The organism is Thermacetogenium phaeum DSM 12270 (assembly GCF_000305935.1).
GTDB classification, from domain to species: Bacteria; Bacillota; DSM-12270; order Thermacetogeniales; family Thermacetogeniaceae; genus Thermacetogenium; species Thermacetogenium phaeum.
The window spans coordinates 1,902,672-2,364,044 of the sequence record NC_018870.1 but is presented as its reverse complement, the minus strand read 5'-3'; the positions used below and the strand labels follow the sequence as shown (position 1 = coordinate 2,364,044).

Sequence of the window (461,373 nt, the reverse complement as noted above, 5' to 3'; positions counted from 1 at the left end):
TTGTTCAGCAAGGGTTGTGCCGCTGATGCCAGACAACATACCATGAGAGGCTCATTGTCAAGAAGACCGTGGAATAAATGCGGTGGGGCAGATTCATTGTCCTTGTTTCATTTTGGATATCGTCTGCTCAAGACGATAAGATTCTTGAACATTCATATTCAGTATGAAAGATCGAAAGGTGACTCTGTCGATTAAAGCTGCAACCATAATTTCATTTTCGAACAGCTCAGTCCAGCGAGAAAACTCAAGGTTTGTGGTAATAATCACACTGGCTCTTTCTGAGCGGTCTGATATAACCTGAAACAGCATTTCAGATTGATGGCGGTTAAAGGTAAGATAACTTAGTTCATCAATGATCAGCAGATCAATCTTAGCAAGACTCTTTTCCAGCTTGGAGAGCCGGCGGAATTCAATAGCTTCTGCAAGTTCGTTGGCGAGGTTAACCGCAGTGTAAAATTTGACATTGAACCCGGCATAACAGGCTTTCATACCTAAGCCTATAGCCAAATGTGTTTTCCCTGAGCCCGGATTGCCGATCATTACGACATTTTGTCGGTTGTTTATGAAGTCACAAGATGATAGTTCCCTTACAAAGGCTTCAGATACATGCTCAAGCCTGCTGAATTCAAACTCATCCAAAGATTTTGTGATTGGAAAACCGGCTTTTTTTATCCTTCGCCTTTGACTTGTTTCCTGGCGTTGGTTAAGTTCCTGTTTCATCAACTGACACAAGAACTGATCATAACCGTCACTGGGGGCTAACTGCCTTATGACATTCTCGTACCTTGAAAAAGTAGGAGTTCTAAGCTGTTTGGCATATAGCCTGATGGTCTCTTTTACAGGGTTTATCTCGCTCATACCACAGCATCTCCTTTCATAAGAGAGTCATATTTATCAAACTGCGGCCGAGCTACTTTAATATCAATATCAGGCTGAATCTTTGCAGGGGTGAAGTTGGGCATTAGATAGGCCTGTATCTGTTCTACAGATATTTCAGGGCTCTGTACATGGCTTATGGCGGCTATCAGTTTCTCTTCACCATAGTCAACTAAAAGGCGTATGAGCTTCACCATCTCTTGCGGACCGGATAATTTTCTGCCAATTTCAATGAGTTCAGCGGATATACTGTCCTTGACGGGTTTGGCGTTAAATACACTCCTTGGACGTTTCTCTATGAGATCAATGTAATGTTCGAGACGATACATGGTTTTGTTTCTTTCATAGCAGCGAGTATATCGTGCTATCTCCGTATTTCGGTAAAACATTGCAACTTCGTTGCCGAAACCCTTGATACTGACCTCCTTGCCGGCATACTGACAAGGGATTGAATAGTTGTTGTGGTCAAATCTGACAGTTGAGAAACTGTCAGCCCTTACTGTTATGGTTTTGCTTGAATCGAATTTATAGCGTGGCAGTTGTGTCATATGCGCCCTTGAGACCGCTGCCATTTCGCCGACAGTTGACGGCTTGCCCTTTATCTTGTGGTTGCGGTATTTAAGGCATCTGTTCATCAACTCGTTGTTAAGCTCTTGTATGGAGTTTACTCTGGGAATCGGAACGAAGATATTTCGTCTGACCCAGCCTACCAGGCCCTCGACCAGGCCTTTTTCATGACCAGCCGCAACGTTACAAAACTCACATTGGAAAGCATAGTGGGCAGACAATGCTTTGTATTTATCCTGAACCTTTGCGTGTGCTCCAAAGCCTTCTTTGACTGCAACCTTGGCGTTATCAAAAATGACACGCTTTGAGACTCCCCCGAAGTATTCGAAACCGGAGATTTGAGCTTCCAAAAAGCTTTCTTCATTCTGGCGGTAGAATGCGGCACAATAAATATCAGCGCTATAGCATTCCCTCATGCAAAATATGTTTACTGTTATTTTCTTGCCGGCAAGATATATCTTTGCTTCTCCCCAGTCAATTTGAATGGCTTCACCAGGATCATATGCCAATGGAATAAATGCATCTGTTTTAGTTTCTCTTAGCTGGGCCACTACCTCTCGGATCGTTGATTCTCCGCCGGTAAAACCTTTTTCATCAACCAACCGATCGTAAATTCTTTTGGCCGTATGCCTTTGTTTTTTAATATTCTCAGTTTCATCCTGAGCAAGACATTCTTTTATGAATGCTATTACATCCTCAGTTATTACATAGGGTTTTCGGCCACTTATCCCTTGCCTTTCCCATGGCACATGCGATCCATCATAGTATTTCTTTACTGTGTTGCGTGATATCCCAAGGGCTTTGGCGATTGCCCTTTGACCCATTCCTTCATGCTCATGGAGATATCGGATTCTTTCATAAATTTCCACTTCTATTGACACCCTTTCGCCCCCTGTATATCAGATTGCTTTACCCTCTGAATTATACAGGTTTTTTATTAGAAGTGGCTCACTTTTTTTCTGGCGTTTTCCTCTTTATTGGCTCACTATTATTGTAGCATTTATAGACAAAAACCGCAAAAGCACTGGGGATTACCTATTCTTCTGTCAGCAAATACTGGAATATGAGCGAAGAAGATTATGTAAGGGAAGCTGAAAAGGAAAGGTACCACATGGATAACTACCGCCAGTACATACTGGAACATTTGAAAATTTGTCCACAAATGAGGGATACAAACATCTATCTCAAATTGGTGGAGGCCTTCCCTGATCTACAAGTTAAACGAGCTACATTCTACCGCTATATGAAAGCCTTAAGGGAACAGCACGGTTATCCGCATGCCAGTAAACGTAAAACCTCACCCCGTGAAATTTCTCCACCGGGATATGAAGCGCAGGCGGATTTTGGTCAATACAAACTTAAGGACATGTACGGGCGAATTGTACGAATATATTTCTTCTGCATGGTTCTGAGTTATAGCAGAATGAAATTTGTTTATTTTTCACCGGATCCCTTTACAACCAAAACAGCCATTAAAGCTCATAACTATGCATTCCAATATTTTGGAGGAAGTACACAGACTATTCTTTATGACCTTGACCGTGTCTATGTAGTCAGTGAAAATCTGGGGAATATCATATTCGTACCCACATTTGAAGAATATGTTAAGCGTATAGGTTACAATGTTTTGCTATGTAGACCAAGAGATCCTCAAAGTAAAGGCAAGGTTGAAGAGGTGATTGGATACATAAAGCAAAGTTTTTTTGAGGGCAGGATATACACCGGAATTGATTGCCTTAACAGTGCTGCCCTTGCATGGTTAGATAGGGAAGGCAACGGGCGAATACATACTGTGGCCAGAAAAGTACCGCGTGAAATGTTCATGGAAGAGCAAAAATACCTGTTCCATGTCAAACCTTATTCCGAAGTATCAAGCACTGTTGCCTCCTTTGATAAGGATGGAGTGGTAAGTTATAAAGGCAACCGTTATCAGATTAATACAGGTATGATGGATGCTCATAAACGCATTCGCATCGAAGATGATGGTGAAATGCTTTTGTTCTATGATGCTGAAACAAATGATTTATTGGCTAAATATCCAGTCACAGAAGATACCGGGCAGTTGTTCAAACCAGAAGAAAATTACAGCAGAGACAGGGTTTCTTTAACCATCATAAAACAATATTTTGCAGAATACGAAATAGCTCAGGAATTCATTCGCCGGATGGAGCAGCAACAGCCGAAATATTTTAATACACATTGCATTCGATTATACCGGATGACAAAGTTTTATACAATTGGACAATTGCTTGATGGAATAGAATACTGCATTGATACTGAACGCTGCAGTGCCTATGAGCTTTTGGCTTATCTCATGTATCAGTACGGAGAGCATATAGCTAAGAAGTTTTTGCCGAATCAGCAGTATTTTAACCATTTGGCGAGGAGTAAAGAAATAAGGAGGGAAATCGATGGCTGATATAACAGAAATCCGTGAATTGGCCCAAAAGCTCAACCTTTGGAATATCGCAAGAGGATACATTGATTTGAACGATGAGAAACTATCAAACCTTGACTATCTTAAGATGGTGTTAGAAAAAGAATTGGAGATTAGGGCCAGACAAAAACACACCAGGCTGAGGAAGGCAAGTAAGCTTCCAAACAAAGCATTTGACGTATCGAACTCAAACAAGGGCTTAAAATGGCAGATTAAACAGTTATCCAACCTGACATGGCTTAAGGAAGAGCAAAATTTAATCCTGCTGGGAAAATGCGGGACGGGTAAGACCGGTCTTGCAGCGCAGCTTGGAGAAACTGCAATCAGCAATGGACATAAAACCTATTATGCGCCTTTTCTATTTAGCCCCCTAACGAGATTGGACAGTTAGACCACAATCTGTTACAGTTAAGTAAGGGGGTATGATTTAGTTGAACAGAAAACAATATTCACCAGAGATGAAAATGCAGATCGTGAAAGAAACCCTGGAAACGGGCAATGCCTCGATCGTGGCCAGAAGACATGATATTGCACCCAGCCTGGTCGCCCGCTGGGCAAGGTGCTATAAAAGATACGGCACATTTTACCCGCAAAAGGAGGTACCAGGAACAAACGGCTCCTGTATTCCTCCTGATTACAAGAAGATAACAAAGGAGAATGAACAACTAAAGAAACTGCTGGGCGAAAAAGACCTGGAAATCGCCATTCTTCGTGATTTGTTAAAAAAACGAACCTACCCTTCCCGATAAAATAGCCGTGGCGCAAAAATGGATCTCTTTGGGATATAAAGTCTCCCTGGTTTTGCGGATTATCGGGATCAGCCGTTCCACGTATTACGCTAATTTAAAGCGCCAACCCAAACCCAGGATCTTTGCCGGCGGCCGGCCTAAATCCCATTATACCTTCACCAGCGATAACAAGGTGGTGAGCAACGAACAGGTCAAAGAATGGTTGTGCGAATTAATTACCGCCGAAGGGTTTGCCTATGGATACTTAAAATTAACCCACTGCCTGCGCCGGAAGTTTCACCTGATCATTAACAAGAAAAAGGTGTACCGGCTTTGCAAGGAACTGGATATCTTAAGGCCGCAGCGGAAAATAAAGCGCAAACATCCCCGCCGGCTGGCCAGGAACCGGGTCATTACGGCTTCCAACCAGCTCTGGGAAGCCGATCTTAAATACGGCTACATTGCCGGGGAAGACAGATTCTTTTTCATTATGCCGATTATTGACGTTTTTGACCGTTGCATTGTAGCTTACCATATCGGTTTGTCCTGTGAAGCGAAGGATGCTGTAATCACCTTTAAAAACGCTCTTTTTAAACGGCAATTATACACAGCTGAACAAAAACCAATCTTCAGATCCGATAACGGGCCGCAGTTTATCAGCAACCTTTTCGAGGGACGTGCCTGGAACTTGGCATCGAGCACGAAAGGATTCCCTTTAAAACACCCAATTTAAACGCTCATATCGAGTCATTTAACGCTATCTTGGAGGAGGAATGCCTATCGCGTCATGAGTTTGCCAGCTATGCCGAAGCGTATGCAACGGTTGTCGACTTTATCCGCTTTTACAACGAAACCCGGATTCATTCAGCAACTAAATACTTACCACCGCTGGAATGCTATCAACTGCTGAAAAACAACCAGGTAGAGTTAAAACCAGTAAAAGTTTAACATGTTCTTTGGTGGGCCCTGGAGGTCTTTGGGCGGCGCCGTCAGGGAAGCCTTGACGGCCGGGGACCCCGGAGATGGTAAAATGTGTTTTCCGACGGGGCGTGCACACCTTGCCTACATGTTCCCCGGAGCCACCCCGTCGGTAGTTCCTGGCCTACCACCTGCGGGGTGGCAGTCAAGGCCGCCGCCTTCCGACTAAACAATTCAATGATACTTTATGAAATAGTTAGCAATAAAGACTAATTGTCCAATTTTAGGGGGTCAAGCCGTTTTGATAATTTTATCGCAGTGGCAGAAAAGAAAGCCACAAATCCAAAAGCAGAAGCGATCTTTTCTTATATGCAGGAATGTGACTTAATTATTATTGATGATGTCTTTTATGTGGAACCAACCAGGGCAGAACTGCAGGTTTTCTACCGGGCAGTTACCTTTCTTAATGAAACCAGAAGCATTATTTTTATAACCAATCGTGAACTGTCAGCATGGATAGATGCAGCCGAAGACAAGCACCTTTGCCAGACTTTATTGGACAGGATAACGGCCAATTGTCAAATTGTTCATTTGACTGACAAGTAAATAAAAACACTCACTTCTTTTTTCATAGGGGCAAATATCTCATTTGAAAACAATGCCGAAAAACGGCTTAAAATAGATGCAAAAAATCTCACGAAATTCAAAGAACTGCTTAGCTTTTGAGATTCTCTGCAGTTTATAGGGTAGGGGGGCCTAGATCTCTACCGCTTTTCACCCCGGAAACGGGCGTGGGGTCACGCGCGAAAAATCGCAGTTTCAAACGGGGTATATCCCCTGTTTATTTTTACATGAATCGAGGTGATGTGTATGGCAAAGGACGGTACCAACCGCGGCGGGGCACGTATCGGTGCAGGACAGAAGAAAAAGCCTCTGGCGGATAAGATTTTGGAAGGAAACCCCGGCAGACGAAAGCTCATGGTAATGGAGTTTACGGATGTTGCGGAACTGGAAGGAGAGAGCATGCCGCCACCGAGGGATTATCTTGCTGCAAAGCAGAAGAACGGAAAAACAACACTGGCGGTGGAAATATACGAAAAAACATGGCAGTGGCTTAAGGAACGCAGGTGTGTTCACCTTATCCCTGCGCAGCTTATAGAGCAATATGCCCAGAGTGTGGCGCGGTGGATCCAGTGCGAGGAATGTATCACTGAATTTGGCTTTCTTGCTAAGCATCCGACAACTGGCAATGCCATCCCGTCACCTTATGTGGCTATGAGTCAAAGCTTCATGAAACAGACCAATAACCTGTGGTATCAAATTTATCAAGTCGTGCGGGAAAACTGTGCTACCGAATACAAGGGGGCCACTCCCCACGACGATGTGATGGAAAAACTACTGACAGCCAGGAGGGGTGGCTGATGCATAAAACAAATTCAATCTTTCTTAGGGAACTAAGAAAATATAAAGACCATTTAACGAAGCAGCAGTTTAAGACTCTGCGGGGACAAGTAATAAACGGAGATTGTGAGGGCGCAAAAAAGGGTCTTAAGAAAATATTGAACAGGAGAATGCAGTATGAACATACAAAAAATATCTGTTGAAAAACTTAATCCAGCAGCATACAACCCGCGCAAGGATTTAAAACCTGGCGATAAGGAATATGAAAAGCTAAAACGGTCAATAGAGGAATTTGGCTATGTGGAGCCTGTTATCTGGAACCAAAAAACAGGTAATGTGGTAGGCGGGCATCAACGCTTAAAGGTTTTGCTGGACTTGGGACAGACTGAGATAGACTGCGTTGTAGTGGATCTTGACCCGCAGAGAGAAAAAGCGCTTAATCTTGCTCTTAATAAGATTCAGGGAGAGTGGGACGAGAATAAACTGGCTGAACTGATGGCTGAGTTGGACGCAGGTGCATTTGATGTTTCGCTTACAGGGTTTGACGCTTCTGAAATAGACGAACTGCTTAACCGATGGTACTCCAAAGAGGCGATACAAGACAGCTTTGACATAGATAAAGCGCATGGGGAAATTGTGCAGCGCGAGCCGGTAACAAAGCGGGGCGATATCTGGCTTCTCGGAAACCACCGTTTGATGTGTGGTGACTCTACGAGCGAGGCTGACTTCGCAAAGCTCATGGACGGGGGTCACGCGCAGATGGCGGTTACCTCCCCGCCTTACGGGGTAGGCAAAGAATATGAGAAAGCCGGAATCGAGCCTTGGTTTGAAACCGTGCGCCCGGTGATTAGAAACTTGTGCAGGCATGCGGATATTGTCTGCTGGAACCTGGGAGACCTTTACGCTACCGGCTCCCAGTTTATTGAACCCACCAGCGTATACAGCGTAAATATGTTTTTGGACAATGGCTACCGACCTATCTGGATCCGCATCTGGAAGAAGCAGGGGCAAAACTTCGGCGTAGGCCCCTATCACCTTGTTTCAAACAAGCCGGTTCAGCAGTATGAGTATATTTCAGCGTTCAGCAATAAAGGCGAGGCTGAGGAGTATAACGATCAGGAATATGTGTGGCTTTCGGCCTTTGCAGGGCACAGTTATAAATTTGTGAAACGGCTTACAAAGGAAGAACGTAAGAAGTGGGGCTATGCGGGCATATGGGAGATGACGACTGTCCGGGCAAACAAGGAGCATCCTGCAATGTTCCCTGTGGAGCTTCCATGGCGGTGCATCAAAATGCACAGCGACAAAGGCGGTATTGTGCTTGAACCGTTTTCCGGCAGCGGCACCACTATAATTGCGGCTGAACAGACCGAGCGTAAATGCTACGCGATGGAGCTATCCCCTGTTTACTGTGATTTGGCTGTTAAGCGCTGGGAGGACTTCACCGGCGAAAAAGCCATAAAATTGGAGGGTTAAGATTTATGGATATACTGAAAATACCAACAGAAAAACTAAAACCTTCTAAATATAATCCGCGGAAAGATTTAAAGCCTGGTGACCCTGAATATGAAAAATTACGTCGGTCTATTGAAGAGTTTGGATATGTAGAGCCGGTTATATGGAATAAACGCACCGGGAACATTGTCGGCGGACATCAGCGTTATAAAGTACTTACAGCTTTGGGGTATAAGGAGATCGACTGTGTTGTAGTTGATTTGGATGAACAGCGGGAAAAGGCGCTCAATGTTGCACTGAATAAAATCAGCGGCGAGTTTGATATTCCGCTTTTGACTGATCTGCTTATGGATTTAAATGAAGATGGCTTTGATGTTTCTCTTACCGGGTTTGATGCTGCGGAAATTGATGAGTTGTTCCGTGATAAAACAATCGCTAATGTCAAAGAGGATAATTTCGATACAGAAAAGGCAATTGCAGAGATTAAAATTCCGGTTACCAAAAAGGGCGACATATGGGTACTTGGCAGCCACCGTCTGATGTGCGGCGATAGCGCCATGCTTTCAGATGTGCAAAAGCTGATGGACGGCAAAAAGGCGAGATTTGTTTTCACCGACCCGCCCTGGAATGTTGATTACGGTTCAGATACCAGACATCCGAGCTGGAAGCCGAGGCAAATTCTAAACGACAGGATGAGCACCGAGGAATTCGGCGCTTTTTTATTGCGCGCTTTTAACTGTATGCGCGAGGTTTCGGAGGCCGGATGCATGACCTATGTGGTGATGTCCGCGCAGGAATGGGGCAACGTTATGAACGCCCTGCGGGAGGCAGGGTACCACTGGTCGAGCACAATTATATGGAAAAAAGACAGCTTGGTACTATCAAGAAAGGACTATCATACCCAGTACGAGCCGATCTGGTACGGCTGGCTGGAGGGGACGCGCCTTTGCCCGCTTAAAGACCGCAAGCAGTCGGATGTCTGGGAGATACCCCGCCCGAAAGTATCGGAGGAGCACCCTACCATGAAGCCGGTATCGCTTGTAGCAAAGGCAATGCTCAACAGTTCCCGTGCGGGAGATTTGGCGCTTGATTTATTCGGAGGTTCCGGCACGACAATGATTGCGGCGCAGCAGACAGGGCGGGTTTGTTTTATGATGGAGCTTGACCCGAAATACTGTGATGTGATTGTAAAGCGCTATGTTTCACAATTTGGCGCAGATTCAGTATTCTTGGTAACATGTAGTGAAAAAATACCTTACGCGGAAACACAGATTGATTAAAAATGTCCTTGCTTTCCCCTCAAAACAGAGCGTTAATGTACCCCACCAAAAAGGAAAGGTGGGATTTTTTATGGGAATCAAAAATGTTTTAGCTTATTTGAGGGGAGGTGTATGGCATGAGCAATAACAGCTTTCGCTTTTCACAGAAGGTTATAGGTCAGGAGAGAAAAGCTATTGCCTCGGTCATAGCTGAAGCCATTGAAGGCCAGGTGCGCTATGCCGGAGCGCCGGGGTTTGCTTATGAGGTAAACGACGGTATCTCTACAGATAGCTGGACGGTTGACAGGGACAGTGTGGTTCACTCACCGAAAATCAGTCTTAATGAAATCAAAAGCATCCGTTCCGTTATTGACGCGCTGAATATGGCGGGCTTATCAGCAGAGGGAACCATGAGAATTACTCTTTATTTTGAGGGCTTTGGCGAGACAAGCCTTGAAAACCTTAGAAATATGCTGGCCAGCAAAGAGACATTGATAAAGAAAGCGCTGTCGTTTGACCGAGAACTTGAAGTCTTGGCTGAAAATGACGAGATTGCCTTCCCTTTCTGGAACGCGACTTTAAATGCCGACGAGGTACAGACGTATATCACACTGGCAAAGCAGATGGCAGAACAGGCAAAAGCGCAGAAGCGAGTGCTGCGCACTGAAAAACCGGCAGATAATGAAAAATATGCTTTTCGCTGTTTCTTGCTTCGGCTGGGATTTATAGGAGATGATTTCAAAACCGAACGCAAGGTGCTGCTTTCAAGGCTGTCAGGCAACGGGGCGTACCGGAAAGGCAGAGCAAAGGCGGTGGATGAGAATGAATGATTTTCATAGCACCGCCTTCTTTGTCAAGCATCCGTTTAGGATTGAGGATCTAAAGGTGCCGCATCGGTATGAGATGAGGAAACGATTCGCAGTTGTGAAGACCATCGAGCTTTCAAAGATTGACTATGAGAACTTCATTGCAGACCTATGCGTCGACCGCTTGTTTATTGAGGAAAACAAAGGGCTTTGCCGCATTGACGAGGACGGAGTGTGGCTTTGCTTGCTGGTTAAGCGACGGGGACAATCTGACGGAGTGCTGGTAATGCCGGACGGTAGGGATTATCCAAAGTACGCCGCATATTATCCTGGAGAGGAGGACGAGCAATGAGTGTAAGAGACTTTCCTTCAAAAGAAACAGTCCTTCACCTTAAAGAGCAGTATCCGCCGGGAACACGCGTTGAGCTTATCTGCATGAATGATCCGTATTCTAAGCTGAAACCGGGAGACCAAGGAACAGTATCTTTCGTGGATGATATCGGAACTGTTCATATCAACTGGGACTGCGGTTCTTCTTTGGGTGCAGCTTATGGTGTAGATATGATCAGAAAGCTGTAAATGTACACAAATTAAGATACGAAAAATCGTCCAAAATCCAGCGGAAACTCATGCAGAATTGCCTTGCTATCCTGTGTTTTCAATGGCCTAATGTACACTGCCAAAGGGCAAAAAACACAGAGAAAGCGAGGAGAAAGCGCAATGCTTACAACGAGATTTGGAATCGAGGTAGAATTAACAGGGATTACAAGGAAGCAGGCGGCCAAAACTGCAGCAGCTTTTCTTGGCGGGAGGATTGAATCCAGCGGAGATTATTACGATACCCAAAAGGTTATTGCGCCGGACGGACGGGTATGGAAATTCATGAGTGACGGGAGCATCCGGACTCAGAAAAAGGAGCGCGGTCGGATTGTAACGGCTGGCCGGGAATATAGTGTCGAGTTGGTAAGTCCGATACTGACATACCGCGAGGACATTGAAACCCTGCAGGAATTGATAAGGAGGCTTCGCAAGGCGGGAGGTTTTGCAAACACAAGCTGTGGAATTCATATCCATATAGACGGTGCAGACCACACACCGCGAAGCATCCGTAATTTTATCAACATTATCGCCAGCAAGAATGACCTTTTCTATAAAGCATTGCAGATTGAGCCGGACAGGATGCGGTTTTGTAAAAAGATGGATGCGGCACTGGTTGAGAAGATGAATCGGCGTAAGCCCAAAACCATGGCGGCGATTGAGAGCATCTGGTACGAAGGTTACAGCGAAAGCCGAAGCACCCATTACCATAATAGCAGGTACCACTTTTTGAACCTGCACAGCTTTTTTAATGGCAATGGGACAATTGAGCTTCGAGGCTTTAACAGCGAACTTCATGCGGGAAAAATTAGAAGCTACATAGTGCTTGCCCTTGCGTTAAACCATCAGGCGTTAACGCAAAAATGCGCTTCCAGCAAGAAGCCGCAGGTTGAAAATGAGAAATTTGCCATGCGGACATACCTCAACCGCATAGGACTTATTGGTGATGAGTTCAAAAACTGCCGGGAGCACCTTTGCAAACACCTCGACGGCAACGCGGCATGGCGGTTTCGGGCAGCATAGATAACCGGGTGCTGGGGGCGGAGAGCCGCCCCTAGCCTGCGGTACACACAAGGAGGATGATACGATGAGCAAAGAAAAAGGAACCATATATTTAGCATACGGAAGCAACCTGAACTTGAAGCAAATGGCATACCGCTGTCCAACGGCGAAGGTGTTGGGGAGTGCAAAACTCACAGGATACCGGCTGTTATTCAGAGGAGGGAATGGCGGCGCAGTAGCGACAATAGAAAAACAAAAAGGTGAAAGAGTACCAGTACTGCTTTGGAGAATCATGCCTAATGATGAGAAGGCGCTGGACAGATATGAAGGTTATCCGCATCTATACCGGAAAGAAACGGTTAAGGTACGTTTTAAAGGGCAGTGGGTACCCGCAATGGTGTATATCATGAATGAAGGTAGACCTTTGGGAGCACCGGGTCGTTACTATTACGAGGTGATTCGGCAGGGCTATATAGATGCGGGTTTTGATATTTCGTTTCTCAATAAAGCGGTAAGAGATTCAATTTCAGCGGCAGAGAAGTCAGAGGTGTAGGACATGGGTAACGAGAATCTGATAACTGATAAGATTTATCGGCAGATTATGGCCATACGGGACAGCGGTGCCTGTAATATGTTTGACTTGCCAAGAGTACAGGAAGAGGCATACAAAAAGGGTTTTTATGAATTGGTGGTATTTCTTAATGAACACAAGAAAGAATATGCTGAGTTTATCCTGACAGGCAAACGATAACGATAATAGCGTAACAGATTTCATAGAAATCCACTAATGAGAGGAACTTCGTCCATGAGGTTCCTTTTTTCTTGCTCAACTTTAGGAAAGGAGGCGGCAAAGCTGCGGAAGTTAAAGCGTTATAAGCCAACGAAGTTTATGGCGGAAGGTTCCCGATACGACAAGGAAGCGGCGGATGCCGCTGTTACTTTTATAAACTGCCTGAAGCATACCAAGGGTGAATGGTATGGAATGCCTTTTGAATTAATTGACTGGCAGGAACAGATTGTCCGGGACATATTCGGAATCTTGAAACCTAATGGATACAGGCAGTTTAACACTGCCTATATAGAAATTCCAAAAAAGCAGGGGAAACAGCTTGCCCTAGACACGCCTATCCCCACGCCGGACGGCTGGAAACGGATGGGGGAACTAAAGCAGGGAGACGTTGTATTTGATGAAAACGGAAGTCCCTGTCATGTTCTTGCCCTTAGCGAGATTGATGATACCGAACAGGCATACAGGCTTACGTTCGGCGACGGCAGCTCCATCATTGCCGGAGCAAGGCACTTGTGGAAAGTGCAGGTCATTAACAATGGGCGAAAGGAAAGGCTTCTTCAAACACAGCAGATGTATGAGGCTTTTTCCGCTTATCGAAAACGTCACAAGGACGCTCCCTTCCGTTCCATATACCGAATACCTGTTGCCGGAGCTTTAAAGCTGCCGGACGCCAAACTGCCGGTAGATCCGTATCTTTATGGCTACTGGCTGGGAAATGGGTGCGCCACCAGGCCGGAGATAACGATTCGCACATGCGACGTCGCGGGTGTGCTTAAAAGGATACCATATGAAGTGTCTTCCCTATGGAAAAACGTCGGCGACAGCGTGGTCGTGCGCATACCTGTTTTGAAAAGCGTACTATTAAAGTCCCATCACAGCAAGCATATCCCTTCGGAGTATTTGAGGGCTTCCGAAAATCAGCGCTGGGAACTCTTGCAGGGGCTTATGGATTCCGACGGCTGCATAGGAAAATTAAAAGCGCAAAGCATCTATGTCAGCACAGAAAAACAGCTTGCCTTGGACGTCCGTGAACTGTTATGGAGCCTCGGCATAAAAAACTCAATGACGGAAAGCCCGTCGCAGCGCTGCGGCAAGCCTACCGGCAAAACGCTTTATACAATCAGGTTCACATCATTTGCAGATCTGCCCACAAGCGGGCTTGCAAGAAAATTGTGCCGCCGCAAGGAAACAGGCTCATCCCCGACCCGATCCAATTACCACTATATCCATTCCATAGAGCCTGTAAAGGAGCGCATACCAATGCGGTGCATTCAGGTGAGCTCGCCGTCCCGCCAGTATTTGGCAGGGACTTCCATGGTGCCTACGCACAATTCCGAGCTTGCGGCGGCCATCGCCTTATACCTGACCTGCGGTGATTTCGAGCATGGCGGCGAGGTTTACGGATGTGCATCTGACCGTCAGCAGGCATCCATCGTTTTTGACGTTGCGGTTGACATGGTGGAACAGTGCCCGGCATTAAAGTCCCGGATTAAACCGATGCTGTCACAGAAGCGGCTGGTATATAAACCGTTAGGCAGTTTTTATCAGGTGCTTTCAGCGGAAGCATATACGAAACATGGCCTAAACGTCCATGGTGTGGTATTTGACGAACTTCATGCCCAGCCAAACCGGGATCTTTATGATGTAATGCTTCACGGATCTGGCGATGCAAGGAAGCAGCCGTTATTTTTCCTGATTACGACTGCTGGCACCGACCGCAATTCCATCTGCTGGGAAGTGCATCAAAAGGCAGAGGATATTTTGCAGGGACGCAAGATAGACCCGACTTTCTACCCTGTTATCTACAGCGCATCCGATACCGACGACTGGACAAGTGAAAAGGTATGGAGAAAGGTTAATCCGTCACTAGGCATTACAGTTGACATCGAAAAACTGAGGGTGGCTTGTGAAAATGCCAAGCAAAACCCCGCAGAGGAAAATTTATTCCGTCAGCTCCGCTTAAATCAGTGGGTGAAACAATCGTTACGCTGGATGCAAATGGATAAATGGGATAAGTGTGCATTTCCTGTTGATGCAGAAAAACTGCGCGGCAGAACCTGTTACGGAGGGCTTGACCTGTCATCTACTACCGATATTACAGCCTTTGTACTGGTGTTTCTGCCGCTTGATGAATCGGACAAATATCAGATCCTGCCTTTTTTCTGGATACCGGAGGAGAACATCGACCAGCGTGTGCGGAGAGATCATGTACCGTATGATGTCTGGGAGAGGCAAGGCTTTTTATATACCACCGAGGGTAACGTGGTGCATTACGGTTTTATCGAGACATTTATTGAGGAACTCGGTATGAAATATAACATTAAGGAAATAGCCTTTGACCGCTGGGGCGCAATTCAGATGACGCAAAACCTCGAGGCTTTGGGGTTTACGGTTGTTCCATTCGGTCAGGGTTTCAAGGATATGTCGCCGCCTACAAAAGAGTTGATGAAGCTGACATTGGAAGAACGCATCGCCCATGGTGGTAATCCAGTACTGCGGTGGATGATGGACAATATCTATGTCAAAACCGATCCCGCCGGAAACATTAAGCCGGATAAAGAAAAATCCACCGAGAGAATAGATGGTGCGGTAGCGTTAATTATGGCGCTTGACCGCGCGTTAAGGCATGGAGGAGAAAATATCGGTTCAGTCTATGATGAGCGTGGGCTTTTAATACTCTAAATTTCTTCTATAGTTCGAACAATCCGCATTGAAGCCGTACCGGTTTTTTCATAACAGGATGCTGAAGTAAAGTATTTAGCGGGTGTAGCCTTAGGTAAGTCTTTTTGAATGCTAGGTTCATAACCAAATGGTGCAAGAATCGACTTTACCATACGACCGATGACAGTTCTTGTGAAACCGTCCCTTAAGTCTATGGTGGGGTTATTGCTATTATCAAAAAAGCTCTCGACTTCGCTGACACAAGCTGATAATGCTGGCTTGCCTGCATTTGAAGCATCTATCATAGCAATTATGTTTTCTTCTTTCGAGAGAATGTTGAAAATAGCAATTGCATCAGGATTATTGGCAAATTTTGAGCAATTAGGATTTTCCTTGAGAAAATCATTAAAAGTAGCTTTCATTATACAAATCCCCTTTCAGGTAGTTAATTTTACATATGTAATATAACATATGTAAAATTAGATGTCAATGAGTTATTTATAAAAAGTATTATCGGAGAGTGATGCCTATGAATATCTTTTCCCGTTTGTTCAAAGCAAGGGACAAGCCGAAAAACAGCCTGTTCGGTAATGCATATAGCTTTTTCTTCGGCGGCACATCCAGCGGAAAAGCTGTCAATGAGCGGACTGCTATGCAGACAACTGCAGTGTATGCCTGTGTAAGGATACTTGCAGAAGCCATCGCCGGGCTTCCGCTTCATGTGTACCGCTATAAAGAAGACGGTGGCAAAGAAAAAGCGTTGACCCACCCGCTCTATTATTTACTCCATGACGAACCAAACCCTGAGATGACTTCATTCGTGTTCCGAGAAACACTGATGAGTCATCTTCTTTTATGGGGAAATGCTTACGCTCAAATTATTAGGGACGGTTCCGGACGAGTGCTGGCGCTTTATCCCCTTTTGCCAAACAAAATGACGGTAGACAGGGCTCCAAACGGAGAACTGTTTTACACTTATCGGCGCGACAGCGATGAGAGTAGGGTTAATCCAAAAGCAGGCCTTATATACCTTCGAAGTGATGAGGTTCTTCACATCCCGGGACTCGGTTTTGACGGACTGATCGGATACTCCCCTATTGCTATGGCCAAGAATGCCATAGGCATGGCTATTGCCTGTGAAGAGTACGGAGCATCCTTTTTTGCCAACGGTGCAAATCCGGGTGGCGTTCTGGAACATCCCGGTGTATTAAAGGATCCGGCAAAGGTGCGTGAAAGCTGGAACGCTGTCTATCAAGGAAGTGCCAATGCTCACCGCATTGCAGTTCTGGAAGAGGGAATGAAGTTTCAACCAATCGGCATTCCACCCGAACAGGCACAGTTTTTAGAGACAAGAAAGTTTCAGATAAATGAAATTGCTCGGATATTCCGAGTACCTCCCCATATGGTTGGAGATCTTGAAAAGTCAAGCTTTTCAAACATCGAACAGCAATCTCTGGAATTTGTTAAATACACGCTTGACCCGTGGGTGGTGCGTTGGGAACAGGCTCTCCAAAAAGCGCTGCTTTTACCATCAGAGAAGCGGGCATACTTTGTCAAATTCAATGTAGATGGCCTTCTGCGCGGTGATTATGCAAGCCGCATGAATGGTTATGCTGTAGCTCGCCAGAACGGCTGGATGTCTGCTAACGATATCCGCGAGCTTGAGGACATGAACCGGATTCCGGCGGAGTTGGGTGGAGATCTGTATCTTGTTAACGGTAACATGACCAGGCTTGCCGATGCAGGTGCCTTTGCAGGCAAAAACAATGCTAAAACGGAGGGATCAAAAGTTGAACAAATCACAAAAACCAAAACCGGTTCGCCGCTTCTGGAACTGGATACAAAACGATGATGGCAGCCGGACATTATATATTGACGGCCCAATAGCTGAAGAAAGCTGGCTGGGAGACGAAGTAACTCCCAAACAGTTCAAATCAGAGCTGTTGTCCGGAGAGGGTGATATAACGATCTGGATCAACAGCCCTGGCGGAGATATATTTGCAGCTAATCAAATTTACAACATGCTTATGGATTACAAAGGCAAAGTGACGGTAAAGATTGACGGTATTGCAGCCAGCGCCGCTTCGGTCATAGCTATGGCCGGAGGTGACGTCTTTATGTCACCAGTCAGCATGATGATGATTCACAACCCTATGACGATAGCCATCGGTGATACAGAAGAAATGGAGAAAGCTATCGCAATGCTGGAAGAAATAAAGGAATCCATCATCAACGCTTATGAACTGAAAACCGGACTTTCCAGGGCAAAAATATCGCACCTAATGGATGCAGAAAGCTGGTTTAACGCAAGAAAAGCGGTGGAACTTGGCTTTGCCGATGGAATCTTGTTTATGGAGGATGAATCATTCCCATCCGAATTTGAAGTATCAGGAGGAATGATCTTCAGCAGGCAGGCAGTAACAAATTCCATCCTGCAAAAGCTTAAACCAAAAGAGAAACCAAAAGGAACACCAATTGAGTCGCTTGAAAAGCGGCTTTTTTTATTAAAACCTTAAGGAGGATTTGATTATGAGCAAAATACTGGAACTGCGTGAAAAACGCGCTAAAGTATGGGAAGCTGCTAAAGCTTTCCTCGACAGCAAACGCGGGAACGACGGACTGCTTTCACTTGAGGATACCGCGACTTATGAAAAAATGGAAGCCGACGTTATTGCGCTGGGCAAAGAAATAGAGCGTCTTGAGCGTCAGGCTGCCATAGATTTGGAACTGTCAAAACCGTTGAATATTCCTATTACAGACAAACCCACTTCCATATCTGGCAACAATGAAAAAACCGGACGTGCCAGCGATGAGTACAGGCAGTCTTTCTGGAACATGATGCGTGGCAGGCGCAAATATGACGTACACAACGCGCTGCAGATTGGAGAGGACACCGAAGGTGGATATCTTGTTCCCGACGACTTTGAGCGTACTCTTGTGGAAGCACTGGAGGAGGAGAATATCTTTAGGCAGATTGCCAATGTTATTACCACGTCCAGCGGCGACAAGAAAATTCCTGTGGTGGCAAGCAAGGGTACTGCATCTTGGGTGGATGAGGAAGGCCAGATTCCCGAAAGCGACGATTCCTTTGCTCAGGTATCCATCGGCGCATATAAGCTGGCTACTATGATCAAGGTGTCAGAGGAATTGTTAAACGACAGTGTATTTAACCTTGAACAGTATATCGCCAAAGAGTTCGCCCGCCGAATCGGAGCAAAAGAGGAGGAAGCATTTTTTATCGGCGACGGATCTGGCAAGCCAACCGGTATCTTGGCGGATAACGGCGGTGGCGAAATAGGAGTAACCGCGGCGAGTGCGACAGCCATTACCCTTGACGAGATCATGGACTTGTTCTACAGCCTAAAGTCTCCGTACCGCAGGAACGCTGTATTCATTATGAATGATTCGACAATTAAAGCTATAAGGAAGCTCAAAGACAACAACGGTCAGTATCTCTGGCAGCCTTCTGTAACTGCTGGAACACCGGATACTATCCTCAATCGTCCAGTTAAAACTTCTGCATTCATGCCAGTCATTGCCGCCGGAGCAAAAACGATTGTATTCGGCGATTTTTCTTATTACTGGGTGGCAGACCGTCAGGGCAGGGTATTTAAGCGGCTTAATGAGTTGTATGCTGCGACCGGACAAGTTGGATTCATGGCAACACAACGTGTAGATGGCAAACTGGTACTGTCTGAAGCAGTCAAGATACTGCAGCAGAAATCAGCTTAATGAAAACGGAGGTGCCGCGGCATGGAACTTTTGGAGAAGGTTAAAGCAAACCTCATATTGCAGCACAGCGAAGATGACGCACTTCTGCAGGACTATATCAAAGCCGCAGTTGCCTATGCGGAAAGCTACCAGAAAAAGCCGGAAGGATATTATGCCGAAAACCCCATGCCGCCTACTACTGAGCAGGCTGTCATTATGCTGTCGAGCCATTTTTATGAAAGCAGGGATGGCTCGACGGCTGGCTTTTTTGGGGATAGTGTGCAGGCAGGACAGCAGGTATGGAATACAGCTAATCTATTGCTGCGGCTTGACCGGGATTGGAAGGTGTAAATATGGGTCTTGGGAAAATGAATACTTTCGTGGACATTATCTCAGTCAAGCCGGTTAAGGACGGTGAGGGTTTTACTGAAAAAGGTGATGTCATTCTTGCTTCGGTAAGGGCATACAAGGAAGATAGGCATGGCAGTGAAAAATGGGCAAACAGGGCGGCGTTTTCGCAGGCGTCTGCCCTGTTCCGCTTCCGTAGGATCCCTAACCTTGAAATTACTACAGATCTTGTACTCGTTTGCATCGATGGCAGGTACAACATTATCAGTGTAGAGGATGTGAAGGGACGCGGAATGTATATTGAGGTGCTTGCGGAAAAGGTGAAATCAAGCAAAGCATAAAAGGAGGGGCTGCAACGTGGCTAAGGTGGAAGTTAAAATGCCGGAAGAGTTCTTGCTCAAGTTATCCAGACTTGGAGAAAGAACAGACGAAATCATACCTAAGGTGCTGGAAGCAGGCGGGGAAGTGGTTCTTTCAAAAGTGAAGTCCAATCTTCAGTCAGTTATCGGGAACGGCACTAAATATCCGTCCAGAGCAACCGGTGAATTGGTAAATGCTTTGGGACTCTCTCCTGCCAAACAGGACAGGGATGGAAACCACAACATAAAAATCGGCTTTACTGAACCAAGGAAGGATGGGGAAAGCAATGCGAAGATTGCTAATATTATTGAGTATGGCAAGTCCGGGCAGCCTCCAAGGCCCTTTTTGAAACCGGCAAAATCAGCTACAAGGAAGTCCTGCATCGAAGCAATGAAATCAAGACTGGAACAGGAGCTGGGTCGTATATGAGCATATTGTCAGAATTAAACTCGTTATTGGATGGTTTGGGTATCCCCATTGAAACCGGGGTATTTAGCGGTGTACCGCCGGATGAGTACCTTGTCATTACTCCGATGACAGATACATTTGAGGTTTTTGCAGACAACCGGCCTCAGGTAGAAACCCAGGAGGTAAGGTTGTCTTTATTTATAAAGGGAAACTACACTGCCCGTAAAAACGAAATAGTGAACACATTGCTCCAAGCAGGCTTTACCATTACCGACAGGCGGTATATAGGCCATGAGGACGGTACCGGCTATCACCACTATGCCATTGATGTGGCAAAAGAGTATGAAGTAAAGGAGGAATGAAAAACATGGCCACAATCGGACTGGACAGGTTATATTATGCCAAAATAACTGAGAATGAAAACGGAGAAGAGACATACGACACTCCTGTTCCGCTGGCTAAGGCTATTACGGCAGAACTTTCTGTGGAGCTAGCAGAGGCGACACTTTATGCCGATGACGGGGCGGCAGAAGTGGTCAAGGAATTTCAAAGCGGCACACTGACTCTTGGTGTTGCAGATATCGGAGTAGACGCTGCTGAGGTTTTGACGGGAGCCACCCTTGATGACAATAAGGTGCTGATTTCCACCAGTGAGGATGGAGGTGCGCCTGTGGCAATTGGCTTTAGAGCCAAGAAAGCTAACGGCAAGTACAGGTATTTTTGGCTTTACAGGGTTAAATTCGGAATCCCGGCGACAAATCTGCAGACGAAGGGCGACAGCATTACCTTTTCGACACCCACCATTGAAGGGACAGTCATGAGACGTAACAAACCAGATGGCCAGGGAAAGCACCCTTGGAAGGCGGAGGTCAGCGAAGACGATCCCGGTGTATCGCCTGAAACTATTACCGGCTGGTATACGGAAGTTTATGAGCCGGTATTTGCTGTGGGAGGAGGCAGTGAATGATGCAGGATAATGACAGAAGCGCGATTATCAAAATCGGCGATGAAGAATATCAGCTTATACTAACCACTAAAGCGACAAAGGAGATTGCAAAAAGATACGGCGGTCTTGAAAACCTCGGCACAAAACTGATGAAAACCGAGAACTTCGAAATGGCTCTTGACGAAGTGGTGTGGCTGATTACACTGCTGGCCAACCAGAGCATTTTGATACACAACCTCAAAAATCAAGAAAAGCGTGAACTCCTTACCGAAGAGACAGTGGAACTTCTCACATCTCCTTTGGAACTGGCAGCATATAAAAACGCTATTATGGAAGCAATGTTCAAGGGGACCAAAAGAAACGTTGAAAGTGAGGATGATTTAAAAAACACACCGGCCGAGTGAGCGATGAGGAATCGTTCACTCGGCTTTTATATTACGGCACTGTCCAGCTTAATCGTTCAGAGGAAGAAGTATGGCTCATGCCTATTGGATACCTGCTTGATTTATGGGAGTGCCATAAGCAGTTTTTAGGACTGTCCAAACCGAAGCGTATGCTGACCATTGATGATGTGATACCTTACGGAATTTAAAAATTTTGCAGGAAAGGAGGCGGTTATGTGGCAGACAATTTTGGCCTGAAGATCGGGATTGAAGGCGAAAAGGAATTTAAAAACGCCATTCGTGAGATCAACCAAAGTTTTAAGGTACTGGGTAGCGAAATGAACCTGGTCGCATCTCAGTTTGATAAGCAGGATAAGTCAGTTGAAGCTGTTACTGCAAGAAACAAGGTGCTTAACAAAGAGATCGAATTGCAGAAAGAAAAAATAGCTACTTTGGAGAAAGCGCTTGCCAACGCCGCCTCCTCTTTCGGGGAGACCGACAAGCGGACGCAGTCCTGGCAGATACAGCTCAACAACGCCAAAGCCGAGCTGAACAAAATGGAGCGCGAACTCGAACAGTCTGCTGAAAGTGCAGATGAACTTGGGGACGAATTGAAGGAAAGTGGAGACAATGCCGAAAAATCCAGCTCGAAATTTGAGAAGCTGGGCAGCGTTCTTAAAGGTGTTGGCGCGGCTATGGGTGCTGCAGCGGCCGCAGCGGGCGCGGCTGCCATCAAGCTGGGAAAAGAGGTCGTGGAGCAGTTTGGTGAGCTTGAGCAGAACCTTGGCGGTTCTGAAGCTGTGTTTGGAGAATATGCTGCACGTATCCAAAAAACGGGAGAAGAAGCCTACAAGAATCTGGGCTTGTCCCAATCCGAGTACCTTGCCACCGCCAACAAAATGGGCGCACTGTTTCAGGGTGCTGGTGTCGATCAGCAAAAAAGTCTGGAGCTTACTGAGAAGGCCATGCAACGGGCGGCAGATATGGCTTCGGTTATGGGCATTGACATGCAGACTGCCATGGAATCCATCGCTGGCGCAGCCAAGGGTAACTTCACCATGATGGATAATCTGGGCGTCGCCATGAACGCCACTACCATCGAAGCTTATGCTCTTGCAAAAGGGCTGGATTTTGCCTGGAATAGCGCAACCAATGCCGAAAAGGCCGAGATCGCCATGCAGATGTTTTTTGAAAAAACCGAACAGTATGCTGGCAACTTCGCAAGAGAGTCTACCCAGACCATCAGCGGTTCCATTGGTCTTTTACAAGCCTCTCTAAGTTCATTTATAGCAGGACTTGGCAATGCGAACGCTGATATGACGAACCTAACACAAAATCTTGTGGATGCCTTTCAGGCTGTAGTTAAAAATATTGTACCGGTTTTGGAAAATATAGTGGCTGCTCTGCCGGAGGCAACCGGTGCAATTATCTCAGCAGTCAAAGATCTGCTTCCCGTGCTGTTGCAAACTGTAACTGAATTGTTCTCTCAGGTGCTTCAAACTCTCTTGAGCCTGCTGCCGGAGCTGATCCCGGCGGCAGTAGATGCAGTCATGACCATTGCAGGTACACTCATTGATAACCTGCCTTTACTCATTGATGCGGCGGTACAGCTAATCACAGCGTTGGTAATGGGGCTTGGAGAAGCATTACCTGAGCTAATTCCAGCAGCGGTTCAAGCAGTGATCACCATTGTGCAAGGGCTGCTGGATAATATGGACAAAATCCTTGAAGCTGCTTTTACATTGATTCAAGGACTGGCGCAGGGACTTTTAAATGCATTGCCAGAACTAATTGAAGCACTGCCGAGGATAATTACAACAATCATTGACTTTGTGACGAACAATATGCCGAAGATCATAGAATTGGGAATTACGCTTATCGTACAGCTTGCTGCCGGGCTAGTGAAAGCCATTCCAGAACTAGTAAAGTCTTTACCTCAGATTGTTGCGGCTATTATAGAAGGTTTGGGCAAGGCGGTTGTTTCAGTGGTTGAGATTGGTAAGAACATTGTAAAAGGCATCTGGGAAGGTATTAAAAGCCTTGGTAGCTGGATTAAGGATAAGGTTTCCGGTTTCTTTTCCGGTATTGTTGATGGAGTAAAGAATTTTCTTGGAATCAGATCTCCGTCCACTGTTTTTGAAGGCATTGGCGGCAATATGGCACTGGGTATTGGTGAGGGATTTGACAAGGCTATGGCCAGAGTGGCGGACGATATGCAAAATGCAGTGCCGACAGATTTTAATATATCGCCTGGGTTTACCAGCGCAGACGCAACAGGATTATTTAGTCCGTCGCGAATCGCAATTGAAGTACCCATATATCTTGATGCCAAGGAAATTGCCAGGGTAATTACACCTACAATATCCGAAATTCTAAGCAGGCGATCCCTGCAAAACCTGCGTGCTCAAGGGGTGCAAATCTGATGAGTGAGTTTATTTATGACGGTATAAGAAGCAGAGAGAAAAAAATATTGCTTCAGAAAGTGCATGATTCAATTTTGCCGGGAATCCAGAGCAGAATAACTGAACTTCCGGGACGATGCGGTGCAATATACCAGGGTTATCACTTGGGAGCTAGGGAGATTAAAATCGATATAGCCTTTGTTTGCTCAAACCGGCAGGACCTTCGAATGAGAATTTTTGAGGCAGCAGCATGGCTGGATCCCGGGAAGGGCCCTAGACAGCTAATTCTGCCGGACATTCCGGATAAAGCCGTAAATGCAGTGCTGTTGGGCACTACCGAGCTTGAAAGAATTGCAACCGTCGGAAAGGGAAGCCTTACCTTCCTCTGCCCGGACCCATTTTATTATTCAATAGACGGGCAACATTATCTTTTTAGCGGTATAACAGGAGGACAACAACTTGTTTTGAACAATCCTGGAACTTGTCCGGAAGTCCCTGTAATCACCATCCGCAATAATGCGGCGCTTCCTGATAACTTATGCCCCAACCCCGGCTTTGAAAAAGACACCACTGGCTGGATCTTTCAGGCAACCGAGGGGTCCTCCGGCAGCCTCACCCGGGATACAACGGAAAAATATGCCGGAGCTGCTTCGGGCAGGCTGCAGAAGAACAATACAACCAGCGCCATCCCTCGCTGCTACTTCACCATGACAGGCTACCAGGCAGGGCATGCGTATCCTTTTAAGGCAAGAGTAAAGTCGCAGGTTAATAACGGACTTACAGTCTATGCGGAAGAAGAAACTACCAACTGGCAGTATCCTCAGATATCAGGGACAATGTTGTCCGGGACAGCCGGCAGTTGGAATGAGATTACCGGAACGGTTATTCCGACCGACCCAGGCGGTACTGTGTTTGTGTTCTTTGAGGCAAGGGTTGCGCAAAGCTATGCAAGCTGGATAGATGAAGTGGAACTTCTCTCTGATAACCCAAATGTAGTAATAAAGCCGGGAATTCAGCTGGGAAGCAGGTTTTTGAGGTATAGTGGAAACCTTTATGCAGGCGATGAACTAATACTTGATCTTGACCATTGGACGGCAAAAGTGAACGGGATTAATGTGTTGAAGGATATGGAAGGAGATTTCTTCGAACTGGCATCTGGCAATAACTCACTAACCTTTTTGGCTGATGCAGGAATTGCAGAGACAGAGACAACCATATACGGGAGGTGGCTCTAGTGTTTGATGGCTTTAAGCTGTATTCTCCAAACAGGGAACTTTTAGGATATCTCAAGGATGTGCTCAGCGCTTCGGTAGAACATGAAATCAATAAACTGTCCCAAATGGAAATCGAGCTTGTTCCCGATAAAACAGCAATCACCCCGGGTATGTTTCTGGAATGGGACGGGCAGGATTATCTGATCCAAACAGTTACGGACATTAAGGACGCCAAAGGAAATTACGCCCGCATTACGGCAGAAATTGCATCCACCGAGCTGCTGGGAGATATACTTCCCTCCCTTGAATTAAACGTAAGGACAGCGGCAGAAGCCCTCACAGAAATTCTTGGCGGCAACCGTTTCGGATGGACAGTGGGTACGGTAGAAGTTGAAGGGACGGCCTCGATGGGAAAACAGGAATACAAATCCCGTCTGGAGCTTTTGCTGGAAGTTCCAAAGCTCTGGGGCGGGGTGCTTGCCTGGGACACGAAGAGCAAAAAGGTAGATTTACTGAACAGTTTGGGCACAGATAACGGAGTAAGGCTCTCCTACCGGAAAAACTTAAAGGAATTGGAGCGGACAGTTGACCGCAGGGAGTTTGGCACCCGGCTGTATGCCCTAGGCAAAGATAATCTCACTACTGCAGGAGTTAATGGAACAGGACTTGATTACATTGACGCAGATACTGCCGCTGCTTACGGCATACACGACTATGTTTGGAAAACTGATATCACAAGCGGGGACCGGCTTTATGCGGCAGCTCTTGCAAAGATTGAACTTATCAAACAACCCAGGTGTTCGTATATAGTTAAAGTTGCTGATTTGTCGATCCTTGTCGGGTATGAAGACTATGCCCTTTCATTAGGGGACACCGTATGGATCAAAGATGAGGACCTTGGAATTGAAGCGAAAAGCACCGTAGTGAAAGTGACCGAATACCCGCTTTGGCCGGAGGAAAAGGAAATGGTCATTGACACCGTACCCTTAAGCTATCGGCAGATGGAATACAACCTGGCTAAACTTTTGCAAACGGTGGAGGAGAGCAAGGATGTATGGGACAGGGCAAGACTGATTGAAGAAGATACTCTGGCCGAATATGGCATGAAAGACTATGGGCAAAATGTAGAGTTTACTTTTTCCAACAGCTACTATCAGCAGCCGGTGATCTTCGCATCTCTTCAGAAAGTAAATGCCGAAGCGAATGAACCTCTATCGGCATTTATGCTTCAAACTGAAGCAATAACAGGATTGGACGAGTACAATAACTTAATATATACGGGTGCAAGGGTGAAGGTTATCGGGGGGCCCGCTTCACTTCCTGGATACAAGATTAATCTTCTTGCCTTCTGCACCGACCCTGCGGGAGCGTGATGCTATGCAGGACAAAGCTTGGTATATCCCGGTTCTTGCCTATCACGAAATAGGGACTGAGCAGTGGTACTACAACACCCCGGAGCAGTTTGCGTGGCATATTAAATGGCTTTATGAGAACGGTTATAAGGCAATCCATATAAAGGATTATGTGGACTATTGGAAAGGATTGCTTGATGAAAATGACCTTCCGGCAAAGCCTGTGCTTATTGTATTTGATGATGCGAGAGCCGGGGTGTACCGCTATGCTTATCCGGTATTAAAGCAATATAACATGCCTTTTACGGTGTTTGTTATCGGTGGCTCTGTTGAAAAACAGGATTTTATGACCTTTGCCCAGCTTAAAGATATGGTTGAAAGCGGGCTCTGTACTCTGGGCAGCCATTCATACGGGCTTCACTATTTTGACCTGGATGATGCGGAAGGGAACAGTGAAAGCGCTTTTGCTTGCCGCCTTTGGCAGGATAATGGCATATATGCGTATTTAAATCAAGGGGAAAACTATCCTCTTTCACAATACTGGGCCCTGCCCATTGCTGGTACCGGAAAAAGTCCAAGCGGTGAGCTTTTCCCCATAGAAAGTTATGTTGGATTTTATGCAGACAAGACAATGACTGTTAACCGAATCCTCTTAAAATTTGCCACACATCTTCCTACTGAAACTTGTTATGATCTTGTAGTGCGGGTGAGCATCGGAGGAAAGACAGGTGCTGCCGGGATAGCAGGTGAAACAGTAGTAGCGGAAAATTGGCATCCAAAGCAGGAACCGTTGGACCTTTACGATGCGAGCCTCGGCATTTCCTGGCCGGTAGGAAGGTACGATATCATCCGTTTTGACCAGCCTTATACTGTTCAAGCGGGGAATTGGTATAACCTGCGATTTTTTACTAAAAACATTTCTGACAAACAGCAGGAGCTGCGTCTCTTTATGGACCCTAGCCTGTTTAATGTGGAAAACTGTGCTACCAACAGTTACGAGAGTGATTATGACAGGGTAGGATCATGGGCAATACATCATGGACTTCCAATGCTTATACTTTCAGACGGTACTGGAAGTAAAGAAAATGAAAATGCGTATATTGCCAGAATCGATGCGGATACAGCGAGGCTGAAAAGGACGATTGAAGAATACGCAGGGGATTGTGTTTCGTTTGAAAGGCAGGATCCTATTGAAAATATTGAAACCCCTAATAGTTCAATTGCTATGCCGCTTTTTGGCGCTTCCTGGACAGAAACGGAGGATATTCTTGACCCGGTAACCGGAGAGAAAATCGGGGAAAGCCCGGCTGGCAGCTTTGAAAAGGTGGAAACCTGCTTAAAAGTAGTATTTGATAGAAGCTTTACCACTAGGAAGCTTGTTTTTAATCCAGCTATGCCCTTTGGCATTGGCTATGTAGCCTTGTGTGACGTATATATCGGCGACTGGAACGAAGGCGTTCCTGGCAATTTTACTCTGTTAAGAAAGGGCTTTACTCCTAACCAGAAATGGCGGGAAATTCACACACTGGAAATAGAATTTGATGATCAGAAAACCTGTTTTATTCAGGCAGGACATGAATACTGCCTTAAGTTTATCACTCGAAACAGCGCTAGGAATGAAGGCGGGGAGGTAGAAGGGGTATTTTGCATTTCCGGGAGATATGATCCTGAAAGTTCAGAGGCAACAGGTTTTTGGAACAGCAGGGCGGCCGGTGGAGTCAAGGAGGCGGCGGTCAATCCCGACCTGTGGTTTGTGAGCGAAGAGAGCAGCTACCCGGAAGGGGCATATATCCCGCCGGTATGGACGTTGGCTTTTCCTTTCGGGGCCAATAATGAAACATTGAGAGGGAATCAAAGTAGCCACAACATGGAGGCCATGTTTACCATCCAGGCAGGAGTGCTTGATACCCGCCAGAACCACAACCCCGCTGCCATCACTGCCATGGATGAAATTCCCCGCGTGATGATGTTAAACGATGCTCTGATGCCGCCTTTTGCTGACCTGATTAAACTCCATACCTTTGAAATGTTCTGCCCTCAAAAACCCAAGCCCCCACTTTCCATATACGGCTATGTAATAAACCGGGAATGGGGCTGCTATTCCTTGCGGGAAAACAAAGACATTATTGATATAGCTATATTTGACGGATATAACTTTACAGGGGATTTAAATTTGGCAGGGGATATAAACCCGGACAAGACATGGTGGCAGAGCATGGGTAAACCGGCTTATGCTGTATTTGGAAATTACGGAGAGAATGGTTGGGATCCGGATATAGCATCGCAGGTTTTTTTAAATCCTCAAGTAAGTATACAGGCTATAGCAGATACCCTTATCAATGAAGGCTGGGATGGAGTGTGTATCGATTTTGAGGAAGTAAAAGAGACAGACAGGGAAGCTGCAAGCGCATGGTTTAAGGAGCTGGCTCAAAAACTCCATACTGGCATGGGCAAATGCTATGAACTGATGGTGGCAGCACCTTATCCTTATTCCGGTGACAGCCAGTGGGATGCATGGTTTGATTACTGCGAAATAGCAAAGTGGGCGGATAAAATATCTCCCATGACCTATCTTGACCATGGGCCTTGGACTAAACCCGGGCCTATTACGAATTTAGAAAAATTCAAGCGTCGGTATATGACGCTCCTGAAACTTATTCCAAGGCATAAGCTCGTAGGCGGCATTGGGCTGTTCGGTTGTTTGTGGAGTGAGGAGATGACGGCAGAGCAGAATCTGTTGGAGCTTGCAACATGGATCGCAGGAAGAAGAATACTTTTGCCGGAGAAAGACTACGAGGACAAGCAGTGGAAAGCTAAGAGCACCGATGGAGAAACATGGTTTGCTGCTGGGGATACAATAGGCGAATTGCTGGAATGGCTTCATGAAAAGAAAATACGGAGCATCGTCCTGTGGAAGCTGGACGATGACGATTTTTCGTTCTGGAAGAAGGGGAAAAGGATAAACGTCTACAGGCCTAATTTCAAGTTAAGGAAGATGGGATAATAACTTTACAAATATAGGCTAAAAACTTAGTTAAAGCGCTTTGCTTTAAGGCAGGGCGCTTTTTTATATGCAAAATTCAAGTTGAACGGAGGGTTAAGACAATGAAAACAGTATGGAACTGGATACAGGCGGTTTTTACTGCTATTGGCGGATTTCTTGGCTGGTTTCTTGGAGGGCTGGATGGATTTTTATATGCTCTCGTCGCTTTTGTAACTATTGACTATGTGACCGGAGTGATGTGTGCCGTTGTAGACAGAAAGCTTTCGAGTGAAATCGGGGCCAAGGGCATCTTTAAGAAGGTACTTATTTTTGTACTTGTGGGTGTGGGACACATAATCGACAGCCAGGTGCTCGGCAATGGCGGGGCAATCCGGACAGCGGTGATTTTCTTTTACCTAAGTAATGAAGGAGTTTCAATTCTTGAGAATGCAGCACATATAGGACTGCCCATTCCTGAAAAGCTGAAGAACGCATTGGAACAACTGCATGGCCGCTCAAATGAGGAGGATGAAAAGAAATGAAGCTTTTTACTAAATACATGACGCGAAACGATTGCTATACAGCAGGCCGCAAAATCACGCCTAAAGGAATCATGGTACATTCGACGGCTGTGCCGGGTGTAATGGCGGCCGACTGGTTTAGCCGCTGGAACAAATCCTATAAAGCCGGCGAAACAAATAGGCAGGTATGTGTACATGCTTTTGTAGACGATAAAGAGATTTGGCAATACCTGCCTTGGGATCATCGCGGGTGGCATGCGGGAGGAGCAGCCAACAATACCCATATTGGCTTTGAAATCTGTGAGCCTGCTGGGTTTTCGTATAAATCCGGGTCGGTAATGGTCGGCTATGATACAGCTAAGCAGGAGGCCTACTTCCGAAAAGCGTGGCAGAATGCGGTTGAACTCTGCGTTATGCTCTGCAAGAAGTACGGTCTTAATGAGAATGACATCATCTGCCACTCCGAGGGATATAAGCTCGGTATTGCCAGCAACCATGCTGATGTGATGCACTGGTTTCCCAAGCATGGTGAGAATATGGATACTTTCCGTAAAGCAGTAAAAAAAGCGCTGGAGAACAGTACAGATACCAATACTGATATTGGAATTGGAGATATGGTGGAGTTTAAGGACAGTGTAAAGAATTACTACCCCGGCAGTGTGGAAGTTCCAACGTGGGTCAAAAATGACTATTACCACAGGGTCACACAGACTTTATACAAAGGCAAGCCGGTCATAAAAGGCGGCAAAGAATGTGTATTGCTTGGCAAAAAGGTTAAGAAATCCGGCGGTCAAGAGATTGCAGGCATAAACACTTGGGTAGCAAAAGAAAACCTTGTAATTGTAAACAGCATTCCTGATAACAAGGGCAATAGAACCTATACAGTGCAAAAAGGCGACACCTTATGGAGAATAGCAGAAAAAGAACTCGGTAGAGGAACAAGATATCCGGAGATTAAGAAACTCAATGGCCTGACTTCAGATACTATTTACCCCGGACAAGTTCTCAAATTGCCGGAATAACGATAAAGGACAGCCAATCGCGGCTGTCCTAAGTTTTTATAGGAGGTGCTTGAATGATAGAGGCGGCTAATCATTTACCATATAACCCGCAGGAAACGAACTATACAAAGATAACACAGGAGGAAATTCAAAGAGAGGTTGATTACTGGCGGGCATACAAAATTCTGCAGAGGATGCTTAAGGCGGGACTGATTTCAGAAGAAGAATTCAACAAAATCGACAAGTTGAACCGCAAAACTTTCTCGCCGATGTATGCACAGCTTATGGCCTAATTAGCTTGCTATTAGCGGCACACAGAGGTAACATGTCACATGCCCAAAGGAGGTGAAAACAGTGAGAAAGGTAACAAGGATTGATGGAAACAATGCTCTCCAAGCTTTCAAGCCAAAGGTGAGGGTAGCGGCTTATTGCAGGGTTTCAACAGACAGTGATGAACAAATGGCAAGCCTGGAAGCGCAAAAGGACCATTATGAATCCTATATAAAAGCAAATCCTGATTGGGAATTTGCAGGGATTTACTATGATGAAGGCATTTCAGGCACAAAAAAGGAAAACCGAACTGGACTTTTAAGGCTGCTTGCAGATTGTGAAAACAAGAAAATTGACTTTATTATAACCAAGTCAGTCAGCAGATTTGCCAGAAATACAACCGACTGCATTGAGATGGTGCGAAAACTTACTGATCTCGGTGTTTTCATCTATTTCGAGAAAGAGAATATAAACACGCAGCGCATGGAAGGCGAATTGGTGCTGACAATTTTGAGCAGCCTTGCAGAAAACGAGTCATTATCCATTGCAGAAAATAGTAAGTGGTCTATCAGGCGCAGGTTCCAAAACGGAACATACAAAATTTCGTATCCTCCCTATGGTTACGATTATGTGGATGGAAAGCTATTTATCAATAAAGAACAGGCTGAAATCGTAAAGCGGATTTTTTCCGAGGCTTTGGACGGTAAAGGCACACAGATAATTGCAGATGGGCTAAATTCGGATAAAATCCCAACAAAGAGAGGTTCACACTGGACAGCGACCACTATCCGCGGTATCCTTAGCAATGAAAAATATACCGGGGATGTCCTTCTGCAAAAGACCTATACAGATGAGAATTTTAAGCGGCATTATAATCGTGGGGAAAAAGATCAATACATGATAAAAGATCATCATGAAGCCATTATATCCCATGAGGAATTTGAAGCCGTCAAAGAAATATTGAAGCAAAGAGGTAAAGAAAAAGGCGTAATCAAGGGAAGCAGTAAATATCAAAACCGCTACCCTTTCTCGGGGAAAATCAAATGCGCAGAATGTGGCAGCAATTTTAAGCGTCGAATTCATGGCAGCGGTGACTGTAAATATATTGCATGGTGCTGCACAAAGCACATAAAGGACGCATCAAGCTGTTCCATGAAGTTTGTAAGAGAGGATGCAATCCATCAGGCCTTTGTTGTTATGATTAATAAGCTTATTTTCGGTCATAAGTTCATTCTAAAACCATTGTTGCAAAGCTTGAAGAAATCAAATTACTCAGATAACATAACTAAGATTCAGGAACTGGAAACTAAAATCAAAGAAAATACAGAGCGGGTTCAGGTGATTATGGGACTTATGGCCAAAGGATACCTGGAACCCGCTCTTTTTAATACACAGAAAAATGAGCTGCTCAAAGAAGCGGCTTTATTAAAAGGACAAAGAGAAGCATTAAAACGCGTAATCGATGGAGGCATGACTACTCTTGTTGAGGTAGAAAAGCTTTTTAAATTTGCAACGAAGGCTGAAAAGCAGATTGATGCATTTGATATCGAAATATTTGAGGATTTTACCCGCGAAATCATTGTGTTTTCACAGGAGGAAATAGGTTTCAAAATGAAATGCGGGTTGAACTTAAGGGAAAGGTTGATGAAATGATGAGCCATATACCTTTTGGATATACCATTCAAAACGGCAAGGCTGTTGTTAACGAAAAGGAAGCGGTTAAGATAAAGGAGCTGTTTGGGGCTTATCTTTCCGGGCTTTCTTTAACTGAAGCGGCCAAAAACGCGGGTATTAAGCGCTGCCATACATCTATTGCAAGAATGCTGACAGATAAACGGTATGTTGAGGATAAATTTTATCCGCCAATTATCAGCAGGGACACATTCGAAAAAGCACAACTTGAAAGACGCAGACGAGCTGAGGCGCTTGGCAGGATTTATGAACATAAAGGAAATGAAAAGAAATGCCTGAATTTTAGGTTTCATGCTTCAATGCCAGATAATCTATACGATGATCCATTTCAGCAGGCAGAGTATGCTTATAGTCTTATCAAGAGCGAGGTGATTTTAGATGACAACCAGGAATGTTACGATAATTCCTGCTCGTAAGCGAATTGGGAATAGTGCAAAGGCCGAGGAATTGCCTAAGCTTCGGGTGGCAGCCTATTGCCGTGTTTCTACGGACAGCGAAGAGCAGGCAACCAGTTATGAAGCACAGATCGAACATTACACCAATTACATTAAAAGCAATCCGGAATGGGAGTTAGCCGGCATATTTGCGGATGAAGGGATTACTGGAACCAACACGAAAAAGCGTGAAGAGTTTAACCGGATGATAGAAGAATGTATGCAGGGCAAAATCGATATGATAATTACGAAATCTATCAGCCGTTTTGCAAGAAATACGCTGGACTGCCTAAAGTACATAAGGCAGCTTAAAGAAAAAAATATTCCAGTTTACTTTGAAAAGGAAAATATAAACACATTGGATTCCAAAGGGGAAATCCTGCTGACCATTATGGCTTCTTTGGCGCAGCAAGAAAGCCAATCGTTAAGCCAGAATGTAAAACTGGGTATTCAGTACCGATATCAGCAAGGAAAAATCCATATTAATCACAACCGGTTTCTTGGCTATACAAAGGATAAGGATGGCAATTTAGTTATCGTACCTGAAGAAGCAGAGATCGTTAAACGCATTTACAGAGAATACCTTGAAGGTTCCAGTATGCTACAGATAGCAAGAGGTCTGGAAGCTGACGGAATTCTGACAGGTGCAGGCAATCACAGATGGCATACCAGCACCATCAATAAGATTTTGAGGAATGAAAAATATATCGGTGATGCGCTGTTGCAGAAAACCTATACGGTAGATTTTTTATCGAAGAAAAGGGTACCTAATAACGGTATAGTTCCTCAATACTATGTAGAAAACAGCCATGAGCCCATAATCCCGCGTGAAATCTTTATGCAGGTTCAGGAACAGCTTGTCAAAAGAAGATGTGTGCATATAAGTAAGAACGGAAAGAAGAGAAACTATAGCAATAATCATCCTTTATCACAGATGGTCTTTTGCGGCAACTGTCATGAAATATTCCGCAGGGTTCATTGGAATAACCGAGGAAAGAAATCAATTGTATGGAGATGCGTCAGCCGATTAGAAAACACTGGTTTGTTTTGTACCGCTTCCACTATACTTGAAGATACGCTTAAAGAGAAAATTATAGAAGCCATTAATGTAGCGGTAAGCGGAAAAAACTCTTTTCTGGCCATACTGAAGAAGAATATTGAAACCGTACTAAGCGCGGATTTGGATGAGAGTACAGCAGATATTGATAAAAGGCTGGAAGAACTCCAAACCGAGTTGATCCAAAAGGCAAATTCAAAGGAAAGCTATGATAATATTGTCAATGAAATTTACCGACTACGTGATCTAAGGCAAGAAACTCTTTCGAGAAATGCTCTCCGCAAAGATAAGCGGGATCGGATTGCTGAGATGACGGACTTCCTTAACACGCAAACGGGTGATATTACGGAGTTTGATGATAAACTGGTCAGAAAACTGATTGAAAAAGTGATTGTATATGATGATAGGTTAGTGGTTGAGTTTAAGTCTGGGTTAGAAATAGAAGTGAATCTATAAGATTGTAATAAGATTGCCGCCAGTTGAGGAGGAAACCTTCTTAATTGGCGGCATTTCTTTTTATACAAATATATAAACAAATATATAGACAAAAAGGCCAATTCGATGTATAATCATGGTAACATACCTAGACGGTAGAGGTGAAAAATATGGACGTAAAAATAGATAGCTTAATTCCTTTTGATTCATTACGAACAGATCTGGAGCATGTTTTTTCAGTTGTAGAAAAGAACGGAAAAGTTGTTCTTCTTAAAGATAATAAGCCTGCTTATATTGTGCTGAAATACGATGAAAAGGGCATAGTTGATGAAAATATCGCAGACAAGCATGCTAACTATACACTTCAGGAAGCTATGAAAATAGTTTTATCAGAGGCTGATAACAAAACTATGCACGCATCCGAACTTGCAGATGAAATATATAAACGTAAGTTGTATTTGCAGAAAAACGGGAAGAAAGCACAGTATACTCAGATTAGGGCAAGGTGTGGGCATTACCCGGATATGTTTGAAGCTCTTCCGGGTAATATTATCAGGCTGAAGCAATCATAATTTTGAAAGAAAAAAGAGTAGGGGGATATTTTTATGGAAAACGAAATTAAGTTGTTGTCAATTAATGAAATAATAAAAGAAAAATTCCTTATCCCTTCATACCAAAGGGGATATAGGTGGGAAAAACGCCAAGTAACAGAACTGCTCGATGATATTTGGGAATTCTCCCAACAAGAAAGAAAAAAAGATGAGTTTTATTGCTTGCAACCTATAGTAGTAAAGAAAAATGGCGACAAGTGGGAGGTAATTGACGGACAGCAACGATTAACTACAATCTACATAATTTTGTATTTTTTAGGTAGAAAAAGATATGACATAGAATTTGAGACAAGAGAAAAAAGCAAAGAATTTCTACAGAATATCGATGTATCAAATACATCAAATATTGATTACTTTTTTATAGGACAGGCATATAAAACTATCAAAGAATGGTTTGAGTATAAAGAAAATGTTGAATCAGAATACACTGTTAGAGATGAATTTAGCATTGCATTAGGTAAGCTTACCAAAATAATCTGGTATGAAGTTAATGATGGTTCTAATCCCATAAATATTTTTACTAGGCTTAACATCGGGAAAATACCACTTACAAATGCGGAACTTATAAAAGCATTATTTTTACAAAAATCAAACAAGAATAATAACGATAATGACACTTTTAGGTTAAAACAATTAGAAATAGCTAGTGAGTGGGACAGAATTGAATATACTCTTCAAAATGACGAGTTTTGGAGCTTTATTAATAAAGAATTTAATGATATGCCAACAAGAATCGAATATATTTTTAATGCAATGGCTAAGAAAAGTTCAAGAGGGGATGACTTTTATACTTTTAGGTATTTTAATGAAAGATTAAGGCAACGCAGTGTTCAAGAGATTTGGGATGAAGTTAAGGCTTACTTTTTAACATTTGAAGATTGGTTTAATGACAGGGAATTATTCCATTTAATAGGTTATCTTGTAACTTGCGGAGAGAGAATTGAGCAACTCAAAGATGCAGCTGAAGGAAAAAGCAAAACTGAGTTTAGAAAATATATTGATAACAAAATCAGGCAACACGTTAATTATAAGATATCAGAACTGGATTATGAAAAGAACTCGAATGAAATTAAAAAAGTACTTCTACTATTTAATATAGAAACAATACTTAGAATGAAAACACACAATTATCGTTTTTCTTTTAATTCTTATAAAAGAGGAAAATGGAGCATTGAACACATTCACGCCCAGAATACTGACGGTTTGAGTACAGTAAAACAGTGGATGGCGTGGATTGAGGATCATATAAAAAGTTTAGAAAGAATTAATGCAAACAAATACAAAGAAGTCATTGAAAGAATGAAGTCTATAAATGAGGATAATATAAGTGCTGAATTATTTAATAAATTATTCGAAGAAGTTCAGAACTGTTTTAAAGACCAATTTAGTGATGATATGCATTTAATAAATAACCTAACTCTACTGGATAAGGACTTAAATAGCAGACTTGGCAATTCATTCTTTGATGTAAAGCGTGATATTATTATAAAAATGGATAAGGAAGGCTATTTTATCCCTATTTGTACTAGAAATGTATTTTTGAAGTATTATAGTAAGAATGCATCACATTTGCATTTTTGGGGTCCTGAAGACAGGAAGGATTACTATGATGAGATAATACATACTTTACAGAAATATTTGCCTAATCAAGCGGAGGTGAATAGTGATGCAAACAACTAAGTATACATTTTGGAAGCTAATAAATGAGTATAGAATTGAAATACCAATTATACAGAGAGATTATGCCCAAGGAAGAAATGTTGATAAAATACCAGAAATAAGGAAGGAATTTCTTGAAAGCCTTTATAATGCAATAGTTAATGAGAGCAATACATTAGATTTTGATTTTGTATACGGTTCTATAGAAGAACGAGAAGGGGATAAGGTATTACTGCCATTAGATGGACAGCAGAGATTGACCACTCTCTTTTTATTACATTGGTATCTTGCCACAAAGGAAAATAAAACTAGCAAGATAAAAGGTATACTTTCAAAATTTACTTATGAGACCAGAATAAGCTCTCGGGACTTCTGCTATTCGCTAGTAGAAAAAGGTGTTAAATATGATCTTGGCAAAGAAAATGATAAAATATCTGATTTAATTAAAGATGCTCACTGGTTTTATATGTCATGGATAAAAGATCCAACTATAAAATCAATGCTAACAATGCTTGATGATATTCATCTGACTTTTAGGGATACTCAAGATTGCTTTGAAAAACTAATACGTGATATTAATTCAGATCCTCCAATAACATTTAGATTTTTGGAACTTAAAAACTTTGGCTTAACTGATAACTTGTACATAAAAATGAATGCTAGAGGAAAACCTTTAACGGATTTTGAAAACTTTAAAGCAAAATTTACTCAGATAATTGATGATGTGTTGCCAGAAAAGCTTCTGGATTTTTCTTTAAAGATAGATAACGCCTGGACAGATGTTTTCTGGAAGTATAAAGAAGCCAATACTATCGATAATCCTTTTATGCGATATATATATTTTATTACAGAAATGCTTTATGTTGAAAACCAGAATGTATTACCTACAACAAATCCATTTTTATATAATGAAAATAATGTACCTAAAATCAATTATGAATTGATAAAATCTGTATATAGCAGGAAGGAGAACATTGAATTCTTAATAGATTCTCTTGATTTTTGGATAAAAATTCAAATGGATCCGGATAAATTTATTGACAACATTTTTTCAGAAAAATATGAAAAAGGTAAGCTGGTCATTTTTGATGGTAAAAGTAATCTTTGGAAAAGGTGTTTAAAGGGTGATTCTTTTGGAATAGCAGAAAAAATATTGCTTTATTCACTACTAAAACGTTGTATTTTTTTAAATCAGTACAGTTATAGTGTTGATTTAGTGGAATTTTTAAGAGTTATTCGAAATCTGCTGATGAGAGTACGTCAAGCGGTTAATACCAGATATACAAGCAATTTGCGTTTTGACTTTATGAAGAGACAGTTAAAAGATGTGACTGACTTGCTTATACAAAATCAAAATGTTTATCAAATATTAACTCAAAAGGGATTCAGTATGCCTGGATTTAGTAAAGATTCCGTAGATTCGGAAATAAAAAAGGCTACACTGATTGTTAATAATATAAATTTAAAAGAAAAAATTCATAAACTAGAAGACAATCCATTATTTAAAGGATGTATTGATAATGTTTTGGAAATAGTTGTAGGAAACCCCGCTATAGATTTGGATTCAATTATAACTGACATATGGTCAAACAATAGTTCAACCGTTATAAAAGCTTTACTTTCGATAGGAGATTATTCTGTTATTATAGGTTACAGTCAACTTGGTGCAAGAAAGTACTTTGGAGGAGATGGAGAATGGAATATTATTCTTACAAGGACCACAAACGAATCACAGAAAATCAAAGAAATACTAAAGGAATTTATATGTAAATATATTACAATAAAGGGTTCCACTTCAGAAGAGAAATTGAAAAATATAATTATTGATTATTTAAAACAAGCAAAAAGGGATTGGAGATATTACTTTATAAAATATGGAGGGTTTGTTGATAATAAAAAAAATCTTTATGCATGGCTAAATGAATATGAGTTGAGAAAACTTAATGGAAACTCGCTACTGGCTTACCACATCAATCCATATGTCAGGACGGTCGCTTTGAAAATTGCAGATAAAACCATTTGTAATGTTAATGAGTGCTATGGTATATACAGTGATCTTAGTCCGCTGAAATTAAGAAATAATATAACTCTGGAAAGCCTCAAAGACGGCTGGAAAGTAAAATTTCCTGAAGATTATGTTTCGAGGAATGGAAAACAAGAGTTTAATAATTTAATTGCTATCGCTAATTCTAAAAATGAGTACTGGCTAAAGGAAACTGATGACAAAGATAGGATTGAAATAGCTGTTGAATTCATAAAGGCTTTGGCCTAGAGTCTTTATTTCACTTGACTGGTATTACACACTATAAAGATGATGAAACTTCAAGAAAAAATTAAGGGCAAATCAATAAATCGTAAAAGAACAGGAAATAAGCAGATGCTTATTTGAAAAAGTTGATTTGTTCCCTTGAACGTTCGTTTTCGGGGAAAATGCCCAAAAACCCATTGATATATTCCCACGAACGCAAGGTTCAAAAAACAGCCCAAGACATCAATCCAAGCGGCTCGTTCCATGTTGAGTGCGTGGTATTGATGCAAAATGTAAAAAATAAATAAGAGCCTGAAAAACGGCTTGAATGTAGGGTTTTTGTCCCACGATGAACTGCACGCCGATTTGATGCGCTGGCTTGAGACTCTTGATAAGTCTCCATCTGCCGATCAAATGACTGAACTGTTGCTTGGGCTATACAAAAAGATCACCCTTTACAAAAAAGCCTTGATGCCGATGAATTGCGTGGGGCTATTGAATGAAGCTGATAAGCGTGTATCGGATTTCTCAAAGGGAATGAAGTTGCGATTAAACTTTGCCACAAAATGTACGACGCCACCGAACTGTGCGACCGTGTAGCCTTTATTGTAGATGGCAAGCTTAAGGCATTCGCCGCACATGCTGCTTTTCTTTTCCGTTTTCCAAATAGGTGTACCGGATTTAAATGCATCCTTTGCCATGATCAGACACGCAGAGCCTCACCACCTGATTCACCAGTAGGTATCCCCAGCACTTGTATTTTTCACCCAAATGTTTGTGTTCCAGGATGGCCATCGTTTTACCGCTAGGCAGGAATTTTTTGTTTTGTGTCGAATCAATATTCCAAAACAGTGGCTGAAGCCACTTTCCAAAAGAAATCAGGCCACGAAGGTCTTGAGCCTTGTAGAAACAGGGCAGGACTTCCGTGGCTTTTGTTTTTTATCTGCTGAGCCTGGGAGGCAGGCGGCTGCGATGGTTGTGATCGCACCTTCTCCGATTCCAATGAGGGTGTGCCATTTTACCATGGCTGGGAAGACGGCCCCAAGTGGTGACATTCCGGAGAGAGCAAGTTCGCTAGCGCAGGCAGCAGCAGCGAGGATTACTGGCACCCAGGAGCCTATGAAGGTAGCTGCGAGGTCTCCCAGGCGTGTAGTCCAGAGACGGGATATTGCTTGGTACAGTAGCCTGTTAAAGGAGCAATTACAGCCATATTCAGAATGTTTGCTCCCAGGTTAGTGATTCCACCATCAAGGAAGACAAACCTGGAGAGCGATAATGACGGTCATCGTCACACATGCAGCCCAGGGTCCCAATACAGTGGCAGCCAGGACAGCGCCCACGAGATGTCCCGAGGTGCCCCGGGCGATGGGGAAGTTGACCATCTGAGCGGCAAAAATAAAGGCAGCGATCGCACCCATAAGGGGGATTTGATGTTCTTGAAGCGTTTCTTTTGTTTTTAGCACTCCGTAGGTGAGGGCTGCTCCTCCTAATGCCCAGCATGCACCCCAGGTCTTCGCATCAAGAAAACCGTCTGGAATATGCAAACCACTACACCTCCTTATGAGATTTGAAGATTTTAAGGAAATTAAAAAGACCACGAGGACCTCCTGCCTCTACAGGATTCGACCTTCGTGGTCTTGATTCGAAGCTTTTTTAATTCCGTTTCTTTAGGTAGCGGCAGTTGACGGCACCGGACTTTTTTCCACCCGGAGCCGCTGCTGTCCTGCCTGTCAGGAGGTGCACCAACAGGACGGGGCGGTCACCTACGAACACAAAGTCGTCACCTGCCAGATAGTGGGCGGCAAACCGCCGCTCATCTTAGGTCATGAACCGATTATGCCGGGGGAAGGCGAGACCACTGCTGCCAAGAGGCTGATTGACTGGCTCTATAAGGTCTACAAGCACTTTGCCGACATAGTGGTGGTTGATGCCGGCTTTGCCAAAGCCCCATTCATCAATTATTTGCTCAACAAAAACATCCACACAGTAGTCCGCTTAAAAGATGACCGCATGCACATAGTCAGAGATGCGGAAGGGATATTCAGCCGCCAGGTACCGACCAAACAATGGCGTGAAGACAAGAACACCAGCACTCATACAGACATCACCGCCTGGGATGAAGAACAATTCGAAACCTGGGACGGAGTAGAAAAGCCCTTAAGAGTCGTCAAGTTCATCGAGATCAAACACGGCCATGCAATAGTGGGCGGCAAACTGAAGGAAGCTCTCCAGAAGCGGGAGATCCTGGTGGCCACTACCTTAAGCAAACAGGAAGCAACACCGGAACTGATCCGGGAGATCATCCACCGGAGGTGGGAGATAGAAAACACGGGCTTTCATGAACTCAAAGGCAACTGGAACATGGAACACTGCTACATCCATCAGGAAGTCGCCTCTCAAGTAATCCTGTGGTTCATGCTTTTGGCGGTCAACCTTTTCTGGCTGTTCCTGTACAGGAACAGGCGCAGCTACAAGAATAGCGGCTTCAGCCAAGAGAGATAGCGGAAAAGATGCGCAATGCTCTGGAGTATATCAGGGACAGGAGCCTGGCGCATTATCTCTTTGACACAGGCTAGCATAAAAGGCGGCTTTTTGGGATGTAGCAGGCACCATGACAAATAAAGAGCTTTCGAAACGTTCCCTAAAAAAGTTATTTTAGGGAAGAGGGGTTCTTTACACTCTTTACCAGGAGCCGGAGCTGGAAGCCTTGTGGCTGTTGGGGTGCAGGTATGGTATATACTGGAAGCGCGATCTCTGTCTAAGTCAAGTGATCTTGTTTACTTTTTTTCGACAGGAAAGAGCATCCTAACCCTTTCTTTCCGGGTTCTGGTAACTATTTCCACTTGGGAATCTTTCCTTCATTAATAGCTGCGACCGCAGATGGTGAGGCTCTGAGTGGGGAACGAGCCCCAGGGAAAGATTCAGTGCTACTTTCCAGCGTAGGTCATATCGGGCGCCTTGCCTCGGCTTCCCGGTCGGATACTCCTTCATAAAACTGTAGAAGAAGGATTTTGACCAGGCGGCTAGGTGGTATCGAGGGCCTTCCGCAGGAAGCATAGTATCCCTGTTTTTTTCGGCATGCGAGCTTCCCAAAGTTTTTGCAATTCGGCTCATGGTCATAAGGGGAAATCCTCCTCAGTTCTTTTCTGAGGAAGATTATCCCTTAAACTCGAGCACAGTGCCAAGGTGGGTTGTATTTGACGCTTACGGTGTTTTATGGGATACCTCTAAGTTTAGGCTTCTTTGTTTTTTCGTGCCGGTTCGCTTTGGGTACCGGAGAAGAGAGCTGCAAAGGCGGTGAGGGCGGCTCCCGCCAGGTAGGAGTATTTTAAACCGGCAAAGAAAAAAGCTGCTTGGCTGCCGTCGAGGCTGGTTTGAGCTATGACCGGCGGAGGCACTAATGAGTAGAGGATCAATCCGGCGGTGGCGATACCTAAGGCTATACCTGTGTTGCGGGCGGTGGCCAGGACACCGGAGTCCAGATGCGGCCGGGGTACGGTGCCCATAATTGCGCTGTTGTTGGGGGACTGAAAGATGCCGGTGCCGATGCCGAAAAGCGCCAGGCGCCATCCGACGGTTGCTGTTGAGGCGGCTGATGGGAGAAAGGACATGGCCCACCATGGCCAGGGCGCAAATTGCCGCCCCTAACGTTGCCGGCAGCCTGGTGCGATCCGGTCGGAGAGGGCACCGCTGAAGGGAAAATTCAGGATGTCGCTGAGTGCCCAGGGAGAAGGTTCTGTACTTGAAAAGGGCCAGATTCATCATGGGCTGCGGGGAGTGCGCCTCAATAAAAAATGTTCCTGAAATAACAGCCAGGGCCAGGATGAGTCCGGTGGTTAAGCTGAACCCCAGCTGCTGGGTTTGATTGATAAAATAAAGGAAAGTGAAAAGGAAGAGAAAGGCAGTTGCTGCGCCGGCGGTATCCATCCTGCCGGATTGCCCCTTCAACTCAGGGAGCACCTTCCCGGCATAGAGCAGCCCGGCAATGCCTATAGGGATATTGATTAAAAGGCCAACTGCCCTGAAAATACATCAAGTTCACCCGCCGGTCTACCGCTCGACTCCCGATTCCAGGCCGGACAGGACGACGGCTCGCTTCGGGACAGCTCTGGGATGCTGCGTACGCCCAGGGTAGGCCCGAGAGCCAGTCCGGCAGAAACGCTGATGGCATTTATTCCTAAGGCCCGCCCGCGTTCCTGTGGGGGTCCCTTTGTTTTCCTACCCTCTTCCGGGGCGGAAGAGCAGTTCTTGGATCGTCACCAATTTCTTTCATTATACTTTACTTTTATTAATACTTCATTAATACTTCATCAGATAAAAGGCATTTGTTCGAGATTCGGGACGTCAACAACCGCTATAATAAACAGGGGAAGGTGTTTAAAAAGCGTTCCGCTGGTGCTGCCGCCTTTGACGACCCCTTAAATAAAACAAGGTGAGGTGCCCGCTCTTCACGTTCGTGGGTGGGCGGCCTGTGGTCGGCGAAAGGGGTTATCTCAGCTTACCGGATCGAAATTGTTACCTGATGGCAGACGGCAGAAAGAGGATTAAAGCAGAACTTACAGGAGATAATCATCATGGGAAGGGGAGTGATCTTTTTGCCGAAATTCATCGTCGGGGTGATGGGTGGTGGGGAAAATGTCTCTGCTGAGACGGTGCAGACGGCCTACCGGCTCGGCAAGATGATCGCCCAGAAGGGCTGGGTGCTTCTCTGTGGGGGGCGTCCTGCCGGCGTCATGGAGGCCTCTGCCAGGGGGGCAAAGGATGCGGGAGGCCTGACGGTGGGGATCCTGCCGGACATGGATAAGGGCGGGGCCTCGAGATACATCGACATTGCCATAGCCACCGGGATGGGGGACGGGCGCAATTATATCAATGCCCTTTCTAGCGACATTGTCGTGGCGCTGCCGGGGAGGGCGGGAACCGTTTCCGAGATTGCGCTGGCTCTGAAGAACGGGAGAAAGGTGATTCTCCTGGCTTTCGATCCGGGAGTGGTTTTTGACTGCTACCGAGATGAGGGGTTGTTAATCACTGCCGACACGCCGGAGGAGGCGATCCGCCTGATCGAGGAGTTTTGCCCGGCGCGGTGACGGCTCGGTATTGCTGAAGCATAAACTCGCGTTAGGAATGCCATTTTCGGGTAGATTTCTACCCGCAGCAGGTGGTATGATTGAGAAAGGCAGAAGCGCTGCTTTTTATCCGGGGTGTGGTGTCAGTTCCCCGGATTGACGATGGGTAATATTATAAAAAGATCGAGCTACCGATGGATTGGCTGACGGGGCTGTTCGGGGGCAAATTGGGGGTGGACGGTATGCTCACCGCGCTTTTAAAGCTCCTCGTTAATACGGGAGGGTTTTATCTGACTGCATTATTGTTCCCGGGGCTCACATATGCGTCTCCGGCTACTCTGCTCTGGGCGGGGATAGTGTTGGGTGTCGTGAACATTCTGGTGCGCCCGGTTTTAATGCTGCTGACAATGCCAATTAACATCCTGACCTTTGGGCTGTTTACGCTGGTGGTCAACACTTTGATGGTGATGCTGACCGGTCTCTTGATTCCCGGCTTGCATATCCCGGGGTTCCTGCATGCGTTTACTGTGGCAATCATCATTTCTCTGTTGAACGTGCTTTTCTTCTAGACAGGGAGGACGAGATTTTGCCGTAGGGCTGATACCCTTTTGGAAAGGGAATATTATTCACGGGTTTGTTGGCGGAAAGCAGGACGAAAGAGGAAAATATCTGGAAGGGCAGGTGGCCGTGGTGTTCGTCATCGACCGTTTTGAAGGTGACTGGGCTGTGATAGAGCTGGATCGCCTTACTTTTAACATTCCGAAGGTGCTGCTCCCGGAAGGGGCGCGGGAAGGGGATGTGATTGAGATTAAAGTTTCCGTCAACAAAAAGGCGACAGCGAAAAGGAGGAAGACAGCCCAAAAGATGATGAATGAGCTCTTTGAGGGTTAACGGGAAAGTGATGCCGGGGAAATTGATCGGAAAGTCGTTGCTGGGGCTATTTCAGCGGTGCGGATGCCGGATCCTGGCCAGGTTGGTTGCCCTGTTACTGCTGGCCGTCCTTTCGATAGCCCTCATAACAGGATGCGCCTTGCCGGAGCAGCCTCCCGGAGCGGAAACCTCGGGTGGGCAGGGAGAAATGGCGGGATCTCCTTCTACCGGGCAAGAGCCCGCCGCTGCCGGGGATGAATCTTCAGATGCTGGAGAAGGCGTTCTGCGCGCCCATTTTCTGGATGTCGGGCAGGGGGATGCCATTTTTCTCGAGCTGCCCGATGGTCGGGTGATGCTGATCGATGCCGGCCCCAATGAGGCAGGAACAAAGGTGGTTTCCTACCTCAGGGAGCACGGTGTAAAAAGGATTGACTTTCTTATCGCCACTCACCCCCATGCCGATCACATCGGGGGAATGGACGCCGTGATTCGGTCCTTTGATATCGGCGCTGTTTACATGCCCCGGGTGGCTACCGGAACGAAGACCTTTGAGGAAGTGCTGCTGGCTTTAAAGGAAAAGGGCTTGAAGGCCAAGGAGGCGAAGAGCGGAGTTTCTATTCCAGTAGGGGAGGGGCTGGCGGCCGAATTTATCGCTCCCCGTGGTTCCGGTTATGAGGATTTGAACAACTGGTCGTCGGTGCTCAGGGTGTGCTACGGGGATGTAGCCCTGCTTTTCACCGGGGATGCAGAGGCGGAGTCGGAAATGGAGATGCTGGAGGCAGGGATTCCTCTGCGGGCGGATCTCTTGAAGGTGGCTCACCATGGCAGCTCCAGCTCTACCACTCCCCGGTTCCTGCAGGCTGTGAGGCCGAAGTACGCCGTTATCTCCGTGGGGGCGGGGAACGACTACGGGCACCCCCATAAGGAAACGCTGAAGAATCTGGAGAAGGCCGGGGTACAGGTTTACCGAACCGATCGCTGCGGCACGGTTGTTTTCCGTTCGGACGGCCGCACCCTGGCGGTCGAGAGCCGGGAAAAATAGCATTTCGGGCTGCTGTTGAGCCGTTTGAGAGAAGTTTAGTTTAGTACTGCCGGCGGTTGTGCAAAAAAGGGGTGTTGATGATATGGAAGAACTGATCGAAGCGGCTCGTTTGGCTCTGAAGACCTGTCTCGGGGTGCGGCCTAGGGAGGATGTCCTGGTGGTCACGGATGACGCGCTCCGGGACGTAGGCGAGGGGTTTTATCTTGCTGCAAAAGAGATAGGGGCAGAGGCGGTGCTCCTCTCCATGCAGCCGCGGGAGATTTCCGGCGCCGAGCCCCCGGCGGTGGTTGCAGAAGCCATGAAAGCCGCACGGGTGGTGGTAGTGCCCACCTCCAAGTCCCTTTCTCACACCAGGGCGCGGCGTGCCGCCACCGAGAAGGGCGCCCGGATTGCCACCCTTCCCGGTGCAACTAAAGAGATGCTGGTGCGCGCCTTGAACGTGAATTATCAAGAGATGGCCGGAGAGTGCGCCCGCTTCGCCGGGATGCTCACCGACGGTGCCGAAGCTCTGTTGACGAGCCCCTCAGGTACCCATCTGAGCTTTTCCATCGCCCGCAGGAGAGGATACCCGGACGCAGGAATTTATACCGAGCCGGGGAGTTTCGGAAACCTTCCCGCCGGGGAGGCCTGCATCGCTCCTGTTGAGGGGACGGCGGAAGGGGTACTGGTGATCGACGGCTCCCTGGCGGGATGGGGGCTGCTGGAGGAGCCGCTGACGTTGCAGATCAGAGGGGGACAGGCCGTCGAGGCCAGGGGCGGCCGGGCGGCGGACTGGCTTGTCGACGTCTGGCGGCGCTACGGGGAGCCGGCGCGCCTGGTTGCCGAACTGGGAGTGGGCTTCAACCCCCGGGCCGCAGTTACTGGCAAAGTGCTCGAAGATGAAAAAGCAAAAGGGACGGCCCACATTGCGCTGGGGGACAATATGAGCATGGACGGGCACAACGAGGCGCCCGTCCACCTTGACGGGGTACTCAGGCGGCCGACCCTCATTCTGGACGGACGGATCGTCATGGACAAAGGAGAGCCGATCTGGTAGCGGCTCATCGGCGAGGGCGTTTGATGCTCTTTATTTTGTAGCAGAAGGTGCCCCCTGGTGCTTTGACCATTACTTTCTCGCCGGGCTTTCTCATGAGCAGGGATTTTCCCACCGGGGAGAGGTAAGAGATATCGCCGTTTTCCGCGGTGCTTAAATATATATTGATCGAACAGCTTTGCAAATTCGTTGCGTTCTGCAGACGGTTCCGGGAAGTATTCCTGAAGGAACCGGTTTTTCCTCTCCTCGATCTCCACCAGATGCCTGACCAGGTTTTCGAAAGTCGATCTGGAAAACCTGAATTTCCGAGACATACTGATCGGCCTCCTTTCTTAAGACCCATTTAATGGTTAACTGCTCTAAAAAAGCATGCGGGCATCTAGCCGCTCAAGGCTAGATGCCCACTTGTTAGCAATCTAACAGTTTGTGACGAATATTGTCAATGGTGTTTCAATTTGCCAGTTATTGTCTTGATTCGAACTGCAATTATTACCGCGGATGTATATAATTAAATTATGAGCCATCCGACCGGATAAAGAACAGGGGATGTTTAGAAAATCGCGCTTTCCGTTGGAGGCAGTTTTTGTTCTGTTAGGAAAGGATTATCTAGAGAAAGGGAAGTATGGCTTAATATCGGTGATTGAAAACACCGAATCCTGAAGATGGTGATTGACAGGTAGAACGGGTGGGGTAGATGAGGGATTTTCTTTCCGAACGGCTGATACCCGTCGCCGTTACGGCTGTCCTAAAAACACTGCATGATGCTGGATATGATGCCTGTGTGGGCGGGGGATGCCTCCGGGATTGTCTGCTGGGGCTGCGGCCCCTGGAGTGGGAGGTTGTCACGAGCGCCCCGCCGGCGCTGCTCGATGCGTTTTTTGACAGGGTTGTTCCGGTAGAGGGTAAGTCCGAGCGCCTGGTTTACAGCGGGGATCTCTCCGTCAGAGTGGCAGGGCCGGAGGGCGCCGGTAGAGGCGAAGGACATGGCAGGCAGGTGGGCGTGGCTGCCGTCATCCAAAGGCAGGGTTTTACGGTAAATGCCCTGGCCTGGGATCCCTTTTCCGGGGAACTGATCGACCCCTGGAAGACTGCCGATCTCCTGAAAGCGGGGATCGGCATCATTCAGACGGCGGGTGACCCTGCCGGGGTGTTCCGGGAGGATCCGCTCCGCCTGCTGGAGGCCGTCTATTTGATGAAGCGCTTTGACGATGCCGGTTGCGAATGGCGGCTGGAACCTGCCACCGGGGAGGCTCTCAGGTCATGTTCCTCCGCAGTCCGGGAGGTGCCTCCGGGAAGGATCCGGCCCTGGCTCAACAGGATCATCACCGGAAAGAGGCCTGACATTTACTTCGAGGAGATGAAAAAGAGCGGCCTGCTGGATGTTATCCTGCCGGAGCTTGCCGCCACCTGCGGGATTATGCAGAACGACTATCACATCAAGGATGTCTTCGGCCACACCCTTCTCGTTTTAAAGGAGATCCGTCCGGAGCTGCACCTGCGCTGGGCGGCTCTTCTGCACGACATCGGGAAGCCCCGCTGCATCAGCTTTGAAGACGGCACCATCCATTTTTACGGGCACCAGGCCATCGGCTCGTCCATGGCCTACCAGATCTTAAAAAGGCTGGGCTTTGACAGGGATTTTATTAAGAGGGTGGTCTTTCTCGTCCACCGCCACATGTACCCCTACCCGAGGACGAGGAAGGCAGTAAGAAGGTTCATCAACCGGGTCGGACTGAGGACCCTGGCCGATCTGCTGGAGCTGCGCAGGGCGGATATACTGGGCGGCAGATACAAAAATCTGTCCCGGTTGAGGCATTTTCAAAGAGAAATCGATGCCGTTCTCTGGGAGCTTCCTCCCTTTTCTCTCAAGGATCTGGCCGTTAACGGGTACGACGTCATGGATGCTCTGGGGGTGAAGCCGGGGCCTGTGGTCGGTCGTGCCCTCCGTTTCCTCTTTGAAAGGGTTCTGGAAGACCCGGATTTGAACGACCGGGAGGCGCTGCTGAAGCTCTTAAAGGAGGAATTTTTGCCGGCTGCTGCCGGAGAGGCTTCAGCTCCCGGAAGCCAGGGAACTGCTGGCGCTTCACGAGCGGCGCCGACGAAATAGGGGCAGTTCCTCAATCACGGGTTCTCACAACCCTTGTGGTGTTGTTTGAGAACCCTTGGCGACAGGCGGGGGCGAAAAGGCCGCCGGCCGGCGGGGGCGGCGTAAGAGAACTGGGCTTGAGAGTGATGGGTGCCTCAGTTAGGCGATTCTGCCTCGCGGCGCCGTCTGCCGGGGGAAAAGGTCCAGGTGGTGGAAGCGGCGCGGGGGCTCTCACCACTGGGGGGATGGCGCGGGGCGTGCACGATGGTGACGCTGTTCAGTACTTTCTCCTCGATTTCCACCGGTTTTCCATCCCGATACCTCCAGATCCGGAGTTCCACCCGGGGGATGACCGCGGTCACTTCGGAGGGAACGGGCAATGTGGAGAGGCGGGAAACCCTCATTGTTATCCCCATGATGTCGATGGTTATTTCATCCTTCTGCAGGGCCACTTTCACCACCCTCCGCCGTTCCCGCTGCTGTTCCAGTATATGCAGGTTATGGCTGCGGTGGTACCGGAAGGATAAACAGGGGGCGCTTTCCTATCCCGCCTGTGGAACCCGGGCTATTACGTGGGCACGGCCACTTATTGCACATAGCCACAACCAGCCTTATTGCGGAGTGCGTGCGGTGGGGCGTGAAAGAAATAGCTAAACCTGTCATATCCCTGTGGGGTAATCAAAACATCCAATCGAAAGCGGCGGGGACTGTACACCTGCTCCTGCGGATGGAAAGCACAGGCTGATGTAAACGGCGCCCTCAACATCTTTGAAAGGGCTTTCCAGGTATCTCCCGTGAAGGGGAGTAGTGGCCGTGTGGCGCGGCCCGCGGCCGTGTCATACCGATTGGGATGGCACGGTGTCGTTGAACCGGAGCGCAGGGGATAAGTCCCTGTGTGCATCTGCTTGAGGATGCCCCTCAATTTATTGAGGGGAGGACGTCACGGAGTTTTCCTGAGGATGACGAATGGCGTCTGCTCATCGGCATTTCCGGCGGGGTTATTGCGAAACACATCGAGAAGCAGTTTTTCGCTTACATCCGGTGTCATCGCCAGGATCTCTGTTCGGCCCAGGTCGTTGGCATCGATAACGGCGGCTCCCACCCCGAATCTCTTCTTGATGCCGTTGACTGCCTTCTGCGGTTCCCGGGGCCCCAGGACGATGTACTTGTCAAAAGGGGGGATCGTGCCGGTGATGTCGTCGACGAGGGCCGCCTGTCGCCCGGCAAGGCGGTAGAAGTCACCCCGGCGCCTGAAGAGAATCCTGCTCAGGGAGCCCACCAGGAAGGCGAAGACGGTGCGGAGCACTCCCTCCTCGTTCATGACCGCTTGTAAGGCGAAGGGGGAGGAGAGGCTGCCGTCCTGATGGATAAACTGGGAGATGAGGCGCGCCCACAGTCCCGGTTTGACCTCCTCGGGTCTGACGATGCGCCCCTGAGAGATGGCCAGAGCGCTTTCGGCGATCACCAGCACATCCCCCTTCCGGAGGTGAGGAGCGGCATAGGTGGCGATCACCTCCAGAAGGTCGTCTTCAGGTGTGATCAGCTTGGTAGGCACGGGAATCGCCTGAAAAGGCATCAGCATCGACCACCTTTGCCTATCTTACCGGCCCCCATTCTTTTCGGCCAGATCGAAGGATATTTCTGCTAGCATCCAGTCAATCCCTTTTCTACCAACTACCTGGTAGTAGATGAGAATGGTGATGCGGGGTGCTTCTCTGACGACCAGGGGCAGCTCCAGCCGGCTGCGGATGACGACCTCCAGTTCGGTGAGCATGCTGTCATTTTTTTTCAGGAGCAGGGACTCCCAGTATCCGTTTTCTCGCATCTTTTCCCGCAGCAGGCGGATTCGGGGGAGGATTTCCAGTTCCTTCATAATCTTTCCGCAGTAGACGGGCTGGCAGAAGACATTGTTGACCATTCCCTGCTGCTTTCCCCTGTTGGTCAGGGGAATCAGGCAGCGGCAGCGGATTTCCCGGGCAGGAATGTCGTGCCTCACTTCGATATCACTTACCGCAGCTGTTTCAAAGAGGATGTTGTGGTTCCCCACCTGCCGGTAGTAAAAGGCCAACGCTGCAGAAAGGGTGCCGGCGCAGGCCAGCAGGGCGATGAGAAATCCCACCCTTGGGCGCCTCCTTTTGCTCGGTCATCCTTTAATCTGTATGCTGCCGGATATTTCTTTATAACCGTCCCCGGGTAGGGAAGCACCCTTTGTGCCCCACCCCCATATAATAAAGCGTACAAATCGGCGAGGAGGCGAGCCTGTGTTACCGGTTCCGAGCAAGTTTACCCTGGTGGTGGGACACGGGGAGGGAAGCACCCCGTTAAATGCCTTTGATGCCGCTCTTATCGATGCCGGCATCGGCAACCTGAACCTGATCAGGGTGAGCAGTATTCTGCCGCCCGGCGCCAGGTTCTTTCCCGAACTCCGGATACCACCGGGAACCTTGACCCCCACTGCATACGGATACCTTACCAGCAGCAGGCCGGGGGAGGTGGTGGCAGCGGCCATCGGGGTGGGGTTCAGCAGCGATACTTACGGTGTCATCATGGAATACGAGGGCTTCTGCACCAAAGCGGAGGCGGAAACCCGCGTGCGGGCGATGGTCGAGGATGGCTTCCGGGCGCGCGGGATAACCTTAAAGGATCTTTTGGTTTTGGGCATCGATCACCGCGTGGAAAAAATCGGATGTGCCCTGGCGGCGGCTGTTCTCGGTTACTGATGCGGTGGGAGGCCTTGGGAAGGGCGGGGAGAGGAATTGGAGGAAAACCCTTTGTTGACGCTAAAAAGCCTGCTGATGTATAATGGTTAAAACAGTGAGATGTATCTTTCGGCCGAACTAGCGGTTTGAAGCCGGATGATGCAGGTGCTGTGCTATTGAACTTGGTTGGGGGGGAGGGAAAATTGGTCATGGCTGAAGTCAGGGTTGGCAAGAACGAATCACTGGATAGTGCCCTGCGGCGCTTTAAACGCTCCTGCCAGAAAGCCGGGGTTCTGGTCGAGGTCAGAAAGCGGGAGCACTACATGAAGCCGAGTGTGCGAAGGAAGAAAAAGTCCGAGGCAGCACGCAAACGCCGCTGGTCCTAAGGGGTGTTGACCATGTCGCTTCAGGAGCGCCTTTATGAAGACATGAAAAAAGCCCTCAAAGAGCGCGAAGCAGGAAAACTCCAGCTTTCCGTGATTCGCATGGCCCGCTCAGCCATCAAGAACCGCTCCATTGAGCTCGGGCGCGAGCTTACCGATGAGGATGTCATCGAGGTCCTGGCCAAAGAGGTCAAGATGCGCCGGGAAGCCCTTGCGGAATACCGCCGTGCCGGGCGCCAGGAGGCGGTGGCGGAGCTGGAAGCGGAAATTGCGATTTTAGAGAAGTACCTTCCCCGCCAGTTAGACAGGAATGAGATAGTGCAGATGGCGCGTGAGGCCATAGCAGCCACAGGAGCCCAAAGTGAGCGTGATTTAGGGAAAGTCATGGGCGTGCTGATGCCCAAACTTAAGGGTCGTGCCGACGGAAAACTGGTTAATGAAGTTGTCCGGGAGATTCTTAAAGACGGGCAGCGGTGAAGTGAGTGTTTAAAGCTGGTATTTGCCGGCGGGTGGATGACGCCCGCCTTTATTGTTTCAGCAACCCACCTGTTATCTTTCCCTTTTGGTGAGCATAAAATGGGAAAGAAAGGTGGGATTTTTTTGTCCAGGGACGGCAAGAAGCGGGTGGAACATCTTCTGTCGCACGTTTTTGAGCTTCCTAAAGACCTGGTTATGGATCTGCCGCGGATTACCATGCTGGGGGACATGCAGGTGCATGTGGAAAATCACCGGGGGATCATCGAGTATGCAAAGGAAAAAATTCGCATCAGTACCGGCTGCGGTGAGTTGCTCATCAACGGGAGCGGTCTCGTGCTGCGCAACATTCTCCCCGATGAAATCGTAGTCGACGGCAGGATCAGGAGCATTGCCATCCTGGAGTAGCTTTAGCAGGAGGGGAAGGGGAGGTTGTGTTTATCAGAAAACTTTGGGCTTATCTGCTGGGCTATCTGATCCTGGTGATCAAAGGGGAACATCCGGAGCGCTTGATTAACCTGGCCTATACCAGGGGCGTTCACCTTTGGGATCTCTGTTGGATCGACGCCGGCACCTTGACGGCCAAGGTTTACGCCTCTTCCTTCCGGACCCTGCGCCACATAGCCAAAAAAGCGGGGTGTAGGCTGCGAATCCGCCGCAAGAGGGGGCTTCCGTTCCTTTTGTTCCGCCTTCGGCGCCGCCGGATGTTGCTGGTCGGTGCGGTTGTTTTTTGCCTCATCCTCTACTGTCTTTCCTCTTTCATCTGGACGGTTGAGGTGAGCGGCACGCGCCGGATCTCGCAGCAGAAGGTTAAGGAGCTGGCAGCGGAAGCGGGCTTGCGTCCGGGGAGCATCCGCTTTCAGGTGCAGCGGGATGAGGTTGTCGATCACCTCCTGCGAGAGCTGCCGGAGATCGCCTATGCCGAGGTGAATGTGGGGCCAAGGTCGCGAATCAGGATCTCCGAGAAGCAGCTTCCGGAGCCCGGTGTTGGCTACTGCCATATCGTGGCCGAGAAGGAAGGGGTGATCGAGAGCGTGCTCACCCTTGCCGGGCAGCCGCTGGTAAGGGAGGGGGACGTTGTCCGGAAAGGCCAGGTGCTGATTTCCGGGGAGATCTCCCCTGCTCCACCCGGGCAGGATGAGCAGCAAGGGGAGCAGCTCCCTCCCCGGCAGGAGCCGCGCTTTGTGCAGGCCCGCGGGATCGTCCACGCCCGCGTCTGGTATCGCTTCTACGGGGAGGCCGCTCTGGAGGAAATCCAGGAGCGGTTAACCGGCAGGAAGACCCTCATCTTCAGAATCAAAGTGCCCGGGAAAGAGGTTATCGTTTACGGCCCCCGGGAGGTTCCCTATCAATTTTGCCGGCTCCGGACGCACCGGTACAAATTGCAGCGCTGGAGAAATATTTCTTTGCCCGTCGAATTTGTTACAATAGAAGCAGAGGAAGTGCGCCACCAGCACGTCCGGAGAAGCTACGAGGAAGCGGTCGAAATGGCTGCAGAGCGCGCCAGGGAAAGAGCGGATCGCGGTCTTCCCCGGGAAGCGGTGACGGTCAGGCGCCGGTATAAGGTTCTGGGAGGCGATGAGGATCCCGTTCGGGTGGTTCTCACCGTAGAAACCAGGGAATCGATCGGGGTCATCAGGAAGTTTCGTCCTGAAAATCAAACAGACAAGACAGGGGGTAAAGAAGGAGTTTGACCTGCTGCGAGGAAGCCAAGATAAGGGTAGAGGATAACAGCGCTGCAGTTAACCTTTTCGGAAGTCTGGACGCCAATCTCAAGTTTATTGAGGAAAAGAGTTCCACTAAGATCATCGCCCGGGGTGATGAGATTATTATCCGGGGGGATAAGGGGGCGGTGCGGCGGACCCTTGAGCTTTTTGAACAGTTGATAGCCTGGAGCCGAAAGGGGAACCCCGTTACGATCACCGATATCAATTATGCCTGGCATCTCGTGGAGGAGCATTCGCGGGAAAAACTGGTTGACATCCGTTCCGAGGTCCTTCTGACTAACTACCGGGGGAAGCCCGTCCGACCGAAGACCGCCGGGCAGCTGCGCTACATCCAGGCGATCAAAAGCCACGATCTGGTCTTTGCCATCGGCCCTGCAGGGACCGGAAAGACCTATCTGGCCGTTGTGATGGCTGTACGGGCATTTAAGAATAAAGAAGTCAGCAGGATTGTTCTCGTCCGCCCCGCCGTTGAGGCCGGAGAAAAACTCGGGTTTTTGCCGGGGGACATTCAGGAGAAGGTCGATCCCTACTTGCGCCCGCTTTACGACGGTCTCTACAACGTCCTGGGAGCGGAGCAGGCGCAGCGCCACTTGGAGCGCAATATTTTCGAGGTCGCCCCTCTCGCTTACATGCGGGGGCGCACCCTGGATGACTCCTTTGTCATTCTTGATGAAGCCCAAAACACAACTCCCGAACAGATGAAGATGTTTTTGACCCGTCTCGGGTTCGGCTCCAAGGCGGTAGTTACGGGGGACGTCACCCAGATCGACCTGCCCAAAGGGCAGTCTTCCGGGTTGGTGGAGGTGCAAAAGGTTCTGCGGGGTGTCGAAGGGGCGGCTTTTGTCTTTCTGACCGGTGAAGATGTAATCAGGCATCCGCTGGTGCAGAAGATCGTAGAAGCCTATGAGCGTTACGAAGCGGGGATAAGGTGATTTTCCTCAACTTCCTGGGGAGTGACTGGATCCAATGAATCTGCTGAAGGGGTTTAGCTGGTTCCGGCGGTTCGGCTCCAGTGGCAGCTGGCCGGTTTTCCGCCGGGTGGGATGGGGGCTTCTGTTCTTCCTGGTAACTGCCTTTATCGTCGGCAGCGGATACTTTTCCAGAGGTTACTCGCTGAAAGAGGGACAGATCAGCCCTGTTAATATTTATGCGCCCCGCACCATTGTTTATGTGGATGAAATAGAGACCGAGCGCCTCCGTCGTGAGGCTGCCGCCCGGGTGGAAAAGTCCTACCGTGAAGATACCCGGGTGCCGGTGCTGGTTGAAGAGAAGATAGAAAAGTTTTTCGCCACCGTTAAGGAGTTGCGGGACGCCGATCTGCCGCCGGAAGAGCGCCTTTCCCGCCTCCGCACCTATTTTGTCCAGGAGATAGGTGTGCCGTCGTCGGAGCTAGAAGTGACCCCTGCGAGTTCGCTTCTGTCCCTCCTCCAGGGGAGTGACGAGGAGCTGGCGGAAGCGGAGGCTTTTTGCAAAAGTGCCGTCCAGGAGGAGCTCAGCTATGGTTTAATGGATGATGCTCTGCCCAACGCCAGGGAAAACCTGGCGGAAAGGGTAGCCCTCTCCTCCCTTCCGCCCTCCTGGCAGCCTTCAGTGTCATTGCTGCTGATGCACACCATCCGGCCCAATCTCGTCTTCGATCGGGAGACCTATAACAGGAGGGTTGAGGAGGCGCGGGCGGCGATTCCGCCTGTGGAACGCACCTACAGAGCGGGTCAGGTGATCGTCCGGGAGGGCAATCCCATCACCCAGGCCGATCTGATGGTCCTGCGCCAGCTCGGCCTGCTGCGGGAGCGCCCGCTCTGGCCGCGCCTCATCGGCGTCAGCTTCTTCGTCTTCCTGATGGGGATCTTGATTTTCCTTTACCTATACAAGTTCCGCAGGGAGCTCTTAAGGCAGGAGCAGCGCATCATTCTCTACGGGTTTATCTTTGTTCTGACGGCCCTCGTTGCCAAAGGGGTGTCGGTGATCCGGATCAGTACTCAGCCGGAGCTCGCCAATCTCACAGGCTACCTGGTTCCGGTGGCAGGGGGAGCCATTTTGATCACCGTTTTGCTGGATAAGGGGTTGGCGGTTTTCACCTCATTCTTTTTCAGCCTGCTGGTGGGAGTGATGACCGACGGCCAGCTTAATTTCATCATGGCCGGCTTCGTGGGGTGTCTGGCCGGGATTTACAGCATGTACGGGCTGAGCGACAGATCCGGCCTGATCAGAGGTGGGGTTTATGTTTCCCTGGCCAATGTTGCGGTTATAATTATTATAGGCTTGCTGAACGATACCGCTCTGACCACAGTTTTCGCCGGCGCAGGGATGGGGGTGCTTAACGGATTCCTGTCCTCTGTGCTGGCGGTGGGCTTGCTTCCTTACCTGGAAGCGGCCTTTGGAATCACCAGTTCGGTTCGCCTGCTGGAGCTGGCCAATCCCGGGCAGCCTTTGCTGAAACGCCTGCTCACCGAGGCACCCGGCACTTACCACCACAGCATCCTCGTCGGGAACCTGGCGGAGGCGGCAGCAGAAGCGGTGCAGGCCGACCCGCTGCTGGTGCGTGTGGGAGCGTATTACCACGACATCGGTAAACTCAAGAGGCCCTATTTTTTTATCGAGAACCAGATCGCCAGGGAGAATCCGCATGATAAGATCGCTCCCAGCCTCAGCACGTTGATCATCACTTCCCACGTTAAGGACGGGCTAGAGCTGGCGCGGGAGTACAAGCTCCCCCCCGAGATTCAGGGGATCATCGAACAGCACCATGGTACGAGCCTCGTCGCCTACTTTTACCAGAAGGCATTGGAGAGCGAGCGTTCGGAGCTGGTCACCGAGGCTGAGTTTCGCTACGACTCTAAGAAGCCCCAGAGCAAGGAGGCAGCCCTGGTGATGCTGGCCGACGGCGTGGAGGCGGCCATCCGCTCTCTCCAGAAGCCGACGCCGGGCCGCCTGGAAAGCCTGACCAGAAAGATCATCAAGGAGAAGCTGCAGGACGGCCAGCTGGATGAGTGCGACCTGACTTTCAAGGATCTCAACAGGATCGCCGCCGCTTTCGTGCGGGTCTTAGGTGGAATATTTCACTCCCGCATTGAGTATCCGGAGCCTGCCCTGATCAGTGAACTGGAAAGGAGAAGGTCTCGAGGTGCAGTTGCTAATCAGTAATGAACAGAATGAAGTGGAGATGACGGATGAGACCAAGGAGTTGTTGCGAAGAGCCCTGGAAGAGGTGCTGCGGGAGGAAGGCTTCTCGCCGGAGTTTATCGAGGCGGCTGAGGTCAGCATGGTTCTCGTGGACGACACCAGAATGGCAGAACTCAATAAAATGTACCGCGGGATAGACGGCACCACCGATGTTCTCTCCTTCCCGATGCTGGAAGGGGAGGAGGATCCGGAGGCCGATGAGCTCTTTAGCGAGTTTCTGCTCGGGGATATCGTCGTCTCCGTACCCCGTGCCCGGGAGCAGGCCCGGGAGGGCGGCCACTCTCTGGAGAAAGAAATGGCCTTTCTGGCGGTTCACAGCATGCTGCACCTGTTGGGTTATGACCACGAGAGGTCGGGGGAGGAAGAGGCCCTGATGCGGGAAAAAGAAGAAAGTGTGATGGCACGCCTGGAGGCCGGTGGGCGCGGATGAGGGGGAGGCGCAGTTTTCGGGAGAGCTTCCAGAATGCAGCAGCTGGTTTCCGCTACTGCCTTGCCACTCAGAGAAATATGAAGGTGCACCTGGCCGCCGCCGTCCTCGTTCTCCTGTTGTCGGTGGGGATCGGGTTAAGCCGCCTGGAATTCGCCCTGGTGTTCTTTGCCATCGGTTTGGTTCTGGTGGCCGAAATGTTGAATACGGCGGTGGAGAAGACGGTCGATATATATGTCGATACCTACCACCCCGGTGCCCGGCTGGCCAAGCACATCGCCGCCGGGGCGGTGCTGGTTGCCGCCGCCAATGCGGCAATCACAGGGCTGATTGTTTTTCTCCCCCATTTCCGCGTCCTTTGGTAGGGAGGCGAGGGGAGGACAGGGGATGAAGGGGATCGGTGATCGGGAACTGCTGTTGAAGGCTCGGGAAGCGGCCAGGATGGCCTACGCCCCCTACTCCGGCTTTCCTGTGGGTGCTGCCTTGCTCGCCAGCAGCGGGCTCATTTTTCCAGGATGCAACATCGAAAATGCCTCCTACGGCCTGACCGTCTGCGCCGAACGAGTGGCCCTCTTCCGGGCCGTCAGTTCGGGGGAGCGGGAGCTGGTGAAACTCGCCCTTTGGGCGCCGGTTCCCTGCTGGCCGTGCGGCGCCTGCCTGCAGTGCCTGGCGGAGTTTGCCCCCGGGCTGCGGATCGTGCGGCAAGGAGAAAAAGGGGAGCTCCAAGAAAAGGGGCTGGGGGAGCTTTTGACGGCTGCCTTTTCTCTGCAGTGTCCGCCCGGAGGCTGTATTTAGAAAGGAGTGTTTTTCATCAGGTCGGGATTCGTGTGCCTCGTCGGGAGGCCCAATGTGGGAAAGTCGACGTTGCTGAACCGGTTTGTCGGCCGCAAGGTCGCCATTGTGTCCGATAAACCGCAGACAACGAGGAACCGTATCCTGGGGATCCTTACCACTGAGGATGCCCAGGCTGTGTTTATCGATACACCGGGCATCCACAAGCCCCGCCATAAACTGGGGGCATACATGACCCGGATTGCCCAGAACACCCTGGAGGAGGTGGATCTGGTGCTCTACGTTGTGGATGCCTCCGTGCCGCCAGGGGCCGGGGAGGAGTACATCCTGGCTCTGCTGCGAAGGGTGAGCACCCCGGTGATTCTTGCCTTGAACAAGATCGATCTCGTCAAAAAGCAGGAGCTACTTCCCCTCATTGAGTGGTTCTCGGAACGGGGAAATTTCCTGGAGGTGATTCCTGTATCCGCTCTCACCGGAGAGAATATCGAAAGCTTAAACCGGTCGATACTTGAGAATCTGCCGGAAGGGCCTTTTTATTACCCTGTGGAAATGGTGACCGATCAGCCGGAGCGGTTTATCGCCGCGGAGATCATCAGGGAAAAGGTGCTCAACCTTACCCGGGAGGAGGTCCCGCACTCGGTCGTCGTCGTTGTCGAAGATATGCAGGAACGCCCGAACGGTATGCTTTACCTGGCAGCGGTGGTTTACGTGGAGCGCGATTCGCAGAAAGGGATCCTGATCGGCAAGGGAGGAAAGATGCTAAAGGAGATCGGTCGCCTGGCCAGGGAGGAGCTGGAGGTCATCTTCGGGAACAGGATTTACCTCGAGCTCTGGGTGAAGGTGAAGAAGGGCTGGCGGGATGATGAAGCAGCCCTGCGTTCCTTCGGATATGAGTAAACGAAAGGGAGTTATGTCTTGATGGTGAATCTGGCGCCCTTTATCGAGCATACCTTGCTGCGCCCTGATGCCGTGGCCGAAGATTATGAACGCCTCTGCCGGGAGGCCTGTGAGTGCGGGTTCTACGGGGTCTGCGTACCGCCGCAGAGAGTAGGACTGGCCCGTTCTCTGCTCGCCGGCAGCGCTGTCAGGGTGGTTACGGTGGCGGGTTTCCCTTTCGGATTTCAGGATCTTGCTGCCAAAGAAAAAGAGGTGGAAGAGGCGCTTGCAGAAGGGGCGGATGAGGTCGATGCCGTGATCCACATCGGTGCCCTGAAAGAGGGGCGCTTAGACGAGGTCGGGAGAGAGGTTTCGGCGTTAGTTAAGGTTGTCTCTTCCGCCGGAAAGGGGGAGGGGCGGCCGCTTCTCAAGATGATCATCGAAACCTGCTATCTGACCGATGAGGAAAAGGTGGCGGCGGCATGGTTGATTCGGGATGCGGGTGCGGATTTCGTCAAGACCTCCACCGGCTTTGGGCCGGGTGGGGCGACCGTGGAGGATGTGGCCCTTCTTATCCGGGCGACCGGAGGGGAGCTGCGGGTCAAGGCTTCAGGAGGCATCAGAACGAAGGAGCAGGCCCTGGCCCTGATCACCGCCGGGGCGGCGCGACTGGGAACCAGCCGCGGCCCGGATCTGGTGAAGTGATTAGAGGCAGTTTCCGGGAATGATTTCTTTTCGGGAATACACTTCATAGCACCTCCGGGCTAAGATGGGGCGGAGGATGCTGATAGCGATCGGGGGATTCCCGAAGGGCAGGGAATGCCTTTTTGTCGTTTGAGCTGATGACGAGGCAGGGTACGGTAATATAAAAGAGGAAACCCTTATAAAACCGGAGGTTTTGGAGGAGAATTTTGAGGAAAGGGCGGTTGGCGATGGGGAAAAAGATCGTGGTCGGGATCGGCAACCTCTTGCTCAAGGATGACGGGGTGGGCGTGCATGTGATCCGCGCCCTTGAGGGGAAGTCCCTCTCCCCTGAGGTAGAGCTGATCGACGGGGGGACGGCGGGTTGCGACCTGCTGCCGCTCCTGGCGGGGGCCGAGAAGATCATAGTTGTCGATGCCCTCCAGGGGGGAGGCCCGCCGGGAGCCATCTATCGCCTGACGCCTGAAGACTGCGGGCGTCAGAGCGGGGACGGCACCATCTCCCTTCACGACCTCGGCATTCTGGTGGCCTTCCACGACCTGCAGATGCTCGAGGGTAAGCCCGTCCCGGCCGTGATTATCGGGGTGGAGCCCGGGGAGATCGGCGTGGGGATGGAGTTGACTCCTCAGGTGAAGGCGACTATTCCCCGGGTGCTGGAGCTCATCGAGCAGGAACTGGAGCGCTGATGTCACGAATTACCAGAATATTTCCCAGATTACTCCTGGTCAAATCATGGCAGGCATGGTAAATTAGATTCAAAAGTTCCTGCAGGGAGGGAGCCGTCCACCTAGGGTTGACGGCGGGAAAGATGATCAAAATTTTACGGTTGATGCGAAAGTGGCGCCTGCTGACGGGAGTTTTCTGCCTTTTGATGGCTCTTTTTCTGGGATGGCCGGCTCCTGTAGATGCTTACACCGTCCTTAAGGAGGAGGTCTTTTCGGAGCCGGTGGCGGCAGGGGTGACCCTGCAAACGTACAGGCAGATGACTGATGAAGGGCTTCTCAAGATTTATGTTCTGAACGTCGATCTGACCAACCCCTACATTAAGATCGACACCATTATCGGCGCCGACAACCGCACCTTTGAAAAAGCCTCTCCGGTGCTCTCCAAGGCCGGGGCGGCCGGGGCGGTGGCGGCCGTCAACGGCGATTTCTTCCACCTGACAGAGGGTAAGCATCCTCTCGGTTTTACGGTCCAAAATGGTGAAGTTCTGACGACCCCGATGCTCTGGGGGGACTTCAACGCCTTCGCCCTCACAAGAGATCTCAGCCCCTTTATCGGCCGCTTTTCGTTTGCCGGTGAGGTCCGGGTGATCCCTCCCGAAGGAAATGGCGATCCTGCAAGCTTTCCCCTCTCCGGGATCAACAAACCGCGCTACTCGGCGCGGGTAGATGGACAAGTGGTGGTTTCCGACACCAACCGGCTTCAAATGTACAACAGGGTTTGGGGGCCGGTTAGCCGGGGTGCTCAGGCGGATCTCCCCGGCTGGACAGAAGTGGTTGTGGAAGATGGGAGAGTCATGGAGATGAGGATCGACCAGCCGCCTGTGGAGATCCCGGCTGATGGTTTTATCCTGTGCGGGCACGGGGAGGCCGCCCGTTTCCTGCAGGAGCACTGCCTCCCGGGGGCGCAGGTGGATGTCGACTGTGAGATCACACCGCTGGGGGAGGAAATCCAGACGGCCATTGGAGGCAAGGATCTGCTGGTAGTGGACGGCTGGGTCGCCCCCTCATTTAGCAAAGAACTGGAAGGAAAGTTCGCCCGTACCGCTGTGGCTTATTCGCGGGACGGCAAGCGCCTGTACCTGGTGGCCGTGGAGGGCGGCAAGGGCAGCCGCGGGATGCGTCTTCAGGAGCTGGCCGGCTTTCTGGTAGAGAGACTCGGCGCCTGGAATGCCATCAATCTGGACGGTGGAGGATCGACGACCATGGTCGCCCGGCCTCTGGGTGAAACCGGGTTGGCCCTCGTCAATACCCCTGCCCAGGGATCGCAGCGCTCGGTTCCCAATGCCCTGGGGGTGTTTTCCACCGCTCCTGCCGGAGAGCTGTCCGGGCTTGTTATCAGGGGGCCTGAGGAGGTGCTCGCCGGACTGGATTATTCTTACAAGGTAAGCGGCTACGACCAGTATTACAACCCCTTCACCGTTGACCAGGAAAATGTGACCTGGAGGATCGTCAAGGGTTCCGGGAGTATCGAGGGAGGCGTATTGAGGGCCGACCAGGGCGGGGCGCTGGTGATCGAAGCCTCTTACGGGGATGTCCGCGAGGAATTTGCGGTTAAGGCTCTGGGTGCCGCCGATCTCAAGGGCCTGGAGATCCAGCCGGGTGTCGTGAAGGTCGACCCCGGCAAGACGGTTTCCTTGAAGGTCAGGGCGCTCGGAAAGGACGGGAGAAGCTGGGACATCCCCGGCGGCAGGATCCGCTGGGAGATCACGGGAGCGGTCGGAACCATCAACAATGGGGTGTTTACGGCCGGCAGTGAGGATGCCGCCGGGCAGATCAAGGCCCACTTCCTGGGCCTGACGGCTGTAATTCCTGTAACCGTAGGCACACCGGTACCTGAAGATGTGCGCAATCACTGGGCATTGCCCCAGGTCAAAGAACTGCTGAAACGCGGTGTTGTCAGTGGCTACCCTGACGGTACTTTCCGCCCCGACCGGATGGTGACGAGGGGAGAGTTTGTGGTCATGCTTGCCAATGCACTGGATTGGACCGCGCCCTCTGTGGAGCTTCCCTTCAAGGACGAGATTCCCGACTGGGTCCGGCCCTGCCTGCAGGCTGCCTACGGTAAAGGTGTTGTCAGCGGTTTTCCGGACGGGACGTTTCGGCCGGATCAGAAGATCACCCGTGCCGAACTGGCGGTGATGGTGGCAGGGGCGCTGAATCTCCCCGCTGCGGAAAAGACGGTGGCCTTTGAGGATGCCGGGAAGATTCCCTCCTGGGCACGGGATGCCGTGCAGCGCGTGGCCGCAGCGGGGCTGATGGTCGGTTACGGAGGTTATTTCCGCCCGTTGGATAACGCCACCAGGGCGGAGGTGGCGGCGGTAATCTGTGCGGTTTTAACCGCCAACCCTTGAAAAATCAATCCTGTCTATAAGTAACGGTCAATGGGGGGATTGAATGAGGAAGGGCAGGCGGGTTGCCATTTTGGCCGTGCGCTTTGGCAACGGCCACTGGCAGGCCGCTCAGGCTTTAAAAACTGCTCTGGAAGAAGCCGACCCCACCATAGTGGTGGATGTCCGCAATTACCTGACCTTTGTGGGGCATCTCTTTGAGCTTCTTACCAGGGTGATTTATCACGATCTGATGATTCGTTTTCCCGGGATCTACAGAGTGTTCTTCTCCTTTACCAACAACCTGCATTCCGGTTCTTTTCTGCAGAGGCTGATCAATTCCTGCGGTTCCCGCAACTTCCTTCGTTACCTCAAGAAAACCGCTCCCTGCTTGATCATCAGCACCTTCCCGATTCCGTCCGCCGTTACCGCCGAGCTGAAAAGGAAGGGGTTGATCAGCTGCCCTTTGGTGACCGTGATCACCGATTATACCCTGCACCGCCAGTGGATTCAGCCGGGTACCGACCTCTACATTGTGGCGACCCGGGAGATGGCCGAGGAGCTGGAGAGATACGGGGTTTCCCCGCAATCCTTGGCCGTCCTGGGTATACCTGTTGCTCCCGGTCTGAAAGGCCGGACCGGGAAGGGTATCGGGAGGCTGCTACCGGCACTGCCGGCGGAATGCTACGATTTTCCCCTTGTCCTGGTGATCAACGGCGCCACCAACTTCAGGGGGGAACTCCCGGCGCTCTGCCGGATGCTGGCCGACTTTCCCATATCCCTGGTGGCGGTGGTGCTGGCCGTTGGGCGCCCCTCTCTGCGGGTCCGTCTGCGCCGGATGGTGGGGAAGGGGCGCAACCCGGTTTTTATCATGGGTTATTCCCGGGAGCTGCCATCTTTTCTGGAGCTGGCCACCTGTGTCATAAGCAAGGCCGGCGGGATGACGGTGAGCGAGGCCCTGGTTAAGGAATTGCCCCTGATCATTTACCGCCCCCTCCCCTGCCAGGAGGAGAAGAACCGCGACTATTTGGTGTCTTCCGGAGCGGCCCTCACTGCCGAGGATTTGGTGGAGCTTGAAGAGTGCCTGCGAGAGGTGCTCCTCAGACCCCATCTCTGCAGCCGGATGAGGGCAGCGGCGCGGCGCCTGCGCCGGCCGGATGCCGCAAGGGAGGCCGCCCGCCTCCTGCTGGCGTATCGGAAGTAGGGCCTTACTTTTGCTTCAGGCAGAGAAGCTGAGACGCAGGTGGCGGCTTCTCATTGACAGAGAGCAGCCAGAAAAAATATAATAATCCTGTTATAATAGTGTTTTTTCCATTTTTTCAAGAGGTTGAGGCGGCAGAAAGTCTAAGCCGACTGGGAGAGGGGGCATATTGACTTGATCGAGGTCAGGAACCTTACCAAGATTTACACTGCCCCAGGGCAAAAGATCGTCGCCCTCGATGACGTCAGCCTTCGTGTGGAAAAGGGGGAGATCTTCGGAATTATCGGATTGAGCGGTGCCGGCAAGAGCACCCTTATCCGCTGCATTAATATGCTGGAGAAGCCCACCAGGGGCTCTGTTTTTGTCGACGGAGTGGAGATTACGGCTCTTAATGAAAAGGAGTTGCGAAGAGCCAGACAGAAAATAGGGATGATCTTCCAGCACTTCAACCTTCTTTCCTCCCGGACGGTCTTCGACAACGTGATGTTCCCCCTGGAGATAGCCGGGATTCCCAGGAAGCAGGCTGCAGAGCGTGTTCGGGAACTGCTCGATCTGGTGGGCCTGGCCGATAAGGCGGATGTATATCCTGCCCAGCTGAGCGGTGGTCAGAAGCAGCGCGTGGGCATTGCCCGGGCTCTGGCCAGCTCTCCCAAACTGCTGCTGTCCGATGAGGCCACCTCTGCCCTCGACCCTCAGACCACCCGTTCCATCCTCAACCTGCTTAAGGATATTAACCGTAAGTTTAACCTCACCATTCTGCTGATCACCCACGATATGAATGTCATTAAGGAGGCCTGCGACCGGGTGGCGGTTATAGCCGATTCCCGCATTGTGGAGGTAGGGAATGTCCTCGATGTATTTTCCAATCCTCAGACGGAGACCTCCCGGAGCTTCGTCGATACGGTAATCAACAGGGATATTCCGGCGGATTTACTGCAGCGCTCCGGCGGCTGCGATTCCGGCACCATTTCCTATCTGGTGCGAGTCTCCTTTATCGGGGCCTCTGCCGGTAAGCCGCTGATTTCCTCCATGGTGAAAAGGTACGATGTCACGGCCAATATCATTTACGGGAAGATTGACCGCGTTAAGGATACACCCTTCGGTTACCTGACTCTGGAACTGTCTGGCCCCTCCGGGCAGTTGAATGAGGCCCTGGCCTTTTTGCGGAACAACGGGCTGGAAGTGGAGGTGCTGGAAGATGTTTGACCTGGCAGCGAACGCCTGGGTGGTGGACAGGGTCCTGCTGGCCACGTGGGAGACCATTTACATGGTGGCCATCTCCACATTTATGAGCTATGTCTTCGGTCTTCCCCTCGGCGTGATTTTGGTCGTTACCTCCGAGGGGCACATACTGGAAAACAGATGGATCAACAGCGTCATCGGTTCCATCGTCAACGCTACCCGCTCAGTTCCCTTTATCATCTTTTTGATCCTGATCATTCCCCTTACCCGGTTGATCGTGGGGACATCCATCGGAACCGTTGCTTCCATAGTTCCACTGACCCTGGCGGCGATCCCCTTCGTCGCCAGGCTTGTGGAAACGTCGCTCAAGGAAATCGAGTGGGGGCTCGTCGAGGCGGCGCTCTCCATGGGGGCGAGCGCCTGGCAGGTGATCTCCAAGGTGCTGATCCCGGAGGCCCTGCCCTCTCTTCTGCGCGGTGTCGCCATTACAACTATCAACCTGGTCGGCTACTCGGCGATGGCGGGTGTTGTGGGGGGAGGTGGTCTGGGAACGCTGGCTTACTATTACGGCTATCAACGCTACCAAAATACGGTGATGTGGATAACAGTTATCGTGTTGATTGTGCTGGTGCAGCTGGTGCAGATGCTGGGGGACGCCTCGGCAGCAAAAATCACTAACAGGAGGAGGTAGAGCGGTGAAGAGACTTTTTGCACTGATCTTTTGTTTCGCTTTATTGTTCGGGTTGGCCGCAGGGTGCGGGCAAAGGGAGACCGAAGAGCCGGAAAACGGAGCGACGGCGACGACTAAGCTGGTAGTAGGGGCCACCGCCAAGCCCCACGCCGAGATTCTGGAAGTGATCAAGCCCATGCTCAAGGAGCAGGGGATCGAACTGGAAATCAGGGAGTTCACGGATTATGTGCTGCTGAACCCGGCCCTTGAGGACGGCCAGATCGACGCTAACTTCTTCCAGCACATCCCTTATCTCGAGGACTACAACAAAGAGAACAACGCCGATCTCGTCTGGACGGTGAAGGTTCACAACGAGCCGATGGGGGTTTACTCGAAGAAATACCAGAAGGTTGAGGATTTCCCCAATGGAGCTACTGTCGGTATCCCCAATGACACGACAAATGGCGGGCGTGCCCTGATGGTTCTGGAGCGGTCCGGGATCATCAAGCTGAGAGAGGGTGCGGGGCTGACTGCCACCGAGAAGGACATCGTTGACAACCCGAAAAACCTCAAAATCCAGATGATGGATGCGGCGATGCTCCCCAGAGCCTTAGATGATCTGGACGCCTGCGTCATCAACAGCAACTACGCTCTGGAGGCCGGCCTCAACCCAGTCAAGGATTCCATCTTCATGGAGCCCAAGGACTCACCCTTCGCCAACGTGCTGGTGGTGCGGCCGGAGGATAAGGATAAAGAGGCCATCAAGAAGCTGGGTGAGGCCTTACAGTCTCCCCAGGTGAAGCAGTTCCTGGAGGAAAAGTACCAGGGAAGCTGTGTCCCGGCTTTCTAACGGCAATGAGAGCCGACAGGGCTTCTAGGCAAAAAAGAGAGAACCGCGCTGAAAGTTCTCTCTTTTTTATTCGGCCCCTGCGCCGCGATTGTTAACCCCCCGTTTTTACAAACAGAGCGTCTCCGTTTCTTCTGCCCTCTTACCGGGGGGTTGAACCTCCCCTTGGAAAACTTTTGTGCCCTTATTTCGATGTTGGAACGTAGAAAACCCGCTTGTTAACGGATGTCGTTGTTACTCTGCCGGATGCGCTCAACCCTTCGAGGTGCTTGATCACTTCTGTGATATGGATGCCCAGGCTTTTTGCAATGTCTTCGGCTGTGCACGGCCTCCTGTTCAGCAGGGCCAGGATATTCTCTTCATCCTCGGCGTGGGGAGCTGTGATGTGGGGTTCCTCATCTCCTTTCTCGCTGATGATGTCCACCTCCCCGGGGATGAGCGCCTTCAGGGCGATCATTTGCTCCGGAGGGATCGTAAGGGCGTACTCCTCTGCAGGTGGCCGGGACACTGTATTCAGCTGAACCCGGGCGGGGCCGATTCTTTCGATAAGGGATGCTATTTTCTTCACTTCGGAAGGTATTCCCGTAACTCCACCCAGCAGCAGAACCTCCAGCCAGACCTCTCCTGAAAAACGTTTGGTGAATTCGGCGAGGCCTTTAATCATGTTCTCAAACGAGATTTCCTCATGCGGGCGGTTGACGTATTGGAAGAGGTGCTCATCCCCGGCATCCAGGGAGGGGAGGACGAGGTCGGCAGCCATCAGAGCATCTTGGACTTCCTTTACCCAGAGCAGCGAGCCGTTGGTGAGAACGGCCAACGGAACATCTGTCAGACTTTTGATCCTTTCAATCAGTTCTCCGATGCAGGCGTTCAGCGTCGGCTCCCCAGACCCTGCCAGGCTGATGTAGTCAGGGGTTTCTCCGGTAGCAAGCTTTTCTTCTAGTTCCGAAAGAATGGCGTCGACGGAGACATATTCCTTTCGCTCGACGGTTTTAGCGGTGGTACGCCCCAGCTGGCAGTACACACAATCGTAGGTGCAGGTTTTGAAAGGTACCAAATCAATTCCCAGCGATCGGCCCAGGCGCCGTGAGGGAACAGGGCCGTAGATGTATTTATAGCTGACTGCTTTCATCAGTTCTTTATTCTCCTTCGCATGATGGTTTGCCGCAGCGCTCGGATCGACCACAGCAGGTTCTTCCGCTTTGTTCCAGCGAACATTCCTCCCTTCCAGGCCCCGGCCGGTCGCGGCGCTGCCCCTTGAGTATAAACCCGGCACCGCCGCTGATTAGCCTGTGCACCTTTCCCCGGCATTCCGGGCAGTCCGTCAACGGTGCTTCGGTTACGGCCTGCTGCCGTTCAAACCTGATGCCGCATCTTTCGCATACGTATTCATACGTCGGCATAAGCAACCATCCTTCCCATTAAATTGTTTTTTCCTTTAACGAATATGCCTGTTGAGGAGAAAAGGCTGTTGTAGAATAAAGAAGAGACACGTGCAGGGTTCTGCACGTGCCTGTCCTCTTATTCTTCTCCGGCTTTGCCTAGCTCTTTCAGGCGCTTTTCTATTCTTTTGAGCTCTTCCCTGATGACTTCTGCCTGATTTTTCAAAAATGTTGCTTCCTGCTCGGGGCCGGCGGCATAGAAGGGGCGCCCGTAAAAAGGAGCAGCCCATTGCCAACTCCAGGCCCGTCCCCACCACCTCCTGCCGAATCCGGAGGGATTCATGAAACCGGGAACGGGAAATCCGGCACAGTATCCGGCGGCCCTTCCTGTCATCGGACCAAGGCCCCACGGACCAGTTCCATCACCTCTAGGCATTGTTCACACCTCCTTGCTAATAAAGGATTACAGGATAACGGTTAATGACCCATGGCCGCGGCAGATAAAGGGGTGCTGACCAACCGGGATGGTATAGGCGTGCCCGGCCGGGCAATCCCGCTGCGTAATACAGCCGACACCAACCCCGACCGCGGCCGAAACCGAACCTTCCTCCACTTCCCCACCAGGGCATGTTTTGCGCCTCCCTCCCGGGAAATTGTTATGGGCATATGCCCATATTCAGTGTATCCGCTCGTTTCCCGAATGGTCAAGCCTGAATTGCCGGGTAAAATAGGTAAAATAAGAGCGGCGAGATTTGTTGTCCATAAATAGCCCTTGAGGCTTCCTATAGCTCCACTTTTCTTGGCCGCATGATTGATTTTCTTGTTGGGAGTTATTGCCTGCACGCTGTTAAAATAAAAAGGTCATATGCCATTAATAAACCGGTTGGGGGGATCGGATTGGAACTGGCCTGCGTAAAAATAACGGTGCTCTGTGAAAATACTGTCGGTGTCCCTGCCGGCCTGGTGGGAGAGTGGGGACTGGCCATGCTCGTGGAAGCGGCCGGCAAAAAGCTCTTGTTTGATACCGGGGAACAGGGTGCGGTGATCAATAACGCCGCAGCCTTGGGGGTAGACCTGCGCGCTGTGGATGCTCTGGTCATGAGCCACGGACACTACGACCACGCCGGCGGCATGCGGGCTTTGTTGCGTTATCGGGGGAGGCTTCCTGTTTACCTTCATCCCGATTTCTTTATTCCCCGTTATTCCTCTACGCCGCGTGAGCATTACATCGGAGTTCCTTACAGGCGGGAGGAGCTGGAGAGCCTCGGGGCGAATTTCGCGTTTTCCCGCGAGCCTTTGGAAATCGTGCCGGGCGTCTGGTTTAGCGGGGAGGTGCCGCGGAAAACCCCTTTCGAAAAGGGGGATAACGCTCTGTTTCATCTTAAAGACGGCAGCAAGGTGAGCGATCCCGTCCGTGATGACGTGAGCCTCTTCTGCGTTACAAAAGGGGGCCTTTTGATCGTGGTGGGCTGCGCTCACGCCGGAATAGTAAACATTGTGGAACACGCCCGCCGGGTGACCGGCCGCAATCAGGTCTACGGTATCATAGGCGGTACCCACTTAGGGGCGGTTTCCGAGGCGCAGAGGGAGGCCACTATAGAATACTTGAAGAAGTTGGATCTGAAGTTCCTGGCCGTCAATCACTGCAGCGGAATGCCGGTGATCGCAGAGCTGTTTCGCCTATTTCGTTCTGAATTCCATTTCGCCTCGGCCGGGACTGTTTTTAAGTTAGAATTCTAAAAATGCATTAAAATAGAAGTTGATCGACAGCGTGGTTATTCCTCTAGGCCTTTTGGGAGACTTGTGGTGTGCCGGAAAAATATGAGGCTTTGAAGGAGATGATGCCGATGAAGGAAGGTTTGGTGGTCGGGGTCTGTGTAAGCGAGAAGCGAGGCACTGGAAAGGTAAATGTTGGGAAGGGGTACCTTGCGAAGGATTACGGGCTGATCGGGGATGCCCATGCCGGTTCCGAGAGGCCGCTCAGCATCCTGCCGCTGGAGCTCATCGAACGGGTTGCTTCGGAGAAGGGGATTAAGGCGAACCCCGGAGACTTTGCCGAAAATATTACCGTAAAGGGCATCGACATGGGAGGGATCCGCCCGGGAACACGGATGTCGATAGGTGAGGCGGAGGTAGAGGTTATTCAAATCGGCAAGGAGATCGACGCCTCCCACACTTTCTCCTTTCACGGTATCGCCCTCCTGGTCTCAGAGGGGTGCTTTTGCCGGGTTGTGCGCAGCGGCAGAGTAAAGATCGGCGATTCCGTCCGCCTGCTGGAAGAGTTTAACTGAAGGCTTTAGCGGCTCCGTTACCAAAAAATATCCCGCGCATCCACTTGCTTTCTTGTAGGAAGTGTGTTATAGTCATAAACGAAAAGGGCAAATGCCCATTAAGTGGGGTGTTCGTCGTATTGAGTATAGTTCCCGGCAACCGTTAAACGCCGGTAGAGTCTTTCCGGCTGTAAGGGAATGTAATCCTTGAGTGCGGGAAGGGAACACGTGAGAGGCGTTAGAGAAAGGCATAGCGCCAGAGGAAGGAGGTGTTGAAGTATGCCTCGCGGCAGGCACTACTTCGGACCGGGATTCTGGAAAGGCGGGCCCGGCCCTGCACCTTGGGCAGGCGGATGGTGGGGAGGCAACCCTGCGCCTTTCTGCCGGTTTTTCCCCTGGCTTCCCAGACACTGGTGGGCATACCCGGGATGGGGGTTTGATGCAGGATGGCTGCCGGGGTACTGGGGAGCAGAGCAGGACTGGAAGGAGAATGAGGCAGCAGTTCTCAAGCAGCAGGCGGCCTTTTTAGAAAAACAGTTAGAAGAGATCAACAGGCGCCTGGGAGAACTGGGAGAACAGAAATAAAAATAATCTAAAGAAACAGGTCGTTTCTTCCAGCTGCCTACCCCCCCTTCAATTAGGGAGCAAGAGGCATATTCTCCCTCTGTCCCACGATGTTCTTTCTCCTGAGAGAGACGGGGAGCATCGTGGTTTTTCTTGTTGGCGCGGCATCCTTTGTCGGTCTTGGTCTTTCGCACATAGAGATTACGCAAAGCATCCGACTGGATGGGGTTGATTTGAATCGGGAGTCGAGCGGTAGACCGGCAGGGTATGCGCTCTATTTTCATGACAGTATCCAGTTTCACTTAACAGCCGGGCTTACCTTTGATAAAATGAGAAGGGTTGTTTTAGCGCTGTCTGGAGGCGGCTCTCTTCTCCGGCGGTGAACGGCTCTTCGCCGGAAATTAGTTTATGAGAGCTGGTCGGGCAGACCCGAGTGTGCTGTATTGCTGGAGACGTCAGATAAATGCCAAAAAAGAGGCTTGGCCAATTTTTATTTGGGAGGCGCATCAAGTGAGTAAAAAAGAATCTGCTTGCGATTCCTGCCCTTCGAAAAGCGAGAACTGCGAGGCTGGCTGCGACCGGAAGAATATGATTAAGCCTCAAGAGGGGATTAAATCGGTAATTGCCGTCATGAGCGGCAAAGGCGGGGTTGGCAAATCGACGGTTACCGCCCTGCTGGCAGGCTTCATGGCGAAAAAAGGGCACGAGGTGGGCATCCTCGACGGTGACATCACCGGGCCGAGCATTCCGCGCCTGCTGGGGCTCAAGGGAGGCAGGATCGGCGCCGGTCAGCGCGGGCTGATACCCTACCGGACGGAGCTGGGCGTCAAGGTGATGTCCCTGAACCTCTTTTTCGAGCGGGAGGATGAGGCTGTGATCTGGAGGGGTCCCATGCTCGCCGGGGCCGTCAAGCAGTTCTGGGAGGACGTCGACTGGGGGGAACTGGATTTTCTCTTTGTGGACCTGCCGCCGGGGACGGGCGACGTGCCCCTCACCGTGCTCCAGAGCCTTCCGCTGGACGGGGTGATCATCGTCTTCTCCCCGCAGGATCTGGCGATCATGATCGTCAAAAAGGCGCTGCGGATGGTCCGCACTCTCGACGTTCCCGTCATTGGTTTCGTGGAAAATATGGCCTACCTGGAGTGCCCGGAGTGTGGCAAGGTAATTTATCCTTACGGAAAGCCGAAGGGGAGTCAGGTGAGCGAAGAAACGGGTGTTCCCGTTCTGGCAACCCTTCCCATTCAGCCCTCTTACACGAGCTTCGGTGACCAGGGCAAGCTGGAAATGCTGGAAACGCCGGAGTTTGAGCAGCTGGCGGATCGCCTGGAGAAGGTCGCGGCCTGCGGCTCTGAAGCAATAAGCAATAATTAGCTCATTCTGACGGCGGAGTCCGTCCGTCGCTTTTACTAACGATCGGGAGGAGTAAACCGGTGCTGAAGATAAAAAACCGTCCCTTCTTCTGCTCCTGGAGCGGGGGAAAGGATTCCTGCTTTGCGCTTTACCATGCTCTCCGGGCGGGAGGGCAGCCGCGCTACCTTTTTACTATGCTTTCGGAAGAGGGAGAGCATTCCCGCGCCCACGCCCTGCCCTTAACGCTGCTTCGGAAACAGGCGGCGGCGCTGGGAATTCCGCTGGTGACGGCAGCCGCCTCCTGGGATGACTACGAAAGGGTATATACCGACCAGTTGAGGGAATTCCAAAGAGAGGGAGTAGAAGTGGGGGTCTTTGGCGACATCGACCTGGAGGAGCACCGCCAGTGGGTGGAAAGAGTCTGCGCCGGGGTGGGGCTTGAGGCCTGCCTGCCTCTCTGGAAGAGGCGGCGGCGGGAGCTGGTGGAGGAGTTTATCGACCTGGGTTTCCGGGCGGTGATCGTCGTGGTCAAAGAGGAGCGAATGGACGCCCGTTTTCTGGGGAGGGTGCTGGATCGCCCACTGTTGGCAGAGCTGGAGCGCGAAGGGGTCGATGCGGCCGGGGAGAACGGGGAGTATCACACGGTTATCACCGGTGGGCCGCTCTTTGCGCAGCCGCTCAGGCTTGAAGTCAAAGGCCGGGTGTCCCGGGATGGATATGCCTTTTTGGAAGTTGAATGAGACTGTGAATTCAGCAAAACTTTTGCAGATGCAGAATTTGAATTTATAAATTTATAGAATTATAGCGACATGCCGGAAGAAGAGAGCCTGGGAAGAGGGATGACCGGGCTCTCTTCTTTTTTGAAAGGCCGGTGGCACAGCGCAGTTAAGCGGCAGAGGCGCACAACCGGCCCGGTAGGTACTGCCCGTTTTTTTATCAACCTGTAATATCTGGAGTTGCTTTGCAGTAATAGGTAATAGATGCGCGGAAATGATAAAACGGTCATTTATGGGAGGAGGTAATGGTATGAGGCGGCAGTTCGGGTGGTGGGTTGTGCTGGCTCTGGCGTCGTTCCTGATTTTCGGGAGTGTGCCGCCGGCACTGGCGAAGGATGTGGTAGCGAGCGCGGGAAGAACGGAGAAAGGCGCTGGGATCACACTGGAAGAGGCCATCATGGTGGCGAAGCGGTTTGTGCAGGTACCGGATGAGTACCAGAATTTTCAACCAGGTTACTGTGAGGGAGACGAGGTTTTTTGGGAGCTGCGGTGGAGCAGTGATAATCCTGAAGGGGGAGATGTCACCGCCAGGGTCAATGCCAGGACCGGGGAACTCTGGGGGTTTACCCGCTGGGACCCGCAGCCGGGAAAGATAAGGCGCGGCCTTCCCAAGCTGACCCGTGCCGACGCCCAGGAGATCGCCTGTAATTTTTTGAAAGAGGCGCTTCCGGGCTATTTTGGGAATCTGCAGCTTGTTGAGGATGACAGCTTTCCCTATATCAGTCTGAGGGAGACGGCTACGCCCTCTTACAACATCAATTTTGTCCGGTTGCAGAACGGGATCCCCTTCCGGGAAAATAGTGCCAGTGTGGAAGTGGACGCCAACACCGGTGAGATCTTAAGCTTTTATTTTAACTGGAACAGCAGGCTGGATTTTCCCAAAGCGGAGGGCGTTATGGAGGAGGAACGGGCAAAAACCCTGTGGCGCCAGAACGCTCGGGTGGAACTGATTTACGTGATGCAGGGGGGAGAGGATAGAAAGGATGCCACCCCGCGTCTTGTTTTTGCTCCCGGACAGGGGGAATTGATGATCGATGCCCGAACCGGTGAGGTTCTCAAACCCGAGGATTTTTATTACGGCGATCTGGTAGGGGGTGCCGGCGGGGCGGAGTCAAACGCAGCCCGGCGCAGAGAAGCACCTCTGACGCCGGCGGAGCAGGCCGCTCTGGACGAGATGGGAAAATTGATTGCAAAAGAGAAGGCCCTCGATGCCGCCCGCTCTCTGGTTGGCATACCCCAGGGAATGGAGCTGGAAGGGGCGGAGCTCCGGGAGGAGTATTTCACAGGTCGCAAGGTCTGGAACTTCAACTGGAGGAACAAGAAGACCGAAGAAGGGCTTAACGTGCGCGTCGATGCCGTGAAAGGGGATGTTATCGGTTTCAGGTTCTTCAACCCGGACCCTCTGCAAGATAAGGAGCCCGGTTACGGCGAGGCTCAGGCCCGGAAGGCTTCAAAAGAGCTGCTGGAGAGGGTAGCCCGGGGATACCTGAAAGAACTTGAGGAGCTCCGGGTGGTGCCTGTCCCCGGCAGGTTTCCGGTTGTCAGGTCCACCGGGGCCCCGGAGGATCCCCGGCCGGTGGGCTTCAGGGTCACCGCCCGGAGACTGGTTAAAGGCATTCCCTTTATCAACGACGGGGTGGAAATCTATTACGATGCCTGCCAGGGCAGGATAACGAGCTATGAGCTCACCTGGAGCGATGGGGACTTTCCGGAGGCGCGGGGAGTTATCGGCAGGGAACAGGCGGAGAATGTCCTGCTGGGAAGGGATAATCTAACGCTGAGCTACTGCCGGGAGTTCCCCACCGCCTATAATACGAATGCGGACCGCCCGCTCCGCCTTGTCTACACCCTGGATTTCCGCAAAGCACCGGCTTATGTGGATGCCTTCAGCGGGACCGGCCTGGACTACGACTTCCAGCCCAAGGACAAGTCCGGACAGGTCTTCTCCGACCTCAACGGGCTTTCCGGTGCCGGGGAGATTGACCTGCTGGTGAAGGCGAGGGTTATCCCCGTTTACGAGCAGAAGTTTCACCCGCAGGAACAGCTTATCCAGCGTGATTTTCTGATCTGGCTGGTGCGGGCTACAGGGTGGCCCTCGGCTCCTGCCGGAACTCCGGAGAAGGAGTTTGAAAAAGCATATCGCAATGCCTTGCTCATGGGCATTCTGAAGCCTGGTGAGAAATACCTGCCCGGCGAACCTCTAAGCAGGCTCACCATGGCCAGGCTGGCCGTGCGCGCTATAGGCTGGGAGGAGGCGGCGCAGCTTTCCGGGATCTGGTCGCTTCCCGGAAGCGTCAAGGGTCTGCCCCAGGAGGACACTGGGTATGTTGCCCTGGCGTCCGGGCTTGGCCTTTTGGATCTGACCGGTAAGGATGTTGACCTGGGGGCGGGTCTTTCCCGAAGCGACGGTGCCCTGGCCATCTACAGGCTGTTAAAATAAGCTCGCAGATCGTTGCTCTGAGATCGGCAACAGGGATGACTCCCTGTTGCCTGATCCCCGGCTTCGCCTGCGGTGGCAGTTCTGCCCGGTGCCGGGATGGCCTTATCTCGTGATGGGGGAGGCCGTCCCGGGCTGCAGGAAGATACTGCCGTCGTTCCACATGAACCGGGCACACGCCCGGGTGTGCTCTTAAAATTAACAGGAGACCAGCATGCCGCCTCCGGCGGCACCAACAGAGGAACGAAAAAAGGGGTTATCCTTATCGGCGCAGCGACCTTATGGAGGTTTTTACTCGCCCTTGACGAAAGGAGCAGCAAACGGCAGTCGAATCGAGACAGAATGTCGAGATAGGCGACTCTGCGCCAGGGAAGGCGCATAGGAGCCGGTCGGCTGCTTATCTATCGACGAGTGTTAGGGCGAGTTAAACCAAAAGATCCGGGAGCAAGCGCAAGGATAAACCGGAACGTATTTTCATGGCAGAAAAGAACGGAATGATGCTGCAACCGGTGGCTCGGTTAACCGCTCCTGATATATGAGCAAGGCTTAAGAGTACCAGCGAGATCCAACAAAAACCTGGACTGCAGCCGGAGCAAAGAGGCAGCTAGGGAGCCTCTCACCTAGTGCGGAGGATCAACCCAAAAGCAAGATACAAAGGGAACAACCGGATGGTTGTTTCTTTTTTTATATGGATCTTCCCAGATGTTGTAATCAGTTCTTGCGTTCTGATATTGTGAGCAGCGCTTGCGTTCCCGTGTTCCTTGTGTTAAATTATTCTTATAAGGGCATATGCCAATTAACGGTTGCGTGAAACGAATGGCAGTAAACCGGTTAAGGAGGTTGGGAAAGTGAGGATCGGTATAACCGCTACCGGAAAAGACCTGGAATCATTGATGGATCCGCGCTTTGGAAGGTGTGCTTACTTTCTCCTGGTGGATCCGGAAACGATGGAGTGTCAAGGAATGGAAAACCCCGGCAGTACGGCCGGGGGCGGGGCCGGCATTCAGGCGGCACAGGCATTTTTAAAATCGGGTGCTGAGGTCTTGATAACCGGGCAGTGCGGTCCCAATGCCTTTGAGGTACTGTCTGCCGGTGGTGTTAAAGTCTACCAGGCGCCGGAAGTGAAGGTCAGGGAGGTCGTCGAGCTTTATAAAAAGGGGGAGCTGACCGAAATCGGCGCTCCGGGACCGGCACATCGAGGGATGGGACGCCGATGATTATTTCCGTTTTAAGCGGCAAAGGGGGCACCGGCAAGACAACCGTTGCCGTAAACACGGCGTTTTCTCTGGCTGCCAAAGGGGAAAAGGTTCTGCTGGTGGACGCCGACGTGGAGGAACCCAATGCCGCTTTGTATCTGAAGCCTGATTTGCAGGAATCGGCGGGCGTATCTCTCTTAGTGCCGCAGATCGATGAGGGACGCTGTGACTATTGCGGTAGGTGCTCCGACTTCTGCCAGTTTAATGCTCTGGCCGTGGCCGGGAGCAGTATGATGACCTTCCCGGAGCTCTGTCACGGCTGCGGAGGATGCGCCTTGGTCTGTCCCAACCAGGCAATTAGGGAGGTTCCCAGGGAGATCGGTGTGATTGAGAAGGGCTGGGCCGACGGCATCGAGTTCTGGCAGGGACGCCTCCATGTCGGGGAACCGCTGGCGGTTCCTATAACGCGGGCGCTTAAAGATGGCCTGGCAGATATTGAGGATGAACGGGTCGTCATCATCGATGCTCCTGCCGGCGCCTCCTGCTCCGTAATTGAGGCCGTCAGAGACAGCGACTTTGCCCTGCTGGTGACCGAACCTACCCCCTTTGGGCGCCATGATTTGGAGATAGCGCTGCGGTTGATGCAGCACCTGCGGCTGCCGCACGGTGTCGTGATCAACCGCGCCGGAACGGATAACAGCATCATCGCAGAGCTGTGCCGGGAGCGGAAAATTCCGGTCCTTCTCGAGATAGGGTTCAGCGCTCACCTGGCGGAGTTGGGTTCGCAGGGGATTCCCTTTAGTAAGGCCTTGCCTTACTGGCAGGACAAATTCTACGGGATGTATCAGTCCTTAAAGGAGTGCAACTCATGCGCCAGCTCGTGGTAATCAGCGGAAAAGGTGGAACCGGGAAGACTACGGTTACGGCTGCCTTCATTGCCCTTGCCGGGAAGGCGGTCGTCGCCGACGCCGATGTCGAGGCTCCTAACCAGCACTTGCTGCTTCAACCGGAGGTGCGGGAAAGGCGAGACTTTATCGGGGCAAAGATGGCGGTCAAGGATGCCGGGAAGTGCGATCGCTGTGGGAGATGCCAGGAACACTGCCGGTTCCAGGCCATTCAGGAAATGGAGGTCGACCCTACGCGCTGTGAGGGGTGTGGGGTCTGCGTTGCCGTCTGCCCAACGGGAGCGCTGCGCCTGGAGGATGAAGTGACCGGCACCCTCATGACCTCGGAGACGGAGTATGGGCCGTTCTCCCATGCCCTGCTGGAAATCGGAGCTGAGGGATCGGGAAAACTGGTGACCGAGGTGCGCCGCAATGCCGAATCCCTCCGGGGAGAGGAGCCCCTGTTGATTATCGACGGATCACCCGGGATCGGCTGCCCGGTGATCGCTTCCCTGAGCGGTACCGACCTTGCCCTGATCGTGACAGAACCCTCCGTTTCCGGGCTACACGATCTGGAGCGGATCCTCAAGGTGGCACGGCACTTCGGCGTGAACGCCCTTGTGTGCATTAACAAGTGGGATCTGTGTCCGGAGCTGAGCAGAAAGATCGAGAGCTTCTGTGAGGATGAAGGTGTGGAAATGGTTGGTAAAATTCCCTTCGATCCCGGAGTGCTGGATGTCGTTAAACAGAGGCTGCCTGTTAAAGACTTGTTGAAAACCAGGGCGGGGGAGGCCCTGGTGATGATATGGGATGCTGTCAACAAGCGACTGTTTGAGGAAAACACCTTTGAACAATAATAAGTAATGAGGAGGAGAACAGATGAAGATTGCCATACCATCGCAGGGTAACAGCGTCTGCCCGCACTTTGGGCACTGCGAACAATTTCTGATCGCTGAAGTGCAGGATGGAAAAGTGATCGGCAAAGAGACCGTTGCTGCTCCTCCCCACGAACCGGGGTTGCTGCCTCGTTATCTTGCCGGTAAGGGAGTTGACGTGGTGATCGCCGGAGGCATGGGTTCGCGTGCCCAACAGCTGTTCGCACAGCAGAATATTCGGGTGATCACGGGGGCCAGCGGGCTAATTGATGATGTTCTGGCGGCGTTTCTCGGGGGAAACCTGGAGACCGGACCAAATGTCTGCGACCATTAAAAACCGATCCCTGATATTGCCTTGTTTATGAAGTGGGATGAGGAGCCACAAGGTTTCTTGATTGGGATCGGGCACCCGTCAGTTTTTAACGCATCATCCGGTGTAATCTTACGGTTTTTCTCGGGTGGCAGGGTATTCGAGCGGAAGGAATTAAGAATTGGCGGCTGCTGAGAGGGGGTGTTGAGAGATGCGGGGACGCAACTTCTTCGGTCCCGGTTTTTGGAAGGGCGGTCCGGGTCCTGCAGGTGGTGGCCGGGGCCTGGGGATGGGCAGAGGCATGGGCAGTCGTTCGCCCTTCTGCCGGTTTTTACCCTGGCTTCCTCGTCGCTGGTGGGCAGTTCCGGGGCGGGGTGCAGGTGCTCCCGGCCCCTGGGCAGCGCAACAGGCGCAGGGTGTGAGTTGGGGAGAGGCAGATGCTCTGAAGGAGCAGGCCGGTTATTTACGGCGGCTGTTAGACGAAATCAACAGGCGTTTGGGTGGGCCGGGAGGGCAGAAGTAAGAGAGAGCAGGCGTTGGTCATTCCTGCAGCGCACAGCCGGTTTTTCGCCGTAATGGCCTAGTCCACCCGGCCCTTTGCGGATTGTGCCCGGTAACAACAGGCTGCGGTATTTAAACCACGGCCTGTTGTTTTTTATTTAGGAAATTAGTCTTAGATGGTAATAATACTTTTCTCCTGCAGGAAAATTGGATAATATGACGAATTATTATGTTTAATATGCAGTTTTGTGTCGATTTGTAAGAAGGGACACCTGTGAACGACTTTCCGTTTTATCTCGTTTTCTGCCATTCCATGCCTGAGATCGCCCTGGTTACGACATTGGGCATGGTTTTAATTGGGTTTCGCCCGGAGTATAAAAAGATCCTTATGGTCACCCTTTTGGGGGCGCTGATCTCATACTGCATTAGGCTCCTGCCCCTGCCGCCCGGGCTTCACGGTGTTTTTCTGGTCCCTGTGGTAATCGCTCTTGTTGTTGCCTGCTGCCGAATGGACCTCTTTGCTGCAACCCTGGCCGTCTTTTTAGGGGTAATCGTTCTTTCCATAGCCGAAGGAATCTTTGACTTTCTTACTCCCAAGATCTCCGGCTTTACATTCCAGGACGTGGCTGCCAATCCCCTGCTGCGGGTGTTGTTTCCCCTCCCCGAATATATTTTTCTGACCGTCGTTACAGTTATCGCCGGTCGATTTCGTTGGAGAATTGTCAACCTCCGGGAGATAAGGGACTTGGAGGTGCAGGTTAAGGGTCGTGAAAAAGGGTAGCCTTGTTTTAGTTCCGCTCCTTTTGGGGGTGGGAATAGTCCTCCTGGCTGTGGACTTTTATCTTTTCTGGTCGATCCAGTTCGACAGGCCTCTCACCAGGGGAGCAATATACATCATTGATTCGACAATTTTATCATTAGTTCTGGTGCTGCTGTTCATCTGCTGGAAGGTCTATCGCTTCGAGAAAAGCGAATTGTCCCGCGCTCTCAATTCCCTTTATAGCGAACACCTGCAGGAGCTGCTTCGGGTCGTCCGACTACTGCGACATGACTTTGCCAATCACGTACAGGTTATCTCCGCTCTGCTGCAGACCAACCAGATAGAAAAGGCGAAAGCGTATATTACTTCACTCGGCCAGCGCATTCAAATTCCCAAGGGGATGCTGCAGTTTGGGATTCCGGAATTAGGAGCCCTGTTGATGGTGAAGATGCACGTTGCCGACCTGAAAAACATTTCTTTTGATATTGAAGTAGACACCGACTTGAAATCCCTCAAGGTAGATCCCCTCGATCTGAACACCATCATCGGCAATCTGCTGGATAATGCCTTCGAGGCCGTAGAAAGCGGCGAAGAGGAGCAAAAAAGGGTGGTGCTGAGGTTTTTTGAGACCCCTGAGAGTTATTTCATTCAGACGATCAACCCCGGTTATCTCGACGAAGAAATGCGGGAGAAGATCTTTTCACCCGGGTTTTCGACAAAACAGGGATCAAACAGGGGGTTTGGACTGGTTTCCGCCAAAACGGCGGTTGAGAAATACGGGGGGAGGATAAACGTTGCCTGCAGCCAAAGAGAGGGCGTCAAGTTTACCGTAATGTTTCCCAAGATGGTTGCCTGATTAACTCAATTCCGGAACTGTTTGACATAAGAGAATGGAAAATTCTATAATGGAGACGAGAAAGAATGGGGTAGGAAACTGTTTTCTCTTATTATTAAGGAGGTTGATCAGGGTGAGTTTGATGCGCAGGGACCCCTGGCGGGAGCTGGCTTCGTTCAGGGAGGGAATCAATCGCCTCATTGACGAGACCATCGGCCGCCGTTTTCCTTTTCCCGGATGGAGTGAGTGGAAACCATCCGTCGATGTGCTGGATAAAGGAAATGAGTACGTTGTGAGAGCCGACCTGCCCGGATACAATCCTGAAGACATTGAGATCAAGGTGACTGAGACCTCTGTTTCCATTCGGGGTGAGATCAAAGAAGAGAAAGAGATAAAAGAAGGCGATTACCTGGTCCGTGAGCGCAACTTCGGCTCCTTTGCCAGGACAATTCCCCTGTCCACGCCGATTAAACCGGAGGAGTGCAGGTCGCGGTTTAAGAACGGCATTCTCGAAATAATCCTTCCGAAGGCCGATGCGGCGAAAGGGCGCATTCTGGAGATTGAAACCGAATAAAAACCGGTTGTCGCTACCGTAAAAAAAGGGTTTCCTACCCTTTTTTTGTGCCGTTTTGTGAGATCCCTCCGGCCGGGAACGGAAACCAGCTGTTGTCAAAGGGATGAAGCGGGGTCCTGTTGTTCTGCCGGCCTGAGGATACCCGGTGAAAGTGCCTTCGGAGGCAGGGTGGAACGGCTAATTGTAGCCGGATTAGAACCAACGGGTGATGAGGGAATCGAATAAAATATGTGGGAGAGAACGCCTTGTTAGGAACAATCGTCAATGCAGCAGCCATTATTGCCGGAGCTTTGCTGGGAAATCTTTTGAAGAGCGGTCTGCGCTCCAACGTTAAAGAGATCGTCATGCAGGGAGTCAGCCTCACCGTGATCTTGATTGGGCTTTCCATGGCCCTGGAGACGCAAAACGTGCTGCTTGTCACCCTGAGCACAGTCATCGGAGGCATACTCGGCGAATTTTTAAAAATCGAAGAACGCTTAAACGGTTTTGGCAGAAGGCTGGAGAAGCGCTTCAGTAACGGGGACGGCGCCTTTACCAGAGGGTTTGTGACTGCCAGCCTGGTCTTCTGTGTGGGGGCAATGGCCATCATGGGCTCCCTTGAGAGCGGCCTTACCGGGCGCCACACCACTCTCTTCGTCAAATCGATCCTCGACGGGGTGACCTCTGTGGTTTTCGCCTCTAGCATGGGTGTCGGGGTCGCCTTTTCCGCCCTTCCTGTCTTCCTCTACCAGGGCAGCATTACACTCGCTGCCTCTTACGTCAAACCCCTGCTGACCGATGCGATCATCAGAGAGATGACTGCTGTAGGAGGCCTTCTGATATTCGCAATCGGGGCGAACATGCTCACAGATAAGATCCACATCAGGGTGGGTAACCTGCTGCCTGCCATTATCGTGGTGGTTTTCTTGACGATTATTTTCGATCTCTGGCCCTTCTAGGAAATCCGATCTGGCTCTTCGGTGCGGGCGAAGGCGGCGGGGGCTTCGCCGTGCCTTGTTGGTCCGCGCCGGAGACATCCTGCCTTTCCTTCCCAATAGGAGATCCCCCATCTTTAACGATCCGTCAAGCCCTTCTTTGTCGAAACTTGCCGGCGCAGCGGCATTATTGAGTCTGCTATCCGCCCTTGGCGAAGGAGCATCGCGAGCGGCCGAATCGAGACAGGATGTCGAGAAGGGAGAATCTGCGGCGGATATGCCGTCAAAGGAGCCGGTATGCGCCTGTACGAGTCTTGGGGTGAGTTCGACCGAAAGAGCAGGGGGCAAGCGCAGGGATAAAATTATATTTTGGGGCAGGCAATAAAAGGGAACTCAAAACAAGGGTGAATTGTTTGTTGACACGATATGGTTGTTATTTTAAATTAATAGTTGAACCTGTTTAGGAATTATTCTTAACTAGGAGGCATAGGAATGATGGTGGGGGATTACCTGGAGCAGCTGAAACAGAAGAGGATCAGGATCACCCCGCAGCGCCTGGAGATTCTGCGGGCGATCCAGGAAGGAACCAGGGCGGCCGGGCACCCGCTATCTGCCGAGGAGATTCTGCAACGGGTGCGGGAACGCTATCCGGCTGTCAGCCTGGATACTGTGTACCGCACGCTGGCGACTTTCGTCGAACAGGGGCTTGTCAGCCAGATTCAGTTCCGTGGCCAGTGCCGCCGTTTTGAGCTCGTCCGCAAAGGGAAACACCATCACCATTTGGTGTGCCTTGGATGCGGAAAGACGAGGGAGCTCCCTTTTTGCCCTAGTGAGGTTTTGAAACAGGCTCAGCTGCAGTATCCCGACTTTTTAATCCAGGACCACACCTTTACCATTTACGGTTTCTGCTCCGGATGCCAGGATGGTTGGGGAGGGGGCAGTGAAGATTTATGCGAGCGGTGAGGGAAAGCAGCATCTGCCGGATAGCGGTTGTTTTGTTGTTGCTGGTTGCCCTGCTGGCAGCAAACGGTTGCGGTGGAACCGGTGAGATGGGAAGCGGGGAAGCGGAAGAGGCGACTTCGCAGGGGAAGCTGCGCCTGGTGGCCACAATTTACCCCCTGGCGGAGTTTGCCCGGCAGGTAGGGGGGGACCGGGTAGCGGTAGTCCAGCTGATTCCTCCGGGAAGGGAGCCCCATCACTGGGAGCCTTCACCGGCAGATATGCTGCAGCTCTATCGGTCGCAGGTGTTTTTTTACAACGGTGCGGGGATGGAACCGTGGGTGGAGAAGATCCTCCCTGCCCTTCGTGCCCGGGGAGTCAAGATCGTAAAGGCCACCGAAGGTCTTGACCTGCTCACCTTTGCCGAAGAAGAAAGGCTCGGAGTAACGGTGATGCCGGGTCGGGAGGGAGAAGGCAAGGCGTCCGCCGATGCCGGGCACCGCCACCAGCAGGAGGATGTTGATCCTCACGTCTGGCTGGATCCCGTTCTGGCCAAAAGAATCGTAGCGCATCTGGCGAGGGAACTGATCGCTGCCGATCCCGCTGGATCATCCGACTACATGCGCAATGCCCAGGCAGCACAAAAGGAGCTGGACCGGATTCACCAGGAGTATCTTAAAGCGGTGCAGCACTTCAGCAGCAGGGATCTTGTGGTCTCCCACGCAGCCTTCGGTTACCTGGCGCGGCGCTATGGGCTGCGCCAGATACCTTTGCTCGGGCTGACCCCGGAGCAGGAGCCTGATGCCGCCACCCTGGCGCGAGTCGTCGATTACTGCCGGGACCAGGGGATAGAGTGCGTCTTTTTTGAGGCGGCGGTGAGCCCCAGGGTTGCCGAAACGGTTGCCCGGGAGGCCGGCGCCCAAACGCTTGTGCTCAACCCCATTGGGGGAATAACCGAACAGGAGAGCAAAAAAGGCCTCGATTATTTCGGCTTAATGCGTCAAAATCTGGAAAGTCTTCAAAAAGCCCTGGGAAGCGAAGGTGAACGGCGTGAAAGTTCTTGAAATGCAGGGAGTTTATTTTTCCTACGGCAGCGACGTCATCCTGGAGGATATCACGATAGCGGTGGAAGAAGGGGATTTTCTTATTCTGGTTGGCCGCAACGGATCGGGAAAGACAACGCTGGTCCGGCTGTTTTTGGGGCTTTTGCACCCTGTCCAGGGGGAGATCCTTTTGTTCGGAGACAGTATCAGGAAGTTCCGGGACTGGTACAGGATAGGCTATGTTCCCCAAACCCCTGCCCTTGCTGCCGGCTTTCCGGCTACGGTGAAAGAGATCGTTGCTACCGGGCGCTTCGGACGGATCGGTAGGTGCCACCGTCTCCACAGGGAGGACTGGCAGGCGGTGGAGGAGGCCATCGATTTGGTGGGACTTAGCCATCTCCGGGATAATCTCCTCACAGAGCTGTCCGGTGGGCAGCGGCAGCGTGCCTTTATCGCAAGGGCGCTGGCCGGCCGCCCGGATGTGCTCATCCTCGACGAACCCCAGTCCGGGCTGGATGACGGCACCAGGCGCGATTTTTACCGGTTGCTTCACCGCCTGAACTGTGAGCAGGGGATCACCATCCTGATGGTTTCTCATGACGCTGATATGCCGGTGAATTGGGCGAACCGCATCGCCCTTCTTGACAGGTGCCTGCTCTATCAGGGGCCGCCGCCCATTCCGGCGCGGCTGGACTTAAACGGCCTGTCGGGGAAAGCCGCCGGTTCTTACTCCATTTCCAGGTTGCACTTATCGTAGGAGAAGGGGGATTGTCTGTGCTTTCCATGCTGCAGTATGATTTTATGTTGCGCGCTCTGGCGGCGGGTGCGGCAACGGGTTTGATCTGCCCGGCCCTGGGCGTTTTTCTCGTCCTCAGGCGTTATTCCTTTTTGGCCGATACCGTTGCCCACATCTCCCTGGCCGGGGTAGCCTTCGGGCTCTGGATCGGGCTCGATTCGTCCTTCGTTCCCTTGGTGATAATCGCCGTTGCCGTTCTGGGTGTGCTTTTAGCGGAACACCTCCGGGTGCGCCGGGGGTTTTCCGCCGACGCGCTGCTGGCTTTTATCATGAGCGCCGGCCTTGCTCTGGCCGTAATCTTCTTCGGACTGGCGGGCAGCGGAGCCCTGGACATCACCTCTTACCTCTTTGGAAGCCTGATCACCGTCAGCGCAGCCGACCTCTGGCTGATCCTGGCGGTGGCTGTGGTGGTGGGCTCCTTCCTCGCTCTGTTCTTCAAAGAGCTTTTCTTTATCTGCTCCGATGAGGAATCGGCTCGGGTTTCCGGGCTGCCGGTGGACAGGATCAACCGCCTCTTCATCTTTCTCGTTGCTCTGACCGTAGGGGTGAGCCTGCGGGTTGTGGGGACGCTGCTCGTAGGAGCCTTGATGGTCGTACCTGTTCTGGCTGCGATACTCCTCGGACGCAGTTTTCGCCAGGTTTTTCTCCTCTCCCTGGCGCTGGGGCTCGTTTCCACCCTGCTGGGCCTGACTGCCTCTTACCGGTTTGGGCTGGCGGCGGGCGGCTGCGTAGTGATGGTTGCCTGCGGCCTGTTTTTGGCTTTCTATGTCAGCAGGGCGCTGGTCGGTGTCTACAGAAGGCGAAGTATACTTAAGGAGAAGCCGGAGCCTCAGTGAGGACGCTTAGTGGCCTCCTGCTTTTTCTCGCGGGGTGTGGCGATGATCGTAAAGTGGCGGCCGCTGTGGCTGCCGTGAGTCTGATAATCCAGATTCTCTTTTTCCAGCAGGCTCAGAATCCTGTCGGTTTCGTGGGCATCTGCCGCCTCCAGATGGAGCAGCAGGTGGTCCCCCGGCGCCAGTTTTGATGTCGCCGCCTTAATGATTTCTATGTCTCCGGTTCCGATGGAAGGGCCGAGGTCGATGTTGATTTCCCGCATGCCTCTCCTCCTCTTCGCTTTAAGTATTGGAAAGGAAACTTTTACCGTAAGCCCCCGGGAACGGATTTTGGGTAGCCTTTGCTCCGCCAACCCGGGCTTTTATGCCTTCGGCGTCTTTAATATTATCTGCAGCGATGTGGGAAGCTACTCCGGGGATGGGCTGGCAGATAGAGGTATTTCCGCACCGCAGTCAGTATCATTCGGCCGTTGTGAAGGCCGGGTATATTGATCACGGCAGCAAGCCCCCCCCCTTTTTTTGACAGTATATTATTGTTTGGAGCTGCCCGTACCTGGCGGATGGCCTGATTCCGCCTGGTCCCGGCGAAGCGCTCATTTTCGCTGACGGACGCTTCTCAAGCAGGAATCCCGCCCTTTAACGGCGAATAATACCCTTGAAAAACACCATGAAGGTGTGGTGCTCTTCAGGGAGAAGGGATACTTCCTGTTTTTTTTCTGAATGGGAATCGAAGAATGGGAATCGAAGGAGGGAAGGCATGTGTGCCGGGAAAAGACGGATTGGGAAAAAGCAATGGAATTTCACGGGCACATCTGCGTCGGCCTCGCCCTGGGGTATCGGGCAGCGAAGGCTGGGATGGAGCTGTTGGGAGCACGCCGCTCCCCTGACGAGGAACTGGTGGTGATTGCCGAGACCGACAACTGCGGTGTGGATGCCGTTCAGGTCGTGACGGGATGCACGATGGGGAAGGGAAACCTGATCTTCCGGGATTACGGGAAGAATGTCTACACCTTCGGGTCCCGGGATACCGGGAAGGCATTTCGCATTGCGGTCAACCCCGTTGGTGACGAAGTTTTTTCCGGGGAGATCCGGGCCATCAGGGACCGAGCCCGCCAGGGGCGGGCAACTGAGGAAGAAAAGGAGCGGTTGAAGAGAGCCCAGCTGGAGGCTGTGGCCAAGATCCTTCAGGCCCCCGCGGAGGAGCTCTTCCGGGTGCAGGAGGTACAGCTGGATTTGCCGGAGAAAGCCCGGATCTTCCGGTCCGTTACCTGTACCGCCTGTGGGGAGCAGGTGATGGAACCCCGTGCCCGGGTGCGCGACGGAAAGATCGTCTGCATCCCCTGCAGCGAGGAGTACCGGTCGCGGGTGGCGGGGTAGGAAGCAACGAGGCTTTTATGAAGGCGCCGAAGAGAGGTGCCTTCAACTAATTTTCTGCGCCTCCGGCAGCTGCCCTTGGGCAGGACGGCAGCCCGAAGGGTTCTGCTGGAAACAGCTGGGGACCACCCTGGCTGCCGCTGCTGCTCTGGAAGCGCTTGCCCCCTTCTCTCGCGGATGCTTAAAGTCAGCCTCGAAACACCGCCGTTTCCCGGAGGGAAACGGGCGGACGGAGAGGCTCCCCCGGCTGCTGCCGCCACCGGGTCAGCAGAAGCGGTTGGGGGCGATCTTATCTCCCATGAGGAGTTCGTCGTAGTCCTCGTTTCCGTACCCTTCGTAGTTGATGCGGTTGACAAAGTCGAGGACGGCCTGTAGCTTATCCTCCGGGAGGTTCTTGATGATGGCAATCAGCTTGTCGCGCAGTGACTCCAAGGCAACAACCTCTTTCTAAAAATGATCTACCGGTGCTATTGTTGCCGGCAGCTTGAACAAATATCCTCGAACGAACCCGCGTGCTGCTAAAAAAGCACCCTTTCCCCGTGGGCGTAAACGCTCAGCCGGTTTTCCCGCACGAACCCGAGGAGGGTGATCTGGAGCTCCTCCGCCAGCTTCAAGGCGAGATCGGTGGGGGCGGAGCGGGAAATCAGAACCGGCACCCTCATCCTGGCCACCTTGAGGACTATTTCCGAGGAGACGCGGCCGCTGAAGACGACCATCTTGTCGCTGCGGGGTATTCCCTCCAGGAAACACCGTCCGTGGATCTTATCAATTGTATTGTGGCGCCCGATGTCTTCCTGGAAGATGAGGATCTCTTCTCCCTGTACCAGGGCGGCATTGTGGACGCCGCCGGTTCTCCGGAAGAGGTGCGCTCTCTCCTGCAGTTCTGCCGCCAGCCTGGTGGCGGTTGCCGCTTTGATCTGCAGCTGCGAGGTTACGGGAGGGGGAAGTCCGGCCTCGGCGGCAAAGTGGACCCGGATGTTGCTGCGGCCGGCGCTGGGGGTGATGTGGCGCTTTAGAAACATTTTCTCCTCGATTCCCGGCAGCGGAGCGGTCTTGATCCGGATGAGCCCTCTGTCGGCGTCGAGCTCCACCGATTCGAGGTCTTCCCGCTTCTTCAGCACCCCTTCGGAGCAGAGAAAACCAACTGCCAGGTATACCTGATCCACGGGGGAGCAGACCAGAGTCGCTATCTCCCGGGAGTTCACAAAAACGGTAAGGGGGGTTTCCCTGACGACCAGGTCCTCCTCCAACCAGTGCCTTCCGGAATCGGCTTTGACGATCTGACAGGGGGAGGTCAACTTCCCGTAGTCGCCGTCGGAACTGCTCACCGCTCCTCACCGCCCCTGATCCCGGCAAAAGAATCGCCGGCAAAGGCGATTTCCCCGTTGACGATGACCAGTTCCACTCTGGTGAGCCAGTCCAGGGGGTGTCCGCTGAGGACGATGACGTCGGCGTCTTTCCCCGGTTCCAGGCTGCCGACCCGGTCGGCCACTCCCAGGATCTCCGCCGCGTTGATGGTGATTGCCTTTAGGGCGTCCTCAACGGCCATTCCCCCTTTCACCGCCAGTGCTGCCAGGAGGGATAGGTACTGGCCGGGCACTACAGGGTGGTCGGTCATCAGGGCAACCCGTACGCCTGAGCGGGCGAGGATCCCGGGTGTTGCCAGGGTGCGATCTTTGAGCTCCACCTTCGCCCTGTTGCCCATGGCAGGCCCTACCACTACCGGTATTCCTCTGCGGGCGAGCTCGTCCGGTATTTTGTGGGCTTCCGTGCCGTGCTGGATGCTTACCTTCAGGTGGAACTCGTCGGTGATCCTGAGCCCGGTGAGGATGTCGTCGACCCGGTGGGCATGCAACAGGACGGGTATCTCTCCCCTGATCACCGGCAGGAGGGCTTCCAGCTTCAGATCTCTGTCCGGCTGCTGTTCCGGGTTGTTTTTCCCCTTCTCCAGCTTCAGGGCGTAGTTGTGCGCCGCCACCAGGGCTTCCCGCAGGATTGCCGCCGTGGACATCCGGGTCATGGGGGATTTCTTCTGGCCGCCGTAAACCCTTTTGGGATTTTCTCCGAGGGCAACTTTCAGCCCCGCCGGGTTTTTGACGACGGCCTCATCGACCGTCCTGCCGTAAGTTTTCATGACCAGGCTCAAGCCCCCGATCACGTTGGCGCTTCCCGGACCGGTCATAACCGTGGTGACTCCGCCCTCCAAGGCGTCTCGAAAGGCCAGATCCTCCATGTTGATGGCGTCCAGGGCGCGCAGGTGAGGGGTGACCGGGTCGCTGGTTTCGTTGGTATCGTTCCCCTCGATCCGGTAAATCTCTTCGTAGATTCCCATGTGGGTGTGGGCGTCGATAAAGCCGGGCAGAACGTATTTCCCCGCAACGTCGATGAGGCGGGCGCCCGCCGGCGGTTCTGAATGGGGGCTTACGGCGGCGATCCTCCGTCCTTCGATCACCACCATCCCCTTTTCATAAACGGGGCCCGCCATCGAAAGAATCTTTCCGTTTACAAGCGCCAGCAACAGTTTCACCTCCTGCCATGAAAATACATCAAGTTCACCCGCCGGTCTACCGCTCGACTCCCGATTCCAGGCCGGACAGGACGACGGCTCGCTTCGGGACAGCTCTGGGATGCTGCGTAACAAGTTGCGAAATGCTTCTGTCAACGCAGCGTTTGGCCTCGCAGCAAATCCATTCCATCGCAGGTCAAGAGGTGTCTGTACTCGCATCCCGACCTGTCATCCTCGCTTCGCCTGTCCTGTTACCCGGCCTTCCATAGGTCGCTCGCCGGTAGACCCGTCGGGTATTTTCATACTCTGTTGGTGCCGCCGGAGGCGGCGTGAGGGTCTGCCTTGGAATCGGTTCCATTTGTACCGGCTGCGAAAGGCCGGTTTTCCCTTTATCTTTCTAAAAGGCTTCTGAGCACTCTCAGGTTTTCCACGTCCTCCTTCATGTCCTTTCCTTTCGGCGTCTCCAGGATCATGGGCAGGTGGGAGAGGAGCGGGTTGTTGACGATCCAGCGGAAGCCTTCGAGGCCGATTTGGCCCATGCCGATGTGTTCGTGGCGGTCGCGCCGGGAACCGAGACCGCCGCGGGAGTCGTTCAGGTGGATGGCCTTAAGACGCGCAATGCCGATAACACTTTCCAGTTCGGCAAATGTCCGCTCGCAGGCTTCCGGGGATCGCAGGTCGTAGCCGGCGGCAAAGGCGTGGCAGGTGTCGAAGCAGACCCCGAGCCGCTCCGGGAAGAAGCTGTCTTCGATGATCTGCGCTAAGTGTTCGAAAGCTCCACCCAGAACCGACCCCTGGCCGGCAGTGGTTTCCAGAAGGATCATCACTCCCGATTCTTCCGTTTTCTTCAAGGCTTCGTTGAGGGCGGCGGTGATCCGCCTTAATCCTACCTCTTCCCCGGCCCCGGAGTGCGCCCCCGGATGCATGACCAGATAAGGGATCTCCAGGAGGGCGCAGCGTTCGATTTCCTGCGTCAGGGAGTCGAGGGACTTTTTCCACAGGTCTTCATCGGGTGAGCCGATGTTGATAAGGTAGGAGTTGTGGGCCAGCACCGGCTCGATCCCCGTTTCCCGGCGGGCCTGCCGGAAGCGCTCGATATCCCCTTCGTCGAGCGGTTTGGCCTGCCATCTGCTGGCGTTCTTGACGAAAATCTGGACGGTTTCGCACCCGGTCTGTTGGCCGCGCCGGATCGCCTGATCGAATCCCCCTGCAATGGACATATGTGCCCCAAACGGCATAGCTACACCCTCTTTTCGCTTTGCTGTCTAAAATGCTGCAGTGTATCTTTCACCTGCTTGCCCGGCGCCGGAAAGCGCTCGTCTCATTTAAGCACACCCTTACCGTTGCCGGCGGTAGGGGGGACCGCCCTGCTTCCCGGCAGGTGCCCCCCGGCCTCCTGGGCGCCGGAAGGATTAAAACTGCTGCGCCGGGCGGAATTATCGTCGTCCCCATCGGCAGCGGAGTGATGCTCAGCTTTCGACCTCTGTCAGCACCTCGTCCAGGTTGGCGCTCACCTCGTCGATGTTGTCTTTGGTGATCACCAGAGGGGGCTGGAAGGCCAGGACATTGCGGTACCGCCCGTTCTTCCCGATGAGAATGCCCCTGTTTTTCATCAGTTCCAGGATGCGGTCGGTTTCGGCTGCGGCCGGTTCCTTGCCGTTCTTGACGAGTTCCGCACCCTGCATCAGGCCGATGCCGCGCACATCCCCGATCAGGGGGTGTTTTTCCTTGAGCTCCAGCAGTTTTTCTCTGAGGTAGGCGCCCAGGGTGGCGGCGTTCTGGATCAACCCCTCTTTTTCGATAACCTCCAGAGTGGCCAGGCCTGCGGTCATGGAAACCGGGTTACCCCCCAGGGTGGAGGCGCCCGGCCTGGTGTAGCGGTCGGCGATCTCCGGGAGAGCCGTAAAGACTCCGATGGGAACACCGTTCCCCAGCGCCTTGGCCATGGTCATGATGTCGGGCACGACGCCGTAATGTTCTATGGCAAACCACTTTCCGGTACGCCCGAAGCCGGTCTGAACCTCGTCGATGATCAGGAGCGCCCCGTATTCTTTGAGGATCTCCCGGATTCGCGAGAAGTATTCGGGGGGTGGGGTGATGATTCCCCCGTTGCCCTGGATGGTCTCGGCAATCAGAGCGGCGACCTCCCCGGAGGTGGAGGATTCGATCACCTGGCGCACCTCTTCGGCACAGGCCAGGTCGCAGGACGGATACTCGAGCCTCCAGGGACAGCGGTAGCAGTAGGGGTTGGGAACGAAGGAGATCCCCCCCGCCGGCGCGGTATCCGTACGCCAGAAGCGGAGACCGGTAAGGCTCATCGTGAGGTAGGTGCGCCCGTAAAGTCCGTCCCGGAGCGCCAGGAATTCGTTCCTGCCGGTAGCGATTTTGGCAAGGAGGGCAGCGCCCTCGTTGGCTTCAGTGCCGCTGTTGCAGAAAAAGCTCTTTTTGAGCCCGCCGGGGGTGATTGCGGCCAGCTTCTCCGCAAGCTCGAGCATCGGCTGGGTGAGGTAGATGTTGCAGACGTGCTGGAGCTCTTTTACCTGCCGGCAGATGCGCTCCGTAATCACCGGATGACAGTGGCCGCAGTTGATCACGGAGACCCCGGCGAAGAAGTCCAGGTACCGCTTCCCGGTGTGGTCGAAAAGGTACTGCCCTTCCCCCTTCACTAGCTGCATGGGCTCCTGATAGAAGTGGTACAGGCAGGGGATGATGTATTCCTTTTTCTTCCTGATAATTTCCTGCGGCCCCCAAAACTTTTCCTTCATGATGTTTCCCCTCCTCTGGTTTTTATTAATTGTTCTGCTTTACACCCTGGGTGTAGGGCCCGGTGCCGAAGGGCCCTTTTCTAACGGCGAGAAGCTTCCGCCAGCACGATTCCTGGAAGGAGTAACCCTCGGGATCCTCCCAAAGCCGGTCGATTTCGGCCCGGTAGAGCCTGGTGACCGCCGCCGCTTCCTCCGGGAGGTAAAGGGGTATCTCCAGCCGGAGGCTGGCAAACCCCGCTCCGTAGAAGGAGCGAAGATAGGGCAGCAGTGCCAGTTCGTTGGCCAGGTAGATGTGATTGCGGCAGTCCTGGTCTACTTCCAGGGGATGTATTTGTCCGGCTGTATCCTTGAGCCCGTACCTTCTTCTCCGGCACTGCCCGCTGCAGATCTGGTGCCTGGTGCTATTATCCAGGAGGGCGGCGGGGAGGCAGTGGTCGGAAACCATTGCCGGAAGGTTTCCGTGGACGACGGCTTCTACCGGCAGCGCTCCTCCGGGCAGGGCAAGGATCTCTTCGTAACAAAACTCCAAAGGTGCGGTGAACTGGACGACCCGGTATTCTTGCAGGAGGGACGCCGCCTCCTGATTGGCGGTGTTGCAGGAGTAATCGGCATAGAGCGGGAGTGTGGTCAACCTGGAGGCTGCGAAAACCGTACCCAGGTTGGTGACGAGGATGCCGGCGGGGCCCCACTCCTGAATTTTTTCCAGCAGGATGATCGTTCGCTCCATTTCCCAGGGCATCGTGATGCGCGGCAGCCCGATGACGACTTTTTTGCCGAGCTCCCGGGCGCGGGAGATCACCTCCCGGTAGCCGTCCGTGCTCCAGGAAGCGTCCTGAGAGATGAAGGATTCCCCGGCGGTATAGAGGAGATCGGCGCCGCTTTCCAGGGCTGCCAGGGCGGCTCTGCTGCTGCCCGCCTTGACGGCGAGGGCGGGCTTGGTTGGGCTCACCGTTTTTTCCGGTGCGGGCAGGGGGGAGTCCTTAAGATTTTCCTCCCCGATGGTGGGCTCCTTGACCGCCTGGCTGAAGAAGCGCGGCTCCCTCTCACCGGTGTATCCGATTGAGGATGCTCCCGGATTGCCGAAGGCGAATAAGGGGCTGAAGTCGCGCACCCGCATCTTTTGGAGCTCGTCGAATTCATCCCAGTCGAAGCAGTATCCCGCGGGATCGGCGTAGTACCGGTCGAGGGCGCGCCGGTAAAAGCCGATGAGCGGCCCCAGGTAATCGGCGGTGCGCATCCTCCCTTCGATCTTGAGAGAGCAGATCCCCGAGGAAATCACCTCCGGGAGGAAGGGCAGCAGGCAGATGTCTTTGACGGCCAGGTAGTAGGGGCCGGGCGCCTGAACCGGAATTGTCTCCCCGGTTTCCCGATCCACCAGCTCGAAGGCCCAGCGGCAGGGCTTGAGGCAGCGGCCGCGATTGCTGCTCAACCCGAAGACCATCCCGCTGTGATAGCACTGACTGCTCTGGGAGAAGCACATGTCTCCGTGAGTGAAGTACTCCAGCTCCAGAGACGTTCTGGAGTGCAGCAGTTTAATGTCGCTGAGGCTCAGCTCCCGCCCCAGGATCACCCTGGTGATGCCGAGTTCTTCCAAAAGCTGCAGGCCCTCCAGGTTGTGGGCGTTCATCATGACGCTGGCGTGGATGGGTATGTTGAGGCCGAGCCTCCTGACGAGGCGGACGACCCCCAGATCCTGAACGATAATGCCGTCGGCGGCGATCTCCTGGAGAAAGCGGAGGTACGCTGGGAGATCTGCGACCTCGTCATTCGTGAGCAGGTTGTTGACGGTCACGTAGACCCGGACACCTCTCTCGTGGGAGTAAGCCACCGCGTCACGGAGCTCCTCCTCGGTAAAGTTGTAGTCCTTCCGGTGCAGGCGCATATTGTACTTTTTCCCACCCAGGTAGACGGCATCGGCGCCTGCGGCGATAACCGCCTCCAGTACATCCCACTTGCCCACGGGGGCCAGCAGCTCCACCCGGGGCAGTTTTTCTGTCTTTGACATCAGGCTTCTACTCCCTCTACAGAATCTTGGTTACCAGCAGATCCAGAACGGTGAAGAAAAGCAGGGTGACGCCGATGATCTGGTTGACGGTGTAGGCCGCCGTGGTCACCCTGTGCAGGTCGTCGGGTTTTACCATCAGGTGCTCCCAGCAGAGAAGCCCGGCCACTGCTGCCACCCCCAGGTAATAGATCGTTCCGGGAACGGCGTGCGGGGGGGCGGAGTAAGGGGGAACCAGGAGCAGAAAAAGGATTACTGCCAGATGCAGTAGTTTGGCGATACCCAGTGCCTTCGGTATCCCGAACCGGGCGGGAATGGAATAGAGCCCTACCCTCCTGTCGAATTCCACATCCTGGGTGGCGTAGATGATGTCAAACCCGGCAACCCAGCACGTCACTGCGGCGCTCAACAGCATGGGGGGGAGGGCGAACTTCCCGGTTACCGCCAGCCAGCTGGCGGTTGGGGCGATGCCGCAGGCAAAGCCCAGCACCAGATGGCAGGCTGAGGTGAACCTTTTGGTGTAGGAATAGATTACCAGAATAAAGAGCGCTACGGGGGCGAGCTTCAGACAGAGAGGATTTAGCTGCCAGGATGCCACCAGCAGCAGGATAAAGCCGACGATGCTCAGCGCCAGTACCTCACTTCCCGACACTATCCCCCGGGGCAGGTGCCTGTGGGCTGTTCTCTGGTTCCAGGCATCGTAGCGGGCGTCGATCAAGCGGTTGAGGGCGTTGGCGGCGTTGCGCGCCCCCACCAGGGCGACGAGAATCCAGAAAAAGACCCGGGCCGACGGGAGGCCGTTGGCGGCCAGCAGCATCCCGATCAGGCCGAAGGGAAGGGCGAAGAGGCTGTGGCTGAACATCACCAGGTCCCCGTATATTTTGAGCCTCGTCAATCCGGAGCGGATTTTCGATTCGAGCACCGCCATCGCCGTCACCCCTTTTGCCGGAATTCCCAAAGCCACATCATAAAAGTCTTCGCCGTCGAAGATGCTTTTCCTCCTCGGCCTCGGCAGCCGTTTTCTTCAAAATCCCCAATTGACGGCAGGGTGTAGCCGGGTAAAGGCCGCAGACTCAGATGGTCGGGATAAGGGTGAAGCACGGGCATTCTTTTTTAAGTGAATGATGGGTAGGGGGCGGAGGATGGGGGGCGGCAGCCGGAGGTTCAATGGGTTTAATGGGTATTTCTTCTGCATAAAGAAGGGGGGATATTCACACATTATATACTGGCAGCAGAGGCAAAGAGCGACAAAAACTTACCACCGATCGAGGTAGTAGGGGTGAAGACACCTCCGGGCTCAAGGGTTCCACAAAGTTACCTGAAGTCGTATCCCCTCCGGATGGCCTGAGAGGGGGAAGCCACGGATGGGCAGTCTGCAGGGATGTGGAGGTTTAAGCGGTGGTCGTTTAAGCCCGGCGGTTAAAAATCTTACCAGCAGAAAAGGGGGTATGGGAATGGATCTGAAAAAACCGCAGTACGCTTTGGCGATCGTGACGGCGGCGGCTCTTCTGTTTTCCACAATCCTGTATCTGGGGTTTTACCGGAACGGGAACTTCCCGCTGCAGGGATTGGAGAGGGAAAACAGGGCCGAGGCCAGCCCGGAATCCGGTGTCGATAATCTGGAACTGCTGGCCAGGGTCATTCAGGGTGAGGCGGGGGATGAGCCTTACCTGGGCAAGGTGGCCGTGGGAGCGGTGATGCTCAACAGGATGCGCAGCGCCAGCTTTCCGAACACCCTGTCCGGCGTGATTTTTGAGCCTTTTGCCTTCGAATCGGTTTCCAACGGCCTGATCTGGCAGGTTCCTCCTTCGGAGGAAGCGTATCGGGCGGCGAATGACGCCTTGAACGGGATGGACCCCACATACGGTGCCCTGTTCTTCTGGAACCCGTCCAAGCCGGTAAACCCCTGGGTCTGGACCAGGCAGATCGTCACTCAGATCGGGAATCACGTATTTGCCATTTAAAGTACAGGGAGGGATGGTAAGATGACCAGGCGTTTGACAGCGGCAATTGTGGCTCTGGCAGTACTCTGGGGAGTGACGGCTTTTTGGGGCGTTACTCAGGTGCAGGCGCGGCGCAGGGCGGAAACATTGCTGGTAAACAAGTACAACCGGGCCTTTTACGAATCGCTGCAGCGCAGCAAGAATGTGGAGGCTCTTCTCTCGAAGGGACTGGCCACAGCTTCACCGGAGCATATGGACACCCTGTTCTCCGACCTCTGGTACAATGCCAATGCCGCCCAGGAGAACCTGCTCCAGCTGCCGCTTTCTCATCAGGTTGTGGCCCGGACGGCCAAATTTTTAACGCAGGTCGGGGATTATGCCTATTCGATAACGAAGCGCGATCAGGGGGAAAAATTCAGCGAGCAGGATCGTCAGACCATGCGCCAGCTCTATGAAAGGGCGCGCTCGTTGAACCGCGAGCTGGCTACCGTGGAGCGCCAGGCCGCCGACGGGCGCTTCCGATGGACGGAGGTGCGGGAGGGGCTGGGCCGGGTATTTCCCAGGGGAACCCTGGCGACTGCAGACACCAGCTTCCGCAGGGTGGACAGCCAGCTGCAGGAGCTTCCGGTTCTGATTTATGACGGTCCCTTTTCCGACCACCTCGAACGGGCTGAGCCCCTCGGGCTGACGGGAGATACCGTGACCGAAGCCCAGGCCCGGAAGATTGCCAGGCGTTTTATTGACTTCAAGGGTGCCGAAGTTACCGGTGTCAAAAGCACCGGGACGGTAAAAGGGAAAATACCGGCCTACAGCTTTGAGTTCAGCACCGACGGGCGGCAGGAAAACGTGATCACCGCCAACGTTGCCAAAAAGGGAGGCCATGTGGTGTATTACATCAACCCCCGTTCGGTTGAATCTACTAAGATCGACGATCAGAAAGGACTGGCTCTGGCGCAGGAGTTCCTGAAGTCCCGGGGAATCGAGGACATGGTGCCCACCTACACCTTGAGGAGGCAGAATATCCTGACCGTTTCCTTTGCCTACCGGCAGGGGGATGTGATCGTCTATCCCGATCTGATCAAGGTGCAGGTGGCCCTGGACAACGGGCAGATCCTGGGTTACGATGCCCTTGGCTTTCTCATGTCCCACCACCGGCGCGACCTGCCCGAGCCGGCTCTGACGGCGGACGAAGCGCGCCAGAAGCTCAACCCGCAGCTCAAGGTGCTGGCGGAACGGATGGCCGTCGTCCCTACGTCCGGGAAGCATGAGGTGCTGACCTACGAATTCAAGGCGGAAATGGATGGTGAAACCTTCCTGGTTTATGTTAATGCACAAACCGGCCAGGAGGAGCACATCTTCAAGCTGCTGAAGACGCCAGCGGGGACGCTGGTGCTGTAGCCATCATTTGCAATCAGGGCTTGACAGATTTATCTTATGGATTATAATAATTTAAAAAATTTCATAGCAAATTTTTCAGGTGCCCTTAAAGGGAGAATAGGGAACCGGGTGAGATTCCCGGACGGACCCGCCACTGTAAGCAGATACAAACCCGGCGGAACCACTGGTATGGCCTACCATGCCGGGAAGGGCCGGGGGAGGTTAAGCTGCGAAGTCAGGAGACCTGCCTGAAAAATCTTAATCCTACCTCGAGGTGGGGTAGTGTTAAGCGGGATGATGGCAAAATCCACGCTGAAATCAGTGTGGATTTTTTATTTTAAGGTGAGCTTGCCCCAGTGGGGGAACTGTGGGTTGAGCTGCGCGTAAAAACAAAAGGAGGACGGTGGTTCTATGACTCTATTGGAAACTGCTTTGCAGGGCAGGATTACAGATGAGATGGAGCAGGTTGCTTTGCAGGAGGGGGTCGCCCCGGAATTTGTCAGGAAGGGGGTGGCCGAGGGGACAATTGTTATTCTTGGCGGCAACCGCAACCGGAATGTCCGGCCGGTGGGTGTAGGCAAGGGATTGAGGACCAAGGTGAGCGCTAGTATCGGCCTCTACGGTGAGGAGAGCAGCATTGACCTCGAGGTTGCAAAAATCCGTATTGCTGAAGAGGCCGGCACGGACACGATCATGGACTTGAGTGTAAGCGGTGATATCGACCAGATGCTTCAGAAAACTTTGGATGTTGCTTCAACTCCTGTGGGCACTCTTCCTCTTTACCAGGCCCTGGCGGAGGCCAGCAGAAAATTTGGGTCTTCGGTGCAGATGGATGTTGAGTTATTGTTTGAGGTAATTGAGCGTCATGCTGCTGCAGGTGTGGGTTTTCTCGCCCTGCACTGCGGTTTGACGATGGGTATTGTGGAGCGGGCCAAAAGGGCAGGAAGGCTGGATCCCCTGGTCAGCTACGGGGGGGCCCACCTCAGCGGCTGGATGGTGGCCAACAACAGGGAGAATCCTCTCTACGAAAATTTTGATCGGGTTCTGGATATTGCCAGAAAGTACGATGTTGTATTGAGTCTTGCGGATGGGATGAGGCCGGGATGTCTGGCAGACGCCATGGATGCCGCCCAGGTTGATGAGATGACGATTTTTGGGGAACTTGTCAGGAAGTCCCGGAATAACGGTGTTCAGGTAATGGTAAAAGGGCCAGGTCATCTACCTCTGCATAAAGTTAAGGAGACTGTGGTCTTGGAGAAGAACCTCTGTCACGGAGCGCCGTATTTTGTCTTCGGCCCACTGGTTACCGACATCGCCGTTGGCTACGACCAGATCAATGCGGCTATCGGCGGTGCTCTCAGTGCCTGGGCGAGGGCGGATTTCCTCTGTTATGTGACCTCTGCTGAGCATGTGGGGATTCCGGACCGGGAGCAAGTGCGGGAGGGCGTGATTGCTGCCAGGATAGCCGCCCACGCCGGAGATGTGGCCAAAGGGCTGCCGGGTGCCCGGGAATGGGATTTTCAGCTATCCATGGCGCGTAAGGATCTGGACTGGGAACGGCAAATGGAACTCGCCCTTGACCCTGAGCGTGCCAGAAAAGTGAAGAATGCCAGAAGGGGAAGGGGAGAATCCGGCTGTGCCATGTGTGGCAGGTACTGTGCGATGGAGATAGTTTCGAAATATTTGAGAACGAAAAGGCATGTTTGTTAAGGGAGGGGTAGTGATGACTCAGGTTCAGCACGCTCGTATGGGCAGGGTTACTCCGGAGATGGAGGCTGTTGCCGCTGCGGAAGGTCTCCCTGTGGAGGAAATTATGCAGGGGGTGGCCGAAGGAACGATTGTGATCCCCAAAAATATACGGCGTAAGAAGATCAGGTTATGCGGTATCGGCAAAGGGCTGCGTGTCAAAGTAAACGCTTTGATCGGCACTTCCACCGACTGGAATGACCCGGAGATGGAGTTGCGCAAGATCGCGGCTGCGGAGGCAGCCGGGTGTGATTCCTTCATGGATTTGAGCACAGGCGGGGATATCGACGCGATGAGAAAGAAAACACTCACCAATGCCGGTGTTCCGGTAGGGTGTGTGCCCATCTATCAGGCGGGTATAGAGGCCATCGAACGGCACGGTAGTGTTGTGGGCATGACCCCCGATGACATGTTTGCAGTTATTGAAAAACAAGCAGCAGATGGCATCGATTTTATGGCGGTGCACAGCGCTCTGAATTTTGAAATCCTGGAATGCCTTCAGCAGAACGGCAGGGTGACCGATATCGTCAGCAGGGGAGGCGCATTCCTGACCGGATGGATGCTTCATAATCAGAAGGAGAATCCCCTTTATGAACAGTTTGACAGGCTGCTGGAGATCCTGCTCAGATATGACGTGACCTTGAGCATCGGGGACGCCATCCGCCCCGGTTCTATTGCTGATTCCCTTGATGCCGCCCAGATGAAGGGATTAATTGTTGCCGGGGAACTGGTGGCCCGGGCACTGGAGGCGGGTGTCCAGGTGATGGTGGAAGGCCCCGGGCATGTGCCGCTTGACCATGTTGAGGCAACCATGAAGCTGCAGAAGAGTCTCTGCCATAATGTACCGTATTACATCCTAGGGACACTGGCTACCGATGTTGCCGCCGGTTATGACCATATTGCTGCTGCCATCGGCGGTGCCCTTGCCGGTATGGTTGGAGCTAATTTTCTCTGTTATGTAACCCCTGCTGAGCACCTTGGGCTGCCCACGGAGGAGGACGTGAGAGCAGGTGTGATCGCCACCAGGATAGCTGCTCACGCGGCCGACCTGGCAAATGGGAACAGGGCAGCCTGGGAGCGGGACCTGGAGATGGCCCGCGCCCGGGTGAGGGGTGATGTGGAGAAACAGATCAAACTGGCGATTGATCCGGAGACAGCCAGGACAGCCCTCGGTGGCGCCGATGGTGACTACCGGTGTGCTGCCTGCGGTGAAAACTGCGCCGCTTGTGTGGCTGCCGGTTTTTTTGGGATTTCTTGAGGTTCATACCTTAATAATTCGGTTTCGGGATGTTGTGGTAGTGGGATTGCGGCTTGAAGATGTGGCTGCAGGATTATTTCCGTCAGCCCGGAGTGGAGAAAGAAGTTCGCGATGAGCATTGTAGAGGGCGCCGCTGCAGTGATCGGGAAAATGATGACCTTTGAAGAATGCGGGGGTGTCAGGAACAAGTCGCTGGTGTAGCAGGTATGAAGCCCGGTCCTTTTGTCCATGATCCCCGGGCCACTTTCCCCCAGTATCTGGAGGACCTGGCCACCGCCTACTGGTATTCGGAGCTTCTCTTTACTGCTGTTGAAGTGGGTATCTTCACAATCCTGGCGGAAGGGGGCCTGACCGCTTCTGAACTGGCGTCCCGGCTGGGGATTGATCGCCTTGCGGCAAAGCGCTTCCTGAGAGCGGGATGGGCACAAGTGCACCATCCCGCTCGTGGTTTTGGAGAGCACTTTTTTGTGGTTGATTTATTGTCGAGTATGACAGAGAATCTTGCGGCCGGCTGTAATGTGGCATATCATAGAAAAGTCGAAGGGTTTAAACAGACGCATTTACGATGCGGTCCCGCGTGCAAGGGTTATGAACTGTGAATTGAAGGAGCAAGGGAGAAGATTCCGTTGAGGATCTGGATTCTGATGTTTTAATGTCAGACATGCTATTACCGATCGGTCCGGTGGATCGGTGATTATGCATCCCTGGTGTTCACTTGGAACCTTATTAAGGGTGTGAGCGGATGAATAAAACCTCATCTGGTTTGCTGACAAGACTGCGCTTTCTTTTAGCCCTTGCGGCTGGGCGTTTTGTCTCCTTCCTCTGCCGCCTTTGCGGCTGGCCGGGAACCTCCCTGCCGGGCGCAGTGGCCTTGAGATTCTTCCCGCATCTTGTTTCCTTCCTGGCCCCTGCTTACGAAAAGGTTATTGCTGTGACCGGCACCAACGGAAAGACCACGACGGCAAACCTCCTGGCCCACATCCTGCGTTCCTCGGGCCGTACAGCGGCGAATAATGCCGAGGGTGCCAATATGCTGCCCGGGGTGGCGACGGCCATGATCAGGGACTGCACCCTGGCCGGCAGGCCGCGCAGCAGGGTCGCCCTCCTGGAGGTGGATGAGGGGAGTGTGGGGAAGGTTTTTCCCGCCGCCGAACCGGATCTGGTGCTGGTTACCAACTACTTCCGGGACCAGCTCGACCGTTACGAGGAGCTGGAGCGCACCATTGCCCTCCTGCGCCGCACCCTGGACGGGCTCCCGCAGCCGTCCCTGCTCCTCAACGCCGACGATCCCCTGACGGCGGCTGTGGGGTATGGGCGGGAAAAGGTGAGCTATTACGGTATAGGCGCCGCTGACGCCCGGCTCACGGGCGCGTGGGAGGGAGTGTCTGGGGAGCTGGAGGAGGTCAAAGAGAGCGGCTACTGCCCCCGGTGTGGGGAAGCCCTTTCTTACCGCTGCTACTATTACGGGCAGCTCGGTGATTACTACTGCCCGCGGTGTGACTTCAGACGGCCGGAGCTGCGGTTCACCGCTGAAAGGGTGCGCTCTGATGAGTGTTTGACCTTTGATCTGGTGGCGCGCCCCGAAGACCTTGGCGGTGAGTATCCTGCCGGGGATGAAGCAGGAAGGGGAGGCCGCCGCACCCTCCAGGCTCCTCTCCGCGGCTTCTACAACACATACAACGTTCTGGCGGCGACGGCAGCGGCTCTGATGTGCGGGGTGTCGGTCGATGAAGTCAAAAGATCGCTCCTCGACTACAAGACTGCCACCGGCAGGATGGAGGAATTCATCTTTCGGGGGCGCCCCTGCGTCCTGGCTCTGATTAAAAACCCCACCGGAGCGAACGAGGTTTTGAAAACGATTCTGGGGACGGAAAAGAAAAAGGCGCTGGTGATCGCAGTCAATGACCTGGCGGCAGACGGGAGGGATGTCTCCTGGCTCTGGGATGCAGGTTTTGCCGTGCTCGGAGATCCCCGTATTAAGAAGATCGTTTGCTCCGGGCGCCGGGCGGGGGACATGGCCGTCTGCCTGAAGTATGCCGGGGTTCCTTTGGAGAGGCTCGTCATCGCTCCGGAGCCGCAGGAGAGCCTGCGGCTCCTCGGGGATCAGGATGCGGAAGAGCTTTACATCCTGGCGACGTATACCAGACTTTTCGACTATGCGCGGCTGCTGCGGCTGCTGGGAGAGGTGGTGGAAAAGGGTGCGCCTCAAGGTATGCCATCTTTACCCTGACCTTCTCAACCTCTACGGTGATCGGGGGAATGTGCTGATCATCTGCCGTCGTGCCGAATGGCGCGGTATCGATGTGGAGCTGGACCGGATTTCTCTAGGCGACCGCGTGAATTTCACGGATTACGACTTTGTTTTTCTGGGAGGAGGGGCCGACCAGGAGCAGGGGCTGGTGAGCAGGGATCTGAAAGAGAAGGGACCTCTGTTGCGGGAGGCCGTCGAGCAGGGCGTTGTTGTCTTGAGTATCTGCGGGGGCTACCAGCTTCTGGGGAGATATTACCGCGCCCGCGATGGCTCGCTGCTGCCCGGTGTGGGCCTCTTTGATGTTCATACCGAAGCCGGGGAGAAGCGGCTGCGGGGGAATATCCTCTTGGAGGTAGAGCCCGCTCTCCTGAAGGAGATGGAGCAGGTGGGCTGCCGCCCCCTGCCAACTCTCGTAGGGTTTGAAAACCACTCCGGGCGCACCTTCCTGGGGGAGGGCGCCAGTCCACTCGGCAGGGTCCTGAAAGGGAAAGGTAACAACGGGAAAGACCGCACAGAGGGAGCCTGTTACAGGAATGCTTTCGGCACTTACCTGCACGGCCCCCTTCTGTCGAAGAATCCCCACTTTGCCGACCTTTTAATTGCCAGGGCGCTCTCCCGCCGCTACGGTGAGGTGCGCCTGGAGCCGCTCGATGACGGTCTGGAGATCTACGCCCACGACGCAGTGAAAAAGCGCCTGCTTTAACACAGGCGCTTATTATTGTCCTCGGACTACTGTTTTAGAACCGATGTCTTGTAGAAACATCCGCGCTTAAGCGGCGGAAAGCAGTTCTCCGGCTAGGAGCGCCGTAGGCACTGAGATCTGCGCCGGGACGCTCAGCTGCAGGGGTGGCTGCCGCTCGGGTGCCTCCTCCTGCTTGTCCCGCTCTCCGGTCCGACGACTGCCGCCGACCCGGCTTGCCTCCGGCGAGTCAGCTGTTCCCCGCTTCTGAGTGCACTGCTGCGGCGTTAAACCCTCAATCGGCGGGAGAACCGTTTTAGGGCGTTTCGTAAGGGATGATCTTGTTCTCCCAGGTGCGGAGGAGAATCTGGTTCCCCTTTCTGCCGAGCAGGTAATTGGGGGCGATAGGTGTTTTTCCGTTGCCGTACGGGGCATTGATGATGTAAGTTGGTACCGCCAGACCTGACGTGTAGCCCCGCAGGTGTTCCATAATCTCCAGTCCTTCTTTCACCGAGGTAATGAAGTGGCTGGTGCCCTTGACGTTCTTGGCATGGAAGATGTAGTAGGGCCGCACCCGGATTTTCAGGAGTTCCTGGTTGAGCTTTTTCATCACGTGGGGATCGTTGTTAACCCCCCGCAGGAGCACGGCCTGATTTCCTAATACCACCCCCGCTTTGACGAGCATGTCGCAGGCTCTCTTGGCCTCCGGTGTCACCTCCAGCGGGTGGTTGAACTGAGTGTTGATGTAGATGGGAGGATACTTCTCCAGGATCCGACAGAGCTCTGGTGTGATCCTCTGCGGAAGCGTCACTGGGGTGCGCGTTCCTAACCGCTTGATCTCGACGTGAGGAATGCTGTGCAGCTCCCTGAGTAGCCAGTCCAGAGTGCGGTTGCTGAGCAGAAGGGCGTCACCGCCGGTGACCAGGACGTCCCGTATCTCTTCGTTGTCGCGCACGTACTGCAGCGCCGCCTCCAGGGTGGCTCTCGTTTGATGACGGTCTTTATTTCCGATGTTGCGCCTCCGCTGGCAGTGGCGGCAAAACATGGCGCACCTGTTGGTGACGTTGATGATCATGCGGTCCGGGTAGCGCCTGGTTACGCCCGGTGCGGGTGAGGTCCACTGCTCGGCCATTGGGTCTTCGCTGCCGTTTTTATCGGTGACTTCCTGAATGCTTGGTATGGACTGCTTCCAGAGCGCTCCATGAGGCTCGTCGGCCATCACCAGGGCTAAGTAGTAAGGTGACAGCGCCCACCGAAACTGCTTGCTGACCTCGGCGATTTCCTCCCTTTCTTCCTTGCTCAGTTCGACGTAGCGGCTTAAGGTCTCTACGTCGGATACCCTGTGGCGCAGCTGCCAGCGCCAGTCGTTCCAGTCATCTTCTCCTGCCTGCAGAGAATCCAAAATGCGCCGGCGCTCCCTTTCGTATTCGTCGATTCTGTCGAATCCGGTAGGTATTTTTCCCTTAACATCCAGATAATCTCTGATTTTCTCCCTCAGCTCAGCAGCTCTTTTTATGGCGAACTGCCTGCGCTCTTCACCGGTAGAGTTGGTGTTCAAGACTTCCGGCTGTTCGAAAGAAATATTCTCGAACCTGATTGCCATGCGTCCACCTTCCTTTCTTTGGTTCTTGTTTTTGACTCCGGTTATGCCTTTCTAACCGAACGGTATCCTTCTTTTGAAACTTTTGAAAATTTAATGTGGTTCTCTCACGACCACGAAAAAGCTCCACTGCGGCAGGGACGTTTGAGGCTTTTCCGGAGTCGATTCACAACTGCCATTCCGCTGAACGGTTCTGTTTCGATTAGCTTTGTGAAATCACGTCAAATTACGCACGGAGGCATCCGGCAAGGAAGGGCGATTTGCAAATATATACCATAGTAGCAAAAAACTGCCCGGAAAGCGCAAGGTGGGCAGTGATTCACGCAAAACCAAACCTGAACTGGCCTTCCTTCCTACGCTTACGAGGTTAGCTGACGGGTTCGGGTCGCAAGGTAACCCTACCCGGCAACTCTGTTAATGCTGCCCATTCGGCGGCACCGCCCGCAGGTGTGCCTCACAGCCTTGCCGAACGTTTCGAGCGCCGGGATTCACCCCAAAAATTGGTTTCCCCGCTTCTCCGAAGAGAATTCAGCGTTACCGGTTTTTTTATTAAATATTATACTATCTGATATAACATGTGTCAATGACAGTTATCTGATATCTGGCCTCTGCTGCCGCCTCCCGCCAGGCAGATGCTTCTTCGCCCTCAGGAGGAAGACCTCCCTTACCAGAACAGAAGCGCATTCGTTTTTGATCATCACCCCTCCTGCCGGCCGCTTTTCTTAAAATGATTAAGCGTCAAAGAGAAATCAGGTCAACCCCTTAGTGTTTGGTAATCGGACGGCCGCTGCCCGTGATTAGTTCAACAGCATCCCGTTAAGACATTGCGCCGTCATCTGCCCGGGTTGCTGCAAGAAGCCCCTTCTTAAATGTTCTTAAAACTGGCACGATAATCCAGCAAGTGTCATACATTATCATTAATAAAAATATCTGCATGTAAAGGGGGATTATGCATGAGCTACCAGCATATGGCGAGAAAAGCCCTGGAATATGACCTGGAGGAAATACGTCTTCTGTCAATGGCCGTCGTTTCCGCTCCGCCTGCGGTCGCTCAACAGCTGTTGGGCGTCATAATGGAAGAGGTGAAGACGGCTCACTTTTGGAATACGCTCCTGGCTTGCTGCTGTGATAGAATGCCGTATTATCCTGATCCTGGATACCAGCCGCCCGGCGATTGCTATCCTTACCAGGAGGGTTCCGATCAAACGAAGGAGGAGGGGTCAAAATGACGGGGGTTTGGCAGGATTATGTGAGGCGCGTTCTCAGGCTCGACGAAGAGGAAGTCGAACTCTGGAGGAGGATAGCCGGGATGGTGCCGGCCGACTGTGGGGCCGTTCTCCAGATGATGATCCAAAGTGAGAGGGAAGAGATGGAGGCCCTGCGGTCACTGCTCAGGGAGGAGGGCGTCTGTGACCCCGATGAGAGGCTGCGGCCTCCGGTCTGCCCGCCTTATCCCGGTTATGATCCCGGGTACAGACCGGGGTACAGGCCCGACTACAAGCACGACCCTGTGCTCGATCCGATACCGTACACTGAGAAGGATAAAGAAGGAAAGTAAATCTAAAGTAAAATTTTAGATGAGGCCGGCAGCGTTTGTGTGCTGCCGGTTGTTTGTTCTTTCCCGGACCTTGCGGCGGGAATGCCGTAGGGGAACTTCCGCCTGAGGTGGGGGCTTTTATAATTCTTTCCTTCGTTGGCTGCGGAAAAAATAGGCTAAAGTTTCCGCCGGTCTTTTTCGATTAATTAAATAAAGATAGAAAATTGGTTCGGAAAGAGGGGAACCGGATGGCAGGAATCAACCGGGTAAGCGGTCTGGCATCGGGATTGGATGTCGACCAAATCGTCTCCGATCTGATGAAGGCGCAGAGGATGCGCCTGGATAAGGTAATTCAGGACAGGCAGATCTGGCAGTGGAAGCAGGAGGACTACCGGTCGCTCAACGCCAGCCTCTTGAGCCTGCGGAACGTGGTCTCTAACCTCAGGCTGCAGAGCAGCTTCTTGGCTAAGAAGGCGACATCAAGCGATGAGGGCATCGTGACGGCTGCGGCGGGAGGTAATGCTGTTTCTACCAGCTATCTGGTAAAAGTTGAGAGTTTGGCTACTATAGCCACTAATGCCAGCGCTGCCGCGATAACCAAAGAGGGGTTTGTTATTGATCCCGATGCTCCTCTGGCTTCACAGGAGAGTAAGTTCGCGAACAGTTTTGGCTGGGATACAGACCACACATTTTCATTCACCATTAACGGACAGACATTTACCTTTGACGGTGATACCGACTCTTTGAATAAAGTGATCGCAACGGTTAATGCCAATAAGGCAGCAGGTGTCAGCATGTTTTACGATGCTACTACGGATAGGATCGCCATTTCCACCATCAAGACGGGGGATAACCAGGAGGGGGCAGAGATACAGGTAGAAGACGTAACAGGTTCTTTTATGACTGGCGTATTGCAGATTGAGGAGGCCAACGAAAAAGGTGGCACCGATGCCAGTTTCGAGATCAACGGCCTTGCAATAACCAGCCACACCAACAGCTATACGGTAAACGGGGTAACCTTTAACTTCTGGGGCGCCGATCCGGGCAGGACCGTAACCGTTTCGGTGGCCCACGATGTCGACGCTGTGGTGGATACCGTCAAGAGCTTTGTGGACAAGTAAGCTATTTGCGCTGTAAACATTTTTTAACTTCGGTGTAAACAGCAAACACCAACACTGCGGTTTTTTGAGCAAAAATGCAGCACTTTCAAACCGATATTAAACATTATTTCCACGAAAAGGGCATACTTACCCCTTGGTGCATCATCCATTTGTTTTTTTGTTTTTCTAGAGTGCCGGCGTCAGGCCGCCTTCACCAGGCTCCTCATATTCATTCCTTGTTTTTCCTGTATCCGGCCCACCGCCATGGCCAGCATTATGGTTAGCGCTAACGCACAGCGCAGCTTCATTTTTTGCAGGCCCCGGATGAAGTGTTTTTCAAATCCAAAGGCCTCGTCCAGGCGGGCGTTCACTCTTTCCACGGCTGTACGCTTCTTGTAGGTTCTCTTCCACTTGTAGCTGGACCGCGCCAAGGGGGTGAAGATCCGCCGGTCTTCAGCAAGAGGAACGCGTACACCGCAAGCTGCGGGGCATCGCTCCATCCCCTGACATTCCACCCCGTAGTGCCGGGCCGGACAGCGATACTTCAGAGTTTCCCTGCCCTTTTCAAAACCCCCAAAGGCCATCTCCCGGCGCTTGTTGGTTTCGGGACAGTAGCAATAGACCGTTCCCCTGCAGTCGTAAACGATATTGTCTTTCCCTGTTAAAAGCCGTGTGTCTTCACCGTCCCGCCACATGTCGCGGATGTCAATCACCGGCTTGATCTGGTGTTCGTCCCACAGGTTCACGATTAGTTTCGTGTCGTCGTACCCTTTATCCGCTGTTAGCACTTCACAACGTTCTATAATCTCCGGCTGTTGTTCTTCTAGTCGCGCAATCAGTTGATGCCCCTCTTGGATATCGCTGGCAGATGCTTTCGTTACTGAAAAGCTTACGGGTAATTCATAGACAGCATCAACTATAAGATGAAGCTTATAGCCAAACCATGAAACTACTTTCTCCCACAGTGTTCCGTCTTTTCTTCGCCCCCGGTACGTTTTCTTGCCAAAGTCGGCATCGGTGTCGCGGCGCCCATCGGGCTTTCGGGGCTTTTCTTCTTCGTCCTTTTTTCTGCCCCGGGCCAGACTATTTATGGGTTTGCTGTCCATTGCCAAAACCCGCCCGAAATCCGGTAGCAGTGTGCTCACTTTTTCCACCAGCCGGTCAAACATTCTTTCTATTTCGCCGGAGTACCACATAAGTTTCCCCAGAAAGCGGCTGTATACGTAAGCCGGTGGAACTGCCCGCTCTCCCAAACACGGGTCGAAGCCACAAATGTCCCGCAGTTGGGCGTTGCGGGCCAGTTCCCGCCGCAGGCTCTCAATGGATGGATGTTGGAAGACTACCCCCGCCACTACCGAGTTCCAGACCGCACGAATCGGGTAATCATTTCGGCCTTTTGCCCGTTCCCGCTCCAGTTTGCGCATCAGCTCTTCATCAGGCAGATGACGGAGTACCAATGCCAGGCGCTCCAGATCGCCCAGTTCATCTATTTCTCGCCACCCAAAGAGGCGTTGTTGTGGTATAATAGCCATAAGGGAAACCTCCTTTGGTTTTTTGGGTGTTTAAAAAAGAATTCGCTATAAAGAGAGGTTTCCCTTTTTATTTCCCGTTGTTTCTCTCCATTCCTTCGTTTTTCTTCTGTGGGGTCAATTTTGCCAAAAGACCGTTTGCCCATACCCACAACCAGCATAAAACCTGGATCGCACCGGGGTAAATTTTTTTCGCCATTGCCCTCAAACGTCCTATTCATCTTTACTTCCGGTCATCGCAATTGGCTCGGACAAGTACAACGAGGTGCTGGAAGCCATCAATAAGAAGCTCTATGAGGAGCGTTACCCCGACTACCGGCCTCTGACCGAGGAGCAGATAGAAGAGGGGAAGTTGACGGACAGGCAGATCGATGCCTGGCAGGATAAAGCCCGAAGCGGTCTTCTTAAGGGGGATCCGCTTTTAAGCGGTATCGTTGCGGATATGCGCTCCGTCCTGTCGGGCATTGTCGAAGGGGTGACCGGTCAGGTTACGGTCAGCAGCGGCGGCCGGATTTATACCACGATTGCCGACCGGCTCAGCGTGATCGGGATCACTACCGGCGCTTGGACTGAGAAGGGCAAGCTTTACCTGGATGAAAGCAGGCTGCGGGAGGCCCTGCAGTCCAATCCGGACGCCGTTATGGAGCTTTTTACCAGGACGAGGGATGCCGACGGCAAGGAGATCACCGATGACGAGCAGAAGGGGCTGGCAGTTCGGCTCTACGATGCCATCAACGGCGCCATCTCCCGGCTTACAGGACAGGCGGGCACCGCTGAGAGCCTCTACGACAACAGCTACATCAGCCGCAGGATCAGAGACATCAACGAGAATATAGCGGTCATGGAAGAGCGCCTGCAGAAGCTGGAGGACCGCTATTACCGGCAGTTTACGGCCTTGGAGCAGGCCATTGCCGCTATGAACGTGCAGAGCATGTGGCTTACTCAGCAGTTCTTCGTGAGCGGACAGTAACTTTTTTCGAGAGAGGCGGAAGGTATGGGTTCGATCTTTGGTTTTGCGAGAACTACGTGGGGGGATCGGGATGCGTGTGGAAGGGCTTAAGAGCGCGGCCGCCGGTGAGGAACAGACCGGGATCCGGCATTCCGTCGGGGATGCAGCAAAAAGTCTTCAACCTCCTCTTCACCATCAGGAGCGGGGGGAATTGCCGGAAGGGGCAGCTGCTTCGGCGAAGCCGGACATCACCAGGACGCCGCTGGCCGAGCTGCTTAAAGAAAGTGAGTACGACCTGAGTTTCTATCTGAGCTTTTGTGTTCATAAGGAGACGCAGCGGCTTGTGGTGAAGGTGATCGATCCCGACACCAACAAGGTGATTCGCGAAATCCCGCCGGAGGAACTCCTGGATCTGGCGGTAAGGCTACAGGAGATGATCGGCCTGCTGTTTGACAAGCGCATCTAAGAGGTGTGTGCTTAAGGAGGGAAGCAACAGTAAAGGGGTGGTACGATGTACGCGGAAGGCTACAACAATTACGACCAGTACCGGCAGATAGCCGTTCAGACCGCCGGGCCGGGTAAGCTCCTGCTGATGCTCTACGACGGCCTGACGGTTTTCCTCAAACAGGCGGTCCAGGCGGTTAAGGACGGCGAATTTGGGGAAGCGCACCGCTGCCTGATCAGAGCGCAGGACATAATAACCGAGCTGATGTGCACCCTGGACATGAAGTATGAGGTTGCTAAGAATCTCTTTCGCATTTATGATTACTTGAAGGGGCGGCTGGTGGAGGCCAACGTCAAAAAGGACTCTTCGATTATCGAGGAAGTTCTCGGTCTGGTCGCCGAACTGAAGGAAACCTGGGAGCAGATAATCGAACCGTCGAAGGTGAGCGCCTCCCGTTAAGGTTTCAGGACGGAAAAGAGGGAGTTTAAAAGGAAATGGGTGCAAGCGGTGGGGAGGCTGCCGTCTGGCAGGAGGCAAGAAGGCTGGCGGAGCTGTTGGAAGAGATAACGCGGCGGCTGGCAGAGAAGGCCGCCGGAGGGCAGGTGGAGGAACTGCCTGCTCTCCTTGGGAGGCGGCAGCAGATCTGCGAGCGGCTGGACCGGCTGCGCTCCGAATGGGGTATCCCTTCCTGGACGGAAGGGGTGCAGGCACTGCCCGCCGCTGCTGATGCTTCCCGGGAGATCGGGGAGATCTTCCGGCGCGTCGCCGGCGAGGATGATCGCATCCGCCGGATTCTGGAGGAAAGAAGGGCTGCCGTCAGGGAAGAGCTGGACAGGGTGCGGCGGCTCCGGCGGGCGCAGCGGGCCTACGCGGCCGAAGGACCCCTGCCCTTCGGTGCTTTCATCGATAACAGGCGCTAGAGAAGCCGCTTCCTCTGCGGGGGGATGTTCGCTTTGCGTTTGTCGATCGACCAGGTATGGGGACGGTTGGGGATCGAGCAGTCCCGGCCTTTCCTGCGGCTGGACGTAAAAAAACCCTCATTAAGGCTCGAGATCGAACATCCGGTTCTGAAGGTCAAACCGGGCCGTGTGGAGCTGAAGATAGACTCCCGGGAGTGCCGGGCGGACCTTCAGATGTACGAACCGGAGGAATTCGCCCGGGTATACGCTGCCAGGGCGAAGAGGCGTGTGCTTGAGCACATCGCCGATACCGCTTCCCAGGGGGATCGCCTTGCCGCAATTGAGAGCGGCGAAAGGGATGCCATTGCCGCCATCGCCTGGGAAAACAGCTTCGATCCGGAGCTGAGTGTAGAACTCGTCCCGGCCCATCTGCCGAAGATCGAGTTTCGGGTGATAAGCGGGGAGAGGGAGTTTGAGGAGGGGCGCGTTCTGGTACAGCTGGAAAAGGGGGAAGTCCGGGGGAGACTGGAGGCCGGCGTTGTGCGGGGGTACCTGCGCCGGGCACCCGAACTGCACATCCGGGCCGTCGGTTCCCTCCTCGACACTTTTGCTTGACGGGTGGACCGAACGTCGCAGGACCGGCTGCTGGCCGTGTCCCCGGGAAGCAGGGAAAGGGTTGCCTGCAGGAAGAAGAAAGCCGGAGCTGATGCTTTATCAGCCCGGCTTTAATGCTTCTTTTTTTCGTCTGATTACATCACCCGCGTCAGGAAGGAGCGCGTTCTGGGATTGCGCGGCTCTGTGAAGATCTGCTCCGGGGTTCCTTCCTCGACGATCACCCCTTCGTCCATGAAGATGACCCGATCGCCGATCTCCCGGGCGAACTTCATCTCGTGGGTCACCACCACCATTGTCATTCCCTCCCGGGCCAGGGCGCCCATCACCTCCAGAACCTCCCCCACCATCTCCGGATCGAGGGCGGAGGTCGGCTCGTCGAAGAGCATCACCTTGGGCTGCATGGCCAGGGCGCGGGCGATGGCCACCCTCTGCTGCTGCCCCCCGGAAAGCTGTGCCGGATAGTTTCGGGCCTTATCGCTCAAGCCCACTTTTTCCAGGAGGGAGAGGGCGAGCTCTTCGGCCTTGGCCTGCTCCATTTTCTTGACGATCACCAGGGCCATGGTGATGTTCTCCAGGACGTTCTTGTGGGGAAAGAGGTTGAAGCTCTGGAAGACCATGCCGATGTCCTTCCGAATCCGCGGGAGGTCGGCTTGGGGGTCGGTGATGACCTCCCCGGCAAATTCAATGGTTCCCTTCGTCGGCACCTCCAGCATGTTGAGACAGCGGAGGAGGGTGCTCTTCCCCGAACCGCTCGGCCCGATGATGACCAGCTTTTCCCCCTCCTTCACGTCCAGATCGATGCCGCGCAGGACGTGGAGCTTTCCGAAGCTCTTTTCTAAGTTTCTAACTCTGATGATGGCCACGGACACCGAGCCTCCTTTCTGTGAAGTCCACCAGCCGGGAGATGCTTAAGGTCATGATCAGGTAGAGGAAGGCCACGGCAAACCAGATCTCAAAGGGCCTGAAGGTGTTGCCGATGATCAGCTGCCCCTGGCGGGTGAGCTCGGCGTACCCAATGCAGACCAAGAGGGAGGTGTCTTTGAGCATGGCGATGAATTCGTTCCCCAAAGGGGGCACCACCCTCCGGAAGGCCTGGGGAAGGATCACGTAGCGCATGGCCTGCTTCGGCGTCATCCCCAGGGAAAGGGCGGCCTCCCGCTGTCCCTTTTCAATGGACTGGATCCCCGCCCGGAAGATCTCCGAAACGTAGGCCCCGCTGTTGATGCCGCAGGCCACCACGGCGGCGATGAAGGGGGGGATGTGGGAAGTGGACGAAAAGGGGCCGAGGGCAAAAGAGACTTCCAGGAACTCTTTGAATTCCTGGATTACCTGCGGCAGCCCGAAGTAGACGATAAATAACTGAACGAGTAAAGGGGTGCCGCGCACGAAGTCGACGTAACAGGTGGCCAGGGCACGCAAGAACCGGCTGTTGGAAAGACGCCCCATCCCTCCGAAGAGGCCGAGAACGCAGCCTATTGCCACGGCGATTATCGTTACTTTGAGTGTTTGCAGAACTCCTGTGAGCAGGAATGGCAGAGACCGGATGATTAAGTCCAAGCTTTAAGGCACCTCGCTTGTACCGAATTGGCCGGTTTTAAATTTTTTTGTGATCACCAAAAAAAGATCTGCGTAGCCGCCAACAGACTACGCAGACTCAATTCCCTGCGCTTGGCTATGCTTCCGGTTCGCCGGGCAGGAACTCCGGCGGCTCGACTCCGATCCACTTTTTGTACAACCTGGCGTACTCTCCGTTTTCTTTCAGCTTCATCAGGCCGCTGTTTATTTTTTCTAACAGCTCCGTGTTCCCCTTCCGGACGGCGATGCCGTAGTACTCACTTTCCAGAATCCCGCCGACCATCTTGTAGTCCTTCGGGCTTTTGTTGACGTAGTAGAGGTTGACCGGGTAGTCGTTGACGAGGGCGTCGGCTCCGCCGTTCTTCACTTCCATCAGGGCATCGGTGACCTGGTCGAAGTCTATGACCGTGGCGCCTTCAATCGTTCTTGCGAAATCCGCTCCTGTGGTGCCGATCTGCACGGCGATCCTTTTGCCCTTCAAATCCTCGACGCCGTTGATCCTGGTTTCATTCGCCCTGACGACGATGCCCAAACCCGCTTGATAGTAAGGTATGGAAAAGTCCACTTCTTTTAAGCGGTCTTCTTTGATCGTTATACCGGAGCACCCGATGTCGATGTTCCCGGTTTTCACTGCAGCCACAATCCCCTGGAAGCCCATCTCTTTCAGCTCGACGTCAAAGCCCTCCACCTCGCCGATGGCCTTGATCAGTTCGATGTCGAAGCCGGTGAATTCCCCCGTTTTTTCATCCCGGAACTCGAAGGGGGCGAATGTCGCCTCAAAAGCCACTGTGTATTTGGGTTTGGCGTTTTCGTCCTCTGCGCCGTTTGTGCCGCCTGTGGGCGTGCCCTTTTCCTTTTGTGAGCAGCCCACCGCAAACAAACCGACAAGTCCGATCAACAACAGGATAAGCAAGCCTTTTAACGTTTTCTGCACAATACTTCTCCTCCCAAGTTGATTTTTTGTTAAAATAATGATATCGCCGGTTGCGCCAAGTATATTTATTCGCTGGTTATTATAAAATTCCTTTCATAAAAATAAATGATATTTTTTACAGGGTGAAGTTTGATGGGGCTGAAGAAGCAGTATCTGGCAGACCTGGCTCTGCTGGGAGTTGCCTTTGTCTGGGGCACGACCTTTCAGCTGGTCAAGGACGCCCTGGCCGACATCGACGCCTATCCCTTTTTGGCCGTCCGCTTTTTAATCGCCTTTTTGTTCCTGCTTCCCCTCTGGAGAGGGGGGTGGCGCTGCCATCCCGCCGCCTTCAGGGCGGGATGCTATCTTTTCGGCGGATACGCCTTCCAAACGATCGGGCTGATCTGGACGACGCCCGGCAAAGCCGCCTTCATCACCGGGCTGAGCGTCATCCTGGTCCCTTTTTTGGCCGCCGTCCGGGAGAGAAAGCTCCCGGCCTGGGGGGCGTGCTGTGGGGCCCTGCTGGCCGCATCCGGCCTGGGGTTCCTGACCCTGGAGGGGGCGTTTCTGCCGGGAAAAGGGGACCTGCTGGTTTTCTGCTGCGCCGTTTTCTTCGCCCTCCAGATCCTGGCGGTGAAGGAGGCCGCGAAAACCATGAGGGCTTCAAACCTTACCCTGATCCAGCTGGGGATGGTGTCCCTGCTCAGCTTCGGGATCTGGGCCGTGGACGGCGGCGGCGTCCGGTGGTCTCCGGCAGTCTTGTGGGCGCTGGGGGTCACCTCGATTCCTGCCACTGCTGCGGCCTTCCTGGCCCAGAGCTGGGCGCAGCGCTTCACCAGCCCGGACAGGGTTGCCGTGATCCTGGCGATGGAGCCAGTTTTTGCGGGGATCTTCAGCTACTTTTTCGGCAGCGAGGCCTTCGGACCCCAGAAGATCCTGGGGTGTGCCTTGATCCTGGCAGGAATCATCGTCAGCGAACTGGCCGGCAACGCCACGGAGGAAAAGGCGTCTGCCGCCGGGAAGGCGGCGGAAGGTAAGGGGCTTTCCGGCGGGTAGGGCGGTCTGAGCTTAAAACGTCACTGCTAATGTGGCTCAGCGGTAGAGCAGCGCACTCGTAATGCGCAGGTCGTGGGTTCAAATCCCACCATCAGCTCCAGGAAAATCAAGGCTTCCGGAGATCGACCCGGAAGCCATTTTTGTGCGCCCGGCATGGGGTGCACCCGGCATGGGCAAAGGCGCCAGTCAATATCAGTTCAGCCCAGCCGACTTCGAGTCTATCGAAGAGGCGAAGCGGATGCCATTGCCGAAGGGGGAGCGGTTGAGCGATGCGGCCACCGCCGGCCCGGGCAGGCGCCTGGATAAGGACGGAGTGCGGCGGGACCTGGCTCTGGCCTTATCGGCCATTAAAGTGCACCAGATTGAAACCACAGTTGTTCATGCCGATACCACTTCCATCTCAGTTGCCGGAGAGTATGAACAGTAAGATGAAGCTGGTCATTTAATCGATATCACCTACGGCTACAGCAAAGACCGCCGCCCTGACCTGAAGCAGTTTCTTTACGGCCTCATCACTACCGGCGAAGGGATCCCCATCTTTGGGGAAATGCGTGATGGCAATATGAGCGATAAGAAATGGAATAAAGAGGTTGAAATCAAAGAGGAACGGGTGATCAAACGCCGGGTGAGGCGGCCCCGCAGGGGTTGATCCGGTGAACTATCAGGTTCATTATCGAGTCGTTCCCTCTCTAGTCTCTGTCAATGAAGAGTTTGTCAAGGATCTCAAGGCAAAAGCCGCTACTTTCGTGTTGATTACAAACATTCTTGAAGATAAAGAGCTTTCTTCCGCCGATGTATTGCGGGAATGCAAAAACCAGACTGCAGTGGAGCTGTCGTTTTGCTTGTCTTTAGACTCCGGTTTATGTGGATGGGATTTACGTCAAGAACCCGGAACGGGTGGTGGCTATAGGCTACGTCTTCCTGATGGCCTTACTGATTTATGCCCTGCTGCAGCGCTGGGTCCGGGGGTCCGGCGTAATCTGGCCGATCCCCAAATCTATTTCCAGTTGTCAGGTGGACATATCTCTGTTGATACTATACTTATTAAGCAACGCGGTCTATGCTTTCTTCTGCATCAAATTTAATAGAAATAGTGCTGAATACGTTGATAGAAGAGGGTCACTATCATTATTTGGATTTGGAACATTACCAGGTAACATTTTGAAAGTTCCATATTGATCATTTTTGCATTTCATAACCCATCTTATTATATTTTCCTTGTTTGGTATTTCATGGTTTAGTGAATTAAGGCTATCCACAAAGAAATAATTAATTACCATATCTGAATGATCTTGAATCTTAAAAATTCCTTCAGTAGATTGATGATTTATAAGCCATTGAACCGTTTTATCGCGGTTGGGAACTTCTATGCCCAATGTTTTGTATATCTTAATTGCATAATAAGTATCAATTAAACTTGATTTTTCTGATCCAAAACCACCATCTTTATTCTGTAAGGATTTCAGTGTATTTCTTATTTCTATAACAGTACTATTCTGAACAGGATGGTTCAAGTAATTTAAAACATAACAAATAAAATATATTTCTTCAAGATTATTATTTTTTATCTCCACTATTACTTGATTGGTTAGCTTTTTTATAACATCGGGTTTGGGTTCAAGTTGTATTCCTAATAATTGAGCATTTCTAATAAGAGAAAACAAGTAGTTTGACCGATCTTCAATTTCGTATGCATTATTAACATAACTTATTACCTTACTTTTGATTTCCGGTTCTATAGGTAACCCAAGCATTTTCATGGAGGACAACACATAGTACGTAGTAATTCCAAGGGAATGGCAATGCCAGGAATTAAAAAAACCACCCTTATCAGATTTATTTGATAAAATTAAACTTATTATTTTATCCTTCTTAGGAAGTATATCAAACTTGTTATAAATACTAAGCGCATAATAAGTCCCCTGGATATCATCGTTTTCGGGCGGTATAATAAAGCTAAACCCCCCGTTATTCAACTGCATATTATTCAGTAGAGAAAGTACTTCATGTCTAATTGCTGCTACATCAGGAACGAATTCTACAATAGCCCTTATCTCAGCTAAAGAACGAGCGGATTTGACTTTTTCTCTATAGTAGTCTAAATTATTCAAGTCATTAGATAATTTATCAATTGCTTCTTCAAACTTTTTTAACTCTTCGGTATTTGCTTTATCCATATTAGGATCTTTACATGTTACAACATAGCGGCCTTTGTCTTTAATAATTTCCACAGTTACTGATTTTTCACCGACAGATAGAACTTGTTTTCCTATTTTATTTTCCATATCAATTCCTGCTAACTGCATACTTTTATACAGCAATTGGTAGTTATAGTAGTTAGATATATCTAATACATTACACTTGTTCCACATATTACATAACCATTCAATAGTACTATTATCTATAGAACCATCTAACTTCTTAATAACGCATAATGCCATATATGTTGGTAATAGGTAGTCTTCATCGCGAATAGATTTTGTCTTACTTAAATCCAAATCTAAAAAAGCGCCGTTTGGTTGAATATAACTCTTTACCTTTTGTATGATTAAAGACTTGTTCAAAGGTTCTTCATTTAGCAAATCGAGACTCATTACGTTATAAAAAATGTCAGGTAATACATTATAACCTGTATAATTCTCTGGCCGTGAGGAATGTAACCATTTAACAGTTTTTTTTCTATGATCCTCTAACAAAGATAATGATGACAACTCATCAAGAGACATTAATGAATAATAAGTGGCATACAAATCTGGTTCTCTGGCAGTTGCAGGAGGTAATGGGGCAAATCCACCATCATCATTATGATATAAGTAAAATAAAGATTTTAGTTGTTGTTTTTGATTATCACCTATTATTCCTTCATCAATTGCTTGCTTCTTATCGTTTGTCATACAGGCACGCTCTAATACTGTAACTATACTACAAACTATTATTAACAATGAAATCGATAAATATATAATAAAATTCTTGGTATGTTTATACATACTTTTCTATACCTCCAAAACAGATGTTATACGGGCACACATTCGTGAAAAATACCCAATGTGTGCCAGTAGTGTCCATTATGATGGTGTAAAATTGATGGCTTGAAGCAGGAGAGCCACCCCTCCCTCTGGTAGATAAGAAGTGGCTTAATCTTAATCATCAGGAGGGAGAAAAGATGGCTCACTACCAGGTTACCGTAGACTGTGATCTCTTGCAAGGATTATTTATTCGGGATGATGGATTGGCTCGGTTGGTGGAGAACATCGTGAATCAGATACTCGATGCTCAGGCTACCGAACAACTCAGGGCCAAGCCATACGAACGTACCGAAGAGCGGCAGGGGTACCGCAACGGGTATCGGGATAAGCTGCTCAAGTCTCGCGTAGGAGAACTTACGCTTATGGTTCCCCGTCTCCGGAGCGGGCACTTCTCCACGGAGCTTTTCGAGCGGTACCAGCGGAGCGAGCAGGCGCTCTTGCTGGCCATGGTCGAGATGGTCGTGAACGGCGTATCCACCAGGAAGGTAAGGGCGGTTGTTGATGAACTATGCGGCACGGAGTTCTCCAAATCCACCGTATCCAGCCTGTGCAAAAGACTGGACGACATCGTAAAGGAGTGGAACGAGCGAGATTTGAGCAGCCAGGAATACCCATTTCTCCTGGTAGATGCCATTGTCATCCGGGTGCGTAAAGGCGGCCGGGTACGGCTTTCAAGCGTACTTCTCGCTACAGGGATCAACCGGGAGGGATACCGGGAGATTTTAGGGCTTATGCTCGGGGATAGCGAATCAGAGGCTGCTTGGTCGGAGTTCTTCGGCCGGCTCAAGGAGCGCGGTCTCAAGGGAGTGGACTTGGTTGTTTCGGATGATCACAAGGGCTTGATCAATGCGATAGAAACCCACTTCCAAGGAGCGACATGGCAGCGGTGCCAGACCCACTTTATCCGGAACATCCTGGACGCCTGTCCTAAGAGCCTCCAGGGCGACCTGCACGGGCGACTGCGGTTGATCTTCGACGCGCCGGATATGGAGACGGCCAGGCGGTTGCTGAACGAAACGATAGAGGCCTTTGGCGCCCGGGCGCCAAAGGCGGTAGAGCGACTTGAAGCTGGTTTCGAGGACGCAATGGCGGTGATGGCACTACCAGGGCGCTACCGGAAGCGGCTGCGCACCACCAATGGAGTCGAGCGGCTCAACCAGGAGATCCGCCGGCGGGAGCGGGTGATCCGAATCTTCCCTAACGAGGAGTCGGCTGTGAGACTGATCGGAGCAGTGCTTGTAGAGATCGACGAGGTGTGGACCACAGGAAAGCGCTACTTTGATATGGCAGAGTATTGGGAGTGGAAGGCTAACACAGAAAAACAGCAGAAGGAGGTGAATAATGCCGATACCCAGGTAAATGTAGCTTAAAACGGGGTGATCTTATCTGCCAGAGGGAATTTACACACAAATTTGGACTTGACCATGTGTGCCCGCATTTTTAATTTTTTATCTTAATTCCTTTAATATCCGTAAGTATGAGTATAAGACCCATTAGGATTTGGATCACATTCACCAGTTAACCAATTCGTATAAATGGATGAGGTTGGTCTATAATCTATATTACCAATCCTGATTTGTGGTTGGTTCGACTGGGTATAGCTATAAAGAGCTACATAACTACGGGCATATACACCACTGTACGGGCTAGACAGTAATAAACATATTTTTTCTCATTAAAAACACTCCCTTTATAAAGATTATGTTTTTCTTCCAACAACTTTTAACCTAACCTATGTTTTATGAAACATAATCACTGCCTTGTTTCAGTTTATTACTAGCACCCCCTTGTTTTACCTGTTTGGTGTGAATCGAAGTAGCTCCCCCCCAAAAAAATGTTTACCATCTATTTACGGATGATCTTGGACAATAATTTAAATGTAGCATTGGCACACATCTATTTCCTTTTATTTCTTTACTCTCCTTCTTTTTCCTTCCATATAAAATCAGAGATTATAGGAAATAATGTCGTTTATATTTCTCCTTTTTTAGGGATGCTTCAGTATATTGACCAGCCTTTTGATACTACCGGGTACGTCGATACATCAGAGAGTCCGGCGTGAGAGCGTATTAACCTTGGGCAACTGCCAAGACTCCATCCACTAAAACCATCATGAAAGAGTTGCTGGTTTTCTTTGCACTCCCGCCTGGAACAGGACCTCCTTCAAGATTTCTTAGATTTCTGCCAGCTAACATGTGAGCAATGCGAGGCTCCCCTGCGAGCAATAACCATTGGTCGTTTTCACGGTTGCGGCGGTGACTACCGCCCTCGGTGGTGTAGTATACTGTTTTTGGAAGCAACTGCAGAGGCGGGCCAGGTGAGCAGTCTGGAGCGGAGGGTCGAAGACCTGGAGGCAAGGATAGGCGCTCTGGAACGGCATATGGCTTCTGAACCTGAACGCGCCGGGAGTGAGAGCGGAGACGCTAAGAGAAGAGCTTGCCAGGCCGGTATAGCGCACGGCTGGGGATATTGAAAAAGCCCTGAGCATCTTTGGAACCGGTGAGGGATCGGTTGATCTCTTGAAAAACGCTGGTGCGTTGCTGTTGGAAAGAATAATGAATTTTGCTTGATAAGCATCGTTTGACACTGCTGCCCGGGTTCTGGCGGCGTTTTTTCTTGGCGCGAGACTTCATAATAATTCAGCTTGCCAGCACTACCAGAATAAGGTATGATAATTTTGCCGGCATATTTGCCGGCAAAAGGTTGGTGCTAAAACACATGAAGAATGACCCAATTTTAGCCGATATAAAACAGGATGCAAACTCATTACCATACTTCCTCTGGGAAGAGATGGGATTTCGCTTTGGGGACAAAGGAACCCATACGAGCAGAACCATCATGCTGGAAGAGTTATCGTTATTACTCCATGAATGTTCAGAAGATGCTTCTCGTGATGACTATATAAAAGCAATTGTTGACTACAATTGCCTGGGCAAGCGGACGGCCGCGACCCGAAGACTTTCCTGCCAGCGTATGCGGGAGTTATATGGGCTTGATCCGTCGCTGCTAATATTTAGAGTTTTGCGTTATTGCTGGTACGCAGATGAGAAAGGCCGCCCGCTTTTGGCCTTGCTTACCGCTATGGCCAGAGATCCTCTTTTAAGAATTACTTCACTTACTATTCTCCGGATGAAGCCGGGTGATGAACTGGCCCGGCAAGTGATGACAGATGAGCTGCGCCAAAGCATCGGAAACCGGCTAAATGACAGAACGCTTGATAAGGTCGTTCGTAACGCTTCTGCATCCTGGACCAAGTCGGGACACTTAAAAGGCCGCGTTCGTAAGTTTCGCCAAAAAGTAGTGCCCACACCTGTCGTCACCGCATATGCTCTCCTTTTGGGGTACCTGCTTGGAGTGCGGGGCCCCGGTTTATTCAAAACGTTATGGACAAAGGTGCTTGATACATCTCCGGAAGAATTAATTTCTTTGGCAATAGATGCGAAGCGCCTTGGTCTATTGGATGTGTGTTATTCCGGAGGCATGGTCGAAGTATTAGTTGATCGGATGTTAACCGAGAATGAAAGGATGTTGCTGCGTGAGTAGAATTGAGGAACTGGCAAACCGCTATCGCAGCCATATTGCTGCGCCATGGCAGCATAATCTGGCCGGCGAGCAAAGGATGATTTTTGTTGTTTATCCTCCAGTCGACGAGCGTAAGCTCCGTGCCAGGTTGGAATTGTTCGAGATGGCGACCATTGAATCTGGACATAAATGGAAATCATTTGACTTTACTCAAACTTTCGCCCGATGGATGAGCAACTTGGAATATAAGGAGATTTATTTCGAGGAGCCCGACAGTCTGACGATACCCCTTGAGGGTGAATTCCCGCATTTTGCAGCCGCCGAACTACGTAAAGTACTTACTGCAGAAGATGTTGACTCTAACACTGTTATTGCTGTTTACGGCATTGCCAGCCTGTACGGGTTCACAAAAGTATCCCAGGTTCTCAAAGAAGTCGCCAGAGATGTTCGCGGGCGGTTGGTAGTCTTTTTTCCAGGCGAATTCGAAAACAACAATTATCGTCTTCTCGGTGCACGCGATGGGTGGAATTACCTGGCCATACCCATCACATTACATAATGGAGTGAGCGACCGATGAAGAACCGTGAGATCTTCCAGCGCGACCCTGTTGTTTCCAAATTACCCAATGACGGTGTTGCCACTGTTGCTGAAGCGGCCACTTCTAAAGAGATGGAAACCCTTCGCTATGAACTGGAGCATTTTGTTTGCGAGGGGCAGTATAAAGACGGACTTATACGCATTCTCGAGTCTTACTTGAGTAATGCGGATTCGACAAGCCAGCCAGCCGTTTGGGTAAGTGGTTTTTTTGGCAGCGGTAAATCGCATCTATTAAAGATGCTCCGCCATTTATGGGTCAACACCAAATTTGAGTCTGATGGGTCGACTGCCCGTGAATTAGCGCGGCTGCCAGTGGAAGTAAAAGATTTGCTTAAAGAATTGGACACGTTAGGGAAAAGGTGTGGCGGGCTTCATGCTGCGGGGGGAACGCTGCCGTCCGGTGGAGGGAAAAGCCTTCGTCTGGCCGTTCTCAGCATTATCTTTCGCTCGAAAGGCCTGCCCGAGTCTCTTCCCCAAGCCCAATTTTGTCTTTGGCTTCAAAAAAATGGCATCTACGGTCAGGTTAAAAAGGCTGTGGAGGATTCGGGCAAGGACTTTTGGCAGGAACTGCGCCATTTATATGCCAGTCCGGTAATAGCCACAGCGCTGTTGGAGGCTGACCCTGATTTTGCCTCCGATCTCAAGCAGGTACGAGCCACTATTCGTGCCCAGTTTCCCGCTGTGGACGATATTTCGACATCCGAGTTCATCCAGATCATACGCGATGTCCTTTCTCTGAACGGTCAGCTCCCCTGCACAGCGATTGTGCTCGACGAAGTCCAACTCTTCATAGGCGACAGCGCAGCCCGTTCCTACGATGTGCAAGAAGTGGCGGAAGCCCTATGCAAGCAGCTTGATAGCCGCATACTGCTTATAGGGGCAGGTCAGACCGCGCTGAGCGGTAATCTCCCGCTTCTCCAGCGATTGAAGGATCGTTTTACGATACCTGTTGAACTCTCGGATACGGATGTTGAAACTGTGACCCGCCGGGTGGTGCTGGCCAAAAAAGCAGATAAGCGTAAGGCCATCGAAGAAGTGTTAACTGCTTACGCCGGTGAAATTGACCGGCATCTTATCGGTACGCGAATTGCTCCCCGAAGTGAAGACCGGAGCATTATCGTCGAAGACTATCCCCTTTTACCCGTCCGCCGCCGGTTCTGGGAGCATGTCCTACGGGCCGTCGACGTTTCAGGAACCAGGAGCCAGCTTCGTACGCAACTCCGTATTGTTCACGATGCTGTTCGGGAGATTGCTGAAAAACCTGTGGGGACGGTCGTGCCGGCTGATTTCATATTTGACCAGCTCCAGCCGGACTTGCTTCGCACGGGGTTTCTTTTACGGGAAATTGACGAAACCATTCGTAATCTGGACGATGGAACTCCGGAAGGTTTGTTAGCCAAGCGAATTTGCGCACTTATATTCCTCATCCGCAAACTCCCTCGTGAAAGCATCGTTGATATTGGGGTCCGTGCTACCGCGGATATGTTGGCAGATCTTTTGGTAAGCGACCTGGCCAATGATGGCCCTGTCCTGCGCGGAGAGATTCCACGGGTCCTCGAGAAACTGGTTGAGGAAGGAAAGCTTATCAAGCTGGACGAGGAATACAGCCTTCAGACCCGAGAGAGCAGCGAATGGGACCGGGAATTCCGAAACCGGCAAACCAGACTCAATAATGATCTTACGGCTTTGTCCAGTAGGCGTTCGGCTCTGTTGAATGCTGCTTGTATGGATATTCTAAACAATATTAAATTGTGCCAGGGGAAATGCACTGAGCGGCGCAAGCTGGAAATTCACTTTGGCAGCGAGCCGCCAAAAACGCAAGGCTTCAAAGTCCCGGTTTGGATCCGCGACGGCTGGGGAGAAAATGAAAGTACTGTCTTGGCCGATGCACGGGCGGCAGGTAATGACGACCCGACTATTTTCGTCTATATCCCGAAAGAAAGTGCTGAAGACTTAAAGAAAGCGATTATTGAATATGAGGCGGCTAAGGCCACCATTGAATTCAAGGGTACACCCACAACAGATGAGGGACGGGATGCTCGTGATGCTATGTCCACCCGTATGAAAGCGGCAGAGGCTGCCCGGGACAGCATTATCCGGGATGTGATTAATGCGGCCAGGGTGTTTCAAGGCGGGGGGCAAGAGCGTTTTGAGTTCTCCATCAAAGAAAAAGTGCTGGCAGCCGCAGAAGCATCCTTGGACCGCCTCTTTCCGAACTTCCGGGAAGCCGACGACGACCGCTGGCCGATTGTTCTCGATAGGGCAAAGAACGGCAACGAAGACGCCTTCCAGGCCGTAGGCTGGAACGATGCGCCCGAAAAACACCCTGTCTGTTCAGCAATTCTTTCCGCAATCGGATCCGGCAAGACAGGGAAGGAAATTCGCGAAACCTTTGAAAAAGCACCTTACGGCTGGCCGCGTGATGCTATTGACGCTGCTTTGATCACGCTTTTCGCCACCGGACATCTGCGCGCTGTCTATAAAGGTGCCCAGCTAGAGCGCGGTCAATTGGATCAGGCCAAGATTCCGGCTACCGACTTCCGGGTGGAAACGGTAACCATAGATGCCCGCAGCCGCATGAAGCTGCGCAAGCTCTTTCAAACGGCAGGCCTTCGCTACAAGGCGGGGGAGGAATCTTCTGTTGCCGGGCAATTTCTTGCCAGGCTTATGGATCTGGCCGATCGTGCCGGCGGCGATCCGCCACTGCCCGAGCGTCCATCTAAGGCCCATTTGGAAGCAATGCGGGGGCTGGCCGGTAATGAACAGCTGGCAGCGATACTGGAACAGTTTGACACCTTAGCCCAACAACTGCAGAGGTGGTCAGCATTGGCGGACTTGGCGGCAAAGCGCAAGCCTGTCTGGGATAGACTTCAGCTCCTGTTAAAACACGCCCATGGCCTCCCTGAAGGAGAAGAACTGCAAAAACAGGCCAATGCTGTGTGCTCTGAACGTCGCTTGTTAGAGGAACCCGATCCGGTTCCGGACATTTACAGGGCAGCCGTTAAAGCGCTCCGCAGCGCTGTCAGGCAGGCTTATAACAACTTTGAGGCGGTATATAACCGGGAGAAAGCAGCTCTCGAGGGTAATGAGAACTGGCAGAAGCTATCTCCGGAACGGCAGCAACAAATTCTTGCGGCTGAAGGTATTGCCAGCGTTCCCCAACTTTCCGTAGAAGATGATGAATCCTTGCTTCGAAGTCTCCAGGAGGCCCCTCTGTCCAGCTGGAAAACCAGGACGGATGCCCTTCCTCAGCAGTTTAGCAATGCTGCCATGGCGGCTGCCAAGCTGCTTGAGCCAAAAACGCAAAAGGTAAAACTGACCAGCAGCATTCTGAGGACAGAAAATGATGTTAAAGCCTGGGTGGCTGAAATTGAGAGAGAGCTTCTAGAAAGGATTAAGAGCGGCCCCATTGTGATCTCGTAGGAGGGGGAAATGGATGCCGGTACTGTCAGCAGAACAGCGAAATAAACTTGAACGTACTGTCGTCGAAGCCCGGGATGTTGCCGAGGCCGGAGCCAGGGCGGCCCTGGAGGCTTTAGCTGTGCACCATCACGAGCCTTACAGCCATATGAGTTCGGAACAGCGCCGGCTTCGCAACCACCTCCGTGCCCGGGCGCGGCAGCTGGGGGATAAGCAGGACAAAAGCGGAAAACTGGAAATTATCCATCTGATCCAGGAGTGTGCTTACGAATACTGGCATCGGATGCTCTTTGCCCGTTTCCTGGCGGAAAATGACCTCCTTATCGAGCCGGAGATGGGGGTGGCCGTCAGCCTGGATGAGTGTGATGAACTGGCCCGGGAGGAAGGCAGCGATCTTTGGACCCTGGCCAGCCGTTTTGCCCAGCAGATGCTGCCGCAGATCTTTCGTCCGGATGACCCGGTGCTGCAGGTTGCTTTTCCGTACGAATATCAATTAAAGCTGGAGCAGTTGCTCGACGACCTGGAGCCGGATATCTTTAAAGCCAGCGATGCCCTCGGATGGGTCTACCAGTTCTGGCAGAGCAAGAGGAAGAAACAGGTCAACGAGTCGGGCAATAAAATCGGCGCCGATGAATTGCCGGCCGTTACCCAACTCTTTACGGAGCCTTATATGGTCAATTTCCTTATTCACAACACCATTGGCGCCTGGTACGCCGGCAGGGTACTGGCGGAAAATCCGCAGCTGGCCGGGCAGGCAGAAAGTGAGGAAGAGCTTCGCAGGGCGGTTTCATTACCCGGTGTAACCTGGGATTACCTTCGTTTTGTCCGCACCGGCGATGGGGAGGGGCCGTGGCGCCCCGCCGCCGGGACCTTCAAAGAATGGCCGAAACGGGCGGCCGGTCTTAAAATCCTGGACCCCTGCTGCGGCTCGGGACATTTCCTGGTCGCGGCGCTCTACCACCTGGTCCCGATTCGTATGGCCGAGGAAGGCCTGACGGCCCGGGAGGCATGCGATGCCGTCCTGAGAGATAATCTCCACGGCCTGGAGATCGATGAGCGCTGCACGCAGATCGCCGCCTTTGCCCTGGCCTTGGCGGCCTGGACCTATCCCGGCGCCGGCGGATACCGTTCCTTGCCTCAGATGCGAATAGCCTGTTCCGGCATCGCCCCTAATGCCAAAAAGGAAGACTGGCTCGCCCTGGCGGGAGATGACGAGCGCCTGCGCAACGGCATGGCCCGGCTTTATGAGCTTTTCCAGGATGCTCCCATTTTAGGGAGCCTCATCGATCCGGGTTCCGCTATAGAAAATAACCTGTTTGAAGCCGGATTTGATGAACTCCGCCCTTTGTTGGAGAAGGCTATGTCTGTGGAGAAAGACGACTACGAGCAGCATGAGTTAGGCGTTGCCGCCTGCGGCATCGCTGATGCAGTTCAGATTCTCGGCGGGCGCTACCACTTGATAATCACCAATGTGCCGTACCTGGCCCGGGGGAAGCAGGCCAATAAGCTTAAGGAATTTTGCCTCAAGTATTATAACGAAGCTAAAAATGATATTGCCACTGTTTTTCTAAACCGCCTGCTCCGACTCAATTCGCCTGAAGGCACAACGGCTTTAGTTTTGCCGCAGAACTGGCTTTTTTTGACCGCCTATAAGAAGTTTCGAACCCGTATGCTGAAAACAAGACGATGGGATATCGTTGCTAAACTTGGCCCGGGTGCATTCGAGACTATATCAGGCGAGGTAGTGAATGTTGTTTTACTTGCCATTTCCACCTCTGCTCCGTCAGATGGTCACACCTTCGCCGGCCTCGACGCCACCGCCCCCCGCACGGCACGGGAGAAAGATCGGTTTCTTTGTATAGGAGAGCTTCGGACTGTGGATCAGAGCAATCAGTTTAAAAATCCAGAAGCAAGAGTTACAATTACAGAAATACCATTGGTCGATGAAACGCTAGGGCAGTATTGTTCAATACTTCAAGGGTCATCGACCGGTGATGAGCCTAGGTTTGTCCGTTGTTTTTGGGAATTCAATAGCTTCAACGTGCGATGGAAGCTTTTATTATCTGCACCTGATGAAGGCGTGTATTCGGGACGAAGCCATGTATGGGATTGGCCAAATGATAATTGTGAGCTCGCTAAATCAGATGGCGCACGAATCCAAGGTCTTGAGGCTATAGGTAAACAAGGTTTTTTTGTTTCTGGTTCTAGGCGTATTACGGCATCAATATACAATGGAGAATTTTATAGCAAGGTACTTGCGACGATAATCCCCTTCAATTCTTTAAACAAACTTGCTATCTGGGCTTTTCTAGAATCTGATGTCTTTGAAAGAGAAGTTAGGAAACTTGACCAGAAAATTCTTGTAACTCCTGGGGTATTTGCGAACGTTCCTTTCGACCTGGAATACTGGCAGAAAGTCGCCGCCGAGAAGTATCCAAAGGGCCTCCCCGAACCTTACTCGGATGACCCAACCCAATGGATCTTCCACGGGCACCCGACAGTTTCTACCAGCCCCCTTCAGGTGGCGGTGGCCCGCCTTTTGGGCTACCGCTGGCCGGCGGAGCTGGATGACTCGATGCGGTTGTCTGCGGAGGCACGCCGGTTGGTACGGCGGTGCAGGGAACTGGAAAGTTACGCTGATAACGAAGGAATAGTCTGCCTTCCCGCCGTCCGCGGAGAAGACCCGGCTGCCGAACGCCTGCGGGCTTTACTTGCCGCTGCCTATGGTGATGACTGGTCGCCGGAAAAAGAGCGGGAACTTATCGCAGCAACGGGCTCTGAAGCGAAGGAGCTTGACGAGTGGCTCCGCAGCGATTTCTTTGAACAGCACTGCAAGCTCTTTCACCACCGACCCTTCATCTGGCATATCTGGGACGGGCGCCGGCGCGACGGTTTCCATGCCCTGGTCAACTACCACAAGCTGGCCGGGGGCAACGGCAAGGGCAGGCAGGTTTTAGAAAGCCTCACTTATAGTTATCTCGGTGAGTGGATTACCCGGCAGAAAGATGGGGTGAAACGGGGCGAAGGGGGTGCCGAGGATCGACTGGCGGCGGCATTGGAACTGCAGAAACGCCTCATCGCCATCCTCGAAGGGGAACCTCCTTTCGACATTTTCGTTCGCTGGAAGCCTATCGAACAGCAGCCCATCGGCTGGGAACCGGACATCAATGACGGAGTCAGGGTCAACATCCGGCCGTTTATGGCTTCTGACCTTCCCGGCGGCCGGAAAGGTGCTGGCATCCTCCGGTGGAAGCCGAATATCAATTGGAGAAAGGATCGCGGCAAAGAGCCTAGGCGCCCTCAAGAACAGTTTCCCTGGTTCTGGAATAATGGTCAGTTTACCGGCGACCGGGTCAACGACGTGCACTTAACCAATGAAGAAAAGAGGAAAGCGCGTGAGAATGCGAACAGGAGTAGATAACTATGTCGAATAGAACAAGTGAAATGTCGGCGAATACCCTTCTAGAAGCCGTGCGCCGGTCTTTGCTTCGAGCCGCTCGGTATGATCCGGGTACCCTTGTCCCGCCGGCAGCGATTCTCTGGACCGATGCCGACGGCCAATGGCAGCCTCTGGTATCCCAATTGCGCCATCTTATGCCGGAGCTTTTGACCCTGGGAGATTATAATCCGGGAGAAAAAACCGGCCCGGCAGTTTGGTTGCGGTGTGTCATTGAACGGATGCTACCGGAATTAGAGCTGCCGGAGAATGTCATCCCCATCATATACCTGCCGAACGTTGGCCGGCAGATACTCCGGGCCGGTGAGGAGTGTCCGAACGGCCTCAAGCCGCTGGTGGAGCTGCAGTATCGCGGGACGGTTTGGACGCAGCGCAACGGCAAAGACTGGACAGTTGAGGCGTTTCTTGTTTCTGAAGAGGGGCTGGGTCTGGATGTTGCTAAAGACAAGCAGACCCGCCAGGCGATGCTTCGGGCACTGCCGCAATTGGCCATCACCCCTGTTTCGCGCTTGCGAGGCAAACGCCTGGAGTCCGAGGACTTTGATAAGTTGATTGTTGCTGATACATCCCGGGATTTGCTGTTATGGCTGAACGACCCGGTTCAGGTGCGTGAGAAATGGGGGAATGAGAAGTGGGAAGCATTTTGTTCCCGTTGCAAGGCCGAGTATGGTTTCGACCCGGAAGGGGAGGGCGAGCTTGTCGCAGCTGAAAAACTGGGGTTGCGGGAAAAAGAAGAGTGGAAGGCTTTATGGGAAAGATATGCCGAATCGGCGGCAATTTACCCGGGCATTCCTGAAATCTTGCGGCGCGCCAAACCGGCAAGGTTGATATTTGACAGGGAGCCCTGGCCGGACGAAAACGAGAAGGATGAAAATTTGCTGAGACGAAGCCTTTTGGAATTGGAAGGATTGTCTCCGGCTGCTGCCAGGCAAAAGATCGAGGAGCTCGAGGAAAAACACGGCATGCGTAGGGAGTGGGTTTGGGCGCGGTTGGGACAGAGCCCGTTAGCCGAGGCTTTAAAACACCTCGTAACCCTGGCCCGAAGAACATCTCAAGGCCTTGGAGGCGGCTCGCCCAAGGCAATGGCCGATCTGTATACAGAGAGTGGGTATCTGGCCGATGATGCCGTGTTGAGGGCAATAGGCAGCGTGAAATCAGCAGATGATGCCAGGGCGATCCAGGCTGCTGTTCGCAGCATTTACCTCCCCTGGCTGGATGATGCAGCCCGGCATTACCAAGATTTGATTACGACCTTTCCTTTTCCGGACGCCATCGGCAAAGACCAGGCCTTAGTGGCCGCCGACCCCGGGCAGTGTTTGCTCTTTGTGGACGGACTTCGGTTCGACATCGCCCGGCGAATGGTTGCGATGGCCGAGGAAAGACAGCTCCAGGTAAATGTAGACTGGCGCTGGGCGGGACTGCCCACGGTAACTGCAACGTGCAAACCGGCAGTCTCTCCTCTCGCAGGAAAGCTTTCCGGCGACCTGCCCGGCGATGAATTTGTACCGGAGGTCGGTGAGACCAACCTTCCCCTAACTACCGACCGGTTTCGCAAGCTCTTAGCGGAAGCAGGCTATCAGGTGTTTAATTCCTTTGAAACGGGCCACCCGGGTGAGCGTGGAGCACGTGGGTGGACGGAATTTGGCGAATTTGACAGATTGGGTCATACCTTGCAAAGCAGGCTCGCTGCCCGCATTGATGAACAGCTGGAGCTGGTTCTGGAGCGAGTCCAGGATTTGTTGGAGGCCGGCTGGAAGCAGGTACGCATTGTCACAGACCATGGGTGGCTTTTGGTTCCGGGTGGGCTGCCGGCCATGAAGCTACCCAAATACCTCACCGAAAGCCGCTGGACGAGATGCGCCGCCATCAGACAGGGAACCTGCGTTGATGTGCCGACTGCCGGATGGTATTGGAATGCCTGTCAGTACTTTGCCTTTGCACCTGGGGTCTATTGTTTCGTCAAAGGTAATGAGTATGCCCACGGAGGTGTCAGCCTTCAGGAGTGCCTTATCCCTGACCTGACCTTTAATTCGTTCGAGCTGCCTTCGGTAGCTGTTAGTATAAGGGAAATTCAATGGTTGGGGATGCGTTGCCGCGTTGCAGTCGACGCCGTTAGCAGCGAAGTCATGGCCGACCTGCGAACAAAACCCAATGATCCGAATTCCAGCATTACTACGCCCAAGCAGATTGATTCCACCGGACGGGTAGGACTTCTTGTGGCGGATGATTCCCTGGAAGGAACTACGGTCAGTCTTGTCCTGCTCGACCCATCAGGACGCGTGCTTGCAAAGCAGGCAACCACCGTTGGAGGTGAGGATTAAAAGATGGAGCTTGACGCCCTCGATAAACTGGCAGCTTCTGTATTCGATGGGTATATAGTTCGGAAAGACCTGGTGCGAAAATACAGCCGGCAGTATCCTGTGCCTACATACGTGGTAGAATTCCTGCTGGGCAGGTATTGTGCAAGTGTCGATGAAAAGGAGATCGAGGAAGGTCTGGAGATTGTGGAGAGGCAGTTAAGGGATCGCACGGTTAGGACCGGTGAAGAAGAGCTTTTTAAAGCACGGGCAAGAGAGATTGGTTCGATCAAACTAATCGATCTCATCAAGGCTCGATTGGATACCAAGAACGATTGTTTTATTGCCGAGCTGCCGAGCTTGGGGCTGAAAGAGGTCCGAATTGACGATGACTTGGTGCATAAAAATGAGCGCATGCTGACCGATGGGTTTTATGCAGAAATTACCCTCATCTATGATGCTGCCATTGCCCAGGAGAAGTACGGTCGTCCATTTGCGATCGAGAGTTTACGACCCATCCAACTTTCAAAAGTTGATGCACTGGCAGTGCTACAGCGAGGGAGGAGACAATTTACCACTGACGAATGGAAACGTCTTCTAATACGTTCCATAGGCTTAGAACCGGAGGCGCTTTCGGAACGGGCTCAGAGTATCGCCTTGTTGCGAATGGTGCCTTTTGTAGAGCGAAACTACAATCTTGTTGAAATAGGCCCCCGGGGGACCGGCAAAAGCCATTTATTCCAGCAAGTCTCTCCTTACTCCCATTTAATTTCAGGGGGTAAAGCCACAGTGGCCAAAATGTTTGTGAATAATGCCACAGGACAGCGTGGTCTTGTCTGCCACTATGATGTGGTGTGCTTTGATGAAGTATCCGGCATATCCTTCGATCAGAAAGACGGAGTCAACATTATGAAAGGATACATGGCTTCCGGTGAATTCTCCCGCGGTAAGGAAAGCATCCGTGCTTCCGGCAGTATTGTGATGCTCGGGAACTTTGATGTCGATGTTCAGCAGCAGCAGCGCATCGGCCATCTATTTAGCCTCCTCCCGCCGGAAATGCGGGATGATACAGCATTTATGGACCGTATTCATTCCTATGTTCCGGGATGGGAGTTTCCCAAACTCAATCCAAATATTCAGCTCACGGATCACTTTGGTTTGGTCAGCGACTTTCTGTCGGAATGCTGGCACAAACTCCGTGATGGTAGCCGGGTTTCCGTGCTGCAGGGGCGTGTTAACTGGGGGGGTGCTCTCAGCGGTCGGGATATTGAAGCCGTTAATAAAACCGTTAGCGGCCTTATCAAGCTGCTATTCCCCGATCCCGAGATGCCGATACCTGATGAAGAGCTGGAAAAGATCGTCCGTATGGCCCTGGAATCGCGTCGCAGGGTGAAGGAACAGCAAAAGCGCTGTCTGATGACAGAATTTCGGAATACGCATTTCAGCTACTCTATGGGAGTGGATGGAGTGGAACAGTTTGTTTCCACTCCGGAACTCCACAGCGACAAAGCCATTGACAGTGATCCGTTGCCACCGGGGCAGGTATGGGCGATCAGCCCCGGCGGTCAGAACGCTTCCCCGGCTTTATATCGGATAGAGGTTACCGTTGGTCCCGGCAGTGGGGTAAAAATACTTAATGCGCCCGTTCCGCCTGCCTTTCGGGAGAGCGTGCGTTACGGTGAACAGAACCTGTATGTTAGGGCCAAAGAACTGGTCGGGGACCGCGATCCGCGCGCCCATGAGTTTTCCATTCAGCTGAGAGCCATGGACGCGGAACGTTCCGGCCAGGGGCTCGGTTTACCGGTGCTGATTGCCCTTTGCAGCGCTCTGATCGAGCGCAGCGTTAAGGGGGGATTGATCATAGTCGGAGCCTTAAACCTTGGTGGCTCAATTGAGATGATAACAAATCCAGTAGCTGTAGCCGAACTGGCCCTTGAGAAAGGAGCTACGACGTTGTTAATGCCCATCTCTTCTCGAAGGCAGCTCTTCGATCTTCCTGATGAGATGGCTACGAAGATCAACATCGAGTTCTATGCTGATGCGTCAGATGCTTTTGTTAAGGCAGTTGTTGATTAGGTCATAAAGGTGAGGCGGTTTCTTTAAGCATCTTGCTACGACGGCGTTCGTGCTGTATAATATCCCTGAAAAACATAAGTGCTGATGTAGCTCAGCGGTAGAGCAGCGCACTCGTAATGCGCAGGTCGTGGGTTCAAATCCCACCATCAGCTCCAGAAAAGCTAGTAATGGTGCGGCTTGCGGGACACGGAGCGGTGACTATGTTGGAAGTAAATGGGTTTTGGTCACCGTTTGGTCACGAGCCGCAAAGATGCGGACAGGGTTAATATCCTGTCCTATTTTTTTGCCCGCTTCCTTGGAGCACTTCGTCGAAACGGAGCATGGCCTCGCGTTCGACATTGGGCATTACGTGGTGGTAAACCCTGATGGTGAAGGCCACGTCGCTGTGGCCCAAACGCTGGCTCACCATCTTTATGTCTTCACCGCGCTTTATTAGCAGGGTTGCGTGGGTGTGCCTCAAGTCATGAAAGTGGATGTTCGGCAGCCCTGCTTTTTTTAGTATCGGCTTGAAATAGCGGTCCAGGTTGTCGGGGTTTAAAGGTGTACCCGTTTCGCTGGGGAATACCAGCCCTTGGTCCTCATACATCGGCCCCAGGCGAAGTTTATGCCGCATTTGCTGTATGCGGTGTTTTTTCAATGCTTCAACGACGGATGACGGCAATAAAATTGTTCGCTTAGAAGTTTTAGTTTTCGGCGGAACGAATTGGAGCTTCCCTTTTGCCGTTTCAAGCGTCCTCTGGTCCGTCAAAAGTCCGTTCTGAAGGTCAATATCCTCCCACCGTAAGCCCAACACTTCTCCTCTTCTCAAGCCGGTTCCCAGGACCGTGATGAACAGCGCCTCAAAACGGTTTCCTTTGGCTGCGTCTAAGAAACGTGCTATTTCTTCCGTCAGTGGGGTAATTTCAATGTCTTCCGGCGACGGCGGGTGAACTTTATCCGCCGGATTTCGTGGAATCATGTCCAGATTTACAGCGGTTTCCAGAGCCTTATGGAGAACGCTGTGAATGTAGCGCACTGAGGCCTTGCTTAAACCGCCTTTTTCCCCGTCTGACCTGTTTCCCGCTAGTTTTTCAGTGTATAGACACTGAATATGATATGGTGTTAGTTTACTGAGAGGTATTTTCCCCAGCGTTGGATTGATATGATTTCTGATTATGCTTTCGTAGCGATAGAAAGTTTTATCTCGAATGTTGGCGCGGTGCATTTGGAGCCACTGATTGAGAAATTTCTCTAAAGGCAAATCAGAAGGCTCAATGTGCGTTCCCTGGTCAATTTGAGTAAGTATGTCTCTAAGAACTTTTTCAGCGTCTTTTTTCGTTCCATGAACGGTTCTGGACCCCTGACGCCGCTTGCCGGTCTTGGGGTCTCGCGGCAGTTCATACCTGATTCGCCAGGTATTTTTTCCTCTTTTTTCTATACTCCCTTCCATTTTCTTGTTTACACTTACTCCCCTTCCGGGGCTCCCCGGCCAAAACAATATATATTTCTTGTTGATCGGGGAGAATGCCTTCTATTTTTTCTACTTTTTGAGGTTTTCCTCCAGCCAGAGCAAGAAAGCGTCTCTATGCACTCGAACAGTGCGACCTATCCGAAGCGCGGGAAAGTCCTTGCGTTTAGTTAGTTCGTAGGCGAGACTTTTTCCTATTCGCAAGTAACGGGCAACTTCTTGAACGGTTAATACTAACGGTAAATTTTCTGCCATAATGCTTTTTTGCTTTTTAAGTTCAAGCACGATGTTCACGCTCCTTTCCTTGTTATCCTATTAAAAAAAGCGGCGTAGGGGGTTAAAAAAGTTAAAGCGCGGCCGAAAGATTGCAATCCGAAAGGGCAAAAATCCTTCCATCTCTAAGTTTACCGGTATCTCCTAGTAATTCCAAACTATCAAGCAAAAAACTGCACCTTTTCATTAATTGCTCAAAGCGGCCATGGACGGTCTTGGGAGAAATAATTACCATTCTTAAGCCTTGGATCGTTGAGACGGCAAGGCGGGAGGTAACAAAAACCCCTTCACCTTACTGGTGAAGGGTCTGGTATAAGTTTCCGCCGAGGGTATCTGTTTCTTTATCAAATTCATAGCCGTAAAGTCCAGGACTGTGAGTAAGTTTCCCCGCTTTTGCCTTGGCTCTCTTACCAATTAAGGAACGGAGCCTGGTCCTGGCGCGTTCGTATTCGTCAACGGCGCTAAGTACGGTTAAATGGAAACGGTCTTCAGGGGTGTCGGTAAACTTGGATTTGACAAAAATGAGTTCCGCTCCTGCTTTTTTTATCTCGTCAATCAATAAAAGCTGGTGGGCTACGCTGCGCGACAAACGCTGGTGTCTAAACAAATAAACCAGCGGATGCCGCCGGCCTTAAGCTTTTCCAGTGCCGCCACCAGGGCGGGGCGCTCTAAGATTGAGCCCGAGACCCCTTCGTCTACAAATTCTGTTATTTCAGTTGCGCCTAATTCCCGGGCCTTGGCCCTGCATTCCTCCCGCTGCGCCGCAATGGAATAGCCGCGTTCGGCCTGTTCCTCAGTGGACACTCGTAAATATATCAGTGCAGCGGTCACGTTCCCTGTTCCTCCTTCAGCGTAACTTTACTTTGACGTGCTTGCGGGAATTTCCTGCTCTGTTCAGGAAGGCGGAACAGAAGAAAGCGAATCGCTTCCCGGTAGGCTTGTTCGCGTTCATCCTGGGAGCCGGTGCGGGTTATGATCACCTCAAATTCCCGCCTTGCCATGGCCCCCACCTCCTATTAAGGCCCGGTGACGGGCAAAAACCCTTTCACCTCTAAGCCTACCGGTACCTCGAAGCAGATTCCAATTATCAAGCAAATAACTGCACTTTTTTCATTAATTCAGTTTATGCTGGAGGCGTCTATGGACGACCCGGGGAGAAATAATTACCATTAAAGGCTTCGTGCTTTGGTCGATGGGAAAGAGTAGGTTCACAACACCGCAAGACAAGCAAAAGTGAACTTTTCCAGGCCGCGAACATAAAAGCGGCTTTTAAGAAGGTAGCGGAAGCTTCTGGCAGGCGTCTGACTTCTGACGAGATCGAAAAGATCGCCAGAGAGCACAAAGCGCCCTATCATCATTTGCCTACGCCGACCGAAGGTTACACAAGCCGCTGTTGCCCAAAAATTAAACGTGATATAAAATTAAAGTGAAGTATCGACCAGGAAGGATTTCCAATGGGCCGTGAAAGGGTGGTGAAGTCCGAATGGAAAGTTTTAATTTTGAGCTTAATCAAGTGATTGCTCGCACTCTGGCCGAAGGCGGTTTTGCTTCTGAGAAGGAGGCTACCCGCGAGATTTCTTTAATGGTCGCCCTTGCAAAGATTAGTAGATATGAACGCGAATGTGCAAAATTCAGGAAGAAATATGGCCTAACGTTCCAGGAATTTCAACGCAAGGTAAATAGTATTGTTGGAGCAGAAGTCTTTGAAGAAGAAAACGACTTAATGGACTGGGAGTTTGCGGAAAATACCCTCGCTTTGTGGCAGAAGCGATTAGAGGTTCTAAAAAATGCATATCGGTAATATATTAAAATCGTTTTCGGATATCATTGCTCACCTGGAAGTTCTACGTTTTGAAGTTGAGGGCAATGACAGCGCTCTGCAACTGGAAATTACCTTTAATGACGGTAGTAAACTGCATGTACGGGACTACATTTTTGATGCCCAAAAACGCAAATACGTCTATCACTGGCAGGACAAGAATGATAAACTACTAGTTTGATGGGACAATGCGCCGCATTGGCCAGAGATAGAAACCTACCCACATCACAAGCATGTTTATAACGAGAAAAACGTACTGGCCTCGTCTGAGACTGATTTAAAAGAAGTACTTGTCGCCATTCGGACCTGGATGAAAAATAACCCTTAACCGTAGGCGTTAAAAGGAATCCACGAAGTGAATGCGGACGAACTAAATTTGCCGGCAGAGGTAACGCGAAAACTGAAAGGCAAGCAAGTAACCATTGTGGAGGTGCGCGAGGGATTTCTTCTCAAACCTGTGGAAGATCCAATTCGTGAGGTACGGGGGATTTTGAAGGGAAAGGGCTTTAACGTAGAAAAATACCTGCAGTCCAAGCAATTGGAAAAGGATCGGTGCCAGCCTTGCATCTGCGGATCACCATGAGTTCGACCTTATTGCTACCAGGGAAGATATCGCGTTCCGCTGGATAAGGTGATTCCTTACTCCGAATAGTCTCTGTTCCGACACTCTTCACTGTTCAGGTGAGGGGCTTTTTTTATTGCCCAAAAACGAAGATCGTATCAGGAAGAGATGAAGTGAGTAATGGCTAAAAAACCGGCCGTTCCTCTCCAGCGCCGGCAGATGGAAGCTGCCCTGCAGTTGTACCAGAAATGCAAGGGGTGGCAGGCGACGGATGAGGCGCTGGATTCCCTTGCCCGGTCTTTTCCGGGCTTCGATTTTAAATCGATCCTGCTCAAAGCGGCAGCCGTCAACGCCCTCTACGGAACCCAGGTTTACGCCGTAGCAGAGTTGGCCGAACACTTATGCAGCGTCTTGGGAAATACCGCGGTACCGGCTACACCCGCCCTCGTAGAGGAGCTGGCAAAGGTGAAATTTGTCAGGGGGTCAAAGCACATAACATGGACGTTTCGGAGTTTTGCGTCCAAATTCGCCCACTTTTTTATTGATCCGAATCAATTTCCGATTTACGACTCGTATGCGGTTAAGATGCTCACATACCATTTGAATGGGAAGGGCAGGGAAGGGCTCTCGTATGAGCAGTTTGCGGCGGGCTTTTCAGCGTTGAAGGATGCCCTGGATTTTCCCGTGACCACCCGGGAACTCGACCGGTACCTGTGGTTGGCAGGCCAATTGAGGGCATGGAAGGGCTTATCTCCCTGGAGAAGACCTTATACTGGAATTAATTCCGAATTGCGGCGTCTCTTCGAATCCCCCGCGGGGGAAGTCCAGGAGCTTACGAGAGCTGTCCTTGGAAGGGGCGAAAATCCGTGAGAGATACTGGACATGAAGGCCGCACTTTTCGCAGCACTGCTTCTTTCGGCAAACTGCAGGAAAACGCGGGACGGTACACTATCAACTTTTGCAACGTCAGGGCAGACGGCACGGTGGCGCTACGCCCGAAGTTTGACCGGCATAGAAATAATTTCAGCCTATTGGAGTAGCATACAAAAAATTTTAGGTATCATTTGCCGTTAAGAAAACGCTGGCATTATGCAAAAATCTCAAAGACAGGTTTGTCAATCTTGAAGAGCAGCTCCATGCAATCCCTTTACACCCAGTTCGCTGGCTGGCCATCAAGAAGACGCTCAACGAAATCGACGGACAGCTGAGCAGCGTAGAAGAAACCGTAAGAAGAGGTTCAAGGCAGTCCTGATAAAGAAGAGCTTTCATAAACAATCATGTGTCACAGGAAGCGCAGGGTCCCCTGGCGGCACAAGGAATAGGGATGTGTCACACCGAACCTCGCAAAAGAGGGCTGATGTATCACAAAAGCGTCGAAAAACCTTGAGAGACAAGGGCTCAAGCTGTGTCACATAATGTATGACAGCACGGACCTTTGAATCAAGGGATAGAATATCTAAACAGTTGGAGAGCGCTGGTAACCCAAGGCACTCCCGAGGAATGTTGTACGCCGCTGAATTGCAAGAAAAGATTTCCGTTATCTTTTCCAGGACCGATCCGACGTAGTAGAGCACCGCCTGCCGGAAGAAGAGCGGGTCTGCCCGTGCTGCGGCGGTCCCCTGCATGAGATGAGCACCGAGGTGCGGCAGGAACTTAAGGTCATCCCGGCCCAGGTGAAAGTGGTTAAACATGTGCGCTACGTCTATTCCTGCCGCCGCTGCGAGAAGGAAGAGATCGTACCGGGCGGGACGGACCTCCTATAATCCTTTACGACTACCAGACCACCCGGGCCGGCAAACACCCCCGCCGCTTCCTGGCAGGTTTTAAGGGTTATTTGCACGTTGACGGCTATGCTGGCTACAATGAGCTTGTCAATGTCACCCTGGTCGGCTGCTGGGTCCATGCCCGGCGCAAGTTCGACGAAGCCTTAAAGGCCCTGCCGGAAGATAAACGCAATGCACCCGTAGCCGCCCGGGAGGGGCTGGATTACTGCAACCGGCTTTTTGCCATAGAGGGCGAGTTGAAAGATAAAACGCCGGAAGAACGATATCAAAACCGCCAGGTGCGCAGCAAACCAGTGCTGGACGCCTTTTTGGCATGGCTAAAAACCCAGAAATCCCGGGTACTGCCCAAAAGCACTTTTGGGCAGGCGATTTACTATTGCCTGGGCCAGTGGGATAAACTCGTAGCCTTTTTGCAAGACGGGCGTCTGGAACTCGACAACAAACGCAGCGAGCGCTCCATCAAGCCCTTCGTCATTGGCCGCAAGAACTGGTTGTTTGCCAACACCCCGCGGGGTGCTAAAGCCAGTGCCATTACCTACAGTATCATAGAAACGGCAAAAGAAAACGGGTTAAATCCCTTCCACGAAGCTGGCCAAACAGTTCCCCGGGCAAGGGGCAAAGCCGAGCTTAAGATACACACCGTGCTCGGGATCACGGGCAACACAAAGAGCATCAGGATCTATCCCGGCAGGACCGCCGGTTCAAGATCATGTGCATCGGATCCTGGGTAAAGGACAAGGTGACAGCGGCTAATTCCCAGGGATTTAATGGCACTGAATAACATTAGCTGGTAAACCGATCACGGATGTAAAAGTGCTGCTTATATTGCAGGTCTTGGGACGCCTCAGGCGTAGTCTGTCCAGAGGCTATGAGGGAACCAAAACCTGGGTGACAAACGGGATATTTGTCTATAACCTACAGAGAATAGCCAGCCTGATGTAGGAAAAACCCCGAAGGAGATACCCGATGATTTTGTAAAACAATGTCAAGGGAAGATGAGTTTTAAATCGTTTTTTTTCAGGGGCAACTAGGTGGTTACTGCAACCCCGGGGAGTTGAGAATGAAAACAGCTATAGTAACTGATAGTGCTACCGAAAAGACATATCGACGACAATTCTGGGTGCGGAGCGTAATTGGCCTGGTTTTGGCTGCACTAAGCGCTGCTTTGTTCATCCTGGCTTTTCCGCCCTATGACCTGTGGTTGCTGATCTGGGTCGGGCTTGTGCCGATGCTCGTGGCCCAGCACCGGATCCTTCCCCGCTGCCTCTCCGGCCTGGCCACGGGTGTGAGCGTCGGCGGCTTTTTCTGGGGCTACTTTAGCAATATGTTTGCCAACAGCGTCTGGTACATGCGCTGGCTGCCGCTAATGATCGGTATCGTTGCCGCACTGGTCGGCGGGCGCGAGCGTGCCTTTCACGAGCGTACCTGTTACCGCTGGTTTGTATTCCAGGGGGCGGCGCTCTGGGTGGGTATTGAGATGATCCGGGGCTTCGTGCCGGTGATAGGCACATGGGGCTTTGCTGCCTACGCTCTCTACGAGCAGCCCTGGCTGATTCAACCGGTGAGCGTCTTCGGCATCTACGGTCTCAGCCTGCTTATCCTGCTGACAAACTACGCCCTGGCTCAGGTAACGCTGGCCCTCTTTGACCGGTGCTGGCGGCTTGATTCCGCTTTTCAACCAGTCGCCCTCCATCATGCGCGGAGCTGGCTGGTTGGCGTGGGGGCTGCCCTGGCAGCCTGGATCGGGCTGAGCATGGCGTTGCTGGACGCTCCGGCACCGGACGTCCGAGTGGCGGCCGTCCAACCCGCCATCCGTATTCGCAGCGAAGAAGGTCTGCAATGGTTATACGCTCAGACCCGCCGGGCTGCCGCACAGGGTGCGAAGTTGATTGTCTGGAACGAGGGTGCGTTGCCATTTGACCCGCAAGTGGAACATACCGAAGAATTACGAGCGCTCGCGTTTGAAACCGGGACCTACCTGGTCATAGGCTACGGAATACGGACCGAACAGGGGCTGCGGAACGAGGTGACGGTTCTTGCACCAGAAGGTGAGTTCCTGGGCGTTTACGGCAAGGACCATCCAGTTGCCTTTGCCGGTGAGACCAGCCTGACCCGCGGCAGTTACCCGGTCTACAACACAACCCTCGGCCGACTGGGTACCATCATCTGTTACGACCTGGACTTCACCGACACGGCGCGCCGGGTGGCCCGTAACGGAGTGCAACTCATTGCCGTACCATCCTTTGACTGGCCGGCCATCGCTGCCAAGCATTACAGTCACGTTGTCTTCCGCGCCGTAGAGAACCGTGTTGCGATGGTCAAGGCTGATATTGCCTTCGACTCGGCTATCATTGACCCTTACGGGCGCATCATTAAGCGGGCAGTCAAGCCTGTCTCTGAGCCGGCAACGCTGGTGGCTGATGTTCCGTTGGGAACAGCAAACGCGCCTGCCATCTTTCTGGGTGACTGGGTCGGGTGGCTATGCCTGGCAGGAATGATTTTCTTTATCGTCCTGGACCTGCTGACCGCTTTTTGGGAAAGAGAAAGCAGTTGAGACAAGTTAGTGATAAGGGCTCGCTTGGATCTTCAGATAGATGGGCTTCCCGACTGATGACCAAGATCAGCAAATCTTGAAAGCTTGGATGGTAACGAAATGATCTTAAAAACATTAGACGAAGTTGAATTATTCTATGAAACATATGGTGAAGGTGAATACTAATGATTGGCATGCAAAATGTTGCTTTTGACAAAGCCAATAACACTTCTGTCGAACCAACCATAATCAAGGATGGTTTAGCAATCTATTGTATTGGACAAGACGATCCAATATTGCTTATGCCCTATCCACATGGTTTTACGACAACATCTATGGCCGAAGGGGCATTGACAAGTCTGCTTGTAAGCTTGGATAGAAAGGTAATCACTTTTGATCCACTGGGTGCATACCGATCCACAAGACCTGCCCAAGTGGATTTGCCGGAGATGTTGGCATGCGCGGAGGAGACCTTGAATGCCTGCCAAGTTTCTGGAAGTGTGGACGTAATTGGCCACAGTATGGGTAGTCTATGCGCCCTGGCTTTTGCGATAGAACATCCTAAGCTCGTTCAGCGGCTGATCCTAATTGGAAGCATGTCCGGTTTTCCGGCGATCAGGCGTTGGGGAATGCCTAATAACTGGTGCTGGTGGAAGGATCCTGAATACTGGCGTTTCGCCTGGACGTGCGAAAAGTCTATCTAAACCCGGGTGGAAGTGAGAGGGAAAAGGCTCGTTCATGTAACCTTTGAAAAATAGTTATCGCTGGGCTTATATTTTCAATAGTAATTACTGGGTTTAGCAGGTGGTGTGAGGTTGTTTTTCACGTTGCTCATACCTTTATAATTTTTTTCAGCATAGTCACATTCCAGCAAGTCAGCATATTGTTTTTTAGTGATATAGTGGTAAAGTTACACGGTGATATAACTACCTGGTGATATATTGACATATTTCTCTATATGACCCCATTAACATGTTTACCTGCACTATCTGAGGTTTTAAAGTGGGGAACATTTATCTTGTAGAAGGATAAGCCACCGGGAAGAAAGGTAGTATAGACCACCAAGCGTGAAGAGTTTTTGCCTCTTAAGAAAAAATGCACTGGAGATGTAAAACAGACTTTACATAGATCGTCCTCTTTGCTATAATGATGTAAAGCATGCTTTACAAGTGTGGTGGTGAAATATTGATCAATAACATCCGCGCAATGCGTGAGCAAAGAGGTTGGACACAGGAACATTTGGCATCTTTAGTCCAGGTTTCACGTCAAACCATCAACTCCCTGGAGGCGGGCCGGTACAAACCCTCTATTGTGCTTGCCCTAAAATTGGCACATGTTTTCAAGGTGCCTTTGGAAGAGGTTTTTCAACTGGAAAGCACTGACTGGGAATAGGACTGAGAGAGGTGAATGGGAAGATGAGAAAGAAGGAAAGCACACTTAAAGCTCTTTACACCTATATCATTTTCGGGGGAATCTATCTGTTGGGAGCAGTGATCTGGTTTGTGATCTCTTATTTCCGAAATGAACTTGATTCTCCTGTAACACTCTTCTGGCTTGCGGGTGCGATAATTTACATCATTATGATGCTGGTTTCCGCCAAAAAGGTAGTCAAACTAAAATCTGGTGCTGTGAGTGCTGCTTCCCTCCAGCCCGATGAACGCGCCGAGTATATCACCGGGAAAACAGCCCATGTCACTATTCTTTGGGGGTGCCTGCTTCTTCTGGCTTATATCGGTGGTGAAACAGGCAGCAGCGGAAAGGTCCCCATAGAGGCGTGTATCTTTCTCCTGGCTGTGGTTGTTATCTATTTCGGGCATTATATCTATTACCTGCGTAAATACTAATAATGCGTCAGGGCTTGTATTATTGTTATTACTATTAGCGGGCAGCATTTTCTGTTTGAAGTTACATTCCCTATTCTGTATGGTGGCAAACGAAATGTTTCCATGCCACCCATTTTGTTACATAATAGCAGTGAAGGTGTGTTTGTGGACGGCCCCACTGACCAGGCAGGTAGGTGGCTCCACAGTCGCAGATAGCTGCTATGATAAGACCTGGGATAATGATGTAGAGAGCTGCTGCCCAATCAATGCTTGTGCTCCATGCGGTGTATTTTAATTTTCACACTGATCGAAGCCATTGTAAAAAAGCTGTTTTGGTGTCATCGGCTGTTTTCCAGCAGTTTATTAAAACACTTCAGCAGGGATCCCTCCGGCAGTCCGCAGGTTTGCCGAATTTGTGTCAGGTTTTCTCTCATCAGCAGTTTTCCTTTTGAGATCAATATAAATGGAATCACATACCTTTTCTGCTGTATCTAGGGCGTGTGCGGACATCAGAACCCCTGCCCCGGTTTTTTCCTGCTTCAGCAGATCCCAACCACGAAATAAACAATGCACAGGATAACGAACGGAGTGAGATGCGGTGAGGTGCCCTCGTGTAGATCTCTTACCATTGATTTTATTTTTTTATCTGATTACAATTTTCTAGTGACATCTTTAGTCAGAAATGATGGGGTTAACTGTTAACGTTCGAGTTTCATGAAATATATTTATCTTAACTGTATGAAGGAGAAGAAATGCTAAGAACCGAGTCGATTCCGGACGTCAACATCAACCGCAAGCAGAAATACTTAGGGGAAAAGGGATTGCTCGCCCTGCTCGGTCTGCTGAGCGCCTTCGTTCCTCTTTCCACGGACCTCTATCTTCCGTCCCTGCCCGGTATCGCGGAGTACTTCCGGGCTTCCGTACACCTGACGAACCTCACCCTGATCCTGTTTTTCCTTTTTTTCAGCGCCGGCACGCTGCTCTGGGGTCCTTTAAGCGATAAATACGGGAGAAAGCCCATCCTGCTCATTGGTCTGGCCGTCTACACGGCGGCGAGCTCCTTATGCGCCTGTGCCGAGAGCATTTATCTCTTGATCGTCTTTCGCGTCTTCCAGGCAGTGGGAGGTAGTGCCGCCGGTTCTGTGGCAACGGCCATGGTCAAGGATCTCTACAGCGGCAGGAGGCGTGAGGCCGTTTTGGCCCTGGTTCAGTCGATGGTGCTCCTGGCACCTGCCGTTGCTCCTGTGCTGGGAGCCTTCCTCTTGAAGTTTACCACCTGGCGGGGGGTGTTCTGGGCCCTGGCCGGCATCGGGCTTCTATCGCTGGCCGGGGCCCTGGCCATGGAGGAAACCATCGAGCATCATTACGAAGGGACGATAATACAGACGATGGGGAGGCTGGGAACGGTCCTCAAAAACCCCGGTTTCACATCCCTGCTGGCCGTCTTCTCGATCCTCGGAATCTCTTCGATGGCCTTCATTGCCTCTTCCTCCTATATCTATATCGACGGATTCGGCTTAAGCGAGCAGACCTACAGCTACTACTTCGCCCTAAACGCTATGGGGTTGATAGCGGGGCCCATGCTCTACCTGCAGCTGTCCAAGCGCTTCAGCCGCCGCTCGATTATCAGCTCCTGTTTTCTGGTGGTGGCGTTGAGCGGGGTGCTGATAACCATGCTGGGCAACTTCAGACCCTGGCTGTTCGCCCTTACCTTACTCCCCTCATCTCTGGCCGGAAGCTGCGTGCGTCCTCCCGGTACCAACCTGATGCTGGAGCAGCAGGCGGGTGATGCCGGCTCTGCCTCCTCCCTGATAAGCTGTTTCGGCATCCTGATGGGAAGTGTCGGCATGAGCATCATCTCCCTCGATTGGGGGAACACCATCGTCGCCCTCGGAGTATTAACAGCCATCACCGGTCTGCTCTGTGAGGCGCTCTGGGTGTGGACTGCAAACAAGCCCTTCATCCGGCAGGTGCATGACTAAAAGGCACCGCCCGAACCACTGCACCCGGGCAGTAGGAAATTGTTATTGAGGAGCGAATATATATTTGGGTGATGTGAAATGCGGAATGAGCCCGGTTTAACGGAAAGAATTCTTCCTGCTCTTTTGGTTGGAACAGCTGGCTTTGTTAGTGGAATATTTTTGTTAGATATACAAGGTATTAAGGCCCTGGGCTTAGGCGATCGGGCAGCCGCGGCATTGATCATGGGATGGGCTTTTCTTATGTTGTTGTCAGGCACTCCTGCCGGTTGGCAGGCGGGAAAATATTCAGTCAAGTTGCCCTTCATTCTGGCCTGGGCAGGGGCATTTGCACCGATGGTAGCCTGGTTTGCAGGCATGGAAGCGGCGTGGCCAGAATCTTTGATTTACGCCTGGTTGCTGGCTTTTGCCGGGAGCTGGGTCGGTCTGGGCCTGGGCTTGGTTCTGTGCAGAAAAAAAGCTGAACATTAAAACAGAGAGTCGCAGTAATATTACACAATCGATGCTTCTAAGTGTTATTGCTTTAAAACCAGCTTACGTTTTGTACTTAGGAAAATGTGGTTGGCAGTACTTTTCGATTACTTGATTGAACAACACAACGTGGTGCAGTTCATCTAAGATGATCCTATCCAAGATTTTCTTGACATACGGGTCATCGATCATGCGCTGGTGTTTACGATAGTTGGCAATAGCCGCCCATTCACTGGCGACATCTGCTGTGAGCCGGTCACAAAGAGAAGTTCCATAGAAAACAAAGGTTGCATTCCAATACCTTTCAGTATTGTTCCTCTCTATGGTTCTGTAACGGGGATTAACGCCCAGCATTTTTATTGTTTGAGCAAGTATTTCCTGGTGATGCATTTCCACAAGTGCTATACAGGATAGTAGGTCCGCCACCTCCCTGTTTTCATCTTCCAGCACGAAGTGATGATAGATGTACTGGGTTACAGCTGTCAACTCACTGACCATACCAGCATAATCTTCCAACAGCAGCTGGGCATATTTAGGGTTTGGTCCGGCCACCCGTACTTCTGGGTAAGGTGCAGGGTAAGCGCACTTAAAAACAGCGGGTGTTACACATCCCTTTGTTTCTGGCGGTTCCATACTCATCGCTTCAGCCTCCTGAAAAGTATTCTAGTTAAAGTTATTTTGCTGAAGCATCAAATATAACCTTGCAGCCCGCCTGACACCGGCCGTAGGGAAAACCCTTTATCCCTTGATACTCCCTTGATCTTGCTTGTTTTTTGGTGGCAGTATCCGTTCTAATCGCTCATAGAGAGCACGACCACCGGAAAAATAACCGGCTGCCATTCGTTTCCCGGTATCCAACCGGGAGATGAATGGCGGAAGTTTTGTAAAAATTCTTTTTCATACTCCGCTGAAGTTGGGTAGCGGATTCTTAAATGGATACGGATGTTGCCTCCTGCCCAGCTAAAAACCCCTTTGGGAGTGGCGCTACTGTTTTCTTTAACTATATTGACCTTCAGGTCAGAAACGACACCAACCAGACCTTTTACCTGCGCCTCTGGCTGACCGACACTCATTTGTGCGGTGAATGGCGGTCGGATCGACCCATATTATATACATACCAGGTTTACAAATTTCCTGCCAGAATGCCCCTGATTTCAATCAAGGGATGAATGGCGGCTTGGTTTATACTTCCGGTTGTGCTATAGTTTAAGCAAACCGGAGGAGAGGCCCAAATGCAGACGGTAACTCTAAGAGTCAAGCTCCTTAAGCCCAACAAAGGCAAACTGGAGAAAATGAGCCGAATGCTAGAAAGCTACAGGCAAGCATGTGCCTGGTTTCTGGAACAAGCAGAAATTCTCAATACTACCAGCCGTACCCGGTTAAACCGGGAAACCTACCAGCGAGCGCGTGACCTCTTCGACCTTAACCGGGGCACGCTCCAGTGCGCCATGCTCAAAGTGTTATCCGCCAAGCGCTCCTCTCTTTCCCAAAGCGCAGGGGCAAAAAGGCCGGCCCACCTAAGTTTGAGAAAACAATTCCGGTAATGGTGCGGCAGGACTGCTACTCTCTTCACCAGCTACCATCGGGAACATGGGTTATCAAGTTTCCCGTCTCCTCCGGCAGAAGCCAGATAACCATGCCTCTTGCTGCTTCTGAGTACCACGCCAGAAGGCTCCAAGACCTGGCAGGAGGTTCCTGTCGACAGGGGTCTATGGAGATATGGCAGAGGGAGAGTGGTGAATGGTACGTTTCAATATCACTGGTTTATAAAAATCACTGGTTTATAAAACATCCTATAAGGAGCCGGGCGGCATTATTGGGGTCGATTTCGGTATTGTCAAACTGGCTGTGCTGTCCAACAACATCTTCTTTGATGGCCGCCAGATAAGGTGGCGAAAAGAGCGTTGGGCAGAACGGCGGAAAGCGCTCCAGCAGGTAGGGAGACTGTCCCGTGTCAAGAAAGAAGCAGGTCGTGAACGAAGATGGATGCGGTATATCAACCACTGTATTTCCAAGCGTATTGTCGAGATCGCGAAAGCTGAAAGCAAGGCGATTGCATTGGAAAACCTGCTGGGCATCCGGGAACGGACCAAAGGATCCAAGAAGTTCAACCGGATGATGTCGGGCTGGAACTTCCGGGAGCTGGCCTCGTTCATCGAGTATAAAGCTGCGCTTCAAGGCGTGCCCGTAATCTACGTCGATCCCAAGGAGACTTCTAAGACATGCCCCAAGTGCGGGAATGTTTCCCGCTACAATCGGAAGAAGCAGGGCTGGTTCAAATGCACGAAATGCGGCTACCAGTCTGATGCGGACAGAGTTGGAGCTATAAACATAGCCGCTAGAGCGCTCGATGCTCTCGGGGCATGACCCTGCGAGAAAGGGGAGTGTGACACCCCTTAAGGCCAAGGTGATGATCCGGATCATCCGGAGAATGCTGGCTAACCTGCGGCGAAAGCTGCCATCCCGCGCTTGAGGATGCCCCTCAATTCATTGAGGGGAGGATGTCACGAGAAGGAACATCTCATTACCCATGAACCTTGGGGCTACGTGAGGCATAACAGAATCAACCGACGCGTCATCAATTGCGCAGGGGATATTCTTGCCGACGATCTTGTTGCCGAAAATCACGCCATCATGATGTATCCACCCCTCCTGGGGGACGCCCCAGGGCGGACCTTTGAGCCCACTCCTGGTCAACATCCTTCTAGGCGAGCAGGCGCATTGTCTCGCTGCACTGCGGGTGTTACCTTGTCGTTATTGTGCGGGCCACGACGGAGAAGTGAGGTTTCAGGGGCATCCCTTCCGGCGGGATGGATGCTGCTGAGAGGGTATCAGGATGAACACGAAAAGAAAATGCTTCAAAGAGACTCCCAAAACTCTTTTTCAGTTATCTTCAGCTGTTTTTTGAGAATCCTCTGCCACAACTGCTTCGGAATTTCTTTGTGTACCGCTCGGCTCACCTTCGTCCGAAGCACGGTTCCCTCGGCCAGGACATTCTCATAGTACCAGTGGTCGCTGCTTCGGACCAGCACCCAACCGTTCTTTTCGCAGTATCGCTTCAAGTCCCCAAACTTAGGGGGCATTTTCAGATCTCCAGCAGGCTCCGGATTTCCTCGTCGCTGTCGCAGAGCAGTACGCGCAGGATGTACGGGAAGTGCGCCCGCCGGTTGGGAGCATTGATGAAAAGCTGGGAGCGTTCGAGGTAGTCCTGGGCATAGAACTTCAGGTCCTGGACCAGTTCCTGCGTGGCCTCTTCCACCGTCCGGCCGTTGGCGTAAAGCTCGAGCTCATCCAGGGCAAGGGTGACAGATCCGTCCTCTTCCCGAATGACCTCCGGTTTGAGCCTGTACTTTTCCAGGAGCAGCTTCTGGAGATCGGCTCGCAGGACCAGGACCTCTTCCGCCTGCCTGCGCCTGATGATCACCGGCCGGTAGTGGTTGAAGACTCTGTTGTAAAGAGCCGAGAAGCCGCCGCGGGCTTCGGTAAACTTCAATTCTTCCAGCATCAGCCTCACCTCTTACCTTCATGATAGCACATTCTGCACAGAATGTGCAGATCGAATCTTCAAAGGATAGGAACAACAGGAAGGATTTTCTTGCATTTGTGTCGAAAAATGCTTATAGGTTAGCTCCAAGGGGTTGGAACCGCCGCGATTTGCGATAACCCGCGCATACTGCAGGAAGTTTCTTGCCCTGCCTACGAGGGATCAAAATCTCGAGAGTGTTACACGGTTTCATGGTAACCTGCTGCAAACCTCCTCTGTTTCCAGCTTACCTACGAGGGATCAAACCGAATAGCTGTCGTGCGCCTCGCTGAGATGCCTAAAGTTTCCGGCCTGCCTGCAAGGGATGGAGAACCAAAGCGGGTATCGCCTTGTTGCGTGCGATGAGGCAAGTTCCCAGCCCCTCACGTCTGCCCCGCGGACCGACCCCTTTCTGGTATCAGCCCTGAGTGGACGCCTTTTTTCTCCCTCCGCGATCTTCGTTCTGGCGTTGTAGATGTTTGTTCCTTTGTAAAATTTCGAACTCCGGCAGGGAAATTGTCGTCGATGTCCAATAATGCAAAAAGCACTGGGGATCGACGACAACATGCTGAAGAGTGTAAACTGACGCAAAACGCGGGCTATCGGTGTGTCGGGCTTCCGAACTGGAGGCACCATCCAGAAAACAGCCAGAATGAAGAGGCTGTATTCGTGCGCCCCGAACTGGTTTCCAGCCTACCTATGAGGAATTGAAACCGATGCCAACGGCGTGGCCGCAAGGTGGGAGGTGCAAGTTTCCAGCCTACCTATGAGGAATTGAAACCATGTCATCTTTCACCACATCCATACCTAGGAGCATGTTTCCAGCCTACCTATGAGGAATTGAAACAAAACTATCAATCTGCTCCTAACATTTACCTCGCACGTTTCCAGCCTACCTATGAGGAATTGAAACGAATTTCTGGAACTAGAAGACCACCTTTTTACCTAAGTTTCCAGCCTACCTATGAGGAATTGAAACTTCAACAGTAGGGACTGGATGGTCAAATCCGAAGAGCGTTTCCAGCCTACCTATGAGGAATTGAAACGAGGGTTTGAGGAAGGTTAATGCGATACCTGTAAGGGTTTCCAGCCTACCTATGAGGAATTGAAACAGGAAAAGCAGGCTCCCTATTATTAAAAGGGGTGGGAGTTTCCAGCCTACCTATGAGGAATTGAAACAATATTTCCCGCTCAGCTTTATCTTTGTGGGAAAGTTTCCAGCCTACCTATGAGGAATTGAAACGTGATTTCATCGCAGTAGCCGAGCTATACTGGGAGGGTTTCCAGCCTACCTATGAGGAATTGAAACCCTTCAGATACCTCAACAGCACCAGGTCGCTTTCTAGTTTCCAGCCTACCTATGAGGAATTGAAACAGTCTGTTAGCACCATATTGATGTTTGGATGATTGCGTTTCCAGCCTACCTATGAGGAATTGAAACAGATGCGCCCGTGTAGTATGTCTAGGTATGACTGTGTTTCCAGCCTACCTATGAGGAATTGAAACGCAGCACATCTCAACATTCTTACACGGATAGTGGAGTTTCCAGCCTACCTATGAGGAATTGAAACCCCCCTCGGTCTCGACCAGCCAGGCATCATAACCGGTTTCCAGCCTACCTATGAGGAATTGAAACAAAAATGTAGATATTTTATGTACCTAGGGCGTGTTGCGTTTCCAGCCTACCTATGAGGAATTGAAACTCTTCTTGGCCGCACCGATAATACTACTGACATATAGTTTCCAGCCTACCTATGAGGAATTGAAACCCATTTGGGTCATAAAATCCAACAGTCCACAATCCCGGGTTTCCAGCCTACCTATGAGGAATTGAAACATATTCATCCAGCGTCATATAATTCAGCCTCCCCTTCGTTTCCAGCCTACCTATGAGGAATTGAAACCGATGTCGGGCTTGACGTTGATCATGTGCCAAGTGCCGTTTCCAGCCTACCTATGAGGAATTGAAACATAAAATGGAAGAAAAGAAAATAGAGCAGTTTGTTTGTTTCCAGCCTACCTATGAGGAATTGAAACCCAGTGATGAGGTGCCGGTGGTAGAAGGTTTGCAGGGTTTCCAGCCTACCTATGAGGAATTGAAACTAATCCTATAATCTAAACCTATTCTCACATTACACCGTTTCCAGCCTACCTATGAGGAATTGAAACACTGATTATGATGATGACTATGACTGCACGTACGCGTTTCCAGCCTACCTATGAGGAATTGAAACGTTGTCCTCCTGCAGAACCGGGTTGGCCTTGACCCACGTTTCCAGCCTACCTATGAGGAATTGAAACAAATCCGTGTAAAACGGCTCAAAATTGGGGCCGTAACGTTTCCAGCCTACCTATGAGGAATTGAAACTGTCAAGGCGGCGCAAAGCTACGCAAGAATTATAATGGTTTCCAGCCTACCTATGAGGAATTGAAACTCAGCCAATCGAAATTGCAACCAGTCCACTTTCCGCTAGTTTCCAGCCTACCTATGAGGAATTGAAACGTCGCCGAAGTAGAAGGCGTCCAGGAATTTCAACACGTTTCCAGCCTACCTATGAGGAATTGAAACGCTAGATGATGAGGCACGGCAGATCTGGAAGAAGACGTTTCCAGCCTACCTATGAGGAATTGAAACCGACAAAAGCTGGCCGTCGGTCACCCTGCGACCTGCGTTTCCAGCCTACCTATGAGGAATTGAAACATGATAGGGGTAAAATCGAAATTTTGCCGGCCGAGAAGTTTCCAGCCTACCTATGAGGAATTGAAACAACGTATCTGTTTCCGGCGGCGGCCAGGACGTGCTCGTTTCCAGCCTACCTATGAGGAATTGAAACCCGGTGTGCTTGACTTCGGCGATATTCTGATCAAGTTTCCAGCCTACCTATGAGGAATTGAAACATTTGGAATAAATCTTCTTCGTCAACCTCAAGTGTAATTGTTTCCAGCCTACCTATGAGGAATTGAAACGATCAAGTCCTTGACCAGTTTTTCGTTGCTACGGCCGTTTCCAGCCTACCTATGAGGAATTGAAACGAGAAATTCGCGAGCGTGATGGAAAAGGCCCAGAAGTTTCCAGCCTACCTATGAGGAATTGAAACGAGGCGTACCGGGTAGAGTGGGAGAAGAAGAACGCTGGTTTCCAGCCTACCTATGAGGAATTGAAACAAGCACTGGTTTCCGATGCTACCGGGCAAATTCTCATGTTTCCAGCCTACCTATGAGGAATTGAAACATCGCATTCTTCACCGGTACCCCCTCGCCGCCGGTCGTTTCCAGCCTACCTATGAGGAATTGAAACAGAGGCCGGGGCTTTTTGTTTTCGTCTTAATCCAAGGTTTCCAGCCTACCTATGAGGAATTGAAACGTGGTGGTGTGATGCAATTTAAGGACTTGAACAAAGTTTCCAGCCTACCTATGAGGAATTGAAACTGGCCACACGGGACTATGAGCGTGCCCTTAATACGGGTTTCCAGCCTACCTATGAGGAATTGAAACGGAGGACCAGCGATGCGGAAAGTATTCCATTTGGCGTTTCCAGCCTACCTATGAGGAATTGAAACTTGGTACTGGGTCCTCAAACTCAAAAATCAACTTATCGGTTTCCAGCCTACCTATGAGGAATTGAAACTCAGGCCCTCCCAGGGTCCACATCTCACAAAATCCCGGTTTCCAGCCTACCTATGAGGAATTGAAACGGTTAAAACGGTAGCATCATTTGGGTTTGCAAATTAGTTTCCAGCCTACCTATGAGGAATTGAAACAAAGGTAACAAGGCACTCGCTCAAGAGGTTACCGGCGTTTCCAGCCTACCTATGAGGAATTGAAACAGCAGGTACTCCTCCACCTCCGCATAGTCAACGCCTTGTTTCCAGCCTACCTATGAGGAATTGAAACTGGCTCTAGAAATATCTACGATACAGTTCCCGCCTGTTTCCAGCCTACCTATGAGGAATTGAAACAGGCCGCGCAGGAGAAGGCGCGGCGCGAGGTTGAAGTTTCCAGCCTACCTATGAGGAATTGAAACTTGTTTTTTTATGAATAGTCTGCGATCCCCCTTTTTGGTTTCCAGCCTACCTATGAGGAATTGAAACGCGTAGTCTCCTCCTCGAGAACGTCAGGAGAATACCCCTGTTTCCAGCCTACCTATGAGGAATTGAAACACAAGCCGGGGTGAGGGACAGGTTCCGATCTGGGCGTTTCCAGCCTACCTATGAGGAATTGAAACGTGATAACCAGGTTATGGTCTAAATCCATTTCGGCAGTTTCCAGCCTACCTATGAGGAATTGAAACCGTTTCCTGTTGAAAAAGTGGCTGATTTTTTCGAGAGTTTCCAGCCTACCTATGAGGAATTGAAACCCTATCCTTAAAACTATTTCCCTACTTCTTATCCAAGTTTCCAGCCTACCTATGAGGAATTGAAACATGCGTTTTGATGCCCAATAATCTAGCATTTCATCAGTAGTTTCCAGCCTACCTATGAGGAATTGAAACACCCTCATCGAGTAACTTCTGATTAGGTTGTTTGGGTTTCCAGCCTACCTATGAGGAATTGAAACTCATAAGCTCGGCCTCCTTTTCTTCGCATTTTAAACGTTTCCAGCCTACCTATGAGGAATTGAAACCCAATCGGGGGAAGCGTATCTCCACCTATCCGTTCAAGTTTCCAGCCTACCTATGAGGAATTGAAACTAGCGCGGAGGGCGGAGACGGCACTATCTCCTATACGGTTTCCAGCCTACCTATGAGGAATTGAAACATCGGTCGCCTCACCAGAGACCCAGAAATGAGATATGTTTCCAGCCTACCTATGAGGAATTGAAACCTCGTCCTCGTCCATGCAGGAGCAGGACGAGTAGCGGTTTCCAGCCTACCTATGAGGAATTGAAACTGGCTCTATGCTCCCCAGGTTCTCAAAGAACCCTGGGTTTCCAGCCTACCTATGAGGAATTGAAACTGGTAATCAGCTTTGCCTGAAAGCAGGTTTTTGGCAAGTTTCCAGCCTACCTATGAGGAATTGAAACAATCATAAAGTCAGCGCTTCTGGCCAGATGTTCAGGAGTTTCCAGCCTACCTATGAGGAATTGAAACCTTCCCCGTTCTCCATAGCCTGCAGGTACTCAATTAGTTTCCAGCCTACCTATGAGGAATTGAAACAGTAAAGCAGGACCGAATGCCCAGACCTTACCCATGTGTTTCCAGCCTACCTATGAGGAATTGAAACCCATTCCCCTAACCACCGATACTAACTTCCGGATCCGTTTCCAGCCTACCTATGAGGAATTGAAACTAGGCATCAGACACCCCCCCCATAAAGTTTCCTAACGTTTCCAGCCTACCTATGAGGAATTGAAACATCATCTCAAGTGCTTCCAGAGCAGCCGTTTCAACAGTTTCCAGCCTACCTATGAGGAATTGAAACCGCCGGTCTCCGGTTTTTCCTCGCCCTCGCCAATCCAGGTTTCCAGCCTACCTATGAGGAATTGAAACAGGGCGGCGAGAGCGGCACGAAGAAGTACCTGGTGAGTTTCCAGCCTACCTATGAGGAATTGAAACACAGTGTAGGATGGAAGGAATTCCTGGCCGGACTGAAGTTTCCAGCCTACCTATGAGGAATTGAAACACTTCCGCCACCGGCCACCACCTCCCGGCACATAAGGTTTCCAGCCTACCTATGAGGAATTGAAACTCCGCATTCTCTCCGTCATACGTTCGCAACTGAGCTTGTTTCCAGCCTACCTATGAGGAATTGAAACAAGCTGAAGCAAAAAGTTTCGGGCAGTACCTAGTGGGTTTCCAGCCTACCTATGAGGAATTGAAACTGGCTCTATGCTCCCCAGGTTCTCAAAGAACCCTGGGTTTCCAGCCTACCTATGAGGAATTGAAACCTGAAGTGCTGGAGCCGGAGTGGAAAAAGGCTATGCAGGTTTCCAGCCTACCTATGAGGAATTGAAACCCGCAACTGCCGGTTGCTTGTATACTTCTGCCATCCGTTTCCAGCCTACCTATGAGGAATTGAAACCCCCAGTCGATGTCCTCTTTGTCAGGGCCACCTGCCCGTTTCCAGCCTACCTATGAGGAATTGAAACCCAGAAAGCATCAAGAAAGCCACGGCGTTTTCAATGAGTTTCCAGCCTACCTATGAGGAATTGAAACTCTCATCCCTAACCCAGCGCCATCCGCCTTCCTCGAGTTTCCAGCCTACCTATGAGGAATTGAAACGCCCACATAGGTTCTCAACTCGTACTCGCTCCGCGGTTTCCAGCCTACCTATGAGGAATTGAAACCTTTCCAGTGTTTAAGAATAATACCAGCAATAGTAGTTTCCAGCCTACCTATGAGGAATTGAAACAAGCTTACGAGGACATGCACGGCCTCCGGGTGCGTGGACAAGTTTCCAGCCTACCTATGAGGAATTGAAACCGCAGTATCCGTACCCTCATAAACTATCACCGTTTAGGGTTTCCAGCCTACCTATGAGGAATTGAAACCCCGCATCATCACACCTCCTCCTCGTAGCTGCGGCGGATGTTTCCAGCCTACCTATGAGGAATTGAAACTGGCTTTCAGAAAGGCGTCTACCAGTAAGCGCTGATTTAGTTTCCAGCCTACCTATGAGGAATTGAAACTCAAGCTTTTACGGATTGCCAACCGGTTCATCCCCTCGTTTCCAGCCTACCTATGAGGAATTGAAACCCGAACAGAAAACCGGCACGGTGTCCGGCCACGCCGGGTTTCCAGCCTACCTATGAGGAATTGAAACCATCGCCCTATCCGGTGCTGACCGTCACCCATCTACCGTTTCCAGCCTACCTATGAGGAATTGAAACGATAGCCGGCAAGCTTCTTCGCCACCGCCAGGTTGAGTTTCCAGCCTACCTATGAGGAATTGAAACGCCAGTGATAAGGCGAATCCGGGTTCGTGGTGCCGAGTTTCCAGCCTACCTATGAGGAATTGAAACGCCCACATAGGTTCTCAACTCGTACTCGCTCCGCGGTTTCCAGCCTACCTATGAGGAATTGAAACCCCGGTCGTCCATGCGTCCTGGCCCTGCTTGATGGCAGTTTCCAGCCTACCTATGAGGAATTGAAACCTTTTTCCCCCGGTTTGATTTCTGCTTCCTGTTGCCGGGTTTCCAGCCTACCTATGAGGAATTGAAACTCAGAATATGACGGCGTACCAGCAGGCTCAACTTGGTTTCCAGCCTACCTATGAGGAATTGAAACCGGCGTTGTGACAGCGGCAACGCCTAGTAATTAAGAGTTTCCAGCCTACCTATGAGGAATTGAAACAAAGCCCCGTCAATCCTTGATTTTACTGATTTTCTCTGGTTTCCAGCCTACCTATGAGGAATTGAAACACACTGTTCACCGCCTGCAGCGGAGGGCGGGGGATCGTTTCCAGCCTACCTATGAGGAATTGAAACGGAGGTAGAGACCATGTCGGACGAAATGGTTCCTGTGTTTCCAGCCTACCTATGAGGAATTGAAACCCGGATATGGCCCACTCATAGGAAGCTCCGCAAAAGGTTTCCAGCCTACCTATGAGGAATTGAAACGCACTATCCCACAAAGGCCCAGCCCAACTTACCACCGTTTCCAGCCTACCTATGAGGAATTGAAACCTTGCTGTGTTTGTTGATTTCTCCGCATCTCGGTTTGTTTCCATGTGATCGTCAACTAAAAAGTGATCCACTTGATCCAAAAAAGTGATCCACCCTGATCTTTTGAAACTGAACCATCCAGTGCAAAGGAGATAGATCTTTGTTTGCGAAGACTAACTAAAGGGTCTTGGCCTGTTATTCCTTTGAAGGCTGACGGTGTTTCATCCGGTACGATTCCCCATTCATGTTCAAGATGTGCGCTTATGTTTTAGCGGTCGACTAATGCCGCTCTTAACATCGGGTCTTCAAATAGTTCCGTCCAGCGGGAAAATTCAAGGTTTGTGCTAATGATGATGCTTGCCCTCTCCGTCCGCTACGCAATGAGCTTGAATAGTGGTTTCAAATGTATCGAGGGTTTTTATCACAGGGAAACTGGCAGCTTTGATTCTCCACTTGAGTTGATTTTGCTGCCTTTTTTCAACCTCAGTTTTCATCAGCTGATATAAAAATTCTTCATAGCACCAGCCATCTTGTTGGGCTTCGTGGATCAGCTCCTTATACTGGCTGAAGGTCGAAATTTTAAGCTGCTTTGCGTAGAGTTTAATCAATTCCTCTCTGGGGGTCACCTCATAATACATCCGATATTTGGGGAGCGCCGTAAGGGCTTGTTGTTCCACTGCGAAGGCCTCACCAACTGTCTGGCTGCGGTTACGGATCCACCCTAACTCTTCCTGGAGCCGCTTAAAGATCCTGTGGCTTGTGTGTCGTTGTTTTCTGGGGGCTTTGCTGTCCTTTTCCAGGCAGTTGCGGAATGATGTCGGGCTGGAACTTCCGGGAGCTGGCCTCGTTCATCGAGTATAAAGCTGCGCTTCAAGGCGTGCCCGTAATCTACGTCGATCCCAAGGAGACTTCTAAGACATGCCCCAAGTGCGGGAATGTTTCCCGCTACAATCGGAAGAAGCAGGGCTGGTTCAAATGCACGAAATGCGGCTACCAGTCTGATGCAGACAGAGTTGGAGCTATAAACATTGCCGCTAGAGCGCTCGATGCTCTCGGGGCATGACCCTGCGAGAAAGGGGAGTGTGGCACCCTTTAAGGCCAAGGTGATGATCCGGACATCCGGGGAATGCTGGCTAACCTGCGGCGAAAGCTACCATCCCGCGCTTGAGGATGCCCCTCAATTCATTGAGGGAAGGATGTCACTGATTAAAGCGCTTGACTTGGAGTTAACTCCAAGTGCTAAACTAATCTCGCAAAATAGGGAGGGAGGTATTACCTATGATAAAATTTCAATTTTATAACCCAACCCGGCTCATCTTTGGTGCTGGTTCGCTGGCGCAGTTAGGAAATGCGGTGCGTCCGTATGGTAAAAAAGCACTGCTCGTCATTGGCGGAGGAAGTGTAAAGAAAAGCGGAGCATTTGACCGAGCGGTAGCAAGTCTCAAAGCAGCGGGTGTTTCAGTGGTGGAATTCTCTGGTGTTGAGCCAAACCCACGTCTGTCAACTGTGGTGCGTGCTGCAGAGGTGGCAAAAAATGAAGCATGTGATGTGGTTATAGGTATGGGTGGCGGTAGCGTCATGGACGCCTCAAAAGTAATTGCAGCCTCAGTCCTTTATGAAGGACATCCCAGGGATATGCTTGTGCGGGCAGGAAAAGTGCCCAGGCTGCCAGAGCGAGCTCTCCCCATTATCACTGTTCCTACCCTGGCGGCAACTGGCTCGGAAATGAACAACGGTGCGGTGATCACAATTGACGATGAAGGAGAAAAGCTAAAAACATTCGTTCAGGCAGAGGTTCTCTATCCTCGTGTGGCAGTGGTGGATCCTGAACTTACGGTAACAGTGCCCAAGAACCACACAGCTTTCGGGGTTTGCGACATAATAACCCATGTGACAGAGGGTTATTTTAACGGTATAGACGGGACTCCTCTTCAAGATAGGTTTGCTGAAGGAGTTATGCTCACAGTTTTAGAGTGGGGACCAAAAGCAGTTAATAATGGAAGTGATTTGGAAGCACGTACACAAATCCAGTGGGCTTCAATTGTTGCCCTGAATGGTTGGGTTCAAGCAGGGGTAAATGCTCCTTATCCAGTGCATCAGATTGAACACACACTTTCCGCACTGTACGATATTCCCCATGGAGCAGGGTTGGCAGTCGTGAACCCGGCTTGGATGCGCTTTGCTGCAAGATTCCGTCCCGACCGGTTTGCCAAATTTGCTCAGCGTATTTTTGGCCTTGCGGCAACGGGCAAAGACGACTTGAGCCTGGCTATGGAGGGTATTGATAGGTTTGAAGGGTTTTTGCGTTCCATAGGGTGTCCCACACGCCTGTCGGAGTTGGGCATTGGAGAAATTACCGAGGAAATGCTTTTCGGTTATGCGGAAGAGACGCTGAAAGTGCTTCGGGATGAAGAAGGAAGGCTTCCAGGTCGTCCCCCTCTGCGAAAGGAAGATATTGTAGAAATACTGCGTATGGCAATGTAATTAATTAAACAGGAGGGATCAGTTATGGAAAAGGTCGTTTTAAACAACGGTGTCGAGATGCCTGTACTAGGCTTTGGTGTTTATCGAATCACAGATCTGAAGCAATGTGAACAGTGTGTTTATGACGCAATAATGGTCGGTTATCGTTTAATCGACACTGCAGCTGCCTATATGAATGAAGAAGCGGTTGGCAAAGCTATTAAGAGGGCAATCGAGGAAGGTATGGTGAAAAGAGAAGAACTATTTATTACTACAAAGCTATGGATACAGGACGCGGGCTACGAGTCGACCAAGAAAGCATTTGAAAAATCGCTTAAAAGGCTTCAGCTTGACTATATCGACCTTTATTTGATTCATCAACCGTTTGGTGATGTGCATTGTTCCTGGCGGGCTATGGAAGAACTCTATCGTGAAGGACTGATTAGGGCAATAGGCGTCAGTAACTTCCAACCAGATCGTTTGATGGATTTAATAGTTCACCACGAGGTGATTCCTACTGTGAATCAGATTGAAATACACCCCTTCTATCAGCAAACAGAAAGCATCGAATTCATGAAGAAATACAATGCACAACCAGAATCCTGGGGTCCTTTTGCAGAAGGCAGGAACAACATCTTTCAGAATGAAGTTTTGGTATCTATAGCCAAAGAGTACGATAAAACGGTTGCCCAGGTGATTTTGCGGTGGCTGATTCAAAGAGGGATAGTCACAATCCCGAAAACTGTACACAAAGAAAGGATGATCGAAAACATTGGCATATTCGACTTTGAATTAAGTCAAGAGGATGTGGAAAAGATTGCAGCACTGGACACAAAAAAGAGCCTGTTCTTATCGCATAATGATCCGGAAACCGTGAAATGGCTTGGCACGCTTAAATTTGATGTATAGTGGGCAAATGAAAAACAGTGATTTTGAAAGGAGTATAGGAATTGGCGTATTCAAAGTTTCTTATCGCTTATTTTTCTCGAAGGGGAAATAATTATGTCAATGGCAGGATTATGAATCTGCCGATTGGAAATACAGAGGTAGCAGCAAAGAAAATACAGGAACTAATCGGTGGCGAGGTGTTCGAAATTAAAACGGTAAAGGCATATCCGGAAGATTATACAGAAACAACAGAAGTAGCAAAGGAAGAAAAACGGCAGAATGCCAGACCGGAACTTACAGATAAACTAGATGATATAGATTCTTATGATGTAATTTTCCTCGGCTATCCCAATTGGTGGGGAACGATGCCGATGGCTGTGTTTACATTTTTAGAGTCTTATGATTTCGCGGGAAAGACCATTGTTCCATTTTGCACACATGAAGGCAGCGGAATGGGAAGCAGTGAGCGCGACATCAAGAAACTTTGTCCGAATGCAAAGGTACTGCCCGGTTTAGCTATTCGAGGAAGCAATGTTAACAGAGCAGACAAGGATGTTGCAGACTGGCTTGAGAGACTCGGTTTGATATCATAAAGGAAAAGGGGAAATAAGAATGGGAAAAACCGAACTAAGAAATTTAGGCAGCAGCATAATTTTCCCGCTTGGGCAAAAAATCGAAAATGAGTATTTTAGAGGAACTGTCTGGGTTGAAACATTGGTTTCTAACGACAGCGTCTTTAATTGTCCAATCTATAATGTTACTTTTGAGCCGGGTGCAAGGAACAATTGGCATAAACACCCTGGCGGACAGATTTTGCTTGTTACCGGAGGCAGAGGCTATTATCAGGAAGAAGGCCGGCCTGTACAGATAATCAAAGAAGGAGACGTTGTAAAAATCCAGCCGGATGTAAAACATTGGCATGGAGCGGCTCAGGATAGCTGGCTTTCTCATATCGCGATTACAGCCAATCCTCAAAAGGGTGAAGTCGAATGGATGGAACCTGTTTCTGATGAATATTATTTGCGACTTAAAATAGAAGAAGAGGCATAATATATTGGGCAAACTTGACTTAGAAGCTTCGTTTTTTAAAATAGTAGCACGCGTAGTGCTACTATTTTAAAACCCTTGACTTGGAGCTAACTCAAAGTATTAGATAATATTGAACATTGGAGGTGAAACCACATGACGATTGCGGAAGTAAGCAAAAGATTTGGCCTTTCACCGGATACACTCCGCTACTACGAGCGTATTGGACTGATCCCCAGGGTAAGTCGCAACGAAAGCGGTATCAGGAATTATACGGAGGAAGACTGTAAGTGGATTGAATTCATTAAATGTATGCGCAGCGCAGGTGTTCAAGTTGAAACGCTGGTCGAGTATGTTACGCTGCTCCAGCAAGGCGACAAAACTATAGAGGCCAGAAAACAAATCCTTATCGAGCAACGGGAGAAACTTTTTTCCCGCATTGAAGAAATGGAGAGAGCGCTGGAAAGGTTAAATTTTAAAATTAAAGAATATGAAACTAAGCTTATTCCGGCGGAAAACAAGTTAAAAAGATTGGCCACCACATCTACTCTATGAAAAGACGAGGCTGTCGTGTGATGAGTTCAAGCAGGCCCAAAGGTAGCGCCAAGGTTTGGCCCATCTTCCGCACACCCTACCATTGTATTAAAAGAAAACAGGGGTATGTGATATTAACCGCCGATGGCATAGAGGTTTCCAAGCCTACCTAGGTTCCTAGAATCCGCTGAAAAACTCAGCAAAAGTTCCTTGAAGATGCATATAAATCTAGGGATTCCGGCTCCTGTGGCGAATTGTTTAATAAGAAGAAGAAAACAAAACAAACGCACAGGAGGAAATCCCTATGTTGAGCCTGCGGATCAGTAGCACAAACTCAGCAGGCCGGGCTCCTGCCCGGCCTGCGACATGGATATCCGGCCAGTTGGCCAGCTTATTTCAGCCCAGACCGGACAAGCCTTGCTTTGAATATCCTCAGGGCGGGGTCCAGCTCCGGTTGCAGTCTGAAGAGCTCCGTGTCTTCAGGAAGTACCAGGCGGATTTCCCCTTCCCTTTGGTGGGGTGTAACGGAGTTGACGGAAAAACGGACACTTTCCCCTCTGCCGGGAAGACGCTCCACTCCCAGAGCAGCCGCCAAGTCGGAGATGATCTGGAGATTTGTGCGGCCGGAGAGAGGATCCCGCACTCCGGAGAAGGATCTTTCCCTGCCATCGCTGCCGATGAAGGTGCCGCCGGTTTCCAGGGGCGTGGCCCCCGGTAGGACAACATCCGCCAGCCGGGCAGTGGGGGTCAGGAATGGAGAAAGCACTACCAGGAATTCCATATTCTTTAACTGCCCGGATGCCGGGCTACCTCCCCCAACGGGGTCCTCACCAAAGATAAAGACTCCGTGGGGTTTTTCCTCCAGCAGGCTATCGCCGGTGACAATGCCCAGTTTCCGAAGACCGACCTGGTTACTTCCGGGTGTGATGATGAGCAGCCCGCTGCGGAAGCGCCCGGTTTGACCTGTTACCAGGGAAAGGTCCGCCAACAGTTGCACTGCTGCAGTGGTCACGGTGCTGCCATCCACCACGATCAGTGGCTGCTTCGCACTGCTGTATAGGTGTGCCAGATCCTCCGCATCTCTCCCCGGGGTGATTCCGGCCAACGCATCCCTCAGTTCGGTAAATCCCTTGAGGACACGTCCTGTGGCCGGGGTGTTGTTGACCACTGCTGCCAGAACCTGTTTTAAAAAGGCAGTACTGTTTCCGCTATTTCCGGGTTTCACCCACATGGTCGCCAGGTCACCAGCCAGTCCGGGTTCCGGGCTCAGGAGAGCCAGACGAGCGCCCCTCTGTATCGCCTTTCTGATCTTAACAGCCACAGACTGGCTCTCATTCAGCGAACCAACCAGCAGGATCAGGTCTGCCGACTCCAGTTCCTGGTAACCTGGTGGGTCTGGAATAATGCCGAATATATCCATCAGGCCACGGGCGGCATCGGGCGTAAAGCTTCCTATTTTTTCAGTCACCAGTGCCTGCCTGCCGAAACAGATCGCCGCCTGAGCTTCTTCCATGGTACAGAATGGTGAGATAAAGAGGGCAAAAGGGGAATCCCTGCGTCCGGTGCCGATGCGTTTGACTGTTTTTGCTATCTCATCCATGGCCTCCTGCCAGGATACTTCCACCAGCTTCCCGTTGTGGCGTACAAGGGGCACGGTGAGACGTTCTTGGTCGAAGATCTGGAATCCGAAGCGGCCCTTAACGCAGAGAATGCCGCCGGGGGCAGGGAGACAGCGGAGCACCAGATCCCCCCGGGTATTGACCACCTGTTCGCAACCGGCACCACAGAATGGGCAGACCGACGGGTTTTCCTGCGTGGCCAAGGGGACATTTTTGGGGATGGCCTGCCTTTCCATCAGCGCTCCGGTGGGGCAGACCGCGGCGCACTGGCCGCAGCTAACGCATGCGCTTTCCCTCAGAGGGAGGCCGAATTCCGGTGCCACCACGGTATCAAAGCCGCGGTGTACCAGGCCCAGGGCGGTGACACCCATAACCTCGTCACAGATACGCACACATAAACCGCAGAGAATGCATTTTCCGGAGTTGAGCTCCAGAAACGGGTGGTCGTCCTGCGACGTTATCTCCCGGTGTTTGCTGCCGGACAGGCGCTCCGGCTGGACATTGTACTCTCGAGCATACCTGATCAGCTTGCATTCGAAGTAATCCCTGCAGCCGCATTCCAGACAGCGGGAGGCCTCGACCTGCGCATCCGGTTCCTGTAGCCCCAAGTTAACCTCGCGGAAGTTGTACCTGCGTTCCTCTGGTGTCAGGTGCGGCATCTCGGCACGGTTGATTCGGGGGTGATCGATAAATTCCGCTTCACTTAGACCCTGCCGCTCCACCACATATTGGTTTTTCGGGGAAAGTATCCTTCCGTTCAAGTAGGCACTGATGGCATGAGCAGCCTTTATCCCCTGGGCGACAGCCTCGATGGCGATGCTGGGTCCTGTGACCACATCACCTCCGGCGAAGACACCCGGTATCTCCGTGGCCATGGTATTCTCATCGACGGCGATGGTGCCCCACTTGGTGAGGGAAAAACAGGCCAGGCCGTCAGGGCGCACACTCTGACCAATGGCCCTGATCACCGTATCCACCGGAAGTGTTTCCTCTGCTCCCGGGATGGGTACCGGCCTCCGGCGCCCGGTTGCATCAGGTTCCCCCAGTTGCATCTTTTGCAGGCGAATGGCACAAACCCTGCCATTCCTAGCGCAGATTTCCATAGGGGAGACCAGGAATCTAAACTCGACCCCCTCCTCCTCTGCTTCGGCGATCTCCTTATCCTCGGCGGGCATCTCTGCCTTGGTCCGCCTGTAGAGGATCAGTACCCTCTCCGCTCCCAGGCGCACCGCCGTACGGGCAGCATCGATGGCGGTGTTACCACCTCCGATAACTGCAACGACGTTGCCGATCTCGGCCTTGCCGTGCAGGGCGACCTCCCGGAGGAAGTCGATTCCCCCCAGCACGCCGGGGATGTTTTCCCCCGGGCATCTGATGCTGGAGCTTTTCCAGGCTCCGATAGCCAAAAAAATGGCGTCATGCCTTTTCCTCAGGAGGTCTATACTGATATCCGACCCAAGCCTAGTGTTATAACAAAACCGCACGCCCATCTCTGCAATAAGACGGATTTCTTCATCCAGCACAGTTTTGGGGAGGCGATAGGCAGGGATGCCGTAGCGTAGCATTCCCCCTCCCTGGGGCATGGCATCGTATACGGTTACGCCGTGACCGTCCCGGGCAAGGTGGTAGGCGGCGGTCAACCCCGCCGGGCCGGCTCCCACGATTCCCACGCTTTTGCCAGTGGCCGGCCGGATCTCTGGCCGGTAGGGCTCCCCGCTCTTAAGATCCAGGTCGGCTACAAAACGCTTCAAATGGGCAATGGAGATAGGGGCCTCCACCAGCTGTCTGCGGCAGGCATCTTCGCAGGGATGCGGACAGATTCGCCCGATGCTGGCAGGAATAGGGAGTCGCTCCTTGATCAGGGCTACCGCTTCTCGGTACCTCCTGTTGGCGATCAGGCCGATATACCCTTGGACATCCACATGGGCGGGGCAGGCCCTCGTGCAGGGGCCGAGGCAGTCACCCGTATGGTCAGACAGCAGCATTTCCAAGGTCAGCTTCCGTGATTTTCTGACCCTAGGTGTGTTTGTGAAGACCACCATGCCCTCGGTAACCTCAGTGGCACAGGAGCGGAAGAGCTTGGAACTGCCCTGTACTTCCACCACGCAGATCCCGCAACCTCCATAGGGTTTGAGCCGTTCATCATAGCACAGGGTGGGGATGTGGATCCCGTTTTCACTGGCTACCTCCAGGATGGTCTGTCCCCGTTTGGCAGCGAGTTCTTTCCCATCGATGATTATTTTCAACATTTTTCCTATCCTCCCCTTCACTCAATGATGACCGCGTTGTAATGGCAGACGTCTAGACAGTTGCCGCACTTCAGGCAGAGTTCACGGTCGATCACATGGGGCTTTTTCTTTTCCCCGCTGATGCACTTTGCCGGGCATTTCCTGGCACAGGCACCGCAGCCCTGGCAGCGAGCCGGGTCGATCCGGTAGGTGATCAGCGCCTTGCACTGTTTGGCGGGGCAGTTTTTATCGTTGATATGGGCAGTGTATTCTTCCCGGAAGTAGCGAAGAGTGGTCAGCACAGGGTTGGGTGCACTCTGCCCCAATCCGCATAATGACCCCTCCTTGACCTGGATGGCTATTTCCTCGAGTAATTCTTCATCACCGGGGCGTCCCTCACCAGTGCAGATTCGTTCCAGGATTTCCAGCATCCGCCTTGTTCCGATCCGGCACTGGACGCACTTGCCGCATGACTCCTTCTGGGTGAAATCCAGGAAGAATCTGGCCACGTCAACCATGCAGGTAGTATCGTCCATGACCACCATTCCCCCTGATCCCATGATCGCTCCGGTCTGATTGATCGATTCATAATCCACCGGGATATCCAGGAGACTCTCGGGAATACAGCCGCCCGAGGGCCCACCCAGCTGTACCGCCTTGAACCTGCGGTTATCCTTTATTCCGCCTCCGATGTTAAAAATCACATCTCGCAGGCTCAGGCCCATGGGAACCTCCACCAGCCCGCCCCGCCGGATCTTACCCGCCAGGGCGAAGACCTTAGTCCCCTTGCTCTTTTCGGTGCCCATGGAAGCAAAGGCTTTCCCACCGTGGGAGATGATCCAGGGCACATTGGCATAGGTTTCCACATTGTTGATATTTGTGGGCTTACCCCAGTAGCCGTACTGGGCGGGGTAGGGAGGTTTTAGGCGCGGCATGCCCCGTTCACCCTCCAGAGAGGCGATCAGGGCAGTTTCCTCTCCGCAGACGAACGCCCCCGCCCCTTCTTTAACGGCAACTTCGAAGGTGAAGCCGGAACCAAAAATGTTCCTTCCCAGCAAACCGCGTTCCCTGGCCTGGGCGATTGCCAGTTCCAGCCTGCGCACCGCTAGGGGGTATTCCGCCCGGCAATAGATGAAACCATGCTTTGCCCCAGTGGCATAGCCAGCGATGGCCATCCCCTCTAAGACGGAGTGGGGATCCCCCTCCAGGATGCTGCGGTCCATGAAAGCCCCCGGGTCCCCCTCATCGGCATTGCAGACAACGTATTTGACAGACCCCGGATTCTGGCGGACCGCCTGCCATTTAAACCAGGTGGGGAACCCCGCCCCGCCGCGGCCGCGCAGCCCAGAGACCCGGATCTCTTGAATTACCTCCTCCGGGGTGGAGCTCAATGCCTGCTTCAGAGCCTGATAGCCCCCCCGGTCCAGGTAATCGTCAATGCATTCCGGGTTGATCTCCCCACAGTTGCGCAGGGCCACCCGTACCTGTTCCTTCAGGAAGTCATTGGTGTTTTCACTGGTGGATACTAGGTGTTGCGTTAGGGGGACCCCACCTATGATGTGCTTCTCAAAGATCTCCCCCACCAGCTCGGGAGTGACATGCCCGTAGGTGAATATTCTTCCATCACCGGTGATGACATCCAGGAGGGGTTCGTTATGGCACATCCCGATACACCCGGTGGGTTGTACCTGGAGATCCAGACCTCGCCTCTCAATTTCCTCGACTATTCTTTCCCTTACCTTCAGGGAACCCGCAGCGATCCCGCAACTGCCCATACCGACTCTGATTTTCATGGCGCCGCTTCCTCCTTTTTCTCGCCGGCGGCCAATTCCCTGATGATCTTCAGGGCTTTGTCCGTTGTCAGCGGCCCGTAGGCCTGACCGTTGATCATCATCACCGGGGCCAAGCTGCAACAGCCCAGACAGGCCACATCCGACAGGGTAAACAGCCGGTCGTGCGTCGTTTCCCCTGGTCTGATCCGAAGTTCCTCACAGACAGCTGAGCGGATCCGCTCTGATCCATTGACATGGCAGGCAGTGCCCTGGCAGAGCAGGATCAGGTACTTTCCTACTGGGGTCAGACGGAACTGGGAATAGAATGTGGCTACCCCGTAAATTCTGGCCGGTTTGATCTGCAATTCCCCGGACAGGTAACGCATCACAGGTTGCGGCAGGTAGCCGTAGATGGCCTGTACCCGCTGGAGCACGGTCACCAGGCTGCCGGGTTGCCCCCGATATGTTTTTACCACTTCCTGCAGCCGGCTCCAGGTATTAAAATCGTTCCGTAAAAGCTCCTCCAGATCGCTCTTAGGCTGACTAGTACATTCCACGGAAATATCACTCCTTATCCTATAAAACGTAACAGGATTGCAGCAGAATGTTCATGTCGTTACTTGCCTCCGCCCTCGTGTTGTTAAGCCTTTCGAACCTGCGGAGGACACGGTCCAAACTGCTTACCGGAAACACCTCTGCAATTTTGGCAGTAACAGGAGATCTGACGACCTCCACCCTGTCTCCTTTGGCCAGCGGCAGCTCGTCTTCCCCGTCCACCGAAAAAGCTGTAGGGTGGCCCGCAACGAGTTCGAACACCAGCCGCGCTGATGACCTAACTACAAGGGCTCTGGAACATGATAACTGGGGGCAGATAGGAGTAATCACCAGTGCGGGAAGGTCCACATCCAGAACCGGTCCTCCGGCCGAGAAGGAATAGGCCGTTGAACCGGTTGGCGTGGCACAAACCACACCGTCACCAGTGTAGGTGGTATGAAATAGCCGATCGATCTGGAGACCGATCGTGATTGTATGAGAGACGCAGGCTCTGATCACCACATCATTCATGGAAAGTCCGTGGTAAACCTCCATACCATCCCGGATCAGGCGTACATCCAGCATCATTCTGCTTTCAATGCGGTAATCTCTGTTAAGAATCCGGTCGACTTCTTGCAACAGTTGCTCTGGCTCGATGCTGCTCAGGAAGCCAATTGTGCCCAGATTTACTCCCAGCACCGGTATCCCCTGGGTTGCACAACACCGGGCGGTTTTCAGAAAGGTACCATCCCCTCCCAGCACCAATACCAGGTCCGCTTGCCAGAGAGCACTCTTTGTCATTTCCCTCAACCCCATACAAGCAGCGGATGCTCCACGGGATTCAAGTTTCTTGTGCAACTCCCGGGCAAGCCGTTGCGCCCCGGCGTCATCCTTGTATACAATTATTATCTTCAATGCCTGAGGCCTCCCTTCCCTGTCAGGTTCGTGCCCGGTGTGCCGATAGCATATGGAACGACCTCGGCGGTGCCATGATGTAACAAAAATGGACAAGTCGAAGCGGAAAAAACCCCTTCCGGCCTGTCCAAAAATGGGTGGGTGCTATTCCGACTTTTTTGTCCGCTCCAACAGGTAATCGTTCAATCCCCTGATAAAGGCATCCGGGTTCGGCACCCCCTTGATTTCCAGCAGTTTTCCGAGACAACCCGGAAATGCCCCCACGCAGAAGATGGGGTTGATCCCTTGTTCGATAAAGTAGGAAATAACTTCTGGGTGCTGTTCCATCAGGTCCTCAACCACACTTTCCCTTGTGATTGCTTCCAAAGGTCATAACACCTCGCATTAACCTGTTGCTGGCCGGGGAGGCCCCCGGCCAGCGGGGTGTTTTTAGTAGAGGCCAACCTTCTCCTCGCTGAGACTGATAAAGATGTTCTTCATCTGGGTATAGTGTTCCAGGATCACCTTGTGGGTTTCCCGCCCGATACCGGATTTCTTGTAGCCGCCGAATGGAGCATGTGCCGGCAGGTTGTTGTAGTTGTTGATCCACATCCGGCCGGTTTCGATTGCCCGGGCTACCCGGAGGGCACGGTTGATGTCCTTCGTCCAGACGGCCCCACCAAGGCCGTACTCACTATCATTGGCCATAGCTATGACCTCTTCCTCGGTCTTGAACTTGATGACAACGGCAACCGGCCCGAAGATCTCCTCCTGGGCCACTCGCATCTTGTTGTTCACATCCACCAGAAGGGTCGGCCGCATGAAGGCTCCTTTGTCCAGGCCGTTCTCTGTAATTCTGGTGCCACCACAGGCTACTTTGGCTCCTTCCTGTTTGCCGATCTCTACATAGGAAAGGATCTTCTGGAGCTGTCCTTCGTTGATCTGGGAACCCATCTGGGTGTCCTTCTCCCACGGGATACCTACCTTGACCTTGTTAAAGGCAGCTACGGCTTCAGCCAGGAACTTATCATAGATATCCTCGTGGACAAAGACGCGGGAACCGGCGCAACATACCTGGCCCTGGTTGAAGAGAATGCCGATCTGCAAACCTTCAATGGCCTTCTCCCAGGGGCAATCGGGGAAATAGATGTTGGCTGACTTGCCTCCCAGTTCCAGGGTGGCCGGGATCAGCTTTTTCGCTGCCGCTTCTGCAATACTGTAACCCACTTCGGTGGAACCGGTGAAGGCCAGTTTCCGGAAGCCGGGGTGTTCCAGCATGTACCTGCCGGTTGTGGAACCCCGTCCGGTGACCACGTTGACGACCCCCGGAGGCAAAACCTGATCAAGCAGTTTGGCCAGTTCCAGCAGGCTCAGGGATGTAACATTGGATGGTTTGATCACCGTGCAGCAACCGGCCGCCAGAACAGGAGCGATCTTCCAGGCGGCCATCAGCAGAGGAAAGTTCCAGGGGATGATCTGACCTACAACACCGATGGGCTCCCTGAGAATGATGCTCATGGTGTCCTTGTCGATCATCACCGCTTCGCCTTCCTCGGTCCTGATGGCAGCGGCAAAGTAGCGGAAGTGGTCTGAGCTCAAGGGGACATCGATGGTCATGGTCTCCCGGATCGGCTTGCCGTTGTCCATGGTTTCAACCAAGGCCAGCTTTTCGGCGTTCTCATCGATCAAATCCGCGATCTTCAGCAACATGGCGGAACGCTCCTGGGGGCTAACGTCCTTCCAGGTTTCCCAGGCCTTCCAGGCAGCTTTGACCGCCTCATCAACATCTTCCATGCCGGCTTCCACACAGGTGGCCAGCAGCTCACCAGTGGCGGGACAATAGGTGTTGAAAGTCTTGCCCTCCTTACCATCAACCCATTTCCCGTTGATGTAAAGCTTGTAACTGTCATCCATCGGTTTTTTCATTTTAAAAAACCCCCTTTTTAATTTTTTGACCTCGCTCCATTAACCTGCAACCGGCGCTGGCTCCTCTAACCCCTCTTTACCATCACCCCCTTTGGATAGAAACTCTACCAGGGAGACGGGATAAACCCCCTGCAAAAAGGCCATACCGGAAAGAGGTATGGCCCAGCTACTCAAGTTGTAAATCCCCTTTCCATAACGGGAGGTATGTCCGTTTCCAGACATACCCTACAGACCTGCTGCCATAGCCAGTGCCACAGGCGGACAGGTTCGGAGATGATATTTCCTTGGCTGTTGACTTAACTAAGCAATATCCATGCCAGGATATGGTTCCGGCCGGACATGATATCATTCATTAATTCCTACATCCAGCTTGGAGTCCTGAAGGAGACTTTCGCCTTGAATGCCAATAGATGTAAGCTGATTGTCGCGGTGTTGTATAATTTGTGCTACATTCCCCTGACAGGCCGGTACGGTTCCCCGGTGGATTCGGTTCGAAAGTGGTATCTCAATGGAAAAGCCGGAAATTAATTGGTCGGTGGAAGGATTTTCGGGAACATTGTCGAACGAACTTTTGAAAGGAATAGAGAATGAATAATTCTCCGAGCCTGGTGACCTGAAGCCAGCCAGGTATGGTTGCCAGGCCAATGGGTCTGGCGGGAAACCGCCGGGCCTCCCATTACGGAAAGGAGAGCACTATACGCCAGGGGGTATCTGTGCTCTCCTGCACAGATACCCCCTGGATTTATTATTTAAAGCTGTTACTGGCGGCGTTTGCCGGGATACGACCTGTTTCGAGAAACGGGACTTCAGAGGGGGAGGTGGCGTGACGATGCCAAACAACGGAACAGTTTCCCGTAGTATCGCCATAGCGTGGAAGATCTTCGTGAATACTGGCAAGATCCCCGCTACCGTGCGTTCAGAGATAGCGGAGTCCTGGCTGCGTTCCAGGCGGGCTGGTGTTGACCCATGGGATGGCGTCAGCCACCGGGTTTTAAGTGCCGAGCAACTTGAAGCACTGCTTTACAAAAAGAGGAGCTTAATCGACGTTGCCAGGCCTTTTATGACCAATCTCTATCATTTTGTAGCCGGTTCCGGTTTCATCGTTTTGCTGTCCGACGAACAGGGCTTCATCATGGAGGTTATGGGTGACAGTGATATCCTCAAAAATGCCGCAGAATTGAATCTTATCAGGGGAGCCAGTTGGATAGAAGAGGAGACGGGCACAAATGGTCTGGGCACCGCCTTGGCCATCAGAAGGCCAATTCAGGTTTCGGGAGAAGAGCATTATTGTCAGAAGGTGCATGGCTGGACATGCTCAGCGGCGCCAATTTACGATGATGACGGCAGGGTAATCGGCGCCCTTCAGATGTCGGGACCCTCGTTCAAGACTCACCCGCACACCCTGGGCATGGTGGTGGCCGCAGTGGAGGCAATCCGCAGTCAACTCCGTCTTCAGCGGCGGAACAGCGAGCTTGTCCTGCTCAATAACCGGCTGGGCAATATTTTCCATACCGTTTCAGACGGGGTTGTAGTGGTGGACAGGAACGGTCTGATCGAACAGGTTAATCCGGCGGCGGAAAAAATCTTGTCAAAGCCGGACAGCGAGATAAGGGGAGCCATGTTCAAAGAGTTTGTTGAGCGGGACCCGGGTATCGAAGAACTTCTGACGACCGGTAAAAGCTATACCGACAAGGAGGTGATTGTTAACAACAGAACGGGGATTGTCTATTGCCTCTCATCAGGCAAGCCGATTCAGGATGAAAAGGGTGCGATCACCGATGGAGTGATCTTTCTTAACCCCATCAATAAAATCAGAAATCTGGTCAACCGCCTCAGTGGTGCCCAGGCCACTTACACCTTTGCTGACATCATTGGTCGTAACAAGAAGCTTTTAAAGGCTGTGCAACTGGCCAAACTGGCTGCCACCAACGACAGCAATGTGCTGCTGCAGGGGGAGAGCGGCACCGGCAAGGAGGTCTTTGCCCAGGCGATTCATAATGCTAGTTCCCGTAGAAACGGGCCGTTTATCGCGGTGAATTGCGGTGCCATACCCAGAGAACTGATCGGAAGTGAGTTGTTCGGCTATGATGAAGGAGCGTTTACAGGGGCACGGCGGGGTGGCAGGCCCGGTAAATTCGAGCTGGCCTCGGGGGGCACCCTTTTCTTGGATGAGATCGGAGATATGCCCTTGGAACATCAGGTAGCCTTGCTACGGGTACTACAGGACAAAAGAATCACCCGCATCGGCGGAGAAAAGGTGATTGCCGTGGATGTGCGGGTGATTTGTGCCACCAATAAAGACCTGAAACTGGAGGTCGCCAGGGGTAATTTCCGCGAGGACCTCTTTTACAGGCTAAACGTGATCTCAATCTCCCTACCGCCCCTGCGTGAGCGGCGTGAGGATATACCACTTCTTTTTGATGTCTTCTTCGAAGAGATTTGCAAGAAAATGCATGTTGACATCAGGGATGTGGACCCCCGCGTGATTCCTTGCCTCCAGCGGTACCACTGGCCCGGTAATATCCGCGAGTTTCAAAATGTGATAGAGAGGATGGTTAATGTGGCCGCCGGGCAGAGTATCCGTCTGGAACACCTGCCCGAAGAAATTGTCTGCCCACACTCTTCCGGTTTGCAACCAGAGGGGGATGGGGCGCCCCGAGAAACGACCTTGCTCGCCGAGCGAAACAGGATCAAACGACTGCTGGCCGAAAAAGAGCGCCAGGAAATTTCCCTTCTTTTGGTCAAAAATAAGGGGAATCTTAGCAAGGTGGCGCGGGAACTGGGAATTTCCCGTAGTTCCCTCTACAGAAAATTGCGCAAACTTGATATCCTTTCTAAAGGTGACTGAACCATCTCAATGCCCTCAACGCCCCGGTTTGCTTGACACCGGGGGACCGGTGATGCTAAAATTCACTTGTGATTATGCCCGAAAAGTCGCTCGGGAAGGGTTGCCAGAGCGCATCCCTGCAAAGGATGCCACCCTCGAAGATCCCGGCGGAAGGAGGAAGGAAGTTGTTCGCGATAGTGGAAACCGGCGGCAAGCAGTACAAGGTGCGCGAGGGCACCGTGCTGCGGGTGGAAAAGCTGGATGCCGCTCCAGGTGAGGAAGTGGTTTTTGACAGGGTTTTGGCTGTAGAATGTGACGGCGATTTTAAGGTAGGAACCCCCTATGTCCCGGGGGCGCGGGTGACTGCCTTGGTGCGGAGTCAGGGTAAGGCCAAGAAGATACTGGTTTTCAAGTATAAGCCCAAGAAGAACTACCGCCGCCGCAAAGGCCACAGGCAGCTTTACACGGAGGTGGCGATTCAGAAGATCTTCTGCGGCCAGAATGGCGCGGCGGAACCGTCCGGCGGGCAGTCGGGAACAGATGATTGAGGCCTTATTTGTGGAAGGGGAGAGCGGTGAACTGGAAGGGTTTTGCGTCAGGGGGCATGCCGGGTATGCTCCCCCCGGAAGGGACATCGTCTGTGCCGGCGTCTCCGCTCTCGTCCAGACGGCCGTCGCTGCTTTGAAACGGTTTCTTTCCCGGCAACCGGCGGTCATAAGGGACTCCCAGGAGGAGGAAGGCGCCTGTGTGCGGTTGCTGTTGCCCCCGGATTTGCCTGAGGAGGACAAAAAAACGGCCGGGATTATTCTGCAAACCCTGGAAATCGGAATGCACGGAATTGCCGGGAGCTATGGAAAGTATATCGAGGTGAGGAGGTGTCGCCATGATTCTGGAGGGTTTTGATCTGCAGTTATTTGCCCATAAAAAGGGAGTCGGCAGTTCCCGTAACGGCCGGGACAGCGAAGCCAAGCGCCTCGGTGTCAAGAGATACGACGGCCAGTTCGTGCGGGCCGGAAATATCCTTGTGAGGCAGCGGGGAACGAAGATCCACCCCGGGTGGAATGTCGGCCGCGGTAATGATGATACACTTTACGCACTTGTCGACGGTTATGTGAAGTACGAGGGCTGCGGTAAGAACCGCAAGAGGGTCAGTGTTTACACAGAGGCTGTATAGATTTTCTTCCGGGAAGGCGGATCGTTTCCCCTGGTCGCCAGACCAGGGGAATTTGTCATCTGGGGTCAGGGCCAACAGCTAGGTGCCTTTCTGGGGAGTGGTCCCTTGTCGTATCGATTTTTCTGGCAGCTCATGGGATGATTATTCCAGATAGCCGGGTCAAATCCCTTAGTGCTTTGAGTGCAGGCAGCAGATAGTGAAGAGGCAGTAAGACCTTTAAGGGGATTTTGAAGATGTTTTATGATTATGCGAAGATATACGTTAAAGCCGGTGACGGCGGCAATGGTGCGGTTGCCTTCAGACGCGAGAAGTACGTTCCCGCCGGAGGCCCCTGCGGTGGTGACGGCGGGCGCGGAGGGGACGTGGTGCTCGTTGCCGACAGAAACCTGCACACTCTCAACGATTTCCGTTACCGCAAGCACTACAAGGCGGAGCGGGGGGAGCACGGACGCGGGAAGGACCAGCACGGCAGGAAGGGGGAGGACCTGATTGTGCGCGTCCCGGTCGGCACCGTCGTCAGGGATGCTGAAGGGGCGTTTTGCGTCGATCTGCACAGGCACGGACAGAGGGCAGTTGTTGCCCGGGGGGGCAAAGGGGGGCGCGGCAACGCCCGCTTTACCTCGCCCCAGTTCCGGGCTCCGCGCTTTGCCGAGAAGGGTGACCCGGGGGAGGAACGCTGGCTGGTACTGGAATTGAAGCTGCTGGCAGATGTCGGGCTGGTGGGCTACCCCAATGCGGGAAAGTCCAGCCTTCTCGGGCGTATTTCGGAGGCCCGCCCCAAAGTGGCCGGCTATCCTTTCACTACCCTGAATCCCAATCTGGGGGTGGCTCAGGCCGGGGAAAGAAGCTTTGTGGTGGCCGACCTCCCCGGCTTGATCGAAGGGGCGCACGAAGGGGCGGGGTTGGGTTTCCGCTTTTTGCGCCACGTCGAGCGCACCCGGGTTCTGGTCCTGGTCGTCGATACGGCCGGAACGGAGGGGCGTGATCCACGGGATGATGTGAAGGTGATCAGGCGGGAACTCCGCCTCTACAACCCGGAGTTGGCCGAACGCCCCCTGGTGATCGCCGCCAATAAGATGGACATCCCGGCCGCCGGGGAAAAGCTTGCTCTGTTGCGGGAAGAGTTCCCGGACATAAAGATCTATCCGATCTCGGCGCTGTGGGGAAGAGGGGTCGATGAACTCCTGTACGGGCTGGCCGGTATACTGGAAGAGGAGGAGGAAAAGGAAGAGGTTTCCGCTCCCCCTGCGGAAGAAGTGCGGGTGACCACTGTCGCCGACCGGGATGAAGGGGGCTTTGCGGTTACCAGGGATGAGGACGGTTTTCGCGTTGTGGGGAAAGGTATCGAACGCCTGGCCGCCCGTCTCGACCTGGAAAATCCTGATGCCCTGCGTTATTTTCACCACATGCTGCGCCTGATGGGGGTGGATGATGCCCTGCGCAGAAAGGGCATTGCTCCGGGCGATACCGTCAGCATCGGAGATCTTGAGTTCGAATGGGAAGAGTAAGAGAGAAGTACCGCTGGTGAAAAACGAAGGGAAAGCGGCAGGAATTGCCGGCGGGAAAGCAGAAAAATACCCACACAACAGTTACCGGCGAATGGAGCCCATCCGTAAAATTGGAGATGGCCGGATTGCCTGTTGGCTTTCGGTGCTCGGGGCGTCGGCTAAGAATTCGAGAAATCTATGAAAATTTAAACGTGGGGAAGGGATGCCGACCTCATTAGCGGAAATAGGGGAGAATGAGGCTGATGACGTCTTTAAATATCCGTGCTGCTCTCACCGGAGCGCGTAAGCTTGTCATCAAAGTAGGGACGCGGCTTTTGTGCGGCAGCAAGGGAGACCTGAACTTAAAACGCATGAAGGGTCTGGTCGAGGATGTGGCGGGCCTTTGGAAGGAGGGGCGTGATGTTGTTCTGGTCAGTTCGGGAGCTATCGGAGCCGGCGTGGGAAGGCTGGGGCTTCTGGGAAAGCCGCGCACGCTCCCCGAAAAACAGGCTGCTGCAGCCGTCGGCCAGGGGATCCTCATGCAAAACTACGAGTCTTTCTTCGCCCCCTTTGGGATCACTGTTGCCCAGGTGCTCCTGACGCGGGATGATATCAAAAACAGGGGGCGTTACCTCAATGCCCGCCATACCCTGTATTCCCTCCTGCGTTACCGCGCCTTACCCATCGTCAACGAGAACGATACCGTGGCCGTTGAGGAGATCCGCTTTGGTGATAACGACACCCTGGCGGCCCTTGTGTCCTGTCTTATCGATGCCGACCTGCTGGTTCTCCTGACCGATCAGGACGGATTGTATTCGGCCGATCCCCACGAGAACCGGGATGCCGAGCTGATCCCGGAGGTCTGGGAGATTACCCCGGAGATCGAGGCGGTCGCCGGAGGGCGCGGCTCCCACCTGGCCACGGGAGGGATGGAGACAAAGCTTCAGGCGGCGCGGATTACCATGCAGGCGGGGATACCGATGGTGATCGCCGGCGGTATGCAACGGGGCAATCTTGCCGCAATTCTGCAAGGGAAACGGGTGGGGACGCTTTTCGTGCCCTGCGAAGAAACGATGAAGGCGCGCAAACGCTGGATCGCTTTCGGCTCACCTGTTGAGGGGAAGATCCGCATCGATCACGGCGCTTTGGAGGCTATATTAAAAAAGGGAAAGAGCCTGCTGCCGGGCGGTGTTACCGGTGTTGTTGGCTTTTTCGAGGCGGGAAATGTTGTCAGCCTGGTAGATCCGTGCGGACGGGAGATTGCCAGAGGTATCAGCAACTACTCCTCAGATGAGGTAAAGTTGATAATGGGAAAAAAGAGCACGGAGATCAAGATGATTTTGGGCTATCATGACTACGACGAGGTAGTGCACAGGGACAATCTCACCATCATCGCTAACGGCAGCACACTCAAAGCGGGGAGGTTAAAAGGATATGCTGGAAAATGAAATGCTGAATATGGGAATGGCGGCCAAAAGGGCATCTTACAGGCTGGCGGGTATTTCCACCGACGTGAAAAACAAGGCCTTGCAGGCGATGGCTAAGGCGCTGGAAGAGAGAGAGGAAATGATCCTGGCCGCCAACCAGGTGGACATGGATGAGGGGAGGGCCAAGGGGCTAAACAATGCGCTGCTCGACCGGCTCCTGCTCACCCCGGAGCGCATCAAGGAAATGGCGGACGGCCTGCGGGAGCTGGTTGGTCTGCCCGATCCTGTTGGTGAAGTGACCGGGATGTGGACGCGGCCCAACGGCCTGCGGATCGGGAGAATGAGGGTGCCTTTAGGTGTGGTCGGGATGATCTACGAGGCGCGCCCCAATGTCACCGTTGATGCAGCCGGCCTCTGTTTGAAGTCCGGGAATGCCGTGATCCTGCGCGGCGGTTCGGAGGCCTTAAACTCCAATATCGCCCTGGCCAATGTCATCAGCACGGCGGCGGTCGGTGCCGGTATACCTGAAGGGGCGATTCAGCTGGTCCAGAGAACGGATCGGGAAGCTGTCAACATCATGATGAGGATGAACGATTACATCGACGTCCTCATCCCCCGCGGGGGAGCGGGACTGATCCGGGCGGTGATCGACAACGCCACTGTTCCGGTGCTGCAGACGGGTGTGGGCAACTGCCACGTTTACGTTGAGGAAGATGCCGATCTGGAAATGGCAGTGCGGATCGTCGTCAACGCCAAGACCCAACGCCCGGGAGTTTGTAACGCCATGGAGACGCTCCTCGTGCATGAAGAAATAGCGCCCCAATTCCTCCCTGTGGTGTCCTCCGCACTGCGGGAAAAGGGGGTGGAGCTGCGCGGCTGCGAGCGCACGAGGGAAATTCTTCCCGATTGCCTGCCGGCTACGGAAGAGGACTGGAAGAACGAGTACCTGGCGCTTATTCTGGCGGTAAAGGTCGTTAAGGACATCGAGGATGCCATTGAACATATTAACACCTACGGCACCGGGCATTCCGAGGCCATCGTTACTGGCAGCTACGAGAAGGCCTGCCGGTTTGTCCAGGGGGTTGATGCTGCCGCCGTCTTAGTGAATGCCTCTACCCGTTTTACTGACGGTTATCAGTTCGGGTTCGGAGCGGAGATCGGGATCAGCACGCAGAAGCTGCACGCCCGCGGGCCAATGGGGCTCCAAGAGTTGACTACCACCAAATTCATTATCTTCGGTAATGGCCAGGTGCGTTCTTAGGAAGGAATCCCCGGGCGATTGCCGGGTGCCATGCCCGCCGTCAACAGGCCCGACGAACGGTCGTCTTTCATCCCGGGGCGATAAAATGGGGTGTGAGCATGGAGGAGCAGCGCATCGGTATTTTGGGAGGAACCTTTGACCCGATTCATTGCGGGCACCTGGTGGCGGCGGAAGCGGCCAGGGAGAGATTCCGGTTACAGAGAGTTATCTTTATTCCAACGGGTATTCCCCCTCATAAGGAACCCGCAACGGTTACCGATTTCTGGCACAGGTACCTGATGGTTGCCCTGGCCGTCTTGACCAATCCGTACTTCGATGTTTCTCGGCTGGAATACGAGCGAGGGGGGATTACCTACACGGTTGACACTATGCGCCAGCTGCGGGAGATCTACGGAACCGCAGCCGAGCTGTTTTTCATCACCGGGAGCGACACCATTTTGGAGATCTTCGGCTGGAAGGAGCCGGAGCAGCTTCTTTCTCTGTGCAAATTTATCGTGGCTGTCCGGCCGGGTTTTGACATGCACTTTGTCGAGAAGGTGTTGGGGAAGTACTACAGAACAAGGGTTTATCCCCTGGAGATGCCGCAGCTGGGGATCTCCTCTTCGGATATCCGCAGGCGCGTCCGGGAGGGCAGGTCCATCAGGTATCTGGTCCCTGAAGCTGTAGAGGCCTATATCAGAAGGGAAAGGCTCTATGTTGCAAGTAAGGGGTAGCAAGGCCGGAACCGAGCAAGAATTTACGGCGAACGACGATAGCGGCAATAAGTTGTTTTCCGGGAGGTTGAGGGAAGCGGGACGAGAGAAAGGGCGTTTGGAAGCCGTGGTGCGGGATAGGCTGACGGAAGAGAGATACGCTCACGTCTTGGCCGTGCGGGACTGTGCCGCGAAGCTGGCAGAGCTCTACGGCGTAGACCGGGAAAAGGCGGAATTAGCAGGGGTTTTGCACGACTACGCCCGGGATCTTCCCGGGGAGGTTTTGCTGAGCCTTGCGGAGGAGAGGGGAATTCCTTTTAGTGAGATCGACCGCAAGGTTCCTATCCTGCTGCACGGTCCGGTAGGAGCCGCCCTCGTTCGAGAGGAACTGGGGGTGGAGAACCCCGAGGTATTGGATGCCATTGCACTGCACACCCTGGGTGGAGCGGGGATGAGCATGTTGGCTAAGATCGTTTACGTCGCCGATATCATTGCTGCGGACAGGGATTTCCCGGGTGTCAACCGGCTGCGGCAGCTCGCCGGGGAAGACCTCGACCGTGCCCTTGTGGAATGCCTGGCAACGACGCTGCGCTACTGCCTGGAAAGGCGCAGGCTCATTCACCCGCAAACCATCACGGCGTGGAATTATTATTGCCTTCGGGATTGAAGGGAGGGTGTACCGGTTTTGGATAGAGGCCAGGAAAAGGCCATCTCCGCGGCCCAGGCTGCTGCCAGAAAAAAGGCGCTTGATGTCACGGTGCTCGATGTGAAGGGGATCTTCCCAGCAGCCGACTATTTCGTCATCTGCAGTGGGCGAAACGCTAACCACCTTGCGGCCATTGCCCGGGAGGTGGAGGATGAGATCAGGAAGTCCCGGGACGGCTACTTCAAAAGGGAGGGGATTCCTGAATCCGGCTGGGTTCTGCTGGACTGCGGTGATGTCGTCGTCCACATTTTCAGCCAGGAGGCCAGGGCTTTTTACGACCTGGAGAGCCTGTGGGGAGATTCCCGGGTTATCTTTCAAAGCTTCTAACGAAAAAATTCTCAAGTGGCAGGAAATATCACAGATATTGTCGAAGTATCTAATGCAGCTGCCACCAAACACCATTTGAGGTGGGATGAACTTGCCGGCTCCTTTCTTCAAATTCGACTTCGAGCCGAAACAGCGCCAGACATTCATTTTTTTTGCGCTTGTGGTAACAGTTATCGCTCTGTCGATGTACCTGACGGTGAAAATATGCGAGCAGGCGGCCGGCGGAGGGGTGTTTGATTCGGCGGCGTCCCTCCTCGAATACGGCACTCTTGCGGGTAAATATCTGCTGTTTTTTCTGGTCCTCAGCTGGATGGTTTATACGTTCTGCTTGTTTGCTTACAGGTACCGGGTTTTGAGAAGGGAATACAGAGAACTTGAGAACAGCCTTGACGAGACAAAGCAGGAGGTCAACCGCCTCTTTTCCTCGGCCCTCAATACTTTGGCAGCCGCAGTTCAGGCGCGGGATGAAGGCTCTCTTAATCACCTGAAGCGGGTTGCCAGCTATTCTTTTGCCCTGGGCAGGAGAATTGGGATGTCCTCCGAAGAGCTGTCCGACGTTTACTGCGCCGCCCTCCTCCACGATTTGGGAAAGATCGGTATCTCCGACAGTATACTTAAAAAGCCGGCGAAGCTCTCTCTTGAAGAGTTTGCCGAGGTACGCAGGCACCCGGAAATTGGTACGAGGATCTTGGAGAAATTCGTTGTCTCCAAGAGGGTTACCAGCATTATCAGGCATCACCATGAATTCTACGATGGGACGGGCTACCCGGGAGGTCTGGCCAAAAGCGAGATCCCCTTAGGGGCGCGCATCATCGCCATCACTGACGCCTATGACGCCATGACTTCTGACCGCCCTTATCGGAGCGCTTTGTCGCACGAGGAGGCGGTGGCCGAATTGATCCGCTGTGCCGGTTCGCAGTTTGATCCCCGCCTCGTCATGCACTTCCTGGACGTCCTTGAAGAGGAAAGAAAGGACGGCCTGCAGCCAGCCGAGGTCGGTGCTTTTCTTCCCAGCCAGTACCAACAGCTGTTTTCTCTGATATTTTAGCTTGATGTAGCAAACCCTGTTTTTCCATAAAGAGCAAAGGCGGCCGCCTCTTCGGGCGGCTTTTTTATAGAACGGCGATTCTAACGCCGGAAGGGTCTTATCACTTTGGTAGATTAGATAATAAGATAATAAAATTGATTGAGATCTGACGACGGAAGAAACATGGTGGTCGATGATCCTACAAACGCTTACTTTTCGACAATTATTGCCGATAAACGGCATATTTGACGGAAGGAATTTCATCGGTTGGAAGAGAATTAGTACCCGGGATTATCAAAGGTGGCTTGAGTCTGGAGGGACGGTGAGATGGGAGATTATCGAATCCTTATCAGCGGTGATCCCCCGGAATGGTGTGACTGCCTGACTGCAGCCTTTGAGCAGAATATCCACTTTGACGTGTTGGGCTGTGTGCCTTCCACAGAACTGGTGGGGACGGCAGGCCGTCTTTACCCTGACGTGGTGCTCTGGAAGGTCAATGGGGGGAATCCCGTCCAGGGGCTCACCCGGCTCAGAGAAAAGGCCCCCTTTTCTCTGACGGTGATGATGGTGCGCGATCCGGGCGAGTACGATCTGATGGAGCTGTTGAGGAAAGGGGTGAGAGGCTGCCTGCCGCTCCGCCTGCTGCCTGCCCAGATCGTCAATGCGGTGGAGTTAATAGTGGTGGCTGGGGTGCTCTGCCTGCCGCGCTTTGGCCCCGAGTTTTTTCACAACACTGCCGGCAATAATCGCCCCAGCTCCGCTCTGGATAAGCTGACGGTGCGGGAGCGGGAGGTGCTTGCCCTGCTCATTCGGGATTTTCCCAATAAGGCGATCGCTTCTACCCTTTACCTCTCGGAATCAACCGTCAAGTCCCATCTGCGCAGCATCTTCCGCAAGCTGGGGGTACGCAAGCGCCACGAGGCGCAAGCTGTGGCGATCCAGAACGGACTCATCGATTCGGCTGGTTGAAAGGTTAAGCTCGCCTCCCCGTTAATAAAAAAAGTATCCGCTACCCTGCTGATCCGTACAGCATTTCAGGATTCAATCCTGTTTTTTTTATTTTCTGAATAATTCTTTGAAGAAGCTGGTCATCTTCCCCTCTCAACGGCGGCTGCCCTGGCCTCTCTTATTGCTGGGGAGGCGGGTTACGCCGGCTCCGGGGACTAAGCCGGAGTAACCGGCAAATCATCCCCAATTCATCCTGCGGTTGATGGCGATTGTCCGGCAAAAGGTGCTAAAGTAATGACGAATAACCGTGCTGTGAGGTGGCTTTGAAAGGGGAAAGAAAATGAGGATTATCCCCAATCTGAGGGGAAGCGAAAGCGTAGAATCTGGGCGCTAGGTTTCGAAGGGGGGTGAGCCTGGGGAATTAAACGAGTGGGAGACCTGCTTTCGTAATGAGAGTTGAAAGGTCAAGAGGAAGTTGACTCCGAAAAAAGGAAGGGGGAGAAGAGGGTGAAAAGACAATTGAGGGCTTTCGGTGCGGCGCTTATCTTTGCCGTTCTCTGCGTAAGTTTCCTGTCAGCGGCAGGAATCGCCTATGCCGGAACTTTTACGATCGCTGATGACTTCAGTGCTGACTCCGGTCTGTGGAGTTACGTAGGGAGTGCTTACAGGGATGCAGGAGCGGGTGATGTGGTTTTAACACAGAATAATAACGCCCAGGTCGGTGTCCTCTGGCTCCGGGACCGCGAAATAAGGGATAGAAAGTTTACGGTTGAGTTCAACTATCTGGCCGGTGGAGGAACGGGGGCCGACGGGATTGTGTTGATGTTTTACAAGAATAAAAATTATTCCCCCGGTGGCGGGGGTGTCATCGGTTTTATAGGGGGGGATCTAATACCGGTGGCAGGTTATGGGGTGGAGTTCGACAACCATTATAACTATGAGCATTACGGTATGGATCCCAGTGGGCGCCATATTGCCGTCATCAAGGACAGGGCGAACAATCACCTGAAGTATGTCAACACCGATGTTGTCGAGGACAACAGGTGGCATCAAGCCCGTGTTGTTGTCGACAACAGAAATATCACCGTTTTCGTCGATGGCAACAAAATGCTTGAATACGTAAGCCCCGGCGACCTTGACCGCACCTTCGGCGGGCTGGGTTTTTCGGGCGCCACCGGCGCTTTCAACCACTGGCACAGGATCGACAATGTGAGGATAACCCTTGCTGACGAGGTGGCACCATCCACGAACATCGATCTGGATGGGATCACGGGTAATAACGGCTGGTTCCGATCCGATGTTGTGGCGACCCTGAACGCGGAGGACGGCGACGGCTCAGGGGTTTCCAGCACCGAGTACAGCTTCGACGGAACAAGCTGGATCACCTACGCGGGCCCCTTCACCATCGCTGTCGAAGGCCTGACAACCGTTTACTACCGTTCGATCGATAAGGCAGGGAACGTGGAGGCCACGAAGAGCGCAGTGGTACTGATCGACAAAACACCACCGGAGATCATCGGTGCTCCGACGACCGCTCCGAACGGCAACGGATGGTACAATACCGGTGTTGTGATTCACTTTGAGGCCTCAGATGACGTTTCCGGGATCGCCAGCGTGACCCCGGATGTGCTCCTCACCACCGAGGGGGAGGGCCTTGAGGTCACCGGGACGGCTGCCGACAGGGCGGGGAACACCGCTAGCTGCACTGTTGGCGGCATCAACATCGACCTGACAGCTCCCTCAGCGGCGGCGAATCCCCTCGGAGGCACCTATAGCGGGGCGCAGAGCGTAACCCTTGCGGCGTCGGAACCGGCCACCTTTTACTACACCACCGACGGTAGTGAGCCCGGAAAGGAAAGCCCGGTTTATGAGGGGCCGCTTGAGATTGCGGCCGACACGGTTCTCAAGTTCTTCGCCGTCGACCGAGCGGGGAACCGCTCGCAGGTTTACACAGAGAACTACATCATCCTGCCGCTCTTGAAGTGGTACATCTACGGATGCAAGCAGCTGGACACTGGGCTGGACTGGACCTGTGATTCCGATTTCGGGGGGATCACTCAAACCGCTGCTGACCTGGCCTCTACAATAATCGTCAGGGATGACGGCGACGGGGATGGGATGTACGACCGGGCGGAAATCACCGTCCAGGGCGGCTATCCCAGCTATTACAACAAAATCGTGCTCGATGTGAAAAACACGGGAACGGAGCCGATTCCGCTGGAGCAGGTAAAAATAGCCAACGGCAACCCGGAGGAGCTGGAGCTGCGGCTGCTGGAGAGCCCCGCTTCCTCCATTGCTCCGGGGAGAAGGAAGGCAATCGGGATTGCCCTGCGGGTCAAGGACGGTGCTGCACCGGGCTTGTTCACCTTCACGGTTTCCCTGTAAAGGGTCTGTCGGCCCCGGTTGGAATCAATAAAAATTTTTTACCGGTGAAAGCGGGCTATCACAGCCCGCTTCTTGTTGCCCCGGCCGGGAGCCTGCACACTATCCGACCGGGGTCGCCTTTTTGCCAAGGACTTGGAGACGGGGCAGCTCTGCTGCCGGTGAATCCGGCTGCGCTGGTCGAAGCCGGATGGCCGGATCCACAACCCCCGGGGCCGGGGATCGAATGAGGGCAGGCTTAATACCGATTAATCCTACCGCCCCCCTTTCCCCGATGCAGGCCCTGAAATCCGGGCGGGTATTAATCCGGCTTTGTTTTCGCGGTTTCCCGATCCATCCCTTTTTCCCCCTCGCGGTCAATAGCGGTTGAGAAGAGGCTCATGGTATCTTGGGGCTGGCCGGGGGGTTGTGGCAGCACCTCTTAATCTGGGAACGGAAGCGGGAGTTGTCCGATTCTCTGCTCTGAACGTGGATCTGATTTGAATATCAAAGCCGACCTGGCAACAACAGGGAAACGGGGGGTGAAAAGAGGAAGCTGTTTCAGGATATGATTGGGAGAGAAGGGAGAAGTTGTGAGCTGAATTCCGATAACAAATAAAGGAGGAAAATCTTATGAAGCCCAAAAAGACTGCTCTTATCTGCATCGTGGCGGTGCTTGCCCTGGCCTTAATGGGCTTTGGCTTCGCCAAGTGGTCGGATACTGTGGCGATCAACGCTGAAGTGGCAACCGGTAACGTGGATGTCGAGATCGAAGCCCTAGGTGTTAATGACGAGGGGCCCGACCCCAATATTCCGCCCGGGAACAACAGCGAGGGCAAGGATGTTGCGAGCATTGAGTGCGTCAATGTTGATGAAAATACGATTAAAGTCACCATCAGCAACGCCTATCCGTGGTATCAGCCCGGCTTCATGTTCAGAATCAACGGAGTGGGCACCGTACCCGTCAAGGTGGAGGATGTGATTGGCCCCAATTGGGACGGCGAGTTGGGCGATTTCATCAAGGTGGCGAGCTGGAAGATAACGGTGCATAACCCTGCGTCCAACGGCTTGGAGCAGTATGACGATGTTATTAGTTCCGAAGGGGAGACGTCGTGGGACGACCTGTTTGATGCCCTCAAGTACATCCAGCTCCACCAGGACGGGTTTATCGAAGTCGAAGTAAACCTGTGCATTATAGAAGAGATCGGCGAAGAACTTGCCCCGGAAGAGGCCACCACTACAGGCACCATCACTATCAATGTCGCCCAGTGGAACGAAGTTTTCGGGCCGGTGGCGGAGTAATACCTGTTGATAATTTGTCCGTGTGCAGCGGGTTATGGATGCAGGGGGCCACTTATGCCCCCTTACCCGCTGCCATAAAAGTTTTCTACTATTGCTCGCGGGAGGGAGCACCGGAGTGAAAAGACCGCTGTTCTTCTGCCTGGTAATGCTCTTTTCGCTGATGATCATCGGTGCGGGATACACCAGCTGGTCGGATACCCTGCTGGTCAACGCCGACGCGGCTACGGGATGGCTGGGGGTGGGCATCAGGTGCGAGGATGCCGATGCCTGGATGTGCGGCCGGTGCCGCAGCCAGGAGCCTGAAAGGGTGAACCCGCCATCTGTAAGCTATGCCGAGGGCCCCTGGGTCTGCGCCGTCTCGGAGACGGACTACTATGAGTACGTGGATCTCTTCTTCGGGGGCGGCTGCAACGGCTGCAGAATTACCGCCGCTCTCGAGATCGGCAACGGTGGGACGATCCCGGCCAGGATTAAAGGCATCTCGCTGGATGGGTGCGGGAACGGGTGCCTTCAAAAATGGGAGGTCAGCCTCCCCAACGGTTACCGGGAGAACGGCAGCGGCATCAAGCGGTTGCAGAGAGCGGTCAGAGATGTGCTGCTCGATCCGCAGCAGAGGATGTGCATTGAACTGCAGTTTCACCCCGGCTGCTCTGCGGAAGAGGCTTCCTTAAGCATCTGGGCGGACGCCTGCCGCTGGAACGATAGGGGATAGCCGACTGGAGTCCTTGGTTTTAGGATGCCGCAGCTGCCGTCACAGTTTTGCTTAAGTTTATTTATTTAAGATGCCGTTTGGATGGTTTTGTACTCCTTTAATTAGATGCTTTATAGAAAAGGGAGGTGCGATCGTGCGCAAGAAAGCGCTTGTCTGCCAGGTTGTGGTGCTTGCTCTGGCTCTGATGGGATTCGGCTTTGCCAAGTGGTCGGACTCTGTGGTGGTAAGAGCCACTGCTCAGAGCGGCTCGGTAAAGTGGGGGATCTTCGATGAAAGCGTATGGCAGCTCGACGAGGGGACCGACTGGCACTCCGAGATGGAGGGCGGGATGCTCAACTATGATCAGGACACAGAGGGCAAGGATGTGGGCTCTACCTCTGTTGAGGTCACAGACGCCAATGAGGACGGCGTCAAGGACACCCTCGACATCACCGTTTCCAATGCCTACCCCTGCTACTTCAACGAGATAACCTTCGATGTCATTAACGCGGGGACCATACCGGTTATCGTGCAGATTCCCGAGCTGACGTGGATGGAAACTGAGTCTGAATTGGAAAGCGGGGTTGTCTACTACCTCTGCAGCAACGGCTCCATCATCAGCGAATATGATGACGGTTTTGTGAGCCCTGAGGAGAACGGCGCCGTGATCGAGGTCATGTTCCAGGACAACGTCAGCGCCCAGCAGCACCCGGGAGAGGTGCTCAGCGAGAGCATCTGCTTCCATGTGCTGCAGCCTGCCGCTCAGAACGATCAATACAGCTTCAGCCTGAGCATTGAGGGTGTCCAGTGGAATGAGAGCCCGATCCCGGCCGGGAGCGTAGTTGATTGAAAGCAAACCTGTTGAATGTCGGGTGGGATAAGTCCCACCCGGAATTATCAAATCTTTATGCGCTGGGTGTTCGGCACCCACAGGAGGATTGTTCGGTTGTCAAAGCTCCGGTCTTTTGGACCCGGAAGGCGGTGAATATTGACCCCTATAGTAGGGGGGAAGGAGGTTTCAGGAATGAAGAGAAAGCCGTCAGTGATCCTCATCAACCTCGTTTTATTGGGTTTAGGGCTGGTTCTGGCTTTTGGCTTCTTCGGTTTGGGGCAAGCTGAAGCTGCGCTCTATCCTGCGGCAAAGATCATCGTTCTTACCGAAGATAGCGATGTTACTATAGAAATGTTGCCCGCAACAGCGGATCTCAACAACCTCTTCGGCTTATGGAGTCCGGAGCGCAGAGATATCGGCTATGGCCACAGCCTTACCCCAGGTACGGTAATCGATCTGGGGAGGTATCCCGCCGGCACGGAATTGATATTCTTTATTTCCAACAGCCGGGAGGGAACCTGGTTCACAGGGCCGGGGGAGAGGAACAGCGATGGCCAGGTACATGCCGTTGTAACCGAGATGGGTTTCCAGACCTGGGAGGTCGGTTTTGAGGACCTGAGGGGCGGAGGGGATCGCGACTTCGATGATGTCGTGTTCATCATCAGAGGGGACATTTATATCGATGAACCACCTTATAACAACCCTCCGGTAGCGGAGGCTGGCGGCCCCTATGCGGCTTTTGTAGGTTCCTCGGTTGCTTTCGATGGGAGCGGTTCCTCCGATCCCGATGGTGACCAGCTCCAGTACCGCTGGGATTTTGACAATGACGGCAACTGGGATACCGAGTGGACGACGGATCCCTGTGCGGCTTTTACCTGGGATAGCGTTTATCAGGGTACGGCCAGATTGGAAGTGAGTGACGGGGTTCTTACCGACACAGACACAGCGGCGGTTACCGTTACAGAGGTACCTGCGCAGTGGTACATCTACGGGTGCAAGCAGCAGGACGTCGGGTTAGACTGGACCTGCGATCCGGAATTCGGGGGCATCACCAAAACCAATGCCAATCTGGCATCAACAGCGATTGCCAGGGAGGACACAGATGGGGATGGGATGTACGACCTGGCGGAAGTCGCGGTCAATAACGGTTACCCCGCCTATTACAACAAGATCGTGCTTGATGTGAAGAATACGGGGACGAAACCGATCCCGATAGGCCAGTTGAAGATCATCAACAGCAACCCCGAGGAGATGGAACTGCGGTTGCTAGAGAGCAGTGATTCTGTTATTCAGCCTGGCAGAAGGAAGGCGATTGCGATCGCATTGCGGGTCAGGGATGGCGTCGATCCCGGGGTGTTTACCTTTACGGTTTCCCTTTAAGCGGTCGTTCGCCGGTGTAGCCGGAGCGCTTTGATGTAGGGTGGGAGCGCTGCGAAGTGAAGTCCCGGCGCTCTTCACCTCCCAATTGCTGATGATTGCGGGTGGTGGAAGACCCTTTGTGGTCGGCCGGATTGACCGGTTCCGGTGCATTAGGCCGGCCCCGGTGGGAAGGAAAGGCAATGAGCTTCTCCAATGGGAAACTCAGACTTCCATGTGACTGGCTGTTGGGCTGCGGACTGGCATGTACAGTTCCCCTGCTCTTTGACTTCGTGTTGCCGCGCATTCTGCCCGGTTTTTACGGGGTTTATGTAGCCCAGCCGGCGGTCTGGCTGCTTATCATCCTGTATTTCCTGCACCTGCCTCGCTACCGGGGGGTGGGGAAAAAACGGATGCTGCCGCTGCTGATCAGACTGGCCGGCGGGGTTGCTCTTTTTCAGATCTACCTGATGGTGGTGGCCGGTTTTCTGAGCGGTTTCGGGAAGAGCCCTTACTCTTTCACACTCAGGGGAATCCTGTTCAACCTGGTGTACGTTGCGTCAGGGCTTTTGGGTATGGAGCTCTGCCGCGCCTGGCTGCTCAACAGGCTCCTGCACAGGCCGGCTGCCTTTTTGCCCGTTTTGCTGGCCTTGCTCTTCGCCGTGATCGACATCCCGGCCAAACAGATCCCTGGGCCGGAGAGCACACTGGAGACCTGGACTCAGTTCTGCGGGTCCTCGGTGCATCCCATCGTTATGGAGCATTTGCTGGCCTCTTTTCTGGCCATGTGGGGGGGTGCGCTGCCTGCTCTTGTCTACAGGGGATTGCTCGAGGCTTTTGAGTGGTTCTGTCCGGTGCTACCGGACCTCAACTGGGCGATGAAGGCTCTTACCGGTACGGTTGTTCCTCTGGTGGGTCTGGCAATTATCCAGGAGTATTATGCTTCTCAGCTTGCCTCCCGCCGCAGAAAGAGAACAACCGGGGAGGGGATGGTAAGAACGGCGGTTTTCGGAGTTGCCGCCGTGGTCACCATCTGGTTTTCCCTCGGGGTGTTCCCGGTGCGACCGGCGGTCATCTACAGCGGAAGCATGCGGCCGACCCTGGAAGTAGGGGACATCGTGATCATTGCCAGAAAAAACCCCGATCTTCTGACGGTAGGTGACATTATTGCCTACAGGGTTGAGGGTTCGCCGATTCCAACGATTCACCGGGTGATTGAGGTTGAAGGCGCCGGTTTTGACCGGAAGTTTATTACAAAGGGGGACGACAACGACCAACCAGACGAGCCGGTGCAGCAGGGGCAGGTTAAGGGAAAGGTCGTGCTGGTAATCCCGCGTTTGGGCTGGGCGTCGATAGCCGCTAGAAAACTGTTTATCTGAGGGGGAAACACTGTGCGCCTGGGCAAGATCGAGCTGGGCAAGAAAGTAAGAATCGCCATCCTTCTTCTGCTGATGCTGTTGCTGGCCGCTTCCCTTTACAACCTTTACAGGGTTTACCGGGAGCCGACTGTGGTGAGCAAGAATCTCCCCGTGTACAGTTATGAACAGCGGGGGCAGATTGATTATCAGGTTCAGATCAGGCCAAACAGTATTTTCAACGAAACGCCCCTCGGCTCCGGCCAAACCTATTACGCCAAGCTGGTCAAATCAATCGATGCTGTCTGCAGCTATCGATTCACTGCCGATGCTGCCGCTGAGATGAAAGCCGATTACAGGATTGTTGCGGTGGTTGAAGCACCTAAGATGTGGCGCAAGGAGTTTATCCTCGTTCCGGAAACGGCGGTGCAGGCGACGGGAAAAACTTTAGTGTTCAGCAGGCCGTTTACCATCAATCTGGAGTCCTACAACCAGTTCCTAAAGAGTGTTAATGAAGAATTGGGGGTAAATGCCAGAGAGCCCAGGCTCGTCATCAGGGCGGACATTGATTTAGAGGCCAGATCCGCCGCCGGCAGGGTTGCCGAAAAACTGGCGCCGACAATGGAAATACCTCTCACATCCGGTGAGTTCCGGATCGTCGGCAACCTGACGCCCCAAAAGAGCGCTGCCCTGACGAGGACGGTTCAGATCCCCGACCCCGATGCGCAAGAGAGAAGGATTAAGGCTTGCATTCTTCCTGTTGCTCTCCTTCTTCTTCTGGTTGTTTTTTCCCTGGTAACGGAAGGCAGGAATTCTGCCGGCCCAGATTTAGTGCAGGTGGTCTGGAGGCAGCACGGGGACAGAATGGTGCGGGCCGGAGATGACTTCTCCCTGCCGGAGGACCTCATCACAGTTTCCCTTTCATCTCTGGAGGACCTGGTGAAGGTAGCCGATGAGGCCGGCAAGCCGTTGATCTATCAGGAGGGGGTGCTCCCTCACAAGTTCACCTGTTACGTAATTGACGGTTTGACGGTGTACAGCTGCCGGGTTGCCGAATTCGATCAGTGCATCAATGCTGCTGCTCTTTTTAACGGCAGGACCCATCATTCGGCGGGGGCAGCGGCAAGCCGCCGGGATCAGAGCTTCGGCGATACTTGAGGGCGGATAGATAGAACCCCGGAACATCTCCAAGAGAGGGGTGTATTGTTAAGGGATGAGGAGAGCGGCTTTGCTATTAGTAAACATGCTCCTGGCCTTATCTTTGATGAATTACGGCTTCGCCAGGTGGTCCGGCAACCTGGAAGTAAGGCCCACCGCCCAGACGAGCCGGGTGAGTTGGGGTTTTGACAGGAACCTATTGGAGCAGCGCGACACCGGGCCCGATCCAACATGTGATCCCGGTTTAGAGAATGTGCGCACCTGTCCGGAGGGAAAGGATGTCTCCAAGACGGTCTATTTCTGGGGGGATGCCGGCAGTGACGGTGAGGGCGTTCCGGACAGGATTGACCTGACTGTCAGCAATGCTTATCCCGGCTATTACAACATTATTACCTGCGGTATCAAGAACAATGGATGGGTGCCGATCAGCATAGAAAGGGCGGTGCTCGGCTGGGAGGGCCGGTCGCAGATTCTGGAAAATGGCTCTCTCTATTACCTCTGCAGCGGGGGAGAGGTTGTTTGCAGAGATGTTCCGGAAGATGCCTTGATCGAGGTGCGCTGGAGCGTTGAGGAGAAGCCCCTGCAGGGCCCCGGAGAGCTCTTCGAGGGGTATCTGGAGTTTCATATACTGCCCGGTGTTTCCCAGAAAGGCAAATATAATTTCAGTATCGCCGTTGCTGCAGCGGTGGATGAGGACTCCGGCGGGGCCGACGACGCCGAAGAGCCCGGAGGATCGGGTGTCCCAGGAGAACCGGGCGAACCGGAACCGCCGCCGGGAGGGGATGACGAACCGATCGATGTGCCGGCGGAACCGGGCGTGGTAGGGCCGCCGGCAGGGCCGCCCTCCGCAGGTGAGCAGCCTGAGCCAGTGATACCTCCGCCGGAGGGGAAGCCTGCGTTCCCTCCGGCAAAGGGAGAGTTCCCCATTACGGGCGGCAATCTGTTCGCAGCGGTGTACGCTGGGGTGGTTCTGATCGGAGCCGGTGTTCTGCTGCTCAGGAGAAGGGAGGGCAAAAGGTGATCCCCCCAGGAGGCGGCGCCGTCTTATTTTCTGAGATCCAGTTAGTGGATTGTATAGGTCTGGTTGCTGTAGTATCTGCTGTATGCTTCATCGGTTAGATCGAAGTGTTTCCGAGAAGGAGCGGGGACAAAGCGTCCGTTTGAGACATAGCCTGCATCCCGGGTGGCATCCAGGACAATCCAGCGCCCATCGGCGTATACCTCATTCCAGGCGTGGTCATACCATACCTTAGCATCGCTGTCAAAAACCTTGCCGTAGATCACCCGGGCGGGCAAACCGGCCGCCCGGGCCAGGGCGGCCACAACGAAGGAATAGTCACGGCAGGTTCCGGTCTTCTTCTCCAGCGTCGTGCTGGCTTTGACCAGAAGGTTGCGGCCGCTTTTGTAAGCACAGTAATCGTAGCTGATGTTTCCGGTCACCCAATCGTAGATGGCCTCCAGTTTTTCTCTGTCAGTCAAACGGGCATTGGCCAGGGCAGAGGCCAGGGCGGCGACCTTTCCATTATCGCTGTCAACGTAGGCCGAGGGTGCAAGGTACCTCGTATCGGACTGTGACCTGTTTTCTACCAGAAACCTGATCTTGCCGTCGAAGTGGTAGGGATTGTCCCCTGCCCAGACGGTGTAGGTGCCCGGGCCGAAACGGAGGTGAATGTTCGCCTGAAAGCGGCCGTTGCTGACGGGAACGGGGTAAGTGGCGATTTCCCCCTCAGGGCCCCGCAGACAGAACCAGACCTGCTGAAGGTCCGATTTTCCCTCCGTTTGGAGGATGCCGTCGCAGGACACACCGCTGGCAACGGGCTTTGTGATCTCGATTGAAGCCGTTCGAAAACCGATGCTGTAGGTGCCTTCTGCCGGGATGCCGCTGGACAGAACGGCGGTGAATGCTAAAGCCAGACTGATGAGGAAAAGTTGAAATTTCTTCCTGTTCAATTTTTGACCTCCAGAAGAAAACGGTTTCAAAAGAGAGGGCCCGATCTCAACGTACAGCGCAGTTCAGGCCCTTCTCTGATCTTAATCAGGAACCGGCAACTGGCTGGCCTGGCGGAGCAACCGCTGTAGCCCCTCTAGTTTTGCGCCGCCGTCTTTCGACGGTTTTGCCTTTCTCGGATCGAATTATCGGTTTTGCTGTCTAATTTTACTAATACGATGTTGTTGAACAAGTTCCTTCTAAGGTCCTAAAAATGTTAACAAAAAAGTTGGATGGCGGGGATGTTCAGCTCTCTTGAAGAAGTTCAATGAGTTGTGCGGATGAGGTGCAGTTAGGTTTAAATTGTGGAGGAATTGGTCGTTCTGCAAATGGTGGCGAATTGACTGTTGACATAAGGCGTTATATTTCATATAATGTCATCAGTAAATGCGAGGAACGGGAGTAGTAGACCACTCCTGGCGGCCTTCAGAGAGCCGGTGGAACGAGGTGGGAGCCGGTGGCATGCCGGGGGTCGAACTCGCCCGGGAGCAGTAGCGGTGAACTTCGTGTAGCCGCTACCGTCGGCAGGCGTTAACTGCAATAATCGAGTGGGTAAATAGATGGGGCTGTGGCGCAGCGGGAGCGCGCTTCCTTGGCATGGAAGAGGTCGCGGGTTCGATTCCCGCCAGCTCCACCATTTATTTGCCAAGCTGGGTGGTACCACGGGAAAAACTCCCGTCCCTGACTGAGGGGCGGGAGTTTTCAATGTGCGCCCGGCATGGGCGTTAACTTGGTGGTGAAAGTCCACTGCAGGCGAGGCAGCACGAGTCTGCTAGCCAAGGGCAAGGGTGTCCATCGCGAGGTGGAATCCGAAGGAAGCCGGCGGCAAAACCACGGCCTGATGAACAAGAACCCCATAAGAGGCTACGCCGTTCGGATGAGCTGGCGTTACACAGCGAAATCCCAGGCTGCCAAAGGACGGCGGGGTATATGGGGCGGGCGCGGGGTGAAGGTTAACGCTCTTACCCGGGGAGGCCTGCCGGATAAGCCAGGTAGAGCTGGTAACCCGTGTCGAAAGGCGCGGCTGAACCGGCAGGAGTCAGCAGAGGGCATAGTACCCTGGGGGACATGAACTCTGGGGGAAGGCCCGAACATCAAGACAGAGGTGAGACCGATGCGTTCGCGAGAAGGTCGAAGACAGCAGAAAACCCCGGAAGGGGCCTGCCTGCGGGAGGAAGTGGTGAAGCCACGGGGGACTGCGGGAGGGCCGAGACCTTCTCCGGCACGAGGCGGGGCGGCACCTCGCGGAGGACAGGGTAGCGGCCTGAATGCTATTCTTTTCTTCGTCAAGCTTGGTGAACCGCCGGATGCGGACCCGCATGTCCGGTGGTGTGAGAGGACGGGGGCTAGCCGCCCCCTCCTACTCGATGTGCGCCCGGCATGGGCGTTAACTTGGTGGTGAAAGTCCACTGCAGGCGAGGCAGCACGAGTCTGCTAGCCAAGGGCAAGGGTGTCCATCGCGAGGTGGAATCCGAAGGAAGCCGGCGGCAAAACCACGGCCTGATGAACAAGAACCCCATAAGAGGCTACGCCGTTCGGATGAGCTGGCGTTACACAGCGAAATCCCAGGCTGCCAAAGGACGGCGGGGTATATGGGGCGGGCGCGGGGTGAAGGTTAACGCTCTTACCCGGGGAGGCCTGCCGGATAAGCCAGGTAGAGCTGGTAACCCGTGTCGAAAGGCGCGGCTGAACCGGCAGGAGTCAGCAGAGGGCATAGTACCCTGGGGGACATGAACTCTGGGGGAAGGCCCGAACATCAAGACAGAGGTGAGACCGATGCGTTCGCGAGAAGGTCGAAGACAGCAGAAAACCCCGGAAGGGGCCTGCCTGCGGGAGGAAGTGGTGAAGCCACGGGGGACTGCGGGAGGGCCGAGACCTTCTCCGGCACGAGGCGGGGCGGCACCTCGCGGAGGACAGGGTAGCGGCCTGAATGCTATTCTTTTCTTCGTCAAGCTTGGTGAACCGCCGGATGCGGACCCGCATGTCCGGTGGTGTGAGAGGACGGGGGCTAGCCGCCCCCTCCTACTCGATGTGCGCCCGGCATGGGCGTTAACTTGGTGGTGAAAGTCCACTGCAGGCGAGGCAGCACGAGTCTGCTAGCCAAGGGCAAGGGTGTCCATCGCGAGGTGGAATCCGAAGGAAGCCGGCGGCAAAACCACGGCCTGATGAACAAGAACCCCATAAGAGGCTACGCCGTTCGGATGAGCTGGCGTTACACAGCGAAATCCCAGGCTGCCAAAGGACGGCGGGGTATATGGGGCGGGCGCGGGGTGAAGGTTAACGCTCTTACCCGGGGAGGCCTGCCGGATAAGCCAGGTAGAGCTGGTAACCCGTGTCGAAAGGCGCGGCTGAACCGGCAGGAGTCAGCAGAGGGCATAGTACCCTGGGGGACATGAACTCTGGGGGAAGGCCCGAACATCAAGACAGAGGTGAGACCGATGCGTTCGCGAGAAGGTCGAAGACAGCAGAAAACCCCGGAAGGGGCCTGCCTGCGGGAGGAAGTGGTGAAGCCACGGGGGACTGCGGGAGGGCCGAGACCTTCTCCGGCACGAGGCGGGGCGGCACCTCGCGGAGGACAGGGTAGCGGCCTGAATGCTATTCTTTTCTTCGTCAAGCTTGGTGAACCGCCGGATGCGGACCCGCATGTCCGGTGGTGTGAGAGGACGGGGGCTAGCCGCCCCCTCCTACTCGATGTGCGCCCGGCATGGGCGTTAACTTGGTGGTGAAAGTCCACTGCAGGCGAGGCAGCACGAGTCTGCTAGCCAAGGGCAAGGGTGTCCATCGCGAGGTGGAATCCGAAGGAAGCCGGCGGCAAAACCACGGCCCGATGAACAAGAACCCCATAAGAGGCTAAGCCGTTCGGATGAGCTGGCGTTACACAGCGAAATCCCAGGCTGCCAAAGGACGGCGGGGTATATGGGGCGGGCGCGGGGTGAAGGTTAACGCTCTTACCCGGGGAGGCCTGCCGGATAAGCCAGGCAAAGCTGGTAACCCGTGGCGAAAGGCGCGGCTGAGCCGGCAGGAGTCAGCAGAGGGCATAGTACCCTGGGGGACATGAACTCCAGGGGAAGGCCCGAACATCAAGACAGAGGTGAGACCGATGCGTTCGCGAGAAGGTCGAAGACAGCAGAAAACCCCGGAAGGGGCCTGCCTGCGGGAGGAAGTGGTGAAGCCACGGGGGACCGCAGGAGGGCCGAGCTCTTCTCCGGCACGAGGCGGGGCGGCACCTCGCGGAGGACAAGGTAGCGGCCTGAACGCTATTCTTTTCTTCGTCAAGCTTGGTGAACCGCCGGATGCGGACCCGCATGTCCGGTGGTGTGAGAGGACGGGGGCTAGCCGCCCCCTCCTACTCGATTAACAAAGAAGAGTCTTAAAGGAAATGATGGGCTTGCGATCTGTAGCCGATAACGGTTTTTAATCTTAAGCAAGAGATGACGGATGGTGAAGTGTTGTGGAAAAGTATAACTTCCGCTTGATCGAGAAGAAGTGGCAGCGGCGCTGGGAGGAGACGGATGCCTTCCGGGCAACGGAGGATGCCGCAGGGCAGAAGTACTACTGCCTGGTGATGTTCCCCTATCCTTCGGGAAACCTGCATATGGGGCACGTCCGCAATTATGCCATCGGCGATGTAATCGCCCGCTTTTACAGGATGAACGGGTATAATGTCCTGCATCCCATGGGCTGGGACGCCTTCGGCCTCCCGGCGGAGAATGCCGCCATCAAGAACCGCATTCCTCCGGCCAAGTGGACCTGGGGGAATATCGAAAACATGCGCAGGCAGCTGCGCTCCCTAGGGCTCAGCTACGATTGGTCACGGGAGGTGACCACCTGCCACCCAGAATACTACCGATGGACGCAGTGGCTTTTTCTGCAGCTGTACCACAGGGGATTGGCCTACCGGAAGAAGCAGGCCGTCAACTGGTGCCCCTCCTGCGCCACGGTGCTGGCCAACGAGCAGGTGGTTGGCGGTCGCTGTGAGCGTTGTGATACTGAGGTGACCACCAGAGATCTGGAACAATGGTTCTTCCGGATTACCGATTATGCTGACCGTCTCCTGGACGACTTGAAGAAGCTCCCCGGTTGGCCGGAAAAGGTGAAGCTGATGCAGGAGAACTGGATCGGCAAAAGCCACGGGGCGGAGCTGGAGTTCCTGGCCGAAAACGGGAGCCGGATAACCGTCTTTACCACTCGCCCGGACACCGTTTTCGGCGTTACCTATCTCGTCCTGGCGCCGGAGCACCCCCTTGTGGAGGAACTGATCAGAGGCAAGGCGGAAGCCCGGCAGGTGATGGAATTTGTGGAGAAGGTTAGAAAGCAGAGCGAGATCGAGCGCGCCTCCGCCGAAGGGGAGAAAGAGGGGGTCTTCACCGGCGCCTATGCCGTCAACCCCATCAGCGGGGAGAAAGTACCCATCTGGGTTGCCAATTACGTCCTGCTCGAGTACGGCACCGGTGCGGTGATGGGGGTCCCCGCCCACGATCAGCGCGATCTGGAGTTCGCCCGCAAGTACAACCTCCCGGTTCGGGTGGTTATTCAGCCGCTGGGCAAAAATTTGGATGCCGCAACCCTGGAGCAGGCCTATGATGGTCCCGGTGTGATGGTCAACTCCGGCAGGTTCGACGGTCTGGACAGTGAGGTTGGACGGCTGAAAATCACGGAATTCGCCGAGGAGAAGGGCTGCGGCAGGGAGAAGGTCAACTACCGCCTGCGCGACTGGCTCATTTCCAGGCAGCGCTACTGGGGGGCACCCATTCCCATCATCTATTGCGACCGCTGCGGGATCGTCCCTGTGCCGGAAGAGGACCTGCCGGTGCTGCTTCCGGAGGATGTGGCCTTTGAGCCCACCGGGGAATCCCCCTTGCTCAAAGCGGAGGACTTTCTCAACACTACCTGCCCGCGGTGCGGTGCCTCCGCCCGGAGGGAGACCGACACCATGGATACCTTTGTCTGCTCCTCCTGGTACTTCCTGCGCTACTGCAGCCCGCAGGACCGGGAGCAGGCCTTCGACTCCAGCAAGGTGCGCTACTGGATGCCGGTTGACCAGTATATCGGCGGTGTGGAACACGCCATCCTGCATCTGATGTACTCCAGGTTTATTACCAAGGTCCTCTACGATCAGGGGCTGGTGCCCTGCGACGAACCCTTCACAAACCTCCTGACGCAGGGAATGGTGCTCAAGGACGGCGCCAAGATGTCCAAATCCAAGGGGAACGTGGTCAGCCCGGAGGAGATTATCGAGAATTACGGAGCAGATACCGCTCGGCTCTTCATCCTCTTTGCGGCGCCTCCCGAGCGCGACCTGGACTGGAGCGACCAGGGTGTGGACGGTGCCTACCGTTTCATCAACAGAGTCTGGCGGCTGGTGCAGAGCCTTGCCCCCGTGATCAGGGATACCGGGAACACCCCGGACGCCGGGGCCTTAGGAAGCCAGGAGAGGGAGCTGCGCAGGGCTATTCACAGGACCATCCAGCGCGTGACAGAGGACATCAAGACGAGGTTTAATTTCAATACCGCTGTGAGCGCCATCATGGAACTGGTAAACGCCCTCTACCATTATACCGAGGGGACGGCGGAACAGGAGTGGCACCGGGATGTGCTGAAGGAGGGGATTTCCGTTCTGATTACCCTTTTGGCTCCTTTCACCCCTCATCTGGCCGAAGAGCTGTGGGAGGCGATCGGGGGGAAGGGAAGCGTTCACGAACAGAAGTGGCCGGAGGCCGACCCTGAGGCTCTTAAGCAAGAGGAGATCAACATTGCAGTGCAGGTCAACGGGCGGGTACGGGACCATTTGGATGTCCCGGTGGGCCTGAGCAACAGAGAATTAGAAGAATTGGTGCTCGCCCAGCCCCGGATCAACCAGCTGCTGCAGGGGAAGAACCTGGTCAAAGTGGTGTGCGTACCCGGGAAGCTGGTCAACCTTGTGGTGAAGTAACCGAGGCCGGTAGGCAGAGGTTTTTTCTAAATCGCTGATTAGCGGGTGAGGCCGGTGTACCTGGATTATTTGACGGCTTTTGTAGACACCCCTCACGGACGGGCGCGCCTTACCGTTTCCGAGTCTGGTGTGGTGGAATGTGCCTGGCCGCTGCTGCAGGAGAATGAAGGTGGCGGGGATCGGATAAGGTTGCCGCAAAACCCAAGGGGCAGCGGGAGGGAATACTTGTTGTGGCAAGCGGTAGAAGCGCTGCTTGCCTATTTTAGCGGCGACTTTCAAGCGATTGCTACGGTGCCTCTTGACGGCAGGAAATTCACGCCCTGGCAGAGAAAGGTATACCAGGTAGTTCGGTCGATACCTGCGGGAGAGGCGCGTTCTTACGGCGAGGTAGCAGCCGCTTGCGGCAGGCCGCGGGCTGCCCGGGCAGTGGGACAGGCCATGGCTGCCAATCCGGTGCCCTTGTTCATCCCCTGCCACCGCGTCATTCGCAGCGACGGGCGGGCCGGCTACTATTCCGGCGGGGGGCCTGCCCTGAAAGAATGGCTGCTCGCCTTTGAGAAAGAGAAGACGGCGAATCTTTTTCACAGGTGAAAGCCTGGCCGCTTTGGCGGTCGTTGATCGTAGTCGGCTGCATTCGGGGGGAAAACCGTGTGGGAGATGAACCGAAGAGCACAAGCCGTTCTTTTGCTGTTGGCGGCGGCGCTGCTTTTTGCCGGGGGCTATCGCTATGCCAACTGGGTGGCGGCGCGGGCCGCGGCCGAGGTCACCGTCATTGAACCGAAGAAGCAGGAAGACGAACAGCCGGCGAAGCGCCTGGCCGTTCATGTTGCAGGTGCCGTAAGCAGACCGGGAGTTTACTTCTTTGATGAGGGCTGCCGGGTTAACGACGCGGTGAGGGAGGCGCAGCCCCTGCCGGATGCCGACGTTGACAGCCTCAATCTGGCGCGCCGGCTGGTTGACGGTGAAAGAATCTATGTCCCCAAAGTTGGGGAAGCGCCGGAAACCGCCGCTGGTGCCGCTTTCTCCGGGACGGCAGCCGGGAGCGGAGGGGCTTTGAGCGGAGCCGGTATTGCCGGCGGTAAGATCAATATCAATACGGCGTCGGCAGCGGAGCTGGAGAACCTCCCGGGAATTGGGCCGACGCTGGCTCAACGCATTGTTGACTATCGCAGCACCCACGGCCCCTTTAAGACCCCCGAAGATCTCATGAACGTCTCGGGGATCGGTACGGGACGCTTCGAACAGATCAAGGATCTGATAACCATTTAAATGGCATTCCTTTAGAGGATAAATAAGCGCTTGAGCAGGGCAATTTTATTGCCTTACGGCCTAAAATGATACTTACGCCGGGGGGATGCTCTTTTTTTGAAGGACAGGCAGGAATTTTACAAATTACGCCGAATATAATCTACTGACTGTGTTTTGGTTCGCTGTCGGTAAAAGAGAAAGGGGCACTTCTGTGCCGCCAAAATCGGTAGAAAGGAGGGATCGGGGGCCGGTTGTTTGGCAGCTGTTGCCAGGCTGCCGAATAAGCGTTTTTCTTGGGAGGTGTTTTTATTTAAAGAAGGGATCGATAGCTAAGCGACGACTACCAACCAAATAGGATGTTTTGAGGGGGGGAGAGTACATGACTCTAGAGTGGATGTTGGCAATTGCGATATTGCTTCCACTTATAGCAGGAATTCTCGTCTTCATCATCCGTCAGTATCAGTTGCGCGGATTAATCGTAATTCTAACGGCAGCAGTGCTTATCGTCAACTCCATCTACTTCCTAAAAATAGGACTTCCGGTGGAGTATACTCCGGAGAGCCATATGTGGGGTACGATTATTACCATTCTTGATTATGCAATGCTGCTGTTCTACATTTACGTCGGTTTGTCTCTGAAGAACTGGCTCGTTTTCATCTTTGCCCTGACCCAGATCGTACCGCTGGCCTGGTGGGAGTTCGGGATGGGGGCGAGCAAAGCTCTGGAGGAGATCAAACCGGCTTTCGTGATCGACCAGCTTTCCGTTGTGATGGTGCTGGTTATTTCGATCATCGGTTCTCTCATCTGCGTCTATGCCATCCGCTACATGTTCGACCATGAGCATCATTTGAACCTGGAAAAGTCCCGTCAGTCCCGCTTCCTCTTCTGGCTGGTAATGTTCCTGGGCGCGATGAACGGCCTGGTTATGGCCAACAACCTGATGTGGCTGTACTTCTTCTGGGAGGTCACCACGCTCTGCTGCTTCCAGTTGATCGCTCACGACCTCACCAAAGAGGCAATCAACAACGGTGCCCGGGCGCTGTGGATGAACTCCATCGGCGGTACCGCCATGGTTCTGGCCATGATCTATCTCTATCAAACCTATGGCGGCGACGTGGAATACCTGACGGTCAGTACTATTATCCAGTCCGGTGGAGCAGAGGTGCTGCTCTTGTTGCCGGTGGCTTTGCTGTGCTTCACCGGTATGATCAAGGCCGCCCAGATGCCCTTCCAAACCTGGCTGCTGGGAGCGATGGTGGCGCCGACACCGGTTTCTGCATTGCTCCACTCCAGCACGATGGTCAAAGCCGGAGTCTACCTGGTGCTCAGGCTTGCTCCTGCCTTTAATCCTCTTTTGGGGATTATGGTAGCCATCTGTGGAGCTTTTACCTTCTTTGCGGCATCCGTGCTGGCGATCAGCCAGACTACAGGTAAGCGTGTCCTGGCCTACTCGACTATCGCCAACCTGGGCTTGATAATTGCGTGCGCCGGTATCAATACTGAGCTTTCCATAGCGGCGGGGATCCTGCTGATCATCTTCCACGCCATCTCCAAGGGACTTCTCTTTCTGTGCGCCGGTACCATCGAGCACCTGATCTGGAGCCGGGAGATCGAGGATATGGAGGGTCTGGCCGAGAAGGCTCCGCTGACCACATTCATTACCGCCATCGGCATGCTGTCTATGTTTCTGCCTCCCTTCGGAATGCTGCTCGGCAAGTGGATGGCCCTGGAGGCTGCATATCTGATTCCGCTGGCAGCATTTCTCTTTATCCTGGCCAGTGCCGCCACCATGGTCTTCTGGGCGAAGTGGCTGGGGAGGCTCCTGCAGGTTCTGCCGCGGCTGGGTAGGAAGCTGGAGTCGCTGTCTCTGAGCTATTCTGTGCCCTTATGGGTTTTGGTTCTCGGCATTTTCGTATTCGGCATCGGTGTGGCGCCTGTTTATGAGAAGTTTGTCCAGTTCGCCGTTAACAATGTTATCGCCATCGGTAATGTGTTCACAGAGGGCTGGAATATCGTGCTGCCGGGAGGGGCGGCTGCCTTCTCCAGGGTGGGCGTGGAACTTTTAGGGTCCTACCCGGTGTGGCCGCTGTTTATTGTCTTTGCAGTGGCCATAGTCATGCCGCTGCTCGTGATCGGTTTGAAGCCGCAGGAACTCCGGCCTGTTTACCTGTGCGGTGAGCAGGTGGGCGATAGTACGGACACCGACGAGTGGATCAGCGCCGGTGACGAAAAAGCCAAGCTTCAGCTGGGCGGATATTACTTTAAGGATGCCCTTGGAGAAAAGGCGTTGGATCCGTGGGTCTATACTGTTGCCATCGCCCTGCTCGTCATCATGTTCGGCATTGTGCTGGGGGTGGGCTTATGAACCAGGTATGGATAGCGATCGTCGCCATTATCGTTGCTCCGTTGATCGGCGGTTTGCTGGCCGGTATCGACAGAAAGATTACGGCCAGACTGCAGGGGCGCTACGGCCCTCCGTTGATTCAGCCGTTTTACGACTTCTTCAAGCTGCTCGGTAAAACCAGGATCGCTACCAGCAGGACACAGTTCATCTGGCTTTACGGTTATCTGATCTTTATGATTGCCGCTCTGGTAATGCTGGTGCTCAAGCAGGACCTGCTGCTCTTGGTGTTCCTGCTCGGTTTTGCCGGGATCAGCTTTGTGCTGGCGGGATTCAGCTGCAAGTCCCCGTACAGCCACTTCGGTGCGAACCGCGAGCTGTTGCAGATCCTTGCCTATGAACCGGTTCTGCTCCTGATGGCGCTGGGAGTCTTTGCAACGAACGGGAGCTTCATGATCAGCGAGATCTTCGAGAGCTCGACACCGCTGCTGGCGAAGCTCTGGCCGATCTTCATTGCCCTGTTGGTGGTGCTGACAATCAAGATGCGGAAGTCACCATTTGACATCTCGACTTCCCATCACGGCCACCAGGAGCTGGTGAAGGGGATCATGACGGAGATTTCCGGCCCCTATTACGCCCTGGTCACACTTACCGAATGGTATGAGCTGGTGCTGGTGCTCGGGCTGATCGCCCTGTTCTGGGCGAACCCGCTCTGGGTGGAGATACTTATCGCCCTGGCGGCATTTGTGTTGGAGCTCATTATTGACAACATCAATGCCCGTATGACCGCCGGCTGGATGGTGAGGTTTACCTGGGCCGTCGGTCTGGTGCTCTGCATTCTGAATATCGCCTATTTGTATTTCATGAAGGGGGTGTCTTAAATGGGTATTATTCGAGCTTCGCAGATTAAGTCTCCGTGGATTCTGCACTTTGACAACAGCTCTTGCAACGGCTGTGATATTGAGGTGCTGGCCTGTTTAACACCCCTCTATGATGTGGAGCGTTTTGGGATGGTCAACATGGGCAACCCGAAGCACGCGGATGTTCTGGTTGTTACCGGGCCCGTCAATTACCGCACTGCCAGGGTCTTGAAAAACCTCTATTCCCAGGTACCAGATCCGAAGATGGTGATTGCTGTCGGCACCTGCGCCTGCAGCGGCGGAGTCTTCCATAACTGCTATAACATCCTGGGCGGTGTTGACAAGGTGCTGCCGGTTGACGTCTATGTGCCGGGCTGTGCGGCGCGTCCCGAAGCTATCATTGACGGTGTGGTGCTGGCCCTGCAAAAACTGGCGAAAGCAGTGGGGGTGGCGAAATGATCGAGAACATCAAAGAAATCGGCAAGGACGACCTTTTAAAAGAGGTTCAAAAGTTTGCCGACGCCAAGGCCCGGTTTGTGACCGCCGTCTGCAGCGACCTGGGTGATAATCTGGAAGTCACCTATTATTTCAACTACAGCCCGGGTATGGATATGGCAGGCCTGAGGATTGTAGTCGGCAAAGATGAGGAAGTTCCCAGCATCACGGGGATCTACCTCACCGCCGTTCTCATTGAAAACGAGATGTCGGAGCTCTTCGGATTGAAGGTTAAGGGGATGGCCATTGACTTCGGCGGCCATATGCTCTTAGGCAAGGACAGCCCGGTGCTGCCAATGCTGAAGGATCGGGCCGCTGGCGGAAAGGGGGGCAAGTAAATGGCACCGCGCACGATTGCACCATTCGGCCCGCAGCACCCGGTACTTCCGGAACCGATTCAGTTGAAGATAACCTATGAGGATGAAAAAGTGGTTGAGGTTGTGCCGGCCATCGGTTACGGACACCGCGGGATTGAGAAGGCCTGCGAGCTGAACGATTACCCGAAGAATATCCACCTGTGTGAGCGCATCTGCGGTATCTGCAGCTGCATCCACGGGATAAGCTACTGCGAGGTTGTGGAAAGGCTCTGGCCGATGGAGATACCGCCTCGTGCCAAATACTTGCGCACTATCTTTTCGGAGATGAGCAGAACGCACAGCCATCTGCTCTGGCTGGGGCTGCTTGCCGATGCCTTTGGTTTTGAAAGCATGTTCATGCAGTTCTGGCGGATCAGGGAAAAAATCCTCGACCTGATGGAGCTGACGGCGGGGCACCGCGTCACCCAGTCGGTTTCGATTGTGGGGGGTGTCCGCCGCGACATCAATGAGGAGCAGAAGAAGATCTGCGAAAAGGTCCTCATGGAGATCAAAAAGGAAGCCGGGGACCTGATCAACGTCCTGGCTACTGACTACACCGTCAAAGCGCGTACGGTCGGAAAGGGAGTCCTGACCAAAGAGCAGGCCATTCAGCTCGGATGTGCTGGGCCGCACCTGAGGGCATCGGGGGTCAAGGAAGACTGCCGGATGCAGGGGTACCAGGCATACGGCGAGCTGGGATTTGAACCCATCGTGGAGACAGACGGAGACAGCTATGCACGGGCCCTCGTGCGGGCTCGGGAGACCCTCCAGGCCATCGACCTGCAGCTGGAAGCCCTGAGCAAGATGCCGGAAGGGGAGATCAGCGTTCGGCCGAAAGGAAACCCGCCGGCCAATGAAGCTGTTTTCCGAGCGGAACAGCCGAGAGGTGAGGTTTTCTACTACGCTAAAGGAAACGGTACCCGTAACCTGGAACGCCTGCGTGTGCGGACACCGACCTATGCCAATATTCCGTCTCTACTGGTGATGTTGCCCGGATGCGAACTGGCTGATGTTCCGATTATTGTCCTTTCCATTGATCCGTGCATCAGTTGCACCGAAAGGTAGCGGTGGAATTAAAAAGGAGGTGGAGCATAATGCCAGTGATGCTGCCTACAGTTATTCGCAACTTTTTCGGCGGGCCGGCCACCAGAATGTATCCCGTCCAGGTACGGGAGCCTGCGCCCGGGGTGCGAGGGCACATCGAGTTTAATGATGAAAAGTGTATTCTGTGCGGGAACTGTGCCCGGCGCTGTCCGGCCGATGCCATTGAGATCAATAAAGAGAAGAAGGAACTGATCTTTCATCCGGCGCGTTGCATTGTCTGCAATGTCTGTGTTGAGGCCTGCAACAAGGATGCTATAAACTCCTTCAACAAGTGGCGTCCGCCTTTCTATACAAAGGCTGTGGAAGTTCATATTGCTAAGGGGAAGAAGGAGAAAGAATAACTTTCTTGGTGAAGGGAAGCAGTTGCCGGTTCCCTGTCGCGTTAGCGGCAGGGTTTTTTATTAAGGCGGTTTGGCCGGCGGTTGATCGATGCTATTGCCGTTGTTTCCCTGTTGTGATCCGTCAGGCCATGATTTTTCGCCTTTTTCCCGGGAAACAGTTGATTCTTGTCCGGCGTTGGGATCGAGAGGTATAATAGAGCCGGGGTGAAGTTGATGCTCAATATCGGGCCGATGGAGCTGTTGCTGATCCTGATAATTGTCCTTATTGTTTTCGGGCCGGGGAAGATGCCGGAGGTGGCTCGGACGCTCGGCAAGGCGGTGCGCGAGTTCCGCAAGGCCTCGAGCGGTTTGCAGCGCGTCTGGGATGAGATCAGCCGGGAGAATCCCCAGCAGGTTGCCGGCAGCAAGAATACCTCTCCTGTCAATTCACCTTCAAGCGATACCCCCAAGGGTAATGAAAAGCGGGATGATGCCGCTGCAGAGAAGAGCGACAAGCAGGGTGAAGATGGGAAGTTGGGGGATAATGCCAAACAGCAAACGGGAGGGAGCGCGTGATGAGGAAGAGTAGGCTTCTGGTGGTTGTGGTTTTGGTGGCTTTTCTGGCCGGGATTGCATTTACCGGAGGAATCTTGTTTGCCTCGGGGAATAACTGGCTGACACCAGTGTTGGCCGCCCTGCAAAACCCTCAGGAGGACTCCGGAGGGGAGGCGGATTCGGTTGAGCTTCCCGGTGTCGGGCCGAATACCATCGCGGATATAGTGAAAAAGGCTGGGCCTGCCGTGGTAAAAATTGAGACCCAGGTCCAAACCACTTCCCAGCGGTACGACCCCTTTTTTAACGACCCCTTCTTTCGGGAGTTCTTCGGCCAACAATTTGATTTTGCCCCCAGGACGAGGGTGCAGCAGGGATTGGGATCCGGTTTCATCATCACCTCCGATGGCTACATCCTCACCAACGAGCACGTGATTGAAGGTGCTGAGGTGATCAACGTCAGCATAGTGGGGAGAAGCCGTCCGGTGCCCGCCCGTGTTGTAGGAGCAGACCGGGAGCTCGATCTGGCGGTTTTGAAGGTCGATGCCGGAAATAACCTGCCGACTCTCAAGCTGGGCAGCTCTAACGACATCGAGGTGGGCAACTGGGTTATCGCTATCGGTAACCCTTATGGCCTTGATCACACGGTGACGGTCGGGGTGATCAGCGCCAAAGGGCGTCCGATCACCGTGGAGGACCGCAGCTACCGTAATCTCCTGCAGACCGATGCCTCGATCAACCCGGGCAACAGCGGTGGGCCGCTGCTCAACCTGAAGGGTGAGGTGATCGGGATCAACACCGCAGTCAGCGCCGAGGCGCAGGGAATCGGTTTTGCCGTCCCCAGCGATACGGTGCAGAGTGTGCTGGACGACCTGATCAAGAAGGGCAGGGTAGTGCGGGGCTGGCTTGGAGTGGAAATCCAGGATCTCACACCTACCCTGGCCGACTACTTTGGCCTTTCCGGTGCGGAGGGGGTCGTGATCAGGGGGGTGGTTTCCGGAAGCCCGGCGGAGCGTGCCGGATTGCAGCAGGGGGATGTAATCATCGCCTGGAATGGGAAAAAGCTCCAGTCCACAGGAGACCTCCTGGATCTGGCCCGTGAGGCGGGGCCCGGGAAGAGGGTGCAGCTGTCGGTTGTGCGCAACGGGAAGACCATCAATGTCGCCGTAACCCTGGGGGAGCGCCCACAATAACGGCGGCTAACGGCCGGTTCCCTTCTACAAGGATTTTCCGCAGAGATGGAGAATAGTCCTGGAAGAGGGAGGGGGCCTGGGTGTCGCCTGTCGTCGTTGTTGCCTGTGCTTTTGCAGTAGGGGTTGTTCTGGGCGAGTTTTGTTGCAACACCTCTACTCCTCCGATGGCTCTGGTAGCCGCTCTGGTTTTCCTGGTCGGGGGAGTATGGTCTTACCTGAAGGGGAAAAGGGGTTCTTATTACTTCCTACCCCTTTTTTTTATGGCCATGGGGTGCTCCTGGGTAGGGATGGGGAAGGTACCCTTCCCTCCTTCACTGGAGTCCTTTGTTGATCATTACGTGAGAGTAGAAGGCGTTGTTGCGGCCGCGCCTGCCTTCTACCCCAACCGGGTGGTCCTGGTGCTCGATGATCCTGTTGTGGTGCTGGGTGCGGAAGAATGGCGGGGGCCGGGAAAAATTCAGGTTGTGTTTTATTCCGAGAAAGAGGATTTTTCCCTTGAGAAGGCAGCACAGAGCTTTTCTGCTGAGGGTGCGGGAATTCTGCCGGGGGACAGAGTAAGGGCTGAGGGCACACTGAGGCTGCCCTCGACGGCGCAGGATGAGGGGGAGTTCGATTACAGATCCTACCTGGCTCGGCGGGGGATTTTGGCCGAATTGCGGGCGTTGTATTTGCCACAGGTTCTCCCCGAAAGGGAAAAAGGTTTGTACTACCTGTTAAAAAGAGGGCCGGCACTGGCACGTCTGCGCCTGGCGGATGGAATCAGAGAAGCCCTGCCTCGGGACCAGTCGCTCTTTCTGGAAGGGATCCTTTTCGGTTCCCGGGAGGGTATCACAGCCGACGACAGGGAGATCTACCAGCGCACCGGGGTGATGCACCTTTTCTCCGTTTCCGGCCTCCACATGGGCTTTATTTTTGCTTTTTTGCTTGCTCTGTCGGGAATACTGCGGCTCGGCCGCGGCGCCTCCTTTCTCCTCGTTGCTTCCGGTGTCTGGGGTTACGCAGCAGTGATCGACTTTGCCCCGCCCGTGACCAGGGCAGCGGTGATGGCCACTGTAGGTCTTGGTGCCCACTACTGCCGGCAGCGCAAGGATCATACCGCTTCCCTGGCGCTGGCTGCTCTGGCCGTTCTCCTTGCCGACCCGGCTGCCCTTTTCGAGCCTGGGTTTCAGCTCTCTTTTGCCGCCACCTGGGGAATCCTCTACCTGGCGGCTCCTTTAGGAGACAAGCTGCCGTTTCCTCCTCTATTGCGGGAGGTGGTAACGGTGCCCGTGGCCGCTCAGCTCGCAACCCTCCCTTTGACTGCTCTCTATTTTCAGCAGGTGGCAGTTCTCGGGCTGTTTGCCAACGTTCTGGTTGTGCCTCTGGCGGGGCTGGCCTTATTTTTGGGGATCGCCGGTGCGGTTCTGGCCCTGGCTGCCCCTGCCGCTGGCAGCCCCTTCTTGGTCTCTGCGGGGGCGCTCTCCTATCCCATTAAGTGGCTTGTCCGGCTGGCGGCGGGTATTCCCGGTGCGGCCTTTGCCGTTCCGCATTCTCCCTGGTGGGTTGTTGCCGTCTGGTTCCTGCTGCTGGTTTTGTTCGGCTGGAGCCTTCAGCACGGTTTTACGGTTTCTTTCCCTCATTTCCGCTTTCGCTCTTTTCCCTCCCGCTGGACGCTGCCTTTCTTCTGCGGCCTGGTGCTGTGCCTGCTTTTCATGTGTTGGGTGCCGGGGTACCGATCACAGCAGCTCGAGGTGACTTTTCTCGACGTCGGACAGGGGGACGCCGTTTTGGTGCGGACGCCGGGCGGGCGCAGCATGCTGATCGATGCCGGGGGGAGCCCTACCTACGGCAGCTCGACATTCGATCCCGGCAGGGAGATCGTGGTTCCCGCCCTCTGGCGCGCAGGGATCCGCCGCCTCGACCTGGTCGTGAATTCCCACCCCCATGAAGACCATCTGGGAGGGATACCTGCCGTATTAAGGAACGTTCAGGTGGGGGGATTTGTCGTTCCGCCTCTGGAACATCCAACACCTTTAACTCTCGAGGTGCAACGTCTGTTGCGGGAAAAAGGGATACCTGTTTATCAGATCAGGGCCGGGGCGCAGATCAAGCTCGATCCCGCTTTGAGGATTGCAGTGCTCGGCCCTCCGGAGCGGCTTTACAGGGGAACGCGCAGCGATCTCAACAACAATTCTCTGGTGCTGCACCTGGTCTACGGGGAGGTCTCATTCCTGCTGACAGGGGACCTGGAGCAGGAAGGCATGGCCGGCCTGGTGGCTGCAGCAAAGGAGGGCCGCCTGCAGGGTGGCCTGGCGGCTACCGTCTTGAAGGCTCCCCATCACGGCAGCCCCTACAGTACTTGCCCGGAGTTTGCCGACGCCGTCCGACCTCAGGTGGTGGTGATCAGCGTCGGCCGCAATTCCTTCGGCCACCCTGCCCTTTCCACCATCCGCTTCTGGGAGGAAAGGGGGGCTCGAGTGCTCCGCACCGATGAAGCAGGAACGATAACCTTCAGGACGGATGGGAAGAGGCTGCAGATAAGAGGGCTAGAGCAGTAAGATGAGCAGAAATGGGGTGATCAGGGTCAGCGCTGCTCCGTTGCAGAAGGCCAGGAGGGCATGCTCTTCATTTAGGCAGCGCTTCATCATGGCCAGGGTGGTATCCATGGTCGTTGCTCCGCCGAGGGCGATGGGGGCAAGGCTGGAGATTCTGACCAGCAGGGGGCTGAGCAAAAAGGTCAACACCTCCCTGATGAAGTTGGCCAGAAAGGCGATGAACCCCATCTCGACTCCGGAATTCTGTGATACCAGGGCCATGGTCAGGGAATAATACCCCATTCCCCCTCCGATTGCACCGCTGAGGCGGAGATTAGAGTGGGTCAGAAAACCCGCCAGAACTCCTCCGATGATGCTGCCCGCTGTAATGACCAGAGGAAGGAAGATGTAAAGGGATTTACCAGGTATGTTTTTCAGCCCCGTGATGCCGTCTTTCAAGCCCACACCCACGCTCACATAGATTGCGATCAGGGACAGGTTGATTAACGGTAAAACCAGCTGCTCCGGGGGGCGCAACAGGCAGCCGGTGGCCATGCCGGTTCCCAGAAAAGCAACCACCGCCAGGATGGAGAGCAGCTCTCGCCGCAGATCCTGCCCCTGAGAGCTCCTGCCGCCAGCTCTGGAACCCCTGTCGGCGTCCGAGAACAGCGAACCCCAGAGAACAACCAGGCCGATGCTTGCCGCAGAGGAAAAGAGACAGATGACGAGGGAGGTCAGGCCGAGTCGGGGGATGGATGACAGCAGTTCCTGGTTAAGCCCTATCCTGGTGCCGAGCCCGAAGAGCAGCAGAAAGAGGGGATAGTTGAGCAGGCGTTCCGACCATCCCTTGATGTGCGGGGCGATCAGGGCGCCTGCGGCCAGCCAGATAAAAGGCATCCACACCGGTGTTTCACCTCACATTGAGTATTATCTCACTTGCGCCGTTCCCTGGCTAGCCCTTCCTGCCGGGCTGCATAGGGATACCCCCAGCAAACGGAGCATCCCCTCTGCCACCTGAGACTGGCGAAGGCTTCTGATACCCGGTTTTGCCGGGGGTAGGGGGGCCACACCTTCATCTCCGTTCTACAGCTCACCTTGCCGGTCGGTAGCCGCCCAGCAATTTTATTTTTGAGATAAGTCAAACATCAGCCCCGGGAGGCATAACTTAAAATAAAATTTGGTGACCTTACGGGAGGTTAATAAATGATGGACGTTGGGGAATTACTGGCCATGCTGAGAAAGATCCAGGAAGGCGGTGACTTCCCGGAGCCTGAAGCACGAGTGAAAACACCTCCGGGGGCTGTGCAGTCCGGAGAGCAGGCGGCCGCCCTGGCCCGTCTTCAACAGTTGTTGCCGAAGGCGGATCTACCGGAGGAGGGGGAGATCCTCGGCCTGATCAAAGAGATGACCTCCGGGATGAGCAGCGATGAGAGGCAGAGGCTTTACAAATTCATCGACCGGTCTACCCGGCAGTTGGGGTTTGGAGAACTTTCAGCGGCCTTCTTGAAGATGCTAGACGATATGGACGATAATGGTTAATAGAGGGGATTTCGCTTGGAGGTAGAATTATTTTAAGGGCAATTCTTTGCCATTTGCTGATCGTCGCCGTTTATTTCTTCAGCTGGGGAGGGGCCGGAATTGCCGGTTTTCAGCTACTATCAAGCCAGGAAGGCTCTTCAGGAAGGAAAAATACCCCCTTTTATGTTCCTCCACGGAGAGGAGTGGTTTCTGGTACGAGAATTAATCAGGCTGGCCCGGAGAAAGCTGGAGGAGTGTTGGGGGTCAGTTGAGTACCTGGAGTGGGATGAGGACTCTCCGGCTGCGGATGTCGGCATCTCCCTGACTACCCTTCCTCTGGTGGGTGGAGGGCGCATGGTGGTTGTCGATTCCCCTTCCCCCGCTGCCCTGGAGTCTTATCAGGGGATCAAGAACCCCCGCTTGCTGGCTGTTTTTGTCTTCCGGCACAGGTTGAAAAAAGATGACGGCCTGGTGCACCGGCTTGCGGAGAGCGGTTGGGTGGTCGAGTGTGCCCCGCTCAAGGGAAGAGAGCTGGAAAGGTGGATGCAGGCGGAGGCGGAGTCGCGCCAGAAAAGGCTCACCCGCACCGCTGCGGAGTATCTGCGTTTTTCGTGTAGGGACAACCCGGCGCTCATCAGCCATGAACTGGAAAAAGTCTCTCTTTACCTGGGGCCGCGGGTGCGGGAAATCAGCACTGCTGCCCTGCAGCAGGTGGGCAGCCGCAGCATCGGGCGCAGCATCTTTGATCTGGTGGACGCGGTTGCCGCCCGAAAAAGGGGGATGGCCGGGGAGATCCTGAGAGACTTGATCGGTCAAGGGGAGTCTCCCGTACGCCTTTTAGCCCTCCTTTCCCGGCATTTTCTTCAGCTGCTGGAGGCGGCCTGGCTTCTGAAAGAGGGGGTTTCTCCCGCCGCTCTGGCAGAGGTGATGAGGGTTCACCCCTATGCCGGCAAGAAGCTGCAGCAGCAGGTCCGGTTCTTCACCCTCCCCGAACTGGAAAGAGCCCTCGATTCCCTCCTGGAGATCGACCGGGCGGTGAAACAGGGGCAGGGGGAACCGGTTCTGCTTCTGGAGTCGCTCCTTGCCGAGATCTGCCGCTGAAATAAAAAACCCCTTGATCTGAAAGGGGTTCTTGCTGAAGTTATTCGTCATCAGGCCAGAGCCTGGTTCAGCTTCCGTGCCAGCTTGGACTTTTTCCGGTCTCTGGTATTGGGGTGAATAACTCCTTTTGTGGCGACCTTATCGATCAGGCGGATTGCCTTTCTGTAGGTTGCCTCTAAGTTTTCCCTGTCCCCTGCCGCCAGAGCTGCCTCGAACTTCTTGATGGCGGTCTTCATGGCCGACTTGTAGGAGGCGTTGCGCAGTTGCCGTTTCCTGGCGGTTTTTGCTCTTTTGATTGCCGATTTGGTGTTTGCCATTTTCTCACCCCCTTTGGTGCGGAAAAATCAAGCCAAGTATGATGCTATCACGATTTCTCGGGAATTTCAACCCCGGAGGGAGAGGTTCTTTTGATGGGGTTATTCACATCTTCCCGGCAGACCCTCACGCCGCCTCCGGCGGCACCAACAGAGTATGAAAATACCCGACGGGTCTACCGGCGAGCGACCCATGGAAGGCCGGGTAACAGGACAGGCGAAGCGAGGATGACAGGTCGGGATGCGAGTACAGACACCTTATGAGTTTCGATGGAATGGATTTGCAGCGAGGCCAAACGCTGCGATTGGCAGAAGCAGTTCGCAACTTGTTACGCAGCATCTCAGAGCTGTCCCGAAGCGAGCCGTCGTCCTGTCCGGCCTGGAATCGGGACTCGAGCGGCAGACCGGCGGGTTAACTTGATGTATTTTCATGGCGGAGGATTGAACCCGCCGGCCTGCCTGGCCTTTACGTTCTGCCGGTGGTGAAAAAATTCTGACGGACCCAACGGAGGGGGCGTTCGCCCTGGTTTTTTCTGCGCTACTGAATACCGGTTTGAAACCGCTCGACTTAGGCGGACCGCGGCTGCGCCTGCTGGTGGTCAGCCCTCACCCCGACGACGAGGTGCTTGCTGCGGGGGGGACCATTGCCCGCGCCGCCGCGGAGGCCTCCGTGCACGTGGTGTTCCTGACCAGCGGGGATGGTTTTGGCTGCGGAGTCAGGTTGTCTCAAAGGGTTCTCTGCCCCAGGCCTGAGAATTTCCTCTCCTACGGGCGGGAGCGCATGGAGGAAGCCCGCCGCGCCCTCGGCGTCCTGGGGTTATCCGAAGAGGACATCACCTTTCTCGGCTACCCAGACGGCGGCTTGGAGGGGATCTGGACCGGCAGCCGGGCATATCCCTATACTTCACCGTTTTCACACTGCAGCACGGTGCCCTATGAAGACGCGTTGTCTCCCGGTGCTCCCTATGTGGCGGAGAGCATCATCTGTGATTTGGCGAAGGTCATGGAGCTGTTCCGGCCTACGGTGATCCTCCTTCCCCATCCCCGGGATACTCACCCCGACCACCGCTTTTGCGCTTTGTTTACACTGACTGCGGCGGCGCAGGAGCGCAGGGGGGAACCCCGAATCCCGCAGCTTTTCGCTTACCTGATCCATGCAGGGATCTGGCAGGTAGCTCCCGTGCTTTGGAAGAAAAAGGCCCTCAGGCCTCCCAGGAGGTTTCTCAAGCGGAACTGCACCTGGTACACCCTGACGGTGGAGCGGTGCTACTTAAATCTGAAAAGGCAGGCCATTTTACAATACCGGACACAATTGGAGATCGTGGCGGTCTTCATGAAGAATTTCCTGCGCCCCAACGAAATCCTGAGCGGTATTGACATCTCCCTCCTCGATCGCCTCTCACCGGTATGGCGGCCACACGGGTCAGAGGTCCTGTCGGTCATCCCCCCTGCGGCAGTTGAGCTGCAGCGGTAACGGCCGCTATCCTTATTCTCCCATTTTAACGCTTCTGGCAGCGAGTATGGGGATTTCCGGATTATCCTTCCCGGCAGCCATTTGGCGGACAGCCGTTTCATTGGAAAGAAACTGGTAATGAGAATTTGTCGTCGCTGTGCCGGTCTGAACTTCGGTCGACCTGTAGGTAATCTGATGGCTGCCGGATTGGCGTGTCGGCTGTTTCCGCCTGGCGAGGCGCATTTTGCTTTCCCCGGTGATATTTTGGCACATGCTGGAATATCGTTGTTATGTAGGCGTTGTAGAGATTGAGGCAAGGGGTGGTTGACTTGTTCCGGAGAACTATCAGGGGATACGCCTTGAGCCGCTACCTGTCCGTAGCCGTTCTTTCCTTCTTCTGTGTTATCGGCTGGGGAATCGGGGAAAGCCCTTCTTTGGAGCAGGTTCTGGCTTTCGGGCTGGCTGGGCCGGAGAGCGGGGAGTTCGGGAGCGATCTGGCCGGCACTTTCCTCGTTGCGCTGAGCGGCGTCGACCCCTGGTATCCCCCTGACGTTTTAAAAAAGGGGCTTCCCAGAAGTGCTGACTGGTCGAATGCCGTAGCTGTGGCGGCGCAGCCCCTTGAAGAGCCGGCGGAGAGAGGGCTGAGCCGCGAGGGGATGGTCGAAGAAGACAGGCCTTGCGAGGTAGCCATCTACCATACCCACAACGCAGAAACTTACATTCCTCTACACGGGAAAAGCAAGGTGGAGGGGGAAAACGGCGCGGTAAGCGCGGTCGGAAAGGAGATCGCCAGCTGTCTGGAACAAGAAGGAATTAAGGTGATTCACGACCTCACCATTCACGATTATCCCGACTTCCCGACTTCCTATATTAAATCTGAGGTAACGGCTCGAAGGCTGGTCAGCGAAAACCCGGAACTCAAGGTGCTGATGGACATCCACAGGGATGCCGGGATACCCAGGAAGGAGACGGTTTTCGTGAATGGTGAGGAGTCCGCCCGGATCATGCTTGTGGTGAGCAACGGCCGGCGGCTGCCCAATCCCCACTGGCAGGAGAACTACGCCTTCGCCCAGAGGATCGCCAATCTCCTTGAGGAAAAGTATCCGGGAATCGTTAAGGGCGTGCGCCTGAAGGATGGACGCTACAACCAGCACGTTTCCCCGAGGGCGATCCTGGTCGAGGTGGGGAGCGACAAGAACACCCTTCAAGAGGGACTGGTTGCTGCCCGCTGTCTGGCTTCAGTGCTCGCCGAACTGATCCGAGATGAGGGCCTCAGCGGCGGCTGACAGCTGGCTGTCCCGTTCTGCTGATAGGTGGATCTGATATGAGTTTTGCTGCAAGGCCCTGGGAAGCGAGAAAGCTCTCCAGCTCTTCGATCACCTCGGCCAGGTTTACCGCCACGGCTTCTCCCGCCGAAATCGGTCTTCCGAAGGGATAGCCCCCCTCCCTCTCCGAACTCTCTCTGGTAGGAAGTTTTTTTCCCTTCAGCCACTTTCCCGCTACCTGCGCAGGGGAGTGAAAACAGAAGTGGTGGTCGTCGTAGGCAATCTGGAACTCGTAGAGGCTGAAGTAGCCCTCATCTCTCTGGCAGTGAGCGCACCCTCCGGTCATCTCAGCAAATTCCAGGTAGGTCCTCTTTTCCTTGCGCGCCCGCCTCCGGCAGTCTGGGCAAAGGCGGATCCGATCGCGGCCGGGGATAAAGTATATTTGCAGCCCATCGGCTGCGGTAAAAGAGACAGACATGGCTTTCAGAACCTGCTCCTTGAGGTCGTAGAGGTAGGACTCACCGGCTTTGGCGTAGTGGTTGAGGTGGTAAAGGTAGTAGGCGGCGCGGAGAAGCCTCCCGCTTTTTTCCGGCAGGTCGGCAAGAGCCTGGAGAAAGCGTTCCTTGCGGGCCCTGGTACGGTGCAGGGCACACCAGTTTCGCAGGCGCTCCCGGGCTGCGTCCTTCCCCCATCGTGCTCCTTTCTCCCGGTCCCACCCCCTTAAAATGGAGGGTATCTTCTTCCGTACCCGGACGACCTGATCTTCGCTAAACAGGGGCATAACACCGTGCTTGAACCTGGAAATAGCAACCACATCGAGGTAGCCCTCGGCCACCAGCCGGTGAACCTCACGGGGCGTAACATTAAGCTTGCGGCAGACATCGGCAGTTGTCAGAGCATTCCCGGCAAACTCCTGCATGTTGCTACCCCCCGCTTCTGTGGTGTATTCGACAGGTTGAAATGTCCTGAACATAATTTTATCTCATAACCACCTGATTGTCGCCCCCGGTAAAAAATGCCAGGCAGTTTTTCCAAAAACGGTCGGCCGTTCAGAACTTGTATTAATAATGCCGCCGAACTGGAACCGGAATGGGTCCACCGTCCACCTCCGTGCAAATATCCGGAACGGCCGACCGGGAGGAAGCCGGAGCTCGGCGGTGCTGTCGGCGGTTATAACCCCCCAGGAACGGAAAAAATAGTGATAAAACATTGCAGGAGGTGTAGGCATTGCAAAGACCTGGTCGCTTTCTGCTCATTGCCGTGATTCTGCTGGCGCTGGCCGGGGGGCTCTTTCTGACCGACTACAATATGCGCCGGCTGCAGGGGTCGGAAGAAGGTTGCCTGACCATTGAGGGGGAAACCCTCCGGCAGGCTGCTGTGAGGGCTTCTGCCTGCGTCGCGGAGCTGATGGACGACTGCCGCAGTTGCCTCCAAGAGGTAAAGGAAGTCTTGACCGACAACTTCAGGAAATGACCGCATTTAATCAGCTTCTACTTATCAGAAAGGTGGTTTGGGAACCGGGCTCTTGAGAGGAATGCGGGTGGATATGCGGGCAATTTACAAATTTCCTGCCAGAATGCCCCTGATTTCAATCAAGGGATGAATGGCGGCTTGGTTTATACTTCCGGTTGTGCTATAGTTTAAGCAAACCGGAGGAGAGGCCCAAATGCAGACGGTAACTCTAAGAGTCAAGCTCCTTAAGCCCAACAAAGGCAAACTGGAGAAAATGAGCCGAATGCTAGAAAGCTACAGGCAAGCATGTGCCTGGTTTCTGGAACAAGCAGAAATTCTCAATACTACCAGCCGTACCCGGTTAAACCGGGAAACCTACCAGCGAGCGCGTGACCTCTTCGACCTTAATCGGGGCACGCTCCAGTGCGCCATGCTCAAAGCGTTATCCGCCAAGCGCTCCTATCTTTCCCACAAGCGCAGGGGCAAAAAGGCCGGACCACCTAAGTTTGAGAAAACAATTCCGGTAATGGTGCGGCAGGACTGCTACTCTCTTCACCAGCTACCATCGGGAACATCGGTTATCAAGTTTCCCGTCTCCTCCGGCAGAAGCCAGATAACCATGCCTCTTGCTGTTTCCGAGTACCACGCCAGAAGGCTCCAAGACCTGGCAGGAGGTTCCTGTCGACAGGGGTCTATGGAGATATGGCAGAGGGAGAGTGGTGAATGGTACGTTTCAATATCACTGGTTTATAAAAATCACTGGTTTATAAAACATCCTATAAGGAGCCGGGCGGCATTATTGGGGTCGATTTCGGCATCGTCAAACTGGCCGTGCTGTCCAACAACATCTTCTTTGATGGCCGCCAGATAAGGTGGCGAAAAGAGCGTTGGGCAGAACGGCGGAAAGCGCTCCAGCAGGTAGGGAGACTGTCCCGTGTCAAGAAAGAAGCAGGTCGTGAACGAAGATGGATGCGGTATATCAACCACTGTATTTCCAAGCGTATTGTCGAGATCGCGAAAGCTGAAAGCAAGGCGATTGCATTGGAAAACCTGCTGGGCATCCGGGAACGGACCAAAGGATCCAAGAAGTTCAACCGGATGATGTCGGGCTGGAACTTCCGGGAGCTGGCCTCGTTCATCGAGTATAAAGCTGCGCTTCAAGGCGTGCCCGTAATCTACGTCGATCCCAAGGAGACTTCTAAGACATGCCCCAAGTGCGGGAATGTTTCCCGCTACAATCGGAAGAAGCAGGGCTGGTTCAAATGCACGAAATGCGGCTACCAGTCTGATGCGGACAGAGTTGGAGCTATAAACATAGCCGCTAGAGCGCTCGATGCTCTCGGGGCATGACCCTGCGAGAAAGGGGAGTGTGACACCCCTTAAGGCCAAGGTGATGATCCGGATCATCCGGGGAATGCTGGCTAACCTGCGGCGAAAGCTGCCATCTCGCGCTTGAGGATGCCCCTCAATTCATTGAGGGGAGGATGTCACAAAGGATACTTTTGTTGTGGGGCACAAAGTGATAATATCTACTTTGAGTGCCCCTATTTTATTGACAGAGGAGAATGAGATGTCCGAGGGTGAAAAGATTGCTCGTGCAGTGGGGATCATCACCGTTGCCATGATCCTTTCCCGGCTGCTGGGCTATGTGCGGGACGTCCTGCTCTATGCCCAGTTTGGGCAGAACAGGATCACCGACATTTATAATGCCGCCTTTTCCATACCCGACTTTATTTACATGATCCTCATCGGGGGAGCCCTCAGCTCTGCCTTTATACCCGTTTTCGGTGGTTACCTCGCACGGGGTGAAGAGGATGAGGGGTGGCGGGTGGCGAGCAGCCTGCTCAATCTGGTGGTTATGCTGATGGTGACTGCCATCTCCTTGGGAATGATTTTTACCCCGCAGCTGGTACGCCTCCTGGTTCCCGGCTTCAGCCCCGGTGAGGTTGATATGACCGTGTATCTGACCAGGATCATGTTCATTCAGACCTTTTTCATGGGCTTAAGCGGAGTGACCGTGGGGGTTTTGAACTCCTACAAGCACTTCACGTCACCGGCCCTGGGCTCGGTTTTGTACAACCTCTCGGTAGTGGTGATCGGGGGGCTTTTGGGGCCGCGCCTGGGGATCGTGGCCTTTGCCGTCGGTGTGGTCGTCGGGGCGGTTATGAACTTTGCCGTCCAGCTGCCTCCTCTCTTGCGCCTGGGGCTGCGCTTTAAGCCTCTGCTCGACCTCCGGCACCCCGGGATGAGGCAGATCGGAGCCCTGGTTTTCCCGGTTCTCATCGGGCTTTCCGTCTCTCAGTTTAATCTCTTCGTGAGCCAGAACCTGGCTTCTAACCTTCCCGGCGGGCAGCTGGCGGCCCTGCGCACCGCCCAGCGGATCATGCAGCTTCCCATAGGGATATTTGCGGTGGCTATCGGGACGGCGATATTCCCGACCCTCACCGAGCAGGCTGCCCGGCAAAACTGGCAGGATTTTCGCCGCACGATCTCCTTGGGGATCAGGTCGACCAACTTCCTGACCATCCCCTGTGTGGCGGGGCTACTGGCCATCGGCCTCCCGGCGATCAGGCTGTTCTTTCAGATGGGTAAGTTCACCCCGGAGAGCACCTTGGCCACGGCGGCGGCGCTCTTTTACTACTCCTTCGGGATCGTCGGCTATTCCGGGGCTATGGTGCTGACGCGGGTTTACTATGCCCTCCGGGATACCAGAACGCCGGTCCTGGTGGGGATCGGGACGGTGTTTCTCAATATCCTCCTCAACATCTGGCTGGTCAAGCCCATGGGACACAGCGGCCTGGCTCTGGCCTATTCTCTGGTAGGGATTGTCAACATGCTGGTGCTGCTCGCGCTTCTCCGCATCAAGCTCGGCCACCTGGACGGGAGGAGGATCATCCTGTCCGGCCTGGGATCTTGTGCCGCCTCCCTGATCATGGGAGGTGTGGCCTATGAGGTTGTCAGCCGTCTCCAGGATCTGTTGGGGATCGCTACCAAGACAGCGCAGTTGGTTGCCGTAGGGAGTGCCGTTGCTTCAGGAGTTCTGGTTTATTTTCTGCTGGCCATTCTGCTTCATTTGGATGAGTTTCAGCTGGTGTTGAACCTGGCGAAAAGGCGTCTTGGCCTCCACAGGCGCTCCGGCGCCATTCAGGGGGGAAGGTGATGAAATATGGATCAAGAGAGAATCAGGAACTTTTGTATCATCGCTCATATCGATCACGGCAAATCCACACTGGCCGACCGCTTTCTCGAATTGACCGGTACCCTCCGCTCCAGAAAGATCGTCGACCAGGTCCTCGACCAGATGGATCTGGAACGGGAGCGGGGGATCACCATTAAACTGACTCCGGTCAGGATGCGCTACCGGGCCCGCGACGGCCGGGAGTATATCCTCAATCTGATCGATACCCCCGGCCATGTGGATTTCACTTATGAAGTTTCCCGGAGCCTGGCCGCCTGTGAAGGGGCAGTCCTTGTGGTTGACGCCACCCAGGGGGTGGAAGCTCAAACCATCGCCAACACCTACCTGGCGGCGGATGCCAACCTGGAGATCATCCCGGTGATCAACAAGATCGACCTCCCGGTTGCGGAGCCGGAGAGGGTAGCGCGGGAGATCGAGGATGTGCTGGGCCTGGATGCGGAAAATATCCTCCAGGTCTCTGCCAAAGAGGGGTTGGGGGTTGAGGAGCTCCTGGAGGCTCTGGTGCTGCGCATTCCCCCGCCGCGAGGTGAGGCAGCTGCTCCTCTCCAGGCCTTGATCTTCGACTCCCACTTTGACTCCTACAAGGGGGCTATTTCCTATATCCGGGTTTTCCAGGGCCGGGTGCGGCGCGGCATGAAGATCAAGATGATGGCTACGGGCAAGGTTTACGAGGTTACAGAGGTCGGCATCTTTACGCCGGAAATGGAGGCCCTCGACGAGCTCGGCCCAGGTGAGGTGGGGTATCTGGCCGCTGGCGTCAAGGAGGTTTCGGACACCCGGGTTGGGGACACCATTACCGGTGCCGAGAGGCCAGCTCCCCAGCCCCTACCCGGCTACCGGAAGGTTCTTCCCGTGGTCTTCTGCGGGCTCTACCCCGTGGAGGCCGCCGATTTTGAAAACCTGCGGGACGCCCTGGGCAAATTGAAGCTCAATGACGCTTCCTTTCATTACGAACCGGAGACCTCTGCGGCCTTAGGGTTTGGCTTTCGCTGCGGTTTCCTGGGGCTTCTCCACATGGAAATCGTCAAGGAGAGGCTGGAGCGGGAATACGGACTGGAATTGGTTACTACCGCTCCCAACGTGGTCTACCGGGTGATCAAGCGGAACGGGGAAGTCGTCAGCGTCGACAACCCTGCCCTCTGGCCCAACGCCGGGGACATCGCCACCGTCGAGGAGCCCTACGTTCGTGCGAGCGTGATCACCCCTGCCGATTATGTGGGGGCGGTTCTCGAACTCCTGCACGACAGGAGGGGGGAGTTTCGGGAGATGAACTACCTTTCCCCGCAGCGGGTGCAGATATCCTATGAGCTCCCTTTGGCCGAGATCATCTTTGACTTCTTCGACCGCCTCAAATCAGCGACGAGGGGATATGCCTCCTTTGACTATGAGCTGGCGGGGTACCGCTCCTCAGATCTGGTAAAGCTGGATTGCCTGGTGAACAACGAGGTGGTGGATGCCCTCTCGGTCATCGTCCACCGTGACCAGGCCCAGCAGAAGGGGCGCCTGTTGGTGGAAAAACTTAAGAAACTGATTCCCAGACAGCTTTTCGATGTCCCCATCCAGGCGGCCATCGGGGGGAGGGTGATCGCCCGGGAGACGGTCAGGGCGCTGCGGAAGAACGTTCTGGAGAAGTGCTACGGCGGTGATGTTACCCGGAAGCGCAAGCTGTTGGAGAAGCAAAAGGAGGGGAAACGCCGTATGAAGCAGGTGGGTAGGGTGGAAATACCGCAGGAGGCTTTCCTGGCAGTGCTCCAGGTTGATAAGGAGTGATCGCCCTCTACCTCCATTTTCCTTTCTGCCTGCGAAAGTGCCGCTATTGTGCCTTTAACTCCTCCCCCCTTCCTGCCGGAGAGGAAGGGAAAAGCCTTGCCACCGGGTACGTCGCTGCCCTGGAGAGGGAAATCGCTCTTTATGCTCCTCTCTGCCGAGGAGAAGCCCTCGGCTCCATCTACTTGGGCGGGGGTACCCCTACCCTTCTCCCGGCGGAACTCCTGAGCCGGGTTTTGGCTGCCTGCCGCCGCCATTTTCTCTGGGCTGAGGATATCGAAATCACCGTCGAAGCCAATCCGGGAACGCTATCTCCCGAGAAGCTGAACGCCCTCAAGGAGGCGGGGGCAAACCGTCTCTCCATCGGAGCCCAATCCTTCCATCAGGATGAGCTGGAGCTCTTAGGAAGGGTGCATCAGGTTGCCGAAACTGAAGCGGCATATGATGCCGCCAGGGCTGCCGGATTCGAGAATATCAACCTCGATCTGATCTACGCCCTGCCGGGACAGACCCTCTCCCGGTGGCAGGAGAATCTGAGGCGGGCGCTCCTTCTCTCCCCGGAACACCTCTCCGTCTACGGGCTTTCCCTGGAAGAAGGAACTCCCCTGGCCCTCGATGCTGCCGCAGGGAAAATTGTGCCGTGCGGAGAAGAGGAACAGGTGGCCATGTGGAAGGAAACCGCCGCGGCTACGGCGGCTGCCGGTTACGGGCGTTACGAGATCTCCAACTATGCCCGGCCGGGTAGGGAGTGCCGCCACAACATCTGCTACTGGGAGAACAGGCCCTACCTGGGACTGGGAGCGGGGGCGCATGGTTTTTGGAAGAGGGTGCGCTATGCCAATGAAGCAGATGTTTGCAGGTACGTGGAGCTGCTGGAGCAGGGTCGATTTCCCCGGGCCCTGGAGGAACATCAGACGCCGGAGCAGGAGCGCACCGACACCGTCATCATGGGTCTGCGCCTCACCCGAGGGCTTTCCCGGAGAAAATTTGCCGAACGCTTCGGTTGTTCCTTTGAAGAGCTCTACGGAGATGAGTTAGCGGCTCTGATCGATGAGGGATTGATGGAGATGAGCGAGGAGGCCGTCTATCTGACGGAGCGGGGGCGGCTGCTGGCGAATTATGTTCTGGCCTACTTCGTCTGATGAAAAATAAAGCTGCCTGCGGTGTAAAATAGTATAAAATTGGGAGCTGTCCTTCATAAATTATAACGATGCCGCCTCGAAGCCGGGGCTCCTCCTTGGCGGACGGAATCCCGTTCCTATTGACAAAAGGGTGGCGTGGTGGTATGTTGTTGCTAGAACTTAGCACTCGAGCGATGGGAGTGCTAATTGTGAAGGCGGTGATGCCGGTGCACTTGAACGCTAGAAAACGGCAGGTGCTGGAGGCGATCGTGGAGAGCCATATTGAAACGGCGGAACCAGTGAGCTCCCGCACCATTGCCCGGAAGTACCACCTGGGAGTGAGCCCGGCAACCATCCGCAATGAAATGGCGGATCTTGAAGAAATGGGACTGATCGAACAGCCGCATACCTCTGCGGGGCGAATACCGTCTCAGCCGGGTTATCGCTATTATGTCGACGAGTTGATGAAAAAGAGACGCCTCACCCCACGGGAGGAAAGGCTTATCCGGGCTATTTTTGCCCAGAAGGCAAGGGTATGGGCCAAACTGATCCAGCGGACAATTAAAACAGTCAAGCAGATGACCGATTATCTGATAATGCTTTCAGGGCCGCAACTGGAGTATGCCGCCCTGAAAAAGGTTAAGATCATCCCTCTGCTCCCGGATAATGCCTTGGTAGTTATTGTGGCGGAAACCGGGTGGATAGAGACCAGGGTGATCGAACTGCCGTCGGAGATGGCCAGTGAAGACCTGCAGCGTATTGAAGCCGTTTTCAATACCCATTTCAGCGGGTTGACTTTCCCGGAGATTTCGCGGACCATACTGGAAAGTGTCTACGATGAGCTGCTCAGACAGCGCAAAGCGGTCGACCGTATTCTGGAGATTATTGAGGCTGTGCTGCAGGAGGAGTACGGGGATGCCCTTTACTTGGGAGGCACTCAGAACATTCTCAAGCAGCCGGAATACAGAAACCTCAACGAGCTCTACAACATCCTCAACCTCATCGAGGAAGAGGATACCTTGCGTTCGATCTTACTTGATACTGCTTCCAACCAGATAACGGTCAAAATCGGACAGGAACTCAATTGCGAAATGGCTAAGAATTACAGCGTTGTGACCTCCGTCTACACCATTGGGGGTAAAGCCGTCGGAGCTTTCGGTCTGCTGGGCCCCGTGCGCATGGATTATGCCAGGGCAATTGCCATCGTTGAATATATTACGCAGACCCTTTCCGAAGTCCTCACTGCTGAGCCCATCATCTGAGAGGCTTTTGGCGACAGGCGGCAAGGGGCAGCAGCAGGGGAGGGCTGTTAAATGGCAAGGGCTTTTCCCTGCTGACAAAATGTTTTATTTTTATTTTTGGTTCGGATACAGTGGATTGTGAGGAGGGAAAAATTTTGAAATGTAATGGAGAAGATCTGCAGGAGCGTGCTCAGCTGGAAGCCGACGACGACCGGCAGCAGGCGGAAGAGGCGGCAGTGAGCGAAGAAGACGGTGGCGGCGAAAATGGGGAACCCGCCCCGGCCGAGCAGAATGAGGTAGAAGATCTGAAAAAACAGTTGGCTGCCAAGGAGGAAGAAATAGAATCCCTTCAACAGCGGTATCTGCGTCTGGCGGCAGATTTCGAGAATTTCCGCCGGCGTACTCAGAGAGAAGCTGTGGAGATACGCCGCACTGCCAATGAGGCGCTACTGCGGGAGCTGCTCCAGGTTGTCGATAATTTTGAGCGTGCCCTGGAAGCGGCGCGCTCTCAACTGCCGGAAAACCTGGTCACCGGTGTTGAGATGATCTACAAGCAGCTGGGCAATATACTGACCCAGGAGGGGGTGCAGCCGATAGAGTCGGTTGGTAAGCCCTTCGATCCCCTTTACCAGGAAGCCTTTGAGCAGGTAGAGACAGCGGAGCTTCCCGATGGAACCGTGACCGAGGAAATTCAAAAGGGATATCTCCTGCAGGGGAAAGTGCTGCGCCCTGCCTTGGTGAAAGTGGCGAAAAAACCTGCAGCCGAAGATAAATCAGCGGAAAAGGAGGTAAGCAGCGATGAGTAAAATTATCGGAATCGATCTGGGAACCACGAACTCCTGTATGGCTATTATGGAGGGCGGGCAAGCCACCGTTATTCCCACCCCTGAAGGCGCCCGGATCACACCTTCTGTCGTGGCCTTTACCAAGGATGGAGAGCGGCTGGTAGGAGAGCTCGCCAAGAGGCAGGCGATCACCAATCCGGAGCGCACCATTCGCTCCATCAAAAGAAAAATGGGCAGCGATTACCGTGTCAATATAGATGGAAAGGAATATACACCGCAGGAAATATCGGCAATGATCCTCCAGAAGCTGAAGGCCGATGCCGAGGCCTATCTGGGGGAGAAGATCACCAAAGCGGTGATCACCGTCCCCGCCTATTTCAGCGACAGTCAGAGACAGGCCACCAAGGATGCCGGAAGAATTGCCGGTCTGGAGGTTCTGCGAATTATCAACGAGCCGACTGCTGCGGCCCTGGCCTACGGCCTTGACAAGGGTGACGACCATACCATCCTTGTCTACGATTTGGGCGGCGGCACCTTTGACGTATCCATCCTGGAGCTTGGGGATGGGGTCTTTGAGGTTAAGGCGACCAGCGGCAACAACTATCTTGGCGGTGACGACTTTGATGAGAGAATTATCAAGTACCTGATAGATGAGTTCAAAAAGAAGACGGGGTTCGATCTCTCGAAAGATAAAATGGCCATGCAGCGCCTGAAGGATGCGGCTGAGAAGGCCAAGCACGAACTTTCCGGGGTTACTCAGACCACCATCAGCCTTCCCTTTATCACGGCAACCCCGGAAGGGCCGCAGCACCTGGAGATGACGCTGACCAGGGCGAAGTTTGAGGAATTGATCTCCGATTTGGTGGAGAAGACCGTGGGGCCGATGCGGCAGGCTCTGGCCGATGCCGGCTTGGAGCCCAAGGACATCGACAAGGTGCTGCTGGTAGGAGGATCGACCCGGGTTCCCCTGGTTCAGGAGACCATCCGCCGGGTGCTCGGTAAGGAGCCGACCAAGGGGATCAACCCCGATGAGGTCGTGGCTATGGGGGCGGCCATCCAGGGCGGCGTGCTGGCCGGGGAGGTGAAGGACATCGTCCTCCTCGATGTGACGCCTCTGTCCCTGGGCATTGAGACCCTGGGGGGTGTCATGACCAAGATCATCGAGCGCAATACCACCATCCCCACATCCAAAAGCCAGATCTTTACGACGGCGGCAGACAACCAGACCAGCGTTGACATCCACGTGCTCCAGGGTGAGCGCACCATGGCCGCCGATAACAAGACCCTCGGCCGCTTCCAGCTGGTGGGGATTCCCCCGGCGCCGCGCGGGGTGCCCCAGATCGAGGTCAAGTTTGACATCGATGTGAACGGTATCGTCCATGTTTCCGCCAAGGATCTGGGAACCGGCAAGGAGCAGCAGATAACCATTACCGCAACCACCAATCTCTCCGAGCAGGAGATCGAAGAGATGGTGAAGAAGGCCGAGCAGTATGCCGAGGAAGACAGGAAGCGGCGTGAAGAGGTGGATGCCCGCAACAAGGCTGACAGCCTGATCTACCAGGCGGAAAAGACTCTTAGCGACCTGGGCGACAAGATCTCTTCAGCCGACAAGGAGAAAATCAATGGGGCCAAAGACGCCCTGAAGAAGGCTCTGGACGGGAAGGATATTGAAGAGATCAAGAGGAAGACGGAGGAGCTGACCAAGGCGGTTTATGAAGTGACCTCCAGGGTATACCAGCAGGCCGGGCCCCAAGGGGCCGGCGGAGGTGCAGGGGCTTCAGGGGCTGCCGGTGCAGGAAACCCCGGCGGTGAAGGAAAGACCGTCGATGCCGACTACAAGGTTATGGATGATGACCAGAAATAGGGGCGCGGCCTCAACCGGGTTATCCGGAAGGTGAGATAGATGGCCAGCAAAAGAGATTATTACGAGGTCCTGGGGGTGAGCCGGGATGCCTCAGAGGCTGAAATCAAGAAGGCCTACCGGAGGCTGGCCCGCAAGTACCATCCCGACATGAACCCCGACAATAAGGAAGAGGCTGCCGAGAAATTCAAGGAGATCCATGAGGCCTATGAGGTTCTGAGCGACCCTGAGAAGAGGAGGCGCTACGATCAATTCGGCCATGCCGCCTTCGACATGGGTGCCGGTGCCGGCGCCGGCACCGGCGCGGGTATGGATTTCGGCAGCTTCGGCGGTTTTGACGACCTGGGGGACATCTTCGATGCCTTTTTCGGCGGTTTTGGAAGCCCCTTCGGCAGGAGGCGGCGTAGCGGCCCGCAGCGAGGCTCCGACCTGGAGATGGACCTGCAGATCACCTTTGAGGAGGCCGCCTTTGGGACGGAGCGCGAGGTGAGGATCGACCGCTGGGAGGATTGCGAGGAGTGCGGCGGCAGCGGTGCAGCCCCCGGAACCCGTCCCATCACCTGCCCCAAGTGTGGCGGCACCGGGCAGGTGCGGGTAACACAGAGGATTGCCTTCGGGCATTTTCAGACGGTCAGCACCTGTGACCGCTGCCAGGGGCGGGGCAAGATCGTGGAGAACCCGTGCAGCGCCTGTCACGGCAGAGGAAAGGTGCGCCGGCCGCGCCGGGTGAAGGTGAAGGTGCCCGCCGGCGTTGATACCGGCTCCGCTCTTCGCCTGGCCGGAGAGGGAGAATTAGGCATTAACGGGGGGCCGCCGGGGGATCTTTTTGTGAGGATCCAGGTTCTGCCCCACAAGGTTTTCAAGCGGGAGCAGGATGATGTAGTTGTAGAGATCCCCATTTCCTTTGTCCAGGCGGCTCTCGGTGACAGCATCGAGATTCCAACCCTTGATGGGAAGATGAAATTCAAGATACCTGAGGGGACGCAACCGGGCACCGTCTTTCGCCTGAGGGGGAAGGGAATTCCCCATCTGCAGGGCTACGGAAGGGGAGACCAGGTAGTCAAGATCAAGGTGGTCGTGCCCACGAGGCTGAACGAAAAGCAGAAGGAGCTGCTGCGTAAGTTTGAAAACACCGTTCAGCCCGATCAGTATCAGTTGCGCAAGGGTTTTTTTGAAAAAATGAAGGACGCCTTTATGGGTTAAGGGAACCTTTTAGAAAGGGGCCTGTGATAACCGGCCAGGAAAGGAGATGGGGGTGCATCGGTTCTATTTGCCTTCCGTTCCCCTGGGACGGGAGTTTCCTCTTCCGCAGGAAGATTCTCGAAAAATCTGCCGTGTCTTGAGGATTGCTCCGGGCAATGAGATCCTGTTGTGGGATGCAACAGGGAGGGAATATTGTGCTCTGATCACCCGCCGGGACGGTCAGCGGGTTTTCGCCCGGGTGCTGGCGGAGCGCAATACCGACGTTGAACCGGATCTCAGGGTGGCTCTCGTTCAAGGGATCCCCAAAGGGGATAAGTTCGAGTTTATTATTCAGAAGGCGACGGAGCTGGGCGTCTGGAGGATCTACCCCGCCGTTACCGAGCGCACCGTTGTGCGCATTCCGCCGGAGAAAAGGAGGAAGCGTCTGGAGCGCTGGAGAGTCATTGCCCGGGAGGCTGCCCGGCAGTGCGGCCGGGTCTGCATTCCGGAGGTAATGGATATATCTCCTCTTGAGGAGATCTGGACGGGTATTGAGCCTGATGCATTGAAGATCCTGCTGTGGGAGAGGGAGACATGCGGCCTGAAGGAGTTCCTGCGGGGGAACTCTCCGCCGTCGCATGCTCCCGTTTATTTATTTGTAGGGCCTGAAGGGGGATTGAGCGAACAGGAGGTGGAGAGGGGGCGTACCTATGGTGCCGGCGGGGTGAGCCTGGGGCCGCGCATCCTGCGCAGCGAGACTGCAGGACTGGTGGGCTTGAGCCTTGTCCTTTACGAATGGGGTGATTTGGGTGGTTGAACAACAGGGGAAGAGGGTGGCTTTCTACACCCTCGGTTGCAAGGTCAACCAGCAGGAAACCGCCTCCCTGATGAAGCTTTTCCGGAAGCGCGGCTTTCGGGTGGTCGACTTTAAAAAGGATGCCGATGTTTACATAATTAACACCTGTGCGGTAACCCATACGGCCGCTCAGAAGTGCCGTCAGGTGATCAGGCGGGCCATCGGCCGCAGCCCGGCTGCCGTTGTGGCTGTTTTGGGCTGCTACTCGCAGGTGGCTGCCGAAGAGGTGCTTTCCATACCAGGGGTCGACCTGGTGGTGGGGACGAGCGGGCGCTCCCGGCTGGTGGAACTGGTGAGCGAAGCCATGGAGAAGAAACGGAGCGGAGAGTGGCCGGCGAAGGGGATTAATGCCGTTGAGGCCCTGGATGGTAGCCTGGACTTTGAACAGCTTCCCCTACCCGACGATCCCCGGCGCACGCGGGCTTTTCTCAAGATCGAGGACGGTTGCGACCAGTTCTGCACCTACTGTACCGTACCCTACGCCCGGGGCGGCGTCAGGAGCCTGCACCCGGACCTCGTCCAGGAGAGGTTGAGCGAGCTCGTCTGCGCCGGTTACCGGGAGGTGGTCTTGACCGGTGTGCACACGTCTGCCTACGGGAAGGACCTGGGGGGAGGGGTCAATCTCCCCCGTCTGCTGAGGGAGCTGGTAGAGCTGCCCGGAAACTTCCGGATCCGCTTGAGTTCCGTGGAGCCGGCAGAGGTGACGGAAGAGCTCCTGGAGTTGCTGGCTACCTCCCCGCGCCTCTGCCGCCATCTGCACATCCCCCTGCAGTCCGGTGATGACGAGATCCTGTGCAGGATGAACAGGCCTTACACGGCAGAGGAGTACCGGAAGCTGTTTCACCTGGCCAGAGAGATGATCCCCGGCATCGCCATCACTACTGATGTCCTGGTCGGTTTCCCTGGGGAGGAAGAGCGGCACTTTCAGAACACCTTCAATCTGATCGCTACCCTTCCCTTTCGTGACCTGCACGTTTTTAAGTATTCCCCCAGGCCGGGCACCCCGGCTGCGGCGATGCCCGAGCAGGTAGCCCCTCCCGTCAAAGACCGGCGGAGCAGCTGCCTGCGCCGGCTGGCGGACGAACTGGCAGCTTCTTTTGCGCGCCGGTTCGTGGGGGAAACCATGACGGTTTTGGTGGAGCGCAGGTCCCGGAAGAGGCAGGGCTGGTGGGAGGGGCTGACCGATAACTACCTGCGGGTCTTCTTTCCGGCTTCCCAAAGAAAGAGCGGAGTGCGGGGTGAATTCGTGCCGGTGCGCATTCTGGAGGTCGGTCCGCGGGATGAGCTGCAGGGGGAAGCCGTGGAGAACTGATGGTTCGGAGGGGAGCGCCGAGGCCGGCAACCGTTGGGTCTTGGGGCAACTGTATGCCAAAGAGAAGAATCTGTGTTATAATGCTGTAAATACTGGAAATGCGGCTCTTAACTTGAGTGCAGCCAATTTGCCTTAAAAATTAACCTTGGAAGGGAGGCGGGATGAATGTCCGACTGCATCTTTTGCAAGATCGGGAGGCATGAGCTTGCTTCCGACATCGTCTACGAAGACGGGGAATTGGTGGCCTTTAAGGATATCAACCCGGTGGCGCCGGTGCATGTGCTGTTGATTCCGAAAAAGCATGTCAGTTCCCTGCTCGATGAGGGAGCCGAAGAAGGGATGCTCGGGCGCGCCCTGGCCTTGGTGCCCCGCATCGCCCGACAGCTGGGACTGGCGGAAAAAGGCTTCCGGTTGGTTGTCAACACCGGGAAGGAAGGCGGGCAGACTGTCGGCCACCTGCACTTCCACATCCTGGGCGGACGGGATATGCTATGGCCGCCCGGTTGATCGAAGTTAACATAAAACCAGAGGTCATGCCGGACTCTGCCCTGGACGGTGCTGCCGGTCATGGATGGTGATGTGCGCGTACAGCTGATGGAGATCTACGAAAGGCTTTACGATCACTTCGGGCCACGGCACTGGTGGCCTGCCGACACCCCTTTTGAGGTCATCGTGGGCGCAATTCTCACCCAAAACGTCTCCTGGCGGAGCGCCGCAGCGGCCATTGCTAATATCAAAGAGGCAGGGCTTCTCTCTCCGGAGGGATTGCTTTCCTGCTCTCAGGAAGAACTGGCCGCTCTGGTGCGTCCGGCCCGCTATCACAACCAGAAGGCCAAGAAGCTGCAGTCTTTTTGCCGGGTTGTGGTAGAGGAGTTCGGGGGTGAACTGGAAGATTTCCTGGCTCTGGAGATGAAGGAGCTGCGCAAAAGGCTCCTCGCCGTCTACGGGATCGGCCCCGAGACAGCGGATGCCATCATCCTTTATGCAGCCGAAAAGCCGATCTTCGTGATCGATGCCTATACGGGGCGGATTTTTTCGAGGCTGGGGTTTTTTTCGGAGAAGGCCGGTTACGAGGAAATGCAGCGCTTCTTTATGACCCACCTGCCGCCCGATGTGCGCCTTTATAATGAATACCACGCTCTGATCGATGCCTTAGGCCACTATACCTGTTGCAAGAGCCAGCCCCGCTGTGGGGAGTGCCCCCTGGAATACCGCTGCAAAGCTTGTCAGGCAAAGCAGGTATTGGAACGAAAACAAATTGAAGAGAGGGAGAGAAATGCCGCTGGTAAAGGTAGGAGTGGTTTCGGGAAAAACACAGGAGTACAGGAAAGCCGTTCTGCAAGGGATCCGTGAGGCTCTCAAGGAGGCCGTGGGCGTCCCGGACGGAGCCATCGAGCAGGTGCTCTACGAGGTGGAGGGGGATTTCTCCTCCAGGGAACCGGAGAGCGGTGTTGTCATCGAGATCACCCTCTTTGAAGGAAGGAGTCGGGAGATCAAGAGTGAGCTCTACCGGACTATTGCCCGCAACCTGGCGCAAAGCCCGGGGATTGCCGCAAGGGATCTCGTCATCGCATTGTACGAAATCCCCCGGGAGAACTGGGGAACGGGGGGCAGGCCCGCGGAGTAGAGAGGATATGAGCCGGGGCTGCTTCCCGGGCGCATCATCCCGATTGTGAGCGGGCTCACTTGAGGCCCGCCTTTTTATTGTGACCGCCGTGCCTTGTCACCGGCCTGCGGCCTTTTGTGGTTCCCCCGGGTATCAGCTATTAAACCCGGCCGTTCCTTGCGGTTGACATAATGAAAGCGGTTAGCATGAATGTGAGCACCCGGTTGTTTTCTCCCGAACGGGATGATTCCTCCATCAGCGGATAAAGAACACCAGGGAGAAGACCAGCAGGGTAGCGGCCAGCAGCAGCCGGTCGCCGGGAGCTGCTGCGAAGACGGCTCGGGTGCGCTCTTCCGAGTAGCAGCGGGCTTCCATGGCCAGCGCCAGTTCTTCGGCGCGCCTGATGGTTTGAACTAAGAGCGGATAAGCGGTGAACAGGATCCGCCGGAGGGGACTTTTGTTTCTGGCAATGCAGCGGGCCTGCTGGGCTGCTGCGATCTCGGCGGCCGCGTCGAAAAGGAGCGGGATGAGGAGAAAAGTGAGGTTGATCATCGTCGCCACCCTGGATGCGGGGATGAAGGGGATGGGACGGAGGAACCATTCGACGGCGTTTGTCAGTGAGGAGATGGGCGTGGTTCCGGTGAGGAGGACGCAGAGGGTGACGAACAAGACGAGCCTCCAGGAAAACAGCAGCCCCGAGGTCAGCCCCTCTACAGTCGCTCCGGGCACCGGGCAGCGGGGAAGAGGGGTGCCCGGGATGCTGAAGGAGTGAACCACCACGACAAGGGCGATCAGGAAGGAAAAGTATTTCAACTCCTTGAAGATGGCTGCAAGGGGTAATTGCGCCACCAGAAGGGCGCTCAGCAGTGTTGCCGTTAAAAGGGTATAATCACGCCAGGTAGAGGCAAAGCCGGTCGCCAGGCTCAACAGGATCAGGCAGAGAAGCTTAATCCGCCCGTCCATGCGGTGCAGCGGAGTGTTTTTATGCAGGTAATGAAAGACTGTTAACTCAGCCACGTCATCGATTCAACCCCTCTGTTTTTGCCGTAGGGCCTTTTGATCCCGTATCGTTCCACTTGGCTGATTATTTCACAGGGCCTGCCGTCCTGGACGATTTGGCCCTTCTCCAAGATGATCAGCCTGTCTGCGTGCGCCAGAACCTTTTCCAGGTCGTGGGTTACCACTATCATTGTGTGGCCCTCCCGATGGAGTTTGAGGATCTGGTTGAGCACCTGAACGACTCCCGGATAGTCCAGCCCTGCGAACGGTTCGTCAAAAACGATGATCCTGGGCTTCATGGCCAGCACCCCGGCTATGGTGAGCCTCCTCTTCTGCCCTCCCGACAGCAAGTGCGGCCTTTGCTCGGCGAGATGGCTTAACCCGACAGCTTCCAGAGATTCCTTTACCCGCTTTTTGACCTCCTCCGGTGCCAGCCTCAGGTTTTCAGGGCCGAAGGCCACATCCCCGGCAACGGTCTGTCCGACTATCTGGCTATCGGCATCCTGAAAGATCAACCCGATCAGTTTTCTTGCCCGGGTTAAGTCTTTGGTGATCGGTTTCCCTTCCAGGAGCACTTCTCCCCTGCTGGGCAGAAGGAGCCCGTTGAAGTGCCGGACGAGGACGGTTTTCCCAGAACCGTTGGCGCCAGCGATGACGACGAACTCTCCCTTCCTCACTGCCAGGTTGACATCCTTAATGGCGACGGTGCCGTCGGGAAAGACGTGCGTTAAATTCCGCGCTTCCAGAATGATCATTTCTCTCCTCCCACTTCCGGCTGCCTAAAGGTAAAGTCGGACTGCCTGAACCAGGGGCGGAGAACCCGGGTGATAACCACTGCCGCCGTTATTTTGATGGCGGCGCCGGGCAGGAAAGGGAGCAACCCTGCCGTCAAGGCCGTTTTCCACGTCAGGTTGAGAACCGCTTTCAGCCAGGGCACCCCAAAGAGATAGAGTACGAGATTGCCGGCAAGTAATGCCGCCAGATCTTTGCCCGGTGAGCTTTTGCCTTTCCCGGATATCCACCCGATAATGGCGGCACAAACCGGAAAGCCGAACAGGAATCCCCCTGTTGGCCCGAACAGTACGGCCAGTCCCGCCTGGCCGCCGGCAAATACGGGGAGCCCCAGTGCTCCCAGAAAGATAAACAGGGCGATGCTGGCGAGCCCCCAGGAGGGCCCTAAAAGAAGGCCGGCCAGCATCACGAAGAAGTCCGATAACACTATGGGCACGGGGCTGAAGGGAAGGGGAAAGCTGAGATATCCTCCGACGATAACCAGGGCGGTAAACAGGGACGCCAATACCGTCATCCGGAGGCTCACTGGCTGATGATCCCGGTTCACTTGTGGTTTCTTTCTTCTCATGGGGCTTCTCTCCTCTCAAGGTTCTGCGGCCGGTGGCGGCGCCGGCTGCTGTTTTTGAAATCCGGTTGAGGCAATTTCTCGAACCGGTTTTATTTTAGGCAGCTTTGCCCTAATTGTCAACATATAAAATAAATAAAAGTTAACAATAGAGAATGCATTCCTTCGCCTAAACACGCTCAATTGGTTGCTTCCAGGTTAACCGGTCTTGTTAGTGGAGCTCTGGTGGCCGGGGTGCCCTTCTTTTGCTGCTGTGTTCCCCCGACAAAAAACGCTCTTCTCTTTTTCTTCGGAAAGGAGGATTTTGCTGGAAACAGGGGAAACTATTATGAGATTGCGGTTTTAGGCATCTTGGGGAAGGCAGCTGCTGACGCTTCGTTGGAAGGCACTTGTTGAGAACATATCCGTGATTATCCGTGATTACTTATGGAGGGGAAATAAGGTGAGCAGTTTTTTGCTGGTTCTTTTTTCGGTTTTTATGGCTGCTACCGGTCAGGTGGTTCTGAAGCTCGGTGCAAGCAGGCTGGGTTCCCTCTTTCTTTCCCGGCAGGAGATTTTCCATGATATAATAAGGGTCGTAACGACACCTCAGATTCTCTTAAGCTTTCTTTTTTACGCGGCGGGGTTCTTCACCTGGGTGAAAGCCTTGACGAAGGAAGACTTAAGTTATGTCTATCCGATGGCCAGCTTGAGTTATGTATTTATGCTGCTGTACTCCCATTTTCTTCTAAAAGAGCCGATCACTGCCGGGAAGTTTATCGGCGTTCTTCTCATCATCGCCGGCGTTGTTTTCATCAACAGGTAGGAAGGGCTTTTTAACAGGTGCCTGGCAGGCGGTGTTGCCAAGAGGGAACAGGGTGCCGGCCGCTGAAGATGGAAAGAAATGCCCTTTTGCAAGGAAATCTTTAATCGGGGTTCGCCTTGATGCCAAGGCGGCCTTGCAGTTTTGAGGAGAGGATTATGGACAAACTGGAGCTCAAGCAAGGTATTAGAGATGCAATTCCCATTGTGCTGGGCTACCTGCCGCTGGGGTTTGCCTTTGGAGTGCTGGCCAAGGATGTGGGGATGACTGTGGCCCAGGCCACCATGATGTCGGTCCTCTGTTTCACCGGGGCCGGGCAGTACATCGCCATAGGGATCATGAAGGCCGGGGGAGCTGTTATCACCATTATCCTGGCGAATATCCTGGTGAATTTAAGGTACCTGCTCTTTTCTGCCTCCATGGTTCCGTACCTGAAGGACAGGGTGCCGCCGTTCATTGCCAGCCTGCTCTCCTACGGCCTGACCGATGAAACCTATGCGGTGGGGATGAGCCGCTACCGGAAGCAGGCGGCTACTTCCTCGTATATGGCGGGGCTGAACCTGACCGCCCACCTGGGATGGATAGTGAGCACCCTTTTAGGCGCCCTGCTGGGTGGCTTGATCGACAACACCGAGCGGCTGGGGGTGGGGTTTGCCCTGCCCGCCATGTATACCTGTTTGCTCGTCTTGATGGTGAGGCGCAAGTCCGATCTGATCGTGGCGGCGGCGGCTGCCGCCGTTTGTCTTGCCGCCGGTCAGCTGGTACCCGCCATGATGACCAATCTTTCCAACCTGATCTTGGCCACCATCGCCGGGGCAACCCTGGGGGTGATCATTAATGGGCGATGCTAGCATCTGGATGATGATTATCGGGGTATCTATTGTCAGCCTCTCACCCCGGATCCTGCCGGTAGCTCTCTTTTCCCGCTTTGAGTTTCCCGCTCTCGTTAAGGAGTGGCTCTCCTTTGTGGCTCCGGCAGTATTGGGCGCCCTGACGGCAGTGAGCGTCCTCGCACCTCAAGGGGAGATTGATGTCAGCGCTCAGAACATCTATATCTGGGCGTTCGTACCGACTCTGGCAGTGGCCGTGAAGACGAAAAGCCTCTTTTACACATTGATGGTGGGAATTGTGGCCATGGCGGTGTTTTATAACTTCTTCTAAAGGGCTTTTTCAACGGGGCGCGGTCAATGAAGGTCGGGCAAGATTCCCCGGCGGTGTCCGGGAATTGTGCTTTCAGTGTTGATCTAAAAAGCTGCGGCAGGTTGGGGGAGGCGGTCCGGCGGAGAGGATTATCACCCTGACCCCGCCGATGGGGCCGTGAGCGGCAGGGGAATATTAAAACAGCTGGCACGGATCTCAGAAAATACCACCGGCCTTAACTGATGAAATCCCTCCGAAGGGGACAGAATTGGAAATGAGAACATTATTTAAAGGCAAAGGAGATGATCACATGGTTTTGATGCGGCGCGACTACTGGCGAGAGCTGAATCCCTTGCGTGAGACCATCAACAACATTTTTGACGAACTTGTGAGCAGGCGCCTTCCCATCTTTCAGGGATGGGGGGAATGGAAACCGTCCATCGACCTCATCGACAAAGGGGTGCAATACGTAATCAGAGCCGATCTCCCCGGTTATTCTCCTGAGAATATGAGGATCCAGGTGCAGGAAAACAGCGTCATCATCGGAGGAGAAGTTCAGGAGGAGAAGGATTTGAAAGACGGCGAGTTTCAGGTGAAAGAGCGCAGCTTCGGTTCCTTTTCCCGCACCATCCCACTCCCCACCCAGATCAAGCCGGAAGAGGCACGGGCGACTTTTAAGAACGGGGTGCTGGAGATTATACTTCCCAAAGTAGAAGTTCCTAAAGGACGCATTCTGGAAATCGAGACCGACTGATTGTTAGCGGCTGTTCGGCGGGGGGAACCCCGCTTTTTTTATTCTCACCGGCATTTTACCTCTCAGGAAGGATTTCCATTCCCAGGCAGAGAATTCCTTTATCAGTGGCCTGGATACCGCTTTCCAACCTCACCTGTCGCAGGCGCTTGAGCAGCAAACCGATTGCATCTTCAGCCGGCATGGATATTCCTCCGACTTAAGCTCAATGCGGAACTGAGAAGTTGAGTTCTTTTCGTGGAGAAGGTTTGTAAGTTTTTCTGGGGGAGTGAGTATCTAATATAGAGCCACTTTCTAAAAGAGGCGAAACAGTTGATGGAGAACCCTACCGACCAGGACCTGGTTCGGCAGACGCTGTCCGGCGATGTGCGGTCCTTTGAAAAGATCGTGAAGCGCTACCAGTACACGGTTTTCGGGATCGCCTTCCGGTTGCTGAAAAATAAGGAGGAGGCCGAGGACATAACTCAGGAAACCTTTCTCCGTTGCTACCAAAACCTGGATAAATATGACCAGGGGAGGCCGTTCGCGCCCTGGATCCGCAGAATAGCCAGCAATCTGGCCGTAAGCAGGCTCCGCCAGCAGCGCCTGCGGCAGCTGCTGCCGTGGGATTACGTTTCTCGAACTCTCTCTCGTCACCAGGGTTGTTACTCGGATCCGGAAAGAGCCCTGGAAAACGCGGATGATCGACAGGAGATGGCCGGTTACCTCAAAAAGCTAAAACCGCTCGACCAGCTGGTAGTCATCCTGCGCTATTATGAAGACCTGGACTATGAGGAGATAGCCTATATCTTGAATACAACGCGCAACAACGTTGAGGTGCGCCTCAGCCGCGCCCGGCGGAAGCTGCGCCGGTTAATCGCAGAAAGCCAGGGGGAGGTGAAGCAATGCTCACCTGCAAAGAAACAGAAAAACTCCTCGATCTCTACCTCGACGGAGAGCTGGATGCGCTGAGATGGAACAGCTGTCGAGAGCACCTGCGCCGGTGCCCCCAATGCAGCAGGCTGCTGGAGCTAAAAAGAAGAGAGGTGGAGATGATCCGTTCGGGTTTTCCGGTGCCGGAGATGAGCCCGGATTTCTGCAAGCGGGTGATGGCCGGCCTTTCTGCCGGTGGAGAGCAGAGAAGCTTTTTTTCGCCTCTCCTGAATTTTTTGCGGAGACCCTGGCTCGCCCCGGCGCTGGCCTGCTTGATCCTCTTGGTCATCGCTTGCGGGTCCTCCCTCTCCGGTTTCTTGACACCTGATTACGGGAGCCTCTCCGGTAAAGAGAAGACGGCAGGCGACAGGGAGACGGGAGGAATCACGAACTCTGGCAAGCCACGCCTGTATGACAAAGCGGATGCCGGAACTCCGGCCGGGCCATCCTCTACTGAAGACGTCGATGACGTGTCCACCTTCCCCTTATCCTCCCTTGAGGATGAAGAAGAACCGGCTGCAACGAAAATGGTCGAAAGATCCCCTCTTCCCCGGCCTGAAAGGCTGCTAGCCGCCGCCGAGGACCATGGGAACTCCCACGCTCACAGGTTGCTGGAGGCTGTCCAGAGAGAGAGGTTCACCGAAATTCAAGGCACAACACCGGCCTTTATGCCTGTTTACCTCCCCGCCGGTTTCCTCCTGGAAAGTATCGCTTCGCGGAATTCACCCCCGGCAGATGCCGAAGAGCAAGAGGGCAGCGTTCGGGAACCCGTCCTCGTCATCTTCTCCAACCCGCAGACAGGGGAAAGGATCTGTCTGGAGATCGCTCCGGGGAGTCCCTTCGCAGGAACGGAAGGCCTGTCTTCTTCTGCCTGGGAGGATGTCGAAGGCAGGGATGGGGCAGATGGGGGTCAAATAACGGACAAGAGAAAATTTGCCCTGACGATTACGCGGTATGCCGAGAAAGAAGGGCGTCATTATACATTGAGAATCAGCGGGGATGTACCCCCGGAAGAGCTGAAAAAGGTTGCCGACTCGCTGCAGTAATGCAGCATAAATTAAAAATTTTCCGAAGGAGTGAATGGTATGAAATTCTATAAGTTCGGGCTCGTCATAGTGTTGGCCTGCCTGCTGGTGGTGGGGAGCTTCCTGGGATCTGCGCTGATAGGGGAGCCTATCGGCAAGGCGGAAGCGGAGGTGCAGCAGGCGCAGATCACGGTCAGCGGAAGCGGGGTCATCAGCGTTGCACCGGACCAGGCAAAACTGAGCCTCGGAGTCCTGACAATAGCCCCCAACGCAAAAAAAGCGCAGCAGGATAACGCCAGGATTGCCAACAACGTAATCAACGCGCTCATCAAAGCCGGTGTCCCTAGAGACAAGATCGAAACCCTGGACTACTCCATCTGGCCGGAATACAGCTATCCCAAACCGGAAGAAAGCAAACCGCCGGTAATCAGCGCTTATCGTGTCAGCAACACCATTCTGGTTACCGTTGACGATCTCGCCAAGATCGGAAGTATCATCGATGCCGCCGTTACGGCCGGCGCCAATCAAGTTCAGAGCATCCAATTCCTGAGGAAAGATACCGGCCCCACACAGCGGGAAGCGCTGCAGAAGGCCTGCGAGGAGGCGCGCCTGAAAGCCGAAGCCATTGCCACAGCCCTGGGAGTGGAGATCACCGGGATAGCTTCGGTGCAGGAGGACAGCACCATCAGCTATCCGCCGGTTTACCGTTCAATGGCGGAGGGACTGGCTTCGGGGGCCGTCCCAACTCCCGTTCAGCCGGGAGAACTCCAGATCAACGCCAGCGTCAAGGTGGTTTTCCGCATTCAGTAACAGGCCAAACGCTGCGATTGGCAGAAGCAGTTTGCAACTTGTTACGCAGCATCCCAGAGCTGTCCCGAAGCGAGCCGTCGTCCTGTCCGGCCTGGAATCGGGAGTCGAGCGGTAGACCGGCAGGGTATGCGATCTATTTTCATGACAGACCACCATGCCGCCAGCGGCGGCACCAACAGAGGAACGAAAAAAGGGTTTATCCTTGACGGCGCAGCGACCTGACGGAGGTTGATACTCGCCCTTGACGAAGGAGCAGCAAACGGCAGCCGAATCGAGACAGGATGTCGAGATAGGCGACTCTGCGCCAGGGAAGGCGCATAGGAGCCGGTCGGCTGCTTATCTATCGACGAGTCTTAGGGCGAGTTAAACCGGAGTCCGGGAGCAAGCGTAAGGATGAACACATATTTTCAGGGTAGGGTAGGTTCGTGAAAAAGGGCCCCTGGTTTCGCCAGCTGGCGAAACCAGGGGCCCTCTCTTCTGGCGGTGCCGCCGTTTCTGTAGTGAGAACAGTCTCGCTCCAATCGACATATTATATGGTAAGTCTGGGCTAAACTGGTTAATTGGTTAATACAAAGGGGGTATGCGACCGATGACCGACGACATTAAAGGCGCCAACGAAAGCGCCGAAGCCCTCGGTTACTATCCGGGCGATCAGCGCCTGCAGCTGGCGACAGCCTACGTACCGCCGCAGGTGCTCCGGGAGATGTTTACCCTTCCGGAGGCCCTGCGCAAGGGAACACTGTTCCCCGAACTCTACCGTCCCTATCCTCATCACTACGATTATGTAGAATGAGAGGTGTTCATAATGGATTACCATCGCGCAAAAATACTGCGGGAAATCCAGGAACTGGAATTTGCCCTGGTAGAATTAAACCTCTACCTGGACACCCACCCCGCCGATAATAAGGCTTTGATGACCTTCAACAACCTGGCAGAACGACTTGCTGCAGCAAGAAAGGCTTATGAAGCCCGCTACGGGCCGCTGGTCAACTTCGGCTTCTCCGACCATCCCCCTCATATGGCCTGGAAATGGATGGAAGAACCCTGGCCATGGGAAATTGAGTATTAGGGGGGATCATCCATGTGGCTTTATGAAAAGAAACTAGAGTATCCCGTCCGGGTTGGGAAGAAGGATTTAAAGATGGCAAGATATTTGCTGACGCAATTCGGCGGGCCGAACGGGGAACTCTCCGCCGCCGTCCGCTACCTTTCCCAGCGCTACACCATGCCTACCGGCAGGGCCAAGGGCGTGCTCACCGACATCGGCACCGAGGAGCTGGCCCACTGGGAGATCATCGCCACCATGGTCTACAAGCTGACGAAGGAGGCCACTCCGGAGGAGATCCGGCGGGCGGACCTCGGCGGCTATTATGCCATTTGGGACAAGGGAATTCACCCCAGCGACTCCAATGGGGTACCCTGGACTGCTGCCTACATTAACACTATGGGTGACCCCATAGCCGACCTCCACGAAGACATGGCGGCGGAACAGAAGGCCAGGGCAACCTATGAGAACCTGATTAACCTCACCGATGACCCTGATGTGATAGACGTTTTGAGGTTCCTCCGGGAGCGAGAGGTCGTTCATTTCCAGCGCTTCGGGGAGACCCTGGATCACCTGCAGGGGTACATGAACGGGAAGAAATATTATTAGGAAGCGGCCGATAAAAAAGGGCGGCTCGTCAGTCCGGAGGCCGCCTTTATTTTTTTAACTCAATTTTCCGGGTCTTCAACGGGGACAAGGAACAATTAACCAACCGGTCCTTCTGCTTTCTTGCTCGACGACAGTATCTATAGCCTCCTGCCTATTTGATAATACCTACCTTTACTATCAAAATATAGCGGAAATAGCAGGAAAATCATAACTGGATTCGAATTCTTAAACTATTGCCACCAATGCCAACGCTTTTACTGCTGCTGCCCGGGATCTGGCGGCTGCCCGAGGGATAAAGTTGCTCTCCCGGGGGGAAATAAAATCCCTTCTGGATAAATCAGACCTCTCTTGGGGAGATATAGCAACACGGGGGGGCAGGGGTTGCTGTCTCCCGTTTTCACCCTAGGTGGCGTCACTAACGGGACTACCATTACCAGGTGAAAATTAATGGTTACAGCCAACTGTTGACACCCCGATTCGGAGAAAGTATAATAAACAAAACACTAGAAAACCTAGTGGTGTACTAAGATTTTCATTAATAACGGGAGGGATAGTGGATGCGTGTGTATGATAACCTCACGGAGTTGATCGGGGGAACTCCCCTGCTGCGTTTGAAGCCGCTGGCCAAAGGGACCGGCGCCGAGATCCTGGGGAAGCTTGAGTATTTCAACCCTGCCGGCAGCGTGAAAGACAGGATCGGCTTCGCTATGATCAAGGATGCCGAGGATAAGGGACTTATCAATAAGGATACCGTCATCATCGAACCCACCAGCGGCAACACGGGGATCGCCCTGGCCTTTGTCTGCGCTGCCAGGGGGTACCGCCTGATCCTGACCATGCCGGAGACCATGAGCATCGAGCGCCGCAACCTCCTCAAGGCCTACGGCGCCGAACTGGTATTGACACCCGGCTCCGAAGGGATGAGGGGTGCTGTCAGCAAGGCGGAGGAACTGGCTGCGGAGATTCCCAATTCGTTTATTCCCCAGCAGTTCAAGAACCCGGCCAATCCTGCCGTTCACCGGGCAACCACAGCGCGGGAAATCTGGGACGACACGGAAGGTAAGGTGGATATCGTCGTTGGCGGTGTCGGCACCGGCGGGACCATTATCGGTATCGCCGAGGAACTCAAGCCGCGCAAGGATACCTTGAAGATTATTGCCGTGGAACCCTCCGACTCCCCTGTGTTGTCGGGAGGCAGGCCAGGCCCCCACAAGATTCAAGGAATCGGTGCCGGTTTTGTTCCCGAGGTTCTCAACCTGTCACTTGTTGATGAGATCATTCCGGTTACGGCCGAGGATGCTTTCAGGACCAGCCGGCTTCTGGCACGGGGATTGGGGCTGCTGGTCGGCATCTCGGCGGGAGCGGCGGCCTATGCTGCCCAGCAGGTGGCGAAGCGGCCGGAGAACCGCGGGAAAGTGATCGTCGTGATCCTGCCGGATACGGGCGAGCGCTATTTGAGCACCGAACTCTTCCGGGAAGAGGAATAGATAGCATTTCCCATCTATGTTTATCAAGCCGTTACGGGACATTGTAGCCGCAGGCGGCATGTTTTTTAAGGGCAAGAATCCACAGGCGATAAATCTGGAATATAACCTTATAATTTTAATAGACAAACTTAACTATATGTCTTATACTAATTGCGACAGTGATACCCCATGTGGGTATCACTGCAAAAGGCAGTCCTGGATGCCCGGAGTTCGACACTACCGAGGTATTCAGAGCGATGTTTTGTCTTTTCTATTGTTGTTATATCACAAGTACCCGTAGTTCCTCACACGTTTTCCCCGCTTTTGGGCCATCGCCTCTGTCCCCCGATTTGTTACCATTTTTCTGTCCGCGGCGCAAGAGATATGCTATACATTGAAATTTAGGTATGTCTCGTTTCTGCTCCCGTGCGTGGTATGAATTTTAGCTACAATTACGGCTCCTTAGGCAACAGGCCTTTGCGGGGCCAGGGGAATCCGGTTTTAGTCTTTGTGTTTATCGATATTTCGATAGAAAGAAACTTGTATTATGTGACAAGGAAATTGCGGGTATGGTGCCGAAAGATTATTATACCTTAAAGGCGTTCCGGGGAAAGGCTTCTTATGGTAGTTATATCCGGCCCGCGTTCCCCGGAAAGGATCCTTTGGTGTTAAAGTCTTTACAGTTGACGCCGCCCGGAAATGGATCCGCGAATTAAAGTGAGAAGACAGGAGGGGCGTATTGGCTGGTGACCCGAATACCTGATTTGCGCGTGGGCGTAGGCTTCAGCAACGGATACGACGCCGGAGCCGCCGTACAGCGCGCTCTGGAGCAGGCTTTAAGCCGTACCGGACGACCCGCACTGACGCTGGTTTTTGCTACTGAGGGCTACGATCCGGAAGAGGTGCTTACAGGCGCCGTAAAGGTGGTAGGTAATTCCCCGCTGGTAGGCGCGTGGGTGCCGGGGATTATCTTTGGCTTTGAAGTATACGCCAGAGGTGTGGGTGTCTGCACTATCGGCGGAGAAGGAATAGAGACGGTAACCCACCTGGAAAGGACTATATCCGCGTGCCCCTTTGCCAAAGGTGAAAAAGCGGGCGAGGCTTTAATAGAAAAAGGCGGAGACAGCCCCGGAACTGTTTTGCTTTTTCCGGACGGATCTAGCGCCAACATTTCTGAACTATTGAGGGGACTGTATAACGCCATGGGGCCGGACTTTAAGTATATAGGAGGAGGCAGCGGGGATAATTTGCGATTCAACAGCACTTACCAATTTACCGAAGAAGGGGTAGGCAGTGATGCTGTGGCCGCGGCAGTATTGAGGGGGATAAACTTTAAAGTGGAGCTGGACCACGGGTGGAGCCCCGCGGGCGAGCCTTTTACTATAACCAGGGCGGAGGGCAGGCGAGTTTATGAAATTGACGGAATTCCAGCCTTTGAGAGGTATACGGCTCTGGTCCGCAGCTGTACCCGAAACGGATTTCCTTACTACGGAATGCAATACCCTCTGGGCTTGCCCGCTGCTGGGGGGAAATTTATCATTCGGGACCCGCTAAAAGCAGAGGAAGACGGAAGCATCTTATTTGTTGCAGAAATTCCGGAAAACACCATTGCTACTATCATGGAAGGGGATGCCGAAAGTCTCGTTGTTGCTGCCGGGAGGGTAGCGGAAAGTGCCTTAAATACCCCGGCCACTTCTAAGGTTCTTATCTTGTTTGATTGTGTCTCCCGCTATTTATTGCTGGGCAAAGATTTCCCCAGGGAAATGGAGGCAATAGCCGGAAGTCTTAAACCCGAAATTCCGGTCTTAGGGATGCTTTCCTTCGGAGAAATAAGCAGTGTTTCAGGGACCCCACTGTTTTATAACAAGACGATCGTGGCGGCCGCGGGGTGGTAGATAGTGTCCTTTGATATTGCTGAGCTTTTGACCTTATACGAGATAGTAAATTTTTCCTTCCCGGAGCGATACGAAGATCTGATACAAGAAATAGCGGAGAAAGGAAGCCGGCTTCTCGGGATACGCCGGCTGGCCATAATGCTTGATGAAGGCGGCAGGCTTATATGCCTGGGGAAATGGGGTTTTAGAAAAGGAGAGGAATTCACCGAAAGAATCGAAAGAATCAAGAACCCCAGGGAGAACGGGTTTGTTTATTTGATGTCCCACGGAGTGCGGGGCTTAATATTTTTGGAATCTTCAGCACGGATCTCCGACCGGGAGAAAAGGCTATTCAACATTTTCGCCCGCCGCATCGAAGATATAGTTGCGTTCAAACAAATGGAAAACAAAATAAAAGAATCCGAGCGGGAAAAGAAGGCCATTTTGGACAGTATTCTGGAGCTGCTGATTTACCAGGATGCTGAGCACCGCATTTTGTGGGCTAACACCTCAGCAGCGAAGTACGCGGGAAAAAGGGGTGAGGAGCTGACAGGCGCTCTTTGCTATGAAGTCTTATACCGCAGGAAGGAACCGTGCGCCGGATGTCCGGTGGCAAGCGCTCTTAAGACCGGCGTGCCCCAGGAGGGTATAGTGACGCCCCACGAGGGCAAGCAATTTTTTGTAAGGGGTTACCCTGTAAAAAGTCAGAAGGGAATAATTGAAGGTATAGTAGAAGTATGTTTTGAGGTCACCGAACGGATGCAGGCGGAGGAAGCGTTTCGGACAATTTTCAACAGCGTCCACGATGCTATTTTCATACATGAACCGGAAGGGAAAATTCTGGATGTTAACGAAACCATGTTGCGCATGTACGGTATAGCCTCTAAAGAAGAGGCCGTAAAGCTGTCCATCGCCCGGGATTACTCTGACCGGGACAATCCCTTGAAACAGCTCCGCGAGTGGTGGAAAAGGGCGGTAGAAGGCGAAAGTCCACGGTTTGAATGGAGGGCCAGGCGGCCGGTGGACGGCACAGTTTTTGATGCGGAGATGTGCCTGAAGAAAATCACTTTTGCGGGCAAAGATGCGATACTGGCCACCGTGAGGGACATCACCGCTCGCAAACGCGAAGAGGAGCTATTGAGAAGTATTTTCGGTCATTCGCCTATAGGGATGTACATAGTCAGCAGAGGGAAATTTCGGCTGGTAAATCCCCGGTTTGAAAAGCTCTCGGGTTACTCTCAGGAAGAACTGATCGGCAGGGAAGCCTTGAGCCTCGTATACCCGGAAGACAGGGAAGCTGTGCGGCGCAATGCCGTTAGGATGTTAAAAGGCATGGCGGCCCAGCCCTACGAGTTCAGGATTATTACCAAACATGGTGAAATTAAGTGGGTCGAGGAGACGGTGGCTTCCCTGCAGCCCGAGGGCCAGAGGGTGACACTGGGGAACATAATGGATATCACTGAGAAAAAGAGGTTTGCCCAGAAGCTGGAATATGTTAGCCTCCATGACCAGCTGACAGGTCTTTACAACCGTGCGTATTTTGAAGAACAGCTCAAACGCCTAGGTAGGAGCAACAAATATCCCATCAGCATAATAGTGGCCGATGTGAACGGCCTGAAGCTGGTCAACGATACCATGGGCCACCAGAAGGGCGACAAGCTCTTGATTGCTTGCGCTCAGATCCTTAAGAAGGCCCTGCGCCCCTCGGATATTGTGGCGCGGGTGGGAGGAGATGAATTTGTGGCCCTCCTGCCCCGCACCGATGAGGCTACAGGATCGAATATACTGCACCAGCTGCGTTTATCCATTGAGCAATACAATCGAAAACATCCCCAACTTCCTTTGAGCGTCTCCTTCGGCATAGCTACGGCGTATAATTCGGAGGAGCTCTTAAAGCAAGCCTATAAAAGGGCAGACGATCTTATGTACCGGGAAAAACTATATCTCGGCACCAGCGCTCGGAACAAGATCGTCAATGCCTTGCTTGCTGCACTGTCGGAGCGCGATCATTTGACTGAAGGACACGGCAGACACCTGGAGCACTTGTGCCGGACCCTGGGAGAAAAGATGGGGCTTTCGCGGCAACAGCTGGCCAACCTTGCTCTTCTGGCTCAGGTTCACGACATAGGTAAGGTCGGTATACCCGACAGAATACTCTTCAAAAGAGGACCCCTTACTGAAGAAGAATGGGAGATTATGCGCCAGCATCCGGAAAAGGGCTACCGGATCGCCCTGGCCTCACCGGATTTAGCGGGGATTGCCGACCTGATCTTAAAACACCACGAGAAATGGGACGGCACTGGGTACCCGTTGGGCCTCAAAGGGGAAGAGATACCCATCGAGTGCCGTATTTTAGCCATTGCCGATGCCTTTGACGCCATGACCTCCGATAGGCCGTATAGAAAGGCTAAAACGGTCGAAGAAGCCCTGGAAGAAATACGCCGGTGTGCAGGCACGCAATTTGACCCGGAGCTCGTGAAGGTATTTTTGCAGGTTATCCTCACTATAAGAGGGTGTGCTGAAGCTAAAGAGGCGACCGATTAAATTGGTCTAGCGAAAGGCCGCACGATAAGGAAAGACTCGCTAAAGCCGGAGAGGTAGTGGTCGAATGCCCCGGTCATGGTAATTGTTGGTTCGGCGCGATGTATTACTTTATTTTTCTTCAACCGAGATATGATGGATGAAAAGATCCATGTTCATACGCATTGTAAGAGTCAGAGATCTCCGTTACATGCAGATAGCTCACAACTAGTATGTTAGCGGAGGGTATCCCAGACAACAAATAATTTCATCACTCGGACGCTATGATGAAGACCGTTATAGGCAGAAGCAGGAAATCATTCGGGACATGCAGCAATTGAAACGAATGCAGGAAGTAATAGGCGAGATCAAGAACCATCTCCAGTACTCTGCGGACAATAATGTACAGAGAGAAGCTGCACCGGAGTGAAGGCATGAGGGGTTCTCTGTCCAAACACTCAATCATGCTCTCTATTATTCTTTTGGCAACAGTGAATAAAGAGGAAATCGGTAAGCGAGCGAGAACATAATCCTGTTAGAAGGGGTGGTATGAACTCCCTGTTTGCGACTATCAGTTATGATTCCTGTTATCATCCTGGAAAACCCTTTAGTAAGGAAGCGACACCGAAAGCTTCAGGCAGAAAATGTGGTGATCGATGTTGAGCCCGCGTCGTAAAAAGAATTTATCCATCCATGAGGAAATACCTGGAGCCCGGCAAGGGGTGGAGTCGCCCGAAAATTCGACGGAATCTTCCTGGAATGTGCTCACCACTCCGGAGCACAGCAGGCTGGAGATCGTTCCTGGCGTGGTGGTGCAGGTAAACTTTTCGCCGGCGGAAGACCAGGTGATCCTGGATCAAATGGCTCAAGGCAAGCACGGCCGAGCTTCGGATTTGTACCTGCGCAGGCAGGCCCTGGCCGTTTCCCTGAGCCCCGGGTTCGATACACTGTTGTCCCTGAAAGTGGTCCGGGGCATCGAACCCCTGGACTACCAGCTCGCTACAGTCCGCCATGTTCTAAAAAACTTGCGGGGACGTGCCCTCCTGTGTGACGAGGTAGGGATGGGCAAGACCATAGAGGCCGGCCTGATCTTGATGGAATACCTGATGCGCGGGTTGGTCCGCCGTGTCCTTGTATTGACCCCGCCATCTCTGGTCGAGCAGTGGCAAGAGGAGATGCAGACGAAATTCAACCTGGATTTCATCAGTTATGATAATCAGGCGTTCAAGTCACATCCCCATCCCTGGACGGAGTTTCCGCGCATTATTGCCTCGTTGGATACGGCGAAGCGGGAAACACACCGGGATGAGGTTCTGGCTGCCGAGTTCGACATGGTGATCGTCGATGAAGCCCACCACCTGAAAAACCGGCGGACTCAGGCCTACCGTCTCGTCAGCCAGTTAAAGAAAAAGTATATCCTGCTGCTTACTGCCACCCCGGTGGAAAATGACCTGGAAGAGCTGTTCAACCTGATTACCCTGCTCCAGCCGGGGCAGCTGGAAACCGCCGCTTCATTTAAGAGGAAGTATGTTACCCGTGGTGATCCGCTGAAACCGAAAAACACTGATGACTTGAAGCGTTTGGTGCGGGAGGTCATGGTGCGTAACCGACGCAGTGAAACCAGCGCCATCCGCAGCCGCCGCAGGGCCGACATCATCGAGCTCTCTTTGAGCGATGACGAAATGGCTTTTTATAACCGCTTAAGCAGCTTTGTGCGTGGCTATTATACTCCTGGTTTAACAGGCATGAAAGATGGGGTCAACCAGTTTATTTTGCGCACCCTGCAGCGGGAGATCGGGAGCAGCATCGAGGCGGTCATTCCTACCCTGGAGAAAATGGCGGAAAATCAGGTTTACCCGGAGGTATTGCGGCGTGTCCTGATTACCCTGGCATCCCAGGCCCGGGAGGTAAAAGGGAGGGCCAAAGCGGAGATCCTTCTCAAACTCTTGCGACAGTTCGATGAAAAGGTGATTATTTTTACCTGCTATTTAGAAACCCAGGCGTTCCTCGCCAGGTGGCTGCGAGAGAACGGTTTCTCCGTCGCCGAGCTGCACGGCAAAATGCGCCGCCAGGAAAAGGAGGAGCAGGTGCGATTATTTGCGAGTGATGCCCGGATCCTGGTTTCGACGGAGACGGGCAGCGAGGGGCGTAATCTCCAGTTTTGTTCGCATCTGGTTAACTACGATTTGCCATGGAATCCCATGCGCATTGAACAGCGGATCGGCAGGATTCACAGGCTGGGGCAGGAACGTGATGTCCGGATATATAATTTATCGGCGGCAGGCACAGTTGAGGCATATATTTTGGAATTGCTGGACGCCAAAATCAACATGTTCCAGCTTGTAGTCGGAGAATTGGACATGATCCTGGGCAACCTGGATCAGAAGAAGGATTTTGAAGAGCTGGTGATGGATATCTGGGCACAGGCCACAGATGAGACAGATCTGCGCCAGCGCCTGGATCACCTGGGTGAGCAATTAATCGAGGCGAAAAAACATTATCAGGCGGTCAAAGAGCTGGATGAACGCTTGCTGGGGGAGTTGCTGCCGGATGAATGATAGTTCAGTGGTCGATTTTGTTGTTGCTTATTTGGAGCGGGTGGGAGCGGTGGTCGAACAGCCGGGTTATGCCCTGGCTGAGGTTCTCCTGCCGGAGTCTCTGGTGCCTGTTTTCGGGAGAGAGGAGATGCTCCTGGCCTTTGATTATGAAGTGGCGCAGGAGACGCCGGGTAGTATTTTTATTACTCATGGTAGTTCCCTGCTCGATACGATCGTGCGTTTAGCGGCAGATTACGGCAAGCAAACAGTGTTATACTGGTCCGGCGAACTCCCTTCAGCGCCACGCTCCCTGGAGCAGAAGATTCACGACCAGATCGATTACCTGCAGTGTCGCCCTCCCCGGCTTGACACCCACTGGGTGGCAGAAAATATTTTTTATGGCTTTTATTTCAGAGGCATTTTCCGCTCCTTTGAAAAAACAGAAGAAATACTTCCTGTTATTGTGGATGGTTACCAGGCGATAGCCACCCCGGGTTTCGAAAAGCAGGTCAATTCGCTCTTTTTTCAAGAGCAGCCTGATTACCGGGTTGCCTCAGCACCGCTGTCACCCCTGAGTTGCCTGTATCAGGTGGCCTGCCGGGAAGTAAAAAAACTGGTCCTGGAAAAGGCTGTACCTCTTTGCAAAGAGGCTGCCAAACTGCAAGAGAAGGAACTTGCCAAGGTGTGCGGCTACTACGAGAGTACCGAAGCAGAAATCAGGCGTAAACTAAGGACCACAACTGACCCGGTCAGAAAAGAGCGACTGGAGAAGCAGCTGGCTGCGACGATAGAAGACCGGCGCCGCCGTATCGACGATACGCGGGGGCGTTATCAGGTTGATATCGATTTGAGGCTGGACCACCTGGTGGCATACCACCTGCCGTGCGTTTTTGCCAGGGTCAAAATTCAGCATAAGAAAAAGATCTTGGAGCAGATACTGGTGTATAATCCTGTTACCGAAGAGGTTGATCCTCCTCCCTGCCCGATCTGCGGGCAAGCTGCACGCTGCTTGATCCCCGACCGGGATGGCCGGTTCACCTGCCCGGATTGCCATTAGATGGCCGTAACAGGACAGGCCAATCCTGCGCACCTGATCCCCAGGGCGTCCGTCAGGTTTTTGTAGCCGTTTTTTTATATAATACGGCAGACATACGGCAGACCACCACGCCGCCGGCGGCACCAACAGAGAAACGAAAACGGTTTATCCTTGCAGGCGCAGCGACCGACGGAGGTTGTTACTCACCCTTGACAAGGAGCAGTTAACGGCAGCCGAAGCGAAACAAGGGGTTGACTGAATAACATTAGCTGGTAAACCGCTCACGGATGGAGGTGTAAAAAGCAAAGGTAGAATTAGCAACACCCTTTCTGCCCGAAACAGGCTTGCCGGTGACAGATTCCCGCCCCTATCTCTGCACCGGTGTAGAACTTGCAGCATCCTCCATCCGCGGGGTATTCATACAATTGTATTAATGACATCGAAGGTTTATACTATGTATAAACAAAGAAGGAGTGAAAATCGTCATGCAACCTCATGTGCAAAAGTGGGGCAATAGTTTGGGGATTCGCATCCCTTTATCGCTGGCACAAAAAATTGGCCTTAAAGAAGGCACACCGGTTGATTTAGAGGCAAGTGATGACGCAATTATTATCCGCCGCAAACGTTATAGCCTGGAACAATTGCTGTCCCAGGTTACACCTGATAATCTTCATGGCGAAGTAGATACAGGAACTCTGGTTGGGCGGGAAATATGGTAAACGAGGTGAAAACCTATATTCCTGAACGTGGCGATCTTGTCTGGCTCCAGTTTGATCCTCAGACAGGACATGAGCAGGCCGGAAGGCGGCCGGCGCTGGTAATTTCCCCGCAGCTTTATAACGGAAAGGTGGGGCTGGCCCTTTTCTGTCCTGTTACTACAAGGGCGAAGGGTTATCCTTTTGAAGTAGAGATACCTGCCGGTTTAAAGATTACAGGAGTGATCCTGGCAGACCAGGTAAAAAGTCTTGACTGGCGGGCACGGGATGCACAATTTGCCTGCAAGGTCCCGGCAGGGGTGATGGCAGAGGTTCAGGCTAAACTTCAGCTGTTGATCTCCTGACTCACTACTGCGCTTGTAGCCCGGCCGGTGCCTATCCGGGGCGGTGACAACCTGACCGGAGGCCCCTCGGATTCTGGCCGGCGGTTATCACAGGCAAAGGGTCAACCAGATCATCAACCCGTCCCTTTGTTGGGCTTAAGGAGCTTGACTCTTAACCAGGCGGCTGGGCGTTTTTGTTGGCTTCTTTGGCATGATGTTGTAAGGGGTTTGCAACGGGTTCCCAGGTCTTTAGCAACAGACCTAAGCCTAAAAGGGTTAATGCTCGATAAATGTATTGCGGTTCTATTGACTTTGGTGAAAATTATCCTTTAGAATATTTAACGGTAGTTGGTCGATGTTGAGGTTAGGGAAGATGGCACTACCGAATTGAGGGTATGTTCCTTTATCCAGCCGCTTTTAAGGTTGGAAAGGGGGTAGCAGTTGAAAAATCGTAAGGTTGTTCCCTATGCTGTCACTAAAAGCGGCTGTAGTGCCGCTTTTTTTGGTGATTACCATCTTCATTCTTCATTTTCTTCAGACGCTCACGATGCCCTGCACCAGATCTGCCTGCAAGCCGTTCGTCTCGGGCTGAGTGAAGTGGGGCTCACCGATCATTTAAGTCTTTTTCCGCAAGACCCAAATTATAATTTCCTTAACCGGTTATATTCTGCTTATTTCGAAGCTGTAGACGAATGCCGACAACAGTTTAAGGATTCTCTTACGATTTTCCTCGGAGCCGAAGTGGACTATCATCCTCACTACGAGGACGAAATTTGTGTGTTTCTCCACCATCACCCCTTCGATTATGTGATTGTTTCTGTCCACTATGTTGATCGGCTTTCGCTGACAGATGCCAGGTTTTATCTCAGCCGTCATCCTGAGGTCGGCATTCGGCAATATGTGGATACCTTGAAGAGGGCAGTGCTGCTGCCGGGATTAGCTGTACTCGGCCATCTCGATTGGATTAAGAGGGGCTGGCGGCAGTACTGGCGAGACTTTCCCTACAAGCCGGAACTTCTCCTTGAGGCCGGCTTAGATCAGGCATTGCAAGTATTGGTAGCTAGGGGTGGATTGCTAGAAATTAACACATCTGGTATACGAAGGGGTGTAGGAGAACCCTTCCCAGGGGAAGTGCTTCTTTCCCGTTACCGGGAGCTTGGCGGGCGCTATTGTGTGTTGGGATCTGATGCTCACAATGCCTCGGAATTAGCTCACAGCTTCCATGAAGGGGTGACCCTAGCGCGCCGTGTCGGTCTAGAAGTTGTTTCACCCCTGAGGCATCAGAAGAGGGTTTCTGAGAAGGCGATCAATCATTCAGTTTTTCATCAATCATCAATAAAAACTTTCAAGGAGGTTGATGAAAGACATGGGTGATCGGGAAATCAGGATTGCGATTGCCGGTGTGGGGAACTGTGCTTGTGCTTTGCTCCAGGGGATTGCCCTCTACGCCAGCGACAAAGAGTTGATGGAAGAGCCAATCGGGTTGATGCACTACGACCTTGGCGGCTACAAGCCAGGTGACATCAAGGTCGTGGCGGCCTTCGATATTGACGCCCGCAAAGTTGGCAAGCCGCTTCGGGAAGCGATTTTTGCCAAGCCCAATTGCACCAAGGTCTTCTATTCCGATGTCCCTGACTACCCGGTAATTGTGCAGATGGGACCTGTTCTCGACGGCTTCTCCGAACACATGAGGAACTATCCGGAAGACCAGACCTTAGTTCTCGCCGACGAAGAACCTGTCGATGTAGTGAAGGTCCTGAAAGAGTCGGGTGCGGAGATCTTGATCAACTACTTGCCCGTCGGTTCTGAGCAGGCGACAAGATTTTACGCCCAAGCCTGTTTGGATGCTGGGGTTGGTTTTATCAATGCGATGCCTGTGTTCATAGCTTCCGATCCTGCTTGGGCCGAGCGGTTCCGGGAAAGGGGAATCCCGATAATCGGTGATGATGTAAAGTCTCAGGTAGGAGCAACCATCACTCACCGTGTTCTGACGAAGCTCTTTGAGGATCGCGGGGTCAAAATTCTTAGAACCTACCAGTTGAATTTCGGTGGTAATACCGACTTCTTGAACATGCTCAACAGGAGCCGCCTCAAGTCTAAGAAGAAGTCGAAGACCCAGGCCGTACAAGCGGAGATGAAGGAGCCGTTGAGCGACCAGAACATCCACATTGGTCCCAGCGACTACGTTCCTTGGCTGAATGACAACAAGATTTGCCACATCCGGATGGAAGGTCTTGGCTTTGGCAAAGTGCCTATTGAGCTGGAAGTGAAGCTTTCTGTTGAGGATTCTCCCAATAGCGGAGGGGTTATCATTGATGCCATTCGTTGCATGAAACTTGCCCTCGACCGGGGTAGTGGTGGACCGCTTTACGCGATCTCTGCTTTCACCATGAAGTCGCCACCCATTCAGTATACTGATTCCGAAGCCCGGAAGATGGTCGAAGCCTTTATCGCTGGAGAAGAGGAGGAAAGGGTGTTTGGTGCTCCTTCTGTCGCTGAACCTGTCGGAGGGAAAGTCTGATGAAGGCGCTGGTTATTGCCGCCGGAGAGGGTAGGAGGTTTCGGGAAAGGGGATATAAGGGGCCTAAGCCCCTTTATCCTCTTTTAGGGCTTTCTTTGCTTGAGCGGACTTTGTTGACCCTGCGTGCCGTCGGGATTCGGGACATTGTGCTGGTGATCGGCTACAGGGGCGAAGAGATCAAGTCTTACCTGGGGTCCGGGGAAAAGCTAGGCATCAGAATTGAGTATGTGATCAACGAGTCCTGGGAACTAGGAAACGGCTCCTCAGTGCTGGCTGCCCGGGAGGCTCTCGAGGGGGAATCCTCTTTTTTGCTGACTATGGCTGACCATATTTTTTCCCCAGATGTGTTTAAGAGCCTGCTGGCGGTTCGGCCTCGTGACCGGAAAATATATGTTGGTGCCGATTTCAAACTCGACCGGGTGTTTGATCTCCAAGAGGCAACCAAAATTGCCATTGCTGATGGTAAGATCAAGGCCATTGGAAAGGAGCTTCAAGAGTTCCAGGCAGTTGACTGTGGTGCCTTTCATGCTACACCTGCCCTTTTTGAGGCTCTTGCTGAAGCTCAGGCTCATGGGGAGTATACATTGAGCGAAGGGATTGCTGTTTTGGCGAGTCAGGGATGTGCGCTGGTGTGCGATATTGGCGAGGCCTGGTGGATTGATGTTGACCATCCGGGGGATGCGGAAGTTGCCAGAAAGCTTTTGCTGTCCCATTTGCCCTCACGCAGGGATGGGCTGGTTGCCCGCTACATCAACCGGAAATTTTCCGTGCCATTGACTGCCCTCCTTGCGAGCACGCACCTTCAGCCCAACCATATCACTCTTGTAAGTGGCCTTCTGTGTGTGGCAGCCGCTCTATTGTTTGCTTGGGGATACCCTATCTGGGGAGGTCTGACGGCCCAGCTGGCTTCAATTATTGATGGAGTTGACGGAGAGTTAGCCCGGGTAAAGTTCCTGGCTTCTTCCTTCGGTGAACTGTTGGATTCTGTACTCGATCGTTACTGCGATGGGTTGATCCTCATCGGCATGGCATTGGGGGCATGGGAAGAGGGGCGTGGACTTGTGGTTCTCCTTTTTGTTGCCCTTGCTCTCCTTGGGGCTCCGATGTCCATGTTGATGAAGGAAAAGTTTCGGACTGCCACTGGAAAGCCCTATTTGCCCGAAGGCGAAGGGCTCCTGGTCAATCTGCTCCTGGGCAACCGGGATGGCCGCCTGTTTGTTGTCATGCTCACCGGCCTGTTTCAGTCTCCTCTGGCGGGATTGGTCGTGCTTGGGATTACCCCTCATCTCCTGGTACTTTTCCGGTTAAGGAAGATGAGAGCACTGATTGCAGGTCGTTAAGGGCTAGAATTGGCATTTTCCTTTTGTAGAGATCACAGGAGGGAATTTCAACACTGCCGGCAGTGTGAAAGACAGGATAGGCTTCGCTATGATCAAGGATGCCGAGGATAAGGGACTTCTCAATAAGGATACCGTCATCATCGAACCCACCAGCGGCAACACGGGGATCGCCCTGGCCTTTGTCTGCGCTGCCAGGGGGTACCGCCTGATCCTGACCATGCCGGAGACCATGAGCATCGAGCGCCGCACCCTCCTCAAGGCCTACGGCGCCGAACTGGTATTGACACCCGGCTCCGAAGGGATGAGGGGTGCTGTCAGCAAGGCGGAGGAACTGGCTGCGGAGATTCCCAATTCGTTTATTCCCCAGCAGTTCAAGAACCCGGCCAATCCTGCCGTTCACCGGGCAACCACGGCGCGGGAAATCTGGGACGACACGGAAGGTAAGGTGGATATCGTCGTGCGCATTTGGGTTCCTACAAGGTCAATTATATCACCCCCTACATCATTAAAAACGTGGAAACGGATCAGGGTGTTGTAAAGATCGGTATCCTCGGCCTCACCATTAAGGAAGTAGGCGAAGCCCAAGGTCAGCGGGAACTAAAGGATTTACCGCAGTATAAAGGGGCTCTGGAATTAACGGATATCGTTCAGGAGGTCAACAGCAAAAAGTGGCCCGAGGTGATGAGATACAACGGGGCCGATATTGTCATTGCCGTTGTTCATGCCGGTGAAGAATCGGCAAAATCAAAGAACCCCTGCAACAGGATTAAAGCACTGGCCAAAAGCACCGATGGCATTGATGCCATTGTTGCAGCACACACCCACGTTAACATACCTGAACATAAGTATAAAAATAGATCGGGACAGACTGTAATTGTGACCCAGCCTGGAAGATATGGAGAGTATGTATCCAAAATAAGTTTTTCTCTGGTGAAAAAGAAAGACCGCTGGGAGGTAGTAGACAAAAACAGCCTTACTCATAAGATTTAATATTAATTTATAATGACAGGTAACGAGATGCGCTCTAAGGGTCTGCCAGTAATTTTGTGCTTTCGTTCCAACCGACTAACGCAACGCAGGTATGTAATCATTTTCTCCGGAAAGAAGGTAGATAGCTGAAACAGAATCTGTTCCCAGTTATGAACCCGACCAGTCTATTAAGCCCTTACGTTGTCTTAACAAGCGGGCATCTGCGTCGCCCAATGGAGGGAATGCTCTGTGCGTAGCGGTTATGAAAAGATTTACGAAAGTCTGCTGCCCGAATTGGGTAAATGCGATCTTTCTGAGGCAGCCGGACGGCTCGGCCTTTCGGCTCGGCCGGACGGCGGCATATCTGTCGATTTTCTCGGCAGGGAATATGAGATTAGCTCACGCGGCGTTACCCCGACTGATGGCAAGCCGGTCGATGTCATCAACCGCATTGTGCTGGCGTACTATGCCCTGTCCAAAGGGGAGGGCGAACCTGCGTTTTCATATGTGCCTGTTTCCGATCTTACCGGCGCAAAAATAGCCTTCAACGTAAATCTAAAATGGATGACCGCTCCGCTCGGTGAAATATTCAGTGGAGATTATGAGGGTTTCTGCGAAATTATGCGCAGCCTGGGTGGGGTTTTTAACGGCAGGCAGAATTCGGGCGGCTATGCATGGTTTCTGAATGTATTGCCAAAAATCCCCCTGCAAATTGTTTATTATCACGGAGATGATGAATTTCCCTGCGAAATACAGATTCTTTTCGATAAAAACGCCTCGCGTTTTATGGAGTTTGAATGTCTGGCTTTTTTGGAGGGATGCGTTGTAAAAGCGCTCTCTACGAACGCCGAAGCAGAAGACACCTCCGGATAGGTGTAAGGCTGTGTGCAATATCTCTAATTTCTCCATGCAGGTCGCCATATGTTCTGCAAGATTGGCAGATGCGCAGGGTGGCTACCGACTGCCTTCCGGCACTTTCGGCTGATACCAGTGGAACCAGCATGTGGCGTTAACTTCTGTTGCTGCTCCGAGCAGGAGCAGTTGAATGTACCCTACGGACGGCCCCTGGGGTTACACCCTGCGCGAGCCCAGGCCGGTTGCTGAGGCCATTGAGCCCATTGTGCGGGAGATCATTGAGAATGACCAGCGGGTCTTGCAACACGCACCTTGCCAAACTCAGCCTTGGATAATAATTCATCATCACGATCACGGAGACCAGAACATTCTCTCACAAAAGCTACATTTTAATATCCGGGAGTAGAGCTTTGGAGCACTTTTTCATGATTAATTTTTATTTCTCGTTTCTTGAGACCATCATTGTAGATCATAGCAACAATTTGATCTCCACGATCAATTAATACTGGCACACCAATTTTAACGATCCCTAAATTTGAAATCTCCTTTCTATATTTTCTTATCTTATTGATTTTCTCTATAAATGATTGCATATTCCACGCTTTGCCATCTTCCTGAACGTATATTTTACCACTTGCGCCGATAAACTGTAGTGTTCCTTCGGGTATAAACTCTTGGTTTGCTCCATTTTTATTTTCAATGTCGATAAGTACGTATACATTTTCTTTATCAGGAAAGGCTGTATTTTCCTTGTATTCAACGTCCACGACTTTCAGGCTCCATGTATCTTTTTCCAGGCAATTAACCTCTTCCTGATCGGATTTGAGATCGTTCAAGTTCGAGGCTATGGCATTTTCTCCGTCTCCCTGCAAAATAGCCATCCCAAAGATAGCGAAGAATAACAAGAGAACACCTAGCATTACAGATGTCAAACGACTCAATTTCATCTCATTAATACCTCCTTGTACTATAGAGTTAGTTTTAATTAGCTCCAAGCCAATAGACTTGATCCTTGACAACCACATAGGAATCCCGGGGCAACTCGGATATAAATATTCTCGTAGAAGCAGGGGGGCTTCGATCGACGTCCTGAGAAGCATGCTGTCTCGTGAGACAGAGTGAAGCCCCGCCCATACGAGAGGACTCGAATGAGCACGTTGTGGATACAGCTTGCTGTATGCCGCGAGTTACGAGCAAGGTTGAGTTGCTCGTAAGTGCCGCTTTCTTGAAAAACATTCTCGCAGCCGCTTCGGTGAAGAAAGAGCTAAAAAGATTCAATCCCTGGCTAAAGGCACTTTCGGCATTACTCTGGCTCTGGATGCTTTCTCTCTTCAGCTGCGTTTGCTGGTTGAGCAAATCGAGTTCATTGAGGAGCAGATCAAGGTTATCGAGGAGGCAATTAACGAGGTTATGGAGGAGCTTCGCCCCAGCAAGGATACCCCCTATCGCCATGTCATTGAAACCATCCCCGGTATCGGCCCCGTCCTGGCTGCTGCAATTATCGGTGAGATAGGTGATATTTCTCGTTTCCCCAACGCCCGGGCTTCTGGTGGCCTATGCCGGTTTAGATGCTTCCGTCAGGGCTTCAGGGCTGTTTGAAGGTACCCGTAACCGGATGTCTAAACGCGGTTCCCCTATGTTAAGAAACAGCCTGTGGTTGGCCGCCGTTTCCGCCAGTCGCTTCAACCCGGAATTGAGGGCTTATTATGAGTTAAAACGCAGCCAGGGAAAGCATTCAAGCGTTGCTGTTGCCAGAAAACTTTTCACCTGATTTACTCTCTCTGGAAGGATAACCGGCCGTATGACCCAGGTTATCAGTGGTCCCCACCCGGCAGTAATGCGTGACCAGGATCCCTATGTGATTGTCAAAGATCTTTTTGCTTTAGCCTATTGACTTTTCATAGTACGTCTCTTATGTAATGCTCTATAATATAGACGTTTGAAGATGGCTTTTGGATCGAGTGAAAATGTTAAGTTTTTGTTAAGTTTTCGTATAATATCCACCTCCGGGGATCGACATCAGTATCGATTCCATGAAGTTCATCGGATCGCTCTACCTTTTGAAACCGTTCATTAATTCTCTCGTCATCCGAGAGATCGTGGACCGAATCGTGCCGATGGAGCGTGATGACGGGGGACTCTCCCACGGCCAGATGATCGAGCAACTGGTGTTAAATCGCCTTGACGACCCCTTGCCTCTCCTTTACCTCGAAGATTGGGCGGAGATAAGGGGCATCCGTGAACTCTACGGGATACCGCCTAATAAGCTGAACGACGAACGACGACCGGGTGGGCAGAACTCTGGATGCGGTAGCTCCCTGCGTTGACGATATCGGCGAGGCCGTCGTGCTCGCCGTACTTTCTCACTTCAAGATCGACCCGGACCAGATCCTCTGGGACACCACATCCTTCTACATTCGAAGGGGACTACAATAAAAGCGACCTCATCAGGCTGGGCTTTCGTCCTGACCAGAAGAAGGACAAAAAGCAGGCGGTGGTGGAGCTGAACGTGACAAACTCATACCAAATCGGGCCAGGAGATTGAATCCTTTATGGAGAATTAATCATTATAAATGACAAACCTCAATCCGGGCGGTGATTCCAGATGATGGGTCGAAAATCCCCAGGGCGCAAGATCTTTTACAAAAATAAGCCACTGTGATCTTTTAAAATGATCCACCCTCCTTGCTGAGCTGTCTTAGACTGACGTTGTTTGAGCCGGTAGGACTCACCATTCATATTGAGAATATGTGCCCTATGCGTCAGCGGTCGACCGGTAACATCGGTGTTCCGTTTTGAAGAAAGTCCCCAGCAACTGGTGTCTAGTCAGTCAAGAGCACCGACCATCATTATTTGAAGGAATCCTAACAGAATTGCGGCAAGGTAGGTATTGGCAATTATGGCCAGTACCAGGATGAAAGAGAGCTTTTTTGACCTGAACGTTAAGACAGTTAGAGATGTTACGAGAACAAAAACCCGGATGGCAAGGTTTCCGAGAGAATTCAAACTCTGACCGATGGTTCCTGTTGCCCCGCGGTAAAGAAGGTACAGTATTTCTGCTGGGGTAGATAATAAAGAAAAAACATCTTCAATGACACTCTTTGACCCCGGGATTATTTCAAACACGAGATACAGCAAAACGGGAGCCGAAGCTAGGCTGACATCAAATAAAGCCCTTGGGTAGCTTAAAGGGTTCCCACCTTTGGCATGCCAATACCGGTAGAAGATAGCAATGAGGCCAACGGTGAGTCCGGGCATTAAGAACAGGACACAATAAATAACCGGATACCTTAAGAAGGTGATTTTTTCATGTACAAATAGAACCCGGTATGAGAGGATATTTATCAGACCAGCAGTTATACAAAACATGAGGACAATAATGAGTTTTATATGAGAATAATTCTTAACGTTGTTATCCACTATGAATCCCCTCCTCCAGGAGAAGTTACAATATCGAAGAGCTTCACGGTCCTTTTACTATATGTCTTGTCAATCCATATCTTCTTACTTTATTAAACCAGCTAAATAAATACTCGACATCCAAATAGATCGCACCCAAATAATTACCACAAGAGATTTTTTAATTGATGTAGCGCTTCATGGGGAAAACCTTCGTGCTAAACTGATCCTGTGCCACGTGTTTAAAATTGTTGGCGGTTGTTTCAGGACCGCCAGTTGCTAACATACCTATTCCTTGGGTTCCTCAAAAGAAACATTGGGATCCTGTTTTAACTTAGACGCCATTTCTTGGGTATTTTCTAATACAAGTGCAGAAATCGCTATACTTTCCTTTTCTAACATATTAAGCATTTTTTGTTGTAGGGCTTTTACTTTTTCCAATGCACTTCTTTCTCGTAACTGATTATTGGTAATAAGGCTCTCAGTCAAGAATAAATCTAACTTAAGTTTCTCTTTAACATCCTGTAAAGACCGGTGAACATCCTTGTTATAATTAAATCCACCGACTAAATCATTGTTAGTAGCTTTAAAATTGATTGCAAGTGGGTTAATTTGATGGTTTAGGATGAATTGTTCCGTTTCCAAAACAGTAAGCGGCTTCTTAAAGAAAACCGTGATTTTCTCTAAACGTTCCGAGCTCTGCATATGCAAATCATTCTCTTGGATACATTGTATTTGAGAGTCTTGCTGGAGAGAATCAGGAAGACCACCACCCCATGTTCCATCATCGGGTGCTGTTGAGCTGGTAATGGTGTAATATTCTAGTGGTATGTTATATGATTGACCAGGAACATCCTGACAACGTTCCGCCTCCAGGATGAAAGATGCACTGGTGACGCTAGGATTTTGATCTTTCAAATCAATGTACATAGAGTATTCCGTATTAGTCCGAATGCCTTCCGCATCATCCGAACCGATAACAAATTCGTCATGTCCTTGTCCTTGATTGTCTTCGAGATCTAAATATGCTTGTGGTAAGTTGCTACTCCAGTACCCATCGTACTGAGCAAAACCTTCATTATTCACTCTAAATTCATGCTCATATGCTTCTGGGTACCATGCTGTAAAACCCGACTCATTCCAAATAAATGCTGAAAACGCCCAACTTTTTCTGATGTCATATACACCTTTGTCAGGAACATATGCTGGCAAAGCAGCAAAAGTCACAGAGGGAAAAGATAATGTAACCACAAAACAGATTAATACAACCAATACTATTTTTCCTTTCAGCATAAAGCAATACCTCCTTGAGATGTTGATAAATCGTAAAGTCATTGAAAGTGCATAAAGCAACTTAAGTTAATTTGCCATAATAGTGTTCATCCTCTCGATTTTCCTTTACAGAGGTCGAGCGTCAGGCTAAAATAAATCTGCCTGCACCCTTGCCTTGCAAAGGAAGGGTACTCGCCGCTGGTTGAACCGTTGGTTGATGGCCTGCCGGTTCACCGGGGGCCGTTCTTTTAGACAAAGAATTTTAGATAAAGAATACAAATGACTTCGTGTTAACGAATCTGTGTTTTGTATCACCTCCCGGAATCATCACTTCGGTAAAGCCTTAATACACGTAGATATAACCGGATGTCGAAACCGCCGGTGAGGCGGGGTCGTAGCTGCCGTCGTTGTAGCACTGGTGCCTGGCCATGGTTCTGTAGTAATACCCCGGTGTTACGGTCAAGTCGTGTTCCCCTGTGACGGAAACGGTGTTGTAGGCAGTGGCATTGTAGCCGCCGGAGATGGTGACCCACTGGGATCAGGGTTTTCTCAATTTAAATACCTCCCGTTTATTAGTTCAGCTGGCGGAGGGAAGAGGCGACACGCTCAATTTCCGAGGGACCGATTGCACCTCCTATCCTGTAATTGCGATCCCCCTCGGCCCACGTAAGCTGGCTGTAGCCGCCGTTGCTCTGCCTGTAATACAATTTTCCGGGATTGCCTCGTACGGCAACATCGCTGACCACCGTATCATCGGTGTCGAAAGAGTAGCCGATGCCCTGGTTCTCCGCCTTCCATTGAACAATGAGCAGCCACTTCTCCCCTGCTGTGTAGTAGAGCTCAACCCTGGCGAACCCTTTGCCTTCGGGATAATATTTAACCTGGGGTAAAGTAAATCCGTGCGGCAAATAACCCGGCACCAATAATTTAAAGGGGCACTTTGCTGCTACCGCCGCCGGGGATTGTTCCAGCTGCGGCGAGCATAAATCTCCTCTTATGTAATGCTCTATAATATAGACGTTTGAAAAGGGCTTTTGGATCGAGTGAAAATGTTAAGTTTTTGTTAAGATCTCTACCCCTTCAAAAACAAGCCCTTGGTCTCGCAGATTGGGAGTTCAAGGAATGTACTGTCATACCGATCCGATCGGATAGGGTGGGGGATTGAATATGGCCGCCAAGGCGCGAGGCACAATAACATTGTGAAATACCAGAGCTTCACCGATGAAGCAGGTGGGGTTCGAATACGTGTGACGCAGGTTTTAAGGAAGTAAAAAATGAGCCCCACAACAAACCGGCTTTAACCGGCCTGGTGCGGGGCTTCAAACAGCCACAAAGAATAGGGGGTATTACATTGAGAAGCAGAAAATCTTTATCTGGACGACGCTAATGGCCATCTCTGCAGTGAGCAACAGGTCTGAGCATATATCTTTTCCTCAGCATTGCGATCTCTCCTTTCCGGTTGGACGATTTTATTGTAATACCCCGTTAAGGGTATAATCAACTGGCTTCACAAAAACTTCACACATGTGCGTTTATAACAAGCCTAATGGTTGACATATGCGGTTAATAGATGCATAATGAAAACAGATGAATATACCCATACCGGGTAGAGAAGCGCACCTCAAATGTTACCGGGGGTGAACGTCATGGAAAACGGGGCGGAAAGAGCAGGGCCCGCCCGGGTGACTTTGCCCGTACGGGGTATGACCTGTGCGGCGTGTGTCGCCAGGGTGGAAAAGACCCTGAAAAACATCCCGGGAGTGGAGGGAGCCCGGGTGAACCTGGTAGCCGGGAAGGCTGCTGTGGATTACCTTCCGGAGCGGGTGAGCGTGCCTCAAATGGTCAAGGCCATCCAGGAGATCGGCTACGAAGTACCGGAGGAAGAGGTGCTCTTGACCGTTCGGGGTATGACCTGCGCTGCCTGTGTGGCCCGGGTGGAAAGAACTCTTAGAGCTCTGCCGGGAGTAACGTCGGTGGTGGTCAACCTCCCGGCTGAGTCGGCAAAGATCCGGTTCTACCCGGGTGCCGTTGACAAATCCCGCATCAAGCAGGAGATCAATGCCCTTGGTTACGAGGCTTCGGAAAAGCTGACGGGTCAGGAGGCACTCGACCGGGAGAAAGAGGCCCGGGAACGGGAGATCAGGTACCAGCGGCGCAATATGTGGATCGCCTGGCCGTTGGCGATTCTGGTTATGGTGGGCATGTTCCGGGATATGTGGATTTTCCCGTACTTTGTACCAAAATTCCTGGGCAACGTCTATGTGCTTTGGGCCCTGACCACACCGGTAGCCTTCATCCCCGGCTGGCAGTTTTTCGTGCACAGCTGGAACGGTCTGAAGCGGGGTACCACCGACATGAACCTCCTTTATGCCACAGGTATCGGCGCCGCTTACCTGATAGCTACAATCAATACCCTGTGGCCCAATGCGGGTTTCGGCGGCCGTGGCGCGACCTTCTTTGAGTCGGCCGCCCTGCTGACAGCCTTTATCGTGCTCGGGCGCTACCTGGAGGCCCTTACCCGCGGCCGGACTTCCGAGGCCATCAGGAAGCTGATGAGCCTGCGGGCCAGAACCGCATTGGTTGTCCGGGACGGCCGGGAGATCGAGATTGCAGCCGATGAGGTAGAGGTGGGGGACATTGTAGTGGTTCGTCCCGGCGAAAGCATCCCGGTGGACGGGGAAGTGATCGAGGGTTATTCGGCCGTGGATGAATCGATGATTACCGGCGAAAGCATCCCTGTGGAAAAACGCCCTGGCGCCCAGGTGATTGGAGCGACCATCAACAAGACCGGCTCTTTCAAGTTCAGGGCTACCCGGGTGGGGAGCGAGACGACACTCGCCCAGATCATCAAGCTGGTGGAGGATGCCCAGGCGTCCAAGGCACCCATTCAAAGGCTCGCCGATTTTGTGGCAGGTCATTTCATTGCCGGGGTCCATGTCCTGGCCCTCCTTGTCTTCCTGTTCTGGTTCTTTATAGGCTATAACGCTTTCTTCCTGCCCGGCAGCCGCTTCATCCTCTCGCCCTTTAGCCTGGCCCAGGTGGGCGTCTTCGGGTTCTCCCTGCTGTTGTCGGTAACCACCCTTGTGATTTCCTGCCCATGTGCTCTCGGGTTGGCCACTCCCAGTGCGGTCATGGCCGGGACGGGCAAGGGCGCCGAAAACGGGATCCTCTTTAAAGGCGCCGATGCGGTTGAGGAGAGCAGCAAGCTGAATGCTATAGTCTTTGATAAAACGGGGACCTTGACCAAAGGGGAGCCTTCCGTCACCGATATTATTGCAGCGGAGGGGTTCGATAAACAAGAGGTTCTGAGGTTGGCCGCCATGGCCGAAAAACCGTCCGAGCATCCCCTTGGGGAGGCCATTGTCCGCGGAGCCCGTGACGAAGGCCTTGAGATCGAGGATGTTCGGGACTTTGAAGCCGTTCCGGGCCACGGCGTGCGGGCCGTGTACCGGGGGCGGGAGATCCTTTTGGGCAACCGCCGTTTGATGCAGCAGAGAAACATCAACATAGGTGACCTGGCAGCCCGGATGGAGGAACTGGAAGAGGAAGGCAAGACCGCTATGTTGCTGGCCGTTGACGGTAAGGCCGCCGGTGTGATCGCCGTGGCCGACACTCTCAAGGAAAGCACAAAGGTGGCGGTAGAGCGCCTGCAGAAAATGGGCATTCAGGTGGCCATGATTACCGGAGATAACCGCCGCACGGCCGAGGCCATTGCCCGGCAGGTTGGGATCAAGACCGTGCTGGCCGAGGTGCTGCCCCAGGACAAGGCCGAAGAAGTTAAAAAGCTTCAGGAAAGAGGGCTCAAGGTGGCCATGGTGGGTGACGGGATCAACGATGCTCCGGCCCTGGCCCAGGCGGACGTGGGGATTGCCATCGGCTCCGGAACCGATGTGGCAAAGGAGACGGGGGACATTATCCTGATCAGGGATGACCTTCGCGATGTGGTGGGAGCTATCGAAATCGGCAGAGCGACCATGGGGAAGATCAGGCAGAACCTGGTATGGGCTTTCCTGTACAACGCCCTGGGGATTCCCATTGCCGCCGGAGTCCTGTATCCCTTCACCGGGCTCATCGTCAGCCCCGAACTGGCAGCCTTTTTTATGGCCATGAGTTCGGTATCGGTAACGTTAAATACGCTCCTTTTAAAGCGGTTCCGGCCTTCCCTCCGGGAGAGGCCTGTGTAGCTTATCGAACAAGAGGTTCAAAGCGAGGTGATTGCGGTGCCGGATCTGGAGGCAAAAGCGGCGCGGCTGGCGGCGGTAATCTACACCGGGATTTCACTGGCCCTGGCTGCACTTTTCCTGGCAGGTACGTTTCTTACCGGGAGGAGCTATACGATGGTGGCCCGGATAGGAGGGACGGTGTGGGTTTTTATCCTGACTATGATTATAACGATGCCGATCGTCATTCCTTACGTTAAAAAGAAAGTAGTGGGTTGACAGATCATCTCTGTTTTTCAGTGACACCAGTAGGATCCTTTTTGTAAGGGGGGAGGATAGTTGAATTCTTACGAGGTGGAGAAAGATGATCTGCTCCGGCGGCTGCGGAAGATAGAAGGGCAGGTCAGAGGCATCCAGCGCATGATCGAGGAGGGCCGTTACTGTATCGATGTTTTGACTCAACTGGCAGCGGCAAGGCAGGGCCTGAACCGGGTTGGCATGCTGATCCTTGACCGCCACATCAAGGGATGTGTGATTAACGCCATACGATCAGGGGAAGAGGAGAGAGCGGTTGAGGAACTGAACCAGGTGTTGCTCAGATTTATTCGTTGAGAGGGTTTTGTTGTATTGCCCCTTCATTTTTTTAATTCATTAGGGAGGGGTTAGTTCATTTCTGGGGATATTCTCTTTTTCGTCCAGATAAAGCAGGAGTGCCAGTTTTAATTTGAAGGCATCTGTAAATTTTGTGGGATCTAGTCCAGTCGCTGATTGGATCTTCTTCAGTCGATGAAATAAAGTGTTTCGGTAGCCTTACCTGAATGGACTGCGCTGCCAGGTTTGAAAGAGATGTGGCAGCCATCCCTGGAGTTACCAGGGCAGGAACTCGATTTTGGATCTTTCAGGCTGGCAGTGGATGGGAAGTTTGATCCCGAAGCAGTTGTCAGGGAAGGCACGCGGCACGATATTGTCGATCGGGAATAGCCCTCCTCTTCGGTTGGATTTTGAAATTGACCGCTCCGGAGCCAGTCGAAATTGTTCTCTTTCTGACGGGCATGGGATTGGGGATGCCGCTACTTCAGCCAGATCATCCCGGAGGAAAAATACAGCCCCTACCAGTACCCGCTGATCAGGGAGACGGAAATTGCTACGAGAAAATGACTTCACGGACACCTGCCCCTCCGATATGATCAGCCGATCTCTTCGCCGTGAACAGGGGCCCAAGAAAAAAGAAGATAGTGCCATTGGCAATGGGTGGTACCACGGGAAACTGGGAGCCGGGTATTTCTTATCTGAAAAAGCTTGAAGCCTTATCATGCTTTTATTAAGATGTGATAGAAAAATATTGGCAAAACAGGTAATATAAAAGAAAGCAGGAATGCAGAATATCGGTCGGAAATAGCATGTTGAAGACAAAGGGGTGGGTTTGTGAAAGCTTATGCCAACACCCCATTTCAACAAAATCAAGATATCATCCAGCCGGTGCTTGAGAATTTAAGCAATTTTTATCGCCTCTGGATCAAGTATGTAAGCTGTTCCGGGACATATGTCATCACCCCGATTAACAAACAACAGTGCAATTTCTGCCGCCTCATACGCAATCATCCGGTAGGCTATCAGAGGTGCCGGGAGACTGCCAGGCGATGTGTTTACCTCGATCCGCACAGGTACCACCTTTTTCCCTGTCATGCCGGTTTGTACGTCCTTGCCGTTCCTTTACAAGGAGAACGGGGCCCTATTGGAGTGCTGGCCACAGGGGAGATAAGAATAGATGACGGCACCGTCGATACCGGCGAGGTCCTGCAGAAGGTTGCGGACCTGGGTTTGAACCGGGAACGTTTGTCGAGATATTACGAAGAAGTGCCGGTTAAAAAGCGCGAAGAGATCCTGCTGCTTGGGGAGACCCTTTATGCCATCAGCAACTGTTTCATCCGGTTGGGATCTGCCCAGTCAAAGGTCAGACAGGCTGAAATAGAAAATGCCCTGCTGGAATCGGAATTGCGTGCCCTCAGTTCGCAGATCAATCCCCATTTTCTGTTCAATGCCCTTAATACGATCCAGATGTTCTCTTATTTGGAGGGTGCCAGGAGAACGCCGGATATCATCAATGCCCTGAGCAACCTGCTCCGCTCCAGGCTCGACGTCAAAGACCTGCTGACCTCTCTCAGGGATGAGATGGAAGCAGTAAACAGCCTCCTCTTCATCCAAAAAACACGTTTTGAAGACAGGCTTCAGGTGGTGATCGATATCCCCGATGCCCTCCTGGATGCCCGGGTACCGGCACTGTCGCTGCAGCCCCTGGTGGAAAATGCACTCATCCCATCTTCCGCACCCTGCCATTTCATTAAGAAAAAATTTTTAAAAAAATTTTCAGAGCAAGGAGGAATTCCAGAAAATTCCGCGAATTTTCCCCTAATGACAATAATCGGGGGAATTTCGAATGAGAAGCCTCATACCCAAATTCAAGATCCTGAATGCCGGTGCTGCCCCGTTGGTTGCAGCCTTTTGCCGGGAGATTAAACTCAGAGACATCATCGATGAGATGGTTACGTGGGATCCAAAGCAGTGCCGCCTGTCTCCCGGTACACTGATTGAGGCGCTCGTCATCAACGTCCTGACGGCCAGAAAACCTCTCTACCGGGTGGAAGAGTTCTATCGTGAAATGAACCTCAGCGTGCTCTTCGGTGAGGGGATAACCGCTGATGCGTTCAATGATGATGCCCTGGGCAGAGCCCTTACCAAACTGGCCAAAGCCCATCCCAACAGGGTTTACCTGGCTCTGGCCTTATCGGCCATTAAAGTGCACCGGATTGAAACCAGAGTTGTTCATGCCGATACCACTTCCATCTCAGTTGCCGGAGAGTACGACTGGGAAGATGAAGATAACCATTTACTCGACATCACCTACGGCTACAGCAAAGACCGCCGCCCTGACCTGAAGCAGTTTCTTTACGGCCTCATCACTACCGGCGAAGGGATCCCCATCTTTGGGGAAATGCGTGACGGCAACATGAGCGATAAGAAATGGAATAAAGAGGTCCTTGACCGGCTGCAAGCCATGCTGCCTTGCGATAGCGGCAAAAGAATCTACGTTGCTGATTCAGCCCTGGTCACCAATGACAACCTTGATCTCCTGTTTGAAAAGAAGATTCCCTTCATTTCACGGCTGCCGGAAACTTTCAGCATCTCCGCCGAACTGAAAGACTGGGCATGGTCGGAGAACCGGTGGCAGCACCTGGGCAGTCTCGTACAGAAAAAGGATGCCGCAGTTTACAGGATCCAGCAGGCGGTCAGGGAACTCAACGGCCACACCTACCGGTTCATCGTAGTGCACTCCTCATCCCTGGACAAGAAGAAAGAGAAAAGCATCAAGAAGATGATCGAAACCAGGAAGTCGGAGCTGCTTTCTGCCTGTGATGAGCTTGCTAAAAGGAAATTCTTCTGCGAGGCCGATGCCAAAAAAGAACTGGAGATCTTTTTGGCAAAGCACGCTTCACCGCTCTTTGAATTGAAGACCGAAATCAAAGAGGAGCAGGTGATCAAGCGCCGGGTGGGGCGGCCTCGCAAGGGTGAGCCGGTGAACTATCAGACCTATTATCGCGTGGTTCCCTCTCTGGTCTCTGTCAATGAGGAGTTTGTCAAGGAGCTCAAGGCAAAAGCCGCTACTTTCGTGTTGATTACGAACATTCTTGATGATAAAGAGCTTTCTCCCGCTGATGTGCTGCGGGAATACAAAAACCAGACTGCAGTAGAACTGTCTTTCCGCTTCCTGAAGAATCCGGTTTATGTGGATGGGATTTACGTCAAGAACCCGGAACGGGTGGTGGCTATAGGCTATGTCTTCCTGATGGCCTTACTGATTTATGCCCTGCTGCAGCGCCGGGTGCGGCGTAATCTCGCCAAAGAAAGTAAGCCTTTGGCGATCCCCGGGAAGCGCAAGTCTTTCAGCCCAACGGGGACAATGCTGCTGGAGATGCTGAAACCCCTTACCATAGCCACTATTGAAACCGATTCCGGTTTTATCCATCAGGTTCCGGAGAACCAGTGGACCGAAGATATCCGCCGGCTTTTGCATCTTGCCGGTTTCAGTGAAGAGATTTACTGCGGTACGAATTATGGGAGGTCTCCTTATGCCAACTAGCTTTTATTAGTTGCCATTTTTAGCCATCATAAAATTAAAGGTCGTTTTCATTTCAGGGTGCGAAATGTGGGACTCATCCACGGATTGGAGCCTTATGAAGGGATCGGCCGCCTGGAGTTACAGGCGGAAGTGCAGGGCCGGGATCTGATATTTCACGTGAGGGATAACGGTGTCGGAATGACGCCGGAAGAGCTCGCAAAAATCACCGGGAGGCTTAACCGGAAAGAGATATTCGAGGAATCAGGTGAAATCGGGATGGCGAATGTTCAGAAACGCTGCCTCGCCCTTTTCGGCGAAGGCTACGGGATCCGCATCAAAAGCGAAAAGAACAGGGGTACGGAGGTGACGCTCCGGATCCCTTTCACAACCGGAGATGGAAGGAAAAATGAAGATTTTATTGGCAGATGACGAGCCCATTGTCCGCCGCGGGCTCAAGCAGATGATTAAAAACCTTAATTTTTCCTTTGCTGCCGTCCTGGAAGCCGCGACAGGTGGGGAGGCGATTGCTTTAACCGGACGGTACCGCCCGGAGATCATCCTGCTCGATGTTAAAATGCCCGGTCTTGATGGGATTGCCGCCGCCCAAAAGATCAAGCAGGTAAACCCTCAAACCAGGATAATCTTTTTGACGGCGTACGCACGCTTTGATTACGCCCGGGCGGCCGTTCGCTGCGGCGCCAAAGACTACCTTGTCAAGCCGGTGCATCCCGACGAACTCAAGCGGGCAATCGGTGCTTGCCTCGAAGAACTATCGGCCGTACGGCCATCTGCAGCCGGGCCTGATGTCGGTTTGACCAGACCACGGCAGCTCATTAAGTCGGCGGCTGCCTACATTTTGCAGAACTACATGAAGCCGCTGACACTGGAGGAAGTGGCCCGGCAGGTTCACCTCAGCCCCGCCTATTTTTCCTATTTATTTCGCCGGGAGCAGGGACGGACGTTTACCGATTATCTCACGGCCACAAGATTGGATAAGGCCAAAGAACTGCTCAGAACCGATCCCTCCCTTTCTATCTCCGAAGTCGCCGGGCAGGTGGGCTACGAAGATGCCAATTATTTTTCACGCCTGTTTAAGAAAAAAACCGGTTTAACACCCGCCCGCTATAGAAAAAGAAATCAAGCGTAGAATGTTCATTTGATATTCCGTACCGGAAATAAATCCGGTTTTTTTATGTCTTTTTTTTCGATTTTTATGGGTTCACCTGCCAACCTAAAAATAATCCAGAAGTGCGAAAAGATCGTGCAGTGATTACCGGGAGCAATCTTTCTAAAATGAAAGCGAAAGAAGGCGGCGCCTTGCCTGGAGGTTTGGAAAGGAGAGATTGTATTGGAAGCAAAGGTGCAGTTGCAGGAACCCGGGATGAAGGGTTTGACCAAGGTTATAAAAAATTTTGCCCCGGCCTGGTTTGCCTCTGTTATGGGGACGGGAATCTTCGCGGTCACCAGCAAATATTATTCCTGCTACTGGCCCTGGTTAAGCAACGTGGCAGCCTGGCTATGGGTGATCAACATCCTCCTCTTTTGCGCGCTTATTGTTCCCTGGACCCTGCGCTGGTTTTGCTTCACAGAGCAATCCCTGCGTGACCTGCAGCATCCCATTACAGGGCAATTCTACGCCACGATGCCGATCGGGTGTCTGGTGCTGGCGGCAGATTTCCTGGTTATAGGTACCGAATACCTGGGCGTGGATTTGGCGGTCAGGATCGCCAAGGTCTGCTGGGTATCTGGGGGGATCCTGGCCCTGGCCTTTGCCATTATCACACCGGTTATCAATTTGTTCAACCGGGCAACGGTTGCCGACCTGAATCCGGCCTGGTTCATGCCCCCGGTGAGCCTGATCGTGGCACCCATTGCCGGCGCCAAACTCATTCCCTACTGGCCGCAATCCTTTCAGAAGTTGCTGCTGCTGATAAATTACGCCTCCTGGGGGACCGGCTTCTTTCTCTTCATATTCCTGGCGGTGATCTGTTTCTATAGATTTATTGTTGCTCCACCTCTTCCGGGAGCCTTGATCCCCACCACCTGGATCTACCTGGGGCCCATCGGTTCGGGTACTCTTGCCCTGCTGAATCTGGGAACGGTCAGCGCCCCCTGGCTGGGAAGCCTTGCCCTGCCGGTAATAAAAATCTTCGGTCTGATCTACTGGAGCTTTGGCTTCTGGTGGCTCATTGTGGCAGGCATTGTTACCATCACCAATATCCTGCGCAAGAACCTGCCCTTCGCCCTTTCCTGGTGGGCGTTTACCTTTCCGCTCGGCGCCTACGCCGGGGCAACCTACTCAATTGCCACAGGTTTACAATGCTCACCGCTCAGATTCTACGGGTTTCTTTGCTATTGCCTGCTGGCCTTCTGTTGGCTAACCGTCTTCGGTAAAACGTTTTTCCGGGTCTGTACAGGCGACCTCTTCAAGGGTTAGGAATTGAGAATAGCAGCAAGCTTTCTTCTGTTGGATCAAGGCCGTTTCTGATCAGCCCCGCGTGTTCCTGCATAATCCGGAGCCAGAACTGCATCTCTTGAAGGGCGGCGAAAAGCTCTTTTCTGAGTCCTCCCGGCAATCTTTGCTCCTGATTGGACAATGAAATCCCTCCTTATCGTTTGTGAATTTATGCCGGCACCACGACAATGGCGATGATCTTTCAAGTAGATGGAGCGGGGGCTCTTATTTTCGAAAAAAACATTTGGCCGGTATCAAAATCGCTTGACATCTGACAGCAGATTTTTTATCTTATGATCAAATCCTATTAAATTAATAGGAAATAGTAGTGTAGTTGTCTTACTGAGGATTATTGTGATCAATTTGGGGATATTCTTAACTTGATGGCAGGAGATGACATGAGATGCGCAAGGTGTATCTGGACCACGACGGCGACGACCCCGCTGCATCCGGAGGTTTATTCCCTCATGTGCCGGTTCATGAAGGATACCTTCGGAAACCCGTCCAGCATCCATTCCTATGGGCAGGAGGCCTATACCCATCCGGAACGGGTGGTGACCCGATGTTGACCGGAAGGTGCGGCATCGGACTGCTTCAACATTAGAGGTGATGAAGTTGAAATTATCAACAAAAGGACGATATGGGTTAAGAGCGGTTCTGGACATGGCTCTCCATAAAAGCGAGGGCCCCATAACCTTGAACAGCATAGCGGAACGCCAGGGCATTTCGGAGGGTTACCTGGAACAGCTGATGATGCCTTTGAAAAGGGCCGGCCTGGTCAAAAGCGTCCGCGGTGCTCAGGGTGGCTACGTACTGGCGAAGGAGCCGAAAGACATCACTGTCGGAGAGGTTATCAGGGCTCTGGAGGGTCCGATTGCGCCGGTTGCCTGCGTCAGCGAGGATTACCCTGAGGAGTGCGAACGGGCCGAAGGGTGTGTGACGCGCCTGGTCTGGGCAAAGGTGAGGGACAGCATCGCCGAGGTGCTTGATTCCTTCACCCTCGAAGACCTGGTGCAGGAGTCCAGAAAGCATACCGGTCAGAGTAGCTATATGTATTACATTTAGTTTAGTGTTTAAGGGGGGTGGTTGCTTCCCATCCTGACAGGTCTACCGGCGAGCGACCTGTGGAAGGCCGGGTAACAGGACAGGCGAAGCGAGGATGACAGGTCGGGATGCGAGTACAGATACCTTATTAGTTTCCATGGAATGGATTTGTAGCGAGGCCAAACGCTGCGATTGGCAGAAGCCGTTCGCAACTTGTTACGCAGCATCCCAGAGCTGTCCCGAAGCGAGCCGTCGTCCTGTCCGGCCTGGAATCGGGAGTCGGGCGGTAGACCGGCGGGTGAACTTGATGTATTTTTAGATAGATTAATATACAAGGCGCTGTTTCGTTGAAGGGCTCGGTTATGGCACCTTGACAACAGCCGTGGTTTGTGACAACATGAAAGAAAAAATAATACTTGCATGACGCCTCGGGAAAGGCAAAAAGGACGCGAAATTATTGGGATGCGAACCAGTACGTTAGTACTGGTTTTTTTATTCAGGATATCAGAATAAACGGAGGGATGCTCATTGCTGTTGATGATCGACAATTACGATTCTTTTACCTACAACCTTGTCCAGTATCTGGGGGAAATGGGGGAGGAGGTAAGGGTCTTCCGCAATGATGCTCTTACCTGCAGCCAGATTGCCGCTCTCCAACCGGAAGCTCTGCTTCTTTCTCCGGGGCCTTGCACCCCTGATGAAGCGGGAATCTGCCTGGAGGCGGTAAGGTTCTTTCAAGGGAGGATTCCCATTCTGGGGGTCTGCCTGGGGCACCAGGTTATCGGACAGGCATTTGGGGGAGAGGTTGTCCGGGCGGAGCGCCTGATGCACGGAAAAACCTCCCTGGTTTATCACGATGGCCGCACCATCTACAAAGGCCTGCCCAATCCTTTTACGGCAACGAGGTATCATTCCCTGATACTCAAGAGGGAAACACTGCCCGCTTGCCTGGAGATTTCTGCGGAGACCGAAAGGGGCGAGATTATGGGTGTCAGGCACCGTGAGTTCATCATTGAAGGGGTACAGTTTCATCCCGAATCCATTTTGACGGAGGGGGGTAAGACTTTGCTGCGCAACTTTCTTAACATTGTTCGGGGAAGAGAGCCTGCTGTGAGAAGTAAATTTTCGGAATCCCTCCGAAAGGAGAGGATCGTAGTCAGCCGGGGGGTGGCCAATCTTGATTATTAAGGAGGTCGACTTAAAGGATACTCTCTCTCTTTTTGAGCCTTTCCGCAGCCGCTTCTTCCCTTTTCTTTTAGACAGCGGCATGGACCCCTCCCACCTGGGACGGTACTCGATAATGGGAAGTGACCCCTTTCTGGTGATCCGGGCGAAGGGAAGAGAAATAGCAGTCTTTGACGGCAGCAGTTGGATCAGGAAAGAGGATGATCCCTTTTCTGTTCTCCGGCAGCTGCTGAGCAGATATCAACTGCCTGGCAGCCCTCACCTGCCTGTTGTGGCAGGGGCATTTGGTTATTGCTCCTACGACCTGGGCCGGCTGTTGGAAAAACTTCCCGAACACTCTGCTGACGACCTCAAGGTGCCGGATCTCTATCTGGGTTTTTACGACAGGCTGGCGATTATTGACCACCTGGAGGGGCGGGCGTTTCTTACATCCACCGGTCTGCCTGAGGTTGGAGAGGCAAGGTTAAAGGTAGCGGAACGGCGCTTGCGGGAGCTGCAGGAGATCATCGCGAATAGCAGAGCACCGGTCGATCCGGTAAAATCTGCTGGTTTCGGAGGATCGCCGAAGATTTTCGGGCATTTCACCCGTGATTCTTACTGCCGGGCGGTGCAGAAGGTGAAGGACTATATTGCGGCAGGGGATATTTTTCAGGCCAATCTGACCCAGCGCTTTTCTTGTCCTCTTGAGATCCACCCCTGGCATCTTTACCTGCGTCTCCGCTTGGAGAATCCCGCTCCCTTCGCCGCTTATCTGCACTATCCCGAACTGGATGTCGTCAGTGCCTCTCCGGAGCGCTTTTTGCGCGTGCGCGGTCGCCTTGTAGAGACCAGGCCGATCAAGGGAACCCGGCCGCGGGGGAGGAATCAGGAAGAGGATATGAGACTGCGTGAGGAGCTGTTGCACAGCGAGAAGGATAGGGCGGAGCTGACGATGATCATCGACCTGGAGCGTAATGACCTGGGGAAGGTCTGCAGCTATGGGAGTGTGCATGTCCCGGAGCTGATCTGTCTGGAGGAATATGCCACTGTGTTTCACCTTGTTTCAACTGTAAGGGGGGTCCTGGCACCGGGCCGAGACCTGGTTGATCTCTTGTGCGCCACCTTTCCTGGGGGGTCCATCACCGGCGCCCCAAAGATCCGGGCGATGGAGATCATCGATGAGCTGGAGCCGGTGCGGAGGGGGATATATACGGGTTCGATCGGATATCTGGGGTTTGACGGAAACGCCGACTTGAATATAGTCATCAGAACATTTATCGTCAAGGATGGTGTTGCCTACTTCAACGTAGGAGGGGGAATTGTGGCCGATTCCGACCCGGAGGCGGAGTATCGGGAAACAATAACTAAGGCGAGGGCTTTGTTAAGGGCGCTGGGATACCGCCGGGAGGAGGTAGCGGTATGCCTGGAATAGCCTGGGTGAACGGGGAGATCGGCGATCTAAACCGTCCCCGGTTCGGAGTGCGGGAAAGGGGATTTCTCTACGGAGACGGGGTGTTCGAGACGCTGCGGCTGAGGGATGGCCTCCCACAGGATTGGAAAGAACACCGGCAGCGGCTTTGTCAAGGGTGTTCCGCTTTGAAAATACCCTGCCCCTGGGATGATGTTGAGGCAGGAGTAGCAGAAGTTGCGGCAAGGATCGGGAATGGTGTTCTGCGGGTTACGGTAACCAGAGGTGAGTCCCCAAGGGGGCTGCTGCCTCACCCTGACAGCAGGCCGACTGTTGTGGTGGTCGGTCAGGATGAAGAGCCCTATCCCCGTGATATCTATGAGCGCGGGATGCATGCCTGTCTGGTCAGCTTTCCCCGCAACCACCTCTCCCCCCTTGTCCGGCTCAAATCCCTCAACTGTTTGGAGAATATCCTGGGGCGCCTGGAGGCTGCAGCTGCCGGCTCGCACGAAGGGATATTTTGTAATTATCTGGGAGAAGTGGCGGAGGGCACAACGAGCAACGTCTTTATTGTCCTTGAAGGGAGGATTGTAACGCCGTCCCCAGCGAGCGGGCTGCTGCCCGGGATCACGCGGGCCAAAGTGATGTCTCTGGCCCGCGAACTGGGAATCCCGGTTGTCGAGGGGAGTGTCCTCCCCGAAGATCTCTTGGGCGCGGAGGAGGCATTTTTGACTAACTCCTTGATGGGGATTATGCCGCTTGTCTCCGTGGATGGAAGAAGGGTGGGAACAGGGAGGCCGGGGCCGGTGACGGCGAGCTTGCGTCGGAAACTCCAGTTCTTATAATATTTTTTGCCTCGGCAGGAAATCAATATCATCGGAGAGAAATTACAAGTAGCATTTCTTAAAGTTCGGCACCAGCGGGGGGTTCATTTCTTCTAAGTGCTTTTTGAGGAAAGTTCCTTGGAAAATTTAAGCGTTTGCTGCCCGCAGGTTTCTCTTTTCGGTGCTGATGAGTGAGGAGTGCGGGGCTGTTGATCTTCTATACCGTTCAGCACGTTTTAATCTTACGCCTGCTCATCTGTTATAAGGTTAAATCCGCGACGATCCATAATTTGCTCTTTCTGGTAAGTGCAGCAAAGAACGAAGAGCAGGAACTGGCCTTCTACGATTTTGTCAGAACGCGCTTGGGAGCTTACAGCCGTGGGATCCAACGGATTATCGACGAATTGAAGCAGGAGAGGCTGATCGAAGAATCGGAAGATTCTATACGCATTACGCAGCGGGGGATGCAAATCTACTATAACCTTGGTGCCTCCCTTAACCCCTTCTCATCTTTTTGGGATCTTTGTTTGGAGATCATGGAACGCTACGTGAATGACCCGGAGGGCCTCAGCAAAAGGGTCTTCTGTGACATTACCTTCAGGCGGGCAAAAGTCGGCGAGCGGATCTTCAGCTACGGCTGGTCATAATAAGGGGGAAAGCTGATGCAGAATAAGATGGCGATTCTTGCCGTGGATATCGGAGCCGGCACCCAGGATATTCTCCTCTACGAGGAAGGGAAGCCGGTGGAGAACTGCACCAAGATGGTGCTGCCGTCCCAGACGAGCATCATGGCTGGGAGGGTAATCCAGGCGACTGCCGCTGGGAGGGATCTCTTTTTATCCGGGCATCTGATGGGAGGGGGGCCGCTGGTGAGGGCATTGAAGCGGCATATTTCTGCGGGGCTGAAAGTTTACGCGCTCCCTTCAGCTGCTAAAACGATCAGGGATGACCTGCGCCAGGTTGAGGCCATGGGGGTGCAGATTGTTACAGAGCGGCCTGCGGGTGATTGCCTGGAGCTCACCCTGCGCGACCTGGATCTAGAGAGCCTCGGTAGAGCGCTGGGCTTTTTTGATGTATCCTTGCCGGACGTTGTGGCCGTGGCCGTGCAGGACCACGGGGAGGCCGTCGGGAGGAGCAACCGGAGGTTCCGTTTCGAGCACTGGGAGAGATTCCTGGAAGCGGGAGGGCGGTTGAACGGCCTGATCTACCGGGAGAATGTTCCCCCCTACCTGACCAGAATGCTGGCCGTGAGGGAGGATGCTCCGGGAGCTTATTTAATGGATACCGGCGCTGCAGCCATCAGAGGAGCGCTGCTCGACCCGGTTGTCGGAGCACGCCGGGAGGATGGGGTGTTGGTGGTAAATGTAGGAAACCAGCATGTTCTTGCCGCTTTGGTCAAGGGAGAGCGCATTTGGGGAATTTTCGAGCACCATACCGGTTTGATGAATCAGGAGAAGCTTAAGGATTATCTCGCCCGCTTTGTACGGGGAGAAGTTTCTAATGAAGAGGTTTACGAGGACGGCGGACACGGCTGCGCCTTCGTCAGCGGCGCTCCCGCCCCCGAATGCTTTTCCTTTACTGCAATCACCGGACCCCAGCGCCACCTTGCTGCTGACCTGGGGTATTTTGCCGTGCCTTACGGTGATATGATGCTCAGCGGGAGCTTTGGGCTGGTGGCAGCGGTGAAAGAAATGTGGGATTCCAACTTCCACTCATAAGATGGCGGGTGCTGTGATAATATTCTGATAATATAGAGTCGGAGATGCATGCGCTTTTCTCAATGCAAGTGGTCGGAGGGGAATTTTGATGGAAGCAGGAATTACAGCGGTTATCTGGGATATTCTCATCGTGGGAGCAGGCCCTGCCGGGCTGGCGGCGGCCGTCAACGGTCGTATCAGAGGAAAGCGTGTTTTGCTCCTGGGTGCCGAGAAAGGCTCAGAGCGCCTGAAAAAGGCGCCTGAAATCAGAAATTATCCCGGTTTTTCGTCTGTTTCCGGGGAGGAACTGCTGGAGAGATTCCTTAACCACGCCCTTGATTTGGGGGCTGTACTGGAAACGGGGCGGGTGGAGAACATCTACCCTGGTAAGGAGTTTTCGGTGGTGACGCGAGACAACAGGGTATTCCGCAGCCGCTCGGTGATTCTGGCCACCGGTGTCAGACAGGCGCGCCTTCTGCCGGGTGAGAAGGAGTTGCTGGGTCGCGGCTTGGGGTACTGTGCCACATGCGACGGGCCCCTTTATCGCGGAAAGAAGGTAGCGGTGATCGGGGAGACCCCGGAGGCGGAGCAGGATGTCGACTTTCTGGCGGAGATCTGCAGCGCGGTCTATTATTTTCCTGCTTATAAAGGGGAAGTTAGGGTTGATCCCCGGATCAATGTGCGCCGGGAGAGACCCCTGGCGGTAGTAGGAGAGGAGCGGGTGCGGGGTCTTTCTCTGGCCGATGGTGAGCTCCCTGTGGACGGGGTCTTTATTATCAGGGAGGTTGCTCTTGCCGGACAGCTTGTCGCAGGGTTGCAGATAAGCGAGGGAGCCATCGTCGTGGGGCGAAGCATGGAGACGAACATCCCCGGGATCTTTGCCGCTGGCGACTGCACCGGGAAGCCCTATCAGGTGGGGAAGGCCGTTGGGGAGGGCCTGACCGCTGCCTTGAGCGCGGTTGCTTATCTGGACGGGCGGGCAGGGGCAAGAGGATAGCCTTTTGGCATATTTTACCGCTAACGCCTGTTCTGGTTTAAAGTCCGGCTTCAATCCGGATTGTGCCTCTTTCCTCTTCTCCTCGGGAAGAGGTTTCTTGTTTCCTGCGGCGAATATGGATAAGTATACACTTTTGCTCCGGAGGGGGGAATGGCGGTGGAGAGGAAAAGACCGTCCTGGTTGGCGTTGGTGTGGGAGGTTCTGACGAGCCCCGGTAAGGCCATGGAGAAGGTTGTGGAACACCCCTCTTTTTGGCCGCCGGGACTGCTTTTCTGGCTGTTAAACCTGCTGGCTACGCTGTCGCTGATCCCGAAAATAAGGGAGTACGCTCTGTGGTCACTGGAACATGGTGTGGTCGAGCTGTCCCCGGAACAGCTGGAGGCGGCCTGGGCGGTGGCGCCGACGGCGGCGGTAACCGGAAGCATCGCTGCGGCGGTTGTTATTCCCTGGCTGACCTGGCTTGCCATCGCCTGCCTGCTGAAAATATACGCCGCCGTCAGCACGAGAGAAGCGTCCTTCAGAGCCCTCTTCGCCGTTTCCGTTTACGGCTATTTGCCGGTTTTGCTCTCCACTTTGATAACCAATGCCATCGCTGCGGCGGCACCGGTGGAAAACTTTGCGAAGGTGAGCGTGAGTCTGGCCTCCTTCCTCCCTTCGCAGCAGGGCTTTCTCTATTTCTTTCTGTCCTCCTGTAATCCCTTTACCTGGTGGAGCCTGGTGCTCTGGGGGATCGGCGGTGCCGTGGCCATGAGAGCGAAGCGGCCCGGCGGGATAATCTTCTACCTTTTTGTGCTCTGGCTGGTGCTGGCTTTGGTGACTTCAGGTGTTGCCGCTTTGAATATGCCCGCAGCGACGGGTTGAGGAAAGGAGAATCCCCTTGTCGAACTCTAAAAAGCTGCTGTTGCTGTTGGGGGCGGGATCGATCCTGGCAGTGGTTGTAACCGCGGCGCTCCGCGGTCTCAGTGCCCCCTCGGTGGAGGTGAAAACTGCCCTTGTTGAACACCGCAGCTATGAGGATAAGGTCCTGACGACCGGGAAGGTGGAGGTCGAAGGTGCCGTTGACCTGGTAGCTCATTTTCCGGCCTGCCTGTTGAAGCTTCATGTGGGAGAGGGGGACCGGGTAGCTGAAGGGCAGGTGCTCTTTGAACTGGACACCTTTGAGCAGGAAAACAGGGTTCGGGAAGCAGAGGCCGCCCTGAAGGTGGCGGAGGCGGAGCTGGCGAGGGCGCAGAAACCGGCCAGGCCTGAAGAAGTAGCCGCTGCCGAAGCAGAATATGACTGGCTGCAGACCCAGGCGGAGAATGCGCGCCGGAACTACGAGCGCTATCGCTACCTGTTTGAACAGGGCGCGGTGCCGGCGGCGGAGTTTGAGGCAGCGGAGGCCTCTTACAGAAAGGCCGAGGCTGATCTTAAGGCGGCCGCATCTCGACTGGAGAGACTGCGCAGCGGTGATCCTGAGGAGATCCGGGTGATCGCCGCCCGTGTCGAGCAGGCACGGGCCTCCCTTCAGAGCGCCCGCGCCTTGCTGGAGAAGGGGCAGCTCAGGGCTCCCGGCGGGGGGATCGTTCTGCAAAAGTATGCAGATGAGGGGGATTATCTCCAGCCCGGTTCACCGGTCCTCACCATCGGTGACCCGGAAAATCTGCAGGTGGTTGCCGATTTAAGTGAACAGGATGTCGCCGGCGTCACCCCGGGGCAGGAGGTCGAGGTTCGGTGGGCGGGGGATCCGGGCAAGATTTACCGGGGTGAGGTTGCCAGCGTGGCTCCGGGCGTGACCAGGGGCACCATGAGGGAGAACGAAAATGTCGTCAAAGTTTACATAACGCTAAAGGAGGTGGGAACTGGACTGAAGCCGGGAGCCAACGTTGATCTGACAATATACCGGGTTAGGCCGCGTCGGTCCCTGCTCGTTCCCAATGAAGCCGTCATCGAGTTGGATGGCAAGAAAGCCGTTTTCGTCGTTGAAGGCAGAAAGGCTAGAAGAAGGGCGGTGGATGTCGGCCACAGCAATGAGCTTTATACCGAGATCAAGAGCGGGGTCAAGGCCGGAGAACTGGTCGTTTTAGCCCCGGAAGGTCTCCAGGACGGTCAGCAGGTGCGGGTGAGCACCGGTGACGGAAAGTGATCAGGGTTTCCGGCTTGACAAAAGTGTACGGCAGCGGGGATGCGGCGGTGGAGGCCCTGAAGGGGGTCACCCTGGAGATACCGGAGGGGGATTTTGTGGCCATTATGGGCGCCTCCGGTTCCGGCAAGTCTACCTTCCTGAGCATCCTGGGCTGCCTGGAACGCCCTACTGCCGGGAGTTATTTCCTGGACGGCAGAGACGTCAACTCCCTGGAAGAGGAGGAGCTGGCGGAATTGCGCAACCGGGAGCTGGGATTTGTTTTCCAGAGCTTCAATCTCCTGCCCAGGCATGACGTTATGCGCAATGTTGAATTGCCCCTGGTGTATGCCGGGGTGCCGCGCCGGGAACGCCGGGAGCGGGTCATCGGACTTCTGAAAAGGGTAGGGCTCGGCCACCGCCTGCGGCACAAACCGGCCGCCCTTTCCGGCGGGGAACAGCAGCGGGTGGCCATCGCCCGGGCGCTGGCCAATAATCCCCGAGTTGTTTTGGCGGATGAGCCGACTGGTAACCTGGATACCAGGTCCGGTCGTGAGATTATGGAAATCTTTAGAGAGATGCATCAGGCCGGTAAGACGATCGTTCTGGTGACCCATGACCCGGAAATCGCCTACTACGCCAGGCGGATCCTCCACTTCCGGGATGGGGAGATCGTCGGGGAGGAGGTTGTTGGTCTTTGAGAGCCGCAGATATGTTGCAGATCGTTGTGGAAAATCTGCTTGCCCACCGCCTGCGGGCAGCTCTGACGGTTCTCGGGATTGCCATCGGGATAGCCGCGGTGATCGCCGTTGTCGCCATCGGGCAGGGGGGGCAGGCGGTGGTCATCTCTCAGCTGGAGGCAACCGGGAGCAGCCGGTATTTCGAGATCTCCGTGGACTTTGCGCGAGGCGAGGCTCCGGGGCCGGACACCTTCAACCTGCAGGACGCCGTTCTGATCAAGGAACTCTCACCCGCCGTGGAGAAGATGGCCGCTCTCACCTACGGTAGCATGATCGATGTGCGCCTTCCGCACAGCAGGCAGAAGCCCCTGCTGTCGCAGCTTTACGGGACGATGCCGGATTTTACTGCAGCCATCAACCTGGGTGTCAAGACCGGACGCTTTCTGACGGGTAGTGATGTGGCCGTTCACGCCCGGGTGGCGGTGCTCGATGCCGCCGTGGCCGAAGAGCTTTTCCCGAACGGCGATCCTCTCGGCAAAAAGATCTTTATTCAGGATGTTCCGGCCACGGTTGTCGGGGTGATGGAAACACCCCCCTCCTCTGTGATGAGCACGATGAACTTAAAGGCCGTCTATGTACCCATCACCTTTGCCCAGGAAATTCTCAATACCAGGGTGATTCACTCCCTCTGCGGGGTGGCAACCTCAAAAGCCGACATTCTTCAGGCGATCTCCGACAGCCTGAAGATTCTGGAGAAGAGGCACCCCGCCAGCACCGTCAAATATACCGGTACCTCTATGGAGGAACAGCTGGCCATCGTGGAAAAGGTAACCTCGGTACTGACGCTGGTAGTAGGAGCAGTAGCGGGGATCGCTCTTCTGGTGGGCGGCGTCGGGGTGATGAACATCATGCTGGTGGCGGTCACCGAGCGGACCAGGGAAATCGGGATCTTGATGGCCTTAGGGGCGCGCCGGCGCGACATTATGCAGCAGTTTCTTTTAGAAGCGGTCGCCCTTTGCCTTGTAGGGGGCTTTATCGGGATGATCGTGGGTGCCGGTGGAGCTTTGCTGGTAGCGCTCGCCGCCAACTGGCCCCCTCTCATCTCCGTCTGGACGATTCTGCTGGCTTTCGGTTTCTCCGCTCTTGTAGGGATTTTTTTCGGCCTTTACCCTGCCAGCAGGGCGGCATCTTTGAGCCCGGCGGAGGCATTGAGGCATCTATAACAGGCGGTCTTCTCCCGGGGACTTGCATTGACAGGGAATTGGAAGAGTGACGCTGAGCCGACCTAATTATAAAAGTGCTTAATAAATGAAGAGCACCGGGCGGTGCTTTTTTTGTGTCTATCCCCCAGTTCTCAAGAAGACCCTTCCTCTCGCCGGATGGGTGTTTTTCTGGCACATATTTTGCATTGTTTCCCGGTGAGGCACGGCCGGGTGCAAAACGGATCGACGATTCCCGGTTCTGCCGAGAATGGTAATTCCCCTGTCTCAGGACGGAGAAGGGGTCCGGTGTGATCGACCGGGATAACCGGCGAAGGAGTTTTTCATTCTTGACTCTACAGGAGTTTAAGGAGGTCGGGGGGATGATCGAACTGAATGCTGCCGGTGATGTCGTCTCTATAGATGGTGAAAGTCTCTCCCTGGATCAGATTATTGCCGTTGCCTGCAAAAGGGCCCCCGTGGTGCTTCATGTTTCCGGGAAAGCCAAGCTTTTGAGATCCAGGAGGGTCGTTGAAAGGCTCGTTGCAGACGGGCGGGTGGTCTATGGGGTTACCACCGGTTTCGGGAAGTTCAGCGACCTGCTGGTGTCGCGGGATGCCAGCGACGCTTTGCAGCAGAACATCATTATGAGCCACTCCGGTGGGGTGGGGGAGCCCCTTCCGGTAGAGGCGGTAAGGGCCATGATGCTGCTGCGTGCCAACTCCCTGGCCAAGGGTTATTCAGGGGTGCGGGTGGAGGTCGTTCAGCTGCTGCTGGACATGCTGAACAAGGCCGTTCATCCAGTGGTCCCCTGCAAGGGTTCGGTGGGGGCGAGCGGCGATCTGGTGCCCCTGGCCCACATCGCCCTGGCGATGATCGGCCTGGGGGAGGTGGAATATCAGGGGCAGAAACTCTCCTCCCGGGAGGGGTTGAAGCTGGCAAAACTGCATCCCGTTCAACTCACCGCCAAAGAGGGGCTTGCCCTGATCAACGGGACTCAGTATATGTCCGCTTTGGGGTGTCTGGCCGTGCATCACGCCTTGCGTCTCTACAAGGCGGCGAACATCGCCGCTGCCATGACCTTTGAGGCTTTGGATGGAATACCCACAGCCTACGATCCCCGGATCCAGGAGTTGAGGCCGCACGGCGGCCAGAAGAACTGTGCCCTGATGATGCGGCGCCTGCTGGACGGCAGTGAACTGCTGACCAGAACCAGGCACAAGCGGGTGCAGGATGCCTATACCCTGCGCTGCATTCCCCAGGTGCACGGCGCTTCTCTGGATGCCATCAATTATGTGAAAAGGGTCTTGGATGTAGAGATCAACTCGGCCACCGACAACCCCTTGATTCTCCCCGATACCGGTGAGGTGATCAGCGGTGGGAACTTCCACGGGCAGCCGCTGGCCCTTCCTTTGGATTTTCTGGCGATGGCTGTTTCGGAACTGGGAAGCATTTCCGAAAGGCGGATCGAGAGGTTGGTGAACCCCGCCCTGAACAACGGCTTACCGCCTTTCCTGACCGAAGAGGGCGGCTTGAATTCAGGGCTGATGATCCTGCAGTATACCACCGCCGCCCTTGCTTCGGAGAACAAGGTGCTCGCCCATCCGGCAAGTGTCGACTCCATACCGACCTCTGGGAACCAGGAGGACCACGTCAGTATGGGTTCTATCGCTGCCCGGAAGGCGGTTTCCGTCATCGAGAATGTGAGGTGGATTGTAGCCGGAGAAATGCTGGCCGCGGCGCAGGCCCTGGATTTCACCTCTCACGCCATAGGCAAGGGGAGCAGGGCGGCCTCCCGAGTGATCCGGGAGGTGGTGCCCCACTGGGACGGGGATCGGATCCTTTACCGCGACCTGGAAAAGGTCCACGGTCTGCTGCTGGACGGCAGGATCATCGACGAGGTGGAGAAGGAAACGGGCGAACTGGCCTGTTGATGGCGGTGCCTGAACGGGTCGTTTTGTGCCTCAGCAAGGGAGATCGTCGTGCCGCTTGACAACCTTGTTAGAGGGGGTGATGGGATGAAAAGAACAGAGGCGGATCTGATTGTGCGTAACGCCGCAGAGGTGGTCACCTGCGCCGGAGGCACGGAACGGCCGAAGCGCGGCCGGGAAATGGCTGAGATCGGCCTGATCCGGGATGGGGCGGTGGCGGCTAAAGATGGCGTCATCGTAGCGGTCGGAAAAACCTCCGACGTTATGGAACAGGTGGCAATCGGCTGGGATACCAGGGTGGTCAATGCCGGGGGCAGGGTGGTCCTCCCCGGTTTGGTTGATCCCCACACTCATGTGGTTTTTGCCGGTTCCCGGGAGTACGAGCTGGAGATGAGGATCGAGGGGAGGGGCTACCTGGAGATCCTGGCCGCCGGGGGAGGCATCCTGGATACCGTGAGGGCCACCAGAGAGGCCGGGCTTGCGGAACTGATCGCCGCAGCCGGGAAGTATCTCCAGGAGATGCTCGCCCAGGGGACCACCACCGCCGAGGCCAAGAGCGGTTACGGGCTTACCATCGAAGATGAGGTGAAAATGCTCGAGGCGGTTCGGAGGCTCAACATGGTGCAGCCGGTGGAGTTGGTTCCGACTTTTCTAGGCGCTCATGCCATTCCCGCCGAATATCGGACGAACCCCGATGGCTACGTGGATCTGGTGGTGGAGGAGATGCTCCCGGTCGTTGCCCGGCGGGGTTTGGCCGAATTCTGCGATGTCTTCTGTGAAGAAGGGGTATTTTCGGTGGAGCAGACCCGCCGCATTCTGCTTAAGGCGAAAGAACTGGGATTGAAGCTGAAAGTGCACGCCGATGAGATGGCCCCCTTAGGAGGGGCGGAACTGGCCGCAGAGCTCGGCGCGACTTCGGCCGATCATCTAATGGCGGTTTCAGGTAAAGGTATTGGCGACCTGGCACGGTCGGATACCGTGGCCGTCCTCCTTCCGGCAACCACCTTCTGCCTGATGGGGGAGAGTTATGCCCCGGCCCGCAGGATGATCGAACAGGGGGTAGCGGTTGCCCTGGCCACCGATTTCAACCCAGGGAGCAGCCCCGTGAACTCTCTGCAAGTGGTGATGGGACTGGCCTGCAGGCAGTTGAAGATGCGCCCGGCGGAGGTGATCACGGCGGTCACCATCAACGCCGCTCACGCCGTAGGGCGGGCGGCTGCTGTGGGAAGCCTGGAAGTTGGGAAGAAGGCCGATATGGTGATCTTCGACGCTCCCAATCATCTTTACCTGATGTACCGCTTCGGAACCAACCTGGTGGAAACCGTCATTAAGAACGGAAGAGTGGTAATCGGAGGGTGAGCAAAAACTGGTCGAATGTGTCCCCAATTTCAGCGAGGGGCGGCGCCCTGAAGTGGTGGAGCAGATCCTTGATGTTATCAGAGGGGTAGCCGGAGTCAAACTGCTGGATTATTCCTCCGACCCCAGCCACAACAGAACCGTGGTCACCTTTGTGGGGGGGCCGGAGCAGGTGAAGACCGCTGCCTTCCTGGCGGCTCAGAAGGCGGCCGAGCTCATTGACATGGAGCGGCACCGCGGTGAGCACCCGCGCATCGGGGCTACCGATGTGATTCCCTTGATTCCCATCTCCGGGGTAACGATGGAGGACTGCGTCCGGCTGGCCCGGGAGCTCGGCCGGGAGATCGGTGAGAAGCTGCAGATTCCCGTCTATCTCTACGAAGAGGCGGCGCTGCGCCCCGAACGCAAAAGCCTCCCGAAGGTGCGCCAGGGGGAGTATGAGGGGCTGAAGGAGGCCATCGGCCGGCCGGAGCGGCGCCCGGACTTCGGGCCGGCCCGCCTGCATCCTACCGCAGGGGCGACGGCAGTGGGAGCCCGCCCACCTCTGATAGCCTATAACATCAATCTGGGGACGGATGATGTGGCCGTGGCCAAGGCGATCGCCAAAGCCATCCGGGGGAGCAGCGGTGGTTACCCCAGCATCAAGGCTCTGGGTATAATGCTGAAGGACCGCAACGTAGCCCAGGTGACCATCAACGTCTGCAACTACCGGGAGGTTCCCCTACATCGGGTGCTGGAAACGGTCAAGAGCGAGGCGGCGCGCTACGGAGTCAACGTCATCGGCAGTGAGATCGTCGGCCTCGTTCCCATGGAAGCCCTGCTGGATGCGGCGGCCTTTTACCTGAGGCTGGAGGGGTTTCGGCAGGACCAGGTGCTGGAAAAACGGATTCACGAAGGGGGATGAAAGGAAGCGATGAACGTGCTTATGGATTTGACCGTTAAGGACTTCCTGGCGGAGCTGGCTTCCGCCTCCCCCGCACCCGGGGGTGGGAGCGTTTCCGCCCTGGCCGGTGCCCTGGGAGCCGCCCTGGTCTCCATGGTGGCGCGCCTGAGCGACGGCGGAGATGGCTCTGATGAGAAGGAAAAGGAGGATCTCCGGCGCCTGCTGGAACGGTCGCTGGCTCTGATGGAGAGCCTGAGCTCCGGTGTGGACGGGGACACGGAAGCCTTCAACAGGGTCATGAGCGCCTACCGGATGCCGAAGGAGACTCCGGAGGAAAAGGAGCGCCGCTCCCGGGCAATTCAGAAAGCCCTGCAGGAGGCGGCTGACCACCCCCTGCGGATGGCCAGAGAATGCCTGGATGTGCTGCGCATTGCCGGGGAGATGGTGAGACGGGGTAATCCCAATGCCCTGAGTGATGCCGGGGTTGCCGCCCTCATCGCTTATGCCGGTATGGTAGGTTCCCTCTTTAATGTTGCCATCAACCTGGAGGGGATCAAGGACCAGGAGTTCAGGAGGAGGCTCGGAGCCGAAAAGGAGATTCTGATGGGTGAAGCGGCAGGGATCTTTGCGGAGATCAAGAATCTGCTGAAAACCAGATTGCTGTAGCGCACCGCTTGAGATAAAAATTTTGCACTTGTTGCCCTTTCGGTAGGGATATTGTCTCTTGATGTCGAATTGATGACCGGTGGAACTGCAGTTGCCCTGATGGGGGTGTGACAGGTGCAGAAGGAAATTCGGATGCAGGGGGATGACAGCAACAGGGCCGAGCGTCTTACCATGCTGGAAAACACGATTGAGGCGATCTCCGAAGGCATCATCATTACCGACGTAGACGGGACTATCATCTACTACAACCGGGCCCTGGAGAGGATGGATGGTCTCAGTCGGGATGAAGTGATCGGGCGTCACCTGATGGATGTGTACCGGGTTACGCCAGAGACCAGTGAACACCTCACGGTCGTCAAGACCGGAAAGCCTTTTAAGGAGCTTGCCAAGATTCACTACACGGCAGAAGGGCGGGAAATCAGTCTGGTATCCAGCACCTATCCCGTTTATATGGGAAACAAAGTGATTGGGGCCTTTTCCGTCTGCCGCGATGTGACGAAGCTTAAAGACCTCCTCAATGAGAAAGTTCTGCTGCAGAAGCAGATGCATGGTGAAGAAGGAGGATCGGGGTTTAAGAATGGAACTCGCTATACCTTCGCTGATTTCGTTTACGCCAGCCGGGAGATGGAAAAGCTGGTGCGGCAGGCGCGCAAGGCGGCCAAGACCGACTGCGCTGTTCTGGTTTACGGCGAGACCGGGACCGGCAAGGAGATAATCGTTCAGAGCATTCACAATGCCAGCAGCAGGCGGGATGAGCCCTTTGTGGGGATCAACTGCGCGGCGATCCCGGAGACGCTGCTGGAAAGCCTCCTCTTCGGAACCGTCAAGGGGGCTTTTACCGGCGCGGTGGACAGCGTTGGATTGATCGAACAGGCGGGGAATGGGACTCTCTTCCTGGATGAGATCAACTCCATGAGCCCCTCTCTGCAGGCCAAGTTGCTCAGGGTGCTGCAGGAGAGGACCTTCCGCAGGGTGGGCGGCAAGAAGGAAATACCGGTCAGCTGCAGGATTTTCAGCTCGACGAACATGGACCCCTGGGAGTGCATCATCAACGGCACACTGCGGGAGGACATCTACTATCGTTTTGCTGTTTTTACAATTTATATCCCGCCGTTGCGGGAAAGGCCGGAGGATATCAAGGCTCTGATCAATCATTTCATCGGCAAATACGGTAAGATCTACGGTCAGCTCGGTGTCCGGATGGATTCCCAACTGAAAGAGGCGTTTCTGCACTACAGGTGGCCCGGTAATGTCCGGGAGCTGGAGCACATCATCGAAAGCTGCATGTCCATGCTCGATCCCAACGAAAATCTGATCTCCTTCGAACATCTACCTCCTCATGTCAGCACAAGATTTGCGAAGAAAACGGTATCCCGACCTTTCAAACGCAGTATTTCAGGCGGCACTCTCCACCAGATCCTGAAGGATTATGAGAAACAGGTGATCGAGGAGACTCTGGCGAGAAACGGGGGAAATATCAGCAGGGCGGCCAGGGAACTGGGGATTCTGCGCCAGAATCTGCAGTATCGGATGCGCCGGTTGGGGATCCGGGCGGAAGCTGTCCGGTGAGGATTTGGGACCGAAAGATAAGATCACCGCAAATATTTATTGCGTGCAAAAATAGCATGCAGGCGAATTCCCGCTCGAATACACCAGAGGTGCATAAATTGTGTGCGTGAGATGGGGATTTAACAAAGGTCGTTCATTGAAGGGGAGAATCAGATGGAACAGTGCTGATTCCCTGCCTCCGGGAGGAAACGGCTGCTGCTCAAAAATGACCTGGTTAACCCGAACAGTTAAGGGCGTTGGGGTGATTACTTGAGGACAGACCCTCACGCCGCCTTGGGCGGCACAAACAGAGCATGAAAATACCCGACGGGTCTGCCAGCGAGCGACCTCAAGCGACCTATGGAAGGCCGGGTAACAGGACAGGCGAAGCGAGGATGACAGGTCGGGATGCGAGTACAGACACCCCTTGACCTGCGATGGAATGAATTTGCTGCGAGGCCAAACGCTGCGTTTGACAGAAGCAGTTTCCAACATGTTACACAGCATCCCAGAGCTGTCCCGAAGCGAGCCGTCGTCCTGTCCGGCCTGGAATCGGGAGTCGAGCGGTAGACCGGCAGGGTATGCGGTCTATTTTCAGGATAGGGTGGTGAGTTCTTGAGCTACCTCAAGTTCATTCAGAACAACATACCGCTCATTTTAGAGTACACTGAGGCCCATTTTTCCCTCGTGCTCTGGGCAGTATTGATCTCCCTGGTGCTCTGGGTGCCTGTAGGGGTGTTGATCACCAGGAGCGAAAAATGGGCGAACCGGGTATTGGGGATCGCCAATGCCATCTTCTGCATCCCCAGTTTGTCTCTGTTTGCGGTGATGGTGACGATTCCCTTTTTAGGCCTGGGACGGCGTTCCGCTCTGGTTGCCCTGGTGCTCTATGCCATGATGCCTCTGGTGAGGAATGTTTATCAGGGGATCAAGGTGGTCGATAAGAGCGTCATCGAAGCAGCCAGAGGCATGGGGATGAACAACTGGAGAATCCTTTGGGAAATCCAGCTTCCGCTGGCAACGCCGGTCATCTTTGCCGGCTTCAGGATTACGGTGGTGATGACAACCGGGATTGCGGCCATCGCCACCTATATCGGTGAAAGAAACTTGGGACGGCTGATTTCAGAGGGGTTAACCAGATTCAACGTTGAGATGATTGTTGACGGTGCCCTGCTGATCTCCTTGATTGCGATAGTACTGGATACCGCTCTCGGAGCGCTGGAGAAGAGAATGGTGCCCAAGGGACTGAGGGTGAGCCGCGGTCAGTGACCGCGACCCCGTGCCGGAATAACATCGGTTAGGAGGATGTCGATGATCGAACTCAGGGAGGTTACCAAGATATACAAGGGCCAGAAGGTTCCGGCCGTTGACAGGTTATCTTTGCAGATACCGGAGGGTGAGACCTGCGTTTTCGTGGGGCCGTCGGGATGCGGCAAAAGCACCACCCTGCGCATGATCAACAGGATGATCGAGCCGACCTCCGGGACGATTCTGATCGACAATAAGGACATCAGAGAGAGTGACCCGGACAGGCTCAGAATGGGAATCGGCTATGTCATCCAGCAGATCGGGCTCCTGCCCCACCGAACGGTGGCGGAAAACATCGCCATCGTCCCGCGGCTCTACGGCTGGCCGAAAGAAAAGATCAGGCAGCGGGTGGACGAGCTGCTGGAACTGATCGGGCTGGATCCGGAAACCACCAGGGACAAATATCCATCCCAGCTCAGCGGGGGGCAGATGCAGAGGGTAGGTGTTGCCAGGGCGATGGCTGCAGACCCCCCGATTATGCTGATGGACGAGCCTTTCGGAGCGGTTGACCCCATAGCCAGGAATTACCTTCAGGACGAATTTTTGCGCCTGCAGAGGGAAATGAAGAAAACCATCTGCTTCGTCACACATGATATCAATGAAGCCATCAAGATGGGGGACCGGATCGCCATTTTCAACAAGGGGCGGCTGGTCCAGTACGGAACCCCGCACGAGATCCTCACCAGACCTGCCAACGAATTCGTCAGTGATTTCATCGGTTACGACAGGGTGGTTAAGAAGCTGGGGCTGTACCAGGTGGCGGATCTGGCAGCTCCGGTCGGCTGCGTAGTCAGGGAGAGGGAGCTGGCGCATGTCGGCCGGCTGATGCAGGATAAGGGTGCGGAGATCGCATTTCTGATAGATGATAACGGTAGGGCCTGCGGTTTTCTGACTGCCGGGGACATCGACGGCAAGGGAGAAAGCATCTCTCCCCAGAGCCTGATGCAGATGGCCCTCGCCAGAAGGGGTGCCTTTGCCCAGAGGGATTTGGTGCTGCGGGATGCCCTGTCGCTGATGCTGGAACACGGCGTTGAACATCTCGGCGTTCTGAACGGAGCGGAGCTGGTCGGTGTGATCACCCTTTCCACCATCAGGAAACACTCCTGCAGGAAAGAAGGGGAATAAATGGACTGGGTGCGTTTTCAGGATGCTCTTTTCAACAGAGTTCCGGCGGCACTGGGTGTTCACATAATAATGGTTCTCGTTTCGGTTGTTGCTGCCATGGCGATCTCGGTGCCCTTGGGCATTATCCTCACAAGGCCGCGCTTCGAGAGGTACGGTTTCATCGTTCTCAACGTCTTGAATGTCCTGCAGACCATTCCGGGCCTGGCCATTGTGGCCCTGGCCATGCCCCTATTGGGCTTGGGATTGAAGCCCACCATTGTCGCTCTGGTAGTGCAGGGACTGCTGCCCATTGCCAGAAACACCATTGCCGGACTCTATGGTGTGAGCCCTGATGTGAAGGAAGCGGCTTTAGGCATGGGTATGCCAGCGAAGAAGATCCTCTGTGAGGTGGAACTCCCCCTGGCCATGCCCATCATCCTGGCCGGCATCAGAACTTCAACGGTGTACGTGGTCAGCGTCGGTACTCTCGCCGCCTACATCGGCGGCGGAGGGTTGGGGGATCTGATTTTGACGGGATTGAATATGTTCTGGTCGGAATTCCTCATCGTCGGAGCCGGATTGGGAGCCCTGCTGGCCGTTGCCCTTGACCGGGCGCTGGCCTATGTGGAATACAGGATCACCCCTCCCGGAATGAGCGAACAGTGAAAGGGTGCAGTCTCACCTTTTTGGAAGGAGAGATCACCATCTTTATATTACTTGAGCGGGAAAAGGGGGGATAGATGGGAGCGTAAAGCATTTTTGAGAAGATGGCGACGGTTTTGCTGATAAAAAATTTTTCGAGAGGGGATGCAGGTGAGAAAACTTTTCCATTACGGTATGGCTCTGCTTCTGGTGCTGGCGCTGCTGGTTGGAGCAGGGGGGTGTTCTGGCAGCAGTTCTGAAACAACCGGTGAAAAACCCACCATTGTGGTCGGCTCAAAAACCTTTACCGAGGCCCTGCTGTTGGGCACCATGACCTACTACTATCTCCAAGACCTCGGCTACCCGGTGGAAAACAAGGTCGGGCTCGGCGAGCTAGCGGTGATCAGGCCGGCGCTGGAATCGGGGGAGATCGGCTGCTATTGGGAGTACACTGGAACCGTGCTGATCAACGTGATGCAGCACGAGCCCAGTTTCGATGAGGAAGAGAGCTTCAATCTGGTCAAGGAATGGGATGCCAAGAACGGCATCATCTGGCTTGACTACGCGCCGCTCAACGATACCTACGGGATTATGGTGAGGAAAGATATCGCCGACAAATACAACCTGAAGACCACCTCTGAGCTCATTGAGCAGATCAAAAAGGGTGAGAAACTGCGGTTTGTGAGCACCCAGGAGTACAACGAGCGCCCCGATGGTCTTGCCCACTTCGAAGAAGTGTACGGGTTCAAATACCCCAGGGATCTGGTCATCAACGCCGCTTTGAACGTCGGCTATGAGGCCCTGAAAACGGGGCAGGCCGAGGTAGGCCTGGCCTTTACCACCGATGCACGGGTCAAGGCCTACAATCTGGTCATGCTGGAAGACGATAAGAAGTGCTTCCCGGTCTACAACGCCGCTCCGCTCTTCAGGAAAGAGATCCTGGAAGCCTACCCGGAGATACCGGAGCAGATGAAGAAATTAAGCTCACTGCTGGACAACGACACCATCATGGAACTGAACAAGCAGGTGGATGTGGATAAGAAGAGCGTCGGCGAGGTCGCCAAGGACTTCCTCAAGAAGAACGGCCTGATCAAGTAACAAAGGATTGTTAAGGTCAGATCTTTGCGGGGTTCATCTGCGGTAGACGGAGGCTCTGATGTTTCCCCTTCAGCCCTCCGGGGATATCAGGGCCTTCTAAAATACCGCTTCCAGTGTTCACTGTAGACCACTATGCCGCCTCCGGCGGCACCAACGGAGTATGAAACCCGACGGGTCTGCCGGCGAGCGAATTATGGAGGATCGGTTAACATCACCGGGCGCAAATCGAAAACCGGTTCAGGCAGCGAGGACTGGGAACAATAATATGCCTTAAGAAGCTATGGAAAACTTCACACGAGATCAGCAGCTTAGCAGCGATTCGTTACATAGTTCCGCAGCTGCCTCAGAACCGGTCTGAGCGGGCCCTGGTGATGTCCGGGACGCAATCAGGAGCGAGCGGAAACAACCGTTAAAACTCAACCGGAGTCCGGGAGCAAGCGCAAGGATAAACCGAAACGTATTTTCAGGGCAGGTATTCAGTATAGGAGATGTCCGGAATGCAGCTCTTGGATGATTTTGCAAGGGTATTTCAGGCACCCGATTTTGTCAAACCGTATCTCCACCTGTTCGCAACCGCTGAGGAAATGCGGCTGGTTGTCCTGCTCGACGGCAGAAGCCTGACCGCAGGAGAAATCGCCTCGGTGATGCAGGTAGCACCCGAGGAGATGACCGTTTTTTTAGAACAGGCCTGCCGCAGGCGGATCCTGAAGCGGGAAGTTCGGGAGAGAGCGGTCCTGTTCGGTGCGGCAACTTTTTACGACAGGCTGGACCATTACGCCAAGTACGGCAATTATTACGTCATCCCCAGGAAGGCCCGCAGGCAGCTGGACGAATGGTGCTTCGAGGAATACCTCCGGAGGAACGATTACTTCAAGCAGGTGCTCGAGAAAGACCCGGATTACGAAAAGTGCCATAATGAATGGGTGCTTCTGCTCTCCGAGGTGGAGGAAATGATCGCGGCCGCAGACTCCATCCGGGTGCTTCCCTGTAACTGCAAGATGCTGGCGGATAACTGCGGCTTCTCCAGGGAGGTCTGCTTGGAGCTTTGGCAGGGTTCCCCGGAAGAGGCAGAAGGCAGGGAGTTGAGCAAAGAGGAGGCCAGGAGGCTGGTCCGCAGGCTGGATCGGGAGGGGCTGATGCATACCGGCGGCCCCCCTGACTGGGAGGAAACCGGGCGGGGCCATGTCTGCAACTGCTGCATATGCTGCTGCTATCCCTTGAGGGCTGCCCGTAGGCTGGGAACCAAGGGTAAGTGGCCAAGGTCTCGCTACATCGCCGTTTATGACCGGGAACGCTGCCACTACTGCGGTTTGTGTACCAAGCGCTGTCCATTTGGAGCCTTTTACCATGACGGCGGCGAGATCGTGAAAGAGGGCATTGCCCGAAAGAATGTGGTTTTCGATTCTGAGCTCTGTTGGGGCTGCGGTCTTTGCTTCAACGCCTGTCCCGGACAGGCCATCACCATGGAGAGGATCTGAAATGGCGGCAGTCAAACTGCCGGCGGCTGCCGGTCCGCTCACCGGGAGTGATTTCACAAAAGGGACCCTGCTGGCCTTGTTTTCCGGTATTTGCTCCGGCTTCATTCCTATTTTTGCCCTGTACGCCTACCGGGGGCAGGCGAGCGTGCTCACCTTTATTTTTCTGCGGACGCTGATCGGGGCGAGCGTCTTTTTTCTGTACCTCTGGAGGAAATCTCTGCCGGTACATCTGTCCTGGCGTCAGCTCGGCTGCCTATTCGTTATGGGAGGGGTGCTGGAGACGCTCCAATCAGCGCTCTACCTCACCTCTGTGAAATACCTCCAGGCTTCGTTGGTTCAGCTTATTTTCTATACCTACCCTGCCCTGGTGGCCCTGTTTTCATTCTTGCTGTTCCGGGAGAAGCAGTCGCTGAGGACCGTTGCAGGAATTGCCATTTCCTTCACAGGGTTGAGCATGGTGCTGGGGGCCTCGGCAGGGAGGGCAAACCCGCTGGGAATGGCACTGGCGTTTGGCTCTGCTCTCATCTGTTCGGTGGTGATTCTGCTGAGTTACCGGCTGGTGAGGGAGATCGATTCCTTGCTGGTCGGGGCTTTTTTATCCCTGTTTACGGCTTTAACGGTTCTGCCGGTAGGGCTGCTGGAGAAAGGGATCAGTCTCGCAATTGAGCTCGAGGCGTGGCTGGCCATCATCGGCTGCGCCTTGGTTGCCACGAACCTGGCCAGGTTCTGCTTTCTCACCGGTATGAGGCTGATCGGTTCCACCCTGGCCTCCCTCCTCTGCATGGTCGAACCTCTGGTCACGGTGGTATTTTCGGCCCTGCTGTTTTCTCAGTTTTTGACATGGCTGCAGTTGCTGGGCGGCTTGATTGTTCTCCTGGGAGGGGCTATTGCCGTTGCCTCTCGATGAAGGAGCGGGCTTAATCCCCTGGTTGATGCCGCCTGGGGATTGGTATCCTTTTTGCTTAAGGAGTGGATAGGGCGAAGATGTCGGCCGGACGTCCTGGGCGATCTTCCGAGGATGTTTTTTCGTACTTTTCCGACCGTTTTGGAAAGGAGTGGTGGCGATGTGGAACAATCTGGCGGGGGAGCTGGTGCTGGTCGATTTGACTGCTCAGGAAATAACAAGGAAACCGTGTCCTGAAGAGGTGCTCAGAAACTACCTGGGAGGACGCGGTCTCGGCGCTTATCTCCTCTTGAGGCACCTCGACCCGGCGGTGCGACCACTCGATCCGGAAAACATTCTGATATTTGCCGGCGGGCTCCTGGGTGGCACCCGGATGATCACCACCGGCCGACTGCATGTGGGGGCCCGCTCCCCCCTCACCGGCCTGATCGGGATTTCCAACGGCGGGGGGTCCTTTGGAGCGGAGCTTAGAGCCTGCGGAATCCTCGCCCTGATCGTTACGGGCCGGGCGCAGTGTCCCGTCTTTATCAACATCCGGGGGGATCGGATCACCGTCGAGGACGCCGGTTCGGTCTGGGGGCTCAAAACGGGGGAGGCCCGCCGCAGGATCCGGAAACTGGCGGGGGACGAACGGGCTCAGGTGCTCCTGATCGGACCCGCCGGGGAAAACCTTTCCCCTCTAGCCTGTATCATGACAGATGTGGGGCACGCCGCCGGCCGGACGGGAATGGGAGCTGTCATGGGGTCGAAGAACCTCAAAGCCGTTGCGGTGAAGAAAATGGATTCTCTGAAAAGGGATGTACCGGAGGCTGCGGTGGCGGCGGTAAAGAATTACATCGCCAGGCTGAAGTCCCTCCCCTGCTGGGAGATGTGGACTACATCGGGTTCCTCCGGCTGGCTGAAATGGACCGATGCCCAGGGTGCCTCCGGGGCCAAGAATTACAGGCAGGTGACCTTCGAGGGGGTAGAGACTGCCTGCGGCTCTCATTACAGGGATCTGGTGGTGAAACACCATGCCTGCTACAACTGCCCGATCCGCTGCCGGGCCTTCGTCCGGATCGACAGGGGCAGGCATGAGGGGTTTGTTGGGGACAGGGGAGAGTACGAGCCGCTCTCCTCCTGGGGGCCTAGGTGCGGCAATGCCGACGGGCTGGAAAGCATCTACCTTATCAATATGTGCGATGAATACGGTCTCGACAGTCTGGGAACGGGTAATGTGGTGGCCTTTGCCATGGACATCTATGATCGGGGGATACTGACCGGAGAAGACACGGGTGGCCTGGAGCTCACCTGGGGGAAGGCGGAGGCCATGGAGGAGCTGATCCGCCAGATCGCCGGGCGCAGTACCAGGTTGGGGGATACCCTGTCCCAAGGTGTGAAAAGGGCTGCGGAGATCATCGGCAGGGGAGCCGAAGAGTACGCCTACCACGTCAAGGGCCTCAGCATCACCATCATGGATCCCCGGGGTTTTAAAGGAACGGGCCTGGGTTATGCTGTCTCCAATAGGGGAGGGGATTTCGGCTACGTCTACGCCAAGCCGGAATACACCTATACCCCCGAGCAGGCCTTGCAGGCCTATGGCACTGAGAAAGCCGCCGACAGGCTGGCGGAGGAGGGGAAGCCGGCCATGGTCAGGCAGTGTATGCTGGCCTGCGCCGTGATCGACTCCCTGGGTATCTGCAAGATACCGGAGTTCGGCATGCTGCTGGACTTTGATGTGAAGGCGGCTGCTGCCGTTCTCTCTGCCTTCGCTGGAGGGGAGTTTGCTCCCGAGCTGTTGATGAAAATCGGTGAGAGGATCGTCAACGCCGAACGCCTTTTGAACTTCCGGTTCGGGGCCACCGGCCGGGATGATACCCTTCCCAAAAAGTTCCTGGTAGAGCCGATAGCGGAAGGGCCCTGCAAGGGTTCGGTGGTCCGGCTGGAACCAATGCTGAAGGAATTTTACGCCTTAATGGGGTGGCAGGAGGACGGTTCCATTCCACTATCCAAACAAAGGGAGCTGGGGCTGGAGGAACTGGCGGCCGGCCCTGCGCTCCCATTGCTCCGCTGAAGCGGATGCTTAAGGCGGCTATGACGGCGTTTCGGTGTTGTGAGGGGGCTGCGGGTGCGCAACGGGCACTTATTTCAGTGGGACCGTCGTCCAAACCGGGCGGTTTTCAGTTGACAGTCCACTATTTAATAAGTTCCCTTTCAAAGGGAAGCAAAGTTTTGTTGCGCACAGATAGTTTTTGCTTTTAAATACGGCTGTCGGGCGACCGGTGCCGCCGAAACATGCATAAGAATAGCCTTCAGAGGTTGCGGGGAAAGCAACGGTTCCCGGCACAACAGGGCTTTGGTACGCTTTTTGCATAACATTAATAATGTCTTCAAATGGATTGTCGGAACAGGGAGGGAAGGTCTAATGCTTGACAATGCCACAATAGCTGGGGCGATGACGATCAAACTGGACGGCGAGCTACCGGAGATGCCGGAGTTTGTGCCCGGCATCAGGAGGGCGCCCAGCCGGGGGTTTAACCTGACGCCGGAGCAGACGAAGATTGCCTTAAAAAACGCCCTTCGCTATGTGCCTGAAGAGCTCCATGAAAAGCTGGCACTGGAATTTCTGGATGAACTGCTAACCCGGGGAAGGATCTATGCCTACCGCTATCGCCCGCCGGGAAGGATCTACGCCCGCCCGATCGACGAGTACGAAGGGAATTGTATCGAAGGTAAGGCCTTCCAGGTGATGATCGACAACAACCTTGACTTTGAGGTCGCCCTTTATCCTTACGAGCTGGTGACCTACGGCGAGACGGGGAGAGTCTGCCAGAACTGGATGCAGTACCGGCTGCTCAAGAAGTACCTGGAGGTCATGACCGACAGTCAGACCCTGGTGGTGATGTCAGGGCATCCCCTCGGGCTGTTTCCCTCGAAGCCGGACGCTCCGCGGGTCATCATCACCAATGCCCTGATGGTCGGGATGTACGACAACCTTAAAGACTGGGAAATTGCCGAAGAGATGGGGGTTGCCAACTACGGCCAGATGACCGCCGGGGGCTGGATGTACATCGGTCCGCAGGGTATCGTCCACGGCACCTTCAACACCATCCTCAATGCCGGCAGGCTGAAACTCGGCATACCGCAAGACGGCGACCTGAGGGGCCATCTCTTCGTATCCTCCGGGCTTGGGGGGATGAGCGGCGCCCAGCCCAAGGCCGTGGAGATAGCCGGTGGGGTAGGAGTCATCGCCGAAGTGGACTACTCCAGAATCCAGACCCGATACGAACAGAAATGGGTAAGCCGGGTTTCCGATGACCTTGACGATATCTTCAGAACGGTAGACGAATACCTGCACAAAAGGGAACCCATTTCGATAGCCTACTACGGCAACGTAGTGGATCTGCTGGAATACATCGTGAGGAATGATATTAAAGTCGATCTCCTCTCCGATCAGACCTCCTGCCACGCTGCTTACGAAGGCGGCTACTGTCCCCAGGGTCTGACCTTTGAGGAAAGAACCAGGCTTTTGGCCACCGACCGGGAAAAATTCAAGGAGCTTGTCGACCGGAGTCTGCGGCGCCACTACGAACTGATCAAAGCCCTGGTCGACCGGGGTACCTACTTTTTCGACTACGGAAACTCCTTCATGAAGGCAGTATTTGATGCCGGCGTCAAAGAAATCGCCAGAAACGGAGTAGACGAGAGGGACGGTTTTATCTGGCCCTCGTATGTTGAGGACATCATGGGCCCCCAACTCTTCGATTACGGGTACGGGCCCTTCCGATGGGTTTGTTTGAGCGGCAAGCACGAAGACCTGGTTAAGACCGACAGGGCGGCCATGGAATGCATCGATCCCAGCCGCAGGGGGCAGGACCGGGACAACTACATCTGGATCCGGGATGCCGAGAAGAACAACCTGGTCGTCGGATCGCAGGCCAGGATCCTCTATCAGGACGCTGAGGGCCGGATGAAGATCGCCCTCAAATTCAACGAAATGGTGAGAAAAGGTGAAATCGGCCCGGTCATGATCGGCAGGGATCACCATGACGTCAGCGGCACCGATTCCCCATTTAGAGAAACGGCCAACATCAAAGACGGCAGCAACATCATGGCCGACATGGCGGTTCAGTGCTTTGCCGGGAACGCCGCCAGGGGGATGAGCCTGGTTGCCCTGCACAACGGGGGAGGAGTCGGCATCGGCAAGGCGATCAACGGAGGTTTCGGCCTTGTTTTGGACGGCAGCGAAAGGGTCGACGAGATCATCAAGTCCTCCTTGCTGTGGGACGTGATGTGCGGAGTAGCCCGTCGCTCCTGGGCGCGCAACGAGCACTCCATCGAAACCAGCATCGAGTTCAACAAAAACTACGAGGGTTTCGGGCACATCACCCTGCCCTACCTGGTCGACGAGGAACTGGTCGATGAACTGGTAGCTGAAAAGCTGAAACAAAACAGCGGATAGTCTGAAAACCCCAGGCGGCCGACAACCCCGCTCGGGGTTCATTCCGGAGCGACCTGCAGACCGGCCTGGGGGGCGGGCTGGGATCCGGACAGTCGAACATTCCTGCCTCAGTGACCTCCCAGCGGCCCTGAGGTTGCTCTCCGGTTACCGGGCGGTGTATTTCCTGCTTTGCCGGTTCCGCCGGAGGCGTGGCGGTCTTCCGGAAAATTGGATCTTCGAGTGCAGGGGGAGGTGGTGCAAGATGAGGGTTACTGCTTAGGGTGGATTGAGGTATTGTTGTGTCCTTTAAAAGATGCCGGTTCTCAAAGAGGATAGGAGGTAAGATTATGTTACTTACTGTACTGATCGTTTACGTAATTTTTGTGCTCGCCATAGGGATTTGGGCCGGGCGTTATAACAAGAGTATGACCGATTTCCTATTGGCTGGCCGCAGGCTGGGGCTGCTGCTGGCGACCTTTACCCTGACGGCTACCTATTTTGGCGGCGGTTATTTTCTGGGGCTGTCCAGCTATGCTTATGATCACGGCTGGGTCGCCCTGTGGCAGGCCATCGGAGGAGGCCTCGGGTTTATTCTGGTTGCCTTTGTTGCCTTTAAAATGAGGGATTTGGCATTCTACACGGTTCCGGACTATCTGGAACACAGGTACGGCGGCAAGACAATCAGGGTTTTAAGCGCTTTGCTGTCCCTCATTGCCCTGGTGGGAATTCTTGGCGCTCAGGTGCTGGCCACCCGCGCCGTGCTGGCGATGGTCGGGGTGGAGTCTAATATCGGACTTATCCTTGCTGCGTTGATCTTTGTCGGCTATACTGTGGTGGGCGGTCTTTGGGCGGTGACCCTGACCGACTTCGTGCAGGTATCGATCGCTGCTCTTGGTGCCGTCATTGCGGCTGTTGTGGCCGTTTCCAGAGCCGGAGGCTACCAAAGCCTGGTTGCCACGGTGACGGCTCAAGGTGTCGGAGAGGGCTTTTTCACTTGGTCGGGTGGCGATATCTCTCTAGTCATGTGGTTAACCCTCCCCATGATGATGTACACCTTGATCGGACAGGACGTCTATCAGCGTTTGTTCGCTACCAAAGACGGCAAGACGGCCAGGACTGCCGGCATTTTGTCCGGTTTGGCGATCGTGGTGATATGCATCTTCACCGTACTCATCGGCCTGGCTGCCAAAGCTATATTCCCAGATCTGGCCGATTCGAGTCAAGCCGCCACAACGGTGATCAGTAGCTTTTTCCATCCGGTGATGGCGGGGATAATTCTGGCTGCTGTGATGGCGGCGATTATGTCAACGGCCGATTCCATTCTCACTGCGGGGACTTCTCATATAATCAGGGATTTTTACATGGAGGTCTTCGGAGTCAAAGAGGAAGGGAATGAGAAAAGGCTGCTGGCCCTGAGCCGGTTGTGGACACTGATCCTGGGCGTCGGCAGCATCTTCTTCGCTCTGGCGATCCCGAGCATTATTGATATACTCAACTACTCGTACTTCCTCTACACCGGTGGGGTGTTCGTTCCTGTTGTCGGAGGCATTCTCTGGAAGAGGGCAACCCGCCAGGGCGCCGTTGCCGGGCTGCTGGTGGGGGCGGCTATGGCCGTCATTGGGTTGATTACCAAGCTTAATGTCTGGGGCATACCTGTGGAAATTTACTCTGGAATCGTCTCTGCCGTCGTTTTCATTATTGTATCATTGGCTACCAGGCAGCCGTACATGGAGCTCCGGCACAAAGCCTAGAATGAAGGCAGAGATCTTTCGGTCCGGGAACTTACTGTTCCCGGACCGAAAGATTATCATGTGGGAGGGATGAGAGTGCAGTTGGAGCTCGTATTGAGTGTGATCGATTCACATACTGCAGGTGAACCCACCAGGATCTTCTCCGGAGGCCTTCCCCGCCTACATGGCAACACCATGCTGGAGAAGATGCTGTATATGCAGCGGCACTATGACTGGATCCGCACCAGCACCATGATGGAACCCAGAGGGCATCGTGAGATGGTCGGAGCGGTCTTGACGGAACCCACTCACCCTGAGGCCCACGTCGGGGTTTTTTACATAGATTGCGGCTACTACGCACCCATGTGCGGAGCGGGGGCGCTGGCGGTGGGCAAGGTCCTGGTGGAAACCGGTCGGGTTCCGGCGGTTGAGCCCGTGACGACGGTAGTGCAGGAGACCCCTGCCGGCCTGGTGAAGACCTACGTGGAAGTAAGGGATGGGGAAGTTTTGTCGGTATCCCTGGAAAACGTACCCTCATTCCTGTATCGACAGAATATCCCCTTGGAAGTTCCGGAGATCGGGCGGATTACGGTGGATATCGCTTGGGGAGGAAACTTTTTTGTAATGGTTGATATAGAGCAGGTTGCAGCCGGTATCGACGCCCTACCGGTCCACCGGCTGGCCCGGCTGGGGACCGCAATCCTGCAGGTTGCCAGAGAGCAGGTCAAGGTGCAGCACCCCCTGGCCCCCCAGATCACTTTTCTCAATGATCTCATGTTTTGCCAGCAGCCGGACAAACCGGGCGCGCCTTACCGGGGATTCGTGGTTTTCGGAAATACCCAGGTCGATCGTTCCCCTTGCGGGACAGGTACGTGCGCCCGTATGGCCAGGCACTATGCCAGGGGTGAGCTGAAACTGAACGAGACATTCGTCCATCAGAGCCCTGCCAAAACGCTTTTTTACGGAAAGCTGATCAAAGAGGTGAAAGTAGGCGATTTTACGGCCGTTGTTCCGGTTATTCAGGGTGAGGTATTTATCACGGGGTTCAATCAGTTGGTAATCGACCGTCGCGATCCGCTGAAAAAGGGCTTTCTCCTTGATTGACCGATAATATATTCGCCCCCCCTCTATCAATCTCTCCGCCGGGAACTATATTTCCCGTGCGGAGGGATTGATTTTATGCATACGAAAGTGGCAGGCAAATAATCTTTGCAGTTATAGGTGGTTGGACATCGGTCGGTTCTTGTGCAAAAATAATGTGCGGTTCGAAGTGATACGCCTTGGCCGCTCCGGCCCAGGCACCACCTGTCCAATACCCTTTTTCTGGGGAGAGCGGTTTGAGCTCAAAAAAGAGGCAGCAAAGGAGCTTCTTGTTCGGATCGTCTCGAGGCTGTTTGTTCTTTTTTGTGAAAGCGGGTGGTTCCGGTGAGCAGCTGGTATGATTCTTGCTTTGAATGCTGGGTGTAGTCTAAAAGAGATGTTCAGGCGAGCTTGTTTGCAGTGATTCTGAAGATGTTTATAGAGGAGGTTTAATTGTGGATAGATACAGATCAAACTATGAGGAACAGATAACACCGCGACTGACCTGGGTCTCCGATTCCCAGCTGGAGCAGATCCATTATGCTTCCTTGGAGATCCTGGAGCGTACCGGGACGGTTGTGCAGAACCAGGAGGCACTGAAACTGCTAAAGGATGCGGGCTGCCGGGTCCGGGAGAACCGGGTGTGGATCCCGGCCTGGCTGGTAGAGGAATGCCTGCGCCTGGCGCCCAAGCGCATTTGCATCGCCGACAGGCTCGGCAGGCGGGTGATGCCGCTGGAGAAGAACCGTGTTTATTACGGGACGGGCTCGGATCTTCCCTTTACCGTAGATATAGATACAGAAGAGAGAAGGGTGTCCTGCAAGGAAGACGTCAGCCGGGCGGCCAGATTGATGGACTACCTGCCGAACTATGATTTCATTATGAGCTATGCCATTGCCTCCGATACCAATCCCCGTGTCAGCGACCTGCACCAGTTCGAAGCAATGACCCGAGAGAGCAGCAAACCGGTTATTTTCACCGCCCACAATGCAGCAAACACCGAAGCAGTGATCGAGATGGCGGCCGCCTGTGTCGGCGGAGAGGACAACCTGAGGAGCAACCCCTACATCATTCTCTACTCCGAGCCCATCTCCCCCCTTATCCATACCGATGAGGGGGTTGCCAAGATGTTCAAGTGCTTTGAATACGACATTCCCGTCGTCTATACCTCCGGGGTCCTGGCCGGGGCGACGACGCCGGTAACCAAGGCAGGGTGTATCGCCCAGATCAACGCCGAGGGGCTGGCGGGAGTGGTAATGGCGCAGCTGAAGAAGAAGGGTGCTCCGATCATCATCGGAGGGGGAGCAACCCCGATGGACATGAAGACCACCGTCACCCTCTACGGGGCGCCGGAGACCTCCATGAACTACGCCGTCATGACGCAGCTCGCCCAGTTCTACGGGCTTCCCAATTTCACCGAGGCGGGCTGTGTCAATGCCCCTCTGCCCGACGTGCAGGCAGGGGTGGAAGCCGCCATGACCATCATGCTGACCCAGCTGGAGGGATGCAACCTGGTGCACGACGTGGGCTATCTGGAGGGAGGCAAGACGGGATATCTCCCCTTCCTGGCCATCTGCGATGATATCATTGACATGGCCCGCTACACCGGAGCCGGAACCAGGATCACGCCGGAGCACCTGGCGGTTGATTGCATCCATGACGTAGGCCCCGGAGGCAACTTCATGGGGCACGGCCATACCTTTAAGTACTTCCGGGAAGAGATCTGGTCACCCCGCTTCTTTGTAAGGTACCTCTGGGAACAGTGGGAGGCCAGGGGGAAAAAGACACCGCTGGATCTCGCCACGGCGAAGGTCAGGGAGATACTGGAAGAACATCGAGCCGCCGCCCTCCCCGACGGTGCGGTGGAAGAGATGCAGGCGATCATCAGGCGCCGGGAAGCGGAGTGCCGGGATTAGGGGGCGGAACGATGGAATACGCCAGCAGCCACGGAGCGGGGATGGCTTTTCGAACCCTTTCCCCGGAACAGATCCGGGAGATCCACAGCGCCAGCTGCCGCGTCCTGGAAGAGGTGGGCGTTGTGGTGCACCACGACGAGGCGGCGGATCTCTTGAAGCGGGCGGGGGCCTACACAGGCAGCGACGGCCGGACCTATATCCCCAATACCTTGGTGAAACGGGCGCTCGCCACCGCCCCTTCGAGGATCACCCTTTACAACAGGTTGGGCGAGCCGGCCCTGTGGCTGGAGAAGTCCAACGTCTACTTTGGGACGGGTTCCGATACCCTGGTCTACCTCGATCCCTTTACAGGGGAGCGCAGACCCTGGCAGAGTGCCGATGTTGCGATGGCGCTGCAGGTGGTTGACGCCCTCCCCAACCTCGACTTCGTTATGTCGATGGGGCTGCTGTCTGACGTCGACAGACGGATGATCAACAGGGCTCAGTACGCTCTGATGCTCAAAAACAGCATCAAACCGCAGGTGGTGATCGCCGAGGACAGGGGGACGGTAGAGGATATCTTCGAGATGGCTGCTGCTGCCGCCGGCGGGAAGGAGGCCCTCAAGCACCGGCCGCTTTTTGTTCTCTACTGCGAGCCGACCTCCCCGCTGCAGCTTCCCTTTGAATCGGTGGACAAACTCCTGCTGGCCGCCGAAAACCGGATTCCGGTCAATTTCGCCTGCGGTGCCGTGGCCGGCGCCTCCACCCCGATTACGGTTGCCGGAACGGTTGTCCAGGCCAATGCCGAGGCCCTCTGCGGGCTGGTGGTGCACCAGCTGAAGAATCCGGGCGCACCTTTCCTCTACGGATACGGCGATTCTCCTCTGGACATGCGCACGATGATGGCGGTGTACGCAGTACCGGAGGCGCTCCTGCTCCAGGGTTGCCTGTGCGATCTGGCCCGCTATTACTCCCTGCCTTCCTGGGGTTATGCAGGGTGCGGCAGTTCCAAGGTTTTTGACGAGCAGGCCGTGGTCGAGGGAACCATGTTTACCCTGATGGGCGCTCTGCAGGGGTGCAACCTGATGCATGACGTCTTTTACATCGAGTCCGGGCGCACCGGCTGTCTGGAAATGCTGGTGTTGACCGATGAGGTTGTCTCACGGGTAAGGTACCTCCTCAAAGGGGTGAATACCACCCCCGAGTACCTGGCCGTAGAGGCCATCATGCGTGTGGGCCCCGGAGGCAACTTCCTGGGGGACGAACACACCGCCAGGCACTTCAGGGAGAGCTGGGGGAGCACCCTTTCCGATTTCAATAACTACGAGACCTGGGCGGCAGGAGGCTCCAAGACCATGGGTACCCGGATCCGGGAGAAGCTGCGCGAGATCATGGATAATTACCGACCGACGCCTCTCGCTCCAGATACCGAACGGGAGATCGACGGCATCCTGCGCCGGGCGGAGGAAAGGCTCGGCGGCTGACTTTGCGGTAGCCGGTTGAACCTGCCGATTAATTTTAACCTGAAAAAATGGAGGGATGAAGCATGAGCAGCCTGAAGGAACTGATCGATCTGGTAATAGCAGGTGATGTTCAAGGGGTGAAGGAGGCCACGAAACGGCTGCTGGAAGCGGGAGAAGAGCCGCTCCGGGTTATCAATGAGGCACTGATCCCCGGAATCAATGAGGTGGGGGTCCGCTTTAAAGAGGGAGAGATGTTCGTGCCGGAAATGATGATGTCCGCCCAGGCCATGAAGGCGGGCGTCGAACTGGCGAAAGAGAGGATCGGTGGAGCCGAGGTGCCCGCCGCAGGGAAGGTGGTTATCGGTTCTGTCAAGGGTGACCTGCACGATATCGGCAAGAACCTGGTGATTATGATGCTGGAGAGCAGCGGTTTCAGCATCGTCGACTTGGGTGTGGACGCAGCGCCGGAAAAGTTCGTGCAGGCGGTAAAGGAACATCAGCCGCATTTGGTGGGAATGTCCGCCCTTTTGACCACCACCATGCCGGTTATGCAGGAGGTCATCGCCGCCCTGGAAAAAGAGGGGCTGCGGGATACGGTTAAGGTGATCATCGGAGGTGCCCCGGTTACCCGGGAGTATACAGAGGAGATCGGAGCCGACGGCTATGCGCCGGATGCCGGAGCGGCTGTGGAGCTCTGCAAGCAACTGGTGAATTAAGCCCCAACTGATCGCAAGAGCATTCTCTGGCGCGTCCGCTTAGGGCTCTCTTGAGGAGGCGGGACCGGTGTCGCGGAAGGACACAGTAGTGCTGGGTGTGATTGGGGCCGATGTGCACGCGGTTGGCAACAGGATCCTGGAAATGAGCCTCAGGCAGGCCGGATTTAAGGTGGTCAACCTGGGAGTGATGGTTTCCCAGGAGGAGTTCATCAACGCCGCCATTGAAAGCGATGCCGCGGCCATCCTGGTTTCCTCCCTCTACGGCCACGGTGAGCTGGACTGCCGGGGTTTGCGGGATAAGTGCCGCGAGTCCGGCATCGGGGAGATCTTGCTCTATGTAGGGGGAAACCTGGTCGTGGGCAAGAGGACTTTTGCCGAAGTAGAGCGGCTCTTCAGGGATATGGGGTTTGACCGGGTGTACCCGCCGGGAACCCTTCCCGAGGTGGCCATCGCCGATTTGAAGAGGGATCTCGGTCTATGAAGGCTTTGTTGATCGATTTCGGCAGCACCTTTACCAAGGTGACTCTGGTGAGCCTCGATCCGCCGGCACTGCTGGGTACCGCTCAGGCCCCGACCACGGTGGAGACGGATCTCAGGGAGGGGTTGTTCGCTGCCCTGAAGGCATTTCCTTCGGGGCTTTTGGAGGGGGTCAGGCTCAAACGGGCCTGCAGTTCTGCCGCAGGTGGTTTGAGAATCGTGGCCGTCGGGCTGGTGCCTGCTCTGACGGTGAAGGCGGCCCGGGAGGCCGCGCTGGGAGCCGGTGCCAGGGTCGTGGCGAGTTTTTCCTACACCCTCACCCGCCGGGAGATCGAGGAGATCAATGCCTTGCGGCCGGATCTGCTGCTGTTGGCCGGGGGTACCGATGGAGGGGAGCGCAGAACCCTCCTTAAGAACGCCTCCCTGATCGCCCGCTCGGGGCCGGGGGTACCGGTGGTGGTGGCCGGAAACAAGGAGGCGGCGCCGCGGGCAGCTTCCCTTCTGGAAGGCAGTGTTCCCCGGGTGGTGGTAACCGAGAACGTCTTGCCCGAGATCAACGTGCTCAACCCGGAGCCCGCCAGGAAGGCGATCAGGGAACTCTATCTGGACGAGATCACCAAGGCCAGAGGGCTGGAGCAGATCCAGCAGGAGTTCGGGCTGGCCATGCCCACCCCCCTGGCGGTGATGAAGGCCGGAGAGCTGCTGCAGAAAACCCTGGGAAAGGATGTCGTTCTCGTTGACGTCGGCGGGGCCACTACGGATGTGCATTCCTTCTGCGAGGGAAAACCGCTGACACCGGGGTGCGTCTACAAGGGGCCACCTGAGCCTTTCGCCAAGCGGACCGTCGAAGGGGATCTGGGGGTTCGGGTGAGCGTCCTTTCTTTACTGGAGGCAGTAGGCGAAGACGCCGTACTGTCTCTTCTTCCCTTTGCGGTAAGCAGGGAAGAACTCAGAAGTTATGCCGCCAGGATAAATGCCGGTCGGGGAGCCATACCCCAGGACGAGAGGACGGCGGAATTCGACCGGGCACTGGCAACAGCCTGTATCCGGGAAGCCCTGCGGCGGCATGCCGGCCGTTTAAGAGAGGCCTACACCCCGGAGGGAAGGATCTGGATTCAGGAGGGTAAAGACCTGACCGGAGTGGAGGTGCTGGCAGGCACGGGAGGGGTGCTGGTGCATGCTGCAGATCCCGCTGCCCTGCTTCAAGAGGCCGTCAGGCAGAGCGACCCTTTGGTCTTAAGCCCGCGCCGTCCGGACCTTTTCCTGGACGGCTCCTATCTATTGGCTGCGGTCGGACTCCTGGTTGACGTATGTCCGGAAGCGGCGCAGGTGCTGTTGAGAGAAACGCTGGAGCATGCTGGGAGGTGTGCTTTTTGAGCCTGCAGGACCGCAAGTGGGAGATCGAACGGTTCTTTCAGGAGCGCACTGAGGTGCTGGCTGCCTGGCCGAGCGGCAGGGGGGTGGATCTCGAAGAGGCGCTGGCCTATCACAGGGGTTTACCCAAAGAGAAGGTGGCTTATTATAAGCTCCTGAAAGGTCAGGCTGAGGGCCGCATTTACCTGCAGCCGCGGGCCGGTGTTGCCCTGATCGACGAGCACATTGCCCTGCTGAGATCTCTGGAAAAGGAGGGCGAGGCCGACTTTTTACCCACCACCGTCGATTCCTACACCAGGCAGAACCGTTATTCCGAGGCGGCCAGGGGAATCAAGGAATCCAAAGCGGCTGACCGCTCCCTGCTCAACGGGCTCCCGGCGGTTAACTACGGGGTGAAGAACTGCCGCCGGATCATCGAGGCGACCGGCGTTCCGGTACAGGTGCGGCACGGCACTCCCGACGCCCGGCTTTTGGCGGAAATAACCCTGGCGGCCGGGTTTACGGATTTTGAGGGCGGTGGAATTTCCTACAATATCCCCTACGCCAAGGACGTGCCCCTGGAGCGCTCTCTGCTCCACTGGCAGTATGTGGACCGCCTCTGCGGGTTCTACGCCGAGCACGGCATCATCATCAACCGGGAGATGTTCGGCCCCCTTACGGGGACGCTGGTTCCACCTTTTATCTCCCACGTGGTGGGGATTATCGAGGCCTTGCTGGCGGCCGGGCAGGGAGTCAAGAGCATCGCTATAGGCTACGGGCAGGGGGGCAACCTGATCCAGGATGCCGCAGCACTGCGGACCCTGGCCCGGTTGGGAAGAAGCTATCTGGACCGCTTCGGCTATTCAGACGTCCTCCTGACGACGGTCTTTCATCAGTGGATGGGAGGTTTCCCCCAGGAGGAACCGCGCGCTTTGGGTGTGATTGCCTGGGGAGCGGCCACTGCGGCTCTTGCCGGTGCCAATAAAGTGATCGTGAAAACACCTCACGAGGCCATGGGTGTGCCCAGCCTGGAGGCCAACCTGGCCGGGCTGCTCTGCACCCGCCAGGTGCTCCGGATGCTGGCGGAGCAGCGGGTTCCGGAGACTCCGGAGCTGGCCGAGGAGGAAAGCGTTATTGAAAGGGAGGTCCGGGAAGTGTTCGACAGGGTACTGGAGCTGGGGGAGGGGGACCTGGCCGTGGGAACAGTCAGGGCGTTTGAGGCGGGTGTCCTCGACATTCCTTTTGCTCCCTCCAGGGCTGCCCGGGGAGGCATCATGCCGGTGCGCGATGCCAGTGGGGCGATCAGGCTCCTGGACACGGGCAACATCCCCTTATCCGCCGAAATCAAGGATTTTCACAGGAAGAAGATCGAGGAGCGCGGCCGGCAGGAGAAGCGGGAGCCCGGTTTGAGAATGGTGATCGACGACATCTACGCCATCAGCAAAGGCCGGCTGGTGGGCAAGCCGAGGTGAGGAAAGAATGCGCATCGAAAAGGTATTGGCATCTCCGGGGCTGACTGGTTTTTTCTTTGACGACCAGCTGGCGATCAAAATGGGCGCCCGGGAAGACGGAGCGGCCTACCGCGGGGAACCGCGCACCCCCGGATTTACCTCCGTCAGGCAGCGGGGGGAGTCTCTCAGCATCATGCTGCTCCTCTCCGGGGGGGAGGTGGCCTACGGGGACTGCGCCGCCGTGCAGTACTCGGGCGCCGGGGGGCGGGATCCGCTGTTTCTGGCGGAAAGCTACATTCCCCTGGTGGAGGAATACCTCGGAGAAAGGCTTGCAGGGAGAGAGATCACGGGATTCCGGGAGATGGCGGAGGAGATCGGCTCCTTTACCACAAGGGACGGCAGGCGCCTGCACACCGCCGTTCTCTACGGATTGACCCAGGCTCTGCTCCATGCCGTCGCCCTCAAAGAGCGCAGGCTGATGTGCGAGGTGCTCTCCGACGAATACGGAACCGGCCTGACCCTGGAGCCCGTTCCGGTCTTCGCCCAGACCGGTGACGAGCGGTTTACCAACGCGGATAAGGCTATCATCAAGCGGGCCGACGTTCTGCCGCACGGGCTGATCAACAACGTGGATTCGAAGCTGGGCAGGAACGGGGAAAAACTCTGTGATTACGTCGGCTGGTTGAGCAGGCGGGCGCGGGAGCTGGCAGGGGAGGACTACCGCCCCGTCTTGCACATCGACGTCTACGGTACTCTGGGGCTGGCCTTTGACAACGATCTCGAGCGGATCGCCGATTACCTGGCCCGTCTGGAGAGGGCGGCCGCTCCCCTCAAGCTGCGGATCGAGGGCCCCATCGACATGGGCTCCAAAGCCGGGCAGATAGAGGGCCTGCAAAGACTGAAGGTTTTGCTGGTCGTCAAGGGGGTATCAGTGGAGATCGTTGCCGACGAGTGGTGCAACACCCTCGAAGACGTCCGGGACTTCGTAAATGCCGGGGCCGCCCATATGGTACAGGTCAAGACGCCGGACCTGGGGGGTATTAACAACACCGTGGAGGCCGTCATCTACGCCAAGGAGCGCGGCTGCGGTGCCTATCTGGGGGGAACCTGCAATGAGACCGACCGCTCCGCCAGGGTCTGTGTCCATATAGCCCTGGCCACCCGACCCGACCAGATGCTGGCCAAGCCCGGGATGGGGGTGGATGAAGGGATGATGGTGGTCGTCAATGAAATGCAGAGGGCCTTGCGGATCCTGCGCTATAAAAGAGGCGGGGATGTGATTTAGGGGAGATGTGATTTCAATGAAACAGATGGTTTTGCTTTCCCCGACGGCTATACTGGGATACGGGTTCCCGGCGGTCTCCTTTGAGAACGGGCTTTCCTGCAGACCCCACGTCATCGCCGTGGACGCCGGCTCCACCGACCCTGGGCCCTACTACCTGGGTTCCGGCAAACCCTTCGTGCCCCGCGGCGCGGTCAAGCGGGATCTCACCTTTCTGCTGCGGGCGGCGCGCACCCTGCGGATCCCGTTGCTGATCGGGACCGCCGGCGGCTCCGGGGCCAGGCAGCACCTGGAGTGGTGCCGCAGGATCATCCTGGAGGTGGCCGAGGAGGAGGGGCTCTCCTTTAGGATGGCGGTGATCCCGGCCGATGTCTCCAGGCAGAAACTTGCTGAGGCGCTCCGGCAGGGGAGGGTCAGCCCGCTGGGGCCGGTTCCGGAACTCACGGAGGAGGCCATCAACGAAAGCACCAACCTGGTCGCCCAGATGGGGGTCGAACCTCTGATCGAAGCCCTGGACGGAGGGGCGGAGGTCGTTCTGGCAGGGCGCTGCTATGACCCGGCGGTGTTCGCCGCCCTCCCCATCAGAGAGGGCTACGATCCGGGGCTCTCCCTGCACCTGGGCAAGATCCTGGAATGCGCCGCCATCGCCGCCGTTCCCGGGAGCGGCAGCGACTGCATGATCGGTTTTCTGGAGAAGAGGCGCTTTCTGGTGGAGGCGGCCAGTCCGGAAAGGCGGGCCACCACGGCCTCGGTGGCCGCCCACACCCTCTACGAAAAGAGCAACCCCTATCTGCTGCCTGGCCCCGGCGGCGTCCTGGATTTGCAGGGGACGACCTTCCGGCAGGTCAACGGCCGCAGGGTGGCCGTTGCGGGAAGCCGCTTCCGTCCGGTCTCCCCCTACAGGGTTAAGGTTGAAGGGGCGAGGAAGATCGGCTACCGTGTGGTTTCTATTGCCGGCGCCCGCGACCCCAGATTTATCTCCGCTCTGGAGGAGATCCTGGCGGGGGTGCGTGAACGCACCGAGGACAACTTCAGTTCCGAGCGCCGGAGGTTCCGCCTGGCCTTTCACGTCTACGGCAGGGACGGTGTGATGGGGAAACAGGAGCCCCGCCCCGTAGCGGGGCATGAGGTGGGGATCGTCCTGGAGGCGGTGGCGGAGAGGGAGGAGCTGGCGGAAGCGGTGTGCGGCTTCGCCCGGTCCACCTTGCTGCACTACGGTTTCCCCGGGAGGCTGGCCACCGCCGGGAACCTGGCCTTTCCCTTTTCTCCTTCGGATTTCAAGACCGGCGCTGCCTACGTCTTTTCGGTGCACCATCTGCTCACACTGTCTCACCCCCGGGAGATCTTCCCGGTCAGCTTCGAGGAGGTGCGGTCGTGAAACCGCTGGTGGAACTGGCCCAGGTGATCCGAACCAAGAACGCCGGGCCCTATGAGTTAACCCTGGATATCATCTTCAAGGATCGGGAGAGCTACGAACGGGTAAAGAGGAACGGCAGACTCAACGCCGCCTTGATCGCCCGCCTCTACGGGGTGCCCGAGGAGGACATCCTGGAGGTGGTCTACTTCGATCCAGCTTTGGCTTTTAAGGCCACCATGAAGAGGCCTCTCCCCTGTGGGGATCCGGGGGAAAGGGACATCTACGGGGCGCAGCAGCACGCTCCGCTGCTGGATTTGTGTCTGCCCTGGGGGGATGAGGATGAAGGTTCATGAGTATTTGATGCATTCAGTTTACTTTGCTCCGCGCGGAAAAAAGAGAATCCACGAGCTGGGGGCTCACTTGACCCAGCGCTACCTGGACGCCGACGACCTGCTCATCGGGGTGATCGGTGACGCCGGAGCGGGGAAGTCTCTGTTGATCCGGGGGATGTTTCCCGGCCTGGAGCTTTCCAACGATGACGAGAGGATTAATGTGCGCCCTCTGCCGCTGCTGCATGACGCCGAAAGGGGCGACTTCGAACACCATACCTATCATTTGGACGTCAGATTCGAAATGGCTTTTACTCAACCCGGCCTTCTCGCCGAAGCGGTCACAAAGGCGGTTTTCGAAGGTTGTCGGGTGGTGGTGGAGCACTTTGAGATGCTTTATCCCTTTATCAAAAGGAACGCCCATGTTCTGGTCGGGGTAGGGGAAGAGGTGATCATCGCCAGACCGGGGATCTTCGGCCCGTACCCGGAGGAGATCAAGTCCATCGTTTTCCCCTCCCTGCGCTACCGCAAGATGGCCCATTCGGCAGAAGACATCACCCAGAAGGTGCTGGAACAGATGGGGCACCCCCCTGCCGACGACCACGGGGACGTGCGCCACGGCTTTATGCTTTGCTACTACCAGAACCCCCCGCAGGTGAACCTCACCCTGGTGGAGCGCCTGGTCCGGGAGGTAATCGAACAGGATCTGCCGATTACACCGGCGGGTGAAAAGAGGATCTTCATCGGGGAGGAGCGGTGCCGCTGCACGGGGCCGCGCATCCACGTCAGCAGCACGGGGGAAATCAAGAACTTCCGCCTTCTTAAAGATTACGTTTTCGACCCGTTGACCGGGGAGTACGGAATAGTCGGCCTGGTCGGGGAGGAGCCGAGGAGCTTCTTGACCGGCGGGGAGCGGAGGCTGTTCGATGCCCCAGAGTGAGTGCCCTAATGCCCTTTTAATCGATCATCCCGTAGGATCGCAGGCCCTCCAGTATTCCTCCTGCATAGTGTGACTTTGCCAGATAAGCCTCCTGCGAAAGCTGTTTAACGCTTTCTATCAGTTCCCGCTGCGCGTTGCCGACCACGATTCCCTTATAACCTTTTGAAAACAGAGACAGATCATTCCCGCTGTCACCGCAGACAAAAGTATCCTCTCTTTTAATGCGGTAAAACTCCTGTACGTATTGGAGGGCCGGCCCTTTTCCGGCACCGGCAGGGATAACATCGATGAACCGCTCCATTGAAGGTACTATTGTAGCGGGCATACCGGCTTTTCTTAAAGATTCGGAAAGCCCTGCTATGACCTCTTGGAATCTTGTTTTGTCCGTGTAGTAGGCAAGACGAAATCTCGCCCGCACCCCTTGCTCTTGCAAACCCGCTATTCCTTCAATTGCAGACCTGATTCTGCCCTCATCCCACCGGGATGCCATCAAGCCGTCCCATACCGCATCCGCTCTCAACCAGGGGGGCGTATAGATCTCTGTTCCGACATCTGTGATCAGCACTTGGGGATGCAGCAGATTTTCCCCGAGGATGAGCTGCCAGGCCGATAATAGGGTTCTCCCTGTGACGTAGACCAGAAGGAAGTTCCTCTTATGTATTGACATAACATGGTTGAATTCGGCCAGTGCCGAACGGCTGCCTACCAGTGTGCCGTCGAGATCTGTTGCCAGGATGTATCTCGGATGATTAATTTCTCCTCTCATCGGCAACACCTTTATAAATTGCCAGGAGGTCTGATGTTGTTTTCTCCCAGCTGTATTTTTCCCCGTGAAGCGCTGCTTGTCTTGCCATCTCATTCCTGGCCCTTTCATTCGTCAGAAGATAATTTAGGGCTATTGCCAGGTCTTTGGGGTTTTTCGGCTCCACGAGCAGACCGGTTTTGCCGTGGAGCACATTTTGCTGGAGGCCTCCCGTTCGGGAGGCGATCACGGGGCATCCACAAGCCATCGCTTCTACCGCAACCAGTCCGAAGGATTCGTAATATGATGGGACTACCGTGACCCAGGCACCGGAGTACCAGGAAGGGAGCTCTTTATGCTGTACCGGCCCTGCGAAGATGATCCGCTCGGAAAGGCCTTTTTCCTGAATGAATTTCAAATATCTCTTTTTTTCGGGGCTGAGCTCCTCCGGCGGCGTATCCAGGCTGTCGCCGCCGACGATTACAAGCATGGCCTCCGCCAGCGTTGCGGGATGGTTTTTCTTTAGGATATCCAGCGCTTTCAAGAGAACAGGCAGCCCCTTGTTTTCTTCAAACCGCCCCACGAAAAGGATGATTTTTTTGTCCACTTGCAGAATCTCGCCCGCTTTGTTGTTCTCGGAAGGACGAAACAGTTTGGTGTTGACACCGCAGGGCACCATGGAAATTTTTTGGGGTTTTACAGAGTAATAGTTTGCTATTATTTTTTGCTCGAGTGGTGTTGTGGCGATCACCTTGTCCGCTTTTTGCAGGACTTCTTTTTCGATTTTGAGGCGCGTCGAAAACAACGGGTTGTCCGCATCCAAGGCCTTCTTTCTAACGATGCCGAGTGAATGAGAGGTATGGACTCTGGGGATGCCGTAGCTCTTCTGCAGCTGCAACCCTACCCAGCCAGAAAGCCAGTAATTGCTGTGGATTAAGGTGTAATTGTTGCCTGTCCCTATATGTTCTTTTAGCTCATTCAAAAATCTGGGAAGGAGCTTCAGCATCTGACTTTTGGGTTTAAATCCTTTGTGCCCTGCCGGAAGTCTTATTACTTGAGAGTTTTTACCCAAAGGTTCTTTATTAGGAGCCTGGGGGTCTGAATGGTGGGTAAAAACATCTACGGCGATTCCCAAGGAGTCGAGCGCCTTCACCAGCTCCCTGACGTAGACATTTTGGCCTCCGGACTGAATCTTGCCCAGCTTGGCAAGAGGATCCCCGTGGACGGAGAGGAACAGCATTTTGCCGCGAAAGCCCATGGTTACCTCCCTAAAAACAATCAATTGCCTGCTGCTTTCCTAGAGTGTTTATATTATCATTTCTCTTTACTAACCCCCAACTGTATTTAATTTTTGCAACACAAGAAAATCCGTGATTCTTTTTTGTACTTAAAATCATGAAATCTTCCCTCCACAGAAGAATTTTTTCTAAACTCACTTAAACGCTAAATAAAGGTTCCAAAATTAATCGCTTAAGCGTGGCTTCTTTTGGATTCCTTTCTCCATTTACCCTAAAAATTATTAGACTCCTTAGAGCCTTTCTAATCCATAACGCCTGTCTACTTGACGTTCAAACTGGCCAATGATCCTGTCCAAAAGAATGGTGGCAACAGCAACGACCACAGTTCCTGCTATAAGCATGCTGTCATTATAGGTTCGCATTCCCTGCATAATAATACCGCCCATTCCCCCACCACCGATGAAAATTGCATATGTGGCTACTGAAAAGTTCATTACCATCGAAGTGCGTATTCCCGCAAATATTACAGGAAAGGCAAGCGGCAACTCAACCCGGAAAAGCAATTGCCACCTGTTTGCTCCCATTCCTAAGGCAGCCTCCTTAGCAGCAGGAGACACCTGTTCGATCCCAACACAGGTATTCCTTGTTACCGGCAATATCCCATAAATGGTTAAAGCAATAATTGCCGGTTTTGCACCGATACCCATAATCGGTATCAGAAACCCGAAGAGTGCAAGAATAGGGATGGTATAGAGAACACCGACAACTCCTATCACAATATCACGAAGTTTCTTGTTTCGTGATATAAAAATACCGATAATCACACCTAGCGACACAGCAAAGAGACTAGCCCAAATAACGAGCATGACGTGGCTGATGAGAGCTGAAAAAACAACGTCTTTCTTCGTAACAAGAAACTGCCATGCTTCCACAAAAACATCGAATTTCACAAAATTTCCTCCTTATGACGTTACCAGGGACACGCAGCCTTCAAATGTTACAATCCCCAAAAATTTGTTTTCATTGTCAACAACCGGCAACCACGTTCGCCCTCCCCAAAGCATTTCCTCGATGGCTCTTTTCACTGACACCCTGCTTTCCAGACACGTCGACGGTAATGGCAGAATTTTTTCTTCTCTGATTTTTCTACCTGCATCCAGATCATTAAAATTAACGTATCCTAAACACGAATTGTTTTTATCCACAAGAAACGCAAACTCCCATTTCTGCTCTTTGGAAAGCTCTTCGACGGGTAATGTCTTTTCCTCAATGAAAAGCCGGGGGGCACTCCTGTCAATTATTTGAGCTATCGGAACGGCATTGAGAGCATCGAAGATGGCGTTCTTACCAATAAATCTCCTGACGAACTCATCCTCTTCTTTTACGATCTCCATAGCTGTTCCCGTTGTAATGAGTTTACCCTTTCGCATGATGGCAATTCGATTGCCCAGTTTAAATGCTTCCTGGATGTCATGTGTGACGAAAATGATGGTTTTTTGGATTGTTTCCTGTAGCTTCAACAACTCATTTTGAAGTTGCCCCCGGGCAATTGGATCCACAGCACCAAAAGGTTCATCCATTAGCAATATTTCCGGATCAGCAGCTAAGGCCCTTGCCACGCCAACCCTCTGTTGCTGTCCCCCACTTAACTCCCGCGGATAACGATCGAGATAACTCACAGGAAGCCCAACCGTTTGAATGAGTTCCTCTGCACGCTCTCTCTGTTTCTTTTTAGGATACTTTTTGAGCTGGAGGACGAAAGCGATGTTATCCCTGATCTTCAAATGGGGTAACAAGCCGATGTATTGGATTACATAGCCAATTGAGCGACGAAGCTCGACCGGGTCGAGCTTCGTCACATCCTCACCTTTTACGAAAATTTTACCTTCACTATGTGGTATCAGCTGGTTGATCATCTTGAGAGTGGTTGTTTTGCCACACCCGGAGGGCCCAATCAGGACAAATATTTCACCTTTTTTTACTCCGAAACTCACTCCATCTACTACTTTATCGTTGCCGTAAACCTTGCTTACATTTTCAAGTGCTACCATTACGTTATTGTACTTCATTCCCTTCGCCGCCTTTCAGCCTATATGAGTCCTTTGGATTTCAAGAATTCTCTTGCTACCTCAGCAGGGTCTTTTTTCTCCACCTCAACCTGATAGTTCAGATCTATCATCGTTTTTTCATCAATAGCTCCGAAAAGAGGCTTCAAGGCTTTCTCTTCTATTTCAGGGTGTTTTTTCAGAATCTCACTTCGCACGACGTACATTGCATCATAGGGCGGGAAAAAGTTTTTATCATCCTGCAGCACCGTGAAGTTGTACTCTTTCAAACGTCCGTCAGTTGAAAAGCAGGTGGTAACGTCCCCCTGTCCCTGCGCAAGAGCTTCATAGAAGAAATTGGTATCAACCATCTTCTTTTTGAGATTTAATCCGTAAGTTTTCTGGAGCCCTGGATACACGTCGGGTCTCGTCCAGGTTGTAGAGTCACCAACCAGGGTTAATCCAGGGTGCTTGGCTAAATCTGATATTGTGGTGATATTCAGCTCTTCTGCCTTTTCCTTTGGCATTGCTATAGCAAAAGTATTCTGGAAGCCAAGCGGCGGGAGACAGGCGATTTTAAATTTGTCCTGGTAGTCCTCCTTAACCCTGTTATAAATCTCCTCCCTATCGTGCAGTACGGGTTGTTTTAACACCACCATCCACGCAGTACCGGTATATTCCGGATAGAGATCGATTTGCCCTGACACCAGAGCGGGATGCAAGAGTTCAGTTGCGCCCATCCCGATTTTGCTCGTGTCCACATCTAAACCTGCTTTCTCTTTTAGGAGAATTGCAGCCATATGAGCCAAAATATATGATTCGGCGAATTGCTTGCTGGCAATCACTATTTTGTCCTCTGAGGTCTGAGCTTCTTCCTTTCCGCAGCCGCCAACAAACCCTATTGAGAAGATAAAAACCAACAAGATAGCCCAGCATATTGACTTACGCCATTTCATCATAAATAAATTCAACTCCCTTTTGATGATTTTGATAGAAATTTTAGGTTTTGTGAGACCAAAAAACTAAACACTTAATTACAGTTTTACTGTTAAGCCAGCCCTGCCTTCATCCTGAGGTGACGTTCAACATAACCCAGTATTTGGTCAAACAATACAGCCATTAATGCGACGGGAATGGTTCCTGCCAGTACCATTCGGTTGTCCATCATTGAAATCCCGGTAAAAATCAGCTCTCCTAAGCCGCCTCCTCCGACAAGGGCACCAAACGTTGCTATCCCAACGGTCAGGACGGTAATAGTCCGCACGCTGGCCATAATTACGGGAAATGCTAGCGGAAGTTCAACCCTGACGAGAAGTTGAAACGGAGTGGCTCCCATTCCAATAGCGGCTTCCTTTACTGCCGGGTCTATTCCGGCCAATCCTGCACATGTGTTTCGTAAAACCGGCAACCAGGAGTATATTACTAGCGCCACAACCGTCGGAAGCCATCCCAACCCCAGAAATGGAAGGAGAAAGCCTAACATCGCCAGGGAAGGAACAGTATACAGAATTCCTGCCATATCAATTACCAGAGCACTCAGTTTTGGACTGCGAGAAATGATTATTCCAAGAGGGACAGCGGTTAGGGTGCCAATGAGTACCCCCAGGAATGAGAGCCAAAGATGTTGACCCGTCAAAATGGCTATATCACTTTTTGTCTCCCAAAAATACCTCACGAAGTCTATTACCTGTTCCATGTGTGCTATAAACCTCTTTTCATATCTCAAAACAGTGTTAGGGTATTTCGAACAGACAACTTATTATACATAAAAAGTTGCTTATTGCTATCTATAATGCTATACAATGTCTAATCCGGTTGCAAACCACGAGAGCTGGCGATAGGTCCAGTGATTCAGCAATATTCATTATTTTCAATACTGATCTCAAAATAGTTTCGGTTTGAGCCTCCTTCCTGGAGGTTTTCTGTAGCCGCCGCTACTTGGGCGCACAGCCTTTGCTGTTTTGAGTGATTCACCGGTCAACATTATGGTCAATATTCTACACGCCTGTTGATTTGCTCAACGCACGGGGTGTCAAGAAATTTCACAGGTAAACTGCCGCTCGGTGGGTAATTGATCTGTCGACAGAGATAAAAGAAAGGAGTGAAAGGCTAAGATGAGGGTTCTTCAGGGCTGTTGAGAAATCATCTTGGGAGGAAACCAGCATTCGGGTGGCGGATGGGCCGTTTAAGTGCGGCGAACGAAGAGCAGGTGGTTTTGATGAAGCCGAAGGGCGTTGGAGGCGGCCTAACCGGTCTGCAGACGGCCTCAATTGTGGCGGCTTTTCCCTTTATGCTGATCATGGTAGCCATGTGTGTTTCCCTCGTCAAACTTCTGAACAGCGAGCGAGAAAAATAAACGGCTCTGAGAGCGCTCTTCAATGAGAAACTGCCTTCCTAAGCTAACAGCTGTGTTCAGGTGATATCTTGAGGTCAAAATAGTGCACATCAACAGGTTTATATCAACAACGGATTGTTAGAAAAATCACTACCCGGAAAGGCTTTTCCCGGATAGAATAACAGTAGAAAGCACCAGTAAAAATACTAGCAGTGTTCACTTGCGACCTTCTCAAGGTTCACACCACTAATCACAGCCTGCAAATCAACTTCCCTCCCCCGATTTCACGGGGGAATTTTTTTACGTGCACCTTTCCCTCGTTGTCGAAGCCGTTCCACCTCTAATCCTTTGGAAGTGTTGGCTGTAGTTAATTTTCCCGAGATTCTTGCTCCTGAGGCTTTGCGTTCTGATGGCCTGATTTTCTGGTAGATCTTGACCCTTGATGATTATCGAAAAGGAAATAAAAAGGGAAGTGTATAATATCTAAAGTGGTGTACTTTCTGAGGCAATGGATGGGGGGGTTGGTTTGTTCGCTAGTCTCGGTGAAGATGTGGGAAAGCAGGCGGGCATGGAAAGGGTTATTGAAAGACAGTTGTTACAGCGGCTGTTAGATTCTTTTTCTACTGCCACCAGGCTTTTTGTTGCCGTGACCGATGTTGACGGCGAGGTTATACTCACATCCAGGCAGGGAGACTGCGAATTCTGCCGTCTGGTAAAAGAGGATCCCGTCGGCAGAGAACGCTGTCGTGGTTCGTACGCCCGTGCCGGTAAACAGGCGAAAAGGTGGAACGAGCCCTATTTCTTCAGATGCCATGCGGGACTGATCGCATGGGCTTGCCCTATTCTTATGAACGACAATCATGTGGGTAATATGATCTGCGGACATGTCCTGATGTGGGAGCCTGAGGAGCTCTTCTGGCTGGAAATGAAGGAGTCGATCAGTGACCTTGGACAGGACAGCGAGGTTCTTTTGGGGGCGGCGCGCAAGCTGGAGGTTGTTTCGGCAACTCAGGCGCAGGCGGCTGCAGACCTGCTCTTTATCATCGCTAATTATCTGGCAAAGGCCGGTACGGAGCTTTTTGACTACCAGCGGAAGCTGCGTGAAGTGGGTTCCTGGCTCTGGGAGGAGAACTACCGGCGCGGAGATGCCGTGAGAGCTGATGGCAGCGAAGCGGCCACTCGTTTCTTCGATCTGGAAAGGAGGTTTTTCGCGGAGATCCGCCAGACGAACATCGAAAAGGCCAGAAAGCTGCTGGAGAGCCTTGCTCTGGAATTGTTTACCCGCAGCAAGGGGCAGATCGAAGTCATTAAGGGGTCTTGCATCGAATTCATCGGTTCGCTGGCCCGGCTGGCCACGGAATGCGGAATTAAATTCGAGAAATCGTTCAGGTTCGATATGCTGAAATTGAATGAGCTTGAGGAGGCCGATACGGTGGAGAAGGTTTTTCTATGGCTTTTGTCCACCGGGAACGCCTACATCGATCTCCTTGCCGGGCAAAAGGAAGACGAAGGTGAGGCCGTGATCAACAAGGCCGTGGCCTACATCGAGAACAACTACAGCTCTCCAGACCTATCCCTCGAAGAGATATCGAAAAACTGCTATATCAGCCCTGCCTATTTGAGCAGACTCTTCAAAAAGAAAAAGGGATATACTCTTATGGAGCATATCAGAAATGTCCGGATCGACAGGGCCAAGATCCTGTTACAGGATCGTGACAGGACGATGAGTGAAATCGCCCGAAGTGTGGGCTACAGTGATCGCACCTATTTCTGCAAGATTTTTAAGCAGGTCGTCGGCTTGAGCCCTAACGAATACAGGAAAAAGTTCTTGCTTCGATAACCGGCCCGGGACTTGGCGCTCAGCCGTTGTGTCTGTTTAAAAGGTTGTGCACCACCTTAATGGCTTCGTGGGGATTATCGGCATAGGCGTCTGCCCCGATGGAGTCGGCAAATTCCTGGGTGACGGGGCCACCCCCGACGATTACCTTGACACAGTCGCGCAGTTGATGGACGTAAAGCATCTCAATGACGTTGGACATTTCCCCCATGGTGGTGGTGAGCAGGGCGGACATGGCGAGCAGGTTGGGCTTATGCTGTTTTACGGCCTGAATGAAATCGAGCGTGGTGACGTCAACTCCTAGATCGATTACCTCGTATCCTGCGAATTCGAGAAAGAGAGCGACCATGTTCTTTCCGATGTCGTGAATGTCCCCGGCCACCGTGCCGATGACAATTCTTTTTCCCCCGGCTGGCCGTTTGTAGGGTTTGAGGGCGTGAAGTCCGGCCTTGATGGCGCGGGAGGCGAGCAGTACATCGGGGATGTAGAAGACCGCGCCCTGAAATTGTGCGGCTACCTGCCTTGTGGTGGGTATTAAGACCTCCTCCAGGATCTCTTCAGCGCTCATGCTCATCTTCAACCCTGTGTCAATCAGTCGGGCCACCTCATTGGCCTCACCGTTTAAAATTGCCGAGTTTATTTTTCTGAAAATAATAGTGCGGTTGTTTTTCAACCCGGTTACCTCCTTATCTTCTGCTGTTCAGGCCGGCGTATATATATCCTCTTCTCCGACGGCACCGGGATTCCTGCTGTTTTTGGCATAATAGACCTCCATGTTGATTTTTAGCAACACCAACAGAGGATGAAAATCGGGTCGTGTTGAACTATCCTTATTGCGGCTGGCGATGAGAGGTCGATAATACCTGGAGTTTTCAAGCCCGAATAGTAGACAGACCCCGGCGGCCTGGTGCACCACAGATTGTTGCTCCCTTTCTGGGAAGCACGCAGGGTAGATTAAGCCCTAAAAAGGCTGCTGCACCAGCCGCAACAAAAACTGCCGCCGCGAAAGGAGTACCTTTAAGTGGACATCATTTATGAGCGCTGTTGTGGTCTAGATGTGCACAAAAAGAGCGTTACGGCTTGCATCATCACTCCTGAAGGCAAAGAACTCAAAACCTTTGGAACCATGACCGATGACCTGGTGGCCCTGGTTCAGTGGATCAAAGAGAAAGGCTGCACCCACGTGGCCATGGAAAGCACCGGCGTGTACTGGAAACCGATTTACAACCTCCTGGAGATGGAGGAAATCACTACCCTTGTGGTCAACGCTCAACACTTCAAGGCAGTGGCCGGCCGGAAGACTGACTTGAAAGATGCTGAGTGGCTCGCTGACCTTCTCCGGCACGGGCTTCTGCAAGGAAGCTACATTCCCGACCGGGAGCAGAGGGAGTTAAGGGAGTTGGTTCGCTACCGGAAGAGCCTGATCAACGAGCGTGCCCGGGAAGTCAACCGCCTGCAAAAAGTTTTGGAGGGGGCCAACATCAAGCTTTCCTCTGTGGCCAGCGACGTTCTGGGGGCCTCTGGGCGCTCCATGATCGAGGCCATTATTCACGGCATAGATGACCCCGCCTTTCTGGCCGGACTGGCCCGGGGACGGATGAAGAGCAAGAAGGAGCAGTTGGAAAAAGCCCTTAGCGGTTTAATCGGCCCCCACCAGAGGATGCTTTTGGCTGTTATCTTAGAACATATTGACTTCTTAGACCGGCAAATTGCCCGTTTAGACCAGGAGATCGAGGAGCGGATGCGCCCTTTTGAAGAAGCCCTGGCCCTTTTGGACACCATTCCCGGCGTGGGCAGGCGTGCCGCCGAGCAAATCCTGGCCGAAATCGGGACCAACATGGAGCGTTTTCCTACCGCTGCCCACCTGGCTTCTTGGGCGGGGATGTGCCCGGGCAACAACGAGAGCGCTGGAAAGCGCAAATCAGGCCGGACACGCAAAGGAAATAATTCCTTACGCAATATCCTGGTGGAAGTTGCTCGGGCTGCCGGGAGAACCAAAAACACCTACCTGTCTTCCAAGTACCACCGGATTGCCGCCCGGCGGGGGGCCAACCGGGCGGCCGTAGCTGTTGGCCACACCATCCTGGTGATCGTTTACCATGTTTTAAAAAGGCGCACACCGTACATCGAACTAGGTGCTGACTATTTTGACCGGCTCAAAAAAGATGCCATTGTCTACCGGGCGGTTAAGAAACTTGAGTCTTTGGGATACAAGGTTTCGTTGGAACGGGATGTTGCCTAAGTTTCTTGGTCTGCACCATCTCTCGTAACAGATTGCCTTTGGCGGTTATTGACTATTGCGTTAGGTTATTTTCAGGGTAGAATTGCATAAAATGGCAGCCAAAAATGCATAGCATGGCGCGTATAAAAGGGGGCCGGCCCTGAAGAGTTTTATAAGGCATTTATGAGTAAATTAAAAAATGCCCAATCTTTTGTGGCATAATCTCCATAATTAGGGGGGTCCGGGAAAATTCTTTGTATCCAATGAGTTTGACAACAGGCCCATGTTTATGAAAGCCTACGGTAACTACCATAGGAGCAGGAAAAAACGAAAAAAGATAGAACCTCCAATGGTAGAAAGGGAAAACCGTACCCGATGAACTTTTTGAAAAAACTGGGCTAGCAAAACTATAGTGCAATCTAGATGTAGCGACAGTTGAAGGGGGTTATATGGCCAATGGGAAATAAAGCGACCTCCAGGGTTAACAGGTTTATAAGTTGCGAGGGCGTAGTTTACATGTTGCTATGCGGAATAGCCCTTCTAGTGTTGAGTTCATGCGGCCAGAAAAGTTTAGCCGAGGAAATTCAACTCGATTTGGATAAAGTTACTGAAGTGCGTATTCAAACTGCTCGACAATTAAGTCAGGCCGCAGCTCCACAAGGTTCTTTAAAGTGGCATCAGATCTCTGGGGGAAAAGAGTTAACTTCATTTATCGAATTATTGGGGAAAGCTAAAAGGATCGAGAAAGCCCATACCCCATTTCCTTTAGGGGATGGTCTAATAACGCTCGTTTCGAAAACTCACGGTTTATATGGACTTAGATACTTTATTAAAGACCGCAAGTTGTTAGATATTCATAAAGGTATATGGTATTCATTTCCAGAAGGGTTAGATGGGGTTCTGAATCATTTAGAGGCAATCCCTATTGTAAGGAAGTGGAATTGACTACCCTGATAATGGACAATACAGATTCTGGGTGCTACTGTAATATGAGGGGCGGATGGAATATAAAACGTGTTGTAAAGCTGGTGGCATTGATAGGGGGTTATAATGGGGAGGGTTATCCTTAAGCCCAAGCTGATGCGCAATGCGACGCCGGTACTTAAGTATAGAACTCCTGTTACCTGGCCGGCCACTGAGGCCAGGATAAGTATCACCAAGGATCCTGTCAGTTGGTTGGCTTCCATAAAAGCGCGTACGCGGGCCGTTTGTAGGGTTTGAGGGCGTGAAGTCCGGCCTTGATGGCGCGGGAGGCGAGCAGTACATCGGCCTCGTGGAAGGAGGGACTGACGCAGCGGTTTCCTCCGGTGTAATAATTAGGGCGGCAGTTAAATAAAATAAGATGTATAGAGGCAAGGCGTCTCGAAGGGATGCCTTTTTTGTTTAATACTTGACAGCCGGGGGAGGTTGTGGGATGAAAAAGGGGAAAGTGAAGATGTTTTTTCCCGGGGGGAATACCTGTCGGGGATTCTATTCCTTTTACGACAATATTATCGATGAGAAGGCGGCCCATATCTTTGTGCTCAAAGGGGGGCCGGGGGTCGGTAAGTCCACCTTTATGAAGAAAATCGCAGCGGAACTGCTGGAGCTGGGTTTTGATCTGGAGTACCACTGGTGCTCATCGGACAGTGAATCCCTGGACGCGCTGGTTGTTCCCGCCCTGGGCGTGGCTCTGCTCGACGGGACGGCACCCCATGGGGTCGTGTTTACCAAAGAAACAGCGGACGAGCCTTTGAAAATCATGCAAAATGTATTGCTTGAACGTTGGTTCCACGAAAATGTAGCTCCCCGGGTCTTCAATCGCGCCTTTTGAAATCAATTGGTCAATACCACGTTTGACCCTATTGGGTGAATTCTCTCTTCGTTAGCCGTGATACTCACCACTTTAGTGAGATTTTATCACCGGTATTGTGATATAGTACCAGCGTTTTTCCAGTTAACCTGGCAGGCGCTATTAAAACCACATCTGTAATAACTACCACACCTTAAAGGAGCCAATTGCGATGACCGGAAGTAAAGATGAATAGGACGTTTGAGGGCAATGGCGAAAAAAATTTACCCCGGTGCGATCCAGGTTTTATGCTGGTTGTGGGTATGGGCAAACGGTCTTTTGGCAAAATTGACCCCACAGAAGAAAAACGAAGGAATGGAGAGAAACAACGGGAAATAAAAAGGGAAACCTCTCTTTATAGCGAATTCTTTTTTAAACACCCAAAAAACCAAAGGAGGTTTCCCTTATGGCTATTATACCACAACAACGCCTCTTTGGGTGGCGAGAAATAGATGAACTGGGCGATCTGGAGCGCCTGGCATTGGTACTCCGTCATCTGCCTGATGAAGAGCTGATGCGCAAACTGGAGCGGGAACGGGCAAAAGGCCGAAATGATTACCCGATTCGTGCGGTCTGGAACTCGGTAGTGGCGGGGGTAGTCTTCCAACATCCATCCATTGAGAGCCTGCGGCGGGAACTGGCCCGCAACGCCCAACTGCGGGACATTTGTGGCTTCGACCCGTGTTTGGGAGAGCGGGCAGTTCCACCGGCTTACGTATACAGCCGCTTTCTGGGGAAACTTATGTGGTACTCCGGCGAAATAGAAAGAATGTTTGACCGGCTGGTGGAAAAAGTGAGCACACTGCTACCGGATTTCGGGCGGGTTTTGGCAATGGACAGCAAACCCATAAATAGTCTGGCCCGGGGCAGAAAAAAGGACGAAGAAGAAAAGCCCCGAAAGCCCGATGGGCGCCGCGACACCGATGCCGACTTTGGCAAGAAAACGTACCGGGGGCGAAGAAAAGACGGAACACTGTGGGAGAAAGTAGTTTCATGGTTTGGCTATAAGCTTCATCTTATAGTTGATGCTGTCTATGAATTACCCGTAAGCTTTTCAGTAACGAAAGCATCTGCCAGCGATATCCAAGAGGGGCATCAACTGATTGCGCGACTAGAAGAACAACAGCCGGAGATTATAGAACGTTGTGAAGTGCTAACAGCGGATAAAGGGTACGACGACACGAAACTAATCGTGAACCTGTGGGACGAACACCAGATCAAGCCGGTGATTGACATCCGCGACATGTGGCGGGACGGTGAAGACACACGGCTTTTAACAGGGAAAGACAATATCGTTTACGACTGCAGGGGAACGGTCTATTGCTACTGTCCCGAAACCAACAAGCGCCGGGAGATGGCCTTTGGGGGTTTTGAAAAGGGCAGGGAAACTCTGAAGTATCGCTGTCCGGCCCGGCACTACGGGGTGGAATGTCAGGGGATGGAGCGATGCCCCGCAGCTTGCGGTGTACGCGTTCCTCTTGCTGAAGACCGGCGGATCTTCACCCCCTTGGCGCGGTCCAGCTACAAGTGGAAGAGAACCTACAAGAAGCGTACAGCCGTGGAAAGAGTGAACGCCCGCCTGGACGAGGCCTTTGGATTTGAAAAACACTTCATCCGGGGCCTGCAAAAAATGAAGCTGCGCTGTGCGTTAGCGCTAACCATAATGCTGGCCATGGCGGTGGGCCGGATACAGGAAAAACAAGGAATGAATATGAGGAGCCTGGTGAAGGCGGCCTGACGCCGGCACTCTAGAAAAACAAAAAAACAAATGGATGATGCACCAAGGGGTAAGTATGCCCTTTTCGTGGAAATAATGTTTAATATCGGTTTGAAAGTGCTGCATTTTTGCTCAAAAAACCGCAGTGTTGGTGTTTGCTGTTTACACCGAAGTTAAAAAATGTTTACAGCGCAAATAGCTTTAAAGGAGCAGCCCTTTCCCAGCTCCCGTATCTATGATATAATGTCACTTTTTTTGGCTCTCAGGCCAGGGGTACCGCAGGAGAAGAATCCGATATTGATCCGATATTGACCTTTTGGTCGTCGTAGAAAAGCTGGATAGAAACATTCGTGAAACTATTATTGACGAAGCTTATAACGTGGGTTTGGAAGAAGATGTAGATTTGATCGCGCTTCCCTGCGACATTCAAGAATTTACTTCTCCTTTATTTCAGGCAGATGCTTTTTACAGAAACGTGCAAAATGACGGGGTGGTTATCAGGTGAGTGATATACAATTGAAACAGGACCTCGCCAGAGCAAAGATGGAAAAAGCGCGGGAAGCATGGGGGAGGAAGCACTGTGGTGTTTCAAGGGCGAAAAGTATCCGGCAACCGTAAATAGACTTTACTATTCCATTTTTATAAATCGCAGTCTGTAAATTTGCTCTGGAAAGGCAGCTCTTTCGTGGGCAGTCGAACTGCCGGGATTGGAAAGGCGGCATGGTCATGAAGGTTGCTGCCCGGCCGGTGGGGCGGGCTCCTCTTGAACGGACTCCGTCTCCCACTCTGTGCCGATTGCTTTAACGTCAACACATTTGGTAACAAAAAGCTCGGCCAGGTGTGGGTCGAACTGTCGACCCGCTTCTTTTTTGACTATTTCTATGGCTTCCTGGTACGTCCTGGCCCGGCGGTAGGGGCGGTTGGTGATCATGGCGTCAAAACTGTCGGCAAGGGCAATAATGCGGGCGCCCAAAGGGATTTCCTCGCCTGCCAGGCCGTCGGGGTATCCTTGCCCGTCGTAGCGCTCATGGTGGTGCCGGATCAGGGGCACTATCTCTTCTAAGGATTTGATCTGCCGCACGATGTCGGCGCCGGTAACCGGGTGGCGCTGGCACACCTTCTTCTCCGCGTCGCTCAGCGGCCCGGGTTTGTTCAGAATTTCTTCCGGGATATCCACTTTCCCAAGATCGTGGAGGAAGGCGGCCAATCTGATTTTTTTTACCTCCTCCTGCGCCAGTCCCGCCGCCTGAGCCAAAGCGGTGGCGTAATGGGCCACCATTTCGGAGTGGCCGTAGGTGGCGGGTAAGGAGATAAGTAATCTTTTCCTTGATTTTTTAAACCTCGGGAGCCCATTCAAGTATCTTCTATGCGATCGCCCGCGAACTGGTGGCGGCGATCAAGAAGAACCTTAGCATCGACTGAACCAACCACGAGAATGTGAAGGCGGAGATCCGGGCGACGGTGAAGCGGTTGCTGCGCCGCTACGGGTACAAGCCAGCGACGTGCGAGACGCTGATGGTCGTGATTATGGAGCAGGCGGAAAGCCTCTACCGCGACTGGCCGGAAGTGACGTAGGGTTTCGGAAGGCCGGAGATAAGGGATGGTGAAGCATCTTGGATATCACGCCTGACAAGAAAAGGTTGCTTGACCTGGTGGAGCGGGCGAGAAGTGGGGATATCGCCCTGCCCGAGTTTCAGCGCAACTTTGTCTGGACCCGGGATGATGTGAGGGACATCCTGACCTCGGTACTGAAGGGTTACTTCATCGGTTCGTTTCTTCTTTTGAAAGTGGATGCGGAGAGCAGTCCCTTCGCTTTCCGGGCCGTGGCCGGTGTAGAGAAGCTGGCGGAGCAGCTCAAGCCAGACTGGCTGATTCTCGATGGGCAACAGCGGTTAACCTCCCTGCATTACGCTTTTGCAGCGCCACCGCTTCCTTTAAAATGGACCAAGTATCCCTACCGTTTTTTCTTAGACTTAAGCAAGATCAGTGCTGGTGACCTGGATGCGGCCATCTTCAGCGAACGAGCCGACCTGAGCGGGCGTTACCTGGACAAAGACTACCAGTTTGAAAACCTGATTGTTCCGTTCACGGAACTGTCGCAATGGGAAAACTGGCTCAACGATTACGAACGCTGGCTGATTGAGCGCGACCAGGAGCGGTACTTTAACGAGTACTTTAAGGTGCATAAGCCGGTGTGGAACCGCGCCGTTGGGGTCATCCGGCAGTTCTATGTACCGACGATTGAAATTCCGAAGGTAAAGCCTGACGATGCTGACGGTATTGCCGAAATATGCGCCATATTCGAGAAGCTCAACAGTACCGGGGTGGCTCTTTCGGTATATGACCTTTTGACTGCCCGGTTATACAGTTTCGGTGTTGACCTGCACCGGCTCTGGCAGCAGGCGATGGAAGATAATGAATTGCTCCGCCAGTTCTCGGGCGGAGATCCGGATATTTACGGGGTTCTGGTGTTGCGTGCATTAGCGCTTATTCGGGAACAGGAGGTTAAAAGTAAGTCCCTAATTAACCTGCGGCCGGAAGGCTTCGAAAAAGATTGGCACACCGCCGTACTTTACATGGAAAAAGCCCTCAAGCGCACCACTTCGACGAGTCAGGACGGGTTCGGCGCTTTTGCGCAAAAGTGGCTCCCGTATTCGACAATGATGCCGGTGCTGGCTGCTCTTCTCTACCGGATCGACCGGGATAAACTGGATAATCGGGCTTACCGCGGGGTGAAAAAGTGGTACTGGGGTTCGGTTTTTCTTGAGCGGTACGCCGGGGCCGTGGAGAGCATTACGCTTGCTGATTACCGGGATCTGACCGAATGGTTCGGCGACCCTAACCGTCAACCGCTTGTTTTTGAACAAATAGAACGCAATATCCTTCACAATCCTAATTTTTCGCTGCGTGATACGGCGCGGGTTAATGCTGTTTACCGGGGCGTAATTGATCTGGTTGCCATTCAAGGGGCGAAAGACTTTCGGGCCGACGATGCGATCGAATTTCACGCGCTGGACGACCACCACATTTTCCCGCGGGCCTTCTTAGCATCGGTGAAAGATGTAGAAGGTAACAGTAAGTACAAAAACCCGGATATCAATACGGTGCTTAACCGGACGCTGATTTCCCAGGCGGCAAACCGCCGGATCAGCCGAATGAAGCCGAGCGAGTACCTGGCCAAGCTGGTCCCGCCGGAAAGGAAGCAAGAAATTATGGCAACCCATCTGATTGACGAGGCGGCGCTGGCGGCGATGGAAAGGGACGATTACGAAGGCTTTTTAAAAGCGCGGGAGAGGCGTATTATGGCGGTGTTGCAGATGTATCTGAAGATTTAGTTCGGGGGGGGAACCCTGGTGCCGGCAGGGGTGATGCGTCTAATGGGTAAGGATGTTAAGCCGGAGTTCGACACTACCGAGGCATTCAGAGCGAAATTTTTGCAAAGATTTTTCCCCAGGCACCGGTGGGGAATTTTTTATATTAATTCCGATACTCCGCGTGTCTGATTATTCCATATTTTCTTTTATCTGGTTTATGATAAAACTTCTTCAACCGATATATGATGGATTAAAAGATCCATGTACAGACGCATTGTTAAAGTTAGGGATCTCCCATACATGCAGGTGGTACACAACTATTATGTTAGCGGAGAGTACCCCAGACAACAAGTAATTTCATCGCTGGGACGCCATGATGAAGACCATTACCGGCAGATCCAAGATATCCTCCGGGACATGCAGAAACTGAAACGATGCAGGAAGTAATAGGCGAGATCAAGAATCCTCCGATACTCCCGGGTATGGGATCCTGCCGTAGGTTTAGTCTGGCCGGGGGCCAGAAAGGGTTAAGGAGGTGCACTGGTGGGACGAGCCAAGGAATACCGTCAGCGCCTGAAATACCAGGTGGCATCAGCCCGCAAGAAGACCATGAGAGCATGCTCGCCGTTGGTTTTGTCGAGGAACTCGGCATGAGCGAGACCGAGGCCCGGTTGCTGGGGTACCGGACCGCCAGGTGGATTTTAAATCAGCCGGGGGTGCGGCAGAGTAGTGGCCATGTAAAATTTCAGTAGGTAAAAGAAGGGGATCGGCTTCTTAAAAAGAAAAGAGACCTCGGCACCCAAAATCTATCACCCCAAAAAGGAGTGTGAGGTCTCATGTTAGATATTCGCCACATAGTGGGGGCAGTCCTTCTTTTTGTCAAAGGTTTAGTCAAATTAATTGGAGAGTGCGAAGACTTCTCTGAGCTTGAGAAAGGGGTTCACGAACTCTGCCAGGACGTGTGTAACCAGATTTTCACCTGGGCATTAGAAAAGATCGATACCCGTCTGATGAATGAACGAGACCGGAGCATCTGGGAGGTTGTCGGTTTTCGGACAAAAACAGCCATCAGCACCTTTGGGGAATTTCCCTTAAAAAGGCGCCTGTACAGGAACAAAGAAACCGGGGAAACCAAATTCTTTTTAGACGAACTGCTGGGCTGGCCGGAGCGGGCCAGGGTTACTCCTTACCTCAAAGAGTTGGCAATCAAACTAAGCACCGAACTTTCCTTTGGCCGGGCAGCGGAGATATTGAGTTATCTTGTACCTAAATTAAGCACCATGACCATCTGGCATATCACCCAAGAAGCAGGCGAAATACTGCAGCGAGAAGGGGAAGAGAAGAGAGCGGCGGTATTTGAAGACGGAGGAGCACCAGGTGGGAAAGAAGTGGTTGGGGAGTTGCATATTGAAGGTGATGGAGTGATAGTCAATCTGCAACGGGAAAAAGAGAAGCGAGGAGAAATCAAACACATAGTAACCTACGAAGGGAAGAAACAAGTTAGCCGGAACCGCTTTGCTCTGCAAAACAAGCTTGTTGTAAGCACCCTAAGTGAAGGACAAGTGGCCTGGGAAGAGAGCTATGCTCGGGCTGGGGGGAAATGGGATTTAGAACAGATCAAAGAGATCTACATAGGTGGCGATGGAGCAAAATGGATCAAAGAGGGGCTGGAATACTTCCCCGGTGCTGTATACTGCTTAGACCCATACCATCTAAACAGGCATTTAACCGAAGCCCTCTGGTATGACGAAGAAACCTTTCAGAAAGTAGGCGCAGCCATCTCTCATAGCAACTGGCAGGAAACCCAAGCAATACTCACAGAAGCAATCAAAAAAACCAGAGGCAACCGGAAAAAGAGGCTCATCAAGCTATTGCATTATCTTGAAGAGAACTGGACGGGGATTATTAACTCGGCAGGAGCAAAACGTTTAGGAACCATCGAAGGGCAGATTCAGCACAACGTAGCACGGCGGATGAAACGCCTGGGGGCCAAGTGGACCACAACCGGAGGAGACCGGATGGCCCGGCTTCTGGCTGCCAAAGCAAACGGAGAGCTTAGCAATTATGCTTCGCGCTGGCCAGTGGAACATGGAAAGCTGAAGGAAATAGCGCAGATAAAACCGGTAGAAAAGTCGGTAGAAAAACAAAAAGCCGGAGAAATAGGGGAATGGCTGCAGGCGACAATACCGGCATTAAAAGGGCCTTTTGCGGATCGTCCCTGGATAAAACATGTTTTACGGGAACTGACCCGGCCGGAATTTGCTGCTCTTATTTGCTAACCGGTTTTCCGAGAAGCACTGATAGCTTGGCCTCTGCATGTGTTAAATGTTTTGCGAGGGGGTAACGTGTTATTGTTGTCTGTTCCTCCTAGCTACCTGGTTGTCAAGTTTATCTCAACAATCTTCAGTTAAATTCAAGGTCAAAGCCATTGCTTTGAAGCTTAAGGTTTTGAACGTCGAGGTCTCTTAAGGGGAAAAATTTCCCTTTAATACGGGCAAACAAAATTTTTTGTGTACTACTCCAATAGGCTGAAATTATTTCTATACCGGTCAAACTTCGGACGTAGCGCCACCGTGCCGTCTGCCCTGACGTTGCGTTGATAGTGTACCGTTCCGCGTTTTCCTACAGTTTGCCGAAAGAAGCAGTACTGCGAAAAATGCGGCCTTCACGTCCAGTATTTCTCACGGATTTTCACCCCTTCCAAGGACAGCTCTCGTAAGCTCCTGGACTTCCCCCGCAAGGGATTCGAAGAGACGCCGCAATTCGGAATTAATTCCAGTATAAGGTCTTCTCCAGGGCGATAAGCCCTTCCATGCCCTCAATTGGCCTGCCAACCACAGGTACCGGTCGAGTTCCCGGGTGGTCACGGGAAAATCCAGGGCATCCTTCAACGCTGAAAAGCCCGCCGCAAACTGCTCATACGAGAGCCCTTCCCTGCCCTTCCCATTCAAATGGTATGTGAGCATCTTAACCGCATACGAGTCGTAAATCGGGAATTGATTCGGATCAATAAAAAAGTGGGCGAATTTGGACGCAAAACTCCGAAACGTCCATGTTATGTGCTTTGACCCCCTGACAAATTTCACCTTTGCCAGCTCCTCTACGAGGGCGGGAGTAGCCGGTACCGTGGTATTTCCCAAGACGCTGCATAAGTGTTCGGCCACCTCTGCTACGGCGTAAACCTGGGTTCCGTAGAGGGCGTTGACGGCTGCCGCTTTGAGCAGGGTCGATTTAAAATCGAAGCCCGGAAAAGACCGGGCAAGGGAATCCAGCGCCTCATCCGTCGCCTGCTACCCCTTGCATTTCTGGTACAACTGCAGGGCAGCTTCCATCTGCCGGCGCTGGAGAGGAACGGCCGGTTTTTTAGCCATTACTCACTTCATCTCCTTTATTAGTCACTGTTACCCGGGCAGCTGTTTTTGGCTTAAGCGGTCTTTCTACTCGGCTGATGTCTATGGCTGCCACCATCATCGTTATCATTATAATACTGTATAATACTGTATTTTCCCTTTTCTTTCCTCACTATTGACTTCCTGCCAGCCACAAGCAAGCCTTATAAGCTGTTACAGATTTTTTCAAGGTGACAATATCACAGATGGATTATAATAAATATAAAGTTGAGGACGTGTATCTCTTATGGTATGATTTTACTAAAATTGGTATTACCGGGAGGCGATAAAATGCCGGACCAAACTATAAGGATTGATCTCGAGTTGCCAAAAGAACTGTTCATCAAAGGCCGGGAATCGGCTCAACGGGTAAAAATGGAGGCATTGAAGAGGCTGGCGGCAACCTTTTACGCAGATGGGAGTTTATCCCTGGGCAAGGCGGCGGAACTGGCCAACGTTTCCAAACAGGAATTCCTCGGTTTCTTGGCCGCACATAACATTCCTCTCAACTATGATCTCGACGAGCTAGAGGAAGACCTGGCGACCATTAAGGAGTTTTTGCAAAATGAAAGTGGTCTCTAACTCGACACCACTTATTGCTTTAGCTCGGATTAAGCAAGTAAACCTCCTGCATGCCGTATTTGGACGAATTATTATTCCTCAAGGTGTATATAATGAAGTGGTACTACAGGGAACTGAACTTCCCGGTGTGAAAGAAATCAGAGAAGCTACCTGGATCGAGACCCTCCAAGTACAAAACGCTCTGGCGGTTTCCTTACTTAGAACCGACCTTGATCGAGGAGAAGCGGAAGCCATCGTTTTAGCCAAGGAAGTTAAGGCGGATTATCTTTTAGTTGACGAGAAAAAAGCCCGACGTATCGCCAGAAACTCGGGCTTAAGGGTTATGGGTACCTTAGGTGTTGTGGCGCTTGGTGTGAAAAAGGGGTTATTGCCTGCTATTGACCCAATCCTCGATAGCCTGGAACAGAATGGTTTCCGCTTTAGCGAAAGGGTAAGAACAAAAGTCAAGGAAGAAATTTGGAAATAAACTGACGGCGAAAACTTATACCAGACCCTTCGCCAGGAAGGTGAAGGGGTTTTTTGCCGGGTAATCTGGCAACCCGCACTGGAAGGTGCGGCTGAACTGGCAGGAGTCAGCAGAGGTCATGGTACCCCTTTCAGACGTCAAAGAGGGGGAAGGACTGAACATAAGGACAGGGGGGCTCCATATGAGTTCGAGAGAAGGGCGACGACAGCCGAAAATCCCGAGAGGGAGCTACCCATGGGAGGGAAGCAGTGAAACTGCGGGGGACTGTGGGAGCGCCTAGCACTTCTCCGGCACGAATAGAAGAGCAACCCTGCGGAGGCAGTACCGGTTTCCTTGCCGGTTTCTTTTTTCCTGGTAGAATGATACCGGGCAGAGGTGCCGGTTCTCGCCGGCTTGGACGGGAAGAAAAGCAAGGTATTGCTTGGCGTTGTTTGAGGATAAAACGGGGGCAGGAGAAAGGTGAGTTTATGGACGGCAGCAATTTCTCATGGTTAACGGAGGAATACATTCGTCAACTGGCGGACGGGCAAAGTTTTGAGCGCGGGATGAATTACTACGCCGGCGGAAACGTTCGCTATCCCCTCCGGCAGGGGATGGAACTGAGCGGTGAGTGCTATGGGTCACAGTCGAAGCCGTACAGGGTCAGGGTTGTTTTGAGTAATAACGGCATCCGGGAGGCATTCTGTACCTGTCCCCGGGGAGGGTTTTGCAAACATATCGTTGCTCTCTTGCTGACCTATGTTCATGAACCGGATTCTTTTAAGGTTTTAACGTCACTGGACGCCATGCTTGCCCGGCTCAGCAGGGAAGAACTCATTTCTCTGATCGGCGATATGGTTCAGCGGGAGCCGTCTTTGTCGGCTGTCGTCGATTTGGCTGTGGCTACGGCCGGCGGGCGGTCTCCGGATATGGCGGCATTGAACCGAGAAGTGAAGAGGGCGTTGAGCCTGGACGACCCCTTTGAAATAGAGACTGGCCTGCGGAACATCTTGCGAACGGCCGAGCGCCTGGAACAGAAAGAAGACTGGCCGGAGGCAGGCGCGGTCTACCAGACGGTGCTTGACGCTCTGACGGAGATTTATGGCAATGAGTTGTTGAGCATGGACGATGATGGAGCTATCGCCGCCATTGCCTGTGAATGTGTGGAGGGATTGAGCGAGTGCCTTAATCGAGGTGATTGCGACCGCGAGACGCGGCAAGCCTGGTTGATGTCCCTTATGAAGGCCGAACTAGCTGACATAGAAATGGGTGGTGTCGATTTTGCCGGTGATGCCCTGGATGCCATATTCGAGCATGCCGGCGAGCAGGATTGGGAGCTGCTTCGGGAATGCCTATGTGAACATATCCCGAAAAGCGGCGAATGGGAGCGGAAGAAGCTGGTAGGGATACTGGTAGCCTGGGAGGAAAGGAACGGCCGCCATGAGCAGGCCAGGCGGTTAATCCAGGAAATGGGAACCGCAGAACAGCGAGAAACCTCTATGAACGCCTGGGTGAACAGGCGGACTGGAAAAACTACATCACCGCCCTAAAGAATAAGTATGCCCGTTTCTCCGCTCTGCATGGGGAATTAAGAAAAGCCGGCTTATAAGGGTGACAGGGGGAGGTAGGCCTTGGCCGGGGCGTCCGGCCTGTGGTGTTGAAAGAGACGATCATTATGAAAGAAAGTGGTTGAGCGTCCGGCAGGCCGCCGACCATCTGGGCGTTGCCCGTAGCCCTATCTGCAAGTGGTCGCGGCAGGAGAGGTTTTCCATCTAGAAGCTGGGGGAAAGGGAGTGCAGGTGCGCCTGAGGATCTGAAAGCGCTGCTGGCAGAAGAGGTTAATGGGTGGTTGATTTATTGAAGAGCAGGATGGCTGCTTGCCGGGATTGGGCATTTGTTGCAGGGCAGACCACCATGCCGCCAGCGGCAGCACCAACAGAGTATAAAAATACCCGACGGGTCTACCGGCGAGCGACCTATGGAAGGCCGGGTAACAGGACAGGCGAAGCGAGGATGACAGGTCGGGATGCGAGTACAGACACCTTAAGAGTTTCGATGGAATGGATTTGTAGCGAGGCCAAACGCTGCGATTGGCAGAAGCAGTTCGCAACTTGTTACGCAGCATCCCAGAGCTGTCCCGAAGCGAGCCGTCGTCCTGTCCGACAGATTTCCCGTCCCCGGGATGGGACAAAGTGAAAGGATGCTGCAAAAAATTCAAAATTTTTTGGAAGATCGGGATTTTGAGAGCATGGATGAGGCCAACGCTTTTCTGGAGGGGATAACGGCGAAATTGAATGCTGGTGAGGAGCCGGAAGTCGACGACATGTCTCCCGACAAAAGGGCACAGGAACTTATCTACGATGCCTGGGAAGCGAAGCGGCGGGAGGAGCGGCTGAAGCTCGCCGAGCAGGCATTGGCGCTTTATCCCGAATGCGCCGATGCCTATGTTATTTTGGCAGAGGATAAGGCGCGTACCCTTGAAGAGGCAAAAGAGTTCTATGCTCTGGGGGTTGCAGCCGGGGAAAGGGCTTTGGGGGAAAAGTTTTTTAGGGAAAATAAGGGCAGCTTCTGGGGAATTCTTAAGACCAGAGGTTATATGAGGGCGCGGCAGGGGCTTTACCGGTGCCTCTGGAGCCTCGGGCAAAAGGAGGAAGCTATAGCCCACTGCGAGGAAATGCTCAGTCTAAATCCCAACGACAACCAGGGCGTGCGTTACGACCTGGCGGCCTACCTCTTCGAGACAAATGACCTGGACAGGCTGAGCAGGCTGATTAAAAAATATACCGGCGACAGCTCTGCCTTTTGGCAGTACAGCCGCGCTCTGCTGGCTTATTACCAGAGCGGTGAAAACAAGAAGGCAAACCGGGAGCTCCGGCGAGCCCTTGAAAAAAATCCCTTTGTTCCCGCTTATCTCTTGGAAGGGAGGGCACTCCCCAAAGAACTGCCTGAGTTCTACGCCTTTGGCAGTCACGAAGAGGCCATACTTTATGTTGCCTCTTTTTACGGGGGCTGGTACAGAAAACCGGACTCCCTGCTCTGGCTAGCCCGTGGAACGGCGGTTTTACTGGCGGACTTATGTGAAGAGGACGAATAAAATCTTTGGCAAGGTCTGAGACAAGGGGACGGTTCTTTTGTCTACGGTCTAAGGCTGCCGGACTCCAGAAAAACCTCCTGGGTAATCTCAGTGACTTCGGTAACAGGTAGTGCCTGTATCTTTGCCAATACCTGTTCGCTTATCTCCGGGCCTGCTTAGCGATAGATACCGTAGTAAACCTCCAGGAGGTTTAGCCGGTGCAGGAACAAATTGGGCTCCTGATGATTGGATTTTCGCAGCAGTTCTTCCACAACATCCGCACCAGCTTCGCGCAGTTCCTTCGTTTTCTTAGAAATGGTAATTATTTCTCCCCGGGTCGTCCCTAGACGCCTCCAGCATAAACTGAATTAATGAAAAAAGTGCAGTTATTTGCTTGATAATTGGAGTCTGCTTCGAGGTACCGGTAGGCTTAGAGGTGGAAGGGTTTTTGCCCGGCCACCGGGCCTTAATAGGAGGTGGGGGCCATGGCAAAGCGGGAATTTGAGGTGATCATAACCCGCAGCGGCTCCCAGGATGAACGTGAACAAGCCTACCGAAAAGCGATTCGCTTTCTTCTGTCCCGCCTTCCTGACCAGAGTAGAAAATTCTCACAAATGCGTCAAAGCAAAGTCAAGCTGAAGGAGGGTCAGGGAGGGTGAGCGCTGCACTGATATATTTACGAGTGTCCACTGAGGAACAGGCCGAACGCGGCTATTCAATTGCGGCGCAGCGGGAGGAATGCAGGGCCAAGGCCCAGGAATTAGGCGCAACTGAAATAACAGAATTTGTAGACGAAGGGGTCTCGGGCTCAATCTTAGAGCGCCCCGCCCTGGTGGCGGCGCTGGAAAAGCTTAAAGCCGGCGGCATCCGCTGGTTTATTTGTTTAGATACCAGCCGTTTGTCACGCAGCGTAGCCCACCAGCTTTTATTGATCGACGAGATAAAAAAAGCAGGAGCGGAGTTGATTTTTGTCAACTCCAAGTTTACCGACAGCCCTGAAGACCGTTTCCATTTAACCGTGCTTAGCGCCGTTGACGAATACGAACGCGCCAGGACCAGGCTCCGCTCCTTAATTGGCAAAAGAGCCAAGGCAAAATCAGGGAAACTTACTCACAGTCCTGGACTTTACGGCTATGAATTTGATAAAGAAACAGATACCCTCCATATTTTCGAAGAAGAGGCTAAAATCATCAGGCTTATGTATCAATGGTTCACTTCTGAAGAAGACGCCAGTCCTTATGAAATAGCGCGGCGATTGAATGCCATGGGCATCCCTAGTCCCAAAGGCAAACGATGGGCCAAACAAACGGTTAAACGTATTTTAGCCAATAGCGCTTATGCGGGCACCCTGTATATCCGCCGCTATGATACTAAGGACGTCAAGTTCAATAAATATAAGCCGCCTGCAGAAAGGGTAAGCCGAAAGGAAAGGCCCGCCGAAGAGTGGATCCCTATTTCTGTCCCCGCCATTGTTGATAAACAAACATGGGAGGCAGCCCAAAAGCGTTTTGAGAACTCGCGAAGGCGCTGGCGCAGCTGCAGCACTTACCCTTATCTTCTTTCGGGCCTTATGCGCTGCGGGAAATGCGGCACGACTATGCACGGGAATCTCGTTACGTCAAAAGGAAAGAAGAGGGCTTATTACGTCTGCACTGCGAAATCGCCGGGTATACCGGGGCGGGAACGCTGTAAATCCCAATATCTTAATGCTCCGGAATTAGAAGAAGTCGTTTGGGAAAGAGTCTCCGGTTGGCTGACGAATCCGGAAAGGCTTCGCGAAGAACTCCATGCCGCTTTCCCTGACGAGACTGCCAAAGCTTTGGAAATTGAGCTTATCACCATCGAAAAAGAATTAGTTCAAGTCTCCAAAGAACGGTCACGGGTAGCGACTGTGTTCCAAAAAGGTTTGATACCGGAAGATGAAATGGAACAGCGGCTCAGGGAAATAAAGGAGCGCTGGGAGTACCTCTCGCGCCGCAGGGAGCAGATTTTAATGGAACTTTCCCGGCACGACCTGGCGGCGCAGGAAATGGAACGGTTAGAAGAGCTTGCCGCCCAGGTTGGAGACATTCTCGAGGCTCTTTCTCTTGAAGAGAAAAAGCGCCTGGTTAATCTCTTGATTGAAGAGATTACTGTTACCGGGAAGCGTATTGACATCAAAGCCAAAATTCCCGAGACTATACCCGAAAACATAGGCATTCTCGAAACTGCTAATAGTTTCTACGGTAGACACGACGCTGCATGTGGTAGACCCCCGTTATCCGGGGGCTGTTGATGAGATCGTCAACCTGGGGGAGTACTGGGACGTTGCCGAGTTGAAAAGCCGCAGAGAAGAGATCATCCTCCTGAGCAAGAGGGTGAAACGGCAATTTGCTGCGGTCTACCGAAGCCTGCGGATGGCCAGGATGGCCAGGGAGGATGAAGCAAGCTTCAGGGAAAAAGGATTGAAATTGCAGGAGTTTCACCGCCTCATAGGCGGCCTCTTCCGACAGATCTTCGGGCCGGAGATCGCCTGGGGGAAGGGATTTCCGAGGGAGCGCCATCTTTTTGCCTGGGCATTGACCCCCCAGGGGATCGTTCACCATCTTCCCACCGTTCTGCGCGATGTCGCCTTTTTGTATGTGGTCGAGGGGGACCCGGGGTCTGGGAAGGAGATCGTCTTGACGGAGCTGGCCGCTTTCGCCTACCGTTTGGGGGAGGCGGTAGAGGTCTACCACTGCGCCTTCGATCCCCAAGGGATCGACCTCATCGTGCTTCCGGAGCGCCGCACTGCAGTGCTCAGCCCGTTTCCGGGGCTGTCCTTCGACCCCACTTCCTTACCGGGCTTAAAAAATCTGGGGAGCGTAGACTGCAATACCTGCCTTGATGCCGGCGTTCTTAAGGATTACGAGAGGGAAATGCAAGAGGCGCGGGAGCTGTTCGACGCCTGTTTTGACAGGGCGATGCGTTATCTCCGGGAAGAAAGCCGGTTTTATAAGGAGATGGAGCGGCATTACCTGGAGGCCATGGATTTTGAGAGGGTGGAAAGGAAGCGACAGGAGGTGCTCGCTCGCATCCTGGCTTATGCCAGGAAGTAATGCCTTGTAAATTCTGGGATCGGCTTGATAAACAGGAAAGGTACCGCCTTTTCCGGCAGTACCTTTCCGCTGCACTTATTTTTGAAACTTTAGAAATACCTTTTCAGGAGTCCCTGCAGAGCCCTGGCATGGCGGGCCTCATCCCTTGAGGATTCGTCCAGAATGTCATGGGCCTCGTCAAGACCCGCCTCTTTGGCCTTCTTGGCCGCTTCCTTCTTGCCGTTGTTGGCCTCGATCTCTCCGTTGAGCATCTTTTCCAGGTTGGATTTGGTATCGGAGATCATCCCGTTCAATTCGGCGAACCTGGCGGCATGGCCTGCTTCCTCCCAGGCGATGGCTTTCAGCACCTCCGCTACCTCCGGGAGACCTTCGCGCTGGGCCTGACGGGCCATGGCCAGATACACCCCGACCTCGTAGGTTTCCCCTCGAAACTCCTTCTTGACGTCCTCCTCCAGTGCGGTTCCTTTGGTAACACCCAGTTTGTTCTCGTTAATCAGATCCATTTTTCGTGCCTCCTTTTCATTTTTTATTATCTGGCACCCGGGGTGCCGACAAATCGGTTTGCCCTTAGATCAGTCTGTCTAGGGTTACGTCGAGTTCCTTTAACAGAGCCTGTTGAGCCCTCCACCAGACCTGATGAACCTTGCAGTGCTCTTTCCTTCCGCATTGCCCGGCCTCACCGAGGCATTCATTGAGGGCGAAGGGGCCTTCGATGCTCTCGATGACTTCCCTGAGGGTGATGGCATCAGGGGGTTTGGCGAGCATAATCCCCCCTCCAGGGCCCCTTTGACTGGTGACCAGACCGCTGCTGATTAGGCGTCCGAGGATCTTTGTCAGAAACATAGCCGGTATTTCCTGCCTGTTGGCCACATCTTTGGTGCTGAGGCGTTTTCCGTAGTTTCTGGCCAGTTCCAGAACACATCTGACGGCATACTCCCCCTGCCTGGTGAGCCGGATGGCGTTCACCCCCCACAAGCCAATTCTGGGAATCAACATTAAATTATAGATAAATACGGCCTAATTTATCAATAATTATATCGCCCTGTAGAGGATGTGTCAAGAGACCACGTGCCGGCGCTGGCATCCAAACAGAAAAACCACGCCGATAGGATTTATCGGCATTAGATGTGCAAAAAAACGCCCGGCTCCGCAAAAAACCTTGATAATGTGTAGAAGTTGGCGGATATTTTTATAATACGGTCAATAACCGGTTGACAGGAATCTGGCAATTACCTATACTAGTTAGAAATTATATTTCCCGCATCGGTTCCGTTTTATTATGTCAAATCAATAAGGGAAAAGGTCATGAAGGGAATATGCTATTGCCGAGGTGCCGGTTCCAGAGAGCTGGGGTGGCTGAAATCCAGCACCGGTAGCGGCGATGGTTGCTCATCCCTGAGTACTGCTATCTGAACGGCTTCAAGCCTAGTAGGTGGTGCCGGCATACCCCTTGTCCGTTAGCGAAAAGGGTGAAAGCGGTTGTCCAGTTTTCCTGGGCAGCAAACAGGGTGGTACCGCGGGCCCCTCTCGTCCCTGGATGTAACTGTCTGGGATGAGGTGGGGCCTTTTATTACCGGGGTAAATTAACCCCTGCCCGGTGCCGAACGGGAATTTAAGTTTATTAAGGGGGCTTTATCCTATGGGGTTGGTTATTTATCTCAATGGGGAATTCGTTGACGAGGAAGAGGCTAAGATTTCGGTTTTTGATCACGGGGTGCTCTATGGAGATGGGGTTTTCGAAGGTATTCGGGCCTACAACGGCAGGGTCTTCCGGCTGAGTCAGCATATCGACAGGCTCTATGAATCGGCAAAATCGATACTGCTCGACATCGGGATGACCAAAGAGGAGATGTCCGAGGCCCTGCTGGAGACGCTTCGCCGGAACAACCTCCGCGATGCCTATATTAGGCTTGTGGTTACCAGGGGCAAGGGGGATCTGGGGCTCGACCCGCGCATGTGCTCAAAGCCTACGGTTTTTATCATTGCCGCTCAGATTCAGCTCTACCCGGAGGAGCTCTATGAGAAAGGTCTCGAGGTTGTTACCGTTCCCACCCGCCGCAACATAGTGGAGGGGGTCAACCCGCGCATTAAATCCTTGAACTATCTGAACAACATTTTGGCCAAGATTGAGGCCAACCTGGCCGGGGTGTCCGAGGCGATCCTCCTCAACAATGAGGGGTATGTGACCGAGTGTACGGGGGATAACATCTTTATCGTTAAGAACGGGGAAGTCATTACACCACCTCCCTTTCTCGGCATCCTGGAGGGGGTCACCAGGAACTCCATTCTGGAAATCGCTGAAAAACTGGGTTACCGCACCGCCGAAAAGGTCTTCACGCGCCATGATCTTTACGTGGCCGATGAGTGCTTCCTGACCGGTACGGCGGCGGAGGTGGTTCCTGTAGTCAAGGTGGATGGGCGCGTTATCGGTGAAGACGGTAAGCCGGGGAAGATAACCGCGACTCTGATCAGGGAGTTTCGGAAGTTAACGGCGGTTGACGGCACCGAGATTTATCCTAACCGCTGAGGCGGCCGGAAGCCCTCCTTAAGAGGGGTATGCGAACGCGGTGAGGCCCCCGAGGCTGCCCGAACCGAGAACCGGTGTTGTCGGAACCGAAATCACCGGCAAGAGGGGCGAGCCAAGCCTCTGGGTGAGCGCCTTTGAAGGCGGAAGAGTTTTTATTAAGTTTATGGGAGGGGTGATTGTTATCAACAGTGACAGCATCAAAAACGGTATCGAAAAGGCTCCCCACAGGTCGCTTCTCAATGCTCTAGGGCTGACGCGCTGGGAGAAAGAGCGGCCGTTTGTGGGAATTGTCAATTCACAAAACGATCTCGTTCCCGGCCACCTGCACCTGGATACGATTGCCGAAGCCGTCAAGGCGGGCGTGCGGGCGAATGGGGGAACGCCTTTCGAATTCCCGTCCATAGCCGTATGTGACGGCATTGCCATGAACCACGCCGGGATGCGCTATTCTCTGGCGAGCAGGGAGCTGATCGCCGATTCCATCGAGGTTATGGCCGTAGCCCATGCCCTGGATGCCCTGGTGCTGATCACCAACTGCGACAAGATCGTTCCGGGGATGCTGATGGCGGCTGCTCGACTTAATCTCCCCGCTCTGATTGTCAGCGGCGGGCCGATGATGGCGGGCCGCTTCCGAGGGGAAAATGTGAGTCTGAGCACTATATTCGAGGGTGTAGGAGCCGTTCAGTCCGGCAGGATGAGCCGGGAGGAGCTGGACGAACTGGAGGAGGCAGCCTGCCCTGGCTGCGGGTCCTGTTCCGGGATGTTCACCGCCAATACCATGAACTGCCTCTCCGAGGCCCTGGGGATAGCCCTGCCGGGGAACGGGACGATCCCCGCGGTTTCGGCGGCCAGGATACGGCTTGCCAAGGAGGCTGGATGGCAGATTATGGAACTTTTCAGGAAGGACATCCGCCCCCGGCAGATCCTCACGGAAAAGGCCTTCAGGAACGCCCTGGCGCTGGATATGGCCTTGGGAGGTTCCACCAATACGGTGCTGCACCTTCCGGCCATTGCCTGGGAGGCGGGGCTGACCATCGACCTCGACGTTGTCGATGAAATAAGCAGAAGGGTTCCCCACCTCTGCAAATTGAGCCCTGCCAGCAATGTGCACATTCAGGAACTGGACGAGGCCGGCGGCGTCTCGGCAGTGCTTGCGGAGCTCCTGGAGCACGGCCTGATTGAGGGTGACGCTTTGACTGTCACCGGACGGACGCTGGCCGAAAACGTCAGGGGGTGCACCGTCAGGCGCCCTGAGGTCATCAGGAGCGTTGCCGATCCCTACAGCCCGACTGGGGGCCTGGCCGTGCTGAAAGGGAACCTGGCCCCTGAAGGCGCGGTTGTGAAGCAGGGGGCGGTTGCTCCGGAGATGCTTGTGCATCAAGGCCCTGCCCGTGTTTTCGAGAGCGAGGAGGATGCGGTGGCCGCTATACTGGGCGGCAGAATCAGGCCCGGGGATGTGATCGTTATCCGCTATGAAGGCCCCAAAGGTGGTCCGGGAATGCGGGAGATGCTTACCCCAACATCTGCTGTAGCCGGAATGGGGTTGGATAAGGATGTCGCTCTGATCACGGACGGGCGCTTCTCCGGAGCCACCAGGGGAGCCTCGATCGGCCATATCTCCCCGGAGGCGGCGGAGGGAGGACCTCTTGCCCTGGTGCAGGAAGGGGATAGGATCAGCATCGATATCCCCGCACGGAAGCTGGAAATTCTTGTCGATGAAAATGAATTGGAGAGGAGGCGCGTTGCCTGGCAGTCTCCCGAACCCAAGGTAAAAACCGGGTACCTGGCCCGCTACGCCCGGCTTGTGGCACCGGCGAGCAGAGGAGCTGTACTTCAGACGGGACCCGGGAGAGGAGGTGGAGCAGATGAAACTGACGGGAGCGGAGATCGTCATTAAGGCCCTGGAATATGAGGGGGTAGAGGTGGTTTTCGGCTACCCCGGCGGGGCGGTGATCCCCCTTTATGATAAGCTTTATGATTCATCCCTGAGGCACGTCCTGGTGCGGCACGAACAGGGGGCTGCCCATGCCGCGGACGGCTATGCCCGAGCTACCGGGAAAACAGGTGTGGTTTTTGCCACATCGGGCCCCGGAGCGACCAACCTGGTGACCGGCATCGCTACGGCCTATATGGACTCCGTTCCGCTGGTAGCCTTTACCGGCCAGGTTGTCTTGTCGTCTATCGGCCGAGACTCCTTTCAGGAGGCGGATATCACCGGGATCACCTTGCCAATTGTCAAACACAGCTATCTCGTCAGGGATGTCGATCAGCTGGCCGCCACAATACGCGCCGCCTTTCACCTGGCGGGAACGGGAAGGCGCGGCCCCGTTCTCATCGACCTGCCCAAGGACGTCACCCTTGCTCAGGCGGAGTTTTCCTACCCCCCGCAGGTATCCTTTCGGGGGTACCGCCCTTCCGGTGACTGCAATACTTCCCAGATCTATAAAGCGGCGAAGGCCATTGGGATGTCCCGGAAGCCGGTTATCTATGCCGGAGGTGGGGTTGTTGCTTCGGAAGCTGCTGAGGAACTGCGGGAACTGGCGGAGACCGCTCGCATCCCTGTGACTACGACCTTGATGGGTAAGGGTGTTTTTCCGGAAGAACACCCACTTTCGTTGGGGATGCTCGGTATGCACGGTACTGTATATGCCAACTACGCCATTTCCCATTGCGATCTCATTATCGCCTGCGGAGCGCGTTTCGATGACAGGGTCACCGGGAGGCTCGATACCTTCGCCCCTCAGGCCAAGATCATCCACATCGACATCGATCCCGCGGAGATCGGAAAGAACGTGCGGGTGCACTATCCCTTGAATGGGGACGTCAAAACGATCTTAAGGGAGCTGATTCCGCGCATCGAGCTGCCGCAGACAGAAGAATGGATCGAGCAGATTGCGAGGTGGAAGAAGGAGCATCCACTTTCTTACAGGCAGGAGGGGGAAGTGATCAAGCCCCAGTACGTAATTGAAAAGATCTGCGAGCTGGTGGGTGAGGAGGCTATAGTCACCACGGAGGTAGGGCAAAACCAGATGTGGGCCGCCCAATACTATCGGGTTACCCGACCCCGCCGCTTTATCACCTCCGGCGGCCTGGGGACGATGGGCTACGGTTTGCCCGCAGCGGTGGGTGCCCAGATCGGTTGCCCTGATGCACTTGTTATCAATATTTCCGGGGACGGCAGCTTTCAGATGAATCTTCAGGAGCTGGCCACCATCGTCCAGTGTCGGCTCCCGGTGAAAATAGCCATCCTCAACAACGGCTATTTGGGAATGGTGCGGCAGTGGCAGGAGCTGTTCCACAATAAAAGGTACTCGCAGACCGAACTAATTCCCGTTCCCGATTTCGTCAAGCTGGCCGAAGCCTACGGGATTGCCGGGTTCCGTGCCCGCAGGCCGGAGGATGTAGTGCCGGTTCTGGAACGGGGGCTGGCCCACCCGGGGCCGGTGCTGATGGATTTCGTCGTCGACCGGGAGGAAAACGTTTACCCCATGGTGCCGCCCGGGGAGTCGATAACGAAGATGGTTGGGGGGTAATAGCGATGCGGCATACCCTTACAGTGTTAGTAGAAAACCAGCCCGGTGTCCTGACCCGTGTGGCCGGACTTTTCAGCAGGCGCGGCTACAACATTGAGAGTCTGGCGGTGGGGGAGACTCATGAGAAAAGCATCTCCCGCATGACTATCGTTGTTGACGGTGACGACCGGGTGATTGAGCAGGTAGTGAAGCAGCTTAATAAGCTTGTTGATGTCATCAGCGTCCGGGATATCACCGAGGAAGAGCACGTCGACCGGGAGCTGGTGCTGATCAAGGTTAAGGCCGAGCCGGCCGTGCGGGGGGAGATCATGCAGATCGTCGAGATCTTCCGGGCACGTATAGTCGACATCGGCCAGAATACACTGATTATTGAATGTACCGGTGACGAAGGGAAGATCAGGGCGATTGAAAAGTCGCTTAAACCCTTCGGCATCCTGGAGCTGGTCCGTACCGGCAAGATCGCCATGGTGCGGGGGCCCAAATACGAAGATGATAAAAAGGAGCGATGAAAGTTGAAGATTTACTATGATCAGGACGCAGATCTTCAGTACCTTGACGGCAAAACGGTGGCCGTCATCGGCTACGGGAGCCAGGGGCATGCCCAGTCGCAGAACCTGCGGGACAGCGGTGTGAAGGTTGTAGTGGCCGATATTCCCAGTTCCGAGAACTGGAAAAAGGCCGAAGAAGCGCAGTTTCAGCCCTTAACGGCGGATGAAGCCGCCAGGGAGGCAGACATCATTCAGATCCTGGTGCCAGATGAAAAGCAGGCCGCCCTTTACCGTGAGAGCATTGCCCCGAATCTTCGTCCGGGGAAGGCTTTGGTTTTTTCCCATGGGTTCAACATCCACTTCAAACAGATCGTTCCCCCTCCGGATGTGGACGTTTTCATGGTGGCTCCCAAGGGCCCGGGGCATCTGGTCAGAAGGATGTACGAAGAGGGGGCGGGGGTACCTTCCCTGGTGGCGGTGGAGCAGGATTACAGCGGCCAGGCTCTTAACCTCGCTCTGGCCTATGCCAAAGGAATCGGCGCCACCAGAGCCGGAGTGATTCAAACCACCTTCAAAGAGGAAACCGAAACCGATCTCTTCGGGGAGCAGGCTGTACTCTGCGGCGGCATCACCGAACTGATCCGGGCGGGCTTCGACACTCTTGTAGATGCTGGTTACCAGCCGGAGATCGCCTACTTTGAGTGCCTTCATGAGATGAAACTGATCGTCGACCTGATTTATGAGGGCGGGATCAGCACCATGCGCTACTCCATCAGCGATACCGCCGAGTACGGAGACCTGACCAGAGGAAAGCGGATCATTACGGAGGCCACCCGTGAGGAGATGAAGAAGATCCTCAAGGAGATCCAGGACGGTGTCTTCGCTCGGGAGTGGCTCCTGGAAAATCAGGTGGGGCGCCCTGTTTACAATGCCCTGCGGAGGAAGGAGCAGAACCACCTCATCGAGACGGTGGGGGCCAGGCTGCGGGGAATGATGCCCTGGCTGAAGAAAAAGGTGATCTAGGGATGGCGGATCGGGTGTACATCTTCGATACTACACTCCGGGATGGTGAGCAGTCTCCCGGAGTCAGTTTAAATAAAGAGGAGAAGCTGGAGATCGCCAGGCAGCTGGCGAAGCTCAACGTCGATGTCATCGAGGCGGGTTTTCCCGTCGCTTCTCCCGGCGACTTCGCTGCAGTGCAGGCCATTGCCGAAGAGGTGCGCGGCTCCGTCATCTGCGGGCTGGCGCGGGCGAATTTCAATGATATCGACAGGGCCTGGGATGCTCTTAAAGGCGCCGAGAAACCGCGGATCCACACCTTTATAGCCACATCTGACATTCACCTGAAATACAAACTGCGGAAGACCCGGGAGGAGGTGCTGCGGCTGGCCGTCGAGGCGGTGCAGCACGCCAAGCAGTACACCGAAGACGTGGAGTTTTCCGCGGAGGACGCCTCCCGCAGCGATCTTTCCTTTCTCTGCGAGGTGCTGGAGGCGGCGATCGAGGCGGGTGCCACTGTGGTGAATATTCCCGATACCGTGGGTTATGCGGTTCCTGCCGAGTTCGGCGAGTTTATCGCTTCCATCCGCCGGCGGGTGAAGAATATCGGCCGGGTGGTATTGAGCGTCCACTGTCACAACGACCTGGGGCTGGCGGTGGCCAATTCTCTGGCCGCCATCCAGGCGGGAGCGAACCAGGTGGAGTGCGCCATCAACGGCCTGGGTGAGCGTGCTGGCAATGCTGCTCTCGAAGAGATCGTGATGGCCCTCTATACGAAGAGCGGTTACTTCGGGCGGGAGACGGGGATCAAGTATGATGAGATCTACCGCACCAGCAGGCTGGTCAGCACCTTAACGGGGATGAGCGTCCAGCCGAACAAGGCAATTGTGGGCAAAAATGCCTTCCTGCACGAATCCGGCATCCACCAGGACGGCGTCTTGAAGGAGCGCACCACCTATGAGATCATGAACCCGGAGCTGATCGGGATCCCTCAAACCAACATCGTTTTAGGGAAACACTCCGGGCGCCATGCTCTCAGGGAGCGCCTGGCGGAGCTGGGATATACCCTGACCGATGCCGAACTGGATAAGGCCTTTGCCAGGTTTAAGGAGCTGGCCGACCGGAAGAAGGAGATCACCGATCTCGATCTGGAGGCGCTGGTGAAGAGTGAGATCCGGTTGTCCGCCGACCTCTACCAGCTTTGTTACCTCCATATTTCCAGCGGGACCAGTGTTGTGCCCACTGCTACCGTTGGGCTCAAGAGGAATGGAACGATGCGGGAGGAGGCGGCCTGCGGGGACGGCCCGGTGGACGCCGCCTTCAAGGCAGTCGATAAAATCCTGGGAGCCAATAAGGTGACCCTTGCGGAATACAACCTGAGCGCCATTACCGGAGGAAAGGATGCGCTGGGCGAAGTGGTTGTGCGGGCCACCTATAAGGGTAAAACCTATATCGGCAGGGGTGTCAGCACCGATGTCATCGAAGCGAGTGTCAAGGCTTATTTGAACGCAGTCAACAAGATAATTCTTGAAGTTGGAGAGGATGCCCTGTGAGCATGACGATCACAGAAAAGATCCTGGCTGCCCATGCCGGGGAGGAGAGGGTGGAGCCGGGAGAGCTGGTCAACTGCCGGCTCGATCTGACGCTAGCTAACGACATCACAGCTCCGGTGGCCATCAAAGAGTTCGCCAGGCTCGGCCTGGACAGGGTTTTTGACCCGGAACGGGTGGTTCTGGTTCCCGACCACTTCACACCCAACAAGGACATCAAGTCTGCGGAGCAGTGCCGGTTGATCAGGGAGTTCGCCCGGGAATTCGGTATAACGAACTATTTTGAAGTTGGAAGGATGGGCATCGAACACTGCTTGCTCCCCGAGCAGGGACTGGTGCTCCCCGGAGATCTGGTGATCGGAGCCGATTCCCATACCTGCACCTACGGTGCCCTGGGTGCCTTTGCCACAGGGGTGGGGAGCACCGACCTGGCGGCGGGGATGGCTCTGGGGGAGTGCTGGTTTAAGGTCCCGGAGAGCATGAAGTTCATTTATCACGGCAGGCTGCAACCCTGGGTAGGGGGGAAGGACCTAATCCTATACACCATCGGCGATATCGGCGTTGACGGAGCCCGCTATCGGGCGATGGAGTTCACCGGTGAAGCGATCTCCTCTCTCTCCGTTGAGGGGAGGCTGACCATGTGCAACATGGCTATCGAAGCGGGGGCCAAGAACGGGATCGTTCCCCCCGATGAGAAAACGGTTGCTTATGTGGAAAAGAGGGCGAAGCGGGAGTACCGGCTTTATGACAGCGATCCCGATGCCCGGTATGTGGAAGTTCGGGAATATGACGCTTCTTCTATCGAACCGCAGGTGGCCTTTCCCCACCTGCCGGAAAACGCCCGGCCGGTGAGCGAAGCCCAGGGAATTGAGATCGATCAGGTGGTCATCGGTTCCTGCACAAACGGTAGGATTGAGGACCTGCGGGTGGCGGCGAAGATCCTGGCCGGGAAAAAGGTGCATCAACGCCTGCGGGTGGTGATCATCCCCGGAACCCAGGAGATTTATCTGCAGGCACTGCGGGAGGGGCTTTTGGAGGTCTTTGTAGAAGCAGGAGCGGCGGTAAGCACGCCCACCTGCGGGCCCTGCCTGGGAGGTCATATGGGGATTCTGGCCAGGGGGGAGCGCGCCCTCTCCACGACGAACCGCAACTTTGTCGGGCGGATGGGACATCCAGAGAGCGAGGTCTATCTGGCGGGACCTGCGGTGGCGGCGGCTTCTGCAGTGGCGGGATGCATCGTTCATCCGAAGGAGGTGGCCGGTGATGCAAATTAAAGGGCGTGTCTGGAAATTCGGGAATGACGTGGATACCGACCTGATCATCCCGGCGCGCTACCTCAATACCACCGATCCCCAGGAACTGGCCGCCCACTGCATGGAGGATGCCGATCCGGGTTTCGCCAAGGTGGTGCAGAAGGGGGACATCCTTGTAGCCGGGAAGAATTTCGGCTGCGGGTCTTCCCGGGAGCATGCTCCTATCGCCATCAAGGCCGCCGGCGTGTCCTGCGTTATCGCCGCTACCTTCGCCCGGATCTTCTACCGCAATGCAGTCAACATCGGGCTGCCGATTTTGGAGTGTCCGGAGGCAGCTGCCGCCCTGCAGCAGGGAGATGTTGTGGAGGTCGATTTATCTACCGGCATTATCAAAAATCTTTCGCGGCCCGGTGAGCACCAGGCGGCACCCTTCCCGCCTTTTATGCAGGAGATCATCAAAGCGGGAGGCCTGATCAATTACGTACAGGAAAGGATGAAGAAACGTGCCTGATGTCTTGCTCTTACCCGGGGACGGTATCGGAGCAGAAATCGTGCCAGAGGCTGTTAAGGCCCTGAAAGCCGTTGGAAAGCGCTACCAGATCCGGTTCCGGTTTCGGGAGGCTTTAATCGGGGGGGCGGCTTATGATGCCTGCGGCCATCCTCTGCCGGAAGAGACCCTGCGCCTCTGCGAGGAGAGCGACGCCATTTTGTTGGGGGCGATCGGGGGGCCCAAGTGGGATAACCTCCCCGTTGAACTGCGCCCGGAGATGGGAGCCCTGCTCCCCCTGCGCAAGAAACTCGGTCTCTATGCCAATATCCGGCCGGCGCTGCTCTTCCCTGCGCTCATCGAAGCCTCTCCTTTGAAGCCGGAGATAGTCTCCGGAATGGATCTGGTGGTGGTGAGAGAGCTTACCGGTGGGCTTTACTTCGGGACGAAAAAGAGGGAGTTCGTCGACAACGGGGATGAGCAGGCCATCGATACCCTTGTTTACAGGACCGGTGAGATCGAGCGCATCGGCCGCCTGGCCTTTCAGATGGCGCGGAAGAGGCGGAAAAAGGTGACCTCGGTGGATAAGGCCAACGTCCTGGAGAGCAGCCGGCTCTGGAGGGATGTGATCACCGGGCTCGGGAGGGAGTACCCTGACGTGCAGCTGGAACATATGTACGTCGACAACTGCTCTATGCAGCTCGTCCGCAGGCCAACCCAATTCGATGTGATTGTGACCGAGAACACCTTCGGGGATATTCTGACCGATGAGGCCAGCATCCTCACCGGGTCGATCGGGATGCTGGCATCGGCAAGCATCGGGGGGAAGGTGGCCCTTTACGAACCGGCTCACGGATCCGCTCCCGATATCGCCGGGCAGCAGAAGGCAAACCCCCTCGCCACCATCCTCTCGGCTGCCTTGATGCTGCGCCTTTCCTTTGGAATGGAAGAGGGGGCTCAGGCTATCGAGGCGGCTGTGCGGCAGGTCCTGGACGAAGGCTACCGAACTGCGGACATCATGCAGCCCGGAAAGAGGCAGGTAACGACCGCGGCGATGGGGGACCTGGTGGCCGACCGGATCCTGGCCTAAGGCTTTTCAAGCAGAGTTGAGGGGCTGTCCAGTCGCCGCCGGATGGAAAGCGTGAATTGTCTTCTCGACCTGATCGAAGATGGGGATTTAAAGGAAATACTAATTTTGCGAGGAAGAGGTGAGGTTTTTTGGGGATTACGTCCTTATCTATGACACGACACTGCGTGATGGAACTCAGGCGGAAGGAATAAGCCTGACGGTCGAGGATAAGCTGAAGATAGCCAGAAAGCTGGATGAGCTCGGTATTCACTACATTGAGGGCGGCTGGCCCGGCTCCAACCCAAAGGATATGGAGTTTTTTGAAAGGGCGCGGAAGTTCTCGTGGAAGCAAGCCAGGATTTCCGCTTTTGGAGCCACCAGAAAGGCGGGGATGAAAGCAGGGGATGACCCCAATATCAGGGCGCTGCTGGAAGCGGAGACTCCGGTCGTCGCCGTTGTTGGAAAAAGCTGGGATCTTCACGTCACCACCGCCTTGAAGACGACCCTTGAGGAGAATCTTTCCATGATCAGGGAGAGCGTGGGGCTGCTCAAGGAGCACGGGCGTGAGGTGGTCTACGATGCCGAGCACTTTTTCGACGGTTATAAGGCCAACCCGGCCTATGCCCTGGAGACCCTCCGCGCTGCCGAAGGTGCGGGAGCCGACTGGATTGTGCTCTGCGACACCAATGGAGGTGCCCTTCCCGATGAAGTAAGGGAGATCACCAACCGGATCAGGCGCTTCATCAGAAAACCGCTGGGGATTCATACCCACAATGATGGGGATCTGGCGGTCGCCAACAGCATTACTGCCGTTTCCTGCGGAGTGCGCATGGTACAGGGGACGATCAACGGGTTTGGGGAGCGCTGTGGCAATGCCAACCTCTGCTCGGTGATACCCAACCTGCAGTTTAAAATGGGGTATCGCTGTTTGGAGGAGAGCTCCCTGCGGCACCTCACCGAGGTTTCCCGGTACGTCAGCGAGATTGCCAACATGACCCCTTTGAACAGCCAGCCTTTTGTGGGTACCAGCGCATTTGCCCATAAAGGAGGCATTCATGTAAGCGCCATCCTGAAGAATCCCCGCACCTACGAGCACCTCGATCCGGAGCTGGTCGGCAACAGCAGGCGCGTCCTGGTGTCAGAGCTGGCGGGGGCGAGCAACATCAACTACAAGGCGCAGGAGTTGGGTATTGACATCTCGCAGGACGGCGACCGCACCCGCGAGTTGATTGCGGAGATCAAGGAACTGGAGTACCGCGGCTACCAGTTTGAGGGGGCAGAAGCCTCCCTGGAGCTCCTGCTGCGCAGGGGGTGCGGTCAATACGAGGAGTTTTTCACCCTGGAGAGCCTGAAGATCCTGGTGGAGAAACGCCCGGAGAACGGCAACGGGGGCGGGATCAACTCCGAGGCGATGATCAAGCTGCGCGTAGGGGATCAGATCATTCACACGGCGGCCGAAGGGGACGGCCCGGTCAATGCCGTTGATAACGCCCTGAGGAAGGCTCTGGAAGAATTCTATCCCTGTCTCAAGGAGATGCACCTTGTGGACTATAAGGTGCGCGTGCTGGACGGAAAGGACGGCACCAGGGCGAATGTGCGGGTTCTCATCGAATCCGCCGATTCCACGGGAACCTGGAGCACGGTGGGGGTTTCCGAGAACATCATCGAGGCCAGCTGGCAGGCCTTGACGGACAGCATGAACTACTTTCTCCTGAGGCGTTGCAGGAAAAAAGACTGACGGGGGCAAGCCCCTGCCGGTTTTCGAAAGAGGCGGGGGCTTGCTTTAAAGGAAAGCCAGTAAGTTGACAGGTTGCAACTTACTGGCTTTCCTTTGCTTTCAAGTACTTGATCTCAGGCCGATCCGCCGCGGGCAGCTCCAGCATCTCGGCCTTCCTGACCACAGGGTGGATGTCGTAGATGGCCAGATCGTCCAGCACTCCACCGAGCAGGCGCAGGCCGGATTCCAGCTGTTCGGGATCTCCGATGGCCTTGATGGTGCAGGGGAAGGGGACGATTTGACCGTCGACGGTTAAGGCCAGATTCTGCTTGTTCCAGTATATTTTTGTCCACGTTGTTACGCGAATGTCGTTAATGGCAATAGCCTCGGCCTGAGATGCCCACAGTTCGTTGATGACATCGATGATGTCCAGATAAACGATAGGCGGGGTCGCCTCGAAGGTAACGGTGATCCCCGGCCCCTTAACGGGTACCAGGCCCAGAGCCATTTGCTGCCTCAGCAATTCCTGACGCAGATCTCTGGTCAGCGCCTCCCCCGCAAAGACGTCGGCGCTGAAGGACCGCTGTTGTTCGTCCAGCGTAAATATCTCCCTTTCGAGGCTGTTTTTCTTCTCATAAAGCTTGTTGAGCATTGTTACCAGATCCTCTGTTTTCTGTTGGGAGAGGTCGCTGAGGTAGCTCTGCTGCGTCCGGAACTGGACGGTGAGAAGCAGCCCCAGCAGAAGAAAGGTGATGAAAACAGGCACTTGCCAGTTTTTAAGCCTCTTCATTGCCATTCTCCTTTGCGGCGTGGAGGTGACGTTTTTGTATCCACCTGGCCAGGAGCTGTCGTCTGATAAAGGCTATGTTCTGGAAGATTCTGACCCCAAAGGCGAAGACGGCGGCCAGGTAGAGATCGACCCCCAGCTGATCCCCCAAATAAGCGAGAAGGGCAGCCAGCAGAGTGTTGGTAAAAAATCCTGTCAACAAAATTGCGGCGTCGAACCTGTCGTCGAAAATGGATTTGACTCCTCCGAAAGTTGAGTCCAAAGCGGCCAGCACTGCGACCGATAAATACTTGGCAAAAACGCCGGGGATAGGGATGTAAAGCGCTGAACCGATGAAGATGCCGATTAATAGCCCCAGCAGCGGCAACCACACTTATTATTCCTCCTTTGGCTGTGCATAGATGAATTGATAGCTTCCTTTATATGCTTCGACGACGACCTGATCGTGTTTTTCGATGCTTACCGGATAGCCTGCCATTTTAAGGATATTATATTCGCTCTCCGGTGCCTCAAGGATCCTGGTCATTCGTTCGGGGTCGCCGATCGCTTTAATGATGTAGGGCGGTGCCAGGCGGGTGGTGTTCACCAGGATCATGGGGCCAACGCACCTGATATCCGAAGAAGCGATGATTCGCTGGCCGTTGATGGAGATGGCTTCTGCGCCGCCGACCCGAAGTTCGTTGACAATGTAGAGTAGGTGCTTGTCGTGGATCAGGAAGTCTTCCTCTTTGAACTGCTCCGGGTTTTTAGTTTCAGCGGCTTTGGCTCCTTTCCTGTTGTCGTCGAGGTGGATGATTATCCCCTTCCCAACGACGTCGGTCATCCCAGACAGAACCCTCAGCTGCTCCAGTTGCGCCTGCAGCTCTTCTGCTTCTGCTTTTCCCGCCGCCAGGGTCTTCTGGTATTCTTCAAGAGACTTCCTCCTGTCGGCGATGTTCTTTTCCAGTTCTTCAATGCTCTTCTCCTGCGCTTCAATTAAGGCTATCAGTTTTTTATCCTTATTCCGCCAGGAGGTATCTTCCGTGCTGGCCAGCGCCCTCAGGGTTGATACCAAAAGAATGCCGGTTATAAAGAGAACAACCGCCAGGGGAAGCTGCCATTTATAGAATTTCATTACCGCAATCCTCCTCGTAAACCTTAAGAGACAACTTAAGTATTCGTGATCCCGGTACGAAACTCCTGCTGTCAGATTTTAGCATCCGATGCTACGGACCGGCCTCTTCGGATTCGCATTAACACTGTGGCGGTGCTGGCGAGGCCGATCAGAGACCCGGCGGCAAATCCTAACGGAGCACCGCCGACTTGAGAAAGGGCGCCGCTGAAAAGGCTTCCCAGGGGTGTCATTCCGAGAAAAACCATAGTGTAAACGCTCATCACCCGGCCGCGCAGGTGGTCCGGTGAGTTCAACTGTAGAGTCGTGTTGGCTGAAGCCACGTAGGTGATCATTGACCAGCCTGTAAAGGCCAGCAGCACAAGGGCCAGGGAATAGGAACGGTTAACCGCTAAAAGCAGCTGGAAGAGGCAGAGGCTGAGGGCTCCGGCGGTGAGCAGTTTGCGCCGCGGCCCCCTGCTGCTGATAAACGCTAAGGAGACTGCTCCGATGAAGGACCCGATACCTGTAGCAGACATCAAGTAGCCGTATCCTTCCGCCTGCTGCCCCAAAGTGTCTCTGGCCAGGATGGGAACCAGCACGTTGAAATTCATCACAAAGACGCTGAGAATGCCAGTTAGAGTAATCGTCCGCTTTATCACCGGAGTTTTCCTGATGAACCGTAAGCCCTCCCCGATCTTTTTCCAGACGGCTTCTTCCTGGGAAAGGTCCCTGGCGTTATCGTCCACCCGAATTACCGCCAGGCAGGCGATCACGGCGAGAAAGCTGGCTGCATTTAAAAGGAAACAGGGCGCTATTCCCAGTTTGCCGATGGCCAGCCCGGCGATGGCAGGTCCGATAACCCTGGCGGCGTTAAATGCCGTTGAGTTGAGAGCGATGGCGTTCATCAGGTCCTTCTTACCGACCAGCTCCACGATGAAGGACTGCCGGGTCGGGGTATCGAATGAATTGATGGTTCCCAATAGAGCGGCCAGGGTTAAAACGTGCCAGTACTGTACCTTCCCCGTCAGGGTGAGAATTCCCAAGGTGAAGGCCGTTAAGGCGGAGCCGCTCTGGGTAGCAAGCAGCAGCTTTCTTTTAGGTACCCGGTCGGCCGCAACTCCGGCTACTAGGGAGAATAAGAGCAGCGGTGCGAATTGAACGGCAGTCACCACCCCTAGCAAAAATGGGGAGTTTGTCATCTGCAGCACCAGCCAGCCCTGGGCGAGATTTTGCATCCAGGTCCCCTGCAGGGAGATCAGCTGTCCAAACCAGAACAAACGGTAGTTGCGGTGTCCAAGCGCTGCTACGGACTGCGCCAAGCTGAGATTTCTTATAACCACTTCCAGCCCCGCTTTCCTACTACAAATGCTTCTATCCTGTCCGAAACTTTTCTTGCCTCGAGGGAAAAAGATCATTAACATAATATTAATCCTTTTAGCGACAATTGTCAGCGGATGGCTTCGTTCAGAGTACGTATAATGGGCGCTGAACATGTTGGAGCGGGGGGAATTTCCAACTGGTATTAAGGCTTTATTTGATGTATATTTTTGTGAAGAAAGCTGCCGGCCGATTACGGGTGTGATTAAATGTCTGGTTACTTAACATACTTCAATTATCTCGATTTGCTGACATTCGTCGATATCCTGATCGTCGCTTTTGTGATTTATAAGTTCCTGCTGCTGATCAAGGGGACGCGGGCGGTGCAGCTCCTTAAAGGGCTGGCGGTGCTGGTGATCGCCTCCTCGGTCAGTTCCTGGTTTCACCTCTCGACGATTAACTGGCTTCTGGACAAGACCTGGACGGCCCTGGCCGTAGCTCTACCCGTCGTTTTTCAGCCGGAGCTGCGGCGCGCCCTGGAGCAGATAGGTAGGGGAGGCTTTTTCGGAAAATACTCCCGCCGTGCTGATGAGGAAGTGCGCCATTTGGCCCATCAGGTGGCTTTGGCGGCGGATTCCCTTGCCCGGCGGCGGGTTGGGGCGCTCCTGGTCTTTGCGCGGGAAACCGGTCTCCAGGAATATGTGGAAAAAGGGGTGAAGCTCGACGCTCTGGTGTCGGCTGAGATCATCGGGAGCATCTTTGAGCCGAACACCCCCCTCCACGACGGTGCGGCGATCATTAAAGGGAACCGTATTGCGGCGGCAGCCTGTTACCTCCCCCTTACCGAAAATCCCTTCCTTAGCCGAGATTTCGGCACCAGACATAGAGCCGCCCTGGGGATTACAGAACAGAGCGATGCAGTGGCTGTGGTGGTCAGCGAGGAGCGGGGAGTTATCTCCCTGGTGCAGGGCGGGAAGATTCTGCAGGGGTTTGGCAGGACGGATCTGGAGAAGATGCTGGGGGACTTTTTGAGTCAGGGAGGAAAGGCGGTGATCTCCTGAGGTGGGCGACAGCAGGATCGGGAACTGGTTCATCCGCAATAATATCGGTTATAAACTGCTGGCCATCATGCTGGCGCTGATGCTCTGGTATTATGTTGCCGGGCAGCGAGATCCTCTCGTCGAGCGCACCTTTCCGCTTCCTGTGGAAGCGCGAGGCCTCTCCTCCGAAATAGTGCTTACTTCACCGCTCCCTGAGGTCAGGGTGACCGTCAGGGGGATGAGGAGCATCATCCAAAACCTCAGGCAGGAAGACATCTTGGCTTACGTCGACGTTTCCCGGCAGGAGGTGGGGGAGGTACTTCTTCCCGTCCGCGTTGATGCCCCTTTGGGTATCCAGGTGTTGAAGGTCGAGCCGGAACGCATTCGGGTTGCTCTGGATTTCTATGACGAGAAGAGGGTGCCCGTAAGGGTGCAGGTGCTTGGCGAAGTAGACCTCGGTTTTACATACCAAACCCCTGTTGCCGAGCCCGATGCAGTAACCTTAAGGGGCCCCAGCAAGCTGCTGGCGAAGGTGCAGGATGTCCGGGCCGTCCTCGAGGTTAACGGAGGAAAAAGCAGCATTAGCCGAAGGGTTTCCGTCACTGTACCTGAGGAAGTAGAGGGTAAGGTCGTCGTCCAGCCGGGTTTTGTTCAGGTTAGGCTTCCGGTTGTGCCGAGCGGACCCGTTAAAACCGTAGCCGTTCTCCCCGCCCTGCAGGGGGAGCCCAAGGAAGGATTTGCCGTCAAGGAAACCCGGGTGGAGCCGAACCAGATCCGGGTTACGGGGCCGGCGGAGCTGCTGGCGAATTTGCGGGAGGTCGCTACCCTGCCGGTGGACATTACCGGTGCTGAAGGTAACGTCACCAGAGAGGTGGGTCTGGCTCTTCCCGACGGGGTTATCAATTTGGGCCAGGCGAGGGTGAAAGTGACCGTTAACATCGGGGCTGTTGGAGAAGAGCAACTGCCAGAGGAGTAGAATAATGATATAATATGCGTGTTATTCTCGTGGGGAGGATGAGGGAGAATGGGTATGCTGTTTGGCACGGATGGTGTCAGGGGTGTTGCCAACGAGGGCCTGACCCCAGAGCTGGCGTATAAGCTGGGAAAGGCGGGTGCCTATGTGCTGGGCCGGGGCGGCAGGCGGCCCCGCATCATCCTGGGGAAGGATACGAGGATTTCCGGCGACATGCTGGAGGCCGCTCTGATGGCGGGGATTCTGTCCGTAGGCGGTGACTGCCTGCGGGCGGGTGTTGTACCGACGCCGGGTCTGGCTTATCTCACTAGGGTCTATGACTGCTGTGCCGGGATTGTCATTTCGGCTTCACATAACCCAGTGGCCGACAACGGGATCAAATTCTTTGCAGGTGATGGGTTTAAGCTCCCCGACCCGGTGGAGGAGGAGATCGAGCGGCTGGTGCTCAAGGACGGATTTCCCTATCCTCGACCTACCGGTGTGGACATCGGCAGGGTCTATGAGGAGAAGGAGGCGGTGGGGCGTTACCTCTCCTTTTTAGAAGAAGTGCTTGCCGTCGATTTGCAGGGTCTGAAGATCGTCGTCGACTGCGCTAATGGAGCCGCCTCCTGTGTTGCCCCACAGCTGTTTCGAGACCTGGGGGCAGAGGTGGTGGTGATCGCCGGGGAACCGGACGGGACCAACATCAATGAAGAGTGCGGTTCAACCAATCCGAAGGCGCTGCAGAGGGAGGTAAGGGAGCGTAAGGCGCACCTCGGGCTGGCCTTTGACGGGGATGCTGACAGACTGATTGCCGTTGACGAAGAGGGCAATCTGGTGGACGGCGACCAGATCATGGTTATCTGCGGCCTGCACCGGCACAGGAAGGGAGAATTGAAGGGGAACAGGGTGACCGTTTCCGTCATGAGCAACCTCGGCCTCAAGGAGGCCTTTCAGAAGGTGGGCGTCACAGTGGAGGAAACCAGGGTCGGGGATCGCTACATTCTGGAAGCCCTCCTTCAAAACGGAGGCGTCATGGGCGGTGAGCAGTCCGGCCACATCATCTTCCTCGACCGCACCACGACCGGTGACGGTCTGGTGACTGCACTGGAGCTGTTGAGGGTAATCAGGGAAGAAGGGAAGACGCTTTCACAGCTGGCTTCTCAGATGAGGCGCTTCCCCCAACTACTGGTCAACGTAAGGGTCAGGGACAAGGAGGGGCTTAAGGACAATCCCGAAGTGGCGGAGGCCATTCGCCGGGCCGAAGAGCGCCTGGGAGAGCAAGGCCGAATTCTGGTGCGCCCCTCGGGAACCGAGCCGCTGATAAGGGTGATGGGGGAGGCTTTGGATGAAAATTTGCTGCGGGAGGTGGTTGATGAACTGGCCGAAGTTGTGGCGGTGCAGCTGAATCGCCAGCTTGTTGCTGATGGTAGAGAAGCTGGCCGGTGATGCGGTGCGGAGCGGCAGTTTGTGAGGAGAAAAGAATTGGTTCAGCACGCAGTTTAAAGTCCCGGATGGCTGCCGGTTCCAGCCGGAAGCAATTATTAAAATGAAAAACTGGCTTCCCGCGCAGGTGACAGAACAGAATCTCAAGCGCCTGGACCGGCCTTCGGCCGGTTGACGAGGAAGGGGTTTATCGAGTTTTTCGGCGGGTGCCCCTCGGTGGCCCACCACCGTGAGGATGCCTTGAAAAGCGGAGAGCAATCCCCGTGACAAAGGGGTATCCGGTGGGTGAAACCGCGTGGGAGGCAAAAAGGAGGAGAACTGAGGTATGTGCGGTATTATGGGATACCTTGGTGATCGCGACGCGGTTTCAGTCTTAATGAAGGGTTTGAAAACCCTGGAGTACCGGGGTTATGACTCAGTGGGAGTGGCCTTTTTGAACGACGGCTCCCTTAAGGTGTGCAAAAAAGCTGGGAGGATCGCCGTTTTAGAGGAAGAGCTCAGTTCCCGGAAATATCGCGCCGGGATCGGGATCGGGCATACCCGCTGGGCAACCCACGGTGCTCCTACAGATGCCAACGCCCATCCTCACTACGACTGCACCGGGAAGTTCGCGGTGGTGCACAACGGGATCATTGAGAATTTTCATGAACTTCAGGAGCAGCTGAAAGAGAGGGGGCATCGTTTCAACTCCGATACGGACACGGAGGTCATTGCCCATCTGGTAGAGGAAAAGTACTGTGGCGACCTCTCCGCTGCCCTCCGGCTGGCCCTGGAGGAGGTGCGGGGATCTTATGCCGTCGTGCTGATCAGCGAACATCACCCCGACCTGCTGGTGGCGGCGAGGAGAAACAATCCTTTGATAGTCGGGATCGGAGATGGGGAATACTTCCTGGCCTCCGATATCCCGGCTCTTCTGCCTTACACCAGGAACGTCTATTTTTTGGATCAGGGGGAGATGGCTGAGCTCACGCCTGACGGCGTGCGGATCTTGGACGGCGCCGGAAACCCCGTCTCCAAAGAGGTTTTTCATGTAGGCTGGGATGCCCGTGCCGCTGAATGCGAGGGCTATCCCCACTTCATGCTCAAGGAGATTCACGAGCAGCCGCGGGCGCTGCGTGACACCATGGGGAGCCGGATCACCGCCGCAGGGGATGTCGTTTTCGAGGAGCTGAAGATGACCCCGGAGGAGCTGCGCGGCTTTCGCAAGGTGGTTATCGTGGCCTGCGGAACCGCCTACCATGCCGGGCTGGTCGGTAGGTACATCCTGGAGAAGTTGGCCCGGATTCCGGTGGAGGTCGACCTGGCTTCGGAGTTCCGCTACCGTGACCCTCTGCTCGAACCAGGAACCCTGGCGATCGTCATCAGCCAGTCCGGGGAAACGGCGGATACTCTGGCCGCTCTGCGGGAGGCCAAGGAGCGGGGTTGCCGGGTGTTGGCCGTGACCAATGTGGTGGGGAGCAGCATCACCCGGGAGGCCGACGAGGTTATTTACACGTGGGCGGGGCCGGAGATCGCCGTTGCTTCTACCAAGGCCTATACCACCCAGGTGCTGGTCATGTATCTGCTGGGGCTGCTCTTTGCCAGGGCGCAAGGGCTCATGAGTATAGAGGAGGCTGCTGAGATCACCACCACCCTACAGGAGATTCCCGCCAAAGTGGAGGAGATCCTGGAACAAAAAGATCTCATCAGGGGCCTGGCAGAGCGGTACAGCGACCGTGAGGATGCCTTCTTCCTGGGACGAGGGCTGGATTACGCCGTGGCCATGGAGGGCGCCCTCAAGCTCAAGGAGATCTCCTACATCCACGCAGAAGCCTATGCCGCCGGGGAGCTGAAGCACGGCACCCTTGCCCTGATCGTCGAAGGCGTGCCGGTCATCGCCCTGGCCACTCAGGACGATCTCCTGGAGAAGCTCCTCAGCAATGTAAAGGAGGTTAAGGCGCGGCACGGCACGGTTATCGCCGTTTGCCTGGGAGAAAACGAGGATGTCGCCGGGAGTGTCGACCACGTGATCGCCCTACCCGAGGCACCCTCAATTGTGGCTCCGCTCCTGGCTGTTGTGCCCCTGCAGCTCTTCGCCTACTACACGGCCGTTGCCCGGGGCTGTGATGTCGACAAACCCCGCAACTTGGCCAAAAGCGTGACGGTGGAGTAGGGGAGCACATCATTTCAAGAGACCTGTGTATATTCCATTTATACCTTTTCCCCGTGCGAAAAAAAGTGGTTCTCGATTGGGAAGGGATAAGGGAAAAGGTTTAAGGACCAAGACCATACAGAATGAGAAAGGGATAAGTGCAAAGCCTGGAAAAATTCAGGCACGACGCCACTTATCCCTTTTCTACTTGAACCATGATCCTGCACTTCGATCCACCTTCTTATCTGTTAAACTCAACTTAGATACCAGGAATACCTACCTAAGTTGGCAAAAATAGTTCTAAGGTTCTCGGGAAAAGGATTCCACCTTCTTATCTCTCTGGGTTTGACTTTGGTTTGATTCAAGCAAAGCTGAAAAGCGTCCTGATCGTTGCTTTCCTTAAATCGCTGGCATCATTCTTAGTCTGCAGCTTGCTGCTGCCACCCGGAATCAATGTTTTCCTCCAGCTGCCTGTGCTGGTCGTCTTAACGGCCTGCTACTGCAGCCTGAATCTGTTGGATGCGGCAGTGACCTCTCTTCTGGGCCTGATCGTTTTGGCGTTGTGTATCTTAAGCTCGGCTTTGCCCCTTGCCCCGGGGAACTGTTTGGCCAGCTTCTCGTGCAACCTTACGATTGTGCCATGCTATCACCAAATCCTTGAACCCTTTCAGTTTTTCCGAGAGCACGAGGCTGGCGTGACTGACAAGTTCCGCTCTTGGTTCGCCAGGCACTCCTTCAAAAAGGCAACCAACCGCCTGTTGAAGCGCTCGTAAAAGCCTTACGGTAATATGTCAAGATCCAAGGACCAAAATTTCTAAGAAAATTTTCTAAAAAAGCGCATACCAAACTAAGCTTGTTTCCAGAGGTAAATGGAAAAAAGCAACATAAATGGTTCATCGGTTGAGAGACAATGGTCAGGTGGGTGATATGAATGATGCTCCACGCACTGTAGCGTCTTATCCGTTGTGGTCTTTCGGGATAAACCCTACTGGACGGTCGATACGGTATTATGAAGCGTTGCTATTAGCAGAAGAGCCACCCGACAGACTAAACCTTAACCACCTTTCTCTGCCCCTGGGGCACGTATAGTTGGTTGCTGCGTAGCAGAGCATCAACCACCCGCACGAGTTTACGTGCGGTAAGAACCAAAGCACGGCGATGGTGGTGAGTGGAACTCTCTTTAAACTTACGGGCATAGAACTCGGCAAACCTGGGGTCCCATTTACGCACGCTGTCGGCGGCCATTACAAAGTAATAGCGCAGGTACACGTTGCCGGTTTTCGTAAGCGGTGTGTCATCGGCTTCAAACTCGCCTGACTGGTGTTTCCGCCAGGTGAGGCCGGCAAACTTGGCGACTGCCTTCTCGTTGTCGAACCGGTGGATGTCGCCGATCTCGGCGATTATTCCGGCGGTACAGACAGGCCCCATGCCCGGCATCGACTGCAGAGTGTTCGGAAAGTGTGACAGTTCTTTCTCAATCGCCTTGTCAATACTCTTGACCTGCTGTTCCAGGGTGCGGATGGTCTGCAAACTGGTGGCCAGGATCAGGTTCACCGGCTCCAGGAGGCTTCCGTGCAGCCTGTAAGCGCAGGCTGCGGCATGCTTTAAGGCCTTGGCCGTAGCTTCGGGGTTGGAGAAATGACTCTTCCCCTTCTCCATCAGGAAGTCAATCAACTCATCAAGCGGTCGTGCCGCAATCTCTTCCGGAGAAAGGAACTCGGTCAGGATCGCCTCCGAGGTGGCCCCGAAGATGTCGCTCAGCACCTTGTCCTGGCAGATGGTATTGAACTTCAGGAACAGGTTGGTCAGGAAGTAGTTCTTCTCCCGGGTGATGGTCTGGATCAGGTGGTAACGGAACCTGGTCAGCCGCTGGAGGGGCAGGTAGCGGAAGTCCACCTGGCAGCTCTCGGGCAGCCGCCCGAACCTTAGCCGGTCGGCGATCACCAGGCAGTCGAACCAGTCATCCTTTGGAATATCGACGTACTGTTTTCTGAAGTTGGCGATCACCTTGGGATTGAAGACGTACACCTGGGGGTGGAAGGAAGCCAGCAAAGGCTCACCGGCCAGGCGCATCTGCAGGTGCCAGCCATAGACAGAGGTGGACTCCATGCCGATCCGCAGGGAATCAACTTCGTTGGCGCCGCAGATCTCCACCAGGTACTTAACAAAGGACTCGGCTCCCGGATCGTCGTTCTTGTAACGCATACGCTTGGCGATCTCCTCGCCCTCTGCGTCGAACATCCGGGCCTTGAAATCTTTCATGCTGACATCGATACCGACAAACAGTTTCATCAGTTTCACCCCCTCCCAGGGAGGAATTGTGCAAGATTATGCGGGGTCCCAGGCACCATAACCGGTCAACAGCCTCGCCGGAAACAACGCTTTCCTGTCAGGACCTTGTTCTATCCAACCTGCTACCATTGGACAGGATCTTGACAAGTTGCGCAACTTACGTGTCAGGGGTACAGGTTATGGGCTGGGGGTCAGGCTTTCTAAGAGGTCGGACCTCAAGGAGGACAACACCTACCCAGAACATAATCTCACGACTACATTTTGCCTGGAACACCGCCAAAAGTGAATACCCAATTTCCAGTTGTCAAGGAGCATTTTTGATCCAAGCCGGGCTTCTTTTAAGGGCTGGATCAATTGGTGTTACAAAAACTATCTTACGAGGAGGACGGAACGAGGGTTTTTCGGCTGATGCCGTCTCGTAAGCCCGCCTCAGCGAGTCGAGGGTGCGCTGCGCTCCAACTCCAAAGCCGGGCACCAGGACCAGAACAGGATCACCGGGTCGATCTTCCGGTTGCGCTTCACGCAGCCGACTTTGGCTGCCGTAGCCCTCAGCCACTCCGGAGGGAACATTTTGTTCATTACTTTTTCAATCTCATACGGTTCGCTCTTACCGGGAAGTGGAATCAATGCTGAACCTCCTCTAAATTATTAGTTTGGAGGAGAATTCCACACAGGGAGGGACCCTTTCCTCTTTTTTTAAACAATAATTCAGTTATTTTACCAGGGATAATACACTATCTTTGGTGGTTATGGTATATTTCGGGCTTAACCGAACACGAATGAGCAGGCACCATGGCAAATAAAGAGCTTTCGAAACGTTCCTCAAAAAAGTTATTTTAGGGGAGAAGGATTCTTTACACTCTTTACCAGGAGCTGGAGCTGGAAGCCTTGCGGCTGTTGGGATGCAACATGACGCTAATCACTAAAGGCAAGACTACCGTCACCCCCCAGGGTCGTTGACCTCGGCACGCTGTACGTTGTTATCTCATGGTAACCCAGGAGGTCCTGCCCCCTCTTCAGGTCACAGGAAGTATGGCCGACAAGCGATACAAAGCAAGAAAGCCAAAAGGCGGCCAGGGAGTAGGATTACGACATAGTACTGAGGAAACCGGGTAATTCGGTGAAGGGAAGGCAGTAGCACAGAAGTGCTCTTGCGAGGGAAACAGTTCCCCTTCTCATAGGTGGAATAGAATTGTCAACGTGGCTTCCCCCAAATTCTTAGGCACCCTTCTTACGGTTTTTTTCTAGCATACTTTATTGTTCCTGCCGTATAAAACCAATGATTATGGGATAATCTCGTTTTTTATTTCTACTTGAATCTGTGATTGTACTTCCAGATCTTTTTTACCCAGCGGTGTCAGCCTTGTGTGTCATAGAGATATCGGATTCGATCACTGATGTGACACAAATGTTATATTTCTGTCCCATTTTTGGTTGGGCTACTCTACCGTTAAAAGTCGCTAGCCGCTAGGCTTGACGGCTTTTTTCATTGTTCGATTTGGCTTTGTGGCATGGTACTTGCTTTATTAGGATAACAGAATATTCGTTGATTGTTTCAAGGAACACAGGACGGAAGGAAGTGAGGGATTCCGTGGCCCGCAAGCGTTTTATTGTTGAAATCGGGACAGGAGCCGACCTGCACGGCGGTGACGTTTCAAAAGCCGCCCAGAGGGCGATCAGAGATGCCGTATCACGAAGCTGCCTGTGCGGGCTGTTTGACATCATTGGAATAACAGATCCCAATGAGATGTATATTGAGGTCAAGGTGGCCTGCCCTAACCCGGAAAGGATCAACAGGGAGGAAGTGTTGAAGGCGGTGCCCTTCGGTTCCACCTGTCTGGAGGTGGTGCCGGGTGGTCTGGCAGTACGGGGGCTGGAGCTTCTCGAACTGGGAGAAGGTGACACCATCGTTGTGGCGGTGGCAGCACTCACCGTTTATGTTGACGTTAAGGACTGATTCCGGCATCATGGCGGCTTTGCCTGATGATATTACGGTATGAGTTACTGATTTGTGGGAGTGCGATATCAAATGAAAGGGGGGGGTAACGTAAAGTAGTGTCCATTATGATGGTGTAAAATTGATGGCTTGAAGCAGGAGAGCCACCCCTCCCTCTGGTAGATAAGAAGTGGCTTAATCTTAATCATCAGGAGGGAGAAAAGATGGCTCACTACCAGGTTACCGTAGACTGTGATCTCTTGCAAGGATTATTTATTCGGGATGATGGATTGGCTCGGTTGGTGGAGAACATCGTGAATCAGATACTCGATGCTCAGGCTACCGAACAACTCAGGGCCAAGCCATACGAACGTACCGAAGAGCGGCAGGGGTACCGCAACGGGTATCGGGATAAGCTGCTCAAGTCTCGCGTAGGAGAACTTACGCTTATGGTTCCCCGTCTCCGGAGCGGGCACTTCTCCACGGAGCTTTTCGAGCGGTACCAGCGGAGCGAGCAGGCGCTCTTGCTGGCCATGGTCGAGATGGTCGTGAACGGCGTATCCACCAGGAAGGTAAGGGCGGTTGTTGATGAACTATGCGGCACGGAGTTCTCCAAATCCACCGTATCCAGCCTGTGCAAAAGACTGGACGACATCGTAAAGGAGTGGAACGAGCGAGATTTGAGCAGCCAGGAATACCCATTTCTCCTGGTAGATGCCATTGTCATCCGGGTGCGTAAAGGCGGCCGGGTACGGCTTTCAAGCGTACTTCTCGCTACAGGGATCAACCGGGAGGGATACCGGGAGATTTTAGGGCTTATGCTCGGGGATAGCGAATCAGAGGCTGCTTGGTCGGAGTTCTTCGGCCGGCTCAAGGAGCGCGGTCTCAAGGGAGTGGACTTGGTTGTTTCGGATGATCACAAGGGCTTGATCAATGCGATAGAAACCCACTTCCAAGGAGCGACATGGCAGCGGTGCCAGACCCACTTTATCCGGAACATCCTGGACGCCTGTCCTAAGAGCCTCCAGGGCGACCTGCACGGGCGACTGCGGTTGATCTTCGACGCGCCGGATATGGAGACGGCCAGGCGGTTGCTGAACGAAACGATAGAGGCCTTTGGCGCCCGGGCGCCAAAGGCGGTAGAGCGACTTGAAGCTGGTTTCGAGGACGCAATGGCGGTGATGGCACTACCAGGGCGCTACCGGAAGCGGCTGCGCACCACCAATGGAGTCGAGCGGCTCAACCAGGAGATCCGCCGGCGGGAGCGGGTGATCCGAATCTTCCCTAACGAGGAGTCGGCTGTGAGACTGATCGGAGCAGTGCTTGTAGAGATCGACGAGGTGTGGACCACAGGAAAGCGCTACTTTGATATGGCAGAGTATTGGGAGTGGAAGGCTAACACAGAAAAACAGCAGAAGGAGGTGAATAATGCCGATACCCAGGTAAATGTAGCTTAAAACGGGGTGATCTTATCTGCCAGAGGGAATTTACACACAAATTTGGACTTGACCGTAACGTAACTCATGTTAAACAATTCACACAGATTTTAAAAAGATTTAAAAAGGGGGTTATTTTTCATGAAAGCTGCTGTATGGTACGGAAAAAAAGATGTCAGAGTGGTGGATGTTCCGGAACCGCCGGCACCAAAGCCCGGTTGGGTCAAGGTTGAGGTGGAATGGTGTGGCATTTGTGGATCAGATCTACACGAATACATTGCTGGTCCCATCTTTATTCCCGTTGACAAGCCTCATCCCTTAACAGGTGGTACTGCTCCCGTAATCTTGGGCCATGAGTTCTCCGGTACAGTTGTGGAAGTCGGCGAAGGGGTTAAGAATGTCAAGGTTGGGGACAGGGTAGCTCCCGATGCCTGCCAGGTATGCTGGGAGTGCTACTCTTGCAAGAGATATGATTATCCGTGCTGTGAGAAGCTGGCATTCACCGGTCTGCACACCGACGGTGCTTTTGCACGTTATGTCAATGTTCCCGCATATACCATTTACAAAATTCCCGACACCATGACCTTTGAACAGGCAGCACTGGTAGAGCCCATCTCCGTTGGTATGCATGCCGTTCGCCGGGCCCCGGTTATTGCCGGTAATAACGTAGTAGTTATCGGAGCCGGTACTATCGGACTGTCCGCCCTGCAGTGCGCCAGGGTTGCCGGAGCGGCCCAGGTAATTGTGATTGAGGTGGCCAAAGCCCGCAAGGAATATGCCAAGAAACTCGGTGCTACTGCTGTTCTTGATCCCACTCAGTGTGACGTTGTGGCGGAAGTCTTTAAGCTTACGGACGGCATCGGTGCCGATGTGAGCATCGAGTGTGTCGGTAGTGATAAGACCACTCCGCTTTCGCTTGCAGTCCTCCGTCCGCGCGGTATTTCTGTTCAGGCTGGAGTGTTCGAGCGCGAGAGCAGCATAAACTTCAACGGAATCGTTTTCCCTGAAAAAGAGATCAAGGGTTCACTGGCATACAACGGGGAGTTTGCCCCTGTGATCAAGATGATTGATGACGGCCGCCTCAATGCAGACATGATGATCACCGGCAGGATCAAGCTGGATGAAATTATCGAAAAGGGGTTCGAGGAATTAATCAACAACAAGGACGAGAATATCAAGATTATCGTATCTCCCAAATAAATTTTAAGGAGGTAACCTGGATGGAACTCACAAAAGAAAAACTGCTGGAAATGTATAAAACCATGGTGAGGATCAGGACCTTCGAGATGAAGGCCGCCGAATTGTTTGCTGCTGGCAAGCTTCCCGGCTTCGTGCACCTCTATGTCGGCGAGGAAGCGGTGGCAACCGGTGTCTGTGCGAACCTGACGGACGAAGATTACATCACCAGCACCCACCGCGGCCATGGCCACCTGATCGCCAAAGGCGGCAAGATCGACCTGATGATGGCCGAGTTGTTCGGCAGGACCACAGGTTACTGCAAGGGGAAGGGCGGCTCCATGCACATAGCAGATGTTGATCTGGGTATTCTCGGGGCCAATGGTATCGTTGGAGCCGGGCAGCCCATTGCCACCGGCGCAGGCTTTGCCTGCAAGTACAAAAAGACCAACAATGTGGTGGTCTGCTTCTTTGGCGACGGAGCATCCAACCGCGGCACCTTCCATGAGTCTTTAAACATGGCTTCCATCTGGAAACTGCCAGTAATCTTCGTGGCAGAAAATAACATGTACGGTATTTCTAACTACCAGAAGAACCACATGAACGTTACTGATATCGCCGACCGGGCCGCTGCCTACGGAATCCCAGGTGTGGCCGTGGACGGAAATGACGTCATAGCCGTTTACGAGGCTGCAGCCGAGGCTGTTGCCCGGGCCCGCAAAGGGGACGGCCCCAGCCTGATCGAGTGCAAGACCTGGAGACACCGCGGTCACTTCGAAGGCGATCCGCAGGTTTACAAGAAACCGGAAGAACAGGAAGCATGGCTCAAAAAGGACCCAATTCCCAGATTTGAAACGAAGTTGATTGAGCTTAAATATGCCACCCAGGCCGATCTCGATGCAATCAAGGCCGATGTCCAGGCAGAGGTCGAAGCTGCAGTGAAGTTTGCCGAAAGCAGTCCTCTTCCGAACCCCGACGATGTCCTTACGGACGTCTATGCAGAGTAACTAATAGAAAGGGTGAAAGAACATGGCACAGATGACTTATGCCGAGGCTATCAGGGACGGTATGCGGGTTGAAATGAAAAGGGACCCCAACGTCTATCTTTATGGCGAAGATGTAGGTATTTTCGGGGGCTGCTTTGGTGTAACCGCCGGATTATACCAGGAATTCGGACCGGAACGGGTAATCGATACACCGATCAGCGAAACCGCCATCGTCGGCAGCGCTGTAGGTGCGGCCGCTGCAGGCCTGAGGCCGATTGCCGAAGTCATGTTCGTGGACTTCATGGGGGTCTGCATGGACGAGCTTCTCAACCAGGCCGCCAAGATGAGGTACATGTTCGGCGGCAAGGCAAGACTCCCCATGGTAGTGAGGACACCGTGCGGAGCCGGAATGTCGGCGGCTGCCCAGCATTCCCAGTCCCTGGAGGCGTGGTTTACCCACATCCCCGGCCTGAAGGTGGTTATGCCCGGAGAACCGGCGGATGCGAAGGGGCTGATGATTGCGGCAATCAGGGACGACAACCCTGTTATCTATATCGAGCACAAGCAACTCCTCAATGTGGCAGGAGAGGTCCCGGAAGGGGAATATGTCGTTCCGCTCGGCAAGGCCGATATCAAGCGGGAGGGTTCCGATGTGACCATCGTGGCCTGGTCCTGGATGCTGCAAAAGGCCCTAGCTGCTGCCGAGGAGCTTGCGAAAGACGGCATCAACGCCGAGGTTCTCGATCCTCGCACCCTTGTGCCGCTTGATAAAGAAGCAATTTTGAAATCAGTTGGCAAGACGGGGAAACTGGTCATCGTTCACGAAGCGGTCAGGACAAGCGGGTTCGGCGGGGAAATTGCCGCTTTAGTTGCAGAGGAGGGATTCGATCTCCTCGATGCCCCAATCAAACGGGTAACCGCCCCGGATACTCCGATTCCTTTCAGCCCGGTGCTGGAGAGCGCTTACCTGCCAAACGAAGAGAAGATCATCAAGGCCGTAAAGGAACTGTTCTAAGGTTGATAAGCGGTGGGCAGGGTGATACCTGCTCACCGCGATTGAAAGTTATTTTAAGAGAGGGGAAGAGGAATGGCTGTAGTAGGGATCATTGCCAACCCGGCTTCCGGCAAGGACATCCGGCGGCTGGTGGCCTACGGCACAGTCTTTGACAACCAGGAAAAGGTCAATATAGTGCGCCGCGCCCTGCTCGGGCTGGCTGCCACCGGAGTCAGGCAAGTGGTTTATATGCCGGATTATTATGGAATTGTCCCAAAAGCTCTTGATGGTCTCTCCAGCCAGCACCGTCTTTCCCTTGAGGTAAACCCGGTAGATATGGAGTTGACGGGGACCCAGATCGATTCCTATAAAGCTGCGGTAGAAATGAACAGGCTTGGGGTTGGCTGTATGATCGTCCTGGGGGGTGATGGCACCAACCGCATGGTGGCCAAGGGATGCGGTGAGGTGCCGCTGGTTCCCATTTCTACCGGAACCAACAATGTCTTTCCGGAAATGGTGGAAGGAACAATAGCCGGTCTGGCGGCCGGGATTGTGGCCGGCGGATGGTATTGCGGGTCTCTGGCAGTACATCATACGAAAAAAATTCATATTTACAAAAATGGTGTTCATGTGGACATTGCTCTCATCGATGCCGTCGTCCTGCGGGACAGCTTCATCGGTTCCCGGGCTGTGTGGGATGCGGAGAGAATACGTCAGGTACTGGTAACGCGGGGGGAGCCCCACAATATCGGTATCTCTTCCATCGCAGGAAACCTGGAACCCGTCGGGATTCAGGAGGAGAGGGGGCTCGCCATTGAATTTGGAGAAGGCGGTATCACCTTGCTGGCGCCAATTGCGCCGGGGCTCATACAATCCGTGAAGGTGAGGAATCATCGGACTGTTGAAATAGATGAAGAAGTGTCTGTTGCCGAAGTTCCCTGTGTAATAGCCCTCGACGGGGAAAGGGAAGTGGAAGTAAAAGAGGGTGACACGGCATCCTTCAGGCTGAGCTTTGACGGTCCACGGGTCGTGGATATAAAAATAGCCCTGCGCGAAGCGGTGACCAGAGGCTATTCCCGTGTGAGAACAGGTTACAAGGCTTAAAAGGAGGACAACAAGATGGCAGCACAGATAACCATGCCTAAATTAGGACTGTCCATGAAGACGGGCACTGTCGCCAAATGGCTGAAAAACGAAGGGGATCGCGTTAAAAAAGGGGAGCCGGTCGTGGAGATCATGACCGAAAAGATCACCAACACAGTGGAAGCGCCGGAAGAAGGCATACTGCTTAAAATTGTCGCTTCAAAAGGTGCGAAGCTTCCGATTGGGGCTTTGCTTGGGGTGATTGGCTCCGAAGGCGAGGACATATCCGCCCTGCTTGCAGAGGCGCCTGGCGGGACGGCAGCTGCTGCTTCGGCCGCACCGGCAGCAGGTGAGAGGATAAAGATCTCCCCGGCTGCCCGGAAGCTGGCAGAAGAAAACGGTATCGATTACACCCGTATTAAAGGAACGGGTCCTGAGGGGCGCATCACCAGAGAAGATGTGGAGAGGGCCATCGCCGAGGGGATTCCTGCGGCGGATGACCGGCCGACCCTTGAGGTTATTCCTTACGAAGGCATGAGACGGGCTATTGGCGATAACATGGCCCATAGCTGGGCGGTAGCGCCCAAGGTTACCCACCATACCAGTGTGGACCTTTCAGGCATCATCGCCCTCCGCCGAGAGATCAATGAGGGGGTTAAGGAAAAAGACAAGGTTTCTATTACTGCCTTTTTGGTTAAGGCTGTTGCAAAGGCTTTAGAACTCAAGCCGGCGGTGAATGCCACCCTAGACGGGGAAGAGATCAAGGTGCTTCAGGATATCAACATCGGGGTGGCGGTGGCCCTGCCGGATGGGCTGATTGTCCCGGTTGTTAGAAACGCCGACCAAAAGGACATCTACCAGGTTAATAAGGAAATCAGGGATCTGGCCAAACGCGCACGCCGCAACAAGCTAGAACCGGACGAGATGACCGGCGGCACCTTCACCGTTACCAACCTGGGAGCCTACGGCTCGGTGGACTGGTTCACCCCGATCATCAACCAGCCGGAGTCGGCTATACTGGGTGTCGGCCGTACGGTAGAGCGGCCGGTTGTGGTGAACGGGGAGATCACCATCCGGCCTATGCTGGGACTCTCCCTGGCTTTTGATCACCGAGTGATTGACGGCGCCCCTGCTGCCGAGTTTTTAAAGGTCTTGATCGATCTGATCGAAAAACCATACCGCATATTTATTTAGACCGAAGCGGCAACGGACTGGAATAAATTAAAATATATGGAGGTAGGCAACGATGGATAAAGATCCGAAGGAAGTACTGGCCGAACTGGGTGAACGCATGGTGCAGCTGGAGGACGAGGCCCCGGAGCTATCGGCTGCTTTTGTGCAGATGGATCAGGCAGCCTACGTGGAAGGTGAACTGGAGCGGAAGTACAAGGAGCTCATCGGGCTGGCTATCTCCATCTACGCTAAGTGCGAATACTGTATGAACATCCACGTTAAGCAGGCCCTGGCTGAGGGAGCCAGCCGGGAGGAGATCCTGGAAGCGGCCGCGGTGGCCGTGGCCTTTGGCGGTTCCCCAGCCATGGCTCACCTGGCGGCTGTGGTTATGAAAGCTTTGGACGCCTTTGAGGAATAAAACGGAGGAACCGGAAAGAGAGGGGACTTAAATGGCCAGGATCGATAAGTATGAAATGCCGGATGAACTTTATTATACGACCGACCACGCCTGGGTTAAAGTTGAAGGGAGTCGGATCCGTATCGGGATCACCGATTTCATGCAGCAACTTGCCGGCGAAATCACTTTTATTCGTTTACCCCGGACAGGAAAAGTGATGGAAGAAGGAAAGACCCTCATCACACTTCAGTCTGGCAAATGGGCGGGGAAGGTTGTGGTTCCGATGAGCGGGAAGATAATCGAAGTCAACAAGGATCTGGCTGCCAATCCCAAGCCTTTGAACGCCGATCCCTACGGGCAGGGGTGGGTTGCCGTAATGGAGCCGGATAACCTGTCCGAAGGGTTAAACCGGTTGCTGCACGGCGATCAGGTGGAGCCATGGCTTAAGGAAGAGATAGAGAAACATGCCAAATAGCAGTATAGGAAAATGACCGCAGGTCTGCCCGCGGATTGGAGAGGATGGAGATAGGCGTGAAAAAGAGTGAAGCGCTGCGGCAGATAAAAGAGCTATGCGGCGAGCGGGCCACCGATGCTCGATTTGAGTGCGTCCTTTACAGCCGTGATCTGGCCCCGGTGCCGGCGCTACTGGTGGACCCGCTGTTTAAAACCGTGCCGGATCTGGTGGTGCGTCCCACCGGGGCGGAAGAGGTTGCGGAGATCCTGTGCCTGGCCGGGGCCGCGGGCATCCCGGTAACCCCCCGGTCGGGCGCCTCCACCGTTTACTTCGACTCCGTGCCCGCCAAGGGAGGCATCGTGATCGACCTGAACCTGCTCAAAGGGGTTTTGGAACTGGACGAGGATGGGATGACGGTCACGGTGAAAGCGGGGACCACCTGGAGCGAACTGGAACGATACCTGAACGCCAAGGGCTATGCTCCGAAATCCGTACCCAGCAGCGCCCCCGCATCGAGCATTGCCGGCTGGCTCTGCATGATGGGGTACGGTATTGGCAGCCTGAAGTACGGCTCACTGCTGTCCCAGGTTAAATGGGCGGAGGTAGTTTTACCGGGTGGAGAGATCCGGCAGGTGACCGCTGATACAGATCCGCCACTGGCCTGGTTTGCGGCTTCCGAGGGAACTCTAGGGATAATTACGAAGCTTAAAATCGAAATTCGCAAACGAACACCAATGAAGCACTTTCTGCTGTACTCCCGCGAACTGTCTGAAATGGCCGGAGTATTGACTGCTGTCAAGGATGCGAAAATTACTCCCTACAACCTGCATTTTACCGATGAAGCGTGCGTGAAAGCCATGTTCAGGCAGGGAATTTCACCGGGTAACGTAGATTCGGGGTGCCTGCTAGCAATCGATTATGAAGGCCCAGAGGACGAACTCAACCAGGCAGAGGAAATGATTGCCAGTCTTGTTGCAGATAACACTGCGGTTTCTTTCCTGCCCGGAGATGTCGCCGAAATGGAATGGGAAGAGAGATACAAGTCCCTCAAACTTAAAAGAAGCGGGCCCTCCGAAGTGGGAGGAGAGGTCTTCCTGCCGGTCTCCAGGCTTGAAAGCTACCTCTCCGACATCAAGAGGCTGTCCGGGCGGTACGGGCGGGAAATGTGCTCCTACGGGCATGTGGCTACCCCCGAGAGGATTATCATCATGACCATGTTCTTTGCGGATGAAACAAGGGTCTTCGAGTATGTCATGGATCTCAGCTTGGTGAAAAAGATCCAGGACGTGGGATACCGGCACGGTGGTTACCCTTACGGTGTAGGGCTGTGGAACACCCCCTATCTTGGGCGCATCTTCAAGGCCTCGGAGCTCGAGCAGTTGCGGACCAGGAAAAAGAAGCTGGATCCCAAGGGAATCATGAATCCGGGGAAGCTGTATAAATGGCATCCGATGCTGAACCCCTTTAATTTCAGCTTAGGGATGAACGTCATGGCCGGGATTAGGAGATTTATGAGAGGGAGTGTGCGCCGATGACATCAGAAGGCAAGAGCCTTTTCACAACCCTCGAAAGAGAAGCCCTGATCTGCGGGCGCTGCGGCTACTGTCGGAGCTCCTGCCCAGTCTACCAGGTGCTTGGCTGGGAGTCGGCCAGTCCCAGGGGGAAGATAAGCCTGGCTAAGGGCATCTTTGCCAAGGGTAACGAAAAAGCCCTGTCTGAGGAGTTTATCCGGCGGGTGGCCCAGTGCACCCTGTGCGGGGCCTGCGCACGTGCCTGCTCAACCTCTATTGATACGAGAACCCTCTGGTTGGAGCTTCGCAAGCGCATTGCCGGACTGGGCAAAGGACCAGAGGCTTATAACACCATCCGGGAAAACCTCCTGGCCCACAAGAACATTTCTACCTTCAGCAACGACGACCGGCTGGAATGGGCCCAGGACCTGGATGAGGAACCCGAAGGCCTGGAACTCAAGAAGGGCGCGGAGGTGTGCTATTTTGTGGGCTGCGTATCCTCCTTCTTCCCCCAGGCGGCCCAGATTCCTCTCGCCGTCACTCAGTTGCTGATGGAGGCCGGAGTTGACTTTACCACCATGGGCGGGGAGGAATGGTGCTGCGGTTTTCCCCTGTTGAGCACCGGGTTTGCCGATGACGCCAGGGAGTTTATCAAGCACAACGTATCCAAAATCAAGGAACTGGACATCCACACCCTGGTGGCAAGCTGTGCCTCCTGCTACCACGTCTGGAAACACGAATGTCTGAGCGAACTGGCGGGATACGACCTGGAGATCCTGCACACCACCGAATACCTGGCCCGTTTTGTTAAGGATGGTCGTCTGGAACTGCAGGAAATGGATGAGGTGGTGACCTACCACGACCCTTGTGACCTGGGGCGTAACAGCGGTGTCTACGACGCTCCCCGCGAAATTATCCGGAGCATCCCTGGAATTGAATTCGTCGAACTGGATCACAATAGGGAAGATTCTCTCTGCTGCGGGGGAGGCGGCAACCTCCAGAGCGTGGATGCCGATCTGGCCGCAGAGATCACCAAGCTGCGGATACAGGAGATCAAGGAAACCAAGGCCAGCATCGTGGTTTCCGCTTGCCAGCAGTGTGAACAGATGCTCAGTGCTGCCGTTCGCAAGGCTGGTTTGCCCGTAAGGGTTATGGATATCAGTGAATTACTTCTGGAAGCTATAGGTTGATTGGTGAAATTAAGAACCGGAGGTGTGTTGAATGGCATTGAAGGCGGCGTTTATTTTCGTGGCTCCCGAAGCGGATGCCGGGAAACACCGGGCGGTAGTGGAGACTCCTGTAGTGGAGTTGACCGTGGTTGGGGTCAAGGACTATCGGACTGCGGCAAAGGCGGCCGAGGAACTGGTCGCACAGGGTGTGAGTGCCATCGAACTGTGCGGAGGTTTTGGCATCGAGGGCACCGCAGCAGTGAAGAAAGCGGTTAAAAATAAGGCTGTAGTAGGAGTAGTTCGTTTCGACAACCATCCCGGCCTGGACTTCAAGAGCGGGGACGAACTTTTCCGGTAACATGAAATTTGGGGAGGTGGGGGGCAGTGGATCTCTACAACCTGGGGGGAGTCAGCTGGTGGGAATCCCAGGCCCTTTACCATGCGCTGGCCTACCTGGGCCGGGAGGGATTGATCATCTGCTACCCCACCAGTCCCTACGTCTGTCTGGGCCTCCACGATGACCTGCAGCAGGAGATAGACCAGGAGTATTGCCGGCTGCGGGGCATTCCTCTCCTGCGCCGCGAGACCGGAGGCGGGGTGGTTTACCTAGACAGCAACCAGGTCTTCTTTCAGCTCGTGCTGCATAAGGATAACCCTCTTCTTCCCCTGCGCCGGGACCGCTTTTACAAGAAATTTCTTAAACCGGCTATCCGCCTATACCGGCATTTTGGTGTGCCGGCCGAACTGAAAGCACCGGCGGATATTGTGGCGGATGGACGTAAGTGCTCGGGCAATGCCGCCGGAGACATCGGGCAGTGCGTGGCCTACGTGGGCAACATCCTGATCGATTTTGACTTCAGGACCATGAGCAGAGTGCTGCGTGTTCCCGGTAGTACTTTCAGACGGCGCCTACAAATAGCGATGCGCGAGTACATGACCGTGCTGGCCGACTGGCTTGACGATCTGCCCGGCTATGCAGATCTGGCTGCCGCCCTGATCGAGGAGTTTGCCAGGGAATTTGGCAGACTGAGCCCCCGCCTGCCCGACACCGAATTGCTAGAAAGGGCGAGCAGAATCGGTGCCCGCCTTGCCAGTTCTGACTGGCTGTCCCTCCCCGGTCGCAAGCTGCCCTACCGCAAGGTCAAGATTGCCGAGGGCGTCTATCTGATAGAGCGACCCTACGGCGGGGATGAACGCCTCCTGGCAGTGGTCAGGGACGGCAAGATTGCTGATCTGGAAGTTATCGGGCGCAATGAGCTGAACAAAGGGCTCTGGGAGGCGTATATCGGGTGTGAATGGCGTGAGGATTTGCTGGCAGAGTTCCCTGTAAATATTTAAATGTTTAGGAGGATGCAATATGGGTGAACAGTGGCTTGTTCCCGAAGACCTTCTCTACGACAAGAACAATTACTGGGTAAAAGTCAATGGTAATGAGGCCGTAATCGGGCTGACCCATTACGGGCAGAGCACTACCGGCGACGTAATTTATCTGGAACTACCGCCTGTGGGTACCATTGTCAGGCGGGGAGAAAGTTTCGGTTCCATCGAATCAGGCAAATGGGTGGGCAAGCTGATTCTGCCGGTAACGGGTGAAATTACCGAGACCAACTCCAAGGCCACTACCAGCCCGGGGGAAGTTAACAGGGCTCCATATACCACCGGCTGGCTTATGAAAGTCAGGCTCCAGGATCCTTCGGAGCTTGAGAGCCTGATGACCCCGGAGGCCTACAGGGAGTGGATCCGGCAGCAGGAAAGGCTTGAAGTGGAAGAAGGGGTTACCCCGTGAGCGAGGTCTGGCGCCTGCTCGATACCGGGTCGCTGTCCGCTGCTCACAATATGGCGCTGGAGAAAGTAATCCTGACGGCCCGAAGCCGCAACTTGGTGCCGGACACTGTTCACTTTCTGCAGTTTTCACCACCTGCCGCCCTGGTGGGATACCACCAGGCGGTGGAGCTCGAGGTGGAGGAGGAATACTGCCGCAGCCACGGGATCGACATCAACCGACGTATCTCCGGTGGAGGTGCGATTTATATGGACGAGGGGCAACTCGGGTGGGAGGTCTTTGCTCGCAAGGATACACCTGGCATACCGAAAAAGCTCGAAGATATGTACTGCTTGCTGTGTGAGAGTGCCGTAGCCGGCCTGGCAAAGCTGGGGGTAACTGCGCGATTCCGTCCCCTGAACGACATTGAGGTAGACGGAAGGAAGATATCAGGCACAGGGGGCACAGAGATCGGCGATGCCCTCCTCTTTCACGGCACCGTTTTAACCGACTTTGATGTGGATACCATGATCAAGTGCCTTAAACTACCGATCAAGAAGCTTGATGACAAGCAGGTGCAGAGTTTCAAGGAAAGGGTCGTCTGCCTGCGGGAGGTGCTGGGTTGCCTGCCGCCTCTGCCGGTGATCAAAAAGGCCATGGCGGAGGGTTTCTCAGAGGTGCTGGGCATTAAGCTGGTGGCCGGAGACTTGACAGGCCGAGAAAAGGAGATGCTGAATCGGGAGCTGCCTTATTTTCGGTCGGAGGAGTGGGTCCGCGGTCAAAGATCGCAACTGCAGGACAGCAGCCTAGTCACGGTGGATCACAAAACACCGGGCGGTCTGATCCGGGTGTCACTACTGCTCGACCGCACCAGGCACCGCATCAAAAGCGTGATGATTACCGGCGACTTCTTCGCATACCCGAAGCAGAGCATCCTTGACCTTGAGGCGTCTCTCAAAAACTCTTCCAGCGACCCGTCCGAACTGCGGCAGAATGTGTGCTCCTTTTTTGCAGAACGTGCAGTGAAAATTCCGGGTATCATGCCCGAAGATTTTTATGATGCACTGTATGCGGCTATCTCCAGGGCAGACAAACTCGCCGCCTCCTGCGACACCAACAGAGAATGAAAACAATCGTCTTCTTCAGCTCATGGATCAATATGCTGGATTGTTATCTTCTTCTGATGGGGAGTAGTTAACGTTGGCCGAAATGACCTTTCCCCAAAGGTAACTTCTACCCTTTAACATTCGTTCAGAACGATTGTTATTGAAAATGTCGTTGAGGGTGGGGGAGTCGGAACGACTCTGCGCCATGGACGGCTTCAGAGAAGACGGTTGGCTCGGGTTTTAGAACAGCAAGAACATAATTTTCAAGGCGGTAGACCAATAAGCAGTAATTACAAATAAAGGGGGGAATTCTTATGAAGATGATAAAGGAAAGCCCGGAATACGTACAAACCAGCCTGGCAGGAGCGATCTGCCTGGGACTGGAGCAGGGCCGGTTTCTCCGGGGGGCGAAGTGCACCTGCCTCAATATTCTGCTTACCTATCAGGACGGCTGCCGCGGTGCTTGCAGCTACTGCGGCCTTGCCCGCAACCGGCAGGTAAGTACCGGGAAAACCTTTATCCGTGTAAAGTGGCCGACATATGCCCTGGATGAAATCCTTGAGCGGGTAAAAACGAGAAATCACCCTTTTAAACGGGTGTGCGTCTCCATGCTTACCCATCCCCGCAGTGTGGTTGATACCTGTACTGTTACGGACAGGTTCAGAACTACGGGTCTTCCCATCAGCGGGCTGCTTACACCCACTGTCATGCGTGGTAAGGATGACCTGGCCATGATCAGGGATGCCGGGGCGGATCGGGTGGATATCGCCATTGATGCTGCTACCGAAGAGCTTTTCGAAAAGCACCGCGGGCGCACCGTAAATGGCCCCCATAAGTGGAGCCGGTACTGGGATACCGTGGCCGAGGCCGTAGAGGTATTCGGCCCCCATAAAGTGGGCGTGCACCTCATCGTCGGTCTCGGTGAAACGGAAGAACAGATGGTTAAGACAATATCGAGAGCATACCGGATGGGAGCCCTGACTCACCTGTTCTCCTTTTTCCCAGAAGCCGGCAGCCTGATGGAGGACTCCCCTCAACCCCCCCTCGGGCAATACCGCCGGGTACAGCTTGCCCGTTACCTGATCAACGAAGGGATTCTCTCCGAAGCTGCCATCAGCTTTTCTCCGGAAGGACAGATAGTCGATTATGGTATCGACATAGAGCCGTATGTCAATAACGGCCTGGCGTTCATGACCTCCGGGTGTCCCGGAGAAGACGGGTTCCTTGCCTGCAACAGGCCCTTCGGAAACGAGAGGGCTGGCGAACCTATGAGAAACTATCCCTTTGTTCCCACACCGGAGGATATCGAAATCATTCGCTCCCAGTTCTGGGAGGGAGTTTCGCATGCCGGGGCTTAGCAACCTTATGCAGCAGGCCTGGGAGATCAGAAAGGATCACGCACCTCAGATCATTTTTTCGGCCCCTGGGGCAAAGCATTACCAGAACAGGTTTTTCGCCAACCGCCGCAATTCCTTTGTCAACCTCAGTGTGACCGGTAAGGCGTGCGCCTGCCGCTGCGCACACTGCAACGGCAGACTGCTGGAAACCATGATCCCAACACCGACGCCCGAAGAGATGTGCCGCGTCGTGGACCGCCTGATGGAGAAAGGCTGCCGGGGTATCTTGGTCAGCGGAGGGGCGGATTCACGCGGGGAGGTACCCCTGCTCCCCTTCGTCGATGCCATTGGGTACGCCAAAGGGAAGGGGTTGCGGGTTCTGGTGCACAGCGGGCTGATCCGGCGGGAAACGGCAGTTGCCCTGCGGGAAGTGGGGGTCGATCAGGTTCTGCTGGATGTGATCGGTGAGGAAAGCACGATTCGCGATGTGTATCACCTGGCTCATAAGCCAAGTGATTATCTGGAAGCGATGCTGACCTGCCGGGAAGCGGGGTTGAGCATTGCTCCCCATGTGGTTATCGGGTTGCATTACGGCCGCCTCCTGGGAGAGATGAAGGCCCTAGAAATGATCAGCCGGGCAGACCCCCAGGCGGTGGTGCTCGTTATCATCTCCCCGATGAAAGGAACGGAAATGGCCGGAGTGGAGCCGCCGCCGGTGGAGGAAACCGCAAGGGTCTTTGCCACAGCCCGCCTCTTGAATCCCGACATCCCTTTAACCCTTGGTTGCGCCAGGCCGCCCGGCAGGTACAAACAGAAAATCGAGAAGCTGGCGGTGGACTGCGGTGTCAACGCCATTGCCTACCCAGATGAGGCAACCATAACACATGCCCGCAACAAAGGGCTGCAGGTGATTTTCACCGAAGAGTGCTGCAGCCTGATGGGCATAGTTGCGGGCAAACGCGGCGGGGGAAAGGGCGCATCTATGATTGGAAAAGAGGTTAAAGCATGAAGGTCACTGCTTTAACCACCGTTCTGCATGAGATCGACAATCTCCTGATCAGGAATATTCCGGTTACATCTACAGTGGTAGAATTGGATGACAAGATGCTGGCGATCATCGACACTGGGATGTACGGCAATCCGGGCTTGTTGGAAAGCCTGGAGGAGGCAGGCTACAGTCCGTTGGATTTCAGCCTGGTGATCAATACACACATCCACCCGGACCACGTTGGCGGCAATCGTCATTTTAAAAATGCCCGCATTCTGATCAGCCGGCAGGAGCTGGCATACGAACGGGACTTTGCCGCGAGGCTGCGGGAAAGCAAAGACCCGGCCGCCGGCTTGCACAGCATGGGGCGACATGTTCGAGACCAGGAGATCCTCTTGGCCCGAGAGCTGAAAAAACTTACAGAAGCATACCCTGCAGATAAACTGGTGGGCGATCCGGAACAGTTAGAGTTTTTTGAAGACCAGCCCCTGCTTCCGAAAAATCTTTCGGTCGTATCTGTTCCAGGGCATTCCATTGGCAGCCGCGCCGTTATTCTACAGGATAAGAGTCGTGCGGTTCTGGTTGCGGGAGATGCGCTGTACCATCGGGACCTGTGGAGAAAAAACTCTGCTGGCATTCTTCACTATAACGCCGATCTGTTTATGAACAATGCCCGGCGGATATCCCGTTTCCGGGGAATTATCATCCCGGGTCACGATCGAGCATTTGACAATCATTCGCGCCGGTATCTGGAGGAAGACACTTTTTATTTATGACTTCGGAGTGAAATATCAAAGGAACAGCTTGCAAGGGATGGGGTGTTTATGGCAAGACATTTATTAAAGGCAGACAATTCGGTATTCATGATTATTGATCTGCAGGAAAATCTGATGAAGGTGATGGACCAGGCCGGGAAGGTATACAAAAACACGCAGCTGGTGCTTGCGGCATGTTACAAATTGAACATACCGGTTATTGTCACCGAGCAGTATCCGAAAGGTTTGGGGTACACGGTTGCGGAGGTGAAGGGCAGCCTGGGAGAACACGTTAAACTGGAGAAGATCAGTTTCTCGGCCTGTTCGGTGGATGCTTTAAAGGTGCTAAAGGGATACAACCGGAACCAGATCCTGGTTGCGGGGAGCGAGACCCATATCTGTGTTTTCCAGACGGTCAGGGATCTGATCATGGCCGGGTATCAGGTCTTCGTATTGCAGGATGCCGTTTGCTCCCGGTTCAAGCACAATCACAAGAACGGTCTGGAATTAATGAGGGAAGAAGGCGCTGTAATAACAAATGCCGAGACCGTGGTTTTTGACCTGCTCAAAGTGGCGGGAACCCCCGAGTTTAAGGCAATTGCACCATTGTTGAAATAAGAAAAGAGGGTTGGGAACATTGAGAACAGCGTATGCAAGTTCAAGTTCTTATGACCCATGGTACAACCTGGCTATTGAAGAGTATTTGTTGAATCATGTGGCGGAGAATGAGATTATTTTGTATTTGTGGCAGAACGACAACACGGTTGTGATCGGCAAGCATCAAAATGCCTGGAAGGAGTGTGCCTGTAAAGAGCTGGAAAGCGAAGGCGGCAAACTTGCCCGCAGGCTATCCGGGGGCGGAGCGGTTTATCACGATCTCGGCAATCTGAATTTCACATTCGTCATGGACAGGAAGCTGTACGATCTGGAAAGGCAACTGCACGTTCTCCTGCTGGCCGTAAGAAACCTCGGAATAGAGGCGGAATTTTCGGGGCGCAACGATCTCACCGTTGAGGGGAAAAAGTTTTCGGGCAATGCCTTTTGTTTCAAGTCCAGATCGGCCTATCACCACGGCACCATTCTCGTCGACACGGACATGAACAGACTCGCCCGCTACCTGCGGGTCTCCAAGGAGAAAATAGCGTCGAAAGGTGTTGACGTTAAATCGGTAAGGTCAAGGGTGGTCAACCTGGCCCGTTTGAATCCTGAAATCACCATTGAAGCGGTGCGGCAGAGCGTAAAAGAGAGCTTTGCCCAAGTCTACGGGGAATATTCCCGTGAAATTCAGTTTGACGGGGACTCCGAGGAGATACTCAGGCTGTACCAGAAGTATGCGTCCTGGGAGTGGAGATACGGCGAAACCCCCGACTTCGACATTTCCTTGCGCAACAGGTTTGACTGGGGAGAAATCGAGCTCTGTCTCAGCATAGATGAAGGCCTTATTAAAAAAGCTGTCATCTACTCGGATGCCATAGACTGCGGCCTAGTCGAAGCCCTTGCGGAATCCCTTCAGGGTATTCCCTTCCGCAAAGATGTCATCATAGAAAGGGTCGGCTGTATCGAGGGCGCCGGGATGAGGTCATTTGTTCGGGATTTACTGGGATGGCTTGGGGCGAGGGAGTTTTGATGGTGAAGTGTTGTACTATCTTTCGCCGCCGTTTGCTGAACTTCTTGAAATTACCTAAATGGGCCTAGAGAAAAAATTTTAGTTGAACTAGTGAATTAAATGTGACTCAAGCAGCTGCCTTCTGTGAACCATGATTTTTAGCACCGTGGGAATAAAGAAATGAATTTTTCTCAAAACAGCCTGGGAGAATGTGAGAGTGCTGGGTTTGGGCCAGGATGAATCGAAGGGAAAGCTCAGTTACGAAGATCTTCCAGGATCTCACCGCGGCCGTAGACTCTTCCGGGATCTGCCTCTTCCTGACATTTGCCATCGGAGCACCGGAACTTTCCGAACAACTCACAGCTGCAACAGGGATTGACTTTACCGTTGAAGAAATAATGAAGATCGGCGAGAGGATCTGGAACATGGAGCGACTCTTCCTCCTGGCGAACGGCTTTACCAAAGCGGACGATACGCTGCCGCCGCGCATTTTGAAGGAGCCGGTCAAGGTCGGCCCCTGCAAGGGAGCGGTCAGCAAACTGGATGTCATGCTTCCGGAGTACTACGAGGTGCGCGGATGGGACGCTGAGGGCAGGCCGACCCCAGAGAAGCTACAAGAGCTAGGCCTCCAATAACGCATGAATGGGGGTGATCCCCTTTGAAAGTGAAGTTCTTTGCTCTCCTCCGGGACATTACAGGTGTAAAAGAAACCGCGGATTTTACGGCGACTGTATTGGTAGAACTGCTGGAAAAACTATCCGAGCATTACGGAAAGGAGCTGACCCGGTGGCTTTTTGCTCCCACAGATTCCGTTCAGGAGAAACAGCTCAGTTCTGACGTGATCATTCTGGTCAACGGGAGGGCAATAGAACATCTGGCAGGTCTGGCAACACCTTTAAAGGAAGAGGATGAGGTGGCGATTTTCTTCAGGCTGGCAGGGGGCTGAAAGGCGAATGGGGGTGGACCTGGAGTTCGCCCCCATTTGATCTTTTGGAGCTTTAAATCCGGTATGAATTTTGCTAATTAAGTTATTTGTGTATTATTTGTGTAGCCGGCAGCTTCACACTACAACCTGCTGGTTATGATATGTTATTGTATTACATAACCCATATCCGGTTGGCAGGGGATAGGGGCTGTTTGTCGAACAGTGTCAAATAAGAGCAACTTATTAACAGGGGGGAGGGAGGAGATGTCTATAGCTCACCGAGCTTTGTCTGACATTGCGTTGGCTTGGATGAAGTTTGTGACTACGGGGGAACTCGAATTTGAGACGCTGCGGCCCGAAATTGCGGAATCATGGCAGAGGTGTTATCAGGCGGGAATTGATCCGTACGACGGCACCTGTTATGACGTTTTGGATTCCTCCGAATTGGAATTCCTGCGTGAGAAGCACAGGGATCTGATTGAGATCGCCAGGCCGTTTATGACCAACCTTTATAAATTTTTTGAGGGATCCGGCTATATTGTGATACTGACTGACGCTCAGGGATATATTCTAGAAGCGTTTGGTGATGAGGATACTCTAAAAGATGCGATTGGGCTCAATTTTATTAAAGGGGCTAACTGGACCGAGGATGCTGTTGGGACCAACGCTATCGGAACTGCACTGTTACTCAAAATGCCCATTCAGGTATCAGGCCCGGAACATTACTGCCGCAAACACCATGCCTGGACCTGTTCGGCTACTCCGATATTCGATCATAACGGAAACGTATTGGGGATTCTAGATCTATCGGGTCCCTCGAATGAAGCGCATCTGCATACCCTGGGTATGGTAGTGGCGGCGGGAGAAGCCATCCGGGAACAGATGCGGATCCGGCAGAAGAACCGGGAACTTACCCTTGCCAACAGCCAACTATCAGGCATTATTCAGACAATGTGTGAAGGAGTTATTGCTTTTGATGCTCGGGGTATAATTATACGGCTCAACCCTGCGTCGGAGCAGATCATCGGTAGGAAAAGTCGGGATTTGGTAGGTAAGCCGGTGAGGGATATTCTGGGAAACCGTGTTCATTTTATAGATAAGCTACTCGTTGGTCGTGATACCTTTAACGAAGTGGAGGTAATGGTGGATTCCGTAGACGGGCTGATCCATTGTTTGGTATCAGGCAAGCCGATTTTAGATGACCAAGGTGTCTTTACGGGCGGCGTGATACTCCTCCGTCCGATTGAGCGGGTGCAGAAGCTGGTTAACCGTTTCAGTGGGGCGCAGGCCACATTTCGTTTCAGGGACATAATTGGGGAAAGTGCGGGGATTCGGGAAGCGATCAGGATGGCGTCATTGGCGGCATCGAGCATGTCCACCGTACTGCTGCAGGGGGAGAGCGGCACGGGGAAGGAGCTTTTTGCGCAGGCCATTCACAATCGCAGTCCTCGCAGGAAGGGTCCCTTTGTGGCGGTAAACTGCGGGGCTATACCGAGGGAGCTGATTGCCAGCGAGCTGTTTGGATACGAGGGAGGGGCATTTACCGGAGCGAAGCGAGGGGGTAGGCCCGGCAAATTTGAGCTGGCGTCGGGGGGTACACTTTTTCTGGATGAGATTGGGGAGATGCCGCTGGAGCAACAGGTAGCCCTGCTGCGGGTATTGCAGGAGAGGAGGCTCACCCGTCTTGGTGGTGATAAGGTGATTCCGGTAGATGTGCGGGTTATCTGTGCCACCAATAAGAATCTTCTGGGTGAAGTGGAGAAGGGGAACTTTCGGCGAGATCTTTACTACCGGGTGAACGTAATCACGATTAATATTCCTCCGCTTCGGGAGCGTCCTGAAGATATACCGATACTGTTCAAACACTTTTTGGAGAGGATCAGCAGGGAATGGGGGAAGAGTTTTGATGGCGTAGACCCGGAGGTAGTGGAGCATCTGAAGCGGTACCACTGGCCGGGGAATGTTCGGGAGCTGCAGAATGTGGTGGAGAGGATGGTGAGCATAGCGGAGGGGAGTCGGATCACGGCGGAATACCTTCCTGAAGAAATTTACAGGCCGTGGCATTCGGAAAGCTGCGAGGCGTCTTCATTTGTGCAGGTGGCAAGAATAGAGGAGGAGAGGGAGAAGAGGAAAAGGATGCAGGCCGAGAGGGAGCGCAGGAGGATCCTGGAACTGCTGTCCAAACATGGGGGCAACATCAGCCGAGTTGCCAGGGAGCTGGGGGTCTCCCGCAACACCATTTACAGGAAGATGAAGATCTATAATATAAACATAAACAAATGATTGATAAAATTGTTACTAACCTACAAATTATCGTAGAAATCCGATATCAGAGGTTCAGATTCACGGTGGGTAATATTAACCGTTTTGGTTCAGGGGGGGCTGAACGGATGGTGGGGAAGAGTACCGTGAAATTGCTTGACCTTATCGACCTCGATTTTCTGCAGGATTTTCAAGATAACTTTGCCGAGAGTGTAGGTGTAGCCAGCCTGACCGAAGATGAAGATGGAAATGCATTGACCCGTCTAAGCTGTTTTTCTGAATTGTGTATAAAAATCATCCGGACTACAGAGTGCGGGTTAAGGCGCTGCCGGCAGACGGAAATACGAGGTGGTTTAGGGTTAGTCTGTCGGGTGGCTCTTCTACTAATAGCAACGGCTTCATAATACCATATCGACCGTCCAGTAGGGTTTATCCCGAAAGACCACAACGGATAAGACGCTACAGTGCGTGGAGCAGCATGCATATCACCACCTGGCTATTGTCTTTCAACCAATAATCCATTTATATTGCTTTTTTCCATTTACCTCTGGAAACAAGCTTAGTTTGGTATGCGCTTTATTAGAAAATTTTCTTAGAAATTTTGCCCCTTGGATCTTGACATATTACCGTAAGGCTTTCTCTACTCTTGGGGCACGTATAGTTGGTTGCTGCGTAGCAGAGCATCAACCACCCGCACGAGTTTACGTGCGGTAAGAACCAAAGCACGGCGATAGTGGTGAGTAGTACTTTCTTTAAACTTACGGGCATAGAACTCGGCAAACCTGGGGTCCCATTTACGCACGCTGTCGGCGGCCATCACAAAGTAATAGCGCAGGTACACATTGCCGGTTTTCGTAAGCGGCGTGTCATCGGCTTCAAACTCGCCTGACTGGTGTTTCCGCCAGGTGAGGCCGGCAAACTTGGCGACTGCCTTCTCGTTGTCGAACCGGTGGATGTCGCCGATCTCGGCGATTATTCCGGCGGTACAGACAGGCCCCATGCCCGGTATCGACTGCAAAGTGTTCGGAAAGTGTGACAGTTCTTTCTCAATAGCCCTGTCAATACTCTTGACCTGCTGTTCCAGGGTGCGGATGGTCTGCAAACTGGTGGCCAGGATCAGGTTCACCGGCTCCAGGAGGCTTCCGTGCAGCCTGTAAGCGCAGGCTGCGGCATGCTTTAAGGCCTTGGCCGTAGCTTCGGGGTTGGAGAAATGACTCTTTCCCTTCTCCATCAGGAAATCAATTAACTCATCAAGCGGTCGTGCCGCAATCTCTTCCGGAGAAAGGAACTCGGTCAGGATCGCCTCCGAGGTGGCCCCGAAGATGTCGCTCAGCACCTTGTCCTGGCAGATGGTATTGAACTTCAGGAACAGGTTGGTCAGGAAGTAGTTCTTCTCCCGAGTGATGGTCTGGATCAGGTGGTAACGGAACCTGGTCAGCCGCTGGAGGGGCAGGTAGCGGAAGTCCACCTGGCAGCTCTCGGGCAGCCGCCCGAACCTTAGCCGGTCGGCGATCACCAGGCAGTCGAACCAGTCATCCTTTGGAATATCGACGTACTGTTTTCTGAAGTTGGCGATCACCTTGGGATTGAAGACGTACACCTGGGGGTGGAAGGAAGCCAGCAAAGGCTCACCGGCCAGGCGCATCTGCAGGTGCCAGCCATAGACAGAGGTGGACTCCATGCCGATCCGCAGGGAATCAACTTCGTTGGCGCCGCAGATCTCCACCAGGTACTTAACAAAGGACTCTGCACCCGGATCGTCGTTCTTGCAGCGAATGCGCTTGGCGATCTCCTCGCCCTCGGCGTCGAACATCCGGGCCTTGAAATCTTTCATGCTGACATCGATACCGACAAACAGTTTCATCAGTTTCACCCCCTCCCAAGGAGGAATTGTGCAAGATTATGCGGGGTCCCAGGCACCATAACCGGTCAACAGCCTCGCCGGAAACAACGCTTTCCTGTCAGGACCTTGTTCTATCCAACCTGCTACCATTGGACAGGATCTTGACAAGTTGCGCAACTTACGTGTCAGGGGTACAGGTTATGGGCTGGGGGTCAGGCTTTCTAAGAGGTCGGACCTCAAGGAGGACAACACCTACCCAGAACATAATCTCACGACTACATTTTGCCTGGAACACCGCCAAAAGTGAATACCCAATTTCCAGTTGTCAAGGAGCATTTTTGATCCAAGCCGGGCTTCTTTTAAGGGCTGGATCAATTGGTGTTACAAAAACTATCTTACGAGGAGTATGTCATGATTGGTTTACTTAATCTTGGCAGCCTCGCGCTTGGCCTAATTGCTTGGATACTTCCTGTTGTTAATCTTATGCGACATAAAAAACATGATCATAGGAATTGGGTCGCTCTTTCCATTCTGAGCATCAGTGCTTGTGCTATTTCGCTGTGTTTCCAGATTTTCTACAACTATCATTTGGTTAAGATTGCGGATTGGTCTGCTCTTATGGACATAACGGATAATGTGGCGTTCGTCGCAGCAGTTCTTCTCATCGTTACCATCATTTTAAATGCAATTACTCTGCTTGTATATCATGACAGAACAGCAAAATAGGATGTCAAATTCCAGATTGTCAAGATATGAAGGATTAAATTTTCACCCCCTTGGAAGCTGGATATTCCTTAATCTCCTGATGATCCCGGTAGCGTTCCCGGAAAAGTTTCTGGTGCTCATTTATCAAGGAGACCCCCCTTGCAGGCGTGCCATAAGCTCAGGCGGAACACCGAATAAATACAATAACAGGACTGCTTCGAAGGTTCCGATGTAGTTATCCCCCGCCCGTGGCGAATGATGCGTCATTCGGGCAATGTCTTTAACCGTGTAGCCCTGTAGATGCAGGCTGACGATCACATCCTTGGGCGTTATGCTTCTTCCGGCATCAAGGATAGTCCCCGAGGTTTGACGATCCCAGCGACGGAGCGAAGAGAAGCTTATTAAAATCTCCGAGCCTATCAAGGGGGATGACAGAAGCTACAAAGGGCTTCAACTTCTTCAGCCAAGCCGATCAGAAACACTTTGAAAAGTCTGGCGCGAGGTGAGTAAGACGATCCGTAAATTCATCTCTGATCTGAGCCCCTCATCGGTCACCAGGATCTTGAAGCGCCTTTTGCTTCATGGTCTTTTTAAAAAGGTTGGGAGGTCTCGCATGAATACTACCACCAAGCTGGGTAAGGCTGTCATCACTACTGTACTCAAGACAAAGGCTATGTCTTAATGGGGGGATGACATGCGGTATGATTGACGTTATGCCTTTCGGTGTGATAACATCAAACCGGGAGGTGTTGCCGGTGAGCACAAAGATTACGGTGAGCCTGCCCGAACCGCTGCTGGCCGTCCTTGACCGTTTGGCGCGGCAGCTGTCCACTACAAGGAGCGGGGCGGTGGCCGAACTCCTACGTCGGGCGGAACGGGCAGAATTGGAGCGAGAAATGGAAGAAGGGTATGCCGTTTGGGCAGAGTCCAACAGTGCGGATGCCGAGCTTTTTCTTCCGGCGCAGGCCGAGGTGGTGCTGCGTGACCGTGGTTAAACGCGGCGACGTTTTCCTGGTGGACTTCAACCCAGCGCGAGGTAGCGAGCAGGCAGGTTTTCGACCTGCTCTTATTATTCAGAACGATGTGGGTAACAGGTATAGCCCGACTACCATCGTGGCGGCGATCAGCGCAGCTTTCGAAAGAACCTACCCCTTTTTAGTGCGGCTTTCCGCGGGTGAGGGGGGACTGGAGAGGGACAGCATGGTCAACGCCAGCCAGATACTCACGGTAGACAAGTCCCGTTTGATTAAGAAATTGGGAAGCCTTTCTGCTGAAAGGATGCAGCAGGTGGACCGTGCAGTCAGGATCAGTCTGGGTCTGGAGAAGTCGAATTAGAACCATTGTTCACCATATGAAAAATGCTTTCTCCGTAGGGATTCCTGTCTCTGGAGGTTCTGTTCAGCACCGGGCGCTTGAACTCCTGTACAATTTTCAGGCCGGCACGGCGGGCGATCTCAGGATATAGTCCGTATTCGTCGTTGGCCACGATGAATGCGTGAAAATCATCCGCCAGGTACCTTTTGCTGTTCAAAAGAACGTCGGCGATCCCCTCGATGTACTCCTCCCTGGCTTTGCTTCCCTTCCCCCTGCCGGACCTGCCTATTTCCTGATCGTCGCGCCTGTTGAAGCCGAAAAGCTCGTAGGCGTACTCGTGCTGGGCATGGTAATCGAGCTGCCCGACGTAGGGCGGTGACGTGAAAATGCCTTTTATTCGTTTATTGATCAGCAGTTTGTAGAAATCTTCATTTCTCTTCTTAACTTCTTCGAAGATGTTGATGAACCTTGAATCTCCATCGATCACTGCAGAAAAGGCATCTTTTTTCAGCCTGCCGAATTCGGCGAGCCTGTTGATGGTATCCCGGGAATACCTGCCGAAGATCCTGGCCATTGAGAGGATCGGCTTGCAAATCTTCCTGTGCTTGTAGCAGTAATAAGGCCCGGAGACGGGTTTATTCAGCAGCTCCAGTTGATAATGCGGGGTCAACCGGCAGGAGCGGATCGTCCTGGACAGGATTACGGTGAGAAGCTTCCGTTCTTTTTCAGATTCAACCCTGTTTAAATACTTCCTTGCGGCCAGAGCCTCTCGAAGAACCGGAGCGGCCAGCCAGGTGTCGAGGAAATCCGATCCCGTCAGTCTGCCCTTCAATTCCACGCCGTACCTGTTGATCAAAGCATCATACTTATCCTTCAGACAGGTGAGTGCCTCCGACACCACCCTGTTTTCGTCAACCGTTCCCCGCGCCAGGCTGTACTTGAATTCCGGTGAAGGGAAAAATTCGTCGTTTATGGAAGAAACCAGTTCTGACAGTTCTCTATCAAAGCCGGCAAGTCTGCTGCTCTCCGCTTTGATTATCCTGTTTATCTCCTGGCAGTGGGCGGCAATGGTCTCCAGGTCGTAGTCGAGTAGCTTCACTTCGGAGATCAGGCAGTTGAAGTATGATATGTCCAGCCCGATCGCATGCATTCCGAGCTCGGCGGCCTGGACGAGGGTCGTCCCGGAGCCGGCGAAGGGGTCGAGGATGATGTCTCCGGGGCGAAAGTAGACGTCTCGCTTGAAGTCATCGGTGTGGCCGTCCAGGAAATACTCCACCAGCTGCGGGATGAATTTTCCCTTATAAGGGTGCAGCCGGTGGACGTGCTTTGTGGTTTCTTTCTCCTTCACCCGGGCAAACGACAGTGCCCAATTGATGTCGCCGCCTAGACGCTCCTCGTACCTTTCTCGCAGTTCCGAGTAATACTCTTCGTAGTACTTCTTGAGTTCCTCAACGCTCACAAGGGTTTTCCCGTTCCAGCTGTACTTTTTGACCTTGCCGTACTGGAGGAGGTAGCTGATGTTGGTCGGTGTGACATATTTGTTTGTAAATTCTGAAGCCCAGGCGGCGGCTTCGTTTAAGTCCAGCAGGTCGTTCATAATCCCTCTAAACCTCCGTTTGTTATCTTATCTGTTTGAATTTTTCATAGATTTCGTCTCTGATTTCGTCACCAATCTGATTTCGTCACCAACTGCTTTAAAAACATCTAGCAGTTCCTCATAAATATTGTCGCATGAAACAAAATTTCAGAACTCTTCCCCAACAAGGATCTCTCCTCTGTTGAGGTCAAACAACCCTTTAAGTGGTCATCTTCATATGGCTCGTGTTCATAGGGATTATAAGGGATGGCAAGCCTTGTGATAACTTTTGCATTTCAGTCCTGGCCGAAACGAAGTCCTGCCCATCTAAGAAGTTTTAGCTTCAAAGCCGCAAACTCTTTCATGTTGGGCTTAACTGATTTGCTGTTATATCGAAATAATTTTCCTTGTTTCCAATCTTAACAAATAGATCAACCACGCGGTCGGGATCTTTTGTTTTTAACACCAGGTTTAATCGAATGCCTGATTAATTCTATCTCCTCGTCTTTATCTGGAATCGTTTCTCCTTTTCTCAGTTTGAGGTGGATATGTCTAATCAGAGCCTCAGTATCCTGGTCGATTTCCCCAGTTAGATGATATTGTCTTTTCACTTCGAGTTTTGCTCTTTTTGCTTAAATATTTCTGCAACTTGCTCCCAAATAGACATTCCAAATGTTGTATTCATCGACTGCAGGAACGAAAACATTGCACATGTATCTTTACCGAGTAATCTATAGTGAAATGGCATAGAAACTGTTTCAGGAGTATAGGCATCAAGTTTCTTTCTGATTATCCGTTGTAGAGTCGATATTTTTAATTTGATTTCTGTCGCAAGCAATAACATCCCCCTCCTAAATAATAATTTCGAGACTAGAAAGAATTTTCCTATCATTAAGTTAAAGAAGACTTGATATACGGAATCTTGGTACTCAGGCGCTTCTTTTTGCGCTCGCATCATAGCCCCGCCTCCCTGGGTTAGCCCCTTAAATAATTTACATACTTTTACCGGTTTTTCCGTTACAAGTATTCATGCGCCCGTGCTCTACAGTTGTCAACTTTTCACTGCACCTTGCTTCAATGAAAAGAAGAAACCTTTCAAGTTCCCCTTTTGTGCGCTCCCACACTTCAACAAGATTATCCACTAAAGGCTTAATGCGTTTAGGAGAAAGATGGAAGGTATATATGTTGCGAACAATATGTCGGAAGCCCCTGTATTCATCCAGGCTGAACCTGGTTTCCCTGGAGATGACAGATGGGCGTATCAGTTCAATCTCAACCGCCATCTGGCGCAAAAGCTCCTGATGCCAGTTTTGCCCCTCTGGCTTACTATGCTCCACATTGATGGAAATTTGTTCAAAAATCCTTTCCAGCCCCGTATAAAAGCTGTGAAGATTAAAGGCTACGCTGTCAAGGTAAAAATCATCACCTGTAAGCTGATACCGTTCCCATCCGGCTCGTGCCCGGTCGACGGCCTGCTGGATTTCAGCGAGTTCATCCCGGATGCGGCCGGCCAGGGCGAGGAACTTCTTTTTCACAGCTCGACTCCTTCGCTTTCAATAACGCTGCGCAAAGATGTGCGACAATCTTCCGGGTCTACCAGGTCAACTTTAAATTTTTTACTAATACCCGTCACCGCCCCCACTGCGGCATAGAATCGGTCGTCCGGGATGCCCCATGCCGCCAGGTCAACATCGGACCAGCGCGTAAAGCGGGTGCGGTCTACAAGTGAGCCGAAAGCCACCACTTTTTGGGCGCCATATCGCTCTTTTAAGATGGCTGCAGCCCTGGCAGCAACCTGCCAGGCTTCCTTATAACGCTCTGTCAGGGAGGAGTCAGTTTCTGAAAAATCATCGACAAAGGTCAAAGGGTATTTTTTCGCGTAATAAGCAGCCAGTTCATCACTTTGTGTACCCATTTATAAACCCCCTACATAGATTTAGACATCTCATCCCCTATTTACTTTCCCGCAACACGGCAATTTAAGTATACCACAGGTTAATTAATTATGGTACTATTTTCCACTGCTTGGACGCAGTTAGACCTGTAGCGGATCACGATAAGGAGCTTCCTCTCCTTTTCGGATGTAACATCTCCCTGCCAAAACCGGCAACGCCAACCTCCGCCTTTATTATCCTGCTTATTTCCCGGCAGTAGATGACGACGAACTCCAGGTCCTAGTCGAGCTGCTTCACTTTGGAGATCAGGCAGTTGACCAGGCCGTTCAGGATTTCATATAAATCACGGGTCGACTCTCCGCTGCACAAGACGGTCAACGTCAGCTTCAGTCTGGATACGCATTAGATCACCTGCATGGTTTCTAAGAAGATGCTGGAGCTTTCTCAGGCTGAGACCAGCATATATCAGGATGCGGCGTCGCGCATACCGCTTCAACCCCCTCTCTTTTTCCATACCAAAATTAAGCCTCAAAAATACAAGCTCGTACTTAGAAATTAATACCATGACGTAAACAAATGGCGTGAATAGCAAGGAAAGAAGCGGAGCCAATGCAATGCTTCTGAAGGTATCCAAACTGAGGAGATTCTGGAAGTTAGAAATGGCGCGGCTAACTGTGATCGCCAAAATAACGATGCCAATAACCATCTGCGCCCTTTGGGTCATTTTTGCGACCGCAGAGTATTTCTCGTCAGATCTCACAAATACGTCAACCATCGCAAGCAATGTAAGTATCGGTACGAAGACGAATTCAGTAGGGAGCGAAAATGCGTAAGTATTGACGAGGAACTCGAGGACAATTACAATCTTGAAGCTGTCGGTCAGTATCTTCCGGAAGATATTCTCAGCATCATCCGATGTAATAATGCGCATCATCATTGCCATAGCATTAACACATAACCACACGATGGTATCTTTAAGAAGAGAAACATTCCATAGACCAATGGCAGCGAGTAGCATCACAGCGGCTCCGGTATAAAGCACCATAAGGCAGACTGATAAGAGAATCTTAAATTGGCAGAATGCTCGCAGAACTGCCGCAAATGATTTGCGTATATCGGCCTTTCGTAACGCGAATGTCAGGAATACGATAATCCAAAAGGCAGTTGCGATTTCGCGATTATTGAATGGGCTCTGGATCACTAAGCTCATCTCCGTGGACCGCGTGGACCGCCCGGTTGGCCTCCAGGATGTCGTCCTTTTTACCGGTGTCCAGCCACCAGCCCTCTACCCTGCGGGCAGCCTATTATCTCGAAACCAAAAAAGGGAATGTACTCATTTCCTTTGCTCGTTGTCGCTATTGCACCTTCCAGTGGTTGTTGCCGCATAAGAAAATAGATTTTCTTCTCATTTGGATAGTACTTCATTAGAACCTTGTCTACGTGGGTAACGAACATCGTCCAGTATTCATTTAGAGAGATGTAGTTGATAGCATTCCAGATATTAATATAACTTTTTAGGTCAATATTGCTATCTTTATGTGCTGCGATCTTATCCCTAATGAACCGAAATTTATATTTTTTTTCTAAACGATCTATCTCTTTAAGCATATCTTGGTACTCGAGTTGTGCATATTCTTTATTTAAATCCTTAAGTTTACTAAGTAAACCAAAAATACTGTTCAATTCCACCACGAAATATTTGCCGATCAACTTTTTGGCATAGTCGTTCATAAATGCTAAGATCTCTAACATCCCAATCAGCATCTCAATGTCTTCAAACGTCATTGCTATAACTTGAATAATTTTTTGCTCGTTAACTTCACTTCCCCAGACATTACTTTGAGCTACAAACATCATATTTCTTTCTGCAAACCTTAACGGATTGCCGGTAATTCTTGGTCTGAAATTTGGCAATAGTTGTTCGGGAGGATCATTTAGTAACCTATTTACACATTCCCTTCTCCAGGCATCATTTGCCACTCTATAACAATGTTGTTCAGCCTCGACCTGAGATTTAAAGTATTGCCCATTCGGAATTCTCTGCCGTTTACCATTATCAAACTCCACTTTTATCTCTCTTTTGTAGACGCTAATTACTTTTGCGGTCTGTAGGTTGCTCCTTGACAACTTGATCATGGTTTGGCACTACTGCCTGGCTTAGATCAGCCTGGCTACCCGGTTCAGGTTATATCCCCAGATGGCTCCGCCCACCCAGCGCCGGCAGCCGTTCAGTCCCCGGTAAAGAGTCCGGCCGAGCCCGTAGCGCCTTTTCAGCTAACTGATTGTTCCTTCTTGACCGGCCCGCCAGCGCTGAAGCCGACGGAACCAGGACTGGCGCTCGTGTTCGTTGCGCCGGCGGCTGCGTTTGCCTTTAAAGGGCAGGCTGACTTTTTTTACCCCCATTTTCTTTAAAGCGCGTTCGTTGGCGGGAGCCCAGAACCCCCGGTCGGTAGCTGTGCCTTCAGACACTCGCCCGGTGCGCTGAATGTGTTCCTTGACCCCGGGGACGAGCAGTTCTTTATCCGGAGGGTTGCCTATCATCACGTCGTACTCGGTCACCAGCCACTCTGCACTTTCCCTTTGTAGCCGAACTCGGTTTCCCGGTGTGCCTTGCCGCGTTTGATGGGCCGGGCCTCAGGGTCAAAAATACTCACCAAACGGTTCGGCAGGATCAGCTGACCGGCATTCACCTGCTTTCGGACCAGGTGGGCGTTTAATTCGACCATGTGGTCACTGCCGCCGGCATCTAATCGCTGGCGGATCTTGGACAGACTGCTGGGATGGGGCACCGGCCTGTCCCAGGGAATCCGGCAGAACCGGCGCCAGCTGATCCGGTCGTTGACCAGGGCACAAAGGCGCCGGTCGCTGAGATCATACTGGTGCTTGAGGGCGACCATGCGCAAATAGGTTTCCGCCGGTACGGAGGGCCGCCCCAGACACCGATGGTATTTGTCCCGATGGTGTGAAGAAACGCTCATCATCCAGCCAGGCGTCCAGTTTGGCCAGATCGTCCGGAAGCTCAAGCACCTCGGGCGGCAATAGCAAATCCACCAGTGATATTTGTCGGCTTTCTTCCTGCCGGATTCGCAGCATTATTTTTCACCCCCGCAGGAAACTGGGCTTTTGCGTCGAACCATGATCAACATAGGGATTTCCTCCTGTGCGTTTGTTTTGTTTTCTTCTCCTTAGACAATTCGCCACAGGAGCCGAAATCCCTTGATTTATATGCATTGTCAAGGAACTTTTTGGCTGACTTTTTCAGCGGAATCTATCTAAACCTCGATGAAGAGGATTTTTTAAAAATTTAGGGTTCAAGAGGATTGGATTTAGCTTCAACCAGTATCCATGTCATCCAACTCCATTGGTTTGACATTCAAGGCATCTAATATATCATGCATAAACGGCTTGATATTACCGATCTGCTGAACTACCTGACCATTGACGGTCAGGGTGACAATGGCCGGTATGCGGAACATAAAAAGCGCCTGCTTGGCCGATTTAGCGAGCCCTTCTTGCTGGCAGACATACTCGATCAGGGCATAGACTATAAGGGCGATGATATTGACCAGAACCAGGGATCTGATCCGATCGTCTGACTGCAGGAACACCGGCCTGATCTTGAGGGTGCTCTTCGTCGTCCGGAATCGGGCTTCGACCCGGTGACGGGACTTGTACCCCTCCAGCACCTGGTTTGCATCGTGGGTCGCTCTCGCCAGGCTGGTGGCCAGGATGTACTTCCCCAGGAGGCGGTGCTGCTGCTCCAGCATCTCCGGGTTGTAGCTCCAGCTAAGGTCGAGACTGCCGTTTTCGCCCTCAAGACTGATGTTAAACAGCGGTCGCAGGTTGCCGTGGCCTTCGAAGGCCTTGTTGATCTGGCCGATCACGTACTCCCTATTCTTGAACTTGCGGGTGTTTAAGGAGCCCTTTATCTTGTCGAGTCTCTTAGCTATTTTATCGAGCTGTTTATCAAGGGTCTTGCGCTGCTGGTTGTAGAGATCATCGCTCTTTACGACCACCGCTCTGCAGGTGTAATGCCTGCCATCGTGGGTGAAGCTGTAGGTGGTGTCGATCCCGGAGTAGCCGCCTTTGCCCTTGGCCGAGGTGTAGGCCAGGGGCTGGAACTGTTCCTCGGGGAAGCTGAGGATGAATTCCCTGTCCTTGCAGGCAAGCGGCCCCAGGAACTTCATCTTTTTTCTGAGCAGTGCGGCCAGATTGGGCTTGGTCATCATCGCCCGGTCGCCGATGATTAAAAAGTCTTTCTTTTTGAGCCGCTTCTTCAGCGTCTCCAGGTTCTTTAAGGCCTCTTTCTGGTCGGAGGCGTTGCCGGGGAGGAGACGGTGGCATAGGGGAATACCCCCCTTGGCCGTCACGTTCAGCTCCACCACCGCCTGCTTCTTGTCCTTCTTCTGGTCACGACTGTAGCCGAGTCTGATCAGTTCGCTCCTCAATGTAGTCCCCTTCAAAGTAGAAAGAATGTCATTGGCGGTGATAAAATGACCCCATATGGCGGATGAAAACTGACCCCCCTCCATCAAAAAAGGAGGTAACAAAATGGGGCAAGCAGAAACCATCTCCCATGATAATGAGTATGGGAGAGAGAATCAAATGCTAACACATGATCTTTGGGTAGAGATATCTGCATCATGCGCAAAATGGGGAAATCTATAAAAAAGATCTCCAAAGAACTAATGATCAGCAAGAACACCGTCAGAAAAGCCTTGCGTAGCGAGTCTTACAAGCCTTATCAGCGGGAAAATTGTAAACCCGGCCTGCTGTCTGAATTCATGCCGTTCCTGATTGAGCGGGCTCCGCAGTTGGACTTTAATGCCACCAGCCTCTTCAGGGAAATCAAAAAGATGGGCTATGCAGGAGGCTACACCCTGGTCAAAGAGGCGGTGCGCCCGCTAAGGGAGACCCACCGCCAGCTCGAGGCGGCAACAACTTGCTTTGAAACCTCTCCCGGGCTGCAAGCGCAGGTGGACTGGGGCAGCAAGAAGATCATGCTCGGAGGCCGTCTGACCGGGGTCCACATCTTCGTCATGGTGCTCGGCTTCTCCAGGGCGATCTACGTGGAGTTCACCCTGGACGAGAAGCTGTTCACTCTGATCGCCTGCCATGAGCATGCGTTTGCCTGGTTTGGAGGCATTCCCGAAGAGATTCTCTATGACAATCCCAGAACCATCGTCCTTGACCGGGCGACTGTAAATGCCAGGATTAATCCGAAGTTCGAAGACTTCTCCCAATACTACGGCTACACCCCACGGCTGTGCCGGCCGTACCGCGCCAGGACAAAAGGCAAGGTCGAGTCGGGTGTGAAGTATGTTAAAAGATCATTCCTGACCGGTCAGGAGTTCCCGTCCCTGGCATCTGCCAACGAGCAGGTACTGGCCTGGATCAGGGAGGTAACCGACCAGCAGATTCACGGCACAACTCACGAGCAGCCGGCGGCGCCCTTCCGGCGGGAAAACCTCCGGCCCCTTACCAGCAGGCCGCCATATGTTCTGCAAGATTGGCAGATGCGCAGGGTGGCTACCGACTGCCTTGTCTCCTACGCATCCAGCCGCTATTCGGTGCCCTGGAGGTACGTACACCAGACCATAGAACTGCAGGATGGAGGCGACCTGATATCTATCTACCACCAGGGAGAACTGATCGCCACCCACCGCAAGGCGGAGAGCAAGCACCAGGTCATCATGAACATGGAGCACTATCGAGGCCTATCAGAAAAACAGGATGCCACCAAGAAACCGGCTGCTCCGCTACCTGAGGTTGAGGTCAGAAGCCTGGATGTCTATGCATCGCTGGTCGAGGGGGGTGCTCTCGTTGGATAACCCGCAGCTTCTCAGAATCCAGGAAAACCTCAAGCTGCTCAAACTGCACCGTACCGGCCAGCAGCTCGAGATGTTGCTCCAGGAAGCGAGCAAGAATGAGATGTCATACTCCGACTTCCTGGATAGGCTGTTGGAGGAAGAGATCTCCCTCAAACAGGAGAAACACATGGCTCTGAACACCGCATTGGCCAAGTTTCCCTACATAAAAACCCTGGAGTCTTTCGACTTTTCATTCCAGCCATCCATAGATCCGAAGATTATCCGGGAGCTGGCTACCTGCTCCTTCATCGACAGGGCGGAGAATCTTGTCCTGTTGGGTCCTCCAGGGACGGGGAAGTCCCACTTATCAGTGGCTCTGTGGCTGAAGGCAATCCAGAAGAAGTACCGAACGCTCTTCACCCCGGCTATCGCTTTGATTGCTTCCCTGAACAAGGCATACGCCGAGAACCGCCTGGAGGAGAGGCTTAAAGTTCTACTGCGTTCCCAAATTGTTGATAATAGACGAGATTGGTTATCTGCCTGTCGATGTCCATGGGGCGCATCTGTTATTCCAGTTGATCTCCAGGAGATATGAGCGTGGTTCCATAATCCTGACCAGCAACCGCGGTTTTGGGCAGTGGGGAGAGATCTTCGGCGACACGATCATCGCCACCGCCATCTTGGATCGTCTACTTCACCATAGCACCGTCATCAACATCAAGGGTGAATCCTACCGGTTGAAAGAAAAGCAGCGTGCCGGATTGATTAGGAAACCGCTGGATACATCTTTAGCTGAAGGAGGTGATCTGGCAACCGCCCTCGCTTAGTTTATTTGTTTCAGTCTAATGGGGTCAAAATTCGAGCGCCAAAAGGGGTCAATTTTCAAGCGCCGTTGACAAAGAGGTGAGGTCCCAGAGTATCTGGTCTGTATCGATTTTGCCGAAGCGGGAAAGAACGCCGAGCACGATGGCTTCTTCGATATCGTTTTCGTAGGGAGCAATTGCATCCAACGCCCTTCCCACCCTGTCGTCGTTCAGCTTATCAGGCGGTATTCCGTAGAGTTCCAGGACGCCTCTTGCCTCAGCCCATTCTTCAATGTGCAGAAGCGGGCAGGGATCGTTGAGACGGTTTAGAACCAGTTGCTCGATCACCTGGCCATGGGTTAGCCCTCTCTCGACATTACGTTCCATGGGCACGATCCTGTCCACGATATCCCGGACGCCCAGGGCCCGGAGGAACGGACCCAGCAGGTAGAGGGAGCCGATCGTCTTCATGGTATCGATATTGATGTTAATCCCTGGTATGCTCTGAAAACGGTTGACGGGCTTTCCCTGAAACAGGCCGGAGTAATTTCTTCTCTTGTAGGACATAAGGCGCACCTTCCTTTAAAAAATGCCGGTTTTATAGGAAATTCGCGCCTTGTTAAAGATTTCCTCCTTTCTTGAGAAAAATTTTTAAAAAATTTTTCGCCTGATTAAAAATTGCTTAGTACGGAAGATGGGTAAATACGATCTCATTTTACGGGTTTGACTGCGCCGGAGACGGCTCCTGCAGAAGTGCCTTTCTCCGGGCTTGCCGTACTGAGCTGCCGTCACACGGTTTAAAGCCCGCTTTCGCGATCAACCGGTAACATAACATTTTTTTATGATTAACATAAAAATTAATGGAGGAAAATAAGGCATTTTATAGAAATTAGTAAGTAATCCCGTAATCATAACAATAACAAAACGTTATAGAACAGAGAGGAGGAGTGGAAAAAGGGCGAGTTACAGAAAGATCGTCGGTTAAGAGTGGTTTTATATTTTTAAGGAGGGAGAGCTTTTGAAGACCAAGAAATATTTAATGATAATTGCGGGGTTTGTCTTCGGGGTGCTGGCAGCTTGCATGACCGTTCTCGGCAATCCGGGCAACATGGGGGTCTGCATTGCGTGTTTTTATCGCGATATCTCAGGGGCGTTGGGCCTGCACCGGGCGGAAATAGTACAATATCTGCGTCCGGAGATAATGGGTATTTGTCTGGGGGCTTTGATAGCGGCTGTTGCTTTTAAAGAATTCAAACCCAGAGGGGGTTCCAATCCGCTGGTGCGTTTCCTCCTGGGCATGTTCTTAATGATCGGGGCCTTGGTTTTTTTGGGTTGTCCGGTGCGTGCGGTCATCAGGCTGGCCGGGGGCGATCTCAATGCGATTTTTGGACTGGCCGGTGTTGTCTTCGGTGCCGTCATCGGAATATGGTTTTTGAGGCGCGGGTTTAATTTGGGAAGGGCAACTCCCGGTCATACCTTTACCGGCTATTTGATACCCTTGATAATGGTACTTCTCCTGCTTTTTGCGGTTTTCCGGCCTGAATTCATTTTCCAGAGCAAGGAAGGGCCGGGAGCTTCCCATGCGCCCCTGATCATATCTTTGATCGTAGGTCTGATCATCGGGGCACTGGCTCAAAGAACGAGGATGTGTTTCGTAGGCGGTTGGCGGGATCTCTTCTTAGTAAAGGATACCTATCTGTTCAGCGGTATTGTAGCCTTTTTTGTCGGTGTCCTGGTCGTCAATATTATCACGGGAGCTGTTAACATCGGTTTTGAAGGCCAACCGGTCGCCCACACAAACGCCTTATGGAATTTTATGGGTATGGTCTTGTGCGGTTTGAGTTGTACTTTATTAGGGGGATGTCCTCTGCGGCAGACCGTACTGGCGGCAGAGGGGGATACCGACGCAGGCGTAACGATCATGGGCATTTTTTTGGGAGCAGCGGTCAGCCATAACTTTTTGCTGGCTTCGAGCGCTAAGGGAGTCGGCCTTTTTGGGCCTGCGGCAGTGATCATTGGTTTGGTATTTGTTTGCTGTATAGGCTACTTCATGTCTGAAGGGGCAGCGTAGCCAACCCCCTACGGATGTCATGGGAGGTGATCATCGATTCTTTTCAGCAGAAAGAAAGAAAAACAAACGGAAAAAACAGAAACAGAGCAAAGAGAGCGGGGGCTTGTCTTGTTCGATAACGTTGGGGATGCTATCAGGGCTGAGAAAATTCTAAAGAATAACGGTTATCACTGCAGGCTTGTGGCTCCGCCACCGGCATTGAGAAAAGGCTGTGACCTCGCTCTGGATATTAATCTTGTTGAGCAGGCGGCCGTTGAAAGGCTGCTAAGCGACAAGGTTTCCTATGTTGCCATTACTCCTTTAGCGGGAACGGCGGAGCTGATTAATGTCGTCCAAACGTACCGTTATGACGGCTATACCATGGTTAAAGCCGGCAATATGAAGCTGACCTTTGAGGACGGCAGCGGTGTCATAGTCAACATTTCCGGGGGAGGATGCCCCGATATCCCTTATCTTCATCTGGAACTGCTGGGGCGCAGGTTAGACCAGATCCCCCAACCTAGAGAGCTCGGGCACACCCTCTGTGCTCTGATGCTGGATCGCGCGGTTGAAGGAGCCCTGGAAATATGGAGAGGAAGCGGTAAAGGATGCTGCTAATGGCCGGGATAATGCCTCTGAAAGATCTGCCCTTAGTAAAAGGAAGAGTCCGTCGGGAAGACGACCTGCTCGTGATAGAAGGTTATAGAATTCCCTGTACACAGGGAACTGCAGCTATGGTCAGCGCAGCGCTGGAGGTGACCGGGCACCTGAAAACCGATCCCCCGTACTTTGTCTTTGCTGGTGACACAGGTAGAGGTAAGGGAAGCCGGCAGTTATACCAATTCTTAATTGACAACCTGACCGCTCTGCAGCCGCAGGTGTTGGTGCTGCACTACTGGCTGCCCGTTCTTAAACTGATGCGGGACTTATACGAAGCGGCCGTCCGCTGCTCGAAGAAACCTGTGTTGATTGCCGATGCAGGATCGATGTATGCCGCCAAAGCCTGCGGACTGGCGCCGGAGTTCGATGTGTTTACCCCGGACGCTGCAGAGCTGGCTTTTCTTGCCGATCCTGAGGCCCTTCATCCTGCATATATCAGTAAACATCTTTTTGAAACGGAATCTGACAGGCATCCAGAACTCATCACAACAGCATATAACAACAAAGGAGCATCCAAAATACTGCTGGTCAAAGGAAAACGGGATATTGTTGCTGCCGAAGACAGAATTATCGCCGTGATCGATGAACCGGATATACCAGCCATGGAATGCATTGGGGGCACAGGAGATACTATTACAGGTATGTGCGCTGCTCTGATATACAGCGGAATGTCCCTTGAGAAGGCTGCCGTAACCAGCGCAAAGGTTAACAGAATGGCAGGCTTACTGGCCGGTGTTAACCCGGCTAGCAGAATTTACGAAGTCATTAAACGAATACCGGCAGCTCTTGCCCAAGCGGATCTTAATAATTGAGAAGGAGGTTTTGTTATGCCACTTGAGGTTGATGCCAGGGGGCTTTCCTGTCCTATCCCTGTAGTAAAAACCAAGAAAGCCATGGAAAGCAACCCCCAGGAGGAGATAATCGTTCTCCTGGACAGCAACGTCTCCAAAGAAAACGTGTTGAGATTGGCGGACAGTAAAGGGTATCGAGCCGAAGTGCAGGAATCCGGCGGCGAATACCGGGTTGTTCTCCTGCCGGGTTCAAAGTAAGCTGTTTTTTTAGCAATCCCCTGCCACAAAAGCCGTTACTCTACCTGCTGGGTATCGCTTTTGTGGTTTTTTGTGAAGAAATGGCAGAAACCGAATTTTGCCTGAAGGGACCGAGGATTTACCGAAGCTGATTGTTAGTTGGCAGAAAACGGACGAACAGACAGAGAGGCAAAGAAGGGTTCTTTAGAAAATAATATTTAATTAACGAATAGAAGAGGGGTGCCTGAATGAAGAAGAAAGTGGCCTTCGTATGTGTTCACAATTCATGCCGTTCTCAAATGGCAGAGGCTTGGGCAAAGAAATTAGGAAGTGATGTTTTAGAGGCGTATTCGGCAGGGACGGAGGATTATCCTGAAGTACAGCCGCCGGTGGTGCAGGTGATGAAAGAAGCGGGGATTGATATGAAAGGGCATCGTCCCAAATTGCTGACCGAACTTCCGGCTGCAGTGGATATTCTTATAACGATGGGATGCAATGTGGAATGCCCTTCGCTGCCGTGCAAGTATAGAGAGGATTGGGGGCTTGCCGACCCCACAGGCGGCCCGATAGAAGATTATAGAAAAACAAGAGACATCATTAAAGGGAAAGTGGAGGAGTTAATCCAGAAGGTGAGAAACAATCAGGTTTAATCACTCTGGATGGGAAGAACTCTTCATTTCCAGTTGTCGATGAAAGAGCCGCTTTTGGCAAGGCGGATGATAGCCGCTTGGTTATTGACGCATTCCTCGAGGAGTATATAATTAAAATAAAGAGCATATGCCAAATTTGTTGACAGAGGCGTCTTGCTGACGGGGCACCGAACGCTCTTGGTCAGAGGGAAGGCAGAAGAAAAACTTGCATTATTTTATGCGCAGCATCAAAATAGTGGTAGACCACCATGCCGCCAGCGGCGGCACCAACAGAGTAACGAAAAAAGGGTTTATCCTTGACGGCGCAGCGACCTGACGGAGGTTGTTACTCGCCCTTGACGAAGGAGCAGCAAACAGCAGCCGTATCGAGACAGGATGTCGAGATAGGCGACTCTGCGCCAGGGAAGGCGCATAGGAGCCGGTCGGCTGCTTATCTATCGACGAGTCTTAGGGCGAGTTAAACCGGAGTCCGGGAGCAAGCGTAAAGGATGAACACATATTTTCAGGGTAGGAGAAGAGCGAAAGTGAATCGGAACGGAGAAAGAAGGGGTTCGTTTGATGTATGGTCCTAAGATTATTGAACATTTTCAAAACCCCCGCTGCGCAGGTAAGATTCCCGATGCCGATGGAGTGGCCACGATTGCAGAGGGGTGTGGGGACGTTTTTCGGTTTTACGTAAAAGTTCGTGACAACCGCCTGGAAAAGGTGCGTTATGAGGTCAAAGGATGCCCGGTGGCCATTGCGTGCTGTAGCATGACGGCCGTGCTTGCCGAAGGAAAGACTCTGGTCGAGGCAATGCAGATCACAAATCAGGTCGTAGAAAAGGCCTTGGGAGGGCTTCCACCTGAAAAAAAGCACTGTTCTAATCTGGCTGCAGATGCCCTCTACGAAGCCATACAGGATTACCTGTACAAGCGAGCCCTTGAAGGTAAAACATCACCTGCTAGGTCATCGGGGGATGACTGGCGGAACCTGTACCTGCAACGGGAGACCCCTGGTAGTAAGGGGAATTGGAGATGATCTACCTCGATCACGCCGCCACAACTCCCGTGCACCCGGAAGTAGCTGCCGTGGTGCAGGATGTGATGAGCAATTGTTTTGGAAATCCTTCGACCCTCCATGCGATCGGCAGAGAGGCCAGAGGCCTCTTGGATAAAGCCCGGCAGCAGGTGGCCGACCTCATCTGCGCCCGGCCGGAGGAGATCTTTTTTACGAGTGGGGGAACCGAGGCGGATTTCCTGGCTTTGTGGGGAGTGGTCTCCTCCCGCAAGGGGCGCGGCTCCCACATCATTACTTCATCCATTGAGCATCACGCCGTGCTCAACAACTGCGCTTACCTCGCCGAGCTGTTTGACTGCCGTGTTACTTATCTGCCGGTTGACGGAGCTGGAATGGTTGATCCCGATGATGTAAGGCGGGCGATCGAGAGGGAGACGGCGCTTATTTCCATCATGCATGCCAACAATGAGGTGGGTACCATTGAGCCGGTAGAGGAAATCGCCGCTATTGCCAGAGAAGAAGGGATACCCTTCCACGTAGATGCTGTGCAGACGGTAGGTCATCTTCCCATTGATGTGAACCGCCTGGGTGTCGACCTCCTTTCCCTTTCCGGCCACAAGTTTTACGGGCCAAAAGGGGTAGGAGCACTGTATGTGCGGCAGGGAACGCCATTCACCGCAGTGCTGCGCGGAGGTGGTCAGGAAAGGGGTTACCGCTCCGGTACTGAAAACATCCCCGGAATTGCCGGGCTAGGGCAGGCGGCAGATATTGCCCGGCGCGACCTGGAAGAAGAGACGCAGCGCCTGCAAAGGCTGCGGGACGCATTGATACAGGGGATCGAAGAGCGAATACCCGGGGCGCGGCTGAACGGGCACCGGACAAGGCGGCTGCCGCATAATGTCAATTTTTCCTTTCCCGATGTGGAAGGGGAGTCGTTAGTGTTAGGCTTGGATCTTCAGGGTATCGCGGTCTCCTCCGGTTCTGCCTGCAGTTCCGGCACCGGCGAGCCATCTCATGTGTTGCGGAGTCTCGGCCTGCCGGAATCTTACCTTAACGGTGCAGTTCGCATGACTCTAGGCAGAGCAAATACTGAAGAGGATATCCCAGTTGTCATCGAAGCTCTAGAAGGCCTTGTCCGCAAGTTAGGCCGGCTTTTTTCCGCCTGAACCGGTCGTTTGAGGCGCTCGACCTTAATATAGAATGTCAGCAGTAAGCATGGTTAGCGAAATCGGGATCAGTTATGTTGTTGCAATTTATATTTCTTTATGAGAAAATAGGAATATAATAATAAGCGGTTGAAACATCCGCAGGAGGGCGGGATTATGAAAGAACGCGACAAATTCCTTGCACTGTTGGCGTTGTTTCTCGCGGCCTATTATATACCTTTTGGTCACCCGAGGGTAAGCAAAGCAGTTCTGGAAGGCTTTTTGATGCTTCAGGATTACGCACGGACTCATGTTCTCTTCTGCCTGGTGCCGGCCTTATTTATCGCCGGGGCGATTTCCCACTTCCTCTCTCAGCAGGCGGTAATGAAGTATTTCGGCGGAGGAGCCAAAAAGTGGCTGGCTTATCTCGTAGGGTCTGTTTCCGGAACTGTGCTGGCAGTTTGTTCCTGTACTGTACTCCCTCTTTTCGGGGGAATTTACAGACGTGGGGCGGGATTGGGTCCTGCCATCGCTTTTCTTTACTCAGGCCCTGCCATCAATATCCTGGCGATTGTGCTGACGGCCAGGGTACTGGGTTGGGAGTTAGGCCTGGCCAGGGCAGTGGGAGCGGTAGTCTTCGCCCTGGTGATCGGCCTGCTGATGGCCTTTATTTTCCGGAAGGAGGAAAGGGAGCGGGCGGAGAATTGCCGTCGAGCGGCGGCCGGTCTGCCGGAGGAAGAAAGAACCCCTGTCCAGACACTTCTGTACTTCCTGGTCATGATTTTTATCCTTATTTTTGCTGCCTGGAGCAGACCTGCAGAGGGCGAAGGATTCTGGCTGGCAGTTTTTCAGGTGAAGTGGTATCTCGTTGCCGGTTTGCTTGTCCTGCTGGGGTTGATGCTCTGGCGCTGGTTTAAGAAGGATGAGATTGTCTCTTGGATGGATGCCACCTGGTTTTTTACCAGGCAGATTATACCTCTGCTGTTCGCAGGTGTTTTCGTGGCAGGATTTCTCCTGGGGCGTCCCGGATTCGATAACGGAATTATTCCGTCAGCGTGGATTGCCGCTGTAGTGGGTGGCAATTCCCTGCAGGCGAACTTTTTAGCTGCCCTGGCCGGTGCCTTAATGTACTTTGCAACCCTGACCGAAGTGCCGATTCTTCAGGGATTGATAGGCTCGGGTATGGGGAAGGGCCCGGCTCTGACCCTGCTGCTGGCGGGTCCAGCTTTGAGTTTGCCCAGCATGCTGGTTATCATTCGTGTCATCGGATTGAAAAAGGGCTTGACTTATGCCGGCCTGGTCATCGTTATGGCTACGCTTACCGGTTGGCTTTATGGGATGTTTTTTTAAACGGCATCCCTTAAATGTGCTCTGTGGACGGCAAAAAACGGTTTGCACCTGGGTGGCGGGTTTTGTTTGATTCGACTGGCAATCGACAGATAATTGAGATATAAGTATGTCGAGAAAACTATTAAGAAGGAGGCAAAAAGAATGGAAATCAAGGTTTTGGGAACCGGGTGCGCTAAGTGTAAGAAGCTTGAGGAGATGGTGCGGGAAGTTGTGGGCGAGCTGGGGGTAGATGCTGATATCGTGAAGATCAGCGATCTCAATGAGATATTGGAGTACGATATCATGATGACCCCCGGTCTTGTTGTAAACGGTGAGGTTGTATGCTCGGGCAGAATACCGAAAAAAGAGGAGATCCGGAAGTGGCTGCAGCAAGAATAGGGGTGCCGCTGGCCGGAGCTTAAAAGTCAGAAGAAGAGGGGTTCCTCTTCTGATGATTGTGGATTTTGGCAAAAAGGAGGCCTTGAAGAAATGGCGGTCAGGACCTGCCGTGTTTGTGCCCTCTCTCGGCCTGTAGAACCGAATGGGACCTGCTACTGTTACAAGTATCAGCGCATCATCAAGCCGCAGGACTGTGAATGGGATTGGGGGTGCCTCTACTTCACTGAGATAGTTCCAGATGAAGATCTCACCGCCTACCAGTATCTGCTTATTAAAGAAACAGAGCTGGCAACAAAGAAGTGACATTTGCCGACGTAGATTGTCCCGTGTGGACATACTGCGGCCGTTCGGTGTTGGAAGAGGGGGTGAAGAAATGAGAGGTGATATTTACGATCGGCGCGCCAGGATTGCCAAGGCTTTGGCTCATCCTCTGCGCTTGAAAATAATCGATCAGCTTGCCTCGGATCGAGAAAGGTGCGTCTGTGAGCTTGTGGAAGCTATCGGCTGCGACCAGCCGGTGATATCTAAACATCTGGCTGTTTTGAGGAATGCCGGGGTAGTTGCTTTCCGCCAGGAGGGCACCAGCGTCTACTACAGGCTGCGCACACCCTGTATCAAGAATTTTCTGGAGTGTATCGATCGTGTCATCAAAGAGGACCTGCAGGAGATTAAGAAGGAGATGGACGGGGTGTTCAGCTGTATCGACCTCGGATGATGCCTTAGATGTTGAGCAAATTATAGGTACATTAAAACAATGTCGTCAGGTGTTTTGACGAAATCGTTTTGAGTTTTGCCGATAGCTTTTTATCTGAGGGGCTAGTTGCCCTTCATTCTTTTTCTATATAGGGAAGGATGGTTTTGATGATCTTTTCAATCACCGCTAATTCTTTCGGCGAACATTTGTCGAGCAGGCTGAGCAATTCACAGTCTTTTTTGTTTTCACCGGCCTCGTAAGTAGAACCTGCTTCTTGAAGTCGATCACCGGTGGCCGTTTTTCCGAAAATCAAGTAATCCAGTGATAAATGCAGGCATCTGGCAATGTTGACCATGGCCGGTAGGCTCATCTGCCTCTCACCTCGTTCCAGTTGTCCGATATAGTAGTTTGAGAATCCTGTGAATTCAGCAAATTCTTCCCGGGAAAGGCCGAGCTTTTCTCTCTCCTCGCGTATCCTTTTCCCGATGGCTATATTATCTATCATTACTTTTTTTCTTTTCGTCATTTTGTAATACTCCCCACTTATTAACTTTACCGGAATTTGAGCATTACCTGAATCAGCAAACGGCATATATGAAGGGTTTGCCGTAAGCCAATCTCCGGCTGTGTCTTTCAGGATATTTGGGGGGCAAAAAATGATCCACCCGAAGTTTGCGTTTCCTGGGTTCTCTGAATGCAGTGACAGCAGGGAAGCAACGGTATTTCGGGTGGATTATAACAAGATTATCAAACATCTCCCTGTATTGGAAGATCATATTAGCCGATCAAGGAGTAGGGATAAAAAGCAGCACCATGAGAGCTATTACCAGAAAATTCGAAGCAGATAGCCAATAAATAAAATTTGCAATTTGCGTGTAATCCCTATAAAATACATCTGCGGCTATTTCTTCGGGGGTGCTGGGGATGAATGAGAAAGAAAAGATAGAGGCAGCCCGCAAAATTCTCAATAATGCTTACAGCTTAAACCTCAGCAAGGATGTCCTTCTGAGGATCAGCCGACTTATCGACAAATATGTTGTTGCCTACCATAAAAAAGAAAACAGGGTGAAGAAAGAGAAAAAACGAAGTAACGACAGCGGGCGATAGAGGGGGGCATAGGTAGGGCACTTCAGCGATGCCGTATCTACCTCTCTTCGCTTTGGAAAAGGCCCGTGCTGAGATAACGCTCACCTCCATCTGGAAGAAACACCACGATCCACTTGCCGGCTTTTCCGGACGATTGGCCACCTCCTTGGCGGCATAGGCCGCCGCACCAGATGAAATGCCGACCAGCAAGCCCAGCGTTCGGGCCAGAAAACGGCTGGTATTAAATGCTCCGGAGTTAGCGCTCCGGAAAATTTCTTTATAACCGAGTATTTTCTCCAAAATAACTCTGTTTCCTTTCGGAGTCTGCAGGCTGATGAAATTATACCCGCCCATATTTGATCACCCCCTTGACATCAGAATCTGAAACGGTACGATAAGAATAGTTAGATATCTAAACGATATAACGGTGGATGTGAGATGAAAATCGCTAACAGTGATTCCCTGGATTTCCTACTAGGGCAGGTCATCAGGCTGCACCGTGCCCGGGTTCATAAGCTGTTCGGGAAACTGGGGCTGTATCGAGGGCAGCCACCCATTCTTTTCATCCTGTGGGAAGAAGACGGGCGTACCCAAAAGGAGATAGCGGATAGGCTTCATTTAAAGCCGGCAACCATAACCGACGGACTAAAACGCATGGAAAAAGTCGGGTTGATTGAGAGGAGGCCCGATCCCGAAGACAGGCGGGTTACCCGCGTCTATCTGACCGATAAGGGAAGAGAATTGCAGGCACAGGTGGAAGAAAAACTGAGGGTCCTCAACGAGGAGGCTTTTCGGGGGTTTACGCAGAACGAAAAGGTTCTGTTGCGCCGCTTTTTATTGCAAATTAAGGATAACCTTTTGCAAGCGATCGGTGAGGATGGCTCTTGCTGATTTTTTGATGGGAGGAGCAGGTGTTGTTCGGGTTATTTAAATATCTGAAGCCTTACTGGATGGCGACGCTGCTGGCCCCTTTGTTTATGTTCGTAGAAGTTACCTCCGACCTGTTGCAACCTACCTTGATGGCCAGGATCGTTGATGAGGGTATTGCTAACGGAAATATGCCCTTTATCATCACCACCGGTCTTCAAATGGTAGGGATAGCTCTGATGGGTTTGTTGGGCGGCCTTGGTTGTATTGCTGCTTCGAGTTACGCCGGTGTCAACATGGGGACCGACTTGAGATCCGCCGTTTATAAAAAAATACAGCAGTTTTCCTTTGCGAACCTGGATAGATTTAAGGCCGCTTCTTTGATTACCAGACTGACTAATGATATCGTACAGGTGCAGATGGTTGTTCTCATGTCACTGCGAATGCTGGTCAGGGCGCCTCTCCTTTGTGTTGGAGGGCTTGTGATGGCTTTGAGTATCAACCCCCGATTGTCGTTGATATTCGGGATTACAATACCCTTGCTGATTGTTTCTCATGCTCTGATTATGAAAAAGAGTTTTCCTCTGTTTGCCATGGTCCAGCAAAAACTGGACAGGGTCAATGCGGTTATCAGGGAGAATCTCAGCGGAGTGCGGGTGGTGAAGGCGTTTGCCAGGATGGAACTGGAAAACGCCAGGTTCGGTACCGCCAATGAGGAATTGGCTGAGATAGCAATTAGGGCGTCAAGACTGATCGTGCTGATCATGCCTCTGATGATGCTGATCATGAATTTAAGTATTGTGGCTGTGATTTGGTTCGGGGGAATTCAAGTAAAAAGAGGAGATTTTCAGGTCGGGCAGGTAATGGCTTTTATCAACTACATGACGATCATTCTTTTTTCTTTGTTAATGGTCGGTTATATTTTGATGATGTTTTCACGAGCGAAAGCCTCTGCCGACCGGATCAATGAGGTGTTGGAAACCGAAGTGGATATTAAAGATGTTGCTGATGCTTCTGATGCTCCCATCAGGAATGGCAGCATTGTTTTTGAAAATGTCACCTTCAAGTACAAAGGGGATAGCGGCGAACCGGTATTGAAAAACGTGTCTTTTTCCGTAGCTCCCGGAGAAAGGGTGGCTATTCTGGGGGAGACCGGTTCGGGCAAGTCGACGTTGGTCAATCTGATTCCGCGCCTTTATGATGTGACAGAGGGAAGGGTTTTGGTGGATGGAAGAGATGTGCGTAGCATCAAGCTGAAAACGTTGAGAGAGGGTATCGGTATTGTGCCTCAGGAATCAATGTTGTTTTCAGGTACTATCAAGGATAATCTTCGCTGGGGCAAAAAGGATGCTACAGATGATGAAGTGATCGCTGCTGCAAAGGCAGCCCAGGCGCACGATTTTATAATGAGCTTCAAGGATGGTTACGAAACCCACCTCGGGCAGCGCGGTGTGAACATATCCGGGGGGCAGAAACAACGACTTGCCATCGCCAGAGCACTGGTAAAAAGGCCTCCTGTGCTGATTCTTGATGACAGCACCAGCGCCGTAGATGCAGAAACTGAGGTCAAGATCCACCAGGCCCTCAGAATGTTTTTGCGGGATACTACGATGATCATCATTACCCAACGGATCAGTCCGATAGTGGATGCGGATAAGATCCTGCTCCTTGAGAGGGGGAAAATAGTAGCACAGGGTACCCATGAGGAACTGTTGAGAACCAGCCCTGTTTACCGGGATATCTGCAGATCTCAACTGGGGGAGGAGGAGGTAGAACTTGTCCGGTAACGGCACCGGAAGGCCGATGGGGCCTGTTGCGGGTTTCGGTCGTGGGCACCATCTTCAGGGAAGATTCGCAACCGCACCTAAAGTAAAAAATGCCCGCGAAACGTTGAAAAGGCTAGGGAAGTATCTGAAGCCTAAAAAAGCCGCTTTGGGTTTGGTGTTGATGATGGTTGCCCTGAGCGCCGCATTCAACCTGACAGGTCCCTTTTTGATCGGGAGAGCTATCGATGATTATATTATCCCCGGAGATATTCGTGGCCTGATCGGCATTTCAGTCTTGATGCTGGTGATATATATCCTGGGTGCTCTGTGCACCTGGCTGCAGAATCACATTATGGTCGGACTGGCGCAGGAAACCGTCCTGGAGATCAGGAAGGATCTCTTTAAAAAGCTTCAGGTTCTTCCGTTGAGTTTCTTTGATAGCAGGCCGCACGGTGATTTGATGAGCAGACTAACCAATGATGTTGAAAACATAAGCAATACTTTAAGCACGAGTGTTACGCAGTTCTTTTCCAGCGTTTTTACCTTTACCGGCACACTTGCGATGATGTTGTATCTCAGCCCTTTGTTAACCCTGTTTACAATGCTTATCGTCCCCGTCATGCTTTTCTGTACGGGGATGGTTGCCAGACGTACGCGCCTGCTTTTTGTGGATCAGCAAAAGGAGTTAGGTCATCTGAACGGCTTTATCGAGGAGACCATCTCAGGCCAGAAAGTTGTGAAGCTGTTCTCTCGAGAAGAGGATAATATTCTGGAATTTGAAAAGTGTAATCAGCGCTTAAGGGCCGTGTCCGTTCGTGCCCAGATTTTTTCAGGGATTATGCCTCCCTTGATGAACCTTCTGAACAATATCGGCTTTGCCATAGTCGCAGGTGTGGGAGGATATCTTGCGGTCAGAAACATCATCACCGTAGGTGTTATAGCCAGTTTTTTGAATTATTCCAGGCAGTTCTCCAGGCCGCTGAATGAGATGGCCAACCAGTTTAACATGATCCAGGTAGCTCTGGCAGGTGCCGAAAGGGTTTTTGAGGTGATGGACGAGGAGCCTGAGCCGGCAGATGAGCCGGATGCGGTTGTCCTCAATGAGGTGGCAGGAGCGGTAAGGTTTCAAGATGTCTTTTTCGGCTACCGAAAGGATTCACCTGTTGTGAAAAATATCAATCTGGATGTTCGTCCTGGACAGACGATCGCCCTGGTAGGCCCTACCGGTGCCGGCAAGACGACGATAGTAAACCTGCTTTGCCGCTTCTACGATGTTGACAGGGGTAAGATCACTATCGATGGCAGAGATATCCGGCAAATTCGGAGAAACAGCCTGCGCTCCGCACTGGGTATAGTTTTGCAGAATACCTTCCTCTTCTCAGAATCGGTACGGAATAATATCCGCTACGGAAGACTGGATGCTACCGATGAGGAGGTTGAAAGAGCTGCCAGATTGGCCAACGCCGATCACTTTATCCGCCGTCTTCCTCAAGGCTATGACACAATATTAACCGAAAACGGTTCGAACCTGAGCCAGGGTCAAAGGCAGTTGCTTGCCATTGCCAGGGCTATTCTGGCCGATCCTGCAATTCTCGTGCTGGATGAGGCAACCAGCAACGTGGATACCCGTACTGAGTATTATCTCCGGCAGGCCATGCTGACGCTGATGAAAGGGCGCACGAGCTTTGTCATCGCTCACCGTTTGAGTACCGTCAGAAACGCCGACCTGATTCTTGTTGTCAACGGGGGGGAAATCGTCGAAAGGGGGACTCATGAGGAATTGCTGAAACGGAAAGGAGTCTACTACCAACTTTATTCCAGTCAGTTTAAGCGGGTATCATAGCCGGATTTGTGGTGCAGTTGCTCTGGGAGGTACCTGACAGGCGGTTTCTTGTGTTAAGATAAGAGATGCAAAGAGAAGCAGCAGAGAAAGGATATGACCTTGAGGTAAAAATGGAAAAGAGGAGAGGGTTTATGTACATCGATAACGTCAAAAATATCCGAGCGGTGCAAGTGGCGGCTCCGGGAGCCAGAAGTGTGGTTAAGCAGGTTCTGGTCGGACCTGTTCAGGGTTGGGAAGGCTGGGTTATGCGCCTCTTCACGTTGGCCGCAAACGGCAATACTCCCCGCCATTCCCATCCGTGGCCGCATATCAACTACGTGGTGAAGGGCTCGGGTATCCTCTTCCTGGACGGCAAGGAACACGATCTGGAGGAGGGGTCTGTGGCCTTTATCCCCGGTGGGAAGGAGCATCAGTTTATCAACGGCGGGGAACAGGAATTTGCTATTATCTGTATAGTGCCGGAAGAAGGGGAAGTGTAGTTTTTATTAACCGGACACGTTCGGTAATGGCCGGACGGGATCGCTCCGGCTGGCCCTCCTGCCGGAAACAAGCGGTGGGTGGCAAACACCGTGTTTCGGTTGCGGAATAGCATTAAAGCCTTAACAACCTCTTGGCATTATCTCCCAGGATCATGGCGATTTCTGTTTTCTTTAAACCTATGGATTTAATCAACGAAATTTCGCTTTTCTGATGGCCCCAAGGAGAATCCGAACCGAAGAGGATCTTTTGAACGCCGTGCCCTCTGATGATCCGTTTTATGGCTTCCGGCCCTAAATCCGTGATGGAGTATGATGTGTCGAAGTATATATCCCGTCCTAATAAATACTCTTCAACCTCGTCCCAGTAGTCGTAACCACCCATGTGGGCGGCGATAATACAGGCGCCGGGGAAGGCGTCCAGAACTTTTTTCAGGCGGGAAGGGGGGCAGTGGCAGGGGTCCGGAAGCCCGACGTCGATCCCCGCATGAAAGAGCACGATCATACCCTGCTTGAAGAGCTCTTCGTAGATGGGGAAGACTCCTGGGTCATCAACATAGTAATCCTGGTAATCGGGATGAAATTTGACCCCTTTGATGCCGGCAGAAGCCAGCCACTTGATTTCCTCTTGCCAGTTGGGATAGTCCGGGTGAATGGTGCCGAAGGTAATAATGTTTTGATCCTGAACCCCGGCCGCCCAGCGGTTGATGGTAGCGGTTTGGGATGGCTTCGTCGCCACCGGCTGGAGCACACTGATGTCGACTCCGGAATCCCTCATCGACTTTTTGAGGGCCTTAATGGTGCCGTCGGTATAAGCAGGTATGCCTGCCTTTTGAGCAAGGAGGGGGATTGCTCTCGGCGCCAGCTCGTCCGGAAAGCAGTGGGTGTGGACGTCAATGATCATCTTGTTCTGACTTACCTCCCGATTTTCGAAAAAAGCTTTATAAATTGAAACCCAATTTACTCGGGCAGGAATCTCCGGCACTATCTAGAATTAAATAAAAAAATGTGCTATGATGCTATTATAGCAGAACACCGGGTATTTTCCAGGATTCAGATCATAGAGATTAATTAGGGATCGGTTTATAGCCTGCCTTGGAAGATATCCCCTACAATAAAATAATTCGCAAGGAAGGGTGATCGATGGTAGAACGGAAGGATGGAAGCTCTTTATTTTTTTGTCCGGATAGCTCATCAGGGAAAACGGAAGGTCCGGCCGTAATTTGCGGTCGGAGTGCAGGGAGGTTGGGTTTATGCCGATAACGGAGATGCTTTCTCGCAATGCCAGGATGTACCCCGAAGAAACCGCTTTGATAGAGCGGGATCCGGCTCTGGGCAGGCGGAGGGAGATCACCTGGCTGGAGTTTGAAAACATGGCCAACAAGATCGCCGGTGCTCTGCTGGAACGCGGCATCGGGCAGGGGGATAAGGTCGCCATCCTGTTGATGAACTGCCTGGAGTGGCTTCCTATTTACTTTGGCATTCTGAAGACGGGTGCCCTGGCGGTTCCCCTGAATTTTCGCTATACTTCGGAAGAGATCAAAAGGTGCCTCGCCATCGTCGAGGCGCGGGCGCTGTTTTATGAGTCTCAGTTTACGGAAAGGATCGCAGCGATTAAAGATGATCTGAACTGTGTTGATTACTATATTTATGTAGGTGAGGACTGCCCTCAAGGGGCGGAGAGCTTTTCGGAAATCCTCGCTCAGCTTCCCCCTGACGACCCCGGCATCGCGCTGGCCGACACCGATGATGCCGCCCTCTACTTTACGTCAGGCACCACCGGAGCTCCCAAGCCGATCTTGCTGACGCACGCCAACCTGGTTTCGGCGTGCATCACCGAAAACCGCCACCACCTGCAACAGCATGAGGACAACTTCCTGTGCATTCCCCCGCTCTACCATACCGGGGCGAAAATGCACTGGTTCGGAAGCCTCATCGTTGGTTCTAAGGCCGTTATTCTGCGCGGGGTGAAACCCCACTGGATACTGGAGGCGGTATCGGAAGAAAGAGTGACCATCGTCTGGCTTTTGGTGCCGTGGGCACAGGACATACTTGATGCCATTGAAAGCGGTGAAGTGAACCTGAAGGACTATCACCTTGATCAGTGGCGGCTGATGCACATCGGCGCCCAGCCCGTGCCTCCGAGCCTGATCATCAGGTGGAAGAAGTATTTCCCCAACCACATGTACGACACCAATTACGGCCTGAGCGAATCCACAGGGCCGGGATGTGTGCACCTGGGAATAGAAAACATCCATAAGGTCGGGGCTATCGGGAGGCCGGGTTTCAACTGGGAGGCCATGATCGTCGATGAAGAGGGCAGGCCTGTTCCCGTCGGTAAGGTAGGCGAACTCATCGTCAGGGGGCCGGGGGTCATGAAGGGGTATTACAACAACCCGGAGGCCACCCGCAAGGTGTTGAAGGACGGATGGCTTTATACCGGTGATATGGCACGCCAGGACCGGGACGGCTTTATTTACCTGGTCGACCGGAAGAAGGATATCGTCATCGTCGGGGGAGAGAATATCTTTCCGGTGGAGATAGAGGAATTCCTCAGAAGGCACGACGACATCAGGGATGCGGCCGTCATCGGTATGCCCGACCGGCGTTTGGGGGAGGTTCCCGTAGCCATTGTGGAACCCAAGCCCGGAAGAATGCTGACCGAGGAGATGGTGATGGAGTTCTGCCAGGCCCTACCCAGGTACAAGAGGCCGCGGCGGGTCTTTTTCGACAAGGTGCCGCGCAACCCAACGGGTAAGATCGAAAAGCCGAAGCTGCGCGAAAAGTACTGTGCGAGAAGTGTAGCCCAGGTTGTTTAGGATGTGCCGCTGCCGTTGAAGTGAAACTGGAGACTGCACCCCGGGAAAGTAGCCGGGGTGTTTTCTTTTCCCAAAAAGAGAATTCTGGACGGGCTTCTTCCCCTACTTTCCTTGGGGGTGATAATAGTTTCTTGAAGGGAAAATGCTCTCTTTGTCGAATTTAACAGAAGAAGCATATTCTGATATGCCAGGAAGTGAATGCCACCAGGGCATTCCGAATGTCATTAAGGGCAACTTGTAAACCCGATGGGAAGCGTGTCAGCAGCAGGAATATTTCTCCTGTCTTATTAACATAATGCCCTTCTTGGGATCAATGGCATGGCAGGTGTTTCCTTTGAGTTTCCTTCCTTGCCCGCAGGGCCTCGTTCTCAGCCGCTATGAAGCGCGATTTCGCGCCGGCGCAGACGGCGTCATCCTTCCACCCTACAAGGGTTCCACCTTCCGCGGCGGGTTTGCCGGAACCTTTCGGCGCCTCGTCTGCTCAGACGGCACCGGTGAGTGCAAAAAGTGCCGTTTAAAGCACGGCTGTCCGTATACTCTGGTCTTCGAGAGCGAGCCGCCGCCTGAATCCGAAGTCCTGCGCAGCTTTGATGCCGTTCCCCGGCCCTTTGTCCTGGAACCTCCGCCGGATGAGAAAACCCGCTACAGCCCGGGAGAGGCCTTTGACTTTACCCTGCTCCTCTTTGGAAGGGCGAGAAACCTTCTGCCCTATTTCGTCGTCACCCTTGAGGAGTTTACACACCGGGGCATCGGCAAAGGGCGCAGGCCGTTTTTCCTGGAGGAAATAGTCGCAGTTAATCCTCTTACAGGTGTGGCCGCCGTTATCTATCGACGGGAAGACCGGATCGTCAGGCCTCGTGATCTATCCGTTACCGCCGAAGACATCTGGAACAGGGCTGCCGGGTATCCGGTAGACGGCCTGCAGAAAATTGAGATCAACTTCTGCACACCAACCCGAATCACCCATCAAGGCGCAGCAATCCACACCCCGGAGTTTCATACCATCATCCGCAATCTGCTTCGCCGCGTTTCATCCCTCTGCTATTTCTACCACGGCTTTCTCTACGAGGCAGAATTCCCCGAGGTCATCCGGCGCGCCTGTGAGGTGCACCTCGTCCGGGACAAAACCTCCTGGGTCACCATCGGGCGCTACTCGTCCCGCCAGGGGCGACGGATCCCCCTGGAGGGTTTCGTAGGGCGGGCGGTCTACGAAGGGCCGCTTGCGGAATTCCTTCCCCTGCTCCTGCTGGGCGAACTGATCCACGTGGGCAAGGGGACGGTCTTCGGACAGGGGAAATTTGCTCTGCGAATTCTTGCGGAGTAACTTTCAGACTGAACACTGGTTGCAGTGTGCTCTGATATACTGAAGCTGGAATACAGAAACATGGCTGCAATTGCAGTAGACATCGATGTGGCAGGCTTCGATCCATTCATCCGATAATCAGCCGAAATCAGCCGATCAGCACCCTGCAGAGATTCTCATGTCACCCAAAGAAGTTTAAGTAAGGGGTAAGAAAACGTGTCGGGAAGGCAGCAGCTGGAGCGCATCATGGAAATCGACCGCCAGGTGCGGGCAAAGCTCTATCCCAACGCCCGGAGCCTGGCCCGTGAGCTGGAGGTGAGCGAGCGCACAATCTACCAGGACCGGCAGTTTCTGATGGACCGGCTGGGCGCTCCTCTGGCTTATGACCGGCAGCGCGGCGGCTGGTACTACACCGATCCCACCTGGGTGCTGCCTTCGGTGCTGATGACCCAGGGAGAGCTTTTAGCCTTCTTCCTGAGCGTGGAGGCGGCACGCCGCTGCCTGGGCACCCCCTTTGAGGCCGCTCTGCGCTCTGCGGTGAAGAAGATCACAGCCAGCCTGAAGGCTCCGGTAGAGGTGAATCTGGAGGAGTTGCGGAGAAGCTTTACCTTTGCCTCGTATCCGAATGTGGGAGTACCGGAGGAATTTCTCCTCGACCTGCAGCGAGCCGTTCAGGAGCAGCATCAAGTGAAGATCCACTACTACACCGCGAGCCGTGGCTGCTGGCAGGAACGGGTCGTCGACCCCTATCACCTTTACAACCGCAGCGGTGACTGGTACCTGATCGCTTTTGACCACCTGCGTTCTGCCTATCGCATTTTCCATACCGGGCGCGTCGACCGGTGGGAGGTTTTGAAATCCGGATTTACCCGTGACCCTGATTTTCACCTCGAGGAGTGGATGGGACAGGCCTTTCAGATAGAACGCGGTGAGGAACCGGTGGAAGTGGCTGTCAGATTCGACGCCTACCAGGCGCGCTACATCCGGGAGCGGCGCTGGCACCCAACCCAGACGGTGGAGGAGCTGCCGGACGGCGGTTTGATCCTGCGCTTCCGGACCGGCGGCCTGGCCGAGGTCAAGCGGTGGGTGATGGGGTACGGCAGCCACGCCGAGGTGCTGGCCCCGCAGAGCCTGCGGGAAGAAGTGGCCGCAGAGGCGGGGGAGGTTGTGAAACTGTATAGAGGGAGCCCCGAGATGTAGATAACCGTTTAAAGCACAAATGGAGAGCGCTCGCTGCCGGCAATAAAGGGGGTTGTTACGGTGCCAGGCGTTTTTGAGCCCGGCTATCAGCACCTTTTGTGGAGTAGAGGAGGGCATTCGAATGCCTTTGTCCGTATTGGTTACTAACCAGCCACCCGAAACAGATGAAAATGTTCCTGAATCTGTGAAGGATCTTTTTCAGTCCTATACTCGGGTAAAGTATGGAGAAATGCTGATTCCTTTCCGACATCAAGCTGAAGTCTTTCGTCGGGTATTGTCAGATCAGGAGGTATTCCTGGTGGCGGGTACGGCTGCGGGAAAGACTCTGGCCATCGCCGTACCGCTGTTCCATAAGTTGCGGGAAGGACGTATTCGCAAGGTTTTGCTGATGTATCCTACGATAGCCTTAATGGAAGACCAGCGCCGGGTGATGGATACTCTGGCCGAAATTACTGGCTTACAGATAGGCCAGTTGCATGGCGAGATGTCACGCACGCAACTGATGGCGGCGCTAAATAAGCCGGTTATCCTGGCTACTCCTGACGAGGTCTACTGGTTTTTCCGTAAGAACGCCAAATATAGCGGTCTGCTCATCTATGGCCTGGCATTGGTAGACGAGTTCATTTTAGACGAAGCACACCTGTTCAATGGTCTGATGCTGCGAAATCTGACGCATCTCAAGCAAAGAATATGTCTGCTTGGTGAGAGGCTGGACAAGCGTCCGCGCTGGCACGTCCTCACCGCTACGCCTACGCCAGAATTGCGTCGTCTTACGAACGGGGTGGAGGTGCGAGGTCGGTCCAAGTGCGGCGATGTAGAAGTGACATTTCTTGAACCGGAGAGGGGCTACGAAGAGCGCCGTGACAGACTGATTGGCGCTGTTGAATCTGTCTTGGCCGACGGGGCACAGAAGATTCTCCTGGTTTTCAACTCCGCTGATCTGGCTCACAGGGTCTTTGAAGGCATCAAAGGCAGATCCCTACCTGACTTATCACCCGACCTGCAGATGCGGTTTGGACGCATCCCCTGGGGCAAATTCAAGGGCTGGCTGGAGCAGGAAGGGATGGTGATGGAAACCGTGGAGGAGATAGAGGGGTGGCTAAAGCGAGAAGGGCCTTTTTACCTGAAGGACCTGGATGAAGGAACTCGCGTTGATCTATCCATTGAGATATTGGCCGCCAGGGTAGCACGGTTGCTGGAATGCCATACCTACAGTCTTAAACGTCTCCTCTACTCTCTGAACCGGGGTGGAGAGCAGCACCTGATTGAAGCCATGAACCGGCAATTAAGAGGAAAGGGGAAGTTATCCCGGTTACTATGGAATGAGGTTAAGCCGATGTTAAATCAGGAACCGGATATCAACGCTGTCATTGAGGCACTGAACGAATACATAAGGATTATTCAGTCCGGACTGGAACGCCTTTGGACGGAGGACTCACTATGGGTAACCGCTCCGGCTTTCAGAGAGATTACAGAGTCTCTCCAAAAGGCAGGCGCAAGTCCCGAATTGTCCGAAGCGATTACCAACCATCTGAAATACACCGTGAATCTTCCGGAGCAAAGTGCAGCGGGGCTCAGGATGTCCCCCGGGGAGTTGGCCGAACGGCGTGTCGCCCTTTCTTGGCTGGACTGGCTGGTCGTGGATCCCTCTCGGAAGCAGGCATTGATTGAGCGTATACATCAGGCTTTGGCAGCTAAGGAACTGGATGTTGAGGCGCGCCACATTGCTATGTGGGGCGACACGGATGTACCTGTAGTAATCTATACCGGTAAAATGTCCCGCACAGAACGCGAGGGACTGTTAGATGCCTTTAGTAAGCTTCACAGAGCAGTGCTGATATCCACGCCAGCCGTTGAAGTCGGAGTGGATTTTGCTGCTGATGTCCTTATTACCGAGCAATGCGACGGCAACAGTTTCTTGCAGCGCTTCGGACGGGTGGGGCGCCGTCCGGGTATCCAGGGCAAAATATTCGTTTTGATAAGGGATGGCGAGACTTATGTGAACTTGTTTCAGCGCCTTTGGACCCCGGTGAGCAGGGATGAGTTCTCTGCCCTTATTGCCGATCCTGCAAATGGTCTTTTTCCGGCCCGGCTTTACGCCGAAGGCTCGGCCTTCTTAGACGCTACCCACTGGATGGTCAACGCCCAATTGGGCGAGATTGGTGAATGGCTCAATCGGACCATGTTTGGCAACGAAGTGGGTACTTTAGGCCGGAAGTTGCGGGAAGCAAATCTGCCTTTCGCTTATGGTTTGAGGGGGACGCTTCCAGAAGTCGTTCTCCAGGGGGGCGTAGGGGGGGACCCCTTCTATATTCTGCGCAAAGTGTCCAACGAGCGGCTTTTGCCCGGCGATTCGCCTTTTGAAATGGCCCGGGCTGAGATGTGGTACTTGGAGTTTCTATGGAAGAAATCGGTATGGAAGGCTATTGCTGTAGACACTAAAGCCACGCTGGAGGCCAGTCAGGTACTCTTCTGGTGGCAAGGCGGACAGTGGCACGTGCGGGCTGGTTATGGTGTTGCCGCGGATTACGTGAGGTTATTTATCAGCGAGCCGGTCAGCAAAGGGCAACCCGTTGGAGTTCTCTTAAAGGCATTGGAGGAGCAAATTCGGCATGATTTGGAAGAATTTCTCTCGAAGATACGCCCTGAGGCGTCCAAGCCACTTCCTCAGCTTCTGGTTCAGATAGGAGAGGCATTGCCCTTGTTCTTTGAGTCTTACTCTCGCCTCGTCCTGGGCCAGGGTGATGTGCATCTTCTGCGGGTGGATGCGGATGGTATCGCCGAGCCGGTGGAGGACCAACTTGGCAACCCGCTAGTGCTGCCCGACCAAACCTGGTTAATTATGTTCGGCTATACCAGGGAGGAAGCGGAGGAGTTACTAAAAAGAGCCTCGGCCCTTAATTTGGAAGAGATCATTTACAATTGGGAAAGCTTGGTGGTGCCAGGAAGCTTTGGGCCTGTGCTTCTCGAACGGGTGGCGGGGGCATGTTTTTATGTCTATCGGAGGCTGGTGGAGTATGCTAATAGACAAGTATAAGGCTACCTTAGGCAAGTCAACAGGCCGGCAAACCCTTTACGATCACTCTTTGTCCTGCGTGGAGGTGGCCCTACGGGTGGCCCGGCTGGCCGGTGAGGCACCGGGGCCCCGGCTGGACCGGCTAATCTTTGCAACCTTTGTACACGATGTGGGAAAACTCGACCCGGATTTCCAGGCCATGTTGAATGCAGCCGCCAGTGCCCAATCCTTGCCCGGTAAGAGGGTTAAGCACGAGGCCAGCACCTTTGACTATGACCATCCCCGTATGGTAGAAGAGAGCAAAGAAGCCATCCGGCAGGAACTGCGGGGAGCTTGTGGTTATGATCTTGACCTGGCGAACCTGGAAGGAACGGCTATGGATCACATCTGGGCCTTTGCGGTGACCCACCACGGGTTCTTTCATCTTTCCTATGAGCGAGAAAAGGCCGGCACCCTTCGTCCTCTCATTCGCCGCCAATGGACTTCCTTCTATCCTAACGAGGAGCGGCGCATCACACTGGTGGACCTGCTCTTTACCTATCATCCTCTGGGCGGTCTCGTGATGATTGGCGATCTTGTAGCTTCATATTGCCACGAGCAGGGGCAGGACTACCGGCCTTTTTTTAACCAGGCATCTAGCCTTGGGGAGGTGTTCGCCTACCTTACCGAGAACGCCGACGAGATCGAAGCGGGGCTCAAACGCTATGACCCCAGAAATTACGGGCTAAAGGAAACCCTGAAACTGATAGGGGGAGGACTTCGATGAACGGAAACCCTTTTACATTCGTTGTTCAAGCGGCAGAGGAAACCTTGAATAGTTGGAGTTTGGGCAACGCTGTCGGCAGCCATACAGTGGCGTCTCTGGTGGCCGATGGTGCTGCCTATTGGGAGCAGACCCTCTCAGACGGTTCTCATCTGGCCGTGATCCGCCTCTATTCCCCTGTGGTGCGGCGGGAGGAGGTTTTCCTCGGCAACGTGCTACTTAACGATTTTTTGAGCAAGGCATTGATTCGGGCGGTAGAGCGGAACGGTCTGGGCCGCATTAGGCTTTTGGCCAACGACCTGGAGAGCCATTACTATCTCTACCACGGAGAGGTGGTTCTGGACCAGATAGCTGAATGCTTCCGGCAAGAGATCCTCGATAGCCTACCTGACCTTTACTTCGGCGATGAGGATCAAGCTCGTGGCATTTACGGCGATATTGGGCGGATGTTGACTTTCTATAAGAGCAACATCGAACCCTTTCCAGCCTTTGCTGTCCCACGTGACCTTTTGCCTGGATTACTTGCTAAGATCAATCGGAGGTTACGAGAACTTGTAGAGGAGGAAGAAACGAATATCAACATCATCCTGGCTATTCTAAGTTTCTTCTACGCCAAGGACGGTACAGAAATGCAGAGCTTCTACGCCTTTCTTTGCCGGGCTATGAACGAAGGCTTGCTCCCGACAGCACCAGTGCGAGGCGCCTTCGCCTTGGGGCCAGGAGATATTTTTGATAAGACTGTTTTCACTGAACGAAAGAATGCCCAAGTGATTGACCGGGCTCAACTTAAGATTGCAATTGACGGATTTCTGAGCAATGTGCAGCAGCAAATAGACAACGGGGCAGCTGAAACAGTAGCAGCCAATTTGGCAAGAAAGATGCCGGCCTTGAGCCTTGCCCAGGCTGCCAGTGTTCTGGTTCAGGGGGTGCAGCTTGGTTTTCTGCCAATATGGGAAATTGGATGCAAGGCAGCCGCAGAGAGAAAGATGCCATGTCGCTTTTGCAGTGCTGATGCCGCCATCATCGCGGAAAAAAACATCACCGGTGGGTTTGGGGCTGGCCGCTTTTATAATCAGTCGCCGAAGCTGCGACCCTTCGAAGAGGCCCTGTGTGTTCGATGTGGGATCAGTAGCTATTTAGTGATTAAACTATTGGGTATGCACATCGCCAGACCACAACCCAAGGCGAAAGACTTTCCGGTACCGAAGCAGTTTAACATCATCTTCCACTACGGACGTCACGGTGAGGCAGATGCCCGGCGGCTTGCGGCCGTGATTGATTATTTATTTGAGCGAATCGGCACTTTCCAACAAAGAGCCCGCGAGGATAAGAGACCGTTCTCGGTAGAATATATGCGGGAGGAATTGATCCGGTGGGAAAGGGAGCGCCAAGACATGGATCCCTGCTCGGCAGGGGAGATCCCCAGCGCCGAGGAAGCCTTCGCTGCGCTAATTGCTGACGACACCGTGGCCCCCGGTCTAGAGACCCTGGGCCAGATGCGCACCGATGTGAAGGCCCAAGTCCTGCCACTGGGAGTGGGCGACTACCGCCTCTTGGCCTTCATCTTGCCTCAGCTCCAACCAGGCCGGGAGGAAGCCCTAGACTTTGTTCAGCGGCGTTTTTCCAAGAGCCGTCTCGCTGCTTTCACCCTGCTAGCCCTCTTACGCAAGCTGTGCGGCTGCGATGGGCCTTATTACTTCCAATCGGTACCAACTCTAGCTCCCGGCGGGTTCGACACCAACACCTTCTACGTCCAGGGTAAGGCCGAAAACGCCGACGATGTCATCCGGCATTTCAGCGCCATCGTTAACTTCGCCCGACGAGTAGTCAAGTGGCGGGAAGGCCATTCGCTTCTGGCCGATTGGATTCTCCTGGCCGAACGGCTTGAAGAAGATCCTCTAGGCACTTTCTCGGAGGTCCTGCGGGATTCGCCCTTGCGAGTCGGCGACGACTTGCGCGAAGCCCGATACAGGCGTCTTTCCAATGAGTTCGCGAAAGGAATGGGGGTGGTTGACGGGACAGAGTATCTGAAACTGATAGAGCAACTCAAACAATTATGACCCCAGCCATTTGTGGCCTCAGCAAATCGAGGAGGTGAAATGATGCCAAGACAGGTGAACACAACGGAAATGGACGAATTTTGTCAGCTTCTCTTTCGCACCCTTGACCGGCTAGGTGGTGACCTTTTGCCCCTCTTTTTGAGCGAGCGGCCTACCGCTTACGAAAAATACCCGCGCTTATTACTGGGCTGCATCCGCTACTACGACAACGTGGAGGCCGGCTTTGAGGAGTGGAAGAGTAAGGTGCTGCGGGATGCCAGCGACTACCGGCGGGAACAGGAATTCCCTGAACTCCTGGCCCTTAAGAAGTGGCTCCTGGACCATCGGGGCCTTTTTGAGGGGCGCAAGGACAACTTGAACCATCTCAAGCGCAGCCTCTACGCTCGGGCCTATGAGTACCTTTACCCCCGGAGGCTGCTCACCGGGGCCTACGCCGAGGCCAACCGGGGAAATCCAGATGCTCTGGAGGAAGATGCCATCCGGGCCAACTTCCGCAGAGTAGTTCAGCCGCACATCGCCAAACTGGCCCAGGTTTACGGTGAAGGTGAGCGGCTTCAGACCATCGTTACCGAAGCCGAGGAGTTTCTCCTTGCCAACCGCCAGCGCTATCGCTGGAAACTGCGGGAGATGGAGGCCATGGAGACACCGGAAGAGGCGGCCGGAAACTGATTTGTGAAGTAAGGCTTTTGTCTTATAAAATCTCAAAAACGAGGAGGGAAGCACCATGAGCCAGATTGAGCTCTTCGTTGACCAAATGGCCAGTGTTAGCGTTCTGGTTCCCAGGGTGGTCAACAAACGGCGTGTGGCTCAGCCCATTTACACCCGCCGGGTGGTTACAATTGTCGGCGTGAAGACTGTAAAGACCCGTTTTCTGCCGGTCTCCCACGAAGGCTACGGTAACGAGTCCTATGTGGATAAACTGGAACTCTTAGGCAAGACGCGAGCCGAATTTATCAGTCGCAAGCTTAAAGGGATCGAGCGCCGCGCTCATATGAGTCTTTTTCGGGAACTGGTAGAGCAGAAAACCAATAGCAGCTGGCAAGACTACTTTACTGCCAAGTTTGACAAAGAATGCACCATCCCAGATAGCTTATGTATCGCCTGCTGGAACTGCTCCCTGTTTGGCGGGCTGGAAGCCGGTAAAGGGGCTACATTCTCCCGCATCCGCTATTTTGACACCTACTCGGTTGAAGATGCTGTAGATTGCATAGCCATGGAGGGCAGCGAGGAAGGGATGGGAATTGGCAACCAGGTCTATGAGGACGTGAACAAGGGCCGTGGCGCCGAAACCTACCACCTATACGAGTACGTCAAGGCCGGCACCCGCTTCCCCTTCATCACCATTATCGAAAGCCCTACCCTGCTTGACGTAGCCGGCTACCTGCACACCGTGCGCCGGGCTGACGAACACGGCTACGGCAAGTACTCGGCCAACCACGGCAAGTTCGATACCGAGTTCCTGGTGGTGGCCACAGGCTATCCCCGCTTCTCGGTACTGGATATGCTGAAATGGGCCGATGAAGGTACGCTGGATAGCCGGTTTGAAGAGGGGAAGGTGCAATTTGATGACTTAAACGGCAGCGTATCTCTCTTTGGGAAGGAAATTGAAGCCCTGGCGGGCAAGCTTACGGAGGCCTTTGAAGAGTACTTCGCGGCTCTAGGGTAAGAGGTGATGCACTGTGCTCTACGCTAGGGCTATTACTCTCAGGAACTGCGGGCGCTTCACCGTGGTAGCATCTGACTTCGGGTCGGATTACCGAACCCATACCCACGTGACCAGCGAGGCCCTCTACGCCAGCCTAACACGGGGTGCTACCTGGCGGCCGCGCCTGATAGACTTGAGAAACGACCCGGACGCCTTCACTCAAGCCTATGACGTGGCGGCTATGCCTGTTTGGTTCTTACCGGGTATCTTCATGGCAGAGGGAAGCCATCGCCTTCCCGATGCCTTTCTAGATACTACGGCCTTCAACGTCGTGCACGAATTCTACCCCAGCACCGGCCGCAGCTATATGTTCAAAAAGGGCAGCCTGGAGGCAAAAGATCGCCCTTACTATGTCCCGACCTACGGCACCATTCAGGCAATCAAGCCCGACCAGCGATTGGTAACTTATGGCCTTTCAGCTAAACCTGAATTGTTGGAGAGTTTTGCCGAAGGCCAGACCTTCCTGCTGGGCAAAAAACGGACGATGTTCCAGATAGTAGGTCTTTCCGAGGTAGTTGAGGGAACAGTAAAATGCGGGAAATGCATCACAGGCTGGTTGGAGTTGCATGCTAATCATAGCCATTATTGGCAAAACTTTGAGTCTTTTGAGGTATTGGCTACTACTTTGCGGTATATCATCTTGCGTGGAACCACCCGAAAAAAAGCTGGTTATATGGAATTTGCCTTTTCCGACGGTAGTGGTCTCTGTGTACCTGATTTCTACTTTGAGCTCCTGAGACAAGAGAGGATATTGTGAGCGAACCAGGAGGTATCTCCAATGACCGAAAAATCTTTCTGGCCCCGGCTCTTCGATTTTTCCTTTTCATCCTTCGTCACACTGAAAATCATTCCGATTCTCTACTGCCTGTGGATTGCCATCGGGGTCATCGGGGCGCTGGGCATGCTCGCAACGGGCGGGATGAGAACGATGCAGTTCGGCTGGTGGCTTGGAAATTTCCTTTTCAGCCTGATCTGGGCGGTGGTCTTCTTTTTCCTCTGGGTGATCGGCGGCCGGGTTTGGATGGAGACTATTATCGTTCTCTTCCGCATTGCCGAGAATACTTCAGCTCTTGTCCAGGCCGGGCGGGGATGGTGGTCTGAGAGCTGGGAAGGGGCGAAGGACACGCTGGTCTGATAGCTTTTGTCTATTCAGATTGATTTACTTATCTTGCTCAGAGTAATAGGTTGGTTGGCCGGGGCATCAAGATAGCCTGTAGAATCTTTAGGGTTTAGCGGTGGCAATGTGGGGTCGTCGGAGGTGAGGTGAACTGTCCGAAATCTTCATCGTCAATTTTGGGACGACTCTGGGGAAGAAAAGCGAGCGCCTGGTCATCAAAGAACAGGGTAAGGTGATAGGTGAGATACCTTTCCAGGATGTCACGTGCCTTACTATTGCTTCGCGGGGAGTTTCCCTTTCCTCCGACGTGGTGCTCGAGTGCATTCAACATGGAATCCAGATCAACTTCCTGACGCCTTCGGGTAAGCCCTACGCCAAGATAACCTCCCCTCAACTGAGCGGAACGGTGCTCACCCGCAGGGAGCAGATCCTCGCCTATAAAGACGGCCGCGGGCTTGCCCTGGCGTTGGCCTTTATCGACGGAAAGCTCCGGAACCAGGTAAACGTTTTGAAATATTTCGGGAAGTACCGACGGGCCTCCGACGCCGCTCTTTACCAGGAGTTGGTCACCCGGATCGCCGCAATAGAGGAAATCAAAAAGGAGTTGGAGGGCATATCTGATGGAACGGTAGAGGAGGCAAGGGGTAATATCTTCTCCATCGAAGGCCGTGCTGCCCAGGCTTACTGGGAAGGTGTAGGGCTCCTGCTCGGGCAAAGAATCGAGTTCGCCGGCCGGGAGCGCCGGGGCGCTGAGGATCCCGTGAATTCAGCGCTGAACTACGGCTACGGCATCCTCTACTCCCAGGTCTGGGGAGCGGTGATGCTGGCAGGACTGGAGCCTTTTGCCGGATTTCTTCACACCGACCGACCTGGCAAGCCCAGCCTTGTACTCGACCTGACCGAGGAGTTCCGCGCCTGCATCGTCGACCGTACGGTGATCGGTATGATCCTCAGAGGGACCGCGATTAACCAGAATGAGGGAAGCCTTACTGAAGAGACCAGGCGCGAGCTTGCCAGGAGGATACTGGAGCGCCTGGACGGCGAGGAGAATTACGAAGGGAAAAAGTACAAGATGAGATCGATTGTTCAGCGCCAGGCAAGGCGGGTTGCTGCCTACCTGAGGGGGGAGGGGAAGTACAAGCCCTTTATTGCCGGATGGTAGCGGCTGGATGGACACACTGGAGGTGGTAACTTGAAAACTCTCGTTGTTTACGATATTCCCGATGACCGGATCCGGACCAAGACCTTCGAAACCTGCAAAGATTACGGTCTCGTGCACATCCAGTATTCGGCTTTCTTTGGAGAGTTGAACCACAACCGTCGTCAGGAACTTCAGCAGCGCCTGTATCGGGTCCTTGGAGGTAAAGAGGGGAAGATTCTCATCTGCCCTATTTGTGATAAGGACCTGTCGCTGATTCTCGAGGTCGCGGTTCCGGAAACCGATTCTCTCTCACGAAAATTGGCGGGGTTGCAGAAGGGGCCGTTAGTTATTTAACGGATTTAGGCGCTTTTGGTCAGGCTTGTGAGGGATTATGATGGAACCGATCCTAAAGGTGAGCGACATCAAGCAATATCTTTACTGTCCCCGGATAATTTACTTTACTTACGTTTTACCTGTGGAGAAAAGGGCAACTCCCAAGATGGAGATCGGCAAAGAAGAGCACCTGAAAACGGCGAGGCTTGAGGGGCGGCGCCGGCTGCGTTCCTACGGCTTTGAGGAGGGTAAGCGATTCTTTAATGTCTACCTTTTCTCATCTCGCCTGGGACTTGAGGGAGTACTGGACATGTATGTTGCCGTTTCACGTGGTTCTTTTCCCGTTGATTTTAAGAATACTTACCGACCTGCGGTCAATCACAAGTATCAACTTTTAGCCTACACCCTTCTGCTGGAAGACCATCTCAGGCAGCCTGTACGGGGCGGTTTTATCTATTTGATTCCTTCGAGGCACACAGTTTACATAGAGGCCACTCCAGAGGCTCGGCTTTATACCAAGCGGCTTATGGGGGCAATCCGCAGCCTGATCAGGCGGGAGCATTTTCCTGCCGTATCCCGGAGCAGGGGACGGTGTGCCGACTGCGAGTACAAGAACTACTGCGGGGATGTGGGATGATGTATTTTCTGTCTGATGACGAGAGAAAGCAGCTTCTGCGCTACTACCTTCCAAAAGCGCGGGAGCTCGGGGTGGTCGATGAGCTGCGGGGTTGGAACTGGCACCAGCCTCCGCTGGAGCCCGTTTATGGTTCGGTTCTCGCTTTGTACGAGGTGGCCGGCAAGTACTGCCCATCCGGCAGGGATGTCTTTCTGCGCCGGGTACAAGGAATCAAGGGAGAACCCAACTCTGCAATGATTCAGGGGATGGTTCTCCATGAAGTCCTGGCCGACCTTCTCGTAACTGCGAAACGGGCGATTTACCTCCACGGAACGGAGAAGTATCGGGCAATCTGTGAGGAACTCGAAAAGTACATTCCGGAGAAAACGTCTCATTTTGCAGGCCTTACCGATTCAGAGGCGGCCGATCTGTCCAGAAAAGTTGAGATCCTGTGCAGCTTTGAGAAGGCGCGGGTGCTCTCCCGCCTTCAAGAGGTGCTCACCCGCTACCCTTACATTGGTGAGGATTCCCTTGCGAATCTCACGATTCCAGTCGTGGTGGAACAGAAGCTCAATGGGGCCTTTCTCGGCTTGAGCGGCAACTTAAGCACGGATGCCTTTATCTTTTATGAGCCGATGATCCTCGACCTGAAGTTCGGGGAGCCCCGAGACTTCCATAGACTGGGTACTACCGGCTACGCACTGGTGATGGAGGCCATTTACGAGTTTCCGGTGAACCTGGGGTGCATTATTTACGGAGAGTTCAGGGGAGACCGGCTGATTGTGAAGCGAGATATTCACATCATAAGCGATGAATTGCGGCAGTGGTTCATCGAGGAGCGCGACGAGAAAGCGCGCTTCGTCACCGAAGAAATTGACCCCGGTCTGGCCGAGGACTGCCCTGCTACCTGTCCCTTTTATCACGTTTGCTGCGCTGAGGATGGTTCCGAATTGTTGACTTCTTCAATTCCGTAGTTTTTCTGGTATGTAACTTTCGGAATTAAGAAGAAAGGTTCCGCTAGAAGAGTACTTGATTAGGGAAATAAGACTTTTACTTTCGGTTGGTTCCTTATGTTCCTAACCGTAGCTCAAATTGGTTATCGCCAATGGTTTTTCGAAAAAGAAGCCTGAGGAGTAAATATCTGACATCGATAAGGGTTCGAGGTTGTTATTAAATGCCCTGAAAATACGAAGTTAGCTGAAAAAAGAAATTTCGAAAATTTCGAAAGAGGAGTAGTTTTTCATGCAAAAATCTTCGCTTCGAATTTTTGCCCTTGAAAAGCGGTTGAACATTCCGCGGAATCCTCTGTACGGTAAGGCTTTGAACCATACAGCCTGATGCGGTTGCACTAATTACCCCGATGAAAAGGGGACTGAAAGTTTCATCAAAGCCCCAATATACCAAGGGATATAGGTGTTGCACTAATTACCCCGATGAAAAGGGGACTGAAAGTGTTGTATCACGGGCAGCTATGCGCCAATAATAACTCGTTGCACTAATTACCCCGATGAAAAGGGGACTGAAAGTCATCGCTGAAGCCCGCACTGGCTGGCCTGCTGCACTCGTTGCACTAATTACCCCGATGAAAAGGGGACTGAAAGAACAATTCACCCCTTCTTAATCCCGTCCGTACTGCTGTTGCACTAATTACCCCGATGAAAAGGGGACTGAAAGTAATGTAAAGTATGTGCAATTCAAAATATCAACGGGCTGTTGCACTAATTACCCCGATGAAAAGGGGACTGAAAGGTGGAAGTCGGATGATATGGTTCGACAAACAAAATCGTTGCACTAATTACCCCGATGAAAAGGGGACTGAAAGTCCCGGACGGCTATTGTGTTTTCTTTTACTCTTCAGGGGTTGCACTAATTACCCCGATGAAAAGGGGACTGAAAGCAATCCGGCAGTAGCGGCGCCATAGAATTCCGATCTGGTTGCACTAATTACCCCGATGAAAAGGGGACTGAAAGTCTTCAAAGTACACTTTGAATGCTTCGTGCCCACACCCGTTGCACTAATTACCCCGATGAAAAGGGGACTGAAAGGCTCTGGGAGCGAGGCGAGGACTTTGAGATGGTATTCTGTTGCACTAATTACCCCGATGAAAAGGGGACTGAAAGAGGGCATGGAGAGCCAATTTGATCGCTTACGCCAGGGTTGCACTAATTACCCCGATGAAAAGGGGACTGAAAGCAACCTGATTAAAGGACAACGCCAGCTCGTTGAGCTGTTGCACTAATTACCCCGATGAAAAGGGGACTGAAAGCTCCTCTCAAACGGCTCCCGATATCATATTACCACGGTTGCACTAATTACCCCGATGAAAAGGGGACTGAAAGTTTGCAATTCAAACCTTGCATTGGACAAATTCAAAGCAGTTGCACTAATTACCCCGATGAAAAGGGGACTGAAAGTACCTGCTCGGCGGTCAGCCCGGTTTCTCTTAGTTGTTGCACTAATTACCCCGATGAAAAGGGGACTGAAAGTCTGTACCAGGAAGGTGCCAGTTATCCCCCGGTCGGGGTTGCACTAATTACCCCGATGAAAAGGGGACTGAAAGTTAATTAACCGTAACGGTCATATAAAGTTTTTCCAGTTGCACTAATTACCCCGATGAAAAGGGGACTGAAAGAACGGCCAGGAAAGACGAATCAGGGGTTTTTCAATTGTTGCACTAATTACCCCGATGAAAAGGGGACTGAAAGTACCGACTACAAACTGGCCTGTAAATATGTTTATGAGTTGCACTAATTACCCCGATGAAAAGGGGACTGAAAGAGTTCGATATATAAGTTTGCCAGTTCAGCGGCCGCCGGCGTTGCACTAATTACCCCGATGAAAAGGGGACTGAAAGTTCGCTGGTCTGCTAGCTTGAACAAACTATCTCTTTCTGGTTGCACTAATTACCCCGATGAAAAGGGGACTGAAAGGGCTTTCACCGTCAAAGAAATGAAATTTGATATAAATGTTGCACTAATTACCCCGATGAAAAGGGGACTGAAAGGCATCGGCCTTGGCCATAGCCCAGGCAATTTGCATTATGTTGCACTAATTACCCCGATGAAAAGGGGACTGAAAGTCATATTCGCGTATCTCGATACAAACCCTATTAGCAACGTTGCACTAATTACCCCGATGAAAAGGGGACTGAAAGTCAGTAAAACACAGTCGGATATATCCGCATATCAGAAGTTGCACTAATTACCCCGATGAAAAGGGGACTGAAAGGGTCGTTTTCTCCCTTCCTGGAGAAGAAGACTACATCGTTGCACTAATTACCCCGATGAAAAGGGGACTGAAAGTGAGTCAAAGTGATTTTCAGCGTCAACTTCATTTCAGTTGCACTAATTACCCCGATGAAAAGGGGACTGAAAGGTGGCGTTGATACCCAGGACGACAGGCTTGAATTTGGTTGCACTAATTACCCCGATGAAAAGGGGACTGAAAGTCCTTAACCCTGCAGTGCGGCGGTCACATAATTGGCGGTTGCACTAATTACCCCGATGAAAAGGGGACTGAAAGGTCTCAGATTACGAGCCTCCATTATTTGCTTTAATCTTGTTGCACTAATTACCCCGATGAAAAGGGGACTGAAAGGAAGTCTGAAAAATTCGCTCTCGTTGCAGACATTAAGTTGCACTAATTACCCCGATGAAAAGGGGACTGAAAGTCCACTATTGCGATTAAAGGCACCGCGCTTCCTTTTGTTGCACTAATTACCCCGATGAAAAGGGGACTGAAAGTTTTGACGCTATGACCCTCACCCTCAATTTCAGGACCGTTGCACTAATTACCCCGATGAAAAGGGGACTGAAAGATCAAGTTATTTGCTGTAATTCTAAAAAACCTGAGGAGTTGCACTAATTACCCCGATGAAAAGGGGACTGAAAGTGCAACCCAGCCAACGTGAGATTTATAAGCCAAATACGTTGCACTAATTACCCCGATGAAAAGGGGACTGAAAGATCTTAATTGAAATAGGGTCTTTCAGCGTTCTTCCGCGTTGCACTAATTACCCCGATGAAAAGGGGACTGAAAGGGTCAGGTCGGCGCCGGCGGCATCCACCCGGAGGTGTTGCACTAATTACCCCGATGAAAAGGGGACTGAAAGCAGGGTAATTGGGATGCCCAAGCGTGGAAGGGTCACAGTGTTGCACTAATTACCCCGATGAAAAGGGGACTGAAAGCTATCTGAACGAGCTGGACCAGTACGCCAAGCACGGTTGCACTAATTACCCCGATGAAAAGGGGACTGAAAGATCTCCAACAGCATAAAAGTTTTCCCTCGTTTCTCTGTTGCACTAATTACCCCGATGAAAAGGGGACTGAAAGTCCTGTTATAGGTTGAGCGGAGCGGGGAACTTTGCTCCGTTGCACTAATTACCCCGATGAAAAGGGGACTGAAAGTGGTATAGCGTGGATAGCATGACCTGGGTGAAGGAGTTGCACTAATTACCCCGATGAAAAGGGGACTGAAAGTACATGAAGTCATATTTCTCCTCCTCCCAGCCCTTTTTAGTTGCACTAATTACCCCGATGAAAAGGGGACTGAAAGCATACAGCTTCTCAAGCTCTGAGCCTTGCGCTTCCGCTAGTTGCACTAATTACCCCGATGAAAAGGGGACTGAAAGTGTCAACAGCCGCAAAGCCACTCCCATTGAGTATTTGGTTGCACTAATTACCCCGATGAAAAGGGGACTGAAAGGGACGCCCTGGCGGCCGCCGCGGCCAAGTTCGGCCGTCGTTGCACTAATTACCCCGATGAAAAGGGGACTGAAAGATTCGGCCAATATTCCAGGTATAAGGCAGAATTTTGGTTGCACTAATTACCCCGATGAAAAGGGGACTGAAAGCTTACCCAAGTATTTCCCGGAGGAATGGGAGTTCCGGTTGCACTAATTACCCCGATGAAAAGGGGACTGAAAGCCTTTCACGGCGCAATCTCCTTGACTGAACTTACTCCGTTGCACTAATTACCCCGATGAAAAGGGGACTGAAAGGTATAATCACACGAATAATTTTGTTACAAAGGGTATGTTGCACTAATTACCCCGATGAAAAGGGGACTGAAAGTGAAGGGTGGATATCAGATTAACGGTACCACCTATGTTGCACTAATTACCCCGATGAAAAGGGGACTGAAAGCGATTTCTTCAATTTGGTTTTCGATGGATTCTTTCATAGTTGCACTAATTACCCCGATGAAAAGGGGACTGAAAGTTTCCTCAGCTGTTAGTCCACGTACCCGAAATGAAGTTGCACTAATTACCCCGATGAAAAGGGGACTGAAAGGTGTCTATGGACCCACCGCTGCAACGTGAATATGTCGCGTTGCACTAATTACCCCGATGAAAAGGGGACTGAAAGGGGCTCCCCGTTCAAAATGACAGTCCGAATCTGGCTAGTTGCACTAATTACCCCGATGAAAAGGGGACTGAAAGGTATAAGGCCTGGGCAAAGCAGGGGTACTTGAAAGGTTGCACTAATTACCCCGATGAAAAGGGGACTGAAAGTCCTTCTGGAGTCGACCGGACGAACTGAGCTTCAAAGTTGCACTAATTACCCCGATGAAAAGGGGACTGAAAGTCGGCGTCCTGGGTGGTTGTCAGCTGCTGGATTGTGTTGCACTAATTACCCCGATGAAAAGGGGACTGAAAGACGATAAACTGCTGCCACGGCTCAAGCTGAAAAACGCAGTTGCACTAATTACCCCGATGAAAAGGGGACTGAAAGGACGAAGTTCGGCGCCCACTTGTCCGCCTCGCGGCGTTGCACTAATTACCCCGATGAAAAGGGGACTGAAAGCGATTTCGAGGCTGTCTCTCACGTAGTCGGACCATCTGGTTGCACTAATTACCCCGATGAAAAGGGGACTGAAAGTTTACAAAGTGGAAGGATGGGATGCTGATTACGAAGGGTTGCACTAATTACCCCGATGAAAAGGGGACTGAAAGATAAAGTTGCACCCTGTGGCGTGCCTTTGGCACCGGCGTTGCACTAATTACCCCGATGAAAAGGGGACTGAAAGGGCGTGGGAAACGTGCTTGTCGAACCCCTGTGGCAGGGGTTGCACTAATTACCCCGATGAAAAGGGGACTGAAAGTGTAACAAAGATAAAACAGACTGATGATGAACGTACAGTTGCACTAATTACCCCGATGAAAAGGGGACTGAAAGCTTTATTCTGCTCTTGTGATGGCAGACCCCTTAAGGAGTTGCACTAATTACCCCGATGAAAAGGGGACTGAAAGCTGGAATAAAAACATATATACTATCACCCACCCTTGCGGTTGCACTAATTACCCCGATGAAAAGGGGACTGAAAGTTTGACGTAGGCCGAGAAATTCGGCCTTTTATTAGCGTTGCACTAATTACCCCGATGAAAAGGGGACTGAAAGTTCCATATTCCAAAGCTCGTGGACTTCTCGCTCCAAAGTTGCACTAATTACCCCGATGAAAAGGGGACTGAAAGTGAATCGGATAGTTCACAATCTCGTTCTTTCTCATTGTTGCACTAATTACCCCGATGAAAAGGGGACTGAAAGTTCATCCAATTCGTTCGCCTAGGGCAGGGTGTTCGGGTTGCACTAATTACCCCGATGAAAAGGGGACTGAAAGACTCTTCATACAGAAGATACACGCTCATCCGGTACGTTGCACTAATTACCCCGATGAAAAGGGGACTGAAAGGCAGAAAGATGACTTTGATGGAGTATTAGCCTTGTGTAAGTTGCACTAATTACCCCGATGAAAAGGGGACTGAAAGAATTAACTAAACTTCTTCAAGGACAGCAAAGAATGTAGTTGCACTAATTACCCCGATGAAAAGGGGACTGAAAGCGCTTGGGTGGAGTGCACCGTCCCCCAGCTATAGGTGTTGCACTAATTACCCCGATGAAAAGGGGACTGAAAGTAAGTTCGACAACCTTACAAAGTTCCATACCGCCATTGTTGCACTAATTACCCCGATGAAAAGGGGACTGAAAGGTTCCTGCGCCGACAGGACTCACTGCGGACGTTTCTGTTGCACTAATTACCCCGATGAAAAGGGGACTGAAAGGGCCGGGCTGGAAGAAGCCCAGGCTGCCGTGAATGTGTTGCACTAATTACCCCGATGAAAAGGGGACTGAAAGGGCCACGTCTTTCGTGGTTGCCGATGCGTCGAAGTGTTGCACTAATTACCCCGATGAAAAGGGGACTGAAAGGATTTACCTGCTCCGGGAAGGCGAGATGTTCCCGCTGTTGCACTAATTACCCCGATGAAAAGGGGACTGAAAGGACCCCTGCTGACATTGGGGCGGTGGCGGCCAGCGATGTTGCACTAATTACCCCGATGAAAAGGGGACTGAAAGTGCTTTGGTCAAGGAATATTGGGAGCGTCCTACTCTCGTTGCACTAATTACCCCGATGAAAAGGGGACTGAAAGGAATACTCATAGGAGCAAGCATTTTCTTCCAGGTTTCGTTGCACTAATTACCCCGATGAAAAGGGGACTGAAAGGCAAGTGCCGCTGGTTGCCAACGATCCTTGCCCATATCGTTGCACTAATTACCCCGATGAAAAGGGGACTGAAAGCTATTTTGCCATCATCGTCAACATCAAGACATATAGTTGCACTAATTACCCCGATGAAAAGGGGACTGAAAGAGTTTAGCTCTGCACATCAGATACCTCACGGACCGGCGGTGTTGCACTAATTACCCCGATGAAAAGGGGACTGAAAGTTCCATTACGATAGCCACGGACTCCAGGACGAAATAGTTGCACTAATTACCCCGATGAAAAGGGGACTGAAAGGAACACCTAACCGCTTCATTACCCGCTGGAGTTTCCGTTGTTGCACTAATTACCCCGATGAAAAGGGGACTGAAAGAAAAAAACCTTCTCGACATACCCGACGATTTCGACACCGTTGCACTAATTACCCCGATGAAAAGGGGACTGAAAGTACCACCAGGCCCCCGCCCCTGCGGGGGTTTGCATTGTTGCACTAATTACCCCGATGAAAAGGGGACTGAAAGGCAAAAAAGTCTCGACATAAACAATGAAAGGCGCGTCAGTTGCACTAATTACCCCGATGAAAAGGGGACTGAAAGCATTTTGGTTAGCCTCCTTTTTAACTATCAGTTATTTCGGTTGCACTAATTACCCCGATGAAAAGGGGACTGAAAGTTAGTTAAAGTTAGTGTCAACATAATGGCTCCACCAGAGTTGCACTAATTACCCCGATGAAAAGGGGACTGAAAGTCTCACAATCAACCCCGCTTCTTCCGGTATTTCATCTTGTTGCACTAATTACCCCGATGAAAAGGGGACTGAAAGTTGTGCGTCCAGAAACCTTCCCATTGTCCGACCTTCAGTTGCACTAATTACCCCGATGAAAAGGGGACTGAAAGACCGTGCCGGTCAGTGTCCACAGCAAACTAATTACCGTTGCACTAATTACCCCGATGAAAAGGGGACTGAAAGGGTCGTAGAACATACTTACCAGCAAGCTGTCATGCGGTTGCACTAATTACCCCGATGAAAAGGGGACTGAAAGTAAATCCTGATATCTTACCCCATGTCGTTTCAAGCCGTTGCACTAATTACCCCGATGAAAAGGGGACTGAAAGCACTGCCGCCAACGACATCCAGTACGTTGACATCGGTTGCACTAATTACCCCGATGAAAAGGGGACTGAAAGCACCATAATCCCACCGCATTTGCACATCGCTTCCGCCGTTGCACTAATTACCCCGATGAAAAGGGGACTGAAAGCCGGCTGAGGATTAATGTATATTTGGACTCTTATGTGGTTGCACTAATTACCCCGATGAAAAGGGGACTGAAAGCGGGAACTGATTACCGCACACTGACGGGTTCAGGGTTGCACTAATTACCCCGATGAAAAGGGGACTGAAAGAGGAAACCACGCTGGTCTGGATAGCCGGGTCAGAAATGCCGTTGCACTAATTACCCCGATGAAAAGGGGACTGAAAGGCACCTGTCGCTTGTCGGCCCGCATGGTATCCAAAAAGTTGCACTAATTACCCCGATGAAAAGGGGACTGAAAGGCTGCCAGTGCGTTGAGTGCATGGAACGGGACAAGGCAGGTTGCACTAATTACCCCGATGAAAAGGGGACTGAAAGCCGCTAAGGAGAAAGAAATTAATCCAATAGTAGTACGTTGCACTAATTACCCCGATGAAAAGGGGACTGAAAGGAAAATATCTTGTATCTGTTCTGGCGGCTATAAGGGTTGCACTAATTACCCCGATGAAAAGGGGACTGAAAGGTAAGTGCAAAAAGCGGCTGGCGTTCTCCCTATTATATGGTTGCACTAATTACCCCGATGAAAAGGGGACTGAAAGAACCAATATGAGTCTTAACCGCTGGCAGGGAATTGGAGTTGCACTAATTACCCCGATGAAAAGGGGACTGAAAGCTTCACATTCATCCGAAAAAGAATTAGAGGAAGAGGTTGCACTAATTACCCCGATGAAAAGGGGACTGAAAGCCCACAGTCTCTTCTGCCCCAAAGGGTGCTTATCCACGTTGCACTAATTACCCCGATGAAAAGGGGACTGAAAGCCAAATGTGGAGCATGGCTCTTCTATGAATATCTTCGGTTGCACTAATTACCCCGATGAAAAGGGGACTGAAATGTAAGGGAAGGAGAGGATGGGCATGACGGTGTTGAGTGAGTTTTTTAGTACTTTGCAGGTGGGCGAGCCGCAGATGTATGAAAATTTAGTCATTTTTCCGTTGCTTGGGATGGAACTACGGGATCCGGGCTACCTCTTACTTGATGAAGCTTTGGTAAAGGGTTTGCTGGAGGTGCGGGAAATAGATGAAAGCGGCAGTGTCAACGAGGTCCTGGTGATCAATAAGGGGGAAACACCCGTCCTCCTAATGGATGGGGAGATACTTTCTGGGGCGAAGCAAAACCGCGTGGTCAACATCAGCATCTTGGTAGCGCCCCGGGTTGAGCTGAAGATACCGGTGAGCTGCGTTGAGCAGGGGCGCTGGCGTTATGTTGCCGACGGTTTTACTGAGAGCAGACGCTTTGCCTATGCTTTTCTGCGTGCAAAGAAGTCGCAACAGGTAGCGGAAAACATCATGTCCTGCGGGGCTTTTATGGCCAATCAGGGGGCCATTTGGGAGGAGATCGGGCGTAAGCAGAGGGAAATGGGAGCCGAATCACCTACAGGCGCCGTCAATGAAGTCTACGAAAGCCATGAAAATAGATTGAGAAAATACTGCGACGCTTTTGCGCCCCTGGAGAACCAGGTGGGAGTGGCGGTTTATATCAACTGTCACTTCCTCTGTCTTGACGCCTTTGATAGCCCTGCAGTTCTCAATAAGATGTACACGAAAATGATCGAGAGTTATGCATTAGATGCCCTAGAGCGGCTTGATTGGCGGGGAAAAGAGAAACCTGACAAGGGAGCTGTGAACAAGCTTTTGGAAAGAATAGCCCGGGCCGGGGTAGATCGTTATCCTTCCGTAGGGCTCGGGGATTCTCTTCGTCTCAAAGCTGATGGCTTGGGAGGCTTCTGTTTATCGTTAGAGGACAGAGTGATACACCTGGCTGTATTTGCAGCGGAAGAGGGGCGTGCCAATAGCGGCAGCCGTCTGAGCAGTCCCGGTAGAAGGCGCAGAAGCCATCTCTAGGTTTTTACTGCGGGCGGGATGGAAACCATAAGAAACCCAATGAAGGTATATTTATCGAACTTTGTCAAAGGGAAAAGAGGTGTGTTCAATGAATGAATCAGTAAATGACCGAGAATTCTCCTGGAACAGGGGAATGGAAGGCTCCTACGGACCAGAAGTGGAGCCGGATGAAAAATTCAGGAGGCCTGCTGGAAGCAGGAAATGGTTTTTTCTTGCTTTGTTGTTTATGTGTTTTGCTTCTTTTACAGGGTTGCAAATATGGGGCGCCGGGGAGTTTCAGAAAGGCATTGGCGGTATTGAACAGGAGGTCCGAAAGCTGAACGAAAGGTTGAGATTGCTTGAAAATACAGCAGGAGAACGAAAAGTTATGGTATTTCTTAACGATGTTGAGTCTTTGAGCAGAGAATGTCAGGAAAAAATGCAAACAATGGCGGAATTGAAGCAGCAGTGGTGGTTTGTTCTGCCGTTTTTAAAGGAGGAAACGGTGGCTCAAGAACTCTCAAACCTTCAGCAGGAATTAAATGAGATTGTTGCGGTACGACCTACAATAGAGGCATTTAGCAGGCGCCTGATAGAAACAGACGACAGGATTGCAGGGGTAATGGATGCCATTGGAGCGGCTGATGCCGGGGGCGCGATTGTAGAACTGGCTTCTTTTATTGAAGACAGCGATGTTTTGCGAAAGGATATCGAGCGTCTGCAGTGGCCGCCGGCATTGGCACCCTTTAAAGAAGCATTTCTCAATGCTTTACACGAGCGGGATGCCGCGCTTAATGCGCTTTTGGCTGCCCTGGATTCTGCCGCAAAGGCAAGCGCTTTCGCCGAGCAGGCAGTTGGAACATACATGATGGCATGGTCTTTTTGGGATTATCAGATGGTGCTGAATTACCTGGAGGCAAGCGATGAGTACAGCAGCCAGGCAGAGGGTTACATGGCGGAGTTTGAGTTTCACACGGCCAGATATTTCAAAATTCGCGACCGTTTGATAGAGTTCCCCACATCTGAAATTGAAACCCCTGCGGCTGCAGAGGAGGTAGGAATAAGCAACGGCATCATCAGATAGTTATGGTGAGGGGAGATTATACTTTGGAAGCAAAAGCACAATTGCAGGAACCAGGGAGGAAGGGTTTGGCAAAGGTCGTAAAAAATTTTGCGCCGGCCTGGTTCGCCTCAGTTATGGGGACGGGCATCTTTGCGGTCACCAGCAAGTGCTATTCCTGTTACTGGCCCTTCTTGAACAACGTTGCAGTGCTGCTGTGAGTTATCAATATTCTCCTCTTTTGCCTGCTGATTTTTCCCTGGATCATCCGCTGGTTTTACTTTCCAGAACAATCGCTGCGTGACCTGAAGCATCCTATTACAGGGCAGTTCTACGCCACGATGCCGATCGGGTGTTTGGTGCTCGCTGTAGATTTCTTGGTGGTAGGTATCGAATACATAGGCCGTGAATTTGGCGGTCAAGATCGCCAAGGTTTGCTGTTTGTCAGCATGGAACCTGGCCTTGCTATTCGCCATTTCGCCATCACCACACCGATCATCAATTTTTTCAACCGGGTGTTGCTATTGCCTGCTGGCCTTCTGCTGGCTGATGGTGTTCGGCAATACGTTTTACCGCGTCTGTACAGGTGAACTCTTCAAGGATTAGGAATTGAAGTATGTGCGATAATTTTCGGCTCCATGGTGGAATTAGGATTTCCACCATATTTTTTGTCCTTATCGCGGGCAGCGCTAGCCCAACTCCTCAGTGATTCTGCTCTGCTTTCTTACAGGTATTAAAAATAATACACGATAATCTCTATAATTTGGCCACGAATAAATGATTTTTTGAAATGATCTCACTATCTTGGCCGAATAGAATGTGCTGCAGGGGGCTAAAGGGGGCTGAATAATCTTGAAAAAAATTTGTTCTGTGAAGATGTCCCGTCAAAAATATCGATTCTATTAGCACTCTGAGTAACGGAGGGTAGCTATTCCTCATCCCCCCGCCGTTGCTTTGTTCTTTTTGTTTTTTCCATTCGGTGCTCAACAGCCCAAGAATAATCTCTCTCCATTTTCCTGCTCCGGGTTACGGTAATTTACTTTGCCATTAAGGCGGCATCTTCACAGAACGCTGAAATGCACGCCGTTGATTCCACGTTGACCGGCGCCTTACGCTTATATTCCCCCCATCAAGCGTCTGACAAGATTATCCTCCCGAACCGTCAGATTTCCACACGTTTGCTCTTGCAACTAAAGGCTTGAGAAAGGAGAAACAAAAGCGAAATGAAAAACTACCTCCAGTTGACCCGTCACAAAGGGAACGCTCCTCTCTTCCTGGCCGTAGAAATGTCCCTTGTCTCCACCCTGCAGGGAAGACCCCTGCACATTCACGCAGAAGGGCTGCGCGGCACGGGAAAGACCACTATCATGCGCTCGGTTACACAGATCCTCCCGAAGATCACCCGCATCAAGGGGTGTCTCTACAACTGCGACCCAGAGCGACCTCACTGCCCGCAGCACAAAAACATGACGCCGGAAGAGATCGCCGCCCTGGGCACAGAACAGATTCCCGTTCCCTTTTTGGAAATCTCCCATTCCGCCAAGATCGGTACGGTCGCCGGGACTATCGACCTGGCCAAGCTCACCAATCCCTCCCGACCGGAGGCGGCCCTCCTGCCCGGCATCATCCCTCAGGCGCACAGGGGGATAGTCTTCGTCGACGAAATAAACCGCCTGGCAGACACCTCGCCGGAAATAACGGACGTTCTCCTCGATGCCATGGGCACCAAGCCAGGGCGCGTCCAGATAGAGGAAACGGGCCTTCCCGTCGTCGAGGTTCCCGTTGCGGTTTCGGTTTGGGCGGCATCAAACCCCGATGAAGAGCCGGGGCCTTTGGCGGAGATCCGCCGGCAGCTGTCCGACCGCTTCGATCTGGTCATCCCCATGGGCAGGCCAACCACCCCTGAGGAAGTGGTGGATATTCTGACGACGGAGGAAGCCAAGAACGACAGAGAGCTTTCCGAACAGGAGCGCAGCCAGCTGGAACAGCTGCGAAAAAACCTGGAGAACATAGCCCTGCACAGCGATTTGACGATGCCCGATTACCTTACGACGTTTCTGGCCAACCTCTACATCAACTTCAACATCGAAAGCCTCCGGGCGCTGGAAGCGATCCGGCAGGCCGCTCTGTTGCACTGCGCTTTGAGGAAGCGCAGCCAGGTCATGATCAGCGACATCATGGCGGTACTTCCCCTTGCCCTTTACCACCGGGTCAGCCCGGCCACACTTACGGAAATCATGAATACCGTCAACAACCGCATGGTCGGCAATGAGAAGGAGAAGGAGAACGGCAAAAGAAGCGCACAGGGACGCCAGCTGCCCCCTATTTTTCACAACAAAAAGGGAGATAAGCGGCAGATGAGCGAAGATTCTCCTCCGGAGAAAGCGCGCCTTTTGCGCGACCTGCCGGAGAACGGAATCATAAGAAAAGAATCGGAAATCCAAACCATGATTGAGAAGTTGACGCCAAGAACCTGGGGGGGTTGATACCTGAAAGTCAGTATAATAATAGGCTCCGTAATCCTTGATCGCCTTGTTGAGCCCGAATGCTGAAAAAGGTTCCCTTCCTCCAGGTGTCTTCAATATAATGGGAGGCGGTTCGCCGCCTCCTTCTTTTTCCTCGACAGAAAATGTGGGCCTCGGTTGTCGGGAGCCTAGCTGTGGCGAAGGGCGGCAAGAGGCGGCTTTACCTCCTGTCTTGCTACGGAGTGAGCCGTCATCCGGGAAGATGAAGGATGCGGGGAAGAAGGAAATGCCTGTTTGACCCATCTGAGATCATGAATTATTGGTGAGAATCCGTTGTACTTGTGATAAAATGATTGAGAAAGAACCGGAATATTAAAATAAGATAGTGAAATAAAGTGAAAAGACTGGCGCGAAAGTATTTTTAAAGACCTCTTCCTTTCTTGTAGCAGGCGCAGGCCCACCTTAAACAGTCGTGTCTCCTGTAGTTGGCTGGAAAACCAACCTTGCGAATTCCGTTGCTAAAAAACAAAGGGGTGAAGATTTTGAAGCGAGCGCTGACCTTTACCGTTTTAACATTGGCTCTTTCTTATGCCTTTGCCGCTTTTCTTTATTTCGGTGTCCACCTTCGTTGGAATACCCTCCTGGCCCAATTTGCCGGAATGGCTTACATGTTCATCCCTACTCTGGTGGTGGTGGGGCTGCAGCGCTTTGCTTATCGAGAGCCGGTAGTGTCCACAATGGGCATTTGTTGGCGGCCAAATAAATGGTGGGTGGCCGCCTGGCTTTTCCCTCCGGCGCTTGCTTTTGCCGCCCTGGGGGTCAGCCTGCTCCTGCCCGGGGTTACCTACGATCCCAGCCTTTCCGGAATGTTTCAGCGTTACCAGCATGTGTTTCCGCCCGAGACGGTAGCGGAGATGCAGCGGCAGATGGAAGCAATGCCGCTGCACCCCCTGTGGATAGCCCTGGTTCAGGGACTGATCGCCGGTGCTACAATCAATGCCGTCTTTGCCTTCGGGGAGGAACTGGGATGGAGAGGCTTTTTACTGCGGGAGACTGCGGGTTTGGGGTTCTGGCGGGCCAATTTGCTGATCGGATTCATCTGGGGTGTGTGGCATGCGCCCTTAATCCTGCAGGGGCACAATTACCCTCAGCACCCGGTGGCGGGAGTCTTCATGATGATCATCTGGTGTCTGCTTCTTTCACCTCTGTTCGGGTTCTTGCGGCTGGCGGGGAAATCGGTGCTGGCGGCTGCTTTAGTCCACGGCGCTCTTAACGGCACCGCGGCACTGGCTATCATGGTGATAGCCGGAGGCAGCGACCTCACGGTGGGAGTGACGGGGCTGGCGGGGTTTGTGGCGCTGGCAGCTGCCAATGTGGGTCTTTGGGCCTACGAACGGTTCCGGGAGCGGGGTTTTCTGGACCGGTTGCTGGAGCAGGCTGCCCGCCCCTGCTAAACTGCATGTTGGTAGGGTTGGCACCCGGCTGGAACGCCGCTTTTTAGTCTCGTGCCCTTCTTCTGAGGGGATTCCCCGGATCGGTCGGGGATGCCGGGGAGGGGTAAGAAGCAGGGCTGATGCGTTGTGACGGGGGTCTCTTAGATGACTGGAGAACAATTGATGCAGCTTCAGCACCGGCTATCTGACCGGCCGGGCCTCTTAGGCAGGGAGGACCACCTTAACACCGCCGTGCTGATGTTGCTGATGCCGGTGGACGGGGAATACCACTTTGTCCTTGAGGAACGCCAATTGGAGATCCCTCAGGGTGGAGAGATCTGCTTCCCCGGAGGGGCTTTCGACCCGGAACAAGATGCGGATACGGTGCAAACCGCAATCCGGGAGACGGTGGAGGAGTTAGGGATTGCGAAAGAGCGGTTGGAGCTGCTCGGCGCTCTGGGTACTCTGTACACCTCGATGGGGGCGATCGTGGACGCCTATGTCGGGGTATGCCGGCTTCGGGGCTTGGATGAACTGCGCATCAACACAAGCGAGGTTAAGTCCGCCTTCACCATTCCGGTGTCGCGCTTTGAAAATACTTCACCCGAAGAATATCGGGCTCTGGTACGGGTGCACCCGACCTACACGGAAGAAAACACCGGGCAGGTGCGAATCCTGTTCCCGAGCGCAGAGTTGGGGCTGCCGAAGCGCTATTCCCGGCCCTGGGGCTCCAGAACCCATCGGATCCTGGTGTATCGGATGGGACCGCGGATTGTCTGGGGTGTCACCGCCCGGCTGATCTACGAACTGCTCCGGAGAATGCGCTGATAAGGCACTCCCCCTTCTCCCCTTAATGTCAGGAGGTACCAACCTTGCGTAAAAGTGTGCTGTATTTATTTTGGGGCGGGTTGTTGGGAGCACTGCTGGGGGTAGTGATTACTGTTTTGGTATTTGCTGTTGTTTCACTGCGAGAGGCTGTTTACAGTTGGCTCGGCTATTACATGACGTATTTTCCGGCATTTGTGATTATAGGAGGTGGCCTTTTGGGGGTGGTAGCAGTTAAAGCCTTGCGAGGACGGTAGCCAGCTGCGCCATGAGAAAGGTTGTGAGAGCGGCCACTGTCAGTGGTATCAAGGCGGCGAGAACGGTCCACTTCAGGCTGTTCGTCTCCTTGTGGATTGTCAGCAGGGTGGTGCCGCAGGGGTAGTGGAGCAGTGAAAAGAGCATCACGGAGAGGGCGGTAAGCCGGGTCCAGCCGTTATCCACCAGTAAGGCCTGCAGGGCCTGCAGGCTGTCCAGTTCCAGCATGGTGCCTGCGGAAACGTAGCACATGATCATGATCGGCAGGACGATCTCGTTGGCCGGCAGCCCCAGGATAAAGGCCAGGATAATGACACCGTCCATCCCGAGAAGGCGCCCGAAGGGATCCAGCAGGCCGGTGAGGTGAGAGATCATGTTCAAGCTCCCGATGTGGGTGTTGGCCAGGATCCAAGTAAAGGCGCCGGCGGGAGCTGCCATTACCACCGCCCGCATCAGCACGAAGATGGTCCGGTCGAGCAGGGAGCGAACCAGGAGGCGGCCGACCTGGGGTTTGCGGTAAGGGGGCAGTTCCAGCGTAAAAAATGAGGGGATTCCCTTGAGGATGGTTCTGGATAACACCCAGGACATCAAGAGGGTGACCGCCACTCCCAACAGAACCAAAGCCACCACCGTTGCCGTTGCTGCGGCCGTTCTGAAAGGGGTTGCAGCGGCGCCCCCCATAAAGACCAGCGACAGGGCGATCAGGGTGGGGAAGCGCCCGTTGCAGGGAACAAAGACGTTCGTCAGAATGGCGATCAGACGCTCCCGGGGTGACTCGATGATCCGGCAAGAGGTCACCCCGGCGGCGTTGCAGCCGAAGCCCATGCACATGGTGAGGGCCTGCTTACCGTGAGCGCAGGCTTTTTTAAAGTAGCGGTCCAGGTTGAAGGCCACCCGGGGCAGGTATCCCAGGTCTTCCAGCAAGGTGAACAAGGGGAAGAAGATGGCCATTGGGGGGAGCATGACGGAGACAACCCAGGCCAGCGTTCTGTACATTCCCAACACCAGGACCCCGTGCAGCCAGGCGGGAGCGCCGGCCGACAGAAAAAGCGCGGTCAGGCGCTCTTCCAGCCAGAACAGCCCGGCGGCAAGTGCCTGTGAGGGGTAGTTGGCCCCGATGACGGTCAGCCAGAGGATGCATCCCAGCAGGGCGAGCATGACGGGTACTCCCAGCAGGCGGGAGGTGAGCACATCGTCGATTTTCTCGTCCCACCTCATTTTTCGCTCCTGGTAGTGGACGACCCTGGCGGCGATGGCCTCGGCGTGGCTGTAGATGCTGCCGACGATGGAGTCCCGGATTTCCTGCCTTCGGGCGGGGGATATTTCTTTGTCAATTTCTGCAAGCAGCGAGGAGAGGGGAGTTGTCAGCGAGCCCATGCCGCAACCTCCCTCCTGGCGGCTTTTTCTGATTCCTCGTCCTGGTGGCCGCAGATGGCCTCGACGATGCTATAGTCACCCTCCAGCAGGCGCAGGGCGACCCAGCGGTGATTCACCCGCCGGGGAAGATAGGGGCGGATCTGCGCCGCAAGTTCCGCAGCGGCCTGCTCCACCTCCGGGGCATAGGTGACCAGCCTGGGGGAGGGGGTGATTTTCCCGGTCGCTACGTTGTAAATGGCTTCTTTCAGCTCTTCGAGCCCGACACCGTTCCGGGCAGCGGTAGGGATGCAGGGGACTCCCAGTTCCCTGGACAGAGCCTCCACGTCCACCCGCATCTTTCTTCTCCTGGCCTCATCCATCAGGTTGACGCAGACCACGACTTGCGGGGAGATTTCCATAACCTGCAGCACCAGGTTCAGGTTGCGTTCCAGGCTGGTGGCATCGGTGACCACTACGATGGCGTCAGGGTGCCCGAAACAGATGAAATCCCGGGCCACCTCTTCGTCCGCCGATTTTGCCAGCAGGGAATAGGTTCCCGGGAGGTCCACCAGGAGAAACTTTTTGTCCCTGTAGTAATATGTCCCCGTAGCTTTCAGGACGGTTTTTCCCGGCCAGTTGCCGGTATGCTGCCTCAGCCCCGTCAGGGCGTTGAACAACGTGCTCTTTCCGGTATTGGGATTCCCCGCCAGGGCAATTAACGGCCGCCGGGGGAGGGGCTTCGGCCGGGAGGGTTTGATGGGGGCGTTGCTCCCGGATGATAGAAAAGTTAATCCCATTCTCCTGTCCTCCGGCAGTTTTAGTCGATGTGTACCAGGATCCGGCCGGCGTCCTCATTGCGCAGGGCAATGATTGCACCCCTGATATTGAAGGCGGTAGGATCCCCCGAGGGGCTGCGGCGGACCGCTACTACGTGGGATCCGATCACCAGCCCCAGATCCATCAGGTGTCGCCTGATGAGGCCGTCGACTGCGAGGTGGGCTACTCTCCCGGTTTCGCCGTTCGGAAGTTGTGAAAGGGGCAAGAGCTTTCCCGGCACCGCTTTTTCCTCCTTTGCTTCTTTTTATAGCAGTGGGAAACAATGTTAGCCGCTGCTAACTCGGAAAAATTTATAGTAAAATATATGGTGTTGCTGTGTTGCAGGTGCCTGTCCGCAGGCGTCCATTGCGAGGGTTCCCGGGCCCCCGGCAACGGGGGCGGCGGCTGGTGGAAAAGCTGCTCCCGCACGGTCTGAATGTGGTGCATCTCTCCTCCTGCATGATGCTTGAGGATGACTATCCCCGCTGCCCGCACAAGGAGGAGATAAAAAGGATCATTGAAAAGAAGGGCGTCCGGGTGGTGGAAGGCACCCATCACTGAATTGCAGCATTCCATTGGGATCTTGCAGGTCGCCGGCTGACCTCCGGCCTCTTCAATGACGGGTGATCAGCAAGAGGGGGTAACACAAGTGGATGATTTCTCCAAGGGGCACCGTAGGGGTTTTTTTAAGGACATGAACGACAGTGCCGTCAATTTTTCTGCATACCGGAATTTTGCCGGCCATCCCTGGAGACGGGTAATCGGCTACCTGGTTTTACTCGTGCTCCTTCTGGGCACACCGGTGCTGCTCTCCTTCGTCTATGATTTTAACAGGGAAGTTGACAGGTTGGCCGAAAAGTTCAGCAGGGAAGCACCGGATTTTCTGTTAAAAAACGGGGAGTTGCAGGTCTTCGGGGAGATGCCGTTGATCTTAGAAGACGAGAGAGGCGGCAGCAGGAACATTATTGTGGTCGATACCAGCGGCGAGACCGATGAAAGCATCTTACAGGATTATGAGAACGGCGTCTTTGTCTCCAAAACGAAAATTGTTCAAAAAAACAGCCTCGAAACTCAAATCTTTTACTTCTCGAATTTCAAGGACCTAACGGTAACCAAAGAGGATGTGCTGGAGTGGCTCCCCTCTCTCAAGCTGACGGCGGTTTTTATCGTGATCTTTGGGTTTATCTATTTTTTCCTGGCCAAACTGTGTACCGCTGCCCTTTCAGGTTTGTTGTGCCTCCTGTTCTCCCGGCTTCAACAGAGGCGCCTTACCTACGGGCAGGGGGTTAAGATATCTGTTTACGCCCTTACCATTCCTACCCTCTTGCAGGCTCTCCAGGCCGTCATCCTTCCTGGCTTTTTTGCCTTTGGTCTCCTTTACTACATAGTGCTCACGATTTATCTCTGGTTTGGAGTGCAGTCGGGCGGGGAAGCTGCCTAGCCCGGCGGTCAGGTAAGACAATATCTTCTCTGCGGTTTGCCCCGACCTGCTGGCGCGGGGGAGGTACCTGGTTATGACCAGGTAACAATAGATCAGACAGGAGTAGATCTCGAGGTACAAAAAGCAGATCGGAACCTCCCCCCTCGCTGTAAAGTGACACTGTCGATGGAATTCGGCTAAAGACTGGCTCCAGCCGAAATGACAGTTGGCATCCGGCAGTAATCCCAGCAGAGCACTCAATACAATGAAGCCGTCTTTGCAGAGCCAGGCGGTGTACAGGAGGAAGGTGACGGCAAAAAAGCCGAGAGGAAAGTTCCAGGCGATGTTGTCGTAATGGGGGATGGCGTCAAGGATGAAGTGGGAGCCAGTGGCTACCACAGGTGTGAGCACTTTGTTACCCTTTAGTAATATGTAAGCGGCAGAACCGGCCAGCAGGTGAGTTGCTCCTGTCATCGCCTAAGCTTACCAATCCACATCCGGGAGCCTCAGGTAATCCTGAGATGCCTCTTCCGTGGCCTCTTTATTCTTGGTATCAAATTCATCAGAGAAGAAATTTGCGCTTGACGGCTTTGGCCTCACCCCTCTCACCTCCTTGACTTAGTATTGAGTGTTCTCTCAACAATTAATCTGGAAGATGGTGTGCCTTGTGTTTCCCCCTGGCATACCTGGTACAAAGCTGGCCGTAATGCCATTAATTGTTGACAAGAACTGCGATCTTACCTATAATCTGAGAGTGAGTAATCACTCTCATAAAAGAGTTCCCTGGAGGCATCGTCCGGAAATGAGTTCCGGTTTAAACTGTACCCAAAAAAAGATCATTGAAGCTGCTATTAAGGTCTTTTCAGAGAAGGGCTTTGAAGGGGCGACTACCAGCGAGATCGCCCAAAAGGCAGGCGTAGCCGAGGGAACAGTCTTCCGTCATTTCGGCACCAAGAAGGGGATCCTTCAAGGTATTCTCTTGCAGGCGGTCAACAATTTCCAAAAGCCGGAAATTGCGCTTTCCCTGGCCGGAATAATTGAGAGGAAGGGCTGCGAGAGCGATCCTCAGCTGTTAATCCGCCTCATCAAGGATCAGTTAAGCTCAATTCAACAATACCTTCCAATGTTGAAGCTGCTTTTTTACGAAGCCCAGTTCCACTCCGAAGTCAGAGAAGCGATGTATCAGAAGATTGCCAGGCCGGTTATCGACCTGCTCAGAGAACCGATCAAGCAAAAGCAGGTGGCCGGCGATTTTCGCCGCCTCGATGCCGATCTGATGGCCCTTTCGCTGCTGGCCGCTCTCTGGGGCTACCTTGTCTGGAAGGAGATGGCGGAGGACCGGGAGAATGCAGATGGAGAAAGAGAGCTGGCACAATTTCTGGATATCTGGCTGAAAGGTGTCGAAGCAAATTCCTGCAGGTGCTGAGGAGGTTGGAGCCGCCATGCCGGTCCGGGTTGGTATTCCACGGTATCTGGCTTATTTTTCGTATTATCCTTTATGGAAAACCTTTTTCGAGGAGCTGGGGCTTCAGGTGGTGGTCTCCTCTCCTACCACCCAAAAGACTCTTGATGATGGAGTCGCGGAGGCGGTTAATGATGCCTGCATCCCCATCAAGCTGTATCACGGGCACGTCATGGAGATCAAGGATAAGGTCGATCTTCTTTTTGTGCCTCGCCTCCTCAGCGTCCGCAGGTTCGGGACCGAAACCTTCTGCCCGAAATTCCGGGGGCTTCCCGACCTCCTCAGAGCCTCCATCAGCGGCCTGCCGGAGGTGCTGGAAACCCGGGTTGATCTGGCTCGGGGAAGATTCGAG

The 461,373-nt window shown here is 53.3% G+C and carries 441 protein-coding genes, 3 tRNA genes, 10 pseudogenes, 2 CRISPR repeat arrays and 5 riboswitches (1 of these 461 cut by a window edge); of the genes and pseudogenes, 359 read left to right on the top strand and 95 right to left on the bottom strand.

What is annotated here, in order from left to right:
• Positions 1–93: 93 nt before the first annotated feature.
• Positions 94–858 carry an IS21-like element helper ATPase IstB gene (gene istB / locus TPH_RS11605; RefSeq protein WP_015051390.1) on the bottom strand — a complete coding sequence of 255 codons (765 nt, stop codon included), beginning with the start codon at positions 856–858 and terminating at the stop codon, positions 94–96.
• Positions 855–2,324 (bottom strand): IS21 family transposase, encoded by a 1,470-nt coding sequence (istA, locus tag TPH_RS11600; RefSeq protein WP_015051389.1) that lies wholly within the window; start codon positions 2,322–2,324, stop codon positions 855–857. The genes istB and istA (TPH_RS11600) overlap by 4 nt, the downstream gene beginning before the upstream one ends.
• Positions 2,325–2,467: 143 nt before the next feature.
• Between istA (TPH_RS11600) and TPH_RS11595 the strand changes: the two genes are divergently transcribed.
• From TPH_RS11595 to TPH_RS16070, 16 genes are all read left to right on the top strand, one after another.
• On the top strand, positions 2,468–3,862 hold the full coding sequence (locus TPH_RS11595) for a DDE-type integrase/transposase/recombinase (RefSeq protein ID WP_201764563.1): 1,395 nt from the start codon (positions 2,468–2,470) through the stop codon (positions 3,860–3,862).
• The gene (locus tag TPH_RS11590; RefSeq protein ID WP_015051387.1) at positions 3,855–4,271 is read left to right on the top strand and encodes an ATP-binding protein; all 417 of its coding nucleotides are present in this window, start codon (positions 3,855–3,857) and stop codon (positions 4,269–4,271) included. Before TPH_RS11595 ends, TPH_RS11590 begins: the two co-directional genes overlap by 8 nt.
• A gap of 40 nt (positions 4,272–4,311) precedes the next feature.
• Positions 4,312–4,629: a transposase gene (locus TPH_RS11585; protein ID WP_015049906.1), complete on the top strand. Its 318-nt coding sequence runs from the start codon at positions 4,312–4,314 to the stop codon at positions 4,627–4,629.
• A gap of 28 nt (positions 4,630–4,657) precedes the next feature.
• Positions 4,658–5,341: a DDE-type integrase/transposase/recombinase gene (locus tag TPH_RS11580; RefSeq protein ID WP_015051386.1), complete on the top strand. Its 684-nt coding sequence runs from the start codon at positions 4,658–4,660 to the stop codon at positions 5,339–5,341.
• Positions 5,290–5,556, top strand: a complete 267-nt coding sequence (locus tag TPH_RS16620) for an integrase core domain-containing protein (RefSeq protein ID WP_081578670.1) — start codon at positions 5,290–5,292, stop codon at positions 5,554–5,556. The genes TPH_RS11580 and TPH_RS16620 overlap by 52 nt, the downstream gene beginning before the upstream one ends.
• A 288-nt stretch (positions 5,557–5,844) precedes the next feature.
• The gene (locus TPH_RS11575; RefSeq protein WP_236608793.1) at positions 5,845–6,132 is read left to right on the top strand and encodes an ATP-binding protein; all 288 of its coding nucleotides are present in this window, start codon (positions 5,845–5,847) and stop codon (positions 6,130–6,132) included.
• Between the two features lie 264 nt (positions 6,133–6,396).
• Complete coding sequence (locus tag TPH_RS11570) at positions 6,397–6,948, top strand: P27 family phage terminase small subunit (protein WP_015051384.1); 552 nt, start codon at positions 6,397–6,399, stop codon at positions 6,946–6,948.
• A 156-nt stretch (positions 6,949–7,104) separates the two neighbouring features.
• Positions 7,105–8,403 carry a site-specific DNA-methyltransferase gene (locus tag TPH_RS11560; protein WP_015051382.1) on the top strand — a complete coding sequence of 433 codons (1,299 nt, stop codon included), beginning with the start codon at positions 7,105–7,107 and terminating at the stop codon, positions 8,401–8,403.
• A gap of 5 nt (positions 8,404–8,408) precedes the next feature.
• Positions 8,409–9,662, top strand: a complete 1,254-nt coding sequence (locus TPH_RS11555) for a site-specific DNA-methyltransferase (protein ID WP_015051381.1) — start codon at positions 8,409–8,411, stop codon at positions 9,660–9,662.
• 116 nt (positions 9,663–9,778) lie between these two features.
• Positions 9,779–10,471 (top strand): hypothetical protein, encoded by a 693-nt coding sequence (locus tag TPH_RS11550; protein ID WP_003516004.1) that lies wholly within the window; start codon positions 9,779–9,781, stop codon positions 10,469–10,471.
• Complete coding sequence (locus TPH_RS11545; protein WP_003516007.1) at positions 10,464–10,799, top strand: DUF6329 domain-containing protein; 336 nt, start codon at positions 10,464–10,466, stop codon at positions 10,797–10,799. Before TPH_RS11550 ends, TPH_RS11545 begins: the two co-directional genes overlap by 8 nt.
• Positions 10,796–11,026 carry a DUF4314 domain-containing protein gene (locus tag TPH_RS11540; protein ID WP_015051380.1) on the top strand — a complete coding sequence of 77 codons (231 nt, stop codon included), beginning with the start codon at positions 10,796–10,798 and terminating at the stop codon, positions 11,024–11,026. The genes TPH_RS11545 and TPH_RS11540 overlap by 4 nt, the downstream gene beginning before the upstream one ends.
• Before the next feature lie 141 nt (positions 11,027–11,167).
• On the top strand, positions 11,168–12,067 hold the full coding sequence (locus TPH_RS11535; RefSeq protein WP_015051379.1) for an amidoligase family protein: 900 nt from the start codon (positions 11,168–11,170) through the stop codon (positions 12,065–12,067).
• A 64-nt stretch (positions 12,068–12,131) separates the two neighbouring features.
• Positions 12,132–12,599, top strand: coding sequence for a gamma-glutamylcyclotransferase family protein (locus TPH_RS11530; RefSeq protein ID WP_015051378.1), 468 nt, complete (start codon positions 12,132–12,134; stop codon positions 12,597–12,599).
• Positions 12,600–12,602: 3 nt separating this feature from the next.
• On the top strand, positions 12,603–12,797 hold the full coding sequence (locus TPH_RS11525) for a DUF5049 domain-containing protein (protein ID WP_015051377.1): 195 nt from the start codon (positions 12,603–12,605) through the stop codon (positions 12,795–12,797).
• A 54-nt stretch (positions 12,798–12,851) separates the two neighbouring features.
• Positions 12,852–15,518, top strand: a complete 2,667-nt coding sequence (locus TPH_RS16070) for a terminase TerL endonuclease subunit (protein ID WP_015051376.1) — start codon at positions 12,852–12,854, stop codon at positions 15,516–15,518.
• On the opposite strand, the gene TPH_RS11515 is transcribed toward TPH_RS16070, so the two are convergent.
• On the bottom strand, positions 15,515–15,919 hold the full coding sequence (locus TPH_RS11515) for a hypothetical protein (protein WP_015051375.1): 405 nt from the start codon (positions 15,917–15,919) through the stop codon (positions 15,515–15,517). The two genes, TPH_RS16070 and TPH_RS11515, sit on opposite strands and share 4 nt — an antisense overlap.
• 107 nt (positions 15,920–16,026) lie before the next feature.
• Between TPH_RS11515 and TPH_RS11510 the strand changes: the two genes are divergently transcribed.
• The 22 genes from TPH_RS11510 to TPH_RS11400 all read left to right on the top strand — a co-directional run bounded on the left by TPH_RS11510 (position 16,027) and on the right by TPH_RS11400 (position 39,556).
• Positions 16,027–17,349, top strand: a complete 1,323-nt coding sequence (locus TPH_RS11510) for a phage portal protein (protein ID WP_015051374.1) — start codon at positions 16,027–16,029, stop codon at positions 17,347–17,349.
• The gene (locus tag TPH_RS11505; protein ID WP_003516023.1) at positions 17,288–18,013 is read left to right on the top strand and encodes a head maturation protease, ClpP-related; all 726 of its coding nucleotides are present in this window, start codon (positions 17,288–17,290) and stop codon (positions 18,011–18,013) included. The genes TPH_RS11510 and TPH_RS11505 overlap by 62 nt, the downstream gene beginning before the upstream one ends.
• Before the next feature lie 13 nt (positions 18,014–18,026).
• Positions 18,027–19,229 carry a phage major capsid protein gene (locus tag TPH_RS11500; RefSeq protein WP_015051373.1) on the top strand — a complete coding sequence of 401 codons (1,203 nt, stop codon included), beginning with the start codon at positions 18,027–18,029 and terminating at the stop codon, positions 19,227–19,229.
• Between the two features lie 21 nt (positions 19,230–19,250).
• Complete coding sequence (locus tag TPH_RS11495; protein WP_015051372.1) at positions 19,251–19,559, top strand: head-tail connector protein; 309 nt, start codon at positions 19,251–19,253, stop codon at positions 19,557–19,559.
• 2 nt (positions 19,560–19,561) lie between these two features.
• Entirely contained in the window at positions 19,562–19,897 is a 336-nt protein-coding gene (locus TPH_RS11490) for a head-tail adaptor protein (protein WP_015051371.1), read from the top strand.
• Positions 19,898–19,913: 16 nt separating this feature from the next.
• Positions 19,914–20,345: an HK97 gp10 family phage protein gene (locus tag TPH_RS11485; protein WP_015051370.1), complete on the top strand. Its 432-nt coding sequence runs from the start codon at positions 19,914–19,916 to the stop codon at positions 20,343–20,345.
• Positions 20,342–20,686, top strand: coding sequence for a hypothetical protein (locus TPH_RS11480; protein ID WP_015051369.1), 345 nt, complete (start codon positions 20,342–20,344; stop codon positions 20,684–20,686). The genes TPH_RS11485 and TPH_RS11480 overlap by 4 nt, the downstream gene beginning before the upstream one ends.
• Before the next feature lie 5 nt (positions 20,687–20,691).
• Positions 20,692–21,291: a major tail protein gene (locus TPH_RS11475; RefSeq protein ID WP_004464008.1), complete on the top strand. Its 600-nt coding sequence runs from the start codon at positions 20,692–20,694 to the stop codon at positions 21,289–21,291.
• Positions 21,288–21,674 (top strand): hypothetical protein, encoded by a 387-nt coding sequence (locus TPH_RS11470; protein ID WP_456243255.1) that lies wholly within the window; start codon positions 21,288–21,290, stop codon positions 21,672–21,674. Before TPH_RS11475 ends, TPH_RS11470 begins: the two co-directional genes overlap by 4 nt.
• 215 nt (positions 21,675–21,889) lie before the next feature.
• The gene (locus TPH_RS11460; protein WP_015051367.1) at positions 21,890–24,076 is read left to right on the top strand and encodes a phage tail protein; all 2,187 of its coding nucleotides are present in this window, start codon (positions 21,890–21,892) and stop codon (positions 24,074–24,076) included.
• A complete protein-coding gene (locus tag TPH_RS11455) occupies positions 24,076–25,290 on the top strand; it encodes a distal tail protein Dit (protein ID WP_015051366.1) in 1,215 nt (404 codons plus the stop codon). The genes TPH_RS11460 and TPH_RS11455 overlap by 1 nt, the downstream gene beginning before the upstream one ends.
• Positions 25,290–26,642, top strand: coding sequence for a phage tail spike protein (locus TPH_RS11450; RefSeq protein ID WP_015051365.1), 1,353 nt, complete (start codon positions 25,290–25,292; stop codon positions 26,640–26,642). Before TPH_RS11455 ends, TPH_RS11450 begins: the two co-directional genes overlap by 1 nt.
• A gap of 4 nt (positions 26,643–26,646) precedes the next feature.
• Positions 26,647–29,625 (top strand): polysaccharide deacetylase family protein, encoded by a 2,979-nt coding sequence (locus TPH_RS11445; protein ID WP_015051364.1) that lies wholly within the window; start codon positions 26,647–26,649, stop codon positions 29,623–29,625.
• 101 nt (positions 29,626–29,726) lie between these two features.
• A complete protein-coding gene (locus tag TPH_RS11440) occupies positions 29,727–30,146 on the top strand; it encodes a phage holin family protein (RefSeq protein WP_015051363.1) in 420 nt (139 codons plus the stop codon).
• Positions 30,143–31,147: an N-acetylmuramoyl-L-alanine amidase gene (locus TPH_RS16320; protein WP_015051362.1), complete on the top strand. Its 1,005-nt coding sequence runs from the start codon at positions 30,143–30,145 to the stop codon at positions 31,145–31,147. Before TPH_RS11440 ends, TPH_RS16320 begins: the two co-directional genes overlap by 4 nt.
• Positions 31,148–31,200: 53 nt before the next feature.
• Positions 31,201–31,419: an SHOCT domain-containing protein gene (locus tag TPH_RS11430; protein ID WP_012208274.1), complete on the top strand. Its 219-nt coding sequence runs from the start codon at positions 31,201–31,203 to the stop codon at positions 31,417–31,419.
• Positions 31,420–31,480: 61 nt separating this feature from the next.
• The gene (locus TPH_RS11425; RefSeq protein ID WP_015051361.1) at positions 31,481–33,049 is read left to right on the top strand and encodes a recombinase family protein; all 1,569 of its coding nucleotides are present in this window, start codon (positions 31,481–31,483) and stop codon (positions 33,047–33,049) included.
• The gene (locus TPH_RS11420; RefSeq protein WP_015051360.1) at positions 33,013–33,504 is read left to right on the top strand and encodes a recombinase; all 492 of its coding nucleotides are present in this window, start codon (positions 33,013–33,015) and stop codon (positions 33,502–33,504) included. Before TPH_RS11425 ends, TPH_RS11420 begins: the two co-directional genes overlap by 37 nt.
• Positions 33,467–35,035, top strand: coding sequence for a recombinase family protein (locus TPH_RS11415; RefSeq protein ID WP_015051359.1), 1,569 nt, complete (start codon positions 33,467–33,469; stop codon positions 35,033–35,035). The genes TPH_RS11420 and TPH_RS11415 overlap by 38 nt, the downstream gene beginning before the upstream one ends.
• Positions 35,036–35,184: 149 nt before the next feature.
• A complete protein-coding gene (locus TPH_RS11410; protein WP_015051358.1) occupies positions 35,185–35,586 on the top strand; it encodes a hypothetical protein in 402 nt (133 codons plus the stop codon).
• A gap of 33 nt (positions 35,587–35,619) precedes the next feature.
• The gene (locus TPH_RS11405; RefSeq protein ID WP_015051357.1) at positions 35,620–37,305 is read left to right on the top strand and encodes a DUF262 domain-containing protein; all 1,686 of its coding nucleotides are present in this window, start codon (positions 35,620–35,622) and stop codon (positions 37,303–37,305) included.
• Positions 37,292–39,556, top strand: coding sequence for a DUF262 domain-containing protein (locus TPH_RS11400; RefSeq protein WP_015051356.1), 2,265 nt, complete (start codon positions 37,292–37,294; stop codon positions 39,554–39,556). Before TPH_RS11405 ends, TPH_RS11400 begins: the two co-directional genes overlap by 14 nt.
• 431 nt (positions 39,557–39,987) lie before the next feature.
• Here the strand turns inward: TPH_RS11400 and TPH_RS16730 are convergent, their stop codons facing one another.
• Together TPH_RS16730 and TPH_RS11390 are read right to left on the bottom strand one after the other, a co-directional pair.
• Positions 39,988–40,233 (bottom strand): hypothetical protein, encoded by a 246-nt coding sequence (locus TPH_RS16730; RefSeq protein ID WP_028990825.1) that lies wholly within the window; start codon positions 40,231–40,233, stop codon positions 39,988–39,990.
• 177 nt (positions 40,234–40,410) lie between these two features.
• Positions 40,411–41,130: pseudogene (locus TPH_RS11390) on the bottom strand (energy-coupling factor ABC transporter permease).
• Positions 41,131–41,269: 139 nt separating this feature from the next.
• On the opposite strand from TPH_RS11390, the gene TPH_RS11385 reads away from it, so the two are divergent.
• Complete coding sequence (locus TPH_RS11385) at positions 41,270–42,034, top strand: transposase (RefSeq protein ID WP_015051353.1); 765 nt, start codon at positions 41,270–41,272, stop codon at positions 42,032–42,034.
• Positions 42,035–42,476: 442 nt separating this feature from the next.
• On the opposite strand, the gene TPH_RS16605 is transcribed toward TPH_RS11385, so the two are convergent.
• Positions 42,477–42,566, bottom strand: a complete 90-nt coding sequence (locus tag TPH_RS16605; protein WP_456243260.1) for a transposase — start codon at positions 42,564–42,566, stop codon at positions 42,477–42,479.
• 199 nt (positions 42,567–42,765) lie between these two features.
• Positions 42,766–43,143 carry an MFS transporter gene (locus tag TPH_RS11375; protein ID WP_028990826.1) on the bottom strand — a complete coding sequence of 126 codons (378 nt, stop codon included), beginning with the start codon at positions 43,141–43,143 and terminating at the stop codon, positions 42,766–42,768.
• A gap of 107 nt (positions 43,144–43,250) precedes the next feature.
• Here TPH_RS11375 and TPH_RS15475 point away from each other — a divergent pair, with 107 nt between their 5' ends.
• The 6 genes from TPH_RS15475 to TPH_RS11350 all read left to right on the top strand — a co-directional run bounded on the left by TPH_RS15475 (position 43,251) and on the right by TPH_RS11350 (position 47,546).
• Positions 43,251–43,397 (top strand): hypothetical protein, encoded by a 147-nt coding sequence (locus TPH_RS15475; protein ID WP_155990773.1) that lies wholly within the window; start codon positions 43,251–43,253, stop codon positions 43,395–43,397.
• 709 nt (positions 43,398–44,106) lie between these two features.
• Positions 44,107–44,619, top strand: coding sequence for a TIGR00725 family protein (locus tag TPH_RS11370; protein ID WP_015051350.1), 513 nt, complete (start codon positions 44,107–44,109; stop codon positions 44,617–44,619).
• Between the two features lie 173 nt (positions 44,620–44,792).
• Positions 44,793–45,167, top strand: coding sequence for a phage holin family protein (locus TPH_RS11365; protein ID WP_015051349.1), 375 nt, complete (start codon positions 44,793–44,795; stop codon positions 45,165–45,167).
• A gap of 112 nt (positions 45,168–45,279) precedes the next feature.
• Entirely contained in the window at positions 45,280–45,489 is a 210-nt protein-coding gene (locus tag TPH_RS11360; protein ID WP_236608792.1) for a DUF3006 domain-containing protein, read from the top strand.
• Positions 45,470–46,510 carry a ComEC/Rec2 family competence protein gene (locus TPH_RS11355; protein ID WP_236608791.1) on the top strand — a complete coding sequence of 347 codons (1,041 nt, stop codon included), beginning with the start codon at positions 45,470–45,472 and terminating at the stop codon, positions 46,508–46,510. Before TPH_RS11360 ends, TPH_RS11355 begins: the two co-directional genes overlap by 20 nt.
• Before the next feature lie 82 nt (positions 46,511–46,592).
• Positions 46,593–47,546: an aminopeptidase gene (locus TPH_RS11350; protein ID WP_015051346.1), complete on the top strand. Its 954-nt coding sequence runs from the start codon at positions 46,593–46,595 to the stop codon at positions 47,544–47,546.
• A 4-nt stretch (positions 47,547–47,550) separates the two neighbouring features.
• Here the strand turns inward: TPH_RS11350 and TPH_RS16725 are convergent, their stop codons facing one another.
• Positions 47,551–47,886 (bottom strand): GreA/GreB family elongation factor, encoded by a 336-nt coding sequence (locus TPH_RS16725; protein WP_201764449.1) that lies wholly within the window; start codon positions 47,884–47,886, stop codon positions 47,551–47,553.
• Between the two features lie 351 nt (positions 47,887–48,237).
• Between TPH_RS16725 and TPH_RS11345 the strand changes: the two genes are divergently transcribed.
• On the top strand, positions 48,238–49,650 hold the full coding sequence (locus tag TPH_RS11345; RefSeq protein ID WP_015051345.1) for a CCA tRNA nucleotidyltransferase: 1,413 nt from the start codon (positions 48,238–48,240) through the stop codon (positions 49,648–49,650).
• Between the two features lie 134 nt (positions 49,651–49,784).
• Here TPH_RS11345 and TPH_RS11340 read toward each other — a convergent pair whose 3' ends face one another.
• A complete protein-coding gene (locus TPH_RS11340) occupies positions 49,785–50,081 on the bottom strand; it encodes a hypothetical protein (protein WP_015051344.1) in 297 nt (98 codons plus the stop codon).
• A 204-nt stretch (positions 50,082–50,285) separates the two neighbouring features.
• Here TPH_RS11340 and TPH_RS16235 point away from each other — a divergent pair, with 204 nt between their 5' ends.
• Positions 50,286–50,516 carry a zinc ribbon domain-containing protein gene (locus tag TPH_RS16235; RefSeq protein WP_330216594.1) on the top strand — a complete coding sequence of 77 codons (231 nt, stop codon included), beginning with the start codon at positions 50,286–50,288 and terminating at the stop codon, positions 50,514–50,516.
• Between the two features lie 53 nt (positions 50,517–50,569).
• Here TPH_RS16235 and TPH_RS11335 read toward each other — a convergent pair whose 3' ends face one another.
• Both TPH_RS11335 and TPH_RS11330 read right to left on the bottom strand, forming a co-directional pair.
• Positions 50,570–51,205, bottom strand: a complete 636-nt coding sequence (locus TPH_RS11335; RefSeq protein ID WP_015051343.1) for a coenzyme F420-0:L-glutamate ligase — start codon at positions 51,203–51,205, stop codon at positions 50,570–50,572.
• 24 nt (positions 51,206–51,229) lie between these two features.
• Positions 51,230–51,748 (bottom strand): hypothetical protein, encoded by a 519-nt coding sequence (locus TPH_RS11330; RefSeq protein WP_015051342.1) that lies wholly within the window; start codon positions 51,746–51,748, stop codon positions 51,230–51,232.
• Positions 51,749–51,890: 142 nt separating this feature from the next.
• Here TPH_RS11330 and TPH_RS11325 point away from each other — a divergent pair, with 142 nt between their 5' ends.
• From TPH_RS11325 to TPH_RS11240, 18 genes are all read left to right on the top strand, one after another.
• A complete protein-coding gene (locus TPH_RS11325; RefSeq protein WP_015051341.1) occupies positions 51,891–52,349 on the top strand; it encodes a pyruvoyl-dependent arginine decarboxylase in 459 nt (152 codons plus the stop codon).
• 188 nt (positions 52,350–52,537) lie between these two features.
• The gene (rpsU, locus tag TPH_RS11320) at positions 52,538–52,714 is read left to right on the top strand and encodes a 30S ribosomal protein S21 (protein ID WP_015051340.1); all 177 of its coding nucleotides are present in this window, start codon (positions 52,538–52,540) and stop codon (positions 52,712–52,714) included.
• Positions 52,715–52,726: 12 nt separating this feature from the next.
• Positions 52,727–53,188: a GatB/YqeY domain-containing protein gene (locus tag TPH_RS11315; protein WP_028990828.1), complete on the top strand. Its 462-nt coding sequence runs from the start codon at positions 52,727–52,729 to the stop codon at positions 53,186–53,188.
• A gap of 123 nt (positions 53,189–53,311) precedes the next feature.
• Positions 53,312–53,593 (top strand): sporulation protein YqfC, encoded by a 282-nt coding sequence (gene yqfC, locus TPH_RS11310; RefSeq protein WP_015051338.1) that lies wholly within the window; start codon positions 53,312–53,314, stop codon positions 53,591–53,593.
• Positions 53,594–53,619: 26 nt separating this feature from the next.
• The gene (yqfD, locus tag TPH_RS11305; protein ID WP_015051337.1) at positions 53,620–54,879 is read left to right on the top strand and encodes a sporulation protein YqfD; all 1,260 of its coding nucleotides are present in this window, start codon (positions 53,620–53,622) and stop codon (positions 54,877–54,879) included.
• Positions 54,876–55,844, top strand: coding sequence for a PhoH family protein (locus TPH_RS11300; protein WP_015051336.1), 969 nt, complete (start codon positions 54,876–54,878; stop codon positions 55,842–55,844). Before yqfD ends, TPH_RS11300 begins: the two co-directional genes overlap by 4 nt.
• Before the next feature lie 34 nt (positions 55,845–55,878).
• Complete coding sequence (locus TPH_RS11295; protein ID WP_015051335.1) at positions 55,879–58,056, top strand: HD family phosphohydrolase; 2,178 nt, start codon at positions 55,879–55,881, stop codon at positions 58,054–58,056.
• Entirely contained in the window at positions 58,037–58,525 is a 489-nt protein-coding gene (gene ybeY, locus TPH_RS11290; protein WP_015051334.1) for an rRNA maturation RNase YbeY, read from the top strand. The genes TPH_RS11295 and ybeY overlap by 20 nt, the downstream gene beginning before the upstream one ends.
• On the top strand, positions 58,522–58,887 hold the full coding sequence (locus tag TPH_RS11285; RefSeq protein ID WP_015051333.1) for a diacylglycerol kinase family protein: 366 nt from the start codon (positions 58,522–58,524) through the stop codon (positions 58,885–58,887). Before ybeY ends, TPH_RS11285 begins: the two co-directional genes overlap by 4 nt.
• Positions 58,888–58,909: 22 nt before the next feature.
• Entirely contained in the window at positions 58,910–59,317 is a 408-nt protein-coding gene (locus tag TPH_RS11280; RefSeq protein WP_015051332.1) for a cytidine deaminase, read from the top strand.
• 15 nt (positions 59,318–59,332) lie between these two features.
• Positions 59,333–60,211 (top strand): GTPase Era, encoded by an 879-nt coding sequence (era, locus tag TPH_RS11275; protein WP_211233868.1) that lies wholly within the window; start codon positions 59,333–59,335, stop codon positions 60,209–60,211.
• Between the two features lie 21 nt (positions 60,212–60,232).
• Positions 60,233–60,895, top strand: a complete 663-nt coding sequence (gene deoC, locus TPH_RS11270; RefSeq protein ID WP_015051330.1) for a deoxyribose-phosphate aldolase — start codon at positions 60,233–60,235, stop codon at positions 60,893–60,895.
• A gap of 206 nt (positions 60,896–61,101) precedes the next feature.
• Entirely contained in the window at positions 61,102–61,578 is a 477-nt protein-coding gene (locus TPH_RS11265) for a hydrogenase maturation protease (protein ID WP_015051329.1), read from the top strand.
• A gap of 122 nt (positions 61,579–61,700) precedes the next feature.
• Positions 61,701–63,968 (top strand): S-layer homology domain-containing protein, encoded by a 2,268-nt coding sequence (locus TPH_RS11260; RefSeq protein ID WP_015051328.1) that lies wholly within the window; start codon positions 61,701–61,703, stop codon positions 63,966–63,968.
• A gap of 43 nt (positions 63,969–64,011) precedes the next feature.
• A complete protein-coding gene (locus TPH_RS11255) occupies positions 64,012–65,148 on the top strand; it encodes an MGDG synthase family glycosyltransferase (protein ID WP_015051327.1) in 1,137 nt (378 codons plus the stop codon).
• A 171-nt stretch (positions 65,149–65,319) separates the two neighbouring features.
• The gene (locus tag TPH_RS11250; protein WP_015051326.1) at positions 65,320–66,351 is read left to right on the top strand and encodes a methionine ABC transporter ATP-binding protein; all 1,032 of its coding nucleotides are present in this window, start codon (positions 65,320–65,322) and stop codon (positions 66,349–66,351) included.
• Complete coding sequence (locus tag TPH_RS11245) at positions 66,344–67,018, top strand: methionine ABC transporter permease (protein WP_015051325.1); 675 nt, start codon at positions 66,344–66,346, stop codon at positions 67,016–67,018. The genes TPH_RS11250 and TPH_RS11245 overlap by 8 nt, the downstream gene beginning before the upstream one ends.
• Before the next feature lie 4 nt (positions 67,019–67,022).
• On the top strand, positions 67,023–67,847 hold the full coding sequence (locus TPH_RS11240) for a MetQ/NlpA family ABC transporter substrate-binding protein (protein ID WP_015051324.1): 825 nt from the start codon (positions 67,023–67,025) through the stop codon (positions 67,845–67,847).
• Between the two features lie 181 nt (positions 67,848–68,028).
• On the opposite strand, the gene TPH_RS11235 is transcribed toward TPH_RS11240, so the two are convergent.
• From TPH_RS11235 to TPH_RS11230, 3 genes are all read right to left on the bottom strand, one after another.
• Positions 68,029–68,976 (bottom strand): radical SAM protein, encoded by a 948-nt coding sequence (locus TPH_RS11235; protein ID WP_015051323.1) that lies wholly within the window; start codon positions 68,974–68,976, stop codon positions 68,029–68,031.
• 7 nt (positions 68,977–68,983) lie between these two features.
• A complete protein-coding gene (locus TPH_RS14890) occupies positions 68,984–69,247 on the bottom strand; it encodes an FmdB family zinc ribbon protein (protein ID WP_015051322.1) in 264 nt (87 codons plus the stop codon).
• Positions 69,248–69,365: 118 nt separating this feature from the next.
• Positions 69,366–69,662: a DUF5320 domain-containing protein gene (locus TPH_RS11230; RefSeq protein WP_015051321.1), complete on the bottom strand. Its 297-nt coding sequence runs from the start codon at positions 69,660–69,662 to the stop codon at positions 69,366–69,368.
• Between the two features lie 461 nt (positions 69,663–70,123).
• Here TPH_RS11230 and TPH_RS11225 point away from each other — a divergent pair, with 461 nt between their 5' ends.
• The 20 genes from TPH_RS11225 to TPH_RS11125 all read left to right on the top strand — a co-directional run bounded on the left by TPH_RS11225 (position 70,124) and on the right by TPH_RS11125 (position 87,086).
• Positions 70,124–70,966 carry an MBL fold metallo-hydrolase gene (locus TPH_RS11225; RefSeq protein WP_015051320.1) on the top strand — a complete coding sequence of 281 codons (843 nt, stop codon included), beginning with the start codon at positions 70,124–70,126 and terminating at the stop codon, positions 70,964–70,966.
• A 68-nt stretch (positions 70,967–71,034) separates the two neighbouring features.
• Positions 71,035–71,517, top strand: a complete 483-nt coding sequence (locus tag TPH_RS11220; protein WP_049886125.1) for an MOSC domain-containing protein — start codon at positions 71,035–71,037, stop codon at positions 71,515–71,517.
• A 258-nt stretch (positions 71,518–71,775) separates the two neighbouring features.
• Positions 71,776–72,081 carry a DUF5320 domain-containing protein gene (locus tag TPH_RS11215; protein WP_015051318.1) on the top strand — a complete coding sequence of 102 codons (306 nt, stop codon included), beginning with the start codon at positions 71,776–71,778 and terminating at the stop codon, positions 72,079–72,081.
• Positions 72,082–72,570: 489 nt separating this feature from the next.
• A complete protein-coding gene (locus TPH_RS11205; RefSeq protein WP_015051317.1) occupies positions 72,571–73,431 on the top strand; it encodes an Mrp/NBP35 family ATP-binding protein in 861 nt (286 codons plus the stop codon).
• Positions 73,432–73,490: 59 nt separating this feature from the next.
• Positions 73,491–74,150, top strand: a complete 660-nt coding sequence (locus TPH_RS11200) for a Dph6-related ATP pyrophosphatase (protein ID WP_015051316.1) — start codon at positions 73,491–73,493, stop codon at positions 74,148–74,150.
• Between the two features lie 286 nt (positions 74,151–74,436).
• Positions 74,437–76,626: a YcdB/YcdC domain-containing protein gene (locus TPH_RS11195; protein WP_015051315.1), complete on the top strand. Its 2,190-nt coding sequence runs from the start codon at positions 74,437–74,439 to the stop codon at positions 76,624–76,626.
• Positions 76,627–76,698: 72 nt separating this feature from the next.
• Positions 76,699–76,977, top strand: coding sequence for a hypothetical protein (locus TPH_RS15205; RefSeq protein ID WP_148275907.1), 279 nt, complete (start codon positions 76,699–76,701; stop codon positions 76,975–76,977).
• A gap of 494 nt (positions 76,978–77,471) precedes the next feature.
• On the top strand, positions 77,472–77,840 hold the full coding sequence (locus tag TPH_RS11190; protein ID WP_015051314.1) for a NifB/NifX family molybdenum-iron cluster-binding protein: 369 nt from the start codon (positions 77,472–77,474) through the stop codon (positions 77,838–77,840).
• Entirely contained in the window at positions 77,837–78,706 is an 870-nt protein-coding gene (locus TPH_RS11185) for an ATP-binding protein (RefSeq protein WP_015051313.1), read from the top strand. The genes TPH_RS11190 and TPH_RS11185 overlap by 4 nt, the downstream gene beginning before the upstream one ends.
• Positions 78,688–79,560: an ATP-binding protein gene (locus TPH_RS11180; protein ID WP_015051312.1), complete on the top strand. Its 873-nt coding sequence runs from the start codon at positions 78,688–78,690 to the stop codon at positions 79,558–79,560. Before TPH_RS11185 ends, TPH_RS11180 begins: the two co-directional genes overlap by 19 nt.
• Before the next feature lie 22 nt (positions 79,561–79,582).
• The gene (locus TPH_RS11175; protein ID WP_015051311.1) at positions 79,583–79,912 is read left to right on the top strand and encodes a NifB/NifX family molybdenum-iron cluster-binding protein; all 330 of its coding nucleotides are present in this window, start codon (positions 79,583–79,585) and stop codon (positions 79,910–79,912) included.
• Between the two features lie 187 nt (positions 79,913–80,099).
• Complete coding sequence (locus tag TPH_RS11170; RefSeq protein ID WP_015051310.1) at positions 80,100–80,411, top strand: hypothetical protein; 312 nt, start codon at positions 80,100–80,102, stop codon at positions 80,409–80,411.
• Between the two features lie 252 nt (positions 80,412–80,663).
• Positions 80,664–81,170, top strand: coding sequence for a hypothetical protein (locus tag TPH_RS11165; RefSeq protein WP_015051309.1), 507 nt, complete (start codon positions 80,664–80,666; stop codon positions 81,168–81,170).
• The gene (locus tag TPH_RS11160) at positions 81,157–82,005 is read left to right on the top strand and encodes a sensor histidine kinase (RefSeq protein ID WP_015051308.1); all 849 of its coding nucleotides are present in this window, start codon (positions 81,157–81,159) and stop codon (positions 82,003–82,005) included. Before TPH_RS11165 ends, TPH_RS11160 begins: the two co-directional genes overlap by 14 nt.
• Positions 82,006–82,126: 121 nt before the next feature.
• Entirely contained in the window at positions 82,127–82,558 is a 432-nt protein-coding gene (locus tag TPH_RS11155; RefSeq protein WP_037999188.1) for an Hsp20/alpha crystallin family protein, read from the top strand.
• Between the two features lie 245 nt (positions 82,559–82,803).
• Positions 82,804–83,496, top strand: coding sequence for a DUF554 domain-containing protein (locus TPH_RS11150; protein ID WP_015051306.1), 693 nt, complete (start codon positions 82,804–82,806; stop codon positions 83,494–83,496).
• A 468-nt stretch (positions 83,497–83,964) separates the two neighbouring features.
• Positions 83,965–84,435 carry a Fur family transcriptional regulator gene (locus tag TPH_RS11140; protein ID WP_015051305.1) on the top strand — a complete coding sequence of 157 codons (471 nt, stop codon included), beginning with the start codon at positions 83,965–83,967 and terminating at the stop codon, positions 84,433–84,435.
• Positions 84,423–85,475, top strand: a complete 1,053-nt coding sequence (locus TPH_RS11135; protein WP_015051304.1) for a metal ABC transporter substrate-binding protein — start codon at positions 84,423–84,425, stop codon at positions 85,473–85,475. The genes TPH_RS11140 and TPH_RS11135 overlap by 13 nt, the downstream gene beginning before the upstream one ends.
• The gene (locus tag TPH_RS11130; protein WP_037999190.1) at positions 85,462–86,211 is read left to right on the top strand and encodes a metal ABC transporter ATP-binding protein; all 750 of its coding nucleotides are present in this window, start codon (positions 85,462–85,464) and stop codon (positions 86,209–86,211) included. The genes TPH_RS11135 and TPH_RS11130 overlap by 14 nt, the downstream gene beginning before the upstream one ends.
• Positions 86,212–86,237: 26 nt before the next feature.
• Complete coding sequence (locus tag TPH_RS11125) at positions 86,238–87,086, top strand: metal ABC transporter permease (RefSeq protein ID WP_037999191.1); 849 nt, start codon at positions 86,238–86,240, stop codon at positions 87,084–87,086.
• Here the strand turns inward: TPH_RS11125 and TPH_RS11120 are convergent.
• Positions 87,080–87,346, bottom strand: a complete 267-nt coding sequence (locus TPH_RS11120) for a hypothetical protein (RefSeq protein ID WP_015051301.1) — start codon at positions 87,344–87,346, stop codon at positions 87,080–87,082. The genes TPH_RS11125 and TPH_RS11120 overlap by 7 nt on opposite strands.
• 496 nt (positions 87,347–87,842) lie before the next feature.
• Here TPH_RS11120 and TPH_RS11110 point away from each other — a divergent pair, with 496 nt between their 5' ends.
• Complete coding sequence (locus tag TPH_RS11110; protein WP_015051300.1) at positions 87,843–88,460, top strand: FmdE family protein; 618 nt, start codon at positions 87,843–87,845, stop codon at positions 88,458–88,460.
• A gap of 261 nt (positions 88,461–88,721) precedes the next feature.
• On the opposite strand, the gene TPH_RS15470 is transcribed toward TPH_RS11110, so the two are convergent.
• The 7 genes from TPH_RS15470 to TPH_RS11080 form a co-directional block, all read right to left on the bottom strand.
• Entirely contained in the window at positions 88,722–88,889 is a 168-nt protein-coding gene (locus TPH_RS15470) for a hypothetical protein (RefSeq protein WP_015051299.1), read from the bottom strand.
• An 86-nt stretch (positions 88,890–88,975) separates the two neighbouring features.
• Positions 88,976–89,785 carry a formate dehydrogenase accessory sulfurtransferase FdhD gene (gene fdhD / locus TPH_RS11105; RefSeq protein ID WP_015051298.1) on the bottom strand — a complete coding sequence of 270 codons (810 nt, stop codon included), beginning with the start codon at positions 89,783–89,785 and terminating at the stop codon, positions 88,976–88,978.
• Positions 89,782–90,975: an amidohydrolase gene (locus TPH_RS11100; protein WP_015051297.1), complete on the bottom strand. Its 1,194-nt coding sequence runs from the start codon at positions 90,973–90,975 to the stop codon at positions 89,782–89,784. Before TPH_RS11100 ends, fdhD begins: the two co-directional genes overlap by 4 nt.
• Before the next feature lie 377 nt (positions 90,976–91,352).
• Positions 91,353–92,201, bottom strand: a complete 849-nt coding sequence (locus TPH_RS11095; protein WP_015051296.1) for a deoxyribonuclease IV — start codon at positions 92,199–92,201, stop codon at positions 91,353–91,355.
• A 231-nt stretch (positions 92,202–92,432) separates the two neighbouring features.
• On the bottom strand, positions 92,433–93,728 hold the full coding sequence (locus TPH_RS11090) for an aspartate aminotransferase family protein (RefSeq protein ID WP_015051295.1): 1,296 nt from the start codon (positions 93,726–93,728) through the stop codon (positions 92,433–92,435).
• A gap of 25 nt (positions 93,729–93,753) precedes the next feature.
• Entirely contained in the window at positions 93,754–95,733 is a 1,980-nt protein-coding gene (locus TPH_RS11085) for a peptidase U32 family protein (RefSeq protein ID WP_015051294.1), read from the bottom strand.
• 16 nt (positions 95,734–95,749) lie between these two features.
• On the bottom strand, positions 95,750–96,658 hold the full coding sequence (locus tag TPH_RS11080) for a UbiA-like polyprenyltransferase (protein WP_015051293.1): 909 nt from the start codon (positions 96,656–96,658) through the stop codon (positions 95,750–95,752).
• A 436-nt stretch (positions 96,659–97,094) separates the two neighbouring features.
• Between TPH_RS11080 and TPH_RS11075 the strand changes: the two genes are divergently transcribed.
• The 7 genes from TPH_RS11075 (at position 97,095) to TPH_RS11045 (ending at position 105,008) form a co-directional block, all read left to right on the top strand.
• Positions 97,095–97,694, top strand: a complete 600-nt coding sequence (locus TPH_RS11075) for a cell wall hydrolase (protein ID WP_148275906.1) — start codon at positions 97,095–97,097, stop codon at positions 97,692–97,694.
• Positions 97,695–97,715: 21 nt separating this feature from the next.
• Positions 97,716–99,071, top strand: a complete 1,356-nt coding sequence (gene ypeB / locus TPH_RS11070) for a germination protein YpeB (RefSeq protein ID WP_015051291.1) — start codon at positions 97,716–97,718, stop codon at positions 99,069–99,071.
• Between the two features lie 60 nt (positions 99,072–99,131).
• Positions 99,132–99,316, top strand: a riboswitch (cobalamin riboswitch).
• Between the two features lie 145 nt (positions 99,317–99,461).
• Positions 99,462–100,760, top strand: a complete 1,299-nt coding sequence (thiC, locus tag TPH_RS11065; RefSeq protein ID WP_015051290.1) for a phosphomethylpyrimidine synthase ThiC — start codon at positions 99,462–99,464, stop codon at positions 100,758–100,760.
• Positions 100,761–100,773: 13 nt separating this feature from the next.
• A complete protein-coding gene (bzaB, locus tag TPH_RS11060) occupies positions 100,774–102,054 on the top strand; it encodes a B12 lower ligand biosynthesis ThiC-like protein BzaB (protein WP_015051289.1) in 1,281 nt (426 codons plus the stop codon).
• 206 nt (positions 102,055–102,260) lie between these two features.
• Positions 102,261–102,653, top strand: a complete 393-nt coding sequence (locus TPH_RS16315; RefSeq protein ID WP_028990840.1) for a methyltransferase family protein — start codon at positions 102,261–102,263, stop codon at positions 102,651–102,653.
• 143 nt (positions 102,654–102,796) lie between these two features.
• On the top strand, positions 102,797–104,284 hold the full coding sequence (locus TPH_RS11050) for a MurT ligase domain-containing protein (RefSeq protein WP_015051287.1): 1,488 nt from the start codon (positions 102,797–102,799) through the stop codon (positions 104,282–104,284).
• Positions 104,253–105,008 (top strand): type 1 glutamine amidotransferase, encoded by a 756-nt coding sequence (locus TPH_RS11045; RefSeq protein ID WP_015051286.1) that lies wholly within the window; start codon positions 104,253–104,255, stop codon positions 105,006–105,008. The genes TPH_RS11050 and TPH_RS11045 overlap by 32 nt, the downstream gene beginning before the upstream one ends.
• Positions 105,009–105,300: 292 nt before the next feature.
• On the opposite strand, the gene eam is transcribed toward TPH_RS11045, so the two are convergent.
• Positions 105,301–106,587 carry a glutamate 2,3-aminomutase gene (gene eam / locus TPH_RS11040; RefSeq protein WP_015051285.1) on the bottom strand — a complete coding sequence of 429 codons (1,287 nt, stop codon included), beginning with the start codon at positions 106,585–106,587 and terminating at the stop codon, positions 105,301–105,303.
• Between the two features lie 338 nt (positions 106,588–106,925).
• Positions 106,926–107,128, bottom strand: a riboswitch (cyclic di-AMP (ydaO/yuaA leader).
• 409 nt (positions 107,129–107,537) lie between these two features.
• Between eam and TPH_RS11035 the strand changes: the two genes are divergently transcribed.
• The 3 genes from TPH_RS11035 to fliD (TPH_RS11025) all read left to right on the top strand — a co-directional run bounded on the left by TPH_RS11035 (position 107,538) and on the right by fliD (TPH_RS11025) (position 109,242).
• Positions 107,538–107,813: a hypothetical protein gene (locus tag TPH_RS11035; protein WP_015051283.1), complete on the top strand. Its 276-nt coding sequence runs from the start codon at positions 107,538–107,540 to the stop codon at positions 107,811–107,813.
• Positions 107,810–108,142, top strand: coding sequence for a hypothetical protein (locus TPH_RS11030; protein ID WP_015051282.1), 333 nt, complete (start codon positions 107,810–107,812; stop codon positions 108,140–108,142). Before TPH_RS11035 ends, TPH_RS11030 begins: the two co-directional genes overlap by 4 nt.
• Before the next feature lie 227 nt (positions 108,143–108,369).
• Positions 108,370–109,242 (top strand): flagellar filament capping protein FliD, encoded by an 873-nt coding sequence (gene fliD / locus TPH_RS11025; protein WP_015051281.1) that lies wholly within the window; start codon positions 108,370–108,372, stop codon positions 109,240–109,242.
• A gap of 179 nt (positions 109,243–109,421) precedes the next feature.
• Here fliD (TPH_RS11025) and TPH_RS11020 read toward each other — a convergent pair whose 3' ends face one another.
• Positions 109,422–110,753 (bottom strand): transposase, encoded by a 1,332-nt coding sequence (locus TPH_RS11020; RefSeq protein WP_015051076.1) that lies wholly within the window; start codon positions 110,751–110,753, stop codon positions 109,422–109,424.
• Positions 110,754–110,916: 163 nt separating this feature from the next.
• Between TPH_RS11020 and fliD (TPH_RS11015) the strand changes: the two genes are divergently transcribed.
• From fliD (TPH_RS11015) to TPH_RS10995, 5 genes are all read left to right on the top strand, one after another.
• The gene (gene fliD / locus TPH_RS11015; RefSeq protein ID WP_081578668.1) at positions 110,917–111,720 is read left to right on the top strand and encodes a flagellar filament capping protein FliD; all 804 of its coding nucleotides are present in this window, start codon (positions 110,917–110,919) and stop codon (positions 111,718–111,720) included.
• 70 nt (positions 111,721–111,790) lie between these two features.
• Entirely contained in the window at positions 111,791–112,165 is a 375-nt protein-coding gene (locus TPH_RS11010; protein WP_015051279.1) for a flagellar protein FlaG, read from the top strand.
• A 45-nt stretch (positions 112,166–112,210) separates the two neighbouring features.
• Positions 112,211–112,603 carry a flagellar export chaperone FliS gene (fliS, locus tag TPH_RS11005; RefSeq protein ID WP_015051278.1) on the top strand — a complete coding sequence of 131 codons (393 nt, stop codon included), beginning with the start codon at positions 112,211–112,213 and terminating at the stop codon, positions 112,601–112,603.
• Between the two features lie 35 nt (positions 112,604–112,638).
• Positions 112,639–113,064, top strand: coding sequence for a flagellar protein FliT (fliT, locus tag TPH_RS11000; RefSeq protein ID WP_015051277.1), 426 nt, complete (start codon positions 112,639–112,641; stop codon positions 113,062–113,064).
• Between the two features lie 24 nt (positions 113,065–113,088).
• Positions 113,089–113,658: a DUF6470 family protein gene (locus tag TPH_RS10995; RefSeq protein ID WP_148275905.1), complete on the top strand. Its 570-nt coding sequence runs from the start codon at positions 113,089–113,091 to the stop codon at positions 113,656–113,658.
• 134 nt (positions 113,659–113,792) lie between these two features.
• Here TPH_RS10995 and TPH_RS10990 read toward each other — a convergent pair whose 3' ends face one another.
• The 3 genes from TPH_RS10990 to TPH_RS10980 all read right to left on the bottom strand — a co-directional run bounded on the left by TPH_RS10990 (position 113,793) and on the right by TPH_RS10980 (position 116,167).
• On the bottom strand, positions 113,793–114,515 hold the full coding sequence (locus TPH_RS10990) for an amino acid ABC transporter ATP-binding protein (RefSeq protein WP_028990842.1): 723 nt from the start codon (positions 114,513–114,515) through the stop codon (positions 113,793–113,795).
• Positions 114,502–115,215 carry an amino acid ABC transporter permease gene (locus tag TPH_RS10985; protein WP_015051274.1) on the bottom strand — a complete coding sequence of 238 codons (714 nt, stop codon included), beginning with the start codon at positions 115,213–115,215 and terminating at the stop codon, positions 114,502–114,504. Before TPH_RS10985 ends, TPH_RS10990 begins: the two co-directional genes overlap by 14 nt.
• Before the next feature lie 115 nt (positions 115,216–115,330).
• On the bottom strand, positions 115,331–116,167 hold the full coding sequence (locus TPH_RS10980) for a basic amino acid ABC transporter substrate-binding protein (RefSeq protein WP_015051273.1): 837 nt from the start codon (positions 116,165–116,167) through the stop codon (positions 115,331–115,333).
• Positions 116,168–116,299: 132 nt separating this feature from the next.
• Between TPH_RS10980 and TPH_RS10975 the strand changes: the two genes are divergently transcribed.
• The 3 genes and pseudogenes from TPH_RS10975 to TPH_RS16720 all read left to right on the top strand — a co-directional run.
• Positions 116,300–117,202, top strand: coding sequence for a DMT family transporter (locus tag TPH_RS10975; protein WP_015051272.1), 903 nt, complete (start codon positions 116,300–116,302; stop codon positions 117,200–117,202).
• A gap of 25 nt (positions 117,203–117,227) precedes the next feature.
• A tRNA-Thr gene (locus TPH_RS10970) sits at positions 117,228–117,302 on the top strand.
• Between the two features lie 153 nt (positions 117,303–117,455).
• Positions 117,456–118,168: pseudogene (locus tag TPH_RS16720) on the top strand (IS1634 family transposase); the annotation flags it as partial.
• Positions 118,169–118,260: 92 nt separating this feature from the next.
• Here TPH_RS16720 and TPH_RS10965 read toward each other — a convergent pair.
• Complete coding sequence (locus TPH_RS10965) at positions 118,261–120,096, bottom strand: prenyltransferase/squalene oxidase repeat-containing protein (RefSeq protein WP_158502684.1); 1,836 nt, start codon at positions 120,094–120,096, stop codon at positions 118,261–118,263.
• Between the two features lie 269 nt (positions 120,097–120,365).
• Between TPH_RS10965 and TPH_RS10960 the strand changes: the two genes are divergently transcribed.
• The 9 genes from TPH_RS10960 to TPH_RS10920 all read left to right on the top strand — a co-directional run bounded on the left by TPH_RS10960 (position 120,366) and on the right by TPH_RS10920 (position 135,752).
• The gene (locus tag TPH_RS10960) at positions 120,366–121,598 is read left to right on the top strand and encodes an IS256 family transposase (protein ID WP_014162180.1); all 1,233 of its coding nucleotides are present in this window, start codon (positions 120,366–120,368) and stop codon (positions 121,596–121,598) included.
• 947 nt (positions 121,599–122,545) lie between these two features.
• On the top strand, positions 122,546–122,701 hold the full coding sequence (locus TPH_RS15465; protein ID WP_155990774.1) for a hypothetical protein: 156 nt from the start codon (positions 122,546–122,548) through the stop codon (positions 122,699–122,701).
• An 89-nt stretch (positions 122,702–122,790) separates the two neighbouring features.
• On the top strand, positions 122,791–123,771 hold the full coding sequence (locus TPH_RS10950) for a hypothetical protein (RefSeq protein ID WP_236608788.1): 981 nt from the start codon (positions 122,791–122,793) through the stop codon (positions 123,769–123,771).
• Positions 123,764–124,327 (top strand): BREX protein BrxB domain-containing protein, encoded by a 564-nt coding sequence (locus TPH_RS10945; RefSeq protein ID WP_015051268.1) that lies wholly within the window; start codon positions 123,764–123,766, stop codon positions 124,325–124,327. Before TPH_RS10950 ends, TPH_RS10945 begins: the two co-directional genes overlap by 8 nt.
• Positions 124,324–127,770 carry a BREX system P-loop protein BrxC gene (gene brxC / locus TPH_RS10940; RefSeq protein WP_015051267.1) on the top strand — a complete coding sequence of 1,149 codons (3,447 nt, stop codon included), beginning with the start codon at positions 124,324–124,326 and terminating at the stop codon, positions 127,768–127,770. The genes TPH_RS10945 and brxC overlap by 4 nt, the downstream gene beginning before the upstream one ends.
• Positions 127,771–127,783: 13 nt before the next feature.
• Positions 127,784–131,188 (top strand): Eco57I restriction-modification methylase domain-containing protein, encoded by a 3,405-nt coding sequence (locus tag TPH_RS16040; RefSeq protein ID WP_015051266.1) that lies wholly within the window; start codon positions 127,784–127,786, stop codon positions 131,186–131,188.
• A gap of 2 nt (positions 131,189–131,190) precedes the next feature.
• Positions 131,191–133,545, top strand: a complete 2,355-nt coding sequence (pglZ, locus tag TPH_RS10930; RefSeq protein ID WP_015051265.1) for a BREX-1 system phosphatase PglZ type B — start codon at positions 131,191–131,193, stop codon at positions 133,543–133,545.
• 3 nt (positions 133,546–133,548) lie between these two features.
• The gene (brxL, locus tag TPH_RS10925; protein WP_015051264.1) at positions 133,549–135,597 is read left to right on the top strand and encodes a protease Lon-related BREX system protein BrxL; all 2,049 of its coding nucleotides are present in this window, start codon (positions 133,549–133,551) and stop codon (positions 135,595–135,597) included.
• 80 nt (positions 135,598–135,677) lie between these two features.
• A tRNA-Thr gene (locus TPH_RS10920) sits at positions 135,678–135,752 on the top strand.
• A gap of 107 nt (positions 135,753–135,859) precedes the next feature.
• Here TPH_RS10920 and TPH_RS10915 read toward each other — a convergent pair.
• The 4 genes and pseudogenes from TPH_RS10915 to TPH_RS15570 form a co-directional block, all read right to left on the bottom strand.
• Positions 135,860–137,026 (bottom strand): tyrosine-type recombinase/integrase, encoded by a 1,167-nt coding sequence (locus TPH_RS10915; RefSeq protein WP_015051263.1) that lies wholly within the window; start codon positions 137,024–137,026, stop codon positions 135,860–135,862.
• 90 nt (positions 137,027–137,116) lie between these two features.
• The gene (locus tag TPH_RS10910; RefSeq protein WP_015051262.1) at positions 137,117–137,329 is read right to left on the bottom strand and encodes a helix-turn-helix domain-containing protein; all 213 of its coding nucleotides are present in this window, start codon (positions 137,327–137,329) and stop codon (positions 137,117–137,119) included.
• A 280-nt stretch (positions 137,330–137,609) separates the two neighbouring features.
• A pseudogene (locus tag TPH_RS16595) lies at positions 137,610–138,121 on the bottom strand (recombinase family protein).
• Positions 138,122–138,144: 23 nt separating this feature from the next.
• Positions 138,145–138,318, bottom strand: coding sequence for a hypothetical protein (locus TPH_RS15570; protein ID WP_015051260.1), 174 nt, complete (start codon positions 138,316–138,318; stop codon positions 138,145–138,147).
• A gap of 482 nt (positions 138,319–138,800) precedes the next feature.
• Here TPH_RS15570 and TPH_RS10895 point away from each other — a divergent pair, with 482 nt between their 5' ends.
• From TPH_RS10895 to TPH_RS10845, 10 genes and pseudogenes are all read left to right on the top strand, one after another.
• The gene (locus TPH_RS10895; protein WP_015051259.1) at positions 138,801–139,118 is read left to right on the top strand and encodes a hypothetical protein; all 318 of its coding nucleotides are present in this window, start codon (positions 138,801–138,803) and stop codon (positions 139,116–139,118) included.
• Positions 139,105–139,464: pseudogene (locus TPH_RS16590) on the top strand (toxin-antitoxin system TumE family protein). Before TPH_RS10895 ends, TPH_RS16590 begins: the two are co-directional and overlap by 14 nt.
• 414 nt (positions 139,465–139,878) lie before the next feature.
• Positions 139,879–140,568, top strand: a complete 690-nt coding sequence (locus tag TPH_RS10880) for a hypothetical protein (RefSeq protein WP_015051256.1) — start codon at positions 139,879–139,881, stop codon at positions 140,566–140,568.
• 689 nt (positions 140,569–141,257) lie between these two features.
• Positions 141,258–142,063 (top strand): annotated as a pseudogene (tnpC, locus tag TPH_RS10875) (IS66 family transposase); the annotation flags it as partial.
• 479 nt (positions 142,064–142,542) lie between these two features.
• On the top strand, positions 142,543–144,036 hold the full coding sequence (locus tag TPH_RS10870) for an apolipoprotein N-acyltransferase (protein ID WP_015051254.1): 1,494 nt from the start codon (positions 142,543–142,545) through the stop codon (positions 144,034–144,036).
• A 164-nt stretch (positions 144,037–144,200) separates the two neighbouring features.
• Positions 144,201–144,719 carry an alpha/beta fold hydrolase gene (locus tag TPH_RS10865; RefSeq protein ID WP_015051253.1) on the top strand — a complete coding sequence of 173 codons (519 nt, stop codon included), beginning with the start codon at positions 144,201–144,203 and terminating at the stop codon, positions 144,717–144,719.
• A gap of 481 nt (positions 144,720–145,200) precedes the next feature.
• The gene (locus TPH_RS10860; RefSeq protein ID WP_015051252.1) at positions 145,201–145,407 is read left to right on the top strand and encodes a helix-turn-helix transcriptional regulator; all 207 of its coding nucleotides are present in this window, start codon (positions 145,201–145,203) and stop codon (positions 145,405–145,407) included.
• Positions 145,408–145,430: 23 nt separating this feature from the next.
• Entirely contained in the window at positions 145,431–145,859 is a 429-nt protein-coding gene (locus TPH_RS10855) for a hypothetical protein (RefSeq protein WP_015051251.1), read from the top strand.
• 731 nt (positions 145,860–146,590) lie between these two features.
• Positions 146,591–147,820 (top strand): multidrug effflux MFS transporter, encoded by a 1,230-nt coding sequence (locus TPH_RS10850; protein WP_015051250.1) that lies wholly within the window; start codon positions 146,591–146,593, stop codon positions 147,818–147,820.
• Positions 147,821–147,898: 78 nt separating this feature from the next.
• Entirely contained in the window at positions 147,899–148,288 is a 390-nt protein-coding gene (locus TPH_RS10845; protein ID WP_028990850.1) for a hypothetical protein, read from the top strand.
• A gap of 63 nt (positions 148,289–148,351) precedes the next feature.
• On the opposite strand, the gene TPH_RS10840 is transcribed toward TPH_RS10845, so the two are convergent.
• A complete protein-coding gene (locus TPH_RS10840) occupies positions 148,352–148,927 on the bottom strand; it encodes a ferritin-like domain-containing protein (protein WP_015051249.1) in 576 nt (191 codons plus the stop codon).
• 152 nt (positions 148,928–149,079) lie between these two features.
• Entirely contained in the window at positions 149,080–149,361 is a 282-nt protein-coding gene (locus TPH_RS16030; protein WP_236608889.1) for a hypothetical protein, read from the bottom strand.
• Here TPH_RS16030 and TPH_RS16585 point away from each other — a divergent pair.
• From TPH_RS16585 to TPH_RS10825, 3 genes are all read left to right on the top strand, one after another.
• Positions 149,293–149,457 carry a VanW family protein gene (locus TPH_RS16585; protein ID WP_236608878.1) on the top strand — a complete coding sequence of 55 codons (165 nt, stop codon included), beginning with the start codon at positions 149,293–149,295 and terminating at the stop codon, positions 149,455–149,457. The two genes, TPH_RS16030 and TPH_RS16585, sit on opposite strands and share 69 nt — an antisense overlap.
• Before the next feature lie 63 nt (positions 149,458–149,520).
• Complete coding sequence (locus TPH_RS16025) at positions 149,521–149,832, top strand: hypothetical protein (protein WP_015051247.1); 312 nt, start codon at positions 149,521–149,523, stop codon at positions 149,830–149,832.
• Between the two features lie 304 nt (positions 149,833–150,136).
• Complete coding sequence (locus TPH_RS10825; protein WP_051435787.1) at positions 150,137–150,655, top strand: RNA-guided endonuclease InsQ/TnpB family protein; 519 nt, start codon at positions 150,137–150,139, stop codon at positions 150,653–150,655.
• A 491-nt stretch (positions 150,656–151,146) separates the two neighbouring features.
• Here the strand turns inward: TPH_RS10825 and TPH_RS10820 are convergent, their stop codons facing one another.
• From TPH_RS10820 to TPH_RS10810, 4 genes are all read right to left on the bottom strand, one after another.
• Positions 151,147–151,371, bottom strand: a complete 225-nt coding sequence (locus TPH_RS10820; RefSeq protein WP_015051246.1) for a type II toxin-antitoxin system HicA family toxin — start codon at positions 151,369–151,371, stop codon at positions 151,147–151,149.
• 2 nt (positions 151,372–151,373) lie between these two features.
• Positions 151,374–151,793, bottom strand: coding sequence for a hypothetical protein (locus TPH_RS10815; RefSeq protein ID WP_015051245.1), 420 nt, complete (start codon positions 151,791–151,793; stop codon positions 151,374–151,376).
• 702 nt (positions 151,794–152,495) lie between these two features.
• Positions 152,496–159,434: a CRISPR direct-repeat array (repeat unit 30 nt; unit sequence GTTTCCAGCCTACCTATGAGGAATTGAAAC).
• A gap of 247 nt (positions 159,435–159,681) precedes the next feature.
• The gene (locus TPH_RS16020) at positions 159,682–159,762 is read right to left on the bottom strand and encodes a hypothetical protein (RefSeq protein ID WP_236608877.1); all 81 of its coding nucleotides are present in this window, start codon (positions 159,760–159,762) and stop codon (positions 159,682–159,684) included.
• Positions 159,758–160,090 (bottom strand): ATP-binding protein, encoded by a 333-nt coding sequence (locus TPH_RS10810; protein WP_015051244.1) that lies wholly within the window; start codon positions 160,088–160,090, stop codon positions 159,758–159,760. Before TPH_RS10810 ends, TPH_RS16020 begins: the two co-directional genes overlap by 5 nt.
• A 134-nt stretch (positions 160,091–160,224) precedes the next feature.
• Here TPH_RS10810 and TPH_RS10805 point away from each other — a divergent pair, with 134 nt between their 5' ends.
• From TPH_RS10805 to TPH_RS10780, 6 genes are all read left to right on the top strand, one after another.
• On the top strand, positions 160,225–160,476 hold the full coding sequence (locus TPH_RS10805; protein WP_015051243.1) for a zinc ribbon domain-containing protein: 252 nt from the start codon (positions 160,225–160,227) through the stop codon (positions 160,474–160,476).
• A 215-nt stretch (positions 160,477–160,691) separates the two neighbouring features.
• On the top strand, positions 160,692–161,897 hold the full coding sequence (locus TPH_RS10800; RefSeq protein ID WP_015051241.1) for an iron-containing alcohol dehydrogenase: 1,206 nt from the start codon (positions 160,692–160,694) through the stop codon (positions 161,895–161,897).
• Positions 161,898–161,921: 24 nt separating this feature from the next.
• The gene (locus TPH_RS10795) at positions 161,922–162,785 is read left to right on the top strand and encodes an aldo/keto reductase (RefSeq protein WP_015051240.1); all 864 of its coding nucleotides are present in this window, start codon (positions 161,922–161,924) and stop codon (positions 162,783–162,785) included.
• Between the two features lie 41 nt (positions 162,786–162,826).
• Entirely contained in the window at positions 162,827–163,357 is a 531-nt protein-coding gene (locus TPH_RS10790) for a flavodoxin (RefSeq protein ID WP_015051239.1), read from the top strand.
• A 19-nt stretch (positions 163,358–163,376) separates the two neighbouring features.
• Positions 163,377–163,814 (top strand): (R)-mandelonitrile lyase, encoded by a 438-nt coding sequence (locus TPH_RS10785; RefSeq protein WP_015051238.1) that lies wholly within the window; start codon positions 163,377–163,379, stop codon positions 163,812–163,814.
• A 132-nt stretch (positions 163,815–163,946) separates the two neighbouring features.
• The gene (locus TPH_RS10780) at positions 163,947–164,345 is read left to right on the top strand and encodes a MerR family transcriptional regulator (RefSeq protein WP_015051237.1); all 399 of its coding nucleotides are present in this window, start codon (positions 163,947–163,949) and stop codon (positions 164,343–164,345) included.
• A 370-nt stretch (positions 164,346–164,715) separates the two neighbouring features.
• Here the strand turns inward: TPH_RS10780 and TPH_RS10775 are convergent, their stop codons facing one another.
• The 7 genes from TPH_RS10775 to TPH_RS16230 all read right to left on the bottom strand — a co-directional run bounded on the left by TPH_RS10775 (position 164,716) and on the right by TPH_RS16230 (position 173,471).
• Entirely contained in the window at positions 164,716–168,192 is a 3,477-nt protein-coding gene (locus TPH_RS10775; protein WP_015051236.1) for an FAD-dependent oxidoreductase, read from the bottom strand.
• 17 nt (positions 168,193–168,209) lie between these two features.
• Complete coding sequence (locus tag TPH_RS10770) at positions 168,210–169,946, bottom strand: NADH-ubiquinone oxidoreductase-F iron-sulfur binding region domain-containing protein (RefSeq protein ID WP_428837353.1); 1,737 nt, start codon at positions 169,944–169,946, stop codon at positions 168,210–168,212.
• 14 nt (positions 169,947–169,960) lie between these two features.
• Positions 169,961–170,500: an NADH-quinone oxidoreductase subunit NuoE gene (gene nuoE / locus TPH_RS10765; RefSeq protein WP_015051234.1), complete on the bottom strand. Its 540-nt coding sequence runs from the start codon at positions 170,498–170,500 to the stop codon at positions 169,961–169,963.
• Positions 170,501–170,519: 19 nt separating this feature from the next.
• Complete coding sequence (locus TPH_RS10760; protein ID WP_015051233.1) at positions 170,520–171,392, bottom strand: NAD(+)/NADH kinase; 873 nt, start codon at positions 171,390–171,392, stop codon at positions 170,520–170,522.
• A 144-nt stretch (positions 171,393–171,536) separates the two neighbouring features.
• Positions 171,537–171,758 carry a hypothetical protein gene (locus TPH_RS10755; RefSeq protein ID WP_028990852.1) on the bottom strand — a complete coding sequence of 74 codons (222 nt, stop codon included), beginning with the start codon at positions 171,756–171,758 and terminating at the stop codon, positions 171,537–171,539.
• 63 nt (positions 171,759–171,821) lie between these two features.
• Positions 171,822–173,297 (bottom strand): aldehyde dehydrogenase family protein, encoded by a 1,476-nt coding sequence (locus tag TPH_RS10750; protein WP_015051231.1) that lies wholly within the window; start codon positions 173,295–173,297, stop codon positions 171,822–171,824.
• 39 nt (positions 173,298–173,336) lie between these two features.
• Complete coding sequence (locus tag TPH_RS16230; RefSeq protein ID WP_269077471.1) at positions 173,337–173,471, bottom strand: hypothetical protein; 135 nt, start codon at positions 173,469–173,471, stop codon at positions 173,337–173,339.
• Positions 173,465–173,582, bottom strand: a riboswitch (molybdenum cofactor riboswitch). It overlaps the preceding gene by 7 nt.
• A gap of 300 nt (positions 173,583–173,882) precedes the next feature.
• Positions 173,883–174,002, top strand: a riboswitch (molybdenum cofactor riboswitch).
• Between the two features lie 124 nt (positions 174,003–174,126).
• Between TPH_RS16230 and TPH_RS10735 the strand changes: the two genes are divergently transcribed.
• The 20 genes from TPH_RS10735 (at position 174,127) to TPH_RS10635 (ending at position 195,249) form a co-directional block, all read left to right on the top strand.
• A complete protein-coding gene (locus TPH_RS10735) occupies positions 174,127–176,145 on the top strand; it encodes a sigma-54-dependent Fis family transcriptional regulator (protein ID WP_015051229.1) in 2,019 nt (672 codons plus the stop codon).
• A 164-nt stretch (positions 176,146–176,309) separates the two neighbouring features.
• Positions 176,310–176,672, top strand: a complete 363-nt coding sequence (gene rplU / locus TPH_RS10730; RefSeq protein ID WP_015051228.1) for a 50S ribosomal protein L21 — start codon at positions 176,310–176,312, stop codon at positions 176,670–176,672.
• On the top strand, positions 176,665–177,027 hold the full coding sequence (locus TPH_RS10725; RefSeq protein WP_028990855.1) for a ribosomal-processing cysteine protease Prp: 363 nt from the start codon (positions 176,665–176,667) through the stop codon (positions 177,025–177,027). Before rplU ends, TPH_RS10725 begins: the two co-directional genes overlap by 8 nt.
• Complete coding sequence (rpmA, locus tag TPH_RS10720; RefSeq protein ID WP_015051226.1) at positions 177,008–177,298, top strand: 50S ribosomal protein L27; 291 nt, start codon at positions 177,008–177,010, stop codon at positions 177,296–177,298. Before TPH_RS10725 ends, rpmA begins: the two co-directional genes overlap by 20 nt.
• Positions 177,299–177,531: 233 nt before the next feature.
• Complete coding sequence (obgE, locus tag TPH_RS10715; RefSeq protein WP_015051225.1) at positions 177,532–178,806, top strand: GTPase ObgE; 1,275 nt, start codon at positions 177,532–177,534, stop codon at positions 178,804–178,806.
• 242 nt (positions 178,807–179,048) lie between these two features.
• Positions 179,049–180,233 (top strand): glutamate 5-kinase, encoded by a 1,185-nt coding sequence (proB, locus tag TPH_RS10710; RefSeq protein WP_015051224.1) that lies wholly within the window; start codon positions 179,049–179,051, stop codon positions 180,231–180,233.
• On the top strand, positions 180,220–181,473 hold the full coding sequence (locus TPH_RS10705) for a glutamate-5-semialdehyde dehydrogenase (RefSeq protein WP_015051223.1): 1,254 nt from the start codon (positions 180,220–180,222) through the stop codon (positions 181,471–181,473). The genes proB and TPH_RS10705 overlap by 14 nt, the downstream gene beginning before the upstream one ends.
• A 98-nt stretch (positions 181,474–181,571) precedes the next feature.
• A complete protein-coding gene (gene nadD, locus TPH_RS10700; protein ID WP_015051222.1) occupies positions 181,572–182,186 on the top strand; it encodes a nicotinate-nucleotide adenylyltransferase in 615 nt (204 codons plus the stop codon).
• Positions 182,167–182,832, top strand: a complete 666-nt coding sequence (gene yqeK / locus TPH_RS10695; protein WP_015051221.1) for a bis(5'-nucleosyl)-tetraphosphatase (symmetrical) YqeK — start codon at positions 182,167–182,169, stop codon at positions 182,830–182,832. Before nadD ends, yqeK begins: the two co-directional genes overlap by 20 nt.
• Positions 182,833–182,850: 18 nt before the next feature.
• The gene (gene rsfS, locus TPH_RS10690; protein WP_015051220.1) at positions 182,851–183,198 is read left to right on the top strand and encodes a ribosome silencing factor; all 348 of its coding nucleotides are present in this window, start codon (positions 182,851–182,853) and stop codon (positions 183,196–183,198) included.
• Between the two features lie 91 nt (positions 183,199–183,289).
• Complete coding sequence (locus TPH_RS10685; protein WP_015051219.1) at positions 183,290–184,246, top strand: HD-GYP domain-containing protein; 957 nt, start codon at positions 183,290–183,292, stop codon at positions 184,244–184,246.
• 306 nt (positions 184,247–184,552) lie between these two features.
• A complete protein-coding gene (locus TPH_RS16015) occupies positions 184,553–185,194 on the top strand; it encodes a response regulator transcription factor (protein ID WP_015051218.1) in 642 nt (213 codons plus the stop codon).
• Between the two features lie 486 nt (positions 185,195–185,680).
• Positions 185,681–187,558, top strand: a complete 1,878-nt coding sequence (locus tag TPH_RS10675; protein ID WP_015051217.1) for an OmpL47-type beta-barrel domain-containing protein — start codon at positions 185,681–185,683, stop codon at positions 187,556–187,558.
• Positions 187,559–188,167: 609 nt separating this feature from the next.
• Positions 188,168–188,836, top strand: a complete 669-nt coding sequence (locus TPH_RS10665) for a periplasmic substrate-binding domain-containing protein (protein WP_015051216.1) — start codon at positions 188,168–188,170, stop codon at positions 188,834–188,836.
• A gap of 115 nt (positions 188,837–188,951) precedes the next feature.
• The gene (locus tag TPH_RS10660) at positions 188,952–189,548 is read left to right on the top strand and encodes a hypothetical protein (RefSeq protein WP_015051215.1); all 597 of its coding nucleotides are present in this window, start codon (positions 188,952–188,954) and stop codon (positions 189,546–189,548) included.
• Positions 189,549–189,681: 133 nt separating this feature from the next.
• Positions 189,682–190,377, top strand: a complete 696-nt coding sequence (locus TPH_RS10655; protein ID WP_015051214.1) for a hypothetical protein — start codon at positions 189,682–189,684, stop codon at positions 190,375–190,377.
• A 174-nt stretch (positions 190,378–190,551) separates the two neighbouring features.
• A complete protein-coding gene (locus TPH_RS10650; protein ID WP_015051213.1) occupies positions 190,552–191,739 on the top strand; it encodes a PKD domain-containing protein in 1,188 nt (395 codons plus the stop codon).
• A gap of 179 nt (positions 191,740–191,918) precedes the next feature.
• On the top strand, positions 191,919–193,094 hold the full coding sequence (locus TPH_RS10645; protein ID WP_015051212.1) for a signal peptidase I: 1,176 nt from the start codon (positions 191,919–191,921) through the stop codon (positions 193,092–193,094).
• 12 nt (positions 193,095–193,106) lie between these two features.
• Complete coding sequence (locus tag TPH_RS10640) at positions 193,107–194,228, top strand: DUF5305 domain-containing protein (protein WP_015051211.1); 1,122 nt, start codon at positions 193,107–193,109, stop codon at positions 194,226–194,228.
• 55 nt (positions 194,229–194,283) lie between these two features.
• Positions 194,284–195,249, top strand: coding sequence for a hypothetical protein (locus TPH_RS10635; protein ID WP_236608787.1), 966 nt, complete (start codon positions 194,284–194,286; stop codon positions 195,247–195,249).
• A gap of 41 nt (positions 195,250–195,290) precedes the next feature.
• Here the strand turns inward: TPH_RS10635 and TPH_RS10630 are convergent, their stop codons facing one another.
• Positions 195,291–196,178 (bottom strand): transglutaminase domain-containing protein, encoded by an 888-nt coding sequence (locus TPH_RS10630; RefSeq protein WP_015051209.1) that lies wholly within the window; start codon positions 196,176–196,178, stop codon positions 195,291–195,293.
• A 91-nt stretch (positions 196,179–196,269) separates the two neighbouring features.
• A riboswitch (cyclic di-GMP riboswitch) is annotated at positions 196,270–196,357 on the bottom strand.
• A 420-nt stretch (positions 196,358–196,777) separates the two neighbouring features.
• Between TPH_RS10630 and TPH_RS10625 the strand changes: the two genes are divergently transcribed.
• From TPH_RS10625 to TPH_RS10545, 13 genes are all read left to right on the top strand, one after another.
• Positions 196,778–196,852, top strand: a tRNA-Ala gene (locus TPH_RS10625).
• A 2,814-nt stretch (positions 196,853–199,666) separates the two neighbouring features.
• The gene (leuS, locus tag TPH_RS10600; RefSeq protein ID WP_015051208.1) at positions 199,667–202,147 is read left to right on the top strand and encodes a leucine--tRNA ligase; all 2,481 of its coding nucleotides are present in this window, start codon (positions 199,667–199,669) and stop codon (positions 202,145–202,147) included.
• Positions 202,148–202,201: 54 nt separating this feature from the next.
• The gene (locus TPH_RS10595; protein WP_037998912.1) at positions 202,202–202,738 is read left to right on the top strand and encodes a methylated-DNA--[protein]-cysteine S-methyltransferase; all 537 of its coding nucleotides are present in this window, start codon (positions 202,202–202,204) and stop codon (positions 202,736–202,738) included.
• A 66-nt stretch (positions 202,739–202,804) separates the two neighbouring features.
• Entirely contained in the window at positions 202,805–203,416 is a 612-nt protein-coding gene (locus tag TPH_RS10590) for a helix-hairpin-helix domain-containing protein (RefSeq protein WP_236608876.1), read from the top strand.
• Between the two features lie 358 nt (positions 203,417–203,774).
• The gene (locus TPH_RS10585) at positions 203,775–205,760 is read left to right on the top strand and encodes an NADH-quinone oxidoreductase subunit 5 family protein (RefSeq protein WP_015051205.1); all 1,986 of its coding nucleotides are present in this window, start codon (positions 203,775–203,777) and stop codon (positions 205,758–205,760) included.
• Entirely contained in the window at positions 205,757–206,617 is an 861-nt protein-coding gene (locus TPH_RS10580; RefSeq protein WP_015051204.1) for a respiratory chain complex I subunit 1 family protein, read from the top strand. Before TPH_RS10585 ends, TPH_RS10580 begins: the two co-directional genes overlap by 4 nt.
• The gene (locus TPH_RS15170) at positions 206,618–207,055 is read left to right on the top strand and encodes an NADH-quinone oxidoreductase subunit B family protein (RefSeq protein WP_015051203.1); all 438 of its coding nucleotides are present in this window, start codon (positions 206,618–206,620) and stop codon (positions 207,053–207,055) included.
• Positions 207,052–207,429, top strand: a complete 378-nt coding sequence (locus tag TPH_RS10570; RefSeq protein ID WP_015051202.1) for an NADH-quinone oxidoreductase subunit C — start codon at positions 207,052–207,054, stop codon at positions 207,427–207,429. Before TPH_RS15170 ends, TPH_RS10570 begins: the two co-directional genes overlap by 4 nt.
• Positions 207,430–208,512: a hydrogenase large subunit gene (locus tag TPH_RS10565; RefSeq protein ID WP_015051201.1), complete on the top strand. Its 1,083-nt coding sequence runs from the start codon at positions 207,430–207,432 to the stop codon at positions 208,510–208,512.
• Between the two features lie 29 nt (positions 208,513–208,541).
• The gene (locus TPH_RS10560; RefSeq protein WP_015051200.1) at positions 208,542–208,892 is read left to right on the top strand and encodes a 4Fe-4S dicluster domain-containing protein; all 351 of its coding nucleotides are present in this window, start codon (positions 208,542–208,544) and stop codon (positions 208,890–208,892) included.
• Between the two features lie 213 nt (positions 208,893–209,105).
• Positions 209,106–209,447 carry a twin-arginine translocase TatA/TatE family subunit gene (gene tatA / locus TPH_RS16580; RefSeq protein ID WP_081578722.1) on the top strand — a complete coding sequence of 114 codons (342 nt, stop codon included), beginning with the start codon at positions 209,106–209,108 and terminating at the stop codon, positions 209,445–209,447.
• A complete protein-coding gene (locus tag TPH_RS10550) occupies positions 209,447–210,616 on the top strand; it encodes a trypsin-like peptidase domain-containing protein (RefSeq protein WP_015051198.1) in 1,170 nt (389 codons plus the stop codon). The genes tatA and TPH_RS10550 overlap by 1 nt, the downstream gene beginning before the upstream one ends.
• A gap of 80 nt (positions 210,617–210,696) precedes the next feature.
• Positions 210,697–213,153, top strand: coding sequence for a DNA internalization-related competence protein ComEC/Rec2 (locus TPH_RS10545; RefSeq protein WP_015051197.1), 2,457 nt, complete (start codon positions 210,697–210,699; stop codon positions 213,151–213,153).
• Here TPH_RS10545 and TPH_RS10540 read toward each other — a convergent pair.
• The gene (locus tag TPH_RS10540) at positions 213,142–214,026 is read right to left on the bottom strand and encodes a lysine exporter LysO family protein (protein ID WP_236608875.1); all 885 of its coding nucleotides are present in this window, start codon (positions 214,024–214,026) and stop codon (positions 213,142–213,144) included. The genes TPH_RS10545 and TPH_RS10540 overlap by 12 nt on opposite strands.
• A 306-nt stretch (positions 214,027–214,332) precedes the next feature.
• Here TPH_RS10540 and TPH_RS10535 point away from each other — a divergent pair, with 306 nt between their 5' ends.
• Positions 214,333–214,668 carry a hypothetical protein gene (locus TPH_RS10535; protein WP_015051195.1) on the top strand — a complete coding sequence of 112 codons (336 nt, stop codon included), beginning with the start codon at positions 214,333–214,335 and terminating at the stop codon, positions 214,666–214,668.
• Between the two features lie 99 nt (positions 214,669–214,767).
• Positions 214,768–215,748 carry a DNA polymerase III subunit delta gene (holA, locus tag TPH_RS10530; RefSeq protein WP_015051194.1) on the top strand — a complete coding sequence of 327 codons (981 nt, stop codon included), beginning with the start codon at positions 214,768–214,770 and terminating at the stop codon, positions 215,746–215,748.
• A gap of 50 nt (positions 215,749–215,798) precedes the next feature.
• Here the strand turns inward: holA and rpsT are convergent, their stop codons facing one another.
• On the bottom strand, positions 215,799–216,065 hold the full coding sequence (rpsT, locus tag TPH_RS10525; protein ID WP_015051193.1) for a 30S ribosomal protein S20: 267 nt from the start codon (positions 216,063–216,065) through the stop codon (positions 215,799–215,801).
• A 550-nt stretch (positions 216,066–216,615) separates the two neighbouring features.
• Here rpsT and TPH_RS10520 point away from each other — a divergent pair.
• The gene (locus tag TPH_RS10520) at positions 216,616–217,536 is read left to right on the top strand and encodes a PIG-L deacetylase family protein (protein ID WP_015051192.1); all 921 of its coding nucleotides are present in this window, start codon (positions 216,616–216,618) and stop codon (positions 217,534–217,536) included.
• Positions 217,537–217,548: 12 nt separating this feature from the next.
• On the opposite strand, the gene TPH_RS10515 is transcribed toward TPH_RS10520, so the two are convergent.
• Entirely contained in the window at positions 217,549–217,758 is a 210-nt protein-coding gene (locus TPH_RS10515; protein WP_015051191.1) for a hypothetical protein, read from the bottom strand.
• Between the two features lie 86 nt (positions 217,759–217,844).
• Here TPH_RS10515 and spoIIP point away from each other — a divergent pair, with 86 nt between their 5' ends.
• Positions 217,845–218,801 carry a stage II sporulation protein P gene (spoIIP, locus tag TPH_RS10510; protein WP_049886119.1) on the top strand — a complete coding sequence of 319 codons (957 nt, stop codon included), beginning with the start codon at positions 217,845–217,847 and terminating at the stop codon, positions 218,799–218,801.
• Here spoIIP and TPH_RS10505 read toward each other — a convergent pair.
• Complete coding sequence (locus TPH_RS10505) at positions 218,788–219,753, bottom strand: hypothetical protein (RefSeq protein WP_148275903.1); 966 nt, start codon at positions 219,751–219,753, stop codon at positions 218,788–218,790. The two genes, spoIIP and TPH_RS10505, sit on opposite strands and share 14 nt — an antisense overlap.
• A gap of 254 nt (positions 219,754–220,007) precedes the next feature.
• Here TPH_RS10505 and TPH_RS10500 point away from each other — a divergent pair, with 254 nt between their 5' ends.
• The 15 genes from TPH_RS10500 to TPH_RS10430 all read left to right on the top strand — a co-directional run bounded on the left by TPH_RS10500 (position 220,008) and on the right by TPH_RS10430 (position 235,183).
• Positions 220,008–220,253, top strand: coding sequence for a hypothetical protein (locus TPH_RS10500; protein WP_015051188.1), 246 nt, complete (start codon positions 220,008–220,010; stop codon positions 220,251–220,253).
• Positions 220,254–220,446: 193 nt separating this feature from the next.
• Positions 220,447–221,103 carry a transposase gene (locus TPH_RS10495; RefSeq protein ID WP_015051187.1) on the top strand — a complete coding sequence of 219 codons (657 nt, stop codon included), beginning with the start codon at positions 220,447–220,449 and terminating at the stop codon, positions 221,101–221,103.
• On the top strand, positions 221,064–221,582 hold the full coding sequence (locus TPH_RS10490; protein WP_051435787.1) for an RNA-guided endonuclease InsQ/TnpB family protein: 519 nt from the start codon (positions 221,064–221,066) through the stop codon (positions 221,580–221,582). Before TPH_RS10495 ends, TPH_RS10490 begins: the two co-directional genes overlap by 40 nt.
• 220 nt (positions 221,583–221,802) lie before the next feature.
• Complete coding sequence (murJ, locus tag TPH_RS10485) at positions 221,803–223,392, top strand: murein biosynthesis integral membrane protein MurJ (RefSeq protein ID WP_015051185.1); 1,590 nt, start codon at positions 221,803–221,805, stop codon at positions 223,390–223,392.
• A 6-nt stretch (positions 223,393–223,398) separates the two neighbouring features.
• Positions 223,399–225,201: a translation elongation factor 4 gene (lepA, locus tag TPH_RS10480; RefSeq protein WP_015051184.1), complete on the top strand. Its 1,803-nt coding sequence runs from the start codon at positions 223,399–223,401 to the stop codon at positions 225,199–225,201.
• Positions 225,198–226,340, top strand: a complete 1,143-nt coding sequence (gene hemW, locus TPH_RS10475; RefSeq protein WP_015051183.1) for a radical SAM family heme chaperone HemW — start codon at positions 225,198–225,200, stop codon at positions 226,338–226,340. Before lepA ends, hemW begins: the two co-directional genes overlap by 4 nt.
• A 188-nt stretch (positions 226,341–226,528) precedes the next feature.
• Positions 226,529–227,581, top strand: coding sequence for a heat-inducible transcriptional repressor HrcA (gene hrcA / locus TPH_RS10470; protein WP_158502683.1), 1,053 nt, complete (start codon positions 226,529–226,531; stop codon positions 227,579–227,581).
• Between the two features lie 134 nt (positions 227,582–227,715).
• Positions 227,716–228,366, top strand: a complete 651-nt coding sequence (gene grpE, locus TPH_RS10465) for a nucleotide exchange factor GrpE (RefSeq protein WP_015051181.1) — start codon at positions 227,716–227,718, stop codon at positions 228,364–228,366.
• Complete coding sequence (dnaK, locus tag TPH_RS10460) at positions 228,359–230,209, top strand: molecular chaperone DnaK (RefSeq protein WP_015051180.1); 1,851 nt, start codon at positions 228,359–228,361, stop codon at positions 230,207–230,209. The genes grpE and dnaK overlap by 8 nt, the downstream gene beginning before the upstream one ends.
• A gap of 39 nt (positions 230,210–230,248) precedes the next feature.
• Positions 230,249–231,409 carry a molecular chaperone DnaJ gene (dnaJ, locus tag TPH_RS10455; RefSeq protein ID WP_015051179.1) on the top strand — a complete coding sequence of 387 codons (1,161 nt, stop codon included), beginning with the start codon at positions 230,249–230,251 and terminating at the stop codon, positions 231,407–231,409.
• 46 nt (positions 231,410–231,455) lie between these two features.
• Complete coding sequence (locus tag TPH_RS10450; protein WP_081578661.1) at positions 231,456–232,205, top strand: 16S rRNA (uracil(1498)-N(3))-methyltransferase; 750 nt, start codon at positions 231,456–231,458, stop codon at positions 232,203–232,205.
• Positions 232,198–233,556, top strand: a complete 1,359-nt coding sequence (gene mtaB / locus TPH_RS10445; RefSeq protein ID WP_201764448.1) for a tRNA (N(6)-L-threonylcarbamoyladenosine(37)-C(2))-methylthiotransferase MtaB — start codon at positions 232,198–232,200, stop codon at positions 233,554–233,556. Before TPH_RS10450 ends, mtaB begins: the two co-directional genes overlap by 8 nt.
• A gap of 165 nt (positions 233,557–233,721) precedes the next feature.
• Positions 233,722–234,063: a histidine triad nucleotide-binding protein gene (locus tag TPH_RS10440; RefSeq protein WP_015051175.1), complete on the top strand. Its 342-nt coding sequence runs from the start codon at positions 233,722–233,724 to the stop codon at positions 234,061–234,063.
• Positions 234,064–234,123: 60 nt separating this feature from the next.
• Entirely contained in the window at positions 234,124–234,909 is a 786-nt protein-coding gene (locus TPH_RS10435; RefSeq protein ID WP_015051174.1) for an endonuclease III domain-containing protein, read from the top strand.
• Positions 234,833–235,183, top strand: a complete 351-nt coding sequence (locus TPH_RS10430) for a tautomerase family protein (RefSeq protein WP_028990869.1) — start codon at positions 234,833–234,835, stop codon at positions 235,181–235,183. Before TPH_RS10435 ends, TPH_RS10430 begins: the two co-directional genes overlap by 77 nt.
• A 234-nt stretch (positions 235,184–235,417) precedes the next feature.
• Here TPH_RS10430 and TPH_RS10425 read toward each other — a convergent pair whose 3' ends face one another.
• From TPH_RS10425 to TPH_RS10415, 3 genes are read right to left on the bottom strand one after another with little or no spacing between them, the layout of a single operon-like run.
• A complete protein-coding gene (locus TPH_RS10425; RefSeq protein WP_015051172.1) occupies positions 235,418–236,179 on the bottom strand; it encodes an energy-coupling factor transporter transmembrane component T family protein in 762 nt (253 codons plus the stop codon).
• Positions 236,167–236,916, bottom strand: a complete 750-nt coding sequence (locus tag TPH_RS10420) for an energy-coupling factor ABC transporter ATP-binding protein (RefSeq protein ID WP_015051171.1) — start codon at positions 236,914–236,916, stop codon at positions 236,167–236,169. The genes TPH_RS10425 and TPH_RS10420 overlap by 13 nt, the downstream gene beginning before the upstream one ends.
• Positions 236,913–237,521 carry a biotin transporter BioY gene (locus TPH_RS10415; RefSeq protein WP_015051170.1) on the bottom strand — a complete coding sequence of 203 codons (609 nt, stop codon included), beginning with the start codon at positions 237,519–237,521 and terminating at the stop codon, positions 236,913–236,915. The genes TPH_RS10420 and TPH_RS10415 overlap by 4 nt, the downstream gene beginning before the upstream one ends.
• A gap of 439 nt (positions 237,522–237,960) precedes the next feature.
• Here TPH_RS10415 and TPH_RS10410 point away from each other — a divergent pair, with 439 nt between their 5' ends.
• From TPH_RS10410 to TPH_RS10395, 4 genes are all read left to right on the top strand, one after another.
• Positions 237,961–238,323 carry an EamA family transporter gene (locus tag TPH_RS10410; protein WP_015051169.1) on the top strand — a complete coding sequence of 121 codons (363 nt, stop codon included), beginning with the start codon at positions 237,961–237,963 and terminating at the stop codon, positions 238,321–238,323.
• 119 nt (positions 238,324–238,442) lie between these two features.
• Positions 238,443–239,171: an AzlC family ABC transporter permease gene (locus TPH_RS10405; RefSeq protein WP_201764447.1), complete on the top strand. Its 729-nt coding sequence runs from the start codon at positions 238,443–238,445 to the stop codon at positions 239,169–239,171.
• Positions 239,158–239,481 (top strand): AzlD domain-containing protein, encoded by a 324-nt coding sequence (locus tag TPH_RS10400; RefSeq protein WP_015051167.1) that lies wholly within the window; start codon positions 239,158–239,160, stop codon positions 239,479–239,481. Before TPH_RS10405 ends, TPH_RS10400 begins: the two co-directional genes overlap by 14 nt.
• A gap of 289 nt (positions 239,482–239,770) precedes the next feature.
• On the top strand, positions 239,771–240,214 hold the full coding sequence (locus TPH_RS10395) for an Hsp20/alpha crystallin family protein (RefSeq protein ID WP_015051166.1): 444 nt from the start codon (positions 239,771–239,773) through the stop codon (positions 240,212–240,214).
• A gap of 55 nt (positions 240,215–240,269) precedes the next feature.
• Here TPH_RS10395 and TPH_RS16225 read toward each other — a convergent pair whose 3' ends face one another.
• Entirely contained in the window at positions 240,270–240,395 is a 126-nt protein-coding gene (locus TPH_RS16225; RefSeq protein WP_015051165.1) for a hypothetical protein, read from the bottom strand.
• 131 nt (positions 240,396–240,526) lie between these two features.
• Here TPH_RS16225 and TPH_RS10390 point away from each other — a divergent pair, with 131 nt between their 5' ends.
• The 19 genes and pseudogenes from TPH_RS10390 (at position 240,527) to TPH_RS10295 (ending at position 260,787) form a co-directional block, all read left to right on the top strand.
• Positions 240,527–241,162, top strand: a complete 636-nt coding sequence (locus tag TPH_RS10390) for an RNA polymerase sigma factor (protein ID WP_015051164.1) — start codon at positions 240,527–240,529, stop codon at positions 241,160–241,162.
• Complete coding sequence (locus TPH_RS10385) at positions 241,096–242,169, top strand: anti-sigma factor family protein (RefSeq protein ID WP_028990871.1); 1,074 nt, start codon at positions 241,096–241,098, stop codon at positions 242,167–242,169. The genes TPH_RS10390 and TPH_RS10385 overlap by 67 nt, the downstream gene beginning before the upstream one ends.
• 39 nt (positions 242,170–242,208) lie before the next feature.
• Positions 242,209–242,958 carry an SIMPL domain-containing protein gene (locus TPH_RS10380; RefSeq protein WP_015051162.1) on the top strand — a complete coding sequence of 250 codons (750 nt, stop codon included), beginning with the start codon at positions 242,209–242,211 and terminating at the stop codon, positions 242,956–242,958.
• Positions 242,959–243,547: 589 nt separating this feature from the next.
• Positions 243,548–243,751 (top strand): spore coat associated protein CotJA, encoded by a 204-nt coding sequence (locus TPH_RS10375; protein ID WP_015051161.1) that lies wholly within the window; start codon positions 243,548–243,550, stop codon positions 243,749–243,751.
• 12 nt (positions 243,752–243,763) lie between these two features.
• Positions 243,764–244,027 (top strand): spore coat protein CotJB, encoded by a 264-nt coding sequence (locus TPH_RS10370; RefSeq protein ID WP_015051160.1) that lies wholly within the window; start codon positions 243,764–243,766, stop codon positions 244,025–244,027.
• A gap of 12 nt (positions 244,028–244,039) precedes the next feature.
• On the top strand, positions 244,040–244,612 hold the full coding sequence (locus TPH_RS10365; RefSeq protein ID WP_015051159.1) for a manganese catalase family protein: 573 nt from the start codon (positions 244,040–244,042) through the stop codon (positions 244,610–244,612).
• 557 nt (positions 244,613–245,169) lie between these two features.
• A complete protein-coding gene (gene cysK, locus TPH_RS10360; protein WP_015051158.1) occupies positions 245,170–246,099 on the top strand; it encodes a cysteine synthase A in 930 nt (309 codons plus the stop codon).
• A 725-nt stretch (positions 246,100–246,824) separates the two neighbouring features.
• The gene (locus tag TPH_RS10350; protein ID WP_015051157.1) at positions 246,825–247,973 is read left to right on the top strand and encodes an FIST signal transduction protein; all 1,149 of its coding nucleotides are present in this window, start codon (positions 246,825–246,827) and stop codon (positions 247,971–247,973) included.
• A 3-nt stretch (positions 247,974–247,976) separates the two neighbouring features.
• Positions 247,977–250,496, top strand: coding sequence for a PAS domain S-box protein (locus TPH_RS10345; protein ID WP_015051156.1), 2,520 nt, complete (start codon positions 247,977–247,979; stop codon positions 250,494–250,496).
• A gap of 698 nt (positions 250,497–251,194) precedes the next feature.
• Positions 251,195–253,030: a DEAD/DEAH box helicase gene (locus TPH_RS10340; protein ID WP_015051154.1), complete on the top strand. Its 1,836-nt coding sequence runs from the start codon at positions 251,195–251,197 to the stop codon at positions 253,028–253,030.
• Positions 253,023–254,066: a hypothetical protein gene (locus tag TPH_RS10335; protein WP_015051153.1), complete on the top strand. Its 1,044-nt coding sequence runs from the start codon at positions 253,023–253,025 to the stop codon at positions 254,064–254,066. The genes TPH_RS10340 and TPH_RS10335 overlap by 8 nt, the downstream gene beginning before the upstream one ends.
• Before the next feature lie 452 nt (positions 254,067–254,518).
• Entirely contained in the window at positions 254,519–254,764 is a 246-nt protein-coding gene (locus TPH_RS10330; protein ID WP_148275902.1) for an AbrB/MazE/SpoVT family DNA-binding domain-containing protein, read from the top strand.
• Entirely contained in the window at positions 254,758–255,105 is a 348-nt protein-coding gene (mazF, locus tag TPH_RS10325) for an endoribonuclease MazF (protein ID WP_015051151.1), read from the top strand. Before TPH_RS10330 ends, mazF begins: the two co-directional genes overlap by 7 nt.
• Before the next feature lie 420 nt (positions 255,106–255,525).
• A complete protein-coding gene (locus tag TPH_RS10320) occupies positions 255,526–256,458 on the top strand; it encodes a histidinol-phosphatase HisJ family protein (protein WP_015051150.1) in 933 nt (310 codons plus the stop codon).
• Positions 256,442–257,605: an inositol-3-phosphate synthase gene (locus TPH_RS10315; protein WP_236608786.1), complete on the top strand. Its 1,164-nt coding sequence runs from the start codon at positions 256,442–256,444 to the stop codon at positions 257,603–257,605. The genes TPH_RS10320 and TPH_RS10315 overlap by 17 nt, the downstream gene beginning before the upstream one ends.
• Positions 257,605–258,945, top strand: a complete 1,341-nt coding sequence (locus tag TPH_RS10310; RefSeq protein WP_015051148.1) for an NTP transferase domain-containing protein — start codon at positions 257,605–257,607, stop codon at positions 258,943–258,945. Before TPH_RS10315 ends, TPH_RS10310 begins: the two co-directional genes overlap by 1 nt.
• Positions 258,946–258,991: 46 nt before the next feature.
• Positions 258,992–259,405: pseudogene (locus TPH_RS10305) on the top strand (PLP-dependent cysteine synthase family protein); the annotation flags it as partial.
• A 53-nt stretch (positions 259,406–259,458) separates the two neighbouring features.
• Positions 259,459–259,935: a CapA family protein gene (locus tag TPH_RS10300; RefSeq protein ID WP_015051146.1), complete on the top strand. Its 477-nt coding sequence runs from the start codon at positions 259,459–259,461 to the stop codon at positions 259,933–259,935.
• A gap of 228 nt (positions 259,936–260,163) precedes the next feature.
• On the top strand, positions 260,164–260,787 hold the full coding sequence (locus TPH_RS10295; protein WP_015051145.1) for a DUF3786 domain-containing protein: 624 nt from the start codon (positions 260,164–260,166) through the stop codon (positions 260,785–260,787).
• A gap of 81 nt (positions 260,788–260,868) precedes the next feature.
• Here TPH_RS10295 and TPH_RS14855 read toward each other — a convergent pair whose 3' ends face one another.
• Together TPH_RS14855 and TPH_RS10285 are read right to left on the bottom strand one after the other, a co-directional pair.
• The gene (locus TPH_RS14855) at positions 260,869–260,949 is read right to left on the bottom strand and encodes a cyclic lactone autoinducer peptide (protein WP_236608874.1); all 81 of its coding nucleotides are present in this window, start codon (positions 260,947–260,949) and stop codon (positions 260,869–260,871) included.
• A 209-nt stretch (positions 260,950–261,158) separates the two neighbouring features.
• The gene (locus tag TPH_RS10285; RefSeq protein ID WP_015051143.1) at positions 261,159–261,716 is read right to left on the bottom strand and encodes a hypothetical protein; all 558 of its coding nucleotides are present in this window, start codon (positions 261,714–261,716) and stop codon (positions 261,159–261,161) included.
• Between the two features lie 274 nt (positions 261,717–261,990).
• Here TPH_RS10285 and TPH_RS10280 point away from each other — a divergent pair.
• Both TPH_RS10280 and TPH_RS10275 read left to right on the top strand, forming a co-directional pair.
• Positions 261,991–262,614, top strand: a pseudogene (locus tag TPH_RS10280) (IS110 family transposase); the annotation flags it as partial.
• 188 nt (positions 262,615–262,802) lie between these two features.
• On the top strand, positions 262,803–263,096 hold the full coding sequence (locus TPH_RS10275; protein ID WP_015051141.1) for a DUF4277 domain-containing protein: 294 nt from the start codon (positions 262,803–262,805) through the stop codon (positions 263,094–263,096).
• A gap of 499 nt (positions 263,097–263,595) precedes the next feature.
• Here the strand turns inward: TPH_RS10275 and TPH_RS10270 are convergent, their stop codons facing one another.
• The 3 genes from TPH_RS10270 to TPH_RS10260 form a co-directional block, all read right to left on the bottom strand.
• Positions 263,596–264,189: a hypothetical protein gene (locus tag TPH_RS10270; RefSeq protein ID WP_015051140.1), complete on the bottom strand. Its 594-nt coding sequence runs from the start codon at positions 264,187–264,189 to the stop codon at positions 263,596–263,598.
• A 267-nt stretch (positions 264,190–264,456) separates the two neighbouring features.
• Positions 264,457–265,461, bottom strand: coding sequence for a hypothetical protein (locus TPH_RS10265; RefSeq protein WP_015051138.1), 1,005 nt, complete (start codon positions 265,459–265,461; stop codon positions 264,457–264,459).
• A gap of 551 nt (positions 265,462–266,012) precedes the next feature.
• A complete protein-coding gene (locus tag TPH_RS10260; protein ID WP_236608785.1) occupies positions 266,013–266,348 on the bottom strand; it encodes a DUF4367 domain-containing protein in 336 nt (111 codons plus the stop codon).
• A 738-nt stretch (positions 266,349–267,086) separates the two neighbouring features.
• Between TPH_RS10260 and TPH_RS10255 the strand changes: the two genes are divergently transcribed.
• Genes TPH_RS10255 through TPH_RS10245 form a run of 3 tightly spaced genes read left to right on the top strand, consistent with a single transcriptional unit; the run spans position 267,087 to position 270,212 of the window.
• Complete coding sequence (locus TPH_RS10255; protein ID WP_037998925.1) at positions 267,087–269,624, top strand: heavy metal translocating P-type ATPase; 2,538 nt, start codon at positions 267,087–267,089, stop codon at positions 269,622–269,624.
• A 27-nt stretch (positions 269,625–269,651) separates the two neighbouring features.
• A complete protein-coding gene (locus tag TPH_RS10250; protein WP_201764446.1) occupies positions 269,652–269,879 on the top strand; it encodes a hypothetical protein in 228 nt (75 codons plus the stop codon).
• Positions 269,880–269,939: 60 nt separating this feature from the next.
• On the top strand, positions 269,940–270,212 hold the full coding sequence (locus tag TPH_RS10245) for a metal-sensitive transcriptional regulator (RefSeq protein WP_015051134.1): 273 nt from the start codon (positions 269,940–269,942) through the stop codon (positions 270,210–270,212).
• Positions 270,213–270,251: 39 nt separating this feature from the next.
• On the opposite strand, the pseudogene TPH_RS16575 reads toward TPH_RS10245, so the two are convergent.
• A pseudogene (locus TPH_RS16575) lies at positions 270,252–270,392 on the bottom strand (hypothetical protein); the annotation flags it as partial.
• Positions 270,393–270,446: 54 nt separating this feature from the next.
• Here TPH_RS16575 and TPH_RS16220 point away from each other — a divergent pair.
• From TPH_RS16220 to TPH_RS10215, 6 genes are all read left to right on the top strand, one after another.
• Complete coding sequence (locus TPH_RS16220) at positions 270,447–270,581, top strand: hypothetical protein (protein WP_269077470.1); 135 nt, start codon at positions 270,447–270,449, stop codon at positions 270,579–270,581.
• A gap of 444 nt (positions 270,582–271,025) precedes the next feature.
• Positions 271,026–272,117, top strand: a complete 1,092-nt coding sequence (locus TPH_RS10240) for a PocR ligand-binding domain-containing protein (RefSeq protein ID WP_015051133.1) — start codon at positions 271,026–271,028, stop codon at positions 272,115–272,117.
• The gene (locus TPH_RS10235) at positions 272,038–273,738 is read left to right on the top strand and encodes an IS1634 family transposase (protein ID WP_015050280.1); all 1,701 of its coding nucleotides are present in this window, start codon (positions 272,038–272,040) and stop codon (positions 273,736–273,738) included. The genes TPH_RS10240 and TPH_RS10235 overlap by 80 nt, the downstream gene beginning before the upstream one ends.
• Before the next feature lie 66 nt (positions 273,739–273,804).
• Complete coding sequence (locus TPH_RS10230; RefSeq protein ID WP_015051131.1) at positions 273,805–274,146, top strand: sensor histidine kinase; 342 nt, start codon at positions 273,805–273,807, stop codon at positions 274,144–274,146.
• Complete coding sequence (locus TPH_RS10225) at positions 274,124–274,864, top strand: response regulator transcription factor (protein WP_015051130.1); 741 nt, start codon at positions 274,124–274,126, stop codon at positions 274,862–274,864. Before TPH_RS10230 ends, TPH_RS10225 begins: the two co-directional genes overlap by 23 nt.
• 201 nt (positions 274,865–275,065) lie before the next feature.
• Positions 275,066–276,154: a TDT family transporter gene (locus tag TPH_RS10215; RefSeq protein WP_015051129.1), complete on the top strand. Its 1,089-nt coding sequence runs from the start codon at positions 275,066–275,068 to the stop codon at positions 276,152–276,154.
• Here TPH_RS10215 and TPH_RS16570 read toward each other — a convergent pair.
• Positions 276,144–276,248 (bottom strand): DUF2935 domain-containing protein, encoded by a 105-nt coding sequence (locus tag TPH_RS16570; protein WP_408033295.1) that lies wholly within the window; start codon positions 276,246–276,248, stop codon positions 276,144–276,146. The two genes, TPH_RS10215 and TPH_RS16570, sit on opposite strands and share 11 nt — an antisense overlap.
• A 322-nt stretch (positions 276,249–276,570) precedes the next feature.
• Here TPH_RS16570 and TPH_RS15460 point away from each other — a divergent pair, with 322 nt between their 5' ends.
• The 37 genes from TPH_RS15460 (at position 276,571) to TPH_RS10030 (ending at position 318,697) form a co-directional block, all read left to right on the top strand.
• On the top strand, positions 276,571–276,741 hold the full coding sequence (locus tag TPH_RS15460) for a hypothetical protein (protein WP_015051127.1): 171 nt from the start codon (positions 276,571–276,573) through the stop codon (positions 276,739–276,741).
• 40 nt (positions 276,742–276,781) lie between these two features.
• Positions 276,782–277,237, top strand: coding sequence for an RrF2 family transcriptional regulator (locus tag TPH_RS10210; RefSeq protein ID WP_428837343.1), 456 nt, complete (start codon positions 276,782–276,784; stop codon positions 277,235–277,237).
• Positions 277,238–277,744: 507 nt separating this feature from the next.
• The gene (locus tag TPH_RS10205; protein ID WP_015051125.1) at positions 277,745–278,404 is read left to right on the top strand and encodes an anthranilate synthase component II; all 660 of its coding nucleotides are present in this window, start codon (positions 277,745–277,747) and stop codon (positions 278,402–278,404) included.
• Positions 278,394–279,812: an aminodeoxychorismate synthase, component I gene (pabB, locus tag TPH_RS10200; protein ID WP_015051124.1), complete on the top strand. Its 1,419-nt coding sequence runs from the start codon at positions 278,394–278,396 to the stop codon at positions 279,810–279,812. The genes TPH_RS10205 and pabB overlap by 11 nt, the downstream gene beginning before the upstream one ends.
• Complete coding sequence (locus TPH_RS10195; protein WP_015051123.1) at positions 279,800–280,633, top strand: aminotransferase class IV; 834 nt, start codon at positions 279,800–279,802, stop codon at positions 280,631–280,633. Before pabB ends, TPH_RS10195 begins: the two co-directional genes overlap by 13 nt.
• 188 nt (positions 280,634–280,821) lie before the next feature.
• On the top strand, positions 280,822–281,259 hold the full coding sequence (locus tag TPH_RS10190) for a hypothetical protein (RefSeq protein ID WP_015051122.1): 438 nt from the start codon (positions 280,822–280,824) through the stop codon (positions 281,257–281,259).
• Between the two features lie 15 nt (positions 281,260–281,274).
• Positions 281,275–282,330, top strand: a complete 1,056-nt coding sequence (locus TPH_RS10185) for a DUF1786 domain-containing protein (RefSeq protein ID WP_015051121.1) — start codon at positions 281,275–281,277, stop codon at positions 282,328–282,330.
• A gap of 88 nt (positions 282,331–282,418) precedes the next feature.
• Entirely contained in the window at positions 282,419–283,306 is an 888-nt protein-coding gene (locus tag TPH_RS10180) for an NAD(P)/FAD-dependent oxidoreductase (RefSeq protein ID WP_015051120.1), read from the top strand.
• A gap of 150 nt (positions 283,307–283,456) precedes the next feature.
• On the top strand, positions 283,457–284,167 hold the full coding sequence (locus tag TPH_RS10175) for a YIP1 family protein (protein WP_015051119.1): 711 nt from the start codon (positions 283,457–283,459) through the stop codon (positions 284,165–284,167).
• A gap of 16 nt (positions 284,168–284,183) precedes the next feature.
• The gene (locus TPH_RS10170) at positions 284,184–285,431 is read left to right on the top strand and encodes an efflux RND transporter periplasmic adaptor subunit (RefSeq protein WP_015051118.1); all 1,248 of its coding nucleotides are present in this window, start codon (positions 284,184–284,186) and stop codon (positions 285,429–285,431) included.
• A complete protein-coding gene (locus tag TPH_RS10165) occupies positions 285,428–286,108 on the top strand; it encodes an ABC transporter ATP-binding protein (RefSeq protein ID WP_015051117.1) in 681 nt (226 codons plus the stop codon). Before TPH_RS10170 ends, TPH_RS10165 begins: the two co-directional genes overlap by 4 nt.
• Positions 286,105–287,310 carry an ABC transporter permease gene (locus tag TPH_RS10160; protein WP_015051116.1) on the top strand — a complete coding sequence of 402 codons (1,206 nt, stop codon included), beginning with the start codon at positions 286,105–286,107 and terminating at the stop codon, positions 287,308–287,310. The genes TPH_RS10165 and TPH_RS10160 overlap by 4 nt, the downstream gene beginning before the upstream one ends.
• A gap of 359 nt (positions 287,311–287,669) precedes the next feature.
• Complete coding sequence (hutH, locus tag TPH_RS10155) at positions 287,670–289,220, top strand: histidine ammonia-lyase (protein ID WP_015051115.1); 1,551 nt, start codon at positions 287,670–287,672, stop codon at positions 289,218–289,220.
• Positions 289,221–289,304: 84 nt separating this feature from the next.
• Positions 289,305–290,576, top strand: coding sequence for an imidazolonepropionase (gene hutI / locus TPH_RS10150; protein ID WP_015051114.1), 1,272 nt, complete (start codon positions 289,305–289,307; stop codon positions 290,574–290,576).
• Positions 290,577–290,583: 7 nt separating this feature from the next.
• Positions 290,584–291,477 (top strand): glutamate formimidoyltransferase, encoded by an 894-nt coding sequence (ftcD, locus tag TPH_RS10145; RefSeq protein ID WP_028990879.1) that lies wholly within the window; start codon positions 290,584–290,586, stop codon positions 291,475–291,477.
• Between the two features lie 9 nt (positions 291,478–291,486).
• Positions 291,487–292,122, top strand: coding sequence for a cyclodeaminase/cyclohydrolase family protein (locus tag TPH_RS10140; protein WP_015051112.1), 636 nt, complete (start codon positions 291,487–291,489; stop codon positions 292,120–292,122).
• Positions 292,123–292,236: 114 nt separating this feature from the next.
• Positions 292,237–293,691 carry a sigma-54 interaction domain-containing protein gene (locus TPH_RS10135; protein ID WP_201764444.1) on the top strand — a complete coding sequence of 485 codons (1,455 nt, stop codon included), beginning with the start codon at positions 292,237–292,239 and terminating at the stop codon, positions 293,689–293,691.
• Positions 293,692–294,285: 594 nt separating this feature from the next.
• On the top strand, positions 294,286–294,939 hold the full coding sequence (locus TPH_RS10130) for an ABC transporter permease (RefSeq protein ID WP_015051110.1): 654 nt from the start codon (positions 294,286–294,288) through the stop codon (positions 294,937–294,939).
• A gap of 42 nt (positions 294,940–294,981) precedes the next feature.
• Complete coding sequence (locus TPH_RS10125) at positions 294,982–296,103, top strand: betaine/proline/choline family ABC transporter ATP-binding protein (RefSeq protein ID WP_015051109.1); 1,122 nt, start codon at positions 294,982–294,984, stop codon at positions 296,101–296,103.
• Positions 296,104–296,748 carry an ABC transporter permease gene (locus TPH_RS10120; RefSeq protein ID WP_015051108.1) on the top strand — a complete coding sequence of 215 codons (645 nt, stop codon included), beginning with the start codon at positions 296,104–296,106 and terminating at the stop codon, positions 296,746–296,748.
• A 147-nt stretch (positions 296,749–296,895) separates the two neighbouring features.
• Positions 296,896–297,822: an ABC transporter substrate-binding protein gene (locus TPH_RS10115; protein ID WP_015051107.1), complete on the top strand. Its 927-nt coding sequence runs from the start codon at positions 296,896–296,898 to the stop codon at positions 297,820–297,822.
• A 497-nt stretch (positions 297,823–298,319) separates the two neighbouring features.
• Positions 298,320–299,300 carry an ATP-binding protein gene (locus TPH_RS10110; RefSeq protein WP_015051106.1) on the top strand — a complete coding sequence of 327 codons (981 nt, stop codon included), beginning with the start codon at positions 298,320–298,322 and terminating at the stop codon, positions 299,298–299,300.
• Position 299,301: 1 nt separating this feature from the next.
• Entirely contained in the window at positions 299,302–300,207 is a 906-nt protein-coding gene (locus tag TPH_RS10105; protein ID WP_015051105.1) for a DMT family transporter, read from the top strand.
• 157 nt (positions 300,208–300,364) lie between these two features.
• On the top strand, positions 300,365–302,257 hold the full coding sequence (locus TPH_RS10100) for an aldehyde ferredoxin oxidoreductase family protein (RefSeq protein ID WP_015051104.1): 1,893 nt from the start codon (positions 300,365–300,367) through the stop codon (positions 302,255–302,257).
• Positions 302,258–302,608: 351 nt separating this feature from the next.
• Positions 302,609–304,645 carry a urocanate hydratase gene (locus TPH_RS10095; RefSeq protein WP_015051103.1) on the top strand — a complete coding sequence of 679 codons (2,037 nt, stop codon included), beginning with the start codon at positions 302,609–302,611 and terminating at the stop codon, positions 304,643–304,645.
• Between the two features lie 326 nt (positions 304,646–304,971).
• On the top strand, positions 304,972–306,375 hold the full coding sequence (locus TPH_RS10090; RefSeq protein ID WP_015051102.1) for a sodium:solute symporter family protein: 1,404 nt from the start codon (positions 304,972–304,974) through the stop codon (positions 306,373–306,375).
• A gap of 75 nt (positions 306,376–306,450) precedes the next feature.
• Positions 306,451–307,458: a proline racemase family protein gene (locus TPH_RS10085; protein WP_015051101.1), complete on the top strand. Its 1,008-nt coding sequence runs from the start codon at positions 306,451–306,453 to the stop codon at positions 307,456–307,458.
• A 431-nt stretch (positions 307,459–307,889) separates the two neighbouring features.
• Positions 307,890–309,350: a trimethylamine methyltransferase family protein gene (locus TPH_RS10075; protein ID WP_015051100.1), complete on the top strand. Its 1,461-nt coding sequence runs from the start codon at positions 307,890–307,892 to the stop codon at positions 309,348–309,350.
• An 11-nt stretch (positions 309,351–309,361) separates the two neighbouring features.
• A complete protein-coding gene (locus TPH_RS10070; protein ID WP_015051099.1) occupies positions 309,362–310,813 on the top strand; it encodes a trimethylamine methyltransferase family protein in 1,452 nt (483 codons plus the stop codon).
• Positions 310,814–310,875: 62 nt separating this feature from the next.
• Positions 310,876–311,508, top strand: a complete 633-nt coding sequence (locus TPH_RS10065) for a corrinoid protein (RefSeq protein WP_015051098.1) — start codon at positions 310,876–310,878, stop codon at positions 311,506–311,508.
• 67 nt (positions 311,509–311,575) lie between these two features.
• The gene (gene glmS, locus TPH_RS10060) at positions 311,576–311,989 is read left to right on the top strand and encodes a methylaspartate mutase subunit S (RefSeq protein ID WP_015051097.1); all 414 of its coding nucleotides are present in this window, start codon (positions 311,576–311,578) and stop codon (positions 311,987–311,989) included.
• Complete coding sequence (gene glmL, locus TPH_RS10055; RefSeq protein WP_015051096.1) at positions 311,986–313,362, top strand: methylaspartate mutase accessory protein GlmL; 1,377 nt, start codon at positions 311,986–311,988, stop codon at positions 313,360–313,362. Before glmS (TPH_RS10060) ends, glmL begins: the two co-directional genes overlap by 4 nt.
• On the top strand, positions 313,359–314,810 hold the full coding sequence (locus TPH_RS10050; RefSeq protein WP_015051095.1) for a methylaspartate mutase subunit E: 1,452 nt from the start codon (positions 313,359–313,361) through the stop codon (positions 314,808–314,810). The genes glmL and TPH_RS10050 overlap by 4 nt, the downstream gene beginning before the upstream one ends.
• Positions 314,811–314,817: 7 nt before the next feature.
• Positions 314,818–316,074 (top strand): methylaspartate ammonia-lyase, encoded by a 1,257-nt coding sequence (locus TPH_RS10045; protein ID WP_015051094.1) that lies wholly within the window; start codon positions 314,818–314,820, stop codon positions 316,072–316,074.
• A gap of 16 nt (positions 316,075–316,090) precedes the next feature.
• Positions 316,091–317,449: an acyclic terpene utilization AtuA family protein gene (locus tag TPH_RS10040; RefSeq protein ID WP_015051093.1), complete on the top strand. Its 1,359-nt coding sequence runs from the start codon at positions 316,091–316,093 to the stop codon at positions 317,447–317,449.
• A complete protein-coding gene (locus tag TPH_RS10035; RefSeq protein ID WP_015051092.1) occupies positions 317,446–317,781 on the top strand; it encodes a DUF4387 domain-containing protein in 336 nt (111 codons plus the stop codon). Before TPH_RS10040 ends, TPH_RS10035 begins: the two co-directional genes overlap by 4 nt.
• A complete protein-coding gene (locus tag TPH_RS10030) occupies positions 317,768–318,697 on the top strand; it encodes an alanine-tRNA synthetase second additional domain-containing protein (RefSeq protein WP_015051091.1) in 930 nt (309 codons plus the stop codon). Before TPH_RS10035 ends, TPH_RS10030 begins: the two co-directional genes overlap by 14 nt.
• A gap of 16 nt (positions 318,698–318,713) precedes the next feature.
• Here the strand turns inward: TPH_RS10030 and TPH_RS10025 are convergent, their stop codons facing one another.
• The 6 genes from TPH_RS10025 to TPH_RS10000 form a co-directional block, all read right to left on the bottom strand.
• Positions 318,714–319,463 (bottom strand): HAD-IIB family hydrolase, encoded by a 750-nt coding sequence (locus TPH_RS10025; RefSeq protein WP_015051090.1) that lies wholly within the window; start codon positions 319,461–319,463, stop codon positions 318,714–318,716.
• Positions 319,447–320,721 (bottom strand): glycosyltransferase, encoded by a 1,275-nt coding sequence (locus tag TPH_RS10020; RefSeq protein ID WP_201764442.1) that lies wholly within the window; start codon positions 320,719–320,721, stop codon positions 319,447–319,449. Before TPH_RS10020 ends, TPH_RS10025 begins: the two co-directional genes overlap by 17 nt.
• 246 nt (positions 320,722–320,967) lie before the next feature.
• Complete coding sequence (locus TPH_RS10015; protein WP_015051088.1) at positions 320,968–321,627, bottom strand: ABC transporter permease; 660 nt, start codon at positions 321,625–321,627, stop codon at positions 320,968–320,970.
• 12 nt (positions 321,628–321,639) lie between these two features.
• Positions 321,640–322,746: an ABC transporter ATP-binding protein gene (locus TPH_RS10010; protein WP_015051087.1), complete on the bottom strand. Its 1,107-nt coding sequence runs from the start codon at positions 322,744–322,746 to the stop codon at positions 321,640–321,642.
• A 20-nt stretch (positions 322,747–322,766) separates the two neighbouring features.
• Positions 322,767–323,681 (bottom strand): ABC transporter substrate-binding protein, encoded by a 915-nt coding sequence (locus tag TPH_RS10005; RefSeq protein WP_015051086.1) that lies wholly within the window; start codon positions 323,679–323,681, stop codon positions 322,767–322,769.
• An 89-nt stretch (positions 323,682–323,770) separates the two neighbouring features.
• Complete coding sequence (locus TPH_RS10000) at positions 323,771–324,418, bottom strand: ABC transporter permease (RefSeq protein ID WP_015051085.1); 648 nt, start codon at positions 324,416–324,418, stop codon at positions 323,771–323,773.
• A 480-nt stretch (positions 324,419–324,898) separates the two neighbouring features.
• Here TPH_RS10000 and TPH_RS09995 point away from each other — a divergent pair, with 480 nt between their 5' ends.
• Both TPH_RS09995 and TPH_RS09990 read left to right on the top strand, forming a co-directional pair.
• On the top strand, positions 324,899–325,078 hold the full coding sequence (locus TPH_RS09995; RefSeq protein WP_037998936.1) for a BCCT family transporter: 180 nt from the start codon (positions 324,899–324,901) through the stop codon (positions 325,076–325,078).
• A 505-nt stretch (positions 325,079–325,583) separates the two neighbouring features.
• Positions 325,584–326,897, top strand: a complete 1,314-nt coding sequence (locus tag TPH_RS09990) for a PocR ligand-binding domain-containing protein (RefSeq protein WP_236608784.1) — start codon at positions 325,584–325,586, stop codon at positions 326,895–326,897.
• Between the two features lie 19 nt (positions 326,898–326,916).
• Here TPH_RS09990 and TPH_RS09985 read toward each other — a convergent pair whose 3' ends face one another.
• Positions 326,917–327,567, bottom strand: a complete 651-nt coding sequence (locus TPH_RS09985) for a corrinoid protein (RefSeq protein WP_015051082.1) — start codon at positions 327,565–327,567, stop codon at positions 326,917–326,919.
• Between the two features lie 27 nt (positions 327,568–327,594).
• A complete protein-coding gene (locus tag TPH_RS09980) occupies positions 327,595–327,810 on the bottom strand; it encodes a hypothetical protein (protein WP_015051081.1) in 216 nt (71 codons plus the stop codon).
• A gap of 105 nt (positions 327,811–327,915) precedes the next feature.
• Between TPH_RS09980 and TPH_RS09975 the strand changes: the two genes are divergently transcribed.
• From TPH_RS09975 to TPH_RS16565, 5 genes and pseudogenes are all read left to right on the top strand, one after another.
• Positions 327,916–329,136 (top strand): IS110 family RNA-guided transposase, encoded by a 1,221-nt coding sequence (locus TPH_RS09975; protein WP_015051080.1) that lies wholly within the window; start codon positions 327,916–327,918, stop codon positions 329,134–329,136.
• Between the two features lie 435 nt (positions 329,137–329,571).
• Positions 329,572–330,060 (top strand): hypothetical protein, encoded by a 489-nt coding sequence (locus tag TPH_RS09970; RefSeq protein WP_015051079.1) that lies wholly within the window; start codon positions 329,572–329,574, stop codon positions 330,058–330,060.
• A 469-nt stretch (positions 330,061–330,529) separates the two neighbouring features.
• Positions 330,530–330,928, top strand: a complete 399-nt coding sequence (locus tag TPH_RS09965; RefSeq protein ID WP_015051077.1) for a P-loop domain-containing protein — start codon at positions 330,530–330,532, stop codon at positions 330,926–330,928.
• Positions 330,929–331,352: 424 nt separating this feature from the next.
• Positions 331,353–332,684, top strand: coding sequence for a transposase (locus TPH_RS09960; protein WP_015051076.1), 1,332 nt, complete (start codon positions 331,353–331,355; stop codon positions 332,682–332,684).
• Between the two features lie 248 nt (positions 332,685–332,932).
• Positions 332,933–332,992: pseudogene (locus TPH_RS16565) on the top strand (hypothetical protein); the annotation flags it as partial.
• A gap of 395 nt (positions 332,993–333,387) precedes the next feature.
• On the opposite strand, the gene TPH_RS09950 reads toward TPH_RS16565, so the two are convergent.
• The gene (locus TPH_RS09950; RefSeq protein WP_269077469.1) at positions 333,388–334,020 is read right to left on the bottom strand and encodes an HD-GYP domain-containing protein; all 633 of its coding nucleotides are present in this window, start codon (positions 334,018–334,020) and stop codon (positions 333,388–333,390) included.
• 80 nt (positions 334,021–334,100) lie between these two features.
• On the opposite strand from TPH_RS09950, the gene TPH_RS14835 reads away from it, so the two are divergent.
• From TPH_RS14835 to TPH_RS09935, 4 genes are all read left to right on the top strand, one after another.
• The gene (locus tag TPH_RS14835; protein ID WP_081578655.1) at positions 334,101–334,238 is read left to right on the top strand and encodes a type I restriction enzyme endonuclease domain-containing protein; all 138 of its coding nucleotides are present in this window, start codon (positions 334,101–334,103) and stop codon (positions 334,236–334,238) included.
• Between the two features lie 38 nt (positions 334,239–334,276).
• Positions 334,277–335,998 carry a GmrSD restriction endonuclease domain-containing protein gene (locus tag TPH_RS09945; RefSeq protein ID WP_015051072.1) on the top strand — a complete coding sequence of 574 codons (1,722 nt, stop codon included), beginning with the start codon at positions 334,277–334,279 and terminating at the stop codon, positions 335,996–335,998.
• A gap of 240 nt (positions 335,999–336,238) precedes the next feature.
• Positions 336,239–336,424 (top strand): hypothetical protein, encoded by a 186-nt coding sequence (locus TPH_RS09940; protein ID WP_015051071.1) that lies wholly within the window; start codon positions 336,239–336,241, stop codon positions 336,422–336,424.
• Positions 336,425–336,813: 389 nt separating this feature from the next.
• Positions 336,814–338,256: an ISLre2-like element ISTph1 family transposase gene (locus TPH_RS09935; protein ID WP_015050843.1), complete on the top strand. Its 1,443-nt coding sequence runs from the start codon at positions 336,814–336,816 to the stop codon at positions 338,254–338,256.
• Between the two features lie 402 nt (positions 338,257–338,658).
• Here TPH_RS09935 and TPH_RS15705 read toward each other — a convergent pair whose 3' ends face one another.
• The gene (locus tag TPH_RS15705; RefSeq protein WP_015051070.1) at positions 338,659–339,063 is read right to left on the bottom strand and encodes a hypothetical protein; all 405 of its coding nucleotides are present in this window, start codon (positions 339,061–339,063) and stop codon (positions 338,659–338,661) included.
• Between the two features lie 594 nt (positions 339,064–339,657).
• Here TPH_RS15705 and TPH_RS09925 point away from each other — a divergent pair.
• The 8 genes from TPH_RS09925 to TPH_RS09900 all read left to right on the top strand — a co-directional run bounded on the left by TPH_RS09925 (position 339,658) and on the right by TPH_RS09900 (position 346,543).
• Complete coding sequence (locus tag TPH_RS09925; RefSeq protein ID WP_015051069.1) at positions 339,658–339,948, top strand: UPF0175 family protein; 291 nt, start codon at positions 339,658–339,660, stop codon at positions 339,946–339,948.
• Positions 339,932–340,414: a DUF3368 domain-containing protein gene (locus TPH_RS09920; protein WP_015051068.1), complete on the top strand. Its 483-nt coding sequence runs from the start codon at positions 339,932–339,934 to the stop codon at positions 340,412–340,414. Before TPH_RS09925 ends, TPH_RS09920 begins: the two co-directional genes overlap by 17 nt.
• Positions 340,415–340,881: 467 nt before the next feature.
• A complete protein-coding gene (locus TPH_RS09915) occupies positions 340,882–341,943 on the top strand; it encodes an SWIM zinc finger family protein (protein WP_015051067.1) in 1,062 nt (353 codons plus the stop codon).
• 698 nt (positions 341,944–342,641) lie between these two features.
• On the top strand, positions 342,642–343,487 hold the full coding sequence (locus tag TPH_RS09910) for a hypothetical protein (protein ID WP_158502682.1): 846 nt from the start codon (positions 342,642–342,644) through the stop codon (positions 343,485–343,487).
• A 197-nt stretch (positions 343,488–343,684) separates the two neighbouring features.
• Positions 343,685–343,813, top strand: a complete 129-nt coding sequence (locus TPH_RS16215) for a hypothetical protein (RefSeq protein ID WP_269077468.1) — start codon at positions 343,685–343,687, stop codon at positions 343,811–343,813.
• A 138-nt stretch (positions 343,814–343,951) separates the two neighbouring features.
• Entirely contained in the window at positions 343,952–344,125 is a 174-nt protein-coding gene (locus TPH_RS15565; RefSeq protein ID WP_015051065.1) for a hypothetical protein, read from the top strand.
• Positions 344,122–345,741 carry a recombinase family protein gene (locus TPH_RS09905; RefSeq protein ID WP_015051064.1) on the top strand — a complete coding sequence of 540 codons (1,620 nt, stop codon included), beginning with the start codon at positions 344,122–344,124 and terminating at the stop codon, positions 345,739–345,741. Before TPH_RS15565 ends, TPH_RS09905 begins: the two co-directional genes overlap by 4 nt.
• Positions 345,710–346,543, top strand: a complete 834-nt coding sequence (locus TPH_RS09900) for a hypothetical protein (RefSeq protein ID WP_015051063.1) — start codon at positions 345,710–345,712, stop codon at positions 346,541–346,543. The genes TPH_RS09905 and TPH_RS09900 overlap by 32 nt, the downstream gene beginning before the upstream one ends.
• Before the next feature lie 89 nt (positions 346,544–346,632).
• Here TPH_RS09900 and TPH_RS09895 read toward each other — a convergent pair whose 3' ends face one another.
• Positions 346,633–347,046, bottom strand: coding sequence for a ferritin-like domain-containing protein (locus tag TPH_RS09895; protein ID WP_015051061.1), 414 nt, complete (start codon positions 347,044–347,046; stop codon positions 346,633–346,635).
• A gap of 64 nt (positions 347,047–347,110) precedes the next feature.
• Complete coding sequence (locus tag TPH_RS09890) at positions 347,111–347,509, bottom strand: RrF2 family transcriptional regulator (protein ID WP_049886116.1); 399 nt, start codon at positions 347,507–347,509, stop codon at positions 347,111–347,113.
• 673 nt (positions 347,510–348,182) lie between these two features.
• On the opposite strand from TPH_RS09890, the gene ilvE reads away from it, so the two are divergent.
• The 10 genes from ilvE to cimA all read left to right on the top strand — a co-directional run bounded on the left by ilvE (position 348,183) and on the right by cimA (position 360,187).
• Positions 348,183–349,070, top strand: coding sequence for a branched-chain-amino-acid transaminase (gene ilvE / locus TPH_RS09885; protein WP_015051059.1), 888 nt, complete (start codon positions 348,183–348,185; stop codon positions 349,068–349,070).
• A 181-nt stretch (positions 349,071–349,251) separates the two neighbouring features.
• On the top strand, positions 349,252–350,967 hold the full coding sequence (gene ilvD, locus TPH_RS09880; protein ID WP_049886180.1) for a dihydroxy-acid dehydratase: 1,716 nt from the start codon (positions 349,252–349,254) through the stop codon (positions 350,965–350,967).
• On the top strand, positions 350,936–352,603 hold the full coding sequence (gene ilvB / locus TPH_RS09875) for a biosynthetic-type acetolactate synthase large subunit (RefSeq protein ID WP_015051057.1): 1,668 nt from the start codon (positions 350,936–350,938) through the stop codon (positions 352,601–352,603). Before ilvD ends, ilvB begins: the two co-directional genes overlap by 32 nt.
• A 5-nt stretch (positions 352,604–352,608) precedes the next feature.
• Positions 352,609–353,112: an acetolactate synthase small subunit gene (gene ilvN / locus TPH_RS09870; protein WP_015051056.1), complete on the top strand. Its 504-nt coding sequence runs from the start codon at positions 352,609–352,611 to the stop codon at positions 353,110–353,112.
• A 3-nt stretch (positions 353,113–353,115) separates the two neighbouring features.
• Positions 353,116–354,114, top strand: coding sequence for a ketol-acid reductoisomerase (ilvC, locus tag TPH_RS09865; protein ID WP_015051055.1), 999 nt, complete (start codon positions 353,116–353,118; stop codon positions 354,112–354,114).
• Positions 354,115–354,116: 2 nt separating this feature from the next.
• On the top strand, positions 354,117–355,643 hold the full coding sequence (locus TPH_RS09860) for a 2-isopropylmalate synthase (RefSeq protein ID WP_015051054.1): 1,527 nt from the start codon (positions 354,117–354,119) through the stop codon (positions 355,641–355,643).
• Positions 355,640–356,914 (top strand): 3-isopropylmalate dehydratase large subunit, encoded by a 1,275-nt coding sequence (leuC, locus tag TPH_RS09855; protein WP_028990894.1) that lies wholly within the window; start codon positions 355,640–355,642, stop codon positions 356,912–356,914. The genes TPH_RS09860 and leuC overlap by 4 nt, the downstream gene beginning before the upstream one ends.
• Entirely contained in the window at positions 356,910–357,404 is a 495-nt protein-coding gene (gene leuD, locus TPH_RS09850; RefSeq protein WP_330216592.1) for a 3-isopropylmalate dehydratase small subunit, read from the top strand. Before leuC ends, leuD begins: the two co-directional genes overlap by 5 nt.
• Positions 357,397–358,470, top strand: a complete 1,074-nt coding sequence (leuB, locus tag TPH_RS09845) for a 3-isopropylmalate dehydrogenase (protein ID WP_015051051.1) — start codon at positions 357,397–357,399, stop codon at positions 358,468–358,470. The genes leuD and leuB overlap by 8 nt, the downstream gene beginning before the upstream one ends.
• Before the next feature lie 118 nt (positions 358,471–358,588).
• Positions 358,589–360,187, top strand: coding sequence for a citramalate synthase (gene cimA / locus TPH_RS09840; RefSeq protein WP_015051050.1), 1,599 nt, complete (start codon positions 358,589–358,591; stop codon positions 360,185–360,187).
• A 79-nt stretch (positions 360,188–360,266) separates the two neighbouring features.
• On the opposite strand, the gene TPH_RS09835 is transcribed toward cimA, so the two are convergent.
• From TPH_RS09835 to TPH_RS09820, 4 genes are all read right to left on the bottom strand, one after another.
• Positions 360,267–360,956, bottom strand: a complete 690-nt coding sequence (locus TPH_RS09835; RefSeq protein ID WP_015051049.1) for a DUF881 domain-containing protein — start codon at positions 360,954–360,956, stop codon at positions 360,267–360,269.
• Complete coding sequence (locus TPH_RS09830; protein WP_015051048.1) at positions 360,943–361,326, bottom strand: small basic family protein; 384 nt, start codon at positions 361,324–361,326, stop codon at positions 360,943–360,945. The genes TPH_RS09835 and TPH_RS09830 overlap by 14 nt, the downstream gene beginning before the upstream one ends.
• A gap of 3 nt (positions 361,327–361,329) precedes the next feature.
• Positions 361,330–362,067 carry a DUF881 domain-containing protein gene (locus TPH_RS09825; protein WP_015051047.1) on the bottom strand — a complete coding sequence of 246 codons (738 nt, stop codon included), beginning with the start codon at positions 362,065–362,067 and terminating at the stop codon, positions 361,330–361,332.
• A 71-nt stretch (positions 362,068–362,138) separates the two neighbouring features.
• Positions 362,139–363,467, bottom strand: a complete 1,329-nt coding sequence (locus TPH_RS09820) for an MFS transporter (RefSeq protein WP_015051046.1) — start codon at positions 363,465–363,467, stop codon at positions 362,139–362,141.
• Positions 363,468–363,632: 165 nt separating this feature from the next.
• Between TPH_RS09820 and cdaA the strand changes: the two genes are divergently transcribed.
• The 4 genes from cdaA (at position 363,633) to glmS (TPH_RS09800) (ending at position 368,953) form a co-directional block, all read left to right on the top strand.
• On the top strand, positions 363,633–364,424 hold the full coding sequence (gene cdaA, locus TPH_RS09815) for a diadenylate cyclase CdaA (protein WP_015051045.1): 792 nt from the start codon (positions 363,633–363,635) through the stop codon (positions 364,422–364,424).
• A gap of 1 nt (position 364,425) precedes the next feature.
• A complete protein-coding gene (locus TPH_RS09810; RefSeq protein WP_015051044.1) occupies positions 364,426–365,379 on the top strand; it encodes a CdaR family protein in 954 nt (317 codons plus the stop codon).
• 48 nt (positions 365,380–365,427) lie between these two features.
• Complete coding sequence (gene glmM, locus TPH_RS09805; protein ID WP_015051043.1) at positions 365,428–366,804, top strand: phosphoglucosamine mutase; 1,377 nt, start codon at positions 365,428–365,430, stop codon at positions 366,802–366,804.
• Between the two features lie 322 nt (positions 366,805–367,126).
• Positions 367,127–368,953: a glutamine--fructose-6-phosphate transaminase (isomerizing) gene (gene glmS / locus TPH_RS09800; protein WP_015051042.1), complete on the top strand. Its 1,827-nt coding sequence runs from the start codon at positions 367,127–367,129 to the stop codon at positions 368,951–368,953.
• 1,026 nt (positions 368,954–369,979) lie between these two features.
• Here the strand turns inward: glmS (TPH_RS09800) and TPH_RS09790 are convergent.
• The gene (locus tag TPH_RS09790; RefSeq protein ID WP_015051040.1) at positions 369,980–371,224 is read right to left on the bottom strand and encodes an IS110 family RNA-guided transposase; all 1,245 of its coding nucleotides are present in this window, start codon (positions 371,222–371,224) and stop codon (positions 369,980–369,982) included.
• A 429-nt stretch (positions 371,225–371,653) separates the two neighbouring features.
• Positions 371,654–371,851 (bottom strand): hypothetical protein, encoded by a 198-nt coding sequence (locus TPH_RS09785; RefSeq protein WP_015051039.1) that lies wholly within the window; start codon positions 371,849–371,851, stop codon positions 371,654–371,656.
• Between the two features lie 952 nt (positions 371,852–372,803).
• On the opposite strand from TPH_RS09785, the gene TPH_RS09780 reads away from it, so the two are divergent.
• The 24 genes from TPH_RS09780 (at position 372,804) to TPH_RS09665 (ending at position 394,684) form a co-directional block, all read left to right on the top strand.
• Positions 372,804–373,181, top strand: coding sequence for a Lin0512 family protein (locus TPH_RS09780; protein ID WP_201764441.1), 378 nt, complete (start codon positions 372,804–372,806; stop codon positions 373,179–373,181).
• A gap of 203 nt (positions 373,182–373,384) precedes the next feature.
• Entirely contained in the window at positions 373,385–374,617 is a 1,233-nt protein-coding gene (locus tag TPH_RS09775; RefSeq protein ID WP_014162180.1) for an IS256 family transposase, read from the top strand.
• A gap of 120 nt (positions 374,618–374,737) precedes the next feature.
• A complete protein-coding gene (locus tag TPH_RS09770; protein ID WP_015051037.1) occupies positions 374,738–375,796 on the top strand; it encodes a 2,3-butanediol dehydrogenase in 1,059 nt (352 codons plus the stop codon).
• A 20-nt stretch (positions 375,797–375,816) separates the two neighbouring features.
• Positions 375,817–376,779, top strand: coding sequence for a thiamine pyrophosphate-dependent dehydrogenase E1 component subunit alpha (locus tag TPH_RS09765; protein WP_015051036.1), 963 nt, complete (start codon positions 375,817–375,819; stop codon positions 376,777–376,779).
• Between the two features lie 22 nt (positions 376,780–376,801).
• Positions 376,802–377,773, top strand: coding sequence for an alpha-ketoacid dehydrogenase subunit beta (locus tag TPH_RS09760; RefSeq protein ID WP_015051035.1), 972 nt, complete (start codon positions 376,802–376,804; stop codon positions 377,771–377,773).
• 72 nt (positions 377,774–377,845) lie between these two features.
• Positions 377,846–378,856, top strand: a complete 1,011-nt coding sequence (locus TPH_RS09755) for an ATP-NAD kinase family protein (RefSeq protein ID WP_015051034.1) — start codon at positions 377,846–377,848, stop codon at positions 378,854–378,856.
• 15 nt (positions 378,857–378,871) lie between these two features.
• Positions 378,872–380,029: a dihydrolipoamide acetyltransferase family protein gene (locus tag TPH_RS09750; RefSeq protein WP_015051033.1), complete on the top strand. Its 1,158-nt coding sequence runs from the start codon at positions 378,872–378,874 to the stop codon at positions 380,027–380,029.
• Positions 380,030–380,081: 52 nt separating this feature from the next.
• The gene (locus TPH_RS09745) at positions 380,082–380,426 is read left to right on the top strand and encodes a carboxymuconolactone decarboxylase family protein (protein ID WP_015051032.1); all 345 of its coding nucleotides are present in this window, start codon (positions 380,082–380,084) and stop codon (positions 380,424–380,426) included.
• Between the two features lie 31 nt (positions 380,427–380,457).
• Complete coding sequence (locus tag TPH_RS09740; protein ID WP_015051031.1) at positions 380,458–380,880, top strand: glycine cleavage system protein H; 423 nt, start codon at positions 380,458–380,460, stop codon at positions 380,878–380,880.
• 56 nt (positions 380,881–380,936) lie between these two features.
• Positions 380,937–382,394, top strand: coding sequence for an FAD-binding oxidoreductase (locus TPH_RS09735; RefSeq protein WP_028990896.1), 1,458 nt, complete (start codon positions 380,937–380,939; stop codon positions 382,392–382,394).
• On the top strand, positions 382,391–383,560 hold the full coding sequence (locus TPH_RS09730) for a (Fe-S)-binding protein (RefSeq protein ID WP_015051029.1): 1,170 nt from the start codon (positions 382,391–382,393) through the stop codon (positions 383,558–383,560). Before TPH_RS09735 ends, TPH_RS09730 begins: the two co-directional genes overlap by 4 nt.
• A 31-nt stretch (positions 383,561–383,591) precedes the next feature.
• Positions 383,592–383,897: a DUF6506 family protein gene (locus tag TPH_RS09725; protein WP_015051028.1), complete on the top strand. Its 306-nt coding sequence runs from the start codon at positions 383,592–383,594 to the stop codon at positions 383,895–383,897.
• A gap of 26 nt (positions 383,898–383,923) precedes the next feature.
• Positions 383,924–384,877 carry a lipoate--protein ligase family protein gene (locus TPH_RS09720; protein WP_015051027.1) on the top strand — a complete coding sequence of 318 codons (954 nt, stop codon included), beginning with the start codon at positions 383,924–383,926 and terminating at the stop codon, positions 384,875–384,877.
• A 19-nt stretch (positions 384,878–384,896) separates the two neighbouring features.
• Positions 384,897–385,325 (top strand): glycine cleavage system protein GcvH, encoded by a 429-nt coding sequence (gene gcvH, locus TPH_RS09715; protein WP_015051026.1) that lies wholly within the window; start codon positions 384,897–384,899, stop codon positions 385,323–385,325.
• Complete coding sequence (locus TPH_RS09710) at positions 385,322–386,428, top strand: lipoyl protein ligase domain-containing protein (protein ID WP_015051025.1); 1,107 nt, start codon at positions 385,322–385,324, stop codon at positions 386,426–386,428. The genes gcvH and TPH_RS09710 overlap by 4 nt, the downstream gene beginning before the upstream one ends.
• 293 nt (positions 386,429–386,721) lie before the next feature.
• Positions 386,722–387,765, top strand: a complete 1,044-nt coding sequence (locus TPH_RS09705; protein WP_015051024.1) for a radical SAM protein — start codon at positions 386,722–386,724, stop codon at positions 387,763–387,765.
• The gene (locus tag TPH_RS09700) at positions 387,752–388,753 is read left to right on the top strand and encodes a radical SAM protein (protein WP_015051023.1); all 1,002 of its coding nucleotides are present in this window, start codon (positions 387,752–387,754) and stop codon (positions 388,751–388,753) included. Before TPH_RS09705 ends, TPH_RS09700 begins: the two co-directional genes overlap by 14 nt.
• Positions 388,750–389,508 carry an MBL fold metallo-hydrolase gene (locus TPH_RS09695; RefSeq protein ID WP_015051022.1) on the top strand — a complete coding sequence of 253 codons (759 nt, stop codon included), beginning with the start codon at positions 388,750–388,752 and terminating at the stop codon, positions 389,506–389,508. The genes TPH_RS09700 and TPH_RS09695 overlap by 4 nt, the downstream gene beginning before the upstream one ends.
• A 48-nt stretch (positions 389,509–389,556) precedes the next feature.
• A complete protein-coding gene (locus tag TPH_RS09690) occupies positions 389,557–390,105 on the top strand; it encodes an isochorismatase family protein (RefSeq protein ID WP_015051021.1) in 549 nt (182 codons plus the stop codon).
• 19 nt (positions 390,106–390,124) lie between these two features.
• The gene (locus tag TPH_RS09685; protein WP_015051020.1) at positions 390,125–391,114 is read left to right on the top strand and encodes a lipoate--protein ligase; all 990 of its coding nucleotides are present in this window, start codon (positions 390,125–390,127) and stop codon (positions 391,112–391,114) included.
• A gap of 215 nt (positions 391,115–391,329) precedes the next feature.
• Positions 391,330–391,728: an aldehyde ferredoxin oxidoreductase C-terminal domain-containing protein gene (locus TPH_RS09680; RefSeq protein WP_015051019.1), complete on the top strand. Its 399-nt coding sequence runs from the start codon at positions 391,330–391,332 to the stop codon at positions 391,726–391,728.
• A gap of 29 nt (positions 391,729–391,757) precedes the next feature.
• Complete coding sequence (locus tag TPH_RS09675) at positions 391,758–392,039, top strand: MoaD family protein (protein ID WP_236608872.1); 282 nt, start codon at positions 391,758–391,760, stop codon at positions 392,037–392,039.
• Between the two features lie 243 nt (positions 392,040–392,282).
• Positions 392,283–394,301 carry a sigma-54-dependent Fis family transcriptional regulator gene (locus TPH_RS09670; RefSeq protein ID WP_015051017.1) on the top strand — a complete coding sequence of 673 codons (2,019 nt, stop codon included), beginning with the start codon at positions 392,283–392,285 and terminating at the stop codon, positions 394,299–394,301.
• A gap of 107 nt (positions 394,302–394,408) precedes the next feature.
• Entirely contained in the window at positions 394,409–394,684 is a 276-nt protein-coding gene (locus tag TPH_RS09665) for a PocR ligand-binding domain-containing protein (RefSeq protein ID WP_158502681.1), read from the top strand.
• Between the two features lie 236 nt (positions 394,685–394,920).
• Here TPH_RS09665 and TPH_RS09660 read toward each other — a convergent pair whose 3' ends face one another.
• A complete protein-coding gene (locus TPH_RS09660) occupies positions 394,921–396,144 on the bottom strand; it encodes an IS110 family RNA-guided transposase (RefSeq protein WP_015051015.1) in 1,224 nt (407 codons plus the stop codon).
• 390 nt (positions 396,145–396,534) lie between these two features.
• Here TPH_RS09660 and TPH_RS09655 point away from each other — a divergent pair, with 390 nt between their 5' ends.
• Complete coding sequence (locus tag TPH_RS09655) at positions 396,535–396,849, top strand: hypothetical protein (RefSeq protein ID WP_015051014.1); 315 nt, start codon at positions 396,535–396,537, stop codon at positions 396,847–396,849.
• Positions 396,850–396,972: 123 nt separating this feature from the next.
• Here the strand turns inward: TPH_RS09655 and TPH_RS16715 are convergent, their stop codons facing one another.
• A complete protein-coding gene (locus tag TPH_RS16715) occupies positions 396,973–397,251 on the bottom strand; it encodes a DUF1670 domain-containing protein (RefSeq protein ID WP_158502680.1) in 279 nt (92 codons plus the stop codon).
• A gap of 332 nt (positions 397,252–397,583) precedes the next feature.
• Here TPH_RS16715 and TPH_RS09650 point away from each other — a divergent pair, with 332 nt between their 5' ends.
• Complete coding sequence (locus TPH_RS09650; protein ID WP_201764440.1) at positions 397,584–397,823, top strand: ribbon-helix-helix domain-containing protein; 240 nt, start codon at positions 397,584–397,586, stop codon at positions 397,821–397,823.
• Entirely contained in the window at positions 397,810–398,163 is a 354-nt protein-coding gene (locus TPH_RS09645) for a type II toxin-antitoxin system PemK/MazF family toxin (RefSeq protein WP_015051012.1), read from the top strand. Before TPH_RS09650 ends, TPH_RS09645 begins: the two co-directional genes overlap by 14 nt.
• Here TPH_RS09645 and TPH_RS09640 read toward each other — a convergent pair.
• The 8 genes and pseudogenes from TPH_RS09640 to TPH_RS09600 all read right to left on the bottom strand — a co-directional run bounded on the left by TPH_RS09640 (position 398,135) and on the right by TPH_RS09600 (position 406,061).
• Complete coding sequence (locus TPH_RS09640) at positions 398,135–399,739, bottom strand: DNA methyltransferase (protein WP_015051011.1); 1,605 nt, start codon at positions 399,737–399,739, stop codon at positions 398,135–398,137. The genes TPH_RS09645 and TPH_RS09640 overlap by 29 nt on opposite strands.
• 586 nt (positions 399,740–400,325) lie before the next feature.
• Positions 400,326–400,676 carry a TdeIII family type II restriction endonuclease gene (locus TPH_RS15700; RefSeq protein ID WP_028990898.1) on the bottom strand — a complete coding sequence of 117 codons (351 nt, stop codon included), beginning with the start codon at positions 400,674–400,676 and terminating at the stop codon, positions 400,326–400,328.
• A gap of 34 nt (positions 400,677–400,710) precedes the next feature.
• Complete coding sequence (locus TPH_RS09630; protein ID WP_015051008.1) at positions 400,711–401,253, bottom strand: ribonuclease toxin HepT-like protein; 543 nt, start codon at positions 401,251–401,253, stop codon at positions 400,711–400,713.
• The gene (locus TPH_RS09625; protein WP_015051007.1) at positions 401,250–401,633 is read right to left on the bottom strand and encodes a nucleotidyltransferase family protein; all 384 of its coding nucleotides are present in this window, start codon (positions 401,631–401,633) and stop codon (positions 401,250–401,252) included. The genes TPH_RS09630 and TPH_RS09625 overlap by 4 nt, the downstream gene beginning before the upstream one ends.
• A gap of 323 nt (positions 401,634–401,956) precedes the next feature.
• Entirely contained in the window at positions 401,957–402,823 is an 867-nt protein-coding gene (locus TPH_RS09620) for a hypothetical protein (protein ID WP_148275899.1), read from the bottom strand.
• 50 nt (positions 402,824–402,873) lie between these two features.
• The gene (locus tag TPH_RS09615) at positions 402,874–403,680 is read right to left on the bottom strand and encodes a hypothetical protein (RefSeq protein WP_148275898.1); all 807 of its coding nucleotides are present in this window, start codon (positions 403,678–403,680) and stop codon (positions 402,874–402,876) included.
• A gap of 90 nt (positions 403,681–403,770) precedes the next feature.
• A pseudogene (locus tag TPH_RS14825) lies at positions 403,771–404,706 on the bottom strand (transposase).
• Between the two features lie 239 nt (positions 404,707–404,945).
• Positions 404,946–406,061, bottom strand: coding sequence for an IS1634 family transposase (locus tag TPH_RS09600; protein ID WP_049886113.1), 1,116 nt, complete (start codon positions 406,059–406,061; stop codon positions 404,946–404,948).
• Between the two features lie 195 nt (positions 406,062–406,256).
• On the opposite strand from TPH_RS09600, the gene istA (TPH_RS09595) reads away from it, so the two are divergent.
• From istA (TPH_RS09595) to TPH_RS16710, 3 genes are read left to right on the top strand one after another with little or no spacing between them, the layout of a single operon-like run.
• Complete coding sequence (gene istA / locus TPH_RS09595; protein ID WP_015051002.1) at positions 406,257–407,444, top strand: IS21 family transposase; 1,188 nt, start codon at positions 406,257–406,259, stop codon at positions 407,442–407,444.
• Complete coding sequence (locus TPH_RS09590; protein ID WP_015051001.1) at positions 407,437–408,018, top strand: ATP-binding protein; 582 nt, start codon at positions 407,437–407,439, stop codon at positions 408,016–408,018. Before istA (TPH_RS09595) ends, TPH_RS09590 begins: the two co-directional genes overlap by 8 nt.
• Positions 407,999–408,250, top strand: coding sequence for an ATP-binding protein (locus tag TPH_RS16710; RefSeq protein ID WP_456243254.1), 252 nt, complete (start codon positions 407,999–408,001; stop codon positions 408,248–408,250). Before TPH_RS09590 ends, TPH_RS16710 begins: the two co-directional genes overlap by 20 nt.
• A 48-nt stretch (positions 408,251–408,298) precedes the next feature.
• On the opposite strand, the gene TPH_RS09580 is transcribed toward TPH_RS16710, so the two are convergent.
• On the bottom strand, positions 408,299–408,793 hold the full coding sequence (locus TPH_RS09580) for a DUF4277 domain-containing protein (protein ID WP_015051000.1): 495 nt from the start codon (positions 408,791–408,793) through the stop codon (positions 408,299–408,301).
• A gap of 451 nt (positions 408,794–409,244) precedes the next feature.
• On the opposite strand from TPH_RS09580, the gene yedE reads away from it, so the two are divergent.
• The 11 genes from yedE (at position 409,245) to TPH_RS09525 (ending at position 417,201) form a co-directional block, all read left to right on the top strand.
• Positions 409,245–410,297: a YedE family putative selenium transporter gene (gene yedE, locus TPH_RS09575; RefSeq protein WP_015050999.1), complete on the top strand. Its 1,053-nt coding sequence runs from the start codon at positions 409,245–409,247 to the stop codon at positions 410,295–410,297.
• A gap of 108 nt (positions 410,298–410,405) precedes the next feature.
• Entirely contained in the window at positions 410,406–410,894 is a 489-nt protein-coding gene (locus TPH_RS09570; RefSeq protein ID WP_015050998.1) for a DUF3343 domain-containing protein, read from the top strand.
• Positions 410,885–411,748, top strand: coding sequence for an NAD(P)H-hydrate dehydratase (locus TPH_RS09565; RefSeq protein WP_015050997.1), 864 nt, complete (start codon positions 410,885–410,887; stop codon positions 411,746–411,748). The genes TPH_RS09570 and TPH_RS09565 overlap by 10 nt, the downstream gene beginning before the upstream one ends.
• Positions 411,749–411,763: 15 nt before the next feature.
• Positions 411,764–411,985, top strand: coding sequence for a sulfurtransferase TusA family protein (locus tag TPH_RS09560; RefSeq protein ID WP_015050996.1), 222 nt, complete (start codon positions 411,764–411,766; stop codon positions 411,983–411,985).
• Between the two features lie 227 nt (positions 411,986–412,212).
• The gene (locus TPH_RS09555) at positions 412,213–412,614 is read left to right on the top strand and encodes an arsenate reductase ArsC (protein WP_015050995.1); all 402 of its coding nucleotides are present in this window, start codon (positions 412,213–412,215) and stop codon (positions 412,612–412,614) included.
• Between the two features lie 558 nt (positions 412,615–413,172).
• The gene (locus TPH_RS09550) at positions 413,173–413,634 is read left to right on the top strand and encodes an iron-sulfur cluster assembly scaffold protein (RefSeq protein ID WP_015050994.1); all 462 of its coding nucleotides are present in this window, start codon (positions 413,173–413,175) and stop codon (positions 413,632–413,634) included.
• Complete coding sequence (locus TPH_RS09545) at positions 413,625–414,779, top strand: cysteine desulfurase family protein (RefSeq protein WP_028990904.1); 1,155 nt, start codon at positions 413,625–413,627, stop codon at positions 414,777–414,779. Before TPH_RS09550 ends, TPH_RS09545 begins: the two co-directional genes overlap by 10 nt.
• Before the next feature lie 156 nt (positions 414,780–414,935).
• Positions 414,936–416,108 carry a permease gene (locus TPH_RS09540; protein WP_015050992.1) on the top strand — a complete coding sequence of 391 codons (1,173 nt, stop codon included), beginning with the start codon at positions 414,936–414,938 and terminating at the stop codon, positions 416,106–416,108.
• A gap of 141 nt (positions 416,109–416,249) precedes the next feature.
• Complete coding sequence (locus TPH_RS09535; RefSeq protein ID WP_015050991.1) at positions 416,250–416,486, top strand: thioredoxin family protein; 237 nt, start codon at positions 416,250–416,252, stop codon at positions 416,484–416,486.
• 90 nt (positions 416,487–416,576) lie between these two features.
• Positions 416,577–416,789, top strand: coding sequence for a hypothetical protein (locus TPH_RS09530; protein WP_015050990.1), 213 nt, complete (start codon positions 416,577–416,579; stop codon positions 416,787–416,789).
• A 70-nt stretch (positions 416,790–416,859) separates the two neighbouring features.
• The gene (locus TPH_RS09525; protein ID WP_015050989.1) at positions 416,860–417,201 is read left to right on the top strand and encodes an ArsR/SmtB family transcription factor; all 342 of its coding nucleotides are present in this window, start codon (positions 416,860–416,862) and stop codon (positions 417,199–417,201) included.
• 112 nt (positions 417,202–417,313) lie between these two features.
• On the opposite strand, the gene TPH_RS09520 is transcribed toward TPH_RS09525, so the two are convergent.
• Positions 417,314–417,706, bottom strand: coding sequence for a helix-turn-helix domain-containing protein (locus TPH_RS09520; RefSeq protein ID WP_015050988.1), 393 nt, complete (start codon positions 417,704–417,706; stop codon positions 417,314–417,316).
• A 398-nt stretch (positions 417,707–418,104) separates the two neighbouring features.
• On the opposite strand from TPH_RS09520, the gene TPH_RS16555 reads away from it, so the two are divergent.
• The 5 genes from TPH_RS16555 to TPH_RS09495 all read left to right on the top strand — a co-directional run bounded on the left by TPH_RS16555 (position 418,105) and on the right by TPH_RS09495 (position 423,221).
• Positions 418,105–418,287, top strand: a complete 183-nt coding sequence (locus TPH_RS16555) for a Spo0E family sporulation regulatory protein-aspartic acid phosphatase (RefSeq protein ID WP_081578650.1) — start codon at positions 418,105–418,107, stop codon at positions 418,285–418,287.
• Positions 418,288–418,704: 417 nt separating this feature from the next.
• Positions 418,705–419,157, top strand: a complete 453-nt coding sequence (locus TPH_RS09510; protein ID WP_015050986.1) for a MarR family winged helix-turn-helix transcriptional regulator — start codon at positions 418,705–418,707, stop codon at positions 419,155–419,157.
• A 20-nt stretch (positions 419,158–419,177) separates the two neighbouring features.
• Positions 419,178–420,920: an ABC transporter ATP-binding protein gene (locus TPH_RS09505; protein ID WP_015050985.1), complete on the top strand. Its 1,743-nt coding sequence runs from the start codon at positions 419,178–419,180 to the stop codon at positions 420,918–420,920.
• Positions 420,910–422,742, top strand: coding sequence for an ABC transporter ATP-binding protein (locus tag TPH_RS09500; protein ID WP_015050984.1), 1,833 nt, complete (start codon positions 420,910–420,912; stop codon positions 422,740–422,742). Before TPH_RS09505 ends, TPH_RS09500 begins: the two co-directional genes overlap by 11 nt.
• A 131-nt stretch (positions 422,743–422,873) precedes the next feature.
• The gene (locus TPH_RS09495; protein WP_015050983.1) at positions 422,874–423,221 is read left to right on the top strand and encodes a cupin domain-containing protein; all 348 of its coding nucleotides are present in this window, start codon (positions 422,874–422,876) and stop codon (positions 423,219–423,221) included.
• A 112-nt stretch (positions 423,222–423,333) separates the two neighbouring features.
• Here TPH_RS09495 and TPH_RS09490 read toward each other — a convergent pair whose 3' ends face one another.
• A complete protein-coding gene (locus TPH_RS09490; RefSeq protein WP_015050982.1) occupies positions 423,334–424,122 on the bottom strand; it encodes an amidohydrolase family protein in 789 nt (262 codons plus the stop codon).
• A 349-nt stretch (positions 424,123–424,471) separates the two neighbouring features.
• Between TPH_RS09490 and TPH_RS09485 the strand changes: the two genes are divergently transcribed.
• From TPH_RS09485 to TPH_RS09380, 21 genes are all read left to right on the top strand, one after another.
• On the top strand, positions 424,472–426,037 hold the full coding sequence (locus TPH_RS09485; protein ID WP_015050981.1) for a class I adenylate-forming enzyme family protein: 1,566 nt from the start codon (positions 424,472–424,474) through the stop codon (positions 426,035–426,037).
• 334 nt (positions 426,038–426,371) lie between these two features.
• Positions 426,372–427,361 carry a CRISPR system precrRNA processing endoribonuclease RAMP protein Cas6 gene (cas6, locus tag TPH_RS09480; RefSeq protein ID WP_015050980.1) on the top strand — a complete coding sequence of 330 codons (990 nt, stop codon included), beginning with the start codon at positions 426,372–426,374 and terminating at the stop codon, positions 427,359–427,361.
• Between the two features lie 195 nt (positions 427,362–427,556).
• Complete coding sequence (locus tag TPH_RS09475) at positions 427,557–428,540, top strand: helix-turn-helix transcriptional regulator (protein WP_148275897.1); 984 nt, start codon at positions 427,557–427,559, stop codon at positions 428,538–428,540.
• A gap of 121 nt (positions 428,541–428,661) precedes the next feature.
• Entirely contained in the window at positions 428,662–431,577 is a 2,916-nt protein-coding gene (locus TPH_RS09470) for a DEAD/DEAH box helicase (protein ID WP_015050978.1), read from the top strand.
• Complete coding sequence (locus TPH_RS09465) at positions 431,558–432,322, top strand: CRISPR-associated endonuclease Cas3'' (protein WP_015050977.1); 765 nt, start codon at positions 431,558–431,560, stop codon at positions 432,320–432,322. The genes TPH_RS09470 and TPH_RS09465 overlap by 20 nt, the downstream gene beginning before the upstream one ends.
• A complete protein-coding gene (locus TPH_RS09460) occupies positions 432,319–434,379 on the top strand; it encodes a hypothetical protein (RefSeq protein ID WP_015050976.1) in 2,061 nt (686 codons plus the stop codon). Before TPH_RS09465 ends, TPH_RS09460 begins: the two co-directional genes overlap by 4 nt.
• Before the next feature lie 39 nt (positions 434,380–434,418).
• Positions 434,419–435,048 carry a hypothetical protein gene (locus TPH_RS09455; RefSeq protein WP_236608781.1) on the top strand — a complete coding sequence of 210 codons (630 nt, stop codon included), beginning with the start codon at positions 434,419–434,421 and terminating at the stop codon, positions 435,046–435,048.
• A gap of 55 nt (positions 435,049–435,103) precedes the next feature.
• Positions 435,104–436,045, top strand: a complete 942-nt coding sequence (locus TPH_RS09450) for a CRISPR-associated protein Csc2 (protein ID WP_015050974.1) — start codon at positions 435,104–435,106, stop codon at positions 436,043–436,045.
• A gap of 13 nt (positions 436,046–436,058) precedes the next feature.
• Entirely contained in the window at positions 436,059–436,841 is a 783-nt protein-coding gene (locus tag TPH_RS09445; protein ID WP_015050973.1) for a hypothetical protein, read from the top strand.
• A 21-nt stretch (positions 436,842–436,862) separates the two neighbouring features.
• A complete protein-coding gene (locus TPH_RS09440) occupies positions 436,863–437,219 on the top strand; it encodes a DUF4282 domain-containing protein (protein ID WP_015050972.1) in 357 nt (118 codons plus the stop codon).
• Between the two features lie 133 nt (positions 437,220–437,352).
• The gene (cas1, locus tag TPH_RS09435) at positions 437,353–438,363 is read left to right on the top strand and encodes a CRISPR-associated endonuclease Cas1 (RefSeq protein ID WP_028990906.1); all 1,011 of its coding nucleotides are present in this window, start codon (positions 437,353–437,355) and stop codon (positions 438,361–438,363) included.
• Between the two features lie 30 nt (positions 438,364–438,393).
• A complete protein-coding gene (gene cas2, locus TPH_RS09430; RefSeq protein WP_015050970.1) occupies positions 438,394–438,696 on the top strand; it encodes a CRISPR-associated endonuclease Cas2 in 303 nt (100 codons plus the stop codon).
• Positions 438,697–438,733: 37 nt separating this feature from the next.
• Entirely contained in the window at positions 438,734–439,312 is a 579-nt protein-coding gene (gene cas4, locus TPH_RS09425) for a CRISPR-associated protein Cas4 (RefSeq protein WP_028990907.1), read from the top strand.
• Complete coding sequence (cas4a, locus tag TPH_RS09420) at positions 439,309–440,265, top strand: type I-A CRISPR-associated protein Cas4/Csa1 (RefSeq protein ID WP_015050968.1); 957 nt, start codon at positions 439,309–439,311, stop codon at positions 440,263–440,265. Before cas4 ends, cas4a begins: the two co-directional genes overlap by 4 nt.
• 368 nt (positions 440,266–440,633) lie before the next feature.
• Positions 440,634–448,941: a CRISPR direct-repeat array (repeat unit 37 nt; unit sequence GTTGCACTAATTACCCCGATGAAAAGGGGACTGAAAG).
• Between the two features lie 22 nt (positions 448,942–448,963).
• Positions 448,964–449,950, top strand: coding sequence for an ARPP-1 family domain-containing protein (locus TPH_RS09415; protein WP_015050967.1), 987 nt, complete (start codon positions 448,964–448,966; stop codon positions 449,948–449,950).
• 88 nt (positions 449,951–450,038) lie between these two features.
• Entirely contained in the window at positions 450,039–451,013 is a 975-nt protein-coding gene (locus tag TPH_RS09410; RefSeq protein WP_015050966.1) for a hypothetical protein, read from the top strand.
• Positions 451,014–451,213: 200 nt separating this feature from the next.
• Complete coding sequence (locus TPH_RS16545; protein ID WP_201764553.1) at positions 451,214–451,579, top strand: SLAC1 family transporter; 366 nt, start codon at positions 451,214–451,216, stop codon at positions 451,577–451,579.
• 633 nt (positions 451,580–452,212) lie between these two features.
• Entirely contained in the window at positions 452,213–453,475 is a 1,263-nt protein-coding gene (locus tag TPH_RS09395; RefSeq protein WP_015050964.1) for an ATP-binding protein, read from the top strand.
• 512 nt (positions 453,476–453,987) lie between these two features.
• The gene (locus TPH_RS09390) at positions 453,988–454,908 is read left to right on the top strand and encodes a CPBP family intramembrane glutamic endopeptidase (protein ID WP_345940311.1); all 921 of its coding nucleotides are present in this window, start codon (positions 453,988–453,990) and stop codon (positions 454,906–454,908) included.
• A gap of 144 nt (positions 454,909–455,052) precedes the next feature.
• Complete coding sequence (locus tag TPH_RS09385; protein ID WP_028990910.1) at positions 455,053–455,715, top strand: NUDIX hydrolase; 663 nt, start codon at positions 455,053–455,055, stop codon at positions 455,713–455,715.
• Positions 455,716–455,759: 44 nt separating this feature from the next.
• Positions 455,760–455,969 carry a hypothetical protein gene (locus TPH_RS09380; RefSeq protein ID WP_015050961.1) on the top strand — a complete coding sequence of 70 codons (210 nt, stop codon included), beginning with the start codon at positions 455,760–455,762 and terminating at the stop codon, positions 455,967–455,969.
• Here TPH_RS09380 and TPH_RS09375 read toward each other — a convergent pair.
• The 3 genes from TPH_RS09375 to TPH_RS09365 are packed head-to-tail and all read right to left on the bottom strand — an operon-like array spanning position 455,947 to position 458,380.
• On the bottom strand, positions 455,947–457,344 hold the full coding sequence (locus TPH_RS09375; protein WP_015050960.1) for a nucleoside recognition domain-containing protein: 1,398 nt from the start codon (positions 457,342–457,344) through the stop codon (positions 455,947–455,949). The genes TPH_RS09380 and TPH_RS09375 overlap by 23 nt on opposite strands.
• On the bottom strand, positions 457,332–458,120 hold the full coding sequence (locus TPH_RS09370) for a FeoB small GTPase domain-containing protein (RefSeq protein ID WP_015050959.1): 789 nt from the start codon (positions 458,118–458,120) through the stop codon (positions 457,332–457,334). The genes TPH_RS09375 and TPH_RS09370 overlap by 13 nt, the downstream gene beginning before the upstream one ends.
• A 20-nt stretch (positions 458,121–458,140) precedes the next feature.
• Positions 458,141–458,380: a FeoA family protein gene (locus TPH_RS09365; protein ID WP_015050958.1), complete on the bottom strand. Its 240-nt coding sequence runs from the start codon at positions 458,378–458,380 to the stop codon at positions 458,141–458,143.
• A gap of 167 nt (positions 458,381–458,547) precedes the next feature.
• Between TPH_RS09365 and TPH_RS16000 the strand changes: the two genes are divergently transcribed.
• The 4 genes from TPH_RS16000 to TPH_RS09345 all read left to right on the top strand — a co-directional run.
• Positions 458,548–458,700 (top strand): CGGC domain-containing protein, encoded by a 153-nt coding sequence (locus tag TPH_RS16000; protein ID WP_236608779.1) that lies wholly within the window; start codon positions 458,548–458,550, stop codon positions 458,698–458,700.
• A gap of 88 nt (positions 458,701–458,788) precedes the next feature.
• Entirely contained in the window at positions 458,789–459,580 is a 792-nt protein-coding gene (locus TPH_RS09355) for a DUF1189 domain-containing protein (RefSeq protein WP_015050956.1), read from the top strand.
• 781 nt (positions 459,581–460,361) lie between these two features.
• Positions 460,362–460,985 carry a TetR/AcrR family transcriptional regulator gene (locus tag TPH_RS09350; protein WP_015050955.1) on the top strand — a complete coding sequence of 208 codons (624 nt, stop codon included), beginning with the start codon at positions 460,362–460,364 and terminating at the stop codon, positions 460,983–460,985.
• A gap of 16 nt (positions 460,986–461,001) precedes the next feature.
• Positions 461,002–461,373, top strand: the 5' end (the start) of a protein-coding gene (locus TPH_RS09345) for an acyl-CoA dehydratase activase-related protein (protein ID WP_015050954.1). 627 nt of this gene lie beyond the right edge of the window; 372 of the gene's 999 nt are visible here — the first part of the coding sequence; it begins with the start codon at positions 461,002–461,004; the stop codon falls past the right edge of the window.

Excerpts from the sequence above, each read along its gene's own strand:
- istB (WP_015051390.1), bottom strand. The coding sequence starts at position 858 with ATGAGCGAGATAAACCCTGTAAAAGAGACCATCAGGCTATATGCCAAA.
- TPH_RS11590 (WP_015051387.1), top strand. The coding sequence starts at position 3,855 with ATGGCTGATATAACAGAAATCCGTGAATTGGCCCAAAAGCTCAACCTT.
- TPH_RS11570 (WP_015051384.1), top strand. The coding sequence starts at position 6,397 with ATGGCAAAGGACGGTACCAACCGCGGCGGGGCACGTATCGGTGCAGGA.
- TPH_RS11560 (WP_015051382.1), top strand. The coding sequence starts at position 7,105 with ATGAACATACAAAAAATATCTGTTGAAAAACTTAATCCAGCAGCATAC.
- TPH_RS11555 (WP_015051381.1), top strand. The coding sequence starts at position 8,409 with ATGGATATACTGAAAATACCAACAGAAAAACTAAAACCTTCTAAATAT.
- TPH_RS11550 (WP_003516004.1), top strand. The coding sequence starts at position 9,779 with ATGAGCAATAACAGCTTTCGCTTTTCACAGAAGGTTATAGGTCAGGAG.
- TPH_RS11545 (WP_003516007.1), top strand. The coding sequence starts at position 10,464 with ATGAATGATTTTCATAGCACCGCCTTCTTTGTCAAGCATCCGTTTAGG.
- TPH_RS11540 (WP_015051380.1), top strand. The coding sequence starts at position 10,796 with ATGAGTGTAAGAGACTTTCCTTCAAAAGAAACAGTCCTTCACCTTAAA.
- TPH_RS11535 (WP_015051379.1), top strand. The coding sequence starts at position 11,168 with ATGCTTACAACGAGATTTGGAATCGAGGTAGAATTAACAGGGATTACA.
- TPH_RS11530 (WP_015051378.1), top strand. The coding sequence starts at position 12,132 with ATGAGCAAAGAAAAAGGAACCATATATTTAGCATACGGAAGCAACCTG.
- TPH_RS11525 (WP_015051377.1), top strand. The coding sequence starts at position 12,603 with ATGGGTAACGAGAATCTGATAACTGATAAGATTTATCGGCAGATTATG.
- TPH_RS16070 (WP_015051376.1), top strand. The coding sequence starts at position 12,852 with ATGAGGTTCCTTTTTTCTTGCTCAACTTTAGGAAAGGAGGCGGCAAAG.
- TPH_RS11515 (WP_015051375.1), bottom strand. The coding sequence starts at position 15,919 with ATGAAAGCTACTTTTAATGATTTTCTCAAGGAAAATCCTAATTGCTCA.
- TPH_RS11510 (WP_015051374.1), top strand. The coding sequence starts at position 16,027 with ATGAATATCTTTTCCCGTTTGTTCAAAGCAAGGGACAAGCCGAAAAAC.
- TPH_RS11500 (WP_015051373.1), top strand. The coding sequence starts at position 18,027 with ATGAGCAAAATACTGGAACTGCGTGAAAAACGCGCTAAAGTATGGGAA.
- TPH_RS11495 (WP_015051372.1), top strand. The coding sequence starts at position 19,251 with ATGGAACTTTTGGAGAAGGTTAAAGCAAACCTCATATTGCAGCACAGC.
- TPH_RS11490 (WP_015051371.1), top strand. The coding sequence starts at position 19,562 with ATGGGTCTTGGGAAAATGAATACTTTCGTGGACATTATCTCAGTCAAG.
- TPH_RS11480 (WP_015051369.1), top strand. The coding sequence starts at position 20,342 with ATGAGCATATTGTCAGAATTAAACTCGTTATTGGATGGTTTGGGTATC.
- TPH_RS11475 (WP_004464008.1), top strand. The coding sequence starts at position 20,692 with ATGGCCACAATCGGACTGGACAGGTTATATTATGCCAAAATAACTGAG.
- TPH_RS11470 (WP_456243255.1), top strand. The coding sequence starts at position 21,288 with ATGATGCAGGATAATGACAGAAGCGCGATTATCAAAATCGGCGATGAA.
- TPH_RS11455 (WP_015051366.1), top strand. The coding sequence starts at position 24,076 with ATGAGTGAGTTTATTTATGACGGTATAAGAAGCAGAGAGAAAAAAATA.
- TPH_RS11445 (WP_015051364.1), top strand. The coding sequence starts at position 26,647 with ATGCAGGACAAAGCTTGGTATATCCCGGTTCTTGCCTATCACGAAATA.
- TPH_RS11440 (WP_015051363.1), top strand. The coding sequence starts at position 29,727 with ATGAAAACAGTATGGAACTGGATACAGGCGGTTTTTACTGCTATTGGC.
- TPH_RS16320 (WP_015051362.1), top strand. The coding sequence starts at position 30,143 with ATGAAGCTTTTTACTAAATACATGACGCGAAACGATTGCTATACAGCA.
- TPH_RS11430 (WP_012208274.1), top strand. The coding sequence starts at position 31,201 with ATGATAGAGGCGGCTAATCATTTACCATATAACCCGCAGGAAACGAAC.
- TPH_RS11420 (WP_015051360.1), top strand. The coding sequence starts at position 33,013 with ATGCGGGTTGAACTTAAGGGAAAGGTTGATGAAATGATGAGCCATATA.
- TPH_RS11415 (WP_015051359.1), top strand. The coding sequence starts at position 33,467 with ATGACAACCAGGAATGTTACGATAATTCCTGCTCGTAAGCGAATTGGG.
- TPH_RS11410 (WP_015051358.1), top strand. The coding sequence starts at position 35,185 with ATGGACGTAAAAATAGATAGCTTAATTCCTTTTGATTCATTACGAACA.
- TPH_RS11405 (WP_015051357.1), top strand. The coding sequence starts at position 35,620 with ATGGAAAACGAAATTAAGTTGTTGTCAATTAATGAAATAATAAAAGAA.
- TPH_RS11400 (WP_015051356.1), top strand. The coding sequence starts at position 37,292 with ATGCAAACAACTAAGTATACATTTTGGAAGCTAATAAATGAGTATAGA.
- TPH_RS16730 (WP_028990825.1), bottom strand. The coding sequence starts at position 40,233 with ATGGCAAAGGATGCATTTAAATCCGGTACACCTATTTGGAAAACGGAA.
- TPH_RS11375 (WP_028990826.1), bottom strand. The coding sequence starts at position 43,143 with ATGTCCTTTCTCCCATCAGCCGCCTCAACAGCAACCGTCGGATGGCGC.
- TPH_RS11370 (WP_015051350.1), top strand. The coding sequence starts at position 44,107 with ATGGGAAGGGGAGTGATCTTTTTGCCGAAATTCATCGTCGGGGTGATG.
- TPH_RS11365 (WP_015051349.1), top strand. The coding sequence starts at position 44,793 with ATGGATTGGCTGACGGGGCTGTTCGGGGGCAAATTGGGGGTGGACGGT.
- TPH_RS11355 (WP_236608791.1), top strand. The coding sequence starts at position 45,470 with ATGAGCTCTTTGAGGGTTAACGGGAAAGTGATGCCGGGGAAATTGATC.
- TPH_RS11350 (WP_015051346.1), top strand. The coding sequence starts at position 46,593 with ATGGAAGAACTGATCGAAGCGGCTCGTTTGGCTCTGAAGACCTGTCTC.
- TPH_RS16725 (WP_201764449.1), bottom strand. The coding sequence starts at position 47,886 with ATGGGTCTTAAGAAAGGAGGCCGATCAGTATGTCTCGGAAATTCAGGT.
- TPH_RS11345 (WP_015051345.1), top strand. The coding sequence starts at position 48,238 with ATGAGGGATTTTCTTTCCGAACGGCTGATACCCGTCGCCGTTACGGCT.
- TPH_RS11335 (WP_015051343.1), bottom strand. The coding sequence starts at position 51,205 with ATGCCTTTTCAGGCGATTCCCGTGCCTACCAAGCTGATCACACCTGAA.
- rpsU (WP_015051340.1), top strand. The coding sequence starts at position 52,538 with ATGGCTGAAGTCAGGGTTGGCAAGAACGAATCACTGGATAGTGCCCTG.
- TPH_RS11315 (WP_028990828.1), top strand. The coding sequence starts at position 52,727 with ATGTCGCTTCAGGAGCGCCTTTATGAAGACATGAAAAAAGCCCTCAAA.
- TPH_RS11295 (WP_015051335.1), top strand. The coding sequence starts at position 55,879 with ATGAATCTGCTGAAGGGGTTTAGCTGGTTCCGGCGGTTCGGCTCCAGT.
- TPH_RS11285 (WP_015051333.1), top strand. The coding sequence starts at position 58,522 with ATGAGGGGGAGGCGCAGTTTTCGGGAGAGCTTCCAGAATGCAGCAGCT.
- TPH_RS11280 (WP_015051332.1), top strand. The coding sequence starts at position 58,910 with ATGAAGGGGATCGGTGATCGGGAACTGCTGTTGAAGGCTCGGGAAGCG.
- deoC (WP_015051330.1), top strand. The coding sequence starts at position 60,233 with ATGGTGAATCTGGCGCCCTTTATCGAGCATACCTTGCTGCGCCCTGAT.
- TPH_RS11260 (WP_015051328.1), top strand. The coding sequence starts at position 61,701 with ATGATCAAAATTTTACGGTTGATGCGAAAGTGGCGCCTGCTGACGGGA.
- TPH_RS11255 (WP_015051327.1), top strand. The coding sequence starts at position 64,012 with ATGAGGAAGGGCAGGCGGGTTGCCATTTTGGCCGTGCGCTTTGGCAAC.
- TPH_RS11245 (WP_015051325.1), top strand. The coding sequence starts at position 66,344 with ATGTTTGACCTGGCAGCGAACGCCTGGGTGGTGGACAGGGTCCTGCTG.
- TPH_RS11235 (WP_015051323.1), bottom strand. The coding sequence starts at position 68,976 with ATGAAAGCAGTCAGCTATAAATACATCTACGGCCCTGTTCCCTCACGG.
- TPH_RS14890 (WP_015051322.1), bottom strand. The coding sequence starts at position 69,247 with ATGCCGACGTATGAATACGTATGCGAAAGATGCGGCATCAGGTTTGAA.
- TPH_RS11230 (WP_015051321.1), bottom strand. The coding sequence starts at position 69,662 with ATGCCTAGAGGTGATGGAACTGGTCCGTGGGGCCTTGGTCCGATGACA.
- TPH_RS11215 (WP_015051318.1), top strand. The coding sequence starts at position 71,776 with ATGCCTCGCGGCAGGCACTACTTCGGACCGGGATTCTGGAAAGGCGGG.
- TPH_RS11195 (WP_015051315.1), top strand. The coding sequence starts at position 74,437 with ATGAGGCGGCAGTTCGGGTGGTGGGTTGTGCTGGCTCTGGCGTCGTTC.
- TPH_RS11185 (WP_015051313.1), top strand. The coding sequence starts at position 77,837 with ATGATTATTTCCGTTTTAAGCGGCAAAGGGGGCACCGGCAAGACAACC.
- TPH_RS11180 (WP_015051312.1), top strand. The coding sequence starts at position 78,688 with ATGCGCCAGCTCGTGGTAATCAGCGGAAAAGGTGGAACCGGGAAGACT.
- TPH_RS11175 (WP_015051311.1), top strand. The coding sequence starts at position 79,583 with ATGAAGATTGCCATACCATCGCAGGGTAACAGCGTCTGCCCGCACTTT.
- TPH_RS11170 (WP_015051310.1), top strand. The coding sequence starts at position 80,100 with ATGCGGGGACGCAACTTCTTCGGTCCCGGTTTTTGGAAGGGCGGTCCG.
- TPH_RS11155 (WP_037999188.1), top strand. The coding sequence starts at position 82,127 with ATGCGCAGGGACCCCTGGCGGGAGCTGGCTTCGTTCAGGGAGGGAATC.
- TPH_RS11140 (WP_015051305.1), top strand. The coding sequence starts at position 83,965 with ATGATGGTGGGGGATTACCTGGAGCAGCTGAAACAGAAGAGGATCAGG.
- TPH_RS11135 (WP_015051304.1), top strand. The coding sequence starts at position 84,423 with ATGCGAGCGGTGAGGGAAAGCAGCATCTGCCGGATAGCGGTTGTTTTG.
- TPH_RS11125 (WP_037999191.1), top strand. The coding sequence starts at position 86,238 with ATGCTGCAGTATGATTTTATGTTGCGCGCTCTGGCGGCGGGTGCGGCA.
- TPH_RS11120 (WP_015051301.1), bottom strand. The coding sequence starts at position 87,346 with ATGCGGGAAATCAACATCGACCTCGGCCCTTCCATCGGAACCGGAGAC.
- TPH_RS11095 (WP_015051296.1), bottom strand. The coding sequence starts at position 92,201 with ATGCCGTTTGGGGCACATATGTCCATTGCAGGGGGATTCGATCAGGCG.
- TPH_RS11090 (WP_015051295.1), bottom strand. The coding sequence starts at position 93,728 with ATGAAGGAAAAGTTTTGGGGGCCGCAGGAAATTATCAGGAAGAAAAAG.
- TPH_RS11085 (WP_015051294.1), bottom strand. The coding sequence starts at position 95,733 with ATGTCAAAGACAGAAAAACTGCCCCGGGTGGAGCTGCTGGCCCCCGTG.
- TPH_RS11080 (WP_015051293.1), bottom strand. The coding sequence starts at position 96,658 with ATGGCGGTGCTCGAATCGAAAATCCGCTCCGGATTGACGAGGCTCAAA.
- TPH_RS11075 (WP_148275906.1), top strand. The coding sequence starts at position 97,095 with ATGGGCAGTCTGCAGGGATGTGGAGGTTTAAGCGGTGGTCGTTTAAGC.
- ypeB (WP_015051291.1), top strand. The coding sequence starts at position 97,716 with ATGACCAGGCGTTTGACAGCGGCAATTGTGGCTCTGGCAGTACTCTGG.
- thiC (WP_015051290.1), top strand. The coding sequence starts at position 99,462 with ATGACTCTATTGGAAACTGCTTTGCAGGGCAGGATTACAGATGAGATG.
- bzaB (WP_015051289.1), top strand. The coding sequence starts at position 100,774 with ATGACTCAGGTTCAGCACGCTCGTATGGGCAGGGTTACTCCGGAGATG.
- TPH_RS16315 (WP_028990840.1), top strand. The coding sequence starts at position 102,261 with ATGAAGCCCGGTCCTTTTGTCCATGATCCCCGGGCCACTTTCCCCCAG.
- TPH_RS11050 (WP_015051287.1), top strand. The coding sequence starts at position 102,797 with ATGAATAAAACCTCATCTGGTTTGCTGACAAGACTGCGCTTTCTTTTA.
- eam (WP_015051285.1), bottom strand. The coding sequence starts at position 106,587 with ATGGCAATCAGGTTCGAGAATATTTCTTTCGAACAGCCGGAAGTCTTG.
- TPH_RS11035 (WP_015051283.1), top strand. The coding sequence starts at position 107,538 with ATGAGCTACCAGCATATGGCGAGAAAAGCCCTGGAATATGACCTGGAG.
- TPH_RS11030 (WP_015051282.1), top strand. The coding sequence starts at position 107,810 with ATGACGGGGGTTTGGCAGGATTATGTGAGGCGCGTTCTCAGGCTCGAC.
- fliD (WP_015051281.1), top strand. The coding sequence starts at position 108,370 with ATGGCAGGAATCAACCGGGTAAGCGGTCTGGCATCGGGATTGGATGTC.
- TPH_RS11020 (WP_015051076.1), bottom strand. The coding sequence starts at position 110,753 with ATGGCTATTATACCACAACAACGCCTCTTTGGGTGGCGAGAAATAGAT.
- TPH_RS11010 (WP_015051279.1), top strand. The coding sequence starts at position 111,791 with ATGCGTGTGGAAGGGCTTAAGAGCGCGGCCGCCGGTGAGGAACAGACC.
- fliS (WP_015051278.1), top strand. The coding sequence starts at position 112,211 with ATGTACGCGGAAGGCTACAACAATTACGACCAGTACCGGCAGATAGCC.
- fliT (WP_015051277.1), top strand. The coding sequence starts at position 112,639 with ATGGGTGCAAGCGGTGGGGAGGCTGCCGTCTGGCAGGAGGCAAGAAGG.
- TPH_RS10995 (WP_148275905.1), top strand. The coding sequence starts at position 113,089 with ATGTTCGCTTTGCGTTTGTCGATCGACCAGGTATGGGGACGGTTGGGG.
- TPH_RS10975 (WP_015051272.1), top strand. The coding sequence starts at position 116,300 with ATGGGGCTGAAGAAGCAGTATCTGGCAGACCTGGCTCTGCTGGGAGTT.
- TPH_RS10965 (WP_158502684.1), bottom strand. The coding sequence starts at position 120,096 with ATGACAAACGATAAGAAGCAAGCAATTGATGAAGGAATAATAGGTGAT.
- TPH_RS10960 (WP_014162180.1), top strand. The coding sequence starts at position 120,366 with ATGGCTCACTACCAGGTTACCGTAGACTGTGATCTCTTGCAAGGATTA.
- brxC (WP_015051267.1), top strand. The coding sequence starts at position 124,324 with ATGAAGAACCGTGAGATCTTCCAGCGCGACCCTGTTGTTTCCAAATTA.
- TPH_RS16040 (WP_015051266.1), top strand. The coding sequence starts at position 127,784 with ATGCCGGTACTGTCAGCAGAACAGCGAAATAAACTTGAACGTACTGTC.
- pglZ (WP_015051265.1), top strand. The coding sequence starts at position 131,191 with ATGTCGAATAGAACAAGTGAAATGTCGGCGAATACCCTTCTAGAAGCC.
- brxL (WP_015051264.1), top strand. The coding sequence starts at position 133,549 with ATGGAGCTTGACGCCCTCGATAAACTGGCAGCTTCTGTATTCGATGGG.
- TPH_RS10915 (WP_015051263.1), bottom strand. The coding sequence starts at position 137,026 with ATGGAAGGGAGTATAGAAAAAAGAGGAAAAAATACCTGGCGAATCAGG.
- TPH_RS15570 (WP_015051260.1), bottom strand. The coding sequence starts at position 138,318 with ATGGCAAGGCGGGAATTTGAGGTGATCATAACCCGCACCGGCTCCCAG.
- TPH_RS10895 (WP_015051259.1), top strand. The coding sequence starts at position 138,801 with ATGGAAAGTTTTAATTTTGAGCTTAATCAAGTGATTGCTCGCACTCTG.
- TPH_RS10880 (WP_015051256.1), top strand. The coding sequence starts at position 139,879 with ATGGCTAAAAAACCGGCCGTTCCTCTCCAGCGCCGGCAGATGGAAGCT.
- TPH_RS10870 (WP_015051254.1), top strand. The coding sequence starts at position 142,543 with ATGAAAACAGCTATAGTAACTGATAGTGCTACCGAAAAGACATATCGA.
- TPH_RS10865 (WP_015051253.1), top strand. The coding sequence starts at position 144,201 with ATGATTGGCATGCAAAATGTTGCTTTTGACAAAGCCAATAACACTTCT.
- TPH_RS10855 (WP_015051251.1), top strand. The coding sequence starts at position 145,431 with ATGAGAAAGAAGGAAAGCACACTTAAAGCTCTTTACACCTATATCATT.
- TPH_RS10850 (WP_015051250.1), top strand. The coding sequence starts at position 146,591 with ATGCTAAGAACCGAGTCGATTCCGGACGTCAACATCAACCGCAAGCAG.
- TPH_RS10845 (WP_028990850.1), top strand. The coding sequence starts at position 147,899 with ATGCGGAATGAGCCCGGTTTAACGGAAAGAATTCTTCCTGCTCTTTTG.
- TPH_RS10840 (WP_015051249.1), bottom strand. The coding sequence starts at position 148,927 with ATGAGTATGGAACCGCCAGAAACAAAGGGATGTGTAACACCCGCTGTT.
- TPH_RS16030 (WP_236608889.1), bottom strand. The coding sequence starts at position 149,361 with ATGAGTGTCGGTCAGCCAGAGGCGCAGGTAAAAGGTCTGGTTGGTGTC.
- TPH_RS16025 (WP_015051247.1), top strand. The coding sequence starts at position 149,521 with ATGCAGACGGTAACTCTAAGAGTCAAGCTCCTTAAGCCCAACAAAGGC.
- TPH_RS10820 (WP_015051246.1), bottom strand. The coding sequence starts at position 151,371 with ATGCCCCCTAAGTTTGGGGACTTGAAGCGATACTGCGAAAAGAACGGT.
- TPH_RS10815 (WP_015051245.1), bottom strand. The coding sequence starts at position 151,793 with ATGCTGGAAGAATTGAAGTTTACCGAAGCCCGCGGCGGCTTCTCGGCT.
- TPH_RS10805 (WP_015051243.1), top strand. The coding sequence starts at position 160,225 with ATGATGTCGGGCTGGAACTTCCGGGAGCTGGCCTCGTTCATCGAGTAT.
- TPH_RS10800 (WP_015051241.1), top strand. The coding sequence starts at position 160,692 with ATGATAAAATTTCAATTTTATAACCCAACCCGGCTCATCTTTGGTGCT.
- TPH_RS10795 (WP_015051240.1), top strand. The coding sequence starts at position 161,922 with ATGGAAAAGGTCGTTTTAAACAACGGTGTCGAGATGCCTGTACTAGGC.
- TPH_RS10785 (WP_015051238.1), top strand. The coding sequence starts at position 163,377 with ATGGGAAAAACCGAACTAAGAAATTTAGGCAGCAGCATAATTTTCCCG.
- TPH_RS10780 (WP_015051237.1), top strand. The coding sequence starts at position 163,947 with ATGACGATTGCGGAAGTAAGCAAAAGATTTGGCCTTTCACCGGATACA.
- TPH_RS10775 (WP_015051236.1), bottom strand. The coding sequence starts at position 168,192 with ATGTTGAAAATAATCATCGATGGGAAAGAACTCGCTGCCAAACGGGGA.
- TPH_RS10770 (WP_428837353.1), bottom strand. The coding sequence starts at position 169,946 with ATGGGCAGTTGCGGGATCGCTGCGGGTTCCCTGAAGGTAAGGGAAAGA.
- TPH_RS10750 (WP_015051231.1), bottom strand. The coding sequence starts at position 173,297 with ATGAAAAAACCGATGGATGACAGTTACAAGCTTTACATCAACGGGAAA.
- TPH_RS10735 (WP_015051229.1), top strand. The coding sequence starts at position 174,127 with ATGCCAAACAACGGAACAGTTTCCCGTAGTATCGCCATAGCGTGGAAG.
- TPH_RS10725 (WP_028990855.1), top strand. The coding sequence starts at position 176,665 with ATGATTGAGGCCTTATTTGTGGAAGGGGAGAGCGGTGAACTGGAAGGG.
- rpmA (WP_015051226.1), top strand. The coding sequence starts at position 177,008 with ATGATTCTGGAGGGTTTTGATCTGCAGTTATTTGCCCATAAAAAGGGA.
- obgE (WP_015051225.1), top strand. The coding sequence starts at position 177,532 with ATGTTTTATGATTATGCGAAGATATACGTTAAAGCCGGTGACGGCGGC.
- proB (WP_015051224.1), top strand. The coding sequence starts at position 179,049 with ATGACGTCTTTAAATATCCGTGCTGCTCTCACCGGAGCGCGTAAGCTT.
- TPH_RS10705 (WP_015051223.1), top strand. The coding sequence starts at position 180,220 with ATGCTGGAAAATGAAATGCTGAATATGGGAATGGCGGCCAAAAGGGCA.
- nadD (WP_015051222.1), top strand. The coding sequence starts at position 181,572 with ATGGAGGAGCAGCGCATCGGTATTTTGGGAGGAACCTTTGACCCGATT.
- yqeK (WP_015051221.1), top strand. The coding sequence starts at position 182,167 with ATGTTGCAAGTAAGGGGTAGCAAGGCCGGAACCGAGCAAGAATTTACG.
- TPH_RS16015 (WP_015051218.1), top strand. The coding sequence starts at position 184,553 with ATGGGAGATTATCGAATCCTTATCAGCGGTGATCCCCCGGAATGGTGT.
- TPH_RS10665 (WP_015051216.1), top strand. The coding sequence starts at position 188,168 with ATGAAGCCCAAAAAGACTGCTCTTATCTGCATCGTGGCGGTGCTTGCC.
- TPH_RS10650 (WP_015051213.1), top strand. The coding sequence starts at position 190,552 with ATGAAGAGAAAGCCGTCAGTGATCCTCATCAACCTCGTTTTATTGGGT.
- TPH_RS10645 (WP_015051212.1), top strand. The coding sequence starts at position 191,919 with ATGAGCTTCTCCAATGGGAAACTCAGACTTCCATGTGACTGGCTGTTG.
- TPH_RS10635 (WP_236608787.1), top strand. The coding sequence starts at position 194,284 with ATGAGGAGAGCGGCTTTGCTATTAGTAAACATGCTCCTGGCCTTATCT.
- TPH_RS10590 (WP_236608876.1), top strand. The coding sequence starts at position 202,805 with ATGAACCGAAGAGCACAAGCCGTTCTTTTGCTGTTGGCGGCGGCGCTG.
- TPH_RS10585 (WP_015051205.1), top strand. The coding sequence starts at position 203,775 with ATGACTCTAGAGTGGATGTTGGCAATTGCGATATTGCTTCCACTTATA.
- TPH_RS10580 (WP_015051204.1), top strand. The coding sequence starts at position 205,757 with ATGAACCAGGTATGGATAGCGATCGTCGCCATTATCGTTGCTCCGTTG.
- TPH_RS15170 (WP_015051203.1), top strand. The coding sequence starts at position 206,618 with ATGGGTATTATTCGAGCTTCGCAGATTAAGTCTCCGTGGATTCTGCAC.
- TPH_RS10570 (WP_015051202.1), top strand. The coding sequence starts at position 207,052 with ATGATCGAGAACATCAAAGAAATCGGCAAGGACGACCTTTTAAAAGAG.
- TPH_RS10565 (WP_015051201.1), top strand. The coding sequence starts at position 207,430 with ATGGCACCGCGCACGATTGCACCATTCGGCCCGCAGCACCCGGTACTT.
- TPH_RS10560 (WP_015051200.1), top strand. The coding sequence starts at position 208,542 with ATGCCAGTGATGCTGCCTACAGTTATTCGCAACTTTTTCGGCGGGCCG.
- tatA (WP_081578722.1), top strand. The coding sequence starts at position 209,106 with ATGCTCAATATCGGGCCGATGGAGCTGTTGCTGATCCTGATAATTGTC.
- TPH_RS10550 (WP_015051198.1), top strand. The coding sequence starts at position 209,447 with ATGAGGAAGAGTAGGCTTCTGGTGGTTGTGGTTTTGGTGGCTTTTCTG.
- TPH_RS10540 (WP_236608875.1), bottom strand. The coding sequence starts at position 214,026 with ATGCCTTTTATCTGGCTGGCCGCAGGCGCCCTGATCGCCCCGCACATC.
- TPH_RS10535 (WP_015051195.1), top strand. The coding sequence starts at position 214,333 with ATGATGGACGTTGGGGAATTACTGGCCATGCTGAGAAAGATCCAGGAA.
- rpsT (WP_015051193.1), bottom strand. The coding sequence starts at position 216,065 with ATGGCAAACACCAAATCGGCAATCAAAAGAGCAAAAACCGCCAGGAAA.
- TPH_RS10515 (WP_015051191.1), bottom strand. The coding sequence starts at position 217,758 with ATGCGCCTCGCCAGGCGGAAACAGCCGACACGCCAATCCGGCAGCCAT.
- TPH_RS10505 (WP_148275903.1), bottom strand. The coding sequence starts at position 219,753 with ATGTTCAGGACATTTCAACCTGTCGAATACACCACAGAAGCGGGGGGT.
- TPH_RS10495 (WP_015051187.1), top strand. The coding sequence starts at position 220,447 with ATGCAGACGGTAACTCTAAGAGTCAAGCTCCTTAAGCCCAACAAAGGC.
- murJ (WP_015051185.1), top strand. The coding sequence starts at position 221,803 with ATGTCCGAGGGTGAAAAGATTGCTCGTGCAGTGGGGATCATCACCGTT.
- lepA (WP_015051184.1), top strand. The coding sequence starts at position 223,399 with ATGGATCAAGAGAGAATCAGGAACTTTTGTATCATCGCTCATATCGAT.
- dnaK (WP_015051180.1), top strand. The coding sequence starts at position 228,359 with ATGAGTAAAATTATCGGAATCGATCTGGGAACCACGAACTCCTGTATG.
- dnaJ (WP_015051179.1), top strand. The coding sequence starts at position 230,249 with ATGGCCAGCAAAAGAGATTATTACGAGGTCCTGGGGGTGAGCCGGGAT.
- TPH_RS10450 (WP_081578661.1), top strand. The coding sequence starts at position 231,456 with ATGGGGGTGCATCGGTTCTATTTGCCTTCCGTTCCCCTGGGACGGGAG.
- TPH_RS10440 (WP_015051175.1), top strand. The coding sequence starts at position 233,722 with ATGTCCGACTGCATCTTTTGCAAGATCGGGAGGCATGAGCTTGCTTCC.
- TPH_RS10435 (WP_015051174.1), top strand. The coding sequence starts at position 234,124 with ATGGATGGTGATGTGCGCGTACAGCTGATGGAGATCTACGAAAGGCTT.
- TPH_RS10430 (WP_028990869.1), top strand. The coding sequence starts at position 234,833 with ATGCCGCTGGTAAAGGTAGGAGTGGTTTCGGGAAAAACACAGGAGTAC.
- TPH_RS10420 (WP_015051171.1), bottom strand. The coding sequence starts at position 236,916 with ATGATCATTCTGGAAGCGCGGAATTTAACGCACGTCTTTCCCGACGGC.
- TPH_RS10415 (WP_015051170.1), bottom strand. The coding sequence starts at position 237,521 with ATGAGAAGAAAGAAACCACAAGTGAACCGGGATCATCAGCCAGTGAGC.
- TPH_RS10405 (WP_201764447.1), top strand. The coding sequence starts at position 238,443 with ATGCCAAGGCGGCCTTGCAGTTTTGAGGAGAGGATTATGGACAAACTG.
- TPH_RS10400 (WP_015051167.1), top strand. The coding sequence starts at position 239,158 with ATGGGCGATGCTAGCATCTGGATGATGATTATCGGGGTATCTATTGTC.
- TPH_RS10395 (WP_015051166.1), top strand. The coding sequence starts at position 239,771 with ATGGTTTTGATGCGGCGCGACTACTGGCGAGAGCTGAATCCCTTGCGT.
- TPH_RS16225 (WP_015051165.1), bottom strand. The coding sequence starts at position 240,395 with ATGCCGGCTGAAGATGCAATCGGTTTGCTGCTCAAGCGCCTGCGACAG.
- TPH_RS10390 (WP_015051164.1), top strand. The coding sequence starts at position 240,527 with ATGGAGAACCCTACCGACCAGGACCTGGTTCGGCAGACGCTGTCCGGC.
- TPH_RS10385 (WP_028990871.1), top strand. The coding sequence starts at position 241,096 with ATGCTCACCTGCAAAGAAACAGAAAAACTCCTCGATCTCTACCTCGAC.
- TPH_RS10380 (WP_015051162.1), top strand. The coding sequence starts at position 242,209 with ATGAAATTCTATAAGTTCGGGCTCGTCATAGTGTTGGCCTGCCTGCTG.
- TPH_RS10375 (WP_015051161.1), top strand. The coding sequence starts at position 243,548 with ATGACCGACGACATTAAAGGCGCCAACGAAAGCGCCGAAGCCCTCGGT.
- TPH_RS10370 (WP_015051160.1), top strand. The coding sequence starts at position 243,764 with ATGGATTACCATCGCGCAAAAATACTGCGGGAAATCCAGGAACTGGAA.
- TPH_RS10365 (WP_015051159.1), top strand. The coding sequence starts at position 244,040 with ATGTGGCTTTATGAAAAGAAACTAGAGTATCCCGTCCGGGTTGGGAAG.
- cysK (WP_015051158.1), top strand. The coding sequence starts at position 245,170 with ATGCGTGTGTATGATAACCTCACGGAGTTGATCGGGGGAACTCCCCTG.
- TPH_RS10335 (WP_015051153.1), top strand. The coding sequence starts at position 253,023 with ATGAATGATAGTTCAGTGGTCGATTTTGTTGTTGCTTATTTGGAGCGG.
- mazF (WP_015051151.1), top strand. The coding sequence starts at position 254,758 with ATGGTAAACGAGGTGAAAACCTATATTCCTGAACGTGGCGATCTTGTC.
- TPH_RS10315 (WP_236608786.1), top strand. The coding sequence starts at position 256,442 with ATGAAAGACATGGGTGATCGGGAAATCAGGATTGCGATTGCCGGTGTG.
- TPH_RS10310 (WP_015051148.1), top strand. The coding sequence starts at position 257,605 with ATGAAGGCGCTGGTTATTGCCGCCGGAGAGGGTAGGAGGTTTCGGGAA.
- TPH_RS10285 (WP_015051143.1), bottom strand. The coding sequence starts at position 261,716 with ATGAAATTGAGTCGTTTGACATCTGTAATGCTAGGTGTTCTCTTGTTA.
- TPH_RS10275 (WP_015051141.1), top strand. The coding sequence starts at position 262,803 with ATGAAGTTCATCGGATCGCTCTACCTTTTGAAACCGTTCATTAATTCT.
- TPH_RS10265 (WP_015051138.1), bottom strand. The coding sequence starts at position 265,461 with ATGCTGAAAGGAAAAATAGTATTGGTTGTATTAATCTGTTTTGTGGTT.
- TPH_RS10255 (WP_037998925.1), top strand. The coding sequence starts at position 267,087 with ATGGAAAACGGGGCGGAAAGAGCAGGGCCCGCCCGGGTGACTTTGCCC.
- TPH_RS16220 (WP_269077470.1), top strand. The coding sequence starts at position 270,447 with ATGTGGCAGCCATCCCTGGAGTTACCAGGGCAGGAACTCGATTTTGGA.
- TPH_RS10235 (WP_015050280.1), top strand. The coding sequence starts at position 272,038 with ATGAGAAGCCTCATACCCAAATTCAAGATCCTGAATGCCGGTGCTGCC.
- TPH_RS10225 (WP_015051130.1), top strand. The coding sequence starts at position 274,124 with ATGAAGATTTTATTGGCAGATGACGAGCCCATTGTCCGCCGCGGGCTC.
- TPH_RS16570 (WP_408033295.1), bottom strand. The coding sequence starts at position 276,248 with ATGCAGTTCTGGCTCCGGATTATGCAGGAACACGCGGGGCTGATCAGA.
- TPH_RS15460 (WP_015051127.1), top strand. The coding sequence starts at position 276,571 with ATGAGATGCGCAAGGTGTATCTGGACCACGACGGCGACGACCCCGCTG.
- TPH_RS10210 (WP_428837343.1), top strand. The coding sequence starts at position 276,782 with ATGAAGTTGAAATTATCAACAAAAGGACGATATGGGTTAAGAGCGGTT.
- TPH_RS10195 (WP_015051123.1), top strand. The coding sequence starts at position 279,800 with ATGCCTGGAATAGCCTGGGTGAACGGGGAGATCGGCGATCTAAACCGT.
- TPH_RS10185 (WP_015051121.1), top strand. The coding sequence starts at position 281,275 with ATGCAGAATAAGATGGCGATTCTTGCCGTGGATATCGGAGCCGGCACC.
- TPH_RS10180 (WP_015051120.1), top strand. The coding sequence starts at position 282,419 with ATGGAAGCAGGAATTACAGCGGTTATCTGGGATATTCTCATCGTGGGA.
- TPH_RS10175 (WP_015051119.1), top strand. The coding sequence starts at position 283,457 with ATGGCGGTGGAGAGGAAAAGACCGTCCTGGTTGGCGTTGGTGTGGGAG.
- hutH (WP_015051115.1), top strand. The coding sequence starts at position 287,670 with ATGATCGAACTGAATGCTGCCGGTGATGTCGTCTCTATAGATGGTGAA.
- hutI (WP_015051114.1), top strand. The coding sequence starts at position 289,305 with ATGAAAAGAACAGAGGCGGATCTGATTGTGCGTAACGCCGCAGAGGTG.
- TPH_RS10140 (WP_015051112.1), top strand. The coding sequence starts at position 291,487 with ATGAACGTGCTTATGGATTTGACCGTTAAGGACTTCCTGGCGGAGCTG.
- TPH_RS10125 (WP_015051109.1), top strand. The coding sequence starts at position 294,982 with ATGATCGAACTCAGGGAGGTTACCAAGATATACAAGGGCCAGAAGGTT.
- TPH_RS10120 (WP_015051108.1), top strand. The coding sequence starts at position 296,104 with ATGGACTGGGTGCGTTTTCAGGATGCTCTTTTCAACAGAGTTCCGGCG.
- TPH_RS10110 (WP_015051106.1), top strand. The coding sequence starts at position 298,320 with ATGCAGCTCTTGGATGATTTTGCAAGGGTATTTCAGGCACCCGATTTT.
- TPH_RS10105 (WP_015051105.1), top strand. The coding sequence starts at position 299,302 with ATGGCGGCAGTCAAACTGCCGGCGGCTGCCGGTCCGCTCACCGGGAGT.
- TPH_RS10100 (WP_015051104.1), top strand. The coding sequence starts at position 300,365 with ATGTGGAACAATCTGGCGGGGGAGCTGGTGCTGGTCGATTTGACTGCT.
- TPH_RS10095 (WP_015051103.1), top strand. The coding sequence starts at position 302,609 with ATGCTTGACAATGCCACAATAGCTGGGGCGATGACGATCAAACTGGAC.
- TPH_RS10090 (WP_015051102.1), top strand. The coding sequence starts at position 304,972 with ATGTTACTTACTGTACTGATCGTTTACGTAATTTTTGTGCTCGCCATA.
- TPH_RS10070 (WP_015051099.1), top strand. The coding sequence starts at position 309,362 with ATGGAATACGCCAGCAGCCACGGAGCGGGGATGGCTTTTCGAACCCTT.
- TPH_RS10065 (WP_015051098.1), top strand. The coding sequence starts at position 310,876 with ATGAGCAGCCTGAAGGAACTGATCGATCTGGTAATAGCAGGTGATGTT.
- glmL (WP_015051096.1), top strand. The coding sequence starts at position 311,986 with ATGAAGGCTTTGTTGATCGATTTCGGCAGCACCTTTACCAAGGTGACT.
- TPH_RS10045 (WP_015051094.1), top strand. The coding sequence starts at position 314,818 with ATGCGCATCGAAAAGGTATTGGCATCTCCGGGGCTGACTGGTTTTTTC.
- TPH_RS10040 (WP_015051093.1), top strand. The coding sequence starts at position 316,091 with ATGAAACAGATGGTTTTGCTTTCCCCGACGGCTATACTGGGATACGGG.
- TPH_RS10030 (WP_015051091.1), top strand. The coding sequence starts at position 317,768 with ATGAAGGTTCATGAGTATTTGATGCATTCAGTTTACTTTGCTCCGCGC.
- TPH_RS10025 (WP_015051090.1), bottom strand. The coding sequence starts at position 319,463 with ATGAGAGGAGAAATTAATCATCCGAGATACATCCTGGCAACAGATCTC.
- TPH_RS10010 (WP_015051087.1), bottom strand. The coding sequence starts at position 322,746 with ATGAAGTACAATAACGTAATGGTAGCACTTGAAAATGTAAGCAAGGTT.
- TPH_RS10005 (WP_015051086.1), bottom strand. The coding sequence starts at position 323,681 with ATGATGAAATGGCGTAAGTCAATATGCTGGGCTATCTTGTTGGTTTTT.
- TPH_RS10000 (WP_015051085.1), bottom strand. The coding sequence starts at position 324,418 with ATGGAACAGGTAATAGACTTCGTGAGGTATTTTTGGGAGACAAAAAGT.
- TPH_RS09995 (WP_037998936.1), top strand. The coding sequence starts at position 324,899 with ATGGGCCGTTTAAGTGCGGCGAACGAAGAGCAGGTGGTTTTGATGAAG.
- TPH_RS09970 (WP_015051079.1), top strand. The coding sequence starts at position 329,572 with ATGGGAAATAAAGCGACCTCCAGGGTTAACAGGTTTATAAGTTGCGAG.
- TPH_RS09965 (WP_015051077.1), top strand. The coding sequence starts at position 330,530 with ATGAAAAAGGGGAAAGTGAAGATGTTTTTTCCCGGGGGGAATACCTGT.
- TPH_RS09960 (WP_015051076.1), top strand. The coding sequence starts at position 331,353 with ATGGCTATTATACCACAACAACGCCTCTTTGGGTGGCGAGAAATAGAT.
- TPH_RS09940 (WP_015051071.1), top strand. The coding sequence starts at position 336,239 with ATGTACAGACGCATTGTTAAAGTTAGGGATCTCCCATACATGCAGGTG.
- TPH_RS09935 (WP_015050843.1), top strand. The coding sequence starts at position 336,814 with ATGTTAGATATTCGCCACATAGTGGGGGCAGTCCTTCTTTTTGTCAAA.
- TPH_RS09925 (WP_015051069.1), top strand. The coding sequence starts at position 339,658 with ATGCCGGACCAAACTATAAGGATTGATCTCGAGTTGCCAAAAGAACTG.
- TPH_RS09920 (WP_015051068.1), top strand. The coding sequence starts at position 339,932 with ATGAAAGTGGTCTCTAACTCGACACCACTTATTGCTTTAGCTCGGATT.
- TPH_RS09915 (WP_015051067.1), top strand. The coding sequence starts at position 340,882 with ATGGACGGCAGCAATTTCTCATGGTTAACGGAGGAATACATTCGTCAA.
- TPH_RS09910 (WP_158502682.1), top strand. The coding sequence starts at position 342,642 with ATGGATGAGGCCAACGCTTTTCTGGAGGGGATAACGGCGAAATTGAAT.
- TPH_RS15565 (WP_015051065.1), top strand. The coding sequence starts at position 343,952 with ATGGCAAAGCGGGAATTTGAGGTGATCATAACCCGCAGCGGCTCCCAG.
- TPH_RS09895 (WP_015051061.1), bottom strand. The coding sequence starts at position 347,046 with ATGGATCTGATTAACGAGAACAAACTGGGTGTTACCAAAGGAACCGCA.
- ilvE (WP_015051059.1), top strand. The coding sequence starts at position 348,183 with ATGGGGTTGGTTATTTATCTCAATGGGGAATTCGTTGACGAGGAAGAG.
- ilvB (WP_015051057.1), top strand. The coding sequence starts at position 350,936 with ATGAAACTGACGGGAGCGGAGATCGTCATTAAGGCCCTGGAATATGAG.
- ilvN (WP_015051056.1), top strand. The coding sequence starts at position 352,609 with ATGCGGCATACCCTTACAGTGTTAGTAGAAAACCAGCCCGGTGTCCTG.
- TPH_RS09860 (WP_015051054.1), top strand. The coding sequence starts at position 354,117 with ATGGCGGATCGGGTGTACATCTTCGATACTACACTCCGGGATGGTGAG.
- TPH_RS09835 (WP_015051049.1), bottom strand. The coding sequence starts at position 360,956 with ATGAAGAGGCTTAAAAACTGGCAAGTGCCTGTTTTCATCACCTTTCTT.
- TPH_RS09825 (WP_015051047.1), bottom strand. The coding sequence starts at position 362,067 with ATGAAATTCTATAAATGGCAGCTTCCCCTGGCGGTTGTTCTCTTTATA.
- TPH_RS09820 (WP_015051046.1), bottom strand. The coding sequence starts at position 363,467 with ATGTTAATGATCTTTTTCCCTCGAGGCAAGAAAAGTTTCGGACAGGAT.
- cdaA (WP_015051045.1), top strand. The coding sequence starts at position 363,633 with ATGTCTGGTTACTTAACATACTTCAATTATCTCGATTTGCTGACATTC.
- glmM (WP_015051043.1), top strand. The coding sequence starts at position 365,428 with ATGGGTATGCTGTTTGGCACGGATGGTGTCAGGGGTGTTGCCAACGAG.
- glmS (WP_015051042.1), top strand. The coding sequence starts at position 367,127 with ATGTGCGGTATTATGGGATACCTTGGTGATCGCGACGCGGTTTCAGTC.
- TPH_RS09790 (WP_015051040.1), bottom strand. The coding sequence starts at position 371,224 with ATGAAACTGTTTGTCGGTATCGATGTCAGCATGAAAGATTTCAAGGCC.
- TPH_RS09775 (WP_014162180.1), top strand. The coding sequence starts at position 373,385 with ATGGCTCACTACCAGGTTACCGTAGACTGTGATCTCTTGCAAGGATTA.
- TPH_RS09770 (WP_015051037.1), top strand. The coding sequence starts at position 374,738 with ATGAAAGCTGCTGTATGGTACGGAAAAAAAGATGTCAGAGTGGTGGAT.
- TPH_RS09765 (WP_015051036.1), top strand. The coding sequence starts at position 375,817 with ATGGAACTCACAAAAGAAAAACTGCTGGAAATGTATAAAACCATGGTG.
- TPH_RS09760 (WP_015051035.1), top strand. The coding sequence starts at position 376,802 with ATGGCACAGATGACTTATGCCGAGGCTATCAGGGACGGTATGCGGGTT.
- TPH_RS09755 (WP_015051034.1), top strand. The coding sequence starts at position 377,846 with ATGGCTGTAGTAGGGATCATTGCCAACCCGGCTTCCGGCAAGGACATC.
- TPH_RS09750 (WP_015051033.1), top strand. The coding sequence starts at position 378,872 with ATGGCAGCACAGATAACCATGCCTAAATTAGGACTGTCCATGAAGACG.
- TPH_RS09745 (WP_015051032.1), top strand. The coding sequence starts at position 380,082 with ATGGATAAAGATCCGAAGGAAGTACTGGCCGAACTGGGTGAACGCATG.
- TPH_RS09740 (WP_015051031.1), top strand. The coding sequence starts at position 380,458 with ATGGCCAGGATCGATAAGTATGAAATGCCGGATGAACTTTATTATACG.
- TPH_RS09730 (WP_015051029.1), top strand. The coding sequence starts at position 382,391 with ATGACATCAGAAGGCAAGAGCCTTTTCACAACCCTCGAAAGAGAAGCC.
- TPH_RS09725 (WP_015051028.1), top strand. The coding sequence starts at position 383,592 with ATGGCATTGAAGGCGGCGTTTATTTTCGTGGCTCCCGAAGCGGATGCC.
- gcvH (WP_015051026.1), top strand. The coding sequence starts at position 384,897 with ATGGGTGAACAGTGGCTTGTTCCCGAAGACCTTCTCTACGACAAGAAC.
- TPH_RS09705 (WP_015051024.1), top strand. The coding sequence starts at position 386,722 with ATGAAGATGATAAAGGAAAGCCCGGAATACGTACAAACCAGCCTGGCA.
- TPH_RS09700 (WP_015051023.1), top strand. The coding sequence starts at position 387,752 with ATGCCGGGGCTTAGCAACCTTATGCAGCAGGCCTGGGAGATCAGAAAG.
- TPH_RS09695 (WP_015051022.1), top strand. The coding sequence starts at position 388,750 with ATGAAGGTCACTGCTTTAACCACCGTTCTGCATGAGATCGACAATCTC.
- TPH_RS09690 (WP_015051021.1), top strand. The coding sequence starts at position 389,557 with ATGGCAAGACATTTATTAAAGGCAGACAATTCGGTATTCATGATTATT.
- TPH_RS09680 (WP_015051019.1), top strand. The coding sequence starts at position 391,330 with ATGAATCGAAGGGAAAGCTCAGTTACGAAGATCTTCCAGGATCTCACC.
- TPH_RS09670 (WP_015051017.1), top strand. The coding sequence starts at position 392,283 with ATGTCTATAGCTCACCGAGCTTTGTCTGACATTGCGTTGGCTTGGATG.
- TPH_RS09665 (WP_158502681.1), top strand. The coding sequence starts at position 394,409 with ATGGTGGGGAAGAGTACCGTGAAATTGCTTGACCTTATCGACCTCGAT.
- TPH_RS09660 (WP_015051015.1), bottom strand. The coding sequence starts at position 396,144 with ATGAAACTGTTTGTCGGTATCGATGTCAGCATGAAAGATTTCAAGGCC.
- TPH_RS09655 (WP_015051014.1), top strand. The coding sequence starts at position 396,535 with ATGATTGGTTTACTTAATCTTGGCAGCCTCGCGCTTGGCCTAATTGCT.
- TPH_RS09640 (WP_015051011.1), bottom strand. The coding sequence starts at position 399,739 with ATGAACGACCTGCTGGACTTAAACGAAGCCGCCGCCTGGGCTTCAGAA.
- TPH_RS15700 (WP_028990898.1), bottom strand. The coding sequence starts at position 400,676 with ATGATGCGAGCGCAAAAAGAAGCGCCTGAGTACCAAGATTCCGTATAT.
- TPH_RS09625 (WP_015051007.1), bottom strand. The coding sequence starts at position 401,633 with ATGGGTACACAAAGTGATGAACTGGCTGCTTATTACGCGAAAAAATAC.
- TPH_RS09620 (WP_148275899.1), bottom strand. The coding sequence starts at position 402,823 with ATGAGCTTAGTGATCCAGAGCCCATTCAATAATCGCGAAATCGCAACT.
- istA (WP_015051002.1), top strand. The coding sequence starts at position 406,257 with ATGCGCAAAATGGGGAAATCTATAAAAAAGATCTCCAAAGAACTAATG.
- TPH_RS09580 (WP_015051000.1), bottom strand. The coding sequence starts at position 408,793 with ATGTCCTACAAGAGAAGAAATTACTCCGGCCTGTTTCAGGGAAAGCCC.
- TPH_RS09565 (WP_015050997.1), top strand. The coding sequence starts at position 410,885 with ATGCTGCTAATGGCCGGGATAATGCCTCTGAAAGATCTGCCCTTAGTA.
- TPH_RS09560 (WP_015050996.1), top strand. The coding sequence starts at position 411,764 with ATGCCACTTGAGGTTGATGCCAGGGGGCTTTCCTGTCCTATCCCTGTA.
- TPH_RS09555 (WP_015050995.1), top strand. The coding sequence starts at position 412,213 with ATGAAGAAGAAAGTGGCCTTCGTATGTGTTCACAATTCATGCCGTTCT.
- TPH_RS09550 (WP_015050994.1), top strand. The coding sequence starts at position 413,173 with ATGTATGGTCCTAAGATTATTGAACATTTTCAAAACCCCCGCTGCGCA.
- TPH_RS09540 (WP_015050992.1), top strand. The coding sequence starts at position 414,936 with ATGAAAGAACGCGACAAATTCCTTGCACTGTTGGCGTTGTTTCTCGCG.
- TPH_RS09535 (WP_015050991.1), top strand. The coding sequence starts at position 416,250 with ATGGAAATCAAGGTTTTGGGAACCGGGTGCGCTAAGTGTAAGAAGCTT.
- TPH_RS09530 (WP_015050990.1), top strand. The coding sequence starts at position 416,577 with ATGGCGGTCAGGACCTGCCGTGTTTGTGCCCTCTCTCGGCCTGTAGAA.
- TPH_RS09525 (WP_015050989.1), top strand. The coding sequence starts at position 416,860 with ATGAGAGGTGATATTTACGATCGGCGCGCCAGGATTGCCAAGGCTTTG.
- TPH_RS09520 (WP_015050988.1), bottom strand. The coding sequence starts at position 417,706 with ATGACGAAAAGAAAAAAAGTAATGATAGATAATATAGCCATCGGGAAA.
- TPH_RS16555 (WP_081578650.1), top strand. The coding sequence starts at position 418,105 with ATGAATGAGAAAGAAAAGATAGAGGCAGCCCGCAAAATTCTCAATAAT.
- TPH_RS09510 (WP_015050986.1), top strand. The coding sequence starts at position 418,705 with ATGAAAATCGCTAACAGTGATTCCCTGGATTTCCTACTAGGGCAGGTC.
- TPH_RS09495 (WP_015050983.1), top strand. The coding sequence starts at position 422,874 with ATGTACATCGATAACGTCAAAAATATCCGAGCGGTGCAAGTGGCGGCT.
- TPH_RS09490 (WP_015050982.1), bottom strand. The coding sequence starts at position 424,122 with ATGATCATTGACGTCCACACCCACTGCTTTCCGGACGAGCTGGCGCCG.
- TPH_RS09485 (WP_015050981.1), top strand. The coding sequence starts at position 424,472 with ATGCCGATAACGGAGATGCTTTCTCGCAATGCCAGGATGTACCCCGAA.
- TPH_RS09470 (WP_015050978.1), top strand. The coding sequence starts at position 428,662 with ATGCCTTTGTCCGTATTGGTTACTAACCAGCCACCCGAAACAGATGAA.
- TPH_RS09465 (WP_015050977.1), top strand. The coding sequence starts at position 431,558 with ATGCTAATAGACAAGTATAAGGCTACCTTAGGCAAGTCAACAGGCCGG.
- TPH_RS09460 (WP_015050976.1), top strand. The coding sequence starts at position 432,319 with ATGAACGGAAACCCTTTTACATTCGTTGTTCAAGCGGCAGAGGAAACC.
- TPH_RS09455 (WP_236608781.1), top strand. The coding sequence starts at position 434,419 with ATGATGCCAAGACAGGTGAACACAACGGAAATGGACGAATTTTGTCAG.
- TPH_RS09450 (WP_015050974.1), top strand. The coding sequence starts at position 435,104 with ATGAGCCAGATTGAGCTCTTCGTTGACCAAATGGCCAGTGTTAGCGTT.
- TPH_RS09440 (WP_015050972.1), top strand. The coding sequence starts at position 436,863 with ATGACCGAAAAATCTTTCTGGCCCCGGCTCTTCGATTTTTCCTTTTCA.
- cas4 (WP_028990907.1), top strand. The coding sequence starts at position 438,734 with ATGATGGAACCGATCCTAAAGGTGAGCGACATCAAGCAATATCTTTAC.
- cas4a (WP_015050968.1), top strand. The coding sequence starts at position 439,309 with ATGATGTATTTTCTGTCTGATGACGAGAGAAAGCAGCTTCTGCGCTAC.
- TPH_RS09415 (WP_015050967.1), top strand. The coding sequence starts at position 448,964 with ATGACGGTGTTGAGTGAGTTTTTTAGTACTTTGCAGGTGGGCGAGCCG.
- TPH_RS09410 (WP_015050966.1), top strand. The coding sequence starts at position 450,039 with ATGAATGAATCAGTAAATGACCGAGAATTCTCCTGGAACAGGGGAATG.
- TPH_RS09395 (WP_015050964.1), top strand. The coding sequence starts at position 452,213 with ATGAAAAACTACCTCCAGTTGACCCGTCACAAAGGGAACGCTCCTCTC.
- TPH_RS09385 (WP_028990910.1), top strand. The coding sequence starts at position 455,053 with ATGACTGGAGAACAATTGATGCAGCTTCAGCACCGGCTATCTGACCGG.
- TPH_RS09375 (WP_015050960.1), bottom strand. The coding sequence starts at position 457,344 with ATGGGCTCGCTGACAACTCCCCTCTCCTCGCTGCTTGCAGAAATTGAC.
- TPH_RS09370 (WP_015050959.1), bottom strand. The coding sequence starts at position 458,120 with ATGGGATTAACTTTTCTATCATCCGGGAGCAACGCCCCCATCAAACCC.
- TPH_RS09350 (WP_015050955.1), top strand. The coding sequence starts at position 460,362 with ATGAGTTCCGGTTTAAACTGTACCCAAAAAAAGATCATTGAAGCTGCT.